The organism is Bacillus sp. FSL R5-0431 (genome assembly GCF_038002985.1).
GTDB lineage: Bacteria > Bacillota > Bacilli > Bacillales > Bacillaceae > Bacillus.
In genome coordinates this window covers 1,038,089-1,499,461 of record NZ_JBBOOG010000001.1, presented here as the reverse complement: position 1 = coordinate 1,499,461, position 461,373 = coordinate 1,038,089, and the positions used below count along the sequence as shown (strand labels likewise).

General features: G+C 41.6%; 471 protein-coding genes, 1 tRNA gene, 7 pseudogenes, 11 riboswitches and 3 other annotated features (2 of these 493 only partly in view). Of the genes and pseudogenes, 110 read left to right on the top strand and 369 right to left on the bottom strand.

Going from position 1 to position 461,373, the window contains the following annotated elements; translation table 11 throughout:
• From smc to MKZ03_RS07410, 12 genes are all read right to left on the bottom strand, one after another.
• On the bottom strand, positions 1–2,922 hold the 5' portion of the coding sequence (gene smc, locus MKZ03_RS07465) for a chromosome segregation protein SMC (RefSeq protein ID WP_341031437.1). Its footprint begins 639 nt before the window's first position; only the first 2,922 of its 3,561 coding nucleotides appear in the window; its start codon is at positions 2,920–2,922; its stop codon lies off the left edge, out of view.
• A gap of 105 nt (positions 2,923–3,027) precedes the next feature.
• Positions 3,028–3,771 (bottom strand): ribonuclease III, encoded by a 744-nt coding sequence (gene rnc, locus MKZ03_RS07460; protein WP_034662415.1) that lies wholly within the window; start codon positions 3,769–3,771, stop codon positions 3,028–3,030.
• 184 nt (positions 3,772–3,955) lie between these two features.
• Positions 3,956–4,189: an acyl carrier protein gene (acpP, locus tag MKZ03_RS07455; RefSeq protein ID WP_003212028.1), complete on the bottom strand. Its 234-nt coding sequence runs from the start codon at positions 4,187–4,189 to the stop codon at positions 3,956–3,958.
• Positions 4,190–4,270: 81 nt separating this feature from the next.
• Positions 4,271–5,014 carry a 3-oxoacyl-[acyl-carrier-protein] reductase gene (gene fabG / locus MKZ03_RS07450; protein ID WP_060596235.1) on the bottom strand — a complete coding sequence of 248 codons (744 nt, stop codon included), beginning with the start codon at positions 5,012–5,014 and terminating at the stop codon, positions 4,271–4,273.
• Positions 5,014–5,958, bottom strand: a complete 945-nt coding sequence (gene fabD, locus MKZ03_RS07445) for an ACP S-malonyltransferase (RefSeq protein WP_307499607.1) — start codon at positions 5,956–5,958, stop codon at positions 5,014–5,016. Before fabD ends, fabG begins: the two co-directional genes overlap by 1 nt.
• A 15-nt stretch (positions 5,959–5,973) precedes the next feature.
• Positions 5,974–6,972, bottom strand: a complete 999-nt coding sequence (plsX, locus tag MKZ03_RS07440; protein WP_307499606.1) for a phosphate acyltransferase PlsX — start codon at positions 6,970–6,972, stop codon at positions 5,974–5,976.
• A gap of 15 nt (positions 6,973–6,987) precedes the next feature.
• Positions 6,988–7,554: a transcription factor FapR gene (gene fapR / locus MKZ03_RS07435; protein WP_024424199.1), complete on the bottom strand. Its 567-nt coding sequence runs from the start codon at positions 7,552–7,554 to the stop codon at positions 6,988–6,990.
• A 112-nt stretch (positions 7,555–7,666) separates the two neighbouring features.
• Entirely contained in the window at positions 7,667–9,715 is a 2,049-nt protein-coding gene (gene recG / locus MKZ03_RS07430) for an ATP-dependent DNA helicase RecG (protein WP_341031433.1), read from the bottom strand.
• Positions 9,693–10,595 (bottom strand): L-serine ammonia-lyase, iron-sulfur-dependent, subunit alpha, encoded by a 903-nt coding sequence (gene sdaAA / locus MKZ03_RS07425; protein ID WP_341032612.1) that lies wholly within the window; start codon positions 10,593–10,595, stop codon positions 9,693–9,695. Before sdaAA ends, recG begins: the two co-directional genes overlap by 23 nt.
• 20 nt (positions 10,596–10,615) lie before the next feature.
• Complete coding sequence (sdaAB, locus tag MKZ03_RS07420; protein ID WP_034662425.1) at positions 10,616–11,278, bottom strand: L-serine ammonia-lyase, iron-sulfur-dependent subunit beta; 663 nt, start codon at positions 11,276–11,278, stop codon at positions 10,616–10,618.
• Positions 11,279–11,427: 149 nt separating this feature from the next.
• Positions 11,428–13,101, bottom strand: coding sequence for a DAK2 domain-containing protein (locus tag MKZ03_RS07415; protein WP_341031430.1), 1,674 nt, complete (start codon positions 13,099–13,101; stop codon positions 11,428–11,430).
• A 15-nt stretch (positions 13,102–13,116) separates the two neighbouring features.
• On the bottom strand, positions 13,117–13,479 hold the full coding sequence (locus MKZ03_RS07410; protein WP_003211680.1) for an Asp23/Gls24 family envelope stress response protein: 363 nt from the start codon (positions 13,477–13,479) through the stop codon (positions 13,117–13,119).
• A gap of 271 nt (positions 13,480–13,750) precedes the next feature.
• Between MKZ03_RS07410 and rpmB the strand changes: the two genes are divergently transcribed.
• Positions 13,751–13,939 (top strand): 50S ribosomal protein L28, encoded by a 189-nt coding sequence (gene rpmB / locus MKZ03_RS07405; protein ID WP_003212514.1) that lies wholly within the window; start codon positions 13,751–13,753, stop codon positions 13,937–13,939.
• Positions 13,940–14,008: 69 nt separating this feature from the next.
• Here the strand turns inward: rpmB and spoVM are convergent, their stop codons facing one another.
• The 17 genes from spoVM to MKZ03_RS07320 form a co-directional block, all read right to left on the bottom strand.
• On the bottom strand, positions 14,009–14,089 hold the full coding sequence (spoVM, locus tag MKZ03_RS07400; protein WP_008354550.1) for a stage V sporulation protein SpoVM: 81 nt from the start codon (positions 14,087–14,089) through the stop codon (positions 14,009–14,011).
• Between the two features lie 71 nt (positions 14,090–14,160).
• The gene (locus MKZ03_RS07395; RefSeq protein WP_341031427.1) at positions 14,161–14,805 is read right to left on the bottom strand and encodes a thiamine diphosphokinase; all 645 of its coding nucleotides are present in this window, start codon (positions 14,803–14,805) and stop codon (positions 14,161–14,163) included.
• Between the two features lie 60 nt (positions 14,806–14,865).
• The gene (rpe, locus tag MKZ03_RS07390; protein ID WP_307499604.1) at positions 14,866–15,516 is read right to left on the bottom strand and encodes a ribulose-phosphate 3-epimerase; all 651 of its coding nucleotides are present in this window, start codon (positions 15,514–15,516) and stop codon (positions 14,866–14,868) included.
• A gap of 3 nt (positions 15,517–15,519) precedes the next feature.
• Entirely contained in the window at positions 15,520–16,416 is an 897-nt protein-coding gene (gene rsgA, locus MKZ03_RS07385; RefSeq protein WP_034662434.1) for a ribosome small subunit-dependent GTPase A, read from the bottom strand.
• A 12-nt stretch (positions 16,417–16,428) separates the two neighbouring features.
• On the bottom strand, positions 16,429–18,384 hold the full coding sequence (gene pknB, locus MKZ03_RS07380; protein WP_307499602.1) for a Stk1 family PASTA domain-containing Ser/Thr kinase: 1,956 nt from the start codon (positions 18,382–18,384) through the stop codon (positions 16,429–16,431).
• A complete protein-coding gene (locus tag MKZ03_RS07375; protein ID WP_187704493.1) occupies positions 18,378–19,148 on the bottom strand; it encodes a Stp1/IreP family PP2C-type Ser/Thr phosphatase in 771 nt (256 codons plus the stop codon). The genes pknB and MKZ03_RS07375 overlap by 7 nt, the downstream gene beginning before the upstream one ends.
• Before the next feature lie 3 nt (positions 19,149–19,151).
• Positions 19,152–20,234: a 23S rRNA (adenine(2503)-C(2))-methyltransferase RlmN gene (rlmN, locus tag MKZ03_RS07370; RefSeq protein ID WP_034662441.1), complete on the bottom strand. Its 1,083-nt coding sequence runs from the start codon at positions 20,232–20,234 to the stop codon at positions 19,152–19,154.
• Positions 20,235–20,237: 3 nt separating this feature from the next.
• Complete coding sequence (gene rsmB, locus MKZ03_RS07365; protein WP_034662444.1) at positions 20,238–21,581, bottom strand: 16S rRNA (cytosine(967)-C(5))-methyltransferase RsmB; 1,344 nt, start codon at positions 21,579–21,581, stop codon at positions 20,238–20,240.
• Positions 21,568–22,521, bottom strand: coding sequence for a methionyl-tRNA formyltransferase (gene fmt, locus MKZ03_RS07360; RefSeq protein WP_341031423.1), 954 nt, complete (start codon positions 22,519–22,521; stop codon positions 21,568–21,570). Before fmt ends, rsmB begins: the two co-directional genes overlap by 14 nt.
• A gap of 5 nt (positions 22,522–22,526) precedes the next feature.
• On the bottom strand, positions 22,527–23,009 hold the full coding sequence (def, locus tag MKZ03_RS07355) for a peptide deformylase (protein WP_034662448.1): 483 nt from the start codon (positions 23,007–23,009) through the stop codon (positions 22,527–22,529).
• Positions 23,010–23,024: 15 nt separating this feature from the next.
• Positions 23,025–25,433: a primosomal protein N' gene (gene priA, locus MKZ03_RS07350; RefSeq protein ID WP_340972685.1), complete on the bottom strand. Its 2,409-nt coding sequence runs from the start codon at positions 25,431–25,433 to the stop codon at positions 23,025–23,027.
• Positions 25,430–26,647, bottom strand: a complete 1,218-nt coding sequence (coaBC, locus tag MKZ03_RS07345; protein WP_341031419.1) for a bifunctional phosphopantothenoylcysteine decarboxylase/phosphopantothenate--cysteine ligase CoaBC — start codon at positions 26,645–26,647, stop codon at positions 25,430–25,432. Before coaBC ends, priA begins: the two co-directional genes overlap by 4 nt.
• A 117-nt stretch (positions 26,648–26,764) precedes the next feature.
• Positions 26,765–26,968 (bottom strand): DNA-directed RNA polymerase subunit omega, encoded by a 204-nt coding sequence (gene rpoZ, locus MKZ03_RS07340; protein ID WP_003211647.1) that lies wholly within the window; start codon positions 26,966–26,968, stop codon positions 26,765–26,767.
• Positions 26,969–26,971: 3 nt separating this feature from the next.
• Positions 26,972–27,586 carry a guanylate kinase gene (gene gmk, locus MKZ03_RS07335; RefSeq protein WP_106030827.1) on the bottom strand — a complete coding sequence of 205 codons (615 nt, stop codon included), beginning with the start codon at positions 27,584–27,586 and terminating at the stop codon, positions 26,972–26,974.
• 9 nt (positions 27,587–27,595) lie between these two features.
• Positions 27,596–27,865, bottom strand: a complete 270-nt coding sequence (remA, locus tag MKZ03_RS07330; protein WP_008344898.1) for an extracellular matrix/biofilm regulator RemA — start codon at positions 27,863–27,865, stop codon at positions 27,596–27,598.
• Between the two features lie 76 nt (positions 27,866–27,941).
• Complete coding sequence (locus MKZ03_RS07325) at positions 27,942–28,817, bottom strand: YicC/YloC family endoribonuclease (RefSeq protein WP_034662456.1); 876 nt, start codon at positions 28,815–28,817, stop codon at positions 27,942–27,944.
• Between the two features lie 83 nt (positions 28,818–28,900).
• The gene (locus MKZ03_RS07320; protein ID WP_066030926.1) at positions 28,901–31,576 is read right to left on the bottom strand and encodes a calcium-translocating P-type ATPase, SERCA-type; all 2,676 of its coding nucleotides are present in this window, start codon (positions 31,574–31,576) and stop codon (positions 28,901–28,903) included.
• A gap of 164 nt (positions 31,577–31,740) precedes the next feature.
• Here MKZ03_RS07320 and MKZ03_RS07315 point away from each other — a divergent pair, with 164 nt between their 5' ends.
• On the top strand, positions 31,741–33,450 hold the full coding sequence (locus MKZ03_RS07315; protein WP_340972681.1) for an Rqc2 family fibronectin-binding protein: 1,710 nt from the start codon (positions 31,741–31,743) through the stop codon (positions 33,448–33,450).
• A 30-nt stretch (positions 33,451–33,480) separates the two neighbouring features.
• On the opposite strand, the gene MKZ03_RS07310 is transcribed toward MKZ03_RS07315, so the two are convergent.
• The 59 genes from MKZ03_RS07310 to MKZ03_RS07020 all read right to left on the bottom strand — a co-directional run bounded on the left by MKZ03_RS07310 (position 33,481) and on the right by MKZ03_RS07020 (position 95,048).
• Positions 33,481–33,984 carry a precorrin-2 dehydrogenase/sirohydrochlorin ferrochelatase family protein gene (locus MKZ03_RS07310; protein ID WP_034662462.1) on the bottom strand — a complete coding sequence of 168 codons (504 nt, stop codon included), beginning with the start codon at positions 33,982–33,984 and terminating at the stop codon, positions 33,481–33,483.
• On the bottom strand, positions 33,965–34,750 hold the full coding sequence (locus MKZ03_RS07305; RefSeq protein WP_340972679.1) for a sirohydrochlorin chelatase: 786 nt from the start codon (positions 34,748–34,750) through the stop codon (positions 33,965–33,967). Before MKZ03_RS07305 ends, MKZ03_RS07310 begins: the two co-directional genes overlap by 20 nt.
• A gap of 73 nt (positions 34,751–34,823) precedes the next feature.
• A complete protein-coding gene (gene cobA, locus MKZ03_RS07300; RefSeq protein WP_307499595.1) occupies positions 34,824–35,579 on the bottom strand; it encodes a uroporphyrinogen-III C-methyltransferase in 756 nt (251 codons plus the stop codon).
• A 29-nt stretch (positions 35,580–35,608) separates the two neighbouring features.
• Positions 35,609–36,202 (bottom strand): adenylyl-sulfate kinase, encoded by a 594-nt coding sequence (cysC, locus tag MKZ03_RS07295; protein ID WP_307499594.1) that lies wholly within the window; start codon positions 36,200–36,202, stop codon positions 35,609–35,611.
• A gap of 14 nt (positions 36,203–36,216) precedes the next feature.
• Positions 36,217–37,353, bottom strand: coding sequence for a sulfate adenylyltransferase (gene sat / locus MKZ03_RS07290; protein WP_034662474.1), 1,137 nt, complete (start codon positions 37,351–37,353; stop codon positions 36,217–36,219).
• Between the two features lie 57 nt (positions 37,354–37,410).
• Complete coding sequence (locus tag MKZ03_RS07285; RefSeq protein ID WP_034662477.1) at positions 37,411–38,475, bottom strand: inorganic phosphate transporter; 1,065 nt, start codon at positions 38,473–38,475, stop codon at positions 37,411–37,413.
• A 13-nt stretch (positions 38,476–38,488) separates the two neighbouring features.
• Positions 38,489–39,190: a phosphoadenylyl-sulfate reductase gene (locus MKZ03_RS07280; RefSeq protein ID WP_034662479.1), complete on the bottom strand. Its 702-nt coding sequence runs from the start codon at positions 39,188–39,190 to the stop codon at positions 38,489–38,491.
• A 36-nt stretch (positions 39,191–39,226) separates the two neighbouring features.
• On the bottom strand, positions 39,227–39,286 hold the full coding sequence (locus MKZ03_RS07275) for a DUF2292 domain-containing protein (protein ID WP_240667870.1): 60 nt from the start codon (positions 39,284–39,286) through the stop codon (positions 39,227–39,229).
• Between the two features lie 157 nt (positions 39,287–39,443).
• A riboswitch (SAM riboswitch) is annotated at positions 39,444–39,546 on the bottom strand.
• Between the two features lie 139 nt (positions 39,547–39,685).
• Positions 39,686–40,324: an orotate phosphoribosyltransferase gene (pyrE, locus tag MKZ03_RS07270; RefSeq protein ID WP_341031411.1), complete on the bottom strand. Its 639-nt coding sequence runs from the start codon at positions 40,322–40,324 to the stop codon at positions 39,686–39,688.
• A gap of 7 nt (positions 40,325–40,331) precedes the next feature.
• Positions 40,332–41,036, bottom strand: coding sequence for an orotidine-5'-phosphate decarboxylase (pyrF, locus tag MKZ03_RS07265; RefSeq protein WP_340972671.1), 705 nt, complete (start codon positions 41,034–41,036; stop codon positions 40,332–40,334).
• Positions 41,008–41,940: a dihydroorotate dehydrogenase gene (locus MKZ03_RS07260; protein WP_341031409.1), complete on the bottom strand. Its 933-nt coding sequence runs from the start codon at positions 41,938–41,940 to the stop codon at positions 41,008–41,010. Before MKZ03_RS07260 ends, pyrF begins: the two co-directional genes overlap by 29 nt.
• Positions 41,934–42,710, bottom strand: a complete 777-nt coding sequence (locus tag MKZ03_RS07255) for a dihydroorotate dehydrogenase electron transfer subunit (protein ID WP_060596209.1) — start codon at positions 42,708–42,710, stop codon at positions 41,934–41,936. Before MKZ03_RS07255 ends, MKZ03_RS07260 begins: the two co-directional genes overlap by 7 nt.
• The gene (carB, locus tag MKZ03_RS07250; RefSeq protein WP_106061516.1) at positions 42,707–45,922 is read right to left on the bottom strand and encodes a carbamoyl-phosphate synthase (glutamine-hydrolyzing) large subunit; all 3,216 of its coding nucleotides are present in this window, start codon (positions 45,920–45,922) and stop codon (positions 42,707–42,709) included. Before carB ends, MKZ03_RS07255 begins: the two co-directional genes overlap by 4 nt.
• A complete protein-coding gene (locus MKZ03_RS07245; RefSeq protein ID WP_307499588.1) occupies positions 45,907–47,001 on the bottom strand; it encodes a carbamoyl phosphate synthase small subunit in 1,095 nt (364 codons plus the stop codon). Before MKZ03_RS07245 ends, carB begins: the two co-directional genes overlap by 16 nt.
• Entirely contained in the window at positions 46,998–48,284 is a 1,287-nt protein-coding gene (locus MKZ03_RS07240; RefSeq protein WP_060596206.1) for a dihydroorotase, read from the bottom strand. The genes MKZ03_RS07245 and MKZ03_RS07240 overlap by 4 nt, the downstream gene beginning before the upstream one ends.
• Positions 48,268–49,191 (bottom strand): aspartate carbamoyltransferase catalytic subunit, encoded by a 924-nt coding sequence (locus MKZ03_RS07235; RefSeq protein WP_307499586.1) that lies wholly within the window; start codon positions 49,189–49,191, stop codon positions 48,268–48,270. Before MKZ03_RS07235 ends, MKZ03_RS07240 begins: the two co-directional genes overlap by 17 nt.
• Positions 49,192–49,321: 130 nt before the next feature.
• Positions 49,322–50,650: a solute carrier family 23 protein gene (locus tag MKZ03_RS07230; protein WP_307499585.1), complete on the bottom strand. Its 1,329-nt coding sequence runs from the start codon at positions 50,648–50,650 to the stop codon at positions 49,322–49,324.
• 155 nt (positions 50,651–50,805) lie between these two features.
• A complete protein-coding gene (gene pyrR, locus MKZ03_RS07225) occupies positions 50,806–51,348 on the bottom strand; it encodes a bifunctional pyr operon transcriptional regulator/uracil phosphoribosyltransferase PyrR (protein ID WP_024424234.1) in 543 nt (180 codons plus the stop codon).
• A gap of 170 nt (positions 51,349–51,518) precedes the next feature.
• A complete protein-coding gene (locus MKZ03_RS07220) occupies positions 51,519–52,433 on the bottom strand; it encodes an RluA family pseudouridine synthase (RefSeq protein ID WP_034662506.1) in 915 nt (304 codons plus the stop codon).
• Positions 52,430–52,897, bottom strand: coding sequence for a signal peptidase II (gene lspA / locus MKZ03_RS07215; RefSeq protein WP_012009890.1), 468 nt, complete (start codon positions 52,895–52,897; stop codon positions 52,430–52,432). The genes MKZ03_RS07220 and lspA overlap by 4 nt, the downstream gene beginning before the upstream one ends.
• A gap of 94 nt (positions 52,898–52,991) precedes the next feature.
• Entirely contained in the window at positions 52,992–53,366 is a 375-nt protein-coding gene (locus MKZ03_RS07210; RefSeq protein WP_341031404.1) for a TraR/DksA family transcriptional regulator, read from the bottom strand.
• Between the two features lie 160 nt (positions 53,367–53,526).
• Positions 53,527–56,292: an isoleucine--tRNA ligase gene (ileS, locus tag MKZ03_RS07205; RefSeq protein WP_341031403.1), complete on the bottom strand. Its 2,766-nt coding sequence runs from the start codon at positions 56,290–56,292 to the stop codon at positions 53,527–53,529.
• 59 nt (positions 56,293–56,351) lie between these two features.
• Positions 56,352–56,589, bottom strand: a binding site (T-box leader).
• A 59-nt stretch (positions 56,590–56,648) separates the two neighbouring features.
• The gene (locus MKZ03_RS07200) at positions 56,649–57,143 is read right to left on the bottom strand and encodes a DivIVA domain-containing protein (protein ID WP_003211323.1); all 495 of its coding nucleotides are present in this window, start codon (positions 57,141–57,143) and stop codon (positions 56,649–56,651) included.
• Positions 57,144–57,169: 26 nt separating this feature from the next.
• On the bottom strand, positions 57,170–57,946 hold the full coding sequence (locus MKZ03_RS07195) for a YlmH family RNA-binding protein (RefSeq protein WP_341031401.1): 777 nt from the start codon (positions 57,944–57,946) through the stop codon (positions 57,170–57,172).
• Between the two features lie 53 nt (positions 57,947–57,999).
• Complete coding sequence (locus MKZ03_RS07190; protein WP_060596198.1) at positions 58,000–58,281, bottom strand: YggT family protein; 282 nt, start codon at positions 58,279–58,281, stop codon at positions 58,000–58,002.
• Between the two features lie 6 nt (positions 58,282–58,287).
• Positions 58,288–58,746: a cell division protein SepF gene (locus MKZ03_RS07185; protein WP_034662521.1), complete on the bottom strand. Its 459-nt coding sequence runs from the start codon at positions 58,744–58,746 to the stop codon at positions 58,288–58,290.
• A gap of 1 nt (position 58,747) precedes the next feature.
• Complete coding sequence (locus MKZ03_RS07180) at positions 58,748–59,437, bottom strand: YggS family pyridoxal phosphate-dependent enzyme (protein WP_334750264.1); 690 nt, start codon at positions 59,435–59,437, stop codon at positions 58,748–58,750.
• Positions 59,438–59,443: 6 nt separating this feature from the next.
• Positions 59,444–60,283, bottom strand: coding sequence for a peptidoglycan editing factor PgeF (gene pgeF / locus MKZ03_RS07175; protein WP_334748994.1), 840 nt, complete (start codon positions 60,281–60,283; stop codon positions 59,444–59,446).
• A 237-nt stretch (positions 60,284–60,520) separates the two neighbouring features.
• Positions 60,521–60,757, bottom strand: coding sequence for a YlmC/YmxH family sporulation protein (locus tag MKZ03_RS07170; protein ID WP_008344958.1), 237 nt, complete (start codon positions 60,755–60,757; stop codon positions 60,521–60,523).
• 79 nt (positions 60,758–60,836) lie between these two features.
• Positions 60,837–61,616 carry an ABC transporter ATP-binding protein gene (locus tag MKZ03_RS07165; protein WP_106036777.1) on the bottom strand — a complete coding sequence of 260 codons (780 nt, stop codon included), beginning with the start codon at positions 61,614–61,616 and terminating at the stop codon, positions 60,837–60,839.
• 127 nt (positions 61,617–61,743) lie between these two features.
• A complete protein-coding gene (locus MKZ03_RS07160; RefSeq protein ID WP_007499733.1) occupies positions 61,744–62,100 on the bottom strand; it encodes a PTS glucitol/sorbitol transporter subunit IIA in 357 nt (118 codons plus the stop codon).
• Between the two features lie 26 nt (positions 62,101–62,126).
• Positions 62,127–63,137, bottom strand: coding sequence for a PTS glucitol/sorbitol transporter subunit IIB (gene srlE, locus MKZ03_RS07155; RefSeq protein WP_307499579.1), 1,011 nt, complete (start codon positions 63,135–63,137; stop codon positions 62,127–62,129).
• Positions 63,138–63,150: 13 nt separating this feature from the next.
• The gene (gene srlA / locus MKZ03_RS07150) at positions 63,151–63,681 is read right to left on the bottom strand and encodes a PTS glucitol/sorbitol transporter subunit IIC (RefSeq protein ID WP_003210918.1); all 531 of its coding nucleotides are present in this window, start codon (positions 63,679–63,681) and stop codon (positions 63,151–63,153) included.
• 18 nt (positions 63,682–63,699) lie between these two features.
• Positions 63,700–64,131, bottom strand: a complete 432-nt coding sequence (locus MKZ03_RS07145; RefSeq protein WP_034662530.1) for a transcriptional regulator GutM — start codon at positions 64,129–64,131, stop codon at positions 63,700–63,702.
• A gap of 12 nt (positions 64,132–64,143) precedes the next feature.
• Positions 64,144–65,388, bottom strand: a complete 1,245-nt coding sequence (locus tag MKZ03_RS07140) for an NAD(P)H-dependent oxidoreductase (protein WP_034662533.1) — start codon at positions 65,386–65,388, stop codon at positions 64,144–64,146.
• 243 nt (positions 65,389–65,631) lie between these two features.
• Complete coding sequence (locus tag MKZ03_RS07135) at positions 65,632–66,570, bottom strand: sugar-binding transcriptional regulator (protein ID WP_106072247.1); 939 nt, start codon at positions 66,568–66,570, stop codon at positions 65,632–65,634.
• Between the two features lie 151 nt (positions 66,571–66,721).
• Entirely contained in the window at positions 66,722–67,501 is a 780-nt protein-coding gene (gene sigG / locus MKZ03_RS07130; protein WP_003211879.1) for an RNA polymerase sporulation sigma factor SigG, read from the bottom strand.
• 142 nt (positions 67,502–67,643) lie between these two features.
• The gene (gene sigE / locus MKZ03_RS07125) at positions 67,644–68,363 is read right to left on the bottom strand and encodes an RNA polymerase sporulation sigma factor SigE (protein WP_007499746.1); all 720 of its coding nucleotides are present in this window, start codon (positions 68,361–68,363) and stop codon (positions 67,644–67,646) included.
• A gap of 59 nt (positions 68,364–68,422) precedes the next feature.
• A complete protein-coding gene (gene spoIIGA / locus MKZ03_RS07120; RefSeq protein ID WP_034662538.1) occupies positions 68,423–69,352 on the bottom strand; it encodes a sigma-E processing peptidase SpoIIGA in 930 nt (309 codons plus the stop codon).
• 248 nt (positions 69,353–69,600) lie between these two features.
• The gene (locus MKZ03_RS07115) at positions 69,601–73,107 is read right to left on the bottom strand and encodes a S8 family serine peptidase (protein WP_341031395.1); all 3,507 of its coding nucleotides are present in this window, start codon (positions 73,105–73,107) and stop codon (positions 69,601–69,603) included.
• A 292-nt stretch (positions 73,108–73,399) separates the two neighbouring features.
• A complete protein-coding gene (ftsZ, locus tag MKZ03_RS07110; RefSeq protein WP_024424252.1) occupies positions 73,400–74,545 on the bottom strand; it encodes a cell division protein FtsZ in 1,146 nt (381 codons plus the stop codon).
• Between the two features lie 33 nt (positions 74,546–74,578).
• The gene (gene ftsA / locus MKZ03_RS07105) at positions 74,579–75,901 is read right to left on the bottom strand and encodes a cell division protein FtsA (protein ID WP_034662541.1); all 1,323 of its coding nucleotides are present in this window, start codon (positions 75,899–75,901) and stop codon (positions 74,579–74,581) included.
• A 159-nt stretch (positions 75,902–76,060) separates the two neighbouring features.
• Positions 76,061–76,429 (bottom strand): small basic family protein, encoded by a 369-nt coding sequence (locus tag MKZ03_RS07100; protein ID WP_003210988.1) that lies wholly within the window; start codon positions 76,427–76,429, stop codon positions 76,061–76,063.
• Positions 76,429–77,154: a DUF881 domain-containing protein gene (locus MKZ03_RS07095; RefSeq protein WP_034662544.1), complete on the bottom strand. Its 726-nt coding sequence runs from the start codon at positions 77,152–77,154 to the stop codon at positions 76,429–76,431. Before MKZ03_RS07095 ends, MKZ03_RS07100 begins: the two co-directional genes overlap by 1 nt.
• Positions 77,155–77,174: 20 nt before the next feature.
• Positions 77,175–77,864: a DUF881 domain-containing protein gene (locus MKZ03_RS07090; protein ID WP_060596192.1), complete on the bottom strand. Its 690-nt coding sequence runs from the start codon at positions 77,862–77,864 to the stop codon at positions 77,175–77,177.
• Positions 77,861–78,640 carry a cell division protein FtsQ/DivIB gene (locus tag MKZ03_RS07085; protein ID WP_060596191.1) on the bottom strand — a complete coding sequence of 260 codons (780 nt, stop codon included), beginning with the start codon at positions 78,638–78,640 and terminating at the stop codon, positions 77,861–77,863. The genes MKZ03_RS07090 and MKZ03_RS07085 overlap by 4 nt, the downstream gene beginning before the upstream one ends.
• A gap of 127 nt (positions 78,641–78,767) precedes the next feature.
• The gene (murB, locus tag MKZ03_RS07080) at positions 78,768–79,679 is read right to left on the bottom strand and encodes a UDP-N-acetylmuramate dehydrogenase (RefSeq protein ID WP_034662552.1); all 912 of its coding nucleotides are present in this window, start codon (positions 79,677–79,679) and stop codon (positions 78,768–78,770) included.
• 31 nt (positions 79,680–79,710) lie between these two features.
• A complete protein-coding gene (murG, locus tag MKZ03_RS07075) occupies positions 79,711–80,805 on the bottom strand; it encodes an undecaprenyldiphospho-muramoylpentapeptide beta-N-acetylglucosaminyltransferase (RefSeq protein WP_307499577.1) in 1,095 nt (364 codons plus the stop codon).
• 197 nt (positions 80,806–81,002) lie between these two features.
• Positions 81,003–82,103: a stage V sporulation protein E gene (gene spoVE, locus MKZ03_RS07070; protein ID WP_307499576.1), complete on the bottom strand. Its 1,101-nt coding sequence runs from the start codon at positions 82,101–82,103 to the stop codon at positions 81,003–81,005.
• A gap of 59 nt (positions 82,104–82,162) precedes the next feature.
• Entirely contained in the window at positions 82,163–83,509 is a 1,347-nt protein-coding gene (gene murD / locus MKZ03_RS07065) for a UDP-N-acetylmuramoyl-L-alanine--D-glutamate ligase (RefSeq protein ID WP_370876308.1), read from the bottom strand.
• A 9-nt stretch (positions 83,510–83,518) separates the two neighbouring features.
• Entirely contained in the window at positions 83,519–84,493 is a 975-nt protein-coding gene (gene mraY, locus MKZ03_RS07060; RefSeq protein ID WP_003211854.1) for a phospho-N-acetylmuramoyl-pentapeptide-transferase, read from the bottom strand.
• 135 nt (positions 84,494–84,628) lie between these two features.
• On the bottom strand, positions 84,629–86,104 hold the full coding sequence (locus tag MKZ03_RS07055; protein ID WP_060596403.1) for a UDP-N-acetylmuramoyl-L-alanyl-D-glutamate--2,6-diaminopimelate ligase: 1,476 nt from the start codon (positions 86,102–86,104) through the stop codon (positions 84,629–84,631).
• A gap of 212 nt (positions 86,105–86,316) precedes the next feature.
• The gene (locus tag MKZ03_RS07050) at positions 86,317–88,236 is read right to left on the bottom strand and encodes a stage V sporulation protein D (RefSeq protein ID WP_341031392.1); all 1,920 of its coding nucleotides are present in this window, start codon (positions 88,234–88,236) and stop codon (positions 86,317–86,319) included.
• Between the two features lie 125 nt (positions 88,237–88,361).
• Positions 88,362–90,512 (bottom strand): penicillin-binding protein, encoded by a 2,151-nt coding sequence (locus MKZ03_RS07045; protein WP_340973789.1) that lies wholly within the window; start codon positions 90,510–90,512, stop codon positions 88,362–88,364.
• A gap of 7 nt (positions 90,513–90,519) precedes the next feature.
• Positions 90,520–90,867, bottom strand: coding sequence for a cell division protein FtsL (ftsL, locus tag MKZ03_RS07040; protein ID WP_012009864.1), 348 nt, complete (start codon positions 90,865–90,867; stop codon positions 90,520–90,522).
• Between the two features lie 37 nt (positions 90,868–90,904).
• A complete protein-coding gene (rsmH, locus tag MKZ03_RS07035) occupies positions 90,905–91,837 on the bottom strand; it encodes a 16S rRNA (cytosine(1402)-N(4))-methyltransferase RsmH (RefSeq protein ID WP_341031390.1) in 933 nt (310 codons plus the stop codon).
• Between the two features lie 66 nt (positions 91,838–91,903).
• Positions 91,904–92,335, bottom strand: coding sequence for a division/cell wall cluster transcriptional repressor MraZ (gene mraZ, locus MKZ03_RS07030; RefSeq protein ID WP_003211163.1), 432 nt, complete (start codon positions 92,333–92,335; stop codon positions 91,904–91,906).
• A gap of 128 nt (positions 92,336–92,463) precedes the next feature.
• Positions 92,464–94,083 carry a bacillithiol biosynthesis cysteine-adding enzyme BshC gene (gene bshC / locus MKZ03_RS07025; protein ID WP_307499575.1) on the bottom strand — a complete coding sequence of 540 codons (1,620 nt, stop codon included), beginning with the start codon at positions 94,081–94,083 and terminating at the stop codon, positions 92,464–92,466.
• Between the two features lie 65 nt (positions 94,084–94,148).
• Complete coding sequence (locus MKZ03_RS07020; RefSeq protein WP_307499573.1) at positions 94,149–95,048, bottom strand: 2-dehydropantoate 2-reductase; 900 nt, start codon at positions 95,046–95,048, stop codon at positions 94,149–94,151.
• A gap of 210 nt (positions 95,049–95,258) precedes the next feature.
• Here MKZ03_RS07020 and MKZ03_RS07015 point away from each other — a divergent pair, with 210 nt between their 5' ends.
• Positions 95,259–95,738: an N-acetyltransferase gene (locus MKZ03_RS07015; protein ID WP_003211702.1), complete on the top strand. Its 480-nt coding sequence runs from the start codon at positions 95,259–95,261 to the stop codon at positions 95,736–95,738.
• Between the two features lie 46 nt (positions 95,739–95,784).
• Here MKZ03_RS07015 and gerR read toward each other — a convergent pair whose 3' ends face one another.
• The 3 genes from gerR to MKZ03_RS07000 all read right to left on the bottom strand — a co-directional run bounded on the left by gerR (position 95,785) and on the right by MKZ03_RS07000 (position 97,176).
• Positions 95,785–96,324, bottom strand: a complete 540-nt coding sequence (gene gerR, locus MKZ03_RS07010; protein WP_060596186.1) for a sporulation-specific transcriptional regulator GerR — start codon at positions 96,322–96,324, stop codon at positions 95,785–95,787.
• A gap of 138 nt (positions 96,325–96,462) precedes the next feature.
• Complete coding sequence (gene rpmF, locus MKZ03_RS07005) at positions 96,463–96,636, bottom strand: 50S ribosomal protein L32 (protein WP_008354700.1); 174 nt, start codon at positions 96,634–96,636, stop codon at positions 96,463–96,465.
• 21 nt (positions 96,637–96,657) lie between these two features.
• A complete protein-coding gene (locus MKZ03_RS07000) occupies positions 96,658–97,176 on the bottom strand; it encodes a YceD family protein (protein ID WP_034662575.1) in 519 nt (172 codons plus the stop codon).
• A gap of 206 nt (positions 97,177–97,382) precedes the next feature.
• Between MKZ03_RS07000 and MKZ03_RS06995 the strand changes: the two genes are divergently transcribed.
• Positions 97,383–98,627: a nucleotidyltransferase gene (locus MKZ03_RS06995; protein WP_307499572.1), complete on the top strand. Its 1,245-nt coding sequence runs from the start codon at positions 97,383–97,385 to the stop codon at positions 98,625–98,627.
• Positions 98,628–98,665: 38 nt separating this feature from the next.
• Here MKZ03_RS06995 and MKZ03_RS06990 read toward each other — a convergent pair whose 3' ends face one another.
• A complete protein-coding gene (locus MKZ03_RS06990) occupies positions 98,666–99,694 on the bottom strand; it encodes a SepM family pheromone-processing serine protease (protein ID WP_034662581.1) in 1,029 nt (342 codons plus the stop codon).
• Between the two features lie 4 nt (positions 99,695–99,698).
• Positions 99,699–100,478 carry a patatin-like phospholipase family protein gene (locus tag MKZ03_RS06985; RefSeq protein WP_034662583.1) on the bottom strand — a complete coding sequence of 260 codons (780 nt, stop codon included), beginning with the start codon at positions 100,476–100,478 and terminating at the stop codon, positions 99,699–99,701.
• Between the two features lie 158 nt (positions 100,479–100,636).
• Here MKZ03_RS06985 and ylbJ point away from each other — a divergent pair, with 158 nt between their 5' ends.
• Positions 100,637–101,845 (top strand): sporulation integral membrane protein YlbJ, encoded by a 1,209-nt coding sequence (gene ylbJ, locus MKZ03_RS06980; protein WP_307499570.1) that lies wholly within the window; start codon positions 100,637–100,639, stop codon positions 101,843–101,845.
• Between the two features lie 13 nt (positions 101,846–101,858).
• Here ylbJ and coaD read toward each other — a convergent pair whose 3' ends face one another.
• From coaD to MKZ03_RS06935, 9 genes are all read right to left on the bottom strand, one after another.
• Positions 101,859–102,341, bottom strand: coding sequence for a pantetheine-phosphate adenylyltransferase (gene coaD / locus MKZ03_RS06975; RefSeq protein ID WP_034662590.1), 483 nt, complete (start codon positions 102,339–102,341; stop codon positions 101,859–101,861).
• A 3-nt stretch (positions 102,342–102,344) separates the two neighbouring features.
• Complete coding sequence (gene rsmD, locus MKZ03_RS06970) at positions 102,345–102,932, bottom strand: 16S rRNA (guanine(966)-N(2))-methyltransferase RsmD (RefSeq protein WP_307500658.1); 588 nt, start codon at positions 102,930–102,932, stop codon at positions 102,345–102,347.
• 279 nt (positions 102,933–103,211) lie between these two features.
• Entirely contained in the window at positions 103,212–103,484 is a 273-nt protein-coding gene (locus MKZ03_RS06965; RefSeq protein WP_003212137.1) for a YlbG family protein, read from the bottom strand.
• Positions 103,485–103,550: 66 nt separating this feature from the next.
• Positions 103,551–104,000, bottom strand: coding sequence for a YlbF family regulator (locus MKZ03_RS06960; protein WP_007499807.1), 450 nt, complete (start codon positions 103,998–104,000; stop codon positions 103,551–103,553).
• Between the two features lie 57 nt (positions 104,001–104,057).
• Entirely contained in the window at positions 104,058–104,465 is a 408-nt protein-coding gene (locus MKZ03_RS06955) for a hypothetical protein (protein WP_307499569.1), read from the bottom strand.
• 72 nt (positions 104,466–104,537) lie between these two features.
• A complete protein-coding gene (locus tag MKZ03_RS06950; protein WP_034318044.1) occupies positions 104,538–104,786 on the bottom strand; it encodes a YlbE-like family protein in 249 nt (82 codons plus the stop codon).
• Positions 104,787–104,805: 19 nt separating this feature from the next.
• A complete protein-coding gene (locus tag MKZ03_RS06945; RefSeq protein ID WP_340972633.1) occupies positions 104,806–105,219 on the bottom strand; it encodes a YlbD family protein in 414 nt (137 codons plus the stop codon).
• Between the two features lie 109 nt (positions 105,220–105,328).
• The gene (locus tag MKZ03_RS06940; RefSeq protein WP_095285115.1) at positions 105,329–106,372 is read right to left on the bottom strand and encodes a CAP domain-containing protein; all 1,044 of its coding nucleotides are present in this window, start codon (positions 106,370–106,372) and stop codon (positions 105,329–105,331) included.
• A gap of 122 nt (positions 106,373–106,494) precedes the next feature.
• The gene (locus tag MKZ03_RS06935; RefSeq protein ID WP_034663862.1) at positions 106,495–106,917 is read right to left on the bottom strand and encodes a CBS domain-containing protein; all 423 of its coding nucleotides are present in this window, start codon (positions 106,915–106,917) and stop codon (positions 106,495–106,497) included.
• Between the two features lie 161 nt (positions 106,918–107,078).
• On the opposite strand from MKZ03_RS06935, the gene MKZ03_RS06930 reads away from it, so the two are divergent.
• Entirely contained in the window at positions 107,079–107,444 is a 366-nt protein-coding gene (locus MKZ03_RS06930) for a YugN family protein (RefSeq protein WP_060596179.1), read from the top strand.
• Positions 107,445–107,523: 79 nt separating this feature from the next.
• Here the strand turns inward: MKZ03_RS06930 and ctaG are convergent, their stop codons facing one another.
• The 6 genes from ctaG to cyoE all read right to left on the bottom strand — a co-directional run bounded on the left by ctaG (position 107,524) and on the right by cyoE (position 113,690).
• Complete coding sequence (ctaG, locus tag MKZ03_RS06925) at positions 107,524–108,402, bottom strand: cytochrome c oxidase assembly factor CtaG (RefSeq protein WP_060596178.1); 879 nt, start codon at positions 108,400–108,402, stop codon at positions 107,524–107,526.
• 30 nt (positions 108,403–108,432) lie between these two features.
• On the bottom strand, positions 108,433–108,762 hold the full coding sequence (gene ctaF, locus MKZ03_RS06920; RefSeq protein ID WP_003211520.1) for a cytochrome c oxidase subunit IVB: 330 nt from the start codon (positions 108,760–108,762) through the stop codon (positions 108,433–108,435).
• A gap of 2 nt (positions 108,763–108,764) precedes the next feature.
• Complete coding sequence (ctaE, locus tag MKZ03_RS06915) at positions 108,765–109,385, bottom strand: cytochrome c oxidase subunit III (RefSeq protein WP_034662610.1); 621 nt, start codon at positions 109,383–109,385, stop codon at positions 108,765–108,767.
• The gene (gene ctaD / locus MKZ03_RS06910; protein ID WP_034662613.1) at positions 109,385–111,256 is read right to left on the bottom strand and encodes a cytochrome c oxidase subunit I; all 1,872 of its coding nucleotides are present in this window, start codon (positions 111,254–111,256) and stop codon (positions 109,385–109,387) included. The genes ctaE and ctaD overlap by 1 nt, the downstream gene beginning before the upstream one ends.
• A gap of 169 nt (positions 111,257–111,425) precedes the next feature.
• The gene (gene coxB / locus MKZ03_RS06905) at positions 111,426–112,493 is read right to left on the bottom strand and encodes a cytochrome c oxidase subunit II (RefSeq protein ID WP_034662616.1); all 1,068 of its coding nucleotides are present in this window, start codon (positions 112,491–112,493) and stop codon (positions 111,426–111,428) included.
• A gap of 279 nt (positions 112,494–112,772) precedes the next feature.
• On the bottom strand, positions 112,773–113,690 hold the full coding sequence (gene cyoE / locus MKZ03_RS06900) for a heme o synthase (protein ID WP_003211774.1): 918 nt from the start codon (positions 113,688–113,690) through the stop codon (positions 112,773–112,775).
• 394 nt (positions 113,691–114,084) lie between these two features.
• Between cyoE and MKZ03_RS06895 the strand changes: the two genes are divergently transcribed.
• Positions 114,085–115,008, top strand: coding sequence for a COX15/CtaA family protein (locus tag MKZ03_RS06895; RefSeq protein ID WP_106049221.1), 924 nt, complete (start codon positions 114,085–114,087; stop codon positions 115,006–115,008).
• Positions 115,009–115,048: 40 nt separating this feature from the next.
• Here the strand turns inward: MKZ03_RS06895 and MKZ03_RS06890 are convergent, their stop codons facing one another.
• The 5 genes from MKZ03_RS06890 to glsA all read right to left on the bottom strand — a co-directional run bounded on the left by MKZ03_RS06890 (position 115,049) and on the right by glsA (position 122,864).
• On the bottom strand, positions 115,049–116,482 hold the full coding sequence (locus tag MKZ03_RS06890; protein WP_341031383.1) for a cryptochrome/photolyase family protein: 1,434 nt from the start codon (positions 116,480–116,482) through the stop codon (positions 115,049–115,051).
• A 99-nt stretch (positions 116,483–116,581) separates the two neighbouring features.
• The gene (pyc, locus tag MKZ03_RS06885; RefSeq protein WP_341031381.1) at positions 116,582–120,028 is read right to left on the bottom strand and encodes a pyruvate carboxylase; all 3,447 of its coding nucleotides are present in this window, start codon (positions 120,026–120,028) and stop codon (positions 116,582–116,584) included.
• A gap of 80 nt (positions 120,029–120,108) precedes the next feature.
• Positions 120,109–121,320 carry a putative lipid II flippase FtsW gene (gene ftsW, locus MKZ03_RS06880; RefSeq protein ID WP_034662626.1) on the bottom strand — a complete coding sequence of 404 codons (1,212 nt, stop codon included), beginning with the start codon at positions 121,318–121,320 and terminating at the stop codon, positions 120,109–120,111.
• 210 nt (positions 121,321–121,530) lie between these two features.
• Positions 121,531–121,812 (bottom strand): YlaN family protein, encoded by a 282-nt coding sequence (locus tag MKZ03_RS06875; protein ID WP_003212509.1) that lies wholly within the window; start codon positions 121,810–121,812, stop codon positions 121,531–121,533.
• 122 nt (positions 121,813–121,934) lie between these two features.
• A complete protein-coding gene (gene glsA / locus MKZ03_RS06870) occupies positions 121,935–122,864 on the bottom strand; it encodes a glutaminase A (protein ID WP_034662630.1) in 930 nt (309 codons plus the stop codon).
• A gap of 120 nt (positions 122,865–122,984) precedes the next feature.
• Between glsA and MKZ03_RS06865 the strand changes: the two genes are divergently transcribed.
• Positions 122,985–123,467, top strand: coding sequence for a hypothetical protein (locus MKZ03_RS06865; RefSeq protein WP_034662633.1), 483 nt, complete (start codon positions 122,985–122,987; stop codon positions 123,465–123,467).
• A 15-nt stretch (positions 123,468–123,482) separates the two neighbouring features.
• On the opposite strand, the gene MKZ03_RS06860 is transcribed toward MKZ03_RS06865, so the two are convergent.
• Positions 123,483–124,805 (bottom strand): PhoH family protein, encoded by a 1,323-nt coding sequence (locus tag MKZ03_RS06860; protein ID WP_106072252.1) that lies wholly within the window; start codon positions 124,803–124,805, stop codon positions 123,483–123,485.
• Positions 124,806–124,945: 140 nt separating this feature from the next.
• Between MKZ03_RS06860 and MKZ03_RS06855 the strand changes: the two genes are divergently transcribed.
• Entirely contained in the window at positions 124,946–125,563 is a 618-nt protein-coding gene (locus MKZ03_RS06855; protein ID WP_034662638.1) for a YhcN/YlaJ family sporulation lipoprotein, read from the top strand.
• Between the two features lie 101 nt (positions 125,564–125,664).
• Entirely contained in the window at positions 125,665–125,895 is a 231-nt protein-coding gene (locus MKZ03_RS06850; protein WP_012009835.1) for a YlaI family protein, read from the top strand.
• Positions 125,896–125,925: 30 nt separating this feature from the next.
• On the opposite strand, the gene MKZ03_RS06845 is transcribed toward MKZ03_RS06850, so the two are convergent.
• Both MKZ03_RS06845 and typA read right to left on the bottom strand, forming a co-directional pair.
• Complete coding sequence (locus MKZ03_RS06845) at positions 125,926–126,207, bottom strand: YlaH-like family protein (protein WP_400559233.1); 282 nt, start codon at positions 126,205–126,207, stop codon at positions 125,926–125,928.
• 96 nt (positions 126,208–126,303) lie between these two features.
• Positions 126,304–128,142 carry a translational GTPase TypA gene (gene typA, locus MKZ03_RS06840; RefSeq protein WP_034662645.1) on the bottom strand — a complete coding sequence of 613 codons (1,839 nt, stop codon included), beginning with the start codon at positions 128,140–128,142 and terminating at the stop codon, positions 126,304–126,306.
• Positions 128,143–128,255: 113 nt separating this feature from the next.
• Between typA and MKZ03_RS06835 the strand changes: the two genes are divergently transcribed.
• Together MKZ03_RS06835 and MKZ03_RS06830 are read left to right on the top strand one after the other, a co-directional pair.
• Positions 128,256–128,435, top strand: coding sequence for a DUF5325 family protein (locus MKZ03_RS06835; RefSeq protein WP_034662648.1), 180 nt, complete (start codon positions 128,256–128,258; stop codon positions 128,433–128,435).
• 275 nt (positions 128,436–128,710) lie between these two features.
• Entirely contained in the window at positions 128,711–129,346 is a 636-nt protein-coding gene (locus MKZ03_RS06830) for a hypothetical protein (protein WP_106071528.1), read from the top strand.
• 156 nt (positions 129,347–129,502) lie between these two features.
• On the opposite strand, the gene MKZ03_RS06825 is transcribed toward MKZ03_RS06830, so the two are convergent.
• Entirely contained in the window at positions 129,503–130,312 is an 810-nt protein-coding gene (locus MKZ03_RS06825; protein ID WP_340972626.1) for an inositol monophosphatase family protein, read from the bottom strand.
• A 133-nt stretch (positions 130,313–130,445) separates the two neighbouring features.
• Positions 130,446–130,634 (bottom strand): hypothetical protein, encoded by a 189-nt coding sequence (locus MKZ03_RS06820; RefSeq protein ID WP_003211901.1) that lies wholly within the window; start codon positions 130,632–130,634, stop codon positions 130,446–130,448.
• Positions 130,635–130,922: 288 nt separating this feature from the next.
• On the opposite strand from MKZ03_RS06820, the gene MKZ03_RS06815 reads away from it, so the two are divergent.
• Positions 130,923–131,558, top strand: a complete 636-nt coding sequence (locus tag MKZ03_RS06815; RefSeq protein ID WP_095285103.1) for a DUF1054 domain-containing protein — start codon at positions 130,923–130,925, stop codon at positions 131,556–131,558.
• A gap of 32 nt (positions 131,559–131,590) precedes the next feature.
• Here MKZ03_RS06815 and MKZ03_RS06810 read toward each other — a convergent pair whose 3' ends face one another.
• On the bottom strand, positions 131,591–131,860 hold the full coding sequence (locus MKZ03_RS06810) for a UPF0223 family protein (RefSeq protein WP_060596166.1): 270 nt from the start codon (positions 131,858–131,860) through the stop codon (positions 131,591–131,593).
• Between the two features lie 190 nt (positions 131,861–132,050).
• Here MKZ03_RS06810 and MKZ03_RS06805 point away from each other — a divergent pair, with 190 nt between their 5' ends.
• Positions 132,051–133,523 (top strand): aminotransferase class I/II-fold pyridoxal phosphate-dependent enzyme, encoded by a 1,473-nt coding sequence (locus MKZ03_RS06805; protein ID WP_340972623.1) that lies wholly within the window; start codon positions 132,051–132,053, stop codon positions 133,521–133,523.
• A gap of 43 nt (positions 133,524–133,566) precedes the next feature.
• On the opposite strand, the gene MKZ03_RS06800 is transcribed toward MKZ03_RS06805, so the two are convergent.
• Positions 133,567–133,686, bottom strand: coding sequence for a GapA-binding peptide SR1P (locus tag MKZ03_RS06800; RefSeq protein WP_003212464.1), 120 nt, complete (start codon positions 133,684–133,686; stop codon positions 133,567–133,569).
• A gap of 316 nt (positions 133,687–134,002) precedes the next feature.
• On the opposite strand from MKZ03_RS06800, the gene MKZ03_RS06795 reads away from it, so the two are divergent.
• The gene (locus MKZ03_RS06795) at positions 134,003–134,383 is read left to right on the top strand and encodes a hypothetical protein (protein ID WP_223251442.1); all 381 of its coding nucleotides are present in this window, start codon (positions 134,003–134,005) and stop codon (positions 134,381–134,383) included.
• A gap of 118 nt (positions 134,384–134,501) precedes the next feature.
• On the opposite strand, the gene lpdA (MKZ03_RS06790) is transcribed toward MKZ03_RS06795, so the two are convergent.
• The 5 genes from lpdA (MKZ03_RS06790) to MKZ03_RS06770 all read right to left on the bottom strand — a co-directional run bounded on the left by lpdA (MKZ03_RS06790) (position 134,502) and on the right by MKZ03_RS06770 (position 140,542).
• The gene (gene lpdA, locus MKZ03_RS06790; protein ID WP_034662665.1) at positions 134,502–135,914 is read right to left on the bottom strand and encodes a dihydrolipoyl dehydrogenase; all 1,413 of its coding nucleotides are present in this window, start codon (positions 135,912–135,914) and stop codon (positions 134,502–134,504) included.
• 4 nt (positions 135,915–135,918) lie between these two features.
• The gene (locus tag MKZ03_RS06785; protein WP_024426891.1) at positions 135,919–137,259 is read right to left on the bottom strand and encodes a dihydrolipoamide acetyltransferase family protein; all 1,341 of its coding nucleotides are present in this window, start codon (positions 137,257–137,259) and stop codon (positions 135,919–135,921) included.
• 107 nt (positions 137,260–137,366) lie between these two features.
• Complete coding sequence (pdhB, locus tag MKZ03_RS06780) at positions 137,367–138,344, bottom strand: pyruvate dehydrogenase complex E1 component subunit beta (RefSeq protein WP_012009824.1); 978 nt, start codon at positions 138,342–138,344, stop codon at positions 137,367–137,369.
• A gap of 3 nt (positions 138,345–138,347) precedes the next feature.
• Positions 138,348–139,463, bottom strand: coding sequence for a pyruvate dehydrogenase (acetyl-transferring) E1 component subunit alpha (pdhA, locus tag MKZ03_RS06775; RefSeq protein ID WP_060596162.1), 1,116 nt, complete (start codon positions 139,461–139,463; stop codon positions 138,348–138,350).
• A 410-nt stretch (positions 139,464–139,873) separates the two neighbouring features.
• A complete protein-coding gene (locus tag MKZ03_RS06770; RefSeq protein WP_307499563.1) occupies positions 139,874–140,542 on the bottom strand; it encodes a YkyA family protein in 669 nt (222 codons plus the stop codon).
• A gap of 234 nt (positions 140,543–140,776) precedes the next feature.
• Between MKZ03_RS06770 and MKZ03_RS06765 the strand changes: the two genes are divergently transcribed.
• Both MKZ03_RS06765 and def (MKZ03_RS06760) read left to right on the top strand, forming a co-directional pair.
• Positions 140,777–140,968, top strand: coding sequence for a YjcZ family sporulation protein (locus MKZ03_RS06765; protein WP_106030973.1), 192 nt, complete (start codon positions 140,777–140,779; stop codon positions 140,966–140,968).
• A 112-nt stretch (positions 140,969–141,080) separates the two neighbouring features.
• Positions 141,081–141,638: a peptide deformylase gene (gene def, locus MKZ03_RS06760; RefSeq protein WP_341031372.1), complete on the top strand. Its 558-nt coding sequence runs from the start codon at positions 141,081–141,083 to the stop codon at positions 141,636–141,638.
• A gap of 39 nt (positions 141,639–141,677) precedes the next feature.
• On the opposite strand, the gene MKZ03_RS06755 is transcribed toward def (MKZ03_RS06760), so the two are convergent.
• A complete protein-coding gene (locus MKZ03_RS06755; protein WP_034662673.1) occupies positions 141,678–142,457 on the bottom strand; it encodes a Cof-type HAD-IIB family hydrolase in 780 nt (259 codons plus the stop codon).
• Positions 142,458–142,852: 395 nt separating this feature from the next.
• On the opposite strand from MKZ03_RS06755, the gene MKZ03_RS06750 reads away from it, so the two are divergent.
• Together MKZ03_RS06750 and rnjA are read left to right on the top strand one after the other, a co-directional pair.
• On the top strand, positions 142,853–143,062 hold the full coding sequence (locus tag MKZ03_RS06750) for a DNA-dependent RNA polymerase subunit epsilon (RefSeq protein ID WP_003211882.1): 210 nt from the start codon (positions 142,853–142,855) through the stop codon (positions 143,060–143,062).
• Positions 143,063–143,067: 5 nt separating this feature from the next.
• Positions 143,068–144,735 carry a ribonuclease J1 gene (gene rnjA / locus MKZ03_RS06745; RefSeq protein ID WP_012009818.1) on the top strand — a complete coding sequence of 556 codons (1,668 nt, stop codon included), beginning with the start codon at positions 143,068–143,070 and terminating at the stop codon, positions 144,733–144,735.
• A gap of 101 nt (positions 144,736–144,836) precedes the next feature.
• On the opposite strand, the gene ade is transcribed toward rnjA, so the two are convergent.
• From ade to MKZ03_RS06720, 5 genes are all read right to left on the bottom strand, one after another.
• A complete protein-coding gene (ade, locus tag MKZ03_RS06740; protein WP_341031370.1) occupies positions 144,837–146,567 on the bottom strand; it encodes an adenine deaminase in 1,731 nt (576 codons plus the stop codon).
• Positions 146,568–146,829: 262 nt separating this feature from the next.
• Positions 146,830–147,498: a potassium channel family protein gene (locus MKZ03_RS06735; protein ID WP_034662681.1), complete on the bottom strand. Its 669-nt coding sequence runs from the start codon at positions 147,496–147,498 to the stop codon at positions 146,830–146,832.
• Positions 147,499–147,535: 37 nt separating this feature from the next.
• The gene (locus tag MKZ03_RS06730) at positions 147,536–148,372 is read right to left on the bottom strand and encodes a gamma-glutamylcyclotransferase (protein ID WP_106030785.1); all 837 of its coding nucleotides are present in this window, start codon (positions 148,370–148,372) and stop codon (positions 147,536–147,538) included.
• 4 nt (positions 148,373–148,376) lie between these two features.
• Positions 148,377–149,687, bottom strand: coding sequence for an ATP-binding protein (locus MKZ03_RS06725; RefSeq protein WP_106030784.1), 1,311 nt, complete (start codon positions 149,685–149,687; stop codon positions 148,377–148,379).
• 144 nt (positions 149,688–149,831) lie between these two features.
• Positions 149,832–150,110, bottom strand: coding sequence for an AbrB/MazE/SpoVT family DNA-binding domain-containing protein (locus MKZ03_RS06720; RefSeq protein WP_034662686.1), 279 nt, complete (start codon positions 150,108–150,110; stop codon positions 149,832–149,834).
• A gap of 276 nt (positions 150,111–150,386) precedes the next feature.
• Here MKZ03_RS06720 and mreBH point away from each other — a divergent pair, with 276 nt between their 5' ends.
• From mreBH to MKZ03_RS06705, 3 genes are all read left to right on the top strand, one after another.
• Complete coding sequence (gene mreBH / locus MKZ03_RS06715) at positions 150,387–151,394, top strand: rod-share determining protein MreBH (RefSeq protein ID WP_060596160.1); 1,008 nt, start codon at positions 150,387–150,389, stop codon at positions 151,392–151,394.
• A 74-nt stretch (positions 151,395–151,468) separates the two neighbouring features.
• Positions 151,469–151,600, top strand: a complete 132-nt coding sequence (locus tag MKZ03_RS06710) for a protein YkpC (protein ID WP_003210922.1) — start codon at positions 151,469–151,471, stop codon at positions 151,598–151,600.
• A 107-nt stretch (positions 151,601–151,707) separates the two neighbouring features.
• On the top strand, positions 151,708–152,940 hold the full coding sequence (locus tag MKZ03_RS06705; RefSeq protein ID WP_341031366.1) for an aminopeptidase: 1,233 nt from the start codon (positions 151,708–151,710) through the stop codon (positions 152,938–152,940).
• A 235-nt stretch (positions 152,941–153,175) separates the two neighbouring features.
• Here MKZ03_RS06705 and MKZ03_RS06700 read toward each other — a convergent pair whose 3' ends face one another.
• A complete protein-coding gene (locus MKZ03_RS06700) occupies positions 153,176–154,795 on the bottom strand; it encodes an ABC-F family ATP-binding cassette domain-containing protein (RefSeq protein ID WP_341031364.1) in 1,620 nt (539 codons plus the stop codon).
• A 143-nt stretch (positions 154,796–154,938) separates the two neighbouring features.
• Here MKZ03_RS06700 and MKZ03_RS06695 point away from each other — a divergent pair, with 143 nt between their 5' ends.
• Positions 154,939–155,214: a hypothetical protein gene (locus MKZ03_RS06695; RefSeq protein WP_060596158.1), complete on the top strand. Its 276-nt coding sequence runs from the start codon at positions 154,939–154,941 to the stop codon at positions 155,212–155,214.
• A gap of 65 nt (positions 155,215–155,279) precedes the next feature.
• Here the strand turns inward: MKZ03_RS06695 and lepB are convergent, their stop codons facing one another.
• The 8 genes from lepB to MKZ03_RS06655 all read right to left on the bottom strand — a co-directional run bounded on the left by lepB (position 155,280) and on the right by MKZ03_RS06655 (position 163,417).
• Positions 155,280–155,852, bottom strand: a complete 573-nt coding sequence (gene lepB / locus MKZ03_RS06690) for a signal peptidase I (protein ID WP_034663870.1) — start codon at positions 155,850–155,852, stop codon at positions 155,280–155,282.
• Between the two features lie 211 nt (positions 155,853–156,063).
• Positions 156,064–157,959: a PTS fructose transporter subunit IIABC gene (locus MKZ03_RS06685; RefSeq protein ID WP_341031362.1), complete on the bottom strand. Its 1,896-nt coding sequence runs from the start codon at positions 157,957–157,959 to the stop codon at positions 156,064–156,066.
• A 13-nt stretch (positions 157,960–157,972) separates the two neighbouring features.
• Positions 157,973–158,884, bottom strand: a complete 912-nt coding sequence (gene pfkB, locus MKZ03_RS06680) for a 1-phosphofructokinase (protein WP_060596156.1) — start codon at positions 158,882–158,884, stop codon at positions 157,973–157,975.
• Positions 158,881–159,636, bottom strand: a complete 756-nt coding sequence (locus MKZ03_RS06675; RefSeq protein ID WP_034662703.1) for a DeoR/GlpR family DNA-binding transcription regulator — start codon at positions 159,634–159,636, stop codon at positions 158,881–158,883. The genes pfkB and MKZ03_RS06675 overlap by 4 nt, the downstream gene beginning before the upstream one ends.
• 321 nt (positions 159,637–159,957) lie before the next feature.
• On the bottom strand, positions 159,958–161,151 hold the full coding sequence (locus MKZ03_RS06670; protein WP_341031361.1) for an ABC transporter permease: 1,194 nt from the start codon (positions 161,149–161,151) through the stop codon (positions 159,958–159,960).
• Positions 161,138–161,839, bottom strand: a complete 702-nt coding sequence (locus MKZ03_RS06665; protein ID WP_334748883.1) for an ABC transporter ATP-binding protein — start codon at positions 161,837–161,839, stop codon at positions 161,138–161,140. The genes MKZ03_RS06670 and MKZ03_RS06665 overlap by 14 nt, the downstream gene beginning before the upstream one ends.
• Positions 161,836–162,942 carry an efflux RND transporter periplasmic adaptor subunit gene (locus MKZ03_RS06660; protein ID WP_340972597.1) on the bottom strand — a complete coding sequence of 369 codons (1,107 nt, stop codon included), beginning with the start codon at positions 162,940–162,942 and terminating at the stop codon, positions 161,836–161,838. The genes MKZ03_RS06665 and MKZ03_RS06660 overlap by 4 nt, the downstream gene beginning before the upstream one ends.
• Complete coding sequence (locus MKZ03_RS06655; protein WP_445662034.1) at positions 162,878–163,417, bottom strand: YIP1 family protein; 540 nt, start codon at positions 163,415–163,417, stop codon at positions 162,878–162,880. Before MKZ03_RS06655 ends, MKZ03_RS06660 begins: the two co-directional genes overlap by 65 nt.
• 537 nt (positions 163,418–163,954) lie before the next feature.
• Between MKZ03_RS06655 and MKZ03_RS06650 the strand changes: the two genes are divergently transcribed.
• Positions 163,955–164,332: a Rok-like winged helix domain-containing protein gene (locus MKZ03_RS06650; RefSeq protein ID WP_003211488.1), complete on the top strand. Its 378-nt coding sequence runs from the start codon at positions 163,955–163,957 to the stop codon at positions 164,330–164,332.
• Between the two features lie 46 nt (positions 164,333–164,378).
• Here MKZ03_RS06650 and moaD read toward each other — a convergent pair whose 3' ends face one another.
• The 6 genes from moaD to MKZ03_RS06620 are packed head-to-tail and all read right to left on the bottom strand — an operon-like array spanning position 164,379 to position 168,513.
• Entirely contained in the window at positions 164,379–164,612 is a 234-nt protein-coding gene (moaD, locus tag MKZ03_RS06645; RefSeq protein ID WP_060596152.1) for a molybdopterin converting factor subunit 1, read from the bottom strand.
• On the bottom strand, positions 164,605–165,096 hold the full coding sequence (locus MKZ03_RS06640; protein ID WP_106041755.1) for a molybdenum cofactor biosynthesis protein MoaE: 492 nt from the start codon (positions 165,094–165,096) through the stop codon (positions 164,605–164,607). The genes moaD and MKZ03_RS06640 overlap by 8 nt, the downstream gene beginning before the upstream one ends.
• Complete coding sequence (gene mobB / locus MKZ03_RS06635) at positions 165,093–165,617, bottom strand: molybdopterin-guanine dinucleotide biosynthesis protein B (protein ID WP_341031358.1); 525 nt, start codon at positions 165,615–165,617, stop codon at positions 165,093–165,095. Before mobB ends, MKZ03_RS06640 begins: the two co-directional genes overlap by 4 nt.
• Positions 165,599–166,876, bottom strand: a complete 1,278-nt coding sequence (locus tag MKZ03_RS06630) for a molybdopterin molybdotransferase MoeA (RefSeq protein WP_341031355.1) — start codon at positions 166,874–166,876, stop codon at positions 165,599–165,601. The genes mobB and MKZ03_RS06630 overlap by 19 nt, the downstream gene beginning before the upstream one ends.
• A gap of 9 nt (positions 166,877–166,885) precedes the next feature.
• A complete protein-coding gene (locus MKZ03_RS06625) occupies positions 166,886–167,902 on the bottom strand; it encodes a thiazole biosynthesis adenylyltransferase ThiF (RefSeq protein WP_341031354.1) in 1,017 nt (338 codons plus the stop codon).
• Between the two features lie 29 nt (positions 167,903–167,931).
• Positions 167,932–168,513, bottom strand: a complete 582-nt coding sequence (locus tag MKZ03_RS06620) for a molybdenum cofactor guanylyltransferase (RefSeq protein WP_341031352.1) — start codon at positions 168,511–168,513, stop codon at positions 167,932–167,934.
• 84 nt (positions 168,514–168,597) lie between these two features.
• On the opposite strand from MKZ03_RS06620, the gene MKZ03_RS06615 reads away from it, so the two are divergent.
• On the top strand, positions 168,598–169,515 hold the full coding sequence (locus MKZ03_RS06615; RefSeq protein WP_341031350.1) for a sigmaE regulated sporulation protein: 918 nt from the start codon (positions 168,598–168,600) through the stop codon (positions 169,513–169,515).
• Positions 169,516–169,564: 49 nt separating this feature from the next.
• Here the strand turns inward: MKZ03_RS06615 and MKZ03_RS06610 are convergent, their stop codons facing one another.
• From MKZ03_RS06610 to ahpA, 3 genes are all read right to left on the bottom strand, one after another.
• A complete protein-coding gene (locus MKZ03_RS06610; protein WP_034662739.1) occupies positions 169,565–170,146 on the bottom strand; it encodes a Rok-like winged helix domain-containing protein in 582 nt (193 codons plus the stop codon).
• Positions 170,147–170,627: 481 nt separating this feature from the next.
• Positions 170,628–171,086 carry a TlpA family protein disulfide reductase gene (locus MKZ03_RS06605; RefSeq protein ID WP_034662741.1) on the bottom strand — a complete coding sequence of 153 codons (459 nt, stop codon included), beginning with the start codon at positions 171,084–171,086 and terminating at the stop codon, positions 170,628–170,630.
• A gap of 82 nt (positions 171,087–171,168) precedes the next feature.
• Positions 171,169–171,711 (bottom strand): biofilm-specific peroxidase AhpA, encoded by a 543-nt coding sequence (gene ahpA / locus MKZ03_RS06600; RefSeq protein ID WP_034662744.1) that lies wholly within the window; start codon positions 171,709–171,711, stop codon positions 171,169–171,171.
• A 272-nt stretch (positions 171,712–171,983) separates the two neighbouring features.
• Between ahpA and MKZ03_RS06595 the strand changes: the two genes are divergently transcribed.
• Positions 171,984–172,793, top strand: coding sequence for a mechanosensitive ion channel family protein (locus tag MKZ03_RS06595; RefSeq protein ID WP_034662747.1), 810 nt, complete (start codon positions 171,984–171,986; stop codon positions 172,791–172,793).
• Positions 172,794–172,819: 26 nt separating this feature from the next.
• Here the strand turns inward: MKZ03_RS06595 and MKZ03_RS06590 are convergent, their stop codons facing one another.
• The 14 genes from MKZ03_RS06590 to fadH all read right to left on the bottom strand — a co-directional run bounded on the left by MKZ03_RS06590 (position 172,820) and on the right by fadH (position 183,308).
• Complete coding sequence (locus tag MKZ03_RS06590; RefSeq protein WP_003211408.1) at positions 172,820–173,062, bottom strand: YkuS family protein; 243 nt, start codon at positions 173,060–173,062, stop codon at positions 172,820–172,822.
• Positions 173,063–173,112: 50 nt separating this feature from the next.
• Positions 173,113–174,243, bottom strand: coding sequence for an N-acetyldiaminopimelate deacetylase (locus tag MKZ03_RS06585; protein ID WP_034662750.1), 1,131 nt, complete (start codon positions 174,241–174,243; stop codon positions 173,113–173,115).
• Between the two features lie 84 nt (positions 174,244–174,327).
• Complete coding sequence (dapD, locus tag MKZ03_RS06580; RefSeq protein ID WP_034662753.1) at positions 174,328–175,038, bottom strand: 2,3,4,5-tetrahydropyridine-2,6-dicarboxylate N-acetyltransferase; 711 nt, start codon at positions 175,036–175,038, stop codon at positions 174,328–174,330.
• 109 nt (positions 175,039–175,147) lie between these two features.
• Complete coding sequence (locus MKZ03_RS06575) at positions 175,148–175,573, bottom strand: flavodoxin (protein ID WP_341032610.1); 426 nt, start codon at positions 175,571–175,573, stop codon at positions 175,148–175,150.
• A 49-nt stretch (positions 175,574–175,622) separates the two neighbouring features.
• Positions 175,623–176,516 (bottom strand): WD40/YVTN/BNR-like repeat-containing protein, encoded by an 894-nt coding sequence (locus tag MKZ03_RS06570; RefSeq protein ID WP_341031347.1) that lies wholly within the window; start codon positions 176,514–176,516, stop codon positions 175,623–175,625.
• On the bottom strand, positions 176,506–176,982 hold the full coding sequence (locus MKZ03_RS06565) for a flavodoxin (RefSeq protein ID WP_340972580.1): 477 nt from the start codon (positions 176,980–176,982) through the stop codon (positions 176,506–176,508). The genes MKZ03_RS06570 and MKZ03_RS06565 overlap by 11 nt, the downstream gene beginning before the upstream one ends.
• Before the next feature lie 122 nt (positions 176,983–177,104).
• The gene (locus MKZ03_RS06560) at positions 177,105–177,986 is read right to left on the bottom strand and encodes a LysR family transcriptional regulator (protein WP_003211236.1); all 882 of its coding nucleotides are present in this window, start codon (positions 177,984–177,986) and stop codon (positions 177,105–177,107) included.
• A 96-nt stretch (positions 177,987–178,082) separates the two neighbouring features.
• Complete coding sequence (cbpB, locus tag MKZ03_RS06555) at positions 178,083–178,526, bottom strand: cyclic-di-AMP-binding protein CbpB (protein ID WP_034663872.1); 444 nt, start codon at positions 178,524–178,526, stop codon at positions 178,083–178,085.
• 146 nt (positions 178,527–178,672) lie between these two features.
• Entirely contained in the window at positions 178,673–178,864 is a 192-nt protein-coding gene (gene abbA / locus MKZ03_RS06550; protein ID WP_003210802.1) for an antirepressor AbbA, read from the bottom strand.
• A 149-nt stretch (positions 178,865–179,013) separates the two neighbouring features.
• Positions 179,014–179,529, bottom strand: coding sequence for a ribonuclease H-like YkuK family protein (locus tag MKZ03_RS06545; RefSeq protein ID WP_034662766.1), 516 nt, complete (start codon positions 179,527–179,529; stop codon positions 179,014–179,016).
• 145 nt (positions 179,530–179,674) lie between these two features.
• The gene (locus tag MKZ03_RS06540) at positions 179,675–179,917 is read right to left on the bottom strand and encodes a YkuJ family protein (protein ID WP_003212254.1); all 243 of its coding nucleotides are present in this window, start codon (positions 179,915–179,917) and stop codon (positions 179,675–179,677) included.
• A gap of 184 nt (positions 179,918–180,101) precedes the next feature.
• Positions 180,102–180,998 carry a manganese catalase family protein gene (locus tag MKZ03_RS06535; RefSeq protein WP_003210823.1) on the bottom strand — a complete coding sequence of 299 codons (897 nt, stop codon included), beginning with the start codon at positions 180,996–180,998 and terminating at the stop codon, positions 180,102–180,104.
• A gap of 260 nt (positions 180,999–181,258) precedes the next feature.
• Positions 181,259–182,479 carry an EAL domain-containing protein gene (locus tag MKZ03_RS06530; protein WP_095285090.1) on the bottom strand — a complete coding sequence of 407 codons (1,221 nt, stop codon included), beginning with the start codon at positions 182,477–182,479 and terminating at the stop codon, positions 181,259–181,261.
• 64 nt (positions 182,480–182,543) lie between these two features.
• The gene (gene fadH, locus MKZ03_RS06525) at positions 182,544–183,308 is read right to left on the bottom strand and encodes a 2,4-dienoyl-CoA reductase (RefSeq protein ID WP_034662771.1); all 765 of its coding nucleotides are present in this window, start codon (positions 183,306–183,308) and stop codon (positions 182,544–182,546) included.
• A 137-nt stretch (positions 183,309–183,445) separates the two neighbouring features.
• Here fadH and MKZ03_RS06520 point away from each other — a divergent pair, with 137 nt between their 5' ends.
• The 5 genes from MKZ03_RS06520 to MKZ03_RS06495 all read left to right on the top strand — a co-directional run bounded on the left by MKZ03_RS06520 (position 183,446) and on the right by MKZ03_RS06495 (position 188,010).
• On the top strand, positions 183,446–184,303 hold the full coding sequence (locus MKZ03_RS06520) for a metallophosphoesterase (protein WP_307499546.1): 858 nt from the start codon (positions 183,446–183,448) through the stop codon (positions 184,301–184,303).
• Between the two features lie 155 nt (positions 184,304–184,458).
• Positions 184,459–184,956 carry a L,D-transpeptidase family protein gene (locus tag MKZ03_RS06515; protein ID WP_060596140.1) on the top strand — a complete coding sequence of 166 codons (498 nt, stop codon included), beginning with the start codon at positions 184,459–184,461 and terminating at the stop codon, positions 184,954–184,956.
• A gap of 73 nt (positions 184,957–185,029) precedes the next feature.
• Positions 185,030–186,307 carry an MFS transporter gene (locus MKZ03_RS06510; protein ID WP_341031341.1) on the top strand — a complete coding sequence of 426 codons (1,278 nt, stop codon included), beginning with the start codon at positions 185,030–185,032 and terminating at the stop codon, positions 186,305–186,307.
• Positions 186,308–186,628: 321 nt separating this feature from the next.
• Positions 186,629–186,844, top strand: a complete 216-nt coding sequence (locus MKZ03_RS06505) for a hypothetical protein (RefSeq protein WP_307499544.1) — start codon at positions 186,629–186,631, stop codon at positions 186,842–186,844.
• A gap of 704 nt (positions 186,845–187,548) precedes the next feature.
• Entirely contained in the window at positions 187,549–188,010 is a 462-nt protein-coding gene (locus MKZ03_RS06495) for a YkyB family protein (RefSeq protein ID WP_012009774.1), read from the top strand.
• Between the two features lie 34 nt (positions 188,011–188,044).
• On the opposite strand, the gene MKZ03_RS06490 is transcribed toward MKZ03_RS06495, so the two are convergent.
• The 3 genes from MKZ03_RS06490 to MKZ03_RS06480 all read right to left on the bottom strand — a co-directional run bounded on the left by MKZ03_RS06490 (position 188,045) and on the right by MKZ03_RS06480 (position 191,002).
• On the bottom strand, positions 188,045–188,953 hold the full coding sequence (locus MKZ03_RS06490; protein ID WP_034662787.1) for a chemotaxis protein: 909 nt from the start codon (positions 188,951–188,953) through the stop codon (positions 188,045–188,047).
• Between the two features lie 73 nt (positions 188,954–189,026).
• Positions 189,027–190,337 carry an MFS transporter gene (locus MKZ03_RS06485; RefSeq protein WP_307499543.1) on the bottom strand — a complete coding sequence of 437 codons (1,311 nt, stop codon included), beginning with the start codon at positions 190,335–190,337 and terminating at the stop codon, positions 189,027–189,029.
• A 125-nt stretch (positions 190,338–190,462) separates the two neighbouring features.
• Positions 190,463–191,002, bottom strand: coding sequence for an RDD family protein (locus tag MKZ03_RS06480; RefSeq protein ID WP_060596139.1), 540 nt, complete (start codon positions 191,000–191,002; stop codon positions 190,463–190,465).
• Positions 191,003–191,303: 301 nt separating this feature from the next.
• Here MKZ03_RS06480 and MKZ03_RS06475 point away from each other — a divergent pair, with 301 nt between their 5' ends.
• A complete protein-coding gene (locus MKZ03_RS06475; RefSeq protein ID WP_162839369.1) occupies positions 191,304–191,456 on the top strand; it encodes a hypothetical protein in 153 nt (50 codons plus the stop codon).
• 62 nt (positions 191,457–191,518) lie between these two features.
• Here MKZ03_RS06475 and MKZ03_RS06470 read toward each other — a convergent pair whose 3' ends face one another.
• Positions 191,519–192,403: a cation diffusion facilitator family transporter gene (locus MKZ03_RS06470; protein ID WP_341031336.1), complete on the bottom strand. Its 885-nt coding sequence runs from the start codon at positions 192,401–192,403 to the stop codon at positions 191,519–191,521.
• A gap of 292 nt (positions 192,404–192,695) precedes the next feature.
• On the opposite strand from MKZ03_RS06470, the gene MKZ03_RS06465 reads away from it, so the two are divergent.
• Positions 192,696–193,865, top strand: coding sequence for an aminotransferase A (locus MKZ03_RS06465; RefSeq protein ID WP_307499540.1), 1,170 nt, complete (start codon positions 192,696–192,698; stop codon positions 193,863–193,865).
• A gap of 25 nt (positions 193,866–193,890) precedes the next feature.
• On the opposite strand, the gene MKZ03_RS06460 is transcribed toward MKZ03_RS06465, so the two are convergent.
• On the bottom strand, positions 193,891–195,720 hold the full coding sequence (locus MKZ03_RS06460) for a PAS domain-containing protein (RefSeq protein WP_340972562.1): 1,830 nt from the start codon (positions 195,718–195,720) through the stop codon (positions 193,891–193,893).
• 155 nt (positions 195,721–195,875) lie between these two features.
• Positions 195,876–198,002, bottom strand: a complete 2,127-nt coding sequence (locus MKZ03_RS06455; protein WP_334748849.1) for a peptidoglycan D,D-transpeptidase FtsI family protein — start codon at positions 198,000–198,002, stop codon at positions 195,876–195,878.
• 336 nt (positions 198,003–198,338) lie between these two features.
• On the opposite strand from MKZ03_RS06455, the gene MKZ03_RS06450 reads away from it, so the two are divergent.
• A complete protein-coding gene (locus MKZ03_RS06450; protein WP_341031332.1) occupies positions 198,339–199,139 on the top strand; it encodes a CAP domain-containing protein in 801 nt (266 codons plus the stop codon).
• A gap of 237 nt (positions 199,140–199,376) precedes the next feature.
• Here the strand turns inward: MKZ03_RS06450 and MKZ03_RS06445 are convergent, their stop codons facing one another.
• The 10 genes from MKZ03_RS06445 to MKZ03_RS06400 all read right to left on the bottom strand — a co-directional run bounded on the left by MKZ03_RS06445 (position 199,377) and on the right by MKZ03_RS06400 (position 210,931).
• Positions 199,377–200,249 (bottom strand): NAD(P)-dependent oxidoreductase, encoded by an 873-nt coding sequence (locus tag MKZ03_RS06445; RefSeq protein WP_106038795.1) that lies wholly within the window; start codon positions 200,247–200,249, stop codon positions 199,377–199,379.
• 13 nt (positions 200,250–200,262) lie between these two features.
• Positions 200,263–201,048 (bottom strand): SDR family oxidoreductase, encoded by a 786-nt coding sequence (locus tag MKZ03_RS06440; RefSeq protein WP_341031330.1) that lies wholly within the window; start codon positions 201,046–201,048, stop codon positions 200,263–200,265.
• A 75-nt stretch (positions 201,049–201,123) separates the two neighbouring features.
• Positions 201,124–203,085, bottom strand: a complete 1,962-nt coding sequence (locus MKZ03_RS06435) for a methyl-accepting chemotaxis protein (RefSeq protein ID WP_034662818.1) — start codon at positions 203,083–203,085, stop codon at positions 201,124–201,126.
• 115 nt (positions 203,086–203,200) lie between these two features.
• On the bottom strand, positions 203,201–204,229 hold the full coding sequence (gene splB, locus MKZ03_RS06430) for a spore photoproduct lyase (RefSeq protein WP_060596131.1): 1,029 nt from the start codon (positions 204,227–204,229) through the stop codon (positions 203,201–203,203).
• A gap of 82 nt (positions 204,230–204,311) precedes the next feature.
• Entirely contained in the window at positions 204,312–204,554 is a 243-nt protein-coding gene (locus MKZ03_RS06425) for a transcriptional regulator SplA domain-containing protein (protein WP_044331928.1), read from the bottom strand.
• 97 nt (positions 204,555–204,651) lie between these two features.
• On the bottom strand, positions 204,652–206,370 hold the full coding sequence (ptsP, locus tag MKZ03_RS06420) for a phosphoenolpyruvate--protein phosphotransferase (RefSeq protein WP_106038798.1): 1,719 nt from the start codon (positions 206,368–206,370) through the stop codon (positions 204,652–204,654).
• Complete coding sequence (locus MKZ03_RS06415) at positions 206,370–206,636, bottom strand: phosphocarrier protein HPr (protein ID WP_003211078.1); 267 nt, start codon at positions 206,634–206,636, stop codon at positions 206,370–206,372. Before MKZ03_RS06415 ends, ptsP begins: the two co-directional genes overlap by 1 nt.
• Positions 206,637–206,729: 93 nt before the next feature.
• Complete coding sequence (gene ptsG / locus MKZ03_RS06410; RefSeq protein WP_341031326.1) at positions 206,730–208,829, bottom strand: glucose-specific PTS transporter subunit IIBC; 2,100 nt, start codon at positions 208,827–208,829, stop codon at positions 206,730–206,732.
• Positions 208,830–209,031: 202 nt separating this feature from the next.
• A complete protein-coding gene (glcT, locus tag MKZ03_RS06405; RefSeq protein WP_034662832.1) occupies positions 209,032–209,886 on the bottom strand; it encodes a glucose PTS transporter transcription antiterminator GlcT in 855 nt (284 codons plus the stop codon).
• Positions 209,887–209,941: 55 nt separating this feature from the next.
• A complete protein-coding gene (locus MKZ03_RS06400; RefSeq protein WP_278022919.1) occupies positions 209,942–210,931 on the bottom strand; it encodes a LacI family DNA-binding transcriptional regulator in 990 nt (329 codons plus the stop codon).
• A 93-nt stretch (positions 210,932–211,024) separates the two neighbouring features.
• Between MKZ03_RS06400 and MKZ03_RS06395 the strand changes: the two genes are divergently transcribed.
• Positions 211,025–211,168: a hypothetical protein gene (locus MKZ03_RS06395; RefSeq protein ID WP_162839370.1), complete on the top strand. Its 144-nt coding sequence runs from the start codon at positions 211,025–211,027 to the stop codon at positions 211,166–211,168.
• Between the two features lie 53 nt (positions 211,169–211,221).
• Here the strand turns inward: MKZ03_RS06395 and MKZ03_RS06390 are convergent, their stop codons facing one another.
• The 6 genes from MKZ03_RS06390 to MKZ03_RS06365 form a co-directional block, all read right to left on the bottom strand.
• Positions 211,222–212,316 (bottom strand): M24 family metallopeptidase, encoded by a 1,095-nt coding sequence (locus MKZ03_RS06390; RefSeq protein ID WP_341031321.1) that lies wholly within the window; start codon positions 212,314–212,316, stop codon positions 211,222–211,224.
• Positions 212,317–212,420: 104 nt separating this feature from the next.
• Entirely contained in the window at positions 212,421–214,340 is a 1,920-nt protein-coding gene (locus tag MKZ03_RS06385; protein ID WP_307499536.1) for a heavy metal translocating P-type ATPase, read from the bottom strand.
• A gap of 294 nt (positions 214,341–214,634) precedes the next feature.
• Positions 214,635–215,123, bottom strand: coding sequence for an endospore biogenesis thiol-disulfide oxidoreductase StoA (gene stoA, locus MKZ03_RS06380; protein WP_340972544.1), 489 nt, complete (start codon positions 215,121–215,123; stop codon positions 214,635–214,637).
• Between the two features lie 54 nt (positions 215,124–215,177).
• The gene (locus tag MKZ03_RS06375) at positions 215,178–216,494 is read right to left on the bottom strand and encodes a polysaccharide biosynthesis protein (protein ID WP_341031318.1); all 1,317 of its coding nucleotides are present in this window, start codon (positions 216,492–216,494) and stop codon (positions 215,178–215,180) included.
• A 113-nt stretch (positions 216,495–216,607) separates the two neighbouring features.
• A complete protein-coding gene (locus tag MKZ03_RS06370) occupies positions 216,608–217,258 on the bottom strand; it encodes a cell wall hydrolase (protein WP_334748827.1) in 651 nt (216 codons plus the stop codon).
• A gap of 307 nt (positions 217,259–217,565) precedes the next feature.
• On the bottom strand, positions 217,566–217,760 hold the full coding sequence (locus MKZ03_RS06365) for a hypothetical protein (protein ID WP_024424688.1): 195 nt from the start codon (positions 217,758–217,760) through the stop codon (positions 217,566–217,568).
• A 167-nt stretch (positions 217,761–217,927) separates the two neighbouring features.
• On the opposite strand from MKZ03_RS06365, the gene MKZ03_RS06360 reads away from it, so the two are divergent.
• Together MKZ03_RS06360 and MKZ03_RS06355 are read left to right on the top strand one after the other, a co-directional pair.
• On the top strand, positions 217,928–218,116 hold the full coding sequence (locus MKZ03_RS06360) for a YkvS family protein (RefSeq protein ID WP_003211747.1): 189 nt from the start codon (positions 217,928–217,930) through the stop codon (positions 218,114–218,116).
• 207 nt (positions 218,117–218,323) lie between these two features.
• On the top strand, positions 218,324–218,794 hold the full coding sequence (locus MKZ03_RS06355; protein WP_334748811.1) for a GNAT family N-acetyltransferase: 471 nt from the start codon (positions 218,324–218,326) through the stop codon (positions 218,792–218,794).
• 101 nt (positions 218,795–218,895) lie between these two features.
• On the opposite strand, the gene MKZ03_RS06350 is transcribed toward MKZ03_RS06355, so the two are convergent.
• Together MKZ03_RS06350 and MKZ03_RS06345 are read right to left on the bottom strand one after the other, a co-directional pair.
• Positions 218,896–219,114, bottom strand: coding sequence for a hypothetical protein (locus tag MKZ03_RS06350; RefSeq protein WP_075622921.1), 219 nt, complete (start codon positions 219,112–219,114; stop codon positions 218,896–218,898).
• 392 nt (positions 219,115–219,506) lie between these two features.
• On the bottom strand, positions 219,507–220,253 hold the full coding sequence (locus tag MKZ03_RS06345; RefSeq protein WP_341031314.1) for an SDR family NAD(P)-dependent oxidoreductase: 747 nt from the start codon (positions 220,251–220,253) through the stop codon (positions 219,507–219,509).
• Between the two features lie 168 nt (positions 220,254–220,421).
• Here MKZ03_RS06345 and MKZ03_RS06340 point away from each other — a divergent pair, with 168 nt between their 5' ends.
• Positions 220,422–220,790 carry a winged helix-turn-helix transcriptional regulator gene (locus tag MKZ03_RS06340; RefSeq protein ID WP_144524762.1) on the top strand — a complete coding sequence of 123 codons (369 nt, stop codon included), beginning with the start codon at positions 220,422–220,424 and terminating at the stop codon, positions 220,788–220,790.
• A 447-nt stretch (positions 220,791–221,237) separates the two neighbouring features.
• Here the strand turns inward: MKZ03_RS06340 and queF are convergent, their stop codons facing one another.
• The 5 genes from queF to MKZ03_RS06315 form a co-directional block, all read right to left on the bottom strand.
• Positions 221,238–221,735, bottom strand: coding sequence for a preQ(1) synthase (gene queF / locus MKZ03_RS06335; RefSeq protein WP_024426839.1), 498 nt, complete (start codon positions 221,733–221,735; stop codon positions 221,238–221,240).
• A 15-nt stretch (positions 221,736–221,750) separates the two neighbouring features.
• Positions 221,751–222,482 carry a 7-carboxy-7-deazaguanine synthase QueE gene (queE, locus tag MKZ03_RS06330; RefSeq protein ID WP_334748799.1) on the bottom strand — a complete coding sequence of 244 codons (732 nt, stop codon included), beginning with the start codon at positions 222,480–222,482 and terminating at the stop codon, positions 221,751–221,753.
• On the bottom strand, positions 222,475–222,915 hold the full coding sequence (queD, locus tag MKZ03_RS06325) for a 6-carboxytetrahydropterin synthase QueD (protein ID WP_334748798.1): 441 nt from the start codon (positions 222,913–222,915) through the stop codon (positions 222,475–222,477). The genes queE and queD overlap by 8 nt, the downstream gene beginning before the upstream one ends.
• Positions 222,916–223,572 carry a 7-cyano-7-deazaguanine synthase QueC gene (gene queC, locus MKZ03_RS06320; RefSeq protein ID WP_307499531.1) on the bottom strand — a complete coding sequence of 219 codons (657 nt, stop codon included), beginning with the start codon at positions 223,570–223,572 and terminating at the stop codon, positions 222,916–222,918.
• A 159-nt stretch (positions 223,573–223,731) separates the two neighbouring features.
• A riboswitch (PreQ1 riboswitch) is annotated at positions 223,732–223,776 on the bottom strand.
• 72 nt (positions 223,777–223,848) lie between these two features.
• Positions 223,849–224,892 carry a YkvI family membrane protein gene (locus tag MKZ03_RS06315; RefSeq protein ID WP_341031310.1) on the bottom strand — a complete coding sequence of 348 codons (1,044 nt, stop codon included), beginning with the start codon at positions 224,890–224,892 and terminating at the stop codon, positions 223,849–223,851.
• A gap of 243 nt (positions 224,893–225,135) precedes the next feature.
• Here MKZ03_RS06315 and MKZ03_RS06310 point away from each other — a divergent pair, with 243 nt between their 5' ends.
• The 3 genes from MKZ03_RS06310 to motB all read left to right on the top strand — a co-directional run bounded on the left by MKZ03_RS06310 (position 225,136) and on the right by motB (position 229,165).
• Positions 225,136–227,238: an ATP-dependent Clp protease ATP-binding subunit gene (locus tag MKZ03_RS06310; RefSeq protein ID WP_095285069.1), complete on the top strand. Its 2,103-nt coding sequence runs from the start codon at positions 225,136–225,138 to the stop codon at positions 227,236–227,238.
• 375 nt (positions 227,239–227,613) lie between these two features.
• Complete coding sequence (gene motA, locus MKZ03_RS06305; RefSeq protein ID WP_034662877.1) at positions 227,614–228,408, top strand: flagellar motor stator protein MotA; 795 nt, start codon at positions 227,614–227,616, stop codon at positions 228,406–228,408.
• On the top strand, positions 228,401–229,165 hold the full coding sequence (gene motB, locus MKZ03_RS06300) for a flagellar motor protein MotB (RefSeq protein WP_060596120.1): 765 nt from the start codon (positions 228,401–228,403) through the stop codon (positions 229,163–229,165). Before motA ends, motB begins: the two co-directional genes overlap by 8 nt.
• A 29-nt stretch (positions 229,166–229,194) precedes the next feature.
• Here the strand turns inward: motB and MKZ03_RS06295 are convergent, their stop codons facing one another.
• Complete coding sequence (locus MKZ03_RS06295; RefSeq protein WP_034662884.1) at positions 229,195–229,650, bottom strand: MarR family winged helix-turn-helix transcriptional regulator; 456 nt, start codon at positions 229,648–229,650, stop codon at positions 229,195–229,197.
• Positions 229,651–229,855: 205 nt separating this feature from the next.
• Here MKZ03_RS06295 and MKZ03_RS06290 point away from each other — a divergent pair, with 205 nt between their 5' ends.
• Positions 229,856–231,361 carry an ATP-binding protein gene (locus MKZ03_RS06290; protein WP_034662888.1) on the top strand — a complete coding sequence of 502 codons (1,506 nt, stop codon included), beginning with the start codon at positions 229,856–229,858 and terminating at the stop codon, positions 231,359–231,361.
• A 46-nt stretch (positions 231,362–231,407) separates the two neighbouring features.
• Here MKZ03_RS06290 and MKZ03_RS06285 read toward each other — a convergent pair whose 3' ends face one another.
• The 6 genes from MKZ03_RS06285 to MKZ03_RS06260 form a co-directional block, all read right to left on the bottom strand.
• Positions 231,408–231,650 (bottom strand): aspartyl-phosphate phosphatase Spo0E family protein, encoded by a 243-nt coding sequence (locus MKZ03_RS06285; protein ID WP_034662891.1) that lies wholly within the window; start codon positions 231,648–231,650, stop codon positions 231,408–231,410.
• Positions 231,651–231,950: 300 nt separating this feature from the next.
• The gene (locus tag MKZ03_RS06280) at positions 231,951–232,481 is read right to left on the bottom strand and encodes a 1,2-dihydroxy-3-keto-5-methylthiopentene dioxygenase (RefSeq protein WP_307499530.1); all 531 of its coding nucleotides are present in this window, start codon (positions 232,479–232,481) and stop codon (positions 231,951–231,953) included.
• 15 nt (positions 232,482–232,496) lie between these two features.
• A complete protein-coding gene (locus tag MKZ03_RS06275; protein WP_340972519.1) occupies positions 232,497–233,135 on the bottom strand; it encodes a methylthioribulose 1-phosphate dehydratase in 639 nt (212 codons plus the stop codon).
• Entirely contained in the window at positions 233,099–233,794 is a 696-nt protein-coding gene (locus MKZ03_RS06270) for a 2-hydroxy-3-keto-5-methylthiopentenyl-1-phosphate phosphatase (protein WP_340972516.1), read from the bottom strand. The genes MKZ03_RS06275 and MKZ03_RS06270 overlap by 37 nt, the downstream gene beginning before the upstream one ends.
• Positions 233,795–235,015, bottom strand: a complete 1,221-nt coding sequence (mtnW, locus tag MKZ03_RS06265) for a 2,3-diketo-5-methylthiopentyl-1-phosphate enolase (RefSeq protein WP_341031306.1) — start codon at positions 235,013–235,015, stop codon at positions 233,795–233,797.
• A gap of 101 nt (positions 235,016–235,116) precedes the next feature.
• A riboswitch (SAM riboswitch) is annotated at positions 235,117–235,218 on the bottom strand.
• A gap of 44 nt (positions 235,219–235,262) precedes the next feature.
• Entirely contained in the window at positions 235,263–236,453 is a 1,191-nt protein-coding gene (locus tag MKZ03_RS06260; protein WP_340972510.1) for a pyridoxal phosphate-dependent aminotransferase, read from the bottom strand.
• 163 nt (positions 236,454–236,616) lie between these two features.
• Positions 236,617–236,775: riboswitch (SAM riboswitch) on the top strand.
• Positions 236,776–236,854: 79 nt separating this feature from the next.
• Between MKZ03_RS06260 and mtnK the strand changes: the two genes are divergently transcribed.
• Positions 236,855–238,048, top strand: coding sequence for an S-methyl-5-thioribose kinase (mtnK, locus tag MKZ03_RS06255; RefSeq protein WP_341031303.1), 1,194 nt, complete (start codon positions 236,855–236,857; stop codon positions 238,046–238,048).
• Between the two features lie 6 nt (positions 238,049–238,054).
• Entirely contained in the window at positions 238,055–239,116 is a 1,062-nt protein-coding gene (mtnA, locus tag MKZ03_RS06250; RefSeq protein ID WP_341031301.1) for an S-methyl-5-thioribose-1-phosphate isomerase, read from the top strand.
• A 25-nt stretch (positions 239,117–239,141) separates the two neighbouring features.
• On the opposite strand, the gene MKZ03_RS06245 is transcribed toward mtnA, so the two are convergent.
• The 3 genes from MKZ03_RS06245 to MKZ03_RS06235 form a co-directional block, all read right to left on the bottom strand.
• A complete protein-coding gene (locus MKZ03_RS06245) occupies positions 239,142–239,276 on the bottom strand; it encodes a hypothetical protein (protein WP_262417168.1) in 135 nt (44 codons plus the stop codon).
• Positions 239,277–239,367: 91 nt separating this feature from the next.
• A complete protein-coding gene (locus MKZ03_RS06240) occupies positions 239,368–239,859 on the bottom strand; it encodes a methylated-DNA--[protein]-cysteine S-methyltransferase (RefSeq protein ID WP_066030983.1) in 492 nt (163 codons plus the stop codon).
• Between the two features lies 1 nt (position 239,860).
• Entirely contained in the window at positions 239,861–242,056 is a 2,196-nt protein-coding gene (locus MKZ03_RS06235; protein WP_334748782.1) for a PAS domain S-box protein, read from the bottom strand.
• Positions 242,057–242,347: 291 nt separating this feature from the next.
• On the opposite strand from MKZ03_RS06235, the gene MKZ03_RS06230 reads away from it, so the two are divergent.
• Positions 242,348–243,367, top strand: a complete 1,020-nt coding sequence (locus MKZ03_RS06230) for an acyltransferase family protein (RefSeq protein WP_307499522.1) — start codon at positions 242,348–242,350, stop codon at positions 243,365–243,367.
• A gap of 27 nt (positions 243,368–243,394) precedes the next feature.
• Here the strand turns inward: MKZ03_RS06230 and MKZ03_RS06225 are convergent, their stop codons facing one another.
• The 5 genes from MKZ03_RS06225 to htpX form a co-directional block, all read right to left on the bottom strand.
• Positions 243,395–243,577, bottom strand: coding sequence for a hypothetical protein (locus tag MKZ03_RS06225; RefSeq protein ID WP_034662925.1), 183 nt, complete (start codon positions 243,575–243,577; stop codon positions 243,395–243,397).
• On the bottom strand, positions 243,570–243,734 hold the full coding sequence (locus MKZ03_RS06220) for a hypothetical protein (RefSeq protein ID WP_088004399.1): 165 nt from the start codon (positions 243,732–243,734) through the stop codon (positions 243,570–243,572). Before MKZ03_RS06220 ends, MKZ03_RS06225 begins: the two co-directional genes overlap by 8 nt.
• A 6-nt stretch (positions 243,735–243,740) precedes the next feature.
• Positions 243,741–244,259 carry a DUF421 domain-containing protein gene (locus MKZ03_RS06215; protein WP_034662926.1) on the bottom strand — a complete coding sequence of 173 codons (519 nt, stop codon included), beginning with the start codon at positions 244,257–244,259 and terminating at the stop codon, positions 243,741–243,743.
• Positions 244,260–244,356: 97 nt separating this feature from the next.
• Complete coding sequence (locus tag MKZ03_RS06210) at positions 244,357–245,706, bottom strand: TrkH family potassium uptake protein (protein WP_080869518.1); 1,350 nt, start codon at positions 245,704–245,706, stop codon at positions 244,357–244,359.
• A 143-nt stretch (positions 245,707–245,849) separates the two neighbouring features.
• Positions 245,850–246,749: a protease HtpX gene (gene htpX / locus MKZ03_RS06205; protein WP_034662931.1), complete on the bottom strand. Its 900-nt coding sequence runs from the start codon at positions 246,747–246,749 to the stop codon at positions 245,850–245,852.
• Positions 246,750–247,029: 280 nt separating this feature from the next.
• On the opposite strand from htpX, the gene MKZ03_RS06200 reads away from it, so the two are divergent.
• Both MKZ03_RS06200 and MKZ03_RS06195 read left to right on the top strand, forming a co-directional pair.
• Entirely contained in the window at positions 247,030–247,758 is a 729-nt protein-coding gene (locus MKZ03_RS06200) for a DUF1836 domain-containing protein (RefSeq protein WP_307499521.1), read from the top strand.
• Between the two features lie 105 nt (positions 247,759–247,863).
• On the top strand, positions 247,864–248,058 hold the full coding sequence (locus MKZ03_RS06195) for an alpha/beta-type small acid-soluble spore protein (protein ID WP_003211343.1): 195 nt from the start codon (positions 247,864–247,866) through the stop codon (positions 248,056–248,058).
• Positions 248,059–248,097: 39 nt separating this feature from the next.
• Here MKZ03_RS06195 and MKZ03_RS06190 read toward each other — a convergent pair whose 3' ends face one another.
• The 4 genes from MKZ03_RS06190 to MKZ03_RS06175 all read right to left on the bottom strand — a co-directional run bounded on the left by MKZ03_RS06190 (position 248,098) and on the right by MKZ03_RS06175 (position 251,924).
• A complete protein-coding gene (locus MKZ03_RS06190) occupies positions 248,098–249,279 on the bottom strand; it encodes an anti-sigma-I factor RsgI family protein (protein ID WP_334748774.1) in 1,182 nt (393 codons plus the stop codon).
• Complete coding sequence (gene sigI / locus MKZ03_RS06185) at positions 249,276–250,031, bottom strand: RNA polymerase sigma factor SigI (RefSeq protein WP_034662939.1); 756 nt, start codon at positions 250,029–250,031, stop codon at positions 249,276–249,278. The genes MKZ03_RS06190 and sigI overlap by 4 nt, the downstream gene beginning before the upstream one ends.
• Before the next feature lie 215 nt (positions 250,032–250,246).
• Positions 250,247–251,038: a TerC family protein gene (locus tag MKZ03_RS06180; protein ID WP_106038809.1), complete on the bottom strand. Its 792-nt coding sequence runs from the start codon at positions 251,036–251,038 to the stop codon at positions 250,247–250,249.
• 31 nt (positions 251,039–251,069) lie between these two features.
• Positions 251,070–251,241, bottom strand: a riboswitch (yybP-ykoY riboswitch).
• Between the two features lie 68 nt (positions 251,242–251,309).
• Complete coding sequence (locus tag MKZ03_RS06175) at positions 251,310–251,924, bottom strand: DedA family protein (RefSeq protein ID WP_034662945.1); 615 nt, start codon at positions 251,922–251,924, stop codon at positions 251,310–251,312.
• A 246-nt stretch (positions 251,925–252,170) separates the two neighbouring features.
• Here MKZ03_RS06175 and MKZ03_RS06170 point away from each other — a divergent pair, with 246 nt between their 5' ends.
• The gene (locus MKZ03_RS06170) at positions 252,171–254,594 is read left to right on the top strand and encodes a bifunctional diguanylate cyclase/phosphodiesterase (protein WP_340972485.1); all 2,424 of its coding nucleotides are present in this window, start codon (positions 252,171–252,173) and stop codon (positions 254,592–254,594) included.
• 30 nt (positions 254,595–254,624) lie between these two features.
• Here the strand turns inward: MKZ03_RS06170 and MKZ03_RS06165 are convergent, their stop codons facing one another.
• The 3 genes from MKZ03_RS06165 to MKZ03_RS06155 form a co-directional block, all read right to left on the bottom strand.
• Positions 254,625–255,089: a MarR family winged helix-turn-helix transcriptional regulator gene (locus MKZ03_RS06165; RefSeq protein WP_088004396.1), complete on the bottom strand. Its 465-nt coding sequence runs from the start codon at positions 255,087–255,089 to the stop codon at positions 254,625–254,627.
• Between the two features lie 359 nt (positions 255,090–255,448).
• Positions 255,449–255,613 (bottom strand): hypothetical protein, encoded by a 165-nt coding sequence (locus MKZ03_RS06160; RefSeq protein ID WP_034662950.1) that lies wholly within the window; start codon positions 255,611–255,613, stop codon positions 255,449–255,451.
• A 38-nt stretch (positions 255,614–255,651) separates the two neighbouring features.
• Positions 255,652–255,807, bottom strand: coding sequence for a hypothetical protein (locus tag MKZ03_RS06155; protein WP_164847173.1), 156 nt, complete (start codon positions 255,805–255,807; stop codon positions 255,652–255,654).
• Between the two features lie 191 nt (positions 255,808–255,998).
• Here MKZ03_RS06155 and MKZ03_RS06150 point away from each other — a divergent pair, with 191 nt between their 5' ends.
• Positions 255,999–256,328, top strand: a complete 330-nt coding sequence (locus MKZ03_RS06150) for a MerR family transcriptional regulator (RefSeq protein ID WP_012009715.1) — start codon at positions 255,999–256,001, stop codon at positions 256,326–256,328.
• A gap of 195 nt (positions 256,329–256,523) precedes the next feature.
• Here MKZ03_RS06150 and MKZ03_RS06145 read toward each other — a convergent pair whose 3' ends face one another.
• The 3 genes from MKZ03_RS06145 to MKZ03_RS06135 all read right to left on the bottom strand — a co-directional run bounded on the left by MKZ03_RS06145 (position 256,524) and on the right by MKZ03_RS06135 (position 259,027).
• A complete protein-coding gene (locus MKZ03_RS06145) occupies positions 256,524–256,922 on the bottom strand; it encodes a hypothetical protein (RefSeq protein ID WP_307499516.1) in 399 nt (132 codons plus the stop codon).
• Between the two features lie 101 nt (positions 256,923–257,023).
• A complete protein-coding gene (gene mgtE / locus MKZ03_RS06140; RefSeq protein ID WP_034662959.1) occupies positions 257,024–258,382 on the bottom strand; it encodes a magnesium transporter in 1,359 nt (452 codons plus the stop codon).
• 208 nt (positions 258,383–258,590) lie between these two features.
• Positions 258,591–258,754: riboswitch (M-box (ykoK) riboswitch) on the bottom strand.
• Positions 258,755–258,886: 132 nt separating this feature from the next.
• Positions 258,887–259,027: a hypothetical protein gene (locus tag MKZ03_RS06135; RefSeq protein WP_003212346.1), complete on the bottom strand. Its 141-nt coding sequence runs from the start codon at positions 259,025–259,027 to the stop codon at positions 258,887–258,889.
• A gap of 261 nt (positions 259,028–259,288) precedes the next feature.
• Here MKZ03_RS06135 and MKZ03_RS06130 point away from each other — a divergent pair, with 261 nt between their 5' ends.
• The gene (locus MKZ03_RS06130) at positions 259,289–260,581 is read left to right on the top strand and encodes an aminotransferase class V-fold PLP-dependent enzyme (RefSeq protein ID WP_334748745.1); all 1,293 of its coding nucleotides are present in this window, start codon (positions 259,289–259,291) and stop codon (positions 260,579–260,581) included.
• A 166-nt stretch (positions 260,582–260,747) separates the two neighbouring features.
• On the opposite strand, the gene MKZ03_RS06125 is transcribed toward MKZ03_RS06130, so the two are convergent.
• From MKZ03_RS06125 to MKZ03_RS06110, 4 genes are all read right to left on the bottom strand, one after another.
• Positions 260,748–261,266, bottom strand: coding sequence for a PepSY domain-containing protein (locus MKZ03_RS06125; RefSeq protein ID WP_034662966.1), 519 nt, complete (start codon positions 261,264–261,266; stop codon positions 260,748–260,750).
• A 93-nt stretch (positions 261,267–261,359) separates the two neighbouring features.
• Entirely contained in the window at positions 261,360–262,049 is a 690-nt protein-coding gene (locus tag MKZ03_RS06120; RefSeq protein ID WP_307499514.1) for a PepSY domain-containing protein, read from the bottom strand.
• A 67-nt stretch (positions 262,050–262,116) separates the two neighbouring features.
• Positions 262,117–263,466, bottom strand: coding sequence for a HAMP domain-containing sensor histidine kinase (locus tag MKZ03_RS06115; protein WP_334748744.1), 1,350 nt, complete (start codon positions 263,464–263,466; stop codon positions 262,117–262,119).
• 3 nt (positions 263,467–263,469) lie between these two features.
• A complete protein-coding gene (locus tag MKZ03_RS06110) occupies positions 263,470–264,156 on the bottom strand; it encodes a response regulator transcription factor (protein WP_334748743.1) in 687 nt (228 codons plus the stop codon).
• A 434-nt stretch (positions 264,157–264,590) separates the two neighbouring features.
• Here MKZ03_RS06110 and MKZ03_RS06105 point away from each other — a divergent pair, with 434 nt between their 5' ends.
• The 3 genes from MKZ03_RS06105 (at position 264,591) to MKZ03_RS06095 (ending at position 268,905) form a co-directional block, all read left to right on the top strand.
• Positions 264,591–265,550, top strand: coding sequence for a S8 family peptidase (locus MKZ03_RS06105; protein ID WP_003210884.1), 960 nt, complete (start codon positions 264,591–264,593; stop codon positions 265,548–265,550).
• Positions 265,551–265,662: 112 nt separating this feature from the next.
• Positions 265,663–265,854, top strand: a riboswitch (cobalamin riboswitch).
• A gap of 153 nt (positions 265,855–266,007) precedes the next feature.
• Entirely contained in the window at positions 266,008–268,296 is a 2,289-nt protein-coding gene (gene metE / locus MKZ03_RS06100) for a 5-methyltetrahydropteroyltriglutamate--homocysteine S-methyltransferase (protein WP_307499512.1), read from the top strand.
• Between the two features lie 138 nt (positions 268,297–268,434).
• Positions 268,435–268,905 (top strand): nucleoside deaminase, encoded by a 471-nt coding sequence (locus tag MKZ03_RS06095; protein ID WP_307499511.1) that lies wholly within the window; start codon positions 268,435–268,437, stop codon positions 268,903–268,905.
• A gap of 59 nt (positions 268,906–268,964) precedes the next feature.
• Here the strand turns inward: MKZ03_RS06095 and MKZ03_RS06090 are convergent, their stop codons facing one another.
• The gene (locus tag MKZ03_RS06090; protein WP_034662985.1) at positions 268,965–269,381 is read right to left on the bottom strand and encodes an organic hydroperoxide resistance protein; all 417 of its coding nucleotides are present in this window, start codon (positions 269,379–269,381) and stop codon (positions 268,965–268,967) included.
• 161 nt (positions 269,382–269,542) lie between these two features.
• Here MKZ03_RS06090 and MKZ03_RS06085 point away from each other — a divergent pair, with 161 nt between their 5' ends.
• Positions 269,543–269,989: a MarR family winged helix-turn-helix transcriptional regulator gene (locus tag MKZ03_RS06085; protein ID WP_034662988.1), complete on the top strand. Its 447-nt coding sequence runs from the start codon at positions 269,543–269,545 to the stop codon at positions 269,987–269,989.
• Positions 269,990–270,021: 32 nt separating this feature from the next.
• Here the strand turns inward: MKZ03_RS06085 and MKZ03_RS06080 are convergent, their stop codons facing one another.
• The 6 genes from MKZ03_RS06080 to purU form a co-directional block, all read right to left on the bottom strand.
• Positions 270,022–270,450 (bottom strand): organic hydroperoxide resistance protein, encoded by a 429-nt coding sequence (locus MKZ03_RS06080; RefSeq protein ID WP_034662992.1) that lies wholly within the window; start codon positions 270,448–270,450, stop codon positions 270,022–270,024.
• 197 nt (positions 270,451–270,647) lie between these two features.
• On the bottom strand, positions 270,648–270,782 hold the full coding sequence (locus MKZ03_RS06075) for a phosphatase (protein WP_282068432.1): 135 nt from the start codon (positions 270,780–270,782) through the stop codon (positions 270,648–270,650).
• Positions 270,772–271,908, bottom strand: a complete 1,137-nt coding sequence (locus tag MKZ03_RS06070) for a Rap family tetratricopeptide repeat protein (protein WP_095285060.1) — start codon at positions 271,906–271,908, stop codon at positions 270,772–270,774. Before MKZ03_RS06070 ends, MKZ03_RS06075 begins: the two co-directional genes overlap by 11 nt.
• A 129-nt stretch (positions 271,909–272,037) precedes the next feature.
• A complete protein-coding gene (locus MKZ03_RS06065) occupies positions 272,038–273,285 on the bottom strand; it encodes a glutamate-5-semialdehyde dehydrogenase (RefSeq protein WP_341031292.1) in 1,248 nt (415 codons plus the stop codon).
• A gap of 12 nt (positions 273,286–273,297) precedes the next feature.
• Positions 273,298–274,395 carry a glutamate 5-kinase gene (gene proB, locus MKZ03_RS06060; RefSeq protein WP_034663006.1) on the bottom strand — a complete coding sequence of 366 codons (1,098 nt, stop codon included), beginning with the start codon at positions 274,393–274,395 and terminating at the stop codon, positions 273,298–273,300.
• A gap of 55 nt (positions 274,396–274,450) precedes the next feature.
• Positions 274,451–274,669: a binding site (T-box leader), on the bottom strand.
• Positions 274,670–274,712: 43 nt separating this feature from the next.
• Complete coding sequence (gene purU / locus MKZ03_RS06055) at positions 274,713–275,615, bottom strand: formyltetrahydrofolate deformylase (RefSeq protein ID WP_307499505.1); 903 nt, start codon at positions 275,613–275,615, stop codon at positions 274,713–274,715.
• Between the two features lie 162 nt (positions 275,616–275,777).
• Between purU and MKZ03_RS06050 the strand changes: the two genes are divergently transcribed.
• The gene (locus tag MKZ03_RS06050; protein WP_334748735.1) at positions 275,778–275,963 is read left to right on the top strand and encodes a hypothetical protein; all 186 of its coding nucleotides are present in this window, start codon (positions 275,778–275,780) and stop codon (positions 275,961–275,963) included.
• A gap of 32 nt (positions 275,964–275,995) precedes the next feature.
• On the opposite strand, the gene MKZ03_RS06045 is transcribed toward MKZ03_RS06050, so the two are convergent.
• Both MKZ03_RS06045 and MKZ03_RS06040 read right to left on the bottom strand, forming a co-directional pair.
• Positions 275,996–276,310 carry a DMT family transporter gene (locus MKZ03_RS06045; protein WP_034663013.1) on the bottom strand — a complete coding sequence of 105 codons (315 nt, stop codon included), beginning with the start codon at positions 276,308–276,310 and terminating at the stop codon, positions 275,996–275,998.
• Positions 276,307–276,636, bottom strand: coding sequence for a DMT family transporter (locus tag MKZ03_RS06040; protein WP_034663015.1), 330 nt, complete (start codon positions 276,634–276,636; stop codon positions 276,307–276,309). The genes MKZ03_RS06045 and MKZ03_RS06040 overlap by 4 nt, the downstream gene beginning before the upstream one ends.
• Before the next feature lie 66 nt (positions 276,637–276,702).
• Positions 276,703–276,810, bottom strand: a riboswitch (guanidine-I (ykkC/yxkD leader).
• A gap of 279 nt (positions 276,811–277,089) precedes the next feature.
• On the opposite strand from MKZ03_RS06040, the gene MKZ03_RS06035 reads away from it, so the two are divergent.
• Positions 277,090–278,133, top strand: coding sequence for a bifunctional transcriptional activator/DNA repair enzyme AdaA (locus MKZ03_RS06035; RefSeq protein WP_334748733.1), 1,044 nt, complete (start codon positions 277,090–277,092; stop codon positions 278,131–278,133).
• A gap of 18 nt (positions 278,134–278,151) precedes the next feature.
• Here the strand turns inward: MKZ03_RS06035 and MKZ03_RS06030 are convergent, their stop codons facing one another.
• From MKZ03_RS06030 to MKZ03_RS06010, 5 genes are all read right to left on the bottom strand, one after another.
• Positions 278,152–278,697: a GNAT family N-acetyltransferase gene (locus MKZ03_RS06030; protein ID WP_334748732.1), complete on the bottom strand. Its 546-nt coding sequence runs from the start codon at positions 278,695–278,697 to the stop codon at positions 278,152–278,154.
• Positions 278,698–278,715: 18 nt separating this feature from the next.
• Complete coding sequence (locus MKZ03_RS06025) at positions 278,716–279,204, bottom strand: small multi-drug export protein (RefSeq protein WP_334748731.1); 489 nt, start codon at positions 279,202–279,204, stop codon at positions 278,716–278,718.
• 120 nt (positions 279,205–279,324) lie between these two features.
• Positions 279,325–280,077: an HAAS domain-containing protein gene (locus MKZ03_RS06020; RefSeq protein ID WP_307499500.1), complete on the bottom strand. Its 753-nt coding sequence runs from the start codon at positions 280,075–280,077 to the stop codon at positions 279,325–279,327.
• Positions 280,078–280,081: 4 nt separating this feature from the next.
• Positions 280,082–280,408, bottom strand: a complete 327-nt coding sequence (locus MKZ03_RS06015) for a PadR family transcriptional regulator (RefSeq protein WP_012009682.1) — start codon at positions 280,406–280,408, stop codon at positions 280,082–280,084.
• 114 nt (positions 280,409–280,522) lie between these two features.
• The gene (locus MKZ03_RS06010) at positions 280,523–281,044 is read right to left on the bottom strand and encodes an acyl-CoA thioesterase (RefSeq protein ID WP_060596084.1); all 522 of its coding nucleotides are present in this window, start codon (positions 281,042–281,044) and stop codon (positions 280,523–280,525) included.
• A 179-nt stretch (positions 281,045–281,223) separates the two neighbouring features.
• On the opposite strand from MKZ03_RS06010, the gene MKZ03_RS06005 reads away from it, so the two are divergent.
• Positions 281,224–282,105 (top strand): dimethylarginine dimethylaminohydrolase family protein, encoded by an 882-nt coding sequence (locus tag MKZ03_RS06005; RefSeq protein WP_341031289.1) that lies wholly within the window; start codon positions 281,224–281,226, stop codon positions 282,103–282,105.
• A gap of 39 nt (positions 282,106–282,144) precedes the next feature.
• On the opposite strand, the gene MKZ03_RS06000 is transcribed toward MKZ03_RS06005, so the two are convergent.
• From MKZ03_RS06000 to proG, 10 genes are all read right to left on the bottom strand, one after another.
• Complete coding sequence (locus MKZ03_RS06000; protein ID WP_341031288.1) at positions 282,145–283,113, bottom strand: ABC transporter ATP-binding protein; 969 nt, start codon at positions 283,111–283,113, stop codon at positions 282,145–282,147.
• A complete protein-coding gene (locus tag MKZ03_RS05995) occupies positions 283,103–284,020 on the bottom strand; it encodes a C40 family peptidase (protein ID WP_341031286.1) in 918 nt (305 codons plus the stop codon). Before MKZ03_RS05995 ends, MKZ03_RS06000 begins: the two co-directional genes overlap by 11 nt.
• Positions 284,020–285,099 carry a mandelate racemase/muconate lactonizing enzyme family protein gene (locus MKZ03_RS05990; RefSeq protein WP_341031284.1) on the bottom strand — a complete coding sequence of 360 codons (1,080 nt, stop codon included), beginning with the start codon at positions 285,097–285,099 and terminating at the stop codon, positions 284,020–284,022. Before MKZ03_RS05990 ends, MKZ03_RS05995 begins: the two co-directional genes overlap by 1 nt.
• The gene (locus tag MKZ03_RS05985) at positions 285,096–286,037 is read right to left on the bottom strand and encodes a S66 peptidase family protein (protein ID WP_341031281.1); all 942 of its coding nucleotides are present in this window, start codon (positions 286,035–286,037) and stop codon (positions 285,096–285,098) included. The genes MKZ03_RS05990 and MKZ03_RS05985 overlap by 4 nt, the downstream gene beginning before the upstream one ends.
• A 111-nt stretch (positions 286,038–286,148) precedes the next feature.
• Entirely contained in the window at positions 286,149–287,771 is a 1,623-nt protein-coding gene (locus MKZ03_RS05980; protein WP_307499494.1) for a peptide ABC transporter substrate-binding protein, read from the bottom strand.
• Positions 287,771–288,781, bottom strand: a complete 1,011-nt coding sequence (locus MKZ03_RS05975) for an ABC transporter ATP-binding protein (protein ID WP_034663040.1) — start codon at positions 288,779–288,781, stop codon at positions 287,771–287,773. Before MKZ03_RS05975 ends, MKZ03_RS05980 begins: the two co-directional genes overlap by 1 nt.
• Positions 288,782–288,788: 7 nt before the next feature.
• Positions 288,789–289,751: an ABC transporter permease gene (locus MKZ03_RS05970; RefSeq protein ID WP_044138912.1), complete on the bottom strand. Its 963-nt coding sequence runs from the start codon at positions 289,749–289,751 to the stop codon at positions 288,789–288,791.
• Positions 289,748–290,683 (bottom strand): ABC transporter permease, encoded by a 936-nt coding sequence (locus MKZ03_RS05965; RefSeq protein ID WP_341031277.1) that lies wholly within the window; start codon positions 290,681–290,683, stop codon positions 289,748–289,750. The genes MKZ03_RS05970 and MKZ03_RS05965 overlap by 4 nt, the downstream gene beginning before the upstream one ends.
• Positions 290,684–290,701: 18 nt before the next feature.
• A complete protein-coding gene (locus tag MKZ03_RS05960; protein ID WP_066030997.1) occupies positions 290,702–291,526 on the bottom strand; it encodes a M55 family metallopeptidase in 825 nt (274 codons plus the stop codon).
• Positions 291,527–291,715: 189 nt separating this feature from the next.
• On the bottom strand, positions 291,716–292,540 hold the full coding sequence (gene proG, locus MKZ03_RS05955; RefSeq protein WP_106038819.1) for a pyrroline-5-carboxylate reductase ProG: 825 nt from the start codon (positions 292,538–292,540) through the stop codon (positions 291,716–291,718).
• Positions 292,541–292,707: 167 nt separating this feature from the next.
• Between proG and MKZ03_RS05950 the strand changes: the two genes are divergently transcribed.
• A complete protein-coding gene (locus MKZ03_RS05950; RefSeq protein ID WP_340972446.1) occupies positions 292,708–294,024 on the top strand; it encodes a S1C family serine protease in 1,317 nt (438 codons plus the stop codon).
• A gap of 229 nt (positions 294,025–294,253) precedes the next feature.
• On the opposite strand, the gene MKZ03_RS05945 is transcribed toward MKZ03_RS05950, so the two are convergent.
• The gene (locus tag MKZ03_RS05945; protein WP_307499490.1) at positions 294,254–295,210 is read right to left on the bottom strand and encodes a ring-cleaving dioxygenase; all 957 of its coding nucleotides are present in this window, start codon (positions 295,208–295,210) and stop codon (positions 294,254–294,256) included.
• A gap of 318 nt (positions 295,211–295,528) precedes the next feature.
• Between MKZ03_RS05945 and MKZ03_RS05940 the strand changes: the two genes are divergently transcribed.
• Entirely contained in the window at positions 295,529–296,854 is a 1,326-nt protein-coding gene (locus tag MKZ03_RS05940; protein ID WP_334748719.1) for an APC family permease, read from the top strand.
• An 11-nt stretch (positions 296,855–296,865) separates the two neighbouring features.
• Here the strand turns inward: MKZ03_RS05940 and MKZ03_RS05935 are convergent, their stop codons facing one another.
• From MKZ03_RS05935 to ggt, 14 genes are all read right to left on the bottom strand, one after another.
• Entirely contained in the window at positions 296,866–297,195 is a 330-nt protein-coding gene (locus tag MKZ03_RS05935) for a hypothetical protein (RefSeq protein ID WP_008358910.1), read from the bottom strand.
• Between the two features lie 63 nt (positions 297,196–297,258).
• Positions 297,259–298,215, bottom strand: a complete 957-nt coding sequence (locus MKZ03_RS05930) for a sugar-binding transcriptional regulator (protein WP_341031273.1) — start codon at positions 298,213–298,215, stop codon at positions 297,259–297,261.
• 93 nt (positions 298,216–298,308) lie between these two features.
• Entirely contained in the window at positions 298,309–299,094 is a 786-nt protein-coding gene (locus tag MKZ03_RS05925) for an SDR family NAD(P)-dependent oxidoreductase (protein WP_095285048.1), read from the bottom strand.
• Positions 299,072–299,773: an SDR family NAD(P)-dependent oxidoreductase gene (locus MKZ03_RS05920; protein ID WP_252067764.1), complete on the bottom strand. Its 702-nt coding sequence runs from the start codon at positions 299,771–299,773 to the stop codon at positions 299,072–299,074. Before MKZ03_RS05920 ends, MKZ03_RS05925 begins: the two co-directional genes overlap by 23 nt.
• A 25-nt stretch (positions 299,774–299,798) precedes the next feature.
• The gene (lpdA, locus tag MKZ03_RS05915; RefSeq protein ID WP_334748710.1) at positions 299,799–301,184 is read right to left on the bottom strand and encodes a dihydrolipoyl dehydrogenase; all 1,386 of its coding nucleotides are present in this window, start codon (positions 301,182–301,184) and stop codon (positions 299,799–299,801) included.
• Between the two features lie 12 nt (positions 301,185–301,196).
• Positions 301,197–302,519, bottom strand: a complete 1,323-nt coding sequence (locus MKZ03_RS05910; protein WP_341031270.1) for a dihydrolipoamide acetyltransferase family protein — start codon at positions 302,517–302,519, stop codon at positions 301,197–301,199.
• A gap of 17 nt (positions 302,520–302,536) precedes the next feature.
• Entirely contained in the window at positions 302,537–303,517 is a 981-nt protein-coding gene (locus MKZ03_RS05905) for an alpha-ketoacid dehydrogenase subunit beta (protein WP_341032609.1), read from the bottom strand.
• 31 nt (positions 303,518–303,548) lie between these two features.
• The gene (gene pdhA, locus MKZ03_RS05900; RefSeq protein WP_106041643.1) at positions 303,549–304,532 is read right to left on the bottom strand and encodes a pyruvate dehydrogenase (acetyl-transferring) E1 component subunit alpha; all 984 of its coding nucleotides are present in this window, start codon (positions 304,530–304,532) and stop codon (positions 303,549–303,551) included.
• A 180-nt stretch (positions 304,533–304,712) separates the two neighbouring features.
• On the bottom strand, positions 304,713–305,744 hold the full coding sequence (locus MKZ03_RS05895) for an alcohol dehydrogenase catalytic domain-containing protein (RefSeq protein ID WP_095285044.1): 1,032 nt from the start codon (positions 305,742–305,744) through the stop codon (positions 304,713–304,715).
• Positions 305,741–306,187 (bottom strand): hypothetical protein, encoded by a 447-nt coding sequence (locus tag MKZ03_RS05890; protein WP_003211419.1) that lies wholly within the window; start codon positions 306,185–306,187, stop codon positions 305,741–305,743. The genes MKZ03_RS05895 and MKZ03_RS05890 overlap by 4 nt, the downstream gene beginning before the upstream one ends.
• 61 nt (positions 306,188–306,248) lie before the next feature.
• The gene (locus tag MKZ03_RS05885) at positions 306,249–306,527 is read right to left on the bottom strand and encodes a PTS sugar transporter subunit IIB (RefSeq protein WP_003212259.1); all 279 of its coding nucleotides are present in this window, start codon (positions 306,525–306,527) and stop codon (positions 306,249–306,251) included.
• Between the two features lie 19 nt (positions 306,528–306,546).
• The gene (locus MKZ03_RS05880; protein WP_341031267.1) at positions 306,547–307,920 is read right to left on the bottom strand and encodes a PTS galactitol transporter subunit IIC; all 1,374 of its coding nucleotides are present in this window, start codon (positions 307,918–307,920) and stop codon (positions 306,547–306,549) included.
• 54 nt (positions 307,921–307,974) lie between these two features.
• Positions 307,975–308,442, bottom strand: a complete 468-nt coding sequence (locus tag MKZ03_RS05875) for a PTS sugar transporter subunit IIA (protein WP_034663084.1) — start codon at positions 308,440–308,442, stop codon at positions 307,975–307,977.
• Between the two features lie 496 nt (positions 308,443–308,938).
• Positions 308,939–310,690, bottom strand: coding sequence for a gamma-glutamyltransferase (gene ggt / locus MKZ03_RS05870; RefSeq protein WP_341031264.1), 1,752 nt, complete (start codon positions 310,688–310,690; stop codon positions 308,939–308,941).
• Between the two features lie 227 nt (positions 310,691–310,917).
• Here ggt and MKZ03_RS05865 point away from each other — a divergent pair, with 227 nt between their 5' ends.
• The 6 genes from MKZ03_RS05865 (at position 310,918) to MKZ03_RS05840 (ending at position 314,508) form a co-directional block, all read left to right on the top strand.
• Positions 310,918–311,376 (top strand): ASCH domain-containing protein, encoded by a 459-nt coding sequence (locus MKZ03_RS05865; RefSeq protein ID WP_034663086.1) that lies wholly within the window; start codon positions 310,918–310,920, stop codon positions 311,374–311,376.
• Positions 311,377–311,582: 206 nt separating this feature from the next.
• Positions 311,583–312,200, top strand: coding sequence for a DUF47 domain-containing protein (locus MKZ03_RS05860; RefSeq protein ID WP_003212390.1), 618 nt, complete (start codon positions 311,583–311,585; stop codon positions 312,198–312,200).
• Between the two features lie 15 nt (positions 312,201–312,215).
• Positions 312,216–313,214: an inorganic phosphate transporter gene (locus MKZ03_RS05855; RefSeq protein WP_034663089.1), complete on the top strand. Its 999-nt coding sequence runs from the start codon at positions 312,216–312,218 to the stop codon at positions 313,212–313,214.
• A 146-nt stretch (positions 313,215–313,360) separates the two neighbouring features.
• Positions 313,361–314,131: a type II toxin-antitoxin system SpoIISA family toxin gene (locus tag MKZ03_RS05850; protein ID WP_034663092.1), complete on the top strand. Its 771-nt coding sequence runs from the start codon at positions 313,361–313,363 to the stop codon at positions 314,129–314,131.
• Entirely contained in the window at positions 314,100–314,276 is a 177-nt protein-coding gene (locus MKZ03_RS05845; RefSeq protein WP_080869520.1) for a type II toxin-antitoxin system SpoIISB family antitoxin, read from the top strand. Before MKZ03_RS05850 ends, MKZ03_RS05845 begins: the two co-directional genes overlap by 32 nt.
• Positions 314,277–314,376: 100 nt before the next feature.
• Complete coding sequence (locus MKZ03_RS05840; protein ID WP_334748699.1) at positions 314,377–314,508, top strand: hypothetical protein; 132 nt, start codon at positions 314,377–314,379, stop codon at positions 314,506–314,508.
• On the opposite strand, the gene MKZ03_RS05835 is transcribed toward MKZ03_RS05840, so the two are convergent.
• Positions 314,497–315,396 carry an N-acetylmuramoyl-L-alanine amidase gene (locus MKZ03_RS05835; protein ID WP_034663095.1) on the bottom strand — a complete coding sequence of 300 codons (900 nt, stop codon included), beginning with the start codon at positions 315,394–315,396 and terminating at the stop codon, positions 314,497–314,499. The genes MKZ03_RS05840 and MKZ03_RS05835 overlap by 12 nt on opposite strands.
• Positions 315,397–315,706: 310 nt before the next feature.
• Here MKZ03_RS05835 and MKZ03_RS05830 point away from each other — a divergent pair, with 310 nt between their 5' ends.
• Positions 315,707–316,255, top strand: a complete 549-nt coding sequence (locus MKZ03_RS05830) for an ImmA/IrrE family metallo-endopeptidase (RefSeq protein WP_341031258.1) — start codon at positions 315,707–315,709, stop codon at positions 316,253–316,255.
• A 26-nt stretch (positions 316,256–316,281) separates the two neighbouring features.
• Here the strand turns inward: MKZ03_RS05830 and MKZ03_RS05825 are convergent, their stop codons facing one another.
• The gene (locus MKZ03_RS05825; RefSeq protein ID WP_034663100.1) at positions 316,282–316,905 is read right to left on the bottom strand and encodes a poly-gamma-glutamate hydrolase family protein; all 624 of its coding nucleotides are present in this window, start codon (positions 316,903–316,905) and stop codon (positions 316,282–316,284) included.
• Between the two features lie 247 nt (positions 316,906–317,152).
• Between MKZ03_RS05825 and MKZ03_RS05820 the strand changes: the two genes are divergently transcribed.
• A complete protein-coding gene (locus MKZ03_RS05820) occupies positions 317,153–317,524 on the top strand; it encodes a DUF5412 domain-containing protein (RefSeq protein ID WP_034663103.1) in 372 nt (123 codons plus the stop codon).
• Between the two features lie 36 nt (positions 317,525–317,560).
• Here MKZ03_RS05820 and MKZ03_RS05815 read toward each other — a convergent pair whose 3' ends face one another.
• Positions 317,561–317,767 carry a hypothetical protein gene (locus MKZ03_RS05815; RefSeq protein WP_341031256.1) on the bottom strand — a complete coding sequence of 69 codons (207 nt, stop codon included), beginning with the start codon at positions 317,765–317,767 and terminating at the stop codon, positions 317,561–317,563.
• A gap of 78 nt (positions 317,768–317,845) precedes the next feature.
• Here MKZ03_RS05815 and MKZ03_RS05810 point away from each other — a divergent pair, with 78 nt between their 5' ends.
• A complete protein-coding gene (locus MKZ03_RS05810; RefSeq protein ID WP_341031254.1) occupies positions 317,846–318,418 on the top strand; it encodes a hypothetical protein in 573 nt (190 codons plus the stop codon).
• Between the two features lie 32 nt (positions 318,419–318,450).
• Here MKZ03_RS05810 and hag (MKZ03_RS05805) read toward each other — a convergent pair whose 3' ends face one another.
• The 10 genes and pseudogenes from hag (MKZ03_RS05805) to MKZ03_RS05760 form a co-directional block, all read right to left on the bottom strand.
• Positions 318,451–319,272, bottom strand: a complete 822-nt coding sequence (gene hag / locus MKZ03_RS05805) for a flagellin Hag (RefSeq protein WP_044141245.1) — start codon at positions 319,270–319,272, stop codon at positions 318,451–318,453.
• A gap of 289 nt (positions 319,273–319,561) precedes the next feature.
• Positions 319,562–320,473 (bottom strand): flagellin Hag, encoded by a 912-nt coding sequence (gene hag, locus MKZ03_RS05800; protein ID WP_066031010.1) that lies wholly within the window; start codon positions 320,471–320,473, stop codon positions 319,562–319,564.
• 231 nt (positions 320,474–320,704) lie between these two features.
• Positions 320,705–322,198: a Kelch repeat-containing protein gene (locus MKZ03_RS05795; protein ID WP_341031248.1), complete on the bottom strand. Its 1,494-nt coding sequence runs from the start codon at positions 322,196–322,198 to the stop codon at positions 320,705–320,707.
• A 118-nt stretch (positions 322,199–322,316) separates the two neighbouring features.
• Entirely contained in the window at positions 322,317–323,498 is a 1,182-nt protein-coding gene (alr, locus tag MKZ03_RS05790; RefSeq protein WP_341031246.1) for an alanine racemase, read from the bottom strand.
• 165 nt (positions 323,499–323,663) lie between these two features.
• Positions 323,664–324,296, bottom strand: coding sequence for a hypothetical protein (locus MKZ03_RS05785; protein WP_341031244.1), 633 nt, complete (start codon positions 324,294–324,296; stop codon positions 323,664–323,666).
• Between the two features lie 133 nt (positions 324,297–324,429).
• Complete coding sequence (locus MKZ03_RS05780) at positions 324,430–324,888, bottom strand: AraC family transcriptional regulator (protein WP_034663126.1); 459 nt, start codon at positions 324,886–324,888, stop codon at positions 324,430–324,432.
• 228 nt (positions 324,889–325,116) lie between these two features.
• On the bottom strand, positions 325,117–325,350 hold the full coding sequence (locus MKZ03_RS05775; RefSeq protein WP_341031242.1) for a hypothetical protein: 234 nt from the start codon (positions 325,348–325,350) through the stop codon (positions 325,117–325,119).
• A gap of 224 nt (positions 325,351–325,574) precedes the next feature.
• Positions 325,575–326,698: pseudogene (locus MKZ03_RS05770) on the bottom strand (response regulator aspartate phosphatase).
• A gap of 247 nt (positions 326,699–326,945) precedes the next feature.
• A complete protein-coding gene (locus MKZ03_RS05765; RefSeq protein ID WP_341031240.1) occupies positions 326,946–327,467 on the bottom strand; it encodes a ClbS/DfsB family four-helix bundle protein in 522 nt (173 codons plus the stop codon).
• A 425-nt stretch (positions 327,468–327,892) separates the two neighbouring features.
• The gene (locus tag MKZ03_RS05760) at positions 327,893–329,050 is read right to left on the bottom strand and encodes an MFS transporter (RefSeq protein WP_034663135.1); all 1,158 of its coding nucleotides are present in this window, start codon (positions 329,048–329,050) and stop codon (positions 327,893–327,895) included.
• Positions 329,051–329,177: 127 nt separating this feature from the next.
• Between MKZ03_RS05760 and MKZ03_RS05755 the strand changes: the two genes are divergently transcribed.
• Positions 329,178–330,068: a LysR family transcriptional regulator gene (locus tag MKZ03_RS05755; RefSeq protein WP_106038833.1), complete on the top strand. Its 891-nt coding sequence runs from the start codon at positions 329,178–329,180 to the stop codon at positions 330,066–330,068.
• Positions 330,069–330,084: 16 nt separating this feature from the next.
• Positions 330,085–330,417: pseudogene (locus MKZ03_RS19000) on the top strand (GNAT family N-acetyltransferase); the annotation flags it as partial.
• A gap of 198 nt (positions 330,418–330,615) precedes the next feature.
• Here MKZ03_RS19000 and MKZ03_RS05745 read toward each other — a convergent pair.
• Positions 330,616–331,448 (bottom strand): annotated as a pseudogene (locus tag MKZ03_RS05745) (SMI1/KNR4 family protein).
• A 177-nt stretch (positions 331,449–331,625) separates the two neighbouring features.
• On the opposite strand from MKZ03_RS05745, the gene MKZ03_RS05740 reads away from it, so the two are divergent.
• Positions 331,626–332,216, top strand: a complete 591-nt coding sequence (locus MKZ03_RS05740) for a type 1 glutamine amidotransferase family protein (RefSeq protein ID WP_106038834.1) — start codon at positions 331,626–331,628, stop codon at positions 332,214–332,216.
• A 102-nt stretch (positions 332,217–332,318) separates the two neighbouring features.
• Here MKZ03_RS05740 and MKZ03_RS05735 read toward each other — a convergent pair whose 3' ends face one another.
• The 9 genes from MKZ03_RS05735 to MKZ03_RS05695 all read right to left on the bottom strand — a co-directional run bounded on the left by MKZ03_RS05735 (position 332,319) and on the right by MKZ03_RS05695 (position 339,332).
• Positions 332,319–332,498 carry a RapH phosphatase inhibitor gene (locus MKZ03_RS05735; protein WP_099727532.1) on the bottom strand — a complete coding sequence of 60 codons (180 nt, stop codon included), beginning with the start codon at positions 332,496–332,498 and terminating at the stop codon, positions 332,319–332,321.
• Complete coding sequence (locus MKZ03_RS05730) at positions 332,488–333,606, bottom strand: Rap family tetratricopeptide repeat protein (RefSeq protein WP_334748690.1); 1,119 nt, start codon at positions 333,604–333,606, stop codon at positions 332,488–332,490. The genes MKZ03_RS05735 and MKZ03_RS05730 overlap by 11 nt, the downstream gene beginning before the upstream one ends.
• Positions 333,607–333,810: 204 nt before the next feature.
• Positions 333,811–334,473 (bottom strand): type A chloramphenicol O-acetyltransferase, encoded by a 663-nt coding sequence (gene catA, locus MKZ03_RS05725; protein WP_341031236.1) that lies wholly within the window; start codon positions 334,471–334,473, stop codon positions 333,811–333,813.
• A gap of 154 nt (positions 334,474–334,627) precedes the next feature.
• Positions 334,628–335,458: a sialate O-acetylesterase gene (locus MKZ03_RS05720; protein ID WP_341031235.1), complete on the bottom strand. Its 831-nt coding sequence runs from the start codon at positions 335,456–335,458 to the stop codon at positions 334,628–334,630.
• 708 nt (positions 335,459–336,166) lie between these two features.
• Complete coding sequence (locus MKZ03_RS05715) at positions 336,167–336,343, bottom strand: hypothetical protein (protein ID WP_187704447.1); 177 nt, start codon at positions 336,341–336,343, stop codon at positions 336,167–336,169.
• Positions 336,344–336,445: 102 nt separating this feature from the next.
• Entirely contained in the window at positions 336,446–336,694 is a 249-nt protein-coding gene (locus MKZ03_RS05710) for a hypothetical protein (protein ID WP_341031232.1), read from the bottom strand.
• 142 nt (positions 336,695–336,836) lie between these two features.
• A tRNA-Val gene (locus MKZ03_RS05705) sits at positions 336,837–336,909 on the bottom strand.
• A gap of 129 nt (positions 336,910–337,038) precedes the next feature.
• On the bottom strand, positions 337,039–338,217 hold the full coding sequence (gene metC, locus MKZ03_RS05700) for a cystathionine beta-lyase (protein ID WP_341031230.1): 1,179 nt from the start codon (positions 338,215–338,217) through the stop codon (positions 337,039–337,041).
• Entirely contained in the window at positions 338,214–339,332 is a 1,119-nt protein-coding gene (locus tag MKZ03_RS05695) for a methionine biosynthesis PLP-dependent protein (RefSeq protein ID WP_066031026.1), read from the bottom strand. The genes metC and MKZ03_RS05695 overlap by 4 nt, the downstream gene beginning before the upstream one ends.
• 79 nt (positions 339,333–339,411) lie before the next feature.
• Positions 339,412–339,533: riboswitch (SAM riboswitch) on the bottom strand.
• 221 nt (positions 339,534–339,754) lie between these two features.
• On the opposite strand from MKZ03_RS05695, the gene MKZ03_RS05690 reads away from it, so the two are divergent.
• The 3 genes from MKZ03_RS05690 to MKZ03_RS05680 are packed head-to-tail and all read left to right on the top strand — an operon-like array spanning position 339,755 to position 341,504.
• Positions 339,755–340,495, top strand: coding sequence for an alpha/beta hydrolase (locus MKZ03_RS05690; RefSeq protein WP_034663170.1), 741 nt, complete (start codon positions 339,755–339,757; stop codon positions 340,493–340,495).
• A gap of 52 nt (positions 340,496–340,547) precedes the next feature.
• A complete protein-coding gene (locus MKZ03_RS05685) occupies positions 340,548–341,063 on the top strand; it encodes a YjcG family protein (protein WP_106031519.1) in 516 nt (171 codons plus the stop codon).
• A 6-nt stretch (positions 341,064–341,069) separates the two neighbouring features.
• Positions 341,070–341,504 (top strand): GNAT family N-acetyltransferase, encoded by a 435-nt coding sequence (locus tag MKZ03_RS05680; RefSeq protein WP_058014269.1) that lies wholly within the window; start codon positions 341,070–341,072, stop codon positions 341,502–341,504.
• Positions 341,505–341,583: 79 nt separating this feature from the next.
• On the opposite strand, the gene MKZ03_RS05675 is transcribed toward MKZ03_RS05680, so the two are convergent.
• A complete protein-coding gene (locus MKZ03_RS05675) occupies positions 341,584–341,841 on the bottom strand; it encodes a hypothetical protein (RefSeq protein WP_341031227.1) in 258 nt (85 codons plus the stop codon).
• 118 nt (positions 341,842–341,959) lie between these two features.
• Between MKZ03_RS05675 and MKZ03_RS05670 the strand changes: the two genes are divergently transcribed.
• Positions 341,960–344,272, top strand: a complete 2,313-nt coding sequence (locus MKZ03_RS05670) for an ATP-dependent helicase (RefSeq protein ID WP_341031225.1) — start codon at positions 341,960–341,962, stop codon at positions 344,270–344,272.
• Between the two features lie 16 nt (positions 344,273–344,288).
• On the opposite strand, the gene MKZ03_RS05665 is transcribed toward MKZ03_RS05670, so the two are convergent.
• The 5 genes from MKZ03_RS05665 to MKZ03_RS05645 all read right to left on the bottom strand — a co-directional run bounded on the left by MKZ03_RS05665 (position 344,289) and on the right by MKZ03_RS05645 (position 345,765).
• Complete coding sequence (locus MKZ03_RS05665; protein ID WP_003212292.1) at positions 344,289–344,546, bottom strand: stage VI sporulation protein F; 258 nt, start codon at positions 344,544–344,546, stop codon at positions 344,289–344,291.
• A 138-nt stretch (positions 344,547–344,684) separates the two neighbouring features.
• The gene (locus MKZ03_RS05660; protein ID WP_003212017.1) at positions 344,685–344,822 is read right to left on the bottom strand and encodes a YjcZ family sporulation protein; all 138 of its coding nucleotides are present in this window, start codon (positions 344,820–344,822) and stop codon (positions 344,685–344,687) included.
• Positions 344,823–344,906: 84 nt separating this feature from the next.
• Entirely contained in the window at positions 344,907–345,128 is a 222-nt protein-coding gene (locus MKZ03_RS05655) for a hypothetical protein (protein WP_060596024.1), read from the bottom strand.
• Between the two features lie 86 nt (positions 345,129–345,214).
• Positions 345,215–345,343 (bottom strand): hypothetical protein, encoded by a 129-nt coding sequence (locus tag MKZ03_RS05650; RefSeq protein WP_258182060.1) that lies wholly within the window; start codon positions 345,341–345,343, stop codon positions 345,215–345,217.
• Positions 345,344–345,414: 71 nt separating this feature from the next.
• Complete coding sequence (locus MKZ03_RS05645) at positions 345,415–345,765, bottom strand: DUF1360 domain-containing protein (RefSeq protein WP_034620057.1); 351 nt, start codon at positions 345,763–345,765, stop codon at positions 345,415–345,417.
• 177 nt (positions 345,766–345,942) lie between these two features.
• On the opposite strand from MKZ03_RS05645, the gene MKZ03_RS05640 reads away from it, so the two are divergent.
• The 5 genes from MKZ03_RS05640 to MKZ03_RS05620 all read left to right on the top strand — a co-directional run bounded on the left by MKZ03_RS05640 (position 345,943) and on the right by MKZ03_RS05620 (position 348,582).
• On the top strand, positions 345,943–346,329 hold the full coding sequence (locus tag MKZ03_RS05640; RefSeq protein WP_106031516.1) for a spore coat protein: 387 nt from the start codon (positions 345,943–345,945) through the stop codon (positions 346,327–346,329).
• A 43-nt stretch (positions 346,330–346,372) separates the two neighbouring features.
• Positions 346,373–346,708 (top strand): hypothetical protein, encoded by a 336-nt coding sequence (locus MKZ03_RS05635; protein ID WP_034663892.1) that lies wholly within the window; start codon positions 346,373–346,375, stop codon positions 346,706–346,708.
• An 88-nt stretch (positions 346,709–346,796) separates the two neighbouring features.
• A complete protein-coding gene (locus MKZ03_RS05630) occupies positions 346,797–347,294 on the top strand; it encodes a spore coat protein (RefSeq protein ID WP_034663188.1) in 498 nt (165 codons plus the stop codon).
• A 146-nt stretch (positions 347,295–347,440) separates the two neighbouring features.
• A complete protein-coding gene (locus MKZ03_RS05625; RefSeq protein ID WP_034663191.1) occupies positions 347,441–347,932 on the top strand; it encodes a CotY/CotZ family spore coat protein in 492 nt (163 codons plus the stop codon).
• 206 nt (positions 347,933–348,138) lie between these two features.
• Positions 348,139–348,582, top strand: a complete 444-nt coding sequence (locus MKZ03_RS05620) for a CotY/CotZ family spore coat protein (RefSeq protein ID WP_106031515.1) — start codon at positions 348,139–348,141, stop codon at positions 348,580–348,582.
• 35 nt (positions 348,583–348,617) lie between these two features.
• On the opposite strand, the gene MKZ03_RS05615 is transcribed toward MKZ03_RS05620, so the two are convergent.
• The 10 genes from MKZ03_RS05615 to MKZ03_RS05570 form a co-directional block, all read right to left on the bottom strand.
• Entirely contained in the window at positions 348,618–349,304 is a 687-nt protein-coding gene (locus MKZ03_RS05615; RefSeq protein WP_106031514.1) for a CotO family spore coat protein, read from the bottom strand.
• A gap of 114 nt (positions 349,305–349,418) precedes the next feature.
• Entirely contained in the window at positions 349,419–350,195 is a 777-nt protein-coding gene (gene fabI / locus MKZ03_RS05610; RefSeq protein ID WP_034663198.1) for an enoyl-ACP reductase FabI, read from the bottom strand.
• 150 nt (positions 350,196–350,345) lie between these two features.
• The gene (gene thiD, locus MKZ03_RS05605) at positions 350,346–351,152 is read right to left on the bottom strand and encodes a bifunctional hydroxymethylpyrimidine kinase/phosphomethylpyrimidine kinase (protein WP_307499464.1); all 807 of its coding nucleotides are present in this window, start codon (positions 351,150–351,152) and stop codon (positions 350,346–350,348) included.
• Between the two features lie 16 nt (positions 351,153–351,168).
• Complete coding sequence (locus MKZ03_RS05600; protein WP_341031220.1) at positions 351,169–352,182, bottom strand: thiazole biosynthesis adenylyltransferase ThiF; 1,014 nt, start codon at positions 352,180–352,182, stop codon at positions 351,169–351,171.
• Positions 352,179–352,946, bottom strand: a complete 768-nt coding sequence (locus MKZ03_RS05595) for a thiazole synthase (RefSeq protein ID WP_034322849.1) — start codon at positions 352,944–352,946, stop codon at positions 352,179–352,181. The genes MKZ03_RS05600 and MKZ03_RS05595 overlap by 4 nt, the downstream gene beginning before the upstream one ends.
• A gap of 4 nt (positions 352,947–352,950) precedes the next feature.
• Positions 352,951–353,154: a sulfur carrier protein ThiS gene (gene thiS / locus MKZ03_RS05590; protein WP_034663206.1), complete on the bottom strand. Its 204-nt coding sequence runs from the start codon at positions 353,152–353,154 to the stop codon at positions 352,951–352,953.
• The gene (thiO, locus tag MKZ03_RS05585; RefSeq protein WP_341031217.1) at positions 353,151–354,263 is read right to left on the bottom strand and encodes a glycine oxidase ThiO; all 1,113 of its coding nucleotides are present in this window, start codon (positions 354,261–354,263) and stop codon (positions 353,151–353,153) included. The genes thiS and thiO overlap by 4 nt, the downstream gene beginning before the upstream one ends.
• Positions 354,247–354,864 (bottom strand): thiazole tautomerase TenI, encoded by a 618-nt coding sequence (gene tenI, locus MKZ03_RS05580; protein WP_307499461.1) that lies wholly within the window; start codon positions 354,862–354,864, stop codon positions 354,247–354,249. The genes thiO and tenI overlap by 17 nt, the downstream gene beginning before the upstream one ends.
• Positions 354,839–355,549 carry a thiaminase II gene (tenA, locus tag MKZ03_RS05575; protein ID WP_034663213.1) on the bottom strand — a complete coding sequence of 237 codons (711 nt, stop codon included), beginning with the start codon at positions 355,547–355,549 and terminating at the stop codon, positions 354,839–354,841. Before tenA ends, tenI begins: the two co-directional genes overlap by 26 nt.
• A 78-nt stretch (positions 355,550–355,627) precedes the next feature.
• Positions 355,628–355,737, bottom strand: a riboswitch (TPP riboswitch).
• Between the two features lie 59 nt (positions 355,738–355,796).
• Positions 355,797–357,638: a monovalent cation:proton antiporter family protein gene (locus MKZ03_RS05570; RefSeq protein WP_106031509.1), complete on the bottom strand. Its 1,842-nt coding sequence runs from the start codon at positions 357,636–357,638 to the stop codon at positions 355,797–355,799.
• A gap of 162 nt (positions 357,639–357,800) precedes the next feature.
• Between MKZ03_RS05570 and prpE the strand changes: the two genes are divergently transcribed.
• Entirely contained in the window at positions 357,801–358,544 is a 744-nt protein-coding gene (gene prpE, locus MKZ03_RS05565; RefSeq protein ID WP_034663218.1) for a bis(5'-nucleosyl)-tetraphosphatase PrpE, read from the top strand.
• 42 nt (positions 358,545–358,586) lie between these two features.
• Here the strand turns inward: prpE and MKZ03_RS05560 are convergent, their stop codons facing one another.
• From MKZ03_RS05560 to MKZ03_RS05545, 4 genes are all read right to left on the bottom strand, one after another.
• Complete coding sequence (locus MKZ03_RS05560) at positions 358,587–359,453, bottom strand: RluA family pseudouridine synthase (protein WP_340972375.1); 867 nt, start codon at positions 359,451–359,453, stop codon at positions 358,587–358,589.
• A gap of 44 nt (positions 359,454–359,497) precedes the next feature.
• Complete coding sequence (locus tag MKZ03_RS05555; RefSeq protein ID WP_060596013.1) at positions 359,498–360,298, bottom strand: NAD kinase; 801 nt, start codon at positions 360,296–360,298, stop codon at positions 359,498–359,500.
• Positions 360,299–360,362: 64 nt separating this feature from the next.
• Complete coding sequence (locus MKZ03_RS05550) at positions 360,363–360,992, bottom strand: GTP pyrophosphokinase (protein WP_034663227.1); 630 nt, start codon at positions 360,990–360,992, stop codon at positions 360,363–360,365.
• A 33-nt stretch (positions 360,993–361,025) separates the two neighbouring features.
• The gene (locus MKZ03_RS05545; protein WP_307499458.1) at positions 361,026–361,391 is read right to left on the bottom strand and encodes a UPF0738 family protein; all 366 of its coding nucleotides are present in this window, start codon (positions 361,389–361,391) and stop codon (positions 361,026–361,028) included.
• A gap of 236 nt (positions 361,392–361,627) precedes the next feature.
• Here MKZ03_RS05545 and MKZ03_RS05540 point away from each other — a divergent pair, with 236 nt between their 5' ends.
• The 5 genes from MKZ03_RS05540 (at position 361,628) to MKZ03_RS05520 (ending at position 365,048) form a co-directional block, all read left to right on the top strand.
• Entirely contained in the window at positions 361,628–362,206 is a 579-nt protein-coding gene (locus MKZ03_RS05540) for a CYTH domain-containing protein (RefSeq protein WP_341031210.1), read from the top strand.
• 21 nt (positions 362,207–362,227) lie between these two features.
• Positions 362,228–362,995 (top strand): lytic transglycosylase domain-containing protein, encoded by a 768-nt coding sequence (locus MKZ03_RS05535; protein WP_034663232.1) that lies wholly within the window; start codon positions 362,228–362,230, stop codon positions 362,993–362,995.
• A gap of 276 nt (positions 362,996–363,271) precedes the next feature.
• Positions 363,272–363,670 (top strand): globin domain-containing protein, encoded by a 399-nt coding sequence (locus MKZ03_RS05530; protein ID WP_008355333.1) that lies wholly within the window; start codon positions 363,272–363,274, stop codon positions 363,668–363,670.
• Entirely contained in the window at positions 363,667–364,578 is a 912-nt protein-coding gene (locus MKZ03_RS05525; protein WP_034663234.1) for a ClpXP adapter SpxH family protein, read from the top strand. The genes MKZ03_RS05530 and MKZ03_RS05525 overlap by 4 nt, the downstream gene beginning before the upstream one ends.
• Positions 364,579–364,874: 296 nt before the next feature.
• Positions 364,875–365,048 (top strand): hypothetical protein, encoded by a 174-nt coding sequence (locus MKZ03_RS05520; protein ID WP_034663238.1) that lies wholly within the window; start codon positions 364,875–364,877, stop codon positions 365,046–365,048.
• A 103-nt stretch (positions 365,049–365,151) separates the two neighbouring features.
• Here MKZ03_RS05520 and pepF read toward each other — a convergent pair whose 3' ends face one another.
• The 5 genes and pseudogenes from pepF to MKZ03_RS18995 all read right to left on the bottom strand — a co-directional run.
• A complete protein-coding gene (gene pepF, locus MKZ03_RS05515) occupies positions 365,152–366,978 on the bottom strand; it encodes an oligoendopeptidase F (protein ID WP_282067363.1) in 1,827 nt (608 codons plus the stop codon).
• 214 nt (positions 366,979–367,192) lie between these two features.
• Positions 367,193–368,353 carry a competence protein CoiA gene (locus MKZ03_RS05510; protein ID WP_340972367.1) on the bottom strand — a complete coding sequence of 387 codons (1,161 nt, stop codon included), beginning with the start codon at positions 368,351–368,353 and terminating at the stop codon, positions 367,193–367,195.
• Positions 368,354–368,514: 161 nt separating this feature from the next.
• The gene (gene cls, locus MKZ03_RS05505; RefSeq protein WP_106037857.1) at positions 368,515–370,035 is read right to left on the bottom strand and encodes a cardiolipin synthase; all 1,521 of its coding nucleotides are present in this window, start codon (positions 370,033–370,035) and stop codon (positions 368,515–368,517) included.
• An 85-nt stretch (positions 370,036–370,120) separates the two neighbouring features.
• Positions 370,121–370,786 (bottom strand): adaptor protein MecA, encoded by a 666-nt coding sequence (gene mecA / locus MKZ03_RS05500; RefSeq protein WP_012009573.1) that lies wholly within the window; start codon positions 370,784–370,786, stop codon positions 370,121–370,123.
• Positions 370,753–370,873, bottom strand: a pseudogene (locus MKZ03_RS18995) (hypothetical protein); the annotation flags it as partial. The pseudogene MKZ03_RS18995 and the gene mecA, both read right to left, overlap by 34 nt.
• Before the next feature lie 175 nt (positions 370,874–371,048).
• On the opposite strand from MKZ03_RS18995, the gene MKZ03_RS05495 reads away from it, so the two are divergent.
• Positions 371,049–371,714: a TerC family protein gene (locus MKZ03_RS05495; protein WP_034663251.1), complete on the top strand. Its 666-nt coding sequence runs from the start codon at positions 371,049–371,051 to the stop codon at positions 371,712–371,714.
• Between the two features lie 39 nt (positions 371,715–371,753).
• On the opposite strand, the gene spxA is transcribed toward MKZ03_RS05495, so the two are convergent.
• From spxA to MKZ03_RS05455, 8 genes are all read right to left on the bottom strand, one after another.
• Positions 371,754–372,149, bottom strand: coding sequence for a transcriptional regulator SpxA (gene spxA, locus MKZ03_RS05490; RefSeq protein ID WP_003211421.1), 396 nt, complete (start codon positions 372,147–372,149; stop codon positions 371,754–371,756).
• A 193-nt stretch (positions 372,150–372,342) separates the two neighbouring features.
• Positions 372,343–372,921 carry a GNAT family N-acetyltransferase gene (locus tag MKZ03_RS05485; RefSeq protein ID WP_340972364.1) on the bottom strand — a complete coding sequence of 193 codons (579 nt, stop codon included), beginning with the start codon at positions 372,919–372,921 and terminating at the stop codon, positions 372,343–372,345.
• A 136-nt stretch (positions 372,922–373,057) separates the two neighbouring features.
• Positions 373,058–373,345 carry a hypothetical protein gene (locus MKZ03_RS05480; protein WP_307499454.1) on the bottom strand — a complete coding sequence of 96 codons (288 nt, stop codon included), beginning with the start codon at positions 373,343–373,345 and terminating at the stop codon, positions 373,058–373,060.
• A gap of 111 nt (positions 373,346–373,456) precedes the next feature.
• Positions 373,457–374,377 (bottom strand): ABC transporter ATP-binding protein, encoded by a 921-nt coding sequence (locus MKZ03_RS05475; RefSeq protein ID WP_340972361.1) that lies wholly within the window; start codon positions 374,375–374,377, stop codon positions 373,457–373,459.
• A gap of 1 nt (position 374,378) precedes the next feature.
• A complete protein-coding gene (locus MKZ03_RS05470; protein WP_034663262.1) occupies positions 374,379–375,458 on the bottom strand; it encodes an ABC transporter ATP-binding protein in 1,080 nt (359 codons plus the stop codon).
• Positions 375,459–375,470: 12 nt separating this feature from the next.
• Complete coding sequence (locus MKZ03_RS05465; RefSeq protein ID WP_034663265.1) at positions 375,471–376,388, bottom strand: ABC transporter permease; 918 nt, start codon at positions 376,386–376,388, stop codon at positions 375,471–375,473.
• Positions 376,389–376,391: 3 nt separating this feature from the next.
• Entirely contained in the window at positions 376,392–377,336 is a 945-nt protein-coding gene (locus tag MKZ03_RS05460; protein ID WP_034663268.1) for an ABC transporter permease, read from the bottom strand.
• 116 nt (positions 377,337–377,452) lie between these two features.
• The gene (locus MKZ03_RS05455) at positions 377,453–379,090 is read right to left on the bottom strand and encodes a peptide ABC transporter substrate-binding protein (RefSeq protein ID WP_034666712.1); all 1,638 of its coding nucleotides are present in this window, start codon (positions 379,088–379,090) and stop codon (positions 377,453–377,455) included.
• Positions 379,091–379,571: 481 nt separating this feature from the next.
• Positions 379,572–379,790, top strand: a binding site (T-box leader).
• Positions 379,791–379,843: 53 nt separating this feature from the next.
• On the opposite strand from MKZ03_RS05455, the gene trpS reads away from it, so the two are divergent.
• Entirely contained in the window at positions 379,844–380,839 is a 996-nt protein-coding gene (gene trpS / locus MKZ03_RS05450; protein ID WP_060596002.1) for a tryptophan--tRNA ligase, read from the top strand.
• Between the two features lie 35 nt (positions 380,840–380,874).
• Here the strand turns inward: trpS and MKZ03_RS05445 are convergent, their stop codons facing one another.
• The 9 genes from MKZ03_RS05445 to MKZ03_RS05405 all read right to left on the bottom strand — a co-directional run bounded on the left by MKZ03_RS05445 (position 380,875) and on the right by MKZ03_RS05405 (position 390,878).
• On the bottom strand, positions 380,875–381,627 hold the full coding sequence (locus MKZ03_RS05445; protein ID WP_307499453.1) for a YjbA family protein: 753 nt from the start codon (positions 381,625–381,627) through the stop codon (positions 380,875–380,877).
• Positions 381,628–381,806: 179 nt separating this feature from the next.
• Positions 381,807–382,706, bottom strand: a complete 900-nt coding sequence (gene opp4C, locus MKZ03_RS05440; RefSeq protein WP_307500656.1) for an oligopeptide ABC transporter permease — start codon at positions 382,704–382,706, stop codon at positions 381,807–381,809.
• 33 nt (positions 382,707–382,739) lie between these two features.
• Positions 382,740–383,690 (bottom strand): ABC transporter permease, encoded by a 951-nt coding sequence (locus MKZ03_RS05435; RefSeq protein ID WP_341031203.1) that lies wholly within the window; start codon positions 383,688–383,690, stop codon positions 382,740–382,742.
• Positions 383,691–383,918: 228 nt separating this feature from the next.
• Positions 383,919–385,553, bottom strand: coding sequence for a peptide-binding protein (locus tag MKZ03_RS05430; RefSeq protein ID WP_307499451.1), 1,635 nt, complete (start codon positions 385,551–385,553; stop codon positions 383,919–383,921).
• Between the two features lie 83 nt (positions 385,554–385,636).
• Positions 385,637–386,659 (bottom strand): ABC transporter ATP-binding protein, encoded by a 1,023-nt coding sequence (locus tag MKZ03_RS05425; RefSeq protein ID WP_066031039.1) that lies wholly within the window; start codon positions 386,657–386,659, stop codon positions 385,637–385,639.
• Positions 386,656–387,636 (bottom strand): ABC transporter ATP-binding protein, encoded by a 981-nt coding sequence (locus MKZ03_RS05420; protein WP_307499449.1) that lies wholly within the window; start codon positions 387,634–387,636, stop codon positions 386,656–386,658. The genes MKZ03_RS05425 and MKZ03_RS05420 overlap by 4 nt, the downstream gene beginning before the upstream one ends.
• Before the next feature lie 168 nt (positions 387,637–387,804).
• Positions 387,805–388,599, bottom strand: a complete 795-nt coding sequence (locus MKZ03_RS05415) for a DUF2268 domain-containing protein (RefSeq protein WP_307499448.1) — start codon at positions 388,597–388,599, stop codon at positions 387,805–387,807.
• Positions 388,600–388,676: 77 nt separating this feature from the next.
• Positions 388,677–389,918: a beta-ketoacyl-ACP synthase II gene (gene fabF, locus MKZ03_RS05410; protein ID WP_341031200.1), complete on the bottom strand. Its 1,242-nt coding sequence runs from the start codon at positions 389,916–389,918 to the stop codon at positions 388,677–388,679.
• A 21-nt stretch (positions 389,919–389,939) separates the two neighbouring features.
• The gene (locus tag MKZ03_RS05405; protein ID WP_012009552.1) at positions 389,940–390,878 is read right to left on the bottom strand and encodes a beta-ketoacyl-ACP synthase III; all 939 of its coding nucleotides are present in this window, start codon (positions 390,876–390,878) and stop codon (positions 389,940–389,942) included.
• Between the two features lie 169 nt (positions 390,879–391,047).
• On the opposite strand from MKZ03_RS05405, the gene MKZ03_RS05400 reads away from it, so the two are divergent.
• Positions 391,048–391,281, top strand: a complete 234-nt coding sequence (locus MKZ03_RS05400; protein WP_034663296.1) for a hypothetical protein — start codon at positions 391,048–391,050, stop codon at positions 391,279–391,281.
• 9 nt (positions 391,282–391,290) lie between these two features.
• Here the strand turns inward: MKZ03_RS05400 and MKZ03_RS05395 are convergent, their stop codons facing one another.
• The 4 genes from MKZ03_RS05395 to MKZ03_RS05380 form a co-directional block, all read right to left on the bottom strand.
• Positions 391,291–391,488: a ComZ family protein gene (locus tag MKZ03_RS05395; RefSeq protein ID WP_003211983.1), complete on the bottom strand. Its 198-nt coding sequence runs from the start codon at positions 391,486–391,488 to the stop codon at positions 391,291–391,293.
• Between the two features lie 10 nt (positions 391,489–391,498).
• Complete coding sequence (locus MKZ03_RS05390) at positions 391,499–392,461, bottom strand: BMP family ABC transporter substrate-binding protein (RefSeq protein WP_034663299.1); 963 nt, start codon at positions 392,459–392,461, stop codon at positions 391,499–391,501.
• Between the two features lie 90 nt (positions 392,462–392,551).
• Complete coding sequence (locus MKZ03_RS05385; RefSeq protein ID WP_334748615.1) at positions 392,552–393,127, bottom strand: nad binding enzyme; 576 nt, start codon at positions 393,125–393,127, stop codon at positions 392,552–392,554.
• A gap of 75 nt (positions 393,128–393,202) precedes the next feature.
• Positions 393,203–393,943 carry a hypothetical protein gene (locus tag MKZ03_RS05380; protein ID WP_060595993.1) on the bottom strand — a complete coding sequence of 247 codons (741 nt, stop codon included), beginning with the start codon at positions 393,941–393,943 and terminating at the stop codon, positions 393,203–393,205.
• Positions 393,944–394,154: 211 nt separating this feature from the next.
• Between MKZ03_RS05380 and MKZ03_RS05375 the strand changes: the two genes are divergently transcribed.
• Complete coding sequence (locus tag MKZ03_RS05375) at positions 394,155–394,349, top strand: YjzD family protein (protein ID WP_003211779.1); 195 nt, start codon at positions 394,155–394,157, stop codon at positions 394,347–394,349.
• Between the two features lie 118 nt (positions 394,350–394,467).
• On the opposite strand, the gene MKZ03_RS05370 is transcribed toward MKZ03_RS05375, so the two are convergent.
• The 13 genes from MKZ03_RS05370 to MKZ03_RS05310 all read right to left on the bottom strand — a co-directional run bounded on the left by MKZ03_RS05370 (position 394,468) and on the right by MKZ03_RS05310 (position 408,942).
• Positions 394,468–395,733: an MFS transporter gene (locus tag MKZ03_RS05370; protein WP_034663308.1), complete on the bottom strand. Its 1,266-nt coding sequence runs from the start codon at positions 395,731–395,733 to the stop codon at positions 394,468–394,470.
• 168 nt (positions 395,734–395,901) lie between these two features.
• Positions 395,902–396,081 (bottom strand): YjzC family protein, encoded by a 180-nt coding sequence (locus MKZ03_RS05365; RefSeq protein WP_034663316.1) that lies wholly within the window; start codon positions 396,079–396,081, stop codon positions 395,902–395,904.
• A 102-nt stretch (positions 396,082–396,183) separates the two neighbouring features.
• Entirely contained in the window at positions 396,184–397,134 is a 951-nt protein-coding gene (argF, locus tag MKZ03_RS05360; RefSeq protein WP_334748612.1) for an ornithine carbamoyltransferase, read from the bottom strand.
• Entirely contained in the window at positions 397,131–400,211 is a 3,081-nt protein-coding gene (locus tag MKZ03_RS05355; RefSeq protein WP_341031196.1) for a carbamoyl phosphate synthase large subunit, read from the bottom strand. The genes argF and MKZ03_RS05355 overlap by 4 nt, the downstream gene beginning before the upstream one ends.
• The gene (locus tag MKZ03_RS05350; protein ID WP_066031043.1) at positions 400,204–401,265 is read right to left on the bottom strand and encodes a carbamoyl phosphate synthase small subunit; all 1,062 of its coding nucleotides are present in this window, start codon (positions 401,263–401,265) and stop codon (positions 400,204–400,206) included. Before MKZ03_RS05350 ends, MKZ03_RS05355 begins: the two co-directional genes overlap by 8 nt.
• Before the next feature lie 69 nt (positions 401,266–401,334).
• Entirely contained in the window at positions 401,335–402,486 is a 1,152-nt protein-coding gene (locus tag MKZ03_RS05345) for an acetylornithine transaminase (protein ID WP_334748609.1), read from the bottom strand.
• A complete protein-coding gene (argB, locus tag MKZ03_RS05340) occupies positions 402,483–403,259 on the bottom strand; it encodes an acetylglutamate kinase (protein ID WP_341031194.1) in 777 nt (258 codons plus the stop codon). Before argB ends, MKZ03_RS05345 begins: the two co-directional genes overlap by 4 nt.
• A gap of 14 nt (positions 403,260–403,273) precedes the next feature.
• Positions 403,274–404,494 carry a bifunctional ornithine acetyltransferase/N-acetylglutamate synthase gene (argJ, locus tag MKZ03_RS05335; protein WP_341031192.1) on the bottom strand — a complete coding sequence of 407 codons (1,221 nt, stop codon included), beginning with the start codon at positions 404,492–404,494 and terminating at the stop codon, positions 403,274–403,276.
• Between the two features lie 20 nt (positions 404,495–404,514).
• Positions 404,515–405,552: an N-acetyl-gamma-glutamyl-phosphate reductase gene (gene argC / locus MKZ03_RS05330; protein ID WP_060595988.1), complete on the bottom strand. Its 1,038-nt coding sequence runs from the start codon at positions 405,550–405,552 to the stop codon at positions 404,515–404,517.
• A gap of 137 nt (positions 405,553–405,689) precedes the next feature.
• A complete protein-coding gene (locus MKZ03_RS05325) occupies positions 405,690–406,238 on the bottom strand; it encodes an MFS transporter (RefSeq protein ID WP_034663338.1) in 549 nt (182 codons plus the stop codon).
• Positions 406,235–407,680, bottom strand: coding sequence for an FAD-binding oxidoreductase (locus MKZ03_RS05320; protein ID WP_341031189.1), 1,446 nt, complete (start codon positions 407,678–407,680; stop codon positions 406,235–406,237). The genes MKZ03_RS05325 and MKZ03_RS05320 overlap by 4 nt, the downstream gene beginning before the upstream one ends.
• 122 nt (positions 407,681–407,802) lie before the next feature.
• Positions 407,803–408,111 (bottom strand): metal-sulfur cluster assembly factor, encoded by a 309-nt coding sequence (locus MKZ03_RS05315; RefSeq protein WP_060595986.1) that lies wholly within the window; start codon positions 408,109–408,111, stop codon positions 407,803–407,805.
• A gap of 45 nt (positions 408,112–408,156) precedes the next feature.
• Entirely contained in the window at positions 408,157–408,942 is a 786-nt protein-coding gene (locus MKZ03_RS05310; protein WP_106031494.1) for an alpha/beta fold hydrolase, read from the bottom strand.
• A 136-nt stretch (positions 408,943–409,078) separates the two neighbouring features.
• On the opposite strand from MKZ03_RS05310, the gene MKZ03_RS05305 reads away from it, so the two are divergent.
• The 3 genes from MKZ03_RS05305 to MKZ03_RS05295 all read left to right on the top strand — a co-directional run bounded on the left by MKZ03_RS05305 (position 409,079) and on the right by MKZ03_RS05295 (position 410,320).
• Positions 409,079–409,891 (top strand): Cof-type HAD-IIB family hydrolase, encoded by an 813-nt coding sequence (locus MKZ03_RS05305; protein WP_012009535.1) that lies wholly within the window; start codon positions 409,079–409,081, stop codon positions 409,889–409,891.
• Between the two features lie 88 nt (positions 409,892–409,979).
• Positions 409,980–410,132 (top strand): hypothetical protein, encoded by a 153-nt coding sequence (locus MKZ03_RS05300; protein WP_034663354.1) that lies wholly within the window; start codon positions 409,980–409,982, stop codon positions 410,130–410,132.
• Positions 410,129–410,320 (top strand): DUF3813 domain-containing protein, encoded by a 192-nt coding sequence (locus MKZ03_RS05295; protein ID WP_024425070.1) that lies wholly within the window; start codon positions 410,129–410,131, stop codon positions 410,318–410,320. The genes MKZ03_RS05300 and MKZ03_RS05295 overlap by 4 nt, the downstream gene beginning before the upstream one ends.
• A gap of 62 nt (positions 410,321–410,382) precedes the next feature.
• Here MKZ03_RS05295 and MKZ03_RS05290 read toward each other — a convergent pair whose 3' ends face one another.
• On the bottom strand, positions 410,383–410,838 hold the full coding sequence (locus MKZ03_RS05290) for a BsuPI-related putative proteinase inhibitor (protein ID WP_066031047.1): 456 nt from the start codon (positions 410,836–410,838) through the stop codon (positions 410,383–410,385).
• Positions 410,839–410,852: 14 nt separating this feature from the next.
• A complete protein-coding gene (locus tag MKZ03_RS05285; RefSeq protein ID WP_034663360.1) occupies positions 410,853–411,695 on the bottom strand; it encodes a YitT family protein in 843 nt (280 codons plus the stop codon).
• Positions 411,696–411,835: 140 nt separating this feature from the next.
• On the opposite strand from MKZ03_RS05285, the gene MKZ03_RS05280 reads away from it, so the two are divergent.
• Complete coding sequence (locus tag MKZ03_RS05280) at positions 411,836–412,693, top strand: DegV family protein (RefSeq protein WP_034663363.1); 858 nt, start codon at positions 411,836–411,838, stop codon at positions 412,691–412,693.
• Positions 412,694–412,741: 48 nt separating this feature from the next.
• On the opposite strand, the gene MKZ03_RS05275 is transcribed toward MKZ03_RS05280, so the two are convergent.
• The 3 genes from MKZ03_RS05275 to MKZ03_RS05265 form a co-directional block, all read right to left on the bottom strand.
• Positions 412,742–414,391, bottom strand: coding sequence for a methyl-accepting chemotaxis protein (locus MKZ03_RS05275; RefSeq protein WP_307499439.1), 1,650 nt, complete (start codon positions 414,389–414,391; stop codon positions 412,742–412,744).
• A complete protein-coding gene (locus MKZ03_RS05270) occupies positions 414,388–415,365 on the bottom strand; it encodes a BMP family lipoprotein (RefSeq protein ID WP_341031183.1) in 978 nt (325 codons plus the stop codon). The genes MKZ03_RS05275 and MKZ03_RS05270 overlap by 4 nt, the downstream gene beginning before the upstream one ends.
• Before the next feature lie 233 nt (positions 415,366–415,598).
• Positions 415,599–416,447 (bottom strand): CvfB family protein, encoded by an 849-nt coding sequence (locus tag MKZ03_RS05265; protein WP_340972336.1) that lies wholly within the window; start codon positions 416,445–416,447, stop codon positions 415,599–415,601.
• 237 nt (positions 416,448–416,684) lie between these two features.
• On the opposite strand from MKZ03_RS05265, the gene MKZ03_RS05260 reads away from it, so the two are divergent.
• The 4 genes from MKZ03_RS05260 (at position 416,685) to MKZ03_RS05245 (ending at position 423,679) form a co-directional block, all read left to right on the top strand.
• Positions 416,685–417,176: a YajQ family cyclic di-GMP-binding protein gene (locus tag MKZ03_RS05260; protein WP_034663377.1), complete on the top strand. Its 492-nt coding sequence runs from the start codon at positions 416,685–416,687 to the stop codon at positions 417,174–417,176.
• A gap of 81 nt (positions 417,177–417,257) precedes the next feature.
• Positions 417,258–417,376: riboswitch (SAM riboswitch) on the top strand.
• 78 nt (positions 417,377–417,454) lie between these two features.
• Complete coding sequence (locus MKZ03_RS05255; protein WP_340972333.1) at positions 417,455–419,296, top strand: bifunctional homocysteine S-methyltransferase/methylenetetrahydrofolate reductase; 1,842 nt, start codon at positions 417,455–417,457, stop codon at positions 419,294–419,296.
• Positions 419,280–422,708: a methionine synthase gene (gene metH / locus MKZ03_RS05250; RefSeq protein WP_341031181.1), complete on the top strand. Its 3,429-nt coding sequence runs from the start codon at positions 419,280–419,282 to the stop codon at positions 422,706–422,708. The genes MKZ03_RS05255 and metH overlap by 17 nt, the downstream gene beginning before the upstream one ends.
• 113 nt (positions 422,709–422,821) lie before the next feature.
• A complete protein-coding gene (locus tag MKZ03_RS05245; RefSeq protein WP_334748580.1) occupies positions 422,822–423,679 on the top strand; it encodes a GNAT family N-acetyltransferase in 858 nt (285 codons plus the stop codon).
• 43 nt (positions 423,680–423,722) lie between these two features.
• On the opposite strand, the gene MKZ03_RS05240 is transcribed toward MKZ03_RS05245, so the two are convergent.
• Genes MKZ03_RS05240 through MKZ03_RS05215 form a run of 6 tightly spaced genes read right to left on the bottom strand, consistent with a single transcriptional unit; the run spans position 423,723 to position 432,033 of the window.
• Positions 423,723–425,537: an IucA/IucC family protein gene (locus MKZ03_RS05240; protein WP_341031179.1), complete on the bottom strand. Its 1,815-nt coding sequence runs from the start codon at positions 425,535–425,537 to the stop codon at positions 423,723–423,725.
• Positions 425,538–425,550: 13 nt separating this feature from the next.
• On the bottom strand, positions 425,551–426,900 hold the full coding sequence (locus MKZ03_RS05235) for a lysine N(6)-hydroxylase/L-ornithine N(5)-oxygenase family protein (RefSeq protein ID WP_340972323.1): 1,350 nt from the start codon (positions 426,898–426,900) through the stop codon (positions 425,551–425,553).
• Positions 426,875–427,429 carry a GNAT family N-acetyltransferase gene (locus MKZ03_RS05230; RefSeq protein WP_034663394.1) on the bottom strand — a complete coding sequence of 185 codons (555 nt, stop codon included), beginning with the start codon at positions 427,427–427,429 and terminating at the stop codon, positions 426,875–426,877. Before MKZ03_RS05230 ends, MKZ03_RS05235 begins: the two co-directional genes overlap by 26 nt.
• Positions 427,426–429,207: an IucA/IucC family protein gene (locus MKZ03_RS05225; RefSeq protein WP_341031176.1), complete on the bottom strand. Its 1,782-nt coding sequence runs from the start codon at positions 429,205–429,207 to the stop codon at positions 427,426–427,428. The genes MKZ03_RS05230 and MKZ03_RS05225 overlap by 4 nt, the downstream gene beginning before the upstream one ends.
• On the bottom strand, positions 429,204–430,700 hold the full coding sequence (locus MKZ03_RS05220; protein ID WP_341031174.1) for a pyridoxal phosphate-dependent decarboxylase family protein: 1,497 nt from the start codon (positions 430,698–430,700) through the stop codon (positions 429,204–429,206). The genes MKZ03_RS05225 and MKZ03_RS05220 overlap by 4 nt, the downstream gene beginning before the upstream one ends.
• Complete coding sequence (locus MKZ03_RS05215; RefSeq protein WP_034663402.1) at positions 430,687–432,033, bottom strand: aspartate aminotransferase family protein; 1,347 nt, start codon at positions 432,031–432,033, stop codon at positions 430,687–430,689. The genes MKZ03_RS05220 and MKZ03_RS05215 overlap by 14 nt, the downstream gene beginning before the upstream one ends.
• 386 nt (positions 432,034–432,419) lie before the next feature.
• Between MKZ03_RS05215 and MKZ03_RS05210 the strand changes: the two genes are divergently transcribed.
• Positions 432,420–432,956, top strand: a complete 537-nt coding sequence (locus MKZ03_RS05210) for a serine O-acetyltransferase (protein ID WP_034663405.1) — start codon at positions 432,420–432,422, stop codon at positions 432,954–432,956.
• Here the strand turns inward: MKZ03_RS05210 and MKZ03_RS05205 are convergent.
• The 3 genes and pseudogenes from MKZ03_RS05205 to MKZ03_RS05195 all read right to left on the bottom strand — a co-directional run bounded on the left by MKZ03_RS05205 (position 432,951) and on the right by MKZ03_RS05195 (position 434,763).
• Positions 432,951–433,211: pseudogene (locus tag MKZ03_RS05205) on the bottom strand (hypothetical protein). The gene MKZ03_RS05210 and the pseudogene MKZ03_RS05205 sit on opposite strands and share 6 nt — an antisense overlap.
• Before the next feature lie 113 nt (positions 433,212–433,324).
• On the bottom strand, positions 433,325–433,882 hold the full coding sequence (locus MKZ03_RS05200) for a GNAT family N-acetyltransferase (RefSeq protein ID WP_106041535.1): 558 nt from the start codon (positions 433,880–433,882) through the stop codon (positions 433,325–433,327).
• Positions 433,883–433,896: 14 nt separating this feature from the next.
• A complete protein-coding gene (locus MKZ03_RS05195) occupies positions 433,897–434,763 on the bottom strand; it encodes an AraC family transcriptional regulator (protein ID WP_060595967.1) in 867 nt (288 codons plus the stop codon).
• Positions 434,764–434,876: 113 nt separating this feature from the next.
• Between MKZ03_RS05195 and MKZ03_RS05190 the strand changes: the two genes are divergently transcribed.
• The gene (locus MKZ03_RS05190) at positions 434,877–436,253 is read left to right on the top strand and encodes an MATE family efflux transporter (RefSeq protein ID WP_106041531.1); all 1,377 of its coding nucleotides are present in this window, start codon (positions 434,877–434,879) and stop codon (positions 436,251–436,253) included.
• Positions 436,254–436,278: 25 nt separating this feature from the next.
• Here MKZ03_RS05190 and MKZ03_RS05185 read toward each other — a convergent pair whose 3' ends face one another.
• The 4 genes and pseudogenes from MKZ03_RS05185 to asnB all read right to left on the bottom strand — a co-directional run bounded on the left by MKZ03_RS05185 (position 436,279) and on the right by asnB (position 441,625).
• Complete coding sequence (locus tag MKZ03_RS05185) at positions 436,279–437,118, bottom strand: phytoene/squalene synthase family protein (protein ID WP_106041529.1); 840 nt, start codon at positions 437,116–437,118, stop codon at positions 436,279–436,281.
• Positions 437,111–438,549: pseudogene (locus MKZ03_RS05180) on the bottom strand (phytoene desaturase family protein). Before MKZ03_RS05180 ends, MKZ03_RS05185 begins: the two are co-directional and overlap by 8 nt.
• A pseudogene (locus tag MKZ03_RS05175) lies at positions 438,546–439,636 on the bottom strand (phytoene desaturase family protein). The pseudogenes MKZ03_RS05180 and MKZ03_RS05175 overlap by 4 nt, the downstream one beginning before the upstream one ends.
• A gap of 147 nt (positions 439,637–439,783) precedes the next feature.
• The gene (gene asnB / locus MKZ03_RS05170) at positions 439,784–441,625 is read right to left on the bottom strand and encodes an asparagine synthase (glutamine-hydrolyzing) (protein WP_307499431.1); all 1,842 of its coding nucleotides are present in this window, start codon (positions 441,623–441,625) and stop codon (positions 439,784–439,786) included.
• Positions 441,626–441,781: 156 nt separating this feature from the next.
• Between asnB and MKZ03_RS05165 the strand changes: the two genes are divergently transcribed.
• Positions 441,782–442,309, top strand: a complete 528-nt coding sequence (locus MKZ03_RS05165) for a DUF2777 family protein (RefSeq protein ID WP_106039541.1) — start codon at positions 441,782–441,784, stop codon at positions 442,307–442,309.
• Between the two features lie 38 nt (positions 442,310–442,347).
• On the opposite strand, the gene MKZ03_RS05160 is transcribed toward MKZ03_RS05165, so the two are convergent.
• The 3 genes from MKZ03_RS05160 to cotG form a co-directional block, all read right to left on the bottom strand.
• The gene (locus MKZ03_RS05160) at positions 442,348–442,716 is read right to left on the bottom strand and encodes a YisL family protein (RefSeq protein WP_034663442.1); all 369 of its coding nucleotides are present in this window, start codon (positions 442,714–442,716) and stop codon (positions 442,348–442,350) included.
• A gap of 92 nt (positions 442,717–442,808) precedes the next feature.
• Complete coding sequence (locus MKZ03_RS05155) at positions 442,809–443,714, bottom strand: fumarylacetoacetate hydrolase family protein (RefSeq protein WP_106041523.1); 906 nt, start codon at positions 443,712–443,714, stop codon at positions 442,809–442,811.
• 126 nt (positions 443,715–443,840) lie between these two features.
• Entirely contained in the window at positions 443,841–444,401 is a 561-nt protein-coding gene (cotG, locus tag MKZ03_RS18990; RefSeq protein WP_400559102.1) for a spore coat protein CotG, read from the bottom strand.
• 205 nt (positions 444,402–444,606) lie between these two features.
• Here cotG and MKZ03_RS05145 point away from each other — a divergent pair, with 205 nt between their 5' ends.
• The 8 genes from MKZ03_RS05145 (at position 444,607) to MKZ03_RS05110 (ending at position 448,073) form a co-directional block, all read left to right on the top strand.
• Positions 444,607–445,701: a CotH kinase family protein gene (locus tag MKZ03_RS05145; RefSeq protein WP_341031167.1), complete on the top strand. Its 1,095-nt coding sequence runs from the start codon at positions 444,607–444,609 to the stop codon at positions 445,699–445,701.
• Positions 445,702–445,823: 122 nt separating this feature from the next.
• Positions 445,824–445,985, top strand: coding sequence for an aspartyl-phosphate phosphatase Spo0E family protein (locus tag MKZ03_RS05140; RefSeq protein ID WP_012009503.1), 162 nt, complete (start codon positions 445,824–445,826; stop codon positions 445,983–445,985).
• Positions 445,986–446,112: 127 nt separating this feature from the next.
• Positions 446,113–446,334 (top strand): spore germination protein, encoded by a 222-nt coding sequence (locus tag MKZ03_RS05135; RefSeq protein ID WP_003211745.1) that lies wholly within the window; start codon positions 446,113–446,115, stop codon positions 446,332–446,334.
• Positions 446,335–446,348: 14 nt separating this feature from the next.
• Positions 446,349–446,582, top strand: a complete 234-nt coding sequence (locus tag MKZ03_RS05130; RefSeq protein WP_034663458.1) for a spore germination protein GerPB — start codon at positions 446,349–446,351, stop codon at positions 446,580–446,582.
• 31 nt (positions 446,583–446,613) lie between these two features.
• A complete protein-coding gene (locus tag MKZ03_RS05125) occupies positions 446,614–447,228 on the top strand; it encodes a spore germination protein GerPC (RefSeq protein WP_307499426.1) in 615 nt (204 codons plus the stop codon).
• Entirely contained in the window at positions 447,225–447,401 is a 177-nt protein-coding gene (locus tag MKZ03_RS05120; protein ID WP_003210893.1) for a germination protein GerPD, read from the top strand. The genes MKZ03_RS05125 and MKZ03_RS05120 overlap by 4 nt, the downstream gene beginning before the upstream one ends.
• Complete coding sequence (locus MKZ03_RS05115) at positions 447,401–447,832, top strand: spore germination protein GerPE (RefSeq protein WP_106041519.1); 432 nt, start codon at positions 447,401–447,403, stop codon at positions 447,830–447,832. Before MKZ03_RS05120 ends, MKZ03_RS05115 begins: the two co-directional genes overlap by 1 nt.
• Before the next feature lie 22 nt (positions 447,833–447,854).
• Positions 447,855–448,073 (top strand): spore germination protein, encoded by a 219-nt coding sequence (locus MKZ03_RS05110; protein ID WP_003211468.1) that lies wholly within the window; start codon positions 447,855–447,857, stop codon positions 448,071–448,073.
• 46 nt (positions 448,074–448,119) lie between these two features.
• Here the strand turns inward: MKZ03_RS05110 and MKZ03_RS05105 are convergent, their stop codons facing one another.
• The 5 genes from MKZ03_RS05105 to addB are packed head-to-tail and all read right to left on the bottom strand — an operon-like array spanning position 448,120 to position 460,224.
• The gene (locus MKZ03_RS05105; protein ID WP_341031164.1) at positions 448,120–448,419 is read right to left on the bottom strand and encodes an HNH endonuclease; all 300 of its coding nucleotides are present in this window, start codon (positions 448,417–448,419) and stop codon (positions 448,120–448,122) included.
• 19 nt (positions 448,420–448,438) lie between these two features.
• A complete protein-coding gene (gene sbcC, locus MKZ03_RS05100; RefSeq protein ID WP_341031162.1) occupies positions 448,439–451,834 on the bottom strand; it encodes an exonuclease subunit SbcC in 3,396 nt (1,131 codons plus the stop codon).
• Positions 451,831–453,006 (bottom strand): exonuclease subunit SbcD, encoded by a 1,176-nt coding sequence (sbcD, locus tag MKZ03_RS05095; RefSeq protein WP_341031160.1) that lies wholly within the window; start codon positions 453,004–453,006, stop codon positions 451,831–451,833. Before sbcD ends, sbcC begins: the two co-directional genes overlap by 4 nt.
• Positions 453,007–453,032: 26 nt before the next feature.
• On the bottom strand, positions 453,033–456,737 hold the full coding sequence (addA, locus tag MKZ03_RS05090; protein WP_341031158.1) for a helicase-exonuclease AddAB subunit AddA: 3,705 nt from the start codon (positions 456,735–456,737) through the stop codon (positions 453,033–453,035).
• The gene (gene addB / locus MKZ03_RS05085; protein ID WP_334748548.1) at positions 456,715–460,224 is read right to left on the bottom strand and encodes a helicase-exonuclease AddAB subunit AddB; all 3,510 of its coding nucleotides are present in this window, start codon (positions 460,222–460,224) and stop codon (positions 456,715–456,717) included. The genes addA and addB overlap by 23 nt, the downstream gene beginning before the upstream one ends.
• A gap of 167 nt (positions 460,225–460,391) precedes the next feature.
• Here addB and MKZ03_RS05080 point away from each other — a divergent pair, with 167 nt between their 5' ends.
• On the top strand, positions 460,392–460,838 hold the full coding sequence (locus MKZ03_RS05080; RefSeq protein WP_034663474.1) for a ferritin-like domain-containing protein: 447 nt from the start codon (positions 460,392–460,394) through the stop codon (positions 460,836–460,838).
• 197 nt (positions 460,839–461,035) lie between these two features.
• Here MKZ03_RS05080 and MKZ03_RS05075 read toward each other — a convergent pair whose 3' ends face one another.
• On the bottom strand, positions 461,036–461,373 hold the 3' portion of the coding sequence (locus MKZ03_RS05075; RefSeq protein ID WP_034663477.1) for a DoxX family protein. It continues 73 nt past the right edge of the window; the window shows 338 of its 411 coding nt (coding positions 74–411); the start codon falls outside the window, past its right edge; the stop codon is at positions 461,036–461,038.

Below are 461,373 nucleotides of genomic sequence, written 5' to 3'. Positions count from 1 at the left end.
CTTCACTCGTTTTCTTGCTTCATCTGGTGATAACGTCAGATGATACATCTCTTTTGCCCCTTCAAACGAAAGGGCATACTCTTCGTTCAAATAAGCGATGAGGTTGTCGAGCTCAACTTCCATACGGCCAAGCTTAATCTCTTCATCTTTTAAGCTTGTGGTGAGCTGCTTGTAAAGGCGCTTTTGTTCTTTCAGTTCACGTTCAGCAAATTCTAACGTTTCAGAAAGAGCCAGGCGCTGTTTACGACGCTCTGAAATAAGTGCGGTTGTTTTGTTTTTGTTTTCCAGTTTCTCTTTCGCCGCTTCTTCCAGCTGTTCTGCTCCGCTTGAGCTAGACGTCATTTCACTTGTTAAGAGTGACAGGTCTTCTTTTGTTTCCATCAGCGTTTGTTCAGCCTCTTCTAATTCGGCCATTAAGCTCGAAAGCTTTTCTTGTTCATTCGCTAAGGACTGCTCTTTTTTGGCAAGCGAGATTTTCAGCTCTGTTAATTCGGCAGAAATGGTTTCTTTCGTTGAGCTTTGAGTCTGCTTACGCTTTGTTAATGTATTGATCTCTTGATCAAGCGTGGTCAGTTTCTCCCCTATTGAAACTTCAAGGGCTGCCTGCGTTTTGTCCTTATCTGTAAGTTCAGTAGAACGCTGCTGCAATTCTTCTTTTTCTTGATCATAGAGTTCAAGGTGAGCATTAATATTTTTTTCGGCTACTTGCAGTTCGTATAGCTTCCCTTTGAGCTCTTGCTGCTTTTCTCGAAGGGTTTCTCCGCGTTGACGCAGTTCGTTTAATTGGCTTTCGTTTGCTGCAATCAATTGCTTCGTTTCTTTTGTTTCTTTTTCAAGAATCGTTGTTTTTTCTTCCATTTCAACGAGCTGCTTTGTTAATGTTTCGATCTCACGGTTTCTTGAAAGAAGGGAGTTGTTCTTTTTCTTTACACCGCCACCGGTCATTGAACCGCCGGGGTTCACGACATCTCCATCAAGGGTCACGATGCGATAACGATGACCAAGCATTTTTGCCAGTTCATTGGCGCCTTTTAAGTCTCTAACGATAAGTACCGTTCCAAGCAAGTTCTGTATGACTTTTTGATACTTTTCATCAAAGGAAACAAGGTGACTTGCTACACCGATAAATGCAGCATGCTGCTCAGCTGTTTGGACGTCCCTATGCTGAATGGTTCGTTCTTTGATCACATTCATTGGCAGGAAGGTCGCACGTCCAAAGGAGTGCTGCTTTAAGTATACAATTGCTTGTCTCGCAGCTGCTTCATTTTCTGTGACTACGTGCTGCGTTGCTGCGCCTAGCGCGATTTCAATCGCTGTCTCATGCTGCTGATCTGTTTGAATCAGCTCTGCAATGGCACCGTGAATACCGCCTAAACGCTCTTTTGCCTTTAAGACCTCTTTCACTCCTTGGAAAAAGCCTGAGAAGTCTTCCTGCATGGATTCTAGCATCTCTTTTTTCGATCTTGCCTGCTGCACATATTGATAGGCTTGGTAAAGAGCCGTTTCTTTTTTCTCGTATTGACGTTTCATTTGCTCAAGCTTTTGTTCCGCTTCCCTAAAGCGCTTGACCTGACCCAGTATGTCTTCTTCAAGTGCGGAAAGCTGCTGCTCAGCTTCTATTTTCTTTTCTTTGACAGACACACGTTCTTCGATGTGTTTTTGGTTGTTTTGCGTGAGCCGCTCCAGCTGCATGGCCGCTTGGCGCTGCTGTTCTTCTAGTAATTTACGTTCATTGCGGATGGTAGCCTGTTCATTAAGCAGATCAAAATAATCGCTTTTCAGCTGTTCAATTTGACCTTCCACATCTTCACTATGGAGCGACAGTTGATGCTGCTTTGTTTTCACTTCATCTTTTAGCTGCTGCACTTCTTTTTGAAGGCTGTCCCGCGTGATTTTCTGCTGCTGAATCTTTTCGGTTAACTGCGCCTGCTTTTCAGTTAAGCGAATGAGCGTTTCTTCTAGCTGTCCTTGGTTTGCAGCTGCATTTTTTTTACGTTCTTTTAATACTTCTTTTTTTCCTTCAAGCTTTTCTAATTCCTCACTTGTGAAAAGAAGAACTTCTTGCAGGTCATTAATTGATTCGTCAAGCGCTTGAATGCGGTCTCTTGATTCTTCAATTTTGGCTTCTTTTGCTTGAATATCTGTGGACTGCTTCATTTCATCTTGTTTGAAGCGCTCGACAGCTTCACCAAGTGTTGTCCATTTTTCATGAAGTGCTTCGATGTCATGGACAGTTAAGGCAATTTCGACATTTTCAAGCTCTTCTTTTTTTTGCAAATAGTCCTTTGCAATAGATGCCTGCATTCTTAATGGTTCTACTTGCTCTTCTAGTTCATGCAGAATATCTTCTACTCGGTTTAAGTTGTCCTGCGTTTCAAACAGTTTATTCTCGGCTTTTTTCTTTCTTGTTTTATATTTCAAAACACCAGCCGCTTCTTCAAAGATGCTTCTCCTCTCTTCTGCCTTACTTGATAGAATTTCCTCTACCTTTCCTTGGCTGATGATTGAAAAAGCTTCCTTTCCAAGACCTGAATCCATGAAAAGGTCAATAATATCCTTCAAGCGGACAGATTGATTGTTTATGAGAAATTCACTTTCTCCTGAACGATAGACTCTTCTTGTCACACTGACTTCGTGAAAATCGATCGGTAAAAAGTGATCTTCGTTATCTAATGTTAAAGTCACCTCTGCTAGATTGACTCTTTTTCTTGAGTCGCTTCCTGCAAAAATGATGTCTTCCATTTTTCCTCCGCGGAGGCTTTTCGCTGATTGTTCTCCAAGCACCCAGCGGATGGCATCGGTAATATTACTTTTGCCGCTTCCGTTTGGTCCAACAACAGCTGTGACCCCTTTGACAAAGTCCACGGTCACTCGCTGTGCAAAAGATTTGAATCCTATCACGTCTAAACGTTTGAGGAACATGAGAGTGATCCTCCTTATGTATTTAAAGTACTATCATCTTACCATATGAAGTGAAAAAAGATGATGGAAAACAGAGTGAAATCCCCCTGAATGACGAGGGGGATTTTATTGGTTCATATGATGTTTCTGCAATTTAGCAAGTGCTTCCTGTGCAGCATGCTGTTCTGCTTCTTTTTTAGAGCGGCCATTTCCAATTCCGAGCACTTCTCCGCGCAGGGATACATTTGCTTCAAATTCCCGGTTATGTGCTGGTCCTTTTTCATGCAGGATGTGGTATTCCAGTACACCTTTTCCATCGCGCTGAACGAATTCTTGCAGCTGGCTTTTAAAGTCCATGACATGCGAGAACGCTCCATCGTTAATTTTCGGATAGACATAGGCTTCTAGGAATCGCTCCACTGGCTCCAGCCCCTGATCTAAATAAAGTGCGCCGATAAACGCCTCGAATACGTCCGCTAAGAGTGCTGGTCGTTTTCTCCCGCCTGTCATTTCTTCGCCTTTTCCTAAAAGAACAAGGTCACCAAAGGACAGCTCATGTGCCAGAGACACAAGTGACGGTTCACATACGATTGCCGCTCTTAGTTTCGTTAAATCACCCTCGCTCATCGCGGGATATTTCGCAAATAAGAATTGAGAGATCGTCAATTCTAAAACAGCATCTCCTAGAAATTCAAGTCTTTCATTATCCTCGTATGGCTTTTTCCGGTGTTCATTCACATAAGAGGAATGCGTAAAGGCTTGATATAGAAGCTTTTCATTTTGAAAGTGTACAGAAATGCGCTGCTGGAATTCCCTAAATTGCTCTAGTTTTTTGCTCTGTTTCTGTTTGTCTTTATAGTGTTTTGGCATAGCAACCTCCAGGTAGGCTTAATCGCCTTTAAGGATACTGATTATATGGAGTCTCTCTTTCTACATGCAAGGAAACATTGCTCCTTAGCATCTGAAAAAGGCTGACAATTGATCAGCTGAATGTGTTGAAACTAACATAAATTTTCAAAGTCCCGTCATGAAAATAGACGGGACTTTGTTACGCTTATTGCTGGCTATTTATGTAGTTCACAGCGTCACCGACTGTTGCAATTTTTTCAGCATCTTCGTCAGAAATTTCCATATCGAACTCATCTTCAAGTTCCATAACTAGCTCAACTACATCAAGGGAATCAGCGCCTAAATCTTCTTTAAATGAAGCTTCCATTTTCACGTCAGCCTCATCAACGCCAAGGCGGTCTACAATAATTTTTGATACACGCTCTAATACGTCTGCCATTGCCTTTCACCTCCCCTCAAAGTATTATAGTTGATTCGTTTTTAAAAAACTAGAGAAAACCTAATGAAATTTTGATATTTCTTAGGACATAACCATTCCGCCATCTACTTGGATGGTTTGGCCTGTAATATAACCTGCTCCTTCTGAAGCTAAAAAGACAACAACGTTGCTAATATCTTCAGGTGCACCAAAGCGTGCAAGCGGGATTTGTTTGAGCATTTCAGACTGTACATTCTCATCAAGCTTGTCTGTCATATCTGTCGAAATAAAGCCTGGTGCTACTGCATTGACTGTAATATGACGGGTTGCCAGCTCTTTTGCTGTTGTTTTCGTTAATCCGATGACACCAGCTTTTGCTGCAACGTAGTTTGCTTGTCCAGGGTTTCCACATACGCCAACTACTGAAGCCAAGTTGATGATTCTTCCGCTGCGCTGTTTCATCATTTGACGTGTCACGGCTTTTGTACAGTTAAAGACCCCTTTTAAGTTTATGTTAATGACGTCATCCCATTCATTTTCTTTCATTCTCATGAGCAGGTTGTCCTTTGTGATCCCTGCATTATTGACAAGAATGTCAATTGAACCAAATGTGTCAATCGCTTGTTTCATGAGCGCTTGTACTTCTTCAGCATTTGAAACATCAGCTTTAACGGCAAATGCCTGCTGGCCAAGTGCTTTGATTTCGTCTACGACTTCATTTGCTTTTGCTTCGTTTCCAGAATAGTTGACGACAACATTTGCACCATTCTTCGCTAAATCGATCGCGATGGAACGGCCAATCCCGCGTGATGCACCTGTTACAACGGCTGTTTTATTTGTAAGCATCAAGAATCCTCCTTCAATGTTTGAATAGCTGCTTCAATTGTTTCCTGATCTGAAACAGAAATGGTTGTCAGGCGGCGATTGACCTTTTTCACAAGGCCTGAAAGTACTTTGCCCGGACCAATTTCAATAAACGTTGTCACGCCTAAATCAATGAGGCGTTCCACACTTTCTTCAAATCGAACAGGAGAATACAATTGTTCAATGAGCTTTGTCTCAATAGCATCACGAGATGTGACGATGTCTGCTGTTACATTTGAGATCACTGGTGTTTTGGCATCCGAAATGTCTAGCTTTGACAGAACATCTGTGAATTTTTCAGCGGCTGGTTTCATTAAGGCAGAATGGAAAGGTCCGCTCACTTCAAGGGCAATCGCACGTTTTGCGCCTTTTTCTTTCGCTTTCTCTGAAGCTAGTTCTACACCTTTTGCTGTACCAGAGATGACGATTTGACCAGGACAGTTTAGGTTAGCGAGTTCTACAAGGTGACCGCTCTCTGTCACTTCTTTTGTCACTTCTAGAAGCGCCGTTTGATCTAAGCCAAGAATCGCTGCCATGGCGCCTTCTCCTGCTGGAACAGCTTCGTTCATTAATTCGCCGCGCTTTCTTACTGCATAGACAGCATCTTGAAACGAAAGTGCGCCTGCTGCAACGAGGGCCGTATATTCACCAAGGCTATGTCCTGCTGCGTAATCTGCTTTGATTCCGCTCTCTTCAAATTTCTTTAAGATGGCGATACTTGTCGTTAAAAGAGCTGGCTGCGCGTTATAAGTGAGCGTCAGTTCTTCTGCATCTCCTTCAAAAATCATCGAAGATAAGTCAAAACCGAGGGTCTTGTCTGCTTCTTCAAATACAGCTTTAGATACTGCTTCTTGGTCAAATAAATCTTTTCCCATGCCAATTTTTTGAGAGCCTTGGCCAGGGAATAAAAATGCAATTTTAGTCATGCTGCTTTACCTCCATTAAGACTCGTTCGTGGTTTCTTTTTGGACTTCTTGATGAATGATGGCTGAAACGTCTTTTTCTACGATATCACGCGCCTGACGAATTGCATGAAAAATGGCGTTTTCATCAGAGGAGCCGTGTGCTTTAATGACAGGTGCCTTTAAACCAAATAAAGCGGCACCGCCATATTCGGAGTAATCCATTTTAGACTTCATCTGCATCAATTTCGGCTTCATCATCCCAGCTGCTATTTTTGCTGTGAAGCTGGATGTTAATGTTTCTTTCAGCATTTTAAATACAGAAAGGGCTGTGCCTTCAATCGTTTTCAAGGCGATATTTCCTGTGAAACCATCTGTGACAACAACATCAGCAACACCTTCTAGTAAATCACGAGACTCCACATTCCCTACGAAATTCAAGTCTGATGCTTTTAATAATTCAAAGGTTTTTTTCGTGAGATCGTTGCCTTTTTTATCTTCTGTTCCTACATTTAACAATCCAACGCGCGGATTGCTCTTTGGAAAGACACGCTCTGCGTAGATTGATCCCATCATCGCATATTGCATTAGGTGTTCTGGTTTGGCATCAACGTTTGCGCCGACATCCAGTAATAAAAACCCGCTGCCATCAAGTGTTGGCAGTGTTGGAGCAAGTGCCGGTCTGTCTATGCCATCAATTCTTCCTACAATAAACAGTCCTGCTGTCATGAGAGCTCCAGTATTTCCTGCTGAGATGCAGGCATCTGCACGTCCCTCGGATACTTCCTGCGCCATTTTCACCATAGATGAATCCTTTTTACGTCTAACTGCACGCACTGGTTCATCTGTCGGTTCAATGACTTCTTTTGCATCTAAAATCGTGATGCGCTCGTTATTTGTTATGTATGGTTTGATTTTGTTTTCATCGCCGACAAGTGTAATCTCGATATCTGAAAATGCCGTTAAGCTTTTTTTCACACCGTCAATAATGGCTTTAGGGGCATGGTCTCCCCCCATTGCATCGACTGCAATTCTCATATTACGTGCCACCTTTTACTTTTGTTTTGAGCGATACATGACGAAGTCACCTGAGAAAACAACTTCCTCACCGACATAGCTGTTTACTTCAACTACAGTTCTGCCTTTTTCTTTATCATGTGAGGCTACTTTAGCTTTCGAGACGACTCGTTCGCCTTGTTTAACCTGCCTTGTAAATCTAATATTCGCTTTTGCTGTCAGCGCCAGTTCATCGTCAATGACGGCTACTGCCAGCGAATTTGCCTGGGCGAAGAGATGATGTCCCCTGGCAATTTGATTTCGGCTAAATACATGCTCTTTTCTCACTTCTAAAATGGAAATGGCTTGGTCATCAAGCTCTACATCAATCATTTCTCCAATCACTTCATCCAGCGGAAGTGACTTCACTTCATCCTCTAATGTCTTTTCGGCCACATGCTTAATTCTTTCGCGTAATTCAGGAATCGACAGTTCCAAACGATCAAGACGAACCGTTTGAATGCTTACACCGAATTTACTTGCCAATTCTTCATCAGTAATGAACGGAGTCGAGCTGATCGTTTGCTGGAGAAGCTTTTGACGTTCTTTTTTATTTAGTTTCATATGCAGACACCATCCGTACATTTATGACTAGGTACTAATAGTAGTATATAATCTCATAGATGATAAATCAATCCTTGTTTCAAAAAGACAAGAAAATTCCTCCAGCGCTTGATCAGCTTAATTTATCTCCGCCCAGCACCCCGCTGTCTACCAGCGTTTGCCGAAGTTCTTTGTATTCGGGATCTGTCCAAAATGCGTCTGATTGCACAAGTTCTGCCGCATCTTTTCTAGCGGTTTCCAGCGCTCTGTAGTCATGAACCATATCTGCTACTTTAAATTCAGGCATTCCGCTTTGTTTTTTACCGAAGAAATCGCCGGGTCCTCTTAGTTCTAAGTCCTTTTCTGACAGCTCAAAACCGTCGGTTGTTTCGGACATGATCCGCATCCGCTCTTTCCCCGTTTCTGATTTTGGATCCGCCATTAAAACACAAAATGATTGATGCTCTCCGCGTCCAACCCGGCCTCTGAGCTGATGAAGCTGAGACAGTCCGAAGCGGTCTGCATCGTAAATGACCATGATAGTCGCATTCGGCACGTTGACACCGACTTCAACGACTGTGGTTGAAACGAGAATTTGTACTTCATTTGCTGTAAAGTCTCTCATCACCTGATCTTTTTCATCACTCGCCAGTTTCCCGTGCATTAAGCCGATCGACCACTTACCGCGGTAAGCCTCTGTCAGCATACTGTGGACATCGATCGCATTTTGCACATCCAGCTTGTCTGATTCTTCTATGAGCGGACAAATAATATACGCCTGTCTTCCTTTTCTCAGCTCTTTATCCACAAATGCAAGAATCCTCTCAAGCATGTCATGCTTGACCCAATACGTTTCGATCTGTTTTCTGCCGGCTGGTAATTCATCAATGACGGATACGTCCATTTCTCCAAAAACAGTGATCGCAAGTGTTCGCGGAATAGGTGTGGCAGTCATAAACAAGACATCTGGATCCTGCCCTTTACTTCTTAGTTTTTTTCGCTGTTCTACGCCAAACCGGTGCTGCTCATCTGTGATAACAAGACCGAGCTGCTGAAATTCGACTTCGTCTTGAATGAGCGCATGCGTACCGACTAATATATCAATCTCGCCCTCTTTTAGACGTTCCAGCAATTCTCTGCGGCGCTTTCCTTTCACAGAGCTTGTCAGAAGGGCGATATTCAGTCCCCATTTTTCAAACAGCTGGTAAAGTGAATCTGCATGCTGTTCTGCCAAAATCTCTGTTGGGACCATCAATGCCCCTTGATAGCCGGATAAATGAGCGGCATAAAGTGCAATGGCTGCAACAGCTGTTTTCCCTGAGCCTACATCCCCTTGAAGCAGACGGTTCATCCGGTACGGGGATGCCATATCAGACATAATTTCATCAAGCACTCTTGATTGTGCCTTTGTCAGCTGAAATGGCAGGCTGTGAACAAACTCAAAAACAGCCTCTTTGGAAAACGGATGCTGGATGCCTGATGTTTTTTCTCGTTCTTTCTTTCTGATTGCCTGCATCTTCAACTGAAAGATGAGAAATTCCTCGTACACAAAGCGGCGTCTTGCTTGCTTAAGCGAGTCTCTATTTTCTGGCAGGTGAATGGTTTTTAACGCTTCCTGATAGGACATGAGTTTATAGGCAAAGGCAAGCTGCTTTGGCAGTGGATCTTCGGCTTTATCTACATAAAGTGACAGGGCTTGTTTCACAAAGCGCCTCATCATCTTCACGGTTACATTTTCTTTTACTGAATAAACAGGCTCTATACTGCCATCTTGCTCGTGCGTCCCTTTTTTAAATTCCTGCACCATGATGGATTGACGGTTTTTATCCCATTTCCCAGTGACGGATACTGTATCACCTAAAACAAGGCTTCGTTTTAAATAAGGGCGATTGAAGCAAATCGCTGTGATGAGAAAACGCCCGACAAGCAGCCTGAATGTCAGCCTGCTTCGTTTTTTTCCATAATAGGTGAGGACGGGCTCACTGTGCACTTTCCCTTCAACTGTGACACGTTCATCATGCTTAACTTCTTCTAAATTACGAAGCTCATAGTCGTCATATCGATAAGGAAAGTAGCCAAGCAAATCGGCTACTGTATAGATTCCAAGTTCATTGAGTGTTTTTTCGGTTTCTTCTCCAATCCCCTTGAGGACAGAGACATTATCTTGCAGTTTCTGTATCACGAGATGAGGTCACACCTCCGAAAATCTTCTTTTCAAGCTCTCTTGCTGTCGGTGTTGCAGCAAGTCCGCCTTGTGCTGTTTCACGAAGTGCCGTTGGCATGGTTTGACCGATTTTATACATCGCATCAATGACTTCATCACATGGAATACGGCTTGTGATGCCGGCAAGTGCCATATCTGCTGCGATCATCGCATTTGATGCACCCATTGCGTTTCGTTTTACGCACGGTACCTCGACAAGTCCAGCTACTGGGTCACAAACAAGTCCAAGCATATTTTTCAGTGTAATCGCCATCGCTTCAGCAGATTGCTGAGGTGTACCGCCTGCCATTTCGACAATGGCTGCTGCCGCCATACCTGATGCTGAACCTACCTCTGCCTGACAGCCGCCTGCTGCACCAGAGATGCTCGCATTATTGGCCACAACAAAGCCAAATGCGCCAGAGGTGAATAGGAATCTGACCATTTGTTCCTTAGTTGGCTTTAATGTTTCTTTTACTGCAAATAACGTACCCGGCACAACACCTGCTGAGCCTGCTGTAGGCGTTGCACAAATCGTCCCCATTGCGGCATTGACTTCATTCGTTGCCACTGCCTTACTGACAGCATCTAATATTGTATGTCCAGACAGCGTTTTGCCTGATGCGATATATGCATGAAGCTTGACCGCATCTCCGCCTGTTAAACCTGATAATGATTTCACACCTTTCAGCCCGTTTTCTACGGCCTGTTCCATCACTTCTAGGTTGCGGTACATCTGGGAGAAAATATCTTCACGTGACTTCCCTGTCACTTCCATTTCTTGCGCGATCATTATTTCTGAAATGGAGGTATTCCGTTCTTCTGTTAGCTGCACGAGTTCTTTGACGTTTTTAAACATCATTCATAACCTCCTTGTTGTTACTCTGCAATTTGTGTGACTTGAATAATGTTTGGCAGCGTTTCAAGCTCTGATAGGACAGCTGGGTCAATATTTTGATCCACTTCGATGGTCATCAAAGCCTCTTGCCCAACATCTTTACGTGCCACTTCCATATGACCGATGTTGATGGCGAATTTCGCTAACACATTGGCCACTGCTGCAATCGTGCCGTAGCGATCGTTATGAACCACAAGAATGGCAGGATGATTTCCTGAAAGCCTGAGCTCAAAGCCATTCAGTTCAGTGATTTCAATTTTACCACCGCCGATGGAAATCCCGATTAATTCAAGCTTTCCATTTGCATCTGATATCTCTACTTTTGCTGTATTCGGATGCGCTGGCACCGCATCTTCTTCTTTAAATTCAATGTCGATCTCTTTGCTTTTTGCAATATCAATCGCTGTTTTGATGCGTTCATCAAATGTATCAAAGTCAAGAACACCGCCGATAATGGCGACATCTGTACCGTGTCCTTTATACGTATCTTTAAAAGAGCCATAAAATGAAACGACAATTTGTTTCGGTTCTCTTCCAAATAAGCTGCGAGCCACTCTTCCTATACGAGCCGCACCCGCTGTGTGCGAACTTGATGGACCAATCATGACGGGTCCAATAATATCAAACACACTTCTAAATTTCATAGGTCTTCCCCTCTCATAACCACTCACATATTGGTTTGGTTCTTTCTTTAGACTAATGGATTCATTCGTTTCCCGCAACTCATTTCACCGTTGAATCACTAGTAAAAAATTGCAAAAGAAGAAGAAGGGCTTTATTTGCCCTTCTTTCGTTATTCAACAGCCAAAATATATGAATAAAGCGGCTGTTTTCCATCGTGGACTTCAACTTCTACATCTTCAAATGTTTCTTCAATAAAGGCTTCTAACGCATCCATCTCTTCAGATGATGCATCTTCCCCTTTAATGATCGTGACAATCTCATCATCTTCTGTCACCATTTTGGTCAAAAGCTCTTTTGCTGCATCTAATTGATTTTTCGCGGTTAAGGTAATTTTCCCGTTAAAGAGACCCATATAATCGCCTTTGGCAATGTCGATTCCATCAATTTGGGTATCTCTCACTGCAAAGGTAATTTGGCCGCTTTTCACGTGGTCAATCGCTTCTAGCATTGCTGCTTCGTTGTCTTCATTTGAAGCTGCTTCATTTAGAGAAAGAAGTGCCGACATTCCTTGGGGAACGGTCTTCGTCGGTATGACAACGACCTCACGACTTGAGACAGTTGCCGCCTGTTTCGCTGCCATGACAATATTAGAATTATTAGGTAAGATAAAGACGGTTTCGGCATGTACGCTTTCAATTGCTGTGACAATGTCTTCTGTGCTCGGGTTCATCGTCTGTCCGCCTTCAATGACGACGGAAGCTCCGATACTTTTAAACAAGTCAGCAATTCCTTCTCCCATTGCGACACTGACTACTCCAAAGCGCTGTTTTTCAGCAGCAGGTGCCTTTGGTGCAGCGGGCGCGTGTTCTCTTTCTTCGTTCACAATCGAGCTATGCTGCTCTCTCATATTTTCAATTTTCATATTGATCAGGCTGCCGTAGCGCTGTGCATAGGATAAGACATCTCCAGGCTGCTCTGCATGAATATGAACTTTCGCCAGCATTTCATCAGACACCACAAGAAGTGAATCTCCGAATTCGCTTAAGTCTTCTCTGAAGGCATTCTCATCAAAGGACTGTTTGTCTTCTTCAAATTTCACCATAAATTCAGTACAATAACCAAATTCGATATCTTCAGTGTTCATATGGCTTTGTGCACTTTTATGATGCTCTGCACTGACAAGTTCTTTTAACGTTGGCAAAGAGGCCGCTTTCAGATGGAGGTCCTCTCCTCTTAATGAAGCAAGGAAACCTTCATATACGCATAGAAGTCCTTTACCCCCACTATCGACAACGCCCACTTCTTTTAAAACAGGAAGCAGATCCGGCGTTCGATCAAGTGATGCTCTCGCTTCCTCAATCGTTAACTCAAGAACGCGGTCAATGTCATTTTCTGCCGCTGAAACAGCAACCGCTTTCTTTGCTGCATCCTTTGCAACCGTTAAAATGGTCCCTTCAATCGGTTTCATCACGGCTTTATATGCTGTATCAACACCTGCCTGTAAGGCAAGGGCAAATTCTTTTGCATCAATCGTTTCTTTTTGTTCGATATGTTTACTGAAACCTCTAAAGAGCTGTGAAAGGATCACGCCTGAGTTTCCTCTTGCGCCCATCAATAGCCCTTTTGACAGGGCCACGCCGACCTTCCCAATATGATCGGTATTTGTTTCTTCAACTGCTTTTGCCCCTGAAGTCATCGACAAATTCATATTTGTCCCCGTGTCTCCGTCTGGCACTGGAAAAACATTTAACGCATCAACAATTTGTGCGTTTTGAGAAAGATGGTGAGCACCTGCAAGAATCATTTTTGCAAATGAGCGGCCATCAAGATTTCTAATAGACAATATATTTCCTCCTTACTACGGGTTCGTAACTCTTACTCCTTGTACATAAATGTTGACCGAATCAACAGAAAGTCCAACTGTGTGAGAAATCGTATATTTGACTTTCGTTTGAACATTATGTGCGACTTCTGATATTTTTGTACCGTAGCTGACGATGATGTACATATCAATATGAATGCGGTCTTCTTTTTGACGCACAAGAACACCCCGGCTGAAGTTCTCTTTGCGGAGAATATCCGTCAAGCCGTCCTTGATTTGATTTTTGGACGCCATCCCAACAATACCATAGCAATCGATCGCAGCGCCTCCTGCCACCATTGCAATGACTTCATTTGATATATCAATTTGTCCGTATTTCGTTCTAAGTTCAATGGACACATTGGTTCCCCCTTTTTGAGAAATTGCCCTGAGTTATCACTATTTTACTATAAGACCCTTCTTTTTAAAAGAAATCATTCAATCCGACCCAATCCTACTTATACTATAGCCTTGATTTTTTATCAAGATGTCAAGGTATTTTTCTTGAAAGAGGAGTAAACAATCCTTGCAAACCCCTTGAAGCTGTGGTAAATTATTAAAGTATCTTGAGGCATCTCTAAGTACGTATATGAAGAATATGATGATGTTTTCGCAGTTAGGAGGGAAACAAATGGCACGTAAATGCGTTATTACAGGCAGAAAAACAAAAGCTGGGAACAACCGTTCTCACGCAATGAACTCTACAAAACGTACATGGGGCGCGAACCTTCAAAAAGTTCGTATTCTAGTGGACGGTAAGCCTAAAAGAGTATATGTATCAGCTCGAGCTTTGAAATCTGGTAAAGTTGAGCGTGTATAAGCAAGAGTAAACGCCTGCTACAATGAATTGTAGCAGGCGTTTTTATGTGGAAATAAAGGAGATTACTCATTAATCTTTCTTAAATGAACCAAGCATCGCACGGACAATGCCGCCAAGAAATCTAGGCAGTTTGATTGTATAAAATTTCATTTTGTCCCCCTCCTAAAAGTACCGCTTGCAGCACAATTGAGCTTAATCAGCCATCCACATTGATAGGTTGGTCAATCTTTGCTTCTTACCATTATTAATATGCCTTCATGAAAAGAAAAAGTACCATTTGAGTGGATGAGTTCGTTACTAATACATAGTGTGGAACCAGGCTCAATATGACAATTTTTCAGAGGATATTTGAAACCTTTTAATGTCAGCTTTTCAACGGGTGTTCCAAAGGATAGAAACGACACATATTGTTTATCCTGATCTTCTTTTATTTCGTATGTACCAGATTCAAACATTTGAATGATATTTTGTTTGTCTACAAGGGTGATATTCTGCTTGTGCTGAATCCCTTTGTAAAGAAGATGGATATTTCCTAGAAAATGATCAGCCCTTCCTCCCGTAATACCGTAGATGTAAATATGTGCTGGATGCTGACTCAGTGCCCAGTTCAGTGCAAGCTCTAAATCGGTTTCATCCTTTTCAGCTTGAAATACATTCAGGGCAGGCAATTTTTCTTTCAGCTCCCGAAGCTCTTCTTCTGTCACACTGTCAAAATCACCAAAGGCTTTGGCAGGGATGATGCCTTGCTCTAGTAAGAAGAGGGTTCCACGGTCTACGCCAATCCAGAGAATATCCTTCTGTGATGCTTCATGTTCAAGTGGCGGAATGTATTCAAAAGGACCGCCGGCTACGATATGTATGTGCATGATATACGCTCCTGTCTATATAAAAAGAACCAAAGATCACAATGACTTTGGTTCCTTACTTTACGCTTCTCGAATTGCCTGGATAGCTGCTGCGCGGTTGTCTTTACCGTATACCGCAGAGCCCGCTACAAGTAAATTAGCGCCTGCTTCTTTGCAATCCTTTGCAGTCTCTACATTGACACCGCCGTCTATTTCTATCAGTAAATCGGTTAAGCCCTTTTGTTCACTCATTGCTTTTACTTCTTTTACCTTCGTGAGGACAGATGGAATAAATGCCTGCCCCCCGAAACCAGGGTTCACTGTCATGAATAATACAAGGTCCACATCTTCTAATACATGCTCAATGTGAGAAACGGGTGTGTGCGGATTCAAGACGACCCCTGCTTTTACACCTTGTTCTTTCATATGTTGTATTGTTCGGTGTAAGTGCGGACAAGCTTCCACATGAACAGAGATAATATCAGCGCCTGCTTTTGCGAATGCAGGAATATACCGATCTGGCTGCTCAATCATTAAGTGAACATCAAGCGGAAGACGCGTATGCGGTCTGATCGCTTCGACGACATTTGGCCCAAATGTCATATTCGGAACAAAATGACCGTCCATGACATCGATATGAATATAATCTGCACCGCCTTGTTCCACATCACGGATATCTTTCTCCAAATTGGCAAAATCTGCTGATAAAATGGAAGGGGCAATATAAACCATGATTTAGTACCTCGGCTTTCTGTCTTTGATTTCAGTTAAAAACTCTAAATAATGCTGATAGCGATACTCTTTGATTTGATCATGCTCGACCGCATCTTTTATCGCACACCCAGGCTCTTTCACGTGCAGGCAGCCTCGAAATTTACAATCTGCACTTCGGTCTCTAATATCTAAAAAGTATAGACCTAGATCTTCTGCTTCGATGCCAGTAAATTCGAGCGAGCTAAAGCCCGGAGTATCTGCAATGAGCCCGTCTGCTGTTCGAATGAGTTCGACATGTCTTGTCGTATGCTTTCCTCGTCCGAGATGGGATGAGATATCATCTGTTTTCAGCGCCAATTCAGGACTCATCGCATTTAAAAGAGAGGACTTGCCTACACCAGACTGACCGGCAAATACCGTAATTTTATTGTGAAAGTGCGGAGTCAGCTTCTCAATGCCATCTCCTTCAATCGTAGAGGTTAAATGAACCTCATAGCCAATTTGCCGATAGTCGTCTGCATATGCCATGATCGTTTCACGCTCTTCATCTGTTTTCAATAAGTCCATTTTAGTGATGCAGATAATCGGCTCAATATGATTGGCTTCAACAAGCACTAAAAATCTGTCTAAAAGTGATGTACTAAAAGTTGGTTCTGCTGCTGAGAAAACAAGTACCGCTTGATCAACATTACTAATAGGCGGACGAACAAGTTCGTTTGTCCGTTCTTTTACTTCTAATAAGTAGCCTTCTTTATCGTTGTCTGCTTGATACACGACGTAATCGCCAACAAGAGGTGTAATTTTGTTTTTTCGAAAGATGCCTCTCGCTCTGCACTGAACCACTTTTCCACTCTCTTGCGATTCATCCAGCACATAGTAGAATCCGCTTAATGCTTTTATAATTTTGCCCTCAGGCATAAAGTCCCTCCTTTATTCATCATCAGGGTATTCGATCGTTTTCGAGCTGACGACTTTATCATCAACCGTCACTTGATAATATCCTTTTTGACCTGGTTCAATCTTAAATTTAATGGTCCGTTCAGTCGGCGCAGTGATTTTAAAGCTTTCGTATGAATCAGAGATGCTATGCTCCGCATCATCAATGGAAATTTGGACATTCATTTCCTGTCCTTCCGCTTCTGGTTCATAAGGAATGGCAATCTTTTCAGTTACCGTTTTGGCTGGTTTTTCCTTCGGTCCAAGAGAGAATGTAATCTTGACCGTGTCACCTGGTTTAACAGCCGTTCCTGCTCCTGGTTCCTGCTTCATGACCTCGCCTTTTGGCACTTCGTCAGAATGCGCTTCTTTTTCATCAAGCTTTAATCCGTTATCCTCTAAATAATTCGATGCCGCTTGCTTACTATACGTCGTTAAATCACGTAATGTAATATCGGCAGGACCTATGCTGACAGTCAACGTGACCTCTTCATCTGCTGCTACAAGCTCAGTATTCGCTGAAGGACTCTGTTCCATGACAATCCCAGATTCGGTGTCATTATCATTCACTTCCTCCACAACGACCTGTTTAAACCCTTTTTTCTCTAATATTTCTTTTGCTTGATCGACCTTTTCGCCTGTTACATCAGGTAATTCGGTCTTTTCCTTGCCAGTACTTTCGTAAAGCTGAATCTCTGTCCCTTCTTTTACCTTTGTGCCGATTTTAGGGTCTGTTTTGACGACGAGACCTTTTTCAATTTTCTCATCAGCGATCTCTATTGACTCCGAAGCGACGGTAAACCCAGCTTTCTTCAAGGTATCTTCTGCTTTTTCAACCGTCATGCCAGATACATCCGTGACCTCCACATCTTTTGGAAAAAGCAGCCCTGGAAACACAGTGATGGCTAAAATCGTCGCAGCGGTCAAAATAAATAAGATGGATGCCACAATCCATGGCCATTTTTTTCGTTTCTTTTTCGGCTTTTGTTTCTCTTTTTTCTTCGGTTTTTGAGCCGGGTGGACAGCTGTTTTTTCATTGTCTTGATCGATTAGATGATCTTGAATGATTGGGATCGCTTTCGTTGCTTCATGGTCTTCTTCAATGACAAAGCGTTTTTCTTTTAATCTGGCTGGATCGAAAGCGGTTTTTAAGTCTTTTTGCATTTCAGATGCATCTTCATATCGATAAAATGGATCTTTGGCCATCGCCTTTAAAATGATGTTTTCCACGCTTTGTGGAACAGAAGGATTCCATCTCCTCACAGATGGAGGCTCTGATTGCAAATGCTTCAGTGCGACACTGACAGCCGATTCCCCTTCAAATGGCATGCGTCCTGAGATGAGTTCATAAAGCACAATCCCAAGCGAATAGATGTCTGACTTTTTCGTTGCAAGACCTCCGCGTGCTTGTTCTGGAGACAAATAGTGCACGGAGCCTAGGACAGAATTTGTATGGGTAATGGTCGCTGAGCTGAGTGCCATGGCAATCCCAAAATCAGTGACTTTGATATTCCCCATATTGTCTATTAATATATTGTGAGGCTTAATGTCACGGTGGACGAGCTGTTTCGCATGGGCTTCTTCCATCGCCGCAACGACTTGCTCCATGATGCGAACAGCTTCTTTCGGATGAAGCGGGCCATTGGCGTGTATGTATTCTTTCAGCGTCATCCCCTCGACATATTCCATGACAATATAATAAATGTCATCTTCTTCCCCTACATCGTAGATGCTGACAATATTCGAATGATCTAAGCTTGCAGCTGATTGCGCTTCCCGCCGGAATCGTCTAATAAAATCATCATCGCTCGCAAAGTCAAACCGCAAAATTTTAATCGCTACTTCGCGATCTAAAATCATATCCTCCGCCAAATAGACGTTTGCCATTCCGCCTCCGCCTATGACGCGAAGAATCTGATAACGGCCGCTGATCCTTTTTCCGATCAACACTTGCTGTCACCCTCCTCTGGCTGGGAGGAGATTTCTAACAGTACTGCTGTAATGTTATCTTCACCGCCGTTGTCATTCGCTGTTTGAATTAACTCTGTTACTTTTTCATCTGGTGCGTTCGTTTGCGTTAAAATATGAATCAAATTCTCTTCTTCTACTTTATTCGATAGACCATCTGAGCAAAGCAGGATTTGATCTCCTGGGTCCACTTCAAAGGTGCGTGCATCAATTTGAACACGTTTATCTGTTCCTAATGCTTTCGTGAGCACATTTTTTCTTGGATGATATTCTGCATCCGCTTTTGAAATTTCACCTGTTTTCACAAGTTCATTCACAAGTGAATGATCATCCGTTAATTGGGTCAGCGCTCCTTCTCTTAGCAGGTAGCAGCGGCTGTCTCCAATATGCGCAATTGTGACCGTTTGCAAATGAACGAGCGCACACACAATGGTCGTCCCCATTCCTTGGCACTCCTCATTGTTTTTCGCATGTTCATATACTTGGTCATTAATGTCACTGATTTTTGAGATTAACCAGCTTTCTTGATCGGCTGGCTTTTCTGGAATTGAAGATGTTTTTTCCCAGTATTCTTTCAAAGAAGAGACTGCCATCTTGCTGGCGACATCACCAGCAAGATGACCTCCCATGCCGTCTGCTACAACAGCGAGAAGTGAGTCTTCTTTTGCTTCAAAAATACCTGCATCATCTTCATTATGCTGACGGACTTTTCCTGTATCGGTAAGAAAGGCTGCCCTTATCAACATTCGTCACCTCGTCTCTTCCTGACGCTCCTTCGCTCTTAGCTGACCGCAAGCAGCATCAATGTCATGGCCTTGCTCTCGTCTAATCGTTACGTTTACGCCGCGTTCTTTCAGCGTTTTTTCAAATAGGAAGATTTGTTCTCTAGGTGTTCTCACATAATCTCTCTCTGGTACATAGTTCACCGGAATGAGGTTTACGTGGCACTTGATTCCTTTTAATAGGTCTGCAAGTTCTTCCGCATGGTGAACTTGATCATTTACTCCGCCAAACAGGCCGTATTCAAAGCTGACACGTCTACCCGTCTTTTGAATGTAGTATTCAATGGCTTCCATTAATTTTGGCAGCTTATATGCCTTATTGATCGGCATCAGGCGGCTTCTTATCTCTGTGTTCGGTGCGTGCAGAGATACAGCAAAGTTGATTTGCATTTGCTCATCAGCGAATTGATAGATCTTTGGAATGATTCCGCTTGTCGAAACTGTAATATGACGTGCACCAATATTTAAGCCGTTGTCATGGTTGATGATTTTAAGGAAGGCAAGCATTTCTTCAAAGTTATCAAACGGTTCGCCAATTCCCATGATGACAACAGAGCTGACTCTCTCATCTGTTTCGTCAAGTGCCTGCTGCACTTTTAATACTTGTGCAACGATTTCTCCCGCTTCAAGGTTTCGTTTTAAACCGCCAAGTGTAGATGCACAGAATGTACAGCCAATTCTACAGCCAACCTGAGTTGTGACACAGACAGAGTTTCCATATTCGTGACGCATAAGCACTGTTTCAATTGTATAGCCATCATGCAGTTCAAATAAAAACTTGATCGTTCCGTCCTGAGACGTTTGTTTGATCACGGTTTTTAAAGTTGTGATTGTAAATTGATCTTTTAATTTTTCTCTTAAATCTTTGGAGAGGTTAGACATTTCATCAAAGGATGTCACACGTTTCTCATAAAGCCACTCAAAAATTTGAGCTGCGCGGAAAGGCTTTTCGTCTTGTTCTTTTAACCATTCTTTCATTTCGTGAAGCTCAAATGAATAAATCGACGGCATATCTGTTTTCAGTTCTTTTCTTACTTTTTGTTCTGTCATTTTTTATCCCTTCTTTCTCATGCTGCAAATAAAGAAACCATCTGTTCCGAAATAATGAGGAAGAATTTGTACACTTCCGTTTTGAACAAACGGAGCAACCTGCTCAGGCAGCCGTTCATTAAGAGATAGATCGGGTTCGAAGTCTTGGTGTTCTTGTAAAAACGCATGAATCACTTGTTGATTTTCTGTTGGGTCCATTGTACATGTACTATATACAAGGGTTCCGCCAGGCTTTAAAAGCGGAGCTGCTTCTTTTAAAATTGCCTGCTGAATAGCAGCAAGCCTTGCTGAGTCTTCTGGAGACTTAGTATATTTCATATCTGGTTTTCGTCTGATGACGCCAAAACCAGAACACGGCGCATCAATCAGAATACGGTCAAATGAAGCTTCGCTGTAATAGTCTTTCGCTTTCCTTGCATCAAGCGCTTTTGCCTCAATCTGAGTAAGGTTCAGGCGTTTTGCTGCTTGTTTGATGAGTTTCACTTTGTGTTCATGTAAATCAAGTGAAACAATTTGTCCTTCGTCGTTCATACGCTCTGCGATATGTGTTGATTTTCCGCCTGGAGCCGCACAGGCGTCAAGCACTGTTTCTCCCGGCTGAGGGTCTAGTGCTCTTGCGACAAGCATTGAGCTTTCATCTTGAATGGTCACATAGCCTTCTTGAAAAGAAGGGGTTGAAACGATGGACCCTTTCATCAGCTTGAGTGCATCTTCAGATAAGTCGCCGAGCTCCGTTTCGATTCCGGCATCCAGCAGTTCTTGCTGCAATGCCGCGCGGCCGGTTTTCATTCGATTGACACGGAGGGTTTGCTTTGGCGGTACTAAATGAATGCGGCACATGCTTTCTGCCGCTTCAAATCCGTACGACTGAACCCATTCCTGCACGAGCCATAATGGGTGGCTTGTCTCAATTGAAAGCCGCTTGACCGGATCTTTGATGTCATCAAAAGCCGGAACACCTTCTCTTTGCACGGAACGAAGAACGCCGTTCACAAGTGAAGAAATGCCCTTGTGCCCTCTCTTTTTCGTTAGCTCAACTGCTTCATGGATGGCTGCACGGTCTGGAATCTTTTCAAGGTAGACCATTTGATAAAGAGACATCCGCAAAAGCTGCATGACCCATGGAGCCACCTTTTGCGGTTTTTTCACAAATGGTGCCAGCATATAATCTAATGCCAGCTTATTTTGCAGTGTACCGTACACAAGCTCTGTTAAGAGCGGTTTGTCCTGATCTGCCAAGTCTTTGTCTTTCATGACTGACTGCAAAAGCAAATTACTGTAAGCTTGGTTTTGTTCAAGTTTGATTAAAGCGTCCAGCGCTACTTCTCTCACATTACTTTTCTTCATTCATTAACCCTAATTTCTGTCCAATTTCGATATTTGCGCCTCTTAAGAAGTCTTCGCCGCTCATTTTTTTCTTACCAGCTGGCTGCACACCTGTTAATAAAAGGCCTTGCTTATTCCCAGTTCCAATGACCGGACCTTCTTTTTGAAGCTCAATCACTTTCCCAGGTTCTTCTTGCACTTGAAGTGGAACTTTTTTCGCTTCCCATACTTTTAGATGAGCCCCGTTCCATTCAGTATAGGCAACTGGCCATGGATTTAAGCCGCGAACTTGGTTGTAAAGCTCTTCTCCGGTCTTTGCCCAGTCTAACCTTTCTTGCTCTCGCTTTATATTAGGTGCGTAGGTTGCCGCTTCTTCATTTTGCGGAATTGGAGAAATAGATCCGCTCAGAACATTTGGCACAGTATCTTTCAGCAATGCGGCGCCTGCTACACTTAATTTGTCATGTAATGTACCGACATTGTCTAATTCGTCGATTTCTACTTCTACTTTACTGATCATGTCCCCTGCATCGAGTCGTTCCACCATGTACATGATGGTGACGCCTGTTTTCTTTTTACCTTGAAGGATCGCATAATGGATCGGCGCGCCGCCTCTTAGTTCTGGCAGCAGTGAGGCATGAACATTGATACAGCCAAACTGAGGTTCATCCAGTAATCGTTTTGGTAGAATTTGTCCAAATGCCGCCGTTACAATTAAATCGGGCTTTAATGAAAGCACTTTATCAATTTCTTCATCAAGACGCACCTTTTCAGGCTGCAGTACAGGAATGCCGTGCTTTAAGGCTTCTACTTTCACAGGAGGCGGTGTGAGTACTCGTTTTCTGCCTTTTGGGCGATCTGGCTGCGTGACGACCCCGACAACTTCGTATCCTTCTGTTATGAGTGTTTGCAGCACAGGTACTGAGAAATCAGGGGTTCCCATAAATACAATACGTGCCATTTTCTTCACCCTTCCATTTCCGCAAGTTCTTTTTCTGTATAGGTTTGAATGATTTTCGACGTGAATAATATGCCGTCTAAATGATCAATTTCGTGCAATAAGGCTCTTGCTAAAAATCCTTCTGCTTCTATTGTAAATGGTTTGCCTTTCTTATCAAAGGCTTTTACCTTCACATAGCTCGGTCTTTCTACTGTGCCGTATAAAGATGGAAAGCTCAGGCAGCCTTCAATATCTGTTTGACTTCCTTTCACTTCAAGAACCTCGGGATTCACTAAATCAATTCTGCCAGGTTCTTCTCCGATATCGACAACAGCCATTCTTTGTGAAATGCCGATTTGTGGTGCTGCTAGTCCGACTCCATCTAGCTCAAGCATTGTATCATACATATCATCAAGCAGTTTTTTGAGCTTTTTATCGAACGTATCAACAGGCTCTGCCTTTTGTTCAAGTACTTCTGCCGGATGTATGACTATTGGTTTTACTGCCACTTAAAGCCCTCCGTTTTACATCATCATATATGGATTCATATCTATTGAAATCATCAATTGTTTTTGTTCCATTTCCTTTTGATAATGATCTTGTATTTTCCGTAGTAAACTTGCCAGTTCATTTTCCCTTTTGTATTTTATCACGCATTGATATCGATATCTATCTTTGATCTTAGCGATTGGTGATGCAGCCGGACCAAGGATTCTTGTATTCGGTGCACAGTTCATTTTTAGGAACTGGACAATTTGATCAGTGACATGCGCTGCCTTCGTCACTTCCTCGTGTGATACCGTCACCATTGCCAAATAGTAATACGGCGGATAGGACTGGTGGCGGCGATGCAGCATCTCCTGTTCATAAAAGGCTTCATAGTCATGCTGCTTCGTTAATTCAATACTATAGTGAGAAGGCGTATACGATTGAATGATCACAGAACCCGCTTTTTCATGACGTCCTGCCCTGCCGCTGACCTGCGTGAGAAGCTGAAATGTTTTTTCACTTGAACGAAAATCAGGAATATGAAGAGACGTATCCGCACTGAGAACACCAACAAGTGTGACATCTGGGAAATCTAGCCCTTTTGCTATCATCTGCGTCCCGAGCAAAATGTCCGCTTCTTTATTGCCAAAAGACGTGAGAAGCTTTTCGTGAGCACCTTTACGAGACGTTGTATCCACATCCATTCGGATCACTCTTGCCTCAGGCAGTACTTTTGTAAGCTCTTCTTCTACACGTTGCGTACCCGTCCCAAAATAGCGAATATGCTCACTATGGCATTCTGGACATTCAGCAGGCACCGGTGCTTCGTGCCCGCAATAATGGCATTTCAGCCGTTTTTGATAGCGGTGATAGGTGAGAGAAATTTCGCAATGAGGACATTGCTCCACATATCCGCAATCACGGCACATCACAAAGGATGAATAGCCCCTTTTATTCAGAAATAAGACGGCTTGTTCTTTTCTTTCAAGCACTTCCTTTAATCTGAGCATTAATTCTTCTGAAAACATGGACCTGTTGCCATTTCTCAATTCTTCTCTCATATCAATTAACGAAACGTGCGGCAGCTGCTGCTGGTTGACGCGATGTTTAAGCGTCAGCAATGTAAACACGCCTTTTTTCGCACGCGCGTAGGTTTCAAGTGAAGGGGTTGCACTGCCTAAAACGACTGGGCATCGATGCCTTCTGGCTCGTTCAATGGCGACATCCTTGGCATGATAACGAGGCATTTCTTCTTGTTTATAAGAAGATTCATGCTCTTCATCTATGATAATCATGCCTAGATTTTCAAATGGAGCGAAAACAGCAGATCTCGCGCCCACGACAAGCTTGACTTCCTTGCGGTGGATTTTCCGCCATTCATCATATTTTTCCCCTGTCGATAAGCCGCTGTGAAGTACAGCCACATTTGAGCCGAACCGTTCTTTAAACCGCTGAACCATTTGAGGGGTTAACGAGATTTCAGGAACGAGGACGATCGCTTCTTTTCCTTTTTGAAGGGCATGATCAATCGTCTGCAAGTATATTTCCGTTTTACCGCTTCCTGTCACCCCGTGCAGCAGAAAGGTTTCATGCCGGTCATCACTGACTGCTTGATGAATATGTTTTGCCGCTTCTGCTTGTTCTGGCATGAGATCAAGTGAAGCAGATGGTGTAAACGCCCGGTCACGATAAGGATCACGGTAGACCTCTTCATAGCTTTCTGTTAGCAGCCCTTCTTGAATAAAGGTTTTAAGCGTTTGAGAACTCGCGCCTGTTTGCTGCTGCAAGTCTTTCGCTAAAAAGGCCGTCTCACTCGCTTGAAGCAAAAAGGAGAGCAGTGCCTTTTGTTTCACCGCATTTTTCTTAAGCTGCTGTTGTTTTTCTTCAAGCTTATCTTTCGATACAGCTAGATGGAGCATGCGCACCTTTTTCTTTCCAGATTTTTGCGAGACGTGATACCTTACCTCTAGATGACCTTTTTGGACATGCTTTTGAATCTGTTTTAGTTGTTCGGCCGGGATGTCAGCGTAAAGGATGCTATCTCGCTGACCGAAAAGCTCTTTCAATGACTGCGGAAGTTCTTCATCTGACAGCACCTGAATTTCTTTTTCATACTTCGCCTTCATGGCTGCAGGCAGCATCGATTGAAGTGCCGTAATGTGATAGGACAATGTTTTTTCCGTCAGCCAGTGGGAAAGCTCCAATAGCTCATCTGTCAGAACAGGTGATAAATCAAATAAATCGACAATGTCCTTGATGTTTCCTGTCTTTATGTCTGTTTCGTCTTTGACTTTTGTCACAAACCCTTGAATCTTCCTTGGGCCAAAGGGAACGACCACCCTCATTCCCGCTTTGACGAGATCTTTGAATCGATCTGGTACACGGTAATCGAATGGCCGGTCAATGGCTTTCGTTGTGACATCCACGATGACTTCAGCAATCATGCTCGATCACGCTCTTTTGGCAACAGCTGTTTTGCCTCCTTTAAGATTTCAAAAGCGAGGTCTTTTTTACTCATCATCGGCAGCTCTTTTGTTGTACCATCTGCTTTGATGATTGCTGCTACATTTGTGTCTGTGCCAAAGCCTGCACCTTCTTTTGTGACGTTGTTGGCCACAATCATATCTAAATGCTTGGATTCGATTTTCTTTTTCGCATAATATTCTACATCCTGCGTTTCAGCTGCAAAACCGACAAGCACTTGATGCTCTTTTCTTTTCCCCAGCTCTTTTAAAATATCTTTTGTCCGGGTGAATTCAATCTCTAAGGCGCCGTCCTGTTTTTTCATTTTATGAGGATATGATGTCACAGGGGTATAGTCGGCGACCGCTGCTGATTTAATGACAAGGTCCGCTTCCTCGTACACATCTAATACGGCTTGATACATGTCCTCTGCCGATTCAACGTGCACCATATGTACATGGTCAGGTGCCGTTAAAGAAACAGGTCCTGAAATGAGCGTGACATCAGCCCCCATTTGCTGCGCAGCCTCTGCAATCGCATAGCCCATTTTTCCTGACGATCGATTTGTAAAGAAACGCACAGGATCGATGACTTCTCGTGTAGGACCTGCTGTCACCACGACTTTTTTACCTGAAAGCGGTAAGCTTTTTGGCTCTTCAAAAAATGCACGGATGTGCTCAACAATTTTTTCAGGCTCCTCTAACCGCCCTTTTCCAATGTAGCCGCAGGCTAAATAACCTTCACTCGGCTCAATAAACCGGTAGCCGTCCTCATATAATGTGCGAATGTTCCGCTTTACAGCCGGGTGATCATACATATGCACATTCATTGCTGGTGCGATCCATACAGGAGCGGTTGAAGCAAGTAAGGTCGTCGTGAGCATATCATCTGCAAGCCCTGCCGCCATTTTACCAATCGTATGTGCTGTTGCAGGGGCAACAAGAATGAGATCGGCCCAGTCAGCTACGTCAATATGCGCAATGACTTTTGGATTGTTTTCTTTAAATGTATCCACATACACCTCATGTCGAGACAGAGCTTGGAAGGTAAGCGGAGACACAAATTCACGGGCAGATTCCGTCATAATCACTCTTACATTTGCGCCCGCCTGTACGAGTTTACTAGTAAGAGCAGCTGCTTTATATACGGCGATTCCTCCGCTGACGCCGAGCAAAATATTTTTTGACTGTAACATTTGTTTGTCCCCCTTAACGGCCTTTTTCACAAATTCGTCTACAATTCAAAAAAGTCAAAACCAATCATAGTTTTGACTTTTTTGAACGTATCGTATCTGCATAGCAGAAGCGATGTGTTATTCTTGATCCTCTTTTTCAAATGTCAAAAGACCGGCATCGATTTCTTCCAGTGCTTTGCCTACGAATTTGTAAGACTTTGTATTTTCAATTTGCTGATCTTGGTGGATCTGCATTTCACGTGCACGGCGTGCAGACACTGTCACAAGTGTATATTTTGAATCAAGTTTGTTCATCAATGAGTCAATTGAAGGATCTAACATAGTTTATTCTACCCCCAGCATTTTTTTATATCTTGGTGCGACTCTGTCTCTGCGCAGGTGTTCTGCAAGGACGATCGCTTTGATTCTTTCACAAGCAAGCTCGACATCATCGTTTTCCACGACATAGTCGTAAGCATCCATCATTTCAATCTCTTCTTTTGCAGCAGCCATTCGATTGCGAATGAGCTCCTCAGACTCTGTACCACGTGTAATGATGCGGTTTTGAAGTTCTGAAAGACTAGGCGGTGCAAGGAAAATAAAAAGACCTTCTGGAAATGCTTCTCTTACTTGAAGTGCACCTTGCACTTCGATTTCAAGGAAAACATCTTTTCCTTCGCTTAATGTCTGTTCTACATAGTCAACAGGCGTGCCGTAGTAATTCCCGACATACTCTGCCCATTCTAACAGCTTTTTGTTTTCAATCATATGTTCAAATTCTTCCCTGGATTTAAAGAAATAATCGACACCATTTCTTTCACCTTCACGCGGTTTACGTGTCGTCACAGAAATAGAGTATTCAAATTCCGTATCTTCCTGGGAGAAAATGGCTTGTCTGACCGTTCCTTTACCAACTCCCGAAGGTCCAGAGAGAACGATTAAAAGTCCTCTTTCTTTCATAATGGCGTATTACCCCTGCCCTTCATCTATGATTTCTTCTTTTACAGAAAGTCTTTGCGCGACAGTCTCAGGCTGAACGGCAGATAAGATGACATGGTCACTGTCCATAATGACAACAGCACGGGTTCTTCTTCCGTATGTAGCATCTATGAGCATGCCTCGATCTCTTGCGTCTTGTATCATTCGTTTAATCGGTGCTGATTCTGGACTGACGATCGAAATCATCCGATTCGCTGAAATGATGTTTCCAAATCCGATATTGATCAACTTTATGGTCATCTTCTAACGTCCCCCTGTAATATAAACGTCTCTAGTCTCGCCGAAAGAGACGTACTGTAAACAGCATACACAATGACTATTCTATATTTTGCACTTGTTCTTTTATTTTTTCAATAGCACTTTTCATTTCAACCACCAGCTTTGTTAAATGATGATGGTTCGCTTTTGAGCCAATGGTGTTCACTTCACGGTTGAGCTCCTGTACAAGAAAATCAAGTTTCCTGCCGGCAGCACCGCCTTGCATCAAGATTTGCTGGAACTGCTGAAAGTGACTTTTCAATCTCGTAATCTCTTCTGTAATGTCACAGCGGTCAGCAAAGATGGCAGCCTCTGTTGTCAATCTGCTTTCGTCAAGCGCCTCTCCGATCCATTCTTGCAATCGCTGATTGAGCCTGTCTTTATACTGAGTCACAACCTCTGGTGCAAAGACTTTGATTTCTTCTGTATAGGCCTCTAATTCAGAAAGCCTCAGCTCACAGTCTTTTTGAAGTGATGTCCCCTCCTGCTCTCTCATGAAGCAAAGCTCCTTGACAGCCGTTTCACAAGCATCCATCAGCAATTGCTCTAACTGCTCATTTCGGCTGGCCGACTCTTCTACTTGAACGGCATGCTCCAGCCCCAGTAAGTCATGTACATGCTGAATGCCTGAAATGTGATAGCGCTTCTCGAGGTCTTTTGCGGCTTTCATGTATTCATCAAGCAGCGGCCAGTCGATCTGCAAGGACCGGCTTGCTAGTTTACCGCCTTCAATCGTGACAAACAGCTCAATTCTACCGCGCTGCACGTGACGAAGAATGATTTTTTTTAATGTGTCTTCGAAATATAAAAGCGGCCTCGGCAAACGGGCATGAACCTCTTTAAAACGGTGATTGACCGATTTTAGCTCAACTGACACTGTCAGTTCTCCATCCGTTTTACTCGCTTGGCCGAATCCCGTCATACTGCGTATCATGTCAAAACACCCAATTCTTTCATATTAATAAAATGAAAAAGGTAATAGCAGACACTATTACCTCAAAATTATACCATAACGAATTATTTTTTTCTTGTCAAAAGTGATCCTGCCAGTAAAAAAGTTGGCAGTGCAGACATACCGATGATCAGCAGCCAATCAATTGGTGCAATGGCCACCGTTTTGAAAATCGGCTGAAGCGGCGGATAATAAATGACCACAAACATAAGTAAAAGTGATGACAAAACCGCACCGATCAAGTAAAGATTCCCGAATGGATTGCGTTCAAAGATGGACCGTTCACTGCGGCAGTCAAATACATGAATGAGCTGCGCCAAAACAAGCGTACTAAATGCAACAGTCTGTGCATATTGCAGGTTGTTTGGATCGCGGTGATACACAAACATAAATGCTAAAAGGGTCGCAAGCCCGATGAGGAATCCTCTAGATACAACCTTCCAGCCGAGCCCTCTAGCAAAAATGCCCTCTTTCATGTTCCTCGGCTTTCGCTTCATGACATCGCCTTCTGGCTTATCCATGCCAAGTGCCATCGCTGGAAGACCATCTGTGACAAGGTTGACCCATAAAATTTGAATAGGAACGAGAGGAAGCGGAAGCGCTAGAAGCATCGCAAACAGCATAACTAAAATTTCTCCCACATTTGAAGCCAGCAAATACCGGACAAACTTACGAATGTTTTCATAAATATTCCGGCCTTCTTTAATGGCCGATTTAATGGTCGCAAAGTTGTCATCAAGTAAAATAAGAGAAGATGCTTCTTTGGCTACGTCTGTTCCAGTGATGCCCATGGAGATGCCGATATCTGCTTGCTTAATCGCAGGCGCATCATTGACCCCGTCACCTGTCATCGCTACAATATGTCCATTTTTTTGATAGGCCTTCACAATTCTCAGCTTATGCTCTGGTGATACCCGTGCAAAGACGTATACATTTTCAGCCGTTTGCTCAAGCTCTTTGTCACTCATCTGATCCAGCGCTTTTCCGTCGAGTACCTTTCCTTGCTTTGGTAAAAGGCTCAAGTCTTTGGCAATCGCTTTGGCTGTTTCCACGTGATCCCCTGTAATCATGACTGTTTTTATGCCAGCATCCCTGCACTCTTTAATCGCTCGTCTGACTTCAGGACGAGGTGGATCGATCATGCCCTCTAACCCGATAAATGTCAAATCGGTTTCAGCCTGCTGGACAGAGTTGATTTTTTCTGTCAGACCGACTTTTTTATACGCAATGGCAATCGTTCTCAGCGCTTGTCTTGCTAAGCCTTGAATCGCAGCCTCTGTTTCTTGCCTGTGAGTGGTTGAAAAAGAAGCTGTGCGGCCGCCGTGCATGATATGACTTGAACGGTTCATCAGGACATCCGGCGCACCTTTTGCAATGACATACCGCTCTTTTTGATTCGTTTCGACGACGACTGACATCATCTTTCTTTCTGAATCAAAAGGAAACTCCTCTACAACGTGAAATCCGGCTTCGATGAATTGCTCTGTAAACCCTGCTTTACGTGCTGCGGTGAGAAGTGCCCCCTCTGTCGGATCTCCATCAAGCCTCATTTCGCCATCTTTTTCAACGATGGTTGATGTATTACAAAGCGCCCCGTATAATAACACCTTTTGCAGACTTGGATGTTTGTCTACATGGACAAGTTCTCCGTTTAAGGTGAAATCACCAGATGGCTCATAGCCCGTACCAGAAATATTCCACGTTTTGCCCTCTGCCCATACATGTGTCACAGTCATTTTATTTTGCGTCATTGTTCCTGTTTTATCTGAGCAAATGATCGACGCGCAGCCAAGTGTTTCCACCGCCGGAAGCTTTCTGACAATCGATTTTTGTTTGATCATCCGCTGCACTCCTAAGGAAAGTGCGACGGTAACAATCGCCGGCAGTCCTTCAGGAATGGCAGCAACTGCAAGAGATACTCCCGCCAGGAACATATGATACAAATCATGTCCTTGTACAACGCCAAGAACCACAACGAGCACCGTTAAAAATAAAGCAGCAACAATCAGGATTTTTCCCAGCTGTTCGAGACGTCTTTGCAGCGGTGTTTCCATATTCCCTGCTGCATCCAGCATGCCGGCAATTTGTCCCATCGCTGTATTCATTCCTGTACCAATCACAACGCCCACGCCGCTTCCTCTAGTAACAAGCGTCCCCATAAAGGCCATGTTCGTCAAATCTCCAAGCGAGACATGGTCTCGTGAAAGCGGACTTGCGTGTTTGACCGCAGGGATGGACTCGCCAGTGAGTGCGGACTCTTCAATTTCTAAACTTTTGGTTTCTAGTAATCTAATGTCTGCCCCAATCCGGTCTCCACTCGAAAATTTCACAATATCCCCTGGCACGAGATGTTTAGACGGGATCTTGACCCATTCATTATTTCTCCTTGCATACACATGCGGGGTTGATAATTCCTTTAGCGCTTGAAGAGATTTTTCCGCGCGGCGTTCTTGATAAAAGCCGAGCACTCCATTAATCAGAACAATCGCTACAATTGCTACAGCATCAATGTATTCGCCTAAAAAAGCAGAAATGATCGTTGCCGCAAGCAAAATTAACACCATAAAATCTTTAAATTGCGCTAAAAAAATGATCAGAGCCGACGCCTTTTTCCCTTCCTGCAATTCATTTGGCCCGTGTTTTTCAAGCCGTTTTTGTACATCTTTTTCTGACAGTCCGTCACCTATCGATGTATTCATTGTTTTTAATAAATCGGTTTGGTTCAGTTCATGCCAATTCATTTGACCTCGTCCACTCCTCTTTTGTTCTCTCTCATATGCAGTGTTCTATAAGCCAGTTTATTCAGACTCGTCCTAAATCATGCTATAATAATAAGACTGCCTAAAGAACGAGAAACGGAAGGTTCTTTCAGTAGATTTGTGTGAAAGAAGAGGGTGTATCCAACATGTCATTTGACGGCATTTTTACATATGGTATGACAAATGAATTGCAAGAGACATTAACTGGCGGAAGAATTTCAAAAATTCATCAGCCATATAAGCACGAGCTGATTTTTCATATCCGGGCAAACGGAAAAAATCACAAGCTCCTTTTATCCGCTCATCCGAGCTACGCTAGAATTCAGCTCACAGAGCATCAATATGACAATCCAAGCGAACCTCCAATGTTTTGTATGCTCCTCAGAAAGCATCTTGAGGGCGGATTCATTGAACGTTTTGAACAGATTGGATTTGACCGGGTAATCGTACTTCATGTACGAAGCCGCAATGAAATTGGCGACGAACAGACTCGAAAGCTCTACATTGAAATCATGGGAAGGCATAGTAATTTGATTCTTGTCGAAGATGACACGCAGCAGATCATCGATGGCCTAAAGCATCTTTCTCCATCTGTGAACAGCTATCGAACAGTACTTCCTGGTCACGAATACCTTCTGCCGCCTGCACAGCAAAAATTGAATCCGTTTGAAGTGACGAAGGATGATATTTTAAAGCATTTACGCTTTCAAGAAGGAAAGATCGCAAATCAAATTGTCGATACATTCTCTGGGGTTTCTCCGCTGTTTGCAAAGGAAGCTGTACACAGGGCCGGTCTTGTCAATCAGGAAACGATTCCAAATACACTGCTCGACATGTTCCAGCTTATTCGCATGCACTCCTTTACCCCGCAGCTCACAAGAAAAGACGGGAAAGAATATTTCTATTTATTAGAACTTCAGCATGTCCATGGCGAGATGAAGACATTCGACTCTCTCAGCCAGCTGCTTGACCGCTTTTATTTCGGAAAAGCTGAGAGAGACAGAGTTAAACAGCAGGCGTCTGACCTTGAACGGTTTGTCGTAAATGAAAAAAAGAAAAATGAAAACAAGCTCAAAAAACTGAAAAGAACTCTTGAAGAATCTCAACATGCATATAAATATCAGCTCTATGGCGAATTGTTAACAGCCAATTTATATGCCATCAAAAAAGGGGATAAAGAAGCGACTGTCATCAATTATTACGATGAAGATGGCGGAGAGATCACGATCCCGCTTAAAACAAACAAAACCCCTTCTGAAAATGCACAGGCATATTTCACAAAATATCAAAAGGCAAAAAATGCAGTAGAAGCGGTCAATGAACAAATTGAGCGAACGCATGAAGAGATTGCTTATTTTGAAGAGTTGATTCAGCAGCTATCCTCTGCCTCACCGAAGGATTTAGAGGAAATGAGAGAAGAACTTGTTGAAGGAAAATATTTACGCGCCAAACAAAAGCGCAACGCCAAAAAGAAAAAACAGGCGGCCATTCAGCTTGAAACGTATGAATCGTCTCAAGGTATTCCGATTTTAGTCGGAAAAAACAACAAACAAAACGAGTATTTAACCACAAAGGCTGCTGCCCGTGACGACATTTGGCTGCATACGAAGGATATTCCTGGATCACATGTCGTCATCCGTCATCAAGCGCCTGATGAAGAGACGCTGCTTGAAGCGGCTCAAATCGCTGCCTACTTCTCGAAAGCAAAAGAGTCGAGCTCCGTTCCTGTCGATTATACGAAAATCCGGCATGTGAAAAAACCAAATGGAGCAAAGCCAGGATTTGTGACGTATGATCAGCAGCAAACATTATTTGTCACGCCTGACGAAGATGTGGTCCTAAAGCTGCGAAAATAATAAAAGCCGATAAAATCCCTTAAAGAGATTTTATCGGCTTTTTCTTTGTTGTTTTTTTCTTTCGATATAGAGAGCGTCAAGTGCATCTACATCCTCTTGTTCAAGCAACGCCTCAATTTCCGCAGCCAGTTGTTTTGTCCGGGCTGGGCTCGCACCGCTTGTAGAGACTGAAATCGTCACTTTCCCTGCTTTGACCACCTTTGGCACGATCACATTGCCAAGCTCTGATTGGCTCACACAATTCACAAGCTGGTGAGGCCGGGCTGTTTGTGCAATCCATTCATTTACCGCTGGATCGTTTGTAGCAGCTACAATGAAAAATGCACCCTCTAAATCTTCCACGTCCACTTTCTTTTCCTTCCAATTCAGGTTGTATGTATCAATGAGACGTGCCATCTCTTTAGAAATATCAGGACTCACGACGGTTATATGGCAAGGCTCTATGCATAGCGCCTCTGCCCTTCTTGCGGCTATTCGTCCACCGCCGGCGATGAGCACTTGTTGATCGGTTAAATCAAGATGGACTGGAAGCATGGCTTTCTCCTTGGAAATGAAACGCATCGTCTTTGTTTAAAATGGTTTCTTGCACGCGTTCAATATAAGCCGCTTTTACATGCGGATGAAAGCCAATATACCGGCATACCCGGACATCTTTCAGCCTCTTTCTCGCCTGAGCCGCTTCATTTTCAATCTCTTTCATTAAAATACCCGTAAACAACAAGTAAGGAACGAGATAAACAGGCGCATCATCATCTGCTGTTAATTGCACAAGAACATCTCGGTAATTTGGCTCACATGCCGTAATAAAACATGGCAAGACCTCTGCGAGAGGGAGCAGGCGCCGGACATCGTCTGCAATGCCAAACACATCCCGCTTCACATCGGGGTCAGAGCTTCCGCGGCCAATTAAAAGAATCCGTGCTTTCCCGCCTTGATATCCTGCCTCTTCAATTCTTGCAGCAACCGCTTTTGTCACTTCTTGATTGACCCCGATTGGTTTTCCGTATGTGACCTTCACTTGCGGATATCGCTTTTGTACTTTCTCAATCTCGACTGGAATATCTGATTTGGCATGCATGGCAGTTAAAAGGAGGAGCGGGACGATCGCAATGTGTGTAGCTCCTTTTTTCACACAGGCTTCAAATCCTTCTTCTATAGAAGGGGCTGTCAGTTCTAAAAAACAAATTTCTTGTATATCTGCTTCTACTAACGGCATACAGCTTTTCATAAAAGAAATGGCTTTATCTTGTGCTTCTTTTACTCTGCTTCCATGCCCAACATAAAGTACAGCTTGTTTCATGTGGCTCCTCCCTCTACTTGTTTTGATCAGACGAAAAGACACGATCGATGTACGTGTCTTTTCTTTATCATTCTCATTTCTCGATTAAGGCGGGTTCAAACCAGCTCAGTTTTTGGTGAAAATGAACGACATCTCCAACTACAATTAAACTTGGATGCTCGATGCCTTCTTTTTCAACTGTTTCAGACAGTGTCGCCACAGTGCAGCAAGTCGTCTTTTGCCTCGTCGTAGTTCCCCAGTGTATAAACGCTGCTGGCGTTTCAGGATCGCGTCCATTTTTTAAAAGAAGCTGCTGCACTCTTTCCACGTTTTTGACGCCCATGTAAATCACAAGGGTATCAATCCCTGTAGCCAGCGCTTCCCACTTTTCTTCAAAATGCTCATCCTTTTGATAGTGACCCGTGACAAAAGCGACATTTGAGCTGAATTCACGGTGCGTCACGGGAATGCCTGCATAAGCGGCCGCTGCAATACCAGAGGTAATTCCAGGGACGACTTCATACGGAATTCCGTGCTCAGCTAAGCATTCGATTTCTTCACCGCCTCGGCCGAATACAAAGGGGTCGCCGCCTTTCAGCCGAACGACAACGTTCCCTTCCTTTGCATGGGCCACAAGGGCTTCATTGATGGCTTCCTGTCTCATCGTATGATGATTTGGCAGCTTGCCGCAATAGATTAATTCCGCCTCGGGTTTGGCGTGGGCGAGTATTTCTTGATTGACAAGACGATCATATAAAATGACATCTGCCTGCTGTATTGCCTTATGGGCTTTTAATGTAATTAAGTCTGGATCCCCAGGTCCAGCCCCCACAATGTATACTTTCCCCATCGTGCTTTTCTCCCCCTGCCATCAGGCGATTATTTCGCTCTTCCCTTTACATAATCAACAAGACGCTGTTTGGACTCTTCACGAGATAATTCACCTGTATCTAGAACGAGCTCAGGTGCTGCTGGTTCTTCATACGGTGAATCAATTCCGGTGAAAAATGGAATTTCGCCATTTCTGGCTTTTTTATATAACCCCTTTGGATCACGCTCTTCGCATACGTTCAGATCACATTTCACAAACACTTCGTGAAATTCTCCCGCATCAACTAACTGTCTGACAATGCGGCGGTCTTCTTGAAACGGAGAAATAAAAGCCGTGATGACAATCGTTCCTTGTTCAACAAATAATTTTGCCACTTCTCCGATGCGGCGGATGTTCTCTTTTCTGTCATCATCTGAAAACCCTAAATCTTTATTCAGGCCATGCCTTACATTATCGCCATCAAGAACGGTGACTTGATAGCCTTGTTCAAACAGCTCTCTGGCCGCTGCATTTGCGATCGTTGATTTACCTGACCCACTTAGACCCGTGAGCCAAATAATGCCGCTCGTATGATTGTTTTTCTGTTGATATTCTTTTTTTGTAATAGATGAATCATGCCACACGATATGTTCATTGCTCATGTCATACCCTCCCATTAAGATACCGTCGTTTTTAATCCTTCGATTAATGTTTCAATAACTTCTTTTCGGCTGAACGTGCTTGGCGGTAATTCACCGTTTCTCAGCATCGTTCGAACCTTTGTACCTGAAAGAATGACATGCTCGCTTTTATCGTGAGGACATGTTTTTGGTGTTGCCATTGCTTCACATGTATTACAGTAGAAGCTATGTTCAAATTTTAACGGGGTAATGCCAATTTCTTCACTTGTAAATTGTTCAAATAGCTCCTGCGCCTCGTATGTGCCGTAATAATCACCAACACCCGCATGATCTCTTCCCACAATAAAATGAGTGCAGCCGTAATTTTTACGAACAAGCGCGTGAAAGATTGCTTCCTTTGGTCCAGCATAACGCATTGCCGCAGGAAAAACACCTAAAAAGACGCGATCCTTTGGATAATAACCGTTCAATAACACTTGATAGCTTTTCATTCTCACGTCTGCCGGAATATCGTCTGATTTTGTTTCACCGACAAGTGGATTTAAAAACAAACCATCGACTGTTTCAAGTGCTGTCTTTTGAATATATTCATGGGCACGGTGAACAGGGTTTCTCGTTTGGAAACCAACAATGGTTTTCCAGCCGTTTTCTTTGAAATGCCGTCTTGTTTCTTCTGGCTCATACGTAAATTGAGGGAATGGTTTTTCACTGCGTTTCGTCAGTGTAATTTTACCACCAATGTATATGTCACCGCGTTCAAATAATTTTTTCACGCCTGGATGATTGCGGTCATCAGTTTTATATACATTCACCGCTTCTTTTTCCTTATCTGGTGTGTATTGATCCTCTACTTCAATCACCCCATATACAGTTCCATTATACGATAGACGCACAATATCGCCTTGATGGATTTCCGCTGCCTTTTCCTTTGTCACTGGCAGTGTAATAGGAAGAGACCAAACGACACCACTTGCTAACCGCATACTGCTCACAACGGCTTCATAATCAGCTTTTGTTAAAAACCCTTCAATTGGACTATACCCGCCAATTGCTATGAGTTCAAGGTCTGCAAAGGAGATAGCATCTAGTTCAATTTCCTTTGCAGCCGTGCTGAGATCATACTCTTCATTTACTCGATTAATTAATACGCCACCATGTGGTGTTAAACTCATTTGTTCATCTTCCTCTCAATGTTCATATTTATTAGATGTAAATAGTCGGATTTGTCGTTAAATCCCGCCGCCCTGTTCATGAATCGAGCTGCTTTCATTTTTGACTGCCTTCATCAGACTCAGCGCACCAAGTGAGGCAAGCAGTACACTCATCATGATAAAGATAGAATAATAGTCTCCTTTTAAGAAAAGGCTCACCAGCAAATACGATAGGCTAAGTGATAAAAAGGGTGACACTACCCACACTTTCAGCATTTTTTTCACCACATGTTTATGAAAAATATTTGGTCCGCCTTTTGCCATTCCAAGCCCAATGATAGACGAGGAGGTGATTTGGGTAAGTGGAACTGGCAGCCCAAAAATAGAGCTGACGATGACAAGTCCAGCACCGGTACTCGAAAGCAAAATCCCTTCACCTGTTTGATAGCGAGTGATTTTCTTTCCGTTTGTTTCAAGCACTCTTCTTCCTAATAAAAGGGCACCCAGTGCAACGAAAAGTCCGCCGTAAAGCGTTCCTTGCCCAACGGATAAAATGCCTGAAGCAACAAGGGGGCCTACAGCATTTGCGACATTGTTCATCCCAGCAGAAAACGCTTCTAGAAATCCACTGATGATCAAAACGATCGATAAAATCATGGTGCCTTTTTTTGAAAAGGTTCGTTTCGGGAACATTCTGATGATTTTGACTACAACGAATGTAAAAAGAAAAGCAACAATAGGAATGATGACCCAAAATGACACAATGACTAAAATGGATTTCACATACAATACTTTATACGCTACCGCAACTCCAACGACAGCACCTACTGTGACCTCACTTGTTGATAAAGGGATGGCCATCAGATTCGCTATAAAGAGTGATAATGCAGCAGAACCAATAATAATACAAACAATTTCAAGTGTAATGACGGATTCAGGCATAATTCCAGAGCTAATCGTTTTGACGACCTCACCGCCGCCAATGACTGAACCTGCTAAAATCCCAACTGCACATACGCTAAGTGCATAGATAGGCTTTTGAATAGCACCTGACCCGTACGCGATGCCCATCGAAGCAGCTGCACCACTCGCGCCAATGTTTAGAGCGAAAAATAAACTAAATAAAATTGCGGCGATTTCCATACATTATGCTCCCTTACTCATGTAATCCGCACTCAGTCTTAGCTGTGCCTGACCATCTGCCAGAACGAAGATCCTCGGCAGTAAATGCCGGCTGTGTACACGGGGCACAGCCGATACTTGGATATCCCTGATCATGCAGCGGATTATAAGTAAGTTCCTCTCTAGATGCATATCTCCATATGTCCTTCCACGTCCAGTGGATAAGCGGACATACTTTCACTGATTTGAATTTTTCATCCTGATTTAAAAAGTTCGTCCCTGCTCGCTTGGGTGACTGCTCTCTTCTTAAGCCAGAAAGCCATGCCGGATAGCCGGATAGCGCTTCTTGCAAAGGAATGACCTTACGCATATGGCAGCAGCTTTGAGGGTCCGTTTTCCATAGCTGATCACCATGCTGCTCGTTTTGCTCCTCAACCGTCAGCTCAGGGGTTTTCAGCACAATATCTAAACCAGGGTATCTTTCCTTTACCGCATCAATTGTGTCGTACGTTTCCTTAAAATGCAGACCTGTATCTAAAAAGACAATTCTTGCATCCTTTTTTACTTTCGCAATAAGATCAATGAGGACGATGCCTTCAATACCAAAGCTGCATGCATAAACGAGCTGATCACCATAATGACCGTATGCCCATTTCAGCACAGATAAAGCCCCTTTATACAAATCATCCTCTTGAAATGTAATGGACGGCTCTTGCCAATTTTCATAAGTTAACATTGTTTCTCCCCTTCCGGAGTATCACTACTCTCCGCACTACGTCAACCGACTTTTTCTGTTTTCTTCCACTTGAATCACTTGACCGTCCTGAACAATCAGCGTAACTGAACCGAATTCATATCTTCCTTCAGTTTCTGCATATGCTTCAATAAGTCTTCATCCTGATTTCGCTTCACTTCCATCTCGTCTTCCTCCTCACCGTTAAAATAAAAAAACTTCCTTTCAGTCCGAAAGAAAGATGAGGAAGCTCATTTCCTTATCTTTCAAAATAGAATCATTTTGCAGGAAGTAGCACCTTGCAAATCGCAGGTTGCCGGGCTTCATCGGGCCAGTCCCTCCACCTCTCTGGATAAGTGTTTTAATTTGTCTTAAATATTAACACAATTCAAACAAAAGTCAACCCGACTTTATTGATAGGATTAGTTTTTATTTGAATTTGAGTCTATTTTACTATTTTTAACCAAATAAAAAAGCTGAGCGGGTACGCGCAGCTTTTTAGACGGTTTCTTCCATCCAAGATTCAGAGGAAGGATCTTGTCTCCAGCGTTTTAGTTTATTCATAGCAGAAGGCTCGATCGCTTTCAGCTCAAGTGCCACGTCTGTCAGTGTGTCATAGTCTGTTAGGGTGACATATGGAATGTTTTTCTCTTGAAATGCTACTGCAGCTTTTGGCAGTCCGTATGTGAAGATCGCGGCAACTCCTAGTACGTCACAGCCCGCTTCTTGAAGAGCAGCGACCACTTCAAGCACACTGCCTCCTGTTGAAATCAAGTCTTCTACGACGACCACCTTTTGACCTTTTGATACGGCTCCTTCAATTTGATTCCCTTTTCCATGTGCTTTTGGCTTACTTCTCACATAACACATCGGCACGTTCAGACGGTCTGCCGCTAATGCCGCATGCGGGATGCCTGCTGTTGCAGTACCAGCAACAACCTCCGCTTCTTCAAAATGAGTGAGAATCAACTCTTTAAGACCTTCAGCAATGTCGTGTCTGACTTCTGGATAGGACAAGGTGAGACGGTTGTCACAATAGATCGGTGACTTGATACCGCTTGCCCATGTAAACGGTTCGTCTGGCTTTAATGAGACCGCTTTGATTTGTAATAGGTGTTTAGCGATTTTTGTTTTCATCTAGCAGTCACTCCCACTCTTTTAAAATTTGATGATAGGCTTCCAATGGTTTTTCAGCTTTCGTGATTGACCTTCCGACAACAATTTGTGAAACACCTTGCTCTTTTGCATAAGCAGGAGTCGCCACACGCTTTTGGTCATCGGTTTGATCATTTAGTAAGCGAATCCCCGGCGTGACAGTGAGAAAGGCAGGTGAGATGTGCTCATGAAGGGCTTTGGATTCATGAACAGAGCAAACAACACCGTCTAGTCCACTTTCATATGCCAATTGACCGTACCGGATGACAGTCTCTTGCAGCGGACGGTCTATGAGTAATTCGCTTCTCATCATGCCTTCTGACGTACTCGTCAGCTGAGTCACTGCAATAATGCCCGGACGTCTTTGTCCAGCAGGCGTCCCGCTTTCAAGCCCTTCTAACGCAGCTTGCATCATATGTTTCCCGCCAGCAGCATGCACATTGACCAAATCAACACCAAGTGCGGCAAGCCGGTTCATTGCTTTTTGCACCGTTGTTGGAATGTCATGTAATTTGAGATCGAGGAAAATGCGGCAGTTTTTTTCTTTGAGCTCGTCAAGGATAGCAGGTCCTTCTTGGTAAAACAGCTCCATGCCGACCTTCACAAATAATGGCGTCCCTTCAAAGGGTTTTAAAAAGGCGAGCGCTTCCTGCGCTACCGGAAAATCAAGCGCGATGATGGGCAAGTGCTTCATGTTTCCAGCTCCTTCCGATACATTCCTCTACAGATGAATAGCCATATGCTGCTAACACTCTTGGCAGTTCTTCAATGATTTCTGGGCAAATAAACGGGTTCACAAAATTGGCTGTGCCAACAGCTACTGCACTTGCACCTGCTAGTAAAAATTCAAGTACATCTTCAGCACTTTGCACCCCGCCCATTCCGATAATCGGGATAGAAACCGCTTGACTGACCTCATGTACCATGCGCACAGCGACAGGTTTTACTGCCGGGCCTGATAATCCGCCTGTTTTATTGGCAAGAATTGGTTTCCCCGTTTTTAAATCTAAACGCATACCGATTAACGTGTTAATCATCGTGAGTCCATCCGCTCCAGCAGATTCAATCGCTTGAGCAATCTCCACAATATTGGCTACGTTAGGAGACAGCTTGACATAGACAGGTACCGAAGAGACTTGCTTCACCGCTTTTGTCAATGCTGCTGCCATTTGAGGATCTGTACCAAAGGCAATTCCGCCTGTTTTGACATTCGGACATGAAATATTCAGTTCAAGGGCATGGACATTTTTTGCTTGGCTGATTTGCTTGGCTACTTCGACATAATCATCGACCTGTGAGCCAGCGACGTTTGCAATGATCGGCGTATCAAACTGCTCAAGCCAAGGCAATTCATTTTCCAGCACGCCTTTTAGGCCTGGATTTTGAAGACCGATGGCATTGAGCATACCGGCACCTGTCTCCGCTACCCTTGGTGTCGGATTGCCAAATCTAGGTTCAAGGGTTGTGGCCTTGATCATGATACCGCCCAGCACTGATAAGTCATATAATGAAGCAAATTCCCTTCCGAATCCAAAGCAGCCTGATGCAGGGATAATCGGATTCTTTAAAGATAAGCCGGGTAACTCAACGTTTAACATGACAATGCCACCTCCTCTGCTTTAAATACAGGTCCATCCAGACAGACTTTGACGTAAGGTTTTTCGTGCTGGTCGGTATGACAGACACATGCAAAGCAAGCACCAATCCCGCAGCCCATTCGTTCTTCCATTGAAATGTAGACAGGCTTATCGGGATAAGAGTCTTTTAGTGCTTTTAACATAGGTGTCGGTCCGCAGGAAAGCATGACATCAAAGCTCAAATCATTCTCTTCAATGACACCTGTCACGAAGCCCTTTGAACCATATGTCCCATCAACTGTCGCGATAAACGTATCTCCGAGTGCTTGGAATTTCTCCTCGTAAAATACATCCTTTTTCGATTGAAAGCCAAGGACATGCTTGACGATGACACCTTTTTTCGTTAAACGCTTGGACAGTTCATATAAAGGCGGTACACCAATTCCACCGCCGACTAGTAAGGCTGTCTGACCTGGCTGAACAACTGAAGGATCGTACCCGTTGCCAAGCGGTCCTAATACATCGATGGATTCCCCATCCCGCTTTTGGGAAAGGAGCTTTGTGCCCTCTCCCTCTGCGCGGTAGATGATGGTTGCTTCTTGTTTCTCGGCATGAATATTGGCAATACTGATCGGTCTTCTCAGCAGCGGTGTCATGGACTCGCTGACCTTGATATGAAGAAATTGTCCAGCCGTTTGAAAGGAGTCCACAAGGTCACCTTTTAATGTCATTTCGTAAATATGATCAGCGATCTCTCGGTTTGAGACGACCGTCAAGTATGCTTTTTTCATATCGTTACTGTCACCTCAGCATTCGTTTTCACTTCTGGCATTTCGTCCGCTCTAAATGTCATGCTTTCCAGCACTCTTAAAATGGCTTCTGCTGTATCTAGCGACGTTAAGCAAGCTACGCCATTTTCAACAGCTTCACGTCTGATTCTAAAGCCGTCTCTTGCCGGCTGTTTTCCTTTTGTCAGAGTGTTGATGACAAATTGGGCTTCCCCGTTTCGAATGACATCGAGAAGGTTTTTGCCTTCTTCTCCTATTTTGCCGACAACACTTGATGGGATGGAGGCTTGTTTTAAGTAATTCGCCGTTCCTTCTGTCGCTAAAATATGATAGCCGATCGAATGGAATCTTCTTGCAATCTCAAGTCCTTCTTCTTTATCCTTATCAGCAACTGTTAGAAGAACTGTTCCGTCTTTAGGAATTTGAATGCCTGATGCAATTAATCCTTTGTAGAGGGCTTTTTCAATTGTGACATCTTTCCCCATGACCTCACCTGTAGATTTCATTTCAGGCCCGAGTGTAATATCCACTCTTCTTAGTTTTGCAAAAGAGAAGACTGGAACTTTGACGTACACCCCTTCTTGCTCTGTGTGAAGTCCTTCTTCGTAGCCATAGTTTTTAAGCTTGTCACCTAAAATGACTTTTGTCGCTAGATTTGCCATCGGGATGCCCGTGATTTTACTTAAGAAAGGAACTGTCCGGCTTGAACGAGGATTCACTTCAAGTACGTACACTTCACCTTTCGAGAGAACAAATTGAATGTTTAGCAGCCCAATAATGTTGAGGCCTTTTGCAAGCTTGATCGTGTATTCTGCGATCTTCGCTTTGATCTCATCAGACAATGTTTGCGGCGGGTAAACCGCAATCGAGTCACCGGAGTGGACCCCGGCTCTTTCAATATGTTCCATAATGCCTGGGATCACGACAGTTTCCCCATCAGATACGGCATCTACTTCAATTTCTTTTCCCGTCAAATATTTGTCAATTAACACTGGGTGCTGCGGATTGACTCTCACCGCATTCTCCATGTAGTGAAGAAGCTCTTCTTCTTGATAAACGATTTCCATCGCACGACCGCCTAATACGTAGGAAGGACGGACAAGGACTGGGTAGCCGATCTGATTTGCAATCGCTACAGCTTCAGGCACAGACGTAGCTGTTTTCCCTTTAGGCTGCGGCACGCCGAGTGCTTCTAATGTTTGTTCAAACTTGTCTCGGTTTTCGGCGCGGTCTAGGTCTTCAAGAGAAGTGCCGAGAATCTTCACCCCTCTATTTGATAATTCATCTGCTAGGTTGATCGCCGTTTGTCCGCCGAACTGGACGACGACTCCTTCAGGCTGCTCAAGATCAATGATGTGCATCACATCTTCTACAGTGAGTGGTTCAAAGTAGAGCTTATCTGAAATACTAAAGTCTGTTGAGACCGTTTCAGGGTTGTTGTTAATAATGATTGCTTCATAGCCTGCTTGTTTAATTGCCCACACAGAATGAACCGTCGCATAATCAAATTCAACTCCTTGACCGATTCTGATAGGACCTGAGCCTAATACGATGACGCTTTTCTTGTCTGTGCGTTCTGATTCATTTTCATCTTCATACGTGCTATAGAAATATGGCGTCTCGGATTCAAATTCAGCCGCACAAGTATCTACCATTTTGTAGACAGGTACGATGCCTGCTTCTTGTCTTAGCTTGTAGACATCCGCTTCATTCATATTCCACTCACGGCTAATATAGATGTCTGAGAAGCCTTTATCTTTTGCTTCTTTTAATACGTCTGTATTGCCTTTGTTTTCTTTTAATGTCTTTTCAAATGCGATGATGCCTTCCAGCTTATGAAGGAAGAAGTAATCAATTTTTGAGAATTCATGTATTTGTTCAACCGTATAACCTCTTCTAAGCGCCTCGGCGATATAGAATAATCGTTCGTCTCCCGCCTTGATAATCCGCTTTTCAAGCACTTCGTTTGTGATATCTGCTTCATCTTTTAATTCAATGTGATGCACATCAGCTTCAAGTGAACGGACAGCCTTTAGAAGGGACTCTTCTAATGTACGTCCGATCGCCATCACTTCACCCGTTGCTTTCATTTGAGTTCCAAGACGTCTGTTAGCAGATTCGAATTTATCAAACGGCCAGCGCGGGATTTTAGACACAATATAGTCAAGTGCTGGTTCGAAGGCAGCATAGGTTTTCCCTGTGACTGGATTCATCATTTCATCAAGCGTTAATCCGACAGCAATTTTCGCTGCAAGTTTGGCAATTGGATAACCAGTTGCTTTCGACGCAAGTGCAGAAGAACGACTGACGCGCGGGTTTACTTCGATGATATAGTATTGAAAGCTGTCTGGGTCAATCGCCAGCTGTACGTTACAGCCGCCTTCAATGCCAAGTGCCCGGATCAGCTTGAGCGACACATTGCGAAGCAGCTGATATTCACGGTCACTTAATGTTTGGCTTGGCGCCACAACGATACTGTCACCTGTGTGGATACCGACAGGATCAAAGTTTTCCATGTTACAAACAACGATCGCATGATCACCGCTATCACGCATGACTTCATATTCAATTTCTTTAAAACCTGCAATGCTTTTTTCAAGTAAGCATTGTGTGACTGGGCTTAACTTCAGTCCGTTTTCGACGATTTCCTTCAGCTCTTGCTCGTTTGTACAAATTCCGCCGCCTGTTCCGCCTAATGTATAAGCTGGTCTCACAATGACAGGGAAACCGATTTGATTCGTAAACGCCATCGCTTCTTCAAGGTTATGGATGATTTCACTTTCTGGTACAGGCTCATTTAGTTCATTCATCAGATTACGGAATAAATCTCTGTCCTCTGCTTTTTGAATAGCTGACAGCTTTGTTCCTAATACTTCAACACCGCATTCAGCTAATACGCCAAGGTCTGATAATTCAACAGCAAGGTTAAGTCCAGTTTGTCCGCCAAGTGTTGGCAAGATCGCATCAGGACGTTCTTTTCGAATGATTCGTGTTAAGAATTCTGGTGTCAGTGGTTCGATGTATACCTTATCGGCCATTTCTGTATCTGTCATGATGGTCGCTGGATTGGAATTCACAAGAACGACTTCATAGCCCTCTTCTTTCAGTGCTAAGCAAGCCTGTGTGCCTGCATAGTCAAACTCCGCTGCCTGTCCGATGATGATTGGACCTGAACCGATGACTAAAATCTTTTTGATGTCTACGCGTTTTGGCATACTTCTTCCCCTTCTTTCTCAGTTGTATGAATCATGTCCATGAACTGGTCGAATAAGTAGTTCGCATCTTCTGGACCTGGTGACGCTTCTGGGTGATACTGGACAGTGAATGCTGGTGCTTCTTTATGTTTTAACCCTTCAATCGTATTGTCGTTTAGGGCGATATGTGTGACTTCGAGCACGTCCTCGTTAATCGCACTAACTGTGTAGCCGTGGTTTTGAGATGTCAGTGTCACCTTGCCGGTGGCTAGTTCTTTGACTGGGTGATTCGAGCCTCTGTGTCCGAATTTCATTTTTTCAGTACTTGCGCCGCACGCAAGAGCGAATAATTGATGTCCAAGGCAAATGCCAAAGAGCGGAACCTTTCCAATCAATTGCTGAATCATCTCGACTGCTTCTGGTACATCAACAGGGTCTCCAGGGCCGTTTGAAAGCATGATCCCATCAGGCTTTAACTGCAGCACTTCATCTGCCGTGATATTGTACGGCACCACGATGACATCACAGTCACGTTTATTGAGCTCGCGCAAAATGCCATGCTTCATGCCGAAATCGACAAGGACAATTCTTTTTCCTCTTCCCGGGCTTGGATACGCATTTTTAACAGATACTTGACTCACTTGATCAGTCGGCAGCTGCATTGTTTGAAGGCGGCGAACTACGTCTTCCACTTGTTCATCCGGTCCTGCAAACGCCCCTCTTAAAGTCCCTGCACTTCGAATCATTCTCGTCAGCTTCCGTGTATCGATTCCGCTAAGACCTGGAATGTTTTTCATTTTTAAGTATTCATCTAGTGAGTATGAAGAGCGCCAGTTTGAGGGCTTTTCACAAAGCTCCTTCACAATCAGCCCTTTTACAAACGGTGTGATCGATTCAAAATCATCACGGTTAATGCCATAGTTGCCGATGAGCGGATAAGTGAGTGTGACAATTTGTCCGCAGTATGATGGATCAGACAAAATTTCTTGATAGCCCGTCATCCCTGTATTAAAGACGACTTCTCCGACTGACGATTCTAAGCTGCCAAAGCCTGTTCCTTCGAATACTGTTCCGTTTTCTAGCACTAAGCGTCTCTTCATTTTACTAGTCTCCCCTCTTCATACACGACTTTCCCAGATGCAAGCGTCATGACCGGCCATCCTGATACAGTCAATTTGTCAAACGGTGTATTTTGCCCTTTTGATAAGAAGCTTTTTTTATCGATTGCCATTTCTTTGTTTAAATCAATGAGTGTGATATCAGCTGTTTGTCCTTCTTCCAGCTTTCCATATGGAAGAGAGAAGGCTTCTGCTGGCTTGATTGTCATATAATCAACGAGTTCTTTTAATGTCCATTCGCCTGTTTTGACAAATCGTGTATACAGAAGCGGGAACGCTGTTTCAAGCCCGACAATTCCAAAAGGTGCACGCTGCATCGTTTCGTTCTTTTCTTCTTCAGTATGCGGCGCATGGTCTGTTGCGATGAAATCAATCGTTCCATCTAAAAGTCCCTCGATCAGTGCCTCGCGATCCTCTTTTCCTCTGAGCGGCGGGTTCATTTTATAGTTTGTATCAAGCCCTGGGATGTCTGCATCACATAGGAGCAGGTGATGCGGTGACACCTCTGCCGTCACACGGATGCCTGCTTTTTTTGCATCGCGAACGACTCGCACAGATTCTTTCGTACTGATATGACATACATGATAATGGCAGTTCGCTGCTTCTGCTAAAAGAACATCTCTTGCAATATGCACCGATTCACAAATGGACGGTATACCGTTTAATTCATTTGCTTTTGAAAATTCTCCTTCATGAACGCATCCGCCGTAAATGAGCGAGTTATCTTCACAGTGTGCCACAATCGCTTGATCAAGACTTGCTGCCTTTTTCATGGCTTCGTACATCATGCCTGCTGTTTGGATGCCGACTCCGTCATCTGTAAAAGCGAAGGCGCCTGCTTCTTTTAGTGCTGCAAAGTCCGTCATTTCTTCCCCAATCTGTCTAGTTGTAATGGAGGCGTATGGCAGTACTCTGACAGAAGAGGTCTCTTCGATTCGATCCATGAGCCATTCCATTTGCTCTTTTGTATCTGGAACTGGACGTGTATTCGGCATAGCTGCAATCGTCGTATATCCGCCTCTTGCGGCTGCTTTAGAGCCTGTTTCAATCGTTTCCTTTTTCTCTCCACCTGGCTCTCTTAAATGTACATGCAGATCAATCAAGCCTGGTGAAACAAATAGCCCTTTAGCATCAATGACCTCTTCTCCGTCTTCTCTTTCTAAGTGACCAATCGCTTGAATCACTTCTCCTTCTACCCTAATATCCTGCTGCACTTTTTCACCTGTGCTTGTTAAGATAAAACCGTTTTTAATGAGATATGACATAGACAGAATCTCTCCCTTTTTGATGTAGTCTGCTATTTTGAAAAGCTCTTTTTAATACGGCCATTCGGATATAGACTCCATTTTCCATTTGCTTAAAAATCCTTGACTGCTTTGACTCTACTAATGAATCATCTATTTCAACACCTCTGTTCACTGGTGCTGGATGCATAATAATGGCTCGTTCTTTCATGTTGTTTGCCCTGTCTACTGTTAATCCATAAGTCGATAAGTAATCTTCACTGCCCATTTTTTCAGCATGTCGTTCATGCTGAATTCTGAGCAGCATCACCACATCAGATTGTGTGATGGCTTCATCTACTTGGACATACGTTCCGTGAGGGTTTTGCTCATCTTGGAAGGAAGCAGGCCCTGAAAAAAGGACTGTTGCTCCCAGCCTTGAAAGAACCTCAGCATTCGACCTTGCCACCCTGCTGTGCTTGATGTCTCCATGAATCGAAATCGTTAAGCCCTCAAAGCCGCCAAACTCTTCATAGATGGTCATTAGGTCAAGCAGTGATTGGGTCGGGTGCTGCCCGCAGCCATCTCCAGCATTGATGATGGGAATCCCAACCTTCCCGATTAGCTCGTTGTAATATTCATCAGTGCTGTCTCTGATCACACAAGCTTTCACACCGATGGATTCAAGCGTTTTTACCGTATCGTATAGGGTTTCGCCTTTTTGAACGGAGGTGCTTGCCGCATCTAAGCTCAGTACATTCATCCCCAGTTTCTTTTCGGCGACTTCGAAGCTAAATCGTGTTCTTGTGCTTGGTTCAAAGAAGAGGTTTGCTACAAATTCTCCCGCTAAGCCAAGCTCTTGTTTCCCCTTTTTGAGAGCCGTTGCTTCTTCAATCAGCTGTAAAATCTCTTCTGTAGACAAGCTGCTCATTGTCGATAGATCATTCATTTTTTCTTCCCCCTCTAGTTTTTCATCACTTTCAGGTTCAAAAAAACCCTAAGCCTCGGCAGCTTAGGGTTCTCCAAAAGAAGCAGCGGCACTTTCGTGCATTCTGCTCATTTTAGAACCCTTGTCAGCCTCACTGGACTTCTTTTAAAAGGTTTTCTGTATTCGATTCATTTGACTCGTCATCCTCCGCTTTTTGCTGCGGCAGGATCAGGTTTAACAGGACACCCGTGATGGCAGCAAGTGCCATTCCAGATAGTGTGAGGTTGATTTGTTTCACCTCAATGAATGCCCCGCCAATTCCAATGACTAAGATGACTGATGCGATAATGAGATTACGCTTTTCTTCAAAATTTACTTTATGATCAATCAGGATTCTCAGACCGCTTGAGGCAATGATCCCAAAGAGCAGGAACGAAACGCCTCCCATGACCGCGGACGGCACTGTACTGATTAATGCTGAAATTTTTCCGACAAAGCCGAAGCAGATCGCAAAGACTGCTGCTCCGCCGATGACGAAGATACTGAACACTCTTGTGATGGCAAGGACCCCGATGTTCTCTCCATACGTTGTTGTTGGCGGTCCGCCAATGAGTGAAGCGAAGATCGTCGCTGCACTGTCTCCTAAAATGGAGCGGTGAAGACCAGGTTTTTTAATAAAATCTTGCCCTACAACTTTACTTAACACCACTTGGTGGCCGATGTGCTCAGACATTGTCACAAAGGCAACCGGCACCATCACTGTGAGAATGCTTAAAGTCACAGCAGGTGTGTAGTCGGCAAATGGTACGACGAAGTCTGGTACAGCAAACCATTTCGCGTCAATGACCGGCTGGAAGTTCACAATGCCTTGTGTTAAAGCAAAGAGATAGCCGCTAATAATTCCGATTAATACTGGGATCAAGCTTAGGAATCCTCTTAGGAAGATCATGCTGATAATCGTGACAGCCAGAGTAAAGCCGGCGACCATTAGGTGCTTAAGGCTGTAAACAAGCTCGGTTGCATTCGGATCAACATACATCGCCATGTTGACAGCTGTTCCAGCGAGTCCGAGTCCGATGACCATAATGACTGGCCCTACGACGACCGGCGGCAGAAGTTTCATCAGCCAGCCTGTGCCGAGCCATTTAATAAATAGTGCAATGAGTGCATAAGCGACACCCGCCATGAAGGCACCAACCATTGCGGCTCCAGGGCCGCCTGTTGCTTTGACATTCAGTATGGGGGCGATAAAGGCAAAGGACGATCCAAGATATGCCGGAATTTGTCCTCTTGTAATGATTAAGTAAACAATGGTTCCAACACCACTTGAGATGAGCGCGACGGCCGGACTCATATCAATGATTTTTGGTACAAGAATGGTCGCGCCAAACATGGCAAACAAATGCTGAAGGCTAAGTGACAGCCATGTGAACGGTTTTGGGATATCTCGAATGCCTAAATTGGCTTTTTGCTGACTCATGATTTTCCTCCTAGATGTGTCCTTTTTCATAAAAAAAGCCTCTTTGCGAGTATGCGCAAAGAGGCCTAGAAAAACCGTACACGTCACTTAAGCCGTGTGCTCGGTGTCTCTGTTATTGCCCTCTTTGCAAACTCTCTGGAATGCATTTAAAAAGGTTATTTTTCATATATAGCGACAAGGTCGTTTTGATCTACTTCATTCAATTGAACCATGACGGTCTCTGCTTTTGATGTCGGAATGTTCTTCCCGATATAATCCGCTCGAATCGGAAGCTCTCGGTGTCCCCGGTCGACGAGAACAGCAAGCTGAATGGAAGATGGTCTTCCTACATCCACAAGGGCATCCATGGCCGCTCTGACGGTTCTGCCTGTAAACAGGACATCGTCAACGACGATCAGTGTTTTGTCATTAATGTCAGCTGGGATGTCTGCACCCTTTACAAGCGGGTCTTGGTTGTCTGTCTTTTTTGTCAGGTCATCACGGTATAGCGTAATATCAAGTTCACCCACTGTGACTGGATTTCCTTCAATTTGCTCGATGCGCTCTGCAAGGCGCTTTGCAAGATGAATGCCTCTTGTCTTGATCCCCGCAAGGATGACATCTTTCATCCCTTTATTGCGCTCAATCATTTCATGTGCAATTCGGGTAAGCGCTCGTCTGATCGCTTGTTCATCAAGAATGACTGCTTTTTGTTCCATCTTTTACACCTCTTTTTGACAAATAAAAAGCCCCTTCTGCAAACGGCAGAGAGGGGCGTTCATTTGTGCATACACGTGCACAAATTGATCCGTTATCCTTCTCAGCCTCTCTGGACTGTTTTAAAGAATCTTCATTTCTTCGTTTATTATTTCAAAAAAAGAACTGCCTGTCAATCGTTATTTCTTAATGAATCGATAAAAGCTTGCATATCAGCAGGAATCGGTGCTGTGAACTCGATATATTCTCCTGTTCTAGGATGATCAAATCCTAGAACACCTGCATGAAGCAGCTGTCCATTAAAATCGACTGTCTTTCTCGGTCCATATTTTGGATCTCCTGCAAGCGGATAGCCGATATATTTCATATGAACACGAATTTGGTGTGTTCTTCCTGTTTCAAGACGGCACTCCACAACCGTGAAGTCCTGAAAGCGTTCAATCACATCAAAGTGAGTGACTGCTTGTTTTGCACTTTCTTTTGTAACCGTCATGCTTTGGCGGTCTTTTTTGTCTCTGCCAATTGGGGCATCAATTGTGCCTGTATCATGCTGGATAATGCCATGGACAACGGCTGTATATTTTCTTGTGACGGTCTTAGCCACGAGCTGATTGACGAGTGATTCATGCGCCATATCGTTTTTTGCGACCATTAACAGTCCAGACGTGTCTTTATCAATTCGGTGGACAATTCCAGGACGCATCACACCATTAATGCCTGATAAGTCCGTGCAATGTGCCATCAGGCCATTTACAAGTGTTCCAGAGACGTGACCTGGCGCTGGATGAACAACCATTCCTCGTGGTTTATTCACCACTAGCACATCTGCATCCTCATAATAAATATCAAGATCCATTGGTTCTGCTTCTACATCTAGTACTTCTGGGTCTGGAATCTCGACTTTAATCTGATCTCCAGCTTGTACTTTGTAATTGGCTTTCACTTGTTTCCCGTTTACTTCGATCAGCCCATCCTTTACCCACTGCTGGACTTGGGTTCTTGACCATTCTGGTTCTGTCGTGCTTAGAAATTTATCAAGCCGTTCACTCGTTTGTTCTTCTGAAACGGCAATATTTACTTGATTCATGTAGTTGACTCCTTAGTTTTCTTTCCATCTAACAGCATTTGAATGAAGAGCAGAATAACCCCTACACATAGAGAAGAATCTGCAATATTAAAGATTGGGTAGTGATAATTCCCAAAGACGAAATGAGCAAAATCTACCACTTCCTGACGGAAAACGCGGTCGATAAAGTTTCCAATTGCTCCGCCAAGCATTAAGGCCAGTGCTACTCCAAGCAGCTTGTCCTTTTGCCCATGCTTTTGCAAATAATAAACAATTCCCGCAATAACAACGAGTGTGATCACATAGAAAAACCACATTTGTCCTTGGAGAATTCCCCATGCGGCTCCTGAATTTCGGTGAGACGTGATATAAAAGAAGCCATCAATCACTGGATAAGAATCTCCGAGCATCATATTTTTGACAATGAGCCATTTTGTTAATTGATCTAAACAAATCATCACGAATGCGATTATGTAATAGAACACACACGTTCCTCCATCTTCATACTTTGGTCTTTAAGCATTTTATCAAGAAAACAGGAAGGAGTAAAGAAACTTTAGTTGACAGACAAAAACCTCCCTACATGTGGAAGGCTTCAAAATGAGAATCATCTGATTCATGAGGATAAGGAGTGAATGCTTTTTTCTCGTATTGCTTATGATATAGAAAGTCGTCAGCCGTGCGGGCGGTAGGAAGAATACTCATTTGTTCAAGCGGAATGGCATCACCTGTCGCCTCACATATACCATAGGTTCCCTGCTCAATTTTTGTAATAGCGAGAGACACATCTTGCAGCTCTTCTTTGATGTGATAAAGAAGCGTGGTCGTTTGGACCTCGTTCATTGAGACATGCTCAGCGGGTGAACGAAATGATGCGTATTCAAACAGTTTAGATTGCAGCTCTTCTTTCATTTGAAGGAGTTCCGTGTAAATCGTCTCTAGATCGCCATTCATGTCGCTATTTCAACTCCTGCCCTGTCGTGATAATCATATTGTTGCCCCGGCTGCTCACTTTAAAGCCATAAGATTTTTCCTTTCGTTCTAAACGCTGTCATTTTCGCAAAAAAGAAAACGCCCCGCATATGGCGGGGCGCTAGTTGGTCATATCACACTGTTAATTCTGGTAATATTTTTCCACGATTTCAGCATTTTTTAGTGACAATGTTGGGTATTTCGGATTTGCACCAACATCTTTTGAAATAATGCGGGAACGTTCGCACAGTTCTCCTTCTGCTTTTTGAACCAGAATCCGTCCTGATGTGTATCCAGGTGCTGATACGTCAGCATTTTGCTCATCTTCTACCGTTAATTCAGAGATGATAAAGAGCTGCTTCACATCTTCTTTAATGGATGCAAGAAGATTTTTCACTTCTTCTGTCGCATAAAGAGTCACATTTGCTTCAAGTGAACGTCCGATGACTTTCTCATTACGCGCAATTTCGAGCGCTTTTAGAACATCGTCACGCACTTCCATAAAGCGGTCAAACTTCACTTCTGTCGCTTCCGCTTGAGGAACAGTCACACCTTCTGGCATATCTGTTAACTGAACACTTGGCTCTTCAACAAAGCTTAAGTGGCTCCATAATTCATCTGCTGTATGCGGAAGAATTGGTGCAGTCAGCTTCACTAATGCCATTAATGTTTCGTAGAAGACCGTTTGCATGCTGCGGCGGTCTGGATGATCTGCATGCTCAATGTACACGACATCCTTTGCAAAATCGAGATAGAAAGAGCTTAGCTCAATCGTACAGAAATTGTGAATCGCATGATATACGATTGCAAATTCGTAATCATCATAGGCCTTTTTCACTTTATCAATCAATTTGTTTAATTTGATCAAGATATATTGATCCACTTCGCGAAGCTCTTCTACCGGCACCGCATTGACTGCTGGGTTAAAGTCAAATAGGTTTCCATGCAGGAATCGGAACGTGTTACGGATTTTACGATAGACCTCTGCTACTTGTTTCAAGATATCATCAGACACTGGGTGATCGGCTTGATAGTTGACAGAAGATACCCAAAGTCTAAGAATCTCCGCCCCAAGCTGCTTCGCTACCTTTGTTGGGTCAATCGTATTGCCTAATGATTTACTCATCTTGCGTCCTTCTTTATCAAGCGTAAAGCCGTGACTTAGAACACCTTTATACGGTGCTTTTCCAGTGACAGCAACTGCTGTTGATAAGGAAGAGTTAAACCAGCCGCGATATTGGTCAGAGCCTTCAAGGTAAAGGTCTGCCGGACGGACAAGGTCATCTCTTTCTTCTAAAACGGCCTGGTGAGAAGAACCTGAATCAAACCATACATCCATGATGTCCTGCTCTTTTGTGAATTCACCGTTCGGGCTTCCTGGATGTGTAAAGCCTTCTGGCAATAGTTCTTTCGCTTCTTTTTCAAACCAAATATTAGAGCCATGTTCTCTAAATAATTGAGAGACATGCTGAATCGTTTCATCTGTGATGATCGACTCGCCATTTTCCGCATAAAAGACCGGAATTGGAACGCCCCATACACGCTGTCTTGAAATGCACCAGTCGCCTCTGTCTCGCACCATGTTGAATAGGCGTGTTTCGCCCCATGCTGGAACCCATTTCGTTTCTTTAATATTGTCTAATAGCGCTTCTCTGAAATCCTTAATCGATGCAAACCACTGAGCTGTCGCACGATAAATGGTTGGTTTTTTCGTTCTCCAGTCATGCGGGTAAGAGTGCGTGATAAAGTCGAGCTTTTTCAGTGCGCCTTTTGCTTCAAGCTGTTCTGTGATCGCTTTATTGGCATCCTCGTAGAATAATCCTTCAAAACCAGGCGCTTCTTCTGTCATCACACCTTTTTCGTCTACTGGACATAGCACATCAAGACCGTATTTCATACTGACAATAAAGTCATCTTCCCCGTGACCTGGAGCTGTGTGAACACAGCCTGTTCCTGCATCCGTTGTCACGTGGTCGCCAAGCATGACAAGAGAATCTCTGCCGTAGATCGGATGCTCTGCAACGATGGTATCTAATTCTTTTCCTTTTAATGTTTTCACGACTTCATACTCTTCAAAGCCAAGTGTTTTTGCCACTTGTTCAACTAGCTCAGATGCGACAACATATCGCTCAGCACCCACTTGAAGAACGCTGTACTCTAGGTTTGGATGAACACAAATCCCAAGGTTTGCAGGAAGTGTCCAAGGGGTTGTTGTCCAGATGATGAATTGTTCGCCGTTTTCAAGTACGCCTTTGCCATCTTTCACTTTAAATGAAACGTAAATGGATGGTGAACGTTTGTCTTTATATTCAATTTCCGCTTCAGCAAGTGCTGACTCACTTGAAGGAGACCAGTTAACAGGCTTTAGTCCTTTGTAAATATAGCCTCTCTTCGCCATTTCTCCAAAGACAAGAATTTGCTGCGCTTCGTACTCAGGCTTTAACGTGACATATGGATTGTCCCAGTCTGCTCTTACGCCTAATCGCTTAAATTGATTGCGCTGACCCTCGATTTGCTTCCAAGCATACTCTTCACATAATTTACGGAATTCAGCTGTCGACATTTCTTTACGTTTGACTTTTTTATTTTTAGTGAGTGCTGTTTCAATTGGCAAGCCGTGTGTATCCCAGCCCGGTACGTACGGTGCGTGGAACCCATTCATTGATTTAAAACGGACAATAAAATCTTTTAGGATTTTATTGAGTGCGTGCCCCATATGAATGTCACCATTCGCATATGGAGGTCCATCATGCAAAATAAAGGTTGGGCGTCCTTTTGTACGCTCTAAAACCATTTGATAGATGTCTTTTTCTGCCCACTCCTCTTGGATTTCAGGCTCTTTGTTCGGCAAGTTCCCTCTCATTGGGAATTCTGTTTTCGGCATTAATAAGGTGTCTTTGTAGTTCATACCCATTCCTCCATATGCAAATTCTGATTAAAAAACAATAAAAAAAGCCCTCTCATCCCATAAGGGACGAGAAGGCTTGTCTCGCGGTACCACCCTTTTAGACAAGCGCTATGAAACAGCCGCTTATCCACTCTAAAATCGTAACGTGATCAGACGCCTTTTCTTACTCATTCATTTCAGAAAAGGAACTAAAGGGGTGATCTCATTGCAGCGTCTCGTAATGTCAGGCTTCCACCATCCCTGATTCGCTTTATTACGCATATGACAACTGCGAGTGTCCCTTTCAAACGTTTATCTCTTGTTAATTTATGATGGTATTATATGCAACATGTGCACGCCATGTCAAGATGATGCGCTTATTCTTTTTCGTCAAAGACAGCGTCAACTTCATATTCCAGTAAATGATCCCAATCGTCATTTTTTAGAAGATCAAGCTGAGCTTCGATGAGCATTTGGAAGCGAGTTCTAAAGACCTTCGACTGTTTCTTCAGCTCTTCGATTTCCATCGCAATCTTTCTTGATTTTGATAGCGCTTCGTTGATAATACGATCTGCATTTTTCTCCGCTTCACGAATAATCAATTTCGCTTCTTTATCAGAATGACGTTTGACGTCTTCTGCTGCTTCCTGCGCCACAAGAATTGATTTGTTTAATGTCTCTTCAATTGTCGCAAAATGACCTAGTCTTTCGTCAAGCTCGTTTACTTTTTCTTCAAGTTCGTTCTTTTTGCGAAGCACGATTTCGTAATCTTTACGTACTTGGCTTAAAAACTCGTTTACTTCATCTTCATCATAGCCGCGAAAGCTTTTTGTGAACGTTTTATTATGAATATCATTAGGTGTTAATGGCAACCTCGCCACCTCCAGATTCAAGTTCGTTATGTCAGAAGCTCAAATGTTACTTTAAATTTATCTTTTTTGGTCTTCCCATCAATCGTTTTCAAGCTAAATCGGCCAAATCCCCGTACAGAGAGCTGATCGCCTTCGCCGATTGTAAAGGAAGGGTCCTCAGTGACTTTCCAGTTAACTTTGACAAGCCCATTTTTGACCAAAAGCTGTGCCTTTTGCCGAGACTGACGGCTGATTGCAGCACATACCGCATCAAGCCGCAGTGAAGAAATAGTATCTTCTTTGATGTCAGTCTTGCTCATAACCGGTTTTAAATCTGCCTGCGTGATTTCCTCTAATGCAACGGAGGCTCTGCCAACATGCGTCAGCTGCGCCCGCACAAAATCGGCGACATCACTTGTACAAATAAACTGCACATCTTCCTCTGAAAATAACAGATCTCCAAATTTTTGACGCTTCAAGCCTGTCCCAATCAGTGAGCCGAGAAGCTTCGGGTGTTCTAAGGAAATAAACTTTTTCGCATAATTCACCTGAAAATAAGACAGCTCAGCATCCTGAGTAGCCGGTTCTAAATATTCAGGATAAATGAGAGCTCTTTTGCGCTCCGCTCCTTCATACCCGCCAAAAAAAATGATCCCAAGCTCATCAGCATGCTGGATGACGGACTCGGTAATAAACTGCTCACGCGGATCAAGAAAGTCTGTTAATTTCATTCGATACTGGTCGAGTGCGATTTTTTTCCAGCCTAACACTTGGTCGACAAATGGCTGTTCGTCTTTTCTAAAATGTTGATAAATATCGCTCATTTTGTTCCCCTCTTATGTAAAAGAGCCTGGCAGTGCCAAGCCCGGCAGCCTGTCTACATGAAGCGTACAATCATATTGTAAAGACCAGTTAGTCCATATGATGATGCAAAACGAATCACAAGCAATGCCACAATTGGCGAGATGTCAATCATGCCAATTGGCGGAATAATTTTACGAAATGGTTCTAAATACGGTTCGCAAATATTTGTCAGAAAACGGCCAATCGATGTTTCTCTTGCAGATGGCACCCATGACATAAAGATGTAAATAATAATCGCGAATGAGTAAATCGTTAATACCGTTCCTAAAATATTAAAAATGAAATTTAGAATCACTATGATTTACCACCTCTGAGGTTCTTCCTCTGTCAAAAGTTCTGATATTGTGCCAGATACATCCACATTATCAGGTGTGCAGAGGAATATATTCGAGCCAATGCGCTGGATGTCTCCACCGATTGCATAAACAGTACCGCTTAAGAAGTCAATGATTCGCTTTGCTTGATCGTGCTGAATGCGCTGCAAATTCACGACGACTGCACGTCTGTTTTTAATATGGTCTGCAATCTCTTGCGCTTCTGCATAAACACGCGGCTCACTTAACACCACTTTAGAGGATTTTTGCAAGCTTTGCAAGCTGACAACATTTTGTTTTCCAGTCTGCGGACGCTCTTGAAATGCCGCTTTGTCCTTCGTTCCTTTTTCTTCTTGGACTGGTTCTCTTTCTTCATCAATATATTCGTACTCATACTCTTCATCGTCGAGAGTGAAAAAGCTTTTAAACTTATTTTTTATGCTCATGTCACGCACCTCCTGTTTCATTTCCAACAAGTGAAGAGCCAATCCGAACGAATGTCGCACCTTCTTCAATTGCGATTTCAAAATCATTTGACATGCCCATCGATAAATGCTGACAAGGTGCATTTACTTGGTTAAGATGTTTTACTTCTTCTTGAAGATTTTTTAATGTTTGAAAGCAGTTTCGTATCACAGTGTGATCATCTGTAAATGGAGCCATCGTCATCAGTCCAGCAATTTCAATCTTTTTGAAATCAGCGAGCTGCTTCACAAATGGAATCACGTCTTCACTTTGTAAGCCGTGTTTTGACTCCTCCAGCGATGTGTTTACCTGTACAAAACAGCGAACCGTGTGATCCGCTCTTTTTTCAATTTCATTCGCAAGAGACATCCTGTCGAGCGAATGTAAGTAGTCAATTGTTTGAATGACAGATTTTACTTTTCGTGTTTGTAAACTGCCGATGAAGTGCCAGCTAATGCTTTCATCGGTTATGGCCGCTTGTTTTTCAAGTAACCCTTGGTCACGATTTTCTCCAAAGTGCAAAATTCCTGCTTCCTTGGCTTCTTGTGCTCGCTCAATCGAGACATACTTTGTGACAGCGACGACTGATACATCGTCTAGGTTCCGGCCGGCTCTTTTACATGCTTCGTTTATTTGTTCATTTATTTGTCTAAGATTCTCTCGTACATTCAATTGCACTTATGCCTCCTTAAACCCGACAAAAGACATCATACGTCCTGTTTTCCCTTGATCACGCCGGTGCGAGAAGAAAAGCTGATCACAGCAGCTTGTGCACATCGAACTGACATGTATGTTTTCTTCTTTCATCCCTGCATGAAGCAATACGTTTTTGTTTAATGTTTTTAAGTCTAATTTATATTGTCCTTGTGAAATCTCGGAATACACATCCTCTGTTGAAAAGGGAAGCTGTTTCACTTGATCCATGACCACGTCATCGACTATGTAGCAGCAGCTGCCAATGGATGGTCCAATGACGACTTGTATTTGATCGGTCTTGGCACCTTCTTGGTTGACCCATAGATCTACCATCTTTGCACCAATTTGCTTGACGGTTCCTTTCCATCCGGCATGGGCTGTTCCGATGAGTCCATTTTGCGGAGCTAGAAAATAAAGCGGAACGCAATCGGCGAAACAAAGAGCGAGCATCATGTTCGGTTCAGACGTATATAAGCCGTCTGTTCCAGGCAGTGCCTCATGATAATGAAGACTTCCTCTTCCTCTTTGCTCCTTGGTGACTTTCTTGATGCGGTCATCGTGTGTTTGGTCTGCAAACACCCAATCAGAGAGCGGCACAGCAGTAGCATCTGCTATGACTTGACGATTCATTTGGACACTAGAAGCATCATCTCCTACATGGAGTCCAGTGTTCAATGATTGATATGGAGAAAGGCTGAAGCCGCCATTTTTTGTCGTAAATCCGGCCAATACCTCTTTACCAGAACATGTCATGTTCGTCCAATCATGAATGGTCATTGCATAAGGTGATTTCTGCTGAAAGGGGTCATATTTGTGTGTCAAAGCTGCCCTCCCACCTTTCATTCATCTCTCTTTATTTCGCTCCTATTTTACCACAAGACATGCGTAGACAGTTAGTGGGATTCATTAAATATTACACTCAAATGTGCCCTTTCTACAGGTTTTTTTTCAAATTGATATGAAAACGTAATCTTTTTACCCGAAAAAGACATTGTTTGCTAAGAATGGAGAGCTTATTTTAAGGATCATTGAATAATTCATTGAGGAGTTATACGAATTTTAAGAAGACAATCGGACAAGTATCACATCTTCGCCAATTTTTACTATATTTCGCCACGGCACAATCATTTCCTCTTCTTTTCCGAAAAATCCCATCATTTTACCTGTGCCGCCGATAATGATCGCTTGTATTTTACCGCTCGTGACATTAATATCAATGTCCCCAATGGTGCCTAGTTTTTTTCCGCTCGACACATCGACGACATCCTTGATTTGGAATTCAGAAATACTGATCATCTGTCCTTCCCCGCCTTTCGTTTTCTACTATAATATGTATGATGGAAAAGCAGGGATACAGACCAATAGTTTCTTTCATCTACAATTTACTTAAGTGAGGACGGCCATTTCTCCACATCACATCTACCGGACATTCAAAGAAGGAAGAAAGCAAATCGCTTGTCATCATCTCTTTTGTTTCTCCTTGATCAAAAACAGTCCCATCTTTTAATAACAAGGTGTGCTGAAAAACAGGCAAAATCTCTTCTGCATGATGGGTCGTATAAAGTAAAGTAGGCGCATCAGGCTTTGAAGCAATGAATGAGATGGTCTCCAGCACCTGTTCTCTTGCTAAAAAATCAAGACCCGTCACAGGCTCATCTAAAATCAGAAGCTTGGGATCATTCATTAAAGCCCTCGCAATCAGGACTTTTTGCTTTTCTCCTTGTGAGAGTGTTTCATATGTCCGGTTCGCATATTTGAATGAACCAAATGCTTTTAATAGATCAATGGCTTTCTCTCTTATCTCATCTGTCGGGGTTTCATAAAGCCCGATAGATGCAAATGCCCCGCTGAGAACAATTTCAAATGCATTGTCGTCTCTGTGCAGTTTCTTTTCAAGTCCCGCAGAAATGAGGCCAATTTTCTTCCTGAGCTTTTCGCCAAGCGCCTCCTTGCCAAAGACATGTCCCAGCACGGTCATCTCACCTGACGTAGGGAAATAATATGAGCAGAGCATATTTAATAAAGCGGTTTTTCCCGCACCATTTAAACCGTAAAGCACCCAGTGCTCCTCTTTGTTCACCTGCCAGTCAACAGATTGCAGCAGCCATTTCCCATTTCGTTTTAAAGAAACATCCTTCAATTCAAGTGACACCATCATTTCCCCCTGAGTAAAAATTCTGAATAAACAAATAATGAATGTTTACAGCATATCGCAATTGCTCTTTCTGGTAAACCTCACATAAAAAAAGCTGCTCCTTTTACGGAACAGCTTTTCTTTATCGTTACGAAATTTCAATTCGTACGCCTTCTTTTATATCAGGAAACGTGTGCGGGGATGCAAAGACAGCTCCCGGTAATACATCATCAAACGGCTCTTGGAAGTAGATCGAAATATGGCCGAGTTCTTTAAAGTTGTCATTTGCTTTATTGCCGAGGGCTGTGATCGTGTACGTTTGATCGCCCACTTGAATGGTACCGCCCAGTTTCAACGGCTCTTCTTCTAAATGTTCGAACTCATGAATGACGGACATATCTCTTAATTCCTGCGGCGCTGCGGGTCCAAATAAAACAATCAGCTTATCTTCTTTAAATTGCGGGACTAAGATCCCAATTTCTTTTACGACAGATTGTGTTACCATGTATCTCGATTCCTCCTTTAATACGTTTAATACATACCGAAGCTGGCAACGTATGCGATCACAACAGATAGAACCCCTGTAATGAGACGGCTATACAAAACAGCTGGTACCCCATATTGTACCGTTTCCGGCTTCGCTTCACCAAGTGACAGCCCAACTGGAATGAAATCACACCCTACTTGACCGTTGATGGCAAATAGTGCAGGGAGTGCAAATTGAGGCGGGATATTCCCTAGTGCAATTTGACTACCAATGAGAACACCGATGACTTGTGCAATGACTGCTCCAGGTCCTAAGACAGGCGATAGGAACGGCAATGTACAGACCACGACGAGCAGTAAGAGCCCCCATATAGATCCTGCCAGTGGCGATAGAAAATGAGCAATCAAGTCACCAATTTTTGTATAATTGATAATTCCAATTAACATACTGACAAATGCCATGAATGGAATAATGTTTTTCAAAAGCATATCAACGGAATCACGGCCGGCCTGGTAGAACGTACCGGTGACTTTTCCGATTCCTCTTGAGAACCTCATCAGGAAATTACCTTTTTCCTGACGCTCGAGATTTTCCTCTTTCAGTTTTGAATAGGTTTCTTTGAAATTTTCCTTGTCAATCGGCTCACTGTTTTCTTGACCTTCTACTTTCGCCTCACCATCAGATGCTTCCGCAAAGGAAATATCCTTTTCTGTTACGCCTGATACGAAGATATCCTCTGTAATATGTTTTGCAAGCGGTCCAGAAGGAGAGGAAGCCAAAACGTCTACAGTTGGAATGCGCTTCATTGGATAAAGTCCGATTCGCGCGGTTCCACCGCAGTCAATGACAACACACATCATTTCATCTTCTGGTATCGAGTTTTTAAAGCCGTCACATGCTTCTGTCCCTGTCATTTCTGCAATTTTACGAGCAACTGGGTGAATGCCTCCCCCTGTAATGGAAACAACCTTTCTTCTTTTACCAGTCGGTTCAAGCTCTAAGCCTTTTCCCCATCCGCCAGCACCTTTTGCAACAAATACTTTGTGGTTTGTCATGTCTAACCCTCCCCTATTGTGAATTCGCTTTCATTTTTCCTGCTAAGTATTTTGTAATCCATTCAGTAATGATGCCGCGAAGTAAAATGACGACGATCCCGACTAAGAAGTAACGAACAGCAAGTTCTGACATTGAATATCCTGCTTCTTTAATCCCGTTCGCAATCCCTAAGTAGACAAACAGTTCTCCTGCGTTGGCATACGGGAACAGTGATGTCACCGGATGAACAAATGAAACAGCTGAATCATAGAATGCTGGTTTTTGTTTTTCAGGTAAGAAGCGGCCAAACGTATAAGCCATTGGGTTTGTCAAAATAAGAACAGATAAGATCGGCATTAACGTGTAGCGCAAAATCGTATATTTCGCTGCAAACTGGATCGCTCTATTCACTCGCTCTTCTCCAATAAACTTCATGACAGCATAAGTGAAAGTAAGTAACACAACAAGCGTTGGAACGATGCCTGTAACAAGACCCATGAACTGCTTTCCGCCGGCTTCAAACATTCCGATAAAGTGCTCTCCAAACCATTGAATCCATTCCATGTTTCATCTCCCCTTTCTTTAGTTCACATTTGTTATATTTTTTTTCGAAATCGAGACAAGTGCTTGTTCAGCCGCCATGGAAAGTGCGTGCATGACAGCTGGCCCCTTTTTGCGTTTTTTCAATGTCTGCTTCATCATATGGTGCTCGTCTAGCACTGCACCAACATGCTTTCCTTCATATGAAGGAACTTCTTTAAATTTAGATAAGATCGACACACCGCCAAGCACATGGCATTTTTGAATGATATAAGATTCATCCACAATGATGAGCGCAATGGCTCCAGGGCCAACTTTGCGCCGTTCCATTCCCGAAAACAAGTGATAGCCTTGCTTCCCTTTGTAGTCATCAATAAGTGAATCCATGCTCTTGCGGTAGTACTTGATTTGAATAAAAGATAACCCATACTGCACAATGAGAATGATACAAAGTACGATTGCTAATTTTTCCATAGCTTCACGCCCTTATGATTGAAATAAATGATCTTGTAATGAACGCAGCTTCCAGACCGTTGTGTTTGAATCAAGTTCTACATCATCATGAGTCAGGAATTGTCCTAATTTGATGTCTTTTTTCGCTACGACTTTTCCGCTGATTAAGCCAATTGGAATGTGGCCGTTCGTTTTCATGTCTTGATGTGTTTCAAGTACACCTCTTACGGAGTACCCGCCAATTCCGTCAAGTGATTCCCCTGCTTTAATCTCTCTTTTCGCAACAGCTACTGTTTCTGACACTGGTACACCAATTGGGTGGATGGATGAATCATGCTGTAAGACCGCTTTTGCGATGGTGACAGGTGTTTCAAGACTCGCTAAGTGGAAAGGACGGTAAAGTGTATAGTGCGGACCTTTTCCAACTTTTAAGTAGCGCAGTTCTTCATCCACTGGCTCAAGATCACTCTTGACGATGACAAATACGCCTGGTGCAAGTCCATTTACATATTCAACGACTCCGAAGTTATCCAGCACGCCGCCTTGCTGTTTTTGATTCAATTTATCTGCTACATTCTCTAAATTCGCTTCGACTCCGTGCATACCGACTTTATCAGGCAGAAGCCCTGTCGCATTACTTAATAAGTTCATTTCGGCCATTGTTTTTGTGCCGTCCTGGAATGCAGCCAGCATATGTGCACTCATATGTTTACTATCTGCTTCGGCTTTACACGTATCTGGATTTGCTTCTGGGAAGAATGGGTTGTTCTTTCCTTTCCCAGCAACGAGCACCTCAAGACCCATTGTTTTCGCAAATTCATATAATTCTAGTGTTGCTGCTGGTTCATCTCCAGCTGATCCTGAGTAAACAAGCCCTGCATTTGTGAATAACTTATGCATGACCAAACCGATAGTAATATCCACTTCTACATTTAAAAGAACGAGATGTTTTTTCGAATTAAGCGCTTCCAAAGAAATGTTTGCTCCGACCTCTGGGACACCTGTTGCATCTACTACAACTTCCACGAAATCTGATTGAATCACTTCTCTGTAATCATTTGTGACAACCATTTGATGCGGCTTCGCATGCTGCTTGTAGAAATTTGCTGCCTTCTCTGCTGCACTAAGGTGAATATCACAAACACCAGCGACAATCATGCCTGGAATTTTAGAAATTTGTGAAATGAGTCCAAAGCCCATTTGGCCTGCTCCAATAATCCCTACTTTGATCGGATCTCCACTGCGTTCTCGAGCTAACAACTGTTGATAGATTGACATCTAAATCATCCTTTCAGGTTTTCTTGCTTCTCAATAGATTGCTAGAAATATAATCTGAAACTTTTAACAAATGTTATAAAAATTAACAAAAAACTTTTTCTTGTAACATTTGTTATTTTATTTATCATTTGTTATGAACTTAGTTTATATGATGTGTCAACTTTGTGTCAAGCTAAAATCGATAAAATTTTCAATCTTTTTGAGTCTTTAGACTCAAAAAAACTACCTAATGATATTAGGTAGTTACTTTAATAAGGCATCTCCAGTTCGTTCATCGGTAATTAATACATGAATTAATCCACCTGCTAATGCCGCCCGGATCGCTTCAATTTTTTCTTCGCCTCCGGCGACACCTATGACCAGCGGAATTTCTTTCAGTTTTTGCGGGCTTATGCCCATCACCCGGTCGTTCCATGGGTGGGGATATACTTCCCCTTGATGATCAATAAAGTTATAGCAAATGTCACCTGCTACACCCTTCGCTTGAAGGATGTCCTCTTCGCCGCTTGTCATATAAGATTTCACCATCGTTGAATGCTGCGGAACACCGCCAATTCCGACAACCGCAATATTTGATGATTCTCCTAGTTCAATCACTTTTTTGATCGACGGCTGTCTAATCAGTACTTCCTTCGCTTCTTTCGTATCAAGCATGACGGGTACATGTAAAAACTCACATTTAGATTTGAGTGCCTCTGTGCATCTCGCAATAATATAGTTGGCATGGATATCGACGTCTTCATTTCCCACACCTCCGACAAGCGGAACAAATGTCACGGATGGATAGTACTGAACAGACGTAAGCGCTTTCGCCATTTCATGCAGCGTTGTCCCTGAGGAAAAGCCGATGACTTGACCATCTTTCATCACTTTTAATAAAAAGCTTGCTGCCGCGGCACCGATTCGGCTTTTGGTTGTGTCTTTGCTGAGTGTTTCCACACAGACGACTTCTCGCAGCCCATATTTGCGTTCTATTTTTCTTTCTAACGACCCATACTGTTGGTTGACTTCATCATGAATAATGATTTCCACGATTCCTGCTTCACGTGCTTTTGCCAAATATTTCGATATGAGCGAACGGCTGACCCCAACCGCTTCTGCAATGTTAGATTGGGTGGCGCCTTCTTCATAATACATATGCGCAACCTTAATGAGCAGCCTTCTTTCATCATGGAATGTCATAATAACCCTTCTTTCCGCTTAAGTGTTCCCTAACAAATGATATCTAAAATAACATTTGTTAAAAACAGATTAAATGAAAAAAATAACCGAGTCAATACTAGAGGCGTGTTCTCTAACAAGAATGAAAAAAGCCGCACATGAAGCGGCGGCTTTAAAAGATGTTCTTATTCATTTGTTTGATGGCTGCTTTTTCAAGCCTTGAGACTTGTGCTTGAGAAATCCCGATCTCTTCAGCGACTTCCATTTGCGTTTTGCCCTGGAAGAAGCGTTTGCGAAGAATCATTTTTTCCCTGTCGTTCAATCTGCGCATGCCCTCTTTTAAGGCCAATTCTTCCACCCATTGTGTGTCTTTGTTCCGTTCATCACTAATTTGATCCATCACATAAATCGGATCTCCTCCGTCATTATAGATCGGTTCAAACAAAGATACAGGATCTTGAATCGCATCTAGGGCAAAGACAATTTCCTCATGAGGCACTTCGAGCACTTTGGCAATGTCTTCTGCTGTTGGCTCCTTGCTTGTCTCACTAATCAGCCTCTCACGGACCTGAAGTGCCTTATAGGCAATATCTCTTAGTGAACGAGACACCCGAATCGGGTTGTTATCACGCAAGTATCGACGGATTTCTCCTATGATCATAGGAACCGCATAAGTTGAAAATCTGACATTGTGGCTTAAATCAAAATTATCAATTGATTTCATTAATCCGATACAGCCTACTTGGAAGAGATCATCGACATACTCGCCTCTGTTGTTAAAACGCTGAATCACACTTAAAACCAACCGTAAATTGCCATTGACTAGCTTTTCTCTTGCTGTATCGTCACCCTCATCTTGCAGCTGTCTGAACAATTTTCTCATCTCGTCGTTTTTCAGAACAGGCAGTTTGGAGGTGTCGACTCCGCAGATTTCCACTTTATTTCTGGACACTTTTTTCCCTCCCTACAGGAGCTGTTGTACAAAGTTCAGTATCTCCTTGGGATGGAAAAATATGCACGAGCGATGACGAGAATCATGTGAAAAAATGGTTATCCCTTTGGCAGTACAGGGATCGAGCTTTCAAAAAATTTTTTTAGACCATTTTATTAAATTCTTTTTGTAATCGTTTAATGATTCTTTTTTCAAGCCTCGAAATATACGACTGGGAAATCCCAAGCATGTCAGCGACATCTTTTTGGGTTTTTTCCTCACCGCCGACCAAGCCAAATCTCAGTTCCATGATCTGCTTTTCGCGGTCATTTAATTGCTCCAGCGCTTTTTTCAGCAGTTTTTTGTCTACATTTGCTTCAATATCCCGCGTGATAATATCATCATCTGTTCCAAGTACGTCTGATAAAAGCAGTTCATTTCCGTCCCAATCAATGTTGAGCGGTTCATCAAACGAGACTTCTGAACGGATTTTATTATTTCGCCTCAAGTACATCAGAATCTCATTTTCAATACATCTCGAAGCATATGTTGCCAGCTTGATCTTTTTTTCAGGGTTAAATGTATTGACTGCTTTGATCAGGCCAATGGTTCCGATACTAATTAAATCCTCGATATTAATACCTGTGTTTTCAAATTTCCTTGCGATGTAAACGACTAAACGCAAATTTCTTTCGATCAGAATCGCCCTTGCGGTTTGATCACCTTTTGGTAATTTGACAAGCAGTTCCTGCTCTTCATCCTTTGATAATGGAGGCGGCAGCGCTTCACTTCCTCCAATATAATAAATTTCATCACTCTTTAGACCTAGCTTCATGAGGAGTTTATACCAGTAGTAAGTGAGTTTAAATTTTAATTTTTTCATCTTCTTCTCCCTTCTAAATGTCAAGTTGACCTCGTAAGATAAAAGACATCACCAAAAAACTACGACACCCCCTGGATGATTTTCCCGTCTAACATATCTGGATGAATGATGGATTGAAATTCCTGATCTGCTGATAAACCGCTCAGACTCAACCCTACAAAACACTTGGCCGGCTGAATCATATGCGTCTTTGAATAAATGACAACAGTATCTGGTTTTAGGCATAGTAGAAAACCGTGATCATGACCGACTGCTCGATATGGAACAAGTCTTAATCGATCAAGAAGGGGAAATTGATCATCGATCTTTTGCATCACTTCAACAGGATGAGACTGTTTCATGAGCTCTATAAATGGCTCTCCGCAAATGGCCGTTAGCTGATCGGCCTGGACGATCATGACAGGTGTTTTTGTCATAGGATCATACAGCTGATTGCCAGAATCGACGAGTCCATTTAAGCGGATGGTCTCCCCGTGAATGTGTATCTCTACAAGCACTTGTTCATCATACTGTCTTTTTTTCGCACCAACCTCTCCTAATCTTTTCTTTGAAAACAGCCATATTGCAGGAAAGCCGGTTAAAACAAAAAGCCAGCTAATGGGATCACCAAAGCCATCATTTTGTGAAATGAGCAGGCCATCTTGGATCACTGTGTTGGTTTGCAAAAACGAATGAACCCCGATCATGCCTCCTCCCATCAAAAATGTTACAAAGTAAAAAGCAAACAGATTTTGAAAAAAGGAACGAAATCTTTGAAAACCAAAGGTTGCAAGAACGATGAAGACAGAAAAAAATAGTTTGCCTAAAGGGTGTGACACAACCATTGCAAATGGTGTAAAGAGCAAGAGAACAATGCTCGATCCAATGAGAGCTCCTAACATATATCGCCTTTTTTTTACTTGTCGTTTGAGAATAAATGCAGTGAGTAAGAGAAGCAATAGATCAAAACAAAAGTTTAACAGCCAGATCACATCTAAATAAATGACCACCTTCTGCTCCTTTCATCTGAAACAAAGAATCAAAAGCAGTACTTGCACTTGTTTGTACCAGTATAAAACAGTCAAGAGATGGAAGTCTGTCAATTCTTGTTGGGGATGATAGAGAACTTTTGGTGGATTGTTATTGTTTTTGTCGAGGAATGAGAGCGCCAAGCAAGAGAGTGTTCTTCTGGACAAGCTTTCAAACAATTGCTCGAAAAAAAAAGACACGCTCCTGGAAATCGTGTCTTTTGTTTAAGTTACTTTTCATTGATGTTTAATGTGCCTGAAGCCTTTTGTCTTGTGACATTTCCATAATCATCTCGCACAATTACTTCAATGACCGCACCTTTTGCTTTGGCGGTAGAAGTAGCTGTCCAGTAGCCTTCATATGTTCCGCTAGATACTTCGCGAAGCGGCAGCTCTGTTGTATTTTGAAGCTTTGATCTCGCGTTTGTCAGCGGCATGTGAATAACAAACGTTGCGTCTAGCTTTTCCCTGCTGTTAAATGAAATTTTAACAGACTCTCCTGATGATAGATGGACATTCTCTGCTGGAGTCAGCTTAGAAATTTCAGGTGCCTCGTATTGGACATCGATATCGACTTTTTTAGCCGTTTTGTTTCCTGCTGCATCTTTCGCTGTTACTTTTATTGTATTTTTCCCGTTCTCAAGCAGTATTCTTGCGGAATATTTTCCATCTTTTACGGTTGCCTTTTTTCCATTTACAGTGACTTGATCAAGATGATCATCTGTGACCTTTCCTTCTACAGTGAGTGATTCTTTATTAGACTTCCCCCCTTTTTTAGGTGTATCTATGGTGAGTGCTGGAGCTGTTTGATCAATGATGACCTTTACTGGTTTTGATCGTTTCGTTGCGCCTTTATCCGTAACAGTCGCAGCCGTGAATACATGCTCTCCACTTGAAACTGTGACCTTTTCTTTGAAAGCGCCTGACTGACCTGCTTTCACTTTGGTAATCTCTTCATCGTTTTGATAAATCGCTACATCAAGCCCAGGGGAGGCTTTACCTTCAATCTCCAGTTCACCTTTGTTCGAAATGGTTCCGGCCTTCGGAGATATAATCTCTGGCACATCTGCTTCATAGTCAACAAGCGCCCGAATCATATAATTCCCTTCTTCTTTTGGAGAAGGAGAAAAAGCACCGCTTGTCAGCTGCCAGCTTCTTTCAGCATTTGGACCATCTTCGTCCGTTGCAAGTCCTGGAGACTCCGTATTCTTTTTCGTTTGAATATAGACAAGATAGAAATCTCCATCCACCGTAATGGCTTGATCTTCTAAATCTACTTTTGTCCATTCACCATTACGCAGCGCATTCGCTTTTAGAGGTCCTGCAATTTTCTCCCCTGGAGCTCCATTCTTCCCAGAAGCATCATACACTTCAACCGCAAATTCATTCCCGCCAGGAGCTGGCCACTCTGATGACCAGAAACGGAAAAGCCCTCCTGTGAGTTGCGCTTGTTTCTTCCCCTTTTCTAACGAAAACTTCACAGCCCAGCCATTGCCAGGATCATAGAAGGCTCGCGCATTTTCAGCTGTTCCGTCATCGTAGCCAATTTCACCAGCAAAACCGATGAAGGGCTCTAGCTGAATGGCTTTTTCAACCGGCTTTTCTGTCACATCTGCTGTAAAAGAATATCCTTTAAACCCTTTCGCAAATACTTTGACGGTATAGACACCGCTCAATGCCTCTAGAGAAAATTCGCCATCTTCATCTGTTTTCACCGGCTTAATTTTCGCATCCTCTACAAGATAAACCGTGGCATCCTTTACTTTTTCACCCGTTGCTTCATTGACAATTGTACCGGATATCGTTCGTTTCTTTAGTGGCTGTAAGGCGAAATTTGCCTCAGCCGTTTCATTTGAAGAAATATTGACTGTTTGTTTGCGTGATTCAAACCCGTAAGCTTCCGCTTTCACCGTGAATTCCCCTGCACTGTGAGTAAGCTGATATCTCCCTGTCGCTTCATCTGTGTAAGTTGATTTTCCGCTTTCAAGAACACTGATTTCCGCTTTCATAGGAAGAGCTTTGATGGACGGAGCATCAAGATTTTTTTCCTTTTTCAATTCTTTTGTTTTTGCAGGCTTCTTATGTGGATGTACAGCCTTTTCTTTTTGAGGCAGGGCTTGATCTGTTATTTTCATATCACCTAAATTAACATCTTCGTTTGTCACCTGTCCTTCAATCGTGCCAATTCCATCTGTTAATGCCGTAATCGCCTCTTTTGCATCAACTAAACCTGCCCCATAGCCATTGTTAGGGGATTCCGGGAATTGCTGATCAGTCAACGGCTTTGCTGTATCAATGAGAATTTGTTCAATCTCTTCAACAGAAAGATCTGACTGTACTTGGCGAAGAAGAGCCACAACAGCTGAAACATGCGGACCAGCCATCGACGTCCCATTCCAGCCGTCCTCATACCCTTTCCCAGAAATAGATGAACGAATGTTTACCCCTGGGGCCGCAATATCTGGTTTCATGACGCCATATGGAGACGGACCTTGCAGCGAGAAAGACCCCAATTTGTTGTCTTGATCCGTTGCACCCGTTGCAAAGGCCTCCTGATAGTTCGCAGGATTTGCAATTGATCCCTCACCACCAGGGTTAAATAAATCGGTATTGCCAGCTGAAAACTCTGGGAAGATGTCCGCCGCTCTCCAAGCATTGACCACATCTTTATACCAATCATCAAGACCAGGCCCACCGCCCCAAGAATTATTGACGACATCTGGTGCCTTTTCTGGATGTGGGTTTCCGTCCTCATCTTTTGGTGCTAAAATCCACTCTCCTGCGTCAAGCAGATCAGCATCTGTACCACCATCTTCTGAGAAAGCTTTCACCGCAACCCATTTTGCGCCTGGTGCGACTCCGATTTGATTCTTTCCATCTGGCTCAGAGCCAACCATCGTTCCCGTCACATGTGTACCATGCTCTAAATCGTCGTATGGCGCTTCAGATCCTGTTGTAGCATCGTACCAATTGAATTCATGAGATGGATCATTCGGGTGTGCTGGATCAAATCCGCGGTATTTTTCCTTTAAAGCAGGATGATCCCATTCCACTCCTGTATCAATACTTGCCACAACAGTACCAGTACCGTCATAGCCTAAAGCCCACGCTTCTGGAGCATGAACCTGAGAAATGTTCCACTCGACTCCATCTACTGCTTTCATTTGTTTTTTCTGCTTAGACGTCTTCAAATCAACGGGGCGATGAATTTGACGGGTTTCATTCGGCAGCACTTGATCTACTTCTGGGAAGGAAGCCACCTTTTCCATGACTTCTTTCGTTCCCGTCACCGCTAGACCATTCACAATATAGTACGAATGAATCTCCTTCACTTGCTTTTTCTTTTGTTCCTTTTGTAAATACGTAAGCAGCGCTTGCTGCGTCTCCTCAGACGTTGCTCTTAATTCTGATACGACAGCTGATCTTTTTGTGTACTGCGTTTTAGCCGCTGTTAATTTCTGTTTTTTGGCTCTGGACACAGCTTCCTTCGCCACTTTTTGCGTATTTGTTTGCTCCTTCATTTTGATTAAAAAGGTCACCTTGTCATCCTGCTGAAACTGCTTCATTAATCTTGATGAGATCTTTGCTTTTGTTGTCTTAGAGGAAACAGCTTCCTCCTGATATGAGGTAGAAGTCGATTTTGCTTGAACCATCCCAAAGCTTGTCATCGTTAAAGTACCAATCACCATAAGACTCATCAAACGATAGCCGGCGGTCTTGCGAAACTTCAATTTCAATCAAATCCCTCCTCCTCAAATGGCCAAACAGAGTATATGTCTCACTCCTTTCCTTCTTTTGTTCATGACAAGATTCATGGTGTTCTTTTTAATGTAGTCAAATAAAGTTCATCATCTTGTCGTTTTTTGTAAGAGGGGTTAAAAATGATTCTTTTTTCTTAATCACCTTAAGTCAAATTACATATGAAAGATGAAGTGGCTCTCACACATTTAAGACTTTTTGATTAGAGTCCCCTTATACGTTGAGACATGAAAAAACCCCTTCCAATGGAAGGGGTTAAGCTATACTCGATTAGCGTTTATTGCGGTTGCGTAAGAACGTTGGAATGTCCAGCGTGTCATCACTTGATTGTGTATTTTGTCTCGGCTGAGATGATGGCTGCTGATGTTCCTCACGTTTTACTTCACGTTTTTGAGGAATGGATTGATTTTGCTTTAATCCTTGTCCTAGTGGATTTCTTTGTGGTTTTGTCACTTCTGGCTCTTGCTCAATAAATCCAGTTGCGATCACAGTCACCACAATTTCATCCTTCAAGTTATCATTGATGACAGACCCGAAAATCATGTTTACATCTTCATCAGATGCAGAAGCCACAATATCCGCTGCTTCTTGCACTTCATAAAGACTTAGGTTCGTGCCACCCGTAATGTTCATGATGACGCCTTGAGCACCATCGATCGCTGTTTCTAGAAGTGGTGAAGAAATGGCTTTCTTCGCTGCTTCAGCAGCACGGTTTTCACCTGTTGCAACACCAATACCCATAAGAGCCGAACCTTTATTGGACATGATTGTTTTCACGTCAGCAAAGTCAAGGTTAATCAGACCTGGTGTTGCAATTAAATCGGAAATCCCTTGAACACCTTGTCTAAGCACGTTATCTGCCGCGCGGAATGCTTCCAGCATTGGCGTGTTTTTATCAACAATTTCAAGCAAGCGATCGTTTGGAATCACGATTAATGTGTCAACTGCTTCTTTCATAGAAGCAATTCCTTCAACTGCTTGAAGCTGACGCTTTCTTCCTTCAAATGTGAAAGGACGAGTCACGACTCCAACTGTCAATGCACCAGAATCTTTAGCGATTTTTGCAATGACAGGTGCAGCACCCGTACCAGTTCCACCGCCCATACCAGCTGTAACGAAGACCATGTCTGCGCCTTTTAGTACTTCTTCAATCTGCTCTTTGCTTTCCTCAGCAGCCTTCTTACCGACCTCAGGATTCGCACCTGCTCCAAGCCCTCTTGTCAGCTTAGCACCGATTTGCATTTTAGTTTCTGCTTTTGATAGATTTAACGCCTGTGCATCTGTATTGACTGCAATAAAATCGACACCTTGTACGTCATTTTCGATCATTCGGTTGACAGCGTTATTCCCGCCGCCACCTACTCCGATTACTTTAATTGATGCTAGGCCGTCTATATTTGTTTCAAACTCCAACATGCTGAATCCTCCTAATCCGTCGAAAATCTAATTCTATTCCCAGAACATATTAAATAGTTTTTTCATTTTGCCCGGTTTTTTATTTGTCTCTTGTTGTGCTTTTTGTTTTACTTTCGGTCTTGGCTGCGCTTCTTTCACTTGTGGTGCAGAAGAAACCGGCTCCATGGATGCGCCTACTTCATGAAACGCCTCATCTGGCATTTGGAATCCAACCTGTCTGCCCTGAATCTTTGCATTGCGATAAGCAAAGTGGATCAGACCCACTCCTGTCATATATTGAGGCTCTCTCACCCCGATATAATTCGGACTTGCAATCCTGACATTGTTTTGCAAGACCGTTTGTGCAAGAGAAAGGATACCTGGTATGGCTGCCTGTCCACCTGTTAGAACGAATCCACCAGGCAAATCATGGACACCCATATTTCTTAATTCCTCTGCCACAAAGAGCAGGATTTCCTCCAGCCGCGCTTCAATAATGTTAGCCGCATCAAGTTGTGTATACGTTTGTTTTTGATCGGTACCGATCACAGAAACTTCAAATGTCTCCTCAGTCGATGCCTCATCATAAAACGCATGCCCAAATTGTTTTTTGATTCGTTCAGCTTCTTCAGTGGAAGTTCTAAGTCCTATAGACAAATCTTTTGTAATGTTCTCTCCGCCCAAAGGGATACTGTGAGTAGAATAGAGATGCCCGTTTTCAAATACGGAAATCGTTGTAGATCCGCCGCCAATATCGACAAGAGCTACCCCGAGATTTTTTTCATCTTTCGATAATGCTGCTGAGCCCGATGCGATTGGCTGCAAGCAAATATCCATAATTTCAATTCCAGCTCTTTCTACACATCGGAGCCAGTTATGTAGAATCGTTTTAGAACCTGTAATTAACGATCCTTCCACCTCTAGCCGAACACCAAGCATTTTTTTCGGATCTGTGATCTCATCTCTTCCGTCGACGATAAATTGTCTCGGAATCACGTCTACGACGAGATGTTCTTGAGGAATAGATACTACTTGTGCTGCATCTAAGACACGTCTCACATCTTCAGCATGTATTTCTTTGTTTTCACTAGATACTGCGACCACGCCGCTCGTATTCTGAATATGAATGTGGTTTCCGTTAATTCCGACAATAGCCTTTTGTAAAGGAAATCCTACCATTCTCTCAGCCTGTTCAAATGCTTGTCTAATAGAATGAACTGTCTCATCTATATCAACAATCGATCCTTTTTTTAACCCCTCTGAAGGGACATTTCCAACACCTATAATGTTAAGCGAATCATCCGCCATTTCTCCGACGATGACTTTTATATTGGATGTACCGATGTCAAGGCTGACGTAAATTTCATTGTTGTTCATTCTATGGCACCTCCTCACATATCAATACTTTCTATTCTATTATTTGCTGAACAACAATACAATGAATGTGTTTTTACAAGTGTGTAACAAAACTTAAAAAATCAACATTTTTTATTAGGATTACTGAAAATATTCGTTACATCATATGTATATCCTTTTTTATGACTCACTTTTTTTCTTTTTTTCTCTTGAAATTGTCCATTTTGTTAGTAGAATTCTTCTGATAACTGCTATATTTTGAAACAATCTAACGCCGAATGCAAACATTCCGACTAAGTACAAGTCTACACCAAGATGGACGCCCAGAAAAGCTAAACTTATTGCGAGTATAATATTAAAGAAGAAGCCTGATACAAACACTAGTTCATCGTATGCCCCTTGCAGATGTGCCCGGATTCCACCAATCAATGTATCAAGCGCAGCAAGTACAGCGAGGGAAAGATAATTAGAATACTCATTCGGTATCGTAAAATTTGTTAAGAAACCGATCGCAACTCCTATGATTAAGCCAAGTACAGGAAGCCACATTAAGATTTTCCCTCCTTTACATCTTCAAGAGGCTTCAATTCGTTTACTTGAATTGCACCGTCATATGCTTTTAAATGGATTTTTTTCTTCGGCTGGCTCATACTCAAGCTGAAGTTTTCCTGAGCAAACAAATCACCAATATCTGATACATTTAAACGGCTGTATAATTTGTCGGCCTGCTCACTAATCATTTTAATGGTGACTTCATCACTATCTAAGCTGTAACCATCTATTTTTGTCGTGCCATTAATATCTCGAATCACACTTGTATTAATTACACGGCGATCATTGATGGAAATATGTTTTGCCCCAAACATATTGGCTTCATTAATTAACTTTTTCAGAAGATCAGGCGGGATATTTTTCACTTCTTCTCCGGTAAGGTCCTTTGAAAAAAGCTGAGAAATTTCAATTTCAATCCCCTCCCCTTCCACTTCTGTAAAACCAGCCTTTTCTTTTAAATCTTTTAACGTTTTTGTTAATTGTGCTTCTTTTGATTGATCTCCTTGATGACCATATTTTTTTAGCATCTCGTCGTATTTATCAATTTCTTTGAGCAAATCCAATTCCTTACTTTTAGATGCAGATAAATCCTCTCTCAGTTCCCAAACATCACGAGTATCACGAACTTTGGGCTTTTGTAAAGAATTAAACTGGATGGAGACCATGATGCCAAATATGATCATTAAAGCTGTTAAACTAAGTAAAGGCTTCTTTTTCCTCAACACCACTCACCTTTTCACTTTTAATCTTTGTTTCTTAAAAGAGGGTTCATACGAATATCCGTTTTCTCAATCGTCATTGAAATGTGATCACTTGTCAGCTGATCGACCACTCCTCCTGCAATATTTAAAGCAGGTATTAACACAGCCGGATCTCCAATACCAGAAATGACAAATGGTGCTGGATGCTGAACACCATCAACTGTGACAACTGGACCGTTACAATGTATGTATGATTGGTGTGTGATTCTTTGCCCATTAATAGATACAGCAGAAGCCCCTGATATAAATAGTTCGTTTATCACATGAAAAATGTGGCTCTCATGCACAATGTAATTATTGACATTTTGTCCACTCGGGATATAAGATGCATCTTCAAGAGATACTTTGACCCCTTTTCCTTTTACACCAATCTCTCCTGTAAACATTCTGTATTTCTCAACATCTTCCAGTACATTAAAATACTGCTCTTTTTCATTTTTCAAATTGGACTCTGTCGCTTGAACCTTTGATTGAAGACTATATAATTCTTTTTCGAGTTTCTGATTCGCCTTTTCTTGCTTTGTGAGCTGACTTTTCAGAGAGTATTCTTTTTTCCATTGCTCGGTTCGAATGACATCTGCCTGATGCTGCTTTGTATATTGGTATGAAAAAGAAATCAGAAAACCAAGAACAAGCATGACAATTGAGAATATAACTGTTTTGCCTCTCAACGCTCATCTTCCTTTTTCTTAGATTTAAACGCTTCAAAATACGTAGCGACTTCCATATGGATTGTGCCTTTTTCAGAAGACGAAAGTTCTTTTACAATGGCTGGATAGGTTTTCATTTTATCACCGAATGTTTTAATTGATGCAATCACAGTGTTTCCGTCATTCATATAAAATTTAACTAGCCACTGGTTTGAATTTGTCGGCACATAATATACTTCTGAGATGAGTTCCTGAATAGAGGCTGGCAGCTGATTTAAAGATCTAACGGTTTGCTTCAGCTTCTCCTTATTGTCCCAATCGACAAAAATAGGTCCTGCATGACTCGGTGTAACTTCTTCTGGTAAAGCGGTCCCATTTTCAAGAAGCTCATAATATAGATTTCCCTTTTGAAGATACGCAATATTTGCATATTCTTTGACAGCAATACTGACCTTATTTGGGAAATGTTTTTTGATCCTAACGCTTTTAATCAGTTTATTTTGTTTAATATGATCTGCTGTTATATCTTTATTTAAATTCCAAAACTCTGTTTCGCCTTCTTTAATTTGTGAAAGTTTAACAAGCTGTTTTGTAGAGACATGCTCGTTACCTGTGATGGTTAAAGAAGAAATTTTGCTGATTGGTGTTTGCAAATAAATAATAATTAAAACCATGATAAAAAACAGTAGTATAAAAGAGATCAGTCTACGATTCGCTTTTTGCTTCCTTTGTTCTTTAATTTTAGGAATTCGCTCTTCTATATTGACGATCTTTTCATTTTCATGATCAGGCCGCATATATACTCTTCACCTCATTCAAAGCTGCTTGTCCACACCTTTGGGTCATCATTTTGATGAGAAAACAAACGGCATTCTTTCATGCCGTTTGTTTTCCTGTGATGCCATCATTCATAAAAACTAGCTGTTAATTTTCTTCACCGATAATTTCTACCTCTGTATGCATATCTACGTTGTAGTCTTCTTTAATTTTCTTTTGGATGTACTGAATTAAGTCCAGCACGTCTTGAGCAGTAGCTCCACCAGCGTTGACTATAAAGTTGCCGTGCATATCAGAAATTCTAGCTCCGCCGATTTGGTATCCTTTTAAATTCGCTTTTTCTACAAGCTGTCCTGCATATTCAGGCAGCGGATTTCGAAAAATACTGCCAGCACATGGCCGGTTATAAGGCTGGGTTTCTTTACGATAATCTTTATTTTGCTGCATTTTCTTTGTGATTTTTTCGCGATCATCCTGTTTGAGCTTAAACACGGCTTCGAGAACAATGCCAGGTCGTTCCTTTTGAAGGACTGATGTTCGATAGCTGAAATTCATCTGTTCATTTGTGAGCCACTCGATGCTTCCATCTTCAAATAAGATTCTAGCTTTCACAAGAATCTTACTGATATCAGATCCATGTGCACCTGCGTTCATATAAACAGCGCCTCCAATAGACCCTGGAATACCAGCTGCGAATTCCAACCCTGAAAGACCCTGCTTACTAAGAGATGTCGCGAGCCTTACGACAGAATAGCCGCCGCCAACTGTAATTTCTTCATCATTTACAGTTAGGTGATCCAGTCCAGCACCTAGCTTTAGGACAACTCCACGAATTCCTTTATCAAGTACAAGTAAATTCGATCCTCTTCCAATGACCGTCCAATTCGTATGGTGTTTTTTCACCTGATCCATGATCGTTTTAACTGCATCGATATCTTTTGGGATGATCAAAAGATCTGCTGGTCCGCCTATTTTCATTGTTGTATGATTAGCAAGCGGCTCATTTTCAAGTACTTTACCAACTTGCGCTTCTAATAATTCATTCTTCAAGTTCTCCATATTACCCTCCGCCTTACCTAATATCATTCCATCATGTAGTCGTAATTTCTTTTAACACATTATATAAACGTGCAGCCGCATCTGGTACTCCGAGTTCTTTCGTTAGACGGCTCATTTGGTTGAGTTTTTCTTCATTACCGGCAATTTCATCAATTGCATGCAGCAGACGATCTCCTGAAAGCTCTGATTCTCTTAAAACAATCGCAGCCTCATGTTTTTCAAGTGATCTTGCATTGATTTCCTGATGATTTGCCGTCACGTATGGGCTCGGAATAAAAATGGTTGGGATTCCAAGAGCCGTTACTTCAGCAATTGTTGTAGCTCCCGCTCTTGCAACAATCACATCGATCGATTTCAGGTACTCCGGCATTTGATGCAAGAAAGGTTTTGTGATCATATTAGGTGCTGCACCTTTTTCCTTTAGCTCATTCAACACTTTTTCATAATGAACCTCACCTGTGATATATAAAAGCTGGTAGTTTTTATCCTTTAAATCATCTTGCATTTCAATCACTGCTCTATTAATAGGAGCAGCACCTCGGCTCCCGCCGAAAATAAGAACCGTTTTTTTCTGTTCATCGAGCCCAAATTCTTTAAGAGATTTCCCCTCTTTTATAGAGACGACTTCAGAGGCTCTAGGGTTTCCCGTAAATACAACCTTTTCAGAAGGAAAATGTGCCTTTGCTTCGTCAAAGCAGATGGCTACTTTATTAACATATCTCGCTAGGAACTTATTTGTAATACCAGGTAGGCTGTTTTGTTCGTGTATAATAGTCGGGATCTTCAGCTTAGAAGCCGCATAAACTACAGGCCCACACACATAACCGCCTGTTCCAATGACCGCATCAGGCTTGAATTCTTTTAAGTAAGATTTGCTTTTTTGAACGCCTTTCAAAAATCTCATCACCGTTTTGACGTTATCAAAGGAAAGCTTTCGTTTAAAACCTGAAATTTCTATCGCCTTGAAAGGGATATTTTCTCTTTCTACAATTTTCTTTTCAAGTCCATTTTCAGTACCGATATATAAAAATTCCACATCAGGATGCAGTCTTTTCACTTCTTTAATAAAGGCTAAGGCCGGATAAATATGTCCGCCTGTTCCGCCTCCACTGATTACTATACGCATTATACCATTTCCCCTCAATTTTTTTCTGCTCTGAACAAAGTATAAACCCTGTTTTAAACAACAGGGCTCCGTTAAAACCTGTAAAGAAGAGTCAAAAAACACGTTTTCGAAACAAAAACTGTCATTTTCACTCTTCAAATCATTTTTTTGTACTTTTGCAAAATAAACGTCAACATGGTTTCATGAGCTTCAGCACGTTAATATCTTGCGTACCTGCTTACATTCAAAAGTACGCCAATCGCCATCAGCATTAATGTCAGTGATGAGCCGCCATAACTAAGGAATGGGAGCGTGATACCTGTCACAGGAATAAGTCCAGTGACAACTGCGATGTTAATCATTACTTGAATGGCAACCATTGAAATAATACCAACTGCCAGGAAACTTCCATATAAATCTGGGGCTCCAAGTGCTATTCGTATGCCTCTCCATAATAGAACACTAAAGAGGAGTAAAATGAGTGATCCCCCTATAAAGCCAAGCTCTTCAGACAATATCGCAAAGATGAAGTCCGTTTGGGGCTCAGGTAAATAGAAGAATTTTTGTCTACTTTGACCAAGTCCCATTCCGAACAGACCACCTGGACCAACAGCGTATAAGGATTGAATAATTTGAAACCCACTGCCTAGCGGATCTTCCCAAGGATTTAAGTACGATGTAATTCGTTTTATTCGGTAGGGTGCTGATAAGACAAGTGCAGCAAACCCGCTGAGTCCTATAAGACCGAGAAATATAAAGTGAGCAATTCTCGCACCTGAAACAAATATCATAATAATACAGGTTCCAACCATCACCGTTCCTGTTCCCAGATCCGGCTGAAGCATAATGATGGCAAATGCAGAAAATACAATGCCTAAAGCTGGGGCAAAACCTTTGCGAAAGGATGTGATATTTTTTTGTTTTTCAGATAAGAATTTTGCAAGAAACGCAATCATCGCAAGCTTCATAAATTCAGAGGGCTGAATACTAAACGCACCGACACCGATCCAGCTTCTTGATCCATTTCTCTCCATACCGATACCAGGAATGAGTACAAGCAGCAAAAGGAGAAAACAAACAGCAATCAATACCTTTGACCAAGTCCGCCACGTCCAATAATCGACTCGCATAATGAAAAACATTGCGATAACTCCGATTCCGGCAAACAAAAGCTGTCTTTTTGCAAAATAAAACGAATCATCAAATTTATACGATGCCCACACAGCACTAGCGCTGTACACCATAATTAAACCAATCGTCAATAAAAGTAACGTAATGACAACAAGCAAAAAATCCGGAGAAGTTTTCTTATTCGTCAAGAGACCGACACCCCAAGCATAATTTCATTTGGGCTGTCAGTCATATGAGAGACAAGCCCTTATTTAAGCATATGCACGGCGTTTACAAACATGTCTCCACGTTCTTCAAATGTTTTATGTTGATCCCAGCTTGCACAAGCCGGAGATAATAAAATCACGTCTTCTTCTTCAGATATGTTAAACGCCGCAGGTACTGCTTGTTCAACATTATCGACATGTTTTACGTGATGTATTCCAAGCTCTTCACCAAGCTTCACAAACTTAGGTGCAGTCTCACCAAATGTGATAATTCCTTTTACATTTTTCATGAAAGGTTTCAATTCATCAAATTCATTGCCGCGATCAAGTCCACCTGCTAATAAAATGGTCGGTTGTTCGAAGGCTGACAATGCTTTACTTGTTGCCAAAATATTGGTTGCTTTACTATCGTTATAAAATTTCCGACTTTGAATTGTATCTACAAACTGCAGACGATGCTTCACTCCACTAAATGTCGTGAGAACGTGTACGATTGCTTCATTTGAGCAGCCTGCATTTTTCACAACACAAATAGCTGCCAGAATGTTTTCTTGGTTATGCTCACCAGGAAGGACAACATCCTTTACATCAATGATATGTTCATTCTTGTAGTAAATTGCACCATGTTGAATAAACGCACCATGTTCTACTGGCTCTTTCACTGAGAAAAACACTTTTTTTGCTTTTGAACCTTCTGCCAGTTTTACGACCGATGGATCATCTAGGTTAATTACTGCGATGTCATCTTCATGTTGATGTGCGAATACTTTCTGCTTTGCTTTTTCATATTCATCACGAGTGTGGTGATAGTCTAGATGTGCATCAAAAATATTTAATATTAAGCTGATTTTAGGTCTAAACTCAACTGTTCCCATTAACTGAAAAGAAGAGAGTTCCGTTACGATCCACTCATCGCCAGCTGCATTTGCAGCGACTTCGCTGGCAACTGTTCCAATATTACCCGCCACTAATGTTTTTTGGCTGTCTTTTTTCAGCATTTCATAAATCAAAGTCGTGGTAGTGGTTTTTCCATTCGATCCAGTAATCCCAATAAAAGGGGATGAGGTTAAATGATACGCTAATTCTATTTCCGTCCAAACTGGAATTTGGCGGCGAAGCGCTTCTTGAACCATCACATTTTCATATGGAATTCCTGGATTTTTAATTAAAATCGTAATTTCTTTATCTTCGAATATACGAAGAGGATGACTGCCACAAACGACATCAATCCCCTTTCCAGAAAGTAGCTGAGCAGGTTCGTTTTCTTCAAACGGTTTTTGATCATTTACCGTCACATTTACTCCATGTTCATGAAGAATTGAAGCTGCCGCATATCCGCTTTTTGCAAGACCTAATACTAGTACATGTTCGTTTTTTAACATTTGCATCTTATTCAATTATAACCACACCTCGATGTAAATTCCTAAAACAGCAAGTAATAAACCAGCTGTCCAGAAGGTGACAACTACTCTCCACTCTGACCAGCCAACTAACTCATAGTGGTGGTGAAGCGGACTCATCTTAAAGATTCTTTTGCCGGTTGTTTTAAAGGAGATCACTTGAAGAATAACGGATAGCGTCTCAACAACAAATACTCCACCAATAATGACAAGTAAAATTTCAAGCTTCGTTAAAATCGCAATTGCTACAATGGCTCCGCCTAATGCTAGAGAACCTGTATCACCCATAAATACTTTTGCAGGATGTGCGTTAAACACAAGGAAGCCAAGGACGGCTCCTGCAACAGCTACTGAAAAGATCGCTACATCATACTGGGATTGATTCCAAGCCAGTATGGCAAAAGCTCCGAAAGCAATAGCAGCGGTTCCAGATAAGAGACCATCCAGTCCATCCGTTAAGTTCACGGCATTAGAACCTCCGACAAGCATGAAAACGACAAGGATAAAGTAAGCCCATCCTAAATCAAAGCTGACGTCTGTTCCTGGAATGCGAATCGTCGTTGCAAATTGATAATAATGGAAAACTGCATAAAAGATCACTGCGATCACAATTTGACCGATTAATTTCTGTTTCGATGTTAATCCAAGATTTCGTTTCATCGCTACTTTAATATAATCATCTAAAAATCCTAATAGGCCGTAACCAAGTGTGACAAATAACAGTAAAAACATTTCTGGACTAATCTCAGAGAATTTGTTGATCATCACAATCGTTGTAATGGTGATAGAAAAGATAATCATAATTCCGCCCATTGTCGGAGTACCAGATTTCTTTTGGTGAGACTGCGGGCCTTCTTCTCTAATACTTTGACCAAATTTAAGTCTTCTTAAAAACGGTATAAAAATCGGGGATAAAAGAACACTGATTAAAAATCCCATTATGATTGTAAACAATATCACCTGTTCAAGCATCGTTCTTTACTCCTTCCGAATTTCCAAAGCCGTTTTCCATCAGAAAATTGCATTCATTATTATGGTATTCATTCGCGTTCTTCGTATGTTGTTTTTGTACAAAATGCTTCATTTCATTACACTCTTTTCATCATTTTAAGATTTGTTTAGATCTAAAATAGCGTCAACTGCAACCTTTGCATCATCAAAGTCATAGACTTGATCGCCAATGATTTGATATGTCTCATGGCCTTTACCTGCTATTAAGACTGTATCGCCTTTTTTCGCATTGGCAATGGCAAAGAAGATGGCTTGTTTCCGATTCACAAAGCTATGATAATATGCGTCTGGCACCCCATTTTCCATATCTTTTAAAATGGCTGAAGGATCTTCGCTTCTTGGGTTGTCTGATGTAAATACAGGTTCATCTGCATATTTCACAGCGATTTGGGCCATTTGAGGGCGCTTTGTTTTATCACGGTCGCCACCGCAGCCAATCACACAGAAAATTTTGCCCTCTGTTAATTCTCTACACGTTGTGAGGACATTTTCTAAACTGTCAGGTGTATGCGCGTAATCGACGATGACAGGGAAATCTTGATCGCAGTTTACAAGTTCAAATCTGCCTTTGACTCCCTCCAGCTCTTCAATCGCACTAACGATCGACTCAAACGTTAAGCCAGATACGATCCCGACTGATACAGCTGCCAGGATATTATACACATTGAACTTTCCGACGAGGGCAACCGTCACATTCTTGGTGCCAATTGGAGTGACCAAATCAAATTGAGTTCCCTTTGGCATAATTTGAATATTCTTTGCCATGACATCTGCTTTTTGCTCTAAGGCATACGTCATGACTTCAGCAGCTGTGACTTTTTCAAAATAACTCGAAGCCTCATCATCTGCATTTAAAATCGCATGCTTGGGTTTATTGTGATGAAAGGCGCTTCCGAGCTGAGAAAACAGCAAGCTTTTCGCATGTTTATATTCTTCCATTGTGTTGTGGTAGTCAAGATGGTCCTGCGTAAGGTTTGTGAAAACAGCAATATCATAATCACATCCATGCACCCTGCCAAGATGGAGGGCATGTGATGATACTTCCATGATGGCTGTGTCTACATCTTGATCAAGCATCTGTTTAAACGTTTTCTGAAGTGTGACACTTTCAGGTGTGGTGTTTTTCACGTCGAGAATGTCATCATTTACCTTCATATACATCGTACCGATTAAGCCTGTTTTCTTCTCGGCTTTTCTCATCATTTGTTCGATCATGTGTGTTGTTGAGGTTTTTCCGTTTGTGCCTGTGATCCCGATAAGATTCAGCTTATGAGTGGGCTGTTCGTAAAACGCATCAGCTATTCTTGCAAGTGCTCTTTGAGAGTGTTTCACAATAATGACTGGTACATCTGTTATGTTAAGAGGGTGTTCCGCTACAATTGCTGCAGCCCCGCTTTTCACCGCTTTTTCAGCATAATCGTGTCCATCTACTGTATAGCCTTTTATACAGACAAAAAGGCTTCCCTTTTTCACCTCTCTTGAATCCATTTCAATGGAAGTGATATCAGGATTTTCGTTTATCAATTCGTTGTTTTCACTTTTAAAGTATGTAAGCAGTTCTTGTAATTTCATTTTCATATCAAACCTCTCAAATTCGTTCACGTGCATGTCTTGTGAAAAAAACACACAGTCTATATTTTATCGTAAAAAAAAGGATACATCCAGCGTATTCCTTAAGTTTCTGTTGGAAAAAACACACTTTGGACTCTTTTTTTCAAACGGTCCTTCTCTTTCAACAAAAAGAGGCAGCCGAATGAGTGCGGCTACCCTCTGTTCATTCTTTATTATTCATCGTTTAAGTATAATCTGATCGTGGAGCCTTCTTTAACCTTTGTCCCAGCAGCAGGTGATTGCTTCACTACTTTACTGCCAGTTCCTGAGGCATCGATCTTAAGGTTGATCAAAAGGGATTCAAGATCTGAAACAGATCCCCCTACAAGATTCGGTACTTCAATGGTTTTTGTGTCCAGCCACTGATACTTCTTTTCAATTTGGCCTTTTCTTTTTTTCACACCCATCTCAGGCAGGCTGTCCCGCATAATATGACCAACAATTGGTGCGGCCACGGTACCACCAAATTGAATGGTGCCTTTTGGGTTATCCACAGCCACATAGACTACAATACTTGGGTCATCTGCAGGCGCAAATCCGATAAACGACACAATGTGGTTATTCACCATATACTTTCCGTCCTTTACCTTCTGTGCTGTTCCTGTTTTTCCGCCGACCCGATACCCTTCAACAAATGCATTTCGGCCAGTTCCTTGGGCGACTACACTTTCAAGTGCAAACCTGATTTCTTTAGATGTCTCTGCTGAAATCACTTTCTTTTTGGCAATCGGTGATTGCTTTTTCACGACCTCTTTTGTGATTGGATCTATCCATTCTTTTGCAATATAAGGCGTGTAAAGTGTCCCGCCATTTACCGCAGCTGCTACTGCAGCTACTTGCTGAATAGGCGTAACAGATACACCTTGCCCAAAGGCCGTGGTCGCCTGCTCTACAGGACCTACACGATCAAGCGGGAACAAAATCCCCCGCCCTTCCCCTTGAAGGTCGATTCCTGTTTTTTGGCCAAATCCGAAATTTTTAATATAGGAAAATAATTTATCTTTCCCAAGACGGTCTCCTAGCTCTACAAAGCCGGGGTTACAGGAATTTTGAACCACTTCCAAGAATGACTGTGATCCGTGCCCGCCTTTTTTCCAGCACCTGAGTCTTGCACCATCAACTGTCACAGATCCGCTGTCAAAAAATGAATCTCGTTTTAAATTAACTTTCTTCTCTTCTAATGCTGCTGCAAGTGTAATAATTTTAAACGTCGAACCCGGCTCATATGTGCTCCACACCGGAAGATTTCGGTTAAACACTTTTGGGTCAACTGATTGATAGTCAGCTGGATCAAAATCTGGTCTGCTTGACATTCCCAGCACTTCACCATTTTTCGGATTCATCGCAATCGCAATCATACCATCTGGATTATACTTTGCCTGCGCATTGTCTAATTCCCGTTCTATAATGGTTTGTACTTTTGAATCGACTGTTAATTTCATATCAAGACCATCTTTAGGTGGTGTATAATCGTCTGCTTCATCTGGCATTTTCTGCCCTTTTGCATCGGAATAAAACTTTACAGAGCCTTTTTCGCCTTTTAAGTCATCGTCATAGTAGGCTTCCAGTCCAAGTAAACCTTGATTATCGATTCCAGCAAAGCCCAGTACATGTGAAAGAAAGCTGCCAAACGGATAATGTCTGATGCTGTCTTCTGCTACATACACACCTTCTAAATCAAGCTCTCTTACTTCTTTTGCTTTTTCATGAGATACCTTTCTGCCCTCAGGAGAAATTCGTTCAATTGATGTTTTCTTCGTGACATGCTTGTACGCTTTCTCTTCAGACATATTCAGTACTGCTGCCAATTTCTTGCTTGTTTCTGCGGGATCTTTAATTTGCCGAGGGACGACCAATATAGATGGGGCACTTTTGTTCGTCGCAAGCTCTACCCCATTCCGGTCCAAAATATCTCCCCTTTCCGGTTCGAATGGAAGGTTTCGGCTCCATGAATCTTTTGCTAAGCTTGTCAGCTTCTCGCCCATAATAAACTGCACATATCCTAATCTAGTATCTATGATGAAAAAAATGATCACCCCAAACAGCAGCACGAAAAGCAATCGTTTTCTCACTGTTACACTTGACACTCGCACGCCCGGTTCACTCCTTACATATGGCTTGTTTTCATCATATGCAGGCCCGTCCTTTTGTAGAACGCTACGTGATATTCAGCTGGAGCAAAAGAAAAAACCTAGCAAGCGGTTTGCTAGGTTTAAAGTTAATTTGGGCTTTTAAATGTCACAGTGACGACTTTGTCTGAAATCTCCGCTCCACTTTTGACACTTTGTTTTACAGCATATCCTTGTCCATTTGTTTCTATATGCACACCGGAAATCGAAGCATATTGAAGGACTTCCCTTCTGGACCAGCCTGTCATGTCAGGCATCTTAATGGTTTTCCCTGCTGTTTTCAAGAAGACTTTCTGGCTTTCAGAGAATTCAGAGCCCGCACTCGGCCACTGGCGTTTAATAGACAGGCCGTCGCCGATGACAACAGGCGCTAAGTGTTTATTTTTGGCTTCTGTTTCTGCCTGCTTCACTTCTAAATCAAGGAATGAAGGCATCGTTTCTTGTTTCACTTTTTGTTCGCCTGATTTTTTATCGTCTGTTTTTGTTGGTGCAATATTTAAATATAGCAGACTATTTTTCATCACAGGGTTAAAGATTTGAGAAACCGGGGCAGACCCTGTTTCTGTTTCAGACAGCTGCGGCTGCTGTACAGCTACATAAACAAGCAGCTTCGGATCATCTTTTGGCGCCATTCCCATAAATGAAAAGACGTAATCGTTTCTTCCTTGGAGGTAACCGCCGGCACCCCCAATTTGCCCCGTTCCTGTTTTTCCAGCAACGTCGAATCCTTTGATTTGGTAAGGCTGACCTGTTCCAATTTTTGAGGAAACAACCTCACCTAAAATGTCGCGAACTTGCTTCGCTGTATCAGATGAAATCGGTTTTCCTGCTGCTGTTGGTTCGTGCTGCAAAATCGTTTTGTTTGTATTCGGGTCTGTAATATGGTCAATGACATATGGCTTCATCATTGTTCCGCCGTTTGCTATCGCTGTGGCTGCTTCGATTTGTTGAATCGGTGTGATGGCTGACGCTTGACCATAAGCCGTCGATGCTTTGTCATATTCGTATCTATAATTGATTTTGCTAGACGCTTCGTTCGGCAAGTCAATCCCCGTTTTATCATAGAAATGGAACTTCTGCAAATATTGTTCGTATCGTGTGAAGCCTAGTTTTTCTTTCGCCAGCTTTGCAAAGGCCACGTTTGATGAACGGAGAACCCCTTGATGAAAGTCAATTTTCCCCCAGCCATTTCCGTTGTTGTGGTCTCTCACAAGGCCGCCGCCTACTTTATAAGTACCAGATTGATATTTGTCACTGCCTTGATAGACCCCTTCTTGGATCGCCGCAGCGAGGGTAAAGATCTTCATCGTCGAACCTGGTTCAAACGCATATGAAATGACATCATTGTTATAATTCGTAATGTTTAGTTCATTTAAATTAAAGCTTGGCCGCTGCCCCATCGCGAGAACCTTTCCAGTTTTCGGATCAACGACTGTGGCAATGATTTTCTCCGGCTTATACTTTTTGGCAACCTGCGTCATACTTTCTTCAAGAAACGCTTGAATTTTTTGATCGATGGTCAGCGTGACATTTTTCCCGTCTTTCGGGGCGACAATGTCTTCTTTACTATTCGGCAAGGCCCATCCGCTTCTGTCACTGTTATATGTCACATAGCCGTCTTTTTCTTTTAAATATTTGTTCAGTGCCTTCTCAAGTCCCATTGCACCTGACATGTCCTTTGTCGCCTCATCTAATCTGGCATAACCGATCAGGTTAGAAGCAAACATGCCGTTTGGATAATATCGCTTCGTGTCTTTTTCAAATGCGACCCCTGGAAGCTTTAGCTTTTCAATTTTTTCCTTCGTTGAAAAACTAATATCTTTCCCCGCTTTACCAAACTCAACTTGGAATGCATCTTTTGTATTGAGACGCTTTAAAATTTCGCTTTCACTCATATCGATGACTTTTGAGAGCTCTTTTGCCGTCTTTTCTTTATCGACGACATGCATTGGATGCTTAGGGTCTACTGTCATTTTCTTGCTCATGACCGCAATGAGCTTATACACCGATGTATCCTCAGCAATCACATTTCCATTCCGGTCTAAAATAGATCCTCTTTTGGCTTCAAGTGTTTTCTTCGATTGATATTGTTCATTAGCCTTGGCAGCTAACACTTGTCCATCAACCGTTCCTGTAATCTGAATATAAATAAAACGTGCTAGGATGATAAAGAAAAACAGGGCGAAGCAAATACTTGCAATTGCCGCGCCTCTGTTCATCATTTTATTCTTTTTAGGCATCGCCATGTTAATCGACCTTCTTAACATCTTTCGATATGCTTAAGCCTGCTTTTTTCGCGGCTTCGATGATTCTTTCTGGTTCACTCAGCAAGTCTTTTTCCTTTTGAAGCTCAGTGATCTTCTTCGATTCTAAAGATACTTGCTGTTCTAATTTCTGCACTTCAATATTGGCGTGATAGACAGCAAAGGCTTTAGAAATGATGAGAATGGAGCTGCACATAAGAGCCATGACAAACATGACAAGTAAGATTTTTTCACCAAGTGTGATAGAACCTCTTCTTTTAATGACAACCGATTGGCCTTGCTGCTCTGTTTGATGTTGCTTCACTTCTCTTTGATAAGCCAAATTACTCATAAGAAACCTCCTTTTTATCATCATCTATGGTGTCGTTTTACTTTTTTTCTGCAATTCGGAGCTTCGCTGAACGGGCACGGTTGTTATGTTCCAGCTCTTGTTCTGATGCAACGATCGGTTTTCTCGTGATCAGCTTCAGCTTTGGTTCAAGTCCTTCTGGAATCACTGGTAGTCCGTGCGGAAGTTCTGGAAGAGAAGACATTTCTCTAAATGTACTTTTACAAATCCGGTCTTCAAGTGAATGGAATGTAATGACAGAAATTCTCCCCTTCGGATTGAGTAACTCTATTGCTTGTTCTAGTGCTTCTTCAAATACTTTCAATTCATCATTTACGGCAATTCGGATCGCTTGAAACACTCTTTTCGCTGGATGTCCGCCAGTTCGTCTTGCAGGTGCCGGAATTCCTTCTTTGATAATGTCGACAAGCTCACCCGTTGTTTCAATTGGCGTTTTTTTTCTTGCTTCTTCAATTTTGCGTGCGATTTGCTTGCTGAATTTTTCTTCCCCATATTTGTAGAAAATCCGAACTAGATCTTCAAATGGCCATTCATTCACCACTTTTTTTGCCGACAATGCGGCTGATTGATCCATTCGCATGTCAAGAGGTGCATCATGGTGATAACTAAAGCCTCTCTCTGGTGTGTCGAGCTGAGGAGATGAAACCCCAAGGTCAAAAATCACACCGTCTACGCTTGTAATACTTTGTTCATTCAGACGTTCTTTTAAATATCGGAAGTTGCTTTTTATGAAAAGAATGTTCGCTTTAGCATCCGCGAGCTTCTCTCGTGCATGATCCAGTGCAGCATCGTCTTGGTCAAATCCAATCAATGTTCCTTTTTCTGATAATTGAGATAGTAAATATGAGCTATGACCTGCTCCGCCTAGCGTGCAGTCCACATATGTACCGTCTTCTTTTACGTTTAAACCGTCAACTGTTTCTTTTAATAATACTGTCTCATGTTGAAACATGATGTTATGGTCCCACCTTTTTCAAATAGAAATGAATGTGTAGAAAGCTTGCTGCACAAGGGATTATTATATATCAAATCCAATCATGTTTTCAGCAATTTCAGCAAAAGAATCTTCTTGCTCTTCTGTATATTGTTCCCAGATCGACTTACTCCACAACTCAATTCGATTTGAAACGCCGATGACCACACATTCTTTTTCGAGTTTTGCATATTGGAGTAGGTTTGATGCGATGTTTATACGCCCCTGCTTGTCCAGATCGCATTCGACTGCGCCAGAGAAGAAGAACCGGGTAAACGCACGTGCATCTTTTTTCGTTAGCGGTAGTGCTTTGAGTTTCTCTTCGATTAGTTTCCACTCACTCATAGGGTAGCCAAATAAACATTGATCAAGCCCTCTCGTCAGCACAAACTGTTCTCCGAGACCGTCTCTAAATTTAGCAGGGATGATCATGCGCCCTTTTGTATCAATCGTATGCTGGTATTCACCCATGAACATGATAATCAGAGCCCCACTTTCTCACCCTTACTCTCCACTATCCACCACTTCTCTCCACAAAACTTATTCTACACTGTTTCTACATAAAAAAAAACCCTGAACTAGTCAGGGTTCATTAAAACTTTATTTCAAAGTTTGACAATTTGTTGCTTGTTTTGAAATGAAAATGGCAGATTTTTGAACGTTTTGAAGAATTCTGGTCCATATTTGTTTAAAAAATACATGATATTCCAAATTCTTTCTTGCGGGGCGTCCAGTGGTTTTAAACTATTTTCAATCCGTTCAAAGTCTCGAAGGATATATCCTTCCTTCTCTTCCACACGCTGCGCCACCTTTTGATAAACAAATTGAAGCTGGTCTTCGATAAATTTGGCATTTTTATCTAGCAGCTGCTCGAAGTTTGGTTCAATCTCCAGTGCTTCTTGTCTCATCACACCATGAGCATTCGCTAATTCACGTTTAGCCTGTTGAACTGCTTGAACAAAGCTGTCCGGAAGACTTTGCTGAAAGTGCGCTTCTTTCTTTTCATTCACTCCGCTTGTCAGCACTTCTTCTACCGACAGTTCTCTAACCGGCAGTTTCTTGTTGATGTGCCTTTCAAGAATGGTCACATGCAGTCTTGGAAGAACAGGCGCCATCTTCAATTTAAAATGCTCAAAGATTCCTTTCAGTTCTCCCCAATAGTTAACCTCACCGTGTCCTGCCATAAAAGCAAGTGTTGGGAGAAGGGTTTCCTGCATCAAGGGACGCGTCACCACATTGTTGCTAAATCGTTCTGGGTGCTCCTCGACTTCCTGCAGAAGCTCTTCCTTTGTCCATGTAAGCCCCACTTCTGATATAGAAAACCGGCCGTTCTCTTTCTCAATTAGGAAACGTTCCTCATCATATTCGTAAAATAGGTTTGCCTGATTGTCACCAGCTTCAATGATCGGCTGATATCCTGCTCGTTTCATGGCGGCCTGCGTGTCTTTTAAGCGAGCAGTGACTGCATCATTTGTCTCGACAATGTGCTTGAATAACGCACGCTCAAGCGGTTTGACACCTAAGTCGCCTGAATTAAATAAAAGCAGCCCATCTTCTTCAAAGAGGTCACTTACAATCCATTCAAAGAAATCAGTAAAGGTTTGTGATTTGCGTAAACATCGAAGAAGCTGATCGAGCAAGTCATTGGTGTACTCAGATTCTTCATACGTTGAAAACACATCACGGAGCCATTTCTCGGTTTTTTCTTGATCAAGCGGGATTCTTTTCGCAGCCGCTTTTTTGACGTTATGTAATGGCAGCTTTTGTTTCACTGGTCCTTTTTCGCCAGATGTGTATACAAAATTAATTTCATCTACGTCATGATCCTCACCGGCTACCCAAAAGACCGGAATCACAGGGACCCCAAGCTCTGTTTCTTTTTCTTTTGCAAACTGAATGATGGATATGATTTTATGTATGGTATAAAGCGGTCCTGTTAATAGACCAGCCTGCTGTCCTCCAACCACCATGACACTCCGTTCATCACGGATCTTTTCAATGTTCTGACGCATCGCTGCCGATTCAAACTTTGCATGGTATGCGCTCATATAATCCGCTAAAGCCTCGCGCGGGAAGCTCATTTCCATGAGATCGTCGTATCTCTTTTTCCATGTGTGCTCAGAATGTATATCATAATCAAAAAAAGTCGTCATCTCTTTTTTTTCTTCTATATAATCACGTATGAATAAATTCTGACTTCGGATGGAAAGTTCAGTCAATTGCATGTTTAGAACTTCCTTTCTTCAATAAATAGTTAGTTTCCCGAAAAAAGTATAGCATGTAAATGATCTCACTCAAAAGATTTTGTTTGCTTTTTTTCCAATACTTCCAAGCTTCGATCAAAGAAAGTGAGATGTGGCGCCGCAACACCTTGAGCTTGAGCCTTTTTTAAAAGATAGCCAATGATGGCTTTTCTTTCGGTTTGGCGGCCTTTCACAATATCTTGAAGCATAGACGACTGATTAGCAGCCGTTTTCTCACAAATAGAGATAACATAAGGCCAGAGCCGCTCTTTTTCAGACAATCCCAAGATGGATACCGCTTCATCAAATGCACATTTCATCATGTATTCATATGAGGGGTTTGCGATCAATTCCCCGTTTCTCACATGCAGCAAAGCCGTCAGCGGATTAATACAGACATTGACAAGCAGTTTTTCCTTCAGCACCTTTTGCCATTCATCCGTATAGATCATCTGAAAATGAGATGATGTCTCATTCAATGCATTTTTTACATCAGATACTTCTTCATGCTGAAATGCTCCCCACTTGATGACACCGATACCTGTATGGTTCACTGCATGATCTGACATCTTCATAGCCCCGTGCTCTACCACACCTATATATAATGAATGTGCCGTTTTCCAATTCTCCAAATCTAATAAGTGAGCCATTCCGTTCTGTAAAAATAAGATACGCTGACGAGGTAATAACGATAATTCATCGAGCACATCTTGCAAATGATGATATTTCACCGTCACGATAAGTAAATCAAATACTCCTGTTATTCCTGTCTGCGCATGAACAGCCGCCTGACATGTTTCTCCTTTTACTGTTCGCTGAATGCCTGATGCTCGAATCTCTTCTGCCTGCTCTTTTCTTCTTGTAAAGACCGTGATGTCATGATGCTGTGATAAATAACTAGCACAAAGCAGACCAATCGCACCGCCGCCAATGATTCCAATGTTCAACTGCCGCACTTCCCTTTTTCTGTTTACTTCATTATATCAATTATTGTAACAGGTTCATGTCGTGATGCAAAAAGCAAATGGCGCGCTATGATTGAATTTTTTTAATTTAAAAACTATAATAATAAGTGTAAAAACTTTTCGAGGCGGATGGGATGAAAACGCCTTCAATGACATCACTGTCGACATTATGTGTGTAAGGGGGAAGATCATATGGCACAAGTAAAACGACTTCTAATTAATTACAAAACTTTAGAGGAATTTAAACAATTTAAGGAATACGGCATACAAGAGCTATCCATGCTTGAAGACCTTGAAAGCAATATGATTGAAAATGACAGCAACTCTCCATTTTACGGGATTTATTTTGGAGATAAGCTAGTGGCACGTATGAGCCTTTATCAAGTGGACGGCTCAACGACAACGTATTTTAACCACAATCATGATTATTTAGAGCTGTGGAAGCTGGAAGTGCTTCCTGGGTATCAGCGCAAAGGGTACGGCGAAGCACTTGTTGAATTCGCCAAATCGTTCGGATTGCCAATTCGGACCAATCCGCGCGTCAAATCAGCCGGTTTTTGGGATAAAATGGGCTTTGAAGCAGTAAAATATGATATGGAGCGTGATAAGGGTGAAAATCCACTCATCTGGGAGCCCGCTCATATTCAAAAAAATACAGGTGAATCTGCTTAAAGACTGATCACAAAACGCCCCTCCTTTCTCTGTGAGGGGCGTCTCTTTATTTAGCATATTCTTTTAAGCTGATATTCTGTTTGACTCTTTCAACAATACCAATGAGTGCCCGGTAATCTTCTTCTGTCATTTTTAATTGCCGCTTCAAGTGTTCATTTTCTTCTGTAAGTGACTTCAATTGATGCTGTGCATCTGCCAGTTCCTCGCGTAAATGAGCAGGTCCATCAGGTTCTTTTTCAAGCTGCTCTAAAAACTGAATCACTTCTCGAAGGGTCAATTCAGCCTGAATTGAAGATGTCTTCTCTTCTATGGTTAACGCATGCTGTGGTAAACCAGAGGAATGAATACCTATTTTTTTACGCAGTTCTTTCCGCTGTTTTTTCGCCAGCTCTATGCCTGCCTGATATTGTTTTCTAACGTATGAGTTCCACCTGAAACCACATGCTGCAGCTGTTCTTGACAATGCTTTCCCGACTTCCTCAAATGCGGAAAGCTGCGTTCCTCCATCTCGAATGTGCCTTAAGACGACTTCTGCTAAAAGTAAATCTTCATCTTGTGTCCATGCGTCCTGCCTTGTAATCGTCAATTGATCATCCCCCCTGAATCTGAATACCACATCATATGCGCCTACTAGAGTAGATAGACTATTTGCAGGAGAGAAACCTAAAAAATAGACAAATAAAAAAACGCAAGGGAAGATTCCCTCACGTTTTTTTATCAAGCATTAGTTGCTTTTTACGTCTTTGCCTTTGTATGTTCCGCAAGATTTGCAGACACGATGAGAAATTTTCATTTCACCGCATTCTGGGCAAGCTACCATACCAGGTACTTGTAGTTTGAAATGCGTACGACGCAATCTTTTTTTCATTTTAGAAGTTCTTCTAAAAGGTACAGCCATTATTCCCACCTCCTTAAAGAGTTAAGATTCATTATTTTCTTCTAAGAGCTTCTTCAAGCCTTCCAGACGCGGATCAATTCGGTTTTGATGTGCATCTTCCGAAATGACCGCCCAGTCATTCCCTTCTTGTGGTGCAGCACCTTTTACATCCGTTTGGTCGCAAAAGATTTGCATCGGCACTTCAAGAAGAATTTCTTCCTTGACTATAGGCGTTAAGTCGATGATGTCGTCTTCTACAATAGAAACGTCTTCATCTTCTATATCGTCTGTCTTATGAAGTACAAATAGTTCTTTCGTTGAAATCGCAAATGGATAATTTACATCAACAAGCGTTCTTGAACAAGGCAATGTCATTTCACCTGTGATGGTTAAATCAAATGCGACTTGCTTTGATTCGATCACTCCAGTCCCTTTCACCTCTACCGGTGAAATGCGACGTATATCTGAATGAAGGCTAGTAAGTTCATTTAAGTCAACCGTCTCATGAAAATCGAAGCTGTTTTTAGCTTTTTGATGTAACTGATAAACTGTCCATTTCAATTGTATCACCTCTAAGAGCAACAAACATGATTATAGCTTTCATCATGTTATTTGTCAATATTTTTTCTTTACAGTCCTTTGTGATGTCAGAGGGTTGTTTGACATCAGTTCGCGGAATGCCTACACTGAAAAAAATGGGCTTCATTTTTCCCTTATGCTACTGTAGCATAGACCATTTAACCATAGCAAGAAAGGCGGAACATCTATTGAAAGCAACAGGAGTCGTTGTCGAGTATAATCCATTTCATTATGGACATGCCTATCATGTTCGTCAGGCGAAAACACATACCTCCTCAGATGTTGCCATTGCCGTCATGAGCGGTTCCTTCCTCCAGCGCGGTGAGCCTGCCATCGTCTCAAAATGGGCGCGGACAAAAATGGCGCTGCAAAACGGTGTAGATATTGTGTGTGAGCTTCCATACATATACGCAGTGCAAAAGGCAGAAACCTTTGCAAACGGTGCTGTGGCGATTCTAGATGCTTTAAAATGCCGCTCCCTTTTTTTCGGCAGCGAGGATGGTGACATTAAAGCATTTGAGCGAACGGCTCATGCTTGGCATGAGAAAAAAGGAGAAATTGACCTTTTCACAAAAGAAAAGGTGAAAGAAGGCCTTAGTTATCCAGCAGCTGCAGCAGCTGCGTTTCAAGAGGTGATTGATCCTAAGCACTTACTGGATCTGTCCAAGCCAAATAACATTTTAGGTTTCCATTATGTCAAAGCCATCTTGGAGAGATCCCCTCACATGCAGCCCTTTACCTCTCAAAGGATTTCATCTGGTTATCATGATGAAGAACTTCCTAAAAATCAGAAAATCGCAAGCGCAACAAGTATACGAAAAGCCTTAAAAGATCACGGCACATTTGAAACAGTCGCCCCATATCTCCCAGAAGCTACGCTCAAGCAATTACATGACTATCATTCTTCTTATGGTCTTTTACATACGCAAGAAGCCTACTTTAGCTTCTTAAAACAAGTCTTTCACACAATGGATACAGCAGAACTAGAAGGCATCTATGAAATCGAAGAAGGCATCGAACACCGCATGCAAAAGGCGATTTCACATGCGTCCTCCTACGAGGAATATCTATCTCTTGTGAAAACAAAACGATATACGTGGACAAGGCTGCAGCGGATGAATACACATCTCTTAATGAGGGTGAAAAAAAGTGCCATGCATGAGCTGCTGAAAGAGAGAGAAGCGCCTTACATTCGTTTACTTGGTATGTCAAAGAAAGGGCAGCAATACTTATCTCTTGTGAAAAAAGAATTGGACGTGCCGCTCATAAGCAAGCTGTCTGCCTTTTCACATCCCGCACTTGATCTTGATATTCGCGCGTCCCGCGTCTTCAGTCTGCCCGTTAGTGAGCCAATGCAAACGGACTTAACGGAAGCGGAGTTTAAAACCTCACCGATCCGATATGATGAAGAGACTGGTCTCTTCCAGTCTTAACAAGAAGAGCAGCCTTGATGAAGGCTGCTCTTCTTTGATTAAGATGCTTTCTCTTTTAATTTGTTTAAATAGTTCAGGGCATCTTGCATCGTATCTACAGGCACAATTTTCATATCACTTTTAATATCTTTCGCTGTTTTGACAGCATTTCGGTAGTCTGAATTTGAATCACCTTTATCGTTTGGTGCAAAGAATATATCTTTTCCGGCTTTATCTGCCGCCACGACCTTTTGATCGATTCCGCCAATTGGACCGACCGTTCCATCGGCGTCAATCGTCCCCGTTCCCGCAATCGCATAGCCATGTGTTTCGTCTTCTTTTGTCAGCTGGTTATAAATTTCAAGTGACATCATGAGACCTGCTGATGGGCCGCCGATATTTTCAATATCCACCTTAATGGAAGGCGAGACTTTCACATTTCGGTCTGTAAATAATGATACACCAATTCCAACTCGATTCGGCTCTTCTTTAAATGGTTTTAACGTCACTTTCTCCGTGATGTCTTTGCCATTTCGTTCAAGGACAAAACGGACAGATGTACCTGCTTTTTTGCTGCTGATATACGAAACCATTTTATCAGCAGAATCATAGGTCTTGCCATCAACGCTTTTGATTCGGTCGCCCACTTCAATTTTGCCGTAAGCAGGCATTCCTTTCATCACGTAGCTTGCATATACCCCGTTAAACGTATAATCTACTTTTTTGCCTGCTTTTGTATACGCTGCAATCATGGCATTTTCTTGAGAGCTTTTCATCAGCTGAAGCTGCCTTTTCATATAATCTTCATCCGACTCCCCGTCCGCTTTAATATTTTCTTCCGGGACGATCTCGTCATATTTATTCATTTTCGCAAGCAAATACGTATACGGATTGGCTGGACCTACTTTTATCGTCATAAGTGAGAAGCTGCCCTTCTCGCCATATCCGCCGTCTACTTGAATGTGGGGAGCAATCTCGGTTGCATCACCCGGCTTTGTCACGTAATATGGCAGTTTGACAAAGGTTAAGCCAAATAATACAAGGATAACGACAAAAAAGCTGAGCCAGCGAATATTCAATTTTTTCATTCGATTAACACTCCCATTTATCAATGACATCTTTCAGTTTACCTGTTAGTTGATCTGCGGCGAGCTCACCTGCTTCAATCATCTCCTGCACCTGTGTAAATGCACTCGAGCTAAATGTTTCAAGCCTCGGCCGGATCATGACATCAGCGTGAATGGTTTGATGACGGACCAATTCATTTTGAAGGATGTCCAAACTTTGCATAATCACATCCGATAATCTCGTCGCCTTTTCTGTTTTTTTCACCCTTGATACATCAGAGGCGATAATGAGGTCCGCGCCCATTTCTTTTAAAACAGACACAGGAATGCGGTCAACAACCGCTCCATCGACTAGCTGTCTGCCGCCCATTTCATGAGGAACAAACACGCCCGGAATGCTGATGCTTGCTCTGACTGCTTGTGAAACAGACCCTTTTTTAAACACAACCTTCTCCCCTGTCTCGAGGTCACAGGCAACCACCGCAAGGGGCATTCTTAATTCTTCAAATTTCTTCCCATATGTAAACGTGTGAATCAGCTGCAACATTCGATTCCCTTTTAAAAGACCGATTTTTGGCAGTGTATAGTCAGCATAATACTTTCTTCTGAAGACAAGTGCAAGTTTTTTCATTTTTTCTACGTCTTGTCCTGCCGCATAAAAGCTCCCAACAAGTGCGCCAATACTGCTGCCAGCGATCATATCTACCTGAATTCCTTGTTTCTCAAGACTAGATAAAACTCCGATATGCGCCATTCCCCTCGCACCCCCGGAGCCTAACGCAAGTCCAATGACTGGTCGCCTCATGAAAATCCACCCTCCTCTTTTCTATGCATATATACGAATCTATTGGTCTAAACATGCCCCTTCTGCTCGTATAGTAATAGAAGACAGGCTCGGCTAGTGTCTTTCTTTTTTGATCACGAGCTCGCCAATAGATCATAACAGCAAGGGGCGAAATCTCCATGAAAAAATGGAACACTCTGTTCATCGCTGCTTTTTTTATCTTTTTAACAGCCACTGTGATTACACATCCACAAGCCTCTTTGCAAGCGTCTAAAAATGGACTTGCAATGTGGTGGGAGGTTGTATTTCCATCATTGCTTCCTTTTTTTATTTTGTCCGAGCTATTAATTAGTTTCGGGATTGTCAGATTTGTCGGGGTATTATTAGAGCCATTTATGCGACCCATCTTTCGAGTGCCTGGTGTAGGAGGATTTGTCCTAGCAATGGGAATGGCATCAGGCTTCCCTTCTGGTGCGAAATTAACCACAAGACTCAGGCAGGAAGGACAACTGACACAAATCGAAGCAGAGCGCCTCGTTTCTTTTACAAATTCATCGAATCCATTGTTTATTTTCGGTGCGGTGGCTGTTGGTTTTTTTCATCACCCGGCTTTAGGGATTGTTTTGGCATGCGCACATTATTTAGGGAATCTCGCTGTTGGTGTGACGATGCGGGGATATAAAGCGCGGCATGATGCACATCTGAGAAGCCGTAAGCGATTTTTATTCCCACCGTTTCAAGAGGCATTCAGCGCTCTTCATACAGCAAGACTCGCAGAGAAAAGACCGCTCGGCCAAATTTTAAGTGATGCGGTGATGTCATCAGTCCAAACTCTCTTTATGATTGGCGGCTTTATTATCTTATTTTCTGTATTTAGTAAAATGCTGTCAGTTGTTCATGTGACGGACCTCTTATCCATAGGGATCGGATATATGCTGCAAACGATGCATCTTCCGCCAGAATTAGATCTTGCGATGATTGCCGGTTTATTTGAAATCACATTAGGAAGTCAGCTGACAGGGTCACAGGAAGTCACCCTTCTTGCTAAAACGATTGTCGTCAGCTTTATATTAGGATTCAGCGGGTTTTCTGTTCAAGCTCAGGTCGCCGGCATTCTGGCGGCAACAGATATACGCTTTAAACCGTTTTTCTTCGCTCGTTTGCTTCACGGAATTTATGCAGCTGTTTTTGCCTTTTTATTGTTCAAGCCTCTTTATGTCTCTCGTTCTGACATGGCTCTCCCAGCAGGTGCCTTTGAAGCAAGCCAGCAGGTCGTCATGTACAGTAGTGTGCTTTGGAATCAGCTTGTGACAGCTGGCCCATTGATCACGCTATGCAGCTTGATCTTGTATATCGCGCTATACTATCAGAAATTAAAAAAAGGATGAGTGCACGGTGCACTCATCCTTTAAATTTTTCTTTCAGCGCTGCTTCTACCTCTTTTGGGACAAGATCTTTGACTGATCCATGATATTTCGCTACTTCTTTGACAATGCTGGAACTTAAGAAGGAATATTGATTGTTGGTCATCATGAAAAACGTTTCAATTTCATCGTTTAACACTTTATTCATTGATGTGCCTTGCATTTCATATTCAAAGTCCGTCACAGCTCTTAATCCGCGTAAAATGACTTTGGCTTCTTTTTGTTTCGCATAATCAATAAGCAGACCGTGAAAGGATTCAACTTTGATATTTGGCAGATCCTTCGTCGCCTGGCGAATGAGCTCACACCGTTCTTCAACGGTAAATAACGGTTGTTTGGATGAGTTATTTAGTACACATACATACACTTCATCAAAGATCTTTGCACCTCTTTTGATGATATCCAAATGGCCCAATGTGACTGGATCAAAGCTGCCCGGACAAACGGCTATGTTTCCCATGCTTTAATTTCCCCGCTTTCTATAGATCGTAATACCAGTCAACCCGTACAGTTCCTGTCTTGATATGTAAAGCTGTCCAGCTTCCTCTGGCAGTGTGACGTCCTTATCATGCTCACACACGATCACGCCGTCATCTGTTAATAAGGCATGCTCGTCAATCATTTCAAGAAGTGCTTTCAGCTGTTGATCTTTATAAGGCGGATCAAGAAAGATCGCTTGAAAGGATTCGTCACGTTTCACAACGGCTGAGAGTGCACGCTTTGCCTCGTTTCGAAACACTTCACTTTGATCGAGCAGCGACAATTGATTGAGGTTTCCTTTAATCGTCTGAATTGCCTTCATATCTCGATCAACGAAAATGCAATGATCGAATCCTCTGGAAAGCGCTTCAATTCCTAAACCACCGCTTCCCGCAAATAAATCAAGGGCCCATCCGCCATCAAAATACGGGCCGATCATATTAAATATCGATTCTTTTACTTTATCTGTCGTCGGTCTTGTTGATTGACCTGGTACCGCTTTAAGTGTACGGCCTTTTCTCGTTCCAGAGATGACTCTCATTTTCCCACCACTTTTTCTGCTTGCTTCTATTGGTTATTGTTTATGACAAAAAATTCAACATTATCTTACCACAACACTCCGCAGGGGACAATCAAGGATTTTCATTCATTTTCTATGTATAGATCAAGGAATGCGGGGTCATACTATTTATAACAGCATCTGATGTGGTGCTGTTGCCAACCGCGGAGAAGACTTACGTTTCCCCATAAGTTCTTCCTCCGGTTTCTCCTCTCCCTTTGCCTTCTCCTTAATGAATCATTAAGAATAGAAGGACCCCGCGGGTGATGCCGCGGGGATTTTTTTGTGTCTTTAAAAGCCCACTTTATAATCATACTCTTTTGCTTTGTCCAATTTGGATTCGTACTCTAATTTAATAAAAGGTTTATATGAAGGCTCAACACGCTTCACAAATGGCAATGAGCTGAGCTTAGCCATATGACGCTCGAGATCATTCATATCACAATAGATCACTGCATACTTCATTTTCCTTGAAATATAGTGAACATTTCCAAATTTTCTTAGCGCCTTTGACTGCTTTAACGAATGCAGCCAAACGACCATCCCTTGACGTTTGGTTTCCATCTTTTCACCTGCCGCTTTTTCAATTCTTTTCAGTCATTATGTAAAAGACGAGACATTCAAGTCTCGTCAAGATACTTTACAGCCACAGCTGCCACCTGATCCACAGCCACCGCCGCATGATGATAGACCATCAAAATATGGGTTCCCTGTTGGAACTTTGATATATGCTGATACAGCTTGACCGATTTCAATACTAATCTCATCTAAGATGGATTGAATCGCTGTTTCTGCTTTTTTGAAATCAACCACTGTATCGTGAAGATCTAACTTTCTTTTGACCTCACGCATTTCCTTTGAGATCGTTCTATAGTCCGGATGGTATTTGCCGAACCGCTGCACATCCTCATATTGCTCTTTTACTTTTGTAAAATGGGCAATAATTTGTTGGGCTTCTTCGTCTTGCTGGAGACGCTTAAAGCAGTTGCGGTAATGTTCAGCCTCCTCCGACTGAAGAATCATGGCAGCCAATTGATTCGCTTCCTCTTGGAGCTCCACAGATTCGATTGTCGCATACATAAATGTTGCACCTCCAATTCATAGTTTACCACGAAACCTATGGATCAGAAAATGCTTTTACGTGACAAATACATCCCATGTTTCTCTTTTATGCTTATATTCTGGATGACGGGAATTGAGCACAACGGTCATTTTATGCTTTCCTTTTGAAAGATGCTTGACCACAAATGCAGCAGTATACTCATTGCCTGCACGTTTTCCGTCTACATACACTGTAAAATATCCCGTCTTCTCATTCTTTTTTAGACGCGAAGGTTCAAGATGAAAATCTTGTAGTGTACTTTCTATATAGACAGAAGACCCCTGCACTTTGTATTTTAAAAAGCCTTGCTGCTTCATTTCGCTTTCGGCTTGCTGCATCACTGGTACAGCTGGATCTTGCTTCATGACTTGCTTCTCTCCATGTTGACTTTGACACCCGGTGACAAGAAAAAGCAATGCGCATATTGACAGCATCCATTTCATCTTCTGATTCTCCTTTCATCTACTTTTATAGGATGCTCAGGAAATAGACATCTTAATCAACTCAAAAAAGCCTCACCCGGCTCCATTTTGATTGCGCATTGCTTGGAACATTTGAATCATCATTTCAGCCATTTGAACACTGTTGCTCAACTGACTCACACGATGAGGAATGGTTTTTTCGTAAAAATTCATTTTATCTAATTCAAAGGACGATAGCTTTTCAGGATGTCGAGTCAGCTGTCTGTACCAGAGAGGACGCTGTCTGATGAATTTGATTCGATCCTCTTCGGCCATGACAAACTCCTGTACTTCTTTCCGCACCAAAAGCATCCCCTTTCAATTAATCTTTCCTGAAGGAGAATGGGTGCTGACTGCCTCCAGATGAACCTTTTTTTGAGCCATTTGATGAAAATTGTCCGAGTAAGCTTTGTAAAGAGGAAATAGACTGGCTCATTTTGTTGATTTGTTCATTCATTTGATCAGCGTCCATTTTTTTCACAGCAGAAACCATTTTAGACATAAAATCTGCTTTTCCCAATTCACTTGGCTTAGAGGCTTTTTCTTCTTTACCGCCTTTAGATTGCGTTTGCCGGTAAGGAGACCACATCTCGTCTTCTTCACCAAACATGATCCAATTTTCGTATACACTTTGCCAGCTTTTTTCTTGCGTTTGCACATCTTGAATTAACTTCGGATGGCGTCTGACGAATTGTTTAAATTCATCAATGGATGTTTGTTTTTGTTTGTTTGTCATATCCTCACCCCCCCATACAAATGCCTACTATACTATATACACCAGCAGCTATTTTGGTGAGCCTCTTTTTCAATCAAAAAAACAGCTGCGATTGTGCAGCTGCTTTCGTTTAAGATGTTTTCTTGATGAAGTTTTGGGTGTAATATTTTTCTTTCACACCTACGCCAAGGTGTGTGTAATCTTTATTTAATAACGCCTTCCTGTGACCTTCACTATTGAGCCAGCCTTCTACCGCTGCAGGTCCATCTACATAATTATAGGCAATGTTTTCACCTGCGAGCTGAAATGCCACCTCGCCTCTTTCTAACCGGTCTTTCAGCGTACCGTATTTTTTAGATTCATGGGAGAAATAATGACTCTCTTTCATGTCCTCACTATGCATGAATGCCACTTCAGAGGTTTCATCATCCCACCTTAAGGTCGGCAGTTTGTACTTATGACGGATAATATTGGTCATATCAAAAATTTGTTTTTGACTGGAAGCTTCGATCTCTTTCCATTTTTCACCTGATATTGCCTCAGGTTCTATCAATTGACCACGATAGACGACCTCATATGGCTTTTGTTTCACAAATGTATCTGCGTTAAACGCCCTGATACTTGAAAGAGTGCTTTCAAACTTATCCATGTAAAGCTGAACATACACATCATCTGCCACTTTCACAGTGGGTCTTGTATTCATATCATCTTCTGAGAATTCAAAGCGGTATGAATTTTGTTCATCCTCTACATGAATGTAAGGTGCAATTTGTGTTTTTTTAAATACTTCACTTGTGGCTTGACCGATTTTAAACGGTTCGACATTGAGCCCGTCTCCTGTTGCAAACAGGGTCACCACTTTACTATCCTTTACCCCTACTTGAATATAGTGCTTCTTCGATTGGTTGTATATCCACCAGTCATAATCATATGCGGAAGGATCAATGCGATCTGGTTCTCCCAGCTGTTTAAGCACTTCGTTTGAAGATTTCCCCATAAAGGACATGAGCCCCTTTTTCGGGATGTTGATCGGCTTATCGCTAGATGTTTCTTCATTAGACACCTTCGGTTCATTGCTGTTTTCTTTTTCTGGTGAAGATCCATATTGAATAAACAGAACGTACGTTCCGGATATAATCAGGAGGATGAGGAGTGTTTTGAGCACAGTTTTCAAATAAACACCTCCGTTAAATTGGCAAGGTACAAAAAGTACCTTCTACTGTCATTTAAACAAAACTCGCTTCATTTATCAACGACAATACAGCCTATTTAACACGAATTTAAAATATGCCCCTCTTAATGAAGAAATCCTTGCCCGTGATCTTGATCCTGTTGAGAGATTTCTGTCAGTGCATCTCCCGCGCGATCATTTGATAAATCTTCGACTGATAAATCTCCAAGAGCGACAATCCCTGTTAATGCGCCATTTTTCACAACAGGAATGCGGCGGAGCTGGTGCTCTGACATCAGCCGGACAATTTCTTCAAGCGTTGCATCTTCTTCAGCTGTCAGTACTTCCTTCGTCATCAGCGAGCCCACTTCCTGTGAGTTTGGCTTTTTTTCTGCAATGCCTCTGAGTACAAGGTCACGGTCTGTCACTATGCCAACGAGCTGATCTCCGTCAACCACCGGAATGGCCCCAATGTCCGCGTCTCTCATTTTGACTGCCGCTTCATACGTATTGTCGTCTTGCTGGCATGTCACTACTTTTTTTGTCATAATATCTTTGATTTTTTTCGTTTTCACATCGATTCCTCCATCTGTTATTTTCTTTATTACTGTAACCAGGTTATAAAAGAACATACCTTTCACAGTTGAAAGTTTAACGCTTTCATACTATGATTGTCAGTAAAGGGAATTTTTATAAGGAGGGGTTTTGGGTGAAGTTTGAAGGTACGGGGATTGAAAAGGTAGCAGCTGACTTAAATAAATTAGATTTCATCATGGAAAGTGAAGGATTTGTACGAGCCGATCAATGGGATTATGAGCGTGTGACGTACGACAGAAAGTATAACATGGTAGAGGGAACCTTTTATTTACGGATTTCCGGCTACGCCACCGAAGGAGATGTTGGTTCCAAAAGAGCACACATACAGCTTCTAACACCTTTACTTGGAAAACATTATTATCCGCACGGTGTTGAATACGGCGAAGGCGAAGATTTCCCTAAATCTCTCATCCAATCAAGCAAGAAAACGCTTGAACAGCTGAAAGATAAACTAGAAGCAATGACTGCTGAAGCATAAAAAAAGACAAAGGGCTAAAATCAAGATCATTTTAGCCCTTTGTCAACAATCTGAGCACAGCCATACAGCTGTGCTTTTTTCATTCATATTTCGGAATCAGCGCATCTGGTACGGCATCTTTCGCTCTTTCTTTTCTTGCCCAGTCAAAGAACACAACAGCAAGGATCGAGCCGTACACAATCTCCTGAATAATTTTCATCAAAATCGCGCCTAGCTGCTGGTCCTCTAGCAGCGGCAAGGTATGGAACATTTCAGGACCTGTGAGCGCAAGGCCTGCCAGCATATCACTTGGCACGCATAAGTGCAGTGCCTGTATCCAAGCGCCAGCATCAGAATAGGTTGCATAGATCGGTGCCTCACTAAACATGATGAGAGCACACGCAGGAGTCATCAATATTCCGTCTGCCATGATATAACCAAGCTTTAAAATGCCTGTAATCTGCGGCTGACTTTGGACTTTATGAACGAGCGGCCACCACATGAAAAAGGCAGCGATAAAAATGACCACCGTCATCAACGCATGATAAAACGGATCTGTTTTCACAAAATCAAACACAAGCGGAATGTGATACATCGAAAACAAGCCGTTAAATCCAAGCAATGCAATTAAAGGCTTGGAAAACAAACGAAAAATTTGCTGAATGCCTGGTGTTTGTATGATCCGCTCCCAAATGGCCGCAGGTAATCCTGTAATAAGGAGAGGCGGAATGACTAAATAGAGCACCGCCATTTGCGCCATATGTGCACTAAACATAATATGCCCCATTAAATCAATTGGGCTTCCTTTCACGGCGTATAACAGGACAAGCCCCGTCAGAAACAACGTTTTCTCTTTCACCGTCGCACGGTGCTTTCCCTTTGTCACAAGAAGCAGATAAAGAGCAGCTGCTATGACAATACTAGTCAAATAGTAAGGGCTCCATAATGCCCGAAATCCGAATATTTCTAAGTTCTCCATTGCTGCGCCTCCTTCAAGGGCAAAGCGGGCTTACCACCAAATAATGGTCAAAAAGGCTAATACGGTAATAAACGCGACAAACACACCTGAGTAAAGAAACAATGCGGGTGTTTCATGCCCTTTTTGGTTCATGTGCATAAAATAATAAAGCTGAAAAGCCACCTGAATAACTGCAAGCAGTAAAATAAATGGTACTGCGAACCAGTTCCCAACATCTTCAGAAGCGATTGTTAAAAAGGCAACAAAGGTTAATCCAATCATCAAGCCGAAAGAAATGAGCTGATGCTTCATTTCTTCGGCATTTTTCTTTTTACGGTATACAAGATCGACTTTAGACTGATTTGTGTTTTTATTTCCCATTCTTATCCCACCATTCCCATTAAATATACAACGGTAAAGATGAAGACCCACACAACATCAATGAAGTGCCAATACAGACTTGCCACATAATATTTCGGCGCATTGTATAAATCGAGTCCGCGTCTCATATTTCGAATCATAAGAGCGGTAATCCAGCAAAGTCCGAAGGCGACGTGAGCCCCGTGAGTTCCGACAAGTGTATAGAAGGAAGAACCAAGAGCTGAGCTGGTAATTGTAAATTCATACGCATGCACATAATGATAGAACTCATAAATCTCAACCCCTAGAAATGAAGCACCTAATAGCACAGTCACGCCAAGCCAAAGCTGCATCTTTTTAAAGGCAAAGTTTTTCATATGATACATTGCATACACACTCGTTAAACTGCTCGTCAGCAGAAGCATCGTGGCAATAAAGACAAGTGTGAGATCAAACATATCGGTTGTTTTTGCTCCGCCTGCATTAGAGTTTTTCAGCGCCAAATAAGTGGCAAAGAGCGATGCAAACAGAACGGTTTCTCCCCCAAGAAACAACCAGAACCCGACGAACTTATTCTTTCCTTCTAACGTGGCTTTCTCAGGAGAAGCCGGAAAGGTTTCTGCTGTCATTTTTTGTGGTTCCATTATGCTTTCACCCCTTTATCATCGTCATCGGTCAAATCTTCTTTGTGAATATGGTACCCATGATCATCTTTAAGAGAGCGAACCAGCATGGTCGCAAATGTAATGCCAAGACCAATGAAAATCACTGGAAGTCCCCAGCTGTGCTCTTGACGATACATGAAGCCAAACGCTGAAACAAATAGACCGAATGAGATAATGACAGGTAAGATGGAATTATTCGGCATGTGAATATCATCAAGCGGTTCAGATGCTGTCATTCCTGTTTTACCATCCATTTTTTCAATCCATAAAGGATCTAGTCCTCTGACAAGCGGAAGCTGTTTAAAGTTGTATTCTGGCGGAGGTGAAGACACTGCCCATTCAAGCGTTCTTCCGTCTCCCCAAGGATCGCTCGATACACGCTCTCCTTTTGCTGTAGTCCAGATGATGTTAATCAGCATGATGACAACAGCTACAAACATAAACAGTGCCCCAATCGTACTGATCAAGTTCCCAAGGTCTAGCCCCTGACCTGGCAGGAATGTAAAGACTCGGCGCGGCATGCCCCAAAGCCCGAGAAAATGCTGGATAAAGAAGGTTAAATGGAAACCGATGAAAAACAGCACAAAGCCAATTTTCCCAAGCTTCTCATTCAGTATTTTTCCAAACATCTTCGGCCACCAGTAATGCACACCAGCTAAAATACCGAATACGACCCCGCCAATAATGACGTAGTGGAAATGCGCCACGACAAAGTACGTATCATGGAACTGATAATCTGCTGCAGCTGCTGCAAGCATGACTCCGGTTACCCCGCCAAGTAAAAACGACGGTATAAAGGCAACGGAATACAGCATCGGCGTTGTAAACTTCACATTACCGCCCCATATGGTGAGCAGCCAGTTGAATACTTTAATTCCTGTAGGCACCGCAATCGCCATTGTGGCTACAGCAAAGATCGCATTGGCAATCGGACCAAGTCCTGTTGTGAACATGTGATGCGCCCATACCATGAATCCAAGGAAACCAATCAATACAGTAGCGAACACCATGGACGAATACCCAAACAACCTTTTTCTTGCAAACACTGGAATGATTTCAGAGAATATTCCGAATGCTGGCAGGATTAAGATATATACTTCTGGGTGTCCGAAAATCCAGAACAAATGCTCCCAGATGATTGTATTTCCGCCGAGCTCTGGATTGAAAAAGCTCGTATCAAACATTCTATCAAGCATCAGCATCGCAAGCCCTGCTGTAAGTGGCGGGAATGCGAATAAAATCAGTGCTGAGGCGACAAATGTCGTCCATGTAAAGAGCGGCATTCTCATATACGTCATACCAGGCGTTCTCATATTAATAATCGTTGCAAGAAAGTTGATCCCGGCAATCAGCGTACCAATACCCGCTATCTGCAAACCTAAAATATAGAAATCCATGCCGTGCCCTTCTGAATTCAGCGTGAGCGAGGCGTATGCAGTCCAGCCTGCATCAGGTGATCCACCCATAAACCATCCAAGGTTTAAGAAAATTCCTCCGAAAAAGAACAGCCAAAAACCAAGTGAATTCACAAACGGAAACGCTACGTCACGTGCACCAATTTGAATGGGTACAACCGCATTCATTAATGCAAATAAAAGCGGCATTGCTGCAAGGAAAATCATCGTTGTTCCATGCATCGTCATGACTTCATTGTAAAACCCTGCACTTACAAAATCATTTTCAGGGATGGCTAGCTGAATACGGATAATCATCGCTTCCAGGCCGCCAATTAAAAAGAAAAATCCCCCTGCCACTAAATATAGTACGGCAATTTTTTTGTGGTCAACCGTCGTCAAGTAATCCCATAAGACAGCGCCAAACCCCCGCTTTTTAGCTATTGTACTCACCATGAAATCCCCCTCTTATCTCCCATTTGCCCCTTTTCATATAGATGTCTATCTTAACTTTACACAGACTGTGTCTGACAGATGGCTACTCTCGGTTGTAGAGACATATTCGGGAGCTCTTAACAAAAACTTCACATCGATCACATACCCTCTTGCACATTCGCATTAGAAATTACTCGATTTTAAGTCCTTTTAAATACTCATAAAGTGCATCTGCTTCTGAGTCATTTAATTTAGGGTACGTCCCTGTCATTTTATTCCCTGGTTTAAAGCTCTCTGGATCTTTCAGCCATGCTTTCACATTTTCTTTGTTCATATCTTTGATTCCAGCTACTTTCGTTCGGTCTCCGAAGGTCGCAAGGTTTGGTGCCGTCCTTGCCGCTTCCGGCCGTTCGTCACCAGGCTCTACTGCATGACAGCTCAAGCAGTTTTTCTCTTTAAATAATTTTTCACCTTCAAGAGCGAGATCTTTTGTGGATGTAGGCTTTTTGTAATCAGCCATTTTTTTCGTCCATCCTAAAAACTCATCTTGAGAAAGCGTTTTAACTTTAAAGTCCATTAAAGCATGCGAGGGACCGCAAAGCTCTGCACATTTCCCGTAGAAATATTCTCCTGCATCTTTCGTTCGTTTTGAATCAAAGGTTAAATAAAACTTGTTTTCATTTTCTGTGTTTGTATCAATTTTACCGCCAGCCGATGGAACCCAGAAAGAGTGTTTCACATCGGATGCTTTCAGCTTAAAGTACACCTTTTGATCTGTCGGTACAATCAATTCCTGACTTGTGACAATCCCATAATCAGGGTATTCGAATTCCCACCAATATAAACTGGCTCTTACATTGACAACAAGTGTCTTTTCAGGATCTCGTTTTTTCTTATCCATAGCGCTTGTATCCCCAAGCTCAAGCGTGTATGCCACAACAGGCACAACGAGAATAATGAGGAGAAGAATCGGAATCGCTGTCCACGTAATTTCTAGGTTACGGTTCCCTTCCACCTGCTTTGGAATCGTATCTTCTCCCACTTTAGAACGTTTGAATTTAATGATGACGTAAAAGAAAATGATCGATACAACAATGACGACAAGAACCATAATGAGTGTACTCAGTACCGTTAGGAAAAACTGTTTATCTGCTACTTCCCCAACTGGTTTGAGTGTTGATAAGTATGGTTCACCACAGCCCGCCAAAACGAGCGTCAGTAAGAGAAACAGTGAATAAACACGCCATTTTCTTATCATAATTTGTCCCAACCCCTTTTGCTTGATCTCCTTTGCCTTTCGCTTTTTACCTCTTATTTATAAAATCACTTTTCACCCATTCATAACCCCCGCCTCTTATAAAAGCACTTACATTTCCTCTTTTCATAAAAAAATGATGTTTTTACTCAAAATACCATCTATGTATAAACAGAAAGCCGCCTAAATAGAACTGAATATCAGGCGGCTTTCATAGTTGTTAGAAAATGTTGTGTTATAAGATATAGCCATTGTTTTGATGTGATCAAAGTGTATTTTACTCTAGAATAGTGTAATGATAATCATCGCGACGAAAAAGATGGTTAAGTAGTTTAATGAATAAACGAACATGAGCGTTGACCACTTCATGACGTCTTTCATTTTAAAGCCCATAAGGCCAATGACGAGCCATCCAATATTCAGCAATGTGCCAAGTGCGACAATCGGCCATCCTAATCCACCTAAGAAAAATGGAAGTGGAAGAAGACATGCTGTCCAAATGATGATTTGGCGTTTCGTGACTTCAAAGCCATAAACGACTGGCAGCATTGGAATACCTGCCTTACGGTAATCTTCCGTTTTCTTAATCGCAAGTGACAGGAAGTGCGGGATTTGCCAAATGAACATAATCATAAACAAAACCCAAGCCGTTGTGTCAATTGTACCTGTGACAGCTGTCCAGCCGATTAATGGCGGCACCGCACCAGATACACTTCCAATAACGGTATTGATGGTGTAATGACGTTTAGACCACATGGTGTAAAGAACTGCATAAGTAAAGACTCCGATAAAACCAATCACTGCTGATGTTATGGTTGTCATCAGAAGCATGATGAGTCCAAGTACAACAAGCAAAATACCAAATGCATACGCTTGCCCCGGCTGAATCTTACCTGTAACCGTCGGTCTTGTTTTTGTTCTTTCCATTAATATATCAATATCACGGTCAAACGCATTATTAATGGCGCATGAACCGGCAATAATAAGAGAAGAACCAATCATTGTTAACAGCACAATATCAAGATTCCCAAGGAAACTCATACCTGTAAAATAAAAAGCAAGCCACATTCCAGTAAATGTTGTAATGAAGTTGGAATTGACGATGCCCATTTTAATCAGAGCAAGAAAATCTTTCCAAGCTGTTGTTTCTTCTATTTGTCCATGAATAGCTGCTTCCGCAGCTGTTTTGGAATTTGCCAATGTGTATAACCTCCCTTGCCCAAACCTTCAAACGAACAAATGAAACGTAAATTCGTTACAACTCTATCATACAAGATAAACAGCTGTAAAAAAACATCCTATTAAATAATAAACGACAATCTTGAAGTTATTTGTGAACTTTTCGTGAATTTATAAGGATTTATGTGTGTTTCAGAAGGCGGTGCAAAATGAAATATTCTCTCCTCTATTTCTATCAGACTGTCAAAGAAAGATCAAGCACTCTAAATCTGTAAACTTTGTGAACTAACATATCATTTTTTTGTGAACTTTGGTCATTATGAATTGCAACAGAACACGCATTTGGCTTAAACTTGAGAGCATATGAGGTTTTTCATTTAGATCAGAAGTTTTTTAGAGAAGGTGAAATAATTTGATGAAATTTGCTTTAAGGTTATTGAGCGTGATCACAACGTTTGTGATGCTGATCGTTTTGATTGGCGGTGCGCTTGTGACGAAAACCGGCTCGGGTCTTGGCTGCGGCCGGCAGTGGCCCCTTTGCCACGGACGTTTCTTCCCTGAAATGAACCCTGCTTCCATCATCGAATGGAGTCACCGCATGTCAACAGGGGTTTCCACCATTCTTGTTCTGGCACTGGCGGTCTTATGCTGGAAAAAGATTAGTCCAGTATTCCGTGAAACCAAATTTTTGGTCATCATGTCGATTATATTCTTACTGCTTCAAGCGCTTTTAGGAGCTCTAGCCGTCGTGTTTGGTTCTAACGCCCTTGTGATGGCACTGCACTTCGGTATTTCACTCATTTCTTTTGCTTCAGTGTTACTGCTTGCCCTTCTTGTATTTGAAGCAACCAGATCTGAAACAAAGCTTGTGAAGCCGCTTCATATCGGCAAAAAAATGCAGTTCCATATTTATGGTTTGATCACCTATACGTATATCGTGGTGTATACGGGTGCTTATGTGAGGCATACAAAGTCAAGCCTTGCTTGTTCTGTCTTCCCGTTTTGTTCAAAAGACGGTGCACTTCCAGCGTACTTTAATCAGTGGGTGCAAATGTCTCACCGAGCAGCAGCACTTCTTTTATTCGTCTGGATATTTGTTGCGATGTTCCATGCCATGAAACATTATAAAGAACAGAAGCAGCTGTATTATGGATGGATTATTTCAGCCATTCTGATTACACTTCAAGCCATTTCAGGTGTGATGTCTGTGTATTCTCAGCTCGCACTAGGTTATGCGCTGGCTCATTCATTCTTTATTTCCGGTTTGTTTGGAGTACTCTGTTACTTCTGCTTACTCATTGCCCGGTTTAAATATGAAAGCAAAGAACCATTCAAATAAGAATTTGTATCCCCCTTTCATGCGGAATGGGGGATTTGTTTTATTGTTGTTTTGCTTCTTCAAATAGCGAAATGGCTTTTTTGCGTCTTTCCTGATGATCAACTGTCGGCAGCGGGTATGTATCACCTAGCACACATTCCGATTTCAGTTGTTCATCTAATGGCATTTTAATTGGTTCATGTATCCACTTTTCATCGACATGCTCTAGCTCTGGTACATATCTTCTAATATATTCCCCGCTCGGATCAAATCGCTTCGACTGGGTCGTTGGGTTAAAAATACGGAAGTACGGCACGGCATCTGTCCCGACAGAGGCAGCCCACTGAAATCCTCCGATATTTGACGCCTCATCATAATCCACAAGTTTTTTTGCAAAATACGCTTCGCCCTTTCTCCAATCAATCAAATAATCCTTTGTTAAAAATGAGGCTGTGACCATTCGCAAGCGGTTATGCATCCAGCCCACCTCATTTAACTGTCTCATCCCTGCATCAACGAGCGGAAAGCCTGTTTCCCCTTTACACCAAGCTTCAAACAGCGCCTCATCTTCATTCCATTTCATTCCTTGAAATGCCGAATTGATTTCTTTTTCTTTCATCTCTGGATAATGTGCATAAATCATTTGGTAAAAATCGCGCCATGCCAGCTCTTTGATAAAGGTCTCTCTGCCCTCGTCTTCAAATAGTGCTTCTTCATACATCGCATGAAAAATCGTTCGGATCGAAATAGTGCCTGTTTTTAAGAAACGCGACAGCTTGCTCGTTCCAAAAAGAGACGGAATATCTCGTTTCTCATGGTAACGCGTTAATCTTTTTTGGATAAAGCGATGCAGCGTGTTCATCGCTTTGTCAGAGCCGATTTGATCAAACTTCCTTGAGCAGCCCTTTAACAAGTCTCGCAGTTTGTCATTTCCTTTTTGCGAAAGTGACTCATCACAAATCGTATGCTCACTGCTGAAAAATGATTTGTCAACTTTTATCACAGGCTGCTTCTCTTGCTTCCGCCATGATTGATAGTATGGGGTAAACACTTGATATTGTGAGCCATCTGCTTTTAAAATATCTCGTGCCCCGTGAAGATGTGTATCTTGCCACGTTGACACATGAATGGCCTTCTTTTCTAAAAAATCGGTTACTTGCTGGTCACGCCTTTGGCCGATACCCACTTCATCTTCATTAAAAAAGACGGCTTTGATGTCATACACATCCATGACCTGCTGAAAGGCGCGCAGGACATCATCATGGAGAAGGTGAACATAAATTTGAGATTCTCTCGCTTCCTTGACGAAATGCGCCAAGTTTTGAAAGAAATGTTCGTTGTTTATATCCAGTTCCATTTCAGTAAAAAATGGATCTAGATGATAAAGAGCCAATAATTTGTACTCGTGTTTTTTTGCATATGTGATCGCTTTTGATAAGGCGATATGATCATCCAATCGCATATCTCGGCGAAACCAAATCACAACAATTTCCAACTTTCTTCACCTCACTCTATAGTGTAATTACTCTCGCAGGCTGCTGCACATTTTAATGCGCTCAAAAAAAGACACATCACGATGGATGTGTCTCACTTATTATTCAGGCTTTAACACAATCAGCAGATCACCGGTTTGAATCGGTTCTCCATTTGTCACATGTATTTCATCTACGACCGCAGTGAATGGCGCTTGTACAGTCGTTTCCATTTTCATGGCTTCATTGATCATCAAATGCTCACCTTGCGAGATTTTCTGTCCTTTTTCCACGAGCACTTTGATAACAGTGCCTGGCATTGATGCGGCAATGTGATTTGGATTTGAACGGTCCGCCTTCATCTTTTCTTGAACGGATGATTTGATGCTTTCATCCTTAATCACGACTTCACGCGGCTGTCCATTTAGCTCAAAGTAAAGAACTCTTGTGGCATCTGGATTCGGTTCTCCAATTGACACGAGTTTAACAATGAGGGTTTTTCCTTTTTCAATTTCTACCTCAATCTCTTCACCAAGCCTCATCCCATAGAAGAACGTTGGAGTGTCAAGAACAGAGATGTCCCCATAGCTTTCTGCTGTTTGGACAAATTCAGAAAAGACTTTTGGATATAAGGCATACGCAATCGCGTCTTGCTCTGTCAGCGTCAGGTCATGAGATTCTTTGAACTGCTGCTTAATGTCTTCAAAGTCCACTGGCTTCAGCTTCTCACCAGGTCTGACAGTGAGCGGTTCTTCTCCTTTTAAAATCAGCTTTTGTAATTTTTTAGGGAATCCGCCATGCGGCTGGCCTAAATAGCCTTTAAATAATTCCACAACAGAATCCGGGAAGTCTAATGTTGCTCCTTTTTCATAGACATCTTCCTCTGTTAAATCATTTTGCACCATATAAAGTGCCATGTCTCCAACTACTTTAGAGGAAGGTGTGACCTTCACAATATCACCAAACATGTCGTTCACACGTCTGTACATTTCTTTTACTTCGTTCCAGCGGTCGCCAAGTCCGACACCTTTCGCCTGCTGCTGCAAGTTACTATACTGACCGCCAGGCATTTCATGCTCATAAATTTCTGTATGAGGTGAGTTCATGCCGCTTTCGAACTCACGATAGTATTTTCTGACAGAATCCCAGTATTGAGAAAGGTGTTCGACAGATTGGACGTTCATGTCTGGCTTTCTTTCATGTCCATCTAAAGCATAATACAGTGAGCTTGCACTTGGCTGCGATGTGAGTCCTGCCATAGAGCTGACGGCCACATCCACAATATCAACGCCTGCATCAATCGCTCTTGCATAGGTGAACAGTCCATTTCCACTCGTATCATGCGTATGAAGATGGATAGGGATCGTGAGCTCATCTTTTAAAGCAGAGACTAACTCATAAGCTGCCTGCGGCTTTAATAATCCCGCCATATCTTTAATACCTAAAATATGTGCACCGGCAGATTCAAGCTCTTTCGCAAGAGATACATAATACTCAAGATCATATTTCGGACGAGATGGATCAAGAATGTCCCCCGTATAACAAATGGCTGCCTCTGCCACTTTGCCTGATTCACGAACAGAATCAATGGCAAGCGTCATGCCTTTTACCCAGTTTAAGCTATCGAAAATACGGAACACGTCAATGCCTGCTTCGGCCGACTCCTTTACAAATGCTTTAATCACATTATCCGCATAGTTTGTATATCCGACAGCGTTTGATGATCTTAAAAGCATTTGGAACAACGTGTTTGGTACTTCTTGGCGTAGCTCTTTTAATCGTTCCCAAGGATCTTCTTTTAAGAAACGGTACGCAACATCAAATGTAGCGCCGCCCCACATTTCCATACTAAACAGCTCTGGCCATAAACCTGCTGTTGGCTGGGCAACTTTCTTTAAATCATGTGTTCTGAAGCGTGTCGCAAGCAGAGACTGATGTGCATCCCTAAAGGTTGTATCTGTTAAAAGGACGCTATTTTGTTCTTTCACCCAATTGGCAAGGCCCTCAGGTCCATGTGTGTCTAACAATTGTTTTGTCCCAGACGGAATCTCTTGATGTAGAGGAAGCTTCGGTACAATTGGCTTGTCAAAATGAGGCTTCTTTTTCTCCGCTATACCAGGGAACCCATTAATGGTCACGTTACCAATATAAGTCAACATCTTCGTTCCACGGTCTTTTTGCTTAGGGAAATTAAATAGTTCTGGCGTTGAATCGATAAACGACGTATCGTATTCCCCTTTTAGAAACTTCTCATGCTTTGCCACGTTTTCAAGAAACGGAATGTTTGTTTTAATCCCGCGAATCCTGAATTCCTGTAAGTTTCGAACCATTTTAGCAGCCGCTTGGTCAAATGTGAGCGCCCATGTGGACAGCTTGACCAATAGTGAATCGTAATAAGGTGTAATGACTGCACCTTGAAAGCTGTTCCCTGTATCAAGTCGTACACCAAATCCCCCACCTGAACGGTAGGCCATAATTTTTCCTGTGTCTGGCATAAAATCATTTAAAGGATCTTCTGTTGTGACCCTTGATTGAATGGCAAAGCCATGTGTAAAAATATCTTCTTGCTTTGGTATACCGACTTCCTTGCTGTGAAGGTCATGACCCTTTGCGACAAGAATTTGGGTTTGGACGATATCGACACCTGTGATCATTTCAGTGATCGTGTGTTCTACCTGTACCCTTGGATTGACTTCAATAAAGTAAAACTCTCCATTTGCGACAAGGAATTCTACAGTCCCTGCATTGATATACGATACATTCTGGGCCAGCTGAACAGCCGCTTCGCAAATATCTTCACGCAGTTGATCTGTAAGAGACACACTTGGCGCCACTTCAATGACCTTTTGATGCCGCCTTTGAACAGAGCAGTCACGCTCATATAAATGAATGATATTGCCGTGATTGTCACCAATCACCTGCACCTCAATATGTTTCGGATTTTCAATCAGTTTTTCAACGTATACTTCGTCATTTCCAAAAGCAGCTTTTGCCTCTGACTTCGCACGGTCATAGGCTTCCTTCAGCTCCTCTTTCGTTCTGACAATCCGCATACCTCGGCCGCCGCCGCCTAGTGAAGCTTTAATAATAAACGGGTAACCGTATTCTTCACCGAATTTTTCGACTTCTTTGACCGAATCAACTGGTCCGTCACTTCCTGGAATGACTGGAATTCCAGCTTTTTTCGCTTCATCTCTTGCCTTTACTTTATCTCCAAACATATCTAAATGCTGAGAAGTTGGACCGATAAATTGAATGCCTTCCTCTTCGCATCGTCTTGCAAAATGAATATTTTCAGATAAAAATCCGTAACCTGGATGGATCGCATCCACGTCATTTCGTTTTGCAATTTCGATGATCCCCTCGATATCAAGGTAGGCATCAATCGGTTTTTTCCCTTCTCCAACTAGATATGCTTCATCTGCTTTATAGCGATGATAAGAGCCCGAGTCTTCTTTGGAATAAATGGCCACTGTACGTAAATTGAGCTCCGTACAGGCCCTGAAGACTCTGATAGCAATTTCCCCTCTGTTTGCAACTAGAACCTTTTGAATTGTTCTCTGTGACATTTCTCACTCCTCCATATCCCTTAAAATTTTATATGTACTCTATAATAAAGGAAGAAATGAAAACTGTACACTTTTGTTTTCTAAAGATTCAAAGTTTTCTGCAATCCATTTTTTTGAACTGATGGCTTGCTCATTGATTTTTTCTTTTTGTAACGCTCTTTATATTCAGTAAACATGCTGATATTCAGCAATATTCCCATACAGCCGCTAAGTAAAATGATGGACGATCCCCCGTAGCTGATAAATGGAAGTGTGACCCCTGTAATCGGAATCAGACCTGAAACACCGCCTAAATTAATGCATGTTTGGATCGCAATCATGGAGGAAATTCCTATTGCAAGCAAACTTCCAAATGGATCTTCACACTTTCTTGCAATATAAAAACCTTTCACGACGATGAAGCCAAGGAGAGCGAGAACAAAAAATACACCGAAAAAGCCAAGCTCTTCTGAAATGATCGCCATGATAAAATCTGTATGCGGCTCTGGAAGATATCCGTACTTTTGAACGCTTTCTCCTAGACCCAGTCCAAAAAAGCCGCCTGATCCAATAGCGTAATAGGAATTAATCAATTGATGTCCAGTCGCCCCTGCATCTTTAAATGGATCTTGGAAACTCTCAAAACGCCCGAGACGATTTTGCGTGAAAATTTTATCCCAAAAAAGAATAATAAATGGGGTCACGACGACCATCACGGCACTAAATAGCGCCAGCAGCTTCGCAAGTGTTTTCCCGCTAAACCCTGAGCATAAAATCATCGCGAGAGCAATCATGCCAATGATAAAGGCTGTCCCATAGTCTGGCTGCAAAATGATAAATCCGCATAAGATCGAGACAATCACGATGGGAGGTGTGACTCCTCTTAAAATATGATCAATATAATGCTGCTTTTTTGCATACACAGCAGCAAGATAGATAATGACGACAATCTTCACAAATTCCGCTGGCTGAAGACTAAATGGGCCTATTTTGATCCAGCTTCTTGCGTTCCCTGCAATATGACCGCCAAAGTACACATAGATGAGTGAAAACACTGATAGCAGCAGCATACCGATCTGGAATTTCTTATTTGAAAACAGCTGATATGGAACTAGTGCTGTAAAGAACAAGATGACCGCTCCAACGATCATAAATAAAAGCTGTTTCTTAAAAAAATTATCTGGTGCGGCATCGTATCTGATCACAGATGTAATCATACTTGAGCTATACACCATGACCAAACCGAATGCGCTAATTAAGATAATGGCGAACAATAATGAGTAGTCATACGATTTTAGCATTCTCTTTAACATATAATCCTCTTCCTAACGTCTGTTTCTACTGCTTGATATCCTCTTAGCTGTTTTTATTCTACTACATTTTCTCCGTTTGATCTCGTTTTACCTCTTTTATATTGTTCGTCATTCATGAAAGAATCAAGTCCGTTTGACATCAATCAATGAAAAGAAAATAGAGGACAAAAAAACTCAAACTTATGTTGAGGAAGTTTGAGTTTTCAATCATTATTTTTTTGTGAACGCATCATGAAGTGCGGAAAGCTCTCTCTCAAGTTTATCGAGTAGTTTCTTACCTTCATGTTGATCAACTAATCCAAGCCGGACAGCAAAATCAATTTCTCTCGATAATCCGAACATTTGAGTATCTAAAACCTCTTCATAAAGAGGACATTGCGGCATCGTTAAGTTGTCCATTTGCACTTGGATCAATTTTAAAATTTTATCTGCATCCAATTTTAATAAAGCCAGTGCTTTTTGCCGATGATCGACTAAAATTTCTGACGCCAAAAGTATCCCTCCGTTCCCCAGGCGAGTACCTAATTCTTCTATTTATCATAAAGCGAAACGCCCAAAATTGCAAGCAGATTTGTACAGTTCGCTTTGTAAAAATAAAAAGAAGCCTTCCTTCATTAAAAGATACTCATCTCATATTTTTCACTCATCAGCTCAAGCAGCTTAATCCCAGCAATACTATTCCCTTTTTCATCCAGAGCTGGACCGAAGATACCGATCCCGAAATCATATGGTGCCGCCCCCATAATCCCGCCTGAGACACCGCTTTTAGCAGGAATTCCGATGTTAATGGCAAATTCTCCGCTCGCATTGTACATGCCGCACGTCACCATAAAGGTTTTACAAATTCTAGCGACATCTTTCGAAAGAATCTGCTTACCCGTCTCTGGATGTCTGCCGTCTAATGAAAAAACACAAGCAATTTTCGCCAAATCCAAGCTGTTCATCATGATGGCACATTGTTTCGTATAGACGTCCATGACTTCTTCTACGTTCCCTCTAATAATATGATATTGCTTCATATAATAGCACATCGCCCGGTTAATCATGGATGTCTCAAATTCGGAGGCAGCTGTTTCTTTGCAGTATGTAATGCTTTTGTCATTTGCCAGCTCTCTAATGAAGCCAAGCAAACGGCTCAGCTGATCTTGCGGAGTCGCTCCTCTGATTAAACTCGTGACTGCGAGCGCCCCTGCATTAATCATTGGATTCAGCGGTTTATTCGGGCTCGCTGTTTCCAGTTTGATCATCGAATTAAACGGGTCACCTGTTGGTTCTTGTCCAACAAATTGAAATACTTTTTTTGGTCCTTCTTCTGAGAGCACGAGCGCAAGTGCTAATACTTTTGAAATGCTTTGAAGAGTAAACCGTTTATCTACATCTCCTGCCGAGTGGCACGTATTACTCACATGATACACAGCCACAGATAAATCCGTCTGATCCGCTTTGCCGAGTGCGGGAATATAGGATGCTACTTGACCATCTTTGGCCACTTTTTTTGCTTCTTCTACAAATCGCTGAAGCTCTTCATTGTCGCGACATGCCATGCCTAATATCCTCCCTATCCTTCATGTAAGATTAGTGTGTACAAGGAGACGCATGTTTATGAAAGTGACAAAGCGGGGGAAAACTTCTATAATTTATGTTGGAAAGGGGTTGTCTTGAACATGAGCATCATTCAAATCAAGGGGAACGTACAGTACAAGATCACCATTGATCCAAGTGTATGGATTTTTGATGACCGTAAATTTTTAATGGATTCATTCTTTGAAAAAAGTGCAGAAAGTGAAGAGAATCAGCTAGATCAGGAGCTTGACCAAGAGCGGGTCATAAGAGAAGGTCAGACACTTCCACCCACGTTAAAAACAGAGAAGAAGTATGAAAAGGAAAGACTCGTCACAGGCAGCTTCGGGATGAAGCTTGGCGATATGCTAAAAAATGCTGAGCCGCTTGAACATGCGGATACATGCGAATTTGTCACAGAAACAGGTACAATTGCTGTGCCGCTTTCTCAGGCAATGGAGAGCATTGCTCATTTCAGTCAAAATGGTAAGCCAATCACAGAAGAAGGACCAATCCACGTCTATTTCGCGGATCAGTCCAACCTCACTCAGCCGATAAAAGGTGTCAAAGAGCTGATGATTACATAAGTCAGAGGGTCTGGACTATAGCAAATCAGCGGCAAGCTGTGCAAGTCCAGACCTTTCTCCTTTGACAAGCTTGACATGTCCAGAGATTTGCTGTCCTTTGAACCGCTCGATCACATACGTAAGCCCATTATTTAAGCTGTCTAAATAAGGATGATCAATCTGCTCTGGATCTCCCATCAGCACAATTTTACTTCCTTCTCCGACTCGCGTTAATAATGTTTTCACCTCGTGCTTTGTTAAATTCTGCGCCTCATCAATGATAATAAATTGATCAGGTATACTTCTTCCCCGGATATACGTTAATGCTTCGACTTGAATAGATCCAATTCCCGCCAAAATCGCATCAAGCTCTCCAGGCTTTTTTGTATTAAATAAAAACTCTAGGTTGTCATAGATCGGCTGCATCCATGGTCTGAGCTTTTCTTCCTTTTCTCCTGGCAAGTAGCCTAAGTCTTTCCCAACAGGTACGATTGAGCGCGCCACGATCAATTTTTTAAACATACCGAGGTCCTCTGTCTGCATTAATCCGGCAGCAAGTGCAAGCAATGTTTTACCAGTCCCCGCTTTTCCGATCAGCGTCACGAGCGGAATATCACGGCGCAAAAGCAGCTCGAGTGCCATCGTCTGCTGGACATTTTTTGGACGGATTCCCCAAATATACTCTTGATCATAAACGAGACGTTTCACATGCTCTGCCTTTTGATCAAGCATTCCTAAAGCAGAACCGCCTTCATTTCCCTTCATGATGACAAATTGATGAGGGTTGAATGGTGCACTTGTGACCTCTTTTATTGGTAATTGATTTTGCTTATAAAATGTATTCAATTGCTCAGTCGGAATGTAGAGCTCATGATAGCCATTATCGATGTCTTCATTTTGCAGAACACGGTCACTTAAGAAGTCTTCTGCTTGAAGCCCTATAGCATCCGCCTTTACCCGCACTAAGACATCCTTGCTGACCAAAATGACAGGCCGGCCATGAGGTTTTGTTTCTTCCTCTAAGCTCAAATTTTTCGCGACTGCCAAAATCCGATTATCGTTCGTTTTTTCAATAAAAATTTCTTGAAGCTCATGGAAGGAGCGGTGATTCAGTTCAATGCGCAGCGTCCCTTTTGATTCTAGTGTAATTTTTTCATGCAGTTTCCCTTTCGATCTTAAACCGTCGATTAAGCGTGAGACACGCCGGGCATTTTGCCCAACCTCGTCCATATATCTCTTTTTCGAGTCTACTTCTTCTAACACAACGGCTGGTATGACGACCTCGTTGTCTTCAAATGAAAAGATTGAATTCGGATCCTGTAATAACACATTTGTGTCTAATACATAAATTTTACTCAGGTCCTTCGCCTCCTGATCGGGGTTTCATTCATCCTTGTCTTTCCCAAAACGATTGTTAAAATATATGTTTTCATGAATAAAGTTAGAAGGTTAATTCAACAATAAAATAAATCATGCAGTTTGTGAAGGAGGGAATATAGATGCGACTATTTATGACATTATTCATGATTCAAGCCATCATTCTGTTGGGCGCTTGCCAGCAGCAGGAAAAGCCAGAAGCACTGGACAAGCAAGATGGACGCCAGCACGTAGTACGGGTGTCAGACTCAACAAAGAAAAAGACCAATCAAGCCCGGTCATCCACAGATGTTGCGCAGCATCTTGTCAAAGTGACAGAGAACGTAGCAGATGTCAATGATGCAACGGCGATCGTCATCGGCCGCTATGCTGTTGTTGGTATTGATGTAAAAGATGATTTAGATAGAAGCAAAGTAGAAACCATTAAATATTCAGTTGCAAAAGCGCTGAAAAATGACCCAGAAGGTGCGAATGCTGTTGTAGTCGCTGATCCGGATACAGTCAGCCGGTTAAAAGAAATGGGCAAAGAAATACAAGCAGGCCGTCCTGTAAGTGGTATTATGGATGAACTAGCTGCCATTGTCGGCCGCGTGATGCCAGAGATGCCGAGAAATGAAATCGATCGTCACGAAAAAGACCCGACGAATGAGCCAAATGATCAGCTCAAACAAAACGATCAAAAGCAGTTAGACAAACATCAAAATGATCAATCAAACCATCATATGAATCAGAAGAAATAAAGAGAACGGCTTATATCTCCTGTGATATAAGCCTTTTTCTACGCTGATTTCAAGTGCTTAGAAAACATGCTATAATAAATGCAATAAGTGAGGTGAAAATGATGAGAGTGAAGTGCTCATTATGTGAGAAGCTTGAAACCATTGATGATGATACACTCGTTGCTAAGCGGTTAAGAAATCGACCGATTCATACATATATGTGCGATGACTGTCAGGAACGCATTAAAGTAAAGACAGAAGCACGCATCAAAACTGGCAGATTCTCTCTTTATCAAGATCCTGCGACGAAAGAGAAAAAGAAGAAAAAAGGAAAAAAAGAACAAAAGACATAAAAAAGACCTGACACATGTTCAGGTCTTTTTTTACGTATTCACTGTTCCTTCTTTTTTTGCACGATGCAGCCGTATTTTATAAATAATCAAAATGGCAGCTGCCACGACTAGGCCTTCCGCTACTGGCAGAAAGATTCCTAGAAATGTGAGAAACGTGCAGCCAAAAATCAAAAACAAGTAAATCACGAGTGCTTTTAAAATCGGTAAACGTCTAGCAAAGCCGAGCTTAAAAACAATAATCGCTAAAACAAGGATGGTACCATATAGGAGCCACATCCCTGTATGCGGATTTTCATCGACACGAAACAGCATCGCGAAAAAGGATAGATTTTCACTTACTTCCTGATCATTCAAAAAGATTCCCTCCCCTTATCTTTCAGGGTTCTATCTTTTTAATTCTTCATGGAATTACGATAATCCTGCTAGCTTTTTCTTCTTCGCTGCTTTCTCACGTTCGTTTTTATCTAAAATTTTCTTTCTTAAACGAATCGATTCAGGTGTAACCTCACAGTATTCGTCTTCATTCAAGTACTCAAGAGACTCCTCAAGTGACATAATACGTGGTTTCTTCATGCTCACCGTTTGATCTTTCGTCGCTGAACGTACGTTTGTTTGTTGTTTCATACGGCTCACGTTGACAACAAGATCGTTCTCACGGTTATGCTCACCAACAATCATTCCTTGGTATACTTCAGTACCCGGCTCAACGAAGATCACACCGCGCTCTTCAACGCCTTGGATTCCGTAAGCAGTCGCTTTACCTGTTTCCATTGAAACAAGTACACCTTGACGGCGTCCGCCAACTTGGCCAGACTGCATTGGCTGGTAGCTGTCAAACGTATGGTTTAAAATACCAAAACCACGAGTTAATGAAAGAAATTCAGTTGTATATCCGATTAAACCACGTGATGGCACTGTAAAGATCAGGCGAACTTGACCGTTACCATTATTGATCATGTCAATCATTTCACCTTTTCTTGCGCCCATTGATTCCATGATAGAGCCAGTGTGCTCTTCTGGTACATCAATTTGAACGCGTTCAACAGGCTCACATCGAACACCATCAACTTCTTTTACAATAACTTCTGGCTTCGATACTTGTAATTCAAATCCTTCACGTCTCATATTCTCAATAAGAATGGATAAGTGAAGCTCTCCGCGTCCAGATACAACCCAAGCATCAGGTGAATCAGTTGGATCCACACGAAGACTGACGTCTGTTTGAAGCTGCTGCTCTAAGCGCTCCTCAATTTTACGTGATGTCACGTATTTTCCTTCACGGCCTGCAAATGGGCTGTTGTTTACAACAAACGTCATTTGAAGTGTCGGCTCATCAATACGAAGGATTGGCAGGGCCTCTTGGTGTTCTACCGGACAAACCGTTTCACCTACGTTGATGTCTTCCATTCCCGATACAGCAACAAGATCTCCTGCTTTCGCTTCGTTGATTTCCACTCGTTTTAACCCTTGGAAACCAAAAATCTTTGTCACACGGAATTGTTTCACACTGCCGTCAACTTTCATTAAGGCCACTTGCTGTCCTACTTGCATTGTTCCTCTGAAGACACGGCCGATCCCGATTCTTCCAACATAATCATTGTAATCAAGTAGTGCCACTTGGAATTGAAGCGGCTCTTCATGGTTATCAACTGGGCAAGGGATATGGTTAACAATGGCTTCAAACAAAGATTCCATGTTTTCATCTTGCTTGCTCGCATCGTTACTTGCTGTACCATTGATTGCTGATGCATAGACAACTGGGAATTCAAGCTGTTCTTCAGTTGCATCCAATTCAATGAACAGGTCAATTACTTCATCGACTACTTCAGCCGGACGAGCAAAGTCGCGGTCAATTTTGTTGACAACAACGATTGGTGTTAAGTTTTGCTCAAGTGCTTTTTTCAGCACAAAGCGTGTTTGAGGCATACAGCCTTCATAAGCATCCACAACGAGAAGTACACCATCTACCATTTTCATGATACGCTCAACTTCACCACCGAAATCGGCGTGTCCTGGTGTATCTAAAATATTAATGCGTGTATCTTTATAATGGATCGCAGTATTTTTAGCTAAAATCGTAATACCGCGCTCTCGCTCTAAATCATTTGAATCCATGGCTCTCTCAGCGATATTTTCATTCGCACGGAAAGTACCAGCTTGATGGAGCAATTGGTCAACAAGCGTCGTTTTACCATGGTCAACGTGGGCAATAATTGCGATGTTGCGAAGATCTTTTCGAAGTTTCACATTTTCATCTCCTAAAATAATTAGATAACTTTCATATTATATCACAATCCCCTTTAAATGCCGATCGTTTTTCTGTAAACTTATATTAACTCTAAAAAAAGGGATGGAGACAAATGAAACAAATCAAATGGCTTCTATTATTATGTGCATTACTTGCAGTTGTCAGTATGGCGTTTATTGGGGTATCTCTTGCAGAAAAAAACGTGCTGGGTATTTGTCTAAGTATTATGTTCGCCATGATTTTCATGGGCACAGGATTTACATTAAAAAGAAAATTAAACGTGCAATCATAAAATTCCTCAAAAGCCTTTTACATTCTACATGTAGAAGGCTTTTTATTTTGAGTAAAAATAAGACCAACCACCTATGAAAGCTCGAGTGTAGAGACAAAACATATCATATAGAATTGGCAAAAGTAAGCAATCTGAACCTCTTCATTTTTCGACAATAACGTTTATAGTTCTCCAAAACCAAACATAAAGTTACAATTTTCCTATTCTTCCACAAAGTTTCTCATGGTATGCTGTTCTTGCAACAAAATTTAACAGAAAAGGGAGAGAAAAGAAGCATGAAGAAGTTTTTGAGCAAATCGCTCAGCTCTGTTGTATTTTTCGCTTTAGCTATTATCCTTACTTTCACAACAGTAGCTCCTGGGCAAGCAAGTGCTGCAACTTTCAAAGGGATTCCTTTTGAACAGCAGCAAATCATTAAAGAATTATTGGAGAAAAACGAGCGCGTCATCAACATTCTCATCAATTCATTTGTTGAAGAAGACAACAGCTACACATTTGATGTGAAAAAAGCTGTTGAGCTCGGACTAACTGAAGAAGAAGCGGCGACTGCTGAGAAATTCTTAGATCGCGCAGCTGTTCTTACAATCGTTTTCAGTGAAAGCATCACTAAAAACGAAAAAGGGAAATTGATCTTTGATGCAGCAAAAGCTGTTGAACTTGGTCTTACGAAAGAAGAAGCAGCTAAATTCGAAAAACTTTTCAAATCAGTGATCAGACTTGCTGATCTTGCTGGTGATGCACTTGTTTTAGACAAAAAAGGAAACGTTGTAATTGATTCAAAAATTGCAAAAGGTCTTGGATTCAGCTCTACTGAATTACTTGTTTTCAACCAAATGCTTAAGAAAATTCCTCAAGAGCAATTAAAAACGTTCTATGATGCAGTTCAAATGGCAAAAGAAAAATTAAGCTAAGCAAAAAACCCCCATCTGGTTCGCCCAGATGGGGGTTTTTTATTTCAGCCAATAAAGAATGATCACTTGACTTTTTCTTATCGACAACTAGTCATTTGTTACCAAAAAGTTTCATCAAACACAAAAAATCACTTCATTCTCATTAAGTGATTTGGTTTATTTTTTTTTATTTCCACTGCCTTTTATGTAATCGTGTAAAATCTTTTCACAAACGGATCGATTTCCGGCGACGATACTGTTTTTCTCTAGAAAAGTTAGGCGTTCTCCATGTATATTTGAGTAGACAGCCCCTACTTCATCTAGAAGCAAACACCCTGCTGCATAATCCCACGGCGCAAGCCTTAACGTAACGTATGCGTCACTTCTGCCGCTTGCGATATAAGCGAGCTCAAGGGCAGCTGATCCAATCGTTCTCGTCCCTCTCACATCACGCACGAGACGGGCAAACGGTTTAGCATCAAAATAAGGGCTTTCGATCGCCCAGGTCGGGTTAATGCCGACAATGGCTTTTTCAATCGCTACATCTTTTAATGGCGGAAGCAGGGTATCATTCATATAGGCCCCTTCCCCTTTGACCGCATGGTAAAGCTCGTCATGAATGACGTCATAAATGAGACCGATTTTCCCTATGCCATTTTCAAATATCCCGATGGAAATGGCAAAGTTGCGTTTTTGATGGACAAAGTTCATTGTGCCATCGATTGGATCAATGATCCACACAATCCCATCCAGCGAGGTCACCTCTTCCCCTTGTCCCTCTTCTCCTAAAATGTGATGATCTGAAAATGTCGATTGTATCTTTTCAATGAAAAAACGTTCTGTTTCTTTATCGATATTTGTGACAAGATCATTTGGATTTGATTTTGTTTCAATTGATAGACCTTCCTGCATGGACGCTTTAATACGGCTTCCTGCTTCTTTTACCCAAAGCTTTGCAAGACGGTCAATTTCCACCCAGTTTGTCATCAGACTGTAAACCTCTTTTCTATGTAATACCTATTTGTTTTAGCATACTGATATTATGTACGTAAAAGCAAGAAAAAAGCAGCTTCATACAAAAACGAACCGATGAATTGGTTCGTTTTTACCTCACCTTGTTTTACCCTTTAAGCTGCTCCCATTCTTTTCTTAGGCGCTCAAGCTTTCGTTTGCTGCGTTCGATTTGGATGTCATCTTTTTGCTCGATGGCTTCATGAAGCGTAGAAAGCTCATAATCCACCTCTAATCTCCACACAGCGATGCGATTCTTCTTCTCCTGTCTATACCCCTGCTTCACGATTTGCTTCATTTGGTCAACGCCCCTTCCAGAGAATGATTCATTCCTTGTCAGTTTTCATTGATAAAAAATTCAATCGATAAGAGAATTGGTTCTTGCTTATATCGTATGAAGCGATCGCATAACCGCAACGACATTCTAAAAATTGTGTCTTTACCTATTTGTTATGTACCACAAAATCGTTGTTTTTAAACGCTGCCCTATTTCCTCTACAATCTTTGATCTGTTGGTGCATCTTTTTTTGAGCTTAACCCAAGCTATGATAAAATATGATCAGCGAAAGAATACAGGAGGCATAATATGAGTGAAATGCGTTTTAGAGATGAAGATTTTGAGACATTTACAGTTGACGGTTTAGATGAACGAATGACCGTATTAAAAGAAAGAGTCCGTCCAAAGCTTGAGGCACTTGGTGAACACTTTGCACCACTTCTTTCTTCTATTACAGGAGACGAAATGTTTGTACACGTCGCAAAGCATGCTAGAAGATCAGTCAATCCGCCAAATGATACGTGGGTTGCTTTTGCAAACAGCAAGCGTGGGTATAAAAAACTCCCTCATTTTCAAATTGGGCTTTGGAAAACTCATGTCTTTGTATGGTTTGCGCTCATTTATGAATCTCCTGTGAAAGGCGAGTATGGTCAGCTATTCGAAAAAGAACTAGACACCATTCAGAAGAAAATACCGCAAGATTTTGTTTGGTCTAAAGACCATATGAAACCAGATGTCATGCGTCACAGCGAGCTCGATGCAGAACAGCTGAAAACGCTGTTTGAACGTGTCCAAACGGTGAAAAAAGCCGAACTCCTTTGCGGCATTCAGCTGCCTAGAGAAGAAGTCGTTCAAATGAATAATGAAGAATTCTTATCAAAAATTGAAGATGCCTTCCGCACGTTGACTTATCTATACCGCTTTACACAAAAAGAATCTGTATAAAAAAAACGAGCCCCATGCAGGCTCGTTTTTTCTTACATACGTATAACGGCTGTCTCTTCTGCCTCTCTTGCAGATTTCACTGTACGATAAGGAGAATACCCGCTTTCCTTTTCAAACGCTGCACAATGCGTCTTTTCTTCTGCTTTTGATGGCACAACCTCTTTAAATCGTTTATAAGTATCTAATAACTCCTGCTTCGCAATTCCTTTTTCATAGGCTTTTTCAACAGCTTGAAAAAACGAAATAACGGCAATCTTTTCCTCTGTCGTCCAGTCGACATCCATTGGATATTGATATTCCATTTACTTGTCCCTCACTTTAACACTCATTTCTTATTTGAACTTTTATTATAGCATCTGTTCGATCAGAAACCGATTGATTTTATGCTTTACATTCCGATCAGTTCATAATATAATTCTTTTGTTTTATGCAATGAAATCTGCCGTTATTGGCACAATAATAGCAGGTATTTCGATGAAGGTGGGAAAGCAATTGTCACAACATGATACACCCTTATACACTGGACTAAAAAAGCATGCAGCAACCAATCCAGTCCAATTTCACATTCCAGGCCATAAAAAAGGAGCCGGAATGGACCCTGAATTTAGAGCATTCATTGGCGACAATGCATTAAGCATTGATCTCATTAATATAGAACCTCTCGATGATTTACATTCACCTCGAGGGATGATAAAAGAAGCACAGGAGCTCGCTGCTGAAGCATTCGGTGCTGACCATACATTTTTCTCCATTCAAGGAACAAGCGGCGCCATCATGACAATGGTGATGACCGTATGCGGACCTGGAGATAAAATCATCATTCCGCGCAATGTCCATAAATCGATTATGTCCGCCATTGTATTTTCTGGCGCAGTTCCTGTTTTTATTCACCCAGAAATAGACAAAGAGCTTGGCATCTCTCACGGCATTACACCAGAATCAGCGAAAAAGGCGCTCAAGGAGCACCCAGATGCAAAAGGTCTGCTTGTGATTAATCCGACGTATTTTGGGGTTTCAGCAGACTTAAAATCGATTGTAGACATTGCCCATTCATTTCATGTGCCTGTCCTTGTCGATGAAGCACACGGCGTGCATATTCATTTTCACGATGAGCTTCCACTATCTGCGATGCAGGCAGGTGCCGACATGGCAGCAACGAGTGTCCATAAACTCGGCGGTTCCCTTACCCAGAGCTCTATTTTAAATATGAAGGAAGGGCTTGTCTCAAAAGATCGCGTACAATCGATTTTGAGCATGCTGACGACAACGTCTACTTCTTATTTGCTCTTGGCGTCACTTGATGTCGCTCGAAAGCGATTAGCCACTGAAGGAAAGGCACTTGCAGATGAAGCCATCCGTTTGGCTGAATCAGCGAGAAACCGTTTGAACCAAATTGATGGCATTACGTGTATTGGCAAGGAAATACTCGGTTCAGCTTCTACGTACGATTATGACCCAACGAAATTAATTATCTCAATTAAAGACCTTGGGCTAAATGGCCATGATGTCGAAAAATGGCTGAGAGAAAGCTACCGGATTGAAGTGGAGCTCTCTGACCTTTACAACATTTTATGTATTGTGACCCCTGGTGATTCTGATGAAACAATCGATACGCTTATAACGGCTATGAAGGAAATTGCCGCAACCTCTACAAGTGAGAGCGGCACACAAGCGGTCACAGAAGTCCTGCTGCCTGAGATTCCATCGCTTGCCATGACGCCGCGTGACGCCTTTTACGCCACAACAAAAGTGGTTCCGTTTAAAGAAGCAGCGGGCCGCATCATCGCAGAGTTTGTTATGGTGTACCCGCCAGGCATTCCTATTTTTATACCAGGAGAAATTATCACAGAAGAAAATATCTCATATATCTTTAAAAACATAGAAATTGGTCTCCCTGTCCAAGGACCAGAAGATTCAACGCTTGAAATGATCCGTGTGATTAAAGAACAAAAACCAATTTTATAAAAAAGAAACATGCAGCTCCATTTGGGGCTGCATGCTTTTTTATTTATTCAGAGGCTTCATCACAGCAATGACAGTGACCACACGTTCCGTATAGCGTTGTCACTTTTTCATTTTCAAATTGATCAATGGTTTCATTGCAATCTTGACAAATAATTGTACCCACGTACATTCCCCTTTTCTTCATTCATAATTTGAAAGCGTTTAATCTATTTCATATCTCTATAATATGATGTCACATTTAAGTTGTCAACGGTTAATTGTATGACACATTTAAATATTTTTTATGATTATGTGCTTTTTTCTCATCATATTGAGGGAACGTTTCAATTGTATTTTGCTTCATATCAATTCTGTAACAATTGAGTAACAATCGAAAATTGTCAAAAAGGACATGATACACTAGAGTGACTAACAGGTAACCAGCTCCTAAAAATGTTGGGACAACCCCAAAGGATTTTGAGGTGAATAGATTGAATTTTATGAGGTCACTTCTCATTATATTCCCCATGCTCTTTGTACTTAGTTCATGCTCATTTGCGTATATCATACCGAATCAGACCGACCAAGTCAGTCATATTCAGAAACCAAGAATTCTCTTTTTTACAGATGCAGAAAATCTTGATAAAGAAAGTCCTTATTATGATGCAGTCCTCGATTTAAAGAATGAATATCCGAAGGAAATGTCAAAGATGATTGTGAAAGAAGATCGTAAAGGCTGGAAAAATGAAGTAGACGAATTGCCGGCTATTTTACTTGTAAATAATGAAAAAGTCATTGTGAAGGTTGAAGGAAATGTCAGCAGCAAAGAGGATATTTTATCGCCCTTATGCCACGCTTTAGACCGCGTGAATACAAATTAATGGCCTAACCTTGCACTTATATATCCATATGAAAAAGCCCCTCATCTCATGAGGGGTTTTTCATATGGGAGCGCTCAAAAAAACCCTCTCCATCAAGGAGAGGGTTTTAATAGGTTCATTATTTTACGATATGAATTGGGCTTCCAATTGCTACTTCAGCCGTTTCCATTGTAATTTCACCTAAAGTTGGATGAGCATGAATTGTCATTGCGATATCTTCAGCAGTCACTCCAGCTTCGATTGCAAGGCTAAGCTCTGAAATCATATCAGAAGCGCCAACACCTGCGATTTGTGCACCGATAACAAGACCATCCTCTTTACGAGTGATCATTTTCATGAAGCCATCAGTTGCATCAAGAGAAAGTGCACGTCCGTTCGCTGCGAATGGGAATTTCGCTGCAACGATTTCGATTCCTTCTTCTTTTGCTTCTGCTTCTGTGTACCCAACAGTTGCAAGTTCTGGCTCAGAGAATACAACAGCAGGAATACCAAGGTAATCAATTTCAGCTGGCTCTCCAGCGATTGCTTCAGCTGCAATTTTACCTTCGTAAGAAGCTTTGTGTGCAAGTGGTGGTCCATCAACGATGTCACCAATTGCATAGATGTTAGATACGCTTGTACGGCATTGTTTGTCTGTTTTGACAACTCCACGGTCAGTCAATTCAACACCAACTTGCTCAAGACCAAGCTCATCCGTGTTTGGACGACGACCAACTGTAACAAGTACGTAATCAGCATCAACTGTTTTTTCTTCACCTTTTACTTCGAAAGTAACAGTGACACCATCAGATTTTTCTTCAACGCCTTTTGCAAGAGCGTTTGTATGGATTTCAACGTTTCCTTTTTTCTTCAGGTTACGTTTAACCAATGAGCTCATTTGCTTTTCGAAACCTGGAAGGATTTCGTCTCCACCTTCAAGGATGACAACTTCTGTTCCAAAGTTTGCATAAGCAGTTCCAAGCTCAGTACCGATATATCCACCACCGATGACAACTAACTTTTTAGGTACTTCTTTAAGCGCCAAAGCACCAGTTGAGTTGATCACGCGGTCTGTGTATTTAAAAGTAGGCAATTCAATTGGACGAGATCCAGTTGCAAGAATTGCATTTTTGAAAGTGTAAGTCTGTGCTGAATTTTCATCCATTACACGTACAGAGTTGCTGTCTACGAAATAAGCTTCACCTTTAACGATGTCTACTTTATTTCCTTTAAGAAGACCTTGAACTCCACCTGTTAATTTGTTAACAACAGAAGCTTTCCACTCTTGAACTTTTGTGAAATCAACTGTTACGTTTTCAGCTTTGATACCCATGTCTTCAGAATGCTTAGCATTTTCGAAACGATGGCCAGCATTGATTAATGCTTTTGAAGGAATACAGCCAACGTTTAGACATACACCGCCAAGTGTTCCTTTTTCAACGATTGTTACTTTTTGTCCAAGCTGTGCAGCACGAATAGCAGCTACATATCCACCAGGACCTGCACCGATGACAAGAGTATCTGTTTCGATTGGGAAATCTCCTACTACCATGACATTACGCCTCCATTAAAATTAATTGTGGATCATTCAATAAACGCTTGATGTGGTTAAGGGCATTTTGCGCAGTAGCTCCGTCGATCATACGGTGGTCAAAGCTAAGGGAAAGAGCTAAGACTGGAGCTGCAACGATTTCGCCATCACGAACAACCGCTTTTTCAGCGATACGGCCAATACCAAGGATCGCTACTTCTGGGTGGTTGATGACTGGAGTAAACCATTGTCCACCAGCAGAACCGATGTTTGTGATTGTGCAAGATGCACCTTTCATTTCAGCTGGAGCCAGTTTACCATCACGTGCTTTTGTTGCAAGCTCATTGATTTCGTTAGACACTTCGAAAATTGCTTTGCGATCTGCATTTTTCACAACTGGAACGAGCAGGCCTTTTTCAGTGTCAGCTGCAATTCCGATGTTGTAGTAATGCTTTTGAACAACTTCATCTGTTTTATCATCGATAGAAGTGTTAAGTACTGGGTACTTTTTCAAAGCAGAAGTTAGAGCTTTTACAACGTAAGGCAAGTAAGTTAACTTGATTCCTTGATCAGCTGCAACTTGTTTGAATTGTTTACGATGTGCAACAAGGTTCGTTACATCAACTTCATCCATTAATGTTACGTGAGGAGCTGTATGCTTAGAGTTCACCATTGCTTTCGCGATCGCTTTGCGGATGCCGCTCATTTTCTCGCGAGTTTCTGGGAATTCTCCTTCAAGAACTGGAGCTGCTGCCGCTTTTGGAGCTGCTTCTTCTTTCGCACTTTCAGCTGCTTGAGGTGCTGCTTCTTGAGCTGCAGAACCACCATTAACGAAGCTGTCGATATCTTCTTTTAACACACGGCCGTTTTTACCAGAACCTGCAACTTTGTAAATTTCAACGCCTTTTTCGCGAGCATATTTACGTACAGATGGCATAGCGATGACGCGTTTGTTTGGATCAGCATCTACTTGCTCTTGTGCGCCTGCACCAGTTGCTGCTGCCGCTTCTTCTTGTGCCACTTCTTTCTTCTCTGGCTCGTTACCAGCTTCAGCAGTACCTTGTACTTGAGCTTCAGTTTTTGCTTCGCCTTCTTCTTCGCTGCCTTTAAATTGAAGATTTTCGTAACCAGGTGCATCAAACGTAATGATTGTTTGTCCTACAGTTGCAACTGTTCCCTCTTCAACTTTTAATTCTAATACTTTTCCTTTAACAGGTGAAGGAATTTCTACAACTGCTTTATCGTTTTGTACCTCTGCTAAAACGTCATCTTCATTGATTTCGTCGTTTGGTTTTACAAACCACTTAACGATCTCACCTTCGTGGATACCTTCTCCGATGTCCGGAAGTTTAAATTCAAATGCCACTGTTTTTCGCCTCCTAGATTTTGTTGAATCCTTGTTGTGTATATTTACACGGTCATGTAATTGATAAAGGGGAAGAGAAATAAATTCTTTTCCCCTCTGTCATTTAATTAAAATTCAAGAACTTTCTTAGCTGTTTCAAGCACGTCTTTATGGTTTGGAAGCCATACGCTCTCAGCTTGAGAGAAAGCAAATACAGTATCAGGTGCAGCTACACGAAGTACTGGTGCTTCTAGGCTAAGGATTGCTCTGTCATTGATTTCAGCTACTACGTTTGCAGCAATACCAGCTTGTTTTTGTGCTTCTTGAACAACGATCGCACGACCTGTTTTTTCAACAGAAGCGATGATTGTTTCAATATCAAGCGGGCTTACTGTACGAAGGTCGATCACTTCAGCAGAAACGCCTTCTTTTTCAAGTTCTTCAGCAGCTTTAAGTGATTCGTGAACCATTGCACCATAAGTGATGATTGAAAGGTCAGAACCTTCACGTTTCACGTCAGCTTTACCGATTTCAATTGTGTACTCTTCTTCAGGAACTTCCTGACGGAAAGAGCGATAAAGTTTCATATGCTCAAGGAACACAACCGGATCGTTGTCGCGGATTGCAGAAATTAATAGTCCTTTTGCATCGTAAGGTGTTGAAGGAATGACAACCTTGATACCAGGCTGTTGTGCGATAAGACCTTCTAAGCTGTCAGCATGAAGCTCAGGAGTATGAACCCCTCCACCGAATGGAGAACGGATTGTCACTGGAGAATGCCAGCGTCCGCCAGAACGGTAACGCATACGAGCCATTTGTCCAGAAACAGAATCTAATACTTCGTAAACGAATCCGAAGAATTGAATTTCCATTACTGGGCGGAATTCTTGTAGTCCAAGGCCAATTGCAAGACCGCCAATACCAGATTCAGCAAGTGGAGTATCGAATACACGATCCTCACCAAACTCTTTTTGCAATCCTTCAGTCGCACGGAATACGCCGCCGTTTTTACCAACGTCTTCTCCGAAAACGAGAACGTTTTCGTCATTTTTCAGTTCTGTGCGTAACGCATCAGTGATCGCTTGAATCATTGTCATTTGCGCCATGGCTTACTTCGACTCCTTCTGTTTGTAAATTTCAAGCTGTTCAACTAAGTTGAATGGTTTCACATCGTACATGTTTTCAATCAAGTCAGTGACTTTTTGCTTAGGCTGTTCGTCAGCTTCTTTGATCGCTTGTTTGATTTGTTCTTTTGCATCTTCGATGACTTTATTCTCTTCTTCTTCAGACCATAGGCCTTTGTTTTCCAAGAATCTGCGGTAGCGTACCAATGGATCTTTTTGCTCCCACTCATTTTCATCTTCTTTTGTACGATATCTTGTTGGATCGTCACCAGCCATTGTATGTGGACCGTAACGGAATGTAAGAGTTTCGATTAATGTTGGACCTTCGCCATTTACAGCACGCTCACGAGCTTCAGCAGTTGCTGCATATACAGCTAATGCATCCATACCGTCAACTTGTACGCCTACGATACCAGCTGCAGCTGCTTTTTGTGCAATTGTTTGTGCAGCAGATTGCTTCTCAACAGGTGTAGAGATCGCATATCTGTTGTTTTGGACAACAAAAATCGCTGGCGCTTTGTAAGCCCCTGCAAAGTTGATACCTTCGTAGAAATCACCTTGTGAAGCTCCGCCATCACCAGTGTAAGTGATTGCAACAGCATTTTTACCGCGCTTTTTCAAACCAAGAGCTACACCAGCAGCTTGAATGATTTGTGCACCGATAATGATTTGTGGAGAAAGTGCATTCACATCTTCAGGCATTTGGTTACCAACAAAGTGTCCACGAGAGAACAAGAACGCTTTTGTTAATGGAAGGCCATGCCAGATTAATTGTGGTACATCACGATATCCTGGAAGAATGAAATCTTCTTTCTCAAGTGCAAAGTGAGTTGCAAGCTGAGAAGCCTCTTGTCCAGCTGTAGGCGCATAGAAGCCAAGACGTCCTTGACGGTTCAATGAAATTGAACGTTGATCTAATACACGTGTAAACACCATACGGCGCATTAATTCTTTTAATTGGTCATCTGAGAGATCCGGCATTGCCGCTTCGTTTACGACTTCGCCTTTTTCGTTTAAAATTTGAAACGTTTCAAACTGCTTTTTGATGGCATCAAATTGCTTTTTGCTATCAACAATTGCTTTTTTTGTTTTTGCAGCCATTCTAAAGTCACCTCTTCCTTTCTTTTAACAGTCAATTTGTCGTGAATCCATTTATACATACAGATATAGGATAACCCAAAATACTCATATGACTCCTGTATTTAATAGCCACTAGGATCGTTGTCGAAACATTGAATGATCGCTCGTTTTTGAGTTCTTCTAACTGTATTAACGATAGTTCACAAAAAACTAATACAACTTCTGTTAACAAGGACTAGTTTACAACAAGAAAAATAGTCCGTCAATTGATTTAACGGCTTTATTTAAATAAATGTATTCGCTTTACTTTTTATGGTGAGCTGTATCAATCTGTTTAACAAACACCTCAAACTGTACTAGTATAGAGTATACTACTGTACTACAATAGAAAATGTTTGTTTTTGTCGAAAAATAAAAAAAGAGCTGTTTTTTCAGCTCTTTTGGGGCTCTTGATCTGCCGCTTTATACAAAGCCTGTTTATGCTCATTCAATTGCTTTGTATATTGATTGAACTTCTTACCTTCTTTTCTGACTTTGCTATAAGAACGGTTCACCGTCTTCAGCTTGGATTTCAACTCTTCATATCCTAAGTCCTTCTTCTTTATAGATTGATACAAATGCTGATCTTGTTTCAGCGCCTTTTGATATTCCTTGTAAAGCTGGTCATACGACGCATATCTTTTCTCAAGCGATTTGACCGTTTCATCTGCTTTTTCTTTTAAATCCGTATCTTTTATACGTCCGGCAGATTCCTTTACCGTTTTCAATTCTTTTTTCGATTCATCCATGCTGTCTTTTTCTGTTTTTAAATGTTCTTTTCGTTTCGCTGCAGATGCTAACGCCTGATCAGAAAGGCTTGACACTGTTTTTGTATGATCTTTTGTGGTTTGAATCATTTTTGTATAGAGCTGCTGCTCTTTTTTCTCATAGCTTTGCAGTGTACCTTGCTCTTTTTCAAAGGATGCCTCTTTTTCGCTCATTTTCGTCATCGCATCTTGCATGTCATGAAATGGACTTTGACCTCCGCATCCCGCCAGCAAAAGGGTACATATCCCCGCTAAAGCAGCACATGCTTTCATGCTTCTTCTCATCTGTCTCATCACAAGGTTCCCCCTTTACATCTCCACATACCACTATAATTTTTATAGGCGCTTGTGACAAGGAAAGAGGTCATCCTGATGAGCCGGAGAAGATTTTTTTCAAGTGATAGGCGCATGACTATACAAATAGTGCATTCATACATAGTTTATATTACACGCTTCGCCTTCACTTCTGAGAGGCCGAGTGTATTTCCAAAGGAGGTCAAAAGTATGTCTAATTATAGTCATGGAAGTATGTATGGTGGATACGGCGGTCACGGGTATGGATACGGTGGTGGATATGGCGGTGGCTGTTGTTACCCAAGTTATGGCGGTGGCTACGGATACGGCGGAGGACGGACATTCGCTTTAATCGTTGTCCTTTTCATCCTATTAATCATCGTTGGCGCAGCATTCTTAGGCGGCGGCGGTGGCGGCTGCTGCTAATGGCTGTTTAAGCCTCTGACCGGTCTCATAGGACCGGTCTTCTTTATTTCATTGCATATGTTGTGTATCATTTTATATACTTTACATACAAAGGAAATAGGAGTGAAGATTTGTGATTACCATGGAAGATATCGTACGGGACGGACATCCCGTCTTAAGACAAACAGCTGAAGCGGTCGAGCTCCCGCCGACAGAAGAGGAAAAACAGCAATTAGCTGACATGATTGAATTCGTCAAAAATAGTCAGGATGCTGACATGGCTGAAAAGTATGGACTCAGACCCGGCGTTGGACTAGCAGCTCCGCAAATTAATATCAGTAAACGGATGATCGCTGTTCACTGTGAGGACGAAGATGGAGAGGAATACAGCTATGCCCTTTTCAACCCGCGCATTGTCAGTCACTCGGTCAAAAGAGCTTATTTAGCTACTGGTGAAGGCTGCTTATCTGTTGATGAAGCCATTCCTGGATTTGTCCCTCGATATCAAAAGATCAGGGTGAAGGCCACAACGCTTGAAGGAGAAGACATTGATATTCGCCTAAAAGGGTTCCCGGCCATTGTTTTTCAGCATGAAATCGACCATTTAAACGGCATTATGTTTTATGATCATATTCAAAAGGATCAGCCCTTCGCTGAGCCAGACAACTCTGTTGAGATCGGCAGATCATAAAATAAAAAGAAGACCCATTAGCCTAAGGGTCTTCTTTTTTTACTCTTCAATGAGGCCTAGATGAGTCACTGCATGGAATATGCCGTCTTCATCAACTGGCTTTGTCACAAAATCAGCCAAATCTTTTAATTCATTCACAGCATTACCCATGGCAACGCCAGTTCCAGCAAATGAAATCATCTCTCGATCGTTCAGACCGTCTCCAAAGGCAACGGTATCCTTTTGATCATAAGGCAGCCTTTCGATGACTCGTTTAATGCCTTCAGCCTTCGACCCGCCTTTTGGCAGGACATCTGTTGACAGCTCGTGCCATCTGACAAGATCAATTTCTTCGCGGAACGCCTCGTATTGGACTTCCTCTTCAGCCTTACAGAATAATAGCATTTGAAAAATCTCGTTTTCTTTAAAGTAAGACAAATCATGCTCAGGATGCTCTGTTTTTAAAGTCCCAATCCCCTCATGGATAAACGGATGATTTGGCACAGAAGCCTTCATCGTTTTTTCCCCCATGAATACAAGCGGATGATCATGACGATCCGCCGTTTCATAAATTTGCTCCATCAGTTCCAGTTTCAGCGGATTGCCGTAAATGACCTCTCCCTCATACATGACATACTGACCGTTATAAGCAATAAAGGAGTCAAGCCCTAATTCCTCTAAAATAGGCTGAATCAAAAAAGGCGAACGCCCAGATGCAATAAAGAGATGATGGCCTTTTTCTTTTAATAAGCGAACCGCTCGCTTCGTTGATTCAGGTATTTTTTTATCATGATCATATAAAGTACCGTCGATATCAAAGAAGATGACTTTTTTATTCATATCCCGTCTCCTGTCTCTTGTTATGTATACCCACTCCCTTTCATCATACAGAAAGATTTCCTCTTTCGAAACCACTTCCTACGAAAACGCCTATTTCCCACATATAACCATGTAACATTCAATGGAATCGTCATATAATACAAGTATAAAGAGAGAACGGAATACATGGTCTAATCTGACTTCAAACCGAAAGGAGGCGACCTGTGATGCTTCGTCGTCTGCGCAAGAAAATTAGAAGACAATGGAAGGACATGCTTCGTAAAAAATCGATCGCTTAAAAGGATCTTCCGCACATTTGCCGAAGGTCCTTTTTTCTCAGAGACTTTTCTTATGCGCGTTTTTTTAATATAATAGAATTAGCGAGTGTAACATACGGTATTTAAGGAGAGATTTGGATGATATATAAGGTATTTTTTCAGGCAAGTACTACTGAGGTACCTGTAAGAGAACACACAGATTCACTATACGTTGAAGCGGTTTCTGAAAGAGACGTACGCGATAAGTTGAAAAAACATAGCTACAACATTGAATTCATTCAGCCTGTAGACGGTGCTTTTTTAGACTATGAACGAGAAAGTGAAAATTTTAAAGTATTGGAGCTATGAGAGGAATGAAATTTGTGAAAAACGATCAGGCGGCAGTTTTTGCGCTCGGCGGTTTAGGCGAGATCGGTAAAAACACGTATGGCGTTCAATTTCAAGATGAAATCATTTTAATTGATGCTGGTATTAAGTTCCCTGAAGATGAGCTTCTTGGAATTGACTACGTCATCCCTGACTATACGTACTTAGTTAAAAACGAAGATAAAATCAAAGGTCTTTTCATCACTCACGGACATGAAGACCACATCGGCGGTATCCCTTACCTTCTCAAGCAAGTGAATATTCCAGTTTACGGCGGCAAACTCGCAATCGGCCTACTTCGTAATAAATTGGAAGAGCACGGTCTCTTGAGACAAACAAAACTTCACATTTTTGAAGAAGAAGATACCATTAAATTTAGAAAAACAGCTGTGTCTTTCTTTAGAACAACACACAGTATTCCAGATTCTTATGGAATTGTCGTGAAGACACCTCCTGGTAACATCGTACATACAGGTGATTTCAAGTTTGACTTTACGCCTGTTGGCGAGCCTGCCAACTTAACAAAAATGGCTGAAATCGGGAAAGAAGGCGTTCTATGTCTTTTATCCGATAGTACAAACAGTGAAATTCCAGAATTTACGATGTCTGAAAGACGCGTAGGCGAAAGCATTGATGACATCTTTAGAAAAGTCGACGGACGTATCATCTTTGCTACGTTTGCTTCAAACATTCACAGACTTCAGCAAGTCATTGAGTCCGCTGTTGCCAACGGCCGAAAAGTTGCTGTGTTTGGACGCAGTATGGAGTCTGCCATTGATATTGGACAAGATCTTGGCTACATTAAATGTCCGAAAAACACGTTTATTGAACATAATGAAATCAACCGTCTACCAGCAAACAAAGTGACCATTCTTTGTACTGGGAGCCAAGGTGAACCGATGGCTGCTCTTTCACGTATTGCAAACGGCACTCACCGCCAGATTTCGATTAATCCTGGAGACACTGTTGTCTTCTCATCTTCACCGATTCCGGGTAACAATATTAGCGTAAGCCGCACCATTAACCAGCTTTATCGTGCTGGCGCTGAGGTCATTCATGGCTCACTCAATAATATTCATACATCTGGTCACGGCGGACAAGAAGAACAAAAGCTGATGCTCCGTTTAATTAAACCAAAATTCTTTATGCCGATTCACGGTGAATACCGCATGCAAAAAACGCATATTAAACTTGCGAATGATTGCGGAATTCCTGAGGAAAACTGCTTTATCATGGATAACGGTGAAGTTCTTGCACTAAAAGGTGACGAAGCAAGTGTCGCTGGCAAAATTCCATCAGGTAACGTGTATATCGACGGAAGCGGAATTGGCGATATCGGGAATATCGTCTTAAGAGACCGCCGCATTCTTTCAGAAGAAGGTCTTGTCATTGTGGTCGTCAGCATGGACATGAAAGAATTCAAAATCTCTGCTGGTCCTGATCTCATCTCAAGAGGCTTTGTCTACATGAGAGAATCTGGAGACCTCATCAACGACGCACAAGATTTGATTTCAAAGCATCTTGAAAAAGTAATGGAACGTAAGACAACTCAGTGGTCGGAAATTAAGAACGAAATTACGGACACACTTGCACCTTTCCTTTATGAAAAAACAAGACGCCGCCCAATGATCTTACCGATTATTATGGAAGTGTAATAACAAAAAGAGACACGAGCCGACTGGCTGTGTCTCTTTTTTTCATCAAGCATTGAAAAAAACCGCACATATACAAGGTATACATGCAGTTTCTCATTCTTTTATGATTGAATTGGGAGGTGCTGAAAGCTTCTGACATCAAACAAGCCCTTTGTTGTCATTTTCACATCAGGAATGACTGGAAGTGCCAAGAAGGACAGCGTCAAAAACGGATTAAAGTCTAAGGAAAAACCAGTTTCTTTTAGTGCTTCATGGAGTTCATGGAGGCTTTCATTGACGAGATGTGCCGGCTGATCTGACAATAAACCGGAGATCGGTAATGGCAGCGTATGAAGAGACTGGCCTTCTTTGACAACGGTCAAACCGCCGCCTGCTTCTTTTAACGCCTCAATCGCTTTAATAATATCGGCATCATTTGTGCCAACTGCAATTAAGTTATGTGAATCATGTGCAACCGTTGTTGCAATCGCGCCCTTTTTGATGCCGAAGCCGCTGACAATCCCTACCCCCATTTCAGATAAACCTTGATGACGTTCGACAAGCACCATTTTTAATACATCTCTCTCTGTATCACTTGTAAATTGTCCGTTCGTTTCTGAAGGAGTGACTTGTTCTAACTTTGTTTCAAGCTGATTCGGAATAATACGGATGACATTCATTTTTTGATCGTCTGTGATAGGCAGTGCAATATCTTGCTCTTGAACGTCTACTGCATGAACAGATTGTAATAATGCTGGGCTCGGTGCAATCTTTTCGACACTCGGTTTGTACTCTCCATGCTGCGCAACCAATTCTCCCGCAATAAATACGCTTGAGATGTCTACATGATGAAGGTCTGAGACGAGCATAAAATCAGCATCATAGCCTGGTGCAATGGCTCCCTTTGTTTTAAGACCAAAACACTCTGCGGCATTTAAGCTTCCCATTTGATAGGCTAAAAATGGATCTAAGCCTGCTTTTATGGACATCCGTACTTGCTCATCAATACTTCCCTGCGCCATTAAATCATCTAAATGTTTATCATCTGTACAAAAGAAAAAACGTCTCGCATTCTTCTCATTCACAGCAGGTAAAACATTTTTCACGTTTTTGGCAACAGATCCCTCTCTCAGCATGACATACATGCCCCTTTTCACACGTTCAAGGGCTTCCTCTGCTGTTGTCACCTCATGGTCTGTTTGGACATTGGCCGTCCGGTAGACGTTTATTAATCGGTCTGTTAAGCCTGCTAGATGGCCATCAATTAATTTATTCTCGTTTTGAGCATCAAGCAGCTTTTGAAGCATATCTTCTTCTGCCTGCTCCACACCGACATAGTCCATCACCTCAGCAAGACCAAGCACTTCCTTCTCTTGATAAAGGGGCTTTAAATCTTTCGCTTTTAATATAGCACCTGATCGTTCAAAACTGACTGCTGGTACACAGGATGGCAGCATGAAATAAATATGTAAGGCAGCTTTTCTCGCTTCTTCCAGCATAAAACGGATGCCTGTTATACCTGACACATTGGCGATTTCATGCGGGTCTGTTACGACAGTTGTCACACCGTGCGGAACGACAGCTTTGGAGAATTCAGCAGGGGTGACCATAGAGGACTCGATATGAACGTGGCCATCAATAAAACCAGGTACAAGCATTTGACCTGCTGCATCCAGCTCCTGTTCTCCCTCGTACTCCCCTATCCCGACTATTTGTCCATTTTCAACAGCGACATCAGCGTCTATCCATTCCTGGTTAAACACATCCATGACTTTCGCATGTTTAATCACGAGGGCTGCTTTTTTTCTCTTTGCTGCTACCTCAATTTGATGTCTGAAAAGCTCCTTATCCAACGACACTGCCTCCTCCAAGTAAACAATATAATGTTTCTTATCGTAAACGAATCTGTTTGCCCAGTCAATGACATTTAGAGAAAATCAACCATCTCAAAACACTGTTTTTTATTTCTGAATAGTGATAATTGCACGAAAAATATGATGACTCATTTTTGAGGTTATACATGAACAAAGCAACCCTTTTCAGTGTCTATTTCCGTCTCAATGTCCACCTGTCATGTACATATTCATATAAAAAAACACCCCGTCATCGGAGTGTTTAATAATCGTTCTGCATTTCTCGTTTTTCAAAGCGTCCTATATCGGCTACTGCCCCTATGACAATGAGGATATCTTCTTTTTGAATCATTTCATCTGCCAGAGGGGAAACGATGACTTCTTTTCCGCGCTTAATCGCCACAATGTTGATGCCGTATCTTGCCCGAATATCAAGATCTAAAAGAGAATGCCCCGCAAGCCTGTTGTTTGCAACAATCTCAATCAGGCTGTACTCATCTGACAGCTCGAGGTAATCGAGCACGTTATTTGAAATAATTTTATGTGCAATCCGTCTGCCCATATCTCGCTCTGGATGAACGATGCGATCCGCTCCAATTTTGTTGAGCACCTTTTCATGGTAGTCATTTTGCGCTTTCACGGTGACCATTTTGACGCCAAGCTCTTTCAGCATAATCGTTGTTAAAATACTTGCCTGAATGTTTTCGCCAATTGCAACGATGACATGATCAAAATTACGAATACCAAGATTTTTTAAAACGGATTCGTCGGTCGAATCGCCAATGACCGCGTGTGAGGCAATTTTCGCGTATTCGTTCACTCGATCTTCATTCATATCCATGGCCATGACTTCAAGTCCTTCTTCGCTCAGCGCCTTGCAAATACTTCCGCCAAAGCGTCCAAGACCAATGACTGCATATTCCTTTTTCATGTTCAGACTCCTTTTATCTCACTTAACATGCATTTTACTACGGTTTGATTAATGAATCCATATGCGAACGAATTTTTTTACGGAACGCTTCACTTAAGTAAAGGTCTGCTCCTTTTTCAATTTCACTGCGATAATGAGCTGGCGGAGCGATTTCTTCGCTCTTTTGAAGCACAAGAAAGGTTAAACAGTTCTCATAAATTTGATCACCTATTTTGACATCGACAAAAGCTGGACGATATGTACCTTCATATACTCCTTCTCGTTTATACAAATAACGAATGGCATCAAAAGGAACTTCATATAAAACACCCTCTGTTTCGCCGCCGTCTTCTACCATATCAGCTCTTGATCCATCTGGCCTCACCAATGTAAATCTCGTGGTAAAACCGCTTAGTACTCCTCCGCCGATGATTTGTTTGAAGTGATGATCGACTTCTGCCAGCTTAAATCTTGCATCATCCATACAGGAGCCATAGGCAAAATAATAGAAGGATGACGGCTTCTGCTGCCACAGTCTATAAGCTTTCCAGCTCCCTCTCTTTATTGCTTTCAGCGCTGATGCCTTCTGCTCTGGCAAAGTGTATGTCATGGCTGCTACCTGACCTTGATCCGTCATGACATTGATTTCCTGCTTGTCATACCCTTCCTCTAGTACGTCTATCTTATTCAACGTGTCAGCAGTCACCTCGTACAATTCCCCGTATACAGTGCCTTTTTCTGAGTGGACGCACGCTGGATATCCTTGACCTGTATCGTAGATCCTTCCACTCATCCAAGCTGATTTAGCTAATAGCCTGCTTTCCTTCATGTACGCTTCGTGGTGCTCTTCATGCTGCAATAGCGTCCCATATACAAATAAAGCTTTCATCGTCATGACTTCACGTCCTCTCAACTTGCTGCTGTCTGCTTTTTTGACACACAGGCAAATAGATTTGAAAAGCTGTGCCTTTTCCAAGCTCACTGGATACGTCCATTCTTCCTTGATGATCTTTTAAAATCGTCGCACAGATGGTCAAACCAAGCCCTGTCCCTTCTTTTTTCGTTGAAAAGAAAGGATCATATATTTTTTGAATATCCTCTTCAGACATCCCATTTCCTTCATCTTGAATGGTAATCTTCCATTCATTCAATACTTTTTCTGTAGATATGTATATGCTGCCACCTTCTGGCATTGCCTCAATCGCATTTTTAATTAAATTAATGAACAGCTGCTTCATTTGGTTAGCGTCTGCTAGGATTGCACCGGCATCCTGCTTTTTAAATGGCTGTTTGAGATCAATATTTGAAAGAACGGCATTTGTTTTTAATAAGGTAATCACCTGTTCTAGTAGCTCATGAAGCTGGACTTCTTGAAAATGGACCGCTTGAGGCTTAGCCAATACAAGCAGCTCACTTAAAACAAAATCAATCCGTTTAATTTCGGAAAAGATAATGTCAAAATAATCGGTTCTTTCAGGATATTGTGTCTTCATCAGCTGCAAAAAGCCATTTACTGATGTCAGTGGATTTCTGACTTCATGCGCGATTCCAGCGGCTATTTGTCCTGCAACAGCCAGCTTTTGCGCCTGCATTTGCAATTGCTGATTGGATCTTTCAAGCTCAAGCTTTGCCTGCTTTTGTTTCGTAATATCAGCAACCGTTCCAATCCCTCCAGTAAACTGGTGATGCTCATCAAAATAGAGCTTGTAATGAACGTCTCCCCATACCTTCTTTCCCTCTTTATGGAGAAGCTGCAGTTCTACCCGCCCCGCATCCTTATGCTCCTTGATCACAGATAACAAATGCTGGACCACGCGCTCCTCTTGATCAAAGTACTGATTGTACATCGTGCCTAGACATTCCTCTATGTCATAGCCTGTCATTTGTGTCCATGCTTGATTTAAGAAAATAATTTCACCTTTTTCGTTTGTTTCAAAGACGATTTCTTGCAAGTTATCTGTGATTCGATTCAGCCGCTCTGTCAGTTCGTGTGCTTCTTTCTCTCTCGTATTTAAGTCTGACACAAGTAGGTTTAAGCGGTCTACATAGCCTGAGACAACCCAGATCCCTGTTAAAACCAAGACTGTAAAGGCTAGATCGAGCGGCCAATTAATTTGATAGCCGCCTAGATAATAAAAGAAATCCCAGCTTAAAATTAAAATAAATGCAAGAACAGATAACACGATCCGCACTTGATATGTTTTGTTCAAATGATTCCACCTGCCGCCCTGAGATTCTTTGTCAATTGTACCATTTTCCACTTATTTTTTGAGGGTGATGGGGCATTTTTAAGGAACTTTGCCAGAAAAAAATAGCCTGTTCTCAGCACAAAGGAAGAGAGCAGGCTATTTTAATTACTGCTGAAGAGCTTCTTGCAGCTCTTTTAACAGTAGTTCTGCGCCTTCAGCGCTTAATGTAATTTGACCATTTCCATAATCATGGTTCTCCGATGTAATCTCACCAGTCATGAGGCAAACGCCCTCTGGCTGGTATTTTTTCAAGACGATTTTCTCCCCATCTATAAAAAATTCCATACTGTCTTTAATAGCAATATCAAGTGCTCTTCTTAATTCGATTGGCATCACAATACGCCCTAGTTCGTCTACTTTTCTTACGACTCCGATAGATTTCAATTTCGTTCCCTCTTTCTTTCATTAGCTCAAGATCAATCTGTTTTGCACCAATTGATATATCGTAGACGTAAGAGATTCTCAAAAGGTTTCTCCTCTATAAAAATTTTTTTCATAAAAGAAAAAACAAAGGGAAAATTTATTGTGATTGTCAAAATGATACTTGAATTTTACAAGTTCATTTCAAGGTCATCACAAACCCCCACAAATGACATCAACCCTCTGAACTTTTAAATGTAAAATTGTTTAAAACAGCAAAAATAGAGATTGGGTGAAAACATGTTTCAAAATGCCGAAATTGGAATTGATTTAGGAACAGCTAACATATTGGTTTATAGTAAAAATAAGGGAATTATTTTAAATGAACCGTCCGTCGTGGCAGTCGATACAGAAACAAAAACTGTACTTGCAGTCGGAGCAGAAGCAAAAGAAATGATTGGGAAAACACCTGGTAAAATTGTGGCGATCCGTCCGATGAAAGACGGTGTCATCGCTGATTATGATATGACAACAGATTTACTCAAACAAATCATGAAAAAAGCAGGGAAAAATATCGGGTTTACCTTCAGAAAACCAACGGTCGTAGTATGTACACCTTCTGGTTCAACAGCTGTTGAACGCCGTGCCATCAGTGATGCTGTGAAAAATTGCGGTGCAAAGCACGTGCATTTAATTGAAGAACCTGTTGCAGCTGCAATCGGCGCTGATCTCCCGGTAGATGAGCCTGTTGCAAACGTCGTGGTCGATATTGGCGGAGGAACAACGGAAGTTGCCATCATTTCGTTTGGCGGCGTTGTCTCTTGTCATTCCATTCGAATTGGCGGAGATCAACTAGATGAAGATATCATTACGTTTGTCCGAAAGAAATATAATCTATTAATCGGCGAGCGGACAGCCGAGCAGGTTAAAATGGAAATTGGTTATGGTCTCATTGAGCATGAGCCGGAATCATTAGAAGTACGTGGACGTGATCTGGTGACAGGTCTTCCAAAAACGATCACACTTGAATCTCATGAAATTCAAGGTGCCATGCGAGAATCACTTCTTCATATTTTAGAGGCGATTCGTGCCACATTAGAGGACAGCCCTCCAGAGCTTAGTGGTGACATTGTAGACCGCGGCGTGATCTTAACTGGCGGCGGCGCTTTGTTAAATGGGATTCAAGAATGGCTCTCACAGGAGATTGTCGTTCCAGTTCATATTGCAGCAAATCCACTTGAATCTGTCGCAATCGGAACAGGTCGTTCACTAGAAGTCATTCATAAATTGCAAAAAACATTAAAATAATCTTCTTGTTCTACTTCTTTTTTTATCATTTCGATCATATCGTGAGAAATGGATAAACATGAAGGAGGAAGAACATGTTGCTTGATTTAGGTAAACGGGTCGTTGTCACAGTTATTTTAACGGGTATTATTTTAGGAGGAATGAGCCTGTCGTTTTCACATATGCCCCCTTCTAATGCACAGCCTGTGAAACAACTGAACCGCTAAAAAAGCCGCACGAAAGCGGCTTTTTTATTTTGGCTTGAAACGTGCTCCCCATTTTCCTTTTCGGTCTTAAATCTGATATGATGAACATGACTAAAGGAGGGTTTTTTATGAGTACATTTGAAAAACAACTAGATCAATATGCGAAGACGATCGTTGAAGTCGGTGTGAATGTTCAAAAAGAACAGGAAGTCGTCGTATCAGCATCTACTGAATCCGCAGACCTTGTTCGTCTTGTGGCAAAACATGCGTATGAGCGCGGGGCGAAAAACGTACATATCCGCTGGAGTGATGGTATTCTTGCCCGTTTAAAATATGAACATGCACCGCAGGATGTGTTTGAGCAATTCCCAGAATGGGAAGCACAGATGATGGAAACCATCGCAAAACGCGGTGGCGCTTTTATCACGATCTTGTCAGAAAGCCCTGACCTTCTGCGAGGCATTGACTCGAAAAAAATCGCTGCACAGCAAAAGGCCGCTGGATCAGCCCTTCATACATATCGCCAATACGTTCAATCAGACAAAGTTGCTTGGACGGTCGTAGGCGCCGCATCAAAAGAATGGGCGAAAAAGATTTTCCCTGACCATACAGATGAAGAAGCTGTCGCGTTATTATGGGATCAAATCTTTAAAGTCGCTCGCGCTGATCAAGCAGATCCTGTTGAGGCTTGGAAAAAGCACGATGAGTCACTAAATGAAAAGGTCAAAATACTAAATGAGCGCCACTACCACAAGCTTCATTATGATGCTCCTGGCACAAATTTAACGATTGAGCTCCCAGAACAGCACATTTGGGTAGGTGCCGGCAGCGTGAGCGAGCGCGGCGTCTCTTTCATGGCCAACATGCCGACAGAAGAAGTCTTTACCGTACCTAAAAAAGACGGTGTAAATGGGACTGTCTCAAGCACAAAACCGCTCAGTTATGCAGGAAATATCATTGATGAATTTACATTAACATTTGAAAATGGACGAATTGTCAATGTGAAAGCGAAGGAAGGCGAAGACATTTTAACTTCGCTCGTTGAAACAGATGAAGGCTCCCATTATCTAGGTGAGGTTGCTCTCGTACCAGACGATTCACCAATCTCAAACTCGAATATTCTCTATTACAATACCCTTTATGATGAAAATGCATCGAATCACCTTGCCATCGGCAGCGGGTATGCGTTCAATATCGAAGGCGGAAAAGAGATGAATCGTGAAGAATTGGAAGCAGCTGGTGTGAACAACAGTATTACACACGTCGATTTCATGATTGGTTCAAAGGAAATGAATATTGATGGCATTACAAAAGACGGAAAACGCGAACCGATCTTCCGTAATGGAAACTGGGCGATTTAATCAAAAAAAGACATCCGCTTTTGGATGTCTCAGATTGTTGACAAAGTGCTAAAATGATTTTTATTTTAGCACTTTGTCTTCTTTTCAGCGTGATAGAAAACCTTTGAAGTCTAGGAAGGGCGAGCACTGGCGCGGAGCGAATTTAACATTCGTGAGCACCAGCGCGCAGACCTGACAACGAATGCGAGGGTTTGTCTACACGCTGAGACATCCACTTTTGGATGTCTTTTCTTATTTACGCATAAAGCTCATCGAGTCTCTTTTGAATGTCTTGATCTGATAAGAACTCATCATATGTTGTTTGTTTATCGACGATGCCATTTGGCGTCACTTCGATGATACGGTTTGCCACTGTTTCAACAAACTGATGGTCATGAGATGAGAAGAGCATAGCTCCTTTAAAGCTCATTAAACCGTTATTCAGCGCTGTAATGGATTCTAGATCCAAGTGGTTCGTCGGCTCATCCAGCAGCAGAACATTCGCTCCTGACAGCATCATTTTCGATAACATACAACGAACCTTCTCTCCTCCTGATAAGACGGTTGCTTTTTTCTTTACTTCTTCCCCAGAGAAAAGCATACGTCCTAAGAACCCGCGTAAGAAGCTTTCGCTTTGATCATTAGGAGAATATTGACGAAGCCAATCCACTAGATCGACATCGTTTCCTTCAAAGTATTCACTATTGTCTTTCGGGAAAAAGGCTTGAGATGTTGTAACGCCCCATTTATATGTCCCGCTGTCTGGCTCCATCTCACCAGCAAGAATTTTAAATAAAGTGGATACAGCAAGCTCATTACGGCTTAAGAACGCAATTTTATCCTCGCGATTCATGATAAAGCTGACGTTATCAAGTACTTTCACACCGTCAATTGTTTTCGATAAACCTTCTACTTGAAGGACATCATTTCCGATTTCGCGCTCTGGCGCAAAATGAACGTACGGATATTTACGTGAAGATGGCTTAATGTCGTCTAAAGAGATTTTATCAAGCAATTTCTTTCTTGAGGTCGCTTGCTTCGATTTAGAAGCGTTCGCACTGAACCGGGCAACGAACTCTTGAAGCTGCTTAATTTGTTCTTCTTTTTTCTTATTCGCATCTTGGCTGAGCTTCAGCGCTAGCTGGCTGGACTCATACCAGAAATCATAGTTACCGACATATACTTGAATTTTTCCGAAGTCTAGGTCCGCAATATGTGTACATACTTTGTTTAAGAAATGACGGTCATGCGAAACGACAATCACGGTATTTTCAAAATTAATGAGGAACTCTTCCAGCCACTGGATTGCTTGTAAGTCCAAGTGGTTCGTTGGCTCATCAAGAAGAAGAACGTCAGGCTTACCAAATAAAGCTTGGGCTAGTAGTACTTTTACCTTTTCAGAACCACCAAGCTCAGACATTTTCTTCGATTGAAGGCTCTCTGGAATGCCAAGACCTTTTAATAAGATTGCTGCTTCACTTTCTGCTTCCCAGCCGTTTAACTCAGCGAACTCACCTTCAAGCTCTGCTGCACGAATCCCGTCTTCATCTGAAAAATCAGGTTTCATATAGATCGCATCTTTCTCCTGCATCACATCATATAGACGTTTGTGACCCATCATGACGACTTTTAATACTTCAAATTCTTCGTATTCAAAATGGTTCTGTTTTAAAATCGCTAAACGCTCACCAGGGCTCATATGAACATCGCCCGTCTGAGCTTCAATTTCACCTGAAAGAATCTTTAGAAACGTTGATTTACCAGCTCCATTGGCACCAATTAGACCGTAGCAGTTGCCAGGAGTGAATTTAATATTTACTTCTTCAAATAGTTTACGATCAGCAAAACGCAAACTAACATTATTTACTGCAATCATTTATTAATCCTCCATCACTCATTCATCATTATGAAGTATAACATGAATAACGTTTGATAGAAACGTCTCTCGCTAAGAACGAAGGCAATTTGTCCATTATGGTATAATAAATGGGAATGATTTATTGAAGGAGTTCGTGCGATTTGAGATTACTTACACTTATGGAATACTGTTTATTGATTTTCTTTATGGGTATTTATTTATCTGCAACAGGCTTTAATGCGAGGGATTTTGGCCTTTATATTGGGCTTGTGCTTATTTACACACTGGTACACATCTTTTCGAAACGCTTTTTACAAAAGCGAGGGAAAGAAAATCAAAAGGTCGGATTGTTTCGGTCCGTTTTAGCCATTACTGGGTCTGTCTTCGCTTCTGTGTTGGCGATTGTGATCATTGTTACGGTGCTCACGCCAAATTAAAACGACCCTTCTTTTAAAGGGTCGTCCATTCAAGCACTTTTCTCACACACCTGAGAAGGGTGCTTTTATTTTGTTTGCCGAATGTCGCCAAATGGGAAGAAAACAAATTCTGATGTCCCGACAACCCGATCCTTTTCAATGAGTCCAAGTCCATTTCTGCTGTCCATGGAATTGAGTCTGTTGTCCCCCATCACAAAGTAATCGTTTTTCGGTACTTTCACTGGACCAAAATCCCCTGTTAAATGCACTTCATACTCTTTCGCATGTGCCTTGTTCTCTTTTAAATAAGGCTCATCAACTTTTTTACCATTAATGTAAAGCGTATCATCCTTCATTTCAATCGTGTCTCCCGGAAGGCCGATCAATCGTTTTACATAATGAATCTTCTGGCCATCTTTTCCATTAATAATCACGATGTCACCTCGTTTGACACCACCTAGATAGTTAATGGTTTTGTTGACAAACAGCTTTTCCCCATCATGAAGAGTCGGTTCCATTGACTCTCCTTCCACCACATACGGCTCAAATATAAACGTACGGATGAGCAGGACGAGCGCAAGTGCAATTAAAATGGCTTTGATCCATTCAAACAGTGAACTTTTCTTCTCTGTTTTGTCTTGCTTTGCATCAGATTGAATATCATTTTCGTTTTGTTTGTTTTCTTCGTTCAAAATACTGCTTCCTCCTAAGACTTTCTGCTAAAAGACTTGAAACGTGAATTGAATAACTTTACTTTATCACATGTCATTTAAAAATTCACAAGACAACCATTCAATTAGATATTTTTTCCTAATTTGTTCATGATTAAACAAAAAGAAGCACCGCTCTTCACGATGCTTCTCTTCTGAATTACGCTTCTAGTTTGACTGGTTTTTTCAAAATACCCAGTAAAATCGCTGTTACAACGGCACCGATTAAGATGCTGATGATATAAAGAACCGGATGATTTGTTACCCAGAAAACGAATAGTCCGCCGTGCGGCGCAGGAAGCGTGACTCTAAAGAATTCCGTTAATCCGCCAGCCACGGCTGCTCCAATGACAGCTGAAGGAATTACGCGCAGAGGGTCAGCCGCTGCAAACGGGATCGCCCCTTCAGTGATGAAGGCAGCTCCCATGAAGTAGCATGTAATCCCTGCTTCTCGGTCACGTTTTGAGAATTTATTTCTAAAGATTGTTGTAGCAAGTGCAATACCTAATGGTGGTACCATTCCGCCTGCCATAATGGCAGCATGCGGTGCATAGTTTCCAGCAGCAATCATCGCAAGACCGAATGTGTAAGCCGCTTTGTTAATTGGGCCCCCCATATCAATCGCCATCATACCTGCCAAAATAATGCCCATTAAGACAAGGTTTCCAGTACCTAAAGTTTCAAGCCAGTGAGTTAATCCATCCATCACCATTTTTACCGGTGTGTTAACAATGTAATGCATGATGATGCCTGTGAAGAAAATACCGAACAATGGATACAGCAGAACCGGTTTAATTCCGTCGAGTGACTGCGGTACGAATGTGAATACTTTTTTAAGTAGCACAACGACATAACCTGCAAGGAAACCGGCAATTAGTCCGCCTAAGAATCCTGCACCTGCTGCCGACGCCATAAATCCACCGACCATACCTGGCGCAAAACCTGGACGATCTGCAATACTCATTGCTATAAATCCGGCTAAAACAGCAACGATTAAGGCAAGCGCATTATCTCCGCCAATTCCTTTTAATACAGCTGCAAATGAATTAAATGAAGGGTCCTTAGGATCTGCTGAGTTAATTCCCCAGAAAAATGAAATTGCAACAAGGATACCGCCCCCGACAACAAATGGAAGCATGTTGCTTACACCACTCATTAAGTGCTTGTAGAAACCACTTCTACCTTTGCCAGATGACTCATTTTCGTCTTTTGAAGAACTGCCGCCTGAGCCTTTATAAATCGGCGCATCTTGATTGACTGCTTTTTCAATTAATTCCTGAGGACGGCGGATTCCAGCTGTCACAGGTACTTCAATGACATGTTTGCCTTTAAAGCGTTCCATTTCAACTTGCTTGTCCGCTGCCACAATGATGGCTGGTGCTTCTTCGATTTCTTTTGCCGTAAGGGCGTGTTTAATACCGCCAGAGCCGTTTGTTTCGACTTTAATGTCAACGCCCATTTCTTTTGCTTTTTCTTTCAAAGCATCTGCTGCCATAAATGTATGCGCAATACCTGTCGGGCAAGCTGTTACCGCTAAAATCTTAGCTGGTTTACCTGATACAGCCGGCTCTTCTTGAACTTCCTCTTCTTCTTCTTCATCGTCCTTGTCATGCGTATTGATGATATCGATGATTTCATCTTCAGTAGCCGCTTCAAGAAGCTGCTTTCGGATTTCTTCACGCATGAGAAGTGTTGATAAACGAGAAAGTGCTTCTAAGTGCGTGTTGTTTGCGCCTTCAGTTGCTGCAATCATAAAGACAAGATGACTCGGCTGCGCGTCTAGTGATTCATAATCTACACCAGCTGTCGAGCGGCCAAATGCAATGGCAGGCTCTTTTACACTTGCTGTTTTAGCGTGAGGGATAGCAATTCCTTCGCCAATACCAGTAGAGCTCTGTTTTTCACGGTTGATCACTGCTTCTTTGTAGCCCTCTTTATCATCTAGCTTGCCTGCTGTATCTAAAACAGTGACTAGTTCTTCAATGACTGCTTCTTTCTGCTGGCTGTCTAATTGAAGCTTAATTGTCTGCTTTGTGAGTAGTTCTGTAATTTTCATGATGACTCCTCCTTTAAATGCGTGTGACTTTTACTTGTGGTAATAGTGTGTCGACAAGCTCTTTTGTTCCAAGCTCCTCAGAAAATGCTGTAGCGCTGCCTGATGTGACGCCAAGCTTAAATGATTCTTCAATCGAAAGGCCTTTCGAAACGCCGGCTAAAAATCCTGCAACGACTGAATCCCCTGCACCAACTGAATTAACAAGCGTACCCTTTGGAACATTGGACTGATAAACCCCTTCCTTACTGAATAAGAGAGCTCCATCTCCAGCCATTGATACGATGACATGTTCAGCACCTTGTTCTAACAGCTTCTTCCCATAAGGAATGGCTTCTTCCGCAGATGAGATGCTCGTCTCAAACATTTCACCTAGCTCATGATGGTTTGGCTTCATTAAGAACGGTTTCAAGCCTGCTGCTTTTTTTAGTGCTTCCCCGGAAATATCAAGGACAACTCTGACACCTTGCTTTTCGCACACCTCAGCAATACGTTCATACGTGTTATGAGGCAATGAAGAAGGAATGCTGCCAGCTAAGACAACGACATCTCCTTCAGTCAATGAAGAAAATTGAGACAGAAACGACTCAAATTGCGCTTCAGTAATAGATGGGCCGAGTCCGTTGATTTCGGTTTCTTCACCTGTTTTTAGTTTCACATTAATTCGTGTATCTTCTGACACCTCGTGAAAGGCTGTTTGTAATTGTTCGTTTTGTAAAAAGTCTTGAATATATTTTCCTGTAAATCCGCCTATAAATCCAAGCGCTTTTGATTCAACACCGTGACGTTTTAAAAGCCTTGAGACATTGATCCCTTTTCCACCTGGATATTTTTTGTCATAGGTTGAACGATTCAAACCGCCGACTGCGAAATCCTCCACGTGTACGATGTAATCAACTGATGGGTTTAAAGTAACTGTATAAATCATGTTTTCACTACCTTTATAACCGTTTTTTCATGGTAATTATCGAATGAATCCTCTTTTGCGTCGTTTGTGATAATGGTGGCTTCCTGTAAACTAGCAAAGGCTGAAAACGATATTTCGCCAAACTTAGAGGCATCTGATAAGATATAGGTTTTTTTCGCCTGCTTCATGGCTCTTTTTTTCATGAGCGCTTCCTCTGGATCAGGTGTTGTAAACCCCGCCTCGGGATGAATGCCGTTCGTCCCAACAAAGCTTTTGTCAAAACGGTAATTTTCCATCGCTGTCAAAGCTGCGGCTCCCACCATGGCTCCTGTTCGATGTTTCACTGATCCGCCTATCAGGTAAAAAGAAATGCCTTTTCTCATGAGTGCTTCAATGTGCATAACACCGTTTGTCACCACAACAATATCTTGATCGGGATCGATATATTCAATCATTTGCTGTGTGGTCGTACCAGCATCTAAATAAATACAATCGCCTTGTTTTAAAAGTGAAGCAGCTGCCTCTGCAACCAATGACTTTTCTTGAAGGTTTTTGGCAGATTTCTCAAATACATCTGGTTCAAGACGGATACTTGATATCTTGGCTGCTCCCCCATGGACTCTTTTAAGAAATCCTTTTTCTTCAAGGGCTGATAAATCTCTTCTAATTGTAGATTCAGAAGCATCCGTCATAATCGTTAAGTCCTGTATTTTGATGACATCATTTTCTTCTAAACAGTCGATAATGAGTTGATGTCTTTCCGGTGTCAACATGAAAACACCCCCTTTTGAAAACGTATTCATTTTGCGCGCACCTTTATTGTAATCGCTTTTTTCAACATTATCAATACAAAACAATCAAATACATTCAATAACTATCAAAATCTTTCACCATGGTCATCTTACCTTTATATGTACCATTTGTAAACTGAAAAATATGTGACATTAAGATGAAAGTCATGATCTTAGCATTTCTATCATTTTTCATTTCATTCAATGGAACTAAAAAAAGCTTTTATGCGATGTGCATAAAAGCTTTTGATGGTGGATTACAGGCGAATTCACACTGTTTGTATGCTTTTGTTCTTCTCCAAATTATTCATATCTAAGAGAATCAATAGGATCTAGTCTTGCTGCTTTATTCGCAGGAATTAACCCAAAAACAATCCCAATAAGCATACTAAACAGCACACCGCCACAGATGACTTGCCAAGATACTAAGGACGGCCAGCCGGCAACTAGTGATACTAGCGCGGCGCCACCTAAGCCAAGTGCGATCCCCATCAACCCGCCGATCAATGTTAAGACGACAGATTCAATTAAAAATTGAACGAGTATTTGAGCCCTTGTTGCTCCAATCGCCTTTCGGATACCGATTTCCCTTGTCCTCTCTGTCACAGAAACAAGCATGATATTCATCACACCGATACCGCCGACAAGCAAAGAAATCCCAGCTATAGAGCCAATGATTGTTGTCATAACAGATGTGATTTGACCAATGCCTTCTGCGATTTCTTCCATATTGATCATTTCATAAGCATCTTCTGTATGATGATTTTCATTTAATAATGCAGCCGCATTCTTTCCTACTTCCTTCATTTGATCAGCATGTGCGACTTGAATTGACAACTTATCATATTCATTGATCCCAAATGTGGAGGTGAGCATAGCAAACGGGACATATATTTCATTCATATCGAATGAAAACATCCCTTTCTGTTTTGCTAAAACACCGATGACTTCAACAGGCTGTCCGTTCATCCAAATCATTTCGCCTAATGCCTTCTGTCCATTAAATAATTCTTTTTGTAAGCCTTCAGAAATGAGAGCGGCTCTTCTGCCGCTTCTAAAGTCAACATCTCTTAAATTCTGTCCTTCTGCTATTTGTAATGAATGGACATTCGTATACCCTTCATTTATACCGTTAACTGTCGCATCCACTGTCATATCTTGAAATCTCAGCTGCATTCCTTGTGCAGTCGAAGAGGCGACCTGATTCACCCCGTTGATTGTCTTAATGCTTTTTATGTCTTCCTCAGTAAATGTGGCGTCGAATAAAGCGTTTGGATTTGCATTTAACTCTTCGTCAGAAGGCGTATATGTCATATCAATGGTATTGTTTGGACCTGAAATCGACCCTTTTAACATTTGCTCGCCGCCTTGACCGATAGCCACGACCGCAATGACCGATCCAACACCAATAATAATCCCAAGCATCGTTAAAATAGAACGTAATTTATGAGCTAAAACAGAATTCATCGCTATTTTGATATTTTCAAAGAGTTTCATTCATAGCGTCCCCTTGTGTCAATCTATCTTGAACGAGCCGTCCATCTCTTACAACGACCGTCCGATTTGTATACGCAGCCATTTCTTCTTCATGGGTGACAAGCACAATCGTTGTCCCCTCCTCATTCAGCTTAGTAAACTGTTCCATGATTGAGAAGCTTGTTTTTGAGTCAAGAGCGCCTGTTGGTTCATCTGCTAAGATAAGCTGCGGCTTATTGACAATTGCACGAGCAATTGCCACCCTTTGCTTTTGCCCTCCCGACAACTCACTTGGCATATGTTTCATTCGGTCTGCCAAACCAACCTTTTCAAGTGCCATTTCTGCGCGTTCTTTTCTTTCCTTTTGACTGATACCAGCGTAAATCATCGGAAGCTCAACATTACGCCTCGCATTTAACCTCGGCAGCAGGTGAAATTGCTGAAAGACAAATCCAATGAATTGATTTCGAATCACTGCAAGCTCTTGATCCTTTGCAGCTGACAGCTCTCTTCCTTGAAAATGATATTGTCCTGTGGTTGGTCGGTCTAAACAGCCAATGATATTCATTAACGTCGATTTTCCAGAGCCGGACGGGCCCATAATGGACATATACTCGCCTTTTTCAATGACAAGATCGATCTCACTTAATACATCAAATGTTTCTTGGGCGACCTCATAGCTTTTTATCACGTTTGAAAGCTGAATCATTCAGCATTCACTTCCATTCCGTCATACATGTCATCTGATGGATGAGCAATGATTTGATCCTCTGCCTTGACACCTTTTGTCACTTCAAGGTCATTACCTGACGTTTCCCCTAGCACCACTTTTACTTTTTTAAGTACATTCTTTTTGACAACATAAACGTATTGTCCATCATCCTCTTTTTTTACAGCTGATTCAGGAATCGTTTGGGCTTGACGCTTATCTGTTTCAATTTCCATGACCATTTTAAAACCAGGTTTCGCTTCAGGTTTTTTTCCCTTTATTTCGATTTCAACAGGATATTGTACCGTTTGATCACCCGCAGTTGTTTCGGATGCTGCCTGAGCAGGTACAGCCCCCACTTTTTTCACGACCCCTTGCCAGCTCTTTCCTCGAATGACATCAGATGTAACCTTTACTTTTTGTTTCTTTTTCACTTTTATGGCGTCATACTCAGAAATCAATCCTCGCACAATCATTTTTTTCTCATTGCCAATATGAATGATCGGCTGTCTTTCTTCCGGCTTTCCTGCCCCTTCTTCTTGCTCAATGGAAATCACTGTACCGTCAATTTTACTATGTACGGTTAAATCTTCTATTTGTGCTTTTACTTTTTCTTGGCTGATCTCTGCTTGTTTTTGTTCTAATTCAGCCGCTTTCAGCTCTAATTCGAGCTGGTCTCGCTCGTTTTTAGGATGGGCGACTGAGTCGCCTGCTTGTTTTTCATCTAATTCGCTCAGTCTATTTTGTAATTGTTCGCGTTTTAGCGTACTTGATTCAGCCGCAAGAGCTTGCTGCTGCTCTTCAAGCTCCAGCTCCCTATTTTCATATGTAAGAAGCGGCGTTCCAGCCTTTACCTTTTCTCCTTCTTTCACAGAAATCCCCTTCAAGTGTCCTTTTTCCTCTTCTGCATAAATGAACTGCTCTTCAGAGAATGAAAGTGTCCCTGGCGTCATTACCGTAGTGGTAATTTCTTTTTGCGTGGGTTTTACTGTTTTAATAGCTGCTGTCGAAGCAGGCTTTGATTGATTTTTCGCAATGTTAAAGCCAATAAATAGACCGATGACAATAATAAAAATGGATCCGATGATGATTTTCTTTCTCATAAAGACATTCTACCCCCCAGCTTACTGATATGTTGATTGCGGTTCCTACATATTGAAGAATGAAAGAAATGACATAAAAGACTCCTATCATGATCCAAGATATTCTTGGAGATATATGACCGACTTTGATCAATAAAAAGCCTGTTAAAACAAGATTCCAGATCACAAATAGATCAATATTAGCAAACACACCGTGCCATGGACCAGAAGTTTGAATGAGTGCATTTAATGAGGTGATTGTGATGTTTTTTGGCACATGGAACAGGATGACGGACAGATGAGAAATAATCGTACCAATGATCGTAACTGGTGTAATAAACAGGACCGCTGAAAACAGCTGCTGAAACGATGCATCACCCTTTGCTAAAAATACGATGAACTTATATATAGCAGCATTAATCACAAGCCCGAGAATTAGACCAATTAGCGTCACCACATAAACGACCGATACCGGCAAGCTTATATCTGCCCACATTCCTTCATTCACTAGCTCTGTCAAATAAGTCACAATCACTGCATGCAAGTATGCAAACGCACATGTCCTCTCTTATTCTTTCTATTTTATCAAAAGATTGCCAATAAGTGATGGATGATTTGATTTTCTTATTTTCATTGAGGAAAAAATTTATCTATTATTCTATTATCACGAATGACATCCTCCAAATGACACCATGACCAGACCATATTCATATCAAAAAATAGAGGTTTTACTGACCTAAAAACATTTTATCAAAAAACCACATGTCTTTCGGAATAAATATCCTTTTCCTTTGAATTCGGATGGTCTTAGTTAGACACAACAATTTTTTGTTAAAATAATCCTAGTAATTTCGACAAATCCCGGCTTTATAGGACTATGATTGGTTTCTTTTATAGAACAAATGAGCCTTTAGTATCAATACTTTCATATTAAAAAATGAAAAATATAAGGTTTTTACTTGATCAAAAGTTATTTTTTCATATAATGTAAAATAGAGGTAGGTTAAATGATAGTGGAAATGGAGTCAAGTGAATGTTAAGAGAAAAATTGAAAACACAATTGATTTTACTTTATGAAAAGGAACAAGAAGCATGGCAATACTTTCGAAAGGAAAGAGAACTAATTTATCATGAGCTCAAATTACTTGATATGAAAGAAAGCAGACCCTCTAATGACAAAATATACTACGCTGCTAGATGCGTAGATATTATTAAAGAGAAAAAGGGAAGCATTGTGAGTACAAAAGAATTAAAAGAACAGCTTCAAGCCCAGACAGATTTCAATGTGAGACGAATTAGCGAATTGTATGATCTGATCCAGCAGCTCGACCCTCACATTTCTAAAGCACGAAGGGGATGTTTTATTTACGAAGATCACACCCAAATACCTCTACAATCTTTTCACACATAAAAAATTGGTTACAGCCGCTGGCCATAACCAAATCCTCTAATATCTATTATCCACCGCTTACAGGAGGAATGAATGCAACAGTGTCCCCGCTACGCACTTCAGCGTTTTCCCTCGTATATAGTTCGTTGACTGCAACCATCACGTTTTGTGCAGCATCAACACCATATACCTCCTGTAATTCTAATTTAATCTCATCAACCGTTGTTTGATCTTTTTGAATGATGATTTGTTGTTTACCGGCCTTCTCAGCAAGGCCGGCGAACAATAATACACTAATCAAGCTGATCACCTTCTTTCTTTGCAAGTTGAAGATCGCTAGGTTTCCCCTCTGGATATGAAACCGTTTCAAGCTGATCACCTATCCAGGCTTCCCCGTCTTCCCAATATTCTTTTTTCCAAATTGGAACGATTTCCTTAATTCGCTCAATGGCATATTCGTTCGCTTCGTATGCAGCCTTCCTATGAGGAGATGAAACGGCTATCACAACAGCAATATCCGTTATATCAAGTGTCCCGATCCGGTGCACAATGGCTGCTTCAGTTTCAGGCCACCGTTTCTTGATTTCTTGTCCAATTTGACTTAGCATGCTTTCAGCCATTGGTATGTATGCTTCATAAGTTAAACGCAATGTTTTTTTGCCGTTTGTCCACTCTCTGACCGTCCCGATAAACGTCGTAATGGCCCCTGCCTTTCGCCTTGTCACATGCTGAATCAATTCGTTTACATCAATCGGCGTTTTTGTTATTTTAAAAAATTCACTCAAGCAGAGACGCCTCCCTTCAATAAGTTAAAACCAAATGTGACTGCGCCCTTTTCAAAGGCTGAAAACACAGGAAACGAGTAATTTTCGATTAATTGAAACTCTTGAGAAAAATAAATAGCTGCTTGAATATTGGAAAGAGTTGAAAGATCAATGAGCTCCTCTTCATTTTTCACACAAACAATTTTGCGATAAGGTGCCTGTTTATACCCCTCTATCAGGACAGCGTCTAACGGAAGATGTCGACACATGTTGAGCAACTGCTCTAACGTGATTTGCTGCATTGAAAAGTGAAATTCACCCTCTCCTTCCACACCAGCGGCAAATGCACCTGCCCCGACATATCGATCGGTGTCTTTTTCTTTCAAAAGACGATCTGGTTTACCGCCATGTCCATGGTGTTTAAAGCAGCCTAGCTTCAGCCCGTCAAGTACAGCCAGCTGACAGAGCTTTTCAATCAACATAGTCTTGCCGCTGTTTTGATAACCGACCACCTGTAATATGCTTAATGTGTCATCCAGCATGGGGAACCCTCTCCTTCGTGCTGAAACAGCAGAACATGGACCTGATCACCGGCCTTAAAACCTCTTGTTCCTCCGGGCAGCACGATGAAACAGTTAGCATCTGCAATAGAGGTCACGGCACTTGATTTATCAAGACCTGTTGGGGTCACACTGAGCTGACTGCTCGTGAATTGTAGTGCCGCTCTGACAAATCGAGTGAACGGATTGGCTTTTGGAAAATCGTGTGTCAGCTTCGCCTCAGCAAAAGCAGGAAACGGCTGTTTCTTCAAAGACCATTTATAGATGATCGGTTTCACAAATAATTCAAAGCCAACAAAACAGGCAGCGGGATTTCCTGACAGCCCAAACAGCAGTTGACCATTTGGCATTGCAGCAACCGTCGTCACACTTCCGGGTCTCATGGCCACTTTATTAAACAGCACCTCAGCTCCCAGCTTTTCATAAATCGCAGGGAGAAAGTCAAAATCACCTACTGACACACCGCCTGTTGTGATTAAGAAATCTACCTTACTTAAGGCTGCTTTGACTGCATGATAGCTTTTGTCAAAATCATCGGACACACCGCCTAAATCAAGCGGCTCTCCCCCGGCCTCAAGTATCTGGGCATAAACCATACTAAGATTACTGTTTCTAATCTTACCGACCACCATCGCATCACTCACTTGAAGAAGCTCTGTACCTGTTGAGATGATGCCGATCACTGGCTTTTTGACAACTGGCACTACACCATATCCAAATGTCGCCAATAGGGCCGTAACGCCCGGAGTTACTTTGGTTCCTTTTTTGACCATCACATTTCCTTCAAGTACTTCTTCTCCTTGACGAGAAATATTGTCCCCTTTTTTCAGCGTTCTTTTAAGTGACATGTATGATTTGCCGTCTTTTTCGAAGGTCTTAGTCAGCTCAAGCATGATGACGACATTTGCTCCATCCGGGATTTTTGCTCCTGTCATGATACGGATGGCTTGAAAGGGACCGATGGTTTTTGCTGAGACCATTCCTGCACCAATATGGTCAATGATCTCAAATTCAACCGGATGCTCGCTTGACGCTTCTTTTGTATCTTCTGCCCGAAGTGCAAAACCATCATACGGGGAACGATCAAATGCAGGAACATCATGATCTGCTAAAATATCTTCTGCAATGAACCTTTCAAGGCTATTTTTTAAAGGCACCCATTCTGCTTCTCCATGCTTTTCATATTGATGGACTTTCTGAATGGCTTCTTCTACTGGAATTGGCTGACGTCTTTCCATCACACTTCACTCCTATATCCCTAGCAGTCTTGCTAGTAATGAATTGGCTGCTTTTTCATCATTCGTCCCATGGATTAATGCACGTCCACCTTTGAAAAAGACAATACGATAAGATTCATAGCGGACATGGATTAAGAAGTCATTCACTTCCACCTCACAAATAGATGACAGCCTCTCTTTCACATGCTGAAATGATAGATTTGCTAAATCTTTAGATACAATTTGAACTGTATCCCGTCCGCAAAGAATCGTCGTTTTTTTACGCTGCTCATGTAAATAAGGATAGGTTCTTTCTTCACCGCAGGATGGGCAGTTCTTCTGCTTAGTACGAGACAAATCCATTTTAAACGATGTCGCCTGCCAAAGATCAAATGTGACAAATTTCCGTTCGATTTGATCTTCATGTCCTGTTAAATATTTTAGCGCCTCTGTTTGCTGATAAGCAGAAACCATTTGAACTGCTGGAGAAATAATCCCCGCTGTATCACACGTCAAGCCGCCAACAGGCAGTTCTGTAAAGACACACGATAAACACGGCGTTTTATCCGGCAAAATGGTCATATACATCCCCTGGCTGCTCACACAAGCGCCATATATCCACGGCGTCTTCGTTTCCTGCGATAAATCATTCATCACCATTCTCGTCTCAAAATTATCCGTCGCATCAATGACAATATCTGCGCTCTGAAATAACGGTCTTAACAGCCTCGCGCCTGCATCTTCAATCAGGGCGTGTATGATCACTTCATGATTGATCTCTTGGAGACGTTTTTTTGCCGCAGCTGCTTTTGGGACATGTGCCCTTGCATCATGTTCTGTGTACAGCTGCTGCCGCTGTAAATTTGAAAACTCTACATAATCACGATCAACAATCGTCAACGTGCCGATCCCAGACCGGACAAGCCCTTCAGCGGAGGCAGTTCCAAGTGCACCGGCTCCAACGATCAGAACATGACTGTCAGCAAGCGCACGCTGACCCTTTTCCCCAACCGGAGGGAACAAGATTTGTCTTGAATATCGGTCATTCAATGCTGTTCTCTCCTCACCATTTTTATGTATCATATCATACCGTTTTCAGGTAAATCGCTTCTTTTATTGATATTTCGAAATTCATTTGGTGTTACGTTCAGTTCCTCCTCTGGGACGATACGCACCTTAAGCCTTTGAAGTAACTCTTTGATGGCTAATTGATTCTCTTTTAAACACGCATCAATGAACGGCAGACAGCGGCGATGATAAAGCGCAAATAAAGGCTGTAATCTGCCCTGAACAAGCGGGATGATAGCATCTACGTGCTCGTTGCAATAGGACGATAATGCTTCGGCGGTCTCCCTCCGTATGAAGGGCATGTCACATGCCGTCACCAAATACCATGCTGCTTCTTGCTTTTGCATCGCCGTATACATGCCGGCAAGCGGCCCGCATCCGCGCACCTGTTCATCATCTAACCACACACTTCGTTCACCTCTTTCTTTAAAAAAGGGCAGAAGTGATGGATGGCTGATGATGACCATCTGTCCTTTCAAAAGCTGCTTTTTCACATACTCATATAGTGGTTTTCCTTGATACATATGGCTTGCCTTTGGCACTCCAAAACGTCTGGAAGCTCCTCCAGCTAAAATGACATTCACTACATCCATTCTCTCACCCTCCTTGGATATGGTTGTTCTAATCGCACTCATTTCGCATACTTTATTGGTAACATGAATAAGGAGGGTCTATCTATGAACAGGCGCCATGCTTCTCCCCTATTCCATGACCTATCTCAAGAGAATTTATACTTAAAAGCTGAAACAGCCAAATATCAACAAATGATCTCTGATTTACAGTCCTCATATACGTATTCTAAAAATAAGAAGTTAACTCAAGAATATCATGAGATGAAAAAGGATTATACGCAATTAAAACAACAATTGGATGAAATGACCATTGATCAAGACGATGCAGCCTCAAAAATACAGGATCTCTCCTACAGCAAATCTGAATTATTACATAAAATAGTCCTTCTTCATGAAATGCTGCAAAAGGAAACCTTTCATAGAAGAAAAGAAACGGAAGAAAAACACCGGCTGCATTTAAAAGTGATCAAATATAAAGAAATCTCTCAACAATTAAATGAACGGATGCAAGATCAAGATCAACGGCTTGCAAAAGAGGAGAAAAAAGGAAATACTTTATCCGCTGTGATTGAGAAACTGCAGCAAACATTGGGTGATAAAAACGCAGAGCTCCATTTATTACAGGAAGGCGTCAGACACCTTCAGGAGCGTTTTTATGAAACACAAGAGAAATTACTGCAAATTGAAAAAGCAAAGGAAGCGATTTTTTATGAAACGCTCACAAGCTATCAAAAACAGTTAGCAGAAAGCGAGGAATGGATCGCATCTCATTTTGCTGATATTGACCAGTCAGCTCAAACAAATTCACAGCCATTCTCTCGAGACAGCTTCCTGCAAACAACGGAAGAAATCGAACCCATCTTGAAAAAGCTGAACGAACAAGTTCAAATACTCCAGGCACAAGTCGATGCGGTGCAGCGAAATGGAGAGGTCATGACAGTGAAGATCGATGGCTTCAAAAAACAGCGTGATCACCTGTCAAAGGAACGAAAAATTGTCTATACAGTTGACCAAAAAAAGTAATTCTCGCAATAAAAAACTGCTGGCTTTTACGTCAGCAGTTTCTTTTTATTTATTCGTCTTCTGTTTGAATGTCGCCTTCTAAAATATACTGTCCGCGATATGGCTTTTTCACTTCAGGATACATTTTAATTAAGCTTTGCATAAACGTTGTCATATTTGGAATTTCAAGACCGCTCTCTTTTTCAATCTCTTTTTGAAGCTCAGAGCTTTTAATCGCCGCATTATGACGCTTTAACGTTTTAATCGCAGCTTCACGAAGCTTAGCTGCCTTTGAACCAGGGCGGGCTGTGCCTCTTCTGCGTCTAGTAGATCCTTCAGGAATACCTACAGGTACACCGTTTAGCTGTCCTGTTCCTAAAGATGATGCAGGATTTGATTGTGATTGTGCCGGCGGCTGGTAGCTTCTCATTTCTTGTGCAGCCAGTTCAGCTAATACAGGCAGCGAATCCGTCTTTCTTTCTGTACGCACTTCTTTTTTTGTATCTGACACTAGACCTGTTCCTTGACGGTCTAATTCTCTTAATTTTGCATAAATCGCATCTCGCTCAATTTGATATTCACGGATGACCTTTACTTCTGCTTCGTTTAGTTGTTCCAATCGTAATCGTAACGCTTCCCTCTCATTAAACAATGGATTTCCCCCTCATCATATAAAAAATATTCTATAGTAAATATTAGATTAGAAAACTAATTTTATCAACTATTTTTTTATCATTTTACAGTTTGCTATCAGATAGGTATTTTCAACTAAAATTTTGCCAAAGAGGAGCAATCGGCATCCATTTCATTGCCACTAAAGGCTTTTGACAAACTTTAAAATATTGTAAAAAATTTGAATAAACACTTATACTACTTGATTTACATCGTTATTTACCAAACTGAAATTTCTTTTGTGCAAAAACGTTCTGAATAGTAAAAAGTTAAAATCTTTACATTTTCATTTCAAAACAAAAATGTAAATAGGTCTTAATACCTTTTTATTTCAGGAATATTTTTTAATAAACTCCCTCAATTTCTCTTTTCTTAGGAAGGACACGTACATAAAAAGTCCATTCCGTGCAATAGGTCGCCTATTTTTGTCCATGAAAAAACCCCCATTTATGGGGGAAAGCCTATTCTGCAGCCTTTTCAGACTCAGAAAGCACTCGATTGACACGTTTCTCAAGCATTTTCATTCCGCTTCCGCCAGCTTGGAAGTGGCGCAGAGCACCTGTTTTATCAAATACATAATATGCTGGTACATATTCATTTTCAAAGGCTTCTGTTAAGTGATGATCACTGTCCACAAAAATTGGCTGCGTGATTTCATGCTCTTTCGCAACCTCTTTGATTTTATCTAGATCTAGGTCATCCTCTGAACGCGGCATATGAACGGCTACAACGTTTAGTTGATCCTTGTATTCATCACGGAATTGATTGACTTGAGGCATGGCCTCTTTACAAAGATGACAGCTGACTGACCAGAAATGAATCAATGTTGGTTTGTCACCAATTAGATCTTCTTTTGTTACTTCTCCATTTAACCATTCTTTTGCACCAGTTAGTTCTGGCATTGGTTGACGTAATTTCATTTTGAAGCGCCTCCATCCATTGTATGTGTCGAAACAAAAAGGTCTAACATCAGTTAGACCCTCCTGTTTCTTCAGCTATCAATTAAAGTGTTTTTTGACCAGGCTTCCAGTTAGCTGGGCAAAGTCCACCAGTTTGTAATGCTTGAAGAACACGTAATGTCTCATCTACATCACGACCGATATTGTTGTGGAATACTGTTTGATATTGAAGTTCGCCTTCTGGGTTGATAATGAATAGACCGCGAAGTGCAATACCTTCTTCTTCAATTAAAACGCCGTATTCTCTAGATACTGTGTGGTTTGTGTCAGCAGCTAGCGGATATTTCAATTCACCTAGACCATTTTCTTTACGGTCTGTGTTGATCCAAGCAAGATGCGTATGGATTGTATCTGTAGATACACCAATGATTTCTGCATCTAAATCTTCGAACTCATCATAACGATCGCTCATTGCTGTAATTTCAGTTGGGCAAACAAATGTGAAATCCATTGGATAGAAGAAAAGAACTGTCCATTTGTCATTCTTCATGTTTTCCTCTAAACTCACTTTACCAAATTCCTTGTTAGCAAGTACTGCTTCCATTTCAAAACGTGGAGCTTGTTTTCCTACAAAACGCTCTGCCATATGTAAATCCCTCCAAAAAATAATATCTTTATACAGACTTCTAAGCTGTATATAAAATGAGAATCAAAAGTTGAAATTCTCATTTAGTTAATAACTTCACAATTACAATTATAATACTTAAGCGGTTTTTAGTCAATATTAATTAATAATAAATTTAATTAACGATTTGTCACAATCTCTTGCTCCACTTAACAAAAGTTTAACATGTCTTGCATAAGGGAACAAATGATTAGCTTCTCTATTAGAGCATACATAGAAAGGTTTTGAAGAACATGAAAGCATTTGAACAAGTAGATTGGGTTTCCATTATCCTCAATAGCAGTATGATTTTGCTAAAACTAATCGTTATTTTTGCGATTTATTTTATCATCAGAGCCATCGGAAACAAGATGATTAGGCGTGCCTATTCCACATTCTCTGAAAAGCATGACGTCTCTTTATCAAGAGCTCAGACGCTGCAAAGTCTCACGTTAAATATTTTCGCCTACATATTGATTTTTATTCTAGTGGTCATGATCCTCGACTTATTTCATTATAACCCGACCGCTTTGCTAGCTGGCGCAGGCGTTGTGGGGCTTGCGATCGGTTTTGGCGCTCAAGGACTAGTGAGTGATATTGTGACAGGATTCTTTATATTATTAGAGAAACAATTCGATGTGGGAGAATATATAACAGTTGCTGGCTTTGATGGGATCGTAGAACAAATTGGACTTAGAACCACTCAGCTTCGAAGCTTTGACGGCACCCTTCATTTTATCCCAAATCGAAGTATATTGAACGTGAGCAACCATTCAAGAGGGACGATGCAGGCACTCGTTGATATCGAGTTATCTCCAGAAGAGAATGTGGATCAAATGATCACAGCCCTTCAAGCTGCGTGTGATGAGGTACGGGAAGAAATCCCTCAAATTATCGAAGGACCTCAAGTTGTCGGCGTGGAGGCGTTCGGCTCCTCTTCACTCGTACTGCGCATCATAGCTAAAACCGAAACAATGGAGCAATGGCGGGTAGAACGAATCTTGCGCAAAAAAATGAAAGAAGTACTCGATATAGAAAAAGAGCAAAAAGAACCAGGATTATAATCTACCGGTTCTTTTTCTTGTTTGTTTTATTGAACACGCTGTTCTACTTCTTGACAAATTTCATCAGCCGTCATACCTGACGCAGTAATCACAGATGCTTTTGTCGTTGTGTCTGAAATGCCAAGAACATTTGAATCTAGCCCTGTGACCACATAGCAGTCACACTGATCCATTTGCTGCTCATTTTGAATGCGTACAACGTCATACCCTTTTTGCTTCAGTAGTTCTTCTACATCGGATAAAGATGGTTCTACACCAATTCTTGTCATAATCAAGAACACCTCCTGTTCATAAGGTGTACAGGAGGCAGCTTGATTATTCATTCACCTGCTTGCTTTTTGAAATAAGCTGTCATAACGTTTACAGCTGTTTCTATCGCTTTTTCATCAGGCATGAGTTTTGCATGATGCAGGCCATATTCTGAATCGACCCCTAACCAAAACATGAATCCAGGGTATTTTTTCAACATGTAGCCAAAGTCTTCTCCTGTCATGGCTTCTCTGCATTCAACCACATTCGCAAGCCCTTCTCCGGCAACATATGACATAAATTCCTCTGTCAGATCCTTTGAATTGTCCACTTCGTAATAAGATGAAGGGTATCGCACGGTTGCCTTGCATTCGTAGCCAATTTCAATCCCTTTTGCTAGTGCTTCAATTCGCTTTCTCACCTTATCCATAGACTCTGGTGAAAGTGTACGAATAGTGCCGTCAAGCTTTGCATGCTGGGCAATGATATTTTGAGCCGTTCCGCCGGTAATTGTGCCAATCGTAATGACCGCACTATCAAGAGGATCCACATTACGAGAAATAACCGATTGCAGCTGACCTACAAGTGCACTCGCAGCCACAACCATATCATTCGCTAAATGAGGGTAAGCAGCGTGTCCGCCTTTTCCTTCAAGATCAATCACAAGCTCACTCGTATTAGCAAATAACAGCCCTGTTTTTGTGGCTATCGTTCCGACAGGATATTCAGGTGCAATATGCAGCGCTGTAATAAAGTCTGGCGTCCACTTTTTCAGCACATCGCTTGTAAGCATCGGTTCAGCTCCGCCTGGACCTTCTTCTGCCGGCTGGAAAATAAATAATAGATCTTCTTTGATTGGCTCATGAACGAAATGATCAATGATTCCAAGTGCGATGGTCATATGAAGGTCATGTCCACATGCGTGCATGTTCCCTTCATGTACTGATTGAAATGGATACCCTGTCTCCTCAGGAATAGAGAGGCCGTCCATATCTGCACGATAAGCAAAAACGCGCTCAGGATTTGTTCCCTTTACTTTGACAAAAAGTCCAGTGCGCCACGTTTCCATCTCAACTCGATCTTTTGAATAAGCACCAAGATGCTTGATGAGATACGCTTGTGTTTTGAATTCCTTAAAACCAAGCTCAGGGATTTGGTGTAAATCTCTTCGAATGGATATTAATTGCTCACGATTTAACAAGTGAACTCGCTTCCTTTCCTCTATACGAATAAGACGTGGATATATATCATCCACGTCTATGTCTTCAACTGCGAATTATGTGAATTAAAGCTGACGCAGTTCTTGTTTGATTTCCGTTTTACCTTTTGTTTTTTCATCAATGTCTTTGATTTTCTTTGCAGGTGTACCTGCTACAACTGTGTAAGGCTCCACATCGTTCACAACGATCGCACCAGCTGCTACGACTGCACCTTTACCAATTGTCACACCTTCTAGAACTACAGCGTTCGCACCGATGACAACATCATCTTCTACAACAACTGGTTTAGCAGACGGCGGCTCAATGACACCTGCAAGAACAGACCCAGCACCGATATGACAGTTCTTACCTACTGTTGCACGGCCACCAAGCACCACGTTCATGTCAATCATCGTACCTTCACCGATCACAGAACCGATATTAATAGAAGCTCCCATCATGATGACTGCATTATCACCGATTTCTACTTGGTCACGAATGATAGCACCTGGCTCAATACGTGCTTTAATGTTCTTTAAATCTAACATCGGGATTGCAGAGTTGCGGCGGTCATTTTCCACGACAACATCTTCAATTTTGTCTTTGTTCGTTTCCAGCGCTTCTTGGATTTCGCTCCACTCACCGAAAACAACTCCAGTGTTTCCTGTGATGAACGTTTTTGCATGTTCACCAAATTTAATACCTTCTAAATCACCTTTGATGTAGACTTTCACAGGTGTTGATTTTGTACTATTTTGAATAAATGAAATAATTTCATTAGCGTCCATTTGTTTCATGTATGTATGTCCTCCTCTTAATTTATACTTCATTACTGTACCAAAGGAGAGTTTTAATGACAAGTGAAAGAGTTGACTCTTCAATGGAAAATAAAACAAGCGGGACCGATTACCCCGCTTCCTGATGGTGAAGATGAACAAATTGTTTGCCAAAAGAAATCAATTTCTCTTCTTCTTCTCCTTCTGGATTCAGCTCAATCTTGACTGATGGCAAGACAATGTCACCGCCAAGTTCCTTCACTTTTTCTTCGATTAGGTCAACAGCTCCGCAAAAATGCTCATAAGATGTATCCCCAGAACCGAATACAGCAAATGCTTTTCCCGTTAAATCAAGCTCTTCCATTTCTTCATATAAATCAATAAAATCATCAGGAAGGTCACCATCTCCCCATGTGTACGCACCTAACATAATGTGCGTGTAATCATTGAGAAGCTCTGCATCAATATCCATCGCTTCATGCCGGTCCACGCTAGCTCCCGCTTCTGTTATTCCTTTTTCAATTAAATCTGCCATCGCTTCTGTATTCCCAGACATCGTGGCATACACCAATAAAACCTTTTCTGTCACTTTTTCTTCCTCCTTATCAATGAATCAATGCCGGCTCCTCATATGGCCTCACAAACTTGCTTTCATATAAACCAGCACAGAAAAAGTTTTCATTTTGATTGGCTACACGAAAACCGTGTCCTTTTATCGTATCAAACCATTTGAGCTCTTTTTGCTCAATATCAAGCTGATACACTTTAGAAAATCCGTGTTCGTCTTGTGAGGTGGTCACATATACAATGCCATTATCCTCTGACACATCCAAAAATGATTCCTCTCTAGCAAAGGCCTGTGATTGAATATCATGCAGCATATTTGTATGTAAATCTAAAATTTGAACAGACCCCTTTTTTCCTTTTTTTGATCCTAATGCGCAAACAAGAAGATGTTCCTGACAGAGCAGCATAGAAGCTGTCATTCGGTGCTCCTCTCTGTTTAGGAGGAAAACCTGCTCACTCTCCAAGTCATACATCCATATTCCTCCGTGAACCTCATGAATCTGTGTTCCAATATAAAGGTGATCACCTCCAGCACATAAAGAACGAATAACAGGCGGGTGGTTCACATGAGCAAATGGCTTCATAATTTCCCAGGAAATCCCGAAATCATTTGACACATAAATACTATGTTTTCCATGTGCACACACAAACCCGTCTTTGCGTCCTGTAATAGACCAAACGACTGCATTTGTTGGAAATGATGATAGCGCCCATGTATTGCCTTCATCTCCTGATCTAATCACTGTGCCATTTTCACCAACACCGAATAAATAAGGTCCGATATAGCTGATGGCATGAATTTTATGCTTGAGCTTAAAGAGCTGCTGCCACCCGCTCTCCACACTGTAGTGAAAAATACCTTCACGTTTTACAGCGACAAAGTATCCACCATTTTTAGAAGCAGCAACAGCTGTCGCTCCTTTATGAAACATGATTTTCAACTCGTTTCTCAGACAAAGTGGCCCAAGTTAAGAAGCTCATGGCAAATTCCTGACAGCACGCCACATCCTCATCTGTATCTGGCGCAAGCTCCATTTTCAATGTCTCAGGAAATACGGATGCCCCGGTTGATTTGAGCATGTTATGAAATGTATGGACAGCCTCACAAAACTTCGGGTAGCTGTAATCTCCAGATCCGAACACAGCTGCTTTGATATCACTTAGTTCAAGCGTAGAGACCTCTTCATAAAAGTCCTCAGCTTCATAAGGTAAATCACCATCACCCCATGTATAAGAACCGATGAACACATAATCGTATGAAGAAAGGTCCTCTGCGCTTGTATCATCAAATTCCATCATCTTCGTATCGATCCCTTTTCCTTCTAGTGTTTGCTTTATGATCGCTGCCATATCTTCTGTATTACCAGACATACTCGCAAATGCAATTAGTGCTTTCATCTATCGGTCACCTCATCTAAATGATAATCATTTTCAATTATTATATGTACACTTTAAATGATAATGATTTTCATTGTCAAATGATTTCATAAAAAAAGCACCTTCCTCTTCCAAGAAGGTACTTACACCGCATCACTTTCAAGCATTTCTTTGACCACACCGACAAATGCTTGCACCTGTTTTAATTGAAAAGAAGCTTCATAGCCTAGCAGCCATGTGTCACGTCCGATTTGCTCTCCATTCACGTCAACAAGCGGTGTTTTATGAACACTTTTTTCGTGGTCATATAAGGTGACTGAAGGCAAAATGGCGTAGCCGATGCCGTGGTAGGCCATTTGTTTACATGTCTCAATCTGGTCCACTAGAATCGTCTGCTTTGGAGACACTTTAAATTTTTGGTGCCACCAGTGCTGGATTTCCTGATAATACGTGCTGTCGCTTTTAAATTGAATAAACGGGCGTTCTGTCTCGATTAACTCGTCCACGTCTTTGATGACAGAATCGACTAAATATAAATGATCTGTCATCAAATATTCCTTTGTTCCCTTCCAATCAGGGTTTCCGCGAATAATCCCAATGTGCACGTGGTCCTCGTATAAGCTTTTGAGCATTTCACTACTCCAGCCGGTCACAAGTGATACCTTCGCATTTGGGTATTTTTCGACATACCGCTTTAACACTTTCGGCAGCCAGTGCTGTCCAATAATGGATGCAACCGCAAGCTTTAGTGTACCGTGAATTTCCCCTTCAAGTTCATCGATTCGTTCTCTCACTCGATCTTGCTCAACCGTCACCTCTTTTGCAAATTGAATGATCTGTTCACCTGCCGAAGTCACGGTGAGCCCTTTCTGAGAACGAAAAAAGATTTTGGTTCCCCACTCTTTTTCGATCGTCTGCAATCTTTGGGATAAAGCAGGCTGAGAGACAAAGAGCCGCTCCGAAGCCTTTCTCATATTCAATTCTTCACTAAGCACAACAAGCATATGTAACTCCTGAAGCTGCATGGGCGTCCCCTTTCTCTCTATAAGATTTTCTTATTCCATATGGTCATTATATAAATTATAGCTTATGAAGGCAAAAAAAATAAGCTGGGCTTCAGCTCATTTTTTCGCGGCATGAATCACTTCATTTAAGCGCTTTAATACAACACGTCGTGTAAATATTCCTTCAAAGACTTGCTCCTCATTTTCTACACAAACAAATCCATTATTCGTCACAGCGTGAACGCCTTTTAGCACAGGGTCCGTTGTTTTAAGTCTTGGAATATCAGTCAGCATGACCTCTTCTACCTTCAGTTGGTCCAGCTTTTCGAATTCAATTCGTTCTAAACCAAAGATCTTATCCATGATCATATTCGTTCCAATTAACCCATGCAGATGATAAGAAGGATCTAAAACCGGGATGGCTGTATATCCTGTTTTTGTTAGGACCAATAAGGCATGCTCAAGGTTATTTCCAATTTGAACATGTGCCACTTTATCTGCATCAATCATATGCTCGGCTATTGTTGACTCAAGCAATTGAGTTGGTTCTATCTCTATCATGTTTCTTCGACCCCTTTTCTCTCGATCATCAATCATACATTCCCCTTTACCATTAAGCATAAACTAAAACGAAATTTGTCGAAAGATTTTTTCTGCATAAAAAAGATACTCAGCTCCCGAGTATCTAATAGAATGTTAAATCAATATTAATTCTCAAACCTTACTCTGTCATACAATGTGATCAATTGCTTATACGTATTGTCATCGACATTTTTTGTTCCACATTCTATATCATTGATCTCACTGCTTAGTAATTCGACAGCATATTCCTGATTCAGCAATACGTTTAATAATAGCTTTTTCTCTTCTTCATTAAAACGATTTTCGATGACGCTCATCCAACATCAGGCCCCCTGTTTCATATATGCTTTTATATTGATTAGCAGGCTTTTGAATGTCTGCTTCCTCTCTATACAGCTAGAATAAGGAACTAGAATCGAATCGTCAACCGCACGTTTCGACAAGGTTTGGAGAAAAATGACGGAATTTATTTTGTGTATCGATTGGCATAGCAAAATGCTGCGTATGAGTCGGGTTTTATTTTAGCTTCAATTCCCATAGCTGTGATCATTCCGGTCATTTCCTGGATCAGCTCTTTCGTACTTCCTTTTTTGCCAATATCTAGATGGGCTTCAAAACGGAGGTCTGCCCCTTCCTCAGCAAACGGAAGAAGCAAATCCATCAGTTCTGTTAAAGGTCCCTCAAGGATGTCTGCACATACCTTTTGGCTAAACGCTGTCTCTAATGAAATTTTTTCTCTAAGACTTTGCACAGGCCTGCTGATCACTTGTTGTGTGAGGCAGCCCCAAGCCCCTTTGCCAATCCGGTGGAGATGAATTGCAGTCATAAATCTTGTGACATTTTGATTGACCTGAGAGTCCGTACCAATTGATAACACATAGGCGGATCTAGGGTCTTTTCGAATAAAGTCTTTCATTCTCATGACGACATCAGAAAACGCTAAATAATCTTCAGAAAGATTGTAGTAAAAAGAATCACTCACAGAAAGGAACTCCTTTTTAATGGTCTCTTATCCGAAATATGCGCTGATTGATCATCTTCCATTTGTACACCGCCAATAATGACACATGTATGTTGCCGCAAATAAACGAAGGAATCCTTAGAAAAAACATTTCATACGATTCAGCTTAGGATTGTAGAAGCTCAAAAATCTCAATCGAAATCATATCAATGTTGTCAAATGGGAAAGTATTTGGCTTATCCCCTTGTTGAAAAACAGTCAATTCAAACGTTTGATTCTTTTCGAAATACTTAACACTACAGATTTTCTCACCGTTCACTTCGAAATAACGCTGTGCCGGTTCGTTTGCAGCTTCTGCTGTCTCTTGAAGACTTTGCAGCCTTGTAATGATACCCATTAATTGTGACATTCTAAAAAAAGACTCCTTTCAAAAAAACAACTCAAGATGAACCCGTATTGATTATACACAAGTCCTACAAAGCATCATACCATAAAGTGTTCTCAGATGATATTTTTCCTCTTGAATTCAAAAAAAGAAAAAGAATCTGTTTTTTTAGTTTGAGTCTTTTTTCTGATCTCATGCACCATGTTTTTTATAAACCCGCAGATCTCATCAGCCGTTTGGCAATTTCGTCAAAATCCTCTTTGGAAATGCCTGGGGCAAACTCTTCCGGTAATTCTCTATAATCTGGCACAGGTGCTCCTTGAGGCGTACCCTCAATCACTGTGAGCGGCTTTCCATCAATCGGATGGCTGCCTTTCCAAATCTTATTAATGTCCTTGTAATCCGTATCACTAAATGTGTACAGTTTTGTATGAACATTTTGGTCTTCAAATTTCCTCGCTGAATCAAAGTATTTGTTGTCGAGGTTTGGGATCGGCAGCATCTTTCCTACATCTACTCCTGTGGCTACCTCAAGCGCCTTTGCATATGCCACAACATGCACACCGCCTCGCACAAGTAAATAACCGATCATCTCTCTTGCTGTAGGATGATCTGTCATTTCATATACGCGCATTTTGTGCGTACGAGCTCCGCATTCAAGGAAGAAGTTATGAAGGAGGTCAAGAATCAGGTTGCCGCTTGAGAACACATTCTCCCCGGTCCAAGGTTTTGCCATGGAATCAAACGGATAGCCTGTTTGAGCCGTTTGAATAAAATGCTGTGTATTTCGTTTATCGACAGCCGCTTTCATCGGTGTCGTATCTGGATCTCCGCCATGGGTGGTCCCTGTAATCATAAGATTCACAGCTGTGGTCACAAGTTCTACATGACCGAATTCTTCAGCCGTAATACTGGATACGAGGTCATAAAACGGTTTGAGTTTTCGTTTTCCTCTAAAGTTAAAGGATTGAAACATGTAATTATTTAATGTGGACATTTCACCGAATTTTCCGCCGAGTAATTCTTGCACAGCAGCAGCACCATTTGCATCTGGGTGATCTGGTCTTGGCAAATCAATCAGCAGCCGCTTGTCGCGTTTGATCATGACGTTCCCTCCTACCGTCTAACTATCATCACTTAAGATGTATGGAAGGATTGGGATGTCCTATGCATGAGGGGAAGATGAAAAGCACAAAAAAAACTTGGCGGGGGTAGCGCCAAGTTTTTTGGATCTTGATCTGATAGAGGGGTTGGGGAACAGAGAGTAGCTTCTCTCTATAACTAAATGATAATGATTATCAGTTTCATTGTCAACCATTTTTTATTTCTTTTTTCTATTTAAAAAAACAGCCTAAACGGCTGCTTTTAAATTAATCCATCTTGCTCATATAAATAGGCATACGGAAGGTCTATAAACAAATACATGTCTCCCTCTAACGGATAAGAAAACGTACGTATCCTCTCACCGGTTTCTAAATCGCTGTAAATATCACTGAAAAATCCTTTCCCGCTCATTCTCATTTGGAGAATATTCGCTAGGAAATAAGGGCGCCAGCTCCAGTTTTTCTCGATATATTCAGGCTGAAACAGCCATTCTTTTTCTTTTTTAAACACATTTCCAGTGATTTGAAAGCCTTCTTCATTACACATATAAATCCGAAAGCTGCAATCCGTTAATTCTAATGCCAGCTTTTGTATAAGTTCATCATTTGTGCTGCATGATTTTTTTAAGGTCGTGACCGCTTGATGAATTCGCTTATAAAATGTTTCAGAATGTTCATAGACAGTTTGAAGTTTCTTTTTCTCATGGGCAATAAATTGCTGAAATTCTTCTCGAAGCTGATCTTTTCGTTTATTGCGGTCGATTAATTCCGCCGCAGGCTCGTGAAGATAGAACCCTTGAAAATATCTGCCGCCATTTCTCCAAGCATACTGCAGTTGGAAATTTGCTTCAATGTCTTCATAAATTAAAGCCGCCCCTATTTTTCTCGCAAGCAATGAAATGCTGTACAAGACATATTCATAGGAAGGAGAAGGAGCCGATGCCCTTAATGCGTGTAAATCTATTTTTAATAGATCGGGTGAGAGCAAGGCAATCCGGTCAAGATTGCTGCTTTCTTTTCCGATATTCGATATGGCGATTTTAATACCATATGTACGAAAATACGTTAACGTATGGTAAAGCTGTTCAATATCGCCGCTAAACGTATGCTCTGTAAATTCGATAACAAACCGATTAAGCTGAATGCCCCTTGCTTCATATTCCTTCAAAAGTTCTAAAAAGCTTTCACCATGATCAAGCATCAGGATATTGGCATCATGATTAATAAAAATGAGCAAATCATCATCTGCTGTTGTGAAAAGATCGAGTGCTTGCGTCAGTACTTTATGATCTACTTCCACTTTATATTCGTCAGGAATAGATGAATCCGTAAAGAAGGAGCCTAGGCTAACTGTTTCAGACTCAAGCTTCATTCTTCCTAAAATTTCATAGCCTATCACTTTTTGCTCTTCCGCACTGAATATGGCTTGATAGTGCGGGAAAACATCTTCAATATTCGTTAAAATATCCAATGGATCGACCATTTTCATCACCTGCTTCTCTCTTTGTGTGATTATAACACATCAAAAGCAGGTCTTACATCGTCATTCAAAATGGGGATTGGTTAAGCCATTGACCCCCATCCATTGTGATACAATCTCCATTTATATATGAAGCTTGCTCAGATAATAAAAAGCTCGCAAGCTCTGCAATTTCCTCTGGTGTACCCAGTCTGCCAAGAGGAACACTATCTAATGTTCTTTGCGCTGCCTCTTCCGATTCCCACAGTTTATCCGCACCGCCTGTTCTCTCGATTGGTCCTGGTGCGATGGCATTGACGCGAATTCGATATTGCTTTCCCCACTCCACTGCAAGCGTTCGAGTCAGAGATAAAACACCTGCCTTTGCTGCCGCTGAATGCGCCACACCTACACCAGCACCCCATGCATAGGTAGCCACCATATTGATCATACTTCCCCTTTTCTTTTGACGAATCCAGTAATTGCCCACTGCATGACTGCAAAAAAATGTTCCATTTAATACAATATCAATGACAGCCTTCCAGCCGTTAGGAGACAGTTTTTCTGCTGGAACCAAAAAGTTTCCTGCAGCATTGTTAATCAGAGCGTCCACATCACCAAATGTATCTACCGCAAACTTGACCATTTGATCGGCATCCTCTGGATTTCGCACATCCATTTGGAAGTAAGCGATCGAGCCGCCATTCTGCTTTATTTCATTTGCCGCCTTTTCTAACGTTTCTTCCGTTCTTCCAGTAATCACGACATTCCAGCCTCCGTGTGCCAAATGGGCAGCCATCGCCTTCCCCATTCCGCTTGATCCCCCTGTGACAATCACTGTTTGTTTCGTCATTTGTTCTCCCCCTCTGTGGTTTTGAATGACTATTCATTCATTATTTTCTATCATATCATGATTGACCCTAGATGCACCATATGGGAGATTCATCAAATATGATGCTATACTTAATTTTATTTATAAAGGAGTCTTATATGAAGCAACTTTCTCGGAGACAGTTTTTAAAAGGAGCAGCTGGCGCGAGCATTCTCGGTTTTTTAGCTACAACATGTGGATACGGATATGCCAGATACATCGAACCACGCATGATCGATACCGTGTCACTGACCATTCAGGATGCTCAACTTCCAGCTTCATTTGACCAGTTTAAAATCGCTCAATTTAGTGATGTTCATTTAAGTGATACATTTCCTGCGAAAGAATTAGAATCCGTCGTCCAGCAAATCAACGCTGAGTCTCCAGACCTCATTGTGTTCACAGGTGACCTCGTTGATTTTCAAGCATCGATTGAAGAGCATGAAAAAGCGAAAGCATATTTGACCAAGCTCCATGCCCCGTTTGGTAAGCTCGCGATATGCGGAAATCATGACTACGGACCATTTGGCGTTGATCTTTATGAGAAAACGATGAAAGCTTGCGGTTTTACAATATGTAAAAATGCTGTGTTTCAATTAGAAAAAGAAGGGGCGCATATTCAGATTGCTACATTGGATGACCTGATGATGAGTGTGCCGGATTATGACCTGATTAAGCGGGAAGTATCCTCTGATTTATTTACGTTACTGCTCGTACATGAGCCTGATGCAGCATTGGAGTTAAATACAACTCCCATTAACTTGCAGCTTTCTGGACATACCCATGGCGGACAGGTGCAGCTTCCTTTTTATGGCCCCATTCTCACAGCACCTTACGGCCATACATATGTGGAAGGTTTATATGGAAGTTATCAGCACCGAATCTATGTCAACCGCGGACTTGGGACAACAAGACTGCCACTTCGATTTTTAGCCAAACCTGAATTATCCTTTTTCACCCTCTCCTCTCGCATTTAGACAGAAGCCAAACCGCTCCTTTTTGCATATGTATAATAAAGATCTTTCTCATGACAAATGTTAGGAGAAACCTTCCTTCGCCTGATTCCGTCCATATATATATCTAGTGACGGACATTATGGCTTCTTTTATTTGAGTGAAAGGAGTGTCCTTTGGTGCTGCGATATACGGTGAAAAATGGAGAAACCCTTGCTTCTATAGCGCTTGATTTCCGAACAACAACAGATGCCTTAAAGGCTGCAAATCCGTCACTTCAAGGTCAAGAGCCTGTACAAAATGAGGTCATCATCATTCCTGGTCTGCCCGATCCTAGTTCGATCCCTTACCGCATCTCTGTTTCGATTTCAAGGAAACGTCTCGTATTGTTTTCTGGATCACAGCTTATTCGGTCGTATCCGATCGCAACAGGAAGAATTTTAAATATGACACCGACAGGTTCTTATTATATTGTCAACAGACAGCCAAACCCAGGAGGTCCCTTTGGCGCATATTGGCTGAGCCTCTCGAAAATTCATTACGGCATCCACGGTACGAATAACCCGTCTTCAATTGGTAAAGCTGTGTCTAGAGGGTGCATTCGTATGTATAATCAGAATGTCATCGAACTTGCTTCAATCGTTCCAAACGGAACACCTGTGACCATTAGCCAGTAGGAGAAATCAATTGTATGAATGCTTAAAATTTTATATGATATAAAGTGGGATCTTCAGGTTAAGGAGCGTATTTATGGATATTTTTAAAAACAGAAATTTTGTTCGTCTCTTTTTTGCAGCACTTTCTTCGCAAATGGGGACAACAGTAGGCAATATGGCGTTTGCCTTTTATTTGCTCGATCATTTTAGTCATCAGCCCGCCTATGCCACATTAGCAGAGCTCATGTATTCACTTCCAACGATCTTTGTCTTTTTTATGGTTGGTGTAGTAGCAGATCGTTTTGATCGTAAAAAAGTCGCAGAGAATTGCGATTGGATACGAGCTGGGCTGACGATTGTTTTATTCATTGTGATTTATTTCAATTCACTTCCACTTATTTTCTTGATCTTGTTTATACGAAGTGCCATTACGAAGTTCTTCTATCCAGCTGAAGCCTCTCTCGTTCAGGCGATTTTAAATAAAGATCAATATGCCAAAGCCGCTGGCTTAAATCAAATGCTGTTTAGTTTATTCATGGTATTTGGTGTTGGAATCGGTGCTATTATGTATAAGACTATTGGACTTCACGGTGCCATTACCATTGATTTGATCAGTTTTATTGTTTCAGGCATCCTGATTCGTTCATGTAACATTCCAATTGAAGCACGTCAGCCAAATGGACAAGCAGGCTGGAGAGGCATGACCATTAAAACGTCTCTAAAAGATTTTAAAGAAGGAATTCTTTACATTATAAAAAATAAATTGTTGGCTTCTTTAATTTTTGGCTTCTTTGTTTTTGGTCTAGTCAATGGCGCATTTGCTGTACTTCCGATGTTTACAATGAAATATGGCCTTTCACCGGACCATTTTGAACTGCATACATCCTTCTTTACAATCGCGATCGGTGCAGGCCTGCTTGTTGGCAGCTTAATGGGCTCTGTTCTCGCTAAAAAAGTAAAGATGCAATATCTCATGTCGCTTCCAATTCTGGTTGCAGGCATTCTGATTTTTGTACTTGGTTCCACCCATACACTATGGTTGTTTTATGTCACATCATTTGTCATTGGTACATGCATTGGCCCAGTCAACATTGTCATTGGCGGCTGGCTGCCGAGAATCGTCCATCCTCGTCTGATGGGACGTGTGTCAGGATGGGTTGATCCGCTTACAATGTTTGCTCAATCCATGACATTAGGTTTGATTGCGGTACTATTTCCAAAACTCATTGCAAACGTTTCTTATATTTATTACGGAATGGGCGTTATTATTTTACTCGTTTTCCTTTTTTACTTCATTACACTGCCGAAGTTCAGCAGAGAAGCTGCCGACTTAGATGTGCAGCGTGAACTAAAAGGCCAGGGAGCGCAATAATTGAACAGGAAAAAGGACTTTCTTTAAAAGGAAGTCCTTTTTTTCATAGCTGAAACGCCCTACGACGTTATTTACTCTGTTGATTGAAGCTATTTGAAGCAACAACAACCAATAGAGGAGTCAACATGCCCTTCAATCGATCCATTCTTCTCTTTTAACTTTTACCTCTTACATCCATTCTATCAATCCCTTTCATTATATAGCCTTTATTTCTTTTTTTTCAAAAAACAGGAACGTGTATAAAATTGCAAAAATTTTTATAAAATTTCTTTACATCTTTGGAAGTTTTATAGTAGGATAGTCAGGTTGGAGGTGAGGGGTATGCTAAAAAGTTATTATTTTATTCATACAAAAGATGATCAAGGACAGTATGTTGTACATACAGAGGATTGTGCATTTTTAGGTGATGCTGCAAGCCGTAAATTGATTGGTCTGCACATGAGTGGCGAGAGCGCCATTGATGAAGCTAAACAAATGACGAATGAAACTGTTTTTAATGGTTGCTTCTATTGCGCTTATTCAAGTCATAAGAAATAGACCATGTTGTTAAACCATATGTTCGACATGTTGTCAGGCATATGGTAAAGTTTCAGAATGAATCCAAATTGAGAAACTACCCATTTATTTAAAATAGGTAGTTATCATGAACTAATAGTTCACTTCGTATATATTTCATTCAGTCAATTCTTCTGCCCTTCTTGCAATGAACGTCTCTTCTCCTTTGCCCACCAATGACACCGTCAGCAATGGATTCGCCAACATTATCGAAAAGATGCTACTTCAAGATATCCCTCATGCTGGTCAGCTAAGCCGCTCTGAATGCTGCAGATCCTTCAATTAAAGAAGTTTATAGAAGTTACCTCCTCATTATGTGAAAGTTCAACAAAGCCTCATCCTGCTTCAAAAAACGGAATTCAATACAGAATTTGCTTACCAATGCAGCTTCAACTATGCTTAAAAGAATGAATATACAACACCTTTAGCATATAGAAAATGAAATGCGCCGCATTCTTTCCACCTGAAACAGATAGAAGAAAAATCATAGTGAATAGATGCTGTGTCTTTGCTGATCATTCTGCCATTTTTATATTCAACCACGTTTTAGAACCTTCCTGAATGGCTATTGTAGATAAGAGGGCTAGGAATCCTATCGCTTTTACAATAACTCTATTTGCAATTTACTAATAAAAACGTATAATTTATACTAAGCACAGGAAGACGAAAGACAAAGGAGAGAAAAAATGGACGATTATGCTCATACTAAAGACATAGAACCTACAGCAGAAAACATCGCAAAAGCCATTTATACCGTTAACCGCCATGCTAAAACCGCACCAAATCCCAAGTTTCTTTATCTTTTGAAAAAACGTGCGCTGCAAAAACTATTGCAAGAAGGTAAAGGAAGAAAAGTGGGCCTACATTTCTCTAACAATCCCAAATATAGTCAACAACAGTCCGACGTGCTGATTGAAATTGGAGATTATTATTTTCACCTGCCACCAACCAAAGAAGACTTCGAATTTTTGCCACACTTAGGAAATTTAAATCAATCATATCGCAATCCGAAAGCGAATATGTCTTTAAACCGAGCAAAGCAACTACTTCAAACGTATGTCGGTTTAAAAGAAAAACCTACCGCCACAAAACAAAAATCACATTACACAAAGCCCGTCTTCAAACGACTCGGGGAAAGTTATTTTTAAACAAAAAAACCACTCATGCCGAGTGGTTTTTTGTTTAGATAATAAAGTGATCGACTTTTTCAATCAGCTGATGAATTTCTGGTTTACTAATTTGATCATCTGCACCAATTGTTTCCCCTTTATGCCGCAAATCTTCAGTGATTAACGAAGAGAAGATGAGAATCGGAATGGAACTCGTTAAAGGATTTTCCTTCAACAGTTTCGTTAATCGGTGACCATCCATTTTTGGCATTTCAATATCCGTAATAATCATATCAATTTCTTCTGTCACACTGATTCCTTTGCTGACAAGGTCCATGACGTGGTCATATGCCTGTTTGCCATCTTCAAAGGTCACAATGTTTTTATAGCCTGCTTCGGTTAATTCATTTGTTAATAAACGCATGAGAAGCGGAGAGTCTTCAACGACATAAAGCTTCTTCCCTGTTCTTCTCTCGTCTTTCTCACCGTCAAACATATGATACGTTTCTACTCCAGAAGCGGATTCAATATCATAAATGATTTTCTCGTAATCTGGAAGGAAAATCATTTTTTCATCAAGCTTAATGATGCCCGTTAAATGACGGTCCATCCCTTGATTGAGTGCAGTTGGCTTTTCAATTTCTTCCCAGCTGACGCGGTGAATTTGTGATACCGTTCCTGTATGGAACACAAATTTCCGTTGGTTGAATTCAGTCACAATATATTTCTCTTGTTCTGACTGATCTGACTCGACATTAAAAAAGGAAAATAGATTGATGACTGGTAAAATCTCGCCTCGTAAACTAATCATCCCTTCTACATCTTGATGAGAGTGCGGTACAACCGTCACCTCAACCGGCTGAATGATTTCTCTTACTTTCATGACGTTAATGCCGAATTGATTTGAACCAATTTCAAACTTCACAATTTCCAATTCATTGGTACCAGAGTCAAGTAAAATTTCTTGTTTGTTTAAAGCCACGGAAATCCCTCTATTCTTCAATATAAGATTGTACTTTTTATATCGGCATCATAGGTAAAAAGTTGACGTTTCTTTACGCTTTCTCTCGTACGAATTGATGAATCACAAGTCCTATCGCTGCAAGAATGAGTAAAGACCCTAGTGCAAGGCGGCTTGCGAGATTTCCGTGCTCTGCAAACAGCAGAGTGACTGAGCCATAAATGATGGGTCCAATAATGGAAGACACCTTCCCTGAGAATGCAAAGAGACCAAAAAACTGTCCTCTCTTTTCCTTCGGTGTCAGCTCAATAATCAATATTCTTGATGCCCCCCAGCTTGCGCCGAGTGAAATTCCGAATAAACTGCCGGCCACCCAGAAGACCCATTCCGTTGTGGCTGTAACAGCCAGAATCAGGGCCACGATCAAAATCACATACACGACTGTAATCGAGCGCTTTGCCCCAATCGCCTTTGTGATATATCCAAATAGAAAGGAGCCAATGATACTTGAAATGGTCGACACCAGATAAAGCAGAATAAATTGCCCAGCGGTAAAACCAATGATGATTTTGGCATAAACAGCCATCATCGCAATCGCTGTCTGTAAGGCATCATTCATAAAAAAGAAAGCAATCATAAAGATAAAAGCCGGCTTGTATTGCTTCATCTCTTTAAACGTGCGAATAATTTCTTTATACCCGCTGAAAAATGACGCCTTTTTCTCTTGCTGCGGCAGCGGATGAGGGTCTTTTACAAAAAAGAGAAAGGGCAGGAAAAAGAGAAAGAATAAAAGCGCTGTCGGAATAAATGCTTCATGAAATTGGTCATTGCCGACAAGTAAATAAACTGAGAGACCGACAAGCGTCCCTAAATAACCAACGGCAATGCCAAACCCAGAAATAAGCGGTATTTCATCCTTTGTCCCAAGATCGGGCAGAATGGTGTCATAAAACACTAGGCTCGAGTGATAGAAAAATTTTGCGATCACAAACAAGGTGACAACTACTAATAAGGAGACAGGCAGCCCAAACCATTCGCTTGAGAAATCAATTCCAGCAAAGATCCCCATCAAAAACGTACAAGTTATACATATTAAAGTAAACACTGTGATGTAGCGCTTCTTTTTTCCTGTACGATCGATCAGAACCCCGTATAATGGTGTAAACATGACGAGAAAAATGCTGGCTAGTGCGTTTGCATAAGAAATAAACGTACTGGCGATCTGATCCATTCTCGCACTGTCTCCAATCGTTTCCTGCAAGTAGAACGGGAAGAAAATGGTGATCATATTGGATGAAAATATCGTATTTGCAAAGTCATACAATGCCCAGGCCAAAACGGGTGCTGTCAAAAACAACCTGAAGCCTGCCCCTTTTTTCTGCATGGTCTTTTTTCCTGTTCTCAATCGTTTGTCTCCCTTCCCTGCCTGATTTTTCACTATCATTCTATTTTATGTCATGCTTCCCTCTTCCATACAAGCAATCTATACAAAAAGCACCCCTTACTATTGAGCAGAGGTGCTTTTTTTCTTTATTTCTTCACAACAATCGTACTTGCAATTAAATCGTGAAGCGCTTGTTTTTTCTCTGTGAAAAAGGCAATGATGTACCCAATACATAAGATTGGAGACAAAAAGACTTTTGCAAAAAAGCGGCCAGTTGCTCGTCCGAATGTTACTTTTTCGCCTGTTACTTTTGTCACTTTGATCCCAAGAGCCATCTTACCAAGAGTTCCTTGCAGTTTTGATGCTTCCATAATAGCGTAATAAAGCCATGTCAACACGATACCGATTAAGATCGATGCTACGTAGAAAAAGATAAGTCCCATAATGACAGCCCATTCTTCATCCGTCATGACGGTTGTGGAATAGTAATAGCTGTCATCCTCTAGCATAAATGCTGCCTCTGGGCTTGAGACAAAAAAGAGTGTGAACAAAATAAACATGATGAAGGCATAAGGAACACTGATAATGACGCCGTCCAAAAGGTGGGCAAGAAAGCGGTAGCCCACGCCTGCTAGCTCAGGATGCTTCTTTTCTTGAATGTGTGGTTCTGTTATGTTTGTTTCCATCCTATTTCTCCTTTATTATGTATGTTTTCTATAAATTTCTTATAATCATTCGTTATTATATCTTATGAATATAGTAAGATCAATGGAGCTGTATACTTTTACATATATTTTAGATCAGTTTGTTCTCAATTTTTTATGAGAATAAATACTGAAAATTTGTGAAAATCATGGCAATTCTAGTTCTTTTACCTCCTGATTTTTTAACATTTTGTGATATTTTCGTCTTGTTTCCATTCTGCTGTTGACAACCGCTCTTCACATGGTACAATAGTCAAGGATTTTTTAAAGAAAGGTGTTCATGATGGGAACTGTCGTACTATTAAAGAACAACGAAATGACTGTGATTGAAGATATTTGCGAAGCTGATTTTTTGGACATGAAGCATGATTTGTCAAATGATGACGCAGCTTATATCTCTTGGTATGAAGATTACGATACTGCTTATGGATATTGATTTCATTTCATAGATGAAGCGTAAAAAAAGGCGATACAACCTAAGTTGGTTGATCGCCTTTTTTACGTTTGTGAAGTTCTTTCACTTTCAGGTTCTACATGAATAAAGATTTGTGCATGCGGAAATTCTTGCTGAATCTTCTCTTCAATTCGATCACATAATTGGTGAACATCTTCAATCGTTGTCTTACCATCTACAATCAAATGGAAATCAATATATTCCTCTGCACCGGATCGTCTTGTTCGAAAGTCATGATATTCGATGAACTCTTGACTGAATCCTTGAATGATTGCTTCTATCGATTTTTCTTCCTCGGGTGTTAGCCGGGCGTCTACAAGCGGCGGGAAGGCTTCTTTCATGAGTTTAAATGCTTCACGCATAATAAAGAGAGCAAGTATCATTCCAATGATCGGATCTAAGAAATACCAATCGGTTAATGCTACAAGCAATAAACTGAATGCGACCCCTAGTGACGTATACACATCTGTTAACAGGTGCAATGCATTCGATTTCATGGCAACAGAATGCACTCGCTCCGCCTCTTTGTTCACAGCCTTCGATACGATAAAATTGATGAGCGCGCCTATCAGCATCACCACAATGCCAAGCACAGGCAGCTTGACTGGCTCTGGGTGCATTAATTTGTGAACACATTCGTATATGATCCAAATGCCAGCAACGAAAATCAGCAAGGTCTCAATCGTTCCTGAAATATTTTCGACTTTTCCATGTCCATAAGGATGTTTAGAATCTGCTGGCTTTCTTGAAATACGAACAGAGATAAATGCAATAAAAGATGCCATTAAATCGAGAAAAGAATGAATGGCTTCTGATAAAACCGCAACAGATCCAGTCAACAGCCCCACAATGATTTTTAAGATAACAACAAATGTGTTACTCATCACGGATAGAAACGCGATTTTCGATGTCTTCGCTGATTGTTCCATCTATCGTCCTCCTTTAGGAGATCGTATGTCTATGAAAGCAATTCCCATGACTTGATTCTCACGTTCTTTCAGTTTACACAGTTGTGACGTTTTCTAATCCTGTTCACCGCAGCCTGTATTTTCTCGTGAGGTTACGCTATAATAAATGTTGCTCTTTCTTCAATATATCACTCATGCTGAGATGAATAGGAGAATAGACTACAGATAATGATATCCAGTGCCTTTCGCGGGTGACATTTATGCAGTGAATGGTAAAATAGGATAAAAACATAAATTTTTAAGGTGATGAGAAATGGAGCATTTGCTGAATCCAAGAGTAAAGGATATTGAAATTTCAGGCATTCGAACATTTTCAAATCTCGTATCGTCATATGAGGATGTTGTTTCTTTGACGATAGGCCAGCCCGATTTTTATACGCCGCATCATGTCAAAACAGCTGCCAAAGCAGCCATTGACGAGAATTTCACCTCGTACACTCATAATGCTGGTTTCCTAGAGCTAAGACAAGCAATCCAGCACTACATCAAGAAGAAAGTCAATCTTGATTATGATGCAGAGTCAGAAATCATTGTGACAACAGGTGCAAGTCAAGCGATTGATGCTGCGTTTCGAACCATTTTGTCAGAGGGTGACGAAGTCATTTTACCTGGACCTGTCTACCCTGGCTATGAACCGATCATTCGAATGTGCGGCGGGAAGCCCGTACATATCGACACAACGAATGCTGGCTTTAAATTAAATGCCAAGCTGATTGAGGATGCATTAACGGAAAAGACAAAGTGTGTTGTACTTCCTTATCCTTCGAACCCAACTGGTGTCACACTTTCGGAAGAAGAATTGAAAGAGATTGCCCAGCTCCTTGAAGGAAAAGACATCTTTATTTTATCAGACGAAATCTATAGCGAGCTGACATTTGACCGGCCGCATCATTCAATTGCCTCTTTCTTAAAGGAACAGACCATTGTGATTAACGGACTGTCTAAATCTCATAGCATGACCGGTTGGAGAATTGGCTTTTTATTTGCTTCAGCTCCAATTGCTAAACATGTATTAAAAGTACATCAATATAACGTGTCTTGTGCCTCGGCTGTCTCACAAAAGGCGGCACTTGAAGCTGTGACAAATGGTGTGGATGATGCACTCATCATGAGAGAGCAATATAAGAAAAGACTCGATTATGTATATGATCGGCTCATTTCTATGGGGCTTCCGGTCATTAAGCCTTCTGGCGCTTTTTATATTTTTCCATCCATTGAATTGTTTGGGATGAGTTCCTTTGATTTTTGTATGGAGCTGTTAGAAAGTACAAGACTCGCTGTTGTACCAGGGTCTGCTTTCTCTCCACTCGGCGAAGGGTATGTGCGTCTGTCCTATGCTTATTCACTTGAAACACTGAAAGAAGGACTTGACCGCCTAGAACAATTCGTCCTTGAAAAACGTTCCATTCATTTCACAGACTGAAACAACGGCTCTCATGCCGTTGTTTTTATTTTGCAGGAAACATGATGTGAAATACGGTGCCCTTTTCGGGATGACTATCCACACGGATCGTCCCGTTGTGATTTTCTAAAATATTAAATGTCACCATGAGGCCAAGTCCAGTGCCTTTTTCCTTTGTCGTTAAAAAAGGCTCTCCTATTCGCTTCATGACCGATTCAGGAATGCCGACCCCTTCATCACGAATGGTGACGAGAATACCATCTCTTTCTGCTTTGGCCGTAATGTCAACCTTACCTCCGTCCGGCATGGATTCGACGGCATTTTTGATTAAATTGATAAACACCTGCTTGAGCTGATTTTGATCCCCGTTCATCAGGAGATCCTCTTCTATCTCACTTGTGTTCATTAAAATGCCATTTAAGTTCGCTTGTGTTTCTAATAAAGCCGTGACTTCGCTGATGATTTTTTTCAAATCAAGTGTCTGCATCGATGCCGTTTGCTGCGGTTTTGCCAGCATGAGCAACTCGCTTAATATAATCTCTATCCGGCTCAGCTCAGAGAAAACAATCTCGAAATATTGATCGCGATCTTTTGTTTTCGGTTTAATGAGCTGTAAAAAGCCTTTGATGGCGGTCAATGGGTTCCTGATTTCATGTGCGATGCCAGCAGCCAATTGACCTGCGATCGATAATTTTTCAGACCGGAGCATGAGCTCTTCTGTCTGCTTGCGTTCCGATATATCTCTTAAAATAATTTGAACGGCTGTTTCTCCAAAAAACGTAGTTGGGATACACACCATTTCTGTATAAATCAGCTTGTGTTTAAACGTATGACAGCTCATCGTGACAATCTCGGAATCTGATGCTCTTTCAATAATACGCGACAAGCTCTTTTTCACTTTTTGTTGGTCACAGGAATGGATCTGGTGGAAAATATCCTTTCCTATTAATTTATCGTAATGCTCGGCTTCAAATAATTTAATGCCTGATTCATTCATAAACACCCATTTATGATCATGAATGACCGCAATCGTATCAATGGAGTTTTGGATGAGTAGCTGATACCGCTCCCGGCTTTTTTGAAGAACGGTTTGGAATTTCTTACGGGATGAAATGTCCACTAACAGCAAAAGCTCTGCCCGCTGATTTTGATAGATCGTTGGTGATGACTTCACTTCGATATGAATGCTGCTCCCATCTTTCCGTTTCCAAATCTGTTCAATCATTCCGACTGGAAGACCTTGCTGCAGCCTTGTAATTCGGCTTCTCACAATGTCATGGTACTCCTCAGCAATAAAGTCAAATGCAGTTTTGCCGATCATGTCATCTCTTGTACATACCCCCATTAATTGAAGCATCGCATCATTCGCATAAACAATTTCCCCTAAAATCGTAATACATAACGGATTTGGCAGCATGGCAATCAATTGTTCAGCTTCACTGACATGTTGGAAAGCCGGCAGACTGCCTAACGACTGTTCTGACACTTCTGATGTTGTTTGAAATGCTGCTTTTTGCGGTTCAGCGTCCAGCACCCTCATTTTTAGGATCATTTCTCTACTTAATTCACTGTCTAACTCATCACAAGCGACAAAATCAATACTAGCTTCAATCCATACAGCTGTTAGGTCACTTCTAAGCAGTCTAAAGTGGCAAATCTCTAGCATGTGCTGATTGTAGAAATAACTTTCGACGAGAAATTGATCTTCGGTATGAACAAAGTCTTTCAAAAAACACCCTAGTAAATCCTTTTGTTCATAGAGCAAAAGCTGCTTACAGTTAGAAGAAATGTAGAGAAAGCGGCCATTAGAAGAAAGAACGGCATGTAAATCGATATTCGAATAAAGCTGATTCGAATCTTTCATTTTTTGTTCCATCGTCGTCCGACCCTCCTTTTCATTTTTTAGGGTTGTCCTTAGATTGATGTATAAAAAAGATTCGCTAGAAAACCCGTATTTTCCTTCCGTCATCGAGGGAAACGTCCATCTTTTCAGCAAAAAAGAGCACATTCACTTGCTGTGCTCTCTGATGTTTACTGCTTTTCGTATTTCTTTTGTAATTCAACGTACTTATCAATAATCTTACTTGGGATGGTTTTAATGACAGGGTCTTTATCTGAGACATAAGGTGTCACGACACTAAAAGCCACCTTCGGATTGGACGATGGATAATATCCCCCAAAGGTTAAATTGTACGTGGGATTTCCCCACCAGCTGCGGTTGGCACCATAGTAAAAGGTTTGGGCCGTCCCTGTTTTTCCTGCGACATCATGCTGACCAAAGCGGCCAGCGGCAGTACCGCCAGTCGATGTGACCATTTTCAGCCCCATTTTGACGCGGTCAATATCTGCTTTCGAGTTGTTAATCGTGTTCAGCACCTTCGGCTCATATTTTTTCACGACTGGGCCTACTTCATCCTTCTTCGTTGGAAGGTGAACGCTTTTCACCACTCTTGGTTGAACGCGATTTCCTCCATTGGCGATCGTTGACATGTACTGGGCAACTTGAAGCGGTGTATACGTGTCATACTGCCCAATTGCTTCATCAAGCAAAAGCCCGCCGACCGTCTTAGGATGCGTCTGCATCCCGCTTGATTCCTGCGGCAAATCGATCCCTGTTTTCACGCCAAGACCGAATTGCGCATAGTAGTTTCTCATTTTTTGCAGGTGCTCAGGTCTTGCCGGTAACGGCCCATCCTTTTGATAGGTGATGCCCGCCATTCTCATCGCTACTTGGAACATGTAGACGTTGGAACTTTTTTGGAGAGCCTGAAGGTCATTGACCCATCCAAGAACTTTGTAAGACTGTTTCGCCTTTCCATTACTTCCTGCAAAATAAAGCGGTGTATCCATATAGGATTGGTTGTGTGACATCCCGTCCTGATAACCGCCAAGTACTGTGGCTCCTTTGACAACAGAGCCCATTTCGTACTGGGTCGTAAATGTTCCGATGGCATAATCTGTGACGTCTCTGCCATCCATTTTCTTGCCAGACATTGCGAGAACATCCCCAGTGTTAGGGTCCATCATCACGACAAATGCGCGGTCCATCATATAGTTTCTCGCACTAGCGGATCTAAGCTCTGATTCGACGATCTTGTCGACTTCCTTTTGCAGCTCCATATCAAATGTCAGTGCAAGATCAAGTCCTCTTCGCCCCTCTGTCCGTTTGATTTCATCGAGCAGCTTCCCGCCAACCTGTGTATATTGAACAGTCGCTTTCTCTGGATTCAGAAAATCTTCGTATTGATACTCTAAATAGCTCTTCCCTACCCGGTCATTTCGCGAGTAGCCTCTTGCCATATAGTAATCTTCACGCTCTTTTATAATGCCTTGCTCTGGTGTGGTCACACCGCCAAGTACATTATAAAGGGTCTTTTCATACGGATATTTTCTTGTCCAATCATTGATGACATTTACACCATGCAGTTCATCCAGATGCTCTGACACAAGTGAAATCTCTTCATATGTCAAACTCACGGATGACGTCTGCTTGGATTCTTTTGTTTCATCAAGCAAAGCCACTTTTTCGTCCCCTTTTTTCTCTTCGTTCGGGTCCATTGCTTTCACAATTTGAGGCTCAAAGGCATATCCGCCTGTAAATCTACGATAGATCGCTGCAACTGCTTTTTCCTCTGCATTTTTTTCGATCGCCTTGACCTCTTCCTTAGGCACACGCTCTACTTGAAGCGGATAGACATCTTTTGCTTTAAGATTCTTTTGCTCTGCTTTTGAAATGAGCTTATCCGCTTCTTTCGGATGGCTTGCCAGCCAAAAATCTCGAATGTCACGCTCTCTCAAAAAATCAGTATCCATTTTTATATAAGTCGCAAGTTTTCTTGCTACTTTAATCTTATCCTTCGCCTTCACACCGCTTTCTGATGTATAAACGATGGCAGGTACACTTTCGTTATCAACGACGACTCTTCCTCTCGCGTCATACATTTTTCCTCTTGGGGACGGGTATGATGCTGTTTTGACCTCTGTTCGGTTTGCTTGCTTTTTATAATCCTCACCATTGACGATCTGCAGCACACCAAGCTTGATCACAAGTCCAGCAAATAAACTAAAGACAGCGAAGAAAAAGAGATTAATCCTCCAGGCGTTCCGGCGCTTGATTTTTTTCTGCTCGGCACCACCTTGATGCTGTTTCTCTCCCACTTATGTAGCTCCTCTCATCCTTTCAATCTTTTACAATTACCACTCATTATTGTAACACTTTTGTAATAGTTGTTACAGCGAAACAAGTGAAAAAAAGCTGTCAATCCCTATTATGCAAAAAAATATACTAACACTTTAAAATATTGGTATGTTTATGTCGTTTTCTTTAAATGGAAGAATTCCCTATCCTTTGATATGAGGCGGATTTTTTTATGACTTTAACAAAAATGACAAACAGGCATTGTCAATGGAGGATGCTGGTACGTTTATAACAAAAAGTCCATGTTATGATTTTCTGTGAGAAAACAAAACAAAGATTTTAGGAGGAGTTACAATATGAAGAAGAAATCATTCTTTTTTTCAGCGCTAACGGCTGCTGCACTCATCACGTTCACTGGAGGACATTCAGCTGATGCGAAGGAGCTTAACCTGAAACAAGTGATACAAGTACAGCATCAAACCATTGATCTTCATACATTAGCTGCAAAATTACATATCTCTTCAGATGTAAACAAGCTAAGCAAGTCGAATCAAAAAGAGATCGAAGCTCTTTTAAACAAGCTGATCAAAAGCGGTCAACCTGTTACTGGCACAAAAGTGGTGAAAGAAGTAAACAAAGCAAAAAATGAACAAAAACAAGAATCAGTGAAAAAACCTACTGCTTCTAAACCAAGTACGCCAGCAAAACAAAACACAAACAACAATAACAACACAAAAGCTGACGAAAAAGACACAACGGCAACAAAAGCAGACAGCAGCTTGGATGCATTTGAAAAAGAAGTCGTTGAGCTTACAAACAAAGAGCGTGCAAAGCAAGGATTAAAAGCACTTTCTGTTGATTCAAAACTAAGCAAATCTGCTCGCGCAAAATCTCAAGATATGAAAGATAAAAACTATTTCTCTCATACAAGCCCAACTTACGGATCTCCATTTGATCAAATGAAGAAATTCGGTATCACTTACAAAACAGCAGGTGAAAACATTGCCCAAGGTCAAAAATCTCCTCAAGAAGTTGTGACTGCATGGATGAACAGTGAAGGCCACAGAGCAAATATCTTAAACAAAAACTATACACATATCGGTGTTGGTTATGTGAAATCTGGCAACTACTGGACGCAGCAATTCATCGGAAAATAAGATATCTAAAAAACCTGTCCCTAAGTGGGACAGGCCAGATTGTTGACAAAGGGCTAAAATGATCTTCATTTTAGCCTTTTGTCTTCTTTTCAGCGTGATAGAAAACCTTTGCAGTCTAGGAAGGACGAGTACCGGAGCGGAGCGAATTTGACATTCGTGAGCACCGGCACGCAGGACTGACACCGAATGCGAGGGTTTGTCTACACGCTGACCTGTCTCTAAGTGGGACAGGTCTTTTTATTTTACCCATAATTTATATATACTCTGTGTGCCGCTGTTTTCTTCGCCCTGTTCGCTCAGCTTTTCATAAAGTGACTTTGCAAGCGCGAGTCCTGGCATTTCTTCTCCCATCAGTTCTGCTTCCTCAAGTGCAATGCCCATATCCTTGATAAAATGCTTCACGTAGAACCCTGGCTCGAAATCACCTTTCAGCATTCTTGGTGCAAGGTTTGACAAGGACCAGCTTCCTGCCGCGCCCGTTGTAATGCTTTTGAGCACATGCTCTGGATCAAGTCCTGATTTTTCGGCATAGGCCATGGCCTCTGCAACGCCTACCATACCTGCTGCGATCGCAATTTGGTTACACATTTTGGTATGCTGACCGCTTCCTGCAGGTCCTTGATATTGAATGTTTTCGCCCATTTGCTCAAATAAGGGCAGGCACGCTTCATAGGCTGATTTTTCTCCGCCAATCATAATCGCAAGCGTTCCATTTTTTGCCCCTACGTCTCCGCCAGAAACTGGTGCATCTAATGCAAACAACCCTTTTTCTTTTGCTTTCATTTCAATTTCTTTTGCCAGCTGAGGCTTCGATGTAGTCATATCAATCAGATAGGTACCAGGCGCAGCATGTGCCACAAGCCCTTCTTCACCTAAATAGATTTCTTCTACATCTGATGGATATCCTACCATTGTGATGACAGCATCTGCATGTTCTGCAATCTCCTTCACTGCCGGCTTCCATGATGCGCCTTTTTGAATGAGTGCATCTGCTTTCGCTTTTGTTCTTGTATAAACGAGAACTTCATATCCGGCATCCATTAAATGTCCTGCCATACTGCGTCCCATTACACCGATTCCAATAAAACCAACTGTTTTGATTTGTGTCATCACTTGTTCCTCCTTAAAGAGACTTTGTCAGTCCACCATCAATCATGAGTGTTTGACCTGTCATATATGTATTGGCTTCAGATAAAAGAAAAGCTGCATATGCTGCAAATTCCTCTGGCTGTCCGTAACGGCCAAGCGGAATCGCACGTTCGGCCTGTGCTTTGATTTCTTCAACCGTTAAGTGCTCTGCCTGTGCGCGGTGCTTGTCCAGCTGTTTGACGCGGTCTGTTTCAATTTTCCCTGGGGCTAACGTATTGATTAAAATGCCATCCTTTGCAAACTCCTGAGCGGCTGTTTTTGTCCAGCCGGCAATAGCCGGTCTAAAAGTATTTGACAGCATCAAGCCTGGGATCGGTTCTTTCACTGACATAGACGCAATGTTTAACACGCGTGCGCCGTGTTTTTTCAAATAAGGCAAGGCCTCTTTTAATAATCGAATATAACTGAGTAAATGAAGCTGAAATGATTCCATCCAGTCTTCATCTGTTAAGGTTTCAAGCGTCCCTGTTTTAGGCCCGCCTGTATTGTTCACAAGAATGTCTAGACACTTCTCATCTCCAGCTGCCGCTTGAACTAGCGCCTTGATTTGCTGCGCGTCAGACACATCACATACTTGATAAGTCAGCTTTCCTTTTACAAGCGGAGATAATTCTTTGACTGTTTCTTTCAGCGTGTGCTCATGCCTTCCTGAAAGCATCACATCTGCTCCCTCTTTTGCTAGAGCAAAGGCAATGGCTTTTCCAATACCTTGACTGCTTGCAGCGACCAAGGCTTTTTTTCCAGATAGATTGACATCCATGTCAACACCTCCTCTAGCTTTATTTTATCATACAAAAAGAACCTTGCTCACGTCGCAAGGTTCCTTTCCGCTTGATTACAGCTTAAACCGATCAACCGCCTGACGTAATGCCTGGCTTGATTCGTTCAGCATTTCAGTCGAAGTTTTCGTTCTTTCTAAAGCTTGGACTTGTTCATCTGTAGACGCATGCACTTCCTCAGCTGAAGCCGCAGATTCTTCTGAGATCGCAGCAATGCTTTGAATGGAGTCATTCATTTTCTGCTGTTCGTCTGTCATTTCATTGATCTGTGTATGAATGCTGTCAATTGAGCCGACAAGTGCCTGCATTTCCATTGTGATGCTGCTCAGTGCCTCGCCTGTTGCATTAATGGCTTCACCTTGTTCCTCATTCATCTTACTTGCTGCCGTCATCGCTTCAGCCGCCTTTTTCGATTCATCTTGAATGAGTTTGACGGTTTCACTAATGTGTTTGGTTGATTGCGCAGATTGTTCAGCAAGCTTTCTGACTTCTTCTGCAACAACAGCAAATCCTCGTCCGCTTTCTCCGGCTCTCGCTGCTTCAATGCTTGCATTCAGAGCAAGTAAATTCGTTTGATCAGAGATTTCAGAGATGGCGGTCACAACGTTTTCAATATTTTTCGTTTTATGTTCAAGGTCAAGCAGCATTTGCTCCACTTTCTTCGATTCCTCGTTCGCTTGTGTTGATTTTTGAACGAGCATACCTAGTGCATCGAGCCCTCTATAGCCTGCATCTTCAGATGATTTTGAGTTGGCTTGCATTTGCGTGGCAAGCTCACCCATATGACGTACTTTTTCATATAAATGCTCTGATTTCTCATTAATCGTTTCTGCTTCTGAAGCCTGCTTAGACGCACCTGTTGCCACCTCTTGAATGGCCGTTGCAATCTGTTCGCTCGACAGTAAGGTTTCATTTGAAATTTGCGTGACTTCATCCGTAGATGTCACTACTTGGTCTGAAGCCCCTTTTACTTTTTCAATTAACTCTCTGATCCCCTCGGTCATTTGATTAAAGCTCTTCGTGAGGAAACCAATCTCATCTTGAGATTTCGTTTCAAGTGAGCTGGTTAAATCACCTTCAGACACCTTACGCACATGCTCGATCAGACGCTTGATTGGCGTTGTGATGCTTCTTGCTAATAAGAAACTGAGAATGATCGCAAGAACAATGGCAATGACTGAAATCATGATGCTTGTCTGATTCATTTGTTCTGTGATCCAAAGCAGTTTCTTTTTCTCAAAGCTGACACCTATTGTCCAATCGGCCTCTTTGATTTTAGATATGACCGTCAGTTCTTTGTTATCATCAAGACCGGAATTGTCGATCGCTTTTTTTACAGAAGCGACTTTTGATATGTTTTTTCCTTGCTCAGTTGGATGTGCCAAAATCGTTCCTTTGCCATCTACTAAGAAAGCGTTTCCCATATAAGGAATCTTTTGTTCCTTTATATACGATTGAATGGAAGACAGCTTCAAATCAAGTCCTGCGACTCCAACAACCTTTCCATTTCGCACAATTGCCTTGGTGGCTGAGACAACCATTTCATTCGTTGCTTTATCAATATACGGATCTGTCCAGATGACTTCATCAGGCTTTTCAGCCGAATTGATAAACCAATCTCGCTTAGTTGGATCATATCCTTCACCAAAATCAGACTCTGGGAAGGCAAACATTTTACCGTCACTTGTTCCTATATAGGCAAGTGAGATGAGTTCATCCTGCTCCTGCAAGACTTTTAGTTCATCGTTTTCAAAGGCTAATGTTTGTTTTGTTTGCTTTTGTGCAAAATCTTCAGTCAGTGTACTTGTTGCCAGTTTGTTAATTGTACCCCCGTAATTATCAAGCTTTTGTGCAATAATATCTCTCATGCTTTCTGCTGTTGCCGCTGTGGTGGTTTTTGCATCCCGTTCAATGAGTGGTGTTAATACTATGTTGGAACCCACTTGAACGGCCACGACGGTTAAAATTAAAATAACTGAGATGAAAACAGCTATTCTCACTTGAAGTTTCTTAAACATCTCATCACCCCTACATCCTACTTTCGCATCTTATTTTGTATATCGGCAAAATTGGTACCGCATTCAATAGTTGTAAGAAAATTTAAATAGAAAAAACAAGCCATAAAGGCTTGCTTTAAGTAAAATATTCAATTTTTGCAGACGGAAAGTACTGATCGATATATGATTCTAACGTCTGTCTTAGTTCTTGTTCCTCATCTTTTTGGTAGATATATTTCCCAATTCCATATCTACCCCACTTGTATCTTCTTTTTTCTTCATCCAATTCTAATTTTGATTTCGGATAGTTTTTTTGGATCACACGCTTCGCTGGTTTTGTAAAACGATGCTGAATCATTTCAAAGGTGATATCGTGCCTGACATCTTCAGTTAGGGCTGCATCGAGCTTTTCAAAAAGAACTTTATATCCTTCCTGCCAGCCTTCGTGAATGTAAATTGGGGCAATAATAAAGCCAAGAGGATAGCCTGCTTTTGCGACCTTGACAGCTGCTTCAATCCGCTGATCTAACGGTGATGTTCCGGGTTCGAAATATTTAATGACATAATCCGCATTGATACTAAAGCGGAATCTTGTTCGGCCGTTGTGCTTTGCATCAAGTAAATGATCGACATGATGAAATTTGGTGACAAAGCGAAGCTTACCAAGATCAGTCTGGCCGAAGTATTCAATCGCTGCCTTTAGTGTATGTGTCAAATGGTCAATTCCTACAATATCTGAAGTACAAGAAGCTTCAAATCTCGTGATTTCAGGCGCACGCTCGTTCATGTACTGCTCCGCCTGATCTAATATTTCTTCAACATTCACATATGTTCGAATGTACGGCTTACTTCCCATTGTCGTTTGCAGATAGCAATAATGGCAATGCCCCATACATCCTGTCGCAAATGGGATCGCATACTCTGCAGATGGTTTAGACGTATCAAACTTCAACGTTTTCCTCACACCAATGACAAGCGTTGATTTCGCATTACGATACTTTTGCAAGTCATTTTTACCCGGAATATTTCTTACTTGGTTATGTGAAGTCGTTTCTCTTATTTCAATACCCATACCCTCGAACTTTTCCTTCAGCTCTCGTCCTAACGGGTACTCTAACGCCCTTGGTTCAATGTAAACAAGCTGGGGCACAAAAGGTTTGATCATATTTAGCACATCCTTACCTTATAGGTTTTCATACGGTTACTTTAACCGCGCAGGATGGCTTTTATCCTTTCTAAAATCTCCCTTATTCAAACAAATCTTGATAAAGAGCTTCTGCTTCTTCATATGTCGGAAAGACCGCATCATCTGGAGCTAAAGGATGATACGTTTCAAGTAAAAATAGGGCAAGCTCCTCTTCGTTATATGGATGTGAAACAATTTCTGCTTCTTTGATTTGTGCTACGTTTGCTGCATGTGGATTTCGATAAATCACATATACTTGATCACCCGGTTTATAGTCTGAGAAAGGCAATCTGGTCACCTCCATTTTTCTTATAGGATGCCCTTCTCTCTGCCGGATATGACCCAATATGATAAAATTCGACAAAAAAACCAGACAGGGTTACTGTCTGGTTTGAATTCACTTAGTGATGTTGAAACGTTTTCTTCACGAAATCAACCACTTCTTCTGTTGTGCTAAGTGATAAAATATGCTCTTTAAATGATGCAGCTTCTTCCTTAGAAAGCTTGCTTAGCTGTGTTCTTGCTGGAAGAATAGATGTTGCACTCATTGAGAATTCATCTAATCCTAATCCAAGTAGAAGTGGGATTGCGATTTCATCTCCTGCCATCTCACCGCACATGCCAACCCATTTACCTTCTTTATGCGCTGCTTCAATAACAAGCGTAATCAAACGTAAAATCGCTGGATTGTAAGGCTGGTAAAGATAAGACACTCGTTCGTTCATTCGATCAGCAGCCATTGTGTATTGAATCAAATCATTTGTTCCAATACTGAAGAAATCAACTTCTTTTGCGAATTGGTCTGCGATGACAGCGGTTGATGGAATTTCTACCATTATACCGATTTCAATGGAATCGGATACGTCTGTACCAGCGGCAACCAATGCTTCTTTTTCTTCAAGTAAAATGGCTTTTGCTTCTCTAAACTCTGATAATGTCGCGATCATAGGGAACATGATTTTCAAGTTTCCATATGTACTTGCACGAAGTAAGGCGCGTAGTTGTGTTCTGAAAATCTCCTGTTCTTCGAGGCAAAGGCGGATCGCTCTAAAGCCAAGGAACGGGTTCATTTCTTTTGGAAGCTGCAAGTAAGGGAGTTCTTTATCGCCACCAATATCAAGTGTGCGGACAACAACCGCTTTACCTTCCATCTTCTCTAACACTGTTTTATAAGCATTGAACTGTTCTTCTTCTGTTGGAAGCTGATCTCTGCCCATGTATAAAAATTCTGTACGGTACAATCCGACTGCTTCGCCGCCATTTTCAAGTACACCTTTTACATCCTCAGGTGTTCCGATATTTGCAGCTAGCTCTACGTGAACGCCGTCTTTTGTGACCGTTGGCTGATCAACAAGTTTCGCCCATTCCGCTTTTTGAGCTAAGTAGTCTTCATGCTTTTTTTGATACGCTTTCACTTCATCTTCAGAAGGCTGAATGATGACGTCTCCGCTAATACCATCGACAATGATCAGATCATTGTTTTTCACCGTTTTTGTTGCTTCTTTTGTTCCAACAACTGCTGGAATCTCCATAGATCTTGCCATGATCGCTGAGTGAGAAGTACGGCCGCCGATATCTGTCGCAAAACCTTTGACGAATTGTCTGTTCAGCTGAGCAGTATCAGAAGGTGTTAAATCTTCAGCGATGATGATGACTTCTTCAGAAATCATGCTTGGATTTGGAATGTCAACGCCTAGCAAATGTCCAGTTACACGTTTTGTTACGTCGCGAATATCCGCTGCACGTTCCTTCATGTATTCATTGTCCATTGCTTCGAACATGGTGACAAACATTGTCGCTGTTTCTTTTAAAGCAAATTCAGCATTTACTTTATCAGAGTTGATTTTATCCTTTACTGGGTTTAGCAGCTCTGGATCACTTAACACAAGAAGGTGTGCAGAAAAGATATCTGCTTTGTCTTGGCCAAGCTCTTTTAGCGCATGTTCTTTAATTGCTTCAAGTTCTTGTTTAGAAACATGAATTGCTTCTTCAAAACGCTTCACTTCTGTCTCTGGATCGTTGATGTCTTTTTGGTGAACTGTTAAATCTGGTTCTTCCAGACGGTATGCTTTTGCAATCGCAACGCCTGCTGAAGCACCGATTCCTTTCAGTTGTTGCATTACTCGCCTAGGCCTTCACTTTTCATTGTGTCTTTAAGCGCAGCAAGTGCATCATTTTCATCAGAACCAGAAGCAGAGATTGTGATTGTAGCACCTTTCGCAATTCCTAGAGACATTACACCCATAATAGATTTCAGGTTCACTGTTTTACCATTATATTCTAAGTTGATATCAGCATCATATTTACTAGCAGTTTGTACAAGAACTGTTGCAGGACGTGCGTGAATTCCAGAATCTGCAGTTACTTTGAATGTTTGTTGAGCCATTTTTATCAATCTCCTTTTTATACAATTAATACATCCACAATATTATATCATACTGCCGAGCTTGTCATCTAACAAGAACGGCAGTTATGAAAATTATTTTGAAATTTTCATGATGTTTTCTTGACCAGCTTTGATTACACCGGATTCTTGAAGGTCAATAAATTGTCCTTCACCTAAGTTGGTAAATACAATTGGTGTCATCAAAGATGGTACTTCAGACTTAATTTTATCAATATCAACCTCTAAGAGTTTTTGACCGATTTCTACTTGATCTCCCTCTCGTACAAATGCTTCAAATCCTTCTCCTTTAAGGCTGACCGTATCAATACCGAAGTGGATTAAAATTTCAAGTCCACCGTCAGATTGCAGGCCAATTGCGTGTTTCGTTGGGAATACATTTAAGATCTTCCCTTTCACCGGTGAAACCACCGTTCCATCTGTTGGCAAGATGGCGAAACCGTCACCCATCATTTTCCCTGAGAATACTTGATCTGGTACATCTGTAATCGGATGAAGCTCCCCTGTAATTGGTGAAGCAAAGATTTCTTCCCCTTGCTCGTTTTGAAGCGGTTTTGCAATGACTTCTTCGACCTGCTGGCTGACTTCTTCTTTTGCAGAAGGGTCTTTAGCTGGACGAGGCGTGCGGCCTGCAATGATGTCCTGCATTTGTGTTTTTAAATTATCAGAGCGTGGTCCAAAGATGGCCTGGATGTTGTTTCCTACTTCGAGAACTCCTGAAGCACCAAGCTTTTTCAAGCGGTCCTTGTCCACTTTCTTCTGATCATTGACAGTGACACGTAAACGCGTAATACAAGCATCAAGGTGTTTAATGTTTTCTTGGTCACCCATCGCTTCAAGAATTTCATAAGGTAAGTCATTACCCTTTTCAGACTTAGCACTATCTGCACCGTCAGCTGCTTCATCCTCGCGGCCTGGCGTTTTCAGATTAAATTTGCGAATGGCGAATCTAAATCCGAAGTAATAAATAGCAGCAAGTACGAGACCAACTGGAATCACAAGCCACCAAGCGGTTCTGTTTGGCAAGATACCGAATAAGAAGAAGTCGATTAATCCCCCTGAGAAGGTCATACCGATTTTCACGTTTAGAATATCCATAATCATAAAGGATAATCCAGCAAATACACAGTGGATTGCAAATAACACTGGTGCAACAAACAAGAATGAGAATTCAAGCGGTTCAGTAATCCCTGTTAGGAAAGAAGTCAGGGCTGCTGATCCCATAATTCCAGCGACAAGCTTTTTATTCTTTGGTTTTGCTTCATGGTAAATCGCAAGTGCTGCTGCTGGCAGACCAAACATCATGAACGGATATTTCCCTGTCATGAATGTACCAGCTGTCAGCTGAACACCATCTTTGATCTGTGCCATGAAGATACGCTGATCACCACGGACAAGCTCACCTGATAAGCTCTTATAACTAAAGAACTCATACCAGAATGGCGAGTAGAAAATGTGGTGCAGACCAAACGGAATTAATGAGCGTTCAATCACACCGAATACAAAGGCAGCAAGCGGCTCATTCGCTGCGAGCAGTCCTGTTGAAAACGAGTTCAGTGCACCTTGAATTGGCGGCCAAATGACTAGCATCAAAAGCCCTAAAATAAGTGCTGAAATAGATGTAACGATTGGAACAAAACGTTTACCAGCAAAGAAACCGAGATATTGCGGGAGCTCAATTTTGTAAAATTTATTATACATATAAGCTGCTAATACCCCGACAATAATCCCGCCGAAGACGCCGGTAGACAAGGTCGGAATGCCGAGCATATTAATATACGCTGGATGGCTTTCCTTAAAGAACTTAGCCAATTTGATGGAATCGGATGGAATCGATCCATTGGCCATTAATACGGCACTCATTGTCACGTTCATGACAAGATAACCGATAATTGCGGCAATCCCTGCCACACCGTCTCCATTAGCAAGACCGATGGCAACCCCTACAGCAAATAAGAGCGGAAGATTCGAGAAGACAATGTTCCCCGCATTTTCCATGACACTTGCAACAAGCTGAATTGTATCATTGCTTAAAAATTGAGCCACATCAATCAGCTGCGGATTTTGCATCGCATTCCCAAGTGCTAGTAAAATACCAGCAGCAGGAAGGATCGCAACTGGAAGCATAAGTGCTCGTCCAATTTTTTGCAACACACCAAAAAGTGATTTAAACACTGGTTGAACCTCCTTTTGTTTTCACTTACAACATACATGTGGGACGCTCCCTGACGTACATTTCATAATTAACCGTTTACATTTCACCTTCAAACACAAAAAAAGGCATGGTGATATAAGGTTGCGCAAATAACAGGATCTTATCCTGTATTTACCTTAAGTCACTCATGCCTGATCGAATCAGTTACACGTTTCAAGGAAACTATGAAATTTTATTTGTCAATCTGTACAGATGAAGTGTCAGGTAGACAGCCTCCGCATCCTGTACAGGCTTTTTCAATGCATGTTGTAATATTTTGATCATTTTCCAAGCAGTATTGTAGCATAAAGGATATTCATTTTTCAATAGATGAAGCAATTTTTCTGGCTCCTCTAATGATTCTTCCCGTTTAATGCGCTCAATCGAAAATGTAATATGGCGCAATAAGCGTAAATAATGAATACTTTCTCGGTCTACTTTCATATGAAATGAATCTTCTATGACTTGGACCATCTGCGTAATAAGCTGCGAATGACGGTTCACCTCAGATAAGGGCCGATTCGTCAAAGCCGAGTGAATATGGAGCGCAATAAAACCAATCTCTCCTTCTGGCAGCTTTGTTTCGACATCTGAACGCTCGTTAATCAGCTCAACGACTTCCTTTGCGACCTCGTATTCTTTCGGATACAGCGATTTAGTCTCAAGCATAAAGGGATTGGTGATATCATATCCTTGCTGCACCCGCTTAAAACTAAAGGCAATATGGTCAGTCAGGGCAATATGAATATGCTCATTCAAACGGTGCCCCATTTTTTCTCGTATATGATAAATGACGTCATTGGCAAGCTCGATCATGTTCTCATCAATGTGGTGAAGCAGCTGTTTATATTCTGTTTGTTCCTTTGTATTTTTAAGTACAAACATTTTTTCAAATGTGTCTTGATCGAGAACATCACCCGATTTTTTCCCGAAGCCGATTCCTTTCCCAATTAGAACCACTTCGCCCCAAGAAGGGTGTCTTGCGATGATGACATTATTATTTAACGCTTTATCAACGGTGAAGGATTCCATGAACATCCCCACCTCCTTCTTATTCAATCCCTCTTATCGTACAAAACAGATGAAACGTGCGTCAACGATTGTTTTTGAAAACGGTAGTTGAACGCTCGATCAGGCGAAATGGCAGCATTCTTTTTTCTGGTGCCTCTCCCTTTACGGCCCGGTCGAACAAGTCAAACGCTTCCTGACCCATTCGTTTAAGTGGAATATCAATGCTGGAAATCCCCAAAGCCTCACTCAATTGATCATTTTGAAAGCCGAGTATGGCTGGAGATTCTCCTGCTTTTATATCATGACGCTGCGCCTCTAATAAAAAGCCTGCTGATACGTCGTCATTTGTGATGAATAATGCTGTGGGGCGATTCTTCATCTCCTGCCACTCTGTGAATAATTGTTTTCCATCAAAAAGTGTGAGCTTCCCTTCGATGATCCATTCTTCATCAATCTCCTGCCCGAGCGATTTCATCATATCTTGATAAGCTTGAAGTCGTGACTGGCTGTTTGCGCCTTCTATTCTGGCTAGTACAATCGCGATTCGCTGATGCCCGCATGCTGCTAAATGATGCAGCCCTTCTTTAAATGCTTGATCATGTGCGATCGACACCGTTGAGCAGTCTTCAAAAGGCGCCGGATGGCAAAAAATAATAGGCCCGGATTCCTGCCACCTTAAAATGTCTCGATCACTTAACGCATTTGAGCAAAAGATTAACCCATCCACGCGGCGCTCTTTTAAACTCATCAATGCTTCTTTTTCTTTTAAAGGATCATACCCTGTTTGAAATAAAGCAAAATGCATACCGCGCGCCTGTGCTTTCTCGGCAATCCCTGTGACAAGTCTGCTGAAATAAGAATGATCAATCGTTGGAAGAACGATGCCAAGCATATTTGAATAGCCCTTTGCTAAATGTACAGCCTGAATGTTTCTCGTATATTTGAGCTCTTTCATCGCATGTAGCACTCGTTCTCGTTTTTCTTCTTTGACATAAGGATGATCATTCAACACACGTGATACAGTTGTCACAGATACGCCCGCTCTTTTCGCAATCTCCCTTATGTTTGGCATTTTTTCTCCTACTTTCTCTTGATATGGTAAGCGTTTCATACTTTAAGATGTATGTGAGCTGAACAAATCACTGGATGGAAAGGGGAATTCAAGATGGGTATCATCATATGGATTATATTATGTATGACTGTTTTGTTTTCTGCTCGTTTTGCACTACATCCTTTAGGAAAAGAACATAAAATCAAACCGTTTGAATCAATTGATGATTTTTTTGTTGATAAGGATCGAAAAGAGTGACAAAAAATCACGATGACACTTCCAAGACATGGACGTTCATCGTGATTTTTTTATTACTTGATGATCGTCAGCTCTTTCGGATAATTGGTTAAAGTGACTGGACCATCTGCTGTGATCAGTACATCATCTTCAATTCTGACGCCGCCGACTCCTGGGACGTAGATCCCCGGTTCGATCGTATACACCATGCCTTCTTGGAGAAGATCATCATTTGCCTGGCTCATAGAAGGAAACTCATGAACAGACACCCCTAGACCATGCCCAAGGCGGTGAGGGAAATAGTCCCCATATCCAGCTTCTGTGATCAGTCCGCGTGCTTTTAAGTCCAGGTCTCCAATTCTCACGCCCAGCTTACTCATTTCAAGTGCCGCCATTTCTGCGTTCAGGACGGTTTGATAGATGTCCTTTTGCTTGTCAGAAGCTTCCTGATAGATGAATGTTCTTGTAATGTCTGAGCAATAGCCATCAACAATGACACCAAGGTCAAATAACACAAAATCGCCTTTTTTTAAGGCTGTCTGCCCTGGATTTCCGTGAGGCTCTCCTGATTTTTCGCCAAAGAGAACCATCGTCGAAAAGGACATGCCTTGAATGCCTTTTTTCTTTAGCTCATATTCAATGACAGCGAGCACTTCTGTTTCGGTGATTCCTTCTTTTAAGGCGTCCACCCCAATTTTTACACCTTCATCTGCCAATTGAGCGGCTTTTTTCAGTGTAGCAATTTCAGATTCATCTTTAATCAGTCTTAGCTGATTGAGCTCTTCTTCTGCCCGGACAAAAGTTTCTGCCCCAGTGGCAGCTTGAAGCTGCTCTGCTCTTTGAAGCGGAATCGACTCTTTTTCAATTGCAAGTCGAGTCGCTCTTACACCGCGTTTTTCTACTGCTGACTGAATGAAATCAAATGGATTCTCATGGTCTTCATAACCAATGATATCGCCTGACCATCCAGCATTTTTCGCCTGATCGACTTCCATTTTAGGCAAAACAAAAAATGGATCTGCCTCTTGAAACACAAACAGCCCCATTACTCTTTCATGCGGCTCTGTGAAGTATCCAGATAGATAAAACACATTTTCCTTTGTATGTATAAATGCACCTTGAATGTCTTTTTCCTTTAGCCAAGAAGACAAGCTCTTCATTCGGTTCATCGTGATCCTCCTTACACGTTTTTCTACTGATCTATTGTATCAGTTTTTGCTATATTTCGCACAAAAGCGCACTGGCAGAAGCCAAGTGCGCTATGATGATTCGCTTAAGATGCCCGAAGAAGACGCAGTCCATTTAAAATGACCAAAATCGTACTTCCTTCATGCCCGATGACGCCAAAAGGCAAATCAAGCACTTGTAAGAAATTCGCACAAATTAACAAACAAATCACCGTTAATGAGAAAATAATATTTTGCTTAATGATTCGATTCATCTTTCTTGAAAGACGGATCATCTTTGTTAAGTTATTTAAATTGTTCTTCATTAAGATCAGATCTGCTGTTTCTAAGGCCACGTCTGTGCCTCCGCCCATCGCAACCCCTACATCTGCTGTGGCGAGTGCCGGTGCATCATTGATTCCGTCTCCTACCATGATGATGGAATTACCTTGTTTTTTAAGTTGATTGACCTCATGTACCTTTTCATCTGGAAGGCACTCAGCGACAACCGTTTGGATGCCGGCTTCCTGCGCAATGGCTTCAGCCGTTTTTTGCTGATCTCCTGTCAGCATAACGGTTTGGATGCCTAAATCATTCAGCTCTTGAATCATTTTTTTAGCTTCAGGTCTAATTTGATCCTTAAGACCAAGGCAACCAACGACTTCTTGATCCTTTTGAACATACACCACTGTGTATCCTTTTTCAGAAAGATAATCTTCCTTCTCTTCGATCTCGCGGTCCATTGAAGCCTTGCCGGCAAAGTCTTTCTTCCCAATCCGCCACGTTTCTCCATTCAATTGTGCCTTTACACCAAAACCAGAGGTTTCTTCAATGGTGACATGAGCTGATCTTTCTATGTGGTGCTCTTTTGCCATATCAGAGATCGCTTTCGCTAATGGGTGGTTTGATTGACTTTCAATTTGATAAAGCGCCTGATAAAAAGCAGCTTCCTCTTGTCCTTTAGCTATCACAACTTGATCTACAGCCGGCTTTCCGCTTGTAATCGTCCCCGTTTTATCAAAAGCAATCATGCTGCTTGTGCCTAGCTTTTCTAAAAAGACGCTTCCTTTGACAAGCATTCCGTTTCTTGCGCCGTTTGAAATCAGTGACAAAGCAGCTGGCATAATGGATGCAACAAGCGCACAAGGTGATGCAACAACCATAAATACCATGGCCCGGTAGAAGGTTTCACTCATGCTCCAGCCTAGTACAAAATGAGGCAGAACCATTAAAATCGCGACGGTGATCAGTACACCTTTTACATACGCACCTTCGAATTTTTCAATAAATGCCTGGCTTGGCGACACACTTTCTTGAGCCGATTCGACAAGCTTAATAATTTTATGGAAAAGCGTTTCTTCATTATGTTTGGTGACTTCTACCGTTAAGGAACCATTTAAGTTCACTGTTCCTGCAAACACGTCTTCGCCCTGCCCTTTTTCTTGTGGTACAGACTCGCCCGTGAGCGCAGATTCATCTACACTTGTTCTCCCGCTTAAAATCACACCATCTGCTGCAATACGTTCCCCAGCTTTGATCATGATACGGTCACCTGGTGTTAAAGATGAAGCAGAGATTTGAATGGTCGTGCCATCTTCTTCAATTAAAGTCGCTTCATCTGGTGCGATGCTCATTAAAGCTGTTAAATCCTTCTTGCTTTTATTTGACGTATACGTTTCAAGCGCACCACTTAGTGAGAAAATAAAAATTAAGATAGCGCCCTCTGCCCAATATCCAATGATAGCTGAGCCTATGGCTGCGAAAATCATTAAAAGTTCAACATTCAAGCTTTTAGACGAAATGGTTTCTTCAATTCCTTCCTTCGCCTTTGCAAAACCTCCAATCATAAACGCAAGGATAAATAAAGGAATACTCCACATGCTCTCATCCTTTAGAATCCATCCAATCAAAATGAGAATCCCCGAGATACCTGCTGCTATTAATTCTCCGTGCTGTGCCCATTGATGAAGGGACCATTTCGATTCCTTTTGATTTGTTGTTTGATAAAGTGCTGTATTCTCATTCATGATTGTTTTCTCCTCTCTAATTGATAATGGTTTTCACATCATCAATCGTTGCCCGTTTCCTTTTTTCATCTATATTTTCTGCTATTTCAAGCTTTTTATAGGTCTGTCATTCATTATAACAGGTTCTGATCAATTTTCAATTAATAATTATTATAATTTCTTTTTGATAATAATTATCATTATTGATGTGGACCATTCCATCTCTTCTGAGCACAGTTTATTCAGATGAAAAGCAATTGAACACAAAAAAGAACCATAGGAATGAGCCTTGGTTCTTAACAATAAGGTTTCGTTCTAAAAATCCGTCCACTCTTTGATTTGTTTTTTCGTCAGTGGACCTACATGATTTTTCACTATTTCCCCTTTTTCATTTATCAAAAAGGTGGTTGGAATGGTGATGATTTGGTATTTCTTCATCATTTCTCCTTGCTCATCTAGAATGACCGGGAATGTAAACTTTCTGTCTTTCACAAATTCGGCAACCGCATGTTTACTTTGTTCAGCCCCTAGTAAATTCACGGTTAAGATATCAACATCACTCTGATTTTCTTTCACGATTTGGTCAAATACGGGCAGCTCCATTTTGCAGGACGGACACCATGTTGTCCAAAAATGCAGGATCGTTCGTTTCCCTTTCGGCGGAACGATTTGCGTTTCACCAGTTAATGTAGGAGCCTCTATCCTTGGCGCCATAACGGATTCTTTTGCTTCAGCATCGTTGCCTATGAGTAATAGAAGCAGGGTCATCATGAGAAGACTGGCGGGTAGATATTTACGATTCATCAGGATCTTCCTTCCCAGTTTTCTTATAGCTTGCCCTCTCGATCACAATGACATTCAAGCTTTTTTCATTCTAAGAAACATGGAAACGCCGAGCTCCTTACATATCGTCGCATAATGCAGTGCAGTCAGCAGCAGCATCCCCGTATTCATCCCTAATATAACCCCCATCATATTTAAGCTTTCAATTGAACCAAGAAAATAGACCATAGAAAACGAGACGACATGCACCCATATATTATGTAGGAACACATCTTTAATGAGCCCCATACCGATTAAACACGCTTGAAATGGCATCACAAACAGGTGGCATAAAAAGTACGGCCAAAGCAGCTGTAAATAGACAGCAGCTTGCGGTGAATCAAAAAAGAGATGTGTGAGCGGATAAGCAAAATAATACATCACCATCACTGCCGGCACCCCGTACCCAAACGTAATGAGTATTGCCTGCCTGACACGTTTTTTCACAAGATCATACTGACCTAATGCATAGGCTTCAGATACATTGGGAATCATCACAATCATGATGGAATGGGCGATAAACGCTGGGAAAAAACCAATCGACATCGCGACACCAGCCAGCATGCCGTAATGATCAACAGCAAGTGTGCCAGAGATGCCTGCTGCAATAAGCGCTCCTTTGATTAAAAACGGTTCAACCGCATTGGCGATCGCATGAAAAATCCGCATGCCCGTTGTCGGAATGGAAACGGCTAAGAGGCGCTTTCTCACGTCAATCCCTCTTAATTCAACAGACCTGACATTGACAGCATTTTTCGCCATGACGTATTGGGAGTATAAATAAATAAAGACGACGAGATCACTCGCGACAATGACACCGATGGCAATGAGTACCGCTGTTTCAATATCAAACGAATACCAATGAAAAAACAAAAACAAGCAGATAAGCTGGATCGTTTTCTTCAGCATATTGGCGAGAGCGATCCTGCCCATTTGCTGCTTTCCCATAAAATAGCCGCGTGCAATGGAGGTAAACGCAATAATCGGGATAAGTGACAGCACTAGACCCTTCATTAGCGGATGATACGACTGAAACACTGGAATGAAAGGCAGTACAATGGCTGCTATAGCTGTAGTTGTACTTGTCACCACAAGCGTCATTTTAAACGCATGGCGGAGCATACTTTTGTGGAGCCGCTCATGCGATTCTGCAATGAATTTAGAAATGGAGACTGGCAGCTCTAAGCTGGCGATCACAAGGACAAGCATGATGATTGGAAGGATACTCATATATAGACCCATTCCATGTTCTCCAAGCTCTCTCGCTAAAATCATATTGACTAAAAACTCTATACACTCCGCAATAAAAGCTGCGACAGATAGCAGAATGACCCCTTTTACAAATCGATTCATGTAGCCTCCCCTTGTCTAAAGCAAATTCTTTTCACATTCTATGAGACAAGTCCAAAAAATATTTTAATAATTGAAGACAAAAAAAGAGCAATCTCATTGATCGCTCTTTTTCTCTATACGGCAAACACGTGACGTCCGATGCGTTCTACAATTTTGCGGGAACGAATCCAATGATCTGTTGCCGTTTTTGGATTATAAAAATAGATAGCCTTTGTTGTTCTGTCATGTTCTTTTACTACCTGCTTCACCGCTTTAATGGAATCTTGATCTGCCATATCATGAATACTTCCATTCGATACTGGCTGGAAAGCATTTCGCTGATAAATCACACCTTTCACGCTGTCAGGAAAAGAACGATGCTCTACTCTGTTTAAAACAACGCTTGCCACCGCTTTTTTCCCTTCGTAAGATTCACCTTTCGCTTCAGCGTGAACCAACCGAGAAAGCAAGTCCATTTCTTCATTAGAATACTGTTTACCGCTTGCCTTATTCGTCGTTTCAGATTTTACTTTTTTCTTTTGCTTCGGTTTTGAAGACTTTTCTTCTGTTGACGTACTTAGCATTTTCACTTTTGGCTGACGCTTCTCTTCAGAAAATGCTGGGATGACTTGATCGTGATCTTGCTCTATATATGAAAGCTGATGTTTAACAGGTGCTTGTGAAAGTTCGTGACTTAATGTGCCTTGCTGCTCTTGTATATTGTCCATCTTCATTGCTGCAACGAGCATAAGGATGACAAAAAGAGCTGTATGAATTTTAATCATTCGCCTTTTTCCTCCTTTAATCAAAGTAGGCTGTAAGATACTTGTCCACTCTAACAAGACCTCATTCTATTTTCACGCACAAAGATTTACATGCCTGTCCAAATTCCGTCATTAAATGGCATGTCCTTGTTTTGCGCACATAAAATGGAATTGTTAGCGCTTAAAAAGATCCCTTTTTCACCTATCATCATCCTTATGCTCCTGATTATGGGTTATTACATTTTCTTTTCATATGTATCAGAGTGGTTTGAAGTGTGACAAAAGAACGAAAATAAAAAAAGCTTTCTCTCATCAATGAGAAAAAGCTTTAGCTTCTTGCTTCTGTAAGATATTCAAAAATAACATCTCCACCATGTTTGGCGATCCCGCGAAAATGTTTAAAATCATCTTGATTCACCAAAACAGAACGAAACGTTAAAAAGTCATCTTTTTGGATGGTCACCTGTTTTTCCGTCCCATTCCGTAAAGATTCGAGGATTGTGAGGATTTGTTCTTCAGTCAAAAAAACCGCTCCTTTTCAGCCATGATCAATTATTAAATATACCATTCGTTAGAAGAGCATACAACGAAAACAAAACAAAAACGTCTTTATCCTTTACATTGGTATGAAAATATTGCAAAATACTTTTTAATAGGGAATGAAATCTGTTTTTAAAGGAGAGGGATCGGTTGAAGATTGCAAAAATTGGAAATGTGATCGAATTTAGAAATGGTTTAACAGGTGTAGTTGAAAAAGTGAATGAAAACTCTGTCATTGTGGATGTCACCATTATGGACAACTATAGAGATTTAGAACTGGATTCACTAACAGTCGTTAATCATAAAAACTATAAAATCATCAAAGACTCCGTACATTAATTTGCAATCCTCAATTCAGACGATCGGTACATACGTATATATAAAGCAAATTTAATCACGATTTGACCAAATGGTGATTTCTATTTCAATACCCTTCTTTTTCATTTAAAAAAAATGATAAGATGCCGTATTAGCTCTAGACAGGAGAAACTAATATGCAATTCCAATGATATCATTGTACGTTTTGGAAAAATGGAAGATGCTGAAATGACTTTAGAAATACAGAAATCAGTTATTGCTGAATCAGATTATCTACTTACATCACCTGAAGAAAACAAAAAAACCCTATTAGAACACAGGGAATGGATACAGAAAAGAATTGAAAATGAAAACGAGACGTACATAGTTGCTCAAACTGATGAGAAAGTCATTGGATGGATAGCCTTTGAACATTCATCAAATAGAAAAAGAACTTCTCATACGGGTTCATTCGGGCTGATGGTGCATAAGAGATATAGAGGTTTAGGCGTAGGGGAAAAGTTACTAACAGCGTTATTACATTGGGCAGAAAAGAATCCTTCAATTGAAAAGGTTAGTTTAGCCGTTTTCTCTACAAATCAAAAGGCCATTTCTTTGTACAAAAAGATGGGGTTTATAGAAGAAGGACGTAAAATAAAAGAATTTAAAATAAATGATCATGAATACTGGGATGATGTTTTAATGTATAAGCTGGTTTAATGCTGTGAAAACGAATTGCAGAAGTAAGGACATAATATCAATTGAGTCATCAATTTGTTATGTCCTTTTCTTTTTCTCGCCATACATCATATCAGTAAGCATCAGTCTTTTTGCGTATGAAAGGTTTGCATTTCCGCCTTCGTCTTGTACATCTCGACTTCCTCGGGTGTGATCACTCCTTTATCAATCAAGAGGGCAATCACTCCAAGCAATGTGGAGGCACTCCATTTATACCGTTCTTTGTTTTGATGTTCAAGCATTTGAAGCTCTTCCTTTAGCTCCATTAGCAGCTGCTCTGTCTTCTCTTCTTTGTTTGCCAACTCAAACGCCTCCGTTTATCATTCATTGCCTTTATTTTATCTTACATCAAATGAAATAAGCAAAAAAAGCATGATCCCTCTTTACAAACATACGTTCTGTCATATATAATATATTTACGAGCTGGTAGCCCCCAGCCGTCCTAGCAAGTTCTATTCCCATTCGTATGAGAAGAGTGACATGACTCTTCTCTTTTTTTATGGTTGATTCGCAAAAAAAGACATGCATCCGGCATGTCTTTTCCTTTTTTCTCATTTTACATATCCATCATCAAAACTTAGTTTGCAGCATTTGTGGTTACTCAAGGACATAAGGAAAACGACTTTTTTATACGACTCAAGTAAATCCCCATTAACTTTTTTTGGGGACGATTTGTAATCCCTTGGCAGTGACATTATACCTGTGCTAGCCCGCCATCTACGAACAATTCAACACCCGTCAAGTAACTGCTTTCGTCTGATGCAAGGAAAGATACAGCGTTTGCTACTTCTTCAGGTGTCCCAACTTTTCCAGCTGGAACAGTTTTTCTGGCATTTTCCATCGCTCCTTCAAGTGCATCACCAAAAAGCTCATCGTATGCAGGTGTAAGAATAACTCCTGGACTTACCACATTTACACGAATTTCAGTACCTTTTAGGTCAAGAATCCAGTTGCGAACTAGTGCTCTTAATGCTGCTTTAGATGCTCCATATACACTAAATGCTGGGTTGCCAATTGATCCAGCAGTAGAGCCCGTTACAATAATAGAACCTACTTTGTCCGGGAATAGTGATAGCGCTTTTTGAACAGTAAAAATGGTTCCTTTCACGTTAATGTCGAACGTTCTATCAACCTGCTCTTCAGTAATTTCACCTAATGAAAGGAAGTTGCCGATGCCTGCATTAGCAAAAAGGATGTCCAACTTACCTTTTTCCTGCTTTATCATGTCATATAGTTTGTCTAAGTCTTCAAGCTTAGAAATATCACCTTGAACACCGGTTACGTTCTTGCCAATTTGGTTAACAGCTTTATCAAGTTCGTTTTGTCTACGTCCCGTGATATAAACATATGCACCTTCGTTTACAAATTTTTGTGCTGTAGCAAGACCAATCCCACTTGTTCCACCCGTTACAAGCGCTATTTTACCTTCAAATTTACCCATACTTAACACTCCTTTAGAATTAATATTATTTTATGTCTAGTACCTTTAAGTACTTGAAGAACAACTTACAAGATATAGTATCCTTCAGTAAGCACATTATCGGAAGTACCCACTTTTTTGTGATATAGTAACTAAAAAGTAATAAATGTGGAATGGAGAGCTTTAGACATGAAAAAATTCAGCTGTGGGTTTGAAGTGACTAAGGAAGTGATTGGCGGAAAATGGAAAGGGCTTGTATTATACTTTTTAATGAATGGACCAAAGAGAACGAGTGAATTAAAGCGTATTATCCCAAATATCACTCAGAAAATGCTGATTCAAACACTTAGAGAGCTTGAAGCCAGTGGACTTGTGACCAGAAAGATGTATAATCAAGTACCGCCGAAGGTTGAATATTCATCCACTGAACTTGGAGAATCTCTTAAACCTATCTTGCAGGAGCTCTGTCAATGGGGAGTGCATTATGCGGAGCAAGAATATGCAGAAGGTGAATATGAAATTGTACAACCAGAACAACTAAAGTTAGGATTGAAGTAGCTGCTAAAGTAAATGCTAAACAACATCAATACCATCACCTAACAGATGAAGAACAGTCAGAAATAAATGAGATAGTCAATTTTGAAAGTGAAGTTCTAATCAGAAGTGTCATGGACTATATTCAGGAGAACTTCAAAAAAGAGCTGTTTCAAATGTTAGAGAAGGTTTAGAAACTTAGCCAAAAAATGAGTGAAGATATGATAACAATATTTAATGCCTCTGATCTCTAGATAAGCATTTTTTCTTTCGGATAAAAAAAGACGTACAAATTGTACGCCTTAATCTGCTTCTGAACTATCAATTTTTCACTGCATAAAAGTCACAGTTCAGGTTGCACCTCAGGTCACACTTTATCATACAATTCCCATGAGTATTTTCAGGTGTGACTTTTTCCACTTTTACTGTGACACCAATTCGTTTCACACTCCGTCTCACACAGCGGAATAATTACCGATTATCAATCGTCTCCGGATACATATCATGGTTCATCATACGGTATTCTGCCATTTCCTCATATTTCGTGCCGGGTTTTCCGTAGTTCGTATACGGGTCAATGGAAATACCGCCTCTTGGCGTAAATTTGCCCCAAACTTCAATATACCTTGGGTCCATCAATTCAATCAGGTCGTTCATAATAATGTTCATACAGTCCTCATGGAAGTCACCATGGTTACGGAAGCTAAACAAATATAATTTTAGCGATTTACTTTCGACCATGATTTCATTTGGGATATAGCTGATATAAACTGTCGCAAAATCCGGCTGTCCTGTTTGCGGACATAGTGATGTAAATTCTGGGCAGTTGAATTTCACAAAGTAATCTCTATTTGTATGTTTATTTGGAAACGTTTCAAGCACTTGTGGTGCATAATCAAACAAATAATTGGTTCCTTGGTTTCCTAGTAACGTGACACCTTCTAATTCTTCTGGTTTTCTTGTCGTCATGTCATCTCTTCCTTTCTATACGCCTCGTTTATTTCCCCACAATAACGTGTGCAGCTGCGGCAGCACTCTTACGCGGTTTAAGTCTGGATCTTGCGCGACTTGATCGACAAGCGCTTCATATTTCTTTAATAAATGCGTCAATAAGTACGCATCATCACCTGTCGTCGTGTCATCATTTCCTACCTGCAAATAAAACGGAAGCTCAGGGTATTTCGCATGAACATCCTTCGCATACGCTAGATCACGATCGTCAAAAATCACGACCTTCAGGCTAGCATGCTGCAACCTATTTCCGTTTTTCAGCTCATCTATGATACGTGTTAGTTTCGTAAAATCTGTTTTCATATTCGAGCTTGGCGGCTTAGGAGAAATGGTTAAATCATCGATTTTCAAAAACCAGTCCTGATACATCGTCCCTTGTGTTTCAAGCGCTGTATCAATTCCTTCTTCGTGCAGCAAATCAATGAGTGATTCCATTTGTTTTAAAAGCGCAGGGTTTCCTCCTGAAATGGTGACATGAGAAAAAGCCTGTCCGCCTATTCTTTTTAATTCTTTGACAATGTCTTCTGCGTGAAGCCACTGAATGTCATGCTTCGCTGAGCCATCCCATGTAAAGGCGGAATCACACCAGCTGCAAGAGTAATCACAGCCAGCTGTTCTGACAAACATGGTTTTTTGTCCAATGACCATCCCTTCTCCTTGAATGGTCGGACCAAAGATTTCTAATACAGGAATCGCTTTAGCCATTGTTTTCAACTCGTTTCGGCCGGTAAATGCAGTAGCTTGTTGGTGTTTCTCTGACAAAGACCTGAACACATGTCGGCTTGTTCGATAAAGTTGATAAATACGCTGCGACTTTGTCATGTACGGTCTTTGCCACCACCTCAGTGGTTGGCATCGCGTATGGATCGGTTGACGAGAACTCTTCATGATCATTAAGCAGTGTGTGATCGTACTGACCATGAATGAGCTTCTTCAATGTACTGAAATTGACAAGGAAACCCGATTCATCTAGCTCGTCTCCCGCAATGGTTATATTGATGGTGTACGTATGACCATGTACGCGGCTGCAAGCACCTGCATCTTCTCTTGGGATGAAATGGGCAGCCGATACATGCATATCTTTGTTCAATTCAAATGAGTATGGATGATTCGTTTGTGGATAGATTTGAGAAAGCATTTATTTTGCCTCCTTCATTTCCATATAAGTGTCAAAGCCATTTTTCCGAAGCTTACACGCAGGACATTCCCCGCAGCCATCAGAAATGATGCCATTATAGCAAGTGAGCGTTTCATTTTTTACAAAATCCAGCGCATTCAGCTCATCCGCAAGCTTCCATGTTTCTGCTTTATTGAGCCACATGAGTGGTGTATGGATCACAAATGGTTTTTCCATCGCCAAATTCACTGTGACATTACAAGACTTTACAAACTCGTCACGGCAATCTGGATAACCGCTAAAGTCTGTTTCACATACACCTGTGATAATATGTCTTGCTCCGATTTGATACGCAAGAATAGAAGCGAAGGATAAGAACACTAAGTTTCGTCCTGGTACAAATGTGGAAGGCAGCTCTCCTTCTTTTTCCTCAATGTCAATGTCATCTCTTGTTAAAGCATTTGGTGCAAGCTGATTCAAAAGAGACATATCTAATAGATGATTCTTCACACCTAACTTGTCAGCAATTCTTTTGGCGACATCAATTTCTTCTTGATGACGCTGATTATAATGAAAGGTCACGGTTTCTACCTCTTCGAATTGTTGAAGTGCCCATAATAAACATGTCGTACTGTCTTGTCCCCCGCTAAAGACAACGACTGCTTTTTCATTTTTCATTTTCTGTTCTCCTCCTTTTGCAGATCTATACAATCGTACAAAGCTGCATCTGAAAGGCTCTTGAAAACCCCTATTTTTCTCAAAAGAAAAGACACCTTTACATGTGTATGAGGTGTCCCAGCCATAAAAAATAAAAAATGCCACATCCAAGGATACGGCAAGTCCTTAGTTTTTTATAGAGGGTTTTGCTAGAACCTCTCCCGTTTTACACGGATTTTTGTTCAATTTTCACAGAGGATAGTGTACCACATATTTTTCATGCAGGCTATCCCTTCTTTACTTATCAAGAGATGCAGGCACTTTTTTTAGACAAAGAAAGAGGATAAAAAAGATGCTCACATAGCCAAAAATAGGATAAACCGTTGATATCAATGTACCGTAACCGATTTTACTAATCACATAGCAGCATAAGAGAATAAGGGATATTGTCAAGACACTGTTCATCCGAATATACGCCCTCACTTGTCTCTCGAGACCATATAAATTGCCTATGACGGATGTAAAGACTTCGCCGAAGATCACAAATAAATAAATGAGGTGAATGGAGTTTGCTACTTGATACACTACCTGAGCCATTGGAATATCAAACGCCTCCAGCATATTTAATGAAGAAAGAGATAAAAAGCATGCCAGTAAAATAAGGGTCAGCATGACGCCCCCAAGCACAGCTCCCTTTTTAATCACCGCTTCAGAGGTCATTTCATTTGCGACGGGCACTAACACTGCTTGAGAAAGTGCTAAATTAAAAGCACCGTATGAGATAGCTGATAAAATCCACTCTCCCTCACCCATTTGAAGCGCAAGAACATAACTTTCACTAATGCTAAAAACGAAAGAATCAAGAAATACGATCAATGAAAAGAAAATAAGCATTGGGACGACGAGAACATTGACACCAAATAATCCTTTTGAACCTTTCAAAAGCACAATGACGCTCAGAATGATCGTCAAAAAGATTCCATATTCCTTTGATATGCCAAGTTGCTCTTCAAAAATAGCCCCTGCGCCAGAAATCATCACTGAAGTGACGCCTAGTAAAATAAAAAACATGACGACATTAATATACCTGCTTGCAGCTGCGCCAAATAGAAACCGGTTCATATCTTGATAAGACTCTGCTTCAATTCGTTTAGAAATGAGCATCATTTTTGCACCAAGTCCAGTAAAAATAGCGCCGCTAATCAAGATTCCGAATAGTCCAATCCAGCCAAAACGAACAAAAAATTCTACGATTTCTTTTCCTGTCGCAAACCCAGCTCCAACCACTGTTCCTACATATAAAAAGGCAAGCTGAAAAGCGGATTCATTTGAACGTTTCATGTGACCCCTCCGCACCCATCACTTTCGATTGTCTTTTTTTATCCTATGAGACGAGTTCCTTGAAAAGAAGGACAAACCATGATTAAATGCAAAAAAGGATTTTCAACTGCCTTTGAGCAAAACAGTTGAAAGTCAAAATAGGTCAGAGTATACTATAGTCAAAGATGGTCAAACAACAGACCATTTTCTTTAACATTCATTGGTCAAATAAAGTCAAACTTTATTTTAAGGAGGTTATGGCAAATGCGTTGTCAACATTGTCAAGTAAATGAAGCAACTATTCGCCTGAATATGCAAGTGAATTCGTCCCGGAGCCAAATGGTTTTATGTGAAGACTGCTACACCTCTTTGATGGAGCAATCAAAAATGAAAATGGGACCTCAATTGTTCGGGGGAAGCTCATTCTTCTCTGAGCAAGCAGGACATGCACAAAGCGGAGAGCAGCCAAAGCAAAAAGGCTTACTCGATGAACTTGGCCGGAATTTAACAGATGGCGCAAATGCTGGTTTAATTGATCCAGTCATCGGCCGTGATGAAGAAGTCGCAAGAGTCATTGAAATTTTAAATAGAAGAAATAAAAATAACCCTGTTCTGATTGGTGAACCAGGTGTTGGGAAAACAGCGATCGCTGAAGGACTCGCACTGAAAATTGCAAGTGGCGATGTACCAAATAAATTAAAGAACAAACAAATCTATTTATTAGATGTCTCCTCCCTTGTAGCGAATACAGGGATACGTGGTCAATTTGAGGAAAGAATGAAGCAGTTAATTAAAGAGCTGCAAAGCCGTAAAAATATTATCTTATTTGTAGATGAAATCCATCTTCTTGTAGGCGCAGGATCTGCCGAAGGGTCAATGGATGCTGGAAACATCTTAAAACCAGCCCTTGCACGAGGCGAGCTTCAGCTAGTAGGTGCGACGACATTAAAAGAATATCGTCAAATTGAAAAAGATGCCGCCCTTGAACGACGCTTCCAGCCCGTCATTGTAGATGAACCAACACAAGATGAAGCGATCGAGATTTTAAAAGGCATTCAAGATAAGTACGAAAGTTATCATGGCGTCACTTATTCAGACGAAGCTATTCAAGCGTGTGTTCAATTATCTTCCCGGTATATTCAAGACCGTCATTTGCCGGATAAAGCCATTGATTTAATGGATGAAGCAGGTTCAAAAGCGAACCTCTCCATTGATGCAGCAAGTGAAGATGAACTAACGAATCGTCTGACAGAAATCGCTGCTGAAAAACAAGCTGCTTTAAAAGAAGAACAATACGAAAAAGCAGCGAAGCTTCGAGATGAAGAAGAAGCCATTGAAGCAAGACTTCAAAACAAAACAAATGACAAAGAACATGTCGTCACAGCAGAAGCCATTCAAGCCATTGTGGAACAAAAAACAGGCATCCCTGTCGGCAAACTGCAAGCAGACGAACAAACCAAAATGAAAGAAATTGACGTCCGCTTAAAAGCACGGGTGATTGGTCAGGAACATGCGGTTGAAAAAGTGGCGAAAGCTGTGAAAAGAAGCAGAGCCGGCTTAAAATCGAAACATAGACCAACAGGCTCCTTCCTATTCGTTGGACCAACAGGTGTCGGGAAAACCGAATTGTCAAAAACGCTAGCTGAAGAATTATTCGGTTCAAGAGATGCGATCATCCGTTTAGATATGAGTGAGTACATGGAGAAACACTCAGTATCCAAGCTCATTGGTTCTCCTCCTGGTTATGTTGGACATGATGAAGCGGGTCAGCTGACGGAAAAAGTGCGCAGAAAACCATACAGCATCATTTTGCTGGATGAAATCGAAAAAGCACATCCTGATGTGCAGCATATGTTCCTTCAAATCATGGAAGATGGCCGGTTAACAGACAGCCAAGGCAGAACCGTCAGCTTTAAAGATACGGTCATCATCATGACAAGTAACGCAGGCAGCACAGATAAAACGGTCAAAGTCGGCTTCCAGTCTGATCAGGAAGAAGCGATTGAGGAACAATCACTCATTGATTCACTCAGCGCCTATTTCAAGCCAGAATTCTTGAACCGTTTTGACAGCATCATTCAGTTTGACTCATTAGATAGAGATGATTTAGTGAAGATTGTGGATCTTCTGCTCAATGAGCTGTCAGAGCAATTAAAAGAGCAACATTTAACAGTCCATGTGACAAAAGAAGCGAAAGAAAAAATTGCAGAACTTGGATATCATCCTGCATTTGGTGCTCGTCCACTGCGAAGAACCATTCAAGAGCATGTTGAAGATCAAATGACGGAAATATTGCTTGAAGAAGAAAAGCTTTCAGGATTTACTGTAGATGTTGAAGATGACGAAATTGTAGTAAAAAAAGGATAAGTACATCCTAAGAAGGATCTACAGCTCCATCATGTTGCGGTGTCTAAGTTCCATCCGCACGCCGACGCCCCCTCCGCCTCTTTTCCTTTACGATAAAAGAAAAAGAGGTGGATCACATGATGAATTGGAGCTATGATCTTGTCAAAATCATGTATGAAGAAAAATTAAAAGAGCTGCTTTTAGATGAAACTGCTCAAAGAAATTAAAAAGAAACTCCCTTTATATCAGAGGGAGTTTCTTTTTTAAGGTAATAGAAAGCGCTTTCGTCAAAATTTCTTCACAGAAACTGCCTTAATTTTATATTCTGACTAAAACCCTTCTAGAAGACACCGATATTAACTATAGAAAAAGATAGTTAAAGGATTTGGTGAGATAATGGACAAAACATCGTTAATAGGTATTATTTTAGCATTTATTGCACTGAGTGTCGGTATGGTTTTGAAAGGTGTGAGTCTAACCGCTCTTATCAACCCAGCGGCTATATTGATCATTGTGGTTGGGACGATTGCAGCTGTTGTCATCGCATTCCCATCTAGTGAAATTAAGAAAACACCAAAATTGTTCGGCAAAATTTTCAAAGACAACCAGCTTCCAACGATTCAAGAAATGATCCCTCTTTTTTCAAACTGGGCACAAATTGCGCGTCGTGAAGGTCTTTTGGCATTAGAAGCTAGCATTGAGGAAGTAGATGACGATTTCCTTAAGAACGGCTTAAGCATGGCCGTTGACGGTCAAAGTGCAGAATTTATTCGCGACGTCTTAACAGAAGAGGTTGACGCCATGTCTGAAAGACATCAGTCAGGCGCATTAATCTTTACACAAGCAGGTACATACGCTCCGACGCTTGGTGTACTTGGCGCCGTTGTCGGACTTATTGCCGCACTTGCAAACATGGGAGATATTGAAGCACTTGGACATGCAATCAGTGCAGCCTTCGTTGCCACACTGCTTGGGATTTTTACCGGGTATGTGTTATGGCATCCATTTGCCAACAAGCTGAAGCGTAAATCAAAGGAAGAAGTAAAGCTTCGTCTGATTATGATCGAAGGGATCCTTTCTGTTCTTGAAGGTCAATCTCCAAAAGTGATTGAACAAAAACTTCTCATGTACTTACCAGCGAAAGAACGTGCAAATCTTGTCATTGAAGAAGGAGAAAAACAAAATGGCTAGGAAACGTAAAAAACATGATCACGATGACCATGTAGATGAATCTTGGCTGATCCCTTATGCCGATCTCCTGACGCTTCTACTCGCTCTCTTCATTGTGCTTTTTGCATCTAGTTCGATTGATGCGGCAAAATATGAACAGATGGCAAAGTCTTTTAATGTCGTCTTTACGGGCGGTACTGGTGTCATGGATCAAACCAGCATGCAAAGCACTGAAGAAACTGAAAATAGCAACCAGACCAAGAAAGCAGCCGAAGAAGATGAAGAAGCCAAAGCGAAAGCTCGAGACCATGCCGTTCTCACAAAGGTCAAAAAGCAAGTGGACTCCTTCATTGCCAATAAGAAACTTGGAGCTAAGCTCGAAACAAAGCTCACGGACGAAGGTTTGCTCATTACGATAGAAGACAGTATCTTCTTTGATTCTGGCCGGGCGGTTATTCGCCCTCAAGATGTCCCGTTAGCAAAGGAAATCTCAAAACTACTTGTCATAAACCCCGCTCGTGACATCGTCATTAGCGGACATACTGATAATGTACCGATCAGAAATTCAGAATTTGAATCCAACTGGTATTTAAGTGCCATTCGTGCTGTAAACTTTTTGAGTATTCTTCTTGAGAACAGCAATTTAGACCAAGAGAACTTTAGTACAAAAGGTTTCGGTGAATTCAAGCCGGTTGCTTCAAACGATACAGCAGAAGGCAGAAGTAAAAACCGACGCGTAGAAGTACTCATTTTACCGATTGAGAAAAAAGCGAAATAAAAAAGGGAGCCCTCGGCTTCCTTTTCTATTTATTCTGTATGATCATATAAATGCTTTGCACGCAGTCCCACATGTTTGAGCATATCAATGCAGGCATCCTTCTCTTCTTCGCTCAGGACACTGATCATCTCATGAATTTCTTTCGCATGATCCGGGAAGATATCATCAAGCAAAGCTCGTCCCTGCTTGGTAATATGCGCAAATGTCACCCTGCGGTCTTCTGCACAGGCCCTACGACTGAGGAGTTCTTTCTTCTCCAATTTATCGACCACATACGTGATGCTACCGCTTGCAAGTAAAATCTTATCACCGATTTGCTGAAGCGGCTGATCCCCTTTATGATACAGTAATTCTAATACTGCAAATTCAGTCGGATTCAGCCCGTGCTTCACAATATGTTTGTTCATGTGATGATTAATTGAGCGATAGGCACGTGATAATACAATAAATAATTTCAAAGATTTCTCAACATTATGATTTTCCATTTTTTTATCATCCTTTATGAAATGCAACCCACTAATGTGACATTAATAAACAATAAGTAAAATGTCAACATCTTGATCCATCTTTAGCATGAAAATGAGACCAGAACGAATCACCTAATTTTTTAAAAATCACACAAGTCATCGTAATAAAGATAGGTTCAATGCTATAATAAGTCTATTAGGTAATACGTTGGAGCGATGAATGATGAGTATACTGAAAGGGTTTTGGAAGAAGATCAGGCTGTACCTTATTTTGGTCATGATTCCAACCCTAATCATTAGTTATTTTATCTACGAAAAAGAAACGGAAAAAATCGACTTAAAAAACAAACAAACCGCTACACTTATGTTAAATATTCACAAAAACCAAATGAATTATTTAATTAGCGAGACAGAAGCGAGATTAACTTCACTTGCCATGGGATTTGACCAGCCTCTTGAGACGAAAAAAGTAGAAAACATCCTAGAGAAAATCTATAAACAAGAACCTCGTTTTTCAGGTCTGTATCTCCTAGACAAAAAAGGAAATGTATCAGTAAGCACCACCCCGTTAAAGGAAAAAATCAACCTGTCATTTAGAGATTACTTTAAGCGCATTCAAGTGACCAAGCAGACGGTGATCACAGATAACTATGTGAGCCGAATTACAAAACAGCGGATTCTTTCCATTTGTGTGCCTGTACTGGATGAAAACGAAGAAGTCACCAATGTGCTAATTGCCGCCATTCAAATTGATTATTTAAGAAATATTATGAATGTATTGAACCCTGATCTTCATTTTAAGATGCTGAATCAAAATGGACATGTGGTGTTTACAAGTGGTCCGCAGCCAGCATCAGAAAATGGCAGCACCGTGTCTACATATTTAGATGAAAACAGCTGGAAGCTGGAGGTCTTTCCGCAGCGCGCGTCTACAGGTGAAGTGCTGTCTGTTATGCTGATCCCTTTATCCAGTGCTTTTATTTTATTAAATATTTTATTCACACTTGTTCAATATATCATTTTAAGGCGTCAAACCCAGCAGGAGCGTCACCAAAATGAAGCGCAAAAGCTTGAATTAATCGGAACCCTCGCAGCAAGTACGGCACACGAAATTCGCAACCCATTAACAGGGATCAGCGGATTTATACAGCTTTTGCAAAAGAAGTATCATTCAGAAGAAGATCAGCTCTATTTTTCTGTCATTGAAGAAGAAATTAAACGAATCAACCAAATCGTCAGTGAGTTTCTTGTATTAGGGAAACCAACGGCAGAAAAATGGCAGAATAACTCTGTAAAAGAAATTGTAAGTGAGATCATGCCGATCGTTTTCTCTGAGGCGAACCTTTATAATGTTGAGGTTGATTTGCAAATTAATACGATTCAGGATGTTGGGGTATATTGCACAAAGGATCACATTAAACAAGTCGTATTAAATGTAGCGAAGAACTCGTTAGAAGCGATGCCAAATGGCGGTCATTTGAAGATTTTGATTGAGGCTGAAAAAGAACATGTCATCATTAAAGTGAAAGATACGGGTGAAGGCATACCAGAAGAAATGTTAAAGCATATCTTCCTTCCTTTTATTACGTCGAAGGAAAAAGGGACAGGTCTTGGGCTTGTCGTGTGTAAACGAATCATTTCGATGTATGGCGGGACAATTGATATCGAGAGCGAAGTGAATAAAGGAACAACCGTCATGATCATGCTTCCTTCTGCTCACTCAGCATAGCTGAAACATTCAGCCGGTTTTGCTTAGGCAAGACCGGTTTTTCATGTCAATAAGAAGGACGGTTCACAGATAGAAGACTCATTTGAGATACAAGATCATGAAAGGAGGGGGCAGATTGTTTCTCATGAAAAAGGAGATACTGATACTCATTCATCAGGTTGTCTAGTTCTTGACTATATTTAATTGTCGTCTCACCAGTGTAGCCTTCCGCTTGAGCAGCTTCTACCATCTGTTTTCTCTTCTCATCAATGGACATCAGCAATTGTTCTTTCCTTACATAAATATTCATGATCTCAGCTCCCGCAATGAATTCGACTGTCTATGCTCAAAATGATCCGACACCAAAATTATACTTTATTTGTAAATTAAATTAAATATGCTTATTTTATTTAATTTTTTACAGCCTAAAGACCTCTTACCCAATCTAATTTGGGGGTAAACTTCAAATTTGGACAGGACTGACACATGGATTAAACAGAATTTTATCCTATGCGGAAGATCAAAATCAACTATTTTCTTTCTCATTTTATGCCTATTTTCCTAAAAAAAGCTGATCATCCGCCTCATGCGGAATGATCAGCTCCTGTCATTAAACCGTTTCTTCCTCGTAAATTGGCACCCAGCCCTCAGTTGTGACAAATATGCGAACTGCGACCACTTTGCGATCCTCTTGAAGTGTAAAGTAGTGACGAATATGTGGCGGGACAGAAATTAAATCGCCTGGATTCAGTCTCACATCAAAAAAGACGCCATCCTTACCCTGAATGGCAAAGATTCCATGCCCGCTTACAATAAAACGTACTTCGTCATCTGTATGATGATGCTCACGCTTAAAATTTTGGAGCAACTCATCTAGATTTGGTGTGGCGTCAGATAATGAAATCACATCCTGCGCTTTGTACCCTCGTTTTTCAGATATACGCTGGATTTCCTTTTGAAAAACAGTCAAAATCTCTTCCTTTTCCTCATCTGTTAAATCATACTTTTCTGATAACCGGTTTGGCAGCTTTGCAATATCCCAATGTTCATAAATGACCCCTTGCTTTTCTAAATATGCTGCTACCTCTTGCTCGCTTTCAAGTAATGTGTTCTCTTCGTTATGAATCAAAATCGTCGCCATGTGCTTTTCCTCCTTTTATCTGACAAGCTGCTTTTGATAAAGCGTTAATTTTAAGTGGTAGCTAAATAAAAATTCATACGCCTCCAATACTCGTTTTGCTTCAAAGGCTGTTTTTCCCCAGACAGTGATGCCGTGATTTCGAATGAGCACCGCACCTGATTCTGACTCTTCAGTGAGATGCTTTGCAAATTGTGCTGCAAGATGCGGAATATGGGCTGGATTTTCAATAATCGGTATCGACACTTCTGCATCCTCTTCCCAGTAACCAAGCGCCTTGATGATTTCGTTTCCTTTCAAACGAACCTCGCCCTTATCCCCATACAGCTCAGACATCACATTATTATCAATCGTATGGACATGGAGGCAGCAACCTGCTTCCGTCCGCTCATACACGTATGTGTGAAGCAGTGTTTCAGCTGATGGTCTAAGCCGTTCGTTCGGATCATCAGGCTGGCCTTCTGCATTTACTAAAACAAAATCCTCATCCGTTTCTTTTCGTTTATCTTTACCGCTTGCCGTCACCAAAAACGTGATTGGATCATCCGACACCTTGATCGATAAATTGCCGCTTGTTCCGTAAAACCAGTCTCTTTGTGCCAGTTCACGTTTGACGTCTGCTAGCTCCTGCCAGCGCTTGCTCTTTGCGTCTGCCATTCCTTCACTTCCTTTATTTGATCAAATTGCGCTTTAAGATCAATAAATGTTTCATACTCTTGATATACAAGCCCAAGCTCCTTACATTCATTCAGCAAGTAGTCGCGCGCAAATGTGAGATCCGCATGCTTTGCCGCTTCCACATCGGTGACTGAATCTCCGATCATGATGATGAAGTCATTCTCATGGGTCAGCTCTCGAATGATTGACGGCTTGCAGCATCCGCAGCCATTTTGACATTTCGAATCGCAGGCATGCGGCCATTCAATCTGAATATGATCTTCCCCAAATGAGGCATGATTGCAATAAATATTGTCTCGGCCCACAATGCCCTCGAGTATGGGATAGACAAAAAAGTCCATCCCGCCGCTTAGCACATAGAAAGGGATATCAGCCTTTTTCACATAATCAACAAATTGCTTGAATCCTTCTCGAATCTCTGTATCTTCTAAAATAAACGACTGAATGGCTTCTTTTTGATCACTCGTCAGTAATTGAAACATCTGCCCGACGCCTTCTTGAATGGTGATCTCCTTTGAGAGAACATCATCCTTAAGCTCCGTCCATTCACTTGGTGCAAAGTGTTTCATGATGCGAATGATATTATCATTTTTTGTAATTGTTCCATCAAAATCACAACATACAATTGGTTTTTTCATTTATTCTGCTACCCTTCCCCATAGTTCAAGTGCTGCTTTTAAGTCTTGGCAAGAAGCTGCCTTCTCTTGGATCGACTCTCCATGTATCACCGCATCAATGATCGATCGAAATGCTTTCCCTCCACCGATGGCTCCACGCGGATGTCCGTGAATTCCTCCACCAGCATTAATCACATGATCGAGTCCAAAATCTTTAATCAATACTGGAACCATTCCAGGATGAATGCCTGCTGACGGGACTGGGAACGTTTTTTGAACCAAATCCTCTTTTACACAAGCTTCATAGATTCCAAAGGCATCTTTTTTCGGAAGTGCAACCGACCCATAAGGTGAGGGAAAAAGACTCAAATCAGCGCCAGCATATCGATTTAATTTACCTAAAAGAAGAGAATGCGAGAATCCATATTCAGGCGATGATGTCAAAGCGCCGCTTACTGCGGGATGGGCCATGATAGGCAATGGAATATCTGGATCCTCAGCTAAGCTTTGCATGACATCTAGTCCGTAGGCAAAGACATTGAATAAGAGTGCATCCGCTCCGAGTTCAGCTGCCTTTCTTGCTCGATCCTTCAGTTCAAAGGTTCTGCCTGTTAAATTAACGGCATATAACGTTCGGTGCCCTGTCTCTTCATATGTTTCTTTTAATATCTTTTTTCCTTCTTTGATTCGTTCTTCAAAAGGGGCTAGCGGGCTCTCAAATAAAATTTCATCGTCTTTGATAAAGTCAACGCCGCCTAATGCTTGTAAACGGAGCTGCTCTTTTAAATCCGCCATATCACGGCCAATGACACCTTTAAAAATACTCATCAACAACGGACGATCAAACACGCCTGCTTTTTTGCGTATGCCATCAATTCCAAATACCGGTCCTGGCAGGCTTCTTTTAAATCTATCCGAGAATTGTATGTCGACTAGCTTCACTTTTCCATCAAATGAAAGCTTTCCAAAGATCGTCGTCAAAACGGCCGGTATATCAGCTGAAAAGTTAGCCTCAGGATAAGCAATGATCACCTCAGATTGATATAGGCCATTTTCGGCTGAAGCAACCTTTTCTGATACTTTTTCTACCCGTCCTTTATGTTTTTGAAGCTGCTCCTTTTTGAGCTGCGGCAAATCTGTCCATGATCCCACTGTTAAACCAAGTGCGATCTGCTCCGCTTTTCGGTTCACTTGTTCATCCTCTCGATGTGTTAATACGTATGTTGCCAGTAATTCACTCACTAGGAATCCCCTTTCGATTGCGTCATGCATATGGTCAATAAAAAACCTCTTCAAGTGCTTTGTCAGCGCCTTAAAGAGGTTGTTTCGTGTCATTCATCCGAATCTTATCTCTCAGCGCTTGCTGCAAGAATTAGCACCGTGCTTCATGGAAGTCGGTTGCCGGGCTTCATTGGGCTAGTCCCTCTGCCTACTCTTGATAAGAATATTCAATTTTCTTAAATATTGTCTGAATTATCGCACCATTTTTTTATGTTGTCAATGGCTTATTTTCAAACAGATTCAAGGCAGCGATACGCCGAGCGGCTTCTTGTAACCGCTCCTCACTTGTTAAAAGCCCAACTCTCACGTACCCTTCACCGTGAGTACCAAACCCATTCCCCGGAGCCACAACAACATGTGCTTTCTCTAATAATACGTCAGAAAAAGATTCAGATGTATATCCTTCTGGCACCTTTAGCCAAGCAAAAAATGACCCCTTTGGTGCTGTGACCTCCCAGCCAATCTCCTTGCAGGCAGCGATCCACACATTTCGCCTATTTTCATATCGATCATTTTGCACCTGTACGCACGTTTGGTCACTTAATAGGGCTTCCGCTGCTGCATCTTGAGTTGCTTTAAACAGTGAAACAAACAGGTGATCCTGATAAAGCTCAATCGCTTCAATAACAGACGGGTTTCCTGCTGCAAAACCTACTCTCCAGCCGGCCATATTATACGTTTTAGACAATGTATAAATTTCAATACCCGTCTCTTTCGCTCCATCTGTTTGCAAAAAGCTGATCGGCTTTTTCCCATCAAACCCAATGCCGCCATAGGCAAAATCATGGACAACACAGAGTTTGTGATCTCTCGCAAATGTAACGGTTTCTTCAAAAAACGCACGACTTGCCGTGGCACCTGTCGGATTGTTGGGATAATTTAAATACATCAACTTTGCTTTTTTCTTATCATTCTCAGGCAATCGATCATAGTCAGGTAAAAAATCATTTTGTTCAAGAAGCGGCATCGTCACCATCTGAGCTCCAGCAAGCACGGCACCTGACCAATAATCAGGATAACCTGGGTCTGGGACAAGGAGTGTATCTCCAGGATTCAGCAGGCATTGCGGCAGCTCAACAAGTCCCGCTTTCCCGCCAAATAAAATCGCAATCTCCTTCATCGGATCAAGCGTGACACCATATTCTCTTTCATAAAAGGCGGCGGCAGCCTTTTTTAATTTCGCTGTTCCGCGGAATGACGAGTATTGATGATTTTCAGGTTTTAATACCGCTTCCTGCATGGCTTTTACAATATGCGAAGGGGTTGGCTGATCAGGATTTCCCTGCCCTAAATTAATGATATCTGCCCCTTCCTGCACCTTTTTCTGCACCTTTTGGACAAGAGACGCAAAAAATTGTTTCGGTAATTGTTTCAATACATCTGATTGCTGGAATTCCATTTCTTCACCTTCTATTCAAGTTACGTAACAATACAAACACTGTAATGGATTGTTTTATGAATTGTAAAGCAATTTTGAAAAAAGATTGACATGTGAAGCGCAGCTCTGATAATATCTTGAATTAAGAAATGCAAACAGGCACGAAACAATTACATATTGATTTCTCTTATCGAGAGTTGGGCGAGGGATTTGGCCTTTTGACCCCAACAGCAACCGACCGTAAATACCACTGTGAAGTGGGGCGCAGCAAGTAAGCGCCAAGACAATTGTCTTATAGGGCACGGTGCTAATTCCATCAGACGTATGTGCTGAGAGATAAGAGAGGCTTTGAGCATACACGCCATCAAGCCTCTTTCTCTCAGGAGAAAGAGGCTTTTTTATATGATTTGGAGGGATAGCAATTGGTTACACTTACGGCATCATATGAAGAATTAACAGAAAGCTCGGCAGTTGCACTCGCAATTAGACTTGGCTTGATCCAAGAAAGCAGTCATTTAACATGTACGGAAATCGGTGACGGGAATTTAAATTACGTCTTTCATATTTTTGATCACAAACAAGAAAAAGGATTGATCATCAAGCAGGCTCTGCCCTATGCCAAGGTGGTCGGAGAGAGCTGGCCGCTTACATTAGACCGCGCGAGAATTGAAAGTGCTGCCCTGATCAAGCAGTCAGAATATACGCCGCACCTTGTACCTGCAGTCTATTATTCAGATACAGCTCTTGCTGTGACGGCAATGGAGGATCTATCACACCTGGAAATCGTCAGAAAAGGGCTAATTGCCGGAAAACAATATCCGCATTTATCCGATCATGTCGGAGAATTTTTAGGAAAAACACTTTTTTACACTTCTGACTTTGCCACAAATCCTAAAATCAAAAAACAATTTGTGAAGCAATTTACGAATCCGGACCTTTGTGACATTACCGAAAAGCTCGTCTTCACAGATCCTTTCTTTGATAGCGGCACAAATGATTTCGAAGAAGAATTAAGAGAAGCTGCCGAAGCGCTTTGGGCAGATCTTGAAGTGCAGGCCAAAGCAGCCGAACTGAAGCGTATTTTCCTGACATCTGCTGAAACACTCGTTCATGGAGATCTTCATACAGGCAGTATTTTTGCAAGTGAGACGGAAACAAAAATCATTGATCCAGAATTCGCCTTTTACGGTCCCTTTGGATTCGATATTGGCCACTTTATCGCTAACCTGTTCCTGAATGCTTTGTCTCGTGAGAATGAACACGATCAGCAGTACCTCTTTGACCATGTCATCAATGTATGGGCGACCTTCAAAGAAGTGTTCGCAAAAGCTTGGAAAGAAGACAGCATTGAAGCGTTTAGTGTATCTGACAGTTTTTTAGCAACAACCTTTGACCGTATTTTAAAAGAAGCGGCAGGCTTTGCGGGCTGTGAGCTTGTCCGCCGAACAATCGGCCTTGCTCATGCCGCTGATCTCGATGCGATTCCATCACCATCTAGAAGGATTCAGCAGAAAAAAGCAGCACTAACGCTCGGAAAAACAATGATCAAACAATATCATGCAGTGGAAGCAGCGTCTGACCTCGTCGCATTATTCCATCAATCTGTAAAGGAGTGACGGGTTTTGTCTAAAGAATTTGAAGTCCCCCGTTCTGTCGAATGGGAAGAAAACCATATTAACATTTTGAATCAGCAAAAATTACCGGCCGAAACTGAGTTTGAGCATTTATATACAAAAGAAGACGTGTATGATGCCATTGTCACGTTAAAAGTGCGGGGAGCACCTGCCATTGGCATTACAGCAGCTTTTGGACTGGCGCTCAGTGCTCAAGATATTGAGACAGAAGAAATTGATGTTTTTAAACAAGAAGTCATTCAGATAAAAGAATATTTAAACAGTGCTCGTCCAACCGCTGTGAATTTAGCCTGGGCTTTAGAGCGATTATTGCAGCGCATTGAGCGTGCAGCTTCGGTCAATGCAGCCAAAACAGACCTTGTCCATGAAGCCATTCAAATTCAAATTGAAGATGAAGAAACATGCAGACAAATCGGTCAAAATGCACTCCAGCTCTTTAAATCGGGTGATCGTATTATGACCATTTGCAATGCAGGCTCCGTCGCCACGAGCCGGTACGGAACAGCCCTTGCTCCATTTTATTTAGCCAAAAAGAAAAATCTCGATCTTCATATTTATGCCTGTGAAACACGCCCTGTTCTTCAAGGGGCTAGGCTGACAACATGGGAGCTCATGCAAGGCGGCGTAGATGTGACGCTCATCACAGATAACATGGCAGCCCATACGATGAAAGAAAAGAAAATTTCTGCTGTCATTGTCGGAGCTGATCGTATTGCCCGTAATGGAGATACGGCGAATAAGATTGGAACGTTAAGTCTCGCCATTTTAGCTAAGCATTTTCAAATTCCGTTTTTTATAGCTGCACCGCTTTCCACCTTTGATGTATCAACCCAAGACGGGGCAGATATTCCAATTGAAGAGCGTGATCCGCTGGAAGTAAAGGAATTAAACGGCGTCCAAATTGCACCGCCTGATGTTCAGGTATTCAATCCCGCCTTTGATGTCACTCCTCACCATCTCATTTCAGGTATTATTACAGAGAAAGGGATTATCACGTCGAACTATACAGAAGAGATTGATGCTCTGTTCGCTGAAAGCACCTCACTCTAATCATAAAAAAAGCGCCGTGTACTTATTATTTAAGAGCACCGCGCTTTTTTATTTCATTCGTTTTTGCTAAGATTTCTTTTTTCTGTTCTTCTGTCAAAACGTTCATTTTGACACATAGTGATGTGACGGCATACATTTTATTCTTTTTGCCCCAAAACATTCCCTAGCGCCCTCCTTTTTCCCTCAACCAACTTTTTTAGCTTAATAAAAGGATATGTCGCTTGACAAACATTTGGAACAGGTCAATCGATTTATTTTTGAACAAATGGGATACCTTCTAATTCTAGCAGAACCGCTTTCATGTCTGTTTTTGTTCCTGCATAGCCCGTCAGAGAGCGGTCTTTTCCAATCACTCTGTGACAGGGAATAAAAATAGGTAATGCATTGCGTCTGTTCGCTTGTCCAATCGCTCTTACAGCTTTTGGATTACCAATCGCTTCTGCAATGTCTGCATAGCTTTTTGATTCACCATATGGAATAGTCGAAAGTGCTTCCCACACCTGCTCTTGAAACGGAGATCCCTTTTGCTTGAGCGGGAGATCGAATACTTGGCGCTCTCCCTTGAAATATTCATCTAACTGCTTTTTCGCTTCTTGTAATACAGGCGTTTCTTCTTCTTTTAGATCGGCTTTCTGCTTTTTTACTAAAAATGGCTCATCATCAAACATCACCTCGATGATGGCATCGTCTTTTTCTAGTATGTATAATGCCCCAATTGGTGCGTGATAGACGGTATAATACACGTTAGTGCTCTCCTTCTTGTTTCTTCTGCCTCAGTGGAAGCGTGAGATGGAAGACGGTTCCTACCCCTTCCTCACTTTCTACCTCAATCGTTCCTTGATGCTCTTCAATAATTTTATAACTAACCATTAAGCCAAGTCCAGTTCCTCTTTCTTTTGTCGTATAAAATGGTTCCCCTAGACGCTTGAGCTTGTCCTCTGCCATTCCGCAGCCTTCATCCCGCAGTGAAATGACAATATGCTCTTCGCCCTTCCGCTGAATGCTCACATAGACATTTCCTTTTCTCGGCATGACTTCAATTGCATTTTTCAAAATGTTAATAAAGACCTGTTTTAATTGGTTTTGTTCACAATAAATGAGCGGAATCTCATCCAACACATTGAGATGCATTTGAACGTTGCCGAGGTTCGCCTGTGCGTGCAAAAGATCCATCGTGTCTTTCATAATTTGCACCACATTTTTTTCTTCATATACAATGGCTTGCGGTTTCGCTAAAATCAAAAATTCGGTGATGATGGATTCAATTCTTTTCAGCTCTGAAGTGATGACATTGAAATAGAGCGAATACTCTCCTTCTATATTCCCTTTTAACAGCTGTATGAAGCCTTTTAATGCTGTCATCGGGTTTCTAATTTCATGAGCAATTCCAGCAGCAAGCTCTCCCACCACATGAAGGGTATCTGATTTTCTCACCCGCTCTTCTAATTCCTTCCGCTCTGTCACATCTCTAAAGATCGCCAAATTCATATTATGAATAATGTTGCGTTTAAAAGAGAATTCCAATATACGCTGATCTGGATGGTTCAGCACAAACGGAACTTCATTGTCCATTTCATCTAACGACATCGCCTGAGCAGGCTGTGCCAAATGTTCAATTTGATAAGGCGCAAGGATATGGAAAAGGTTCATTTCCGTTAAATGATCGTCTTTCAATCCGAGCAGCTCGCTTGCGGGTGGATTGACTTCGATAATGCGGTACTGGTTATCAAAAAGAACAATGCCGTCCATTGATCCATTAAATACTTTACGGAATTTGAGCTCACTTTCGCGCAGCTCCTCCTCCATTCTTTTTCGATCACTCACATTACGTAAAATGGTTAAGTGCTGTCCTTCTAATACCGCATGCTTTGATGTAAACTCGAGCTCTTTAAACTGACCATTTGCCATTCTGAACAACAGCTCTTCCCTTATTTCATGATTCCGAATATAACGTCTTCTAGTCGGCCTATATCTCTGATCAGATTTCACGAGAAAGTCTGTGAGTTTCTTGCCAATCAGTGAGTGCATAGGCAATTCAAAAATTCGGCAGGCTGATTCATTTGCTCTCACAATCTCTCCATCATCTGCCCATATGATGATCGCATCCATTGCATTTTCGAAAATTTCTCTAAAGCGTTCCTCACTTTTTAACAGCTTTTCTTCCATTAACCTTTTTTCTGTAATATCCCGCATGATGGACATATAAAAACCGCTCATGACATTTGATGTAATCGTGAGCTCGAATAATTTTTGCTGGCCAGATTGAAGGGTAACGGGAAGCTCTCCCTTGGCTTTCCCTGTTTCTTTAAGTGACGTTAAAAGGTGCTGCAAGGCTGGAAGATTTTCATCTTCGACAAATTCATTTAAATAACGATCGGTTAAATCGGTCTTTTGCAGCTCAAAGCTCTGACAAAAAGAGTGATTGGCGTCGATCATGCAGCCATCCTGATCAAAAATGACCATCCCGTCAATGGCTCGGTCAAACAAATCTTTGAACAGCTGCTCATTCATGGAGCGTTCTCGTTCTAGTATTTTCTTTGAGGAAATATCTCGCATGACCACGATATATTGCTGATTCACGACGTCATTCTCTGCAACAAATTCAATGTATTTTGTTTCCCCGTTTTCAAGCTGAATGGAGATTTCTCTTCTTAACTTTCCTTTTCGAAAAAATAAATCAAGGGAGCATTCAATTTTGTCTTTCGGGATGCCGTATAGGAAATCTAGAACGGATTTATTGAGGAGGTCTTCTTTCGATGTCTGTACAAGCCTGCATGTCGCTTCGTTGGCTTGGATAATATTGAGGTGCTGATCAAATATGAAAATGGCATCTAACGTCTTATTTAACAGCCTCTTTTGCTGCATCAACTCTGTTCGCAAATATTCGTTCTCTTTTTCTAATTTTCTGATATCTTCTGCGCCATCGAGCGTTTCAGTCATTCTCTTACACTCCTTTTCCAGCCTCATTCCTCTACAATATTTCTACAATATTTTCATTGTTCCTTCATTCGACTCATAAAAAAAAAACTTTTTACACGAAGACTGTCTCTTTTATTTCATTTGGATGACAGGATCGAACTGCGATTCTCTTTTCTTACGCTTCTTTTACAACCGTTCTACAATTTCACATCAAATAGCGAAATGAGCCAAAATGTATTTTAAAATGGGGCAAATACGGGAACAGTGCACATAGAACATTTATGTTTGAAATCAAGCAGGAAAGGTGATGTTATGGCATCTTCACGAGATAGTTATTTTGATAATGCGAAATTTCTTCTGATTTTTCTAGTTGTTTTTGGTCATTTGTTACGATCATTCATTCATGATAATGATTGGATGCTCTATTTATACAAGTTTATTTATACTTTTCATATGCCCGCCTTTATCTTGGTTTCCGGCTTCTTTGCAAAAGGCTTTAGAAAGCCAGGTTTTATGAAAAAAGTCGCCGTTAAGCTGATCATCCCATATTTAATTTTTCAGGTGATCTATTCAGTTTACTATTATCTCTTGCAGGATCAAAGCATGGCCAATTTAAATCCAATTGATCCGCAATGGTCTTTATGGTTTTTAATTAGTTTATTTTTTTGGAATTTGCTGCTCATTCCTTTTTCTAAACTTCCGTTTCACTGGGCGATGATCGTCAGTTTGTCGATTGCGTTACTTGTCGGTTACGTGGACAGCATCAGCAATACGCTCAGCTTATCGCGTACGTTTGTCTTTTTGCCGATGTTTTTAGCTGGCTTCTATTTAAAAAAGCAGCATTTTGAATTCATCCGTACAAGCAAAGGAAAGCTGGCAGCACTTCTTGTATTAATGGCTGTATTCCTGTTTTGCTATTTCTATGAATTTGATTATTCCTTCTTATTTGGGTCACAGTCATATGCTTCTCTTGGAGATGAGGGATTGATTGCGGCAATGAAACGAATGGCATGGTACCTGCTTGCATTTGGCGCTACATTCAGCTTCTTTGCATTAGTGCCAACACGCCGTTTCTTCTTTACAAAATGGGGCACAAGAACGTTATATGTGTATTTACTACATGGCTTTGTGATCAAGCTGCTTAGAACGACTTGGTTTGACGACTGGGCCCTGAATGCAGCAAGTGTACTGATGTTATTGCTGCTGACCATTCTGTTAACCTTTACCCTGTCTAGCACCTTTGTTAAAAACGTTGCACAGCCAGTGATTGAGCTCAAAATGAACAATCTTTTGCGTACAATCACCGGCAGACAAGGCAGTTATATCAAATAAAAAACGATCCCGCGAGGATCGTTTTTTCTATTTTTCATCCATGTGTCCATTGTGACATTCAGCATCTTTCTTAGGTTTTACAAGAGTATCAATCCATTTGCTGCTGTTGATATCTCCAAGCTCACTGCCAAATTCCTCTTCTAAGATATCTGGGTCCATTGGCCTCTTATGGTCTTTCATGTCCTTGCTCTTCACATGCTTTTTAGTCATGAGATCCTCCTCCTTGTTTCCCTTTGTGAGAATTTCGGTTTGCCTGACGATCTCTTGATTGTTCATCAAATTGGGTTTGTCCTTGATCATGTGCCATGCTTTCTGTCGGCGTCATATTATTTGTCAGTGCTTCATTTTTCGCTGCTTTTCTTTTCATCTGAAATCAGTCCTTTTTTAACATATTTAGTTCTTCTCTTAATTGGTCTAGGAGTTCCTTCATTTGTTTGACCGTCACGGGCTTTTCTTCTGGCTTTAACTCATAGCCAATTTGTCCATTGGCTTCTAGGGTGGCTTTTTTGAGACAGCTGATGTCTGTGATGCCTTGCTGCTTTAAGCGCATTTTGAATTCATCCCTAGTGAGCCTCGTTTTCTTCAGCTTGTGATCAAGCATTTCTCCATCCTGCAAAATGACCACAGATTTCCCTGAAACCAATTTTTCAAAGAAATCAGATTGGATAGACAATTTTTCCATGATGACGAGTGCAATGATAAATGTAGCAGCGGCATAAATCGTTTCAAGTAAATTGTGCTCAATAAAGGGTTGGATAATAATCGATCCGATTGAAATCATGATCACTGTTTGTTGAACAGTTAATTGACTAATGGATTTAGGCCCTGCTATTCTCAGCAGCAAGGTACCAACTAGCAGCATGACAATTGCTTTCCATATTACATCCAGCACGTCTCGTTCACCTCTTACCTATAGATTGCGAACATCTCGCGTGATTTAGCCAGTTAGATAATGGAAATAAAAAAACAGCATTCGCTCGGAATGCTGTTTAGCCGATGATGACACGCTCTTTCGGATAATGATAATTCGCTTCGCTTTCTCTTCGGCCAATTAAGTACAAGAAGCTTGGAATGCCGATCCGTCCAATAAACATGACCATCATAATGATACACTTACCGAAAACAGAGAGCTCAGAGGTAATCCCTAGTGATAGCCCTGTTGTTCCGAATGCAGAACAGACTTCAAATAAATTTTGAAGAAGCGTATTTTGCTCGGATAAGGTTAATAAGAATGTAGCGCCAAACACCAATATAAAGGCCATCATCGTCACCATTAGAGATTTGTTTATATCCGCTTGATGCAGCTCTCTTTTGAAGATTTTAATGGACTTATTTCCCCGAGCAAAATGAAACAGTGCGAGTAAATTAAGGGCAAAGGTGGTTGTCCGAATTCCGCCCCCAACCGAGCTTGGAGATGCCCCGATAAACATGAGCAGACATAAAAATAACAGCGTCGGTTCTGTCAATTGAGTAATATCTAATGTGGAAAGTCCACCACTTCTTGTGGCGGTCGATTGGAACAATGAATAAAACAAAACTTCGTGCCAGCTCTTCCCTAAAAACGTAAACCGGGCTTCAAGGGCATAAATCCCAATAGCGCCAACAATGACTAAGCTGCCAAACGTAATTGTTGTGATTTTTGTAAACAATGAGAACGATGCGTGCTTTCGGTCCTGATTAAATAAGTAATCCTTTACTTCTACGAGGACAGGAAAGCCAATGGCTCCAAAGATGATCAGCAGCATCGTAATAAATTGGACAAAATAATCATCTTTGTAAGGGATGAGCGAGTTCCCTGTAATATCAAAGCCCCCATTGGTGGTCGCACTAATACTTGAGAAGAAGCCATGTAAGAATGCTGCCTGCACATCGTAATATTTGAGAAAATACATGCTTAAAATCAGACCGCCTACAAACTCAATGAGCAAAATTAAATATAAGACCTGCTTCATTAATTTCACAATTCCTGATAAATTGCTCTGGTTTTGATCTGCCATGATGAGCTTTCTTTCTTTAATCCCGATCCTTTTTCGCATGACAATCCACACAAAGGTACCGAGCGTCATAATGCCGATACCTCCGATTTGCAGGACAAACGCAAGGATCCACATACCTGCCACACTAAATGTTTGGGAGGTATCAACAACGGTGAGTCCTGTGACACTTACCGCACTCACTGCCGTAAATAATGCATCGATAAATGTCCACTTCACCACCCCATCTTGATGAGCGACTGGCAAACTTAGAAGAATAAATGAGACGGTCACAGCAAGAAAATAATAAAGGGCAATCAGCTGGAAAGCCGATAGCCGGTCAATTAGCTTTTTAATTGGGTTCATTGTCATTCCTTCTTTTAACTTTCAATTTTCAATACTTATCATTTTAATGAAAAGAGACATGATTTTAAAGGTATTTTATGCTTTATTTACTTTTTCATCAAAAAAGAAAAGACATCCTGTAACAGAATGTCTTTTCGTCTCTCTTATTTTGCTTCTAGTCTTCTGATTCTTTCGTTTAAATCAGGGTGTGTTGAGAAAAGAGAAGCTTTTCGTTTACCACTGATTTTAAGCGTAGCAACTGCTGTTTGATCATCATCTTTGATTCTTGACGTATACGCCTCAAGTGAGCGAAGCGCATGAATCATTTTATCTTTACCGGCAAGGTCAGCTCCGCCGCGGTCTGCATGGAATTCACGGTGTCTAGAATATGCAAACACGACAAGGCTTCCTAAGATAGAGAAAATGATTTGGAAAACAATCACTGCGATAAAATGAACAATCGGCACAAGCTCTTCACGCGGAACAAAGCGGCTTGCGATCCATGCCGCAATTCTTGAAAGGAAGACAACGAACGTGTTGACGATCCCTTGAAGCAGCGTCATTGTCACCATATCACCGTTCGCAACGTGAGCAACTTCGTGAGCGATTACACCTTCAACTGCTGCATCATCCATTTCATGAAGCAATCCAGTGGAAACCGCAACAAGTGATCTTCTCTTAGAAGGACCTGTCGCAAAAGCATTTACTTCAGATGATTGATAAATACCAACCTCAGGCATTTTAGAAAGGCCTGCTGCTCTTGATAATCTGTGCACGCGGTCAACAAGCTGCTGCTCATCATATGTTAATGAATCCTTTTCAGGGTTTAACACACGCACACCCATCATCATTTTTGCCATCCAGCGAGACATTGCAAGTGACATGAACGAGCCAACAAAACCAACAACTGCACTGAATACTAGCAATGCCACAAAATTAATTCCACCATCTGCTCCTATATAAGAACCAACACCAGTTGCTGCACTAATAACCGATAGTACAATACCAATCGTAGTGATAACAAGAATGTTCGTTAATATAAACAGAAATATTCTTTTACCCATACATAACCTCCGCTGTCATATTAAGTTCATTTGAACTTATTAATAAAATTATAAAAATAAACGTCTCAAATTGCAAGGAAAAAGGAATCATTTCCTATGTTTATCATAACGGCTTAAGCCCCGTCACTTCAATATTTACGACATTTGCTACAGCTGAAAAGTGAACAAATTGTGACGCCGCTTTCTGGATTTTAGTTTATTTTGCATTTTCATCAAAAAGAGATTATGATGTTGAATTAGATCAATTATGACGTTTTTGACGTACAAACGAGGTGGAATAATGGGTGCTTTTAAATTAACGAGAATTGACATGACAAGTCTTCTCTATTCTCTAAAAGGAGAGGGAGATCTGACTCCGCTTCAGCTATTAAATTTATCTGTAAAAAAAGACAAACATCACGAACATGACGAGCTAAAAATCCCTTCTTTTTTTGAGAGGCTTGAACGGCGGAAACACAAATCAGAGCATGGACTCTCCACAAATGAAATTGTAGAATTAGGAAACCTATGCGAACTGACTTCTCTTAAATCGACAGCGATTCAAAACTGGATCAAACGTGATATTAAAGATATGATTGGCCACCCTGAGCTTGGAAAGAAGTACTCAATTGATCAGGTCGTTATTTTATTAATTGTTAGAGATTTAAAATCAGTTTTTGACTTTGATGCCATCCGTACCATCTTATCTGCCTTATTTAACACAATTACGGATCGAACTGATGATATTATTAGTCCACTGCGCTTTTATGAAGCATATGCGCATGTCCTTGATTTTATTTATCATCATACTCTTTTTCCGTTAAAAGAAACAAACTTACGGGAAATCACAGAGGAACAGACAGATAAGCTCCGTGAAGAATTTTCTGAATTGACACAGCACCAATGGCATTTGATCAAAGGCATTATCAGTTCAACCGTTTTTTCTGTCTTTATTTCACACTTGCAAAGTACGGCACAAGAAATGATGTTTCATACACTGCAGCATCAGGATACAGAAGAACCGAGGTGAATCATCACCTCGGTTTTTTGTGCAGCAATTGCCAGCATAATTGTACGCTGTTTTCTTCAAAATAAGAAGGCGCAACAAACATGAGGTGAAAGGAGGAATATGGACATGGCAAACCGAAATCAACTTCTTGTTCCTGGAGTAGAACAAGCATTAGATCAATTTAAATACGAGATCGCTCAAGAATTTGGCGTGACTCTCGGTTCAGATACAGTCGCACGTGCAAACGGTTCTGTTGGCGGTGAAATTACAAAAAGACTCGTTCAACAGGCTCAATCACAAATGGGCAATCAATCTAAATAAAAACATGGTGAAATACGCCGGAGCTATTCTGGCGTTTTTTTATTGTTCATATGTGTGCTCATCCCGGTTCTCACGATAAGGGGACGGTACACCTTTTCCTTGCTTCATATGTTCTCTTTTTCGTTCAGCGGACGGCCGTTTCTGATCCCTGTCGTTTTTTTTTGTGTGCTTTTCAGCGCCACCACGTGATGTGCCGTTTGGATTTCTTTTGTCATCAGGTTCCGTTGAGTGATTTTTTTTTTGTTCTTTATCGATAGAACGATCCTTTTCTTCCTTTATTTGATTGTCTTTGCTTTCATCATCAGGTTTTGTTTGGTGAGGCTTTTGAATAGATCCTTGCTCTTCCCTCTCTTGATCCTTCTGCTCTTTGTCTTCAGCTTCAGGAGCCTCTTGATCTGGCTTCATCTCTTCGCTATCGTCTGTCTTGACGTCTTCTTGTTTGTCTTTGTCTGCTTGATCTTCATCATCTTTTTTAGGGTCTTCCTCTTTGACAGCATCACTCTCTGCTGCGTCTTCATCCTTTTGAATGTCTTCTTGTTCTTTGTCTTGCATTTCTTGATTTCTGATATATGTGCCTGTTGAAATGCCTGCCTTTTGAGCTTTTTCTCTTGTTTCCAGGTCACTTTCTACAGTTTCTAGCTTGTAATCGCGCTTTTGATATTCACCAGAGATGGTGTTAATTTTACTTTTGACGTTGGTTTTATATGTATGGTCCTGCTTGTTTTCATAAACCGTTGAAATATAAATGCTCTTAGAGTGGTTCACGTAACCTTTTTTGTCACAGTCGTCTATGATTTCCTGCACGACTTTGGTCATGTCGTTTTTTTCCAAATCCTTCATACTGGCCAGTACTTGTTTCGCATCTTTATTCAGTGGTGTGACACCGATCACTTGATAATCGTGATCAAGCTTCAGTTCAAAGCTTGGGTTAATGTCAATTGTCATATATGCATATGCTTTTTGACTTGAGAAAGATGGCATCATAGTAAAAATCACGACAATAATCGCTGCGATTGATAGGATTCCTGCATTTAACGGACGTAAACGAAGCAGGTCAAAAAAACCGGCTCTTTTTCTTTCGAGACGTGATTCATTCGGAAATGTCACTTCTTGACCGATTTCATAGTCTTGCTGTTCATATTTTGTCCGCAGAAATTGTCCATCAGGGGTCAGCAGCGTGACATATTTTTTGTTTTTCTCTACTATAATGCCTCTTCTCATGAATTAAGCACCCCTTTAAGGTAATCTTTCAAATACACATAATCACCCGTCATAATGATCGCCATCGCAATGATGTATTTTCTATTTCTCTCAATCGTTTTGCGGCTGACTTCCACTAGCTTTTCAAGCTGTTTGACTGGTAATTGTTTTTTTTGAAATAAAATGGTTCTGAGCTCATCGTGTTCAACGAGGGTGTGGGCTACTTTAATAGCATTTTGCCTGGCATCTGCATGCTTTGGTGAATGTTCAAGCAGCTCTTGAAACGTGAGACCGTATACTTTTAATCGTTCTTTAAAATGTTCTATTTCTTCTCTTCTATGTTCTTGTTCAATTAAACGTCTATATTCATTTGTAGACAGCTCTGCTTCAATCATGCTTTGAGAGTACTCGCCATTTTCACTTTCTTGCAGGTCCATTTGAACCGTTGGCGCATTTCTCGCTTCTTTTCGAATATAGTCGATCACTTTTCTTTTAATAATTAATTCCGCGAAAGCAAGGAGTGAATTTCCTTTTTCGGCGGAGTATTTTTCTATCGCTTCATTAAAGGCAATTAAGCCTATGCTGAATTCATCATCTTTTTCATCTATATATCGTTTACAAACGGATGAAACCGTCTTAGCGACAAATGGTTTGTATTGCTCTATTAATGCATTTTGCAGCTCGATATCACCTTGTTGAATACTGATAGCCGACTGCTCTAATGTTTGCTTTTTCTTTCCTTTTTTAAACAAAAGGCTAAGCAATGGTTTCACCTCAGTTCTCCCTATATTACTCATTTATGATAGCTAATTTATGAGGGAAGCGCAAAGGAAGAAATGAGGAATTCATTTCCTGTTACTCAATTATGACATGTATATCATCATCTACTTTACAATGTTTCGTCTAAAAGCAAAGAAATAAGGGGGTATCTCCCCCTTATTTGTAATATACGTGTTATGAAAATGAAATGATATTTCTTTCAAAAAACCTACTCTTCTAGGCGTCCCTCTTGTTTTTCCTTGTTTTCTTGCCCGCCTTTTCTTGATGGGCTTGATAAAAACCAGCCAAATGCTGCAATTGCGAGAAGCACTGTCCAGAAAATCACTTTCCATAATGCTGAATGAATAAAATGAGAGGACACGATACCAATGGCTGGATGTGACAATGTATAAAGCGTGAGCTTCACACCAACCCATCCGACAATGACAAAGGCTGCTGTTTCTAGGCTCGGTCTTGTTTTGAGCAGTTTCACAAAGACAGTAGCTGCAAATCGCATGATGATAAGACCGATGATACCACCTAAAAGAATGACAATAAATTGACCGCCATCGAGTCCGCCGATTTGCGGAAGACTCGTTTTCGGCAATGTCACGGCTAATGCGACGGCCGCTAAGATGGAATCTACAGCAAAAGCGATGTCGGCAAGCTCGACTTTTACGACTGTTGCCCAGAAGCCGCTTTGCTTCATGTTTGTGTCTGATTCCTTTTTCTTAAATACGTGCGATTTTAAAATATGGTGAATGGAAATATAAAGAAGATAAATTGCGCCAATGGCTTGAACTTGCCACACATCCACTAAAAACGAAATAAGAAACAGGGAACCAAATCGCATGACAAACGCACCCGCAAGTCCGTAAAACAATGCCTTTTTTCTTTGCTTTTCAGGAAGGTGTTTAACCATCACAGCCATGACCAGCGCGTTATCAGCTGCTAAAATCCCTTCTAATCCAATCAGTACGAGAAGAACCCACCCGTACTCTAAAATAATTGCTGCATCCATCATCATTCCTCCTTGTTTTTATCTATTGTCCCACAACAGACAAAGGCTTATGAATACAAAAAAGACCTTTGCCTGTAATGGCAAAGGTCTTGCTAGACATGTGATATGTAGAATCATGCCAACAAAGCCGATGGAACTTAAGTCCATGTAATGACGACTTTGTTTCCGGTAAAAACCGGACGCTACTCCCCTTTGGTGGGATTTAAGAATATTTAGATTACTTATATCATAATCAATAGACACTGGATTGTCAACAGGTGACTTTCAGTGATTAGGCCGTTGGTGTTTCTGTTTTTCTTTTTCTACGTTTCAGCCATATATAAACAACGAACAACAACACAACCCCGATCCCAATCGGTAAAAGATATGGATCTAACATAGCGCCAACCTCTTTCCAGTTCTCCCCGAGCACAAACCCAAGATACACATACACAAATGTAATGGGCGTAATCGCCAAAAACGTATACAAGCAAAAGACCCACACATTCATCTTGGCAATACCGCACGGGATGGAAATAAGCGTTCTGACCCCTGGAATAAACCGGCCGCTAAAGGCGACGAAACCACCATGCTTTTCAAAGAAAGCATCCGATTTATCAAGCGACTCAGGTTTGACAAAAAAGTACTTCCCATATTTATTTAAAAAGGGTCTGCCGCCATAACGTCCTAACCAGTACAAGGTCAAAGGGCCAGCCACGCCGCCAATGGAGCCGGCAGCCACAACACCGATGAAGGCCATGTCCCCTTCTGAGACCCAGTAACCCGCAAGAGGCAGAACCACTTCAGCAGGAACAAATTCAATGCATAATGCGAGGAAGATGCCAAAGTACGACAAGTTCTTAAAAGCATCAGCTAAAGAAATAATAAAATCTTCGATGTTTATCAATCCCTTTCACACATAATCGTTTGAATGATTCTATCTCTTTTAGAATCACACCATATATTAAACGAATAAAACCGAAGAAACGATTCACTTTTCGTCGTTTTTTTACATTAAATTTGATTTTACTATAAAAGACACATGAAAAAAACGTTGATTGTGGTATTTAAGTGAAGGAAAAGTGAACACAGAAGCCATTCGATCCGATATATTAAGTATATGTCTGTTTTAAGATACTGGAGGTTTTCTCACATGACCCAATTAACAGGAAGCTACAACGGATGGCTTGTCTTTCTGTCAGTCGCTGTCGCCGCTGTGGCCTCCTACTCAGCTCTTCAGTTAGTCAGCCGAGTGATACAGTCAAGCGGTGCAAAGAAAAAGGTATGGCTGGTCATTGGTGCAATGATCATGGGGATGGGCATATGGTCGATGCATTTTATTGGCATGATGGCATTTCACATACAAACCGGCATCACATATGAAACTCCCTTACTGATTTTATCGATTTTGGCGTCTTTTGTCGGTTCTTTGATCGCATTCTCGATATGCATTCAAGAGCAGCTCTCCATAAGACGGCTGCTCATTAGTTCAATCACCATGGGCTCAGCTATTTGCAGCATGCATTATCTTGGAATGGAATCAATGGCCAATGTCTCAATCAGCTATGATCCAGTCCTCTTTTTTCTTTCGTTTTTCATTGCTGCGCTGGCATCTTTCTTTTCACTGCATCTCTTTTTTCGGCTCCATCGATCCGAGAAAAAAAAGGAGGATCATCTGTTAAAAATAGCTGGTGCACTCGTGATGGGTGGGGCTATTTCTGGCATGCATTATACTGGTATGGCTGCTTCTACTATGTTTTTTCATTCAGATGGACAGTCCGCTGCAGGCGGCTCTCTTGAAATGTCGCCATTCAGTCTGTCGATTTTCATCGGCTTGATGACACTGATTGTCCAAACACTGATGATCTTTGGTGCCTATATAGATCACCGAATCATGAAGCAGTCAGATCAGTTAAAGGAAAATGAACAGCGGTTTCAATCGCTCATTAAACATAATATCGATGGCATTATCGTGTTATCTGTCGATCGAAAGGTACTTTCTGCGAACGACTCAGGTAAACAAATCTTAAAAATGTGCAATTCTTGGATTGGTGATGATGTCAGTCAATACGTGATGCCGACTGAGATGTGGGAAGAATTTATTTCCCGGTCAAAAAAAGCCATCACACGTGAAGCAGAACTGAAAGCAGCAGATCGTTTTTATTATTATCATGTCACTTACATACCTGTTCATGTCAACAATACACTTGACAGTATTTATCTTGTCTTAAAAGATTTAACGCAGCAGCGGATTGCAGAAAAAGAAATTCATGTCATGGCACATTATGATGCGTTAACTGAGCTTCCTAATCGGCGCCACGCCATCAACCATTTAAATGATGTTCTCTCCGCTCAAGAAGAGACAGGAACATCGACGGCTGTTCTGTTTCTTGACTTGAATCGTTTTAAAATTATTAATGATGCACTTGGTCATAACATAGGAGACTTACTACTTAAAGCTGCTGCAAACAGACTGACACAATGTTTACCGGACAATGGCTTTATTGCAAGACTAGGCGGGGATGAATTTTTAATGATCTTCCCTCACATGGGACATGACACACACAAAATTGAGCAGCTTTCTCAAAATATCATTCGGCAATTTGAACGTCCTTTTTCCATCCAGAATCATCAGCTCATTACATCTATCAGCATTGGGATCGCCATCTCACCTCAAAATGGAAAAGATGGGATGGAATTGATGAGGAAAGCCGATATGGCGATGTATTTATCCAAAAAACATAAGCAAAGCCGGTATGAGTTCTTTACCGAATCAATGGAAAGATCAAGTGAAGACAGGTTAAATCGAGAGCTTGAGTTGCGGGATGCCATTCAGAGAGAACAGTTTGTGCTTCATTACCAGCCGCAAGTCAGTGCGAAAACAAGAAAGATGACTGGCGTAGAAGCTCTTCTAAGAATGAAGGCACCAGATGGTTCCTTAAAGTCACCTGAGGCTTTTATTGAGCTGGCAGAGGAATCAGGGCTGATCATTGATATTGGCAGATGGGTCATTGATACCGCATGCAGGCAGGCTAAAACGTGGTATGACAATGGACTGAAAATTCCTGTGGCTGTCAATTTATCTGCGAAACAATTCAATTCTGAAGACTTAATTGATTTGATTAAGCTGACACTGAAAAAATACAACCTGACATCGTCACTGCTCGAGCTTGAAGTGACAGAAAGTATGACAATGGACAATATCAAGCAATCAAAACAGGTGCTGACGTCGCTGAAACATCTGGGCGTTCGCATTAGTATTGATGACTTTGGTACAGGTCATAGCTCCTTAAGCTATTTAAAGGATTTGCCCATTCATCGACTGAAAATCGACAAATCCTTCATTGAAGATATTTTAAATGATTCGAAGTCTGAACAGATTACAGGTGCCATTATCGCGATGGGACATCAATTATCTCTCGAAGTCATAGCAGAAGGTGTTGAAACCTTTGCGCAGGCGCAGCTTTTATCTGCGCAAGGATGTGACGACCTGCAAGGTTTTTATTATGCAAAGCCCCTTCCAGCAACCGATATCGAAAAATTCATTGCCTATCCGGCGCATCAGCTGGACACATAAAAAAGGTGCCAATCATGGCACCTTTTCGTTCTATCTAAATAATAAATGTTGACTGTGAATGCCTGCTTTTTTCAATAGACTAATCAATTGTTCTTGTTCTTCACGCGAGAGGCCAGAGAACGCTCGCGCAATCCGGAGAGAATGAATCGGGTAAATCTTATCAAGATAACTGCGCCCTTTATCCGTTAAATGGGCATAAACCGACCGTTTATCCTTTGGGTCCTGCTCTCTTTCAATGAAACCATTTCGTTCTAATTTGTCAATTACGTACGTCACATTCCCGCTGACAAGCAGGAGTCTTGAGCCGATTTGCTGAAGTTTTTGAGCACCTCTTGTGTACAGCAATTCAAGAACGGCAAATTCAGTTGGATTAAATCCATGCTCTTTGCTGTCTCTAATGCTGTGTTCTGAAACGCTTTTAAATGCTCTTGCAAATACCTTGTAAAGTGTCATTGAACGTTCTACTTCTTCTTCATTAAACGATAGTCTCATCACATATCTACCTCTTATAATATTTTTTTAACTTCAAGGCTTTCTTGCGGTGCAGTTGGAGCCTTTCGTAAAAAATAGAAGTACGTTTTTGAAAACCCTTTCAACCACATAAGTGACTCCATTCGTGTTATGTATAAGATTTCGATATAAACTTTTAAAATCCTTCTTATTTTTCACAATCATCTCGAAAAAAAGCTTTATTAGCAAACCATCAAGATGCGACATAGTTTAACATAATCTGTAAAGGAACTGCGTTTCCTTACACTGTATTCGTCAAATTTCTACAAAATTCAATATTGCTATAATATTAAGCACGCAAAAAAAGAACCCTTTATGTGACATACACACATTTCAAGGGATTTTCACAAATTACGCTCTGTTTTGTTGAAAAAGAAGTGATACTCTTTTTTTAAGTCACTAATTGTCATGTTCTTGGCCGCATCAGGGCTGTAAACTCCTAATGAACAGAGCTGCTTCGTATAATAATGTCTTTCCTTTGCTAAAGCTTCTGTTAAGATACGCCGCACCGATTATCCCCTCCTATCAAGTGATCTGGACCAGGTGCTTATGAAGATCTTTTATACAAATCATTTTGTACGGCTCTTAGAAGAGCATGTGCATTCTGACCTGCCGCCTGCATGAATCGCTCCAGTAATTCATCCCTCTTCATATCTAATGCGATGATTTCTTTTGCCATACAGATGATCTGTGTTTGCTCCATCATTTGCTCCTCCTCCTAGTTCAACTCATCATCATTATATGCACGCGCAACACTCATTTCACATTTGTTGTTACCTTTCCTTCCATGGTTTTTTCATTTTTTCGTTTTTGTGTTATATTTTCTGACAAATGATAGGTTTTTTTCCTTCTCGTTCTGTATAATATGAAGAAAAGACTTGCAGGGGTGAGTATATGACGCAGGAAGATGTATCTTATAAAGATAAAAAAGTCATTTCAATCGGGATTGTCAGTGAATTAACAGGGCTATCCGTCAGGCAAATCCGATATTATGAGGAACGCAGACTCATCTACCCCCAGCGCTCAACAAGAGGCACGCGTAAATATTCTTTTTCTGATGTAGAACGTTTAATGGACATCGCCAACAAACGAGAAGACGGTGTGCAAACAGCCGAGATTTTGAAAGACATGAAGAAAAAAGAACAGGCATTAAAAAGCGGACAATATAAGAAAAAAATGCTGGAAGGCCAGATTAACGCACACTTCCGGTACAAAAATCGATAAACAAATAAAGAATCGCTTACTCTTTAAAATTAAAGACAAGTGAATGTATGATAACGTAGTAAAAAGAGACAGCGATTGCATCACCATGATGACGAGGTTGAAAAAAAGAGGATAGATAGAGCGAAGTTCTTTCAGCTCTTCTATCCTTTTAAATAAAATCATTTTAGCTTATACCTTGTCTTTTAATAAAATTTTTCATTGAGAGGAAGCATCAGTTCCTTCAACGACCCCTACAAAGTCAATCCGTACACCGCCTTTTTCAGGATCTTCTATTACCCGCAGGGCAAGTGCCTTTTTCTCCCCTGTTTTTTCATCTTCGTAATTCGCATGAAAGACGTGAATGCTGGCTTCTTCTAATTGAAAATCTTCATAAGAAAGCGTCTCTATGCCCCATTCCTTTTTCAGCTTTAGAATGTCATTTGGGCTTGGGACAGCGCCTTCAACATAGATGTTTTCTATTTTTCGTTTATTTCCTTCGGTAATCGCTTCAATCATATGCTCTGCTGCCACAAGTCTTCTGTCTTTCCCCTCGTCTTCCCTTGAACATGCACCTAGCAAAACAATGCACATTAAAATGAATAAAAACTTCTTCATTTTTCTCTCCCACCTTCTCCTTAAAATGTAAAGGATGGAAGCGCTATATGCAATCTTTATTCAAAAAAGACTGTAAAACGTAACGTTTTACAGTCTTCTTGCTACATCAGTGTATGAAGGAATGCTGTTGCAATTCCAAAATAGATCAGTAAAGATAGAATATCATTCAATGTTGTGATCAGCGGGCCAGATGCAATGGCTGGGTCCACGTTTAATCTGTGTAAAATAATCGGCACGACCGTACCTGCCATTGTCCCAATAATCAGTGTTGCAAGCAGTGAGGAGCCGACAACAAAACCTAAAATCATATTGCCCTGCCACACCATTGCGACGACTGTAATAATAATGGAACAGACGATCCCAATGTAAATACTTGTTCTCAGCTCTCTAAAAATAAGACGCATAATGGTTTTTTTCGTTAATTCTTCTTTTGAAAGCCCTCTAATGACGACGGCAAGAGACTGTGTTCCTGTATTCCCTGTCATTCCGGCAATCATCGGCATGAAGAACGCTAAAGCAACAACTTGCTGGAGGGTATCTTCAAAATAATTTAAAATACTGCCTGAAATCAGCCCAATGAACAAGAGCAAAATGAGCCATGGAAGACGGCGGTATGCCGCCACAAATGCCGGCGTGTCGAACGTAATATCTTTACCAGAGGCAGCAAACTTCTCATAGTCTTCGCCTGCCTCTTGAATGACAACATCAATGATATCATCGACTGTAACGATTCCGACTAGGACATTGTTCTCTTCCACAACAGGAATGGCAAGAAAATCATACCGTTCAATCAGCTTTGCGATTTCCTCCTGATCTTGAAAGGCTCCAACAGCAATGACTCTTGTAAACATGAGATCCTGCACCTTTTCATCCGGTTCACCTAAAATAAGGTCACGGTATGAGAGAACGCCTACAAGCTGTTTTTGATCATTAATCACATATAAATAGTTGATTGATTCTGCAATTTCAGCAAAGCTTTTCAGCTTCACAACGGCATCCTGCACCGTATAATGCTGAGGAATCCAAACGTACCGGTTGGTCATGATCCGTCCCGCTGTCTCAGCAGGGTAATTCATAAGAAGCTGGACGGCCTTTGATTCCTCTGCTTCCATGTTAGATAAAAGCTGATCCTTTAGCTCATCCTCCATCTCATCAAATAAGTTGGCTAGATCATCGTTATCCATTTTGTTTGTGACGAACGTAGCTTTGTCTTTCCCTACTTTTTCAAGAACGATTTCTTGGTATTCCCGCTCCAGCTCACCCATCATTTCTGTCACGTCATCGACTGGTAAAAAGCTGAGGAAGCGGCCGCGGTGTTTTTCTGGAAGCTCTTTAAATAAGTAGGCCATATCATATGGCTGAAGTTCTTCCATGATGTTTTTAAATTCTTTGCGTTTTCCATCTCTTAGTAAAATAATGATGCGTAAAATGAGTTCATCATACGTAATATTTTGTATCATCGCTGTTACCTCCCCAAAGTCAGGAGATACCCGAATCCCTTAGAATGTGCGGGGGTCAGGATCTCCTCTATCTGATGTCTCAATCTGATCTTTTGACATATTCTCTATGTGTCTCGAATCGGGATGATCCATCCCCACACCTCCTTTTCCCATAAAAAAGCACCTTCAACCGAATGAAGGCGCTTTGTAAGCATAACAAAATAAACACTTGCTCCTTCAATCGTAGAGCTTTAGCACTGTATGGCATAGGAAAAATCCAGCTGCATTAAAAATCACCTTATGTCGATGATTTCTGTTGACCCATTGGCGTCTTTGGACATTTTTGGGCAGCAGCGTATCTCCATACAGGAGCCTCACCTAACGAAGTCTCATATTGTTGACACACTGAGATTACAGAAAAAGCGCAGTGATGTCAATAAGCAAGATGCCAAGTTTCCTCATGTATTCGCTTACTTTTGAAAAAAAGAACGATAGACAAAGTTGACCATCGCCCTTTTATGTCTTTTATTCCTCTTCTGGCTGATTCATATCCTCTTGGGAGAGGAGATGAAAGGAATCATGCAAAAACAAAGCATATCCTTCTCCGTCAGGGTGCGGAACATATTCCGCATGGTCCATTGTCTGCTCTTCTTCTTTTTTCTTCATATTCTCTCGCCTCCTTTCCCGTAGTTTGTCCCAATGAAAAAACCTTACACATGAAAGTGTAAGGAGTGATTAGTATAAAACAGCTGAACTCATAAAGGTGCGGCGAATGTCACATTGACAATGCGCTGACAACTGTCGCTTTAGCTAAAAATGAAATATTGTTTACAGAAAAAAAGGATCTCTCTGATTAGGGTACAACCATTGATTGATAACACAATGTATAATACTAAGTATAAGAATTGAATATTGGGGGATAAGATGATGAACCAAACTAAACTGAACATGCACATTTCAAATGATTTATTAAAAAAAGTAAGAGAACAATTTTTATATATTGATGAGGACCCTATCCTAAAAAAGGAACGACTTTTTTTTGATAATGCAGGTGGTTCTCTTCGTTTAAAACAGGCAAATCATATATTTTCAATCATTGATGGCATCCCAGATTGTTCTGAAAGAAATCATAAAACAGCAAAACACTTGATTGATATCCAGAAAAAGGGGATTGTTGATCTTCAAACCATTTTTAACGTGAAACAAGGAAGCTTCGCTACATATCTGACAGCGTCACAAGCTATCTTTGAGACTACGGGTATCATTGCAGAACATATTAAAGGAACAAATATTGTCACAACATCCTTAGAACATCCAGCAGCTTATGACGCAGCTAGTTTTTATGCAAATAAATTAAACAAGGAGCTGAGAGTGGCCAAGTCTAATCCTTTAACAGGTGGAGTGAACGTAGAAGACATCTTGGCATTAATCGATCAAGATACTGTTCTTCTAAGCGTCATATATGCTTCGAATATCTCTGGTGCTATTTTAGACATTGAACAAATTGTACAAGAGGCAAGAAAAAAGAAGCCAAACTTATTTATCATGGTTGATGCCGTTCAACATGCACCTCATGGTTTAATTGATATTGAAAAAACCCCTGTTGATGTGATAAATTTTGCCCCATATAAATTTTTTGGTGTTAGAGGCTGCGGGGTTGCTTATTTATCGGAAAGAGCTGCTCTTCTCCCTCATCATAAGTTAAAAGGAAAGAAAGAAACTGAATGGGGTCTAGGAACTCCAGCACCTGCGCATTATGCGGCTATTAGCGCAATTGTTGATTATGTGTGCTGGCTTGGAAGTCATTTTACAACAGTGAATGCCAGACGACAGTTATTCGCAGCAGGTATGGAAGCTATCGGAAAACAAGAAAGGGCTTTATTAAAAATAATGCTAGACGGGACACCCAACGTAAAAGGGCTAAGAGAGATCGAAGGAGTGACCGTGCATCTTGATTACCGTGATTTATCAAAAAGAGATTTCATCGTGGCCATATCGTTAGAAGGAACAAACCATGAAGATGCAGTAAGAGAATATGAACAGCACGGTGTGATCGTATATGAAAGATTGAATACAAGCATTTATTCTAAAAGGATGCTGGATTCCTTTGGAATTAAAGGGGCTATTAGAATATCACCTCTCCATTGTCATAATATTCAAGATATTGAGACATTTTTAAGAACAACTGAAATGATAAGCAATCAACATAAAAAGCATTAACATGCTTGGTGTACAGATACATGGAAGTACCCTATTCAGTTTAAAAGATGATATTCATTTGTACTTGTATACAATCATTTAAGCAAAAATAGCGGTCTGAACCAGCTATCCATGATGGATAAATGGTTCAGACCGCATACAAATTTATCTTATGATTGCTGGCGGCTTAATCATCCCATTCTTGCTTCAGGATTTTGCCTGTTTTAGCAGAAATCTCAAAATCAACTTCCTCGCCGTTTGGTGTGGTGATTTCGACTTCATACAAGTACACACCATTTTCTTTATCTAAATCAGAATCTGTGACTGTTCCTTTTACTTTTGCAAGGGCAATTTTTTCAGCCTGCTTTTTAGTGATTTTCACATTCTGTTTCTTTTCTTTGACTGGATCATTCAGCGCTTTTCCTGTTTTGGCATCGACATATACTTTATATTCAAAGCCGCCTTTTTTAATCTCGACCTCATACACCCATTTTCCTTTTTTACGCTCAAGATCGACATCGTCCACATACCCTTTCACCACTTTTAGGGCTGCTTTTTCAGCTTGTTTCTTTGAGACAAACGATGATTTCTTTTGCACCACCTGCTCGGCGTGTGCTGTTTGATTTGTATTTTGCGCTTGAAGTGTGAAACCACCTGCGACAAGAGTTCCTGTTAATGCTGTAGCTACTAGTACTTTTTTCATCATGTTCATGTCCTCCTCTGTTTGATTTCTCCTTTATCTTAAAGAAAGAAGATGATAAAGGAAGGAAAGAAACATGAGAAAATCATGAGAAAAGGATTAGTTTTCGTACGTAATACCTTCAATGTCTCCTGTATATGCGTTCACAAGCACCTCTGCCTCTCGCCCGTCAGGCAAATCCAGCTCCACCTCAAAGACGAGCATACCGCTAAATGTTTCAAGATCTGCATCATCCACTGTCCCTCCGACTTCTTTTACCGCAATTCGGATGGCTTCTTCGACCGTGATTTTTGTCATTTTCTTTTCTTTAGAGGTTGGGCTTTTCTTTTCTGCTTCAAGCACCTTAAACGTTTGCTTGTCGACATCGACTTGATATAATTCTTTTTTTGATTGGATCGTAAAAATAAAACGATCGGACTTTTCTTTCTTTTGAATGACAGTCCCGCTTACTTTTTTAACAGCCGCTTCCTCTGCCTGGAGCTCAGCATTTTTTTCATTTGGCTTTTGATAGCTTTTGATCTGTCTGATTTCTTTCATTTGACCGCTTGCAGAAGATGCAATGATTTGATAGATGCCATTTGCATTTTCCAGCGTCAATGTATAGTCCTGTTTATGATTGATTAAATCAATATTTGTAATGTTTCCATTGTAGTCTTTTGCGATGATTTTTTTGATTTCTGCTTCACTTAATATTTTTTGATCAATGGTTTGAATCATGAGCATTGCAAAGGCAGCAAGAACCACGAGACATCCTGCGAGCGCAAGCACCATTTTCGTTTTTCTAGACATGCAGCGCCTCCTTCCTATTTCCTATTTTATAAGGAGGAAATGAGAAATTGATGAGAAAAGACCTATTTTATTTCTGAAAAAGAATGGTCATGGTTGTCCCTTCGCCGATTCGGCTGTCTACCTTCAGCTCAGCTCCATGCTCTTCTGCAATTTGCTTCGCAATTGAAAGACCAAGACCCGTTCCGCCTGTCTCACTGTTTCTTGCTTCATCCACACGGAAAAAGCGGTCAAAGATTTTCGGCAAATCCTCTTCTTTTATGCCAATACCATGGTCAACGACTGAAATAAACGACTTCTCTCCCGCCCATCCGCATGTCACATCAACTGGCTCTGTACTATATTTGACCGCATTATCAATCAAGATGGTCAAAAGCTGCTTGATTTTCTCTTCGTCTCCTTCCGCAATAAGCGGCTGATCTGTTTGCACATGAGTTTGAATGGTTCGATTGGTGGCTACTTCAAGTGTATGGCATATCTGCTTGCACAAATGACCAAGATCGACTGGCTTCTTATTCACATATAGAGGCTGACCATTTTTCGCCAGTGTCAGCAATTGATCTGTCAGTCTTTTCATTTTTTTCGCTTCATCATGAATCGCTTGGGAGGATTCTTCTACAACCTCTGGACGTGTTTGCCCCCAGCGCTTCAGTAAATTGCTGTAGCTCATAATGACCGTAATCGGCGTCTTTAACTCGTGTGAGGCATCATGCAGAAATTGCTGCTCTTTTTCATAATGCTTCTCGAGGATTTCTGACATTTCATTAAAGGTTTGGCCCATTTGATACAATTCATCCTTTGAATCGCCTGCTAGTTTGATTCGCTTAAACGCCTTCTCCTTCATACTTGCCTTCATGGTGCTCGTCATTCTACTAATAGGGCGTACGATTTGTTTTGTTAAAATGTGGCCAGCAAAATAGGAAAGCACTATAATTAAAACGCCAGCAGCGATTAAAATCATTCTTAATAACGCCAAATTTTCTTCCGTATTTTCGATTTCTTCATATACTTGAAGCGACACAATCTCTCCATTTGTCCAAATGACCGGAATTGCAGCGAACGCAGTCATATGCTTGTTGTATTCTTTGATTTCTGCTGTCTGCCCAGATTCATATGTAAAAGGCAGTGAACTAAACATTGACTCCTTTGTGACAGTCAGCTTTGATTCACCCGTTTCTGTCACGACACGGATCATGCCATTTTGGGGCAAGTACGCTTTCAGCAGCTCCGAAGATGGAAGACCTTCTTCTTCTGATTTTTTTAAAGCAATGGCGATATTTTCAGCGACCTCAGACAGCCGGGACATATCTTTTTGCGTCAAGGTTATCGAAAAAATAAAATAAATGGCTGTATGAAACAGAAGCACCATTAAAAACAAGGACAACGATGTATAAAGCTGGATTTTATTTTTTAATCTCATTCTTTATCCTTTCATCACATAACCCACACCTCTCACTGTGTGAATCAGCTGTTTTTCGAATGGGTAATCGACTTTTTTCCTTAAATAACGAATATAGACATCCACTACGTTTGTGTCACCGAAGTAATCAAAGCCCCAAACGGCTGTTAAAAGCTGATCTCTTGTGAGCACTTGCTGCTGATGCTTCAGCAAGTGGACAAGCAGGTCATATTCTCTCGGTGTCAGTTCAAGCATTTGGCCTGCCCTTTGTATGTCTCTTGTTTTCTCGTTGACAGTCAAATCTGCTATGCTTAGCTCTGTTTCCTTCTCTTCGTGCGCATGAATATTCAACCTTAGCTGCGCACGAATTCGCGCTAATAATTCTTCTATGTCAAAGGGCTTTGTAATATAATCATTCGCCCCAAGATCGAGCCCGCTTACCTTATCAGGTACACTTCCTCTTGCTGTAATCAATATAATAGGTGTCGCTGTATTTGTCTTTCGAACCCTTCTCAGCACTTCAAGACCGCTTAATTCTGGAAGCATGACGTCAAGCAGCACCAAATCGAAGCTTTCTTCTTCAAGAGCCTGAAGTCCATCCATTCCAGTCTCTTTGACTGTCACCTCATATCCTTCATATTCAAGCTCTAGTGACAGCACCCTTGCAATTTTCTTTTCATCTTCGACTACGAGTATCTTCCCTTTGTTCATCTCTATCTCTCCTATCTGAAAGGCAAGCTTGTCTTTCCACTATTATATGTTGCCTTTCGCATTTGGAACAGTCACAATCTTCACGTCTATTTTTTATGAAAGAAACATTTATTTTTGAACAAAAACTTTTTATATCGCATCTAATGCTTGATTTCCTTGTTTTTTAGTTTGCCTCTTTTAGTCCTTTTCACCCATTTTCATCTGGACAGGTGCAAGCTCACTATGCAGCATTTCTTTCTTTTTCATATGATATCAAGAGTTTTCCTCAAAAGCTGAGTTCTTTCGTCAAGAAGTGAGGGGAACTGCACTTTTGATAATAGATTGATTATTTGAAAAATTATTACAATTGACCCTTTCCGATCAAAAGTTTCTTTTATACAATAACATTACGCAGCCTGAATCTACTTTGAAAACAAAATAAGGAGGGCTTTCTTATGAAAGGTGAAATTCGCTTAATTCCGTATGAAGTAAAAGCCAATGTGATGGAAGCGAAAGAGACGCCGGAAAGTATTCAGGAGATTAAAGCACCCGAACTTTGGTCAAGTGGCTTCAAAGGAAAAGGCATAACCATTGCTGTCCTCGATACAGGTTGCGACACGGAGCATCCCGACTTAAAAGATCAGATTATCGGAGGCAAGAACTTTACCGATGATGACAACGGAGATGCTGAAAATGTGAAAGACTACAACGGACATGGCACCCATGTAGCAGGGACGATTGCAGCAACAGATCAAAATGGCGGAATTCTAGGGGTTGCCCCTGAAGCCAAGCTGCTGATCGTGAAAGTTCTTGGCGGTGAAAATGGCAGCGGGAAATACGAATGGATCATTAATGGCATCAACTATGCCGCTGAGCAGAAGGTGGATATTATCTCCATGTCTCTCGGTGGTCCAAGCAATGAGCCCGCCTTACAGGAAGCCATTCAAAACGCTGTGAAAAGCGGTGTACTTGTTGTGTGCGCAGCAGGAAATGAAGGGGACGGGGACGAGCGTACGGAAGAGTTCTCCTACCCAGCAGCATACAATGAAGTCATTGCCGTCGGCTCTGTTTCCCTTGCAAGAGAATCCTCTGAATTTTCTAATGCCAATAAAGAAATCGACCTCGTCGCTCCAGGAGAAGATATTTTATCCACTCTCCCTAACCATAAATACGGCAGACTCACAGGCACCTCAATGGCAGCCCCTCACGTAAGCGGTGCACTAGCCATTATTAAAAATGCCGAGGAAGAAGCGTTCCAGCGCAAGCTGACAGAGCCTGAGGTCTATGCTCAGCTTGTCAGAAGAACCCTTCCATTGAAGCAGTCGAAAGCCCTCGTAGGGAATGGATTTTTATATTTAACTGCACCTGATGTCCTTTTAGAAAAAACATTGGAAGCAGATCTTTTATCTCTATAGCTTGAATAGAGGTCCTGAGAATAGATTGAATTTTCTCAGGATTTTTTTAATTAAAATTATTCAAAATTTACTTTGACGAAATGAAGTGGACGTTATATAATCGAACACAATAAATTCATAGTTTGAGAGTCGGTAATTCGATCATACGTCGAATTTTAATTGGGAAGACCGGTGAAAATCCGGCGCGGTCCCGCCACTGTGAGTGAGGAGAGCTTTTCTCATGAATCCACTGTCATAAGGATGGGAAGGATGAAAAGCTTGCAGATTCACCAGCCAGGATACCAGCCGCTCTATCACATCAAACCCCCTACGGTTGATAGGAGATGTCGGAAAAAGCGTCAGTTATGCTCACGCCTTATTTCGCACACACATTTTGTCTTTTTAAACCAGACATTTGCCCTCATCAATCTTCGCCATGAGTGTAAATGTCTTTTTATATTTAGAGGAGGAATTGGAATTGACAATTGTTAAAACAAGTAATCTAGGTTTTCCGCGAATTGGTTTAAACAGAGAATGGAAAAAAGCACTTGAGTCTTATTGGAAAGGTCAAACAGACCGCGAAACCCTCTTAAGCACACTGGATGAACAATTTTTAACGGCCATTAAAACGCAAATTGACCAACAAATTGATGTTGTTCCTTCTGGAGACTTCACCTTCTACGATCACGTGCTCGATACTGCTGTTATGTTCAATTGGATTCCAGAGCGCTTCCGCAGCTTAAAAGACCCGCTAGATACATACTTTGCGATGGCAAGAGGAACAAAAGATGCTGTCTCAAGTGAAATGACAAAATGGTTTAATACAAACTATCACTACATCGTTCCAGAATACGAAAAAAGCACCGAATTCAAACTCACACATAACAAACCGCTTGAAGCTTACGAAAAGGTGAAAAAGGCGTTTGGTGTTGAAACAAAACCTGTTGTACTTGGTCTTTATACATTTGTCTCACTTTCTAAAGGCTATGAACCAAATGAAGTAAAAGAGATTCAGCAGCGTCTCGTCCCGCTTTATACTCAGGTTTTAAAAGAACTTGAAGAAGCCGGTGTCAAATGGGTTCAAATTGATGAGCCAGCACTTGTCACCGCTTCAAATGAAGACGTGAAAGCCGTAAAAGAAATCTATCAAACAATCAAAGAAGCCGTACCTGCCTTAAACATTCTTCTTCAAACATACTTTGATTCAGTAGATGCCTATGAAGAGCTTGTCACATATCCTGTTGAAGCCATCGGTCTTGATTTTGTCCATGATCAAGGGCGAAATCTTGATCAAGTGAAAAAGCACGGCTTCCCAAAAGATAAAATTTTAGCAGCAGGCGTCATTGATGGAAGAAATATTTGGAGATCAGATCTTGGAGAAAGATTGTCATTCATTTCTGAGGTCATTGCTGACGCTCAGCCGAAGGAAGTATGGCTGCAGCCATCAAGCAGTTTGCTGCATGTACCAGTTGCAAAACACCCAAGCGAGCAGCTTGAAGAAAAACTATTAAACGGACTATCTTATGCCACTGAAAAGCTGGCTGAATTAACAACATTAAAAGAAGGCTTAACAAAAGGAGCCGCAGCGATTGATGCCGACATCAATGAAGCCACGCAAGCACTTCTTACTTTAAAAGAATTTGCAAAAGGAACCAATGCGGATTTCACAGCAGAACGCAACAATCTTTCATCGAAAGACTTTAAACGATCAGCTGCCTTTGAAGAGCGCCTTCGTATCCAAAACGACTCTCTTGAACTGCCGCTTTTGCCAACAACAACTATTGGCAGCTTCCCGCAGTCTGCTGAAGTGCGCAGCGCTCGTCAAAAATGGCGTAAAAATGAGTGGACAGATGCCGAGTATGATGAATTTATTAAGAAAGAAACAAAAAGATGGATTGATATTCAGGAGGAAATTGGCCTGGACGTTCTCGTACACGGAGAATTTGAGCGGACAGATATGGTTGAATACTTTGGTGAAAAGCTAGCCGGATTTGCCTTTACGAAATTTGCTTGGGTCCAATCCTACGGATCACGCTGCGTGAAGCCGCCAATCATTTATGGAGATGTCGAGTTTACAGCGCCAATGACCGTGAAAGAGACGGTTTACGCACAAAGCTTAACGGAGAAAAAGGTCAAAGGAATGCTGACAGGACCTGTCACCATTTTAAACTGGTCTTTCCCAAGAACAGATATCTCCCGAAAAGACATTGCCTTCCAAATCGCTTTCGCATTACGTAAAGAGGTAGAAGCGTTAGAAGAAGCAGGGATTCAAGTTATTCAAGTGGATGAACCTGCGCTAAGAGAAGGTCTTCCACTCAAAGAAAGTGATTGGGCAGAATATTTAAACTGGGCAGCAGAGTCGTTCCGTCTATCAACATCATCTGTTCAAAATGAAACGCAAATTCATACACATATGTGCTACAGTAACTTCGAGGATATTGTCGATACGATCGAAGACCTTGATGCAGACGTGATCACTATTGAACATTCACGCAGTCATGGTGGATTCCTCGATTACCTAGAGAACCACCCGTATTTGAAAGGACTTGGACTTGGTGTATATGACATCCATAGCCCGCGCGTTCCATCTGTCGAAGAAATGAGTCAAATCATTGATGATGCGCTGAACGTATGTCCGACAGATCGCTTCTGGGTGAATCCTGACTGTGGTCTAAAAACGAGACAAGAGCCTGAAACCATTGCTGCTTTGAAAAACATGGTGACGGCTGCTGAAGTCGCTCGTAAAAAGCTGGCGCAGCATGCATAATTGATTCCCTCTCCCCTGCCGAACATGGCGGGGGTTTTTATGCGCAGATTGTCCTGTTTGACCATCTACTAGGATGTTTCCTTTTCTAGCATGATTCGTTTATACTAGAGAAGTCAGTCGAACAAAGGGAGGAAGACAATGAATCACGAAGATTTTTTACAACGCGCAATTGATCTTGCAGTAGAAGGAGTCAATAGTGGTACTGGCGGCCCTTTTGGAGCAGTCATTGTCAAGGATGGACAGATTATTGCCGAGGGAAGCAACAATGTGACAACAACGAATGATCCAACCGCACATGCAGAAGTCACAGCCATTCGAAAGGCGTGCCAGACGCTGAATACATACCAATTAGAAGATTGTATTTTATATACAAGCTGTGAGCCTTGCCCGATGTGCCTTGGCGCTATTTACTGGGCTAGACCAAAAGCCGTGTATTTTGCTGCTGGACATCAGGATGCAGCGACTTCTGGTTTTGATGACTCGTTTATTTATGAAGAAATCAACAAGGATTACGAATCAAGAAATATTCCATTTTACCAGCTGACACTTCAAAAAACCCTTGCACCGTTTGAAGCTTGGGAAACATACGAACAAAAGAAAGAATATTAAAAAAAGACACCTGCTTACCAGCAGGTGTTTCTGATTTTCAGCGTGATAGAAAACCTTTTTTATTCAGCCACTTCAAGCTCTACTTCGATGTTCCCTCTTGTTGCTTTTGAATATGGACAGAATTCATGCGCAGCCTCGACAAGCTCTCTCGCTTTGTCATGGTCAAGGCCTTTTGCAGACACAATCAGCTTGACACCAAGCTTAAAGCCGCCATCACTTTCATCTTTTAAAAGACTGACATGTCCCTCTACTTCTGATTCAATGTCTATCCCTTGCTTCTTCGCTACTTGTTCAAGTGCCCCTCCGAAACAAGCTGCATAGCCGGCTGCGAATAATTGCTCTGGATTCGTACCAGTCTCTCCGTCTTTCTTTGCATTAGGCATGACAATGTTATGATCGAGTACACCATCTTCTGAACGAACATGTCCAGCTCTTCCATGCTGCGCCTTTACTTTTGCTGTGAATAATGGTTTCATCTTCATCTCCTCCTTTATCTATTTATTCCTTTCACGTTCTATCCATTTCTCAAACATTTATCGCACATTAAAGAATTTTTCATTTTTGGGCTGTATTTATTTTAAAAAGGAAGAAAATCTTATACAATGATAAGTATGACAAAAAATAGTTGGTGACTGACATGACAAATGAATTCGAGCATATGAAGCTGGAAAATCAGCTTTGTTTCTTGTTATATGCAAGTTCAAGAGAGATGACGAAGCAGTATAAACCGTTATTAGAAGAGTTAGACATTACGTATCCGCAATATTTGGCACTGCTTTTATTGTGGGAGCATGGGACATTAAATGTGAAAACGATGGGAGAGCTTTTATATTTAGACTCCGGTACACTCACACCTATGCTGAAACGGATGGAGCAAAACGGACTCATCATCCGCGAGCGCTCGAAAGAGGATGAACGTTCTGTGCAAATTCGTTTAACGGAATATGGTGAACAGCTAAAAGAGAAGGCTACTGCGATTCCATTTCATATGCTGTCTGGGACAGGCAGATCGGAAGAAGAGTTAAAAACACTGCGCGCCTCTTTACATGAGCTTTTGCAAAAATTAACACAACCAAAAGGCTGAGGGAACATTCCCTCAGCCTTTTATGATGTCAATTATTGTGCGACAGCTACTAGTTCTACTTCGATATTTCCTTGAGTTGCTTTTGAATATGGGCATACGCCATGTGCTTTATGAACAAGCTCATCTAATGCTGATTGCTCGATTCCAGTTCCTTTTACTTCTAGCTTAACGCCTAGTTTGAAACCGTCATCTGAACTATCTTTCACTAAGCTCACATGTGCTGTTACTTCACTTTCAAAACGGATACGCTCTTGTCTCGCGACCATTTGAAGGGCTGAATCAAAACATGCAGAGTAGCCTGCTGCGAATAATTGCTCTGGATTTGTTGCTTTTTCAAGTTTTTTCGCTCTTGGTGTTCCAGGCATTGCTACATCATGCTCAAGCACACCATCGGTTGAAACAACCTTTCCTTCTCTTCCTCCGACAGCTGATACCGTTGCAGTAAATAAAACGTCTGACATGAATATAACCCTCTTTCTCTCTAATAATATTTTCTACAATTGAATTGTACACAATTTAAATTCAAGAGTCAATGAATATACACTCTTTTTTTAAGATTTCCTTCTCACCTCTATTTTATGAGCATGTCACGCAGATTCATTTTTAGACAGTAAAAAAAGCCCTTGAATAAGGGCTTTCATATTGTTGACAAGAGCTTTTAGATGATGTCATGCTGCGCATTTGGTTGTTCTAGCGTATGGTTTCTGTTATCCGGGTCAGCATTTGCTGCTGCCAGCCATAACGCCAGGATGGTGATGCTTGTACAGACGACTGTCCATTTTTTAAAATTCATATAAACAATCCCCTCTCTGAATATAGATTCGAGCATGTTCCGCTTCTCCGTAGAACATGGAAGATTTTTCATAATCCTCCATTTCATTATAATACTTTGCGGTGTCTAATGCCAGTTCCTCTATATCAGGATATGCATAGGCGGACTCTAAAAAATGAAAAATTCGTTTAATATGCTCCGCATCTTGCTTTAAGTACAATGCTTCTAAAAATATCGTCTTCTGAATATGGATGTCATCCTGAAGTGCTTCTGCTCGCTTCATACATTCTTCTCTGTAGTGTAAGGCTTCTTCGTGTTTACCTTGTTTGTATAATATCTGAGCGGCGGTATAAAGAGGGTCTATAGATCGACGAAGGTGATCGGATTGATTTTGGTCAAATAACGAGATGGATTCTTTCATTAGTTCGAGTGCGCGGTCAAGATCTCCCATTCGGTAATAACTGTTGCCCATATTAAACAAAGAGGAAGCAATAAAACGCACATTCTGAAAGTCTCTTGATCTCGCAAGCGCTCTCTCGAGATGTGGTAATGCCTTTTCATGCCTTCTCATATCATCATAGTTACCGGCCACAATAAATTCGCACTGGATCGTGCGAAGTGCATATAGCTCATGCTGAATATAGACATCCAGCGCCAGTTTGGCATGGTGCATCGAAATATGTGTTTGTTTCATGTGATAATATATTTCTGACATTTTAAAATGAAATTCCGCACGTTCAATATCATCTGACACAAAAGAAAGCTTGTGCTCTGCCTTTTGATAAGACGAGATGGCAGCAATATACTGCCTACGGCCAAATTCATACATGCCTCTGAAAAAATGATAGTAGTATTCAAGCATGCCTGTGACATGTGTTTGATGCTCATCTATTTCTTTCGAAAGCTCGGAAAAGTTGGCGCGAAGCTTTCCTTCCTTTAATGGCTTTAAGTAATCGAGCATGACCTCATGCCTGAATTCCATTAAAGAAAAATAGAGAAGTAAATTCTGATCTTCTTCCATTGAATCAAGAGAGGTGCGAATTTCCTGCTTTAATTGTTCTGCTTGTTCTGAATCAAATCTGCGGATTAATTCATACCACTTGTTGATTTTCACTCCAATATCCGAAGAGGGAATGATTTTCGCCATACGTTGCCTTCTCCAATCTTCTCAAAATATAAAACATTACCATATTTTATCATACTTGACCGAAGAAATACAAAAATGAAATGAAAGGAAAAAGAGAGCCTGCTGTCACAAGACTCTCTTTTGAATTCGTTATTCTCTTATTTGTCCTTGACCACGAATGACAAATTTTTCAGAGGTTAAAGCCGGCAGACCCATCGGCCCTCTTGCATGCAGTTTTTGTGTGCTAATCCCTATTTCTGCTCCGTAGCCAAATTCAAAGCCATCTGTGAACCGAGTAGAAGCGTTGTGATAGACAGCGGCAGCATCGACAGCTGTTAAGAAAAGTGAAGCATGCTGATCATTTTCCGTAATGATCGCTTCAGAGTGCTTGGAGCTATACGTTTGAATATGCTGAATCGCTTCTTCTATGCTCTCTACGATTTTAATACTGACAATCGGCGCTAAAAACTCTGTTTCATAGTCCTCTGTGGTCGCTAATGAAGCACTAGGCGCAAGGGCACATACGGCTTCATCGCCCCGTATCTCTACCCCATTTGCATGCAGGGCTTCAAATAACGAAGCGCCATATGTTTTTGCCCATGTTTCATGAATGACAATGCTCTCAATCGCATTGCAAACAGATGGTCTTTGGGTTTTAGCATTCAGCACAATCTGCTCAGCCATTTCGTTTTTCGCTGTTTCATCAATATAGATATGACAGTTCCCTGCACCTGTCTCAAGCACTGGCACGGTAGACTCTCTCACGACAAGATCAATTAAATTTTTCCCGCCGCGCGGAATAAGGACATCCAGATATTCATTTAAAGTGAACAGCGTTTTCGCCGTTTCACGGCCTGTATCTTCAATCAATTGCACACTGTCTACTGGAATATCCGTTGTCTGAAGCGCTTCATGGATCACCTTGACAATCGCTTTATTACTATGAATGGCAGAGGAGCTCCCGCGAAGAATAACAGCATTCCCAGTTCTGAGGCAAAGGGTGGCAGCATCTACTGTCACGTTTGGCCTTGCTTCATAAATCATTCCAACCGTTCCGAGAGGCACACGCACCTTTTCGATGAACAGACCGTTTTCTTTTTGAATGGTTTCTAATGTTTCACCAATTGGGTCTTTTAGGTGAATCAGCTGAAGAGTAGCGTCTGCAATGGCGTCAATTCTCTCTTCTGTGAGTGTAATCCGGTCAATAACAGAAGGCGTGAACTGATTTTCCTCGGCAGCCTGAACATCCTTTTTATTCTCCTCCAATAAATAAGCGGAAGATGCTTTTAGTGCATTTGCGATGGCATGTAAAGCAGCATTTTTTTGCTCCGTCGTTTTTAGCAGCAGCTGATCTTTGGCTGTACTTGCTTTTTTTGCTTTTTCAAGAACTTCATTCATCGTATTCCCTCCTCAGTTTTGTACATGCTGTACCCAGTGATCTCTGTGTATAACCTCAGGCTTCTCATTTGAAAGCTCATCACTTCGCATCCCTTTAATGCCGAGAAGCTCATCGGATGCGTACAAGGTTTGTCCCTTACCTACTAATCCGTTCGGACCGACCACTTCAACGACCTCTCCTTTAGAAAAGTCACCAGCGACATCAATGACTCCAGCCGGAAGAAGGCTTCTGCCGTTATGCAAAATCGCCGCTTCCGCTCCTGCATCTATCATGATTTTCCCAGAGACGGGTGAGTGGAATTGAATCCATTGACGGCGGTTGTTGACGGCTGATAAGTCCTGTTCTCCGATATACGTTCCGTCACCTTGACCCGCAAGAATGTGAAGCAGCTTGTCTTCTCCAGTACCTGTGCCAATGAAGACTTTCACGCCAAGTGAAAGTGCGGTTTGTGCAGCAGACAGCTTTGATTTCATCCCGCCTGTTCCAACTTTTGAACCAGTGCTCTTCGCATATGAAAACAATTCTTCTGAAATGTGTGTCAGTACATCAAAACGCTTCGCCTCAGGATGCTCATTTGGATTTGCATCATATATTCCGTTAATGTCCGTTAAGATGATCAATTGGTCTGCATGGATTAATCCACTGACAAGAGCTGAAAGCATGTCATTATCCCCAAAGGTAAGCTCCTCAATGGAAACAGAATCATTTTCATTAATGATCGGTAAAATTTTTCTTTCCAGCAGCTCCATCATCGTAGCGTAAGCATTTCGATATCTTGTTCGATCTGAAAAGTCATTACGGGTTAAAAGCATTTGTGCAGGTGTCATGTGAAACTGTGAAAATAGCTCTGTATATTTCTGCATTAACAAGCCCTGTCCAACCGCTGCTGCTGCCTGTTTCCCCTTTAAAGTCACAGGTCTTGATGGATACCCTAAGCTGCCAAACCCTGCTGCAACGGCTCCTGACGAAATTAAAATGATTTCATGCCCAGCCTCTTTCAGCTTTGCTATCGCTTTCACATGATCCTGCATTTTTTGTTCATCAATGGCTCCTTTTTGCTCTGTTAATGAACTGCTGCCAATTTTGATGACGATCCTTTGCTTTTTCATTATTGATTCCCTCCGCTATACCTTTAGGCACAAAAAAATCCCTTTTTCTCCTTATGTAAAGGACGAAAAGGGATTTTCCGTGGTACCACCTTCATTGAATAAGCATACATCTAGCTTATTCCACTCAACTCCTGTAACGCCAGGCACGCGCTTAGATTTTTCCTCTAAGGCTCAAAGGGCAGGTTCAGCAGCTGTCTGCGGCAAATGTTTCAGCATATCATTTGCTCTCTTTACGCATCAGTTCCTGCTTACTATTCCTTTTCAACGCTCGTTAATTTTTTTATATTATCACCAATTGCTCAGGAAAAGTCAAGCCGTCAATTAAATACAATCGTTTTATTCTCATGCACAATTATTCGATCTTCTAGATGCCATTTGACGGCACGTGCAAGCACACTCCGCTCAATTGTTCGGCCAATATTTTTTAATGCTTCTGCATCATCCCGGTGATCTACACGCTCAATATCCTGTTCAATGATCGGTCCTTCGTCTAAATCATTGGTCACATAATGAGAAGTCGCGCCAATTAATTTGACTCCCCGCTCATATGCCCGCTTATATGGATTTGCACCGATAAACGCTGGCAGAAAAGAATGATGAATATTAATGATTTTGTTCGGGTGCTGTTCAATAAATTCAGGCGTTAAAATTTGCATGTATCTAGCAAGCACAATGGCATCAATATCATACTCTTCTAATAATGCGAGCTGCTGTTTTTCCGCTTCTTTGCGAATGTCTTTGTTCGCCTTCACAAAATGGAACGGGATTCCAAGCGCTTCTACTGTATCTTTTGCCGTTTCATGATTGCTGATCACGACCGCAATTTCAGCCATGACATTTCCGCTTTGCCATTCCCATAGCAGCTCATGTAAACAATGAAGCTCTTTTGACACAAAGATCGCCAGCTTTTTAAGCTCACTTGCACGCGACATGCTCCACGTCATTTGAAATGATGCTGCAATTGGCTCAAACTGATGCTTCAGCTGATCCATATTTGCCGAGATGTCTTTCCAATCAAATTCAATTCTTAAAAAGAACCGGCCGCTTTCATGATCTGTTGTGTATTGGCTGGATTCAATGATATTCGCTCCGTGCTCAAATAAAAAGGAAGAAACAGCTGATACAATTCCAGGCTGATCCGGGCAGCTGACAAGCAATCTTCCTTTATGCTCATGCTTTTGTCTGTGTAATTCAAGTTTCTCTGTTATCAAAGTTCTCATGTATCATGACCTCATTTACGTTTTCATTCTAATGAAATATTATACTGGACTGGAAAGAGAAAAAGCAATGTAGAGTCCTATTTTTTATTGAATATTCATTCAATTCTGCACCTGGCGTGATATAATGTGAATAGACCTTTTATCATAAAAGGAGTGATGGAGATGAAAAGTATGACTTTGTTTGGTAAAGTGAGCTTTTGGCTCGGCATCGTTTGTCTGATCACAGGTATTTCCCTTTTTATAGCCGGTGAAAGACTCATTCCTTTTCTCACATTTGGTGTGTGTTTTCTGCTTGTGAGCCACCTTTACCGCAAAAATGAAAACGATTCCAATCATCATTCAATGTAACAAAAGGCTGGCATCTATCTGCCAGCCTTTTCTTATTCAATGATTTTCAATCCTACTGCCGCAGATAAAATCAGGGCGATGAAGAAAATACGTTTTGCGTCTTTCGACTCTCCGTAAAACAGCATACCGACCATGGCGCCTCCAGCAGCTCCGATTCCAGTCCAAATGGCGTACGCCGTTCCCATCGGAATCGTATTCATCGCAAGAGACAGCATCAGAAAGGACATCGAAAAGCCAGCTGCAATGAATAAAATCCATTTGACATGCCGGTCTTTTTGGAATTGATTCATCATGGTCACACAAAGCATTTCTAAGATGCCTGCTCCAATGAGTAAAAGCCAGCTCATGATTCAGCCTCTCCCTTCTTTTCACCTGTTGTCAGCTTCAGCCCTAATACACCGCACAAAAGCATGACAATCAAAAGCAGTTTGACAAGCTGAACCGGCTCACCAAGCACCATGCCTATGAGGACGGTACCTGCTGTCCCAAGCCCGGTAAAAACGGCATAAAGTGTGCCAACTGGCAGTACACTTGTTGCTTTCATGAGTAAATAAAAGCTCACGATAATACAAACGATGGTTGCGCCCCATTCTATGAGCGAGTGAGCATATTTCAGCCCCATCACCCAGCCGACTTCAAATATGGCCGCAATAAAGACATTTCCCCATTTCATCTGATCTTCTCCTTTCTGAACGATTCCAACCAACAAAAAAAGCCTGGAAATCGATCGTTTGATCAAATCTCCCGGGCTTTTATCCCTCCGTGTCCATATGGCCTCTTCTAAGACCCTATGTGTTTTCTCTCGGACCAGACTGCACCAGCGCACGGAACCCTAGAAAACCAATTCATGATATACAGACCTGACTTAGAGCAGATTCTGTATTAAAAATCTTATCACACCCCGATATGCCGGTCTACCAGTTTGCTCTCCCTCTTCAAATATACTTGTTCATTTTTCGAAAGAAATGATATGAGACCGGCGTATACTAAATGATAGACAGAGAAATGATCACATCGCTGATATAATGAAATAAGATTGATGTGATGAACGATCCAAGATGACGCTTTGTTTACCAGCACAAAGTACGCTGAATCACATTTTATAGGAAACCAAGAGGTGGATCGTATGATGATAACCGACGAACAGAAACATGAATTTTATCAAGCACTGGTTGACAAGAACCCGCAATATGACGGCACATTCTTTGCCGGCATTAAGACCACTGGTATCTTCTGCCATGCCACATGTACCGCTAGAAAACCAAAATATGAGAACTGTGAGTTTTTCTTTACAGCAGAGGAAGCACTGCTAGCAGGATATCGTCCGTGCAAGCGCTGCACACCATTAACATATCCTAACAGCATTCCGGAAGAAGTCAAAACACTCGTTTCTGCAGTTGAAACACATCCTGAAAAACGCTGGAAAGAAGAAGACTTTCATCAATTAGGGATTCACTCTGCAACGGCACGGCGGAAATTCAAAGAAATCTATGGTATGACCTTTGTTCAATATGCGAGATCACGCCGAATGGGACTTGCCTTTAAAGAAATTCTGAATGGAAAAAAAGTGATTGATCAGCAGGTCGCCTTGGGCTATGAATCTTCGAGTGCCTTCAATGATGCATTTACGAAAATTATGGGAAATCCCCCTAAAAAGACGCAAACCAAGATTCTCCACGCTAATTTTATTTCTACACCGATCGGGCGGATGATCAGCGTGACAGATGCGACGCATGTGTATTTACTGGAATTTGTGGACAGGCGGGGACTCGAAAAGGAAATTGAGGACATGAGAAAAAAGCATCAAGCCCGTATTTTAGTCGGGGAAACAAACGTCCATCAGCAATTAGCAAAGGAATTGACCTTATATTTTGAGAAAAAACTAACGCAGTTCTCGGTACCACTTTCCTTACATGGCACCCCTTTTCAAATGAAGGTGTGGGACCTGCTCACGCGCATTCCATCAGGCGAAACAAGTTCTTACCGCGAGCTTGCTATGATGCTGGGCGATCCTCATTTGGTCCGGGCGGTTGGTAATGCAAATGGTGCCAACCAATTAGCGATTATCATTCCATGCCACCGCGTCATTCAAACAAGTGGTGAACTCGGGGGCTACGGCGGCGGGGTTGAACGGAAGAAATATTTGCTTCAGCTAGAACAGCGTATATAAAAGAAAAAACGGCTCTGCTTATTCGGTAAGCGAGCCGTTTTCTTCGTTACGGATGATGCTGTATACATCAATGATTTGGTCCCATTTTGAAATGGTTTTTTCTTTTTTCATACCCATTTTTAAAGCGACCTTTACAGACGATTCATTCTCTGGGCGTATTAAGCTGACCATTCGTCTGACCTTCATTTCTTCAAAGCCATAGGTGAGACAGCCTTTTGCGGCTTCAGCAGCATAGCCATTCCCCCATGCTGCTTTCTTTAGCATATAGCCGATTTCAAGTTCTGTTTGTCCTTCAATGTTTTGCAGAACAATCCCGCTTTGTCCAAGTGGTTCATTCGTTTCTTTCTCTTCAATGATCCACAAAGAGGTATGATACATGCGGTCATTCTTTTGATTCCATGCAATCCACTCTTTCGTCTGCTGCTCATCCTTCAAAGAAGGATAATACTTCATCACTTCTTCATCTTGGAACAACATATCATATAAAAATGGCGCATCATGTTCATTCATCGTTCTTAGCCTGAGCCGCTCTGTTTCAAGCACTGTCCGTGTTTGATGCTGCATTTCTCATCCTCCCCTTGCTTACTGACTAAATATATCTCCGAACAATCCATTTGAATCTGGGGCAAAGTAATGGAATCCCGCACCGGTTAAACTAGCTGCCAGCGCTGTCCACATCATTAAACTAACTGTCATCCACACTGCGACTTGCTTTCTTTTTGTTCCAAAGCTCATGCACATAAACGCCGCTAAATGACTGCCGATGATAAAAGGACCGACGAGTGCTAATCCCGGGAGACCATATCGTTCCCAAATTCTTCTGGCCCGCAGCTGCTTTTTCTCTCCTTTTTCATCACTTTTGTCCTCTTTTCTCTTCAACCGCCATGCTTTGAAGCGGTCTACGAAAACAATGAGAAGTAAAACGGTAAAAAAATTGCCGATGAATCCAATAACTGCTGCCGGTACAGGATGCATGCCACTTAAAATGGCCAACGGAACGACCCCTACCACTTCAAAAAAAGGCAAAGCAGCCAATACAAACACAAGTACATATCCCCATAAAATATCCAAGCACAGAACCCCTTTTCGTTTTTGTCCTCTTCCCATTGTAATGAAAAACACGATACCATTTCTACATTTTTTTAGAAAAAGAAAAGCACATCTTATAGGATTATAGATGTGCTCTGTTTTTTACAACGTATTTTCATTTTTCTTATTCGTCCGGCGTAAAACAATGAGCACAAGCCCTATTAAGATCACAATAGATAGTAGACTTTGCAAGAGAAGCACGCTTGGTGATGTCCAGCCAATCCATTCAAATAGGAGCTGCGGTCCGAAAAAGATGATCGGAATCAATGAAACGACATTCGCCTTTAAGATTGCATTAAAGACAATGATACATAGCAGCATGAGCAGGATGACGCCCCATCTTTGACCTGAGGTCAGGACAAGTAATGGTGTGCCGAGTTTTTGATCCAATAGTTTGATTGTGACCATCGCGGTCAGCTGAAAGATCCCTAAGATCCAAAAGTAAAGAAATGCCCGGCGGCTTGTCTGAAAGGCAGACGCTCTAAACATCACAATGATCATGATGACATTGGCCACTAAAACGAGCGGATAGCCAATCAAAGCATACCAAGAATACGATAAACTTTGACTGATCGCATCTGATAAAATCATGTAGAAGAGAGACCCGATTAAGAAGGCACTGATGAATGGAACCCAGTCTTTATGGTGTCCTGACAGCTCTTTTGCGAGTTCATCAGCATAGCTCCGCGGATCTCCGCCAAACACAGCCTCCCCTGTTTTACCATCTTTTTCAGCCTCGACCGCGTGTGTCGTCAATTCATCCATCAGCTCATCAATTTCGTCCACATTTTTTCCCTTTGATATGAGATATAATTTCAGCTCTAGTAGGATGTGTCTTGTTTCTTTTGATACCATAATCTCACTTCCCTTTTTGTAGTAAACAGTTTACATTTTTTGAAAGCTCACTCCAGCGGGTAATAAACTCTGTGAGCGCTTGTTCTCCAGCTTGTGTGAGCGTATAGTATTTCCTTTTCGGTCCGCTCGCTGATGCTTTTGTGACAGTGGTCACGAGCTGTTCCTTTTGCATACGCAGCAGGATCGGATAGATACTTCCTTCACTAATTTGATCAAACCCGTAATGCGCGAGCTTCTTTGTCATTTCATACCCATAAATCTCACCCTCAGAAATAATCGACAGCAGGCAGCCTTCCAAAATTCCTTTTAACATTTGTGTGGATGTTGTCATCTTTGTTCCTCCGATTCCAGTACCTTGCATCACAAGATAGCATCATCTTACCATACACTATCTTGTCATGCAAGATACTATCCTAGAAAAAAATCACCGCTGAAAGGGTGATTTTTACGCCCATGGTTTATCTGTTCCAAGTGCGTCAGCCAGTGCCTTGCTATGCTTTCGGCGACTTTTTCTTTCTTCTGCCCGCTGTTTTGCTGTTTGATGCAGCATGATTTCTTCCTCTGTTTCCGGTACGACTTGTGGAACTCGTTTTGGCTTTCCGTTCTCATCTAGCGAGACAAAAGTCAGAAATGAAGTCGCTGCAAGTCTGCGCTCTCCAGACATCAAGTTTTCTTTCATGACTTTGACGAACACTTCCATGGAAGACGTGCCGACCCACGTCACATAGGATTCCAAGCATACTGACTCTTTTTGTCCAATCGGCTCTAAAAAGTCAACAGAATCCATCGACGCCGTGACCGTTTCACTGCGGCTGTGTCTTGCTGCCGAGATGGAAGCAATGTCATCTATATAACTCATTAATTTCCCGCCAAATAAGGTTTGGTGGTTATTCGTATCGAGAGGGAATACCCTGCTGGTTTTAACAACTTTCGATTCCTTGCAGTATTTGAAATTTTCTTCACTCATCATCATAGCTCCTTCTTGCTGTTTTCGTGAATGCGGAACGACTTTTATTAAACACTATTCTTTTAGGTTTGTCTAAACTTTTTGCTTTAGTCTCTTGTGAGAGATTTTCTTTCGGAAATGTTTCAACCATGACTAGAAAGAGGAATAATTGAACTATGAACAAACAAGGAGGCCCTTTGATGGATTCTATGAGAGCAGAACAAATACACAAAATGCCGCAATGCATGAGTGAACATGACGATTTACAAGAAGTCCTTTTATGCAGTCCCATCTATATGGAAATCAAACAGATCATCAACGAAACCCAGAAACATTTTGCAAGAGAAAATATTTCTCAAATGAAAGCCGTTGCTCAGCATAAGCAATTGATCCAAACCCTAAAGAACCATCAAGTACGCCCCATCATGCTTCCGGCAAATGACCGTTTTCCTGAGCAAGTCTTTACTCGGGATATTGGGTTTACGATTGGACATACACTATTTGTTTCAAGCATGGCCGCACCGGTCCGGCAAGGGGAAGAACAATTATTAAAAGAGTGGGCACAGGGAAAAGGCTGGAAAACTGTCACCCTGACAAATGGAACGATTGAAGGCGGCGATGTACTTGTGGATCAAACACGCGTATTTGTCGGAACGAGCAAGAGAACAAACCCAGCCGCTATCCATGAGCTTAAAAAAGAACTGACGGATCATGATATCATTCCCATTCACCTTCCTCCTCACATTTTGCATCTCGATTGTGTGATGAATATTCTGTCTCATGATGAGATATTAATTTATCCTGAAGCGTTCAAAAAAGAGGATCTTCACCTGCTCAAAATGCATTATGATCTGATTGAAATAAGCGAACAAGAGCAATTCACACTCGGACCAAACATTTTATCCATTGGGCAGAAAAAAGTGATCAGTTTGCCCATCAATCAACAAACAAATGCTGCATTAACCGCTCACGGATACACTGTCATTGAAGTGGATTTTTCAGAAATCATTAAATCTGGCGGCTCTTTCAGATGCTGCACATTACCGATTCGGCGTTCATCCATCAAAAAAGCCAGCGTATAGAACAGCTTGTCTACTCGCTGGCTTTTTATCTGCCTATTTTTATTTCCGATCGTATAAATGACAGGCGACATCATGCCCTTCTTCTACTGCTTGTAATGTTGGCTTTTTTTCAGCACACACATCCATCGCTGCAGGACACCTTGTTCGAAATACACAGCCGCTTGGCGGGTTCACTGGACTTGGAATTTCTCCTTTTAAAATGAATCTTTTACGCTTGTCCTCCACGTCAGGATCTGGAATGGGGATCGCAGACAGCAAGGCTTGTGTATATGGGTGCAGCGGGGTTTGATATAATGCATCACTGCTGGTCAATTCGACGAGATGACCTAAATACATGACACCGATTCGGTCGCTGATATATTTGACCATCGACAAGTCATGCGCAATAAAGAGAAATGTCAGCCCCTCCTCCTTTTGCAGTTTCTTCAGCAGATTCACGACCTGCGCTTGAACGGAGACATCTAGTGCAGAAATTGGCTCATCTGCCACAATAAATTTCGGCGCTAAGGCGAGTGCTCTCGCAATACCGATTCTCTGCCTCTGTCCTCCGCTGAATTCGTGGGGATAGCGAGTGGCAAAATCATAGCTAAGTCCTACTGCTTCAAGCAGTTCTTTCACTCGGGCAATCCTTTTCTTTTGACTTCCGTAAAGGTGGTGAATCTCCATTGGCTCCAGCATAATATCTTTTACAGACAGCCGCGGATTTAAGCAGGAATACGGATCTTGAAACACCATTTGAATTTGCCGATTAAAATCAAATGATTCTTTTTGAGAAAGGTGATGAAGGCTTTTCCCTTCATATAAGGCTTCCCCATCTGTCGGTTCATAAAGACGCATGAGCACTTTTCCAAGTGTGGATTTCCCGCAGCCAGACTCGCCAACGAGACCAAACGTTTCGCCTTGTTTCAGCTGAAAAGAGACACCGTCTAGCGCTTTTAACGTTCTTCCTTTCGATAGATGAAAATATTTTTTGAGATTGTTTACTTGTAAAAGTGGTTCAACTGCCATGACCATTCCTCCTCTCGCTTGGCAAATATCGTCTTGCACCTGCCCATTCCTTTTCATATGAAGAGCCAGATAGGGAAAGCAGCTCAATTTCCCTGCCGGTTTTAGGCGAGTGAAGCATCATACCGTCACCTGCGTAGATCCCAACATGGCGGACAGCTCCCCTTCCGTTGTCATTTGCGAAAAACAGTAAGTCGCCTGGTTCTAAATGGCTTGATGCGACCGGTGTTCCTTGCACTACCTGGTCACTTGCGTCTCTCGGCAAAAGATATCCGCACGCTTTGTACATGCTGTAAGCAAAGCCCGAACAATCATAGCCAAAGCAGCTCATGCCCCCCCATAAATACGAAAGACCAATAAATTGTTTCCCCGTGTCTACAACATCTTTGCCGGTCATAGAGGAAATGGATGAAACTGGCTGCACATCTGCTTTGTTAATTTCTCTTGTCCCTGCTGGGGTCACCACATGAAAGCGATCACTCGTTTCTTCTATAGCTGCCAGCTCTGTTAAAAAACTAATCTCCATGTCCGCTTGCCCGTTTCGATAGAGCATGGCTTTTTTCTGACAAACGATATGAGATGCAGCTGGCGCACTTCCCTCTGTAACTTGCTGTAATTGGTTAGCAGGTATATAGCCAGGATAGCCTTGCGGATGTTTCCGGCTGGCCTGCTGCGGAATGACGACTTTCATCCAGCCGTCTGTCTCTTCTAATCCAATGACTCGTTCGCCGAGCAGTACTTGCGACTGGATCAGATTTTCTTCACATAAAGCCAGTTTTTCTTCATATGTCTGCTGGTCAATCCACTCTTGGATCTTAAAGGAACCCTGAAGTACCTTTTGATCGATTTCTCTCGGTGACTGCGGCGCTGTCCATACGTTCGCAACTGGAACCTTTGATTCAAATACCATCATGAGACTCCTTTCACCCCTTGAATGCCTAACCCATGTTGCGGCGGAAAAAATATATCTTTTCCTTTGTACACGATTCCACCTTCTATCATGTCCTCTTGCAGCATCAGCGGGGCATCAAAATCGTAGCGGGTGATATTCGGCTGGCTTGCGGCGAGATGAGCGGCTGCTGTAATGCCAAGTTTTGACTCAATCATACTGCCAACCATGCACTTTACGCCGTATGCTTCTGCTAGAGCATTGATTTTTAGGGCTTCTTTTATGCCGCCTGATTTCATTAATTTTAAATTGATCAGATCACAGCTTCTCGTTTCAAGCACCTTGATCGCATCATGAAAACTGAAAATGCTTTCGTCTGCCATAATCAATGTATCTGTTGCTTCTGTCACACGGCGCAGGCCTTCGATATCTTCTTTCGGAACCGGCTGCTCTACTAGTTCGATATTCAGCGCCTCCATTTTCCGAATGGCTATGACCGCTTCCTTCCACGTCCATCCTTGGTTCGCATCGAGCCTGATCTGAATATCCGGCCCGACCTTTTCTCGAATTCGCTTAATACGCTGAATATCCGTGTCTATGTCATCTTTTCCCACCTTGATCTTTAACGTCTGAAAGCCTTCAGCTGCGTATTGCTTCGCATCTTCCGCCATCTCAAGCGGCCGGTTTACACTGACCGTATAATCGGTTTCAAGCTGACTGCGATATCCGCCAAGGTATTGATAAAGCGGAAGTCCTGCCTGCTTCGCTAAGCCATCATAAATGGCCATGTCAATCGCTGCCTTTGCGCTTGTGTTGCAAGCGAGCACGCGGTTCATACGAGAATAAATTTGTTCATACCCTGACAAGGAAACCCCGAGCAAAATCGGTCTGATCACTTCGCAGATGGCATAGTCGATGCTTTCCAGCGTTTCACCTGTAATCACCGTTGTCGGGACTGCCTCTCCGTAGCTGACGTCACCTTGATCATATGTGATGATAACGATCAGAGATGCTGCATCATACACCGTTCGTAAAGCGGTTTTGAAAGGCTTTTTTAGCGGTACACTCATTCTGCATGTACGAACATCGACGATTTTCATTTGATCGCCTCTTTCGCTGCAACGCCTGGAGAAATGTGCAGTTTTTTTCCTGTCGCATCTAGTGCAGCCCGCGTGCCCATTGGAATGGCAAAGTTCGGCGAAGAATGACCGATTCGGAAGCCCCCAAGTGCAGGTTTCTTTTGCGGCACAATATAGGTATCCCATACTTGATTCAATGTGAGGGACTGATCTTTCTTTTTTGGCTCACATTGATGAAAATCTCCAATGATGAATCCAGCCGCATCATCCAATTTTCCAGCAGATGTGAGGTGCTGCATCATTCGATCGATTTTATATGGCTCTTCGTCAATATCTTCAATGAACAAAAGCTTTCCCTTCGTATCGATTTCAAAAGGTGTACCAAGTGTTGTCACGATGAGGGCAAGATTCCCTCCTACAATCTCACCTGAAGCGGTGCCAGGATAAAAGGTATGAAGGGGTGACAAGTGATGTGCATACGTAAAGGCTTTCGGTGTGAACAGCTGCAAAAAGGTATCCTTCGTATACGGATGGACCCCCTCAAGTCCCACATCAGAGGAAAGCATTGGACCATGAAAGGTCACAAGACCGGTCTGCTGCTGGATGGCCGTATGTAAAAACGTAATATCACTATAGCCCCAAAAGATTTTTGGATTCCGGCGAATGAGGTCATAGTCAATGGCTTCCGCAAGTCTTCCAGTCCCGTATCCTCCGCAAGCACAAATAACCGCCTTCACTTCTGGATCTTGAAACATGCGATGAAGATCCTCCACTCTTTCATGATCATAGCCTGCTAAATACCCATACCGGCAGTCGATATACTTTCCTTTTTTCACCTTTAGCCCGAGGCTTTCTAAAAAGGCAATCCCTTTTTCTAATTTCAGCTCATCAGGCGGGCTTGCTGGTGCAATAATCCCCACCGTATCCCCTGTTTGAAGTGCCACTGGCAGCTGGCTCATGCCATATCCCCTCTTTCTCTTTGTTTCTTTCAATCTATGGGTTTCTTCTTCATAACATGAACGAATAAAGGAACAGACGCTTTTATCTAAAAGCGTCTTTTGATCCTAATATCACTCTCCATCTACCTGTACCCATTTCAAATCGATATACCCAACGGGGTGGCGGACAATTCCCTTCACGCCTTCTTTTTGTAAATGGACTTGGTTATAAAAATGAATCGGAATGATCGGTGCTTCTTCAATGAGAAGTGCCTCTGCATCATGAAGGATGCTGTTTCTCTTTTGTTCGTCTGCTTCCTGGCTCGCTTTTTTGATCAGCTGATCATAGGTATCATTAGACCATCCTGTCCGGTTCATGGCATTCCCTGTTTGGAAGCTCTCTAGGAAGTTGATCGGATCTGCATAGTCTGCTAAAAATGAACTTTGTGAGAATTGGAATTTCAGCGCCTTTTGATCTTCTGCAAATACATTGGCTTCCATGTTCGCAAGCTTCACATCTACACCTAACGCTTCTTTCAGCTGCTGCTGGATAGCTTCAGCTTTTTTCTTGTTCTCAGGCTTTGTACTATATGTTAATGTGACGGCTGGCAGTTTCGAATAGTTCTCTTCTTTCAGCCCTTTTTCTAATAGCTTCGCAGCTTCACTCTTATCATTCTTCACAAGATCACCGCCAGCTTCTCTGAAATCCTCACCCTTTGAATCTAGGATGCCTGGCGAGACGAAAGCGCGTGCTGGCTTCTCTTCATTTTTCGTCACATAATCCACAATATCTTGCGGGTTGATCGCCATTTGAAAAGCTTTGCGAATGTTCTTATTTTGAAATGGTTCTATGTTCACATTCAGACGATAAAAGAACAATCCAGCCTGGTCTTCAATTTGTACATCTTTATTTTTCAGCAGATTTTCACTTTGCTCTGCTGGAACAAAGGCAGTATCTAAATCTCCTGATTGATACATTTGATAGTCTGTGTTTCGATCACTGATCATCAGCCACTTCACTTGATCCAGCTTGACTGTTTTTTTGTCCCAATACGTCTCACTTTTTTCCATTGTGAAGCTCTCATCATGCTTCCACTCTGTCAGCTTGAACGGTCCATTTCCGACAAAGGTTTTGGCGTCTTTTGCCCAGTTTGGATCCTTCTTAGCTACCTGTTCATTGATTGGGAAAAAGGCAGGGTTTGCGGTCATATTTAAGAACGATTTCTGCGGATAAGCCAGTGTGACCTTAAGCGTTTTGTCATTTACAGCGCTGACTTTCACGTCTTCTTTCTTGCCTTTTCCACTGTTAAATGCCTCTCCGCCTTCAATCATGTACGCTAAGAACGATGCAGAAGAGCCTGTTTTCGGATCAAGCAGCCGCTTCCACGCATATTCAAAATCACTAGCTTTCACTGGATCACCATTTGACCACTTGATGCCATCTCTTAAATGAAACGTGTACGTTTTTCCATCCTCTGATATCTCCCATTTTTCCGCCATTGCAGGAGATGGTTCGTGCTTTTCATTCAGTCTTGTTAACCCCTCCATTAAGTTATTGAGTCCTTGCCACGATACATTATTAAAACCAATCGGCGGATCAAACGACGTCGGTTCGTTTTCGTTATTTAAGGTTAACACTTTCTTTTCACCCTGATTGCTTGATGATCCTTTCCCTGCTTGCTCATTGGCTGTACATCCTGCGAGCAGCATGATCGTGAACAAACATACACTGATGATCCACCCTTTTTTTCTCATCAAAAACTCCCCCTTTGTGTTGAAGATAAAACCGTTTGATTCGCTCGCTCATCTTGGAGCCAGCAATGCACTGTATGGGTAGGTGACCGCTGCGTTTCGTGCGGCATGATATGATCACACACCTTCATGGCGGCCGGACATCGATCTGTATACGGACAGCCCTTTGGCGGCGCAAATAAATCAGGCGGGCTTCCTTCAATTGGAATGAGTTCATCTTTCATATCAAGTCTTGGAACAGATTGCAGAAGTCCTTTTGTATAAGGATGCTGCGGACTGTAAAAAATATCTCGCCTCGTTCCGACCTCCACCATTTTCCCTCCGTACATGACCGCCACTCGGTCTGCGACTTGGGCGACGACCCCTAAATCATGTGTGATTAAAATAATGGTGACACCTGTTTTTCTCTGAATCTCTTTAAACAGCTCTAATATTTGTGCCTGTATGGTCACATCCAGCGCGGTCGTCGGTTCATCTGCAATCAGCACTTTGGGCTCGCAAATCAGTGCCATGGCAATCATGAGCCGCTGCCTCATTCCCCCGCTGAACTGGTGAGGGTATTGCTTTAACCTTTCCTTCGGCTGCGGAATGCCGACCAAATCAAGCATTCGAATGGCGGCTTCTTTCACTTCTTTTTTCGTCAGCTTTTGATGCTCCTTTGCCGCCTCCATGAGCTGGTCGCCTATTGTCAAGGTTGGGTTCAGTGCGGTCATTGGATCTTGAAAGATCATCGAGATATCGACACCTCGTATGGCGCGCATTTCTTTTTCAGATAATGACAGCAAATTGCGGTCTTCGAACCAGATTTCTCCCTGATCGACATGAGCGCTGTATGCCGGCAGCAGTCTCATAATGCTTTGTGAAGTCACACTTTTCCCGCAGCCTGATTCTCCCACAATGGCAAGGGTTTCTTTTTCATATACATCCACATTCACTCCGCGTACCGCTCGAACTGAGCCGCCATATGTCCGAAAGCTGACGTGCAGATCGATGATTTGTAGAACTTTTTTCAAAGCGCCATCACCTCTTCATCTTTGGATCAAGCGCATCTTGCAAGCCATCACCTAAATTGTTAAAGCAAAACATCGTGAGTGAAATAAAAAACGCAGGGAAAAATAAACGCCACCAATGTCCGTTATCTGACAGTACTGTCGGCAGCGCATCATTGGCCATCACGCCCCAGCTTGCAAACGGTGCTTGAATGCCTAAACCAAGAAAGCTTAAGAACGCTTCAGCAAATATCGCGGTCGGCACAGTCAAGGTCATCTGAACGATAATCGGCCCCATCGTATTCGGCAGCAGGTTGCGGCGAATGATACGCAGGCTCTTTGCACCAAAGGTTTTTGAGGCAAGGACATATTCCTGGCTTTTCAGCTGAAGAACTTGACCTCTTACGATTCTTGCCATTCCAATCCATCCGGTGACAGTGAGCGCTACAATAATGGTGACAAGCCCTGGCCCCATCAGGACCATTAATAAAATGACAACAAGTAAATAAGGAAGACCGTAGAGCACCTCGACGATTCGCATCATGACATGGTCATATCTCCCCCCCTTATAACCGGCAATCCCTCCATAAATCACGCCGATGGCAAAATCAATAAGGGCTGCCATGACGCCTACAAATAACGAAATACGTGCCCCGTACCATGTACGAGTGAACACATCTCGTCCAAGCTCATCCGTTCCGAACCAGTGAGCAGCGGATGGCGGCAGATTTTGCATCGAAAGACGCTGTTCTGTCACGCTATTAGGTGCAAGCAATGGACCTAATAGCGCCATGATAAAAAGAAAAATCAATACCGATAGACTAAACATCGCAAGCTTATTTTGCTTCAGTCGTCTCCATGTGTCTGCCCAATACGAAAGAGAGGGTCTTTTAATGGCATGGGCCTCCGTTTTCTTTTGCTCTCTCGGAGAAAACCATTCGTCCGGCACTTCATGATGCGGATTCGGTTGATCCTGCTGTAGGTGTATACTCATGCCTTTCCTCCTTTCTGATGCAGCTGAATCCTTGGATCAAGCAGGCGATACGCCACATCGACAATGAAAAGAAGTGTGATTAAAATAATGCTGTAAAAAACAGTGGTCCCCATGATGACAGGATAATCACGGTTGTTAATACTCTCGACAAAGTATTTTCCCATTCCAGGAATCGCAAATATTTTTTCAATGACAAAACTTCCAGTTAAAATGCTTGCGACAAGTGTCCCAAGAATGGTCACAACAGGCAAAAGCGCATTCCGAAGCGCATGTTTAAATACAATTTTAAAGGGAGAAAGTCCTTTTGCCTTGGCGGTGCGAATATAGTCCTGAGACAGCACTTCAATCATGCTCGATCTTGTTAACCGGGCAATAATGGCCATTGGACCGACAGCAAGAGCGATGGTTGGCAGCACCATGTGCATCGGACTTGTCCACATCGCTGTAGGAAAGAGTTTCAAATTCACAGCAAGCTGCTGAATTAATAAGGTAGCAAAGATAAAGTTTGGAATGGATATACCGAAAACAGCAATGGTCATGGCGATATAATCAATCAAGCCATTATGCTGGAGGGCAGCCATGACCCCCAGCAGGATGCCTGAGATGACAGCAATCAATATTGAGATAAGACCAAGTTCTAATGAGACTGGGAAGCCTCTTGCCAATAGATCATTGACACTTTCTGAAGGCTTTTTAATGGAAGGACCAAAATCAAAGGTAACGATGGATTTTAAATAGATGACATATTGAACATACAGTGGTTCATCTAAGTGATAGTAGCTTTCGAGGTTTCGCTGGACGGTTTCGTTTGTATTTCGTTCTTCATTGAAGGGCGATCCTGGGATGACCTTCATTAAAATAAACGTTAAAGTCGTAATAGTTAAGATCGTGGCAATCATCGCAATAAAACGCTTGAGCATAAAGCTGGTCATCTGCCGTCTCCCCCTCGCTTAACAAAATGTTGTACGTGCGGCAAGCTCTGTCATGACAAGCATCGCTTGGTAGGCTTCTAATATATTCTCTGCTTGATACGTCACCGTTGTTGTTCCTTCTATGATGGCAGTACCCGGCATTAAATTCGCCCATTCAGCTTGTCCATAATTGGCAAACTCAATCTTCAGCAGCGGCTGATCAGGAGGCGTCAGTGGCTTGATGTGATGAATCTGTTTCATTGCGGCTTCCACTTGCTGCGAGATTTGTTGATTGACTTTGGCAGGCGTGAAACATTTCACAGCAGACCTTGATATGGTCTCTTTCACTGCTACTGTTTTCACACCAGGCATCAGCTTTTCCGCTTCAAGTGCTGCTTGATCATCTCCGCAAACAAGAATCACCGGCACACCATAGTAGCCTGCGACATACGCATTAAAGCCCATTTCACCAATTGGGTGATCATTTATGTAAAAATGTCTGACACCAAAAATCATACTGTGAGACATCACGCCTTTCATAGATGCCCTCGCATGATAGCCTAAAAAAACAGCAGCGTCATAGGTTTGATCTAATCCTTGCACCATGGAATAAGGCTTGACGTCACCAGATATAAGAGCAGCCTCTTCATGCAGCTCTTCGATCAAAAGATTATTCATTTTAGAATGACTGTCATTGACCAAAATATCGGTTGCGCCATGCTGAAGAAGTGCCTCTACACAGGCATTCACTTCACCCGTCATGATCTTTCTGCCCCGTTCATAATTGTGCTGACGGGCATCGACAAATGTATGATCAGCTAGACCAGTAATCCCCTCCATATCGACAGATACATAGAGCTTCATCCCCATCCCCCTTTAATTAAACTTAAAATTTGTGTATATTTTTCTAAATTTTCTAAAAAATTATATGATTACTTGATTGATTTTTCAATACAATGTCTGAAAATAAGGAAATTAGACTCAGATAATACAGGTCAAAAGGCTTTATGACAAAGGATTTTTTTAACAAATAAAACACCACTAACTATGTCTTTAGTGGTGTTTGTCAGCTTCGTTAATCTGTGATTTCAGCTGTTCATATTTCTTCATGGTTTGTGTAAATAGATCATCAAACATCTGAGGTGCCTGCTTTTGAATGACCTCAGCACCTTCACCTGTAATGCCCCCTTTTGTCGCCACTCTATCGACGGTTTCAGCAAAGGTGAGGCCGCGTTCTACAAGGACTTGACCTGTGCCTAAGAGGGCATACGTTAAAAATTCATACGCTTCCTCTAAGGAAAGCTCACTATTTCTCACAGCCGCTCTCGCCATTTCTTCAAAAAGAGCAGCGATAAAACCAGGAGAGGAGCTCGTCAAGTTACTCGCCGCATCAAACCGGTCTTCCTCTACTTCACGGACGATGCTAAAAGCTGAAAGGAGACGGTGCAAACGCGCCTTTTCTTCCTGACCTGCGGTTTCACCATGCGCAACGAGGGATACGCCCGTTCCAACAGCTGACGTGAGCGTTGGGATGTATCTGGAAACTGGTTGAGTCGTATGCTTTGATAACTTGTCTAACGTCACAGCCGCGGCTACTGACACAATATGTACCGATTTGGCTGCTGAAGGCAGTTGATCGAGCACATCAAGTACAACAAGCGGCGGCACGCAGACAAAAAGTACATCACATGAGGCAGAAAGTTCGTCTAATGAGCAGATATTTATTTCTTGATGCTTGTCTTTGAGCTGATGCAGGCGGTCCGTTTCACTTCTTGTATGGATCATGATTTGATGGGCATTGAGTACCTCTTTTTCCAGCCATTTTTGCACCATCATATCAGCCATGCTTCCATATCCAATCATTCCAATTGTCTCCACAGTTTAATCTCCTCTATTTTGCTTAGATTCACTACTTATTTTAACAATTTCCCACATTGTTTTCATTTTTATCCCACACTTTTTTCTTACGATATAGTCAGTATCCACCACATAAGGTAAACCCCATCGAACCATACATGAAAAATTGAAGAAAGAGAGTGATTCGAATGACACATCACAAAAATGAAAAACACCCTTCTCATGAACTTCAAACAATTGAACAGCCACAAAAACAAAAGAAGAAGCCCAGTGGCTGGTTTAAGCCATTCGTCAGCGGCATTGTGGGTGGTACGCTAGCATTAGGTGTCTACATCCTTACGCCATATGCCCAGCACGCATCAGACAACACAGCAAACAATTCAGCAGCAAAAACAGAAGCTGTATCGACAAATGATACAAGTGCCAAATCGTCAAAAACAACCGCCGTCCAAACATCACATTCATCAAGCAACATCTCAAGCATGGTCGAAGATGTAGCGCCAGCCATTGTCGGCATTACAAACTATCAAGCGCAAAGTCAAACAGACATGAGCTTTGGCGATTTCAATACACCTTTTGATGAGTCACAGCAAAATAAAAGCAGTCAAGAGGAAAAAACAGGTACAGGCTCAGGAGTGATTTTCAAAAAATCCGGAAGTAAAGCCTATGTCTTAACAAACAACCACGTCATTGAAGGGGCAAATAAACTAACGGTCTCCTTGCACGATGGCAAAACCGTTGAAGGTAAATTAGTCGGAGCTGACCCGCTGACTGACCTAGCAGTTGTAGAAATTAGCAGCAGTCATGTGACAAAGGTCGCGGCATTAGGCGATTCCTCCTCGCTGCGTGCTGGGGAAACCGTCATCGCAATTGGAAACCCGCTTGGTGAAGATCTATCAAGAACCGTGACCCAAGGAATTGTCAGCGGTGTCGACCGAACAGTCTCTATGAACACATCAGCAGGCGAAAGCAGCATTAATGTCATTCAAACAGATGCAGCCATTAACCCAGGTAATAGCGGCGGCCCGCTTCTTACGACAGACGGAAAGGTTGTGGGGATCACGAGTATGAAAATCTCTGAAACAGGTGTTGAAGGCATTGGATTCGCACTTCCAATCAATGATGTCAAACCAATCGCCGATCAGCTTCTCGCAAAAGGAAAGATTGAGCGTCCATATATCGGCATCAGCATGCTAGATCTCGAACAAGTCCCGGACGTGTATCAGAAAGAAACACTCGGGCTCAAAAATAGTCAGCGGGATAAAGGTGTGTACGTCAAAGAAATCGCCGCAGGCTCACCTGCCGCCAAAGCTGGCTTTAAGTCAGAGGATGTCATTACCGCCATCGATGGGAAACAAATCAAAACCGGAAGTGAATTACGTCATGAGCTATACACGAATACAAAAGTAGGAGACACCGTGAGCATCACACTCATTCGAAACGGAAAAGAAGAAACAAAGAAGGTTACATTAATACAATCTGAATCTAAGCAGGTAAGTTCCTAAAGCAAAAAGCAGCTCATCATGAGCTGCCCAGATTGTTGACAAAGGGCTAAAATCATCTTGATTTTAGCCCTTTGTCTTCTTTTCAGCGTGATAGAAAACCTTTGCAGTCTAGGAAAGGCGAGCACCGGAACGGAGCGAATTGAACATTCGTGAGTACCGGAGCACAGCCCTGACAAAGAATGCGAGGGTTTGTCTACTCGCTGAGCAGCTCATGAATGAGCTGCTTTTTTTATGATGACTGAATTGGCGTTAATCTTTGTTCTATTTCTGCTCGTTTGTGCTCTAGAAATGGCGGAAGGGCTAATTGATCACCAAGCTCATCTATCCCTTCATCGACTGTAAACCCAGGGCCGTCTGTTGAAATTTCAAATAAAATACCATTCGGCTCTCTAAAGTAAAGGGCTTTAAAGTAGAAACGTTCCACAACACCTGAGTTCGTGAAGCCTGCTTTTGATATTTTGTCATACCATTTTTCCAGCTCCTCTGCATCTTCCACGCGAAAAGCTACGTGATGCACACTTCCTCTGCCGGAACGCTCAGAAGGTCCTTCAGCTTTTTCGATCACATGAATTTCTGTTCCAGCACCGCCATTTCCTGACTCAAAAATGGTCACGATCTCACCGTCATTTGATTGTTCACGCGCTCTTTCAGTGAAGCCAAGGATGTCTGTTAAAACACGGATCGTTTTGTCCGCTTCTGCAACGGTTAATTCAACTGGACCCAAACCTCTAATTGCAAACTCTGCCGGAATATCGTCATGCACTGGCGGTGAACCCGCTTCTTGTGCGTTCGGTTCTACTGTTAAAAATAGCTGCTGCCCTTCTGGATCTTGAAAACGCAAGGCAGGTCTTCCGCCTCTCAAGGAAGCCGTTTCTTGCTGCACACCTGTCTCATCAAACCGCTTTTCCCAAAATGAAAGTGCTTCCTCAGAAGAAACGAGAAGGCCTGTGCTTGTGATGGCGTTTGTTCCTTTCAAACGACGGGCAAGCATTGGAATTTCAAAGAAGGTGAGCTCCGTACCCGGTGAAGCAACCTCATCTCCATAAAACAAATGATACATAGATGGGTCATCCTGATTGACAGTTTTCTTTACAAGTTTTAAGCCAAGAATCTGGCGGTAGAAATCAACATTTTTTTGAGCATTGGCTGTTAATGCAGATACGTGGTGAATCCCATTGATTTTCATTACGTTCACTCCTATTTCAAAATATCTCGAATTCAAGATAATATCCTTATGAATAAAATAGGTCATTTTTCAAGAAAAGTCAACCATTTGGCTAGAAGTTCGGTTTCTGACGATAAAATTAACATTAAATCAAAAATAATCTTTTATCGTTCGTTTTTAAAGCAACATTCATCCTGATATCTCCAATAAACGAACACTTTTAAATACAAATGCGAAAATCAGAAAATTTTTTTAATTCTTGTTTTCCTAAAATCGTATTACAATGAACAAAATACATGTCACAGTAACGTACGAAAGTGATGCAGGAGGTCGTGTGTAATGAACAAAGAACAACCAGCGTTAAAACAGGACATCGGCTTATTTTTTGCCCTATCTCTTGTCATCGGGACCATTATCGGGTCCGGCGTCTTTATGAAGCCAGGCAACGTTCTTTCCTATTCAGGAAGCTCAGACATCGCCTTATTTGCTTGGCTGCTAGGTGGAATTTTAACCCTTGCAGGCGGACTGACTGTTGCTGAAATTGGTACACAAATCCCTCGGACTGGCGGATTGTATGCTTATCTTGAAGAAGTGTATGGTGAATTTTGGGGCTACTTATGCGGCTGGGTGCAGATTATCATTTACGGACCTGCCATCATTGGAGCGCTCGGTCTTTATTTTGGTTCATTATTAGCCAATTTATTTTCTCTTTCTTCTTTATGGTCGACAACAATTGGCATTATCACTGTTTTATTTTTATGTTTGATCAATATTATGGGAACGAAATACGGCGGTTTTGTACAAGGGCTGACCACCATCGGAAAGCTTGTCCCGATTGCCGCTATTATTGTGTTTGGCTTATGGAAAGGAAACGAAAATATCTTTATGGCTGTCAACGAGAGCATCGCTCAAATGAACTTCGGTGCAGCGATTTTGGCTACGTTGTTTGCCTATGATGGCTGGATATTGCTTGCAGCACTTGGCGGTGAAATGAAAAACCCAGAGAAGCTGCTTCCTCGTGCAATGGCAGGCGGGATTTTAATCGTCACGGCTTGTTATCTCTTTATTAATGTCGCTCTTTTGCACGTGTTACCAGCAGATCAAATCGTCCAGCTAGGTGAAAATGCGACAAGTACTGCTGCGACAATGCTCTTTGGACCAATCGGCGGTAAGATCATAAGTATCGGAATCATCATTAGTATCTTTGGCTGTTTGAACGGAAAGGTTCTTTCATTCCCACGTGTGATTTTCGCGATGGCTGAACGAAAGCAAATTCCTTTCGCAAACGCGATTTCGCGTATTCACCCTACCTTCAAAACACCTTGGATTGCTGTATTTGTGCAAATTTTGATCGCCATTGTGTTTATGATCGTCAGTAATCCAGAAAAGCTGTCAGAGGTTTCGATCTTCATGATCTACATCTTTTATGTCATGGCCTTTTTCGCAGTCTTTAAGCTGAGAAAACAAAATAGCGGAATGGAGCGTGCTTATAGCGTACCACTTTACCCGCTCACACCGATCGTTGCGATTATCGGTTCTTTATTCGTCTTAATCAGCACCATGATCACCGACTGGAAAAGCTGTCTAATCTCCATGATGATCGGGATTGCTGGACTGCCTATTTATTATTATATGAAAAAAGCACAAAAAAAAGCAGAGCGCTAAACAGCGCTCTGCTATTTTTTATATTGCTTGATCACTTTGTATGATTCGTTTAAATATCTCATGAGCCGGTATGGCTTACTAAGCACGCGGATTGGGAGTCTTGAGATAAATCCATTCAAATTCGCCTTATATTCCTGCGTCATCCGCTTCGGCTTTGTCGCAATTTTTTCGTATACTTCTTTGTAAAATTCCTTCATGATGTCGACTTGCACACTGATCTTCTGATGACACTCTGTACACTCAACGCTTTTCATCTGATCATTCACATAAACGATGCTGTGGAGGGTCTCTTCTTGGCACCGAGTACAATGTAGGTTTGCTTCCATTTCGGTTTTCTTCAAGATACACAGCTCCTTTCTCGTTTGATGTTGCTCTTTTTATACAATTCGATTGCTATCAGCCGTTTATTGGACGGAAGCTTCCTTTAAAATGGCTGCCGCCGTTAGTTCGTCTGTCACCAGCACTTGAATGAAGCCGCCATTTAAAGCCCCTAAAATACTTTCAGCTTTATGGGTTCCTTCTACAACAGCGATGACCGTATTGACACTCTTTAACTGCTCCAGTGATAAACCAATGACCTTTTGGTTCAGTTCATCTTGGACAGGTTTGCCTTGACCGTCAAAGAAACGAAAGCCAATATCACCAACAGCCCCTGATTGCCTTAAACCAGATAAATCCTCTTCTTTTAAGTAACCAACTGTTTTTAACGTTGAACCTTTATGCGGGTTGCCAATACCGATGAGGGCAATATCTACATTTCTACCTTCTTCAAGCACAGCTTCTATATCCTGCATTGCCATAAGCCGCTCTTTTAATTCTTCTGTTTCTAAAATCGCTGGGGCATATAAATAGGAACACGTGCCATCCATTTTCTTTGCCAGCTCATATGCCAGCTGATTGGCATGAATGTCGACTGCCTGCCTGCCCATTCCGCCCTCTAATGGAATGACCTTCACATCGTTTCTTCGCTCAAACGGGTATTCCTTTACAAGCTCAGCCAGTGTGGTTCCCCATGAAATGCCGATTTTCTCCGCATCTTTCATGTTTTTAGATAGATAATAGGCGCCTGCTTGACCGACTGCCCGTTTCACCATCTCAGACATTGTCCCGACACTTGGGACAACGACAGCATCTGTTAATTGAAATGTTGTTTCTAGCTGCTTTTCCAGCTCCACCGTATGAATACTTTCGTCTTTAATGTACACCTCAACGATCCCCACATCTTTTGCTTTTTGTAAGAGCTTTGAAATGACTGGTCTTGAGACATTGAGCTTTTTTGCGATTTCCTGCTGCGTCCACCCGTCTGTATAATAAAGATGAGCAACTTTGACGAGCTGTCGTCTTTCTTCCCAATTCAGCATGTGACATCATCCTTTTAATATACTATGATTCCCAGTATACCAAACATTCGTTTCTAATTGGAACAATTGTTACGAAAATGACAAAAAGAGCGATTACCTCTCCGCTCTTTTTCCCTCCGTATATTTCGGCTGATACGTTCTCCCGCCGTCTAGCAGGATAATTTGTCCGTGCAAATAGCTTCCCTCGTCACTTGTGAGAAATAAAGTGAGTCCTGCGATATCCTCAGGTCTTCCTAATCTCCCAACAGGTATAAGCGATTGCAGCTGCTTTTTCTCCTCCTCAGTAGGATAGAGCGTATCAAGCATTTGAGATTCAATCACACGGGGTGCAATCACATTGATACGTACATGGTGTGCCCCTAATTCCTTTACAAGCGAACGCATCAGGCCAAAAGCACCTGCTTTTGAGGCGTAATACTGAATACCGCCGCCTGAGCCAGTTATAGCAGATCCTGATCCAATCATGACAATGCTTCCTTCTTGCCGCTCACATATATAAGGTGCCGACGCTTTGATGCAATAGTAAAGACCATACAAGTTCACAGAAAGTGTCTTTTTCCAAAGTGAAAAATCAACTTCTAAAAAAGGAAGTGATTTTGTCATCCCTGCTGAATACACAAGATGAGCAATGCCGCCGAGCTCCCTTTCAGCTGCTGAGATCATCTGCTGAACACTTTCCCACGATGAAACGTCAGCTTGAAATGTCAGCAGCTGAGAATGCTGTTTTTTTAAAAGCGAAAGTCCCTGTTCATCTATATCGGACACAGCGACTCTGTGCCCTTCTTTTAAAAAACGCTCGGCAATTTCCTTTCCAATCCCTTGGGCACCACCAACGATGAGAACTGGTTTTTGATCATTAGCCAGCACTCTCACCCCCATCAAGCATAATCGCTGCACCATCTGTAAAAGCGCCATATGATGTACTTAAAAAGACCGTCATATGGGCCACAGTCTCCTTGATTTGCTCTGTGTCAGGAACCAAATGGAGAGGAGGCGGCAATAGGGCGAGCACACGGATACCTTTGTCTTTAAATTCTCGCGCCAGCCCTTTTGTCATGGCATTCAGCATAGAATTCGATGTAGCATGTGAGATCCCGCCATCACCTGTGATACTGCCTGATGATGATATATTAATAATACAGCCTTGCTTCTGGTCCACCATGTGCCATACGGCGGCTTGACTGGAAAGAAAGACAGTATTCACAGCTGATTCCACTTCGTCCACCCATTTATCAGGGTGAGCGGCATCAAGCTCCGCTTCCGCTCCTTGCGCTGCTTGATTGACCAAAATATCTAGTTTCCCGCATGTATCGATCACTTGCCTCAGCATACGCGTGGCATCACGCGGTGTTTCTAGCGGGTTCATGATGATACTCGCCTGACCGCCCATTTTTTGAATGTCTTCATAAATGGATCTAGCCTTTGATTCATCATAAAATGTGTGTAAAAAAACATGTGCACCTGCCCGGGCTAAAGCCAGGCAGATGGCTTCTCCAAATCCATCTGTGCTACCTGTCACAAGTGCCGCTTTCTGATGAAGCTGGACGTGCACATGCATCTCCTCCCTATCCCTTGTTTGGCATTTATTTTCTCAGCTTACTCACGATATCAAGAGCTGCTTCATAAAAACCTTCTGAGATGGTCGGATGCGGATGAATCATTTTCGCCATCTCTTCTGCTGTTCCTTCTAAATACATAAAGGAGGAAGCTTCTGAAATCATCTCTGTGACATGAGGACCAACCATCGTCGCGCCGATCACTTCACCATATGCTGTATCGTACACCAATTTAATAAAGCCTGATTGAACACCTGCCGCTAGCGCTTTACCGCTTGCCGCTAAATCAAATCGTTCTGTTTGTACGTGAAGCCCTTTGGCTTTTGCCTCTTTCTCCGTAAGACCGACACTTGCCACCTCTGGTAATGTATAAATACATCTAGGCATAATATCAGCATTCATTTTTTCATGCTCACCACAAATATTGCTGACTGCAACGGCTGCCTCTGCCATCGCCGCATGAGCCAGCTGATAGCCGCCAGCGACATCCCCAACTGCATATACACCCTCAGCACTTGTCTGCATCTGATCATTCACCTTGATAAACGGACCATCCAGTTGAAGATCAAGCTGGCTAACAGCTGATACATTCGGTCTTCTTCCAACGCAGACAAGCAGTCTTTCCGCCGTAAAGATGTGTGTCTCCCCTTTATCATCTGTTGCATGAACCGCTTTGACTCCTTCGCTTTCCGTTACCTCTGTCACATTGGTTTTCTTCGCGATATGGATGCCCTTTTTCTTCAATTCTCTTTCTAGCAGCTTAGATGCTTCTTCATCCTCTTGCGGAATAATGGACGGTGCTGCTTCAATAATGGTGACTTTTGATTGAAGACTTTGGAAAATACAAGCAAGCTCAAGCCCAATGACACCTCCGCCAATGATGACGACAGAAGCTGGGATATCTGAGATGTCAAAGATCGTATCACTTGTATCAAATTGAATGTCTCCAAGCCCCGGTATTGGCGGAATGGCCGGTGTAGATCCGGTGGCAATGATCAGTTCTTTCGTTTCAATCGATTGTGATCCTCCATCTTGTTTTTCAATCTCAATCCGATGCTTTGTCACAGCTGTGCCTCTGCCATTATACACATCAATCTTTCCTTGCTTTAATAAAAAGGCGATTCCGCCTCTGAGCTTTTCAATGACGTCATCTTTGCGCTTTCTCATTTTATCGAAGGAAAGGATCATGTCACCTGTTTCGATTCCCCAGCTTTTCGCCTTTTCAATGGATTCAATCACTTCTGCATGTTTCAGCAGGGTCTTTGAAGGGATACAGCCTCGATTTAAACAAGTACCGCCTAAAAAATCCTCTTCAATCAAAGCAACCTTCCGTCCGCGCTCAGCTGCTTGAAGGGCGGCAGTATACCCGCCAGGCCCTCCGCCAATGACTGTCAGATCATACGTTTTCGTCATCCGATTCATCTCCTACATTAGCAATTCAAATGGTTGTTCAAGCACTTTCTTAAGGTCTGTTAAAAAGGCAGCCGCTGGTGCGCCATCTACGACTCGGTGATCAAACGATAAACTGACCCCCATCATTGGCCGCACCTGAATTTCTCCATCCACTGCAACAGGTTTATCTTGAATTCGTCCTACACCTAAAATCGCCGCTTCCGGCTGATTAATGATCGGGGTAAAAGTATCAATGGCATACATGCCTAAGTTACTAATCGTAAAAGTGGACCCTTTCAGCTGGTCTGGCAGCAGTTTTTGATCACGTGCGTTTCGGCCAATTTCTTTCGCTTCTTTTGTCAGTTGTTTTAATCCTTTTTGATTCGCATGAGAAATGACTGGTACCATCAAGCCGTCTTTCACTGCAACAGCAAGACCAATGTGTACATCCTCATGGAAATGGAGCTCATTTTGTTCAAATGTCATATTGATCTGCGGGTGGCGCGTGAGTACATGGCTGACCGCAAGAATGATGATTTCTGTAAACGACAATCGATAGCCTGTCTCTTTTTCAATCGCTGGCAGTAGCTGCTGACGCACTTCTTTCGCTTTCGTCATATCAATTTCACTTGTTAATGTGACGTGCGGTGCTGTAAAGGCACTTTGTGACATGCGATCAGCAATCACTTTTCTCATCCCAGCTAGTTTTTGTGTTTTCACAGGCGAAGCCTCTGCTGTTTGTGCTGCTGCTTTTACATCACTCTTCATGATTTTGCCATGAGCGCCAGATCCAGAAACTGCTGCTAAATCGATTCCTTCACGAGCAGCGACTTTTTCTGCAAGAGGTGAGACGCGCTGGTCTTTCTCGCTAGAATGAACGACTGCCTCGACGTCCCGCTTTTGGACTCTGCCTTTTGGCCCTGTGCCAGATACCTCTTGAATCGCCACATGATGATCCTTTGCCGTTTTTCTCGCTGCGGGCGTGGCACGTACTTTTTCATCAGATGTTTTTGGGGCTTCAGTAGAACTGGATGAAGCCGTGTCTGGTGAAGACGATTCGCCGCTTTCTGAGGAATCTTCATCTGCCTGTGCTGGCGGCTCACTCGGTACCTGTTCATTTGCCTCTCCGATATATCCAATGACAGCATTGACTGGAATTTGATCATCAGCTTCGTAGTATTTCTTTAGAAAAATGCCGTCATCATAGGCTTCCACCTCGATGTTGATCTTGTCTGTCATAATTTCAAAAAGAGGCTCACCGATTTCAATCGAATCTCCTTCTTCTTTAAACCATTGAAGCAAGGTTCCGATCTCCATCGTACTGCTTAGCTTCGGCATAAATATCTCTTTTGGCATGATCTTCTCCCCTTTATTTAAGAGCGTACAAGCTCTTTTGCTGCTTCAATAATATCTGGCACTTGTGGAATGACCGCTTTTTCCAGTGTCGGGTTGTATGGTATTGGGACTGCAAGACCGCCAAGTCGTTTAATTGGCGCATCTAAGTAGTCAAACGCTTCACTTTCAGCTATCATACTTGCAATCTCTCCGCCATAGCCGCCTCGTTTGACCGCTTCATGAACCACGATACATTTACCTGTTTTCTTCACAGATTCGATTATGGTTTCTTCATCTAATGGGACGAGTGTTCTTGGATCAATGATTTCAACATCGATTCCCTCTGCTTCTAGTTCCTTCGCCGCTTCTAATGCTTTGTGTACCATAATCGCTGTTGCTACAATTGTGACGTCTTTCCCGCTTCTTTTCACATCAGCTTTCCCTAAAGGAATCGAATAAGGCTCTTCAGGCACTTCGCCGATTGTTTTATATAAAAGCTTATGCTCGTAGAAAATGACAGGGTTGTCATCATCCATTGCTGCTTTTAAAAGTCCTTTGGCATCATAAGCTGTTGAAGGCTGAACCACCTTTAGTCCCGGAATATGAGCCATCCACGCTTCTAAGCTTTGTGAATGCTGCGCTGCGGCACCCGTCCCTGATCCTGCTGGTGTTCTCACAACGAGCGGCACTTTTCCTTTTCCGCCAAACATGTATCGTGTTTTGGCTGCTTGGTTTACAAGCTGATCCATCGCGATTGTAATAAAGTCAGAGAATTGAAGTTCTAAAATCGGACGCATACCGGTCAAAGCCGCTCCGACTGCGCTTCCTGCGATGGCTGCCTCTGAGATCGGTGTATTACGTACACGCTCTGGACCGAATTCTTCAATCATGCCGCGCGTAACCCCAAAAGCGCCGCCATATACGCCGATATCCTCACCTAAAATGAATACATCTTGGTTCTCTCTCATTTCCTGACTCATAGCCTCTCGAACGGCTTCTAAATATGAAATCTCTCTCACTGTTGTTTTTGTCACGTGATTCCCCTCCTAATTAGGCGTATACATCCTCTAATAGTGTATCAATTGACGGTTCTTTACTGTTTTTGGCGAATTCAACAGACGCTTCAATTTCCTGTTTCGCTTCTTCCTGTAAAACCGCTGCCTGCTCTTCTGTCAAAACATTCAGTTCAATCAAGAGAGACTTAAAGCGTTTGATTCCGTCTTTTTGTCTCCACTCTGTTTCTTCTTCACGTGTACGGTATTTTTTCGCATCACTCTTAGAGTGGCCCTTCCAGCGATACGTTTTCATTTCAATAAGTGATGGACCTTCTCCAGCTCTTGCGCGGCTGACTGCTTCATCTACTGTGTTCATAATCTCGACCATGTCATTTCCATCAATCGATTTTCCTGGTATTCCGTAGCTTTCTGCTCTTGTTGAAATGTCTTCAATGTTGATCATTTCTTTTACAGGGCCAGACATGCCGTACTGGTTGTTTTCACAAATGAACACAACAGGCAGATCCCAAATGGATGCAAGATTTAACGCTTCGTGAAAGCTGCCTTCATTTGTGGCACCATCTCCGAAGAAACAAAGAACAACAAAGCCTTCCTGTTTCATTTTAGATGTAAGTGCCGCGCCTGTTGCCAGCGGGATACCGCCGCCAACGATTCCATTTGCGCCAAGGTTCCCTTTTTCTAAATCAGCAATATGCATCGAGCCGCCTTTTCCTTTACAATAGCCAGTCTCACGTCCGAATAGTTCTGCCATCATTTTATTGACCTCTGCACCTTTTGCAATACAGTGACCATGTCCACGGTGTGTGCTGACGATCTTATCTTCATTCTTTAATACGGCAATCGATCCAACAGCTGACGCTTCCTGTCCGACACATAAATGAGTGGTTCCATGGATAAGTCCTTTGGCAAAGAATTGATCGACCTTTTCATCAAAATATCTCACTAACCACATTTGTTTATATAAATCTGCTAATCTCTCATGACTAATCTGTTCAGGCAAAGTGATTTGTTTTTGCATTTATTCTCTCCCCTTTACATTTGTTCTTATATGTTACATTTGTAATTATCATACGTTTAAGTATCATTGAAGTCAAGCAATTCTCTTTCATTTTTAAGCGTTTTCATTTTTTGTCAGAAAAAAGAGAAAGGCAAGCCCTTTTCTAAAGAACTTCTCTTTCTCTTCCAATCTCCCATGTTCTCATTCATCTGGATACATCATGATTTTGACACTTTCTCCTTCAGGGTGCCTTGCACATTCTATCGCCTGAAGCAGCTGACTTAACGGATAACGGTGCGTCACCATCTTTTCTGTGTTGACTACTTTTGCCCTTAGAAGCTCAAGGGCTTCACGATAGTGATAAGGATGCGAGGAATAGGCTCCTACGACTTTCACTTCATCATGGAAAAACCGATCAGCCGGAATGGAGACGTCTCCCTTTGGAAAATGAGCAAACACTAAAATCGTTCCGCCTCTCGCTACCGCTTGAAACGCTTCTTTTAAAAGCGCACTGCTCCCAACAGATATCATGACGAGGTCTGCTCCCTTTCCATTTGTTTCTCTCATGACCCGGTCTTCCACCGGCTCAGAGGCTGGATGAAAAGCAACATCTGCACCTAAATTTCTCGCTTGCAGCAGCCGGTTCTCATTCACATCCGTTATCATCACTTTTCCAGCTAAGTAATGTTTGGCGAGCTGTAGTTGGATACAGCCAATTTGCCCTGCTCCAAGGATCAGCACAGAATCTCCTGGATGAACAGGTGCTCGTTCAAACCCGTGGAGGCAGCAGGCGACTGGCTCCACCATTGCCCCTTGCTCATATGAGACGTCCTTCGGGAGCTTGCCCATTGTGTGCTTGACATGCAATGCAGGTACGCGGATATACTCTGAAAACCCTCCTGGCTCTACATTAGTGGCTGCAAACTGCGGACACATTGTATAAAATCCCTTTTGACAAAAGTCACAGGTAAAGCAAGGCACATGGTGCGCAACATAAACCCTGTCTCCCGTTCGGATATTTGTCACATGCTTTCCGGTTTCAACAATATCACCAGCGATTTCGTGCCCTAGCACCGTTCCAGAGGGTACCGTCTCATGTGTTGCCTTGTAAATATCTGTGCCGCATAAGCCGCAGGCACGCATTCTTAATAGCACTTCATCATCACCAATCGCAGGCCGGTTCCGCTCCTCATACCGAATGTTCTCTGAAGAATAAAAGACAGCTGATTTCATGTAGCTGCATCCTCCTTTTCATCACCCTTCGCAAAATCCTGCAACGTTTGCACAAGCTGCTTGTACTCACTCATCTCACTGGATATCCAGTAACGTCCTCCGAATATGCGCGATGGGCCCACCCTGACATAGACTTTCCCGATATGAGGATATGGCTTGATAAAAAGCTTTCCTTTAATATCAGAGACCGCATATGTGTGCCATCTGCCAAAAGCGCCGATTTTCAGCTTATCTTCACTAATGATGACGTTTGTCGGCTGGTTCAGTCCAGTAATACTAGAAAGCATGAGGATAGGCAGCGTATAAACGCCTAACACAGCTAACGGCTCAGGTCCTGCTGACATTAACGTATAAAGAGACCAGAGGAAAAACAGACAGATGAGCACGGCTGGAAGAAAAATAGACAACACTGCAGACGTTCGGCTATAAGCATGATGCTGCATGAGACGTCCTCCTTTCAGGTAAATGGAAGGAGCCGCGAAAGCTCCTCAATGAAATGAGTGTTTACTTAATATGATCTATGATTTTTTCAATATCATCTTCGATGCCAAATCCGGTTAAAAAGGATAATGTTTGAATCACAGGCGTTCCTTTTGTGTCACTCACTGGCGTGGTCGTCACGATTAAATCGGCGCCCTCCGCTTTTTGCGGGACTTCAGATGCCTTACACTGTTCCACCACGACATCATATCCTTTTTCCTTTAAAGTCTCTTCGACCTTTTTTGCAACAACCGTTGATGTGGCAACTGCTGTTCCGCATGAAACCAATATTTTCTTTGCCATGAGAATCCCTCCAGCTCGTTTATAGTTCTTTCTGATCTAAGCCCATTTCTTTTGCATACTGCTTTTTAATATCATTTCGCACCCAGTACCATAGAAGCGCATAAGCCAGAGCACAGATGATGGCTGCAATAAAGTATGGATTGCTCGGATCAAGAAGTCTCACCATGATCCAAGGAATGACGTGGGAACCAAGGTCAATACCTGAAATCATGTTGGCCCCTTCTGGGAAATCAAAGCCGACTGCTTTCCCCATTGTTGTCGCAAGCGGTGCGAGATTCGTTGCGATAAAGAAGACAATCATCAATGTAAAAATGCTGTTAATAAGACCGCGAATAATATTTCCACGAGCGGCTGCTACTGCCCATACAACTGTAAATGGAAGAACCGATAAGTCTGCAAACGGGAGCATGCCATTGTAAGGCAGAACGACAGCAAGTAAAATCGTAATCGGCACCATGAGAAGGGCTACCGCCATATTCGCCGGATGACCAATCACAATCGCTGTATCTAAACCAATATAGACATTTTTCCCAGGGAAACGCTTTTGAATATAAGAACGAGCGCCCTCAGAGATTGGAATAAGACCTTCCATTAATAACGCAACCATTCTTGGCATTAGTACAAGAACTGCTGCCATTTGAATACCAAGCGTCATGACGCCTTTCGCATCATAGCCGCCTAGAAGACCAATAATGATACCAAGTATGAGACCCATCACAAGCGGTTCGCCAAAAATGCCAAAACGTTTCTTCAATGTTTCTGGATCAGCATGAATTTTGTTTAAGCCAGGAATCTTATCAATGACGCGGTTGGACGCATACATAAGCGGCGCGAAGTTGACCGTTTCAGCATGAGCCATCGATACGCCTTTCAATCCGAAATGGTGTTCAATTGTCGGTGCCGTCCAATCGGCTAATTTAAGCGTGATAGCAGAGACGATCAAACCAACAGCAAGGGCCAAGAACATATTATGATAAGCGTAGTAAGTCACAGAGGCTGCGAAAATCAAATGCCAGAAGTTCCAAATATCCACATTCAGCGTTTTCGTAAAGTTAACGGACAATAAAATGACATTTAACAAAAGCACAAGAGGAATCATCAAAGGGGCAACGGGTGTACCAAAGGATATAGCAGCTCCAATCGGCCATCCAACATCCAAAATATCGAGCTTTAGCCCAAGGGAATTAACCATGGCTTTTGCTGCTGGCCCAAGGCCGCTCACAAGCAAATTAATGACAAGATTGACACCGACAAAGCCAATGCCGATCGTAATACCGGCTCGGAAAGATTTCTTAAAGCCTTGCCTTAAAATCATACCGAAAATCGTCATAATAATCGGGAGCATAATAGTTGGCCCAAGGTCTAATATAAAATCGACAGCTTGCTTGATCATACATCCACCTCCTGAATTTTTCAGATAAAGCGCTTACATTTTTTTTGTGAAAGGCTATTGGTTTAATTCTTTCTCAAGTACGTCAACCGCTTCTTCATACGATGTCATGTGAGACAGCTTCGTCATCACTTCTTCTTTTCTAAAAAGTGTCATGAGCTTCTCTAACATCACGAGCTGCTTACTAGGTTCAGAGATTGCTAGGACGAACACAATTTTGGCTAGCACAGTTTCATCAGGGCTCCCCATCTTATGAAACATAACAGGTTCCTTTAAAGTGGCTACACTAATCGCAGGTTTGTTCACATGCTCAGGATCTGTATGTGGAATCGCTACCCCAAAGGTCGCAAGTGGAAGCCCTGTAGGATATGTTTTTTCTCTTTCAAGCACTGCTGGTAAAAAGCTCGACTTAATATATCCTCCCGCTTCTAATCGCTCTGCTAAATATGTGGTCACCTCCTCTCTCGAAGATGCATCGTACTGCAGCTTGATCAGCTGTTCATCTAACTCAAACAAGTTGTTCAAACAACCACCCCTTTCATTTGGCATAAATATGAACACATGTAACAAAAAGAAAGAACATTTTGGAATAGAACCTTATATAAAGCGCTTACAATTACACATCCTAAAAAATGTTCAACGTTGTTACCTTTGTAAAGATATTATAATATTCGAAATTATAAGTCAATGTTCCTAAGAAAAATTTTATAAAAAAAGATGCAGTCTTTGCTTCAGCTTTCTTCAAATCTGCTCTACTTCTTATTAAATGTGACTTCCTCTCTCTAAAAGCTCATGTACTTGCTCTTTGATGTCAGCAACAACCTTGTCATTCATACGCAAAAAAGGCCCTTAGCCATTGAAATACATCACAGTCCTGTACTTCAAATGGCCAAGAGCCTTCGGTTGTCTGATCAGCTATGTATGATTCAAAATATTCTCAGTTTTCTACTCTGTTTTCCTTATATTTAGACAAAAAAGAAACGCCATCCTCAAGAGGCGCTTCTTTTCCCGGGAAATGTTCTTAATCGGCAGAGAGTTTTAAATTGACGCCAACAGCAGTCCCGTTTCTCGAGGAGTCAGCCACTCCAGTAAAGGTTCCTGCTTTTCGATCAATGAGTAGAGCTTGAACATTTCCTATATCAATAGGCGAGCTGCCAAAACGATGCCCCATATCATTAAGCTTTGTTCTCACATCGAGAGGGACACCTACTTCATAACGATAAGAAGTTGGGCTGTTTGTATAAATCCTTGGTTCTTCAACTGCATCCTGAAGCTCCATGTCATATTCAAGCAAATTCAATATGGTTTGTGAAACAGAAGCAATGATGGTCGTTCCTCCTGGTGAACCTACTGTCATGACAGGCTCGTTATCTTTAAATATGATGGTCGGTGTCATACTGGATAATGGACGTTTATTCGGCTGAACTTCATTTGCTCCGCCAGGTCTTGCATCAAAATCTGTTAGTTCATTGTTTAAGAAAAATCCATATTCCGGGACGAGAATCCCTGTACCAAATAACTGTTCAATGGTTGTTGTGAATGACACAACATTTCCCCACTGATCGGCAACAGTAAAATGTGTGGTCTCTCCAATGGTTTTATCTTCTGGCTGCGGGACAATAGGGGATGGGGTTTTTTCATCCTCATACGCCCATGGATCTCCTTCTTTCGGGTTACGATTCATTTGATCTAATTCAATAAGAGAGGCTCTTTCTGAAATGTAATCATCGTCTAATAGTCCTTTTAGTGGAACATCTACGAATTCGGGGTCGCCGGCATATGCAGCACGGTCAGCATAGGAGAGATGCATCGTTTCAGCAAGCAGCTGATATTTTTCGAATGATTTGGGGTCATATTGAGATAGGTTAAAGTGATCAAGTATTTTGAGCATTTGCAGCATAAACACCCCGCCTGAGCTTGGTGGAGGCATACTTGCAAGCTGATATCCTTTATAGTCTCCCCAGATAGGCTTGTCAGTCTTGACCTCATAACGACCAATGTCATCAGTTGTCATCGTTCCGCCAAAATCTTGGACTGTATTTGCAAGTGCCTTTGCTACTTTTCCTTCATAAAATGCTTTGCTTCCTTTTTTCGCAATCAGCTTAAATGTTTTTGCAAGACCTGGCTGAACTAGGAGGTCCCCTTCTTTGAGCGGCTGACCATCTGGAAGAAAAATTGGCGCTGCGGCCGTTTTTTTCAATTTTCCTTGATGATCATCAATGGCTTTTGCCAGGACAGAATCGATTTCAAATCCATCCTCTGCAAGCTGAATGGAAGGCTCAATCAATTCCTTCATCGAGCGGGTCCCCCACTTATCTAATGCCGCCTCAAGACCTTTCACAGTCCCTGGAACACCAACAGCATTACCGTGTGTGGATCGCTCAGCGAACGGGATGACTTCCCCCTCATCTGTTAAAAACATGTCTGGTGTTGCGCCTTGTGGTGCTCTTTCTCGACTATTGATGATGGATGTTTCTTTAGTCTTCCCATCATAAACCATCATAAATCCTCCGCCACCAATTCCAGACATCATTGGCTCTGTCACATTCAGTGCGTACTGAATGGCAACAGCAGCGTCAACAGCGTTTCCACCTTTCTTTAATACATCTGCCCCCACTTCTGATGCGAGCGGATGGGCAGTAGCCACCATGCCATCTTTCCCAACAGCTACTTTATTCCCATGAGTTTCGGTTGCAGTGACCTGACTGACAGGCAGAAAAAACGAGAAAACCAGCAGACATATGGACAAAATAGTTAAAGAAATGCGTTTCATACACAACACCCCTTCCATATTCTTACTTTGACCATACCGACTTCTTGACCAGAATACAATAGATTATTCTAAAATTTCTAAAATTTTAATTCTATCATCCTATATTCATCAAATATAAAGCGGATTTTCAAAACATATGACATACTTACTCAGTAGGGATAAAGACACTATACTTCCATGTATTTGATTTCACGGTATAATAAACACATCACAAAGGGGGAAGAATGATGAATCAGAAAAGCACCTTATTTTGGGAAACATATTGGGAAGAAAAATCAGAAAGTGCACCAATTGACGCGTCTGTTTCCGCTTGGGCATTTGGAGCAGACCCAGATCATTTGCTTGACCTTGTTCTGCAAGGGAAAAAAACAGCGACTTGTTCTGGACACCTTTTTTACGAAAAGGAACAGGAGCCGCTTCCAAAGGCAGGACAATATGCGGTCATTTTGGACAGCCATGACGAACCAAAAGCCATCATAGAGATCACGCATGTAGATGTCATGCCAATGAATGAGGTTCCAGAATCATTTGCACAAGCAGAAGGTGAAGGCGATCTTTCATATAACTATTGGTACAGAGCCCATCAAGAATTTTTTACAGAAGCACTCAAACCGTACGGATTAGAATTCAAAGAAGACATGCTCCTTGTTTGTGAGCGATTTAAACTTATTTATTCAGCTTCTTAAGCTTTAAGCGGCGCCAAAAATGGACCGCTTTTTTCATTTCTTTTCTCCTTTCTGAAAAAGGTGTGTTGAGAACACATCTTTAGGTCAGAATAAGATCAAATAGAAAAAGTGAAGAAATTTTCGACTACACCTGTTTTTTTTCGACAAAAGAATATATAATTATTTGATGTGTGCATTGTCTCATTTATACAATGGAGGGTTTTTACATGTTAAAAAGGAAAAAAGACAAGTTTTCCGTCTTGTTAACGGAAATTGCTAAAAATTTAGATGAAACTGCTGAGTATTTTGTTAGCTATAAAGTAACAAATCAAACCACTCTGAAAGAATTTTCTGACACATTGAAGGAATATGAGACAAAAGGTGATAATCATGTTCATACTATGATTAAAGAGCTGAACAAAGCCTTTATTACACCGATTGAACGTGAAGACATTCTTCAATTGACGAATAGCCTCGACGATGTTTTAGATGGAATTGAGCATTTTTCAGCGACAATGGAAATTTATTCAATGACAAGCTCTGACGAACATATCGACAAATTCAGCCACTACATCAGAGAATGTGCAAAGGAAATTTTAATTACAATTGATTTACTGGCTGAAAATCGCTTAAAAGATATTCAACCACACGCAATCAAAATCAAAGAGATCGAGCATAATTGTGACAATCTTTATCGTAAATCACTAAAGAACTTGTTTGGAAAAGAAACTGATCCAATCAAGGTCATTCAATACAAAGAAATTTACGAAACACTTGAAGAAATCGCTGATTCCTGTCAAAGTGTTGCCAACAATCTAGAAACAATCATTATGAAGAATGCGTAACGGGGTTAGTTAAACATGGACACATTACTCATCCTTACCATATTTATTGTCATTTGTGCACTTGCTTTTGATTTCATCAACGGATTTCACGATACAGCAAATGCCATTGCCACTTCCGTTTCAACAAAGGCGTTAAAGCCTAGACATGCTATTATTATGGCAGCGTTCATGAACTTCTTAGGAGCAATGACATTTACAGGTGTGGCAAAGTCCATCACAAAAGACATCGCAGATCCTTTTACACTTCAAAACGGTTCTGTTGTCATTTTGGCTGCTTTAATTGCGGCCATTACTTGGAACTTGCTTACTTGGTATTACGGGATTCCGAGTAGTTCTTCACATGCACTGATTGGATCAATTGCAGGAGCTGTTATTGCCTCTGCTGGTTTTGGCGCTTTAAACTATTCGGGATTCATTAAAATCATTCAAGCACTATTGCTTTCACCTATCCTAGCTTTCGTATTGGGATATATCGTGTATACCATTATCAAATTTGTATTCAGAAACAACAATCTCGCAAAAACAAATAAACAATTCCGACGTGTTCAAATTTTAACTGCTGCACTGCAATCGTATACCCACGGAACAAACGATGCGCAAAAAGCGATGGGAATTATTACGATGGCTTTAATTGCAGGTAATTTGCATACAACAGACGACATTCCATTCTGGGTACAATTCTCTTGTGCGCTTGCAATGGGACTAGGTACTTCTATTGGCGGCTGGAAGATTATTAAAACAGTCGGCGGTAAAATTATGAAAATTCGTCCAGTAAACGGAGTATCTGCCGATTTAACGGGTGCAGCGATTATCTTCGGTGCGACATTTATTCACTTACCTGTTAGTACCACTCACGTGATCTCATCTTCTATTCTAGGTGTAGGTTCTGCACACAGAGTAAAAGGAGTAAACTGGGGTACGGCAAAACGCATGCTTGTCACTTGGGTGATCACATTACCGATTTCAGGAACTCTAGGGGCTCTTATATACTTTGTGTTAAATGCGATTATCTAATATCAAAGACCTGTCTGACAGGTCTTTTTTTATTTGCCCGCACACTTCAACACCTTTTTCCTACAAGCCATTTTTTCATGAAGCAGGGTTTCCAATCATATCCATAGAAATAAATAAGTATCCATCTGTCTATGGGAGAGAAGAACATGCTATTATTTTTTCAATTGACCGTGTGGTTATTGCTAGGTGCCCTTGCTGTATATGTATTTGCCGTATGGCGTTTTGAACAAAAAGTAAAAGAAAAGATGTTTGCCATTCGTAAAACGTGGTATTGGATTTATGTAGCTGGTGCTGTTGTGTACTGGACAAATGACCCTTCTTCAATCTTCACCGATTGGATGCACTACTTGATTATTGCTGTTTTTTTTGCATTAACCGATGCATTCATCTTTCTCAGCTCCTATATTAAAAAACTCGGAAATCACGAACTGGAAACCGACACCCACCAACTCCTAGAACAAAATAACGATCTACTTCATTCTTACCTCAATAAACTAAAAACGTACCAATACCTATTGAAAAACGAACCGATCCATGTATATTATGGAAGTGTAGAGGCATATATAGAGGGAATTGAACGGCTCATTTATTCTTTTGCCGACAAGATGAATATTCAAGCGGTTCTTTGTCCATACGATACGCAGGAACAAAAAGATGACCTGCTGCGGACACTTGACCAGCGAGCTCTTATTCAGGCGAAGCTTGACAGGCAGGAAGTCTATTACGATGATTTCGGCAAATTGGTGCTCATCCCGTTTTCTGTAGCAGATGATCACTTTGTCATTAAGCTCACCTCTGATGAGATTGTCACTGAGTTCGACTATTTATTAATGACGTCACTTACAACAATTTATGACCTAATCTTGCCTGACGAAGAGGAAGGTGATGAAGATGGACCACGCACTTCAAGGGAATAACAACAATCGCAAGAAAAACCCTTTTAAGATTTTAAAGAAAAAGCACCATATCAGTATGGCGGATTACAAAGTAAGCCCCCATACAGAGCGTATTTTCAAAAAGAATGAACAGCTCTTGGATGAGTATAAAAATAAAAGGGCTTGATTACACTAAAGGACGCGGAACAAAATCCGCGTCCTGCTTCCATTTTTACATAAATTTGCATACAATAATCTATACGCTGCAACGATTGAGGTGCCAATAAATGAAAAAGAAAATCAAACAATTGAGATATGTTCAGTTTGCTGAATATAAGTCGTCGCCTTATATTCGTCGATTAAATGAACAAAGTGAAACAGTCATCCAATCATACAAACAGAAACACTCACTTATTTAACAGCTCCAGAAGCTTCTCCTTCGTTTTAGGGCCGTATACCCCATCACTTGTCAGACCATTCATCAGCTGAAAACGCGCTACGGCGTTCGCCGTTTTTTCTCCGTAAATTCCGTCGATCCCTTTATTTGCAGCTGCTTTATCAGGATAAAAATAAACAGCAGCAAGCGCTTGTTGAACGAGGCGTACGTGCTCTCCCTTTGTCAATGGAGACGTCACCTTTAAAACCCCATCTGGCAGCTCATACATGCTCTTTGCATCGTTACGATAAATTTTGAGAACCTGTCCAATTTGAATCTTATTCGGATCACTAATGTCATTCCACTTCTGTAAATCTTGAACTGTGACCCCATGAGCTTTCGCAATACTCGTTAACGTATCTCCGCTTTTAACGACATACGTGATGACCGGCTCCGGATCTTCTGCCGTTTCAATCCCTTTTTTAAATTCATCCCATGTAGAAAGAAGCTGGCGTGGACATGCTTTTCCAGACCAGTACTGATGTGTGACCACGTTTGCTAGCGGCATGTGATGTTCTTTTAATAGCTTTTGAATAAGCCATTGTGCATGTTTGACCGCTTGCTGAAAATTTCCATCTTCATTCTCACAAATTTCAATTCCGATCGACTTCCGGTTACCATTCCCATGTCCATCCCCTGCATGCCAGCCATTTTCATTTAACGGCAGATGCTGAAAGATTTCATGATCATCCACTGTAAAATGCCAGCTCACCTCTGTCGCTGGGCGTTTTACATAGGCCGCATGACTTTTCGCATCCGCTCCCTTTGACGTGTTTGCTGTGTTATGCACCGTCACATACTCCGGTGTCATCGCATATCCTGGGCGGTTTCCGTTTCCAACTGGAATAAAATCTTGATAAATTTGTACCATGTTCTGCACTCCCTTTTGCTAGATTGAATTGATCTTTCTCATCAATCGGTGGCGTTCGTAAGACAATACTTGTTTGTTTTCATGAGAAGACTATGGTAAAATTTGAATTCAATCACTCTTTTTAGTAGTGGAAAGTGCAAAAATACAGAAAAAAACAGGAATTACTTCCATTTTTCCTTGAATTTATGTTAAAATTGTTAAAAATAAACCGATATAAAAAGTAAGTAATAGCTCAATTAGCTATTTAGTCCTATATGGACTTTTCTTTTACGCCAAAAATAGAACATACGTTTGTATGGAGGTTTTTTAAATGACTGGTTTTTTAACCCATTTAGAAGAAGATATTAAGCGGTTATATGCTCAATTACAAATAAGCGGTCCTGCTTATAGAGAGATGCAAAGGATCGCTTCTGAATTTCATTTATGGGTCCACTACGAGGAGACTGGCAGCATGATGATCCAACATCAAGGTCTTTACAGTATTATATTAAACAGATCCCTATCACCTGAAGAACAATGGCAGGATTTTGCCCACGAGCTTTGTCATGTGCTAAAGCATACAGGCAATCATTTCAAAATGAACAAACTTTTTCGAGAACTGCAGGAGTTTCAGGCAAAACAATTCATGTATCACTTTTGTGTTCCAACCTTTATGCTGCTGCAAATGAAGCTTCCAACCCTTCGGCAGCAAGCCATTTTGCATATTGCTCAAACGTTTCACGTCACCAGAGCTTTTGCTGAAAAGCGGCTTGCCTTATTCGAACAGCGAAAAGCAGGCATTCGCTTTCAACAGGAGTTTACGTCTTATTTAATGAAAGCAGAAAGGGTCGCAGAAAAAGAAGCCGTTTATCAAACGTAAATACTCGGACATAAAACGATAAAAGTTTATTCATAAAGAGCTAATACTTGTTTGAGTACATTTGTGTATCGATAAAATTGTTCAGTTTGTGTATCACGCCGATAGCGACGCCTAAAGTCTTGAAAAAATGCTCTTCTTTGCGCCTGACTAATTTCAAGTTGTACACTTTTTCCCGTCAGACATTGGTTATTAATATTATCAGGATGTGTTCCAGAAAAACGATCAGATTCAGATAGCAGCAATGCGTGAAAGCCATTTAGCGTTAAACGTTTCACAGTTTCTGCCGCTCTTTCTCTATCCGTACCTCCCACTAACGTTTGAAGCACCTCTGTTTCTCCGTAACCATGGAGTGCAAACGTATAATGATGGGTATGCACCTGTGAAAGGCAAACCGGCTCATCAAAACGTGTACTTGTAATATGAAGAACATGATTGCCTTTTACTTTAAGGCCTTCAAATAAATACATAGAATAATCACTAGATATTTCATGAATGAGCTCACTCACGCCGGATTCAATTCCTCCGGCATGAGGCGACAAAACCAGAAGCTGGTCACCTTTCCGCTCGTGAAGAATTCGATAATCAATTCCTATTCTTTCATGAGCGGAAAGCTCTTCATAACTTTGATACGTATCGATGATTTGTCTCATGTCATCTGCCCCATTTCTCTATATGAGCATAAGTCTACTGATCCCTTATTCTTTTGTAAAGAGGTTTCGAATCAAATACACCACTTGAATTCTTCCTTAAATTTTCCTTACATTTACGGCTTTCTGTTGAATTTTGAGAAAAAATGACCGATAATTGAAATGAATAGAACTTTTGGACTATATGAATCTTTTTGTATTCTCTCTCATAAATTAGAAATATTGTGATCTACATCTGGAGGAATTTTTCATGTTAAAAAAGAAAACCACCCTCATCCTTATCATCTTACTCCTTAGCTTCGCTGGCATTATTTATTGGAAATGCTTCTCTCTTCAAGGCGTGTCTCACGGAACATTCATCCGCTCGATGTCATCACCTGACGGAATGTACATCATCAACACCTATCAGCATAGCGGAGGAAAGCTAAAGGAAAACGCAGTTAGAGCAGAAATTGAAAACAAACTGACCCACCGTAAGAAGACGATTTACTGGAAATACCCTGACAAAGACCCTCTCATCAAATGGAAAAACGGACAGCTTGTTCAAATTGGACATGAGTTTTTAAATGTGGTGAAGGGCGACACGTATGATTATCGCTTTGATCAGAACAAGAGAAAATAGCGCATCAAAAAAACGAATCCCTCTTGGATACGTTTTTTACGTTGACATCACATGCTGCATGAATTCTTTCATTTCTTTACTTACGATCGTCAATCGTTCCACAATTTCGCTAAACTCTGTTACAAGTAAAGCCTGTTCCGATGAAGAACCTTTCATGTGGTCCATACTTTCAAGTAATGTATGTATATTGGAGGAAATTCCTTGTAATGAGCTTTCAAGTGTTTGCTGCGTTTGTAAGCTCATTTCCTCACTTGTAGCAGAAAGCCATCACCCATTTTAACGCCCTATACAAAACCAAAAGGATTTAGAGTCCCTTCTTGCGTGAAACATCACTATGAACAAATGCACGATTGGCCAAGTGGATTATTGGTGATGGGCGCTGCCTTGTGTACGTTAGATCCTATTCATGGGCAAGGAATGACAAAGGCCGCGCTCGAAGCACAAATTCTTGAGCGTATGCTCAAACAAGCACAAAAAAAGAAGCAGCTATCTTTTGAAAAGGACACATTACAAAAAATGCAGCACGCGAATGAACTTGGCTGGTGGCTTTGCGCGATTGCTGATCTGGCGTGGAACGGCGTCGAGTTAAAAGGAGAAACAGCCATTCCCCACTTGACGTTCGTACAAGGATTTTTAAATCGCTACGTGCAATACGCCATTGTCACAAAACAGCCTGAACGTCTTGAAGCGTATCACCGGATGCATTCTTTCTTAACAGAACCGAGAGACATCCTCAACTTAGAACAGCTGCATGACATGATTCAATCCGACGCCTCTGGAGAAACTGCTGAATGGTGGAGTCAGTGGGATAAAGAGGATGATGAAAGCAATCGAGCTTTTTTCCATGAAGCGGTTCCTGACTTTCGTTTGCAGCACCTGCTTTCATTAGATTGAAACAAAAAAAGCCCCTTAGTGGGGCTTTTTCATTAACGTAATAATTGAAGAACGTTTTGCGGCTGTTGGTTTGCTTGAGCTAGCATCGCTTGAGACGCTTGAGAAAGAATGTTGTTCTTTGTGAACTCACTCATTTCTTTCGCCATGTCAACATCACGAATACGAGACTCAGCAGCTGTTAAGTTTTCAGCAGAAGCACCAAGGTTGTTGATTGTGTGCTCTAGACGGTTTTGTACTGCACCAAGTGCTGAACGTTGTTTAGATACTGCGCCGATTGCTTCATCAATTTTTGCTACTTCGACGTCAAAGTCAAAACCATCTTCATTCACTTTAATATCTTTGACAGTCAAGGTTTCAGCGTCCATTTTGCCGATCTGTACGTTGATATTTTGCTCAATGTTTGCGCCAATTTGAAATTGGAATCCATCTTCTACGCTACCATCCAACAGATTCTTTCCGTTAAATGCTGTACGCTGTGAAATCCCATCAATTTCATCCACCAAAGCAGTGAGTTCTTCTTGAATCGCTGTTAAATCTTCTGTTTGTTGAGTACCAACGTTACCCGCTTGAACAGTTAGTTCACGCATACGTTGAAGAATCGCATGTGTTTCTGTTAATGCACCTTCAGCTGTTTGAATAAGAGAGATACCATCTTGTGCGTTTTTAGATGCCATTTCTAATCCGCGGATTTGTCCACGCATTTTTTCAGAGATTGCTAGACCTGCTGCGTCATCTCCTGCACGGTTGATGCGAAGACCAGAAGACAGCTTCTCCATGTTCTTTTGCCCTGCTCCATTGTTTGCAGACAAACGGTTCAGTGTGTTAAGTGCTGCGATATTGTGGTTAATTCTCATTTCCTATTACCTCCATGTGTTTGAACCAATTGAACATCCTTGCCCAAAAGTTCTAAATTAGAATTTTTTTGTAAGCCTTACAATCCATTTATCGAACCTGTATGGAATTTGTTTAACAAAAAAGGAATAAATAAGGTAAAAGTCTCATTGGTTATGATCGTTTCGCTAGAGTGTGCCAAATTTAAAGGTTATTTTTCATAATTTATCAGAGGGATTTAAGGATCATAAGACTGGAGAAAATGCGAAGAAAAAAACAGCATAAAAAAAGCCCCATAAAAGGGGCTCTTCATTAACGTAGTAATTGAAGTACGTTTTGTGGCTGTTGGTTCGCTTGTGCAAGCATTGCTTGTGAAGCTTGAGAAAGAATGTTGTTCTTTGTGAACTCACTCATTTCTTTCGCCATGTCAACGTCACGGATACGAGACTCAGCAGCTGTTAAGTTTTCAGAAGATGCACCAAGGTTGTTAATTGTGTGCTCTAGACGGTTTTGGACCGCACCAAGTTTAGCACGTTGAGATGAAACTTGATTGATAGCTGAATCAACAATCTTAAGTTGAGTATCAAATCCAACATCTGCTGCGTCTGCTGCATTAGTTGCAAAAGCTGTTACATCCAAATCTTTAATCGATTGGTTTGCAGTGATGCCACCAGCACCATCATCAACGCCTAATGCATCCGCACCCATATCTTGAATGTTAACTTTGATTTGTTGCGTACCATTTGCGCCAATCTGGAAAACTAAAGATGGATCAGCTGCTGCTGGTGGAGTTGAAGCTTTATAGTCACCATTTAACAGTTTTTTACCGTTGAACTCTGTACGATCAGACACACCATCAATCTCTTCAATTAAAGCATCCATTTCATCTTTAATTGCAGTTAAGTCTTCATCTTGCTGTGTACCAGTGTTTCCAGCTTGAACCACTAGTTCACGAACACGTTGAAGGATTGAGTGAGTTTCAGTCAATGCACCTTCAGCTGTTTGAATAAGAGAGATACCGTCTTGTGCGTTTTTGGAAGCCATTTCTAATCCGCGGATTTGTCCACGCATTTTCTCAGAGATTGCAAGACCAGCTGCGTCATCTCCTGCACGGTTAATTTTAAGACCAGAAGAAAGTTTCTCCATGTTCTTTTGGCTCGCACCGTTGTTTGCAGACAAACGGTTCAATGTGTTAAGTGCTGCGATATTGTGGTTAATTCTCATTTCCTATTACCTCCATGTATGTGGGACCTGACAGACGTCCTTGTCTGAAAAAAGTCCTTTATTCTAGGGCTTATCAACCCTGACAATTCTATTATCGGATGTTGTTATAGGATGTTTAGCAGATTTTTAAAAAAATATCGCATTTTTCTCATGACGTTAATCCTAATTTTAACAATCCTATAAAAACAAAAGCTGCTGATCTATAATCAGCAGCTCTATCGTTTTATGATATCAGTATTGCTTGATATCAAACATTAAGATATTTGGATACACCACATAATCCTTCTTACTTGCGAAAGGACCTTTATTGTGTTCATCATTGATTTCATAGAAGTTCATACCAATTCCAAAGCTTCTTTCTTTATACCAGTTAAGAAAATCGTTGATTTCTTTCGTTGATAGCAAATAATCCTTTTGCAGTCCGTTTATCATGGTAATTGAAAGTAAACCTTTTGTTGCTTCTTCACCAGGTTTTGTTCCGTCTTGATCTTTCGGTTCTTCGCTTGTTCCATCATCTGGTTTTGTTCCATCTTGATCTTTTGGTTCTTCTGTTGTTCCGTCATCAGGCTTTGTTCCATCCTGATCTTTCGGTTCTTCTGTTGTTCCGTCATCAGGCTTTGTTCCATCCTGATCTTTCGGTTCTTCTGTTGTTCCGTCATCAGGCTTTGTTCCGTCCTGATCTTTCGGTTCTTCTGCTGAACCATCGTCTGGCTTTGTTTCACCTTCAGCAATTTGCAAGTCTTTTAATGAGATAGAGATTACTGATTTGAAGTTGCTTTTAACGTATTTAAAATTATAATATTCTTTGAAATTCCTTCCACCTATGATATATATCATCCCATCAAGTGTTACAGCACTTGATCCAACTCTAGCTTCAGGCAATTCATTTATACTTTTTTTTACAGAATTAGAATTCACATCATAATACTGTGTATATGGTAATATTGGGCTGGATCTGTCAACGCTATGCTGACCGCCTACCATAAATAATTTTCCCTGATATGTTGTAAACGCTGCTCCTACTTGATAAAACTCCAACTTTGATTTTGTTCGTACCCACTGATTTGTTTCAATGTTATATTCATATATTTGGGTATTTTGGGTTCCTCTATATCCGCCTGTAGCATAAATTTTATTGTTAATGACTTCTGACATAGACATCCCAGTAAAACTCTGAGGAAACATTTTTAATTGTTGCCATTTATCCGTTTTTGTATCATAACTGTAAAAATTATGTTCTTGATGAGGACTTTTACTCGTTGCAAGAATATAAATTTTTCCGTTTTCTCCAGTCGCAATAATATCTCCATTTGTCACAGCAAAAGTTGGTATTAGGATTGGTTTTTCCGACCATGTATCGGATTCTGTATCATAAATATCAATCGTTTTTGTGCTATCTTGATATGCTCCTCCAATGACATATACTTTTTTACCTATCGCCACTGCCGCGCTATCTGTTCTTTCTCTTGGCATATCAGCTTTTGAGATCCACTCATTTTTGTGAGGATCATACATGTAGGTATTTTTATTACTATGTGATTTTTCACTACTTCCCCCAAAAACAAAAATCTTTCCATCTACTACTGCGGAACTAGAATGAAGTCTCTCTTCTGGTAAGTCCGCTCGCTTCGTCCAGCCATTTGTCTCTGCTGCATGAGCTTTTAACGGATGGATTGTTACCATCATAAAAATAGTCAAAAGCACTAAAAATAAACCTTTTTTCATCGTTTCTTTCCTCCATATCTTAAATATCCCTCCTTTTATCGACATATTTGTAATAAAATTTAATTTTTATCATTGTACACCAGAACAAATATCCTCAAATTGCACCTGTTATTTACTCTCACACATACATCACCGGCGTCGATATTTTAATAATCTTCCCGCCTCGACGATAAAACCTAGGAACGCGGCGGCTTAAGGTGGCGATGACTTCGTAGTTGATTGTATTGAGCATTTCAGCGATTTCATCGACAGAAATTTCTCCGCCCTTTTGACGGCCGTAAATGACGACTTCCTCGCCTTGCTTTGCTTTCATTTCTCCTAAACTGATCATCGTCATATCCATTGTGACTCGGCCAGCAATCGGCATTCGTTTTCCGCGGAAAAGCATAAATCCCCGATTTGATAAAGCACGTGAGTACCCATCTGCGTAACCGATCGGTATGGTGGCAATGATTTCATCAGGTTTTGCTACATACGTTGCACCATAACTGACGGTTCTTGGCTCTGTCACCATTTCCTTCACGAACGCAATTCTCGCTTTTAAACTGAGAGCGGGCTCTAGCTGAACAGCGTCTAAGCTTTCAATGTATTGCGAAGGATACAGTCCATAAAGTCCGATGCCTAGTCGAATCATATCGGCGCTAAATTCAGGAAACGCGATGGCAGCCGCTGTATTGTTCATATGTACGGTCGGCAGCTTAATTCCTTGTTTTTTCAAAAAACGAAGAAAATCAATAAAAATGCTGTGCTGCAGCTGCGTAAAATCAGGGTCAGGCTCATCTGCAGTGGAAAAATGCGTAAAAATCCCATCCCATCTAAGGTTTTCACTCTTTTCAAGTGCTTCCACCACTCCTAACAGCTCTTCCTTCGTCCGTACACCTAATCGCCCCATCCCTGTGTCGACATTGACATGAATCCCAAGCCGGCGCTGTCTATCTTCTTCCGCTAAGATCTCATTTGCTTCAACAATCCAGTCTTCTCGAAGGCCGGAGAGGTCAATTCTCCAGGCCGCAGCCCTTTTCACACAATCTAGCGGGGTAAATCCAAGAACCAAAATCGGCGCTTCAATTTTTGCTCTTCGCAATACAATGCCTTCCTCCAAACTAGCAACTGCGAGCTCCGTCGCACCGCTTTCCAGTGCCTGCCGCGCTACCTCCACTGAACCGTGTCCATAAGCATTCGCCTTCACGACAGCCATGATCTTACTTTTCCTCGGAATATGCGCTTGAATGGCCCCGATATTTCTTTTAATCGCGTCAAGGTTGACTTCGATCCAAACTTCCCTGCAAAGCTTTTTCATTTATTTTTCCTCCTCATCACATGAGAGTTCTTTCTATCTCCATGTTCGCTTTCGCGTCTAGTCTATCTTTATTCATTTTTGAGAAAAACATTCAACTACAATGACTGGACCTGCTTTGTCTTGTTACACATAAAAAAAGAAACCACATCAACTGTGATTTCTTCTCTATGAGCGATGATATTCAATTTCATCCGCAGATTTCATCATTGCATCAATATCATGATAAATCTCCTGCAAATTTTCCCGTTCAGTTAAGTATTGAGCATTGCTCTTACGAACAGGCACATCAAATTGCAGGAAGTTGATTGTAATCGTGGATGATTCTTGGTCATTCATTGTTAACCTTAATTCAAGCGTCGAGACCTCTTCTTTATCATCACTCTCAGCTGAATATTCAATCGGCACACCATCTTCTAATATCTCAACTTGTTTCAAATCTTTCAAGGAAAGCTCAGTGACTGCAAATCTATTTTTTCTAGTTGACCCGCCAGGTTGATGTTCAATAAAGCGCATTTTCTTTAACTCATCATCAATCGCAAATCCCTTATCAACTTGCTCTGAAAAGATATATGCAGATGCCTGAAATCCATCTTCGTGAAAAAGCATCATCATCTTATCTAATAATATGTTGGGATCATTCTGTTCTTTTCGTCTTTGTAATCTACCGGCTATGAATAAAATGACCAGTCCTCCGATGATGCTGAGAGCCGTCCCCAATCCATTCCCTACATCTACTAAAACAGTAAAACCTAAAATAGCAATCATAAAAGCAATGACAATGCCTATGATGAATATCACACAATGCTCCTCCTATCATGACCCTTCATTTATAGTTTAGCCTTAGTATAGCATTTGAAGCAACGAGTCCTAGATGATTTAACCATAAAAACAGACCATAAAGGTCTGTTTTCATTGACGTTCGATAAATTGTCTAAAAGATAGGCAGTAAGAATTCACACACCTTATCTTCGCCTTCCTCTTCTCTATATCGCTCTATAGTAGGTGCCTGACGCATGTTCAATTGATTGTTCTGAATATAGTCAGGTAATTGACTCCAAAACAAATTCACTTTTTCAGTTGTATGCCTCACTGTAAAAACAGCATACTTTCCGCCTTCAAAATAACCAGTCTGAACCATTTGATCATTAGAGAAATCTCTATTTGTCATGATCATGAGGTCATATCTGCATTTTTCAGGTAAAGTCCTTGCAGGATCATCTTGAGGAACCCCGTATATGCCATGTTTCTTTAATTCATCATTTAATTGATGTTTATTGATCCATTTTTTAAAATGCTTCATCATTTCTATATTCATTTTGCTTCCATACGGTCCTATATTCCTCATATACACCATCTTCATATTGCTTAATATTTCAATTTTGCAATTCATGATTTCCCTCCAACTCTTATTGGAAGATTGGCCAATCATTCCTTACATCCAACGGTAACACCCTTTAAAATATAATGCAGTAAGTTATTAAAAATAATTGAATGTATGATGGAAAAACATTTACAGGAATTGCGATTTAGATCATAAATTAAGTCATCTCATTTTCTCTTAAAATAGCATGTCCAATTTTTAAAAATAAAAAAGAACGGTCTTTAGCCGCTCACTTGTTTATTGATTTTCCTTTGAAGATTTAGCAAAGAGAAGGGTGACAATCAAATAGATAATTGTTCCGAAAAATAGACCATTTAACAAACTGATAAACAACATCTTACAAATCAGGCCAACATAATAAGACGCTGGCGTCCCTGGAAACACAGCCATATTGAACAGACTAATCATAAAGGTTAAAGCAAAAAATATAATGAAAATCCTTAGAAATAATGTTGATTTTAACATTGTCATTTTACTTCCTCCTCAGTATGTTTTCTATGGAAAAAATATTCTTTATTCATAGCATATATTCCGTTTTATAGTAAAAAGCCCTTAAAGGGCTTTTTACTTAAGCAGTATAACCAATACTTGCAGTATGACCTCTCCTAGCTTCATCATGACTTGCTGTCACTTCTGACGTAAAATAACTAACAACACTTATGACACTAATCATCACGAATACTACTGATAACGTTTTAAATTTCATACTGACAGTCCCCCCGCTTCACTTGAGTTTGGAAATAAAGAATCTTTTCATAGAAATGCATGGCATTGTCTTTATCTCCCATCTCATTATAATATTTTGCAGCATCTTTTGCTAAATCTTCCAGGTCAGGATACATTGACTTTATTTCTAACAATTCCATTATTTTTTCCAACTGCTCAAAATTGTTGTCAATGTATAGGGATCTTAAAAACTTGAATATCAATAATAGAACATGATCTTTCAGCTTTTCAGATAGTTCTATTCCGTTATTTAAAGCGTATGTACCTAAATCCTGTTCTTTCATTTTGAAGTAGGCTTTTGACAACATAATGAGCGGATCTAAGATTCTATTTAAATGCTCGTATCCCTGCTCTCTAAATGCTCTAATCGAGTCATTAAAGTGAATAATCGCTTGTGCTAATTCTTTGTTATGAAAATAACTCAACCCTAAATTATAAAGTGCTGATCCTTTTAATCGTTTTGTTGAGTTGTCGGCGGCTTTTTCTAGTGCGTGTTGAAAATGAGGTATTGCTTTTTCGGGGCAGCCCATATCTATATAGTTTAACCCAATGACAAAAGAACATTGGATTTCTCTGACTGTGTATGTATCTTTTTCTCGATAACATTCTATTGCCTGTGCGATATGGTGCATCGACATGTGGGTTTGTTTCATGTGGTAATAGATTTCTGCCATCTTGTAATTGAACTCGGCACGTTCAATATCGTCGCTGACAAGAGACAGCTTTTTTTCTGCCCGCTTATAGAAGGTAATCGCATTGAGGTATTCGTAGTTTTCAAATTCGTACATGCCGTAGAAAAAATTGAAGTACTACTCGAGCAATCCTGTTAATTTCTTTTGATCTTCATTGCGAGTTCCCTAAAGTTCGCCCGCTCTTTCCCATTTTCTAAAGGATTCAAGTAATCAAGCATTAATTTATGTCTGAACTCCATAAGTGAGAAATACAATAATAAATCCTGATTCTCTTCCATATGATCAAGCATTGATTTGATTTCTTCTTTATATGCCTCGGCGTCCGGTACGTTAAATCTTTGAATATGATAATACCATTCATTGATTTTCAAGCCGACGTGAGAAGAAAGCACTTTCTCCATCAGCCCTTACCCCTTCCTCTATTTTCCCTATAATGACATATATTATCATTTTTTGAATCGTCCGACACCGAAAAGAAACCGCAAAAATAAGAAAAAAAGCTCCTGTAAAGAAGCCATGTGAGTGATCGTAATTTTGATAAGGAGGAATAACTGGGCTCGAATCAGCGCCCCCCTGTTCTCTCTGAAATAAGATGATACAATCAGGTTTAGTTCTAACGAAATATGTACATCTAGTATATCCTTCACGTCATACTTGTTTTAATCGTTTCCATTTACGAATTTGAGTACGGAAATTTTTAAAAGGGGCAACGGTATTCACATGAATAAATTTATAAACTGGCCAAACAGCCTTTGCTGTAGCGTCATCCGCCCATTTTCGTTGATGAGGTTCAAACAATTCCTCTTCACTCATACGATCCAACATATCACAAATAGTTAAAACATTCTGTTTGAGCTGAGCTCTTAATGAGACTAGTGATTGGCAGGCATACTTCTCATTAAAAAGAGAATATAATATGCCAAGCTGATTCCATTTATAACCTTCTGCTGGCGTATGGACAACCTTTCCTTCAGTTTCGTCTTGCTCCCATTGAAGCAGCAGGGTTGTCCAACCAACTTGATAGGCCAAATTTTCTGCAGGAGTTCGGCTTACATCCTCTATTCGATCATCTTTCATTTCTTCTCGAATCATATCGAATTCTTCATCGTATTGATTGTACGTCTTCATGATTGCTTGCTTTAAAATATCCTTCGACTCATAGGTTGTCATATTATTCACCTCTAGTTCTTTTTGTGCAAATTTTTCTCGGAACATATCTTGCAAAAGTACAAAAAATAACTTGAGCTCATGATACTGAATTATTCTATCGCCTTCTGTTTTACAGTCTCTATTATAATCAAACTCTTAATCGAGCAAAAAAGCAATAGCATTTCTGGTTAAATGAAAGTATCACTCGTGTTTACTCCTAAAACAACAAAAGAGAGACAATACTTGTCTCCTTTAGGTGACTCTATTATTTTGTGAAATATTCCATTATTGCGCAAACTCAATAAAGAAAAGCTATAAAAGCGGCTGCGAAAAATGAAGACATTCCTTACGTTCCATCATCAACAAGCACCCAGTATCTCTCCCCAGGCTCTCCTTCTTAAGCAATAAAACCTCCCCGTTTTGATTGAAATGTGAAGCAGCATGATTTAACTCGACACTTCTTCCTCTTTTCTACCTAATTTCATTGATAACTGAACGCCAATCATCAATGAGACAATGACGAGCATTGCGACAATGGAAGCTTGAAAATGTCCGCTTAGATCGAAAACCAAGCCAATGAAAAACGGACCAAACCCGCCCATGATGTATCCGCCCATCTGCGACATAGCGGACCATGTACCAGCTTCCTCCGGTGTACGCGTCTCAATAATGGGCAGCATAAGTGCTAAGGGAAATAATCCACCTGCCCCAATCCCTAGAAAAATGACGGCTGGCAAAATAGGCATTGGAAGTAGAAGGAAAATAAGGCCGATCAGCTCTGACACGCTGCATAAGATCAGAAATAATTTCGGTTTTCCTAAGCGAGTGACGACTCCTGGAACGAGTAGTGCCACCGGAATCTGAATCAGTGTAAATATCGTTAGCAGCATGGCGGCATACTGTGGACTATTTCCAAAACTAAGGGCGATGGGTGAAATCCATGCTGTTAACGAATAGAACATGCTGGACATAAAGCCAAAAAACAAGGTGAATTGAATGGCTTTTTTGTTTCGCAGCGGTAGCCTTAGCGGTAAAACTGCATGATCAGCCTGTTGTTTTTTCCGAGCCAGCCCTAGCCATAAGATTAATGCGATCATCCCTAAAACCGCCCAGCAAGACAAGGCGAACGGAAGGTTATGCTCACTGCGAAGATAAATCGGAATGGTGAATCCGGAAGCAAGTGCTGCCCCAATCGTCATCGAAATAGAATAGACACTCACAATCCCCGGGCTTTTCGGAAAATACTTTTTGATAAAACTAGACAATAAAGGTCCTGCAAAGCTAATTCCAACTCCTCCTGCAAATGCAGTGATGAGAAGGATGGCAACCGTTTGACTCGTCCCACGTAATCCAGTAGCGATCGTGATGAGAAGAATCGAGAAAAAGAGGGTTCTCTCTAAACCAAAACGGCGGCTTAGTTTAGTTGCTACAGGTGCAAAGACCCCCATGCACAAGACCGGTAAAGTAGTTAGAAGACTTGCTGTCAGTGCACTGACACCAAGGTCTGTTTGGATCATGCTCATCATAGAAGCCACGGACGTAATAATTGGGCGCAAGTTTAGTGCAGCTAAAAATAAAGCGGCTAAATAAAATATTTTTTTCATCAATGCTCTTCTTCCTCTCTCATCTTGTTGAAGTTACTTTGAGTATAAATCTGCCGCAATCATTGATCAATACAATAATTCGTATTATGATGATAGTAAAAAACTATTATTCATGAAAGGATGACAAATGGATACTCGTCATATTACATATTTCATGGCTGTATTCGATCATTTACATTTCACAAAAGCTGCTGAGCAATTAGGGATATCACAGCCTACATTAAGCCAACAGATCCGTCTGCTTGAAGCTGAAGTTGGGATGCCGCTCTTTGATCGAATCGGTAAAAAAGTCGTTGCAACCGAAGCTGGTTCTCTGCTTTATCAATATGGTATGAAAATGCTTCAAGCTGAAAGAGATGCGAAAAATGCGATGAAAGAACTGTTATCTGAAAAACGAGGAACCGTACGACTTGCAGTACTCCCCTCCGATCTTGACTTTCAGCTTGTTCCGCTATTTGTAGAATTTAAAACACTTTATCCCGAAACCAATCTGAAAGCATATTCAAATATCTTCGTGCGTGAAGAAGTCCTTTCACATAAAGTGGATCTCGGCATCGGGCTGCGAGGGCCTACGGATAAGCGCCTCGTTCAAATTCCACTTGGAAGTGAGCCCTACGAATTATTTGTTCATTCAGAAAGTGATCTAGCCCAAAAGAGTGAAGTGACATTGGAAGAGCTGACGCAGCATGCCTTGGTCATGTATCCGAAGGGATATCTAGGAAGGGATTTAGTAGATGACGTATGTAAAGAACAGGGTGTTGAACTGGACACCGTCATGGAAGTTGGGTCCGCATCTTCATTATTGCAGCTGGTTGAAGCCGGCATCGGTGCAACCATTCAGCCGCGAGGATTGCTGCAACATCATTCGACGTGGCCAAATATTGTTTCGATTCCTATTGCTGATCCGGCACCTGTTCGTCACTTAGAATTAACTTATTATGCAGATCGATTTGTCAGTAAAGCACAACAGCAACTATCTGAATGGCTGATAGACTTTTTCAAATCAAAAACAAACTAAAAAATGAGGGTAAAACATGAAGAATGCAAACAGCATATTTACAAGGACAAACCGGGTAGTTATTCGCCAATTTGATCTGCAAGATATTGAAGCATTCTAGCAGTATCGAGCAAATCCCTCTATTGCAACATATCAATCTTGAGAAAACTATACGTACGAAGAAGCTGAATCATTTGTTAAACATCAAATGACGCAAAAACCTAATCAACCGGGGACATGGTTTCAATACGCTATTGCCTTACCTGAATCCAATCAACTGATAGGAGATTGCGCCATTCACACACTTGCCAGTGAGCCTAGAAACGTTGAAATCGGATTTACTCTCCCACCTGAATATCAAGGAATGGGACTATCGTTTCTTCCTCATCATTGCGTTAGAAATGAGTTAGAGCAAGGACCATTAAAACAAATTTCGATAGATCCATCCATCAATTTCAACATCAATATCGAGTTCATTTATAAAAAAGGAAAATCCAAATCAGTTTTCATTGATCAACTCAAACAGTTTTTTCAAGAATTAGATCAAGCTACTTAAAAAAAGCCCTTTTTAGGGCTTTTTTTTCACTGGATGAATGTCTTCTCCCAAAAAGACGGTACGAGGCTCTCCACTATTCTCTAGAAACTCAGCAATTTCTTGCAGCTCTTGATTGATACGGTCATTCCTTGGCATATCTGGATTTAACAAAAGGATGGAGTGAATCGTTGTGGCTGCTTCATACAAGACATTTTGATCTTTTATCTGTATAATGCATTTTTTCATACGATCAAAAAACCATTCGATCTCTTCCATTTCTTCCATCGGATAATGTGCCATTTTGAAGAGATTCTGCTGACAAAGGTCTTGCCTCTCAAATATGAGATCAAGCTCTTCTTTACTGACATACAAATCCGAAGCTTCCTCCTCAATTTCTACTACTTCGACCATCGCATCTTCAGCTGTATATAACTTCTCAATAAAATCATCGAAAGTAGCTGCCAGCTTAAAATCTACTTCCAGCTCTAAATCAAAATAGTGAATAGGAGGACGTTCCTTCGTTTCTCGGTAGTCCATTGCGATCCATGTATCTTCTTCCCCGCTGATGAAAATAAGTCCCTCAGGCAGATCCAATTCATCACTTAACTGAGGACTGTTCATAATTCCATCACCTTTGGCGATTCCTCTTAGATGGTCAAATTGAACATGATCCTCTGCCCATGAATTCGGCTGTTCAGTTGGAAAAGCATTACGAACTGTAAAGCCGCCATTCCATTCTAAAATGAGCTTTTGTATGTATCAGGTAAAGTGACTCCAAGTGTTCCCTCTGCTTCACGAATTTGTTCCTCATCTATGTTTTTTAACGTAAAAGGACTCTCTTCTTCTTTTTCCCAGAATGATTTCAAAGTGGGTGCCTCCTTGTATCTATTGAGATAAGTATAACATTGACCAACGATTCATTTGCTCATTTTATACACTTACTGTCACTTTGAAATTGATATAATAAAAAGAAAGATCACAGGTCCATTTAACAGTGGACTCTCTATCATTATGTTAAAAACGAATCTAAGGAGCGACAAATAATGAAAAAGGTGTTTTTTCTTCTATTAGATGAGTATGCTGATTGGGAAGGTGCTTATTTAGCCTCTTCATTAAATCAAAAGGAAGATTGGTCAGTTTATACTATTTCTTTAGAGCAAATTGTTCGTTCAATAGGTGGTTTTAAAACAACTGTCGATTACATCATAGGATCAGAACCTGACCATTTTGATTTGCTCGTGATGATTGGTGGGAACTCCTGGGGTGATGACAGTAAAAAGCTTTTACATTTTGTTGAAAATACATTTCGTCAAAACATTCCGGTAGCGGCGATATGCGGAGCAGTGGATTATTTGGCGAAAAATGGATTGTTGAATCATCATAGCCATACGGGGAATTCTGCTGATTTATGGAGAGATGACGAACATTATGAACCGACCTGTGAGTTCATAGAGAAACAGGCGGTAAGAGATAAACAATTGGTCACCGCAAATGGAACTGCCCCGATTGAATTTACTAGTTTAACTTTAGAAATGATAGAATTTGATACTCCTGAGAACATTGAAAAAATAATATTTATGAATCGTTATGGTTTTTATGAATATTGTCATAAGTATGGAAATCCTTATGCTTAATAAAGGTAGAAGATATCTGTGAAGGTTTTATTATAGGCCTTGTTGTTTTAACATGTTTCCCAAAAAGAAAACAGACCTTCTTAAGGTCTGTTTTCTTTTCATCTAAACGTTTTGAGATGCTGTGTTTCGATCGATTTTTTGTGGAATGAAAGTTGTATTTCTATTCGAATCTTCCATTGTTGTATTTCGATTTGATGCTGGTTTTATCGTACTAGATGCTTCATATACACCTGCACCTAGAAAGATTATAGAGCTTATAATAATCATTTTTTTAATACTCATAAAGACACTCTCCTTTTTGAATATTTTGTTGGGCTTGAAATGCCATCCTGTAATATTCTGTTGCTTTCTCAAACTTTCCTCTTTTTTCATGAATAACTGCAAGATTTTTAGTGAATTCTTCTACGAAAACAAACAACTGCTTTTCTTCAAATGTCTGAAGCATAGCTTGAATCTTATCCTCATCATTACTTTCATATGTAGTTCTTATAGAACGTATTAATAGAATTTCGTGCGGGTTCTCTTTATGAGAGATCAGGTTCAAAGCTTTATCCACTAATTTGGATGCTTCATCAGTTTTTCCTGTCTTATATAGCGCCCAACAAAGGTTAACATATATGACCGATTTTACATCGTCCATACCATCTTCTGATATTTCAAGGGACTCTTGATAATATTGGATAGCCTTTGCATAATCTTGTTTTTTTTCATAATTGTTTCCTATATTTAAAAGTACCTTGGCAATCAACCTTTTATCCGCTATTTTTTCAGCGATGGAACAGGCTTTATTCAGGTGTATTAATGATTTTTCATACTGCTTAAAATCATCATAATTTCCTGCTATTACAAATAAACATTGAACTGTTCTAATCTTGTATAACTCATACTGATCGTAAATTTCAAGTGCCTTAATAATGTGATGCATAGAAACATGCGTTTGTTTCATAATATAGTAGGCTTCAGCCACCTTGAAATGAAACTCTGCTTGCTCAATATTATCGACAACCAATGCAAGCTGCCTTTCAGCGATCTTATAATATTGGATAGCCTGTATGTATTCTTTCTTACTAAATTCATGCATTCCTCTAAAAAAGGCATTGTAATATTGCAACATACCGGAAAGTTGATGATTAGAATTCTCAATTTTATCAACTAAGTCTGCTATCGAAAAAGAACGCTGCTTTGAGGGTTTAATATAATCAAGCATAAGCTGGTGGCGAAAGCACATCAATTGATAATAAATCAGTAAATCTTGATCCTCTTCCATTCGTTCAATTTCTTGTTCTACCTCAGCTTTCAAAATCTCTGCATCAGGTACACTGAATTGCCGAATCATTTTATACCATTCATTTATTTTCACACCTACATGTGAAGAAAGAACTTTCTCCATCCCTTATTCCCCTTCCACTAAACTCCCTTATATTACATTTATTATCACATGCAATAATTTACAAAGCACCGAAAAGAAACCGCAAAAAGAACAAATGTAGCATCGTAAACCTTTGGCACATTTCATGATCATCACAAAACAAAAAGGCAGACTCATTTCAGTCTGCCTTCATCTTCTAGATTTCCATGAGAACACCTTTTGTCTTCAGGTAATCTGCAATGAATCATTTAACCACTCTTCACAATGTTCTATAAGCCACCTCAAATATTCCACATATTGACCGACGTGATAGCCATCTGAAACACCATGATGTACTTGAATGGCGACTGGCAGGATGATTTTTTCTTCTTTCATCTTAAATTGACCTAACGTAAATATTGGCAGTAAATAAGTTTCATCTGTAGATATATTAAGATGAAAAGAAGTGAAATCAATCCACGGTAGACTTGAAATATTGAACATGTTTTTTGGCATATTAGGTTTTGGAAATAGTTTGCTGCTTTCGCTAAATGTTTCAATGTCCGCTGCACAGCTTTTATAAAACTGAGCAAAGTTTTCGTCATAAGGCGTCCAAATACTTGAAAATGTCTTCGTTTCTTTATTTAAAATCGTATAACTAGGATGGAGAAGTTCCCAGTAGCCAAGTTCATCGTTCACTTGATCCATTCGAAACTCTCGTATTTTTTGCACAGCTCTTGCTAACAAATAAATTTGCACAGGATATACTTTTAGCTTTTTTTCTTTCAATATGGAATGCAAATTCGTGATGTCTAGATCGATCACAAGGCTATATGAGCATTGGGTTAACGTCATATAATGATGAAAGTGCTCTTTTCGCGGGTAATTTTCGTCTATTTGTTTAAACATTTTTTATCTCCTCCTGAATGTGATTTCATGTATTCAGGAGGAGACTTTATCTGTTTTCACCACCACAATCATCCTTTCAAGAGATATGTCATGTTTCTGTCTATCACTACTGTGAGTTATAACGTTTTCATTCAAAGGCTACCATAAGCTTAACCTACGATAAAGCCTCCAGCAACTCTTCGTAAGTAATCTTGCCCAACGTGAACTTTTCTAGTGCTATGTATTTTTTCTCCGCTGAGGTATTCATTCTATTATGACATTCATTGACTAACTCATTTTCATTTGGTAATGGCTCATGTATATGTTCTTTTTTTCGAAATGCTTCATAGTATCTTATACCAAATATTCTCTGGGACATCGCATTGATGTGAATTCCGTCTGGGTTAGATATAAGATCTTTCGCAGTAACATAATAGCAATTTTCATTATGATGTGCATATTTTTGTAGTTCCTCATTAATACGTTGATATTCCACACACCCTGCGCCAAATGCCAACTTTCCCAAGTAATCGCCCAAACCTCCTATTAAAAGCGGAATGTTAGGTACAGATAATTCAGTTCTTAGTTCATGAAATAATCTTTGTATTTTTTCATAGTATTCTTTGTATTTCCCATCTTGGCTGTCACTTTCTCCTTGATGCCATAATATCCCGACCAATTCGCTATTTTCCTTTGCAAATTTAGCTTCATTTATTGCATGACGAAATAATGCTCCGTCTAGCGACCACTCATCAATGGAACTGCCACCTTCGGCACATGGAATAAGACCAATCTTCTCTCCTTCATGATCCTTGCACCAAGCCTCCGCAAAGGAAGCCGCCAGTCCTACGCCAGCTACCGGCCTATCAAAATGAATGGGTTCAGTCATCATTTGCCATCTACCATTTCGCAACATCATGATTCTTTCATTATAAATCGGAGGCACTTCATGCTTGAAGCCGCGCCCCGCCATATTTGATTGTCCAATTAGTAAAAGTGACTTCATATCTTTCTCCCCTCCACTGAATATTTTATCAAATGTGTATTCTCCTGAACGTTATTAGTTTATCTTTCCTCTGTTATTTCTAGATTAGGGCTTCTTTTAATTTATTCGAAAAGTGCATAAAGCTATTAATCTACAATTTTTAAAACTGAACTTGGAACAACCACCTATACCTCTAACAAAGAGACAGGTAATATTTCTGTTTCTAGTAATTAACTAAAATCTTACGAAATAGCCGCAATTGAAGAACAAGTAAATAAGATTGCAAATAGCATTGTATTAGAAAATCAAATGAATAAAGTTAGTAATTCTCTTGAACAGTTAGCGAATAATAATTTCACAACACAAAAACAAAAGGGAAAATGGGCGTGGTCCAAATATGATCATTACCGTGTTACAGTAGAGGGAAAGGCAGCTGGGAGTAATTGCAGCAGCAATTTTAAACCATATTCCTTATGTTGGCTGGATTGCTGCTGCCGCTGCTCAAGTAATGATCCAATTGAAAATGAAAACAGGTTACTTCTCCGCACGTTGGGGAACACGTGCAGACACTGACATTTGTTACTTATGGAGAAAGAGACATTTAAAAATGTTCTCGGACAGTAAACGTAAAAATAAAAAACTGGACGAAATAAGTTCTCCAGGAAAAATGTATATGTGTGGAACTGGTTGAAAAAAATAGCCCCATTCTAATGCAGACTAGGGTGTCTTTTATTGCTGTTTTTGTTCTTTTAGTTTTTTGAAAATCACAAATTGATATACTCCAAATAGTACGGTTAGGATGATGATTGCAGTAAATATTTGATCGACTGGAAGCAAGAAATATACGACAATAAAAAATAAAAGCAAAACAAAATAACCTATATTGAACGCTCTTTTAAATGTCATCATATTACCTCCTTTTTACAATCATATCACGTTTTACCTACCCTTATAACCAACTTTTACCAATTAAAACACAAAAAACCCATATCCAATAAAGGACAGGATTTACTTATTTCGATGCTTTTTGAAGAGCTGCTTTTGTCTTCGGACCATAGATACCTTCAGCGCTAAGCCATGCATGAGCTGGGACCGCATTTTCTGTTTTTGGCCAAAGTAGCCGTCTATCCCATTGTTTTTGGCTTCCTTTTCAGGATAGAAAAATACAGCAGACAGTGCTTCCTGTAGAGCTTTTACTCTAGCACCCCTTGTCAAAGGCTCGGTCACTTTAACGATGCCAGATGGTAAGTCGAACACTTTAGTCGTTTTGATCCTAAAAATACTGAGAAACAATCTGGTGGATAAAGTTCGTCCCCAATTCGTCCCCAATCAAAAGAAACAGAACAAATATTCGTTGTCAAAAAAACAAAAAACCCTTGCTTAGCAAGGGTTTCAACGATGATTCCGACTGGGCTCGAACCAGCGACCTCTACCCTGTCAAGGTAGCGCTCTCCCAGCTGAGCTACGGAATCGGGTTATGTATCAGTTCTGGGCTTTCTGTTACTGACATTCTCTATTATATAACCATCATGATCAGTCGTCAATGGTTTTGTTCAAAAAAGGTCAAAAAGCCGGTAACCGGACCGGCTTTTTTCTCTCCTTTATGATTGGTTCACAAGAACTGGCTTAAGTTGATCGAGTGCTTGTTTGAAGTCGCGTTTAAGGTCTTCTCCGTTTTCGACCCCTACACTTAATCGAAGCAGGCCATCTGTAATCCCTCTTTTTTCTCTTTCTTCTTTTGGCATAGCGGCATGTGACATTTTGGCTGGGTATGACAGAATGGATTCGACGGCGCCAAGGCTGACGGCGAATACAGGTAATGTGACAGCATCCACCAATTCTTTGACAGCTGCTTGGTTTTCTAATTCAAATGAAAGAACAGCTCCTGCTCCGCTTGCCTGCTTTCGCTGAATGTCCGCCCCTGGATGGTCATCTAAGCCTGGATAGTACACTTTTTTCACCGCAGGATGCTCTTTGAGAAATGAGGCCAGTTCGAAGGCCGTTTGGCTTGCTTTTTCTAATCTGACCTGAAGGGTTTTTAACCCTCTTAACACAAGCCAGCAATCCTGCACGCCAAGCACCGCACCAAAGGAGTTTTGCAGCGAATAGAGTTCTTCTCCCAGCTTCTCGTCTTTCACGACAGCTAAGCCTGACAGTACATCACTGTGACCGCTCAAAAATTTCGTTGCGCTGTGCAGGACTACGTCAACGCCAAGGTCAAGCGGACGCTGAAGAGCGGGTGTTAAAAATGTATTATCTAAAAAAGTCAGACAGTCATGTTCTTTCGCAAGCTGGACGACGCCCTCAATATCCGTAATACCTAGAGTCGGGTTTGACGGTGTTTCCATGTAAATGACTTTTGTATTCAATTGAATGCCTCTTTTGACTTCATTCAAATCCGTCATGTCCACAAAGGTATGCTCAATGCCAAATCGAGAAAGAACTTGGGTGATCATCCGAAATGTACCACCGTACACCTCTCTTGTGACAAGGACGTGATCCCCCTTTGATAATAGAAGAAAAGCAGTTGAGATGGCTGCCATGCCTGATGCAAAAGCAAGCCCTCTTGTTCCTCCTTCTAGCGCCGCAATCGTATCCTCTAATGCTTGACGTGTAGGAGTCCCCGATCTTGAGTAGTCATATTGACCAAATTCATCGAAGCTGCTTTGATGAAAGGTGGATGCATGCTGAATTGGCACACTGACTGCACCTGTTGAACGATCTGTTTTAAACGCATTATGAACGAGTTGGGTTTCGAGTGTCCAATCGTGTGTGGTCATTTGGCGTGTACCTCCTCTTTCACTTGTGATAGTGCCTGTTTCAGGTCTGCTTTCAGGTCATCTACGTGCTCAATGCCAACGGAGAAACGGAGCAGTTTGTTACAAACGCCATTTGCAATGCGAATCTCCTCTGGGATATCCATATGCGTTTGCGTTGCAGGATACGTAATAAAGCTTTCGATTCCGCCAAGACTTTCAGCAAAACAGATCGTTTTCAGCTGCTTCAAAAATGGATTGACCCAGTCCTCCTTGGCTACACGGAATGACAGCATTCCTCCCTTGCCTGGGTAAAGGACATCTTGAATTTCTGGCTGTTTCTTTAAAAACTCTGCCAGCTCCTTCGCATTTGCCTCGTGCTGGCGCATTCTAAGAGCCAGTGTTTTCATTCCTCTCATTAAAAGCCATGAGTCAAACGGAGATAAAACGGCTCCAATTGCGTTTTGATGCTGGAACATGTCTTCAGACAGCTGCTCTCCTTTTGTCACCACAAGACCGGCAAGGACGTCATTGTGTCCGCCTAAATATTTGGTTGCGCTATGGATGACAATGTCCGCTCCAAGTGTAATCGGCTTTTGCAAAACGGGTGTGTAAAAGGTGTTATCGACAATGACCAAAGCGCCATATTCTTTTGCAATCTTTGCTATTTTTTGAATATCTGCTTCCTGCATAAGTGGATTTGTCGGCGTTTCAATAAAGACCGCTTTTGTGTTTGGCGTGATTTTAGAACGTAAACAGTCTTCATCTGAAAAATCATCGTAAAGAAAACGTAAGCCGTACTTTTTCCATTCGTTTTCAAACAAACGGTATGTACCGCCATATAGGTCTGATGAGACGATGAGTTCATCTCCGCTTTCAAATAATGCCATGATCGTTTGGATCGCAGCCATTCCCGAACTGAAGGCAAAGCCGGCCGTCCCTTCTTCGAGTGAAGCAATCGCATCCTCTACAAGCTGCCTTGTTGGGTTTTTCGTTCGAATGTAATCAAATCCGGTTGATTCCCCTATGCCTCTATGTCTGTATGCTGTTGAGAGATAAACGGGGGGACTGACTGTGCCAGTCGCCTCTTCGCTGCGGTTTCCAATTTGCGCTAATGTCGTTTCCACATGTTCTGTCATTTGACACCATCCTAAGTAAAAATCTGATTTCAAAACAGAAAACCCCTTCTTCATAAGAAGAAGGGGTTTTAATCGCTTCCTCTTATCTTCCAAGCAAAAAAGCTGCTTGCTGGATTTAGCACCTTGGTACATCACATGAAGTGATGCATACCGGTTGCTGAGGTTTCAAAGGGCCAGTCCCTCCACCTCTCACGATAAGAATGTGTTGTCTGTCTGTTCTAATTCTTAATACTGTAACGCATTAAATCTCATTTTTCAAGAGGAATCGGACCAATTAATTAAAATTTTCTGTATTTTATAACAGATTCGATGTCAACTGAATGGATTGCATGTTAGCATATAGGAACAACGCTGTTTTTCATGTTACAATGAATGGAAACGTTTCACTTTGTGATGAAATTGGTTAGCTGGAGGAATGGATTATGGTGAAGAAAACAGGCATTATTCAAGAAGAAACCTTACATTCAAAAGAACTTGGGGCGGATATGACCCTTTTGATCTATTTACCAGTCAATTACTCCCCCCTTTATACATATCATGTCATCATTGCCCAAGATGGTCATGATTATTTCCGCTTAGGCAAAATAGGCAGACAGGCGGAAGAATTGATGCAAAACAAAGAAATGGAACGCTCGATTATCATTGGTGTCCCTTATGAAAATGTCTCGGAAAGACGGAATACGTATCATCCAGATGGCACAAAGTTTGAAGCATATAAACGCTTTTTAGCAAATGAACTTGTCCCTTATATTGATACGCACTATCCAACCTATCAAATTGGATCAGGACGCACGTTTATTGGTGATTCGCTAGGTGCTACGATTTCTCTTATGACAGCGATTGATTATCCTTCTTTATTTGGCGGGCTGATTTTGCAGTCTCCTTACGTTGATGATTCAGTCCTAGAAGCCGTTAAACAGTCGACAGCCCTTTCTCCTTATGCCATTATCCATCAAATTGGGGTGGAAGAAACGGCTGTGAAAACGACAGATGGCCAAGTGCTTGATTTTATTCAGCCGAACGAAGATTTAAAAGCCCTTCTTGAACAGTCAGGTGCGGATTATTTATTTGAGACATTCGAAGGGGATCATAAATGGACGTTTTGGCAGCCGCTCATTGCGCCTTCGTTAAAAAGAATGCTCCCATATTCGTTAATCAACTGAATTTTGTTATAATAAACAATAATAAATACTTTCTTAATCAGGAGGGAACACGATGAAATACGGAGTTGTTTTATTTCCATCAAAAAAATTGCAAGATATTGCGAACTCTTACCGGAAGCGTTATGATCCGAACTATGCACTCATACCGCCTCATTTAACATTAAGAACACCTTTTGAATTAACGGATCTAGAAGCGGCTGAGGTCGTCTCAACGTTAAGAGAGTATGCAAAAAATGCTTCTCCTATTACGTTACGTATTAAAAAATTCAGTTCATTCGCTCCTGTAAACAACGTCATTTATATGAAAGTAGAACCGAACGAGGAAATTATGGCGCTCAATGAAAGGTTGTACGCAGATCCACTTGCTGGCACACCTGAATATGCTTTTGTTCCGCATGTGACAGTAGCTCAAAAACTATCAGATGATGAGCACTCAGACGTACTTGGTACATTAAAGCTGAGAAAGATTGACCATGAAGAAACCGTGGATCGCTTCCACCTTTTATATCAGTTAGAGAACGGATCTTGGACCGTCTATGAAACATTTATTTTAGGAGAAGAGGGTTAAAGACATTTGAAAACAGTCATCGCAACAGCACAAACACAACGAGAAGATGCATACTACGTTCGAAAAGAAGTGTTCGTAAAAGAACAAGAAGTCCCGTTAGAGATTGAAATAGATGAACTAGAGGACGAGGCCATTCATTTTGTCATTTATAATGATGAAATGAAGCCTCAGGCAGCCGCTAGACTGCGGATCATTGAAGGGCCAAAGGCAAAGCTGGAACGAATTTGTGTGTTAAAAGAGGCGCGCGCTTTCGGCCTTGGCCACAAACTATTAGAAGCGCTGGAAACAGAAGCCATTGCTAATGGAGCGAAGGAAGCGGTTATGCACGCACAAGTCCAAGCTCTTCCTTTCTACGAAAAGAAAGGCTACAAAGCCGTTTCTGAACCGTTTGAAGAAGCAGGGATCACACATGTCAAAATGACAAAAACACTATCTGTTTGACCAAAAGAAAAAGCGAGAGCATCCATGATGCCCTCGCTTTTCTTTATCATCGTTCGTCAAGGGAAGAAAGCGCAATCATTTATATATACGCATTAATATGAACGCCTTTGCCTTCTTCCATAAACATATCTCGTACAAAGCGTTCCCGCTTTTTTTGCTGTACTTTCGTTTCTGCTTCTGTCACTAAGTCCTCTTTTTTCTCCAGCTCTCTGTATACCTTGTCATGAAAGGTGCGAGTAACCTTTGTTACTTTCGCGTAGTCTTCTTTATTCTGAGGAGCAGGACGATTGATATATTGAAAATACAGATCCGGCTGAATCGGGGCTATATATCCCATCAAGAACGCCTCCTTTGCTTCTCTTCTATTCCCTAATTATGACTGTTTGAAACACGTCTCATTTGATATGATTAGATGTGTTTCTTTTTAAGATTGATTAACTATTGGAGGACTAGCTTTGAAATGCGCACGACAACATGATCGAACGATCTCATTACATACGTATTCGAGAGAACATTATCAATTCCTCCATGACGAGGGAAAAAAAGGGCACTTATCCTGCCCATATTGCGGACAACCAGTCTTTTTCAGATTAAATATACATGAAGAACCTGCCTTTATTCATAAACATATGACTCAGCAAGAGATGTGTGAACAAGCAGAAGAACAAGAAGATCAGAAAAAAAATGCAGAGCAAGAGGAAAGTGTTTCCTATAAAGAACTTGGGGGCTTCCGTTTTCCAACAGGTAAACAGATCATCTCGCAAACGAATGAATCATATGACTGGCAGGAACCAAGGTCGATTCAATTTAGCGATGCGTTACATTTAGAAGAGAATGAACAAGCACATACCATCGATCTCTTTCCGCATATTACCTTTAGCACACCGCAGCTTCAAGCTGTCACACATAAAGACGGTCCAATGCTGGTGCTGGCTGGCGCTGGCAGCGGAAAAACAAGAGTCTTGACAGCTAGAGCGGCATATCTCATGTCACATCATCATATTCCTGCTCACCATATCTTACTCGTGACTTTCACCACAAAAGCCAGCAGTGAAATGAAAGAAAGACTGCGCAAGCAATACCAGCTTCATCCATCACAAGCAAGTCAAGTGGTGACAGGCACCTTCCACAGTCTTTTTTATAAAATGCTGCTTCATGACGATGCAAGCAAATGGAACGGCCAGCACCTGATCAAGTTTGACTGGCAGAAGGAACAGTACATTCGAAAAGCCATCATGAATGAAGGACTTGATGAAAAAGACTACCCTACCGATCAAGTACTGCAATCGATCGGCTTTTGGAAAAATGCTTTTTTACCAGGCGAGCTTCCTGATGTGAAGGATGAAAAGGAAAAACACATGTGGACGATCTATCAATCTTATGAACAGCAAAAACGTGACAATCAGCAATTTGACTTTGATGACATGGCAATCGCCTGCTTGCACATGCTGACAGAACAGCCTGAATTGCTGAAACGATATCAAGAACGGTTCAAGTATATTTTAGTGGATGAATTTCAGGATATTAATCCAGTTCAATATCAATTGATTCAGCTTTTAGCTGGAGAATCTGAGCAGCTATTTTGTGTAGGTGATGATGATCAAGCCATTTATGCCTTTAGGGGCAGCAATCCTGCTTTCATTCTTGAATTCAAACGGGACTATCCTTCGGCTCAAATCGTCCATTTACATGCGAATTACCGGTCGCATCATACGATTGTCGCAAGTGCGGATGCCATTATTAAGAAAAATCAGCATCGTTATGAAAAAACGTTAAAAGCCGTCCGTGCGGAGACAATCCCGCCTACGCTCTTTTATCCATATGACGAGGAAGAGGAAGCGACCATGATCGTGGCAGATATTCAGGAGAAAATTAAAAACGGCGCAAAGCCGAATGATATCTGCGTGCTCTTTCGCACCAATACAGGAGGCCGCGCGATTTATGAGCGTCTGCATCAATCCGCGATTCCGTATGAGACGGAGGCTGGTGTCAAAGCCTTCTACAGCAGACGAATTGTTCGGGTTCTTCTCGCCTTCCTCTCTTTAAGTCAGGATGCCGATGATGTGGCTGCTATGAAACAGCTGCTTCCGGTTTTCTTTTTAAAGCAGCAGGCCTTGAACACGATGAAGGCACTGACCATCACGGAAGATTGTTCAATGGTAGACGCACTCGGAAAACTAACAGATATTCAGCCGTTTCAACGGAAAAAGCTGCAATCCATTGTTCCTCTGTTCCGCACGTTACGAACGTTAAAGCCGTCTGACGCTGTGGCGTTTATTGAACAAAAGATGGGACTTGGTGATTACTTAAAAAAACGAGTGAACGATACGAATGTGCTTGAAAAAGGGGCGGATGATGTACGAGATGTAAAAACCGCCGCCAAACGCTTTGAAACGATTGAAGCCTTTCTCGCACATGCCGAACATATGAAATCTGCCGAAAAGGAAAAAACAGATGAACCAGGTGTTCAGCTCATGACGATTCACCGCGCAAAGGGACTTGAATTCCAAACGGTGTACATCACTTGCGTGGTCGACGGAGCACTGCCTCATGATTTCTCACTCGATGAACTAAGAAACGGTGATGAAGAAGCCCTAGAAGAAGAACGCCGTTTATTATACGTGGCCATGACAAGAGCTGAACAATCTCTTTATCTATCTGTTCCATCATTTAGGCGAGGAAAAACCGCTCATCGCTCGCGCTTTTTGTATCCCCTACTAAAGAAAAACCGAGAATTATTCACAGAAAAACAACAGGCCCCCCTTTAAGCGGAGAGCCTGTTGTTTATTTTTTGTTGTTCATCATTTTAGCGATTGTATTGAAATCAAGCTTTTCTTTTCCACTTGTAATCGATTGAACGATTTTGTCTTCCATTTCTTTAGGTACACGCTTATTCGCAAGCTGCGCTACTTTTTTAATGACGCCTCGAACCGTTGCTTCATCTTTAAAGTTGGCATTTTGCAAAGAACCTGCAAGCTTAAAAACATCATTCATATTCACACCCGTTTTATTTTCAACGCTTTTAAAGAATTTATTATCCATTCATTTGCCTCCTCTTTGTGGAGTAATCACCTTACTATATGAAAATAGGCGAGATATGTGCCTATCCTAAAGCCTTGTTTGCCCAAAGAGAAAGGAAAGCAAAAGGCTCCCCCATTGCTTCCCTCACCTTCTTACTGTTTAGTTAAAGAAAGAAGCACCAACGATGATTAGAAGGATGAAAAGCACGACGACAAGAACAAATGTTGATCCATATCCGCCGCCATAACCTCCGCCGTAGCCGCCGCAAGAACCGCCACCGTAACCGTAACAACTCATATATAAGCACCTCCTCTTCTCCCTTACAAAATATGAAAAATACTACAAATGGTTTGGACGATCACATAAAAAAGTGCGGAATTTTTATTTCTGCTGTTTAAAGACGTAATCTGCCTCTCCATGACGCATCATGAATGCTTCTGTTTCTTTCGCAAAAGCATCCATCTTCTCGCCAAATACCTTTAAGTGCTGCTCAAGATCATTCGCTTTATCCGCTAGATCCATTTCACCCTTTTCGTGCGCTTGTTCTTTTCCATCATGAGGTTTAGTGAACAAGGAGCCGATTAATTGTTCGAATGCATCCATTCTGGTCACCCCTTCTCTCTTACATATGCATCACTCAAAAAAAGGGCAACAAAAAAACCGGATAAATCCGGCTTTTGTTTTTTGTTCTATTGAGGTTTCTTTTTCTTTCCACAACCGCAATCTGCTTTTTTGATTTTCTTCGTATAAACAGATTGTTGATTTGACTGCGCTGGATAACCTTGAAGCATATGTGACGGTGTTTCAGTTGGTTTCATCGCAACCCTTCCTTTCCTATTCCATGATAGTATATGCATTTTTTGAAAGCGTGTCTGATCAGTATGCCTGTTTATTTCACCAGCTTTGAGACGATCGCTTCAATAATGCCTGCTGCCGCGGCAATTGCTAATAGTAAATTAAGCCACATGCTGATGACAGGAAATAGTATGTATATCAGAAGTAAAGCAGCAGTGCACCACATGCCAGTACACCAATAACAGCTTAACAGCTCTCCTACCCAAGACCGCAGCCCTTTACCTTTAATGATGATATATGTCTCCACTTCACCTTGTTCATTGACCTCTTCCTGTTCTTCATGAAATAAACGGCGGAAAGGAGCAGTAATGGTATCAAACACAATCAGCCTCGTCAGTCTAAAGGATGCGAGGGCAAACACGACAAATGACAAAGCACCACTCAGGAGCCTCCACCTCCTTTTTTCTTCTTTTTTGCGTCCTTTCTTTATATATGCAAAAAGAAAGACCGCCATGATGAATCGAGCGGAAATAAAATTGGGTTGTACTTTTTCACGCTTTCCGATTCCACCTTGAGCCTCTGCTGCATTAAATAATGTATAGATAAGAAAGGAGTGAAAGTATTGTCTATTGAAGAAAGTGCTGATTTATTATACACACAACTGTTAAACGAATTAATCAGCAGTTATGATGATTTCATTGAGATCAAAGATTCCGAAAATGTCACAATTCATAAAACAGATGTAACAGCTGCACTCTCCCTTCAAGCGACCGTAACGACAATCATTACTCTTTTAATTCAACTTCTTGTACCAGACGATGAATTGGCTGCAGACATCACAGATCAGCTTTTATCCACACAACAAGTGACAGTCCAAAAGAAAACTGTGATTCAAATCATCAACTGCTATAACATTACGATTACATTATCAGATGCATCCATTATGAACTCCGTCCAAATTCTCACTCAAACATTGAATGTACTCTTAGTTGAAGCCGGCATTCTTTGACCCTTTCTTTTCTAACATGACGTATGAAAGAGGTGAAATCATCGTGGCTGAAGAGAACGAAAAAAAGGAGTTTCAAATCAATACTGATGTTGATCCATTAACGAGTCTTCTTGTAAGTGATGTGTTAAACAAAAACAATATCACAGATGATCAGAAAGCAAATATCTCAGATGATCAAAGAAGAATGATTTTGAAATTAGTCGAGGACTTACAAAAAAAAGCAAATGATTTCGTAGAACAGCAGCAGGAGAAAAAAAGGCAGGCTGAGGCAGCAAAACATGCGGAAGAAGTACAGCCTGAACCAAAAGTACGTCCAAAACGAAATTCACTTCGAGATCGTATTCAGCAGCGCCGTGATGCGCAGCGTAATAACGATTAAATAAAAATGGGTTGCCTGCTAGGGTAAATGCCCGAGACAAAACCACGCATTCCAGCATTTAATAAAGTAAACGGAAGGAGGAATAGAAATGGATTCTAAACCATATTCTTGGGTCGCTCTAGATCGTAACTGTACACACCACGGACACCACGGACACCACGGCGATTACAACTATGAAAGAAAAGCAGTTTGTGATGGCCACTATTATGATGATGAAGATGTCTTGCAAGACTTTGATCAATTGAGTTTTACAAAGCAGACATCTGAGGAAGTCATTATCGTCAGAGACTCTTGTGACATTAACGTCTCTTCTGTTGATGCACAGGTTGCAGCATCTATCCAAGTAGCTGTTCAAACAGCGATCATCACCATTACAAATATCTCAATCGCAGACGGTGATCTGGCTGACCGCGTCACACAAGATCTTTTACAAGCCGCTACTCACAAACAAACAAACCGCCAGAAACTTGTCATCGAAAATTCAAGAAACGTTACAGTATCGACAATCGATGCGGATATCTCGATCGCGATTCAAACACTTACTCAAACACTTGTTGCGACAATCGTTGCAATTGGTATCCTCTAATGTCCAAAAGCAGAGCGAAAAGCTCTGCTTTTCCTTTTATAAAAATACAACAAATATAAATAGTCATTTACCCACACCAACTAGAGGGCGCATACATATGTTGTTAAGGACTAAAGTCAAATACCTTGTTAAAGGAGCTGAAATCCATGAGCTGCGGAAAACACCATGGCCGACATGATGAAAACTGTGTATGCGATGCGGTTGATAAGATTTTAGCAGAGCAGGAAGCTGTAGAAGATAAGTGTCCTACGAGCTGCTACAGTAATTTATTAAGCCCGACAGTTTCTGGAAAAGATACAATTCCGTTTTTAATTTTTGATAAAAAGGGCGGATTGTTTTCTACTTTCGGAAACATTGGAGGATTTGTTGACGATTGCCAATGCTTCGAATCCATTTTCTTCCGGGTTGAAAAATTACACGACTGCTGTGCTACGTTATCTGTATTAAGACCTGTTGATGTACACGGACATACGCTAAGCGTGTGTCACCCTTGTGACCCTGACTTCTTTGGTCTAGAAAAAACGGACTTTTGTATTGAGGTTGATCTAAACTGCTTCTGCGCGATCCAATGTTTAAACCCAGAGCTTGTCGACAGAGTCATGCCATCGAAAGATAAAAAGCATCATCACCACGGCTAAACCAATCGTCCGTTGACCTAACTTGTCATGAGTCAAAGCATCCCCTTCCTTACGAATGACAGCCAATCATGCGGAGCAGTCAGCATAAGAGCTGCCGCTTCCGCATTGATTGAAAGTAGAAGTATCAACTGGCAAAACAAAAAAGCTTGTAGATGATGACAGTGCTCAAACACTCAAACAAATTTCCTAGTATAGGAGGGTTGAATATGAGCCGCAAACATTCATGGAGCTGTGTAGCAGAGGCTGTTGAAAATATTAACGACTTACAAAGTGCCGTCGAAGAAGATTGCCCGACCAGCTGTTACAGCAATCTCCTTTCTCCATCACATTCATTAGGTGACACTGTCCCGTTTGTTCTCTTTACATCCAAATCAAAACCATTCGTCGCATTCGGAAACGTCGGAGAAGTAGATGCAGGTCCTTGCTTCAGCACTGCATTTTTCAGAGTCGAACACATCTGTGATCACTGCGCAACACTCAGCTTGCTTATTGCATTTGACAAAGACCGTCATATTTTAGATTTTACAGATAAAGATTCCTTATGTGATGTGTTCCGATTAGAAAAATCGAAGTATTGCATTGAAGTAGATCTTGACTGCTTCTGCGCAATCGAGTGCTTAAATCCACGACTCATCAACCGTAACTGCTAACAAAAAAAGTCCCTCTATGGGACTTTTTTTATTCGTTAAAAGCCAAGCGGATGAATCGAGGAAATTTCATCTATTGCTAATTCAACTGGATTTCCCCCGCCCGCTGTTCGAATGACCACTAGATCTTCTTTTCGATCCATGATAATCCCTCTATATGTTTTACCATCAGCTTCAATCAGGCAAAGGGCTCTTGGCATATTATGAGGCAGGCTTGTGAGAAAATCGACTTTTTCGTCAATACTCATCTGACTTAAAGGCTTTTTCACTCGTTTTCTTCTACGTTCTTCTTTTGTTTCATGAAATACACCTTCTGGCGGCTTTTCCTCTTCTCGCTGGGGTTTTCGTTCTTGTATAAGTTCTGGTTCTTGTGTGATGTCTTGTTCTTGTGTAAGCTCTGCTTCTGGCGTGATGTCTTGTTCTTGTGTAAATTCTGCTTCTTGTGTGATGTCTTGTTCTTGTGCAAGTTCTGCTTCTTGTGTGATGTCTTGTTCTTGCTGAAGTTCAGGCGGCCCGACTTCTTTTTTCTTCTCTATTTCTTGAGCCACGGGTTCCTCGTGCGTGCTTTCTTCGATCACGTCTTTTGCACTCTGATGACTTTCTTGCGGTTTTTCTGATTTCTTTCGTTTTCTCACGATATTTTGCATGGCCGGCATTGATTCATCATAGCTCGGCTGAACAATATACATAAGCGGCTTCTGGTTCTCATCACCTTTATTTGACATACTAATCCCTCCCGAATGATTCATTCCTTATATATATGAGCGGATGTCTCAAATCAGAAGAAAAATAAAAAAACAGCATACCCATCTTTGGTATGCTGCAATTCAATGATTCGTTTAGCGGGCAATGATATGGAAGCCAGAATCAACATGCAGATTCTCACCTGTCATGCCGCGTGATAGATCACTGAATAAGAATAGAGCTGTATCGCCAACTTCTTCAGGAGTCGTTGTACGGCGAAGCGGTGCACGTTCTTCAATATCCTTCAGGATTGTATTAAAGCCGCTGATGCCTTTTGCAGACAGCGTACGAATTGGACCAGCAGAAATACTGTTCACACGGATACCTTCTGCGCCTAAATCAGCTGCTAAGTATTTCACACTTGCTTCAAGTGCTGCTTTCGCTACACCCATTACGTTGTAGTTAGATACCACACGCTCTCCGCCTAGGTATGTAAGCGTGACGATGCTTCCACCTTCTGTCATCAATGGACGTGCTGCTTTTGCTACAGCTGTTAATGAGTATGCACTAATGTTGTGCGCCAAAAGGAAACCTTCACGGTTCGTGTTTAAGTATTCACCGACAAGTTCTTCCTTGTTTGCAAATGCAATCGCATGCGCAACGCCATGAATGACTTGTACTTTTTCTTTAATTGTAGCGAAACATTTTTCAATCTCTTCGTCACTTGTCACGTCACATGGAAGAATGATTGAATCATTGCGCTCAAGTGTGCTTGCAAGTTCTTTTACAGATTCAGCAAGACGATCTCCAACATAAGTAAAAATCAAACGAGCTCCAGCTTCGTGAAGTGAGCGGGCAATTCCCCAAGCGATGCTTCGTTTATTGGCAACACCCATCACCACGATATTACGGCCTTCTAAAGAAAAGTTCATATGTAATAAAGCCTCCTATTTTTTCAAGACATAGTATTAGTACCTGATCATAATATTATCACAGATCATGAGAGAATGACAATTTCCGCTGAAAGAAAGTTTCTTTTTCATCAAAAAACCGTCCTCGCAAGTGAAGACGGTTCGATTCTCTTATCGTTTGAGCCTGTTTTGCTGATAAGCAAAATGGTTGGTAGGTCCATGTCCAGCGCCAATATTCAAAGGGAATTTGATGGCTTCATGGACAAAGGTTTCTGCTGTTTCAAAAGCCTCTCTCATGGAGTATCCTTTCGCAATTTCAGCTGTTAATGCCGCTGCAAACGTGCAGCCTGTGCCATGTGTATGTGGGGTATCAATATGTTCGTTTGTGACTTCTATAAAGCCTGTTCCATCATACAACAGATCTGTTATCATACCGCCAGAGGGGCCGTGTCCCCCTTTGATCACGACATGTTTCGTACCAAGCTCATATAGACGTTCCGCTGCTAGATAGCGATCCTCTTTTGTCTGAATGCGCATGCCTGTCAGCACTTCTGCCTCAGGAAGATTCGGCGTTACGGCATAGCTGACAGGCAGCAAGTGTGTTTTCAACGCAGAGACCGCATCTTCATTTAATAAAGAAGCCCCTCCCTTTGCGATCATGACTGGATCGACAATCAGCTTCATCTCATATTGAACCGTTTTTTCAGCAACCGTATTGATCATTTCGGCACTCCACAGCATTCCTGTTTTGACGGCATCTGGCCGTAAATCTTCTGCCACTGCATCTATTTGGCGCTCTAACGCCTCGATTGAAAGTGGATATATCCCGTGAACGCCAAGTGTGTTTTGTGCTGTAATCGCTGTAATCGCAGACATTCCATATACACCGAGCTCCTGAAAGGTTTTCAAATCTGCCTGAATGCCAGCTCCGCCGCCAGAATCAGAACCCGCGATGGTGAATGCTTTTTTGATCGTCATTTCATCACACCTCTCATTAGCCAATCCATTGATGATAAATGGTTCTTGCTTTGGCCATATCATTTGTACCATGTACAAGTGCTCTGCCATCTTTAAATAAAACAAGCTTATATTCATCCTTTTGACAAGAAAGTAAATACGGATTTTCAAGCACATCCATTCCTGCTTTCTTTAAGCGAACAGCCACTTCGTGTAATGGTGGCGGGATTTCAGTAGCACTGCGGATTTGTACCGTATTGCGGCCGCATAGTACATCTGCCTTCGCTCTCTTGTCATAGGAGAGAAAAGGATATGTCTTCAGCCCACAGCTTGGACATTGTTTCTTCTTTAAGGAACTGGCTGATCGGATGTCAGATCGTTCATTGGTCCATAAATCAAAGGATCTTAAAATTGGCGTCACTTGATGGCCTGTTAAATATTTAAGGGCATCTGCCACTTGATATGCCGCCACCTGCTGCACCACTGGACTAATGATACCGGCTGTATCACAGGTCATGCCTTGTGCGGGTAAATGTTCAAGCAGGCAGTGTAAACACGGGGTCTCACCAGGAATCACAGTGAATTGAATACCATAGCTGGCTACACAGGCTCCGTAAAGGAACGGAATTTGATGTTTGACAGCAGCATCATTTGCAATCATCCTCACCTCAAAATTATCCGCTGCATCCACGATAATCGAAGCCCCGCTGACCAGTTCATCAATGTGTTCAGCGGTCACATCGACGACGATTCCTTTGACATGCACGTCTCTGTTCACCTGCTTGAGTCTATTTTCAGCCGCCACAGCCTTTGGCAGCCGATCATGCACATCTTGCTCCGTGTAAAGCTGCTGACGCTGAAGGTTGCTCCATTCAATATAATCTCGATCCAAAATGGTGACAGATCCAACGCCAGCACGAACGAGCATTTCAGCACTAGCTGTTCCAAGCGCCCCTGCACCAATAATGACGGCCTTTGAGTCATTTAGCCGCTTTTGCCCCTCTGTGCCGATTGGCTGAAAGAGCTCTTGACGTGAATAACGTGTGCTCAAAATGCCGGCATTCCTTCCTGCGGACTGCTTGCTGTCCCATAATTTTTCAAAGGAATCCGTCCTGCCTCGAAGCCTAGTCTTCCTGATTCAATTGCCAGTTTCATGGCTTTTGCCATTTTCACAGGGTCCTTTGCACCAGACACCGCTGTGTTCAGTAATACAGCGTCAGCCCCTAGCTCCATCGCATAAGCTGCATCCTTTGGAGAGCCTACACCAGCATCAATAATCACCGGTACCTTCGCCTGCTCGATAATAAATGAGAGATTCAGAGGGTTTAGTAAGCCTTGACCTGAACCAATCGGAGAAGCCCCTGGCATGATAGCATGGACACCGAGCTCTTCTAATTTTCTCGCCAGCACCACATCATCAGATGTATAGGGCAGCACGATAAACCCTTCTTCGAGTAGCATTTCCGATGCTTTTAACGTTTCGACTGGATCTGGCAGAAGAGACCTTGAGCAGCCAATGACTTCTACCTTGATCATGTCACACAGTCCAGAAGCCTTCGCTAAACGAGCAATACGAACTGCCTCTTCCGCAGTACTTGCACCAGCTGTATTCGGAAGCAACGTATATTTTGATAAATCAAGCTGCTCCAAAAAATTAGGCTGAGATGCTTCGAAAATGTTCATTCTTCTCACAGCAAAGGTTAAAATTTCTGCTTCTGATACGTTCACGGCTTCTTTTTGAACTTCAAATGATGGATACTTCCCTGTACCAAGTAATAATCTTGATGTGAATGTTTTTCCGCCAATGTGCAGCATGTTGTCATCCTCCTCCTACAAAGTGAACGATTTCAATCGTGTCATTAGATTGAATTTTTACTTGTTGAAACGCTTCTTTGTCAATAATTTCTTGGTTCTTTTCCACGATCACTACTCTATTTTCAAGCTGATAGGCTGATAGCAGATCATAGATCGTTCCATTCTCTTGATCGAAATCAACGATTCTGCCATTCAATTGAATTTTCATACAAACAGTACCTCCTTTCGGCCAATACGAAACGCGTGAAGCCATTCCTTTTTGACCGGTTCACCTAATATCAGGTCGCGAATGATCTCTCCAGTAATCGGGGCAAGTAAAATGCCATTTCTGTAATGCCCTGCAGCAAAAAGAATACGCTGATCTTCTGGATGTCTTCCAATGTAGGGATGCCGGTCGCTTGTCGCCGGGCGAAGACCAGCCCAGCACTGATCAATCGGCATCTCCTTGATCGAAGGCATAAGCTGAGACGCCTTTTGAATCACAGCTTCGATGCCGCCAAGCGTTGGAACAGCCTGCCATTCGTTTGGCTTCATCGTTGCGCCAACGACCAGTTTGCCGCTATCTCGTTGAACGATATAACAATGATCATGGTAAATGGTGTGTGCGAGTGCTGGGCCATTATTCCATACAGACACACACTCCCCCTTTACTGGATAAAGAGAATGAGATAATCCAAGCTCTTCAAAAAAACGGCCAGACCATACACCACTCGCTACAGTCAGATCATCACATGTGAATGTTCCCTTCGTTGTTCTAATTGCTAACGCTTCTTTCTCCCGCTTCACTTCAATCACAGATGTACACTCTTTCACATCCGCCCCGTACCGGACCGCCGCCTGCCAAAATGCCCGGCATACCGCATAAGGTTCGACATGAACATCCTCTTTAATCAAACCTGCTCCTAGAATGTTATCTGCCATTTGAGGCATGCATTTTTTTACGCTGCTTGCGTCAAGCCACTCAAATGTAGACAAATGCTGCATCCGGCAAAGTGCTTGTTTCTCTTCTTCTGTAAAAGCTACCTTCATGATACCGCCCGCTGATGTCCGAATATCAATGCCAGATTCATGCTGTAGATCGACTTTTAACTTCTCGTACAATGCCTGGCTTGCTCTGCCTGCTTGGAAAAAAATATCCTCATGACCCTCTCCTTCAGCATGTGCACCGAGCATCCCAGCAGCCGCACTTGTCGTTTGCTTCCCTACCTCATTCGCCTCAAATAAGACGACCTGCTTTCCTGCTTTTGCAAGGTGATAGGCAATGGACATTCCTATGATTCCACCACCAATGATTGCAACGTCATAATGCTTCTTCATAAGGATGCTCCTTTACCTGTTTAGAAAATGCTTGTGCCATCATGCGCGGCTGATGATGAGTAAAAATCCCAGACATGACAGCAATCCCTTTCACATTCGCGTGTTTCAATTCTGGAATGCGGTCAGGTGTCAATCCACCGATCGCCACCACTGGAATAGACAGTGAAGATGTCAGTTCTTTCACAAGCTGTACGCCTCTTGCCTGAAGTCCTGGTTTACAAGTGGTGTCATATACGTGCCCAAACATGACATACTCTGCTCCATTTTTCTCCGCTGCTTTCGCTTCTTCTATCGAATGAACAGAGACACCCGCATGAAGGTGAGGGAATTTTTGCCGCAGCTCTTTTGGCGAAAAGCTATGGCCTGGGAGATGTACCCGGTGAATATTGGTGAGCAGTGCAACGTCTACTCTGTCGTTGATGATGAGCTTCTCTTTCGGTACACCTTCTAAAAAGAGTCTTTTCACGAGATCAACAAGCTCACTTGCTGTTTTAGACCGTTCCCGGATATGAATAAAATCCACTTCAGGTGCGATGGCTTTTATTTGTTTGATCAGTTCATCCACAGGAAGCGAATCATTTGTCACTGCGTGGAGTTCCATTTGCACCAACCCCATCTAAGCATGCTGTTTGCCATGTTTCTTTTTGATACGCCATTTCCCAGAAATGGTACTCGTAATAGCTTGAAATCACAAAATTTTCTTTCATATTGGCCCGTACATGTTCTGGTGCTTTCTCGGCTAGTTCATCAAAGCGGTTGACCTGTTCAAAGACGAGCTCCTTAAACCAATCCCCTCCATATGTCAAAATCCATTCCTGATAAATCGGATGGTCAGGTGTGGTTTGTTTCAGCTTTTCACCCACCTCATAATATAGCCAGTAGCACGGCAATAATGCGGCTAAAATCTCTTCAAATCGTCCGCTTTTCACAGATCGGTACATATGAGAGGTATACGCATAAGCAGTCGGAGAAGGCTTAAAGTTCTCGATGGCTTCATCTGAAATCTGCAAAAGCTCTGTGAACTTTCTATGCAGCGACAGCTCTGCTTCATACGTACCCTGCGCATGATACGCCATTCTGCCCGTCGTATGTAAGTCCTCACTAATCGCTGCGCCATATGCTTGCACCTTTGCAAAATGAGTTAAATAATATGAATCCTGCATCACATAATACGTGAAACGATCGAGTGAAAGCGTGCCATCTCCAATCCCTTTGACAAATGGGTGTGTGAAGCTTCCATTCCACCATGTTGCTGCTGCTTCTTTACATTCAGTTGAAAACGTCATGTTTCTCTCCTCCTGTTTTTCCATATAAAAAAGCCACTTTCCGCGTGGAAAGTGGCTTGGAATTTGTAAAAAGCATAGTCAAAAACCGCACCACTTCCCTACGCAGGTATGAACCTGTTCAGGTAATGAGGGTCTAAAAGTCGACACTTTTATCTCAGCCCTTTTAAAGGACTCCCCTAGTGGATCAAATATATGATGTTGTACTTCTATCTTAATCAGGAATTGTTCATTGGTCAAGGATTCATTCTTACTCTAATTGGGCTCTTAGTCCTGCCACATACTCACGAGAGCCTGACACAAGCACACGGTCGCCGCTTTTAAGCGTCGTATCTCCATGTGGTACTAAGCTGTCTACCCCTCTGAAAATACGGACAAAGACCAAATCACCGGTAAACGGAAATTCCCTCAGCATGACATTGTGATAACGATGATTGTTCATTTGAATTTGATACAAAGAAGTATCCTCATTTGTTAATAATCGAATCGCATCCGGTGCTTCAATCAAGGCTCTTAGCACCGTTTTAGATGATAGGAAATTAGAAAACGTATCAATGCCTGCTTCCTTCAATGTCAGCTCTGTCTCAGCTTTGTTGACACTAGCAATGACTTGTTTCGCTCCTTCTTCCTTTGCAAATATAGCAATTTCCTTATTTTTCGTCTCACTGCCTGTTGCGACGACGAGGACATCCTCCTGGCCAACGCCTGCCTTTCGCAGCGTCTCATCGTCGTACTCTTCAATCGATTCGACTTCAAAGATGGAGTCAGCAAGCAGCGCTTCTTTATTTTCTTGAAAAACATGTAAAATCCGAATATCATATTCATCCTGATGTAAATCAAGTGTGACAGGTAAGGTCAGCTGATTTGCACCAATAAAGGTCACACGTTTTTTATGGCTCGCAGCTTGTTCTTTTTTAAACAGCGCTTTAAACCAAACAGGCGTTAAAATACTCGTCAGTACCGCGACTAGAATCAGCGCTCCAGACATTTTATGGTCAATGACTCCGAGCCGCTCCCCGATCGTCGCAGCTGCAATGACGAGTGATAACGTCGATGTTAATAAAAAGCCAGAACCGATCACTTTTTTCATGTCATACCATTTTTTCAAATAAAGAATCGGGATGAGCTTACTAACCAGTAATGCAATAAACAGCAGCGGGATCATGATCATAATGGTTGGGTCCTTGAACAGTGCCCATATATTTAAATCCACTCCGACCATCACAAAGAAGATGGGGATCAAAAATCCGTAGCCAAATGAATCCAGCTGCTGGACAAGCTCTTTATTCGGCGAAAGAAGGGACACAAGTACGCCCGCTAAAAACGCCCCAAGAATATTTTCAGCACCGAGTGATTCAGATAAGGCAACTAAGACTATAATGAGAGTAAAGATCGCCCTTGTCCCAATTTGCACGGTCCCTTTTGACATGGACTGAAAAATCGACTTTGTCTTAAATACGCGGCCAAATAAATAAAGCAGAATGCCCGCAGCAAATAATAAGAGCAGAAGCCACATATTCCCTGTACCATCGCCATAAATGGAGGAAAACACAGCAAGTAAAATCATCGTCACCAAATCAGCAATGACGGCGACAAGCAAGATGATTTGACCGATATTCGTCTGCATTAACTTTTCCTCTTTTAAGGTAGGAACCACTACCCCTAATGAGATGGTCGATATAATGAGCGTCATTAAAAAGGCATTTTGGATAAACCCTGCAAGTACAAACGCATAGGACAGGATAAAAGAAATACTAAATACGCCAAGAAAAATAATCGTGGCTGCCTTAAACGTATTTGGTTCTTTTAGACCATTTGGCAGTTCTCGTGCTTTCTTCTTTGACTCAAAAGAAGAAAAATCTATTTCAAGTCCACTTAAAAACATCAAAAAAATAAAACCGAGCATGGATAACGTGTCTAACCATGCATCATGTTCAACTACCAGTTGAAGACCGCTTTTTCCAATGATGAGCCCCATGATGATTTCAGCAACAACGACCGGAATGGTCAGCTTAAACCGGTGCAATAAAAGTGGGGTGAAAAAGGCGACAATAATAACGACAACGAGTGATGAAACAGATGTATGCTCCATTGGCTAAAGCCTCCTAACATTGATGTTTAATCTTTTAAGTTTTACGTTAAAGCATTGATTTTAACAATTGCCTAAATGAAAAGAAAGCCATTCGTTATATGTTCTAAAATTCAAACTTCTTTAACCCCGATGAATGGATGAGAAAGATCAGGAGGAAATCTTATGAAATTTGATATCATTGGAGATATCCACGGCTGCTACGAAGAGCTGCTTACCCTCATACACAAACTAGGATACGAACTCAAACATGGATTACCCGTCCATCCTGATAAAAGAACGCTAGCCCTTGTCGGTGATTTAACAGATCGAGGCCCTCAGTCAGTAGATGTGATGCGATTTGTCATTCATGCCTACGCACACGGCGCGATCCGCTACGTACCTGGCAACCATTGCTTTAAGCTTTATCGCTATTTGAAAGGAAATCCCGTGAAATTACTTCATGGCATCGAAACCACAGTGAACGAAATAAAAAAGCTGCCCCTTCATGAACAAACCAAATTGTCACATGAATTTAAGCAGCTATTTGAGAAGGCTCCGCTTTACGATGTACTCATTCCTGATGAACTGATTATTGCTCACGCAGCGATGAAGGAAAAGGACATTGGAAGAAAGCCGAACAAACAGATGCGATCCTATCTATTATTTGGCGCGGTCACAGGAGAAACATGGCCGGATGGACGACCTGTGCGGAAGGATTGGGCAAAGGAATATCGCGGAAAACCGTGGATTGTCTACGGACATACACCAGTGAAAGAACCCCGATTCGTTGGCAGAACCGTCAATATTGATACAGGCTGCGTATTTGGCCACCGGCTGTCTGCCCTCACATATCCTGAGCTTGAAACGGTCTCTGTTCCTTCCTCTATGCCTTATGACGATTCAAGGTTTCAGCATTTCACATCATAAAAAAACCCGGTCCTGCGCTTGCAGGTAGCCGGGTTTCTCTATTTAAAGCAGCAATGATTTCATGTCTTCAGGAAGCGGAGCCGAGAATGTCATTTCCTCCCCAGTCATCGGATGAGGAAAGACAAGAGTCTCACTATGCAGTGCCTGCCGGTTCATCCGCTCACTCGTTCCGCCATATAGCGTATCTCCGATGAGCGGGTGACCAAGATACTTCATATGAACACGAATTTGATGTGTTCTCCCAGTTTCAAGCGATAGAGCCACATCTGACATGTTCAACTCAGCGTCCACCGCTCGCACTTTAAAATGCGTCACTGCTTCCTGTCCAGTATCATCGACCATTCGCTCGATGATACTATCTCCTTTTCGGGCAATTTTTGCACGAATGGTTCCATACTTTTCCGAGATCATGCCATGTGTAAACGCTCTGTATGTTCGTTTGACCGCTCCACTTTTTTGCGCCTTTGATAAAAGGCTGTGGGCAAAGCGATGCTTTGCCACGAGCATGACGCCAGATGTATCACGATCAAGGCGGTTCACCAAATGAACCGTCAGCCGAACAGACTGCTCTGCATAATGGTGCAGCAATCCATTCGCAATACTGTGCTCTGGGTGCTCCCGAGAAGGAATGGACGGGATATATGGCTTTTTATTCAGCACAAGGACATGCTCATCCTCAAATAAAATATCAAGCGGAATCGGAGCAGGCTTCAGCCCTTCACTCACTTTTTCCTCTGGGAATAAAATGGTGAGCCTGTCTCCCTTATGCAGCTTGTATCTCACAGTCACATGCTCTCCATTAATGAGGAGATCACCGCCATCAAATTTAATATCCGTCAGCATCCTTTTCGAAATGCCAAGATCTATTAAATAATCCTTTAAAAGCAGCCCTTCTTCTTTGGCTGTCATGGTTTTGTTTAGCGTAAAGTATTCCAGCGAGAACGACCTCTTTCTTATTCTCCTTTTCCGATAAAGGAATCTTGCACCCTTTTCCAAAACGGAAAAGGTCTAAATCGGGCAAAACGGACATTCTCGTCGGCTACCCGGCATTGAATGGATTTAACGTCCTTATGAAGCAACGTCAGATGATCAATGGTTACCTGAAAATCGACATCATTCATCGGTTTAATGACACAAGTATGGTGGTCTGGCAAAATAAGCGGTGAACCGACCGTTCGAAACACTCTGTTGTTGATTGAAGCCATTTCTGCCAGCTGAATGGCTCTAATGGAAGGATGAATAATGGCGCCTCCAAGTGCTTTATTATAGGCTGTACTGCCAGACGGTGTAGACAGACAAAGACCGTCACCTCTGAATGTTTCAAACAGCTGACCCCTAATTTCAACATCTGCCACAAGCGTCCCTTCCATACTTTTAATGGTACATTCATTCATCGCTAAATATTTCTCTTCTCTGCCGCCGTCGTTGTATCTGACAATGACTTCTAAGATCGGATATTCCACAATGTGATAAGGCGTTTTCGCAATAGCTAAGACGAGTTTTTCAATTTCACTTGGCACCCAGTCAGCATAAAAACCAAGATGACCTGTATGAACACCGACAAAAGCTGTTTCATTCAGACGGTCGCTATAACGGTGAAACGCATAAAGAAGGGTGCCGTCTCCACCAACCGTAATGACAAGATCCGGTTCCTCTTCATTGAGTTCCATCCCAAAATCCAATAAGTAGGTCTGAATTTTATTTTTGAGTGTGTCAGATACAGAATTCCCTTTCGAAGAAACTGCAAATTTCATGAATTCTTCTCCTTTTCCACCTTGCTGCTATGAGAGGGCAGCATCATATTTGATCAAGCTCAGGTCAGCTGTCATTTTTCTTTTTCCGGGAAAATGCCACTTGTGCTTCTTGAATTTCCCCTCTAATTTCAGACATCTCATCATCAAGAAGAGATGCTGCCTCAGAAGCTCTTTGAAGGCGCAGCTTGACTTTCTCCGGGATATTCCCGCTATATTTATAATTCAGAGAATGCTCAATGGTCGCCCAAAAGTTCATCGCAAGTGTACGAATTTGGATTTCGACGAGGAGCTGCTTCTCTCCGCTGATCGTTTGCAGCGGATATAACACAACAAGGTGGTACGAACGGTATCCGCTTTCTTTATGTTCTGCAATATAGTCGCGTTTATCAACAACCACAAAGTCTTTTCGTGACTGGAGCATTTTTTTCACGACTTGTATGTCTTCTACAAACTGGCACATAATGCGCAGCCCAGCAATATCCTGCATCGTTTCAATTTCATGCATCGGGATGTTTTTACGCTTTGCCTTTTCTAATATGCTGGCAACAGGTTTCACTCGGCCTGTGACAAATTCTACTGGTGAATGGTCATCCTCGAATTCATACAGCTTTCGAATGCCTTTTAGTTTCACTTTTAATTCTTCGACTGCTTGTTTATACGGTGCGAGGAATTGATCCCATTGTTTTTTGTCCATGAAACTTCCCCCAATTCCATATACCTAATTATTTCAGAGGAATGTGCTCTTCACTTTCTCTTCCATATCTCCGTAATTGGCATTGTCTTTAATATTGTCGATTAAATAATGTAATTCTTGATGAAGCTGAATGAGTTCTAACGAAAGTTCTCCCGCTGCCAAATAGACAGGGATGTCAAGATTCATTGCTTCTTTTAATGGAGCCCATGTATGTTCCCCTAAGATAAGATACGAAAAGGACTCCTCGTTTTCAAGTATGTAAACGAACGCAAAGTGATCAGAATCAACAAGCATTTGTCCTGACGCTTTTGCTTTTTGGATTTGCTCTTCTGACGTGGTCGTCAAAATTAGCCTGTCTTCTTTTAAAGTTGCTTCTGTGATTTCAATTCGGTTTTGCATCATGATCTCCTTTACAACAAAGTACAGCTTTATTTTATCATATCAAGTTCAATATTGATAAACCGAACTTTTTGAGAAAATCCTATTTTCTTCTTATAAATGATCCTTTCACATGATTCTCCATTTATTTTGGCACATGTGGAAAGAGAAATAAGAGATAAAAACAGCCTTTTACATGATGAACACACTTCATGTACAATAATCATATTTCCTCTAAATGAAAGGTTGATGTCAAAATGGCACAGGAAATTGAAATAGAGCTAAAGCAATTGTTAATGAAAGAAGAATTTGAACAACTGATACAACATTTTCAATTGAAGGATTCGGATTTTCACACACAAACCAACTATTACTTTGATACACCTCAATTTGATATAAAATCTCTATTCGCTGCACTAAGAATGAGAGAAAAAGACGGTCAGTGGGTTCTCACGTTAAAGGAACCACACGAAATAGGCTTGCTCGAAACCCACCAAACGATCGCTCCTCCTTCAAGCCTTGACGATTTTCAGCTGCCAGAAGGTGAAGTAGCTGACAGGTTAGACCATCTGAACATTCAAAAGGATCAAATTGTGTATTTTGGTTCACTTGAAACATCAAGGGCTGAAAAAATGATCAAAGAAGGCTTAATTGTTTTGGATTACAGCCGATATTTAACAGTAGAGGACTATGAACTTGAATTTGAAGTGAGCGACCTGGAAATCGGACAAGCCGCATTCTCCGCATTGCTCCAAAAATTCCAAATCCCTGTACGAAACACGAAAAACAAAGTCGTACGTTTTTATGAAGAGAAAATGAAAACACAGAATAGATGAATTCCTTGAAGGAGGAACATGATGAACGTCAATCAACTTCAATCCTTTATGCAGCTTCAAGCGCTTAAAACGTTACAATCAGACCCTGGACAAACACAAATACCGGCCGGCCAAGAATCGAATGCACAAGCTTCATTTCAGTCGCTGCTGCAAGATTTTTTAGGCGGATCAGAATTATCACGCCTGCCGCTTTCTATTTCTGCGTTTATGGGAACGGACCCATCAACGGCTCCGAACACGCAATACGCGCGTACAAACCCATACTTGTCTGCTATCGCTGGCAGTGAGCAGCTTCAATCTCCATCTTCATATGCGAATGACGCTCAATTGAATACAGCGAACGGCATTGGGAATGTCTTAAACAACAGCTACACGCCGCCGCTTCAAAAGGCTGTTTCAAACGGCTCATCATCAAAAGAAATTAATCAAATCGTGTCACAAATGGCTCAAAAGCATGGCGTTCCAGAGAAGCTGATTCATGCGGTCATCAAGCAAGAATCCGGCTATCGTACGAATGCGGTCAGCCATGCAGGAGCACTTGGCCTCATGCAGCTTATGCCATCTACTGCTAAGTCACTTGGTGTGAATAATGCCTTTGATGCGGCCCAAAACATCGAAGGCGGCACAAAGTATATAAAACAAATGCTTCAGAAATATAATGGAAATGTCTCACTTGCCTTAGCTGCTTATAATGCAGGCTCAGGAAATGTTGATAAATACGGTGGCATCCCACCATTTAAAGAAACACAAAATTATGTAAAGAAAATCACAGCACAATATTTCGCTTAAACCGAAGAGAATAACCTCTTCGGTTTTTTGTATGTCGCTTTTCACCCTTTTTTGACTGAATGTGTTATGATATGGTCAATTGATCACGGAACCCGCCTCTCCCCTTATTTCCAATAGACCAAAGCGGTTTGTTTGTGGAATTGAGTTGAGGTTGTTAAAATAAGTATACAAGAATAGAAACAATAAAATAGAACAAACTGAATATCACTTTTGAAATAAATGAATTCACAATAGGGCGCTTCATCCTATTAACTACGAGTAAAAGGAGTAGTCAACATGGTACAATCGTTTAACGCACCTTACGAAGCGGTTGGAGAGGAACTTCTATCGCAACTTGTTGATACTTTTTATGAAAATGTAAAGTGTCATCCTTTGCTTCATCCTATTTTCCCGGATGACTTAAAAGAAACAGCAAGAAAACAAAAACAGTTTTTAACTCAATATTTAGGCGGACCCCCGCTTTATACAGAGGAGCATGGTCACCCTATGCTGCGGGCGAGACATCTCCCTTTCCCGATTACTGAGGAGCGGGCTGACGCATGGCTTGAATGCATGGAGGATGCGATGGATCAAGTAGGATTAACCGGCGATATTCGTGACTTTTTATTTGAGCGGCTTTCTCTAACGGCTCGTCATATGGTCAATCAAACACCCGAAAAGGATGGACGATCTTGAGCTGCAATACGCACGATCAATATTTCTCACACTGTCACGGACATCCTCAAAAGCCGATTGAAATCTATGTATTCATTGACCCTCTAAGTCCAGACTGCTGGTTATTAGAGCCATCCATTAAAAAATTGAAAATGAAGTACGGCCGTTTTTTCACTTTACGAACGGTGACAAGTTCTAGTATTAATGCATTGAATCGAAAACGAAAAAAGCATTTACTGACCGAAGCATGGGGGAAATTTGCTACCAAAACTCAGACCAAAAAAGAACAAATGCTGTCCGAACAAATTGTGACTTCACCCTACCTCGCCTCGCTTGCATTAAAAGCGGCTGAGCTTCAAGGCAGAAAATGCGGAATGAAGTTTCTGCGTCTCATTCAAGAATCACTTTTTTGCCATCAGCAAGATGTGACAAGTGAACATGTGCTGCTAGAAAATGCAAAAAGTGCTGGACTGGACATCGAGGAATTCCAGCGCGATATTCATTCTCAAAGTGCTGTTAAAGCACTACAATGTGATATGAAAATTGCAGCTGAAATGGACGTATCTGAGCTTCCGACCTTTGCCTTTTTTAATACAGTAAACGGGGATGAAGGTTTAAAAATTTCAGGTGCGTACTCTTATGATGTATACGAGGAAATCCTTTTTGAAATGATTGGTGAAAAACCAACACCTTCAGAACGGCCTCCAATTGAATGGTTTATTGCTTACTTTCAATTTGCATCTGCAAAAGAGATTGCTGTCGTTTATGACCTGACACTTGAAGAAGTTGAACGAGAAATGAAAAAGCTGGCTTTCGCTAAAAAGGTAGAACGTGTACAAGTACATCAAGAAATGTTTTGGCGCTATAAAGTAGATGATCATCATTCAGATCTTGATCTCTACCGCTGTGAGAATGAACATGGGTGCTGACCCATGTTTTTTCTTTACCCTAAAAAGGAACATCCGTTCTATTTTTAAGCACGAAGAAACCGCGCCGGGATAAGCGCGGTTTCACTATGTCTTAACGACAACAAAGGGGATGGGAGAAATTTTTCACGGTCAAACAAAGGGGTAATGTTTGTATGTGATTAATTTCACATCTGTAGTATATCAAATTTTGTCGACTTATGACAACAGATATACTATAAGTTCATATTTTTGTCACAAAACATAAGAGGGTTGTCACTTTCATATAGTGAAAGTAACGAAAAAATGGAGGGATCTGCATGCGCAGCACAACCATTGGACTTGTTTCCATTGGCTTATGTTTCTTTTTAAATATATTAGGCTTAATGAAAATGCTTCCTCTTTATCTAACATCCCCACTCTTATTTGCTTCTATTCTTTTTACACTTTATCGAATGAACCACCGGAAGACCTTTAAGGGATTTAAAGGTTGATGATAAGAAGCGGCCTCTACATGCAAAGAGGTCTTTTTTTATGAGAAAAAAACTCCTGTCAAAAGATGAGTTTGCACTCACGCGTCTGACAGAAGTCTTTTCATCACTCACCCGTTTTAGAGATGAGCTCTTCCATTTCTTTCAGCTTTTCTTCGAACAATTGACATGCTGCTTTGATTGGTTCTTTGGAAGCCATATCAACACCTGCTTTTTTCAACACATTGATTGGATAATCAGAGCTTCCTGCTTTAAGGAAGTCTGTGTAGCGCTCCACCGCAGGTTTTCCTTCTTCTAATATTTGCTTGCTTAATGCCTGTGCAGCACTATAGCCTGTTGCATATTGATATACATAATAGTTGTAATAGAAGTGAGGAATTCTCGTCCATTCTAATCCGATTTCTTTATCCACAACCATGCCGTCTCCAAAATACTTCTTATTCAGGTCGTAATAAAGGTTCGTCATAAATTCCGGCGTTAAAGCCTCTCCTTCTTGCGCTTTCACATGAATAAGATGCTCAAACTCAGCAAACATCGTCTGTCTGAATACCGTTCCTCTGAATCCTTCTAACAAGTGATTTAACACATACAAACGCTGCTTTTTATCATCTAGATGATTCAGCAGGTATTCGCCAAGTAACGCTTCGTTTGTCGTAGAAGCCACTTCAGCTACAAAGATACTATAGTTTCCATACGGATATGGCTGATGCTTTCTTGTATAGTAGCTGTGGACAGAGTGCCCAAATTCATGAGCCAGTGTAAATAAATTATCAATATTATTTTGCCAGTTCATGAGGATATATGGATTTGTACCATAGCTTCCAGATGAATACGCACCGCTGCGTTTCCCTTTATTCTCATAAACGTCTACCCAGCGATTGCTCAGTCCCTCTTTTAACACGGACACATATTCTTCTCCTAATGGCGCTAACCCTTTTAGCATATAATCTTTTGCTTCATCGTAGGTTAGCTTCATACCAGCATCTTTTACAAGTGGTGTATACAAGTCATAATTGTGCACTTCATCAAGCTTTAATACCTTTTTACGCAATTCAATATAACGGTGTAATAACGGTAAATATTGATGAACTGTATCAATCAGATTGTCATATACTTCTTCTGGAATACTGTTCCGAGATAGTGCCGCTTCTCTTGCTGATTTATAATTTCGTACTTTTGCATAAAAATTATCCTTTTTAATCGAACCGCTCAGTGTCGAAGCAAGCGTGTTTTTATACTGATCATACGTTTTATACACAGCTTTAAAGGCATTCTTTCTCACTTCACGGTCATCACTGTTTAAAAATGTGATAAAGTTGCCGTGGGTAATCTTCTTTTCTTCCCCATTTTCATCCTTTACAGAAGGGAACGAAATATCAGCATTGTTAAACATACTAAAAGTAGTAGATGAAGTTGAGAGTGGTTCAGAGGCCTCAGCTAATAAAGCTTCTTGCTCCTCACTTAAAATATGTGGACGCTCTTTATTAATTTCTTCGAGAGCATGGGAATACAGTTTTAATTCTTCTTTTTCCAGAATAAACTGCTGCAATTTATCTTCTTGAATCGATAAAATCTCTGGAACAATATAAGCAGAAGTACTAGAGAGCTGTGTAAATAAATTCGATGCTTTATCATTCAGCGCTTGAAATGATGAGTTAGTTGTATCCTCATCGTATTTCATGTGCGCATATGTATAAAGCTTACCAAGCTTTTCAGAAAGCTGATCCTGAAAGGTTAGGGCTTCATACAGTACATCAGCAGAATGGGCCAGCTTGCCTTTAAATTGGGCTAGCTTAGGAATTTCTTTTTTGACCGCTTCGAATTCCTTGTTCCATGCATCAACGCTTTCAAAAATATCTTCAAGACGCCATTTGTTTTCTTCTTTTACTTCGCTTCTGTCTGGTAAATGGTTATTTTTGCTTTGTGAAGTCATATGAATCCCCCTTGCATAAGTTGTGTTGAACCAACCTTTCGGAAAGTGAAAGAAATTGGTGTTGTATTTATCTTCTTTGTTTTGAACTATATTTGTCAAATCATATGCAGAAATAAATACCAAACAGACTAAAAAAATGAGAAAAAAGCGTTTCTTTCTATTCAATCGCAGCACCACCTTTTTCTTATCATGATCAAAGTGGGCATGAAACATGCTAATGAAATAAGAAAGCATCTCGTTTGAACGCTTCATCTACTGTTCGTATCGGCATTTGATTCGACGCTACTTCATAATTACCCTCTTTCGTCATGTGTAAAAACCCTTGTTTGACAAGCGCCTTAACATATGCAGTGATGACCTCTTGTATTTCTTCTATTGAAACATCACCGTATCGGAGCTTTACTTCTTTCATCTGGACACACCGCTTGATTTCTTTCATCAGCAGTTGAACCGTTACTGGACTGCTTCCTTTTTTCCTCATCATCCAATCATACAGACACCCCTGCCAGACATAAACAGGACTTGTAAAAATATACGTTTCTTTCAGCGGGATAAATAATTCAGTTGGCAGAAAAGGGAAAGCCATTTGATGATGCTCATAGAAAATGTCTCTCAACCGTTTGCTTTCATTTGATAAAATGCGGGGAGGCCGCTGCCTAAATTGCTGTATACATCTAAGCCATTGCTTGAAGACTGGACGCTTGCTTGAGGGCTGAGATAGGAGCGCCGAAAGTTCGCGGTATGCTGTTGGCGGTCTGACAGTCATGGCGGCACATATTTTCGTTGGTTGAAATACGAGAAGTTGAGCAAGATGGATGAATCTATTCTGGAGCGGACAGTAAAAAATCAGACTCCCTTTCTGTGATTCCCTTAACATTCCCCAATGAATGGAGGAGAAGGAAAAGAGCTGGGCAGATATTCGCTTTAAACGATTTGCCCCTATTACCCATATAGGGATGAGCCCCGCTTCACGGAGTCCTGCCGTTCTTTTACGCAGCTCTTGCCGGGAAATATTTGAACATTGATATTCAATTGCATAGCTTGTTCCTCCAATAGAGACGGCCACGTCAGGACGCTGATGAACTTTTGACACATACTTTTCAAGCACCGGTTTATGTCCCAGCTGCTGAAGCCAATTCATGATGGCTTCTTTCCCCGCCTGATGATAAGCCGTTTCGCCTGAGGCTAGTGGACATGCTGTCAGCTGTTTATGTGCAAAATGATACACACGTTGTTCACCAAGCTTTAATTGCACCTCCTCCCTGCAATCAGGACAATAAAATTTGCATGTCGTTCTTACATGCTCCAGCCGGTTTTTCGATAAATGATGTGTAATTCGAATAAGCTTTCCATTATCCATGATCGCTGTATTCATTCAGCTCGCCCCTTACTCTTTGATGACCGTATTATAGCTTGTTCGTCTATTAAGAAGCGAATAGGCAAAATGAACTTTTATCATGTCAAAACATGATTTTACTGATGTTTTCCTGAGGAAAATAAAAAAACCCCCTGATAAAAAGGGGGAAAATACAATCTTTATAGTAATGGTGATAATAATCTTGCTGTGGATTCAAACAGTCTTACCCTTAACGGTCTCTTTGCAAATTCTTCTGGGACAATTTCATGCGACTGCTCTAAATCACCTAAGAAGTCGTTCACGAGCTTCTCTGTGCTTTTCGTTTTATATAGGAAGGCATTCACTTCAAAATTCAAATGAAAGCTTCTCATATCCATGTTGGCCGTTCCTATCGAAGCCAGCTCGCTATCTACAATGATAAATTTACTATGCATAAAGCCTTGATCATACTCATACACCTTTGCTCCTGCTTCTAAAAGCTCTGGGAAGTATGAACGGGACGCATGGAAGACGATCCGTTTATCTGGATTCTTCGGAGCAATAATCCGTACGTCTACTCCGCTTAATGCAGCAATTTTCAATGCAGACAAAATATCATCATCCGGCACAAAATACGGTGAAGCGATCCAAATAGACTTTTTGGCAGAGATAATCATGGAGAAAAAGAGATTTTTAATGACCTCCCACTGTTTATCAGGACCGCCAGCAATCATTTGTACGCCTTCTGTTGTGCTCTCAAGGTGGCTGAAATCTTTGAAGTAGTCCACACCTGCGCATCTCTCATTCGTCATATAGTACCAATCCTGCATGAAAATCTGCTGCAGGTCACGAACAGCTTCCCCCTTAATCATCAAATGCGTGTCACGCCAAAATCCATATTGTCTGCTTCTGCCCATATATTCGTCTCCAATGTTCAGCCCGCCGACAAATCCGGCTTCTCCATCAATCACGACAATTTTTCGGTGATTTCGGAAATTGATTTTATTATTTAACAGGGGGAGCCTGACTGGTAAAAACGGAACGATCTGAACGCCAGCCTTTTCGAGGTCAGCAATATATTGGCGAGAGAGCTTTAAGCTTCCTACATCGTCATATAAAAAGCGGACAATCACGCCATTTTTCGCTTTATCAATTAGAATATCCTTTAATTCTTGCCCAAGGTCATCGTGGCGGAGAATATAATATTCTAGATGAATGTGATGTGTCGCTTTTTTGATTTCTTCAAAAATATGAGAAAATGTTTCTTCTCCATTGGTCAGGACTTTAGAGGACGTGCGATACGTAATAGGGGTATGTCCAAGTCTGTGGGCCAGCTTAAATAAGAGCTGCTGATGATCACCCATATGCGTCATTTTCTCAATCGCTTCTCTATGAATATGTTCATCTTCCTGGATTAACTGTTCGTCCAGGATGGCTTTCTTTTCAAACAGCCGGCGCTTTTTGATATTGCGTCCAAAGAAAATGTAGAACAAAAAGCCGAATAACGGAAAGCTGCCAAGCAGGACAAGCCACGTAATCGTTTGAGATGGATTCCGGTTCTCCAAGAATATGACAAACCCGATGAAGATAATCGATAAAGTGAATAGAACACTGACAGAGCTTAATACACTTACCGCTAAATCACCGGCAATTATTTGAATGACTAAATAAGCACCTATCGTAATGATAAGAAAAAATAGAACTTTGACTAAATTTCTCATTTCATTTTCTCCTTGCCGATCTCTTTATTTACCTATTCATTCAGATAAAAAAGCCGATTCCTCTATAGAAATCGACTTTTGTTGGTTACGAGAAGTGCTGTTGAATCGTTTCAAGGGCGTTTCCTTCGATAATCAGCTGACCGTATTCTTTCAGTCTGTAAATGCTGACCACTGATTCATGAGCATATTCAAGCAAAATGCTGAGCTTATTCTCCACTTGCTCATCTGACAAATCCTCGTGGAAGTCAACATATAGATAATAACGGTTTTCAAACGAATATAAACTTGTGGTAAAATCCTGCATATTTAATTGAGAAAGTGCAATCAAATCTTCAAAGTCATCCATTTTCAACACAAATTGAAGTTGAAGTTTTTTGTCTTTCTCATTATGGTCTTCTTGATCCTGCTCTTCTTTTTGAAAATCATCGAGCAGTGCGTCTAGACTTTCTTCATCTGTTTGATCTTTTTTATCTTCTGGAATCGGCAATTCGAGCTTTTGTCCATCTTTAGAAAGTTGGGCTTTCGTCACGACAATTTCAAGACCTTTGTCAAGTGCCTGCACTTGAATCCAAAGCGGTCCCTCTACTGCAAATTCTTCTTCTTCGTGCACTTCGTCCATTACTTCCCAAAACAGCTCTTCACTGCGTTCACGATTATACCAAATCTCTTCACGGTCAAATCCGCGATCTTCAATATCACCGTAAGAAATATAAAATTTCACTGTATGTTCATTAATTCTTTCAATTTCCATTTTGCCAACCTTCCCTTCTATATAAGATGTTGAAGGGACATACAAGCTCCCAATTAATAGTACTTTACTACACTTTACCCGTTCCGTCTACATGTTAACCGTTTAAAGAATTGAGGTATTACTTCGTACTATCTATTTTATGATAAAACATGAATAAAAGAAATAAAAACGCATTTTTTGCAGAGAAAACTTGCAGAAACATATATTTGAATTGTCTTCATATATTGGTTGTACGAGCTCTATTAGACATGAGGTGAAATGGATGGAAACAGAGTGGATCGTATCCTTACTAATGATTATTGGCATAGATCTGATTTTAGGCGGGGATAACGCGTTGATCATTGCGATGGCTAGCCGCAGCTTGTCAAATGACAAACGCAATAAAGCCATATGGATCGGCACACTTTTGGCAGTGCTGATGAGAATTATGATGACGGGTGCCGCAGTTTATTTATTGACCATCCCTTATTTGCAATTTATCGGCGGGCTTTTTCTCCTTTATATAGGATACAATTTGTTAATTGAACAAAAGAAAGAATCGATTCGCATTAAAAGCAGCGGCTCCCTTTGGCGTGCGGTTCAGACCATTGTGATTGCAGATCTCTTTATGTCACTTGATAATGTGATTGCAGTTGCAGGTGCGGCAAAAGGCAACATGCTGCTGACCGCTTTTGGCCTTATGATTTCAGTACCGATTATTATTTGGGGAAGTAAGCTAATTCATGCCGCTTTAACCAAATTCCCGTTTCTTTTATACGGAGGAAGTGCTCTTTTGGCTTTTACTGGCGGTGAAATGATTGTTCGTGATGTGAAATTGAATGAATTTATGGCTCAGCATGCGACTCTTGAATTCATGCTCCCGTTTTTAACGGTCGTAATGGTCATTTTAGCCAGCCTATTTTACGAACAAACGGCTGAAAACAAATAAAAAAAGCTGCCAAATGATCGGCAGCTTTTCGTTTTTCAATTAGTTAGCAAGTCGCTGAGCTTCTCTTAGTTGGAATGTACGAACCGTTCTTGGAAGGAAACGTCTAATTTCATCTTCATTGTAGCCAACTTGTAGTCTTTTTTCATCCAAGATGATTGGACGTCTTAAAAGACCTGGATGCTCATTGATCAGTTTATACAATTGTTGAAGAGGCATTGTCTCAACATTCACATTTAGCTTTTGGAATACTTTTGAACGTGTTGAGATAATTTCATCTGTACCGTCTTCAGTCATTCGAAGAATTTCTTTAATTTCATCGATTGAAAGAGGCTCAGAAAAGATGTTTCTCTCTTGATACGGAATATTGTGCTCTTCTAACCACGCTCTTGCTTTTCTACATGATGTACAGCTTGGTGATGTGTATAATGTTACCATAAATCTTCACTCCTCAATTTGTAGAATGAATATTGATCTGTATTCTTAAATTAAAATTGTTCTAAATAAGTAATCTTTATAGTGATTATACTATAAAAAAGTAAGTGTGAACAGATTTTCTTGCAACTTTTGTGACAAAAACTAGACAATTTCATTCATTTTGTGGTGCTGCTTGATGTCTGAACATTCTCATTTAGTCGAGATGATCGAAAATATTTTTTTGTTTTCTATTTTCAATGACCTTCAATACATCATCAACATCCTCATACGACTGCCCATACCATTCTTCATCTTTATACGTATGGATTCGTTCATAGGTCTTCTTCATAGCCTCCATCATTTCTTCCTCATTATCTGTAAGAGGCGACCAATAAAGGATTTCCATGCGGTTCACTTCATTTGTTGCAAGTGACCTGCGTTTATAACCGATTGATTCTGCATGCTTGAAGTGCTCTCTTTGGTAAAACTTTAGGCGTTTTGCAGTATCTGCATCATCTTCATCTACAGGCTCGACCTCAAGCAAGATCGGTTTCTTTTTTTCCTTCAGCTTATGAATGAGCTTTGATCCGAGGCCTTCACCTCTTGCATCTCTGGAAACAAATAAATAATCGATAAAGATGAAAGAATCAAATTCGGCGTACATCATCACGTGATGAGGTCCTTCCTCCTTATGATAAATATCACTTCTTTCCTTTAATAAAGCTTCCATATGCTCTTTTGACTTCATTTCTTCTATCGGGAAGTATTCACTGAGCTTTTCATACCAATTCATGGATCCGCTCCTTATGATATCGTTAAGAACCACTTCCTTAGATATTCCCGATTTCCTGCTATTTAAACGCCTGTACTAGTAAGACGCAGCAAAGTCTTCACTAGTTTCACTTTTTTTCAAACAACAGAAAAAAGTTTTATATCGAACGGTCCATGTGTAGTTGAAAACAGACAAACAGGATGAGTGTCAGCGCTATTTGAAACATGATGAAATAAAGATACTTCATGCGCGGTGCTTCTTGCTTCTGATTGCTTGTCTTTCGGTTAAGCATATATTCCACCGAAAAAGACACAATGCCAATGAGCACCATAAACACGAGCATCCACTGTCCTCCATTTGGTTTTCTCAAAAAAGACGTTGAAAAAAGCATGAATACGATCAGACAATGAAACAATGAGTAGCGAAACGTCTTCCATATCGACATCTGATTTCCTCCTAGAAACCGCTTGTTGTTATCTAGAAATTACCATCATCTTATTTTTTGTAAAATAAAAAAAGAAGCACTGACATAGCAGCGCTTCTTTCTTCTTTCTTCTTATGATTGTTTAGCTTGAAGCTCTTTGAATTCTTCCTCTGTGCAGCTCACAAAGTGACCTGGCTTCACTTCACGGAACTCTGTGTTTGTTCCTTTGTGAACAGATGGATCATACTTGATTCGTTTGCGGTTACGCTCATAATCAGGATCTGGAAGCGGAATCGCAGATAGTAATGATTTTGTATATGGATGAAGCGGATTTTCGTATAATTCATTCGCTGGTGCCAGCTCAACCAATTTTCCGAAATACATCACGCCAATACGATCGCTGATGTATTTTACCATGGACAGGTCATGAGCAATGAATAAGTACGTTAAGCCTTTTTCTTCTTGAAGTTCTTTCATTAAGTTGACGACCTGCGCTTGGATCGACACATCTAATGCAGAGATTGGTTCATCGGCTATGATAAAATCTGGTTCAACTGCTAATGCACGGGCAATCCCGATACGCTGCCTTTGACCACCAGAGAATTCATGCGGGTATCTGTTTGCATGCCCTTTGTTCAATCCAACGGTTTCAAGCAATTGGTACACACGCTCTTTACGCGCTTGCTTTGTTTTCGCAAGACCATGAATGTCGATGCCTTCTGCAATGATATCAAGCACGGTCATTCTAGGGTTCAGTGAGGCATATGGATCTTGGAAGATCATCTGCATTTGACGGTTGAACTCAAGCATTTTTTGTCTTGATTTCTTCCCGTGTACACTTTCCCCTTTATAAAGAACCTCGCCATCTGTCGCATCATAAAGTCTAATGATGGAGCGGCCCGTAGTGGATTTACCACATCCAGACTCACCTACAAGGCCAAGTGTTTCACCTTTGTAAATATCAAATGAAACGCCGTCAACTGCTTTCACAGTTCCTCTTGCTGTATGGAAATGCTGCTTCAAGTTTTTAATTTCTAACAGTTTTTCTGCCATGCTATTCACCCTCTTTTACTAATACAGGTTTTTCGTAGCTACCTTCTAGTTCACGCATTCTCGCCTTTACAGAAGCAGGCGGTTCAACTTTAGGTGCATTTGGATGAAGTAGCCATGATTTCACATAATGCGTATCTGATACTTTGAACATTGGCGGTTCTTGTTCAAAGTCAATTTTCATTGCATAATCGCTTCGGAGTGCAAATGCATCTCCTTTCGGCGGGTTTGTCAGATCTGGCGGTGTTCCTGGGATTGCAGTCAGCTTTCCTTCATCTCCGCCATCTGTGTCAAGGCTCGGCATTGATGCTAAAAGTCCCCACGTATATGGATGTTTTGGGTTGTAGAAAATTTCATCAACAGTCCCTGTCTCCACAATCTGTCCTGCATACATAACGGCTACACGATCAGCGACGTTTGCAACAACACCCAGATCATGCGTAATAAAGATAATCGAAGTTTCAACCTTTTGCTGAATTTCTTTCATTAATTCTAAAATTTGCGCCTGAATCGTTACATCTAGTGCTGTCGTCGGCTCATCGGCAATCAATAGCTTTGGATCTGCTGCGAGCGCCATCGCGATGACAACCCTTTGTCTCATCCCGCCACTAAATTCGTGTGGGTATTGCTTTATTCTTTTTTCAGGCATTGCAATTCCAACAAGTTCCAGTAATTCAATAGCTCTTTTTTCAGCCGCTTCTTTTGAAATTTGTTCGTGCTTGAACAGTACTTCTGTAATTTGCTTCCCGACTTTCATCGTTGGATTCAAAGAAGTCATCGGATCCTGGAAGATCATTGAGATGTCTTTTCCTCGAATGGTTTGCATTTGTTTTTCTGTTTTCTTGACGATATCTTGCCCATCAAACAGGATCTGTCCGCGCTTGAAATAACCCGGCGGCATCGGTATTAATCTCATGATGGCCTGTGATGTCACACTTTTACCAGAGCCAGATTCACCTACAATAGCAAGTGTCTCGCCTTTATTTAAGTGGAAGTTCACACCACGAATGGCTTGAACCTCTCCACCATATGTTTTAAATGAGATTGCAAGGTCTTTCACCTCTAGAATACGTTCACGTTCCATCCTAATCACTCCTTATTTACGCAACTTCGGATCTAAAGCGTCTCTTAGTCCGTCTCCAACCACGTTAAAACCAAACATTGTTATACAGATAAATGCGGCTGGGAACCATAATCTCCAAGGATAGTACGTCATGGCCGGAATTCCGTCAGACGCCATTGTTCCCCAGCTCGCTAATGGAGCCGGTACACCAAGTCCAAGATAGCTTAAGAATGCCTCCGTGAAAATAGCTGAAGGAATGGTGAGTGTCATTGTGACAAGAATTGGTCCCATTGAGTTTGGAATTAAGTGTTTAAATAAAAGTCTAGATGTTTTCGCACCTAATGTTTGTGCAGCAAGAACGTACTCTTGACTCTTTAATTGTAGAACCTGTCCCCGAACGATACGTGCCATGTTTATCCAGCCTACGACTGTCATGGCGAGGATAATTGTTAATAATCCTTTTGGCAGAACAACCATCATTAAGATAACCATTAATAGTGTTGGAATTGCCCATAAAACGTCTGCGATACGCATCATGACTTCATCTGTACGGCCGCCTTTGAACGCAGCAATACTTCCCCAGATAATACCGATGATCACGTCAAGGACCGCTGCAGCAAGACCGATGAAGATCGAAATTCTTGCCCCGACCCATGTACGGACAAACATGTCACGTCCTAAATCATCTGTACCGAACCAGTGCTCTTTTGAAGGTGGCTGGTCTGCATTCAGTAAATCGGTCGTCGAGTAATCATATTTAGAAAAAATCGGAACAAAGATGGCCAGCATCACAATAATAAAAATGATTGAAAGGCCAACCATTGCAAGTTTATTTGCACGGAAGCGAAGCATAGCATCCTTCCATAAAGATAGACTAGGTTTAGAAATTTTTTCAGATTCTGCTGCATCAGCTGTCGCAGGAACAAATAAATCTTTTCTCATCTCTTCCATGTGTTAGACCCCTTTCTTCGCCTTCGTCAGTTTAATTCTAGGATCGATAATACCGTAGAGGACGTCAACGACTAGAATACTGATTAATAGAATAATACTGTAGAAGACTGTGACACCCATGATGACGGTGTAATCACGGTTTGTAATACTTGTGACAAAGTGAGAGCCTAATCCAGGAATACCGAAAATCTTCTCCACGACAAAACTACCTGTTAACACTGAAGCAGCCATTGGTCCCATATATGTAATGACAGGTAACAATGCGTTTCGAATTGCGTGTTTAATCGTCACAGCTGATTTCGTTAATCCTTTCGCTCTAGCCGTTCTAATGTAATCACTGTTTAGAACTTCAAGCATACTTGACCGTGCAAGTCTAGCGATAAATGCCATAGGCATGAAGGAAAGTGCAATAGAAGGTAGTACGGTGCTGGCCCAAGACTCCCATCCTGCAACTGGGAAAATCGCTATAACGCTTGCCTCAGATGCAAATACATATTGTAGTAGCGCAGCTAAAATGAAACTTGGAACTGAAATTCCAAAGATCGTTAAAATGGCAATCGTATAGTCCTGCCACTTGTTATGATAGAGCGCTGCAAGGACCCCAAACAATACACCAAATGCTAATGCGAGGAGAATTGCCTCAATTCCGAGGGTAAAGGAAACGGGGAATCCAGAACTGATTAAGTCATTTACAGTTTGTCCTTTATATTTAAATGAGGGACCAAAATCTAATTTTGCAACTGAACCTAAGTAGTTTACATATTGAACAAATAAGGGCTTGTCCAACCCGTAGTGCTCGTTTAGGTTTGCTTCAATTTCAGCAGGAAGTTTCTTCTCACCAGAGAATGGACCACCCGGTGCTGCCTGCATGAGAAAGAAAGTTGCAGTTACAATAACAAACAGTGTGATTAAAATATATATTAATCGCTTACCGATATATTTAAGCAACGGAATTGCACCTCCATGATTTTACAACATTTTCTCTAATCAGCAAGAAAGGTATATGGAGAGACATCCTCCATATACCTTAAGATCCTTGCCGTAGATCTCTTACACTATAATTCTTACTTTTCGAAATGTGCCCATTTGTATTGAACATCACCTAGTCCAGATACAACCACACCTTTTAGTTTTGGATCTTGTACCCAAAGCTGAGTGTAGAAGTAAATTGGTGCTATAGGCATATCGTTGATGATGATTTCTTCTGCTTTTTTCAGCATTTCTTCACGTTTCGTTTTATCTGTTTCTTTAGCAGAATCATTCAACAATTGTTTGTACTCTTTGCTTTCCCATCCAGTGTCGTTGTTTCCACCGTCTTTATCTTTGTAAAGCTCAAGGAAGTTCACTGGATCGTTGAAGTCACCTAACCAGCCCATACGTCCGATTTGGTAATCTCCGCTGTGGATTTTGTCGATGTATACGTTCCACTCAGAGTTATCAAGTTCAACTTTCACGCCTAAATCCTTTTTCCACATTTCTTGAATTGCTTGAGCAATCTTTTGGTGGCCTTCATCTGTGTTGTAAGAAAGTTTCAATGCTGGAAGATCAGAAACTGACTTATAACCTAATTCTTTCACACCTTTTTCAAGAAATTCTTTAGCAGTTGCTACATCGTGATCTTTGAAGTAGCCAGTTTTGTTATCAGTGAATCCTTCCATTGTTGGAGGAACGATTGCCATAGCTGGCACTTGCTCACCTTGCGTAATTTTGTCAACGATCGCTTGACGGTTGATTGAGTATGCAAGGGCCTTACGGATGTTTGCATTGTTTAAAGGTTTAACTTCTGTGTTGAATTTGTAGTTATAGATACCTGCGATCGTTTGGATTTTAAGACCGCCTTCTTTTTTCAATGTTTTTAAAGACTCAGTTGGAAGGCTTCCAGTTGGTGAACCAGCCCAGTCAAGCTCGCCTTTTTTGAACATGCTAAGCTCAGTGTTTGTATCTTTGATCATAGACATGTTAATCTTTTTCAATTTCACAGTATCTTTATCCCAGTATTCATTGTTCTTTTCAAGCGTGATAGAACCGCCATGTTTCCATTTAGAAAGAACGAATGGTCCGTTAGATACGTAGTTTTCACCAGCATTTGTGAACCAGTTTTTATTCTTTTCAGCCACTTTTTTGTTGACTGGCATATACGTATAGAATGCAGTTAGTTCAGTAAAGAACGGTGTTGGGTTCTCTAGCTCAACTACAAGCGTTTTGTCGTCTTTAGCTTTAATGCCAACATCAGCAACTTTCGCTTTCCCTTTGTTCGCTGCTTCAGCACCTTTAATATAGTAAAGCTGGTAAGCATATTGAGATTCATTTTTAGGATCTAATGCCCATTTCCAAGCATATTCGAAATCTTTAGCTGTGACAGGGTCACCATTAGACCATTTTGCATCACGAAGTGTGAATGTGTATGTTTTACCATCAGCACTTGTTTTGATATCAGAAGCCATTGCATTTTCTGGCTTACCTTCAGCGTTAATTCTTGTTAAACCCTCAAAAGTCTGACGGATGACACTTCCTGAAGTTGAATCATTTGCCAATCCCGGATGTAGAGAAAAAGGCTCAGTGGAGATATTCACATTTAATGTTGTTTTAGCCTCTCCAGAACTGCTCGTGCTGTCGCCTGATTTGTTTCCGCTGAAACCACAAGCGCTTAATACAAGTGTGAAAATAAGCATTAAAGTAACAACAGACCAACGCTTTTTCAACTGTATTCCCCCTTATAATATGTTTTAGTTCAAAGGTCTCGATAGAAGATGAGATTCAGATTTAAGAAATAGCGTAAAAAAGTCCCTAAATAGCTTACTTTCTATTTCTTTTGTTTTTTCTGAATTTTCACTATGTATAGAGCCTAGCACAAACGTGTGAACAAATTAATTATAATGAATAGAATAATTTATTGCAATATCAATTTCATATATTTTTAAAAAACGTAAATGGGGATAAAGAGGGATTTTTATAAACTAAAGTCTCAATCACTTCAACAAATTAAAGCGTAAATTGATTAAAATAATTTAACAAATTCAGCAGGAATAATATTTTATACATATAATTAATCATCCTTTTTTAAAAAATTCTGACAGATAGTTGGTTTTTTATCTAAAATTTCAGATGTCAAACGGCATGATGAGAAGGTCACATGAGGGCTTCGTGACTTTTTTATGGTCATCCTTTATAATAGATAGACATACTGTTGCGATGAAAAAGAAGAGTACATATATTCACCATTTACAGAGAGTCTGCGGCTGGTGCGAGCAGATAATGGCATGTATGGAATGGGCTTTGGAGCAGCTAACCGAACACTTTTGAAAGTTAGTAGGCTTAGACGGAGCAGTCTCCGATATCAACGTCTTGAGTGATTTCTATGTGAAATAACAAGGGTGGTACCACGGTTCATTCGTCCCTTTTCTGTTGAAAAGTGACGGGTGGGCCTTTTTATATTGAAGAAAAGAGGTTTTAGTATGACAAAGAAGACAATTTTTTCAGGCATTCAGCCGAGCGGTTCTGTGACTTTAGGGAACTATATTGGAGCAATGAAGCAATTTGTCGATTTGCAGCATGATTATCATGGCTATTTTTGTGTAGTCGATCAACATGCGATTACGGTGAGTCAGGACCGGCTAGCTCTTCGCCAAAATATTAGAAGCTTAGCAGCTCTTTATTTAGCAGTTGGACTTGATCCAGAGAAGGCAACATTGTTTATCCAATCAGAGGTACCTGCTCACGCCCAGGCAGGATGGATGCTGCAATGTGTTGCTTATATTGGGGAATTAGAAAGAATGACCCAATTTAAGGACAAATCCGCTGGTAAGGAAGCGGTTGTTTCAGGCCTATTAACGTATCCCCCATTAATGGCTGGCGATATCTTATTATACGGTACTGATTTAGTCCCTGTCGGAGAAGACCAAAAGCAGCATCTTGAATTGACTAGAACGCTTGCTGAACGTTTTAATCGAAAATACAATGACATCTTCACTGTACCTGAAGTGAAAATTCCAAAAGAAGGCGCTCGGATTATGTCTTTAACAGATCCAACGAAAAAGATGAGCAAATCCGATCCGAACCAAAAATCCTTCATTACCTTATTAGATGAACCAAAGCAGCTTGAAAAGAAAATTAAAAGTGCTGTGACGGATTCTGAAGGCATCGTCAAGTATGACAAAGAGAACAAGCCTGGTATTGCTAACTTGCTGACGATTTATTCTGTATTAGGTAACGTATCGATTGCAGAGCTGGAACAAAAGTACGAAGGCAAAGGGTATGGTGAGTTTAAAGGAGATCTTGCGAACGTAGTCGTTGATGCTTTAAAACCAATACAAGATCGGTACTATGAACTCATTGAGTCAGACGAGCTTGACCGCATTCTTGACGAAGGTGCTGAAAAAGCAAACCGCGCAGCAAACAAAATGCTGAAAAAAATGGAGAATGCGATGGGTCTTGGCAGAAAACGCAAATAAAAAAAGCTTGCAGCACATCACGCTGCAAGCTTTTTCTAATTCACCTTTGATTCGTTTTCCATTTCCCAAAGCTTTTCAAAAAACGGCTGTCCTTTAATCATTTTTTCACAGAAAGCTAAATGATTCTCTGACCATCCATCAATGGTTTCATTGTAAAGCATGTTCCAAATCTCTTCGAATGACATTCGTTTGATTTGGTTGTACATGCGCGGGTTCCATTCCGTATACCAATACGCAATCTCCGCCCTGTTTTGAAGACCTTTTAATTGATCGAGCGCCATAAACATGAGCTGCTTCAGCTGTCTTTCTTTTCTCGTTAATCCACTGATGTGCTGCGGCGGCAATGACAAAATATGATACTCCTTCGCCGACTCAAGGCTGCCCTGAGAGAATTCATATTCCTCAGCCTTCACATCTTTCACCATTTCATACACCAATTGCTCCTGCCTTGGGATTAAACGGCTTTTCCTCACAGGAATGGAGTACCCAATCGTATCCACGGCAATGATTCGAATGCCGTCCGTGACCACAAAGCAATACTCTAATTTACGCCGTTCATGATTTTTTCGAATATATGATTTCTCAAATACAGATTCTAGCAGCGTCTTTGGCAGCTCTGAAAGATCATTCTCTATGTAATCAAACAAAGGACTCTGCACCTTGAGTAAAGGCACTTGATCTAACAGCTCAACGCTGTCCTCCTTGCGCCACTCATGAAAATGACACACATTGTAGCCATTTTCTTCCCCTTCAAACCAATTCACCCATACGTCATGAAGAAATAACATAACCAATCCCTCACTTTTTAAAAACTGTTGTCCACAGTATGGGCAAGGGATAGAGAAATTATTCCAACTTTATCAAAACTTCAAGCGGAGCGAATGATGGCGTGCATTTTTTTATTTTTATAAAGAAAACAAAGTGCGTGTCGCAGAGTCCCTTTCATCTTGTCATAAAAAATGAGGCATTACTTTAGCTTTTTAGGATCAAACGCATCTCTCAGCCCATCTCCTAAGAAATTAAAGCATAAAACGGTCAGCAATATCAGTAAACCCGGGAAGAGCGGATACCACCACGCTTGCACCATAATCGAGAAGTTTTGTGCATCTTGCAGCATGTTGCCCCAGCTTGCTGTTGGCGGCTGTATGCCAAACCCTAGATAGCTCAGCGTTGATTCGGCTAAAATGACGGAACCTACTTTAAGTGTAGCTGACACGATAATAGGACCGATACAGTTCGGTAAAATATGCGAAAAGATGATGACATGGTTTTTCGTTCCAATGGTTCTTGCCGCGAGTACGAATTCTCTTGTTCGTAGTGATAAGAATTCACTGCGGATCAGTCTCGCGGTTGTGGTCCAGCCGGTCAAAGCAAAGATTAATATCAATTTATCAATGCCCGGTTTGAAAATGGTGACAAGCGTGATCAATAGAAAAATGTCAGGAATCGACAATACCACATCAACAAATCTCATTAAGATAGAATCAACCAACCCTTTGAAATACCCTGCTACCGCTCCAACGACGGTGCCAATGGTGATCGCCCCGACCACTGAGACGAAGCCAACTAACAGAGAGACCCTCGCTCCATAAAGCACCCTTGAGAAAATATCTCGGCCAAACTTGTCAGTTCCCATCAAATGCTCAGCACTTGGCGGCTGGAGCCGCTTCAATAAATCTTGCTGCTCTGGTGCATAAGGGGCAATCACTGGAGCGAAAATGGCTGAAAAGATAATGACCAATAAGATCACGGAGCCGGCAACCGCCAGTCTATTTTTGAAAAATTTCTCACAAAATAAACGCAGCATCGTCTCTGGCTTTGGCGGAAGACCCTCTTTTAATTTGAGATCAACAGGAGGTGTTCCCATATTAGGCTGTGCCAATTGTGCTTCAGCTCCCTTCTAATATTCAATACGCGGATCAACGATCGCATATAGAATATCCGCTATTAAATTTCCAACCACCACGAGCACTGCGGAAATAACAGTCATCGCCATAATGACCGGATAATCTCTCGAAAAGGCAGAATCGATGAACAGCTTTCCAAGCCCTGGCCAAGTGAAAATTTGTTCCACCACGACTGCGCCGCCAATAAAGGATGGAACCATCAATCCGAAAATCGTAATGACAGGCATAAGACCGTTTCTTAACCCGTGCTTGAAAATGACTTTGTTTTCTCGAAAGCCTTTCGCTCTTGCGGTGCGAATATAATCCTGCCTTATGACATCAAGCATACTCGACCTTGTGTACCGGGTGAGCCCTGCCATATCAGCAGTTGCTAAAACAAAGGCTGGTAAAATGATGTGATGGAGCCGGTCAAACACATTAAAATCGGCATTTAAGGTAGAAACACCGCCTGTCGGGAACCATCCTAGATTCACAGATAAAACCATAATCAGAATGAGTCCAAACCAAAAGTTCGGAATAGCCAGTCCGATAAAAGATGTAATCGTAATGCCATAGTCAAGCTTTGTATATGGACGTTTTGCTGAAAGAACACCAAATGGGATGGCGATGATCAGTGCGACTAATGTAGAAAAGATCATGAGGATGAGGGTATTTGGCAGCCGGGCAAAAATCAAATCAGCCACGGGCGTTCCCTTTTTAACAATGGAGGTGCCAAAGTCACCTTGAAGCATATTGCCAAGCCATTTCATATATTGCACATATTCAGGATCGTTCAAGCCGTACTTATCAATAAAGGCTTCCCGGTCTGCGGCACTAATGGTCGGGTCCATCATGAGTGACATCGGATCGCCTGGTGCTGCTTTCATAATGGCGAAGGACAAAATGGTAATCCCAAATAAGATGGGAATGGAAAGCAGTGTCCTTCTAATGATATATGTAACCATATGCACAACTCCTTTTTCATCGGATCGCCATACTGTGATGAAAAAGGGCTAAAATGGTCTTTATTTTAGCCCTCTGTCTTCATTGCAGCGTGATATGAGAACCCTTTAAATCTAGCTGGTGCTTGGTGAATGAAATCACCGTGAGCACCAGCGCGCCGGACTGACACCGAATAGAAAGGTTTGTCTTCACACTGAAAGGGGAGAACCCTCCCCTTCTTCAATAGCAGCCTACTGTTCAATCCACCATTTCTCGATTTTGTAATACTCATCTTTCGGGTGGTAAGAGTAGCCTTGGAGATTAGATGGCATCGCGCGATGTGAGTTGGCATAATAAAGGAACGTATATGGCTGATCTTCTGCGATCAGTTCATAAATTTTTTCATATGCCTTTGAATATTCTTTTCGATCGCTTAAGTTCTTAGCATCCACTAACAGCTTATCGACCTCTTCATTTTTATACCAGATGTTATTCAAGCCTTTTTCTGACTGGCTTGAGTGGAAGATGCTGAATTGATCAGGGAATGTGGCAAGGCTCCAGCCGAGCAGCAGCGCATCGTAATCCCATTTAGGCGGTGTCGTCTGCTCAATGAGTGCACTGAATTCCACAATTTGCGGCTTCGCTTCAACACCAATTTCTTTGAGTTGCTGCTGGACAACGACAGCGATGTCTTCACGGACTTTGTTTCCTTGGTTGGTCTTTATGACAAAGGAGAATTTTTTGCCGTTCTTATCAAGATAGCCATCTCCATCTGTATCCTCCCAGCCCTCTTCTTTCAGCATCTTTTTCGCTTTTTCTTGATCAAACTCAAATACTGGAACACGATCATTCTTCGGATAGTTCCATGACAGCGGACTTTCTGGAATGTTGGCAACTTTGCCGTCTCCATCTAACACTTGATCGACAATCGTTTGGCGATCAATGGCATGTGTCAGCGCTTGGCGGACCTTTTTACTTTTAAAGAGATCATTTTTCTGGTTCCAGCCAATGTATGAATAATTCAGTCCTAGATCAGATTCAATTTTAATGTTGCTGACTTTTTCAGCCGTTTGCAGCTCTGCTCCCGGTACAGCAAAAAAATCAATATCGCCTGCTGAGAGCTGAGCGATAGCTGCATTTTCATCAGGAATCGTTTTAATCGTGACGGTATCAAGGTATGGACGTCCATCCCAATAATCGTCAAAGGCTTCTAGTTTGACGTAGTCTCCTTCTTTCCACTCTGCAAATTTAAATGGACCTGAACCGATTGGTTTTTTTCGGTTAAATTCATTTTCACCGAGATCCTTTACAGGCACATCACCTAAAATATGCTTAGGCAAAATGCCATAGCTTCCTAGTGTGACATTATAGAAATAGGGATCTTTTTTATTGAGCTTGAATTCGATTGAGTAATCCCCTGTCTTTTTAACGGAATCTAATACTTCAAAGCCTGAACCGCGCTCTCCATTGTAGTCCTTATTGATCGGAATGCTGTATGTAAACACAACATCATCAGCCGTCAGTTCTTCACCATCATGAAACTTTACGCCTTTTTTAATGGTCACATCAAACTGCTTGCCGTCATCAGATTCTTTAATATCCTCTGCCAGCGATAGCTGAGGGTTCAGCTTTCCGTCAGTTTGAAGTAAGAAGCTGTAGATTCTTTCCTCAATATCAGAGCTTGCCACGTCTGTTGAATACAGCGAGTTAAATAACGTAGGCTCTGCAATTGAACCGATGACAAGGTCTCCGCCTTGTACAGGTTTTCCAGTTGATTTCTTTTCACTATCTCCAGATGTTTTATTTCCACTAGAGCAAGCCGCAAGCATGAGTGTAAAGATCAGCAGCAAACTGACCAAAATGGGTTTTCTATTTCTACCTTTCATATACAATTCCCCCTATCCTTTTTTAGAAATGACGACAGATGCCGCTTCATCCCCCCTCTCAAAGATGAGATCTTCCAAGCTGATTAAGCGTCGTAGAGGTGGCAGGCAACGAAGTGGTTTGTTTTTAATTCCTGAAATGCTGGTATTTTTTCTTTACAGATTTCCTTCGCATGCGGGCATCTTGTGTGAAATACGCAGCCTTTTGGCGGATTCGCAGGACTTGGCAGATCTCCTTGAAGCATGATACGTTCTCTTTTGATCTGACCCTTTTTACGGGTAACAGGAACAGAAGAAAGCAGTGCCTGTGTATATGGATGGAGCGGTTCATCATACAGGCTGTGCTTATCGGCAAGCTCCATCATTTTGCCCAGATACATCACGCCGACTCTATCACTAATGTGCCTGACCACACTTAAATCGTGAGAGATAAATAGATATGTCAGGTCAAATTCCTCCTGAAGCTCCTCCATCAGATTAATCACCTGCGCCTGAATGGATACATCAAGTGCTGATACCGGCTCATCTGCGATGATCATTTCGGGATTCATGGCAAGCGCACGAGCGATGCCGATTCGCTGCCTCTGCCCGCCAGAAAATTCGTGAGGGTAGCGATTTGCAAAGCTTGGATGAAGACCCACCTTTGATAAAAGCTGTTCTACTTTTTCATTTCTTTCTTTTAAGGAATATAAGTGATGTGTTTTGTAGGGTTCTTTGATGATGCTTCGAAGTGTTTTTCTAGGGTTGAGTGATGCAAAGGGATCTTGAAAAACCATTTGGATGTTTTTTCGTGTTGATTGTCTTAGCTTTGATTCTGATACGCGGGAGATATCTTGCCCTTTAAAAAAGATTTGACCGTCAGTTGGCTGATATAAGCGAATCATTGTCCGGCCTAGTGTAGATTTACCGCACCCTGACTCCCCAACAATGCCTAACGTTTCACCTTTATAAATCTTCAAGTCTATGCCGTCAACAGCTTTAACTGCACCGACTTTCTTCTGAAAGACGCCCGCTTTAATCGGAAAATGTTTTCGTATCTGTTTCAGTTCAAGGATGGTTTCTTTCTCTGTTAGATCTGTTGGCTGTGGTTGATTTTGAGCAAGGGTCATGTATGGTCTGCCTCCTCATATAAGAAGCATGTGACGCTTCTGCCATTCTCAAATGTCCTCAGCTTAGGCAGCTCTCCTAGGCAGCGCTCCTTCACTTTCGGGCATCTAGGAGCAAAGCGGCAGCCAGCCGGAAGCTGATCTGGCGCAGGGACATTCCCTTTTATCGCCCTTAACGGCTGTATGTCTCCGTCAATGACAGGAATCGATTCAAGCAGCCCTTCTGTGTAAGGATGAAGCGGCTGATCAAATAATTCTTCGACGGTCCCATTTTCAACAACCTGTCCGCAGTACATGACAATGACTCGATCTGCCACTTCAGACACGACACCTAGATCATGAGTAATGAGAAGAATAGATGTACCAAATGTCGTGCATAAATCTTTCATCAATGTGAGCACCTGGGCTTGAATCGTTACATCTAGGGCAGTTGTCGGTTCATCTGCAATGAGAAGCTTCGGATCGCAGCTTAGCGCAATGGCAATCATCACTCTTTGCCGCATGCCGCCTGATAAACGGTGCGGGTAATCTTTGATGATTTGTTCCGGTCTGGAAAAACCAACAAGCTTCAGCAGATCAATCGCTTTTTTCGTCGCTTCTTTTTTTGAAAGTTTTTTGTGATAGATGAGGATTTCTGTTATTTGTTCCCCGATGGTTAGGACGGGATTAAGTGAGGTCATGGGTTCCTGAAAGATCATAGATACGTCATTACCACGAATGCTGCATAATTCCTTTTCACCATATGTAACTAGGTCCTTGCCATCAAGCTTGATGGAACCGTCCATAATTTTTCCACCAGTGCCGTTTATCAACCCCATAATGGATAGGGACGTAATGCTTTTACCAGATCCAGACTCACCGACTAATGCGACAGTTTCTCCTCTGTTAATGCTGAAATCAACGCCATCAACAGCAGGTATCGGTTCTTTTTTTCGAAAAAAATATGTTTTTAAGTTTTGCACTTCAAGCAGCTTGGTCATTCATTCGCCCCTTTCTCCATAGACAATAGAATTGAATAAAAAATTCCGTATTTTTTGAATATAAAGAATTATCAAAATTTATATTTGTATATTATTACATTGTTATGACGAAATCAAGAAGAATTTAGTAAATTTGTAATATCTATCTTTTTATGTCAATCATTCACTTTATGAGTCTACCGCCTTTAAAAAAGTTTCGGACGGCTCTGCGATCATAGACTCCTCGCTGATTCGGTGCTCACTGAAATACTTTTTCACGATATAAAACCCGGTGGCGTAACCAAGCATTTTGGGGTAGTTCCCTTTTCCATAAAGGAGGTTCTGTATCAGTCTTTCGTCGTCCTGCACTTTTTGATCAAGATGACTGGATACCCATTTCTTATACAAGTGCTGAAGCTGCGTTTCGTCATAGAGAGTGGTCCATTTTGCTGTATAGCTTTCTCCGTATCTATGATACACAGCATATTCAGCGAGCCCCTCCATCATGATTGTATCAAGGAATGTAAAATCTTTTTCTTCTTTCGTGAGAAAATGCAACCTGCATACATGGTGATATTCATGAGTCAGCAATGTACCGATACGTTCTTTCGGAGTATTTGGCGACAAAAAGAGAAAGACCTTGTCGTCAAATGCCATGCCGGATTGATAAAAAAATTGTTCTCTAATTTCTTTGCTGCTCTCATTGACTGGCAAAATAAAGACAGGAATGTCAGGGCCTTTCCACTGCTTTTGCAGCGTTTTGTATTCTTTCATGACGAGCTGGAAGTACCCTTTTTCTTTGAGCTTGTCGATCATGTCTTTGCATGATCTAAAAGACCGAATCATTCCGTGATGCTGCAGGTGGGAGAGAATAGAGGACCATTCTTTTTCCTCTGCCCCTTTAAAATAAGGAATAAAGCGCGATGCCAGCTCCTGAAATGATGATGATTGATGAATGAGATATTGTGTATTGACTAGACCCATACCGCTAAACACCTCCATTTTCATCATATGCAAAAAAGCGGCGATCTGTTTATAGATCGCCGCCTTCTTAGGAAATATTACGCTTCGTATTTTTTAAAGATAATTGTCGCATTATGTCCGCCAAAGCCAAGTGAGTTACTTAGAGCCACTTGTACTTCTTTTGAACGTGCTTCATTTGCCACATAATCAAGATCACATTCTTCATCCGGTGTTTCAAGGTTAATGGTTGGAGGAATGACGCTGTCTTTAATCGCAAGAACAGAGAAAATAGCTTCTACTCCGCCTGCTGCGCCAAGTAAGTGACCTGTCATTGATTTTGTCGAACTGATTGCAAGCTGATTCGCATGCTCTCCGAACACTTCTTTAATGGCCATTGTTTCAAATTTATCATTGTAAGGTGTGCTTGTTCCGTGGGCATTGATATAATCAATTTCTTCCACAGACAAACCAGCATCTCGAATCGCTTCTTTCATTGCGCGGACGCCGCCTTCTCCGTTTGGAGCCGGTGCTGTAATATGATACGCATCTCCAGTTGAACCATATCCAACAATTTCTGCATAAATCGTCGCCCCGCGTTTTAACGCATGCTCGAGTTCTTCAAGAACAATAATCCCTGCACCCTCACCCATAACAAATCCGTCACGGTTTTTGTCAAATGGACGGCTTGCTGTCTCTGGATCAGGATTTGTCGAAAGGGCTTTGTTCGCACAGAAACCTGCAAACGACATTTTTGTTAACGGCGCTTCTGTTCCGCCTGTGATCATCGCATCTGCATCTCCGCGCTGAATGACTTTAAATGCATCACCAATTGAGTTTGTCCCTGTGGCACATGCTGTCACTGTACAAGAGTTAACCCCTTTTGCGCCAAGTGCAATTGAAATTTGGCCTGTTGCCATATCTGGAATCATCATTGGAACGAAGAATGGGCTTACGCGTCTTGCTCCTTTATTTGAATACACTTCAAACTGCTCTTCAAATGTTTCAAGTCCGCCAATACCAGACCCAACCCATACACCAACACGCGGTGCGATTTCATCTGTGATTTCAAGACGTGAATCTTCTAGCGCCTTTTGAGCAGCAACGACTGCATATTGCGTGAAGCGTGCCATTTTTCGGGCTTCTTTTTTCTCCATGTAATCTTCAATGTTAAAATTTTTTAGTTCTGCTGCTACTTTTGCGGTATATTCACTTGAATCGACACGTGTGATTGGTCCAACTCCTGATACACCTGCTACAGCATTTTTCCATGTTGACTCTACATCGTTGCCAAGAGGTGTCAAAGCACCTAATCCTGTAACAACTACTCGTTTTTTATCCATTAATTTGTGCACCTCACTCTTTTATCGGCCCCATCGCATAGCGATTGCGCCCCACGTTAATCCGCCACCAAAACCAACCATTACAATCACATCGCCGTCATGAATTTTTCCGGCTTCGATTTCTTCACATAGTGAAATTGGAATAGATGCTGCTGATGTGTTTCCATATTTATGGACTGTCTTCGACATTTTTTCAACTGGCAGCTCTAGGCGTTCGCGGGCTGCTTCCATAATGCGAATATTTGCTTGATGCGGAATCAAGAAGTCAACGTCTTCTTTTGATAGTCCAGCTTTTTCGATGACGTTTACGCTTGACTCGCCCATTTGTCTTACAGCAAATTTAAATACTTCTCGTCCATTCATGATTGTATGATCTTTTTCATCTAAGTACAAGTGCTTCCCGCCTCTTCCATCGGCTCCAAGCTCAAATGAGAGAATTCCTTTCCCTTCGCTGACTTCTCCTAACACAGCAGCACCTGCTCCATCTCCAAACAGAACAGCTGTATTGCGGTCATCCCAGTCGGTAATGCGAGAAAGCTTTTCAACGCCAACGACGAGCACGTGCTTGAAGGTTCCTGATTCGATAAATTGTTTTCCAGTAACAAGCCCATACATAAAGCCAGCACACGCAGCGCTAATATCCATTGCACATGCTTTATGTGCACCGAGTTGCTCTTGAATCATACAAGCGACTGTCGGAAATGCTTGATCTGGCGTGACTGTCGCCACAAGAATCATATCGATATCTTCTGCAGCCACATCTGCGTCAGCTAATGCTTTTTTTGCAGCAGCAAGCGCCATATGAGATGTATTGACATCATCAGAAGCAATTCTTCTTTCTTCTATACCTGTTCTAGTACGAATCCATTCGTCAGAAGTTTCAACCATTTTTTCTAAATCAAGATTTGTTAACACTTTTTCAGGTATATAGCGGCCAAGGCCAATAATTCCAGCATTCATTGAATAAGACTCCTTTTACTCATACGAGCATGTGATATTGTGATCTTATATTAGTATCTGGTACTAATTTTACCTTATTTTTTTCTCCTTGGCAATACAAACGTCTAACCTTTCCTCTCACTTTTTTCATAGATTATTGATATACCGATAGTAGAAAGGAGCATGTGATATGGCGCAAAAAGATATTTTTTCGGCTATGATGTTTGGCCAGCCGCTTGAAAAGGAGAAAAGCAAGACAGAAGCAAAGGAGGAACGTGAGGAGACATCTCCAAGTGAAGACTCAATTGATTACATGCATGTCATGAATCAAATTGGGAACATTATGAACTCCATCGATGAGCTGAAGCCTGTGTTTAAAGATGTTGGCCCTATGATTAGTGCCTTCAAGAAAAAATTATCATAAAAAAAGCCACTATTCTGTGGCTTTTTCTGATTCTGCATCTGCTTTCCCAAGCTCATATGCCTCTTGCATGACAGATGTAAACAATGATAAAAGCGGCTGAAGAGCTTCGGGCTCAAGCTGAATACCCGCTTTATCTAATTCTTCTTTTGCCTGCGGAAAATACTTCATGGCAATTTGTAAAAACTCCATCGATTTTTCGTGCTGCATCGTCGTATCCTCACTTTTCATTTGGCAGTTTGCCAGTTTTTTTGTAAGTCGCAATATCACTTTCAATATCTTTCACAAAAGCACGGTCAATGGTGGAACTAAATTTCCCCATTTCGATCACTCCTTCTTTAAAATCAAAGGAGTAGTCACCTTGTTCGTTTAGCTTGCCTTCATTAAATTTCTTCGCAATAATAGTGTACGCTTTATCCACATGCTGGACTGTGCTTGTTAAGACGGTATGACTGCCGAGGTTGGATTGATCAGTGACATATCCGATCGCTGATAAATTATCGGCTTTGATTTGTTCAATGACAGGGATATTATAACCATCGCCTGCTGGATATACAACATCTACGCCCTGCTTTTTCAATTTTTGATAGAGCTCCACGGCTTTGTCCGCATCATCCCAGTTTTCGACAAACTCGGCAAGCACTTGTACATGTTCATCTTGATATTTTGCACCTTTGATAAAGCCATCTACTTCGCTTTGCCAATCATATGTAGCAAGAATACCAATCTTTTTTGATTTTGACATATGTGCTGCTGTCATGCCTCCGAAAAAGCCCATCGCTTCACCTTTAAACGTCACATTCGCGACATTATCCGCCTGAGGCTTGTTTCCATTTACCGTGATAAATTGTGTTTTCGGATAATCTTCACTAATTAAGTTGAAAATTTCGCTGTATTCATTGCCATGGCCAATAATCAAATTGACTCCTTTTTTGTGAAATTCTTCAATGGCATCAACGATTTTCTCTTTGTCGACCATTCCTTCCTTATAATAAACATCTACACCAAATGTTGATTGAATATTTAATAAGCCTTTATAACCTTTCGTTCCCCAAACTTGATCATTAATTGTATCGGGGACGAGTAAACCCACCTTCTCAATCTGTCCTTTTAAAGGTGCCTGTGAGCAGGCAGATAATAGGAGAAGGAACGAAAAGATCATGACAAGCCGCTGATACTTCATGCCATGTTCAACTCCCTTTGCCACATGCAGGCATGAACCTGTATGTTAAATATAGGTTTATTTTATACTGAAAAAAGATAAGATGGAAGATCATTCTTGCTTTTTGTCGAAAAATGTTGAGTTTTGTCTTTTCCATTCTACCATCATTTCTTCTGCTTGTTTGTCATCCGTTTGTCTTTCTACCTTCAATTCATATATCATTTCCTGTCTTTGTTCAGTGCCCGATGCCCACTTGAACAAATCCCTTACCACATCTTCTACAAAAAATGCTTCATCACGCTTAGTTCTTTCTTTATTAAGTGCCCATGGTCCGAACATGCGAGGGAGAATAACAGCCGGCACATTCTGATTGGACGATTCGTCTTCGGTTTTTTCGTAAAGAACCCGGTACATGCCATGCTTCGCTTTCATGTCTTTGTGTCGTTTATCTGATTCCTCTGATTGAATAAAGATGAGGTCATACGTGTCTTTTCCATCCTGAAGGTCAATGACACGGAAGAGATCATTTCTGCCGAGCCACATCATTCGCTCTTCTAATAACATCTTTTGCTCTTCTGTATGATCATGAGGACATGTGATATCCACTTGAATGCCCTCTTTCATCATATATTCACACAGCGCTAGACCAAAAAATTCATCTGCCCCTATGATCAGTCCTGTTTCCATGTTCATGTCCCCTTTTTTAGCTTATCGAATAAAAAGAAGAGCCCTTTCCATGAAGGGCTGTTATCATCCTATTCATCACAATTCTCTTTCATGCGATTTATAAAACTTGTGAATGGATTGAAAGATTCTTCTCGGATGATCAAACATATGCAAGGTGAGATCGATCTGACAATGCTCTGGATTCTTCATATGCTGATCTATAAAAGGCTTTGCATGCAGTTCATATGCATACGGTGCGCCGTTTAGTCTTTGCCATATGTGAATCGGTACATGAGCAGAATGAACAGGGCAAGCAGGGAGCGGGTACGTTTCCGCTTCCTTTTCAGAGCAGCCGTAGCTTTTCGCTAATTCTTTGATCAGCTGTTTATAAAAGAATTTGTGTTCCTTTTCTCTTTCTCGTTGTGCATAGAGATGCAGACATGGATTCACGAGCGCAATGGACCTTAGCACTTCTGGCATCTCTTCAGCAAGGCTCATGGCAACGAGTGCGCCCATCCCCTCTGCCAGCACATGAATTTCCCGGTTTAATATTTCTTGTTTTAATGTGTGATGAACGAGCTGCTTTGCACTAAAAACAGCATCTTCGCATCCCCAGTGATTCCCATGAAGATGACTATTAAACAATGTATATCCTTCATCCTTTAAGGCAGTTAAAAGCTGGTTTCTTCCATAGTGCTGAAGCCAGAATGATGTATTTTCCTGCACAAAGTGATTTCGGTCACCGAGGATAAGAATGCCAAAGCCATTTGGTTTTTGAGGAAGGTGAATGACGTTCCACTGGGAACCAAGCTGGAAAAACCGTTCGCTTACACCCATATGGCCAGCCTCCTTTCAGTGATTCTGCTTTCTATGATATGAACAACAACTCTTGTAGGAATAAGGAAATCCCCTAAAGAGAGAAGAATTCTTTTTATTTTTATAGCAGAAGGTCTTAAAATGGTCACATAAAGGCTAAAACAGTCTTTTCCCCTCACTCGTATCTATGGTATGATAATCAATAGATTGTTACATAAAGGACGGTGGGATTATGCATTATATTATCACCCTCATTTGGACTTTTCTGCTGACACATATGGCTGGCTACATCGTTGCCTCGATGAATGGCGCTGCTTATGACTTTACTTTGACTTCTATTCTTGCAGTGGTGTTTACGGTTATTTTATTCATCTTTGCTGAAGTAAGTCCAATGAAAGAAACGGAAAGTTCAACAAAACACTCTTAATACGTAAGACTTGATTGCTGAGGAAGAGCTAAAATGATGTTGATTTTAGCTCTTTTTCTTTTTGATTGAAAAGCGGTACGCTAAAACCCCCTGCAGCCACAGGGGGTTTTTTTATCGATTACACCTCGACGGTTTCGGACTTCTGTTTGTCTGCTGTCAAATGGCTTTTCGCAAGCCCTGTAAACAGGAAGATCGCGATACCAGATAAAATTTCAAGGACCCCACCGCCAGCAATGACAGGTCCTGCTCCAAACCTTTCTGCCAGAACACCTGATACGACAGCTGCAAGCGGGAGAAAAACATTTGATGAAGCATTGATCACGGCGTATACTTGCGGCTGATCGTCTTGGTCGACAGACGTTTGAATAATGACCATTTCCGGTACATTGATCGCACTAACGGCGGCACCGAATATAAAGGATGCAAGTAGAACGACCGGCAGCCATGTACTCATCCCTGTGATAAAGAACGCAGCTCCTTCAATCATACCAGCGACAATAAAGAACAAACCAAATCTCTTAATTTTCACTTTCGCTAGAGCAAAGCCCATCATAAACGCGCCGACTGCGGCAACACCTCTTAAAATGGAATACACCATGGAATCGCTTTGCAGTGCTTCTGCTACGTATACAGCAGATAGTGCCTGCCACGGTGCTGCGGCGACATTCATTAAAATACAATACAGCGTCAGTGCAAATAAAATGTGATGATTTTTGACGACGAGAAAACCTCTTTTTAAGTTATACAAATATGTATTCTTTGCTTGTTTAATGCCTGCTGCTTTTTCTTCATCGGTTTTCTTTAGTTTGACGCCGATAATAAACAGGCCGGATATGATGAATAAGGCAGTGGTGATGAGAAGGGTATCTGCAGGTCCGATTAATTTGACCAAGAGACCAGCCACCATGACTGCTGCAAGTGCGACAATCTCAAAAGAAGATTGCAGGATGGCATTTGCTTTTTGAATCAGATGCTTCGGAACAATCTGCGGTAAAATGGCCACAGAGGCTGGATTATATGCTGCACCTGTTGCCGATTGAATAACCATTAATGAGATCAATAACCATAAAGGCAATAGATGTGAAAAATGCAGAAGCGGAATAATGAGTACAATTGTTGCTCGAACGACGTCTGAAGCGAACATCCATTTAGACAAATGGTGCTTTTTCATAAGAGGTCCTAGTATTGGGGCTAACAAAGATGAAGGAAGAACGGTTACTGCTAGGAGAAGTCCTGTACCGAGTGCTCCATCCCCTCTCAAAATCAATAGCCAAAGGACGGATGTAAAAGCAAAACTTTCTCCTGTGTTTTTAATCAGTCTTGATATGAATAATGAGGTGAAGCGTTTATTCCAAACACTTTCACTGAGATTCGTCTTTTCCATCACACAAATCCTTTCAACAATATATTCCAATTACATATTTTACCTTAAATTCTCTATTTTTCATACTATTTTTTGAAAATTGGAACTTAATTGATTTTTATTATAAAGAAAAAAGAGGCATGACACATGCCTCTAAAGACTTATTCCTTCTGACTCTTAGTCAATTGCTTATGGCTTTCTTTGGTAGGTCCAAACACGATTATGGTTCGAGTTATCCGGAAAGACGTCGCCTGCTTGAAGCTTAATCTTTAAAGGATCTTTCACCATACTGCCGGTTTCACCGATCTCGATATACACACCATTATTCGGTGCTTTATTCCCTGATTTAAATTGATGCTTCTGACCCATTCCCATCCTCCTTTCTCGATGATGTTATTATGTCCCGTCACTTGCCTCTCCAATCCTTTATGCAAAAAGTCCCTGCTCCTACGAGTCAGGGACACTTTTCATTTAATTGGTTTGTTGATACATGAGCTCTTTGATTAACGCTTTTTGTACATGCAAACGGTTTTCTGCCTGCTGAAAAACTTTTGAGTGCGGCCCGTCAATAATGTCTGCTGTCACTTCTTCTCCGCGGTGTGCCGGGAGACAATGAAGGAAAATATAATCCTTTGCTGCATAACTCATTAGTTCGTCATTGACTTGATATTCTTTAAATTCAGCAAGGCGTTTCTCTGTTTCTGCTTCCTGCCCCATGCTTGTAAACACATCGGAATAAATAACATCTGCATCTTGGACAGCAGCGACAGGGTCTGTCGTAACGATGACTTCTGCGCCTGATTGTTTTGCAAACTCACGTGCCGTGTCTGTTACTTCTTGGAGCGGTTCATAGCCTTCTGGTGATGCAACAGCAATGTCACAGCCTAGCTGGGCACAGCCAACCATCAAGGAGTGAGCCACGTTATTTCCGTCACCAATATAGGCTACTTTGATTCCTTTTAATGTTCCTTTTACTTCTTTGATTGTCAATAAATCAGCAAGTGCCTGACATGGATGGGAGTAGTCAGTCAGTCCATTGATGACAGGAATAGACGCGTATTGTGCTAGCTCCTCGACCTTCTCATGTTCAAAGGTCCGAATCATAATGCCATCTACATAGCCAGACAGCACCTGCGCTGTATCACTGATCGTTTCTCCTCTGCCAATTTGCAAATCATTTGAGCTGAGGAAGAGCGCATGTCCTCCTAGCTGCGTCATTCCCGCTTCAAACGATACACGGGTTCTAGTTGACGATTTTTCAAAGATCATCGCTAACGTTTTCCCTTTGAATAAATCCTGATAGGGATTTTGTTTCATTTCTTCCGCTTTTACAATTAAATAAGCAATGTCATTGATTGAGAAATCTTTTAACGATAAAAAGTCTTTTCCGTATAATGCCGGTTGCACGTCGACTTGACTCATGCCGTCACTTCCTTTTTATATAATTCTTTGAGCGATACTGGTGATACATCTCCATTTTTCCCTTGCAGGAATGCTTGAGCTGTTTCATCTTCGGTTAGAACTTGGACGCCATGTGTGAGTGCTTTTACACGCTGCTCTTTTGCCTCTTCATCTTCCCCTAAATGGATATGAAGCGACTTATCTTCGTTTTGCAGCCAAGTTTCAAAGCTGTCCGTCCAGACGTCAAAGCCTGCATGTTTCGCTTTATCTACCAATTGTTCACTGCCTTTTATAAAGAGGCTGCCTTTCTGATGCCAGATTGACGCAAACACTTTTTTCAAGGCGCTTTCGGCGTTCTTGCCTACACACATTCCTTCTCCTGTCGCTTTCATTTCAGGTGTCAGCTTTAAGTCAATATCTTGAATGGCATGTGATGAGAAGACTGGGAATTTGACCGCTGTTCCCCCTTTGTTTTTCGTTGCAGGGTTCAGTTCTTCAAGCGTCGCACCCGCTAATAATTGAGTCGCAAGCGGAATCATGTCAATGCCCATTACTTTGCTGACGACTGGAACCGTCCGGCTTGCCCGCGGATTTACCTCTAGTACAAGCGCCTGATCCCCTTTGATCACAAATTGGATATTCATAATGCCCTTAAACGCTAATTTCTTCGCTATTTGTTCGGACGCAGTATGCACCTGCTGTTTGATGTCTTCGCTGATGGAGACACTTGGTAAAATGGCAAAGCTGTCACCTGAGTGGACGCCCGCTTTCTCTATATGCTCCACAATCGTTGGAATGAAGGTCGTTTTTCCGTCAGAAATCAGATCCACTTCAACTTCTTTTCCAGTGACATACTCATCAATTAAGATCGGGTACGGCAAATGATCTGGCTGATCAAGCAATGATGTCAAATGTGCTTCTGACTGGACAACGATCATCCCCATTCCGCCAATGACATACGATGGGCGAATTAACACAGGGTAACCAATGATTCTGGCATGTGCGAGTGCTTCTTCTTTTGAGTCAGCCGTATTTCCTTCTGCATGAGGAAGATTCAGTTCATCAAGAAGTTGATAGAACAAATCACGATCTTCGAGCGCATCTAGCGTGTCAAAGGATGTACCTAACAACGTGACGCCGGCTTTTTCTAAGCCTTCTGCTACATTGATGGCAGTCTGTCCGCCAAATTGGACGATGACGAAATCAATTTTTTCTGCTTCGACAACGTTTAAGATGTGCTCTAATGTAATGGGTTCAAAATATAAACGATCTGCGATCTCATAATCCGTACTGACCGTCTCTGGATTGTTGTTCATCATGATGGTTTCAAAGCCAAGCTTTTGCAGGGTAAGAACGCCATGAACTGCACTATAGTCAAACTCGACTCCCTGCCCAATTCGAATCGGACCAGAGCCAATGATGAGTGCACGCTGCTTTGTTTTCTCCTGATGCTCTCCATCACTTTTGCCAAAGTATGTGGAATAGAAGTAGTTCGTTTTTGCATCAAATTCTGCCGCACATGTGTCGACTATTTTAAATGAAGCCGTAATGTCATATTCTTGACGAAGCTGTCTAATGGCCTCTTCACTGTGGCCTGTAAGAAGAGCAATCGTTTCATCAAGGAAGCCCTTTTCCTTTACCTTTTTCAAGGTGTCTTTTGAGAGCGTTCCCTCATGGTTCTTCAATTCCTGTTCGAGAATGATCATATTCTTGAATACATGTAAGAAGAATAGATCAATTTTCGTCGCTTGATGAATCGTTTCGACCGTTTCTTGTCTTGAAAGAAGCTCCATGACAGCGAAGAAACGTCGATCGTCTGGTGTTTTGATCAGTTCAAATAGTTGTTCAGTCGATTGGTCTTTCAATTCTGGCAGGTGGAAGCCCTTTGTTTTGATTTCAAGGGAGGCGACGGCTTTTTGAATGGCTGACTCTAAATTACGGTCAATCGCCATGACTTCGCCAGTCGCCTTCATTTTTGTTCCTAATTGACGATCTGCCTGTTTAAATTTATCAAACGGCCAGCGTGGGAATTTCACGACGACATAATCGAGTGCCGGCTCGAAACTAGCATAAGTTGTGCCTGTGAGCGGGTTTTTGAGTTCGTCTAGTGTATAGCCTACCGCAAGCTTTGCCGCCATTTTAGCAATTGGATAGCCTGTTGCTTTTGAGGCAAGAGCAGATGAACGGCTGACCCGTGGATTCACCTCAATGACAAAGTATTCTTTACTGAGTGGATCAAGGGCGAATTGGATGTTGCATCCGCCGACTACATCCAGTGCTGAAATGATTTTCAGGCTCGCTGAACGAAGCATTTGATAATCCTGGTCTGTTAATGTTTGGGAAGGTGCAACGACAATCGAGTCTCCTGTATGCACACCAACTGGATCAATATTTTCCATATTACAAACCGTAATACACGTATTTTGACGGTCTCTCATGACCTCATATTCGACTTCTTTAAAGCCAGCGATGCTTTTTTCAACTAAACACTGATGAATCGGGCTCGCTAAAAGGGCTCCTTCAATGAGCGGTTTAAACGCTTCTTCTGTTAAGGCAATTCCGCCGCCCTTTCCGCCAAGTGTGTATGCTGGTCTTAGGATGACTGGGAAGCCTACTTCTTTTGCAAATTGAAGGGCATCTTTCGCATTATCCACAATTTCACTATCTGGCACAGGTTCGTTCAACTGCTTCATGAGAGCACGGAATTTCTCTCGATCTTCACCGTTTTCAATTGTTTCAACTGACGTTCCGAGCAGTGTTACCCCATGCTTCTTCAGCACACCGGCTTTTTCTAGCTCGACAGCAAGGTTTAAAGCGGTCTGTCCGCCAAGGTTGGCTAAAAGACCATCTGGTTTTTCCTTTTCGATGATTCTTGTCACTGAATCAACTGAAAGCGGTTCAAAATAGATTTCATCAGCAAATGATTCGTCTGTCATAATGGTTGCTGGGTTGTTATTCACTAAAATGACTTTGTAGCCCTCTTCTTTTAAGGCTATACATCCTTGTGTTCCTGAGTAATCAAATTCTGCTGCCTGACCAATGATGATTGGACCAGACCCGATGACTAGAATGGTTTGTATGCTTTGATCTTTAGGCATGTGCAACTTCTCTCCTTGCTTGTTTCACTTTCTCAATAAAATCATCGAATACCCATTCACTTTCAGCAGGACCTGGGTGTGCTTCTGGATGAAATTGAACTGACATAATTAGCTTCTCTTTATGAATGAAACCTTCTACAGATCCATCATTGACATGAAGGAATTTCACGTCCACTTCTTTGTCATTCATGCTTTTTTCATTCACCACATAGCTGTGATTCTGACTTGTCATGAAAACACGTTTGGATTCTGTATCTTGTACAGGGTGATTCGCCCCGCGGTGGCCAAATGGAAGCTTATACGTATCCCCGCCAAGTGCGAGAGCGATTAATTGATGACCTAAGCAGATTCCAAGTGTCGGGAAGGTCATCATGATGTCATGAATGGTTTTTAAATATGGCTTCATTGTTTTGGGATCACCAGGTCCATTTGACAGCAGAATCGCATCTGGCTTGATCTCAAACACCTTTTCCAGCTGTTTGTACGGAATGACGGTTACTTTACAGCCACGCGCTTCAAGCGAATCTGCAATTGATTTTTTAAAGCCAAAATCAATGAGCGCTACATGTTCCTCGCCGCTGCCTTGTGTGTAGATCTCGTCCTCTGTCACCTGTGCGACCACATTGTCTTGTTTCATGGCCGGCGGTGTTTCGTTTTCGTCTACACTGATCACAGCGTTCATCGTCCCATTTGCCCGGATGTTTTGCACGACTGCACGTGTATCTGTATGCGTCAGAAGCGGAATGTTCCACTTCTGTAAATAATCTTTTAAGCTAACCGCTGCAAGATGATGAGAGAAATGATCAGCTGCTTCATACACAACAACAGCTTTCACTTGTGGTTTTTTGCTCTCAAAGTCTTCATGATTAATGCCGTAATTTCCGATGAGTGGATATGTGAAAACAATGATTTGTCCCTTATACGAAGGATCTGTGAGCACCTCTTGGTAACCTGTCATCCCTGTAAAGAAAACCACTTCACCTGTCATGCCAGCTTCTCCTGTCAGATCTCCTTCAAAAGAGGCTCCATCTTCTAAATTTAAATAACCTTTCATGCTTGTGTCACCCCAAATTGAATAATTAGTAATATAAATGCATTTTTATGCGTTTTGGTGTAAAAAAATTTAAACCGTCACTGCTTCATTTGCTAAAACCTGAGTAATCGCTTCTATTGCATGATCTATTTCTGCTTTTTCTACATTCAGCGGAGGTAATAACCGAATCACATTTGGACCAGCTGGAAGTACCAGCAGCCCTTGTTCTCTAAGAGCTGTGATATAATCACCGACTGGCTGATGACATTCAATCCCTGCCATCAATCCTTTTCCGCGTACTTCTTTTACGATATTCAGTTGTTTCAGATCTTGCAGCTTTTCTAACAGATAAGCGCCTTTTTCTTTGACTTCTGAAAGAAACTCTTCTTTGAAAATGACATCGAGTGTTGCATTCACTGCGGCCATGGCAAGCATGTTGCCACCAAAGGTTGTTCCGTGTGAACCTGGTGAGAATGCATCTCCTAAAGCCTTTTTCCCGATGACCGCACCGACTGGGAAGCCGTTTCCTAAGCCTTTAGCAGAAGAGATAATATCAGGATCAAGTCCCGTTTGTTCGTATGCAAACACTGTTCCTGTACGTCCAATACCCGTTTGAATTTCGTCTACGATCAGCAGTGCTTCATGCTTTTGGCAAAACGCTTGAACGGCTTCTAGAAATTCTGTTGTTGCTGGATTTACTCCACCTTCTCCTTGCACAACCTCGAGCATTACCGCTGCCACATCATCGACTTCACACGCCGCAATAGCGTCTGGGTCATTAAACGGTACATAATGAAAGCCTTCCAGCATAGGGCCAAAGCCAGTTTTGATTTTATCTTGACCTGTAGCAGCCATACCAGCATACGTGCGCCCATGAAAAGAGTGCAAAAATGTCACGATATTTGTTTTCCCTGTTGCTTTACGCGCTAATTTGATCGCACCTTCATTTGCCTCAGCTCCGCTATTGCAGAAAAACACGAGGTCTCCTGAACTGTTTGCCGCAAGCTTTTCTGCTGCTTTTTCCTGCAGTCCATTTTCAAATAGATTCGATACATGCCAGACGTGATCAAGCTGCTTCTTGATGGCTTGATTGACCTTTGGGTGATTGTGGCCTAGATTTGTAACCGCAATGCCTTGTATAAAGTCTAAGTATTTTTTTCCATTTGTATCGACTGCCCAAGAACCTGCTGCCTCTTTAATTTCAACATTCCACCGTCCATACGTTTGAAAGAGATGACTCACAGGACCGCCTCCTTTTGTTTCACAATTCTTGTTCCTTTAAAGGTTTCCCCTGTAAAGATACTGCCTTTGCCATTCACGATCATGACTTCATCCACATCTCCTGATAAAGCACTCAAAGCGGATTGCACTTTTGGAATCATTCCCCCGGAAATAATGCCTTCATCAATGAGTGAAAGGGCTTCTTGTTCGGTGACGACATCTAAAAGCTCACCATTTTTTAAAATGCCTTCCACATCTGTGACAAACATGAGCTTATCAGCTTTCATGGCTCCTGCGACAGCTGATGCTGCTAAATCAGCATTTACGTTTAACGTTTGGCATTCTTCTGTCATAGACAGCGGTGCAATCACAGGAATAAATTGTTTTTCCATTAATGCTTCTGCCATCTCTGGATGGACTTCTTTGATTTCACCAACGTATCCGTACACGTCTTGATCGAGGAAATCGGCGACAAGCATCTGCCCATCTTTCCCAGACACGCCGACAGATGAGATATCATGCTTTGCGAGCTCTGACACAAAGTATTTATTGACCGTTCCCGAGAGGACCATTTCGGCTACATCTAACACAGGCTTCGTTGTTTTGCGCTGTCCATCAACAAATTCTGTTTTCACTTCTAATTTTTGCAGCATGCTAGTGATTTCAGGACCTCCACCATGGACGATAGCCAGCTTAAATCCAGCAGCTTGAAGTGAGCGGACATTTTCATAAAAGGTATCTGAAAGTTCTCGAATGACACTACCTCCACACTTAAATACGATCGTTTTAGCCATGTCTATCTCCTTCATTATGTGCGATAGCTCGCGTTAATTTTCACATAATCATAGGTAAGGTCACAGCCCCATGCTGCTGCTTTACCATTTCCCTCATTCATTTGAATCAAAATCGTGATCTCATCCTGCTCTAGATACGCTTTTGCTTCCTCTTCTGAGAATGGCTGCGGTTCATTATGTTTAAACAGACATTGTCCGCCTAAATAAACTTCTACCTCTTGTGGTGTGACGGAAGCTGCACTATGACCAATGGCTCCAACGATTCGCCCCCAGTTGGCGTCGGTGCCGTAGACGGCTGTTTTCACAAGACTTGAACCAACGATTTTCTTCGCTATGATGCCGGCTTCTAAATTATTTTTGGCGCCAGCAACTTGCGCTTCAATTAATTTCGTTGCACCTTCTCCGTCTCTTGCAATCTCTTTGGCAAGATCCTCACAAGCTAGCTTTAATCCTTCTTTGAACAATGGCCATTCTGGATGCTTTTCATTGAGTGCTTCATTTTCTGCCATGCCATTTGCCATTACGAGTACCATATCGTTTGTCGATGTTTCCCCATCGACGGTAATTTGATTAAAGGTCACATCGGTAATGTCACGAAGTGCGTTTTGCAGGGCTTCCTGTTCGACATTTGCATCCGTTGTCACGAAGCCAAGCATCGTTGCCATGTTCGGATGAATCATGCCAGAGCCCTTTGCTGCACCTGCAATCAGAATCTCTTTGCCGTTTATCGTCAGGGTGTATGTTGTATTTTTAATGACTGTATCTGTTGTTAAGATTGCCTCTTCAAAATGACCATTTCCTGCTTTTGCTTCTTTCAGCTGCGAGATGCCTTTTTTGACTTTATCCATATCGAGACACTCTCCAATGACACCAGTAGAAGAAACAGCAATGTAATCAGGTTCTACCCCTAACATATCTGCGCAGGCTACCTGCATTTCGTATGCGTCCTTCAAACCTTGCTCACCAGTACATGCATTGGCGATGGCACTATTGACAATGACACCTTTTAATTGCCCTGTCTTTTTTAAGCTTTTCTGAGTGACTTGTAGAGGTGCAGCTTGAAAGTGACTTTGTGTATATACCGCTGCACTCGCTGCCGGCACCTCACTGACAATCAGTCCAAGGTCTTTTTTTGAATAGCGTAATCCAATATGAATCCCCTTTGCTTCAAAGCCTTTTGGTGATGATACGTCACCGTCTATTTTTACAATGCTTTTTTCATTCAATTCGATCATGTTTGTTGTCTCCCCTGTTCTTATGGATAGAGAGGTGTCATTGTGAGGCCCGCCTCTTCATCTAAGCCTTTGATAATGTTGAAGTTTTGAACCGCTTGGCCGGCTGCGCCTTTCATGAGATTGTCGATCACAGACACAATCGTGAGTCTGCCTGTACGTTCATCTAAATGAAAGCCAATGTCACAGAAATTACTGCCGTAGACTTCCCTTGTTTGCGGATACACGCCGTGATCTCTCACTCTGACAAAATAGGAATCTTCATAAAAGCCTTTCATATGCTTCATCAATTCCTCTTTTGTGATATCTGATTTCAGCTGTGTATACATCGTCGCCATAATCCCCCTTGTCATCGGGACAAGATGCGTTGAAAATGTGATGTTCGCCGTTTGCGGATTCCATTCTCTTAATATTTGCTCTATTTCAGGTGTATGTTGATGTTCATTTACCTTATAAATTTTGAAATTGTCGTTTAGCTCTGAAAAATGTGTTCCAAGTGAGGCAGATCGTCCTGCACCGGACACGCCTGTTTTTGCATCTATTATGATCATAGATTCATCGATTAGATTCTGTTTCATCAGCGGTGCTAAACCGAGAAGAACTGCGGTAGGAAAGCACCCTGGGTTTGCAATAACTTCAGCCTGCTCAATTGTTTCACGATTTAATTCAGATAATCCGTACACAGCTTGTTGAACAGATGCTTGATCAGCTGCCCTTCGTTTATACCAAGCTTCATAGGTTGCGCCATCTTGAATGCGCAAATCACCTGATAAATCAATAATGGGCACTCCTTGATTCATGAGCTTCGGCGAAAGTTCACTTGATACGCCTGCTGGTGTCGCTAAAAACACAGCATCTGTTTCTCGCACAATGGAAGCTGGATCAATGGCTTTTAATGTTTGATCAGTAATAGTTGTCAGATGCGGATAAGATTGACTGTATAATTGCCCATCACCACTTGATGAATACAATATACATTCCTCCACATGTGGATGATGCTTGAAGATACGAACCAATTCCGCACCACCGTACCCTGTAGCACCTATAATACCTATTTTCAACGTCAATACACCCTCTTGATCTTTGTGAAATTATTTAACATTATAACATGTATAAAAATTAATTCAATTGTATATTTAATATTTGTTTTCATTTTTTTTCAACAAAAAATCCGCATATCTTCATGAGACATGCGGATTTATCTTTCGTTTTTGATATAGATGACCATGAGCGCACTGCATAAATATAATATGGAGCTTGCATAAAAAATGAAATGAACGGTAAAGAAATCAGCAAACAGGCCGCCAAGCATAATCGCGATGGATGAAAAAAGAGCTGTCCAAAAATGATAGTGGCCAACCTCCTTCATTCTTTTATTACCTGTTGTCAGTTCCGTGACGAGCAGTTTCTCCCCGTGTTTTTGAAAGCCGCCTAACGCACCAAGTGCAAGCTGAATCATATACACTTGCTCCACTTCTGTTATATGCGGAAATAGCAGTAAAAGAAACGCCATACCGAACGAATGAATGATTAAAAAGAGACGCCTGTCAGTAGTTTCGGGTAGTTTCCCTAAGAGTAAATGAATAAACGCTCCGCTTAAACCAAACAAGCCATAGGCAAGACCAAACTGTGAATAGCTTGAACCAACATTTTTAATAAAAAGAATGTAAAAAGGGAAAATCAAACTGCTGGCGAAAAACAGCAGGCTTTGTGAGTAGACGAACCATTTCATTGCTTTTGCATTCATTGTGTATTGTACCTTTCATAAAAGTAATTGATAAACCTACCATCTGGATCTGCTTTCTTTTTCTTTCGGAAGAATACATCGGTTTTAGGATACGCCCGCTTCATTTGTGCCTTCGTTTGATAAGGCATGTACGGTAAGTAATAGCTTCCATGGTGCCGCAGCGTGATATCTGTCATTTGCCGGATGATCCGCTCTGCTTCTGCCTTCTCTTCTTTCTCAAAACCATAATTCACTAAAAGAACAAGGGCAAACATATCTTCTTTCGCATATGAGAGATCCGCTTTTTCATTTTTTTGTACGTAGCGTATCGTGATGTTCATTAAATTCAATTCTTCCTGTTGTAAAAAGTCTCTCATTTCATCGATATACGCACGAAAGCGATCAACTGGGACGAAATATTCCTGAAGCACATCTGTGTCTGACTCATTTTCATATTCTAAAAAAGCAGAATCTGAACGCATCACATTGTTTCTTGTGATCAGCTGATCATTTTGACTTTGGAAATACTTTTTTTGCAAATTCCAGAGCAGATCTTTCCCCATATCAAATCTTCTTGAAAGGCCGAGCATAAATTTCAATGGCATGACGAGCTGATCTTCCTTTAGCTCTCGGTATGGTTCGAGCTCTTGATGAGTTGAGAGGGAATAGTTCGTTACATACATCTCCTTCAAGCAGTTTGTTTTCGCTGTTGAGATTCTTGCGAGATGCATGCGTACTTCTTTATTGTGTTTGACATGCTTTTGAAAATAATCGGTGTATTCACGATAATCAAGAGAGGTTGTCTCCATTTTGTATAATTCATCTCTCGTTAGCGAAAGCTCAACATCTAAAATCACGCCGAACAAACCATATCCGCCAATCACGGCTGTAAACAAATCATCGCCTGGCTTCACTGTAACGATCTCCCCATCTGCCTTTAGCAGCCTAAAGGAACGAACCGTGTCAATGAGTGATCCGTAGCGAATGTCACGTCCATGTGCGTTTGCACTGAGAGAACCGCCAATCGTGAAGATATTCTGTGATTGCATGACCTTCACGGCAAGACCGTAGGGGTTCACATATGTTTGTATATCATCCCATGTAGCGCCGCTTTGGACACGGATGGTTTTCTTTTTTTCATCAAATGCTAAAATCTGACGGAATTCTGTCATATCGAGCACGATGCCATTTTCATAATACGTGTGGCCGCCCATGCTATGCTGTTTGCCGGCAATTGATATCGGCAGGTTTTTTGCTTTCGCTTCTTCTAATACTTCTTTTAAAGTGTCTATTTCTTTTCCTTGAACGACTTTTTTTATTTTGACAGGCATGAGATGACTGACATCTGTAAAGGCTTCAAGATCTTGTCTTTTGTTTGCTTGCTCCTCGCGAATGGTGATTGATGCAAAAAATGCAGCAGCATATCCCATCAAAAGAACGATCCACAACCATTTTCGTTTCATTATTAGGTACTCCGTTCTATAAAATTACATTCATTATATCAATCCATTCTCTTCCTCTACCTTAATTTTTCATAAAAAAACTGGCATGAGTTCAACTCATACCAGGCATTTTTCATATGTGCTTATTGAATACCGAGCGCAATTTTTGCGTATCTTGACATTTTGTCCCGTGTCCAAGGCGGATTCCATACGATGTGAACTTCTGTTTCTTTTACTTCTGGAAGATCACTTAATGCTTTTTTGACTTCATCCACGATAATTGGTGCAAGAGGACAACCCATTGATGTTAAGGTCATGGTGACATCCGCTTTTCCATTCTCATCAAGATCGACATCATAGACAAGTCCAAGGTTGACGATGTCGACATTTAGCTCAGGGTCAATCACCTGTTCTAGGGCGCCTAAAATATTTTCTTTCAATGCTTCATCCATGATATCCACTCCTTTTCCATTAGTATAACGTACTTTTTCCTTTGACTAAACGTTTGTGCTTTTCAGATGTGTCACAAACCAGTCAATCGTTTCAAACATTGCTTGTCTTGAGACCTTATGGCCAGCTTGTCCGTCTGTGGTAAAACGAATCAGGTGCGGGTCTTCTTTATATTGGGTTGCTGCTAACTCGTCATAAAGAGCCTTTGCATGCCGGTAAGGGACAACTGGATCGTTTTCTGCATGCCAGAATAACAGTGGTCTTTTGTTTAATCGATCTGTTTGCAGCGTTAAATCATAAGGGCGCAGGGCGTCTAACTGCTGATGAACCTCTTCGTCTGTAATCTCTTTCATCAACCCTTTGTGCCGCATGTCCATGATTTGTGCTTGTAGAAATGTCGTATATTTCGGACTGCCCATCAAGCTGACTGCTGCTTTAATCCAATCATGCTTGGCCAGTGCACCAAAGGTGGTGATACCGCCCATGGAAGTACCCGCAACACCTATCAGATCGGCTTCAATCAATTGTTTTTCTTGAAAGTATGTTTTGAGTATATCGATTTCACGTATTTCGTTCAGGACAATTTCCCAGAACTTTGATGCCAGTTCCTCTAAGCTGAGGTTTTCTGATCTTACACCATGATAAGCACAGTCAGGCAAAATCACTCTCATGCCTTTTTCTGCCAAATGAAAGGCGAAGTGTAAGTTGTGCTCACGTGCACTTGTAAATCCGTGTATGAAAAATACAAGCGGCAGCGGTTTGTCTTTATTTTCAGCTTTTACGATATGTAAAAATGGAATATCGTGTTCAGTTTGCTCATCAATGGTGATCACAGCCTATGAATCCTCCTTTATCATTCCCGTCTTTGTTTATTTTAACATGTAGACAACAAAGATGTGATAAAGATACACTATAGATAGAGGCGCCGCACGAACTGCCTCCTATCACTTACAGATCAAAGGAGATTTTATGGAGACTAAACCTTATCTAATCGCACTTGACCTGGATGGCACGTTATTAAAAGATGATAAAACCATCTCTACACACACGCTTGACGTCATTCAAAAAGTGAAAGACAGCGGGCATCATGTCTGTATTTCAACCGGCCGGCCATTTCGTTCCAGCTCTCCTTATTATCAGCAATTACAGCTTGATTCACCCATTGTGAATTTTAATGGAGCGTTTGTCCATCATCCTCTTGATGAAAAATGGGGCAGATTTCATACGTCACTTGATCTCCAAGTCGTTAAACAGCTTGTAGACATTAGTGAGGAGTATAAAGTGCACAATGTGTTAGCTGAAGTGTTAGACGATTTGTATTTCCATTATCATGATGAGAAGCTCATTGATATATTTAATATGAATGCAAATAAAGTCACCGTGGGAGACCTTCGGGACAACCTTGGAGAAAATGTGACGAGCGTGTTAATCCATGCAAAAGAAGAGGACGTCGGAGCCATTCGAAGCTATTTATCAGATGTTCATGCAGAAGTGATTGATCACCGGCGATGGGCTGCTCCGTGGCACGTGATTGAAATCATTAAAACAGGCATGAACAAGGCCGTTGGACTGCAAAAGATCAGTGATTATTACGGCGTTCCACAGGAGCGGATTGTGGCATTCGGAGATGAAGACAATGATTTAGAAATGCTTGAATTTGCTGGATGCGGCGTGGCAATGGGCAATGGAATCGATGCGGTGAAACGTGTTTCAAACGAAGTCACTGATACGAACGAACAAGATGGGATTGCAAAGTTTCTAACGAATTACTTCTCGCTTTAATTTTTCCATTCATACATAACCGAAGGAAGCGGGCATACTACCGTTAGACAGGTTGTCCTGTCAGCTTGTGTAAAGGGGCGGATTCCGAATGGGTAAAAGAAGCAAATCGAAACGCTTTATACAACAAGGTAAAGATTCAGTCAGTCTGCATGACGCACGTTTTCCTTATCGTTCGACACTTGAAGAAGCGGCAGCGGACAGGGGAAATATGAAGACTGATGCTTCTGGAGGTTCATTGTGAGAAACGAACTTTTTGATCAAGCCAAATCATTTACTGAAGAAGCCCTTACTTCTTCATTTTCATCTGGGTTAGAGCGTCAACAGGCGGTCAAACGAGCCAAAAATGCCGTATCTTCTGCATTTGCCAATTCGACAGATGCAGAAAGAAACCAGCTGCATACCTTCCAAGACTTGCTCGATGATCTCTAACATAAAAAAAGCTGTCCACCATTGGACAGCTTTTTCTGATTCTCATGAAGCAGGAAGCACTTTTATTTCACTTGGAACGTTTTCTTTTCCGTGATTTGCTTCAGCCCTTCTGCTTTTCCTTTAAATGTGACGACCGCTTCATACGTTCCCGGCTTGACACCGTTTGACCACGTATCTTGAAAATCATAGGCTTCGCCTTTCTTCAGCACAAATGATTGGATGGCCTGTGTGAACATACGGTCTTTCGAATAGCGGTATTGTTCATTTCCGTTTTCGTCATACACACTGAGCTCGAATTTCTGGCTTGTGTTAAAAGTAAATTCAATATCTCGATCTGATTCATTTTTCAGCGACATGTTAAATTGAACCGAAGAACCTTTCTGGACGGGGTCTACTGTGAGTACAACCGTTTTTTCTCCCATTTGACCGGATACCTCCTTGTCTGGTTCATCCTTTTTTTGTTGTCCACAAGCGGCTAAAATCAATAAAACGAGAAGAAGCACCAACCCTTTTTTCATTTGCTACCCACCTTTTAATCTCGTCTGAAAAATCCTAGAATATTGGTTGTTTGCACAATATTTGTAAAGGCTTTTGGATCGACTTCTTTAATAATTTGTTCAAGTTCATACAGCTCATACCTTGTAATGACGATCACCATCATTTCTTTTTGCTCGTTGGTAAAAGCTCCTTTTGCAGGTACAGTCGTAATGCCCCTGACCATTTTTCCATAAATGGCTTCTTTGATTTCATCAGCTTTCTTCGTCACAATCATCGCGGTCAGCTTCTCATGTCTTGTATGGATGGCATCAATGACCCTTGTGGTCACATATAATGTGACAAGGGTATATAATGCTTTCTCCCAACCTTGTAATAATCCTGCTGTAAAGATGATGATTCCATTTAAAATGAAGAAATATGTGCCGACTGGTTTATCCTTCCACTTCGCTAAGATCATGGCAAGGATGTCGAGCCCTCCTGTTGATGCCCCGTATTTGAGAGTGATCCCAATCCCGAGTGCAGATATGACGCCGCCAAACACAGCATTTAGTAATATATCCTGTGAAACACTCGTTTCCGGTAAGATGCCGAGGAAAATGGTCGTCAGTGCAACACTGATGATACTGTATAACGTAAAGGAACGGCCAACTTTCATCCAGCCTAAAATGCCGACTGGAATATTTAAAATAAATAATAGGATCCCTGTTGATATATAAAATGGCGCATATTGATCCATTAAGCTGGATAACAGCTGGGCTACCCCTGTAAACCCGCTCGCGTATACATCAGCTGGGATTAAGAATAAGTTCAGTCCAATCGCATTGAGCAGTGCACCAATGACGACGACAATGAGTTTTTTTGCTTCTCCAATGAACATATTGTCATTCCTCCACTTACCATTCTCTCTATGGTTTTCCCTAAAATTTAGAATTTGAACACGAAAAGATGATTTCTGTGATATAGTTAGGCTAAAAAGATGTAAAATATGGCTGATATTTTTAGAAAGAAGGGATTTTGATGACTGTTCATATCATAGCAGACAGTGCTGCTGATCTGCCTCTTTCTTATTATGATGAACATAACATGACGCTCATTCCGCTGCGTGTGTTACTTGGCGAGCAGGAATTTGAAGATTTGATCACCATTGAACCAAAACAAGTATTTGATGCGATGAGACAAGGTGCCAGCCCAAAAACGTCACAAGCTTCACCAAACCGAATCAAAGAAGCCTTTGTTTCTGTCGCACAAACCCATACATCTGCAATCTATGTTGCCTTTTCATCAGAGCTTTCCGGTACATACCAAACAGCTGTGATGATGGCAAACGAAGTGAAGGAAGAATACCCTGATTTTGATTTGCGAATCATTGATTCTAAATGTGCTTCACTCGGCTATGGGCTTGCTGTCAAACACGCTCAATCACTTGCCATTGACGGAAATACAATACAAGAAATTGAAACGTCTGTAAAGCATTTTTGCGAATCTTTACAACATATTTTTACTGTAGACGATTTATCGTATTTAGCAAGAGGCGGAAGAATCAGTAAAGCGTCCGCATTTGTTGGCGGTTTATTAAGCATTAAGCCCATTTTACACGTCGAGGATGGAAAGCTCATACCACTTGAGAAAATCCGCGGACGTAAAAAGCTGTTGAAACGCATTATTGAACTGATGAAAGAACGTGGAACGGATTGGCCAAATCAAACTGTGGGCATTAGTCATGGTGATGATCCTGCACTTGCAGAAGACATGAGACAATTGATTGAAGCCGAATTTCATCCAAAAGAAATTGATATTCAGATTGTCGGCGCGGCTGTTGGATCCCATTCTGGCCCAGGCACGCTTGCCATCTTCTTTACAGGCAAACCATCATAAAAAGCACCCTTCCCTGACACATCACGGGAAGGGTGCTTTTCTTATGACTTATGAAAGTTTAAACCGATGGACGGTTTCATTTAACCTTGCCGTCATACTCATCAGTTCTTCTACCTGTTTGTTCATTTGATGGAATGATTGCAGCTGTTCATTGGCCGAGGCAGAAATTTCTTCGCTGCCAGCTGCTGTTTCTTCTACAACCGCACTAATATTTTCAATCGAGTTCAGCACTTGTCCGCCAAGCTCTGTTGATTGAACAATTTGGTCATTTAAGACAGCCATTTCTTGTTTAATGTGCTGCGCTTTTGTTTCTATATCTTCAAAGGAGTGTGAGGTTTTGTCCATCGCATCCTGCTGTTGAAGTGAAAGCTTGACTCCTTCTTTGACAGTTTGACTAATGGATTGAATGCCTCTTTCAATATGACTGACCATATCAAAGATTTGTCTTGTAGCGTTAGATGATTCATCGGCAAGCTTACGAATTTCATCTGCAACAACAGCAAAGCCTTTTCCAGCTTCACCTGCTCTTGCCGCTTCAATCGCCGCATTTAGCGAAAGTAAGTTTGTCTGATCCGCAATGTCAGAAACAGTTTTGGCCATGGCCGAGATGCCGCTGGCGTATTGCGTGAATTCTCCTGCTGACTGCTCGATTTGCCTTGTGGCATGTGTATTTTTTTCAATCGCCGTTTTTGTTTCTGTTAACGTGTGCTTTCCACTTTCCACTGCTTCTATCGCATCCTCAGTACTTTGGATGACTGTTTGTGAACGTTCGGAATTTTTACGTCCATGCTGATCCATCTTTTCAATCAAACTGACGCCATGCTGGAGATCCTCTGAAATGGCTTGTGACCCATTTGCCATTTCGTCTGTCGAGACAGATACTTGATTTGCAGATTCCATCAGCTTTTTGTTTTCATCATCTAACTGGATCGAGAATGTCTCTACTTGACTTGAGACATTGCTGATTTCTTTAATCAGACTAATCAGCTGATCTGTCATTTGATTAAAGGATTCATTCAAGCCGCCGATTTCATCCTTGCGCTGAATGTCCATCCGCTCGACAGCAAGGTTGCCTTCTGCGATCTGCTTCGCTCGGTAGGATAGTGATTTGATAGGGGTCACGATGGATCTTGTTAACCCAATATTTAAAAAGACAGCAATGACAATCAGAGTGAGGGCTGCGACGAGTGCACTGGTGATGATCCATTGCACATTATCAGATGTATTCTCTTGATTTTGTTTATACGCTTCTTCTGCTCTTTTATTCATTGTATGGACGTCGTTTAAAACACCATCAATTCTTGCAGCGACCCGTCTTGCATCCGATGCGTTTTTTTCACCAATGGCATTATTTGCTTCCTTGGTCCACGTGTCATATTTTGCATTTAACCTTGTTAATGCATCTTTGTTGATATTTCCTGCATGTTTGTTTAACGTTTGCAGCTGTTTTTTTGCTGTAGAAATATCGGTTTGAACAACCTCTAGCTGTTCATCAGAAAGTGTCATTGAATAATTGGTCATGGCTTGTTCGACGCTTTCAAAGCTTGCTTTTGTTTTTTGAACGTTTAATAAGGCTTGAACTTCTGTTTCATTTGATGATTGGATCTTTGTCATACTGACAATGATAAAGGCGATGACGCCAACTGCTAAAAGAAGTGAGACGAGTGAGTTGAGTAAAATTTTGATGCGCAAGCTCATGATGCGTCCCCCTCTTCTTTTAGAAGTTTCTGCTTCAGTTCATTTACTTTTTTGGTCAATGTCTCAGCATTCTTCAGCACCCGAATTCTTGCCATATCGATTCCGTCATTGCTTAAGTCGTAGACAACATGCCCACTTTTGATCTGATTGTTCTTGACGAGCTGTTCGCTGACTTGATAGACCACTTCATCGACTTTTTTCACCATGGACGAAATCACTGCTTTTTCAGCGGTATAGTACTGATCACTATCTACACCAATGGCATATTTGCCCTGCGCTTGCGCTTCTTTTAATACACCGACACCTGTATAGCCAGCTGCGGCATATAAAACGTCTGCTTTCTTTTTGATCATGCCTTTGGCTATTTTACTGCCTTTGCCCGCATCACTAAACGTATTAGCATAGGTGGATAAGATCTTGATGTTCGGATTTACTGATTTGGCGCCTTTTTGGAACCCTTTTTCAAAACGATGGATCAAATCCGCATCGACACCGCCAACAAATCCAATGACATCACTTTTCGTTGTCAAGGCAGCAAGTGCGCCCGCTAAATAGCTGCCTTGCTCTTCTTTAAACGTCACGGAGGTCACATTTTTCAGCTCAGATACGGCATCGATGAGCAAGAAGTGCTTCTTCGGATATTTCTTTGCGACTTTTTCTAAATCTTCTTGCATACTGAAGCCTACTCCGATGATAAGGTCATTGCCATCTTTTACAAGCTCGGTCAGTCCTTTTTCATATGTATCGGTTTCTGCAATTTCTCTATAATCAAATTCAATCCCTAGGTCATCACGTGCTTTTTCTAATCCTTTAAATGATGAATCATTAAATGATTGATCACCAAGACCATCATCTGTGAGCATAACGCCAATATGCTTCGCATTTGATGCCGGTGGTTTCCCTTGTTGATTGCTGCATGCGGCGAGCACCATAAGCAGGGCTGCCACCAGAAGCAATGAAATTTTCACTTTCATCCACACACACACTCCTTTTATCATCCTTACTCCTTTCTTATCGGATTTGAGAGGCGTTGTTTCAATGATTAAGTGAAGGTTTTTCAGCTTTTTTCATGACTTTTTTCACTGAAAAAACCCATTATTTATAACAAATATAAAAAAAGGGATAAAATCATGATGATTTTATCCCTTTTTCTTCTTTTCAGTGTGATATGAAAACCCTTGAAGTCAGGGTTTGGATTCCACGCTGCTCATTTTTTCTCGTATGTCCAGCCCTCTTTTTGGTAAACTAAGTCATTTTTCATCAAATGGCCTAATGCTCGTTTAAAGGCTGCCTTGCTCATTTGGAATCGTTCACGGATGTCTTCTGGATCACTTTTGTCCCCATAAGGCATGGCACCATTTCTCGTTCTCATATAGGTTAAGATTTCTTCTGCATCGACAGATAACGCTTCCTGTTTTCTAGGGAGCAGAGAAACGTTCACGGTTCCATCCTCTTTCACGGCAATGACGCGTCCTGTCACGCTCGATCCTAATCTTGGTTCTTCCTTTCGTTCCGTGCGGTGGATAAACCCTCGCACGCCTGTATCTGTCAGCATAAAGGAGCCTGTCGCAATTAAGCGATAAATCGTCCCAGTGATTTCTTTGTTCATTAAGGTTTCGGGTGCCTCAGTAAACAATTCACTAATCACATCTTCAGTGGCTGGCTTTGCGAACATTCTGCCGTAGCTTGTGACTTTCAGCATACAGTAGAGTTTGTCTCCTTTATTTGGCCATGCTTCCTCAAAAGGCGGGAGGTGTTCTATTGCAACAAGTGCATCCTTTGACAGCCCGACATCGACAAATGCGCCCATGTCTTCTACCACGTCTACGACTTCTACCCAGCCATATGTATGCGCATTGATTGTCGGTATTTTCATCGTCGCAGCTAGTCTTTCTTCATGATCTACATATAAGTAGACCTCTACTTCATCTCGGTCACCAATATCCTCTGTCATCTCACTGCGGTGCAAGAGGACCGAATCTTCACCATCTGTCAAAAAGTAGCCGTATTCCATCTCGTTCTCTATTTGCAAGGTCAGTTGCTCACCTGGTCTCATGTTCTCTTCCTTCCTATCTGCTCATAAAAGAGCGTTCGTTCATCTTTTGATTCACTTTATTCTACTATACTTCTCCCCGCATGAACATCTCTAGTTCTGTTAGCTAAAGTGGACAAACTGGACTCGATTTATACCGCTGCCGGCAGAACTCTTTGACTCGACTCTTCGATAAAGTTTCTTCTTCTCCTATTTGCATGATAAAATAGACGCAATATCTATACATGGAGGTCATGTGTTATGGCAAAAGAAAGCTCATTTGACATTGTATCGAAGGTTGAACTGCCAGAGGTGCAAAACGCCGTTCAAGCAGCGCTGAAAGAAATTAAAAACCGGTATGATTTTAAAGGAAGTAAAAGTGATATTTCTCTTGAAAAAGAAGAGCTCGTTCTCATCTCTGATGATGACTTCAAGCTGGAGCAGCTAAAAGATGTGCTTGTGACAAAGCTGATCAAACGAGATGTTCCAACTAAAAACATCGACTACGGAAAAACCGAGCATGCCCTTGGCGGAACAGTACGCCAGCGCGCGAAGCTGATCAGCGGGATTGATCAAGACAACGCCAAAAAGATCAATGCACTCATTAAGCAATCCGGCATCAAAGTGAAGTCACAGTTTCAAGATGACCAAGTGCGTGTAACAGGGAAAAATAAAGATGATTTACAAGAGGTTATTTCACTTATGCGCAAGGCAGATTTACCGATTGACGTTCAATTTATAAATTTTCGATAAATTTCAAATTTTCCATTGATTATTTTCGATTTTTTCGATACAGTTGATGGAAGTTCAATTCATTGACATGTTCATATCACTTTCTTATCAAGAGAGGCAGAGGGACTGGCCCTGTGAAGCCTCAGCAACCGGTGTAGTAGAAATATATTTTCTATGACCAAGGTGCTAAATCCAGCAAGCAACTGCTTGGAAGATAAGGAGAAGAATTACGATACAGCCAAAAAGTCTTCTTCTTATCAGAAGGCTTTTTTTGTTACATAGAAATAAGGAGGAAACCAATGGGCCTATTACAAGACTTACAAAACCGCGTACTGATTGCTGACGGTGCAATGGGAACACTTTTATACTCTTACGGCATTGACCGCTGCTTTGAAGAATTAAATTTATCGAAAGAAGAGGAAGTAAAGCGCGTACATGAGGCATATGTGCAGGCTGGTGCTGACATCATCCAAACAAATACGTACGGTGCGAATTATATTAAACTATCCCGCTACGGCTTAGAGGAAGAAACGAAGCGCATCAATACAAAGGCCGTACAAATCGCAAAAGCAGCCGCAGGCTCCGCTTATGTACTCGGAACGATCGGCGGCATTCGAACATTTAACAAAAATGCCTACTCTATTGAAGAAATTAAACGAAGCTTTAGAGAGCAGCTGTACATTCTATTAAATGAACAGCCTGACGGATTATTGCTAGAAACGTACTATGACATGGAAGAAGCGAAGGCCGTTCTCCAAATTGCACGCAAAGAAACGACTCTCCCGATTGTCATGAACGTCTCCATGCATGAACAAGGTGTTTTGCAGGATGGAACCCCGCTCAAGGATGGTTTATCTGAATTGTCCTCTCTTGGCGCAGATGTCGTCGGCATCAACTGCAGGCTGGGCCCTTATCATATGATTCAGGCACTCGAAGGCGTACCGATTTTAGAAAATTCCCATTTATCAGTCTATCCTAACAGCAGTCTTCCCTCTCTTGAAGAAGGCAGACTCGTCTATGATACAGATAACGATTATTTTCGAAAAAGTGCACTTGAGTTTAGAAATCAAGGCGCACGTATTATCGGCGGCTGCTGCGGAACAACACCTCAGCATATTCACGCAATGGCTGAAGCGGTCAAGGATCTAGCGCCGATCACTGAAAAAGAAGTGAAAGTATTAAAAGAAGAAATCATTTCGATCCAAGATCAGCGGACTGAACCAGGTCTTGATGAGCTGGCTGCGGAAAAACGGACGATTATTGTAGAACTTGATCCGCCGAAGAAGCTGAACTTCGAAAAATTTCTTGTCGCTGCAAATGAATTAAAGAATGCAGGCATTGATGCCTTGACATTAGCTGATAATTCTCTTGCAACCCCGCGCATTAGCAATGTGGCTTGCGGCGCCTTATTGAAACAGCAGCTTGATATGCGTTCACTTGTCCATATCACATGCCGTGATCGTAATTTGATTGGGCTTCAATCCCATTTGATGGGTCTCGACACGCTTGGTTTAACTGATATTTTAGCCATTACAGGCGATCCATCTAAGATTGGAGATTTCCCAGGTGCAACGTCGGTTTACGATTTAACCTCCTTTGATTTGATCCGGCTGATCAAACAGTTTAACGAAGGCCTTTCTTTCTCAGGGAAACCGCTTGGTAAAAAGACCAATTTTTCAGTAGCGGGCGCGTTTAACCCGAATGTTCGTCACATTGATAAAGCGGTCAAACGTCTTGAGAAAAAAATCGAATACGGCGCTGATTATTTTATTTCACAGCCTGTTTATTCTGAGGAACAGCTTGTGAAAATTCATGAGGAGAGCCGTCATTTGGATAAACCGATTTATATTGGCATTATGCCGTTAACAAGCAGCCGAAATGCAGAGTTTATTCATCATGAAATTCCAGGCATTAAATTATCTGATTCCATTCGTGACATTATGGCCAAGGCTGGCGAGGATAAGGAAAAGCAGCGAGCAGAAGGCTTAGCGATTGCCCGCTCTTTATTAGATACAGCCTGCGAATTGTTTAACGGCATTTATTTAATTACCCCTTTCCTTCGATCAGATTTAACAGCAGAACTGACCACCTACATTCATCAGAAAGAAAAGGAGTCAAACATCCATGCCAACTATCACTGAACAGCTAAAGAAACGCATCCTCGTCCTTGATGGCGCAATGGGGACCATGATTCAAAATGCCAATCTCACAGCAGAAGACTTTGGCGGAGAAGAGTATGAGGGCTGTAACGAGTATTTGAATGTGACAGCCCCTCACATCATCCGCGCGATTCATAGGGAATACCTTGAAGCAAGTGCCGATCTCATTGAAACAAATACATTCGGGGCTACAAAGCTCGTCCTTGATGAATACGGGCTTGGCCACCTTGCCTATGAACTCAATGTACGAGCTGCCCAGCTGGCAAAGGACGAAGCTGACCGTTTCTCCACGCCGGAGCAGCCTCGATTTGTTGTAGGCGCAATGGGTCCCACAACAAAAACATTATCTGTGACAGGCGGCACAACCTTCGGTGAGCTCGCCAGAAACTATGAGGAGCAGGCCCGCGCATTGATTGATGGCAAATGTGATGCCCTTCTTTTAGAAACAAGCCAAGACATGCTGAATGTAAAAGCTGGATTCAAAGGCATTCAGGAAGCCTTCCAGCAGACAGGCATTCAATTACCACTCATGGTATCAGGTACAATTGAACCAATGGGCACCACCCTTGCTGGTCAGGATATTGAAGCCTTTTATATCTCTCTTGAGCATATGAAACCAATTAGTGTTGGCCTTAACTGTGCGACTGGTCCTGAATTTATGACAGACCATATCCGCACGCTCTCCTCCATCGCCAAGTCAGCGGTTAGCTGCTATCCAAATGCTGGTCTTCCAGATGAAGAAGGTCAATATCACGAATCCCCTGTTTCTCTTGCTAAAAAAATCGCCGCTTTTGCGAAGGAAGGCTGGTTAAATATTGTTGGCGGCTGCTGCGGAACAACACCTGCACATATTCAAGCTTTGTCAGATGAAGTACGCACGATTCAGCCGCGTCACATCACGCATGAATCGTCTCAGCATACCGTATCAGGAATTGAGCCCCTTATGTATGAGGAATCAATGCGTCCTCTTTTTGTAGGAGAACGGACCAATGTTATTGGTTCACGCAAGTTCAAACGACTCATTGCGGAACAAAAATTTGAAGAAGCGTCAGAAATTGCTCGCGCACAGGTAAAAAACGGCGCTCACGTGATTGATGTGTGTCTCGCTGATCCAGACCGTGACGAGGCAGCTGACATGGAAGGCTTTTTACAAGAGGCCATGAAAAAAGTCAAAGCCCCTTTTGTCATTGATTCAACAGATAAACACGTGATTGAAAAGGCGCTCACGTATTCCCAAGGGAAAGCCATCATCAATTCCATTAACCTTGAGGATGGCGAAGAACGGTTTGAAGAAATTCTCCCTCTTGTGAAGCTGTACGGCGGTGCACTTGTTGTCGGCACGATCGATGAAACAGGGATGGCCGTAACAGCAGAACGAAAGCTCGAGATTGCCGTACGCTCTCATGATCTATTAACGAAGAAATATGGAATTCCCGCAAGTGACATCATTTTTGATCCACTTGTCTTTCCAGTAGGCACTGGAGATGAGCAGTATATTGGCGCTGCCGAAGAAACGATCAAAGGCATCAAAATGATCAAGGAAAGTCTGCCTGAGTGCCTGACGATTTTAGGCATCAGCAACGTGTCTTTCGGACTCCCGCCTCTTGGCAGAGAAATCTTGAATGCCGTCTACTTGTATCACTGCGTCCAAGCAGGACTTGACTACGCCATTGTGAATACAGAAAAGCTTGAACGTTTCGCTTCTATTCCAAAGGAAGAAATCAAGCTGGCTGAAACGCTGCTCTATGAAACAAATGATCAAACCCTTGCTGAATTCACCCAATTTTACCGAGGCAAAAAGAAAACGGAGAAAAAACCAAAGGTCTCCTTATCACTTGATGAAAGACTGGCACTCTACGTCGTCGAAGGAACAAAAGAAGGACTTATCGATGATTTATCTCTTGCTCTAGAGCAATTTGAATCACCACTTCATATCATCAATGGTCCGTTAATGCAGGGAATGGCTGAGGTTGGACGTCTTTTTAATCAAAACGAACTGATTGTGGCGGAAGTGCTTCAATCGGCAGAGGTGATGAAGGCATCTGTATCGTATCTCGAGCAATATATGGAAAAGCAGCATGCAAGCGGGAAAGGTAAGATTCTACTTGCAACTGTAAAAGGAGATGTTCATGATATCGGGAAAAACCTTGTCGACATCATTTTGAGCAATAATGGCTTTCAAGTGGTCGATCTCGGCATCAAGGTGACACCTCAAACATTGATCGAAGCTGTGCAAAAGGAAAAACCAGATATGATTGGATTATCAGGATTACTTGTGAAATCAGCTCAGCAAATGGTACTCACCGCTCAGGATTTACAAAAAGCGAATATTTCCGTGCCCATTTTGGTCGGCGGCGCTGCACTTTCTCGGAAATTTAAGAAAATGAAGATTTCGCCTCATTATGACGGACCGGTTCTTTATGCAAAAGATGCCATGGACGGCTTATCTTTAGCCAATGAGTTAAAAGCGAATCCTCTTCAGTTTCAAACAAAGTCCGGAGAAGAGCCAGCGGCACCTTTTAAAGAGAAAGAAGCAAAGCAGCCACAAGCTGTCATTGAATTACTAGAAAAACGTGCGGCACTCCCGCAGGCACCTATTTTTACGCCAGAGACTACGGCACGTCATTATGTGCGGGACATCGATTTGCATCACATTATGCCTTATGTGAATGAACAAATGCTCATTGGTCACCACCTCGGATTAAAAGGAAAGGTCAAAACATTATTAGCTAACCAGCATCCAAAAGCATTGGAATTAAAGCAGCTTGTCACAGACCTTCTAAACGAAGGCAGAGAGAAAAACTGGTTTGCCCCTGCATTTGTATATCAATTTTACCCTGCCAGTTCAAACGGAAATGATCTGCATATTTATGATCCCGCAGCGCCTGACAGCATCATTGAAACGTTCCAATTTCCAAGGCAGGAGAAGCTCCCGTACCGGTCCATTTCTGATTATGTGCGGAAAAGCGGCGAAAACGAAAAAGATTATATTGCCTTATTTGCCGTCACAGCTGGTGCGCGTATACGTGAAGTCGCGCAGCAATTTAAGCAAGAAGGAGATTATTTAAAAATGCATGCGGTCCAAGCTCTGGCGCTTGAGCTTGCAGAGGGATTAGCCGAAAGAACCCACCAAGTGATTCGTGACAAATGGGGCTTCCCCGACCCAGTCGATTTCACAATGGAAAAACGATTCCAAGCGAAATATCAAGGGCAGCGCTATTCCTTTGGTTATCCCGCTTGTCCAAATCTTGAAGACCAAGAAAAGCTGTTCAAGCTGCTTCAGCCTGAAAAAATTGGCATCCACTTGACAGAAGGGTTCATGATGGAACCTGAAGCATCTGTTTCAGCGATCGTTGTTTCTCATCCTGAAGCTCGATATTTTAATGTTCATTAATGCAGGACCTCCGGGTAGGAGGTTCTTTTTTGATCGTAAACACCAATTTTTACACTATGCTTCTTATGGTACGATACATATAGATGAATTCAGCTAAGAAGGAGTTGCGTGTCATGACAAACGTTGTTCAACGAGCATTAACAATTGATGACATACCAGATCTCATCGCATTGTCCCAAGAAGTAGAATGGCCTGATTACAATGCGGAAGAACTCACATCTCTTTTAACAAATGGATATTTCACAGGTTTTTCAACAACGGACGGACAAGTCATCTCATGTGCAGGACTTTTCCAATATGATCAAGTGGCGTCAATTGGTGCCGTCATTGTATCTGAGACACATCGCGGCTTAGGTCTTGCAAGGAAAATGATTGATACCCTGCTAGATCAATGCGATCAAAGCATTCCTGTCGTTTTAACCGCTACTGTCCAAGGGCGGCCTGTTTACGAAAAAATCGGGTTTCACACGGCTGGTTACATTCATACTTACAAAGCGCAAAAACCGAACCCAGAGGCTCTTCGTGTGTCAGATGACATTCACCTGTCTCCTGCCGATGAAACGCACCTTCCGTCCATTGAAGCACTTGATGAAAAAGGCGCAGGTACAAATCGATCAAGCTTTTTAAAAAACCGGATGAACCGGGCAGCACGGCGTATCATTGCAAAGAATGAACATCACGAAACAACTGGCTTTGCATTTGGCGTTGAAACGCCTGCCAATTTAATGATTGGACCGCTTACAGCAAATGATGAACTTACAGCTCTTTCGCTCATCCATTCGCTCATCTCGTCTTATTCGGGTGCGATTCGTTTAGATATGCAGGAGGAAACAGCTGAGCGCCTGCACGCAACACTTGTTGAAGCAGGTTTTACGAAAACAAACAAAGCGCATTTTATGATGATTCGCGGAAAAGAAAAGCAGAATGATCCCGCACTTCTTTATTTCCTTGCCTCTCAAGCATTTTCGTAAAAAAATAAAAAGCTGTAGACAGTTGATGTCTACAGCTTTTCTATTACTTCTCACAGGCGGACGAAAGAACATGAGCGAGTGCATTTTTGACCTTCCCATGCTCTGACGCATGCGGGCGGTCATCTCCATCTCCGTACCCATAATCAATCATTCGATTACGATTTAAGCACAGCTTTGTCAGCTTCGGCTGGAATAAATCAAATAGTTCAAAACGGTCCTTCAGCTGCGGGAATTGTTTTTGATAATGCTGAATTTCTTCTGCAAGCAAGCGCCAAAGTGTCGTTTCATCTAACAGCTGATGATTGTCTAACACGTTTGAAACGTAACGCAGGTTACAAATAAACAGCCCTGTAAAGATAAACTGCACTAACCCTTCCGGCGGTTCACTCCGCAGCACTTCTTTTAAATCTTCTCCTAGTGAAGCCAATTCAGGCAGCGGCTGATCACTAATATTCACATCATCAACGAAATCTTTGATCGCCAAACGATGCGGCTGATGATCTTTTAACACAAGAATCGTATTTTGCCCGTGTGGTGAAAAGACGGTGCCATATTGATACATAAAGTGCAGCAGCGGCGGCATTACCACATGGAAAAATTTCTCCATCCATTCCTTTGCTGAGAGACCAGATTTTTCAATCAGCTGTTTCACATATGGCTCACCTTCATGATCCTCATAAGTGAGTGCTGCAAGTGTAACAGGGCTCTCTCCTTCATCTAAATACGTGTAAATGCTTTCTCTAAAAATCACACCGAGCATCTCAAGATATTGATACGGCGCACCAGGCAGTTTGCTGAAGTAAGGATGATCGACATTGATACTTGCGTTCTCACCAGGTAAAATCACGCGGCAGACATCCGATAAAAATGAGTCTTGATCCGCAATCCCTTTAATATGCGCTGTAATACGAGGGGCAATGACTGTCCGTTCTGACGGAAGTCCCCGGTACACGAGTGTATTTAAAATACTCATTGGCAGTTTAATATGATGCTTGCCTTTATTTGAGATGTTTGTAAAGGTTCTGATGGACTGCTGCGGGATATATTGATCCAGTCCCTCTCCTACATACACAATCCGGCGCAAGGCCAAATCTTCCGGGAAATGCTGAATAATCATATGCGTCCACTGCCACTTATGAACAGGCATCAAATAATAATCAGCTGCATTCAATCCTTCATCCTTTAACACGCGGTGAAATTGACGGATCGTGACTTCATCTAATTCTTTGGCGATCACCTGCTCATAATTTTCATGATCGACCGCATGGAATGTCGCAAGGTCCCGGTGAACAGCAATCCAAGACAGCTGCACACTTTCTTGCCTTTCAGGTGCATAGGCTAGGTAGTCATCGTAACTGAACCCAATGCGTCCTTTGTTGTACACAATCCAAGGATGGCCTGTCATTTCTCCTTCAATCCACGCGTAATCTGTATCTGTCAGTTCATCCGCACGAAGTGCTTTTTTCGACAGCAAATGTACATCTGCTAACAGGGTATGATGAAGCTCTTTGATAAGATGGCCTGTTGTATCAGAAGACATTGGAATGAGCGGCTGAATGTCTAGTAAAAACACAATCGCACTGACATCCTTTGACCATTTTCCGTCTTGATAACACTCGATTGATTCAGCGATTGTATCAAAACTATCAAACAAACGAGGTTTTGCGAGATAGCGATATTTCTTATGTTCGTGAATGATTAATTCATACTGAGCGATGCCATCCTTACGATCTAGCTGCACGGGATGAAGCATGTCCTCATACATGTATTCAGACAGCATTTTTGCCACCATTCGCTGGTTTGCCTTTTTCCAAGCAGCAGGATTCACCGCTTTTTTCAATTCATCTTGTACACTCATCGCTTCATCCTCCTTAACCTTTGATTTCTTCAAATGTGTTGACGTTCTTGTGTGTACCAAATGTCTGGAAGACGTGCTTTTGATAAAGTGGATACACGGTTTGACGAGCAAGTTCATTGATAATCACACTGTTTCGGTAAGCGCCAAGCCCTAAATCCGGAGCTCCGACCCCATGTGTATGAAGCTCAGCATTTTGCACAAAAATATCATTTTCACCCATTGTATTAGTTTTCAAGCGATATTCACGTTCGACCTGGAACCGTCCTTGATCGTCCCATTGAATGTGATGAGAAATTGGGTTGATAAACGGCGGCAGTACCGATTGATAGCCAGTCGCCAGCACAACAATATCGGTCTCATGGGTAAAGGTGTCCTCTTTGACCCATTGCATGCATGAAAGGGACAAGCCGTCCGCTGTTTCCTCAATCAAGTTGACCTCTGTCATCGCTTGAAGCACTGTGTTCAACTGCTCTCCGCAGGCAGAACGTTCATAAAGCAAATGGTAAATATCACGGATCATTGCAGAGCTGATGCCTTTATACAGCAAGTCTTGCTGCTTTAACAAAGCATCCTTTTTTGTTTGCGGAAGCTCATAAAAGAAATCAATATAATCTGGAGAGAAATATTCAAGACCAAGGTTTGAATATTCCATTGGAAAAAATCCTTTAGAGCGTGTGAACCAGTGAATATCCTTTGCCTCATCATCTGATAAAATATCATAAAACACTTCTGCCGCACTTTGGCCAGAGCCGATAACTGTCACAGATTTCCCTTTGAAACAGCCTTCTTTCTTTCGTTTTAAATAGTCAGCAGAGTGAAAAACTTTCTCTCCTAAAGCTGGCTGGAGCGATGCTGGTATCGCCGGCTGTGTACCAATTCCTAAGACGAGATGCTTACTTTCAAACACCTCTACCGTTTGGTCTTTCACATGACGAACATGCACTTCATATCGCTTTTCTCCTGCTTTCTCAATCAATGAGACAGATTCGACGTTCATGCCAAATCGGCAAGAGTCTAACTGATCTGCGACCCAGCGGCAATAATGACTATATTCCTTGCGCGGGATATGAAAATCCTCTAGAAAGTAAAATGAATACAAACGGTTTTGCTCCTGCAAATAGTTAAGAAAGCTATATTTGCTTTTCACATCTGCCATGCTGACAAGGTCCGCTAAAAAGGGGACTTGCAGTGTCGTCCCTTCAATGAGCATACCTGGGTGCCAATGAAAGGCTTCACTTCTTTCAAAAAACAAAGCGTCGATTTCATTTACCTCTTCAGATAATGCGGCAAGTCCCAGGTTAAACGGACCAATGCCGATTCCAATTACATCCACTACATTATTTTGCTTGTTGAACCGCGTCATGGTTATACTTCCTTTCGAATCGTTCTCGATCACAAAACATCAAAAGACCTGTTTTATCGGGTAAATTGACTGGTTTTACACGTTCAAATCCGCATTTTTCAAATACATGGATCATTTTTTCATTGCGAATATCCGGCTCAGCGACGATTTTTTCTGTTCGTTTGTTCTGCTCAAATTGAAAGGCTGTCATTGCCTGAAGCAGCGGGGCCGCAAATCCTTTTCCCACATAATCTGGCTCCCCTATTAATAGATGGATTCCTTGATCATGCGGAGAAGGCTGATAGTAGGATTCAATAATGTCACCTTTGACGTTGTATGCCTCAAAATAACTCATTGGCGTCCCATCAATTGTTCCTAAATAAAGGGTTTGATGTGGATCATGAATCGCCTGATAAAAATGCTTTTCAAAAGCAGGAAACGGAATATTCAAATGCCAAAATGGGTGAACATACTCTTCTTGCATCCACTTGTGGACAAGACGGACATCCCTTTCATATTCAGCGCGAATAAACCTAATACGATGCCTCATCCAATCAGCGCCTCCTTATGTAAAAAGAGCGGATTCAAGACAGCTGTGTAACGAGACTGTGTTTCCAGAGATCCTGTCAGCTCATCCATATCTTCAAACCGTGTCAGCAAATTCGCTTTTGAAGGCAGTTCCTTTGAGCGGAGAAGGCTGTTTGTCAGTTCAGATGCCCCGTATGTTTCCTCATGAGCGAGCAATGTGTCTCTCACGAGTGCCAGCAAGTCTTCTTCCTTTGCCAGTCCTTCTGTGCCAAAGCCGTTAATGAGACCAAATAAATGATTAAAGAAGAAATAATAACGCAGTCTCTCAACGGCTACATCATCTGCACAAATGGTTTCACTTCTCACGCTCAAGTTTTGGACAAGGTTTGCGAGTTTATCCTTTTTCGATTCACTATAATAGTAGCCTTGGTTGTCACGATAATAGAAGGTGTCCGGGTAACCAGCCTTCATTTGCACAACAGCATTTTGCTGATGGGCTTCCAGTGCAAGACCATATGTTTCAAACAGCCAGAGCATCGGTTCTAACGAAATGGTTAAATATTGCTTAAACCAATCTTGGCTCACAGCATCTGTTGATCGGCCTTCTGCGTCTGCAAGGTCATGAATGATCCCTGCTAATCGCGATTTTCCACCATACGCATGATCCTGACATAATCCAGCAATTAAGCTTGCCCCTTTTTCACGATGCAAAAATGGATTTTGACGAATGACTACTTCAAAGCCAGATTCCGCCTCTTCTCCTTGAATGGATAAATAGGCAGGATCTTCAATGACCCGGAATCCAGAGAATTTATCGTATAAAGAAATGCCTAATTCTGTTTTTAAAATGCGAGACATCTCAACTCCGCGATCCAGTTCCTTTTGTTTATTGACACGTAAGGAGTTTGTAATTTTCACAGGAACAGAGAATTTGAGCATGTAAGCAGAATCTTTTTGATAGACAGTTCTAAAGGATGAGGTCGCTGTGTATTCAGACCCCAGCGGTCCTAAATAAGTCAGTTTCCCTTCCTCTATATAACGCTGGACGAACGCTTTCTCCATGACCACTTTGACTTGCAGCGGGTGAATCGGAATGAGCACATATTCTCCGTTTTCTGTTAACGTATTCAGTCTCTCTGTTTCTTCTGGTACCTGGCGCAAGAGCTCTTCTAACATGAGGCTTGCCGCAGACTGTGCAATAGACGAATCCTGAAGCACAATCGAATGGTGCGCTTTAAAGTAATGAAGCTGGAAAGCCCCTTTCAGCTCAGGAGAATAGACCGATTCTTCCTCCTCCGTCATCCCTTGTCTGCTTTTTGGAGTGGGATGCGTTAAATGTCCAAGAAGAAGTGACTGCTCAGCCTCGATATACTCAAAATCGGCCTCGGAAAGAGCTGCTCGATCACTTTCTCGCTCCTTTAAGAATCGTTCAATATTTCGGCAGCTTAAAATGATGCGAAGCATGAATTCATCCTCTGCATCTGTGCGGCCATATTCAATGAGAAGCTCCTTTGAACATAGAGCAACAAGTGTCGTGTAATCGGCGATTGCGCCCTCTTGTTCACTGCCTTGCGGACGGAAGCGAATCGGAAAATCAAAGAGATGGCGGCCAACAGATGAAACATATCGGATCGGAATCACAAGCTCTAGATCTTGCTTTGCTAGTTTTGCGATGAATACAAGCGAGCCATCTGCTCTCGTCTCTTTTTTTGCAGATCGATCGATTCCTGTTTCACGTAAAAAACAGTTTAAAAAGCTTTGCATAGTTGCATTTTCAGCCATTTGTTTATATTGACTCAACGTAGTACCCTCCCGGATTGAATATGAGCGATCCCGATATCAACGATGTTAGAAAGGATTTCCTCAATATGTGTGATTGTCGTTCTCGGATTTAACAAAGTGAATTTTAAGCATGTTCGGCCATCAACCACTGTTTTCGCAATGACAGCAGTTCCCGTTTTGAACAATGTCCGATGAATGATTTTATTGATGTCATCTGTTCGGTGCTCATCCTTAAATCGGAACACAATCGCATTGATTTCTGGCTCAGGATTGATTACTTCAAGGTGATCATTTCTCTCAATAAGCGCGGCCACATCCTTCGCAAAATGAATGGTATGGTCAATGATGTCACCAAATCCTTCTTCTCCAATTAGACGAAGAGAGAGAAGTAACTTCAGAGCATCAAACCGGCGCGTCGTTTGGATAGATTTATTGACGAGATGTAGAATACCATCTAGTTCATCTTCCTTTGGATTAAGATAATCTGCATGATAATCGATCAAACCAAAATGTCTTTTATCCTTCAGCAAAAATGCCCCGCAGGAAATCGGCTGATAAAATTGCTTATGAAAGTCGATCGTGATTGAATCAGCAAGCTCCATACCGGCTAATTTACTTCGGTAGGTTTTGCTTAATACAAGTGCTCCGCCGTAGGCAGCATCTGCGTGAATCCACAGACCGTCTGGTTTGACGATGTCATACACATCTCGAACCGGGTCAATACTTCCAAAATCAGTTGTCCCGCAAGTCGCTACTACCGCAAAAGGAAGCAGGTTCTGATCCTTTAATTCAACCATCTTCTTCTTCAAATCATTGAGGTCCATTCGGTGATGCTCATCCGTCTCGACCAGTACAACAGCCTGCTCCCCTAAACCGAGCTGGGATGCAGATTTTTTCACCGTAAAATGAGCATTTTTAGAGCAAAGAATTCTCATGCGGTGAGCTTCACTTGGTAAGCCTTTCTGCTGAACATTCCACTGCCATGTGTTTTCACAAAAGGCATCTCTCGCCAGAAGCAGCCCCATATAGTTAGATTGGGTTCCACCGCTTGTAAATGTCCCATTTGCTAAGCCGCCATAAGAAAACTTTGCACATAGCCACTTGAGGATTTCCTCCTCAACCAAAGAAGCAATACCGCTTTGATCAAAGGAATCCATTGATTGGTTAAAGGAACTCACTATCACCTCTGCGGCAAGTGCAGGAATGAGCGGAGGACAATGCAGATGTGCCAAGCATTTAGGATGCGATACATCAATCAAATGCGGCAAAAGATGTTCTTTTATATCTTGAAAGACAGATTCAATTGATTCTCCAGACGGTTGAAATCGGAATAACGATTCGACACTAGCCGCTAATTTCCCAGGCAATATTCCGCTGTATGGTCCTGTGTCTTTTTGCCACTGCTCCAGTAAGCTGTCGATAGATGTATGAAGAGCCGCTTGGAAGGACTCTCTTCCAAGCTGGCTTTGATTCATAAATAATGAATCTACAGAAGCTTTAGTTGATTGCATCGTACACGGCCTCTTTAAAAATAGCGATGACTTTTTCAAGCTGTTCTTCTGTCATAATGAGTGGCGGCAGGAAACGAATCACACTTCCGAAACGGCCTCCTGTCTCCACAATTAAGCCTTTATCGAAGCAATTCTTTTGAATAAGACTGGCCAGCTCTGGATTCGCTGGATAGCTTCCGTCCACATCCTGTTTCTCATTTGGATTGACTACTTCAACGCCAATCATTAAACCTCTTCCTCGAACATCACCGAGAGCAGGTACTTGTTTTTGGATGTCTTTAAGGTGAGCCTGCATACGATTTCCTAACTGTTCTACATGATCAAGCAGGTTGGTTTCTTTTATAAATTTAAGCGTAGCGGTTCCTGCAGCCATCGCCATTTGATTCCCTCTAAATGTCCCGATGTGTGCACCTGGATTCCATTGATCTAAATCTTTATCATAAATCACAACTGAAAGCGGCAGGCTTCCACCAATGGCTTTTGACAGTACAATGACGTCAGGTACAATTCCTGCATGTTCAAAGGCAAACATCTTACCTGTTCGGCCGATGCCTGATTGAACCTCATCAATAATGAGCGGAATCCCTTTTTCTTTTGTGATTCTTCTCATTTCCTTCATCCATTCAATAGATGCTGGAATGGAGCCTCCCTCGCCCTGCACTGCTTCAAAGATCATACCTGCTGGCGGAAGAATACCACTTTCAGGATCATTTAATACGCGCTCAATATACGAACTTGAAATGCGGTGCGAATCCTTCCCTCCAATTCCAAATGGGCAGCGATATTCATATGGGTAAGGCATAAAATGAACATCAGGTATTAACCCTTGCACTCTTTCCTTTGGAGATAAATTCCCGCTTAATGACATCGTGCCATGTGTCGCACCGTGATACGCACCGTGGAATGAAAGAATAGAACGATTACCTGTCGCTGTCTTGACTAATTTAATAGCTGCTTCTATGGCGTCACCACCAGTTGGCCCACAAAATTGAATTTTGGCTCTTTTTGCAAACTCTTCTGGCAAGTGAGAAAAAATTTCATTCACAAATTCTTCTTTAATTTCTGAGGTTATGTCCAGCGTATGCAACGGTCTTTTTTCATGAAGCATACGTTCAATAGCTTCTATAACAACTGGATGATTGTGACCAAGTGCAAGTGTTCCTGCGCCTGCCAGGCAGTCATAAAACTCTCTGCCATCCGCATCTGTCACGATCATACCCTCGGCTTTTTGCATGGCTAATGGGAACCGTCTCGGGTAAGACCTTGCATTAGATTCTCTTTGACTTTGCTGCTCTAAAAATTGCTGATTTTTAGAAACGGTTTTGATGGACATAATAAAACACTCCTCCAATTGATAAAGATTATCATTTTCATTTACTAGCCTAGAGGATGTGAGATATGAAAGTCAATTGTATTCAAAAAGATGATTCGAAAAGCATATGAATGCTATATTCTCTTTTTAGCGAGTATTTTCGTGTAATTTTTACAAACCTCTACTGCCATAAGGAGATCAAACGGATGAGACGGAATGATGTAGAAAAAAATTACAAATCATTCTTCCTGGTTCTTTTGTTCTACTCATGACGAAGCTCTTATTTTATACAGGAAACTAGATGAAAGTGATGTAGAAAAAGAAAGAAATAAACGCCTTTCTATATTGATATAAATGGTTATAATGGTATAATTTCTCTGAAACAAAAGGGAATGGAGAGGGATCTGATGATTTTAACGAAGCACGATCTTCACCACTACTTGGCACAGGATAAGAAAGCATTAGCCATTAAGCGCAAAAGACCTAAGTGGTTTGGGGATGATATATGGAAATATCAAAGGATTTTACGAAAATATGAATACTATTCTAATAGCGGCGCTACACTTCGCAAATGGTTTTATCGCTATTTACATAAAAAGAAAGGCATGCAGCTTGGCTTTGATATTCCGATTGGTGTCTTCGGCCCTGGCCTTAGAATCAATCATACGGGTCTCTTAATTGTGAACAAGCATGCAAAAATTGGGGCATTTTGTGATATTCATCAAGGGGTGAATATTGGTCAGAACCATCATGAAAAGGATGTGCCAACCATTGGGGATCATGTATGGATTGGCCCTGGTGCTAAGCTGTTTGGGGACATCTATATTGCAAATCATATTTCAATCGGAGCAAATGCTGTGGTAAACCGTTCTTTTCACGAGGAGAAGATTGTTATTGCAGGTGTGCCTGCGCAAAAGGTAAAAGAAAAAAGCCCTTCTTCATGAAGGACTCACCTGATAAAAAAGAATGATACCGATCAAAACAGAGATGAGCAGCATGAGATAAAACAAGATCGTTAAAATGAGAATTGTCCAGCCAAGTCCCTTCCTCTCTGTCTTGATCAAATAAATACCGAGAACGATGGTACTAAATAGGACACCTAAAATGGCCCACAGCCATTTGTCTTTATCATGCTTTGGCGCATCAAATCATAAATAAATGGCAACAGCAAGTGAAACGAATAACCCCGTAATTCTCACGTTCAAACTCCTCCTTATGTAAATTACATGTTCTCTATTATGCTTTTTAGCCCCCCTTCTTCTTCAGTTTATTCAAACATTCGATCCTTTTGTCCTAAAATGATTCATCATTGTTAAGTAGCATGTCGCGGGAGGCTTTTCCATTCCTCTCTCAGCATCCCATAGCGCATCGAATCATAATATTCTCCTTGATAGTAACGAACCTTTCTCAGTCTCCCCTCAAGGACAAATCCGCATTTCTCTGCGCACCGCATCATCCGTGCATTTCCCGACCATGTGGTAAGACCAATTCGAGGGATATCAATATGGGCAAATAACTCATCAGTCCATAGACTTAACGCCTTTGTCCCAACGCCACCGCTCCAAAAGCGCGAGTCATAAATGAGAATGCCGCATTCAAGCCACCGTGTACGTTCATTCTCCCAATAATATGACACGGTGCCTTTGATTTCGCCGTCTATTTCAATGCCATATAGCTTTGGCGGAATGGATGTGTCCTGTAAGTATCGTTTTTTAAATGCAGCAAGCGGGATTTCGTGTTCATAAAAATATGGGGCATTCCACTTTCGATAGGACTGATCTGGTGCTTTGAATTTTAAATGCCATACCATCTCTAAATCGGCTTCGTTTAATGCTTGTATGCTCACATGCTCTTCCTTTTCCCTTTTCATCTGTTCACGTTCCTTTACTTTGTCGTTCTTTTTGCTAGATGACGGTACTCGATAGGCGTCATGCCTTCGTTTTGCCGAAACAGTTTAGAAAAATAAGTAGGGTCGTCAATGCCTACGTGATCAGCAATAGCTGCGATTTTATCATTCGTTGAGGCAAGCATGCTTTTGGCTTTTTCGACCTTGAGACGATTGATGTATTGGTTTGGCGTCAGTCCATATACAGTCTGCATGCACCTTGTCATGTAATCAGGATGATAATGCAGCTTCTCTGCAAGCTCCTCCATTTGCAGTTTCTTCATAAAGTGACGCTCAAGATAATGAACCACTTCTGAGGCGACATTCTCCTTTGCACTTGGAATATGAAATGCTTCTTTTTGTAAATGAATGAGCATTTCCTCAAACTGAAGCTGTTTTTTCAGCGGCAGTTCAGACGCGTCATCATTTAGTGCCCGCATTGCTGAAAGATGTTTTTCGAACACATTTCTTCCTTTCACTTTTCCTATACGAGGCAGGCTAAATTCATATGTTGCCGGCTTTTCAAAGGTGGCTTGATTTTGTTTCATATCAAACCAGTGTTCTCTCAGCCGATTCGTCAACTCAAATGGATCAATTGAAAAATGCAGCCACTCATAGTGAGTTTCTTCTTCGCATGGCAGGTGTCCCCCATGAGACAAGCCAGGTGAGAGAATGATATATTCTCCTTCTTTTACGTGATGAGCCTCTCTGTCTTCTGTGATCCATAGTTCCCCCTTTGTGACATAAAGAAGATCAAACACAGTGAAGGTTCTAGAGATATGTCTTTCTCCTTGATGAAATACACCTTTGCCTGAAGCAATATAAACCGGGAACGGCGGTACAGTAAATGTAATAAATCGATTCATATTCATCCCCTTATGAAGTCGGATTTCTCCAATAAGTTTCGGTTTCATCTCTTCTTATTATAGTCGATGCAAGGTACACTATAAATCGGATTTATACGAAAGGAGGTTGATTGATGAAACCTCAATCACTGCCAATTCAAAAGATTCAAGCTAGGGGGAAGAAAACCCATCCTTCATTATTTGCATTAACTTGGCCTATTTTTATTGAAATCTCTTTATATATGCTCATGGGAAGCGCGGATACCCTCATGCTCAGCCAATATTCCGATAATAGTGTTGCCGCAGTTGGTGTAAGCAACCAGCTCCTGAATTTATTGATTGTCATGTTCAGTTTCATTACAACTGGAACGACGATTGTGATTGCGCAGCTTTTAGGAGCAAGCCGCAGACAGGAAGCGACTCAAGTCGCCTATGTCTCACTAGGAACCAACTTCTTGATTAGCTTTGTCATTAGTCTTCTCATGTTTGTATTAGCTGTTCCCATTTTACATCTGATGGGCCTATCAAGTGAGCTCATGCCGGATGCGGCGGTATTTTTACAAATTGTCGGACTGCTTTCTTTTATTCAAGCGCTCATTATGACGTATAGTGCTATTTTAAAAAGCTACGGATATACAAGAGATACGATGTATGTCACCATCGGAATGAACTTGCTAAATGTTGCCGGTAACTATCTGGTCATTTTCGGTCCGTTTGGCTTCCCCGTATTAGGTGTGATGGGGGTCGCTTTTTCTACCTCACTTGCTCGGTTGATCGGATTAATGGCAATGATCCTCATTGTACGCCGCCGAATTGGATTACGCTTTTCACTGAAGAAGATGTTTCACATCCAGCGGACACATTTAAAAAAGCTTCTGAAAATCGGGATTCCTTCTGCTGGAGAGCAGCTTTCTTATAACGGCTCTCAAATGATCATTACACTGTTTATTACGTTTATGGGGACGCAGGCATTAGCAGCAAAGGTCTATACTCAAAATTTAATGATGTTCATTATGCTGTTTGGTGCAGCCATTAGCCAAGGGACACAAATTTTAATCGGGCGCCATATTGGGGCGAAAGAATTCGATGCTGCCTATCACAGATGCATGAAAAGCTTATACTGGGCCATTGGCATCTCCCTTCTTTCTTCCACTGCTTTATCTTTATCATCGACGCATTTGCTTGCTTTCTTTACTAGCAACAGCGAGATTATCCAAATTGCCGCCACACTCCTCCTATTGACAATTATTTTGGAACCTGGCCGTTCTTTTAATATGGTCATTATTAATTCCTTGCGGGCTGCTGGTGACGCGAAGTTTCCAGTGTATATGGCGATGATTTCAATGTGGGGCATTGGGCTTCCGATCGCCTACTTGTTAGGCATTCAGCTTGAGATGGGTCTCATTGGGGTTTGGATTTCTTTTATCGTGGATGAATGGGTAAGAGGCATCTTTATGTATAGGCGGTGGCGTTCAAGGGTATGGACAGAGTATCGCTTTTCTTCCACATAAAAAGGACTGCGGGTGCAGTCCTTTTTTACGTAATATCTTCTAAAATAAGTGCTTTTTCCTGATTTGAAATAAATAATCGCTGTGTAAACACGCGGTATTCATTTTCTCTTGTTTTATCTAAAATGGCTTTATAAAAGTGAGCAGCTGCTTTCACTGATATACGTGAATAAAGCGGGAATTCATGAAGATGGTCAAAAAACTCCTCGTAGTATGCTTCTGCCTCAAAGGCAATGTACTCCCATACGTGCTGAAATGCTTGATTGACAATGCCTTCTTGCAATTCTTGCTCTGTATATCCGAATTGATCCATGACTTGCTTTGGCAAATAAATGCGGTCTCTTTCAGCCTTATCCTCGCCGATGTCACGAAGGATGTTGGTCAGCTGCAAGCCAATACCTAATGAAATGGCTGCTTCTTTCAGCTGTTCTTTTTTACGCGGTGCAATAATGGGAAGCAGCATAAGCCCAACGGTACTAGCCACATGGTAGGAATAGATGAGCAGTTCATCTAACGTTTCATACCGGTGCTGCTCTAAATCCATCTCTTGACCTTGGAGCAAGTCACGGAACGGGGCTTCATCCATACGAAACTCTTGAAATGTATGTTCTAGCGCCACCCACATCGGATCATTCCGATCTACCTCACCATGTAAAAATCGATCAAACGTCTCTCGAAAGGAGGCAAGCTCCTCTTTTGGTGAGGGGGACTCATCTACAATATCATCTGCTCTCCGGCAAAAGGAATACACAGCCCAGACGGCCTGTCTTTTCTTTTTAGGCAGCATGGAAAAGGCACGGTAAAACGTTTTGGAATGGGTTTGAATGGTCTCCTCACACAATTTCAATGCTGTTTGTACATCAACCACTTAGTTTCACTTCCTTTCTGTCATTCAAATCTTTTAACAGCACAGAAGCCATCAGCTTCGCACTTTGCATCACGATCGGCACCCCGCCGCCAGGATGGATGGAAGCACCTACCGCATAAAGATTGCCCGTCTCAGCTACCTTCACTTGCGGGCGGAAGACACCTGATTGAAACAAGTTAGGCGCAAGTCCAAAGCTGCCGCCTTCAAACAATCCTTCTCGCAAGGAATCATTTGGTGTTCTGATTTTTTTCCAGACAATCGACTCTCGCAATCTTGGAAAGCCTCTTTTCTCAAGACGATCGACCATTTTCTCTACAAAATCCGTCTCCTCTTCCCAGTTGATATGATCTCCTGAGGGAACGGGAATCAGCATATATAAAACACTACAGCCTTCCGGGGCAAGAGATGGATCAATAATCGATGGATTAAACGTATAAAACGACGGATCTTGAGGGATCGTCTTCGTTTGAAAAACCTCTTTCATATGCTGATCAAAGTGTTCGCCCATAAAAAATTGGTGAACAGGCGCATCATGGTACATCTTGTTTAACCCTAGATACACCATCACACAGCCAGAAGACGGCACGTATTTACGCCGATCTTGTTCGTCTAAACCAAGCTGTTTTAACGCAGCTGGATAATCTCCGTTGATCACAAATGCGCCACGCGCTTTCCCTCAAACTCTAGCTCCGTGACTTCTTCATTTTTTCTTATATGCACACCCATTTTTATGAGCTGCCTCTCTAGTATATCTACTAAGCTCGCATAGCCGCCTTTTAAATAGTAGATTCCATGTGCGTGCTCACTATATGAAACGAGCGAATAAATAGCAGATGCTTCATACGGGTTCCCTCCGACATAGAGGGTTTGCAGTGCGTATGCATCTCGCAGGCGTTCGTCTGAGAAATACTTTTTCAGAGCACTTTGAACCGTTCGATACGTCTTTAATTTCATTAAAATCTTCATGTTTGCTTTTGTAAAAAATGTACGTTTTTCATGAAATGATTTCTCTAGAAAGGCTTGCTGCCCTTCTTGAAAACGGTCTGTCATTTCTTCCATAAACCTTAGAAATCCTTGATCTTCCTTTGGAAATACACGTCTGATTTCCTCTAGCTGACGAAATGCATCAGAGTACTTCGTGTAGAAGGTTCCATCTTGATATTGAATCGTATACAGCGGATCAAGCTGCAAAAGATCAAGAGATGCTTCGTCCATTCCAACCTCATGTAAAATACCTTTTAACATATCAGGAAGTAGGACAATGGTCGGACCTTCATCTACTTTATATCCTTTCTCACGTACAAAAGCAAGTCTTCCGCCAAGTCGCTCATTTTTTTCGACAAGCGTGACATCATGTCCAGCTTTTTTTAAATAAAGTGCTGAGATCATCCCGCCAATCCCGCCACCTGCAATCAATATATGTTTTTTCATGAGGCGCTCCCCTTTTCTTGGTGCGGCAATGTTTTGTGCGTATGTTTCTCTTTTGAATGAATCGCATTTGTCGTGATACATGCTGATTCTAAAATGGTCGGCAGCCCGCTTCCTGGGTGCGTCCCTCCTCCTACGAGCCAGCAATGGTCCAATTCATCAAATTCATTGTGCGGCCTTAGGACCATCATCTGCGTCAGCTGGTGGCCAAGGTTAAATGTAGCTCCTTCGTATACGTAAAGGTCTTCCTCCCATTGCTTCGGTGTGATCATCCCTTCGACTTCTATATGCTGTCTCACATTCTTAAAACCGGTTTTCCGTTCAAGTGTGTCCAGCACAAGTTCTCTAAATTCATCTTGATGCGCTTCCCAGTCAATACCGCTTTGATTGTTGGCAACAGGTGCCAGCACATAAAGAGCTGACTTTCCTTTTGGCGCAAGCGAGTCATCTGTGACACTTGCATTTTGAATATAAATAGAAGGATCATCTGGCAGATCATACGTTTTCGTTATGCCTTTAACAAATTGAGCATAATCATCGGAAAATACGATGGTGTGATGCGGCTCCTCATACATGGTATCTAATCCTAAATAAAGCATAAAGGTGGAGCATGAGAATTTTTTCTTTTTTAATTTTTTCTCGCTATATTTCTTTAAAAGTCCTGGCTCTACAAGCTTTGTCATCACATGTGCAAAGTCTCCATTTTGCGCTTTGTATCGTTCATAAATCGTAAATACCCTTCGCCCTCACCAGGTGCAAAGGCTTCTAACCGTCTATACATTTCATCACGATCTCGAATCATATCTAGCTGATCGTCTTGAAAAATCAATCTATACATTTCTTTTAATTCGATCACATCAATATAGTCATAAAGATTTTTACCAGCAAAGGTGAACAGCTCCTCTGCAATATGAATCATGCTGAGAAAGGTAGGACCCGTATCTAACGTGAAATCACCGAGTTGAAACTTAGAGTTACGTCCGCCAACAAAGGGCTGTTTTTCGTATACCTGAACATCATGTCCTTTGCTTTGAAGCATCATAGCTACCGCAAGTCCCCCTGGTCCTGCTCCGATCACAATGATTTTCATTATCCTTTTTCCTCCAAATTAATTCACTTTAAGTTAATTATACAAATTAGAAAGATTAGATCAACTTTTGATGTGCTCTATTCGTCTCTTGTTATGTATTAAAAAAGCCGGCTTCCCTTCAACAAATGTAAGAAAGCCGACCCTTTATTACGCTTCTATATCAATTCGATACGTTTCAAACCAATGATGAATCTGCGCCAGATGAGCGATTAACTGCGGGCCCTTCATGAGCTGGCCATACCAAGGCACTTGAAAGGAGGCTCCTTCCGTTTCAATCAGCTGGTTTAATTGATGTGCATCTAGAAATTCGTGAAGGACAGAATCTTTTTGCGCAAGGCAATCTGTTAACATCTCTTTCACAGCCTGAGTATAGGCTGGATGATGTGTTTTCGGATAAGGACTCTTCTTGCGATAAAGCACTTCATTCGGTAAAATTCCCTCTAATGCTTTTCGTAAAACCCCTTTTTCACGATTTCCATGCATTTTCATTTCCCAAGGAATATTCCACACATATTCGACAAGGCGATGGTCTGCAAATGGCACACGTACCTCAAGACTCGCCCCCATACTCATTCGGTCTTTTCGATCTAGCAGCGTTGTCATAAACCAGACCATATTTAAGTAAAAAAGTTCTCTTCGGGCTTTATCCACTCCAGTTTCTCCATCTAAAAGAGGCGTTTCAGCCACGGTTTCTTCATATTTGCTTTGTGCATATTCTCTTAGTGACAGCTTCTTTTGCCACGAATCTTGTAAGAGCTGCGTTCTGGCTTCCGTCGATCTCATCCAAGGAAAACCATTCGTTTCATTTGCCGCATGGAACCAAGGATAACCTCCAAAAATTTCATCCGCACATTCACCTGACAAACCGACAACAAAGTCCTTTTTAATTTCTCGGCAGAACCAAAGCAAAGAAGAATCAATATCTGCCATACCCGGTAAGTCTCGGACCTCAACCGCTTCCTTCAAATAAGCAGCCAGCTCCTTTTGTCCAATGACGCAGCTGTGATGATTCGTTTGAAACGCCTTGGTCATGCGGTCAATCCATGGACCGTCAGCATTCGGCTGGAATTGACTTGCTTCAAAGAATTGATCATTTCCTTCGTAGTCAACCGAATACGTATGAAGCGGTGCTTTCCCTATTTTCTCAAAGTGCTTAGCGGCAATGGCGGTAATGGCACTCGAATCGACGCCACCCGATAAAAATGTACAAACAGGCACATCAGAAACGAGCTGTCTTGTGACGGCATCTGTAAAGAGATGCTTGACGTGCTGAGCGGTGTCATCAAGTGAGTCCGTATGCGTCTTGCTTTTGACATTCCAGTATCTCCACACACGCAGTCCGTCTTTTGAAAAAGTCAAAGCATGAGCAGGTCTCAGCTCTTTTACCCCTTTAAACACTCCTTGCCCTGGTGTTCTAGACGGTCCTAAACCAAAGATCTCCGATAATCCTTCATGATCGACTTTTGCTTTCATATCAGGGTGAGCAAGTAGCGCTTTGATTTCCGAACCAAATAAAAAGGAATGATGACGTTCTGTATAGAAAAATGGCTTGACGCCGAGCCGGTCTCTCCCTGCAAATAATAATTCACGCTCACTATCCCAGATCACAAATGCAAAAATACCATTAAAATGGGACACACACTCTTCCTTCCATTCTGTGTAGGCGTGAAGAAGAACCTCTGTATCAGAATGTCCAAGAAAGCGATGGCCCCTTTTTAACAATTCTTTTCTTATATCTTCTGTGTTATAGAGCTCTCCATTGTATACAACGGTATAAGCATGGTTTTGATGTGTATATGTCATCGGCTGTTTTCCGCCTTCTACATCTACAACCGCTAACCTTTTATGCCCAAATAGAACGTGCTCACTTTTCCACGTATTTGTATCGTCTGGCCCTCTTTTAGATAATGTATCTGTCATTTGATTGATTACATGATCCTGTTGGATGAGCTGCTTTTTAAAGTCTGCCCAGCCTGTTATTCCACACATCATCATCAGCTCCCATCCGTTTTTCCTCAAGTGTTCTCATTCAGCCTTTCTTAGTTTATGCATCGTCTCCTTGATAGTTGATTTGTCCTTTTTTTCTCGGGCGTATAGGACAAGCATGATTTGGTAAGAAAAGAAAGAGGAAAGGAGCTTTTGCAAATGGAAAAACGAATGAAGCAGCTTGAACGCTGCAGTCGAAGATGGTGCAGCGGGTATTTACTGATTGAAAACGGGCATTGCTTGATTGAAGATGAAGAAGGAGACATCATGCTGCCAGAAAGTCTTCAAAGCACGATGATCTGTTTGAAGGAAAATGGCAGGTGGACCAAAGGGGAACTGCTCGGGTCCATGATACTTCATGAAAGTGGGCAGCTAGTAGAAGTACAAGGCGGTGAAGTGATTCAATATACGGCATCACTTGCGAAAGGATGGCTTGACCTACTGATGTTCGTTCCTGAAAACGTTTTTTTTGAAATCATTGCACAGGTAGAGCAGCTTGGTTTTTCCGTCTACGATTGTGTTTTCTCCTCCTTTCATTCTTTTCAACGAGTTTCTTTCTTTCAGTTTTCGACAGATTCACAATCACTTGCCCTTCAATGTCACCATGACTCCGCCGCAGGTCAAATTCGTTTTGAATGGACCACTTCTGACGGTTACCGGTCGGTTTCGCAATTTGATGGCATATAAAAAGGACACTGCTTCGTATAAGCAATGCCCTTTTTATGTTAAAAGATATGGAAACCGATCGGCAAACGTAAACCGAGAAGAATGGTCACAATCGCGAACACGATAAAACCAATCAATACACCAGTCACCGATTTTCCTTTTTTCTTGCGTACAAGAACCATTTCCATGAAGCCGATCACAAGGATACCGAGAATCATTTTACCGATATACTCGCCACCGAAACCTGGAATTTTCATTCCTGTGCGAACATACAGCTCTACGCCTGTTGCGATAATGATCAAGTACAATAGTCTGACAATCATGTGCACAATTTTAGCACCTTTGTCATTTTTACCTGCTAGAGCAAAGGCAACGAAGAATAAAATAATCCCTAGCACCCATGCAGTAATATGTAAATGCGTTCCCATCTGTTATTTCCCCCTTTATCAGAACAATTACCTTCTCATCGTACCACGAAATAAGTCGAACACAAAGCGACAATCCTGTGTCATCGCACTCTTTATTTGACGCGATTCGATAGCGTTCCAATCGGCTCAATCGTGATGTCAATTCGATCCCCTGAAGCTAAGAACTTAGGCGGTTCAAAGCCTTTGCCAACCCCAGAAGGTGTTCCCGTTGCAATGATGTCACCAGCTTCTAGTGTCATCCCTTTTGAAAGAGTAGAAACAATATTCTCGATGGAGAAAATCATTAATTCTGTACTGGCAGACTGGCGAACCTCTCCGTTTACCTTTGTTTCCACATGGAGCGCACCATGATCCTCGACCACTGACTTATGCACAATATAAGGTCCTATCGGGCAAGTTGTATCTAAGCTTTTACCTATGAAAAATTGTTTGTGTTTTTTCTGCAAATCTCTTGCCGTTACGTCATTTAAAATGGTGTAACCGAATAGATAATCGCGGACCTCTTCAGGTGCAATATTCTTCCCTGATTTGCCCATCACGATCGCAAGCTCCCCTTCATAGTCCAGCTCACTGGTCACATCTTCATGAAGGAGAATATCCGCTTCATGTCCAACGACTGAAGTAGGTGCCTTTGTAAAGATCATCACATCTTTAGGGATATCCGCTGCACTTCCCATCTCCATGACATGATCTTGATAATTCTTTCCAACACACATGATGTTTTTAGCTGGCTTTGGAATCGGCGCATGGAGTTTCACTTCCGAAAGCGGATATACATAAGAACCGCGGTCTTCTTCTTTTTTCTCAGCCCAGTCAAGGAGCTGTTTGACATGCTCAACAAACTTGTCCCCCATATGAATACATTCAGCTAAAGAGTTTGGCAGTGTCTCAAGCTCAAATAATTTGGCTTCTGCCTTTTTGACGTCCATGACCCATTCATCATCAATGACTACCCCAATAAACATTCTGCTATGTATCTCACCTGTAAAAAACTTCATGTCTTCCCCTCACAATCTTCATTTCGCTAAGTGATGATGTCTCATTTTATTTCTCTATGAAATAAAAAAAACCCTTTTTTATCATACTCTCTTTTAAAAAGGGTTTCAAAAAAGATGATCTGATGTTTAGCGGTAGCGGCGATATTCCCACATGTTCCCTTGGTCCCATTTGCGATCAACATTTCCTCTGCTGTGGGAATGATGCTTTTTCTTTCCACATCTTTTGCAAGAGCGGCTGCGTTTATGGTGATGAGAACGTTTAGATCGATGGCAGCTTCTATGGTGATGAGATCGTTTAGATCGATGGCTGCGATGTGACTTGCGGCAGCTTTTCTTATGATGGGATCTGTGTTTGCTGCGACATGATTTTTTCGGTTCACTCTTTTTACTTCTGCAAGATTTCTTGCTTTTGCACGACTTTTTACTTTTGCATGGTTTCTCACTTTTCACGCTTTTCTTTGAACAGCGACTTTTTTTCGAACGATAGCTCTTGTAGCTTTTTTTACTGCGGTGTGATTTACGGCATCCGCCTCCACCAAAGAACCAATGACGGCGTTTTGAATGGCGAGAACGTGCTGACTTGTGCGATCGTCTCGATTCTGGTTCACGATCTAAGTGATGATCACGTCCTTCACTTCGAAGTGAATCCACTGCATGTTCAATATGTGAATGATCAAATGTGCTCACGAACGATTCCCCTCCCAGTCTATACTTTGACAAAACAAACAGATCAAGCTGTTTATCTTCTCTGCTTTATGTTACGAGACTTGGTAGACAAGTGTTCTTGGCGGATGCCCCTTTCTTTTAAAACTCCATGAATACCTAACAAGCGGGTACAGGACATTCCTCCATTTTCATATCGTAAAGAAGAGCATAGGAGGCTGATGAACGCATGACCACAGAACCTTTAAAGCAAATGGATGTTTGGATTCATCCAAAGGACCTGATTGAATTAAGAAAAGACATATGGAACGATGAACCTGTTGAGGCCATTTTGAAAACCGGCCAGATCAAATCACACATTTATGTTTCATACCGCGGGTCTCACATTAGAAAGCTGAAAAAGAAGTCCTATCAAATTGAATATCGTAAGCCAAAGCAAAGACAAGGCGAATCTATCTTTCATTTAAATGCAGAGTACAATGACCCTTCGTTTATCCGAAATAGACTGTCCTTTTATTTCTTCGAGCAGATAGGGGTGCTAAGCCCGGCTGCGTCTCATGTGTTTCTCACTATAAACGGAAGAAAAGAAGGCATTTATTTAAAAATAGAATCTGTTGATGAGCACTTTTTTCAGAAAAGGCAGCTTTCAGGAGGCGGCATTTATTATGCAGTCGATGACGATGCCAACTTCTCCCTTTTGAGTTCGTTTGATAAAAAGCCCAAAAAACACCTCCTCCTCGGGTACGAGAAAAAAACGGGGACTTCTCAACACGATCAGCAGCTGAGTGAATTTATTTACTTTCTCAACACAGCGAAAGATGATATATTTGCAGAAAAAATTGAGCAATACCTAGATGTAACACAGTATTTCCGCTGGCTCATTGGTGTAGTGTGCACACAAAACTTTGATGGCTTTGTCCATAACTACGCTCTTTATGTGAATGAACAAGGAAAATTTCAAGTACTTCCTTGGGATTATGATGCGACATGGGGCCGTGACATTCATGGAGAAGAAATGGCATTTGATTATATTCCAGTAAACGGCTTTAATACTTTAACTGCTAGGTTACTAGATATCCCTTCTTTTAAGAGATCCTATTACACGCTTTTTCAGCATGTACTCGATACACATTTTTTAGAAGACCGGCTTTGTCCAATCATCGAGAAATGGCATGCCTCTATCGAGAACCGAATTGGAGATGATCCTTATACGAGAGATCGAAAAGACATCCTACAATCAGAACGAGAGGTCATCCGGCAGTATATCAACAAAAGACGACGTTATTTACAGGCTGAAATAAGAAAAGAGATATATGGCAAGTAAGGACGCTTTCGAATTTTGTCACTTTATTACTCATATTGACGAAACAGCTTTTTTTATAGAAAAATAGGGTATACTAACCATATCCTTCTATTATATAAAAAATGTGAGAGTTGGCGTCCGTTATGATCAATTATGAAATTGAACAAAAAAGATTACATTTAATTGAGACAGCAAAAAAATTCGGGATGAATGCCGAAGAAACCATCAGGTGCAGTCAAGAGCTTGATACACTCTTAAATAAAGGCATCAAATACACCTCGAATGAATGCTCTAAAAAAGGGTAAACCATACACCTAATTCCTCTCATCAAAAGCTTTCAAAAAGACAATCACACATTAAAAGACCCATCATAAGCTATGGTGAAACGCCCAAAAACAAAGTGCCTTATTTTTATAAAGGATGTGCACCGCTATGCCGGCTATTGTTGGAGCCTTTAAAGTAAATGCCGTCGGAACGAGCGGAGTCGTTCATGTTGGAGACTGCATCACCATTTCTCCAAATAGTCAGGTTAAAACGTTTGCTGGCGCAGGCAGTTTTAACACTGGTGATCAATTGCGCATTAGCAACTATAAAAGTGTGACAAATACGTACGACAGTGATGTCATTGATCAACCGCTTGTTGGTAACTTGTAAGGAGTGAGAATCCGTTGAACTTCTATATTAATCAAGCGATACAAATTAATTATTTGCGTGTAGAGTCTGTAAGTAACTCCTCTGTGCTGCAAATTGGGAGCGCTGGTTCAATTAAAGCTCTTTCTAATCTGTATAACACGGGCAGCTACGTAGAAGCAGCACCTGCCGCAGCAGGCACACAAGGAATTGAAGAATCCCAAGGCGCAAGCACAACACCTTTTGTACCGCTTCAGTCACCAACAACTTAAGTTCATCTGCAATCCCCGGAGGTGTATGTCAATGTATGATTATCAAAGCAACGCTTCACAGGTGCATGGCATCATTCAAAAGCAAACACAAAAAATTATGATGCTTGAAAAAAGGCTTAACGAACTTCAGCAGGAAATGCAAATGATCAAAGATAAACCGACAACGACGATTGAACGGATTGATTATCAATTTGATCAACTGAAAATCGAGCGGCTTGAAGGCACACTGAACATCGGCCTCAATCCATCTGATCCAAACAGTGTTCAAAACTTTGAAGTGGGCCAAACAACAACCCCGGGCATTGGAATGATGCAGCAAGAAATGGCTGATCAATTTTTCAATCAAACACGCCAGCTTGTCGACGCATTCTTAAACGAAGAAGCGCCAGAACTTCTTGAAGAGCTAGAGCAGCGATATGAAGGGTCTCTTGATAAGAGCAACAAACACCACATCATTGAGGACATTCGCAAGCAAATTGACAGCAGAATCAAATACTATGCAGGACAGCTCCCGCACCGGGAAGATATGACCCCGCTGCAGCGTTCAGAACAAATTGCTGAATATGTAAAGCATGATGTCAAACGGGCGATTGAGCACTTCTTAGCCCATATTCCAAATGAAACGAAAGGAGAGGAAAACGGATGAATTTCACAGTCGTCAACCGCAACATCGAGACCGGAAGCATTAAAGTAGTTGGGGTTTCGTCCTCTTCCCTATTTATCATCGGGGACACAGATCATGTACAATTATCTTCCATTTTTGATACACCGCCAGAATCTCTTATCATTGGCCCGTTTGTTCCTCTGGCACCTCGATAATGATAAAGCGCACATCTCAAGTGAAGTTCACGAAGGTGAATTCTGTCGGGATTTCAAGTGTTGTTCAAATCGGTGATACACAGGAGCTATGCCCGAAGGTCAAGGTGTTAGCTGTTCAACGAACCATTAGTTTGTTTTATGGCAATGAAGCAGAAAACTTAGATGCGAAAGAATTTGAAGTGTATTATGAGCCTATTCCATTGATGCTGCCGGAACGATTCGTCAGAACAGCTTTTTACCATGAAAAGCCTGTGATTAAAGTGTCTTCCGTCATTGTCGAAGGGGTTTCGTCCTCTTCTATTTATCAAATTGGCTCTACGTGTGGAGTGAATGGCGTTGCAAGAGTGAAGCATATTCGAGAGTTATTTAGCAACGACGAAAGTCCGCCAAACTCACAAATGGACCTACCTACGCATATGATGGTGATATGACTTCGAATAAAGGATGTCGATTATGCCAGCAATTGTCGGACCCATTTACATTAACTCTATTTCTGGAGGCGTCGTAAACGTCGGTGACTCATTCTACCTGTCGCCTAAAAGTTCGTCAAAATCTGCTTTAGGCTCTGGAGCGGGAAATACCGGAGATTTCTTGATATTAAATAATGGCATTAGCGCCACCAACTATGTGGATCCTGACTTAAATGATCAGAATATGGTAGGCAATGCATAAAGCAGCTCCTCTACAGTCATTTCATTTAGAGGAGCGCTTTTTATGCTTATTTTTTTCTGCGTTGTCTCGATTTTTTTGTTTTAACCAGCTTGCTTGCCGGCTGTTTTCGAATCCATTTGATGTACGAAGCAAGCTTTTCATCCTGCCTTAGTGCATCAAGTGTGTTCAAGCGTGCGGCAAGCTTCTGGTTTGTAAAGAGTGCATGCACTTGTTTATGGCAGGGGATACACAGGAAGGCAGTCGGTAAAAAAGCCCCACCTTCTTCTCTTGGTGTTAAGTGGTGTTCTGTGAGCATGACATTTTGTCTTCCGCACAGCTCACATAATCCAATGGTTTGCTTTGCCACCCTGTCATCACCTCAACATTTACATTAATTCCATTGAGACCGTTGTCCCTTTCCCGCTTGGATCTGCTGGATGGACAATCAGTTTTTTCGGCAGTCTCATTTTCAATTCTTCCACGTGGCTAATCACACCAACTGCTAAATTGTGAGACTGCAGTTTCTCTAATGCGGTAATGACCGTATCAAGCAAGTCTTGATCGAGCGTACCGAATCCTTCATCAAGGAAAAAGAATTGCAGCGGGAATTCACCTCTCAGCTGAATTTGTGCAGAAAGAGCAAGGGCAAGCGCCAGCGATGTCAGGAAGGTTTCCCCGCCGGACAAGCTGGACACAGGACGCCTGACACCACCATTTGCATCATCACGCATAACAAAGCCGCCTTCTGAGTCGACCTCAATCGCATATCTTTGTCTCGTCAACATACCCAAGCGGGCGGATGCATCACGACTGACACTTTCCAGCTGTTCTTCTGCTAAAAATTCAACAAACGTATTCCCTTTAAAAACGGTTTGCAGTTTATCGAGGCGATCAATTTCTTGCTGCAGTGCTTCCAAGCGTTCGTGAATACTTGCAAAGCGCTGATGATTTTCTTCAATCACACGCAGGTGTTCATGTGCGGACCCACTCATTGCTGTCGCTTCTTCCAATGCTTTTTCAGCTGCATCTTTTCTGTGCTGAATGTCAGTCCACTGCTTTTCATCCAGTGACTCTTCTTTCAGTAATTCAGAAATTCGCTTTAAGTTTGCGGCACATTCCTTTCTTTTATCCTCAAATTCCTCCATTTCCTGTTTGACCGATTGACGTACTGCCTGTTCCATTGAAGCAGACTCAATTTCCTGCGGCATATGAAAAGGAGAGGATTCTGTTTCTTTTTCCCATGCTGCTTCTGCTTCTTGTTTTCGCTGGTTCGCCTCTTGAAGCTGACGCTCACTGCTTGAAAAATGGCTTTGCGCCTCACTAAACAACTGCTGCGCGTGCTGCAATTGCTTGTACGATTGCTGTTCTTTTTCATTAAGAAGAGCAAGAGAATGTTCAACCTCAATAAGCTCATCAGAAATAGAGGCAGCTTTTAATGGATATCGGCCTAAATCTGTTTCATATTGATGGATAAGCTGATGCTGACTTTCTAGCTGATGCGCTAGTTTATCAAGTTCTTTCTCGACATTATATATCGCTGTCTGCAGCTGCTCTTTTGCTAGCTGTTTTTCTTCCAAAAACGAAATGCTTTTCTCAATACGTTCTTTATAGCCTTCCGCTTGTTGGTCCTTTTCATCGATTTGCTTTTGCAGCTCTTGTACTTGATTCAATGTAAAATGAGGGAAGGCCTGTTCAAATTGAGTCGTTTGCTCTGAAAGCTCAGATTGAAGCTCTTTGATCAGCACCTCTAATTCTTCGATGCGCTGCTGTTCAAAAGTCATTTGCTCTTTCATCTTGCTCATCTCTGCTGCTTGATTATGCGTTTCATCCATTAAACGAGCTCGTTTACGTTCAACTTCTTGAATATCCTGCTTTATGCCTTTCCATTCTTGCTTCAGATCCTGCAAAGACTGCGGATTTTGTACGGTTTCTACTGCTGCAGCTACTTCCGCTCCCGGGGCTTTCTGAGATAAGAAAGCAAATTGTTTCACTAATTGATTGGCATTCGTTTCGAGGAGCTGCTTTGCGGCATACATGTCTCTCGCATACTCCTCTGCCTGCTTGAGCTCTTTGTCCATCCGTTGAATGACTTCATCGACTTGTGCCACGGTTTCTTCATGGTCATTGGATTCCAAAGCCTTTGAATCATGATGAATTGATCCACAAACCGGACATGGCTCACCATCTACTAGCTCTGCCGCTAATTCTTTTCTTAATTCAGCCGCCCTTACAACATCACGCTGTTTTAATTTTTCGAGCTTCTGATGTTGTTCTTTTTTACTCCATTCTGTTAGAGCTCGTTCGAATTCACATACATAAAAATAGAGGTGTTCAATTGCTTGAAACGATTGGTCTATTTTTTCATGATGGTCGTTTTGCTGTTTTTGAAGCTTTTCATATGCTTCTGAAGTCTGTGAGGCTCGCTTTTTGAGCTCCTCCAGCTTTTGCTTTTCTTTTTGAATGCTGCGGTTTATTCTTTCAACATTTTCACTTAAACGTAAAGCATCCTGTACACTTTTCCGTTCTTTTACTGAGACTTGTAACTGCTCCAGCTCATGCTTCAGCTGTGTTTGTTTCGTCAGTGCACGCTCTAATAGAGATTGAAGATTGTCCGCTTCTTTTTTCTTTTGTATGAATTGCTGCGTTTTTTCATTTTTTTGCTGTTCTATTCCTGTCTTTTCCTGAAAAGCTGTCTCTTTTTTTCGTTCAATTTCCTTTAGATGAATCAGCTGCTCTTTCTTTTGGAGAAGTTCTGGCTCAGTCTCTATTTTCTTTTGCCGGGCTTGCTCATACTCCTGCGTCATTTGATCATAGATCGTTCGTTGATACAGCAGCTGCTTTTCTGCTTCCTGCTTCTCCTTTGATGCTTGAGAAAGCTGTTTTTCAGCCTTTGTTAATGCATCCGCATAGGGCTTTAGCGCCTCTGCCTGCTCTGCGATATTGAGCTTGGCCTTTTTCTCTTCCATTGATGGTGCCAGTAGATTCAGTTTGTTTTGTTCAGTCTCATAAGCTTCTTGTTCCTTTTGATACTGCCAGATCGCTTGCGCCTTTGTAAAAGCAGTGAACGCTTCGTCCCGCGCTTGTTTTTTCTCATGAAAAATGGCTTTTGCCTGCTCTGCTGCTTCCTTTGCTTTTGCCAGCGCCTCTGGGCCAGCTTCCCCTAAACCATTCAGTTCAGCCAGCAGTTCATTTTTTTGCCCATATTGATTCTGAGCTTTTGCACGCAAACGCTTGACGAGCTGATCCCCATACTTTTCCAAGTTAAACAACCGCTGAAGCATTTGACGTCTGTCTGCCCCTTTTAGAGAGAGAAATTCTGCAAATTTCCCTTGAGGTAAGACAACCGCTCGCGTAAAATCATCAATGGTTAATCCGAGTAATTCTTCTACTTTACGATTGACCTCACTCGCTTTATCTGCGAGAACGGTCTGCGTATCACCGATTTCAATCAGGCGGCATAATGTCGTTCTGACTTTCATTTCATCCGCTCGTTTGAAAGCACGTTCAACTTTATAAGAAATATGGTGTTCCTTTTGCAAAGCAAATGTAAAGGAAACCGACAGCTTTTCTTCCGCTTGGTTCAAAATACCATGTGTATTATTTAACGCACGTTCCACTTTGCCATAGAGTGCCAGGGTCATGGCGTCTAATATGGACGACTTTCCACTTCCTGTCGGTCCAAATATGCCAAACACACCTGCATCACATAATGAGCTAAAGTCAATTGTTTGTTCTTCTCTGAAGCTATGAAGTCCTTTAATGGTCAGTGTAATCGGCTTCAAGTCGCTTCCTCCTCTTGCATTTCATTGGCTAGCTCTAAAAACAGTTTGACTGTTTTTTCATCGGGTAAACCGCCACCTGTCTGGCGCTCATAAAATTTCACGAACCGCTCTTCGATCGAGAGCTTTTCCACTTGCTTTTGCTCTTCTATTTGCTGTAGTTCTTTGAACTTTGGTCGAATGTGAACAAACCCACTATGCTGCTTACGGAGCTGATGAATCTCTTCAATAGAGAGCTGGTCTGTTAAATGAACCTCTAAATCAATCCACGCCTGAAGATCACGTTTTTCATCCAGCCACTCGTGCACTTGACTCAGTCCCTCAGTCGCCTTCCATTTCACAAGTGGTTTTCCGCTTGATAAAAACACTTCTTTCCAGCTTGCCTTTTCATTAGGTTTTGCCTCTACAATTGTGACTGATTTGGCATAGCCTGATTCAGAAAAGCTATAAGCAAGAGGTGATCCAGAATACCGGGCAATCGTTTTGGCACGTTTGATCGTTTGCGGGCGGTGCAAATGACCAAGTGCAACATAGCAAGCTGCTTCTGGCAGGCTTTCAGCCGCAACGGTATATGCGCCGCCTACTTCAATCGGTCTTTCTGAATCTGTTTGACTTCCTCCTGCCACATAAATGTGGCTTGTTGCAATATTAACTGTATCCGGCTGGAATTGAGTACTTAAATGTTGAAACGCTTGTTGAATTTTTAAATTGTAATGATCACGAAGCACTTTCTCTTCAAATGTTTCAGCCAGCACCTCATTTAGTCTCGCCTCAGACGGATAAGCGAGTGCTGCAATGGATAAACGTTCACTCGAAGAAGGAACATCGACACGGATGATGTCATTTGTCGGATATCCAATTAAATGAATACCCTGATCATTTGTTAAAGGAGATGCGGCTGATAAGCGATCCGGATTATCGTGATTGCCTGAGATGACCACTACCTGCCGTTTTCCTTTATCAGATAAGGCAGATAGACTTTCATAAAAAAGCTGCTCTGCTCTAGCAGGCGGATTCACTGTATCAAAGGCATCACCGGCCATCACAATGACATCAATGTGTTCGTCTTTCACGATTTGATACAGTTCATCTAAAAACTGTGCTTGCTCATCAAGCCGGCTTCGACCTTCAAGGGTTTTCCCTAAATGCCAATCCGCTGTATGCAGAATCCTCATGTGTTTCACCTCTCATTCCGATACATTTATAAAGAGATTTCTAAATTCCCATCGAAGAAATAGAGAATTTTCTCCTCTAATGTTCTGTTTGTCAAACGCTCTACTGCTTTTGCATATAATGCTATTTGGGTTTCATAGCGCTTTTTCAAGATAGGTTCAGCAGCGTCAAGTCCACCTGTATATCTGCCTTGCACTCTATCCGTTTTATAATCTAGTAAATATAGCTTTCCATCTGTTTCAAATAAACAGTCAATCATTCCTTGAATCAGAACAGGCTCTCCCTCAGTATCAATATGACTGTATACCTCTTTAACAGGTAACACCATACTAAATGATACTTCTCGTTTTACCCAGTCCGCTTTCAGCAGTTTTTGGCCAATTGAAGTAGAGAAGAAAGCAGCAATTCCTTCTTGATCAATTGACCGGACTTGCTCATCTGTTAGCAAGTCTCGCTGCTGCAAGGATTCGAGCAGGTGCCTTATACGTGATTCATCATAGGGCTCCTCAGAAGGAAGCGTGATATGCTGCATGACTGTATGCATTGCGGTGCCTTGTTCTGCGGCAGTGAGTGTTTTTTTCTTCATGAAAGCCGGCCGGTCATACAATGTTGCACGAGCTTTTCGAATAGAAGAAGGAACACTGTACTCATCCTGTATTTCTCTCATCCTTTTTATCTCGGAAACAGACTGCTTTGTGCCGACTTGCGAGGCCGCTAGATATGGATATTTCCATGAAAGTCTCTCTGCCACCTTCTCATCAGCATCACCATATCCTTCAACAGGCAGACCATCCATCAATGCTTGTACTACCTCGTCTTGCTGCTTCTTTTCAAGTGACATATCTTCCTTTAGAAGATCAGAAGCTTGAGTAAATGAGATGGTGAATGTGGACGGATGCGAAAGAACAACATCGCCTGTTTCTTCTAAAATAGATGACATCGCTTGATGACGGATGAGAGCAGGACCAATAAAATCTAAGTATGTTTTCGATTGATAACGTTCAAAATCAGGGAGCAGCCACTCTTCTCCAGTCGCGGCATTTTGCCATTTGCTTAATGCTTTCACCTGATTTTTGACAGAGCCGACCAGAAATAATTTTTCCTTAGCCCTTGTGAGCGCCACATATAGGACCCTCAGCTCTTCAGATAATAACTCTTTTCTCATCTTTTTTTTCATCGCCACAAGCGGTAATGTCGCATAACTAATTCTCAGCTCAGGATGGATATACTTGCTTCCAAAGCCTAGCTCTTTATCAAGTAAGTAGGACTGGTTTAAGTCCATCATATTAAAGTTCCTGCCGAGTCCTGCAGTAAAGACGACTGGAAATTCTAATCCTTTACTGCTGTGGATCGTCATCATGCGCACAACGTCCTCTGTTTCACTGAACGTTTTTGCCGCACCAAGATCATCTCCACGCTCCTGCATTCTTTCAATAAAACGAAGGAATCGAAATAGCCCTCTAAAGGCAGCTTTTTCATATTGCTTGGCTCGATCATAAAGGGCACGAAGATTCGCCTGCCGCTGCTTACCTCCAGGCATCCCGCCAACATAATCAAGATACTGCGTATCTCGGTAGACTTCCCAAATTAATTCTGCCACCGAATGATTGATGGAGAAATCACGCCACTTATGCAGCAATTGGAAAAATCGCTCTAATTTTTTGCATGTAGGGTGATCAGAATGCGTCACACTCATGAATGCCTTTACAGCATCATAATAAGTGCCTTTTTTATCACTCGTTCGAATAAGTGCCATTTCATTTTCATCTAAATGAACAATAGGTGATCTTAAAACAGCTGCAAGCGGAATATCCTGATACGGATTATCGATGACTTTTAACAAAGAAAGAATGACAGACACCTCTGTTGCTTCAAAATAACCAGAGGAAAGATTCGCATATACAGGGATTCCCTGCTTCTTTAATTCTTCCATCATTTGCGGAGCCCACGGCATAGACCGAAGCAAAATGACAATGTCACGATACTGCAAGTTACGGGTCATTTGCTGTTTTGCATCGTACACTTGAAATGGCTGCTCCACCAATTCTCTTATTTTTTTAGCAATGATTCTCGCTTCAAATTGGACGGTCTCAAGTTCTTCTCGCTCTTCGTCGCTTTCCGCTTCCTGCTGATCTAAGTGGACAAGGAGCATTTCTGTCGTTGTATCTTTGCTTTCTGGATAACTCGCTCCAAGCTTTAATTCAGCTTGTTCATCATATTCAATTTCTCCAACTGTTTCCCCCATCAGCTGCTTGAACAAAAAGTTCGTACTATCTAAAACATCTGAACGGCTTCGGAAGTTTTTATTCAAATCAATTCTCTTCCCTGTTTCTTTGCCGTCTGGTTGAAAGTGTTTATATTTGTTTAAAAAGAGCATGGGCTCAGCCAGTCTAAAACGATAAATGGACTGCTTTACATCACCAACCATAAACAGATTGCCCTCTGCAGAATGTTCCCCTTTAGACACAAGCTTTAAAATCGTTTCTTGTACGAGGTTTGTATCCTGGTATTCATCAACGAGCACTTCTTCAAACTGCTGTTGATAGTACTTAGCAGCTTCTGTTTCGATCAAATGTCCTTCTGCATCCTGCTCCGCTAAAATGCGTAAGCAATAGTGCTCTAAATCCGAAAAGTCGACGATTGACTTTTCCTGCTTCGCTCTTTCGAAACGCTCACCAAATTGGATCACAAGCTCTACAAGCGTCTCCACAACTGGCTTCATTTCAGCTAAGCTTTTTAAATGCTGGGCAGGACTGCGCATAAAGTATTCATCTTTTAGCTTTTCTAGTTGTTTTTTTGCTTGATTACGTGCATCTGTGGCCTTTTCTAACAAAACAGGGTCATATTCATCCCCTTTGCACGTTTTGAGCCTTTTAAAATTGACGTTCGGCAAAAGCTCGTAAAGCTCCTCAAAATCATCTTGATGATGGATTAATTCATTGACTTGCTCTAAGTCATCTATAAAATTCTCTGCTCTCGGTGCTGGGCCGCCCGGCTCTTTTGATAGCAAAAGAGCTCGTTCAAGCAGCTCCTGGCAGCTCCGGAGAACGAGAGAAAGATCTTCTTTGATATATGGATAAAACGGTAATTCTTCTACTTTTGTTTGAGCATCTACATCATAAAGTGAAAGGAATGCCCTCATCCATTGCTCAGGTGAAGGATGAGACCTAGAAAACTCATAAATTCTCTTCACAAGCCATTGCAAATCTAAGTCATGGCGGTCAGAAGTGTAACGATCAACCAGTTCAAAGAATGATGGCTTTCCAGCCTTATATTCATCCTCGAACAGTTCATCTAACACTTCATCTCCTAATAATTCTCCTTCTGTTTGATCTGCCAAACGAAAGCCTGGATCAAGATCAATTTCATAGTAAAAGGTGCGCAAAACCTGCAAGCAAAAGGAGTGCAAGGTAGAAATATTGGCACGATTCATGAGGGACAGCTGCCTTCTCATATGTAGGGACCCAGGGTTTTTGGCTAATTCTTTTTCAAGTGCTTCTGTAATCCGATGCTTCATCTCTGCCGCAGATGCATTTGTGAAAGTCACAACGAGCAGACGGTCCACATCAACTGGATGTTCAGGCCGGGTCATTTTTCGAATCAGCCGTTCAACCAAAACAGCTGTTTTTCCTGACCCTGCCGCCGCCGCAACCAAGATATCTTGTCCTTCTGAAACGATGGCTTCCCATTGGTCATCCGTCCACGTACTGTTATTCGGTTTTGGTATTTGCATACTGATCCCCTTCTTTTTTGATCCGGTCTATCACAACATCATCTTTCTCAGAGGTGAGCACCCTAAAATCATTATCCTCTATTGATTCATCGAATTGGCAAATAGACTTGAATGAACAAAAGCGGCAAGGTGTTTGATCCTTCAATTTATATGGATTAATTGCGACCTCTCCATTTGTAATTCTTTCGCCTGCTTCTTCAAATGTGCGCCGAACGTGTTGTGTGAGTATATGGAAATGATCTTCACTTAAAACTGCAGAGTCAGAACGGAAAGACCCATCCTTTTTCAAGCCGGCTTGAATGACTTGTGATCTACCTGAATCAAGCGTTTGATCCATGAGCTTTACTGCTTCTACATCTTCAAGCAATAAACCCTTCATTTTAAATTTCTTGAATATTTCCTGCTCAATGTCATCCTCTGCAAGCGGAATAGGTGCTTGAATGAGCGGATCATGGATATGGAAATATAAAATGCCAGCAGGCGTCGCTTCAACCCCGAGCCACTCTTTCGAATACGTAATGGTCAGGTCTAAGTAAGTGAGCATTTGCAAGGCAAGCCCATAGTATACTTCTGCTAAGTCAAGACCTTTCTCACTGGATTTGTAGTCGACTATTCTCAAGAGCAGCCCTTTTGAACCTTCTGCTTTATCTACCCGGTCAATTCTTCCGACAAGCTCCATCGTGCAGCCATTCTTTAATTGAAAAGTAAACGGCGGCAATGGCCCTTGCCCCCCAAAACCTAACTCTAGCCCTACTGGAGAAAATCCACTCACTTTGGCATGTTCACTTAATATAGAAGAGACTCGAATCAAGATTTTCTGGAGCTTTTCTTTAATATAAGCATGCCGATTAGAGCTTAATAGAATTTCCTTTTGAAGACGCGGAGCAAGCTGTTCAATCGCATGTTTTGAATAAGTGACACAATCTTCCTTCGTTAGGTTTTTCCAATCCTTTTTTTGTTCAACAAGCGTATCTGAAATATGTTTTAAAGCCGAGTGAAACAACTGGCCGATATCAGGTGCTTCCAATTTGTAAAATTGTCGATCCTTTAGTTTTAACCCATGGGAAGCAAAATGAGAAAATGCACACGCATTGAATTTCTCCATTCTTGAAACACTGCCCTGAATATGATCACCATAAAGCTCTTTTGTGACATTAGGCTTTAATGGCTTCGCTCGATTTGTAAAAAACAAACTTGACATGATGTTTTTTGATACATCTCGATTAGGAGATGTCATTAAGTAGTTATAGACACTCCACCATACACCACTAATGGGATATTGATTGAGCCATTGCTGCAGCTGTGAGACGGTATACGATAACGAAACATGCTCATTCGCTACAAATTTTAATTGCTCCTCGTCATCCAGTTGTTCTGGATCTAACACATAAAGAGCCTGCTGATGATTTGGCATAAGCTCTTGGCAATACTTGATGAGTGTCGAAGGCAAAAGAGAACGTCCTTCTGCATCAGCAGCCGAATAGGATAGATACAAATGACGTGATGGACTCGATAACGCTTGGTAAATTAAAAATTGCTCATCTAGCAGCCGTTCCTTTCCTGTCTCTGCCAGCTCTGCTCCTGCTCGTTTTAACCATTCACGGTCATCCTCAGACAATACACTCTCATCAGAGGGGCGTGCGGGAATAACGCCATCATTTACACCAACGATAAACGTACACTTCACTTGATACATTCTCGATAAATCCATACTTCCAATAAATACTTGGTCGAGTGAAGGCGGAATCAAAGCGAATTTTAGAGAAGCTAATCCTGTATCCATCATTTGTTGGAATAAAGGAAATGAGAGCTCTTCTTCACCTAGCATTTCAACAAATTCATCCATTAATTGAATAACCGCATCCCATACTTGTCCGTGCTGCATTGCTTCAGCTAATCTACCTGCTTCTTCAGCCTCAAGCCTCTCTTTTTCAAGCTTCTCTGGTACTTGTATCTCTTCTAAAAAGACATAGACAGCCTCTACCATGTCTCTTACCTTTTGCGCTTTTTTGAGCCTTTTCTGCAACTGGTAAAGCGGGGGCACGATCCATTCTTTGACGTCATTTAGCATTTGTTCCATTTCAATTTCTTGATCTGTTTGTCCAAAATCCTCATCTAATGATTGGAAGCGCCTGTAATGAAACCGGGAACCGTTTGTCCAGCGTTCTCCTTTTACACCATAAGCAATACAATAGTTTTCGAGCTGATCTGCCTGCTCTCTCGCTTTGTTCTTAGCGAGTTCAAGCGGAAATAAGAACTCTGTTTTCACGCAGCGAAATACCGCTTCATACCGCCAGTTTCCCTTTATGACATCCAAGCTCGAACGAATCAATTCAATGAGCGGATGATACTGCATCGATTCATTTCCATCAATAAAAAAAGGAATATCGTAATCTCGAAAAACCTCTTTTAACGTATCTTTATAGTCGTCTACATGCCGTGCAACAATTGAGATATCTCTCAATCTAAGTCCTTTTTCTCTCACTAAATCAAGTATATCTCTCGCTACACCCTCAATTTCAGCTCGTTTATTTGCACTTTTAGACACTGTGAGATGAGGGGTGTTTTCCTGATATGGCTGCACTGGTCTCTGCTCATATTGGTGTTCTAAATAAGCAAGATCTGGTGTATAAATGTGCCGGTTATTTCTTTCCAAAAGGTTTTCAGAAATGTCAGCTCCGCACTCTCTAGCAAGCTGATAGAGCTGGAAATACGTTTTCCCTGTCATACGAAATAAATCAAGTTCATTTGGCTGCCTATCATGATAGGAGCGATCCACTGTGAAAGCAGCAGTTATTTTTGCTGCATGCAGCAGGAGCTGTTCAATGACAAGAAGCTGCTGCGGTGTAAATTGATAAAAACCATCTATATAAATGTGTGCTCCTTTTATTTCTTCAGATGAAGGAATTTGCTGCGTGAGAAGTGTCAAATAGTCTTCTGAGTGCACATATTCATCTTGTAAATGCTGCTCCATCTGCTGATAAAGAACATGCAGATCATGCAATTTTTCGGCTGCCCGTCTTTCTTCTGTATACTCTGAATACATGCTCGACATTGAAATTTTTTCAATATCCTCCGGCAACATACAATACCTTTTGAATTCAGCCATCGTCTTTTCAATTTGCTCCACAAATCCCGGCTTATCACTCGCTTTTTTGAATACTTTAAACTTTTCTTTCTGCTCTTCAATCACTTTTCTTAAAAGCATTTGAATTCCTGTGCTTGTCACAAATTGCCGGTTCGCTCCGCCAGTCTGCTGTAAAATAGACCAAGCAAGACGTGTGAAACTAAATACTTTGGCCCTGATCATTCCGCCAGCTTCAGACGTTTTTGCAAGCTCATATTCCATTAAAAATGTCATTTGATCCGGGACTAAAAAAATGATTGGCGGACCCAACGGATCAAGCCGAAGCTGTTCTTTGATTTCCTCTAAGATTGCAGTCGTTTTTCCACTCCCCGATCTGCCTGCTAAAAACTGAATCTCCACGTTCCACAACACCTTTCTTATGTACTCATATTCTAGCGAAAATAAAGGGAAATAGCTATTTTCCTATCACGTTCCCGTTCTCCTATCTGATTGAAATAACATAGGCACCTTTCCTCACTCTTTTCATATCATAAACCATCATGAACAAAAAGGAGGCTGGCAATATCATGTATTACGATTACTATGACTACTCGCCATATGACATGCGCCAAAACACAAGGATCATTTCAGACCTTGAGAAGGCGATCAATGGTGAATATTCTGCGATCCAATGCTACGAAAAACTTGCCCAAAAAGCAAAAAACCCTGAGGCGAAAAAGGTCATTCAAGAAATACGTCAGGATGAAGTCAGACACTATCAACTATTTTCAAAGCTATATTATTCTTTAACAGGTAGAAACCACAAACCAAGCGTAACAGAACCTTGTCCAGAACAATTCAGAGAAGGACTTATGTTTGCCTTTAAAGATGAACAAAAAACGGTCGATTTTTACTTAAGCGTGTCAGACTATGTCCGTGACCAAGGAACAAAAGAGCTAATGAAACGTATCGCTCAAGATGAACAGCAGCATGCTGTATGGTTTTTATACCTTTTAACGCACCATGTGTCTTAGATAGTCCTATTTTAATAGGAGATCGTATGTTCCGTCAAAAAATGAAATCGATTTTTCGTTCCTTCAATATGTCAAAGTTAGCGCTAAATGTAGCAAAGTCTCACATCCCTACCTCATTTTCAAACGAGAAAATGAGAATTTGACCATTAAAAAAACTCCTCTGCCACAAATAGCAGAAGGAGTTTTTTCATGATCTTTTAATGAAATTTTGCTTCATTGCTTTGCTGCTGATGCTTGAGAACCCCATCAATTGACAGCAGCTTACTGCCGCTAAGTGTTAAATAAAGCGCCATGACGAGCAGCGAAAGTTCAAATTCATAACCGCCAACAAATCCTTTAGAAAAACCAACAGTAATAATCGCTACAGCCATAATTGGTACAAATAATGCTGCGAAAATACGTGTTCCTAGACCTAAAATCAAAGCGATACCCCCGACTAGCTCAATTGTCTTGACAATATAGGCCATAAATTCGGGTAAACCGATTTGCCCAAAGAATGCTGCTGTTCCTCCCAGTCCTCCTTGATATGCCTGAA

Excerpts from the sequence above, each read along its gene's own strand:
- bshC (WP_307499575.1), bottom strand. The coding sequence starts at position 94,083 with ATGCAATTGACTGAACTTTCCATCCGAAGTCAGAATTTATTCATACGT.
- MKZ03_RS05270 (WP_341031183.1), bottom strand. The coding sequence starts at position 415,365 with ATGAAAGTGAAAATTTCATTGCTTCTGGTGGCAGCCCTGCTTATGGTG.
- MKZ03_RS06390 (WP_341031321.1), bottom strand. The coding sequence starts at position 212,316 with ATGAACCGAATGAAGAGCTTGTCTTCTTGGCTAAAGGAAAAAGACATT.
- MKZ03_RS07285 (WP_034662477.1), bottom strand. The coding sequence starts at position 38,475 with ATGGAAATCGCCGCAATTTTATTTAGTTTATTTTTCGCTCTAAACATT.
- thiS (WP_034663206.1), bottom strand. The coding sequence starts at position 353,154 with ATGAAAATTCAATTGAATGGCAGAATCGTTGATTTCGATCAAGAGAAT.
- MKZ03_RS06700 (WP_341031364.1), bottom strand. The coding sequence starts at position 154,795 with ATGATTGCAGTAAATAATGTTAGTTTGCGTTTTGCTGATCGTAAACTA.
- fabG (WP_060596235.1), bottom strand. The coding sequence starts at position 5,014 with ATGCTTACAAATAAAACAGCCGTTGTAACAGGTGCATCACGCGGGATT.
- MKZ03_RS05665 (WP_003212292.1), bottom strand. The coding sequence starts at position 344,546 with ATGGATAATAAATTCTTTAAAAGCGTTGAAAATAAAACGGGTGTGAAT.
- MKZ03_RS06020 (WP_307499500.1), bottom strand. The coding sequence starts at position 280,077 with ATGGTATCAAAAGAAACAAGACACATCCTACTAGAGCTGAAATTATAT.
- MKZ03_RS06045 (WP_034663013.1), bottom strand. The coding sequence starts at position 276,310 with ATGAGCTGGCTTTTACTCATTGGAGCAGGCATCTTAGAAATGCTTTGT.
- MKZ03_RS05320 (WP_341031189.1), bottom strand. The coding sequence starts at position 407,680 with ATGAAACGAAAATGGTTGTGGATCGTTCTTTTGATGGGATATGCTGCT.
- cysC (WP_307499594.1), bottom strand. The coding sequence starts at position 36,202 with ATGAGCAATGAACATATCGTGTGGCATGATTCATCTATTACAAAAAAA.
- MKZ03_RS06015 (WP_012009682.1), bottom strand. The coding sequence starts at position 280,408 with ATGACAACATCCACACAAATGTTAAAAGGAATTTTGGAAGGCTGCCTG.
- MKZ03_RS06675 (WP_034662703.1), bottom strand. The coding sequence starts at position 159,636 with ATGTTGACACCGGAAAGACATCAACTCATTATCGACTGTTTAGAAGAA.
- coxB (WP_034662616.1), bottom strand. The coding sequence starts at position 112,493 with ATGATAAGAAAATGGCGTGTTTATTCACTGTTTCTCTTACTGACGCTC.
- MKZ03_RS06820 (WP_003211901.1), bottom strand. The coding sequence starts at position 130,634 with ATGAAGCAAATCGTGAAGCAGGGGTATAGACAGGAGAAGAAGAATCGC.
- catA (WP_341031236.1), bottom strand. The coding sequence starts at position 334,473 with ATGTTTAAACAAATAGACGAAAATTACCCGCGAAAAGAGCACTTTCAT.
- MKZ03_RS05630 (WP_034663188.1), top strand. The coding sequence starts at position 346,797 with ATGGATTCTAAACCATATTCTTGGGTCGCTCTAGATCGTAACTGTACA.
- MKZ03_RS05535 (WP_034663232.1), top strand. The coding sequence starts at position 362,228 with ATGAACGTCAATCAACTTCAATCCTTTATGCAGCTTCAAGCGCTTAAA.
- MKZ03_RS06865 (WP_034662633.1), top strand. The coding sequence starts at position 122,985 with ATGAGCATCATTCAAATCAAGGGGAACGTACAGTACAAGATCACCATT.
- MKZ03_RS07325 (WP_034662456.1), bottom strand. The coding sequence starts at position 28,817 with ATGATACGCAGTATGACGGGATTCGGCCAAGCGAGTAAAACGGATGGA.
- MKZ03_RS05140 (WP_012009503.1), top strand. The coding sequence starts at position 445,824 with ATGATCAATTATGAAATTGAACAAAAAAGATTACATTTAATTGAGACA.
- MKZ03_RS06530 (WP_095285090.1), bottom strand. The coding sequence starts at position 182,479 with ATGGTCGATCCATTGGATATTTTAACGAATATTGAAGATGTTTTCCCG.
- MKZ03_RS05795 (WP_341031248.1), bottom strand. The coding sequence starts at position 322,198 with ATGAAAAAAGGTTTATTTTTAGTGCTTTTGACTATTTTTATGATGGTA.
- MKZ03_RS05885 (WP_003212259.1), bottom strand. The coding sequence starts at position 306,527 with ATGGCAAAGAAAATATTGGTTTCATGCGGAACAGCAGTTGCCACATCA.
- abbA (WP_003210802.1), bottom strand. The coding sequence starts at position 178,864 with ATGAGCGTCATCGAAAATCGTTTTAATGAAGAAGAGAAAAAGCTATTA.
- MKZ03_RS05380 (WP_060595993.1), bottom strand. The coding sequence starts at position 393,943 with ATGGGTGTAAGCGAACGGTTTTTCCAGCTTGGTTCCCAGTGGAACGTC.
- remA (WP_008344898.1), bottom strand. The coding sequence starts at position 27,865 with ATGACCATAAAGTTGATCAATATCGGATTTGGAAACATCATTTCAGCG.
- srlA (WP_003210918.1), bottom strand. The coding sequence starts at position 63,681 with ATGGAATGGATTCAATGGTTTGGAGAGCACTTTATCGGAATGTTTGAA.
- MKZ03_RS05950 (WP_340972446.1), top strand. The coding sequence starts at position 292,708 with ATGACACATCACAAAAATGAAAAACACCCTTCTCATGAACTTCAAACA.
- mraY (WP_003211854.1), bottom strand. The coding sequence starts at position 84,493 with ATGCTTGAACAGGTGATATTGTTTACAATCATAATGGGATTTTTAATC.
- MKZ03_RS06605 (WP_034662741.1), bottom strand. The coding sequence starts at position 171,086 with ATGAAATTACGTCAACCAATGCCAGAACTAACTGGTGCAAAAGAATGG.
- MKZ03_RS06520 (WP_307499546.1), top strand. The coding sequence starts at position 183,446 with ATGAAGCAACTTTCTCGGAGACAGTTTTTAAAAGGAGCAGCTGGCGCG.
- MKZ03_RS05860 (WP_003212390.1), top strand. The coding sequence starts at position 311,583 with ATGTTAAAAAGGAAAAAAGACAAGTTTTCCGTCTTGTTAACGGAAATT.
- MKZ03_RS06050 (WP_334748735.1), top strand. The coding sequence starts at position 275,778 with ATGAAAAGTATGACTTTGTTTGGTAAAGTGAGCTTTTGGCTCGGCATC.
- prpE (WP_034663218.1), top strand. The coding sequence starts at position 357,801 with ATGAAATTTGATATCATTGGAGATATCCACGGCTGCTACGAAGAGCTG.
- MKZ03_RS06120 (WP_307499514.1), bottom strand. The coding sequence starts at position 262,049 with ATGTCTAGAAAAACGAAAATGGTGCTTGCGCTCGCAGGATGTCTCGTG.
- MKZ03_RS06845 (WP_400559233.1), bottom strand. The coding sequence starts at position 126,207 with ATGCTGTTTCGTGTCGATGAAAATCCGCATACAGGGATGTGGCTCCTA.
- thiO (WP_341031217.1), bottom strand. The coding sequence starts at position 354,263 with ATGAAGAAGCATTATGACGTTGCAATCATTGGTGGTGGAATCATAGGA.
- rpmF (WP_008354700.1), bottom strand. The coding sequence starts at position 96,636 with ATGGCTGTACCTTTTAGAAGAACTTCTAAAATGAAAAAAAGATTGCGT.
- ctaG (WP_060596178.1), bottom strand. The coding sequence starts at position 108,402 with ATGGAGAACTTAGAAATATTCGGATTTCGGGCATTATGGAGCCCTTAC.
- gmk (WP_106030827.1), bottom strand. The coding sequence starts at position 27,586 with ATGAAAGAAAGAGGACTTTTAATCGTTCTCTCTGGACCTTCGGGAGTT.
- MKZ03_RS07395 (WP_341031427.1), bottom strand. The coding sequence starts at position 14,805 with ATGCACATACATATCGTAGCCGGCGGTCCTTTTGAATACATTCCGCCA.
- alr (WP_341031246.1), bottom strand. The coding sequence starts at position 323,498 with ATGAAAAAGCTTTGCAGGGAAGTTTGGATCGAAGTCAACCTTGACGCG.
- MKZ03_RS05215 (WP_034663402.1), bottom strand. The coding sequence starts at position 432,033 with ATGTCCATCAAAACCGTTTCTAAAAATCAGCAATTTTTAGAGCAGCAA.
- MKZ03_RS06235 (WP_334748782.1), bottom strand. The coding sequence starts at position 242,056 with ATGACTGAAACGCTCGATGGCGCAGAAGATATCAGAAAATTAGAAAAA.
- MKZ03_RS06655 (WP_445662034.1), bottom strand. The coding sequence starts at position 163,417 with ATGTGGGCAGATATAAGCTTGCCGGTATCGGTCGTTTATGTGGTGACG.
- MKZ03_RS06415 (WP_003211078.1), bottom strand. The coding sequence starts at position 206,636 with ATGGCTCAACAAACATTCAAAGTAACTGCAGATTCTGGAATTCACGCA.
- MKZ03_RS05420 (WP_307499449.1), bottom strand. The coding sequence starts at position 387,636 with ATGACCAAGCTGCTTGAAGTGCAAAACTTAAAAACATATTTTTTTCGA.
- pyrE (WP_341031411.1), bottom strand. The coding sequence starts at position 40,324 with ATGAAAACAAAAATCGCTAAACACCTATTACAAATCAAAGCGGTCTCA.
- MKZ03_RS07165 (WP_106036777.1), bottom strand. The coding sequence starts at position 61,616 with ATGGTGTCACTTGAATTGAAGGATGTTTCTTTAAAACGAAATGGGAAA.
- queF (WP_024426839.1), bottom strand. The coding sequence starts at position 221,735 with ATGACGACAAGAAAACCAGAAGAATTAGAAGGTGTCACGTTACTAGGA.
- cobA (WP_307499595.1), bottom strand. The coding sequence starts at position 35,579 with ATGGGGAAAGTATACATTGTGGGGGCTGGACCTGGGGATCCAGACTTA.
- MKZ03_RS05465 (WP_034663265.1), bottom strand. The coding sequence starts at position 376,388 with ATGGAAGAGATGAGAAAAGATTTATTTGTTCCTGCGACAGCTGATGCA.
- MKZ03_RS06440 (WP_341031330.1), bottom strand. The coding sequence starts at position 201,048 with ATGGATGTCAATCTATCTGGAAAAAAAGCCTTGGTCGCTGCAAGCAGT.
- MKZ03_RS06955 (WP_307499569.1), bottom strand. The coding sequence starts at position 104,465 with ATGAAATGGATGCTGTCAATATGCGCATTGCTTTTTCTTGTCACCGGG.
- pyrR (WP_024424234.1), bottom strand. The coding sequence starts at position 51,348 with ATGGAACAAAAAGCAGTCATTCTTGATGAACAAGCGATCAGACGAGCG.
- MKZ03_RS05755 (WP_106038833.1), top strand. The coding sequence starts at position 329,178 with ATGGATACTCGTCATATTACATATTTCATGGCTGTATTCGATCATTTA.
- MKZ03_RS05135 (WP_003211745.1), top strand. The coding sequence starts at position 446,113 with ATGCCGGCTATTGTTGGAGCCTTTAAAGTAAATGCCGTCGGAACGAGC.
- MKZ03_RS05195 (WP_060595967.1), bottom strand. The coding sequence starts at position 434,763 with ATGAATCGATTTATTACATTTACTGTACCGCCGTTCCCGGTTTATATT.
- MKZ03_RS07310 (WP_034662462.1), bottom strand. The coding sequence starts at position 33,984 with ATGCTTCCAGTCCATCTTGATTTAACCGATCAACAAGTGCTCATCGCC.
- MKZ03_RS06345 (WP_341031314.1), bottom strand. The coding sequence starts at position 220,253 with ATGGGTAAATTTGAAGGTAAAATAGCGCTTGTAACGGGTGGAACAAGT.
- MKZ03_RS05315 (WP_060595986.1), bottom strand. The coding sequence starts at position 408,111 with ATGGATGAAGCATTGAAAGAAAATATTTTAGGCGCCCTAGAACAGGTG.
- MKZ03_RS06595 (WP_034662747.1), top strand. The coding sequence starts at position 171,984 with ATGAAAGCATTTGAACAAGTAGATTGGGTTTCCATTATCCTCAATAGC.
- MKZ03_RS05375 (WP_003211779.1), top strand. The coding sequence starts at position 394,155 with ATGCATTATATTATCACCCTCATTTGGACTTTTCTGCTGACACATATG.
- MKZ03_RS05945 (WP_307499490.1), bottom strand. The coding sequence starts at position 295,210 with ATGAAAATCAATGGGATTCACCACGTATCTGCATTAACAGCCAATGCT.
- MKZ03_RS05840 (WP_334748699.1), top strand. The coding sequence starts at position 314,377 with ATGAAAAAGAAAATCAAACAATTGAGATATGTTCAGTTTGCTGAATAT.
- MKZ03_RS06535 (WP_003210823.1), bottom strand. The coding sequence starts at position 180,998 with ATGATCAAACGCGACAAGCGGCTGCTGATTGATTTGCCAAGACCAGAT.
- MKZ03_RS06080 (WP_034662992.1), bottom strand. The coding sequence starts at position 270,450 with ATGTCAGACGTTTTATTTACTGCAACGGTATCAGCTGTCGGAGGAAGA.
- rlmN (WP_034662441.1), bottom strand. The coding sequence starts at position 20,234 with ATGACAGAACAAAAAGTAAGAAAAGAACTGAAAACAGATATGCCGTCG.
- MKZ03_RS05365 (WP_034663316.1), bottom strand. The coding sequence starts at position 396,081 with ATGGGTCAGAAGCATCAATTTAAATCAGGGAATAAAGCACCGAATAAT.
- MKZ03_RS05545 (WP_307499458.1), bottom strand. The coding sequence starts at position 361,391 with ATGCAAAACCGAATTGAAATCACAGAAGCAACTTTAAAAGAAGACAGG.
- MKZ03_RS05110 (WP_003211468.1), top strand. The coding sequence starts at position 447,855 with ATGCCAGCAATTGTCGGACCCATTTACATTAACTCTATTTCTGGAGGC.
- pepF (WP_282067363.1), bottom strand. The coding sequence starts at position 366,978 with ATGACTTCACAAAGCAAAAATAACCATTTACCAGACAGAAGCGAAGTA.
- cbpB (WP_034663872.1), bottom strand. The coding sequence starts at position 178,526 with ATGATAGAGATAGAACCAACTCAATTGCTTGAGTCAACAATAGCCGAG.
- proB (WP_034663006.1), bottom strand. The coding sequence starts at position 274,395 with ATGAAAAAGCAAAGGATCGTCATCAAAATTGGCAGCAGTTCATTAACA.
- coaBC (WP_341031419.1), bottom strand. The coding sequence starts at position 26,647 with ATGTTACAGTCAAAAAATATTTTGCTCGGCGTCAGCGGAGGAATCGCC.
- MKZ03_RS05940 (WP_334748719.1), top strand. The coding sequence starts at position 295,529 with ATGAACAAAGAACAACCAGCGTTAAAACAGGACATCGGCTTATTTTTT.
- MKZ03_RS05655 (WP_060596024.1), bottom strand. The coding sequence starts at position 345,128 with ATGGATGCATTCGAACAATTAATCGGCTCCTTGTTCACTAAACCTCAT.
- MKZ03_RS05835 (WP_034663095.1), bottom strand. The coding sequence starts at position 315,396 with ATGGTACAAATTTATCAAGATTTTATTCCAGTTGGAAACGGAAACCGC.
- MKZ03_RS05690 (WP_034663170.1), top strand. The coding sequence starts at position 339,755 with ATGGTGAAGAAAACAGGCATTATTCAAGAAGAAACCTTACATTCAAAA.
- MKZ03_RS05265 (WP_340972336.1), bottom strand. The coding sequence starts at position 416,447 with ATGAGACCAGGTGAGCAACTGACCTTGCAAATAGAGAACGAGATGGAA.
- fapR (WP_024424199.1), bottom strand. The coding sequence starts at position 7,554 with ATGAAACTAAATAAAAAAGAACGTCAAAAGCTTCTCCAGCAAACGATC.
- ftsZ (WP_024424252.1), bottom strand. The coding sequence starts at position 74,545 with ATGTTGGAGTTTGAAACAAATATAGACGGCCTAGCATCAATTAAAGTA.
- MKZ03_RS05715 (WP_187704447.1), bottom strand. The coding sequence starts at position 336,343 with ATGACATTTAAAAGAGCGTTCAATATAGGTTATTTTGTTTTGCTTTTA.
- MKZ03_RS05595 (WP_034322849.1), bottom strand. The coding sequence starts at position 352,946 with ATGCTGCACATTGGCGGAAAAACATTCACATCAAGATTATTACTTGGT.
- ctaF (WP_003211520.1), bottom strand. The coding sequence starts at position 108,762 with ATGGGAAATAAAAACACAAATCAGTCTAAAGTCGATCTTGTATACCGT.
- MKZ03_RS05210 (WP_034663405.1), top strand. The coding sequence starts at position 432,420 with ATGATTTTAACGAAGCACGATCTTCACCACTACTTGGCACAGGATAAG.
- tenI (WP_307499461.1), bottom strand. The coding sequence starts at position 354,864 with ATGGAACTCCACGCAGTGACAAATGATTCGCTTCCTGTGGATGAACTG.
- MKZ03_RS05300 (WP_034663354.1), top strand. The coding sequence starts at position 409,980 with ATGGGTAAAAGAAGCAAATCGAAACGCTTTATACAACAAGGTAAAGAT.
- rnc (WP_034662415.1), bottom strand. The coding sequence starts at position 3,771 with ATGCCAAAACACTATAAAGACAAACAGAAACAGAGCAAAAAACTAGAG.
- fabD (WP_307499607.1), bottom strand. The coding sequence starts at position 5,958 with ATGACTAAAATTGCATTTTTATTCCCTGGCCAAGGCTCTCAAAAAATT.
- MKZ03_RS06990 (WP_034662581.1), bottom strand. The coding sequence starts at position 99,694 with ATGAAAAAATTGAATATTCGCTGGCTCAGCTTTTTTGTCGTTATCCTT.
- MKZ03_RS06495 (WP_012009774.1), top strand. The coding sequence starts at position 187,549 with ATGGACGATTATGCTCATACTAAAGACATAGAACCTACAGCAGAAAAC.
- MKZ03_RS06540 (WP_003212254.1), bottom strand. The coding sequence starts at position 179,917 with ATGTCACAATTAATGGGTATCATTACAAGGCTGCAAAGTCTTCAAGAG.
- MKZ03_RS07170 (WP_008344958.1), bottom strand. The coding sequence starts at position 60,757 with ATGATCAGTATTTCTGAATTCCAAATCAAGGATGTCGTCGATGTGTCG.
- MKZ03_RS06825 (WP_340972626.1), bottom strand. The coding sequence starts at position 130,312 with ATGACAAACTGGGTGGAAATTGACCGTCTTGCAAAGCTTTGGGTAAAA.
- ftsA (WP_034662541.1), bottom strand. The coding sequence starts at position 75,901 with ATGAACAACAATGAAATTTACGTCAGCCTTGACATCGGTACATCCAAT.
- MKZ03_RS05895 (WP_095285044.1), bottom strand. The coding sequence starts at position 305,744 with ATGAAATCAGCTGTCTTTTATTCTTCAGAGAACATTCGGTATGAGGAG.
- rsmB (WP_034662444.1), bottom strand. The coding sequence starts at position 21,581 with ATGAAGAAAAGTAATGTGAGAGAAGTAGCGCTGGACGCTTTAATCAAA.
- MKZ03_RS06280 (WP_307499530.1), bottom strand. The coding sequence starts at position 232,481 with ATGGCGACGATTTTGATTCATAACGAAGAGAACACATTACTTGAAAGC.
- dapD (WP_034662753.1), bottom strand. The coding sequence starts at position 175,038 with ATGAAACAAATGGACGCTAATGAAATTATTTCATTTATTCAAAATAGT.
- MKZ03_RS06070 (WP_095285060.1), bottom strand. The coding sequence starts at position 271,908 with ATGGCGAAAATCATTCCCTCTTCGGATATTGGAGTGAAAATCAACAAG.
- MKZ03_RS06830 (WP_106071528.1), top strand. The coding sequence starts at position 128,711 with ATGAAGAAGTTTTTGAGCAAATCGCTCAGCTCTGTTGTATTTTTCGCT.
- MKZ03_RS06370 (WP_334748827.1), bottom strand. The coding sequence starts at position 217,258 with ATGATTAAAATTCATACAGCTCTTTTTGTCATCCTTATGCTCGTTGCA.
- mobB (WP_341031358.1), bottom strand. The coding sequence starts at position 165,617 with ATGCTGGATGACACATTAAGCATATTACAGGTGGTCGGTTATCAAAAC.
- fabF (WP_341031200.1), bottom strand. The coding sequence starts at position 389,918 with ATGGATAAAAAACGAGTAGTTGTTACAGGATTAGGTGCTTTGACACCT.
- MKZ03_RS07240 (WP_060596206.1), bottom strand. The coding sequence starts at position 48,284 with ATGTCATATCTCATTAAAAACGGTTTTATCTTAACAAGCACAGGTGAA.
- rnjA (WP_012009818.1), top strand. The coding sequence starts at position 143,068 with ATGAAATTTGTGAAAAACGATCAGGCGGCAGTTTTTGCGCTCGGCGGT.
- rsmH (WP_341031390.1), bottom strand. The coding sequence starts at position 91,837 with ATGTTTCAACATGAGACAGTATTATTAAAAGAAACAGTTGACGGTTTA.
- MKZ03_RS05290 (WP_066031047.1), bottom strand. The coding sequence starts at position 410,838 with ATGAAAAAAGGGTTGGTGCTTCTTCTCGTTTTATTGATTTTAGCCGCT.
- MKZ03_RS05675 (WP_341031227.1), bottom strand. The coding sequence starts at position 341,841 with ATGGGATATATAGCCCCGATTCAGCCGGATCTGTATTTTCAATATATC.
- MKZ03_RS07145 (WP_034662530.1), bottom strand. The coding sequence starts at position 64,131 with ATGGAAAAATTAGCAATCGTACTTTGTATCATTCTCATTGTGCAGTAT.
- MKZ03_RS05430 (WP_307499451.1), bottom strand. The coding sequence starts at position 385,553 with ATGAAAGGTAGAAATAGAAAACCCATTTTGGTCAGTTTGCTGCTGATC.
- MKZ03_RS05815 (WP_341031256.1), bottom strand. The coding sequence starts at position 317,767 with ATGAGCTTACAAACGCAGCAAACACTTGAAAGCTCATTACAAGGAATT.
- MKZ03_RS05415 (WP_307499448.1), bottom strand. The coding sequence starts at position 388,599 with ATGGGTCTAGTCAATACACAATATCTCATTCATCAATCATCATCATTT.
- glsA (WP_034662630.1), bottom strand. The coding sequence starts at position 122,864 with ATGGCATGTCGCGACAATGAAGAGCTTCAGCGATTTGTAGAAGAAGCA.
- MKZ03_RS05925 (WP_095285048.1), bottom strand. The coding sequence starts at position 299,094 with ATGGGGGTGAGAGTGCTGGCTAATGATCAAAAACCAGTTCTCATCGTT.
- MKZ03_RS06445 (WP_106038795.1), bottom strand. The coding sequence starts at position 200,249 with ATGACACAAATCAAAACAGTTGGTTTTATTGGAATCGGTGTAATGGGA.
- MKZ03_RS06770 (WP_307499563.1), bottom strand. The coding sequence starts at position 140,542 with ATGAGACAGATGAGAAGAAGCATGAAAGCATGTGCTGCTTTAGCGGGG.
- fmt (WP_341031423.1), bottom strand. The coding sequence starts at position 22,521 with ATGGCACGTATTGTATTTATGGGAACCCCTGATTTCTCAGTACCTGTG.
- ftsW (WP_034662626.1), bottom strand. The coding sequence starts at position 121,320 with ATGTTAAAGAGAATGCTAAAATCGTATGACTACTCATTATTGTTCGCC.
- MKZ03_RS07195 (WP_341031401.1), bottom strand. The coding sequence starts at position 57,946 with ATGAGCGATATTTATCAACATTTTAGAAAAGACGAACAGCCATTTGTC.
- MKZ03_RS05920 (WP_252067764.1), bottom strand. The coding sequence starts at position 299,773 with ATGCATGTGCACGTCCAGCTTCATCAGAAAGCGGCACTTGTGACAGGT.
- MKZ03_RS05820 (WP_034663103.1), top strand. The coding sequence starts at position 317,153 with ATGTTAAAAAAGAAAACCACCCTCATCCTTATCATCTTACTCCTTAGC.
- MKZ03_RS06285 (WP_034662891.1), bottom strand. The coding sequence starts at position 231,650 with ATGAATATTTATGTAAGGAAAGAACAATTGCTGATGTCCATTGATGAG.
- motA (WP_034662877.1), top strand. The coding sequence starts at position 227,614 with ATGGACAAAACATCGTTAATAGGTATTATTTTAGCATTTATTGCACTG.
- MKZ03_RS07230 (WP_307499585.1), bottom strand. The coding sequence starts at position 50,650 with ATGAGTCAGCAAAAAGCCAATTTAGGCATTCGAGATATCCCAAAACCG.
- MKZ03_RS05960 (WP_066030997.1), bottom strand. The coding sequence starts at position 291,526 with ATGAAGCTCTATGTATCTGTCGATATGGAGGGGATTACTGGTCTAGCT.
- MKZ03_RS07160 (WP_007499733.1), bottom strand. The coding sequence starts at position 62,100 with ATGGTAACACAATCTGTCGTAAAAGAAATTGGGATCTTAGTCCCGCAA.
- MKZ03_RS05760 (WP_034663135.1), bottom strand. The coding sequence starts at position 329,050 with ATGAAAAAAATATTTTATTTAGCCGCTTTATTTTTAGCTGCACTAAAC.
- plsX (WP_307499606.1), bottom strand. The coding sequence starts at position 6,972 with ATGAGAATTGCAGTCGATGCAATGGGGGGAGACCATGCCCCTAAAGCC.
- ctaD (WP_034662613.1), bottom strand. The coding sequence starts at position 111,256 with ATGGTGAGTACAATAGCTAAAAAGCGGGGGTTTGGCGCTGTCTTATGG.
- queC (WP_307499531.1), bottom strand. The coding sequence starts at position 223,572 with ATGAAAAATGAAAAAGCAGTCGTTGTCTTTAGCGGGGGACAAGACAGT.
- MKZ03_RS06105 (WP_003210884.1), top strand. The coding sequence starts at position 264,591 with ATGAAAGGTGAAATTCGCTTAATTCCGTATGAAGTAAAAGCCAATGTG.
- MKZ03_RS06210 (WP_080869518.1), bottom strand. The coding sequence starts at position 245,706 with ATGAACCCAATTAAAAAGCTAATTGACCGGCTATCGGCTTTCCAGCTG.
- lpdA (WP_034662665.1), bottom strand. The coding sequence starts at position 135,914 with ATGGTAGTAGGAGATTTCCCAATCGAAACAGATACTCTTGTCATCGGT.
- MKZ03_RS05695 (WP_066031026.1), bottom strand. The coding sequence starts at position 339,332 with ATGACAGAACATGTGGAAACGACATTAGCGCAAATTGGAAACCGCAGC.
- MKZ03_RS05995 (WP_341031286.1), bottom strand. The coding sequence starts at position 284,020 with ATGGTATTTGAATCAAAGGTTCCAGTTGCGAACGTATGGACAGCGCCG.
- MKZ03_RS05385 (WP_334748615.1), bottom strand. The coding sequence starts at position 393,127 with ATGGAAACAGGACTGATCATAGGGGCAGATGAATTTTTTGGTCTAGCG.
- MKZ03_RS06290 (WP_034662888.1), top strand. The coding sequence starts at position 229,856 with ATGAGTATACTGAAAGGGTTTTGGAAGAAGATCAGGCTGTACCTTATT.
- srlE (WP_307499579.1), bottom strand. The coding sequence starts at position 63,137 with ATGACAAACCACAAAGTATTTGTTGCAAAAGGTGCTGGCGGATGGGGA.
- MKZ03_RS06815 (WP_095285103.1), top strand. The coding sequence starts at position 130,923 with ATGAGTGAAATGCGTTTTAGAGATGAAGATTTTGAGACATTTACAGTT.
- ptsP (WP_106038798.1), bottom strand. The coding sequence starts at position 206,370 with ATGCAACAACTGAAAGGAATCGGTGCTTCAGCAGGCGTTGCGATTGCA.
- MKZ03_RS05200 (WP_106041535.1), bottom strand. The coding sequence starts at position 433,882 with ATGAAAAGGGAAAAGGAAGAGCATGTGAGCATACAAGCATTAAACGAA.
- priA (WP_340972685.1), bottom strand. The coding sequence starts at position 25,433 with ATGATTGCTGAAGTCATCGTGGATGTCACAACGAAAGCCATTGACCGG.
- MKZ03_RS05570 (WP_106031509.1), bottom strand. The coding sequence starts at position 357,638 with ATGGAGCATACATCTGTTTCATCACTCGTTGTCGTTATTATTGTCGCC.
- MKZ03_RS05350 (WP_066031043.1), bottom strand. The coding sequence starts at position 401,265 with ATGAAAGGTTATTTAAATTTAGAAGATGGAGCCTCTTTTGAAGGAGAT.
- MKZ03_RS05985 (WP_341031281.1), bottom strand. The coding sequence starts at position 286,037 with ATGAGCCAGCTGCCAGTGGCACTTCAAACAGGGGATACGGTGGGGATT.
- MKZ03_RS06170 (WP_340972485.1), top strand. The coding sequence starts at position 252,171 with ATGACCCAATTAACAGGAAGCTACAACGGATGGCTTGTCTTTCTGTCA.
- MKZ03_RS05165 (WP_106039541.1), top strand. The coding sequence starts at position 441,782 with ATGGAAAAACGAATGAAGCAGCTTGAACGCTGCAGTCGAAGATGGTGC.
- MKZ03_RS06460 (WP_340972562.1), bottom strand. The coding sequence starts at position 195,720 with ATGGAACAAAAAATGAAAGATTCGAATCAGCTTTATTCGAATATCGAT.
- MKZ03_RS05160 (WP_034663442.1), bottom strand. The coding sequence starts at position 442,716 with ATGGGAACGCATTTACATATTACTGCATGGGTGCTAGGGATTATTTTA.
- MKZ03_RS05765 (WP_341031240.1), bottom strand. The coding sequence starts at position 327,467 with ATGACAACCTATGAGTCGAAGGATATTTTAAAGCAAGCAATCATGAAG.
- tenA (WP_034663213.1), bottom strand. The coding sequence starts at position 355,549 with ATGACGTTTTCAACTGAATGTAAAGAAGCAGCAGCAACATGGTGGAAT.
- metC (WP_341031230.1), bottom strand. The coding sequence starts at position 338,217 with ATGACCACACACGATTGGACACTCGAAACCCAACTCGTTCATAATGCG.
- murB (WP_034662552.1), bottom strand. The coding sequence starts at position 79,679 with ATGGAGAACTTGAAGAATGAATTATTAGAAGCGCAAGTTGGTAAAGTA.
- MKZ03_RS05080 (WP_034663474.1), top strand. The coding sequence starts at position 460,392 with ATGTATTACGATTACTATGACTACTCGCCATATGACATGCGCCAAAAC.
- MKZ03_RS05615 (WP_106031514.1), bottom strand. The coding sequence starts at position 349,304 with ATGTCAAATAAAGGTGATGAGAACCAGAAGCCGCTTATGTATATTGTT.
- argB (WP_341031194.1), bottom strand. The coding sequence starts at position 403,259 with ATGGCTAAAACGATCGTATTTAAGTGTGGAGGTAGTGTCATTCGAGAA.
- pyrF (WP_340972671.1), bottom strand. The coding sequence starts at position 41,036 with ATGAAGCACTTGCCCATCATCGCGCTTGATTTTCCGGTAGCGCAGGAA.
- MKZ03_RS05435 (WP_341031203.1), bottom strand. The coding sequence starts at position 383,690 with ATGGTTACATATATCATTAGAAGGACACTGCTTTCCATTCCCATCTTA.
- mecA (WP_012009573.1), bottom strand. The coding sequence starts at position 370,786 with ATGGAAATTGAAAGAATTAATGAACATACAGTGAAATTTTATATTTCT.
- MKZ03_RS06245 (WP_262417168.1), bottom strand. The coding sequence starts at position 239,276 with ATGTTTTGGGGCAAAAAGAATAAAATGTATGCCGTCACATCACTATGT.
- MKZ03_RS06835 (WP_034662648.1), top strand. The coding sequence starts at position 128,256 with ATGAAACAAATCAAATGGCTTCTATTATTATGTGCATTACTTGCAGTT.
- MKZ03_RS06090 (WP_034662985.1), bottom strand. The coding sequence starts at position 269,381 with ATGAAACCATTATTCACAGCAAAAGTAAAGGCGCAGCATGGAAGAGCT.
- MKZ03_RS07320 (WP_066030926.1), bottom strand. The coding sequence starts at position 31,576 with ATGAATTGGCATGAACTGAACCAAACCGATTTATTAAAAACAATGAAT.
- MKZ03_RS06590 (WP_003211408.1), bottom strand. The coding sequence starts at position 173,062 with ATGACAAGAATTGGTGTAGAACCATCTTTATCCGATGTAGAAGAACTA.
- MKZ03_RS07210 (WP_341031404.1), bottom strand. The coding sequence starts at position 53,366 with ATGAATGGCGATCTAGAGACGATTTACACGGAACTCCTTCAAATGAAA.
- MKZ03_RS06615 (WP_341031350.1), top strand. The coding sequence starts at position 168,598 with ATGAACAGGCGCCATGCTTCTCCCCTATTCCATGACCTATCTCAAGAG.
- MKZ03_RS07280 (WP_034662479.1), bottom strand. The coding sequence starts at position 39,190 with ATGTTAACTTATGAAAATTGGCAAGAGCCGTCCATTACATTTCAAGAG.
- MKZ03_RS05220 (WP_341031174.1), bottom strand. The coding sequence starts at position 430,700 with ATGCAATCAACTAAAGCTTCTGTAGATTCATTATTTATGAATCAAAGC.
- MKZ03_RS06085 (WP_034662988.1), top strand. The coding sequence starts at position 269,543 with ATGACAAATGAATTCGAGCATATGAAGCTGGAAAATCAGCTTTGTTTC.
- MKZ03_RS05890 (WP_003211419.1), bottom strand. The coding sequence starts at position 306,187 with ATGCAGCATCATGCTTATAGCCGAACGTCTGCAGTGTTGTCTATTTTT.
- trpS (WP_060596002.1), top strand. The coding sequence starts at position 379,844 with ATGACAAAGAAGACAATTTTTTCAGGCATTCAGCCGAGCGGTTCTGTG.
- MKZ03_RS05305 (WP_012009535.1), top strand. The coding sequence starts at position 409,079 with ATGGAGACTAAACCTTATCTAATCGCACTTGACCTGGATGGCACGTTA.
- ylbJ (WP_307499570.1), top strand. The coding sequence starts at position 100,637 with ATGAAAAAATGGAACACTCTGTTCATCGCTGCTTTTTTTATCTTTTTA.
- MKZ03_RS05740 (WP_106038834.1), top strand. The coding sequence starts at position 331,626 with ATGAAAAAGGTGTTTTTTCTTCTATTAGATGAGTATGCTGATTGGGAA.
- MKZ03_RS05125 (WP_307499426.1), top strand. The coding sequence starts at position 446,614 with ATGTATGATTATCAAAGCAACGCTTCACAGGTGCATGGCATCATTCAA.
- motB (WP_060596120.1), top strand. The coding sequence starts at position 228,401 with ATGGCTAGGAAACGTAAAAAACATGATCACGATGACCATGTAGATGAA.
- metH (WP_341031181.1), top strand. The coding sequence starts at position 419,280 with ATGCCAACTATCACTGAACAGCTAAAGAAACGCATCCTCGTCCTTGAT.
- MKZ03_RS06730 (WP_106030785.1), bottom strand. The coding sequence starts at position 148,372 with ATGACGATGAAAGCTTTATTTGTATATGGGACGCTATTGCAGCATGAA.
- MKZ03_RS07220 (WP_034662506.1), bottom strand. The coding sequence starts at position 52,433 with ATGAATCAAGTAAATATTGCCGTTTCAGAAGAACAAACGAGTGAACGG.
- MKZ03_RS07140 (WP_034662533.1), bottom strand. The coding sequence starts at position 65,388 with ATGTCAATCTATCAACAGTTGTTAGCTCGAGAACGCAGTGGAGATCCG.
- sdaAA (WP_341032612.1), bottom strand. The coding sequence starts at position 10,595 with ATGTTTAAAAACGTCAAAGAACTCGTGCAGCTAACAGAAGAACGGAAT.
- MKZ03_RS06665 (WP_334748883.1), bottom strand. The coding sequence starts at position 161,839 with ATGATTCAGCTTTCAAACGTGATAAAAAGCTATGAGGTCGCCCAAGAA.
- MKZ03_RS06395 (WP_162839370.1), top strand. The coding sequence starts at position 211,025 with ATGGGTATCATCATATGGATTATATTATGTATGACTGTTTTGTTTTCT.
- MKZ03_RS06450 (WP_341031332.1), top strand. The coding sequence starts at position 198,339 with ATGAAGAAGAAATCATTCTTTTTTTCAGCGCTAACGGCTGCTGCACTC.
- MKZ03_RS06560 (WP_003211236.1), bottom strand. The coding sequence starts at position 177,986 with ATGCAGCTTCAGGAGTTACATATGCTTGTTGTGCTTAGTGAAGAATTG.
- MKZ03_RS05540 (WP_341031210.1), top strand. The coding sequence starts at position 361,628 with ATGGCACAGGAAATTGAAATAGAGCTAAAGCAATTGTTAATGAAAGAA.
- MKZ03_RS07260 (WP_341031409.1), bottom strand. The coding sequence starts at position 41,940 with ATGTTAAACGTTGAGTTACCCGGCTTATCTTTAAAGAATCCGATTATC.
- murG (WP_307499577.1), bottom strand. The coding sequence starts at position 80,805 with ATGCGTATAGTAATCAGTGGAGGCGGAACAGGCGGACATATTTATCCG.
- MKZ03_RS06795 (WP_223251442.1), top strand. The coding sequence starts at position 134,003 with ATGAGGTCACTTCTCATTATATTCCCCATGCTCTTTGTACTTAGTTCA.
- sbcD (WP_341031160.1), bottom strand. The coding sequence starts at position 453,006 with ATGAGGATTCTGCATACAGCGGATTGGCATTTAGGGAAAACCCTTGAA.
- MKZ03_RS06570 (WP_341031347.1), bottom strand. The coding sequence starts at position 176,516 with ATGTTTCATAAAGGAGCGACAGCTGTTGCTGCTTCTAAAAATGGTGGA.
- MKZ03_RS07135 (WP_106072247.1), bottom strand. The coding sequence starts at position 66,570 with ATGACATTCCATGATGAAAGAAGGCTGCTCATTAAGGTTGCGCATATG.
- coaD (WP_034662590.1), bottom strand. The coding sequence starts at position 102,341 with ATGGGAAACATAGCCGTTTGTCCGGGCAGCTTTGATCCAGTCACATTG.
- MKZ03_RS06755 (WP_034662673.1), bottom strand. The coding sequence starts at position 142,457 with ATGAATAAAAAAGTCATCTTCTTTGATATCGACGGTACTTTATATGAT.
- sigE (WP_007499746.1), bottom strand. The coding sequence starts at position 68,363 with ATGAAAAAATTAAAATTTAAACTCACTTACTACTGGTATAAACTCCTC.
- MKZ03_RS05930 (WP_341031273.1), bottom strand. The coding sequence starts at position 298,215 with ATGCTGAATTGGGAAGAAAGACGACAGCTCGTCAAAGTTGCTCATCTT.
- MKZ03_RS06135 (WP_003212346.1), bottom strand. The coding sequence starts at position 259,027 with ATGAAGAAAAAAGAAGAAGAGCAGACAATGGACCATGCGGAATATGTT.
- MKZ03_RS07055 (WP_060596403.1), bottom strand. The coding sequence starts at position 86,104 with ATGAAATTACAAGAACTGCTTACATACTTTAAAAGTGAAAACAACGAA.
- MKZ03_RS06855 (WP_034662638.1), top strand. The coding sequence starts at position 124,946 with ATGCGACTATTTATGACATTATTCATGATTCAAGCCATCATTCTGTTG.
- MKZ03_RS07100 (WP_003210988.1), bottom strand. The coding sequence starts at position 76,429 with ATGTGGCTTCCTGTACTTGGCTTAATCATAGGAGTTGCGATCGGTTTC.
- MKZ03_RS06095 (WP_307499511.1), top strand. The coding sequence starts at position 268,435 with ATGAATCACGAAGATTTTTTACAACGCGCAATTGATCTTGCAGTAGAA.
- MKZ03_RS05910 (WP_341031270.1), bottom strand. The coding sequence starts at position 302,519 with ATGCCAAAAGAGATATTTATGCCGAAGCTAAGCAGTACGATGGAGATC.
- MKZ03_RS06110 (WP_334748743.1), bottom strand. The coding sequence starts at position 264,156 with ATGAACAAAGGGAAGATACTCGTAGTCGAAGATGAAAAGAAAATTGCA.
- MKZ03_RS05775 (WP_341031242.1), bottom strand. The coding sequence starts at position 325,350 with ATGACAATGTTAAAATCAACATTATTTCTAAGGATTTTCATTATATTT.
- MKZ03_RS05560 (WP_340972375.1), bottom strand. The coding sequence starts at position 359,453 with ATGACAGCCAAAGAAGAAGGGCTGCTTTTAAAGGATTATTTAATAGAT.
- MKZ03_RS06275 (WP_340972519.1), bottom strand. The coding sequence starts at position 233,135 with ATGGCAGACGCAAAGAGCAAGCGCTGGCAGGAGCTAGCAGACGTCAAA.
- MKZ03_RS06660 (WP_340972597.1), bottom strand. The coding sequence starts at position 162,942 with ATGAGAAAGAAAATCATCATCGGATCCATTTTTATTATTGTCATCGGT.
- MKZ03_RS06150 (WP_012009715.1), top strand. The coding sequence starts at position 255,999 with ATGACGCAGGAAGATGTATCTTATAAAGATAAAAAAGTCATTTCAATC.
- fadH (WP_034662771.1), bottom strand. The coding sequence starts at position 183,308 with ATGACGAAACAAACAGTGATTGTCACAGGGGGATCAAGCGGAATGGGG.
- MKZ03_RS06435 (WP_034662818.1), bottom strand. The coding sequence starts at position 203,085 with ATGTTTAAGAAACTTCAAGTGAGAATAGCTGTTTTCATCTCAGTTATT.
- opp4C (WP_307500656.1), bottom strand. The coding sequence starts at position 382,706 with ATGGGAACACCTCCTGTTGATCTCAAATTAAAAGAGGGTCTTCCGCCA.
- hag (WP_066031010.1), bottom strand. The coding sequence starts at position 320,473 with ATGAGAATTAACCACAATATCGCAGCACTTAACACATTGAACCGTTTG.
- MKZ03_RS06010 (WP_060596084.1), bottom strand. The coding sequence starts at position 281,044 with ATGAGTGAAGAAAATTTCAAATACTGCAAGGAATCGAAAGTTGTTAAA.
- MKZ03_RS06810 (WP_060596166.1), bottom strand. The coding sequence starts at position 131,860 with ATGGAATATCAATATCCAATGGATGTCGACTGGACGACAGAGGAAAAG.
- sat (WP_034662474.1), bottom strand. The coding sequence starts at position 37,353 with ATGAGTTTAACACCACATGGTGGCGTATTAATTAATCGAGTAAATGAA.
- MKZ03_RS05470 (WP_034663262.1), bottom strand. The coding sequence starts at position 375,458 with ATGGAACGTGAACGTATTCTAGAGGTGAAAGACCTTGCAATCTCATTT.
- MKZ03_RS06965 (WP_003212137.1), bottom strand. The coding sequence starts at position 103,484 with ATGGAAACCAAACGTCAAGGGATGGTCGTTTGGCTGCATTCGTTAAAG.
- carB (WP_106061516.1), bottom strand. The coding sequence starts at position 45,922 with ATGCCAAAACGCGTAGACATCAAAAAGATTTTAGTCATCGGTTCAGGT.
- MKZ03_RS06935 (WP_034663862.1), bottom strand. The coding sequence starts at position 106,917 with ATGACAAAAAAAGTAGTGACATGCCAGCAAGACGACAATACGTATGAA.
- MKZ03_RS06340 (WP_144524762.1), top strand. The coding sequence starts at position 220,422 with ATGAAAAAATTCAGCTGTGGGTTTGAAGTGACTAAGGAAGTGATTGGC.
- MKZ03_RS06180 (WP_106038809.1), bottom strand. The coding sequence starts at position 251,038 with ATGGATGCAGCAATTATTTTAGAGTACGGGTGGGTTCTTCTCGTACTG.
- MKZ03_RS05780 (WP_034663126.1), bottom strand. The coding sequence starts at position 324,888 with ATGAATTGCAAAATTGAAATATTAAGCAATATGAAGATGGTGTATATG.
- MKZ03_RS06480 (WP_060596139.1), bottom strand. The coding sequence starts at position 191,002 with ATGGAAACAAACATAACAGAACCACACATTCAAGAAAAGAAGCATCCT.
- MKZ03_RS05735 (WP_099727532.1), bottom strand. The coding sequence starts at position 332,498 with ATGAGTATTAAAAAAATGATTATTATAAGCTCTATAATCTTTCTAGGT.
- MKZ03_RS06000 (WP_341031288.1), bottom strand. The coding sequence starts at position 283,113 with ATGGCAGTTGAACCACTTTTACAAGTAAACAATCTCAAAAAATATTTT.
- MKZ03_RS05865 (WP_034663086.1), top strand. The coding sequence starts at position 310,918 with ATGAATCAGAAAAGCACCTTATTTTGGGAAACATATTGGGAAGAAAAA.
- MKZ03_RS06425 (WP_044331928.1), bottom strand. The coding sequence starts at position 204,554 with ATGGAGGTGACCAGATTGCCTTTCTCAGACTATAAACCGGGTGATCAA.
- MKZ03_RS06385 (WP_307499536.1), bottom strand. The coding sequence starts at position 214,340 with ATGAATGAGAATACAGCACTTTATCAAACAACAAATCAAAAGGAATCG.
- MKZ03_RS05230 (WP_034663394.1), bottom strand. The coding sequence starts at position 427,429 with ATGAGGCATCGTATTAGGTTTATTCGCGCTGAATATGAAAGGGATGTC.
- hag (WP_044141245.1), bottom strand. The coding sequence starts at position 319,272 with ATGAGAATTAACCACAATATCGCAGCACTTAACACACTGAACCGTTTG.
- MKZ03_RS06270 (WP_340972516.1), bottom strand. The coding sequence starts at position 233,794 with ATGAAAAAACCAATTGTATGTTGTGATTTTGATGGAACAATTACAAAA.
- MKZ03_RS06030 (WP_334748732.1), bottom strand. The coding sequence starts at position 278,697 with ATGCAGCATCAAACACGGACAGTGCTTGAAACAGAGCGGCTCAGGCTA.
- MKZ03_RS06960 (WP_007499807.1), bottom strand. The coding sequence starts at position 104,000 with ATGTATGCGACAATCGAATCTGTGGAGCTCCAAGAGGAAGCGAATCAA.
- MKZ03_RS06260 (WP_340972510.1), bottom strand. The coding sequence starts at position 236,453 with ATGGAATTCCAGCAATCAGATGTATTGAAACAATTACCGAAACAATTT.
- rpmB (WP_003212514.1), top strand. The coding sequence starts at position 13,751 with ATGGCACGTAAATGCGTTATTACAGGCAGAAAAACAAAAGCTGGGAAC.
- MKZ03_RS05240 (WP_341031179.1), bottom strand. The coding sequence starts at position 425,537 with ATGAGTGTACAAGATGAATTGAAAAAAGCGGTGAATCCTGCTGCTTGG.
- queD (WP_334748798.1), bottom strand. The coding sequence starts at position 222,915 with ATGCTTTCTCAAATCTATCCACAAACGAATCATCCATACTCATTTGAA.
- MKZ03_RS06075 (WP_282068432.1), bottom strand. The coding sequence starts at position 270,782 with ATGAATTTTAAAAAATGGACAGTCGTCTGTACAAGCATCACCATCCTG.
- MKZ03_RS05965 (WP_341031277.1), bottom strand. The coding sequence starts at position 290,683 with ATGACCAGCTTTATGCTCAAGCGTTTTATTGCGATGATTGCCACGATC.
- MKZ03_RS07045 (WP_340973789.1), bottom strand. The coding sequence starts at position 90,512 with ATGCCTAAAAAGAATAAAATGATGAACAGAGGCGCGGCAATTGCAAGT.
- MKZ03_RS06065 (WP_341031292.1), bottom strand. The coding sequence starts at position 273,285 with ATGAATGAAGTTCTTGAAAAAGCAAAAAAAGCAAGTACAGCCAAAGAT.
- MKZ03_RS06650 (WP_003211488.1), top strand. The coding sequence starts at position 163,955 with ATGTTAAGAGAAAAATTGAAAACACAATTGATTTTACTTTATGAAAAG.
- spxA (WP_003211421.1), bottom strand. The coding sequence starts at position 372,149 with ATGGTAACATTATACACATCACCAAGCTGTACATCATGTAGAAAAGCA.
- MKZ03_RS05325 (WP_034663338.1), bottom strand. The coding sequence starts at position 406,238 with ATGAATGCAAAAGCAATGAAATGGTTCGTCTACTCACAAAGCCTGCTG.
- MKZ03_RS06220 (WP_088004399.1), bottom strand. The coding sequence starts at position 243,734 with ATGAAAAGAAAAGCAGCGAAAAATGAAGCACTGACAAATAATATGACG.
- rsgA (WP_034662434.1), bottom strand. The coding sequence starts at position 16,416 with ATGCCTGAGGGCAAAATTATAAAAGCATTAAGCGGATTCTACTATGTG.
- MKZ03_RS05405 (WP_012009552.1), bottom strand. The coding sequence starts at position 390,878 with ATGAATGCTGGAATTATTGGCCTTGGCCGCTATATACCTGAAAAAGTG.
- MKZ03_RS05395 (WP_003211983.1), bottom strand. The coding sequence starts at position 391,488 with ATGCAGCACGAAAAATCGATGGAGTTTTTACAAATTGCCATGAAGTAT.
- MKZ03_RS06130 (WP_334748745.1), top strand. The coding sequence starts at position 259,289 with ATGAACCAAACTAAACTGAACATGCACATTTCAAATGATTTATTAAAA.
- MKZ03_RS06465 (WP_307499540.1), top strand. The coding sequence starts at position 192,696 with ATGGAGCATTTGCTGAATCCAAGAGTAAAGGATATTGAAATTTCAGGC.
- MKZ03_RS06190 (WP_334748774.1), bottom strand. The coding sequence starts at position 249,279 with ATGAGAAGAGGCATTATAGTAGAGAAAAACAAAAAATATGTCACGCTG.
- pdhB (WP_012009824.1), bottom strand. The coding sequence starts at position 138,344 with ATGGCGCAAATGACAATGATTCAAGCGATCACTGATGCGTTACGCACA.
- MKZ03_RS05190 (WP_106041531.1), top strand. The coding sequence starts at position 434,877 with ATGAAACCTCAATCACTGCCAATTCAAAAGATTCAAGCTAGGGGGAAG.
- ftsL (WP_012009864.1), bottom strand. The coding sequence starts at position 90,867 with ATGAGTAATTTGGCTTATCAAAGAGAAGTGAAGCAACATCAAACAGAG.
- MKZ03_RS06470 (WP_341031336.1), bottom strand. The coding sequence starts at position 192,403 with ATGGAACAATCAGCGAAGACATCGAAAATCGCGTTTCTATCCGTGATG.
- cls (WP_106037857.1), bottom strand. The coding sequence starts at position 370,035 with ATGAGAAATTTAGTCAAAGTTCTATTTTTTCTTATCATTACGATAGGT.
- MKZ03_RS06295 (WP_034662884.1), bottom strand. The coding sequence starts at position 229,650 with ATGGAAAATCATAATGTTGAGAAATCTTTGAAATTATTTATTGTATTA.
- MKZ03_RS05390 (WP_034663299.1), bottom strand. The coding sequence starts at position 392,461 with ATGAAGTATCAGCGGCTTGTCATGATCTTTTCGTTCCTTCTCCTATTA.
- MKZ03_RS05980 (WP_307499494.1), bottom strand. The coding sequence starts at position 287,771 with ATGAGAAAAAAAGGGTGGATCATCAGTGTATGTTTGTTCACGATCATG.
- MKZ03_RS05990 (WP_341031284.1), bottom strand. The coding sequence starts at position 285,099 with ATGAAAATCGTCGATGTTCGTACATGCAGAATGAGTGTACCGCTAAAA.
- MKZ03_RS06575 (WP_341032610.1), bottom strand. The coding sequence starts at position 175,573 with ATGTCTGGGAATACAGAAGCGATGGCAGATTTAATTGAAAAAGGAATA.
- MKZ03_RS06565 (WP_340972580.1), bottom strand. The coding sequence starts at position 176,982 with ATGAAAGCACTAATTGCATTTGCGAGTATGTCTGGTAATACAGAAGAT.
- MKZ03_RS06195 (WP_003211343.1), top strand. The coding sequence starts at position 247,864 with ATGGCAAACCGAAATCAACTTCTTGTTCCTGGAGTAGAACAAGCATTA.
- MKZ03_RS07235 (WP_307499586.1), bottom strand. The coding sequence starts at position 49,191 with ATGAATGATCTATCGACAATGAGCAGCTTGTCTACAGAAGAGATTTTA.
- MKZ03_RS06475 (WP_162839369.1), top strand. The coding sequence starts at position 191,304 with ATGGGAACTGTCGTACTATTAAAGAACAACGAAATGACTGTGATTGAA.
- MKZ03_RS05115 (WP_106041519.1), top strand. The coding sequence starts at position 447,401 with ATGATAAAGCGCACATCTCAAGTGAAGTTCACGAAGGTGAATTCTGTC.
- MKZ03_RS05280 (WP_034663363.1), top strand. The coding sequence starts at position 411,836 with ATGACTGTTCATATCATAGCAGACAGTGCTGCTGATCTGCCTCTTTCT.
- MKZ03_RS07255 (WP_060596209.1), bottom strand. The coding sequence starts at position 42,710 with ATGAAAAAAGCATACTTGACGGTCGTCTCAAACCGAGAGATCGCTGAT.
- MKZ03_RS05480 (WP_307499454.1), bottom strand. The coding sequence starts at position 373,345 with ATGTCGATATGGAAGACGTTTCGCTACTCATTGTTTCATTGTCTGATC.
- MKZ03_RS06145 (WP_307499516.1), bottom strand. The coding sequence starts at position 256,922 with ATGAAGAAGTTTTTATTCATTTTAATGTGCATTGTTTTGCTAGGTGCA.
- MKZ03_RS06620 (WP_341031352.1), bottom strand. The coding sequence starts at position 168,513 with ATGGATGTAGTGAATGTCATTTTAGCTGGAGGAGCTTCCAGACGTTTT.
- MKZ03_RS06155 (WP_164847173.1), bottom strand. The coding sequence starts at position 255,807 with ATGGAGCAAACACAGATCATCTGTATGGCAAAAGAAATCATCGCATTA.
- MKZ03_RS05830 (WP_341031258.1), top strand. The coding sequence starts at position 315,707 with ATGACTGGTTTTTTAACCCATTTAGAAGAAGATATTAAGCGGTTATAT.
- pfkB (WP_060596156.1), bottom strand. The coding sequence starts at position 158,884 with ATGATTTATACAGTTACTTTAAACCCATCAGTTGATTACATCGTACAC.
- MKZ03_RS05400 (WP_034663296.1), top strand. The coding sequence starts at position 391,048 with ATGGCGCAAAAAGATATTTTTTCGGCTATGATGTTTGGCCAGCCGCTT.
- purU (WP_307499505.1), bottom strand. The coding sequence starts at position 275,615 with ATGAGAACTTTGATAACAGAGAAACTTGAATTACACAGACAAAAGCAT.
- MKZ03_RS05245 (WP_334748580.1), top strand. The coding sequence starts at position 422,822 with ATGACAAACGTTGTTCAACGAGCATTAACAATTGATGACATACCAGAT.
- MKZ03_RS05845 (WP_080869520.1), top strand. The coding sequence starts at position 314,100 with ATGAAGATGGACCACGCACTTCAAGGGAATAACAACAATCGCAAGAAA.
- ahpA (WP_034662744.1), bottom strand. The coding sequence starts at position 171,711 with ATGGCAGAGCGTTTTGTAGGAAAACAAGCTCCACGTTTTGAAATGGAA.
- MKZ03_RS05650 (WP_258182060.1), bottom strand. The coding sequence starts at position 345,343 with ATGAAACCAACTGAAACACCGTCACATATGCTTCAAGGTTATCCAGCG.
- MKZ03_RS06735 (WP_034662681.1), bottom strand. The coding sequence starts at position 147,498 with ATGAAAAAGGAATATGCAGTCATTGGTCTTGGACGCTTTGGCGGAAGT.
- sdaAB (WP_034662425.1), bottom strand. The coding sequence starts at position 11,278 with ATGAAATTTAGAAGTGTGTTTGATATTATTGGACCCGTCATGATTGGT.
- MKZ03_RS06850 (WP_012009835.1), top strand. The coding sequence starts at position 125,665 with ATGAGAGTGAAGTGCTCATTATGTGAGAAGCTTGAAACCATTGATGAT.
- fabI (WP_034663198.1), bottom strand. The coding sequence starts at position 350,195 with ATGAACTTTTCTTTAGAAGGCCGTAATATCGTGGTGATGGGTGTTGCC.
- MKZ03_RS05255 (WP_340972333.1), top strand. The coding sequence starts at position 417,455 with ATGGGCCTATTACAAGACTTACAAAACCGCGTACTGATTGCTGACGGT.
- MKZ03_RS05485 (WP_340972364.1), bottom strand. The coding sequence starts at position 372,921 with ATGAATTGGTATGAAAAGCTCAGTGAATACTTCCCGATAGAAGAAATG.
- pdhA (WP_106041643.1), bottom strand. The coding sequence starts at position 304,532 with ATGCAAAAACAAATCACTTTGCCTGAACAGATTAGTCATGAGAGATTA.
- MKZ03_RS06355 (WP_334748811.1), top strand. The coding sequence starts at position 218,324 with ATGACTTTAGAAATACAGAAATCAGTTATTGCTGAATCAGATTATCTA.
- MKZ03_RS05685 (WP_106031519.1), top strand. The coding sequence starts at position 340,548 with ATGAAATACGGAGTTGTTTTATTTCCATCAAAAAAATTGCAAGATATT.
- lpdA (WP_334748710.1), bottom strand. The coding sequence starts at position 301,184 with ATGACGAAAACGTATGATCTGACAGTCATTGGCGGAGGGCCTGGCGGG.
- MKZ03_RS05285 (WP_034663360.1), bottom strand. The coding sequence starts at position 411,695 with ATGTTCATTGGAGAAGCAAAAAAACTCATTGTCGTCGTCATTGGTGCA.
- MKZ03_RS06035 (WP_334748733.1), top strand. The coding sequence starts at position 277,090 with ATGATGATAACCGACGAACAGAAACATGAATTTTATCAAGCACTGGTT.
- MKZ03_RS06985 (WP_034662583.1), bottom strand. The coding sequence starts at position 100,478 with ATGAGGCGACCAGTCATTGGACTTGCGTTAGGCTCCGGGGGTGCGAGG.
- MKZ03_RS06685 (WP_341031362.1), bottom strand. The coding sequence starts at position 157,959 with ATGAAAATTACAGAACTACTCACAAAGCAGACAATTAAGCTTCAATTA.
- rpoZ (WP_003211647.1), bottom strand. The coding sequence starts at position 26,968 with ATGTTAGATCCTTCAATTGACTCATTGATGAACAAACTTGATTCAAAA.
- MKZ03_RS05475 (WP_340972361.1), bottom strand. The coding sequence starts at position 374,377 with ATGGCAGAAAAACTGTTAGAAATTAAAAACTTGAAGCAGCATTTCCAT.
- argJ (WP_341031192.1), bottom strand. The coding sequence starts at position 404,494 with ATGATCGAATTGAATGAAAAAAGCATTGTAAAAATAGACGGTGACGTA.
- asnB (WP_307499431.1), bottom strand. The coding sequence starts at position 441,625 with ATGTGTGGAATAACAGGCTGGGCAGACTTTAAAAAGCAGCTCATCCAA.
- MKZ03_RS05625 (WP_034663191.1), top strand. The coding sequence starts at position 347,441 with ATGAGCTGCGGAAAACACCATGGCCGACATGATGAAAACTGTGTATGC.
- MKZ03_RS06115 (WP_334748744.1), bottom strand. The coding sequence starts at position 263,466 with ATGAGATTAAAAAATAAAATCCAGCTTTATACATCGTTGTCCTTGTTT.
- MKZ03_RS06670 (WP_341031361.1), bottom strand. The coding sequence starts at position 161,151 with ATGAAACTCTTTGAAAATATCAAAATAGCGATGAATTCTGTTTTAGCT.
- MKZ03_RS05880 (WP_341031267.1), bottom strand. The coding sequence starts at position 307,920 with ATGATCAAGCAAGCTGTCGATTTTATATTAGACCTTGGGCCAACTATT.
- MKZ03_RS05145 (WP_341031167.1), top strand. The coding sequence starts at position 444,607 with ATGACCACAGAACCTTTAAAGCAAATGGATGTTTGGATTCATCCAAAG.
- MKZ03_RS07185 (WP_034662521.1), bottom strand. The coding sequence starts at position 58,746 with ATGAGCATAAAAAATAAGTTTAAAAGCTTTTTCACTCTCGACGATGAA.
- MKZ03_RS05260 (WP_034663377.1), top strand. The coding sequence starts at position 416,685 with ATGGCAAAAGAAAGCTCATTTGACATTGTATCGAAGGTTGAACTGCCA.
- queE (WP_334748799.1), bottom strand. The coding sequence starts at position 222,482 with ATGGCTAAAGCGATTCCTGTATTAGAAATCTTTGGTCCGACCATTCAA.
- MKZ03_RS05370 (WP_034663308.1), bottom strand. The coding sequence starts at position 395,733 with ATGGAAAAGACGAATCTCAGTGAAAGTGTTTGGAATAAACGCTTCACC.
- MKZ03_RS06765 (WP_106030973.1), top strand. The coding sequence starts at position 140,777 with ATGTATGGTGGATACGGCGGTCACGGGTATGGATACGGTGGTGGATAT.
- MKZ03_RS05730 (WP_334748690.1), bottom strand. The coding sequence starts at position 333,606 with ATGGAGAAAGTTCTTTCTTCACATGTAGGTGTGAAAATAAATGAATGG.
- MKZ03_RS05855 (WP_034663089.1), top strand. The coding sequence starts at position 312,216 with ATGGACACATTACTCATCCTTACCATATTTATTGTCATTTGTGCACTT.
- MKZ03_RS06510 (WP_341031341.1), top strand. The coding sequence starts at position 185,030 with ATGGATATTTTTAAAAACAGAAATTTTGTTCGTCTCTTTTTTGCAGCA.
- mreBH (WP_060596160.1), top strand. The coding sequence starts at position 150,387 with ATGTTTCAAAATGCCGAAATTGGAATTGATTTAGGAACAGCTAACATA.
- MKZ03_RS06005 (WP_341031289.1), top strand. The coding sequence starts at position 281,224 with ATGGATTCTATGAGAGCAGAACAAATACACAAAATGCCGCAATGCATG.
- MKZ03_RS05235 (WP_340972323.1), bottom strand. The coding sequence starts at position 426,900 with ATGACGCGGTTCAACAAGCAAAATAATGTAGTGGATGTAATTGGAATC.
- MKZ03_RS05555 (WP_060596013.1), bottom strand. The coding sequence starts at position 360,298 with ATGAAATTTGCAGTTTCTTCGAAAGGGAATTCTGTATCTGACACACTC.
- murD (WP_370876308.1), bottom strand. The coding sequence starts at position 83,509 with ATGCAAATGTTAAAAAACGAACATGTACTAGTATTAGGTCTTGCAAAA.
- MKZ03_RS06125 (WP_034662966.1), bottom strand. The coding sequence starts at position 261,266 with ATGATGAAAAAAGTACTAGTAGCTACAGCATTAACAGGAACTCTTGTC.
- MKZ03_RS06400 (WP_278022919.1), bottom strand. The coding sequence starts at position 210,931 with ATGCCAAACATAAGGGAGATTGCGAAAAGAGCGGGCGTATCTGTGACA.
- MKZ03_RS05620 (WP_106031515.1), top strand. The coding sequence starts at position 348,139 with ATGAGCCGCAAACATTCATGGAGCTGTGTAGCAGAGGCTGTTGAAAAT.
- MKZ03_RS07305 (WP_340972679.1), bottom strand. The coding sequence starts at position 34,750 with ATGAAACAAGCTGTACTTTATGTTGGGCATGGAAGCAGAGTAAAAGAA.
- MKZ03_RS05550 (WP_034663227.1), bottom strand. The coding sequence starts at position 360,992 with ATGGACAAAAAACAATGGGATCAATTCCTCGCACCGTATAAACAAGCA.
- mgtE (WP_034662959.1), bottom strand. The coding sequence starts at position 258,382 with ATGATACAAAATATTACGTATGATGAACTCATTTTACGCATCATTATT.
- MKZ03_RS06230 (WP_307499522.1), top strand. The coding sequence starts at position 242,348 with ATGGCATCTTCACGAGATAGTTATTTTGATAATGCGAAATTTCTTCTG.
- ctaE (WP_034662610.1), bottom strand. The coding sequence starts at position 109,385 with ATGGAACCACAAAAAATGACAGCAGAAACCTTTCCGGCTTCTCCTGAG.
- MKZ03_RS06225 (WP_034662925.1), bottom strand. The coding sequence starts at position 243,577 with ATGACTAAAAAGCATGTGAAGAGCAAGGACATGAAAGACCATAAGAGG.
- MKZ03_RS05155 (WP_106041523.1), bottom strand. The coding sequence starts at position 443,714 with ATGAAGTTTTTTACAGGTGAGATACATAGCAGAATGTTTATTGGGGTA.
- MKZ03_RS06505 (WP_307499544.1), top strand. The coding sequence starts at position 186,629 with ATGCTAAAAAGTTATTATTTTATTCATACAAAAGATGATCAAGGACAG.
- MKZ03_RS06375 (WP_341031318.1), bottom strand. The coding sequence starts at position 216,494 with ATGAATCGATTTGTAAAAGGGGTCATTCTGCTATCTGTCGCAGCTTTT.
- MKZ03_RS05530 (WP_008355333.1), top strand. The coding sequence starts at position 363,272 with ATGGTACAATCGTTTAACGCACCTTACGAAGCGGTTGGAGAGGAACTT.
- MKZ03_RS07015 (WP_003211702.1), top strand. The coding sequence starts at position 95,259 with ATGGCACAAGTAAAACGACTTCTAATTAATTACAAAACTTTAGAGGAA.
- pyc (WP_341031381.1), bottom strand. The coding sequence starts at position 120,028 with ATGTCACAGAGAACAATTCAAAAGGTTCTAGTTGCAAACAGAGGGGAA.
- MKZ03_RS05970 (WP_044138912.1), bottom strand. The coding sequence starts at position 289,751 with ATGAGTATACACCTACAGCAGGATCAACCGAATCCGCATCATGAAGTG.
- MKZ03_RS07245 (WP_307499588.1), bottom strand. The coding sequence starts at position 47,001 with ATGAAGAGACGCTTAGTGCTAGAAAACGGAACAGTATTCGAAGGAACA.
- stoA (WP_340972544.1), bottom strand. The coding sequence starts at position 215,123 with ATGAATCGTAAATATCTACCCGCCAGTCTTCTCATGATGACCCTGCTT.
- rpe (WP_307499604.1), bottom strand. The coding sequence starts at position 15,516 with ATGGTTTATATTGCCCCTTCCATTTTATCAGCAGATTTTGCCAATTTG.
- MKZ03_RS05720 (WP_341031235.1), bottom strand. The coding sequence starts at position 335,458 with ATGAAGTCACTTTTACTAATTGGACAATCAAATATGGCGGGGCGCGGC.
- MKZ03_RS05445 (WP_307499453.1), bottom strand. The coding sequence starts at position 381,627 with ATGTTATTTCTTCATGACGTATGGGTGAATTGGTTTGAAGGGGAAGAA.
- pdhA (WP_060596162.1), bottom strand. The coding sequence starts at position 139,463 with ATGGCTGCAAAAACAAAAAAAGCAATTGTTGATAGCAAAAAGCAATTT.
- MKZ03_RS05520 (WP_034663238.1), top strand. The coding sequence starts at position 364,875 with ATGCGCAGCACAACCATTGGACTTGTTTCCATTGGCTTATGTTTCTTT.
- thiD (WP_307499464.1), bottom strand. The coding sequence starts at position 351,152 with ATGACGATCAAAAAAGCATTCACCATCGCGGGTTCTGATTCTGGCGGC.
- MKZ03_RS06750 (WP_003211882.1), top strand. The coding sequence starts at position 142,853 with ATGATATATAAGGTATTTTTTCAGGCAAGTACTACTGAGGTACCTGTA.
- MKZ03_RS06705 (WP_341031366.1), top strand. The coding sequence starts at position 151,708 with ATGAGTACATTTGAAAAACAACTAGATCAATATGCGAAGACGATCGTT.
- argF (WP_334748612.1), bottom strand. The coding sequence starts at position 397,134 with ATGAGTCAAGTCGACGTGCAACCGGCATTATACGGAAAAGACTTTTTA.
- glcT (WP_034662832.1), bottom strand. The coding sequence starts at position 209,886 with ATGTTCATGGAATCCTTCACCGTTGATAAAGCGTTAAATAATAATGTC.
- MKZ03_RS06200 (WP_307499521.1), top strand. The coding sequence starts at position 247,030 with ATGGGTGCTTTTAAATTAACGAGAATTGACATGACAAGTCTTCTCTAT.
- spoVM (WP_008354550.1), bottom strand. The coding sequence starts at position 14,089 with ATGAAATTTTATACAATCAAACTGCCTAGATTTCTTGGCGGCATTGTC.
- acpP (WP_003212028.1), bottom strand. The coding sequence starts at position 4,189 with ATGGCAGACGTATTAGAGCGTGTATCAAAAATTATTGTAGACCGCCTT.
- MKZ03_RS05660 (WP_003212017.1), bottom strand. The coding sequence starts at position 344,822 with ATGAGTTGTTACGGTTACGGTGGCGGTTCTTGCGGCGGCTACGGCGGA.
- MKZ03_RS07315 (WP_340972681.1), top strand. The coding sequence starts at position 31,741 with ATGTCATTTGACGGCATTTTTACATATGGTATGACAAATGAATTGCAA.
- addA (WP_341031158.1), bottom strand. The coding sequence starts at position 456,737 with ATGCAAATACCAAAACCGAATAACAGTACGTGGACGGATGACCAATGG.
- MKZ03_RS06040 (WP_034663015.1), bottom strand. The coding sequence starts at position 276,636 with ATGAAATGGGGAAATGTCTTTATTGCGGCCATATTTGAAGTCGGCTGG.
- splB (WP_060596131.1), bottom strand. The coding sequence starts at position 204,229 with ATGATCAAACCTTTTGTGCCCCAGCTTGTTTACATTGAACCAAGGGCG.
- MKZ03_RS06315 (WP_341031310.1), bottom strand. The coding sequence starts at position 224,892 with ATGAAACGTTCAAATGAATCCGCTTTTCAGCTTGCCTTTTTATATGTA.
- MKZ03_RS07085 (WP_060596191.1), bottom strand. The coding sequence starts at position 78,640 with ATGCGGCCTGATCATGAAAATGAAAAGATCGTCAATATAGAAGAGCGA.
- MKZ03_RS07375 (WP_187704493.1), bottom strand. The coding sequence starts at position 19,148 with ATGTTGATAAGGGCAGCCTTTCTTACCGATACAGGAAAAGTCCGTCAG.
- MKZ03_RS05120 (WP_003210893.1), top strand. The coding sequence starts at position 447,225 with ATGAATTTCACAGTCGTCAACCGCAACATCGAGACCGGAAGCATTAAA.
- MKZ03_RS05425 (WP_066031039.1), bottom strand. The coding sequence starts at position 386,659 with ATGACCCTTGCTCAAAATCAACCACAGCCAACAGATCTAACAGAGAAA.
- MKZ03_RS06895 (WP_106049221.1), top strand. The coding sequence starts at position 114,085 with ATGAAATTTGCTTTAAGGTTATTGAGCGTGATCACAACGTTTGTGATG.
- MKZ03_RS05495 (WP_034663251.1), top strand. The coding sequence starts at position 371,049 with ATGGAAACAGAGTGGATCGTATCCTTACTAATGATTATTGGCATAGAT.
- htpX (WP_034662931.1), bottom strand. The coding sequence starts at position 246,749 with ATGGGTAAAAGAATATTTCTGTTTATATTAACGAACATTCTTGTTATC.
- ileS (WP_341031403.1), bottom strand. The coding sequence starts at position 56,292 with ATGAACTACAAAGACACCTTATTAATGCCGAAAACAGAATTCCCAATG.
- MKZ03_RS05510 (WP_340972367.1), bottom strand. The coding sequence starts at position 368,353 with ATGAATACAGCGATCATGGATAATGGAAAGCTTATTCGAATTACACAT.
- MKZ03_RS05275 (WP_307499439.1), bottom strand. The coding sequence starts at position 414,391 with ATGAGCTTGCGCATCAAAATTTTACTCAACTCACTCGTCTCACTTCTT.
- MKZ03_RS05355 (WP_341031196.1), bottom strand. The coding sequence starts at position 400,211 with ATGCCTAAAGATCAAAGCATACAAACCATTCTAGTCATCGGGTCTGGT.
- MKZ03_RS06310 (WP_095285069.1), top strand. The coding sequence starts at position 225,136 with ATGCGTTGTCAACATTGTCAAGTAAATGAAGCAACTATTCGCCTGAAT.
- MKZ03_RS05825 (WP_034663100.1), bottom strand. The coding sequence starts at position 316,905 with ATGAGACAAATCATCGATACGTATCAAAGTTATGAAGAGCTTTCCGCT.
- MKZ03_RS05850 (WP_034663092.1), top strand. The coding sequence starts at position 313,361 with ATGCTATTATTTTTTCAATTGACCGTGTGGTTATTGCTAGGTGCCCTT.
- ggt (WP_341031264.1), bottom strand. The coding sequence starts at position 310,690 with ATGAAACGCATTTCTTTAACTATTTTGTCCATATGTCTGCTGGTTTTC.
- MKZ03_RS06945 (WP_340972633.1), bottom strand. The coding sequence starts at position 105,219 with ATGACAAACAAACAAAAACAAACATCCATTGATGAATTTAAACAATTC.
- mraZ (WP_003211163.1), bottom strand. The coding sequence starts at position 92,335 with ATGTTCATGGGTGAATACCAGCATACGATTGATACAAAAGGGCGCATG.
- MKZ03_RS06710 (WP_003210922.1), top strand. The coding sequence starts at position 151,469 with ATGTTGCTTGATTTAGGTAAACGGGTCGTTGTCACAGTTATTTTAACG.